Genomic DNA, 461,373 nt, shown 5'->3' with positions numbered 1-461,373 from the left:
TCGATGCTGCTGATCGGGGTCAGCGCGCGACCCCGGCCCGTGGCCAGCGCGCGCGTGTGACCGGCGCGCCGCGCCCGGAGCGGCGCGCCACGCTCGTCGTCGCTCAGCCGTACGGTCGCGGTCCATGAGGCCGGTCTCTGACATGTTCGGAGCGCCGGCGGGCGTGCTCCAGATCTCGGTGCCCAAGAAGGCGGAGGTGCAGCCGCGGCGCGTCGAGATCGGCGGCAGCGAGAGGAGCGCCAACAAGGAGCTCGCGGTCGCGGGGCATGCCGGGCAGGCCGAGAAGGAGAAGTCGACGCCGGCCGAGAAGGCCGGGCAGACCGAGAAGGGCGACAAGAGGGCGGCGTAGTTGCTGGTGTGGCCCTGGCAGAGGAGGAGGTCGAATCCGATGCGCGTCAATGAGATCATGACATTCCCGGCCATCACGATCGATCCGACCGATTCGGTCGCGCACGCCGAGGAGACGATGAACCGCGAGAAGATCGGGCACCTCCCGGTCACCGATGGCGACGTGCTGGTCGGGGTCGTCAGCCGGCAGGACGTGCTCGACGCGTCGCCTCCGAGCATCAGCATTCCGTCGGAGGACGACGAGATCGAGTACAAGGCCAAGCTCCACGTGTGCAAGATCATGCGCGGGGTGGTCGAGACGGTGCGTCCCGGCACAGACGCCGCCGAGGCCGCCGGCAAGCTGCTCGATCTGAAGATTGGGTGTCTTCCGGTCATCGACGAACGATTCCACGTCGTCGGAATCGTCACCACGTCCGATTATGTCCGCCTCGCCAGAGACCTCCTGATCCATGGACATCTCGAAGAGACGGGCGTCGTGCGCCCCTGATGCACCATCTACAACATCGAGCATCGCCTCCGTCAGGCCTGCTGCAGGTCGGCGCTATGAATGGCTGAACCGCGAGGCCATGCTCATGATCGGCGAAGCCGACTCCAGCGCGCCTCCGGCGCCCGAGCTCGCGGGCGATCCTCAGCCATGCCTGACGAGCTGGACCGGCAGGAGATAGAACAGCGCGATCAGGAGGATGATGAGCGCGGCGGCGACGGGGCTCCACCATGCGACGAGGAACGAGGCGCCGTAACCGATCGGCCCTATGAGGTAGCGCTCGGTGGTCGCTCGGATGACATCGTCGTCCAGCTCCGGATCGACCAGCCGGCGATTGTGGGTCGCGTGCAGCCATATGGCCAGGAACAGGCTCGCCGTGACGAACAGCGAGCTCGCGTAGACGAGGAGCGCCGTGCGCGTCCTGTCGTCGTGCGCGTGCCAGTAAACGCCGAGGAGCGCCGTCGGAAAGGGGATGAGCGCGATCATCATCAGGAAGAGCACGTTGAGCTTGAGGAAGAGATGGTCCGTGCGCCGGAACAGCCTGAAGACGTGGACGTGGTGGCTCCAGTAGATCCCGAGGTACACGAAGCTCATCACGTAGCCCACGTAGACGGGCCACTGCGTCGCCAGCGCATCCAGGAGCCGGGCTGAGTCGGTCAGCCCTCGAGGGATCTTGAGCTCGATCACCAGCAACGTCGCCGCGATCGCGAACACCGCGTCGCTGAGCGCCTCGGTGCGGCTCGTCCCCTCGTGCGTCGCGAGGACGAGGGCGAGCCTCCGGCGTCGGTGCGGTTTCGGGCGCTCGCCGGGAGCGCTCGCCAGAGGGGCCGTCATGGGCTCGTTCTCCCTCGCCGGCCGCCGCTCGCCGTGAGCAGCCACGTCTCCACGGCGTGCGCGAAGCCCTCGTCGTCGTTCGACAGCGTGATGAAGCGCGCTTGCCGCTGCACGACGGCGCGCGCGTGCCCCATGGCGATGCTGAGCCCGCTCTCCCGGAACATGAACACATGGTCCGGCAGCTCGCCGATCGCGGCGATGGCCGCACCGGAAATGCCGAGGAGCGCCGAGAGCGTCCTCACGACCTCTCCAGGGTTGGCCCGCGGATGCTTCACCTCGATGGAATGAGGCCGCTGGCGTGACGCCGAGAGGTACGCGCACGCTCCCTGGAGGTCCGACTCGCAGCGCTCCAGCACCTCGGCGTCGTCGCTGACGCCGACGATCTTGACCGCGCGGTCCACGACCCCCTCCCAGCGCTCGACGACCCTGGGGAGAACCTGCACGGCCGCCTGCTCGAGCGCTACGCGCGGCGCGTCGGCGCGGCGCACCAGCCAGTCGTCGCCTTGGTAGACCCAGACGTCGGCGCCGTGTCGCTCCAAGGTCGCGATGACGACCGCGGCCGCGCCATTGTCCAGCGGGTGCTGCTCGAGCACGGACAGGTCCGGCCTCACCAGCATGGCGCCGCCGAACGCGGCGACCGGCGTCGCGATCCCGAGCCGCTCGATCAGAACGCGCAGGCCGCGCGGCGGCCGCCTGCTCGTGAGCGCGAGGTCGATGCCGGCGCCGCGGAGCTGGCCGACCGCCCGCTCGGCCCTCGGGGTGAGCACGCCGTCCGGCGTGAGGAGCGCGCCCTCCACGTCGGCGAGCAGCAGGCGAATCCCTGTCATACGGCGAGCGCCTCCCTGGCGGCGTGGAGCTTCACGCGGCCCTCCTCGCGGGCGGGGCGGCCAGGGTGGGCGCGCGCCACCCGCCGAGATCGGCGACGAGGCGGTCGGCTTCCACTGGGCCCCACGTGCCCGGCTCATAGCGAAAAACGGGGGTCGCCTGGTCCAGGACCGGATCGACGACGGCCCATTGCGCCTCCACTTCGGACTGGCTCGCGAACAGGGTCGGATCGCCGGCGAGCGCGTCGCCGAGGAGCCGCTCGTAGGGCGGCAGCGCCTCGGACATCTCGCTCGTCACGAGCAGCTCGGTCGGCTGTCCGGCCATCCGCTCCCCGGGCGCCTTGACCCGCACGCCGATGGCGAGCTCCGGCGCAGGGTCGAGCCGGATGCGAACGTAGCCCGGGTCCGCGCGCTCGACGTCGCCGAACACAGCGTGCGGCGGCCGCCGCAGCTGGACGAGCACCTCGGTCGCCGTGACCGCGAGGCGCTTGCCAGCGCGGATGCAGAACGGGACGCCCGCCCAGCGCCAGTTGTGGATGCGGAGCCGCGCGGCGCAAAACGTCTCGACCTGCGAGTCCGGCGCGACGCCCGGCTCGCCGCGGTACCCGTGGTATTGACCGCGGACGACGTGCTCCGGCTCGAGGGGCGCGATGGATCGCAGCAGCCGCACACGCTCCGCCCGAACGGCGTCCGCGTCCCCGGACGGGGGTGGATCCATGGCGAGGCACGCGACCACCTGCAGGAGGTGGTTCTGCAGGACGTCGCGGATGCACCCGGTGGCGTCGTAGAACCGGCCGCGGCCCTCGATGCCAAAGCGCTCGGCCATGGCGATCTGGACGCTCTCGACATGGTGGGAGTTCCAGACCGGCTCGAGCAGCGCGTTCGCGAAGCGGAAATAGACGATGTTCTGGACCGGCTCTTTGCCGAGGAAATGATCGATTCGATAGATCTCCTCTTCCGGAAAGATGCTCGCGAGCGTGCGGTAGAGCGCCCGAGCGGACGCCAGATCGTGGCCGAACGGCTTCTCGACGACGAGCCGCCCTCGGCGCACGCACCCGGAGCCGTCGAGCGCCTTGACGACCTCTTCGAACAGAGCCGGCGGCACGGCCATGTAGTGGAGCGGCCGCTGGGCGGCGCCGAGTCGCTCGCGCAGGCGGTGGAACGTCGCCGGATCGGCGTAATCGCCGCTCACGTACGAGAGCCGCGCGCACAGCTCGCGATGGTCCCCGGGCTCGAACGCGCCGGCCCGCTCGAGGCTCTGGCGGACGCGGGCCCGGAGCTGATCGATGTCCCATTCGCTCTTGGCCACGCCGATGATTGGCACCTCCAGCCGGCGCCGGCGGACCAGCCCGGCCAGCGCCGGGAAGATCTTCTTGAAGGCCAGATCGCCTGTCGCCCCGAACAGCACGAGCGCATCGGCGGCGCTCACACCGCCTGCTCCGCGGCGCCCCCGAGCGCGCGCCGCATCGCCCTGATCGCCTTGTCCATCATCCATCCAGCGAGCATGTGCCCGGCTCCTCTGTTGACGGCCCTGGAGCCGTGCCTTCCCGGTCCGGCATCGCGTATGCCACGCCGGCCCAGCGCCCGAGCGCGCCCGTTTAGGCGGTCGGCTCGTACCCTGGAGCGCGCTCGAGGGTAAGGACGGTGACGAGCGTCACTCGCGGCACAGGGCACTTCGTGCACGGGCGTGCTCGCCGGGAGGACGGGCGCGGCATGCGCGCGACGCCGCGGCGAGGAGCTCTCCGGGGCTATCGCGGCCGCAGCGCTGAGCGTGGCTCTGCGCCGCTCCTGTGCAGGTTGCGCATGTGGCGGGTCTGGTCCGATGATCGCATGAGACGACTCCATGCTCGATCGAGTCGTCGCCTACCTGAGGACGCACGGCGTACCGTTCCGTCTCTCCAGCCATCCATCGCCCGAGCCTCTCCCGGCAGTCGCGCACTGCGTCCCTCCGGGCGGCGTCGCGGTAGAGACGCAGGTGCTCGTCGTCGGCGGGCAACCTGCCATCGCCTGCCTGCCCCGGGGGGAGAGGCTGAGCCTGCCGGAGCTCAGGCACGAGCTCCGCGCGGAGGTGCTCGAGGGCAGCCCCGCGGATCTGAAGCCGCCCTACTCGCAGGCCGGCGGGCAGATCCCGCCGCTCGGTGGGGCGATGGGCGCCCTCACCCTCATCGACGAGCGGCTGACGAGCGCGTCCGCCATCGTGTTCACGGCCTTCTCCCCGAACGACTGCATCGAGCTCTCGTATGACGAATTCGCGCGCCTCGAGCGCCCCCGCGTCGCCTCGTTCACGATCGGCGGCGAGCTCCCGGAGCATGCCGAGACGCAGGAACCCAACAAGAAGGTCGCATAGGTTACCATGGCCAAGATCATCGGAATCGACCTGGGTACGACGAACAGCGTCGTCGCCGTCATGGAGGGGAAGGAGCCCAAGGTCATCCCCAACCAGGAGGGCTCGCGCCTCACCCCGTCCGTCGTCGCCTGGGACGAGCGGGGCGAGGTGCTCATCGGGCAGATCGCCAAGCGCCAGGCGGTCGTGAACCCCTTCGGCACCATCGCCTCGGCGAAGCGCTTCATCGGGCGGCGCTTCGAGGAGGTTGCCGAGGAGTCGAAGCGCGTGCCCTTCAAGGTCGTCAAGGCGAAGAACGGCGACGCAGCGTTCGAGGTGCGCGGCAAGGTCATCTCGCCGCCGGAGGTGTCGGCGCACGTCCTCCAGAAGCTCAAGAAGGCGGCGGAGGAGTACCTCGGCGAGAGCGTCTCGGCGGCCGTCATCACCGTCCCCGCGTACTTCAACGACGCGCAGCGCCAGGCGACCAAGGACGCCGGGCGCATCGCCGGGCTCGACGTCAAGCGCATCGTGAACGAGCCGACGGCCGCGGCGCTCGCGTACGGCCTCGACAAGAAGAAGCACGAGATCATCGCCGTCTATGATTTCGGCGGCGGCACGTTCGACATCTCCATCCTCGAGGTGAGCGACAGCGTGGTGCAGGTGATCTCGACGAACGGCGACACCCACCTCGGGGGCGACGACATCGACCACCTGGTGATCGACTGGCTGGTCGCCGAGTTCAAGCGGGACACGGGCATCGACGTATCGACCGACAAGATGGTCGTCCAGCGCCTCAAGGACGCGGCGGAGCAGGCGAAGATCGAGCTCTCCAACGTGCAGGAGACCACCATCAACCTCCCGTTCCTCACCGCGGACGCCTCGGGCCCCAAGCACCTCTCGAAGGTGCTCACCCGCTCGCGGCTCGAGCAGATGATGAAGCCGCTCGTGGACCGGACGATGGAGCCCGTGCGCCGGGCCCTCGGCGACGCGCAGAAGACGGCCCAGCAGATCGACGAGGTCGTCCTCGTCGGCGGATCCACCCGGACCCCCTTGGTCCAGGAGACGGTCCGGAGCTTCTTCGGCAAGGAGGCGCACAAGGGTGTCAACCCCGACGAGGTCGTGGCCGTCGGCGCGGCCGTGCAGGCCGGCGTGCTCTCCGGAGAGGTCAAGGATCTCCTGCTCCTCGACGTCACGCCGCTGTCGCTCGGCGTGGAGACGCTCGGAGGCGTGATGACGCCGATGATCCCGCGCAACACGACGATCCCGGCGCAGAAGAAGGAGGTCTTCTCCACCGCGGCCGACGGCCAGCCCTCGGTGGAGGTCCACGTCCTGCAGGGGGAGCGGGCCGAGGCGCGGTACAACCGGACGCTCGGTCGCTTCCACCTCGACGGCATCCTGCCGGCGCCCCGCGGGGTGCCGAAGATCGAGGTGGCGTTCGACATCGACGCGAACGGCATCCTCTCGGTGCACGCCAAGGACATGGCCACCGGCAAGGATCAGCGCATCACCATCACCGCGTCGGGCGGGCTCAAGGAGGACGAGATCGAGCGGATGGTCGCCGAGGCGCAGCGCCACGAGGCCGAGGACGCGACGCGCCGCGAGGAGATCGAGCGCCGGAACAAGCTCGACACCCTCTGCTACACGCTCGAGAAGACCGTCGCGGAGAACAAGGACAAGCTCGCCGACGCCGACGTCGCGGCCCTGAACGCGCTCATCGCCGAGGGTCGTCGCGCGATCGAGCAGCAGGACGACGCCCAGGTCGCGGCCGCGCTCGAGAAGATGGAGAAGGAGGCGCACCGTATCGCCCGGGTGATGTACGAGAAGGCGGGCGGCCAGCCGCCCGAGGCTCCGGCGCCGCCCTCGGGGGCGCGCGATACCGGAGGGAAAGAGGGCGTGATCGACGCGGAGTTCGAGGAGACCGGGACGTAGGCAGGTCCGATATCGAGGCGGCGAGCCGCCCGGCTCCGCCGCGCTCCTGAGGAGTGCAACTGGCGTAGGCATCGGCGCGCCGCGCGCTCGTCGCCCAGGGCCGGCGGTTGTCCATGGTTTGCGGAAGCGCTGGCGCGTGGGCGGTCCTCGGTGGTCCTGGATGCCTGCGGCGTCAGCGCCGCTCGCTCTCGGACTGCCGCTTGAAGAACGCCGCTATCCTCTCCTTCAGCCTGGCGAAGGCCGAGGTCGTATCTTCTTTGCTCTTGAGCTGCGCCTCGAGGTCCGAGATGTCCTTTTGCAGGGCCGCGTATTCCGGGTCATTGCCCGCATATCCGAGCGCCTTCGCGCGCTCGAGCTCGTGCCTGGCCGTGGCCAGAAGCCTCTGCGCTCCGTCCCTGTCCTTCTCGCGCACGGCCTGGGCTTCGCTGATCGTCGCGTGCGCGACGACGATCGGCAGCGGCTTGACACGGTCGATCACCGCCAGGGTGTTGAGCGCCGTCTGCAGCACCACGCCGGCCTCCTTGGTCTTCTTCTGCCCGAGCAGACGAGCGGCCTCGCTCAGCGCGGCCGGATAGGTCGCGAGCGGCAGGTTGTAGACGCGGGTGCGGATCTCGCTGGTCAGACCGAAGAGCACCACCCGCGCCGCCGGATAGTTCTTGTCCTCCACGGCCCTCTCCGCGGTTTGGGCGATCTCCTTGATGACGTGAATGTCCACCGGCGCTGCGTCGATGACGTCGACCTCCAGCTGGACAGGGATGAGGGCCGCCGCCGGGGTGCGGGCCAGGAGGGTGCTGACTTTGCCTGTAGCCCGCTCGAGCGCCGCCACCGCGTCGTCGCGCTTGTCCTCCGCGATGGCCTTGAGCGCATTCCGGGTCTCTGCGATAGCCGCGACGGCTTCCTTGTCCAGCGTCTTCTCGCCCTGCTCCTCGGCCTCCTTCCGCTGCTTCTCTACCTCGGGTCGCATCTCGGGTCTCGTCTGTCGTTCGCCCTCCTTCGGTCGCTTCTTGGTGTCAGGTAGCGCCTGTGCCTCGCTCGGCCCGAGGAGAGACGCCGGTGTCTCGCCACGCTCCTCGGCGCGTTCGCACGAAGCCAGTCCCATGCCCAAGGCCAAGGACATCGCCAGCACCGGGCTCAATGTGCCTCTTGTGTTCTTCATCTGGTGTCCTTTCGGTTTTGCATCTGCGGTCGCCTGCCCGCCCCCGGTCGTTCCGCACGAAGCCTCTGGATCGGTTTGCCTCGCTCTGGAAGCGAACGTAACGTCGGTCGGACGTTATCGCCCGTGGCTGCAGCGACTAAGAAGGGCCCCCGACCTCCGATGTCAAGCTGGCGCCGTCGCGCTGGCCGACGCTAATTCGGACCGCCGCGCTGCGCGCCACAGCAACAGCAACCAGCCGAGAGCCAGAGTCCTTCAGGAGCTCGTCCGGGTCGCCGCTCGGACCGCTGCACATCGGCCTTCCTGGCGCCCTCGGCCGGTGGCTGCGATGGCCGGGATGCCGCTCGGGCGCTGAGCCCTAGCCAGCGAAGCGCGGCGGTGCACCATGCGATGGGGAGAGGACTTCGTCCGTCTGGCCTCGGCCGTGGCCAGCGGTGCCCTCCTCCTTACGGCCGCGCGCGCGGCCCGTCGCCCTGGCGGAGGTGACAAGCCGCCAACTTGCGCTTGAGCGTGTTCCTGTCGATGCCGAGCGCCCGCGCCGCGCGCGAGATGTTCCCGTGGTGGACGTCGAGCGCGCGCCCGATCGCGCCGCGCTCGGCCGACGCCACAGCTTCCGCGAGCGTCGCGACCTCGTCTCCGTCGGGCGCCACCTCCGCCGGTCGATCGAACCCGCCCGCTGGCCTCCCCGCCGGCGACGCGATCTCCGGCGCGAGGTCGCCCACGTCGACCGTGTGATCGCAGAACACGCCCCACCGGAGCACCTCCGCGCGCAGCTCGCGCACGTTGCCGGGCCAGGGGTGCTGGTACAGGCATCTCAGCGCCTCACGCGTCACCTTGAGCCCGCGCCCCTTGCGCCGCGCCCTCAGCTCGTCGAGGAACGCGTGGACGAGGATCTCGATGTCGCCACCCCGCGCGCGCAGCGGCGGGACCTCGATGACGGCGCCGCGGAGCCGGTAGTAAAGGTCCTCGCGGAACTCCCCGCGCTCGACCATGGCCGCGAGATCGCGGTGCGTGGCCGCGAGGACGCGCACGTCGAGCTGGATCGTCGCCTCGCCGCCCACCCGGCGCAGCGTCCCGTCCTGGAGCACGCGCAGGAGCGACGCCTGCACCCGCGGCGACAGCTCGCCGATCTCGTCGAGGAACAGCGTGCCGCCGTGCGCCTGCTCGAAGACGCCGCGCCGCCGCCCCGCGGCCCCGGTGAAGGCGCCCGCCTCGTGGCCGAACAGCTCGCTCGCGAGCACGCCCTCGGCGAAGACGCCGCAGTTCTCGGCGATGAACGGCCCCCTGCCGCGCGGGCTGTGCTCGTGGATCGCCCTGGCCGCGAGCTCCTTGCCGGTCCCCGTCTCGCCGAGGATCAGCACGGGCACGTCGGTCGCGGCGACCCGGGCGATCCGGGCGCGGAGGAAGCGCATCGGCTCGCTCTCGCCGACGAGCACCGCGTCGCGGGTGCGCGCCTCGGCCCGCAGGCGCACGACCTCCTCGCGCAGCGCGCGGATCTCGGGGAACCCCTCGATGTCGAGCCGGACCTCGCGCACGGCGCGCGGGTGCGGGCGCGGCACGAACGCCGCCGGGATCACCTGGAGCATGCGCGCCGGCAGGAGCCCCGCCTGCACCAGGATGACCCAGAGCGTCTGCGCCTGCGGCGTGCCGGCCGAGAGCAGGACGTCCGTCGCCCAGGCCGCCGGGGGGAACGCGCGCTTGAGCTGCGCCGAGAGCTTGCCGAGCGCCCGGAAGAGCTTCGCGTGGTCCGACGGGTCGTCGACGTCGACGACGCGGAGCTCCACCCGCGGCGCCCGCGCCCGCGCCCGCTCGACGAGCGCTTGCGACGGCGCCTCGCCGGCCGGGATGGTGAGGACCACGATCGCGTCGTAGCGGCTCTCCTCCTGGTCGAGGAGCCGCAGCACGGGCCCGCGGTCGCCCTCGGGCCGGCGGCCCTGGTGCGCCGGCGCCGGCCCGAGCGTGCCCGCGTCCGACCAGGTGAGGAGGAGGCGATTCACTGGTGCATCGTACACCAGTGGTGATGCCTCGTGCACCAATGACCGTGGTGCATCGTGCACCAGGTTGAAGCGTTCTGCCGGCGCCTGAGCGGATCGCGCGCTGGCACGGGATCCGCAAGTCTCCGCTGCGTTCACGCTCGCCGCCCGCCACGGGGGCGCTGCCCGATCCGGGGGCGCCGCCCGCCACGGGGGCGCCGCCCGCTCCGGAGACCTCATGAAAGCACCCGCCGACAGCGTCGTTCTTCCCGCCCATGCCCGCCTCGTCGCCCGCGACGACGTCTGGCTCGAGGGCAACGCCGTCCAGCAGCTCGCGCGCGTCGCCGCGCTGCCCGGCTGCGTCCGCGCCGTGGGCATGCCGGACCTGCACGCGGGGCGGGGCATCCCGATCGGCGCGGCGTTCGCCTTCGCGGACCGCGTCGTCCCGCAGCTCATCGGCGGCGACGCCGGGTGCGGCGTGCGGCTCGTCGCGACGTCGATCGGCCGCATGGCGCCGGACCTCCTCGAGCGGCGCGCCCGGCAGGCGATGGAGGACGACCCGCTCGAGGGCTGCGACCCGGCGGCGGTGTTCGAGCAGGTCTGGCGGCGCGGCGCGCGCGGCTTTGCCGAGATCGACGGCGTGCCCGAGGCCCTCGCGCGGCTCGCGGCGGCGGAGCCGGAGGACGGCCTGCGCCCGAGCGGCGACGCCTCGCCGTACCGCGCGGGGTACGAGGCAGCGCTCGGCTCGGTGGGCGGAGGAAACCACTTCCTCGAGGTCGCCCGCGTCGGCGCGCCGCGGGACCCGGCGGCGGCGGAGGCCCTCGGCCTCTCCGCCGGGGAGCTCGTCGTCCTGGCCCACTCCGGGTCGCGCGGCCTCGGCGGAGCGCTCGGCCAGCGCTGGGGGGCCGCGGTGCTCGAGGGGGACGCCGTCGAGCCGTACCTCGGCGAGCTCGCGGGCGCGTGCCGCTTCGCGCAGGCGAACCGGTTCCTGCTCGCCTACCGGATGCTGCGCGCGCTCGGCGCCTCGCGGGCGTCGAAGATCGCGGGCGGGCTCGACCTCATCCACAACGACGTCGCGCGCGAGACCGTGGGCGGCGAGCCCGCGTGGGTGCACCGGAAAGGGGCCGCGCCCGCCCGGGGCAGCGACTTCACCGTGGTGCTCGGGTCGCGCGGCGCGCCGTCATGGGTGATGCGGTCGAGCGACGCGGAGGCCGGCCTGCGCTCGGTCGCGCACGGCGCGGGCCGCAAGATGGGGCGCAGCGAGGCGCGCGAGAAGATCGCGGCCAGATACCGGCGTCGCGAGCTCGCCCGCACGGAGCTCGGCGGCCGCGTGGTGTGCGACGACCCGGCCCTGCTGCTGGAGGAGCACCCGGACGCGTACAAACCGATCGCGCCGGTGATCGAGAGCCTGGTGGAGGCCGGCCTGGCGACGGCGGTCGCGCCGCTCGTGCCGGTGCTCACGGTGAAGCGATGAGCCGGGCCTGGGTGCAGGTCAGCGCGGGGCGGGGGCCGGTCGAGGCGCGGCGGTTCGTGGCGCGGCTCGCCGAGCGGATGGAGGCGCTCTGCGGGGAGCGCGGGCTCGCGGTGGTCGACGTCACGGTGCACGGCGACGAGGAAGCGCCGGCCTCGGTCGAGATCCTGGTGGAGGGCGACGCGCGGCGCTGCCTCGAGGGCGAGGTCGGGACGCACGCGCTGGTCGAGAGGAGCGCGGAGCGGGGGAGGGCCGCGCGCAAGCGGTGGTTCGCGGGGGTGGCGGTCCACCCTGCGGACGCGGACCCCGGGGAGGACGCGGGCGCCGGCGCCGAGATCGATCCTCGCGAGCTCGAGATCTCCGCCTGCCGGGCGAGCGGGCCGGGAGGGCAGCACGTGAACAAGACCCTCTCGGCGGTCCGGATCCACCACCGGCCGAGCGGGATCACGGTGCGCGTCGCCGACGAGCGCTCGCAGCGCGCGAACGTCCGCCGCGGGGTGGAGCGCATCGCCGAGCGGCTCGCCGAGCGCGCCGCCCGGCGCGTCGCAGAAGGGGAGGCCGCGCGCTGGAGCGAGCACGACCGGATCGTCAGGGGGGAGCCGGTGCGGACGTACCGCGTGGGGCGGAAGCGCGCGCTCGAGGTCACCGGCGCACAAGCGGATCACAGCGATACGACACGAGAACGATGGGTCTGCTCGAAGAGGCCTTAGTCGACAGCACTGCTCACCGCTCCTCGCCGCTCACCGCTCCTCGTCGCTCACCGCTTCTCGCCGCTCGCCGGCGCCGCGGGCGCGCCCCCCGGCGTCCCGTCCACCGCGTTGGGCCCGAGCAGCGTGCCGCACATCGTCTTGCACAGGATGTCGGTCGGCCTGCACTCGCACTTGCCCTGCTGCTTCAGCTCGAGCTTCCCGCGCATCTGCTCGATCGTGAACTGCGCGAGCCGCTCGACGCGGTCCATGTTCCACCCCTCCTGGATCTGCTTTGGCGTCCGCGGATCGGTGGTCTTGCCGTCGGGCTCGGCGCAGCAGCGGAAGCTCAGGAAGTAGTAATAGAACCCCTCGTCGTGCGTGTAGATCTTCGGCCGGCACTGGTTGCGCACGCCCTTGTACCAGGGGCCGCCGGTGTGGACGCTGTCGAACTTGCCGCGCCAGCCGCCGCTCGTCTCGCTCGCCACGACCTCATCGGTGTTCGCGGGCATGTCGGCGACACCATAATCGCTGATGCACTGCTCCTGCGACCCGCTCGGCACCCCCTTCCACAGGCGGGCCAGCTCGCCCGGGTCGCGCTTCGCGACCTTCTTCATGTCGGGGTCGTCCCACATGTGGTCGCCGTTGCACTTCGTCGCGTCGCGCGAGTACCCATAAGGGAACGGCTTCATCTCGGGCCCCTCGCAGGCGAGCGTCCACTCCGACTCGGTGCAGAGGCGCTTGCCGACGGCGGCGCACTTGACCTGCGCCTGGTGGAACCGATTCATCACCTCGGGCCGCTCCCCCTTCCTGTTCGGCCACTCGTACGTGTCGATGCAGTAACGCTTCTTCACCTTCTCGCCGGTGCAGCGGGCGGGGGTGGGAGCGAACTCCTCGCAGATCGTCTTCTTGTTCGACTTGTCGTACCAGCTGCGGAGGCAGCTGTGCTCGACCTCGGTGCAGTACTCGCCTTCGACGAGCTTCATGTCGGCCGGGCAGGCCTGCTCCTCGGCGGCCGCGCTCGCCGCGCCGGCTGCCCCGGCGTCGCGGGCGGGCGCGCCGGTCTCTGTCGCCGTGGGCGCCGCGCCCGCGGTCTCGGCGGGGGACGGGGCGGCCGCGGGCGGACGACCGTCGTGCGCGCGCGGGGGGGCCGCCGTCTGGGCGGGCTCCGGGGGAGCGCCAGAGCAGGCAGCGGCGAGCGTCAGGGCGGGGAGGGGGAGCAGGAGGCGTCGCATGCCGGGCGTCATAGTCGATATCGCGGCGAGGGGAACCAGGGTCGCGCCCCCGCCCGGAGCCCCGCGACACCGATGCCGGAGCGCGCGGCCGCCTCCGCCGCCGGCGCAGCGGCCCCGCGCCGCCCGGCGGCGCCCGGCAGCGGCGCCGCCCGCCGCAGAGCCTGGCGGCCGTGGGCCAGGCGAGCCGCGCGATCTCGCCAGGCGTTGCCGGATCGTCAACCGAGGTGACGGCCCTGCGGGCAGGAACGCAGGGAAACGCAGCGCCCTGGCCGCGGTCCTGCCCTTGCTCTGCCGTCCTGCTCGCGGCCGGGTCGGCCGCCAGAGGCTCGCTCGGTCGCGCCGGCTCTGCGTCCAGAGCGGCCGACGAAAGGACATGAGATGTCGACTACCAAGGTGAAGCGCGGCAGCCCGCGCTGGGCGGCTGCGAAGCTCGCCCTTCTCTCTCTCGTCATCGCCGGCACAGGCAACCTCTCCGGATGTGGGCAGGTCACCTATGACTGGCCGGACCGGCCGGCGCCGCCGCCGCCACCTCCGCTGCCGTCGGGAGACCTGCCCGACGCCTCGCCCCCGAGGACCACGATCGACAAGATCGACCTCCTCCTGGCCATCGACAACTCGGGTTCCATGGCCGACAAGCAGGAACTCCTCGCCCTCGCGGTCCCCGACCTCGTCGAGAGCCTCGTGAACCCGCGCTGCATCTACAGGACCGGCGAGGCGCCTCCCGTCGCGGTCCGGTCGCCGAACGACGCGTGTCCGCCGGATTTCAGGCGCGAGTTCGAGCCGATCAGGGACATCCATGTCGGCATCATCAGCTCGAGCCTCGGCGGCCATGGCGCGTCCTCCTGCCCGGCGAGCGCGAGCGCCTCGAACGCGGACATGGCGCGCCTCCTCGCGCGCGCCGACGAGCGCTCCGGCGTCAACGACATCCCCACCTACCTCGACAAGGGCTTCCTGGCCTGGGATCCCGAACAGAAGCTCGCCGGACGGCCCGGGGTGCCGGACGCGGAGGACGGCGAGGCGGACCTCGACACCGACTCGGACGCTGACGCCAACGACACGTCGCTGATCGGACAGCTCACGCAGATGGTCAAGGGCACGGGGCAGGCCGGCTGCGGCTTCGAGGCGCAGCTGGAGAGCGTGTACCGCTTCCTCGTCGATCCGGAGCCCTACGCCTCGATCGAGCTCCAGGGCGACATCGCGGTGCCGACAGGCGTGGACGAGGACATCCTGCGGCAACGCCGCGAGTTCCTCCGGCCGAGCTCCCTCCTCGCGATCCTCCTGCTCAGCGACGAGAACGACTGCTCCATCCGCGAGGAGGGCCGCAACTACCTCGTGGCCGAGACGAAGAACAGCTTTCGCCTGTGGCGGCCGCGCTCCGAGTGCGCCACCGACCCGAGCGACAGGTGCTGCAGGTCGTGCAACCAGAACCAGGACGAATGCCCGGTCGACCCGACGTGCATCGGCCCGGACGGGGAGACCGCGAGGCTGAGCCCGGAGGACGACCCGGTCAACGCCCGCTGCTGGGAGCAGAAGCGCCGGTTCGGCTTCGACTTCCTCTATCCGATCGAGCGCTACCGGCGCGCCTTCACCGAGGCGCAGATCGAGAATCGCCAGGGCGAGCTGGTCCCCAACCCCATCTTCAGCGACCTGAACGCTGGAGACGGCGACACCGACATCCGCGATCCCGGGCGCGTCTTCTTCGCCGGCATCGTGGGCGTGCCGTGGCAGGACATCGCGCGCCAGAACGCGGAGGGCCAGCCTGACCTCCTGCGCGGCCTCGACGCGCGGGGCGAGCCGGTCGGCGGGTTCAAGAACGCCGACGAGCTCAGCGCCCCGCTGCTCGACGGCGCGATCAGCAGCACCTGGGAGCTCATCCTCGGCGATCCCGCGCGCCGCCAGCCGCCGAGGGATCCCTTCATGATCGAGTCGATGGCGCCGCGCGCGGGCTCGAACCCGATCACCGGCGACGCGATCGTCCCGCCGCAGGAGGCGGGGTGGAACGACCTCAACGGCCGCGAGTACACGGTCTCGCAGGGGAGCACGCGAGAGGGAGACCTCCAGTTCGCTTGCATCTTCGATCTCTTCAGGTCGAAGGACTGCGACGGGACGACCGAGAGCTGCGATTGCAGGGCGGCGGCTGGCCTGGCGACCGACAGCCCGCTGTGCCAGCCGGCAGCCGGCAACGACCTGGCGGACCCGCAGCCCAGGACGGCGACGCAGATCAAGGCGAAGGCCTACCCGGGTCTCCGCGAGCTGCAGCTCATCCGGGAGCTCGGCCCGCAGGGCATCGTCGGCTCGGTGTGCCCGAGGCAGCTCGACGACGACAGCGCGGCCGATTTCGGCTACCGGCCGGCGCTCGGCGCCATCGTCGACCGCCTGAAGCCGGCGCTCGGCGCGGAGCCCGCGCCGTAGCGCTGACCGAGCGGGCGGCGCCGCTCAGCCCTGCTTCGGCGCCCTCATCCGCGCCGGGTCCACGGCCACGTCCCGCGCCACCTTGCCGAACGCGATGACGCTCCGGTCGCCGTTCTTCTCCTCGATGACCACGCGCCGCACCGACCAGAGCTCCGGCCCCGAGGTCATCTCGAGGCTGCGCACGTGCTTCGCGACCTCCTCGGCCCGCGGCCGCGCGGCGAGCGTGATCCCGTCGGCGCGGCTCGGGATCGAGAGCTCGTAGCGCCCCCGCAGCTTCTCGAGGTCGCCCCCGAGGAGCACGAGCAGGTCCGAGAGCACCGCGCCGAAGCGCCCCGCGGCGCCCCGCCCCGCGCCCGCCGCGCCCTTCGGGGTCGCGAAGCCGAACCCCTCGGGGGTGATCCAGTAGGTGATCGCGTCCGGCGGCTTCAGCTCCCAGCGGAGGCGGTCCGGCAGGACCAGCGACATCTCCCCGTCGCTCTTCACCGCCGTCGCGAGCAGGCCGATGCTCCGCTCCTGCGTGAACGGCGCGACCAGCGTCTTCACCGACGCGCGCGCCCGCGTGATCTCGGCGAGCGCGTCGCCCACCTCGTCGGCGCGGGCGCGGCCGGCGACGCCTGCGATGGAGAGCGCGCCGCCGCACGCCGCCAGGCCCATCAGGAAAGATCGTCGCTGCATCCTCGTCCTCTTACCCCAGACGGGCGGACCGCGCTTTGCTTCACGCAGGTGGGCCAGGCCGGTCGGCAGGCAGGTGGCAGACGCGCGCAGACGCGCCAGACCAGCGCGCCGCGCTCAGTCCGCCACGGGCTTCGGCGTGTTGGGCCCGCTCTCCGGGAGCTCCGGCTTCGTGATGTGCTCCTTCGGGAGCTCGCCGGTCAGGGACTTGAGCCAGACCACGATCTGCTCGACCTGGGTGTGGTTCAGGTCCTTGCCGAGCTGGTGCTTCCCCATGAGCCGCACCGCCTCCTGCAGCGAGGAGACGGAGCCGTCGTGGAAGTACGGCGCCGTCGCGGCCACGTTGCGGAGCGTCGGCACCCGGAAGACCATGAAATCGGCCTGCTTCTTCGTGATCTCGAAGACCCCGCGGTCCATCGTGTCGGGCCACGACCGCACCAGGCCGAGCTTCTGGAACATGGTCGCCCCGACGTGCGGGCCGAAGTGGCACGTCACGCAGCCGACCTCGACGAACGTGTTGAACCCCTCCTTCTCGGCGCTGGTCAGGGCGTCGGGATCCCCCTCCAGGAACAGGTCCCACCGCCCGCGCGTGAACAGCTTGCGCTCGAAAGCGCCGAGCGCCTTCGCCGTGTTGTTGACGGTCACGGGCCACGGGTCGTTCGGGAACGCCCTGCCGAACGCCTTCACGTACTCGGGGATGGAGCGCAGCGTCGCCTCCAGCCGCACCGGCGTCATCGCCATCTCGCTCGGGTTCATCATCGGCCCGTTGGCCTGGTCCTCGACGCTGTCGAAGCGCCCGTCCCACATCAGCGAGAAGAACCCGGCCGAGTTGTAGACGCTCGGCGTGTTGCGGCGGCCGCTCTGGTGGGCGTGCCCGATGGACACCTTCGCGCCGTCGGCGCCGTAGCGGTCGAGCGGGTGGCACGAGTTGCACGAGAGGTCGTGGTTCTTGGACAGCCGGCCGTCGAAGAACAGCATGCGGCCGAGCTGGATCTTCTCGTCCGTCAGCGGGTTGTTCGAGGAGGTGACGAGCGCCGGCAGCGGGTTGAAGCTCGCGAGCCGCTCCGGATCGATCTGCACCGCCGGCTCGCTCGCGCCGGGGGTGGGCGCCGTGCCGGGCGCCGCGCCGACAGGGGCCGCCTGGGGGGCTGCCGGGGCGGCGCCGGGCGCCGCGGCCGGCGCCGCCGCCGTCGTCTTCTGCACGAGCCAGGCGCCCACGCCGGCGCCCGTCGCGGCGACCAGCGCCGCCGCCGCCACGAGCGGGGCTGCCTTGCTGCGGGGGCGCGCGGCGGCCGGGGGCGGCTCGCCCGCCACGATGATCGTCCGCTGGAAGGGCACCGAGGTCCCCGCGCCCGTCATCGACGGGGGCGGGCCCTCGAGCCGCGGGTCCGACGTGCGGACCGCGGGGCCGCTCTGCGAGAGCATGCCGTGGTCCTGCCAGCTGCGGGGCGTGGCCACCGGCGTCGGCGGGCGCCGCGTCATCATGTCGCTGTGGTCCTGCCAGCTGCGGGGCGTGGCCACCGGTGTCGGCGGGCGCCGCGTCGCCATGTCGCCGTGCTCGGGCCAGCTGACGTTGGTGCCCGCGGAGGTCGGCGGGCGCCGCGTCGGGGCGTCGGGGTTCGCGGGCGCGCGCGACGGCGGCGGGATGTCGGCCTGCAGCGACTCGGGGAGGGGCTGCAGCATGTCGTCGCGGATCGAGAAGCCGTACGGCAGGAGTGTCCGGACCGCGTCGAGCATCTCCGCCGCGGTCTGGAAGCGCGCGTTCCTGTCGATCTGGAGCGCGCGGTGCACGATCTCGGCGACCTCGTGGGTCACCCAGGGCGCCAGGCTCTGGATGGGCGGCGCCGGGACCGAGCAGATGGCCACGATGAGCTCGCCGAGCCCGCGGGAGTTCCTGTAGGGGGTGCGCCCGGCGAGCATCTTGAAGAGGACGATGCCGAGCGACCAGAGGTCGGTCCGGCCGTCGACGTCCTTCATGTTGCGCGCCTGCTCGGGCGACATGTAGATCGGCGAGCCGATCAGGTTGCTCGTGGCCGTGAGCTCCTGGTGGTGCTCGAAGCTGTCGTCGGCCTGGATCTTGGCGACGCCGAAGTCGAGGAGCTTGACCGAGAGCTCGCCCCCGTCGCGCCGGGCGAGGAACAGGTTGGCGGGCTTGATGTCGCGGTGGAGGACGCGCGCGTCGTGCGCCCTGATGAGGCCCATGCACGCCTGGGCCACGATGCAGAGCGCGAGCTCCGGCGGCAGGGGACCGAGTCGCCGGAGCAGCTGGTCCACGTCCTCGCCCGAGAGCAGCTCCATCACGAGGAAGGGCAGGCCCGTCGCCCGGTCCCTCCCGCTATCCAGCACGCCGGCGATGTGCTCGCTGTCGATGGCGCCCGCCGCCCTGGCCTCGCGCTCGAAGCGGGCCATGACCGCCTCGTCCTGCGCGAGCTTGCTCGTGATCACCTTCACGGCGACGCGACGACCGGTCCCGAGGTGCCGTGCCTCGTAGACCGCCCCCATCCCGCCCTCTCCGAGCAGCCCGAGGATGAGGTACCGTTGATCGAGGGTGGTGTTGATCAGGTTGATGTCCGTCATGGTCCGGTCGACCCGGTCGCCGCTCCGATGCCGCGACCTTGCGCCCCGGATCGCATTCTCGGACGGAAGTTCCCGCTAGGCAATCTCGCGGTAAGGGAGCCCCGGACGAGAGGTGTCCCACCGCCGGTGTACGGGCGTGGATGCCAGGGGAGAGTGAACCAGGGGCGAAACCGTTGCGCGCCGGGCTCGGCCGGGCTGGCGACGGCGCTTGCGCCCGCGGTATCGAGGTGATCGTTTATTTAAGGAGCGCCACCGTCGCGCTCGCCATCCGAAGCGGACGGATCGGCCGCGTCGCTGCCCAGCTCGCCGCCCGGGTGGGGCGAGCCGGCGCGCTCCCAGGCGGCGTAGTCGCCGCGCGTGAGCAGCGGGTCCTCGGGGAGCGCCTCGGGCTCGGCGGTGTCGCGGGCGGGATCGAACGCCGGGTCGAGCAGCCGCGCGAGGTCGAAGCGCAGGAAGCGGCCGGCGAGGTGGGGGCCCTCGCTCACCCAGAGGACGCGCGCGGTCGCGTCCATGACGACCGCGTGGGTCGCGATGAGGGCGTCGATCGCGCGCCGGTCGCCGAGCGGCAGCGGCGCGCCGCCGGGCCCGCGCCGGTCGCGCAGCACGTCGACCGCCGCCTCGACCGTCGCGCCCTCGGGTAGCGCCGCGAGCCGCTCGTCGAGGCGGCGGCGCCGCGCGTGGGTCGAGGTCTCGGCCTCGACGCGGCGGTTGCGCGGGTCGCTGGCGAGCGGCCCCTCGAAGTGGTTGGTGAGCGGCACCTTCCCGCGGCCGCGGCGCGCGTGCAGCGGCGCGCCGGGCGCCCGCTCGGCGATCGCGACCTCGCCGCCCGCGTCGACCAGCATCACGAGGTGGGAGACCATCGGCGCGCGCGCCTCGAGGAGCGCGAGCGCCTCGTCCACGCTGCGCGCGCGGCCGAGCACCTCGCGCATCGTGTGCACGACGGGCTCGCCCGCCGCGCGCGGCTCGCCGGCGCGCCCGCCGTGGACCACGAGCGCGAGGCCCGCGGCGTTCATCCCCGTCACCGCGCCGACAAGGCCGGGCCATGACACCGAGGCGTACGGGATCTTCCCCTCCTCGTGGACCAGGAACACCGCCTTGCCCTCGTCGAAGACGGGCCCGGCCTCGAAGTCGAAGTTGCGGGCGAGCACCGCGTGGCCGTCCGCCGACGCGGCCCCCGTGAGCGCGAAGCTCGTGCAGCCGATGAGCGGGGAGTGCTCGAACGAGAGCGCGATGTCGTAGAGCGACTGGAGGAAGATGAAGCGGTGGTACGTGGGGAGGACGCCGTCGAACGGGTCGGGCGAGAAGGCGCGGGCCTGCGCGGCGATCTCGCGCCGCACGCGGTCGCTCATGCCCTCGTCCACGCCGCGGAACTGGAGGCGCGAGACGTCCATGATCAGCCACCGGAGCGGGGCGACGGGCACGTAGCGGCGGAACTGGTCGTAGAGGGTGCCCTCGTTGCGGACCATCTCCGGGTAGAAGAGCCGGCCGTGCTGGTGCCCGATCTCCTCCGGCGACCCGGAGAGGCGCGCCTCGAGGATCCGGCCGCGGCGGCGCGCGTAGGCGGGGCCGAGCACGCGCAGCCCTGCCGGCGCGGCCGCGGGCTCGCCGGCGACCGCGCCGATCGGCGGCGGATCGATCCGCGTGGCGGCGGCGATGCCGAGGTGCGCGAGGACCGGCGCGGCGAGGAGCGCGCCGGCCGCGATGAGCTTGCGCCGGTGGCGGGCGAGGCGCGACGGCCGCGGGAGCGGCCCTCCGGCGCCCTGGCGGTCTGTACCCTCCTCGTCCGAGCACCGCTCCGGTTCGCTCATTCTGGACTGCTCGTTCTAGAATGCTCGTTCCAGTCGGTCGCCTTCTCGTCCGAACACCGCCCTGGTCCGCGCATTCTGGACTGCTCGTTCCAGAATGCTCGTTCCAGTCGGTCGCCTTCTCGTCCGAGCACCGCCCTGGTCCGCGCATTCTGGACTGCTCGTTCCAGAATGCGCGCCCTCTCGTCCGAGCACCACCCTGGTCCACTCATTCTGGACTGCTCGTTCCAGAATGCGCGCCCGATCAGGGAGGCGCCGCCGTTGGCTGCGACGGGTGGGGGTCGAGCTCTGCGACGAGCTCGCTCGCCGCGGGCCGGCGCGACGCCCGCGCCGCCGTCGGCGCGGCGGGTACGTGGCGGAGGCCCCGCGTGAGCGCGAGCGTCGCCAGCACCCGGCGCACGATCCTCGCCGGATCGCGCACGCTGTCGAAGTGCGTGAGCCGCTCCTCCTCGGGCGGGTAGATGACCCGGATCGGCACCTCGACGACGCGGACGCCCGCGGCCACCGCGCGCAGGAGGATCTCCGCCTCGAAGGCGTACCCCTCATCGCGCGCGCCGAGCGAGAGCGTCGTCCGGAGCGGGTAGCGGCGCAGGCCGCACTGCGTGTCGGCGAAGGGGCGGCCCGCGAAGAGCGAGAGGAAGAAGTTCGAGATGCGGTTCGAGATCTGGTTCGCGCGCGGCGCGCCCGCCGAGACGAGGTCCCGGATGCCGAGCACCAGCGCCTCGGGGTCGGCGTCGGCCTCGACGAGGCGGCGCGCCTCCTCCGGCGGGTGCTGGCCGTCCGCGTCCACCGTGACCGCCACGTCGAAGCCGGCGGCCAGGGCGAACTCCATCCCGGTGCGCAGGGCGGCACCCTTGCCCAGGTTCTCCGGGTGGCTCAGCACCGTGGCGCCGGCCGCGCGCGCCCGCTCGGCCGTCCGGTCGCTCGACCCGTCGTCCACGACGAAGACCGCGCCGGCCAGCCTGTCGACCCGCAGCGCCTCGCGTGCGACATCCCCCACGTTGCGCTCTGCCTGATAGGCGGGAATGATGGCGCAGATCCGCATGAAGCAGAGCGCGATTACCATGGTGTGCCCTGGATGAACAGCGGCAGGCACGATCTGTCCGCCACGTTGTCTCCTGGCCGACGTCCGGCTGGCCTCGACGCGGGCGAGGGGAAGCGCGGGGCGCCTGGCGGACGGCCGCGGCCGTACCTGTCCAGCTAGCCCTCGTGTAGCGCGCGATCCAAGGAGCCTCCACACGTGCGTGTCCCCTCGACGCCGGCCGGCGATCGTCGCCCGGAGCCCCGTCCGGGCCTGCTCCGTCGCCGCCCGCGGTTCCGCCGCGTCTGGCTGAGCGAGATCGTCTCGTTGCTCGGCGACTGGATGAGCTTCGTCGCCGTGAGCCTGCTCGCGCTCGGCGGCGAGGGGGGCGGCGTCGTGGCGCTCGCGCTCGTCATGGTGGGGCATCACCTGCCGAACGCGCTGTTCGCGCCGGTGGCGGGCGTGCTCGCGGACCGGCTCGATCGCCGGTGGCTGCTCATCGCGACGAGCCTGGTGCAGGGCGCGCTCACCCTGGCCATGCTGGGCGCCGCCGTCGTCGGCAGCGTGCTGGCGGTGCAGGTGCTCGTCTTCGTCCGCTCGTCGGTGGGCGCGCTGCGCCTGCCTGCCCAGAGCGCGGTGCTGCGGCACGTCGTCGAGGAGGACGAGCTGCTCGAGGCGAACGCGATCGCGTCGGCGACGTGGAGCGTCATGTTCGCGGTCGGCATGGCGGTCGGCGGGTTGATCGCCGCGCTCGGTCCGGCGGCGGCGCTCGCGGTGGACGCGGCGTCCTTCGGCCTGTCGGCGCTGTTCCTCTGGGGGCTCCCGCCGATGGTCGCCGAGGGGCGGCCCGCGGAGGGCGGCACGCTCGCCGCGCTCGCGTCGGTCCGCGGCGACATGGTGCTCGCCTGGAAGCACGCGTGGGATCGGCCGCCGCTGCTCGACGCCGTGCTCGCGAAGACGCCGGTCCACCTGGCGAACGGCGGGGCGCTCCTGCTCCTCAACCTGCTCGCGACGCAGCTCGCCTTCGCGGGCACGGGCGCGCTCACGCTGGGGCTCCTCCAGTGCGTGCGCGGGGCGGGGACGGGGATCGGCCCGCTGCTCGGCGTCGCCCTCGTCCGCCGCGGCCTCCGGGGCGAGCTCGCGGCGACCGGGGCCGCCTGGGTGACGTTCGCGTCGATCGCGGCGCTCGCCGTGACCCGGCACTGGGCGGCGCTGCTCGCGGTCGTGCTCGCGTGGGGCCTGGGCAGCGGCGCGAACTGGGTGCTCTCGAGCTCGGAGATCCAGCGGCTCTCGCCGGACCGCTTCGTCGGGCGGCTCTCGGCGATCGACAACCTGGCGCTCACGGTCGGCCTGTGCGCCGCGCTGCTCGGGGGCGCGGTGCTCGTCGAGCGGACCTCCGCCCCCGGGGCGGCCGCGTGGCTCGGCCTCGGCGCCGGCGTGCTCGCCTGGCTCGGGTCGCAGTGGATGCTGCGCCGGCGCGCCGCGGCGGGGAAGAAGGCGCTTTCCTTGCAGTCCGAGACGGAGCGCAGGTAGCCTTCCGCCCCGATGATCCCGGACGTATGGGCGCCTCTGCGCGGCCTCTCCGTGCGCCGCTGCGAGGACGAGGGTCTCATCAACGGAACCTGGGTGGCCGGCGAGCCGCCGCGGTTCGTGGTCCAGCGGGTGAGCCCGATCTTCGCCCCGGAGGTCCACGACGACATCGAGGCGGTGACCGCCCACCTGGCCCGCCGCGGCCTCCTGACGCCGCGCCTCGTGCGCGCCGACGACGGCGCCCTCTGGGCGCGGGACGCCGCGGGCGCCGTGTGGCGGGTGATGGACTTCGTCCCTGGCCGCACGCTCCACCGCGTCGGCTCGCCGGCGCTCGCGCGCGCGGCGGGGGCGTTGGTGGCGCGGTTCCACCGGGCGGTGGACGACCTCGAGCACGCGTACCGCCACGTCCGCGCTGGCGCGCACGACACGGCGCTCCACATGGAGCGGCTGGATGGCGCGGCCACCGCGGGGGAGGGGAGGAGGCTGGCAGACGCGATCCTCGACGCGTGGCGCACGTGGCAGGGGCGGCTCGATATGCCGCTGCGGCACTGTCACGGCGATCTCAAGATCTCGAACCTGCGCTTCTCCGACGCGGGGGAGGGGATCTGCCTGCTCGATCTCGACACGCTGGCGCTGCAGTCGATCGACGTGGAGCTCGGCGACGCGTGGCGGTCGTGGTGCAACCCGGCCGGGGAGGACGCGACCGAGGCGCGCTTCGACCTCGAGGTCTTCGCCGCCGCGGTCGCGGGCTACCGCGAGGTGCGGCCGTTCGGCGCGGAGGAGCGGGAGGCGCTCGCGGACGCGGTGGAGCGGATCGCGCTGGAGCTGGCGGCGCGCTTCTGCCGGGACGCCTTCGAGGACCGCTACTTCGGCTGGGATGCGGCGCGCTTCCCGACGCGCGTCGCCCACAACCTGCACCGGGCCCAGGGGCAGCTCTCGCTGGCGCGCTCCGCGCGGAGGCAGCGCGCGGAGATGGCGCGGCTGCTCGCGGGGGGCTGATCGGAGCGGCGCGGGGGCGTCGCTGGCCTGGGTGGGCGTGTCGGGCCATGGGCGGGGGCCTGGCCGAGCAGGCGGCGGGGATGTCGGGCCATGGGCGGGGGCCTGGCCGGGCAGGCGGCGAGGATGTCGGGCCATGGGCGGGGGCCTGGCCGGGCAGGCGGCGGGGATGTCGAGACATGGGCGGGGGCCTGCTCGACCACGCACCCGGGCATGTCCGGATATGAGTGGGAGCCTCGACGAGCAGACAGATCGCGCAAGGTCACCTCCGTGAACGGCGTGGTCGCCCGCCCCCGCGCCGCACGGGCGGTCGAGAGGGCGAGTCGAGGAGTGTTGTCCGAGGCAGGCCGAGTTTGATGGTCCACCGGCGGCGCGCGGGCGAAGGCGCGGGGATCGTGCTGCGGACCGGGTGATCATGGCGTTCCATGGCACCAGCGCCGCGCCTGTGGCCGTTTGTGTTGGATATTTACGTTGCCTGTTGCTCCCCTCGCCGACGCGGAGGCAAGCGATGACATCGGGATGACGTGGATGCCGCGCCGATGCGCGCGCTGTGGCCGACCCAGGTTGGGGTAGCCGCTATCCAGGTGCTGTTTTGTTATGTTGTGTGTTTGTTATTTATTGTTTTCTTGTTTCTCGGCCGCCTTGTCGCGGTGGTCAGCACAGCCAGCGTGAGCACGGAAACGCCGTCGAGGATGGCTGGCCTCATCGAAGGTCGCTCATTAGGCTCTGGGGGTGACGCGGCCCACCGGCGCTTGAATGGATTGCCACCACGGCACGAAGTTCCAGGCAGGATGGGCTGATCGCATCAGGAGCGATGCTGCTTGAGGGCGGACATGGTCGCTTTTCATGCCGTTCTCGAACCGCTTGCTTTCACGTCGCCCTGATTGCTGTGGCACGCATGATGGATTGACTGTGAGGGTGCCGCCGCAGCGCGCGGCGCCCCGCATGGACCAGGAGACCATGATGGTTTCGCGTAACCAGGCGGCGTACGCGCCGCGGCAGAGGCTCTGGGACCCGTCGCAGCTGCTCGCCGGCGTCAGCCACGAGTCGACCACGGAGGCGCGCCTGCGCCGGCAGCGCGCCGTCGAGGAGTACGAGCCGGTCATCTGGAATGACCTCACTTCCGAGTACGACTCCCTCGCACTCATCGATCTTCTCCGCTCGAACCCCGGCGCCTACTCCCCCGAGCTCCACGGCTTCATGGAGCGGTGGGTGCGGGACGAGCACAACCACTACGTCAGCTTCCGGCACATCTACAGCGTTCTCTACGGCGAAAGCGTCACCTCGATCGCGACGCGCGTCGAGCGGCGGGCGTCGGATTTCTCCTCCCTCGAGGCGTTCCTGCACGACGAGCTCAAGCTGCTGCTCCTCCTCGCCTACGACGAGATCGTGACGGCCCACGCCTATCACCGCGACATCCCGTTCTACAAGGCGCTCGGGATCGCGCCGTTCCAGTCGTGCATCCGGTTCATCGGCCGGGACGAGGGGATCCACTTCGACAACGTGATCCGCCTGATCAAGGCGCTCTACCCCCACCGCGTCGGCGAGGTGAAGGGGATCCTCTGGGACATCGTGAACACGGACGTGAACGGCGAGGCCTACGAGGGCACGTTCGTCATGGATCACAAGCTCCCGTACCCCCTGTTCCCGCTGACCCACGAGGAGCTGATCACAAAGTGCGCCGGCAGGGCGCTGGAGCTCCTCACCGGGGAGCGCTCGTTCAACTGAAAGGTAACCGAGCGGGCGCGCGGCGCGCGGCCCTCTTCAATCATCAGGTGATACCTTGAGCACGCAGACAGTTCGTGATGAGTACAGGCCCAGGCAGCGGAGGTGGTCGGCGGCGGAGTTGCTCGGTCGCTTGACGCTCCGGGACATCGAGATCTCCAGGGAGCAGCTCGAGGAGCTCGAGCCATCCTTCTGGAACTTCCTTTGCTCGGAGGACGACTCCCGCCACTTCTACCGCCGGGCGCACGATGGGCGCGGGCGTTACAGCGACGCGCTCTTCTCGTTCCTCGAGGTCTGGCGCGAGGACGAGGCCAACCACGCGGTCGGCTTCAAGATGATCTACCAGGCGCTCTACGGCCAGAGCAGCGAGGCTGTCGACGCCCGCCTCGCCGCGAGGAGGGCGGATTTCTCGCGGATCGAGGAGATCCTCGGCGACGAGTTCACGATGTGCCTGGTCCTCGCATACGACGAGCTGGCGACGACGCACGCTTACCACCGCGACTTCGCCTTCTACGATTCGCTCGGACCGGACGAGCTCAAGACCTGGATCCGGCTCGTGACGAGCGACGAGGCCCTCCACCTCGCCAACCTCGTCCGGTTGATCGGCCAGCAGCACCGGCACCGGATCCCGGAGGCGCGGCGCGCGCTGGAGCGGATCGTCGAGGTGGATCTGCGCGGCGGTGACTACGGAGCCACCTTCGTCCTGGATCACAGCGGCGCCGGCTTCAACCTCTCGCCCGAGGAGCTCTCGAAGCTTTGCGCCCAGGCCATCGTGAAGAAGCTGGAGCGGATCCACGGGGGTGTTCCCGCCGCCTAGGATTTCATGTAGGTCGACTCGACTTGCGTGTCCCGGGCCCGGGGCGCGCCACCACCTTGCAGGAACCCAACGTGAGTCCTCGTCGCCTCTGGATAGTGCTGCTGCTCGCGGTCACCGCGTGTTGGGGCGCCTCGTTCGCCATCATTCACGAGGCCGTCGAGGACGTCGATCCGTACCTCTTCGTGACGCTCCGGTTCGCCGTGGCCGCGGCGCTGATCCTCGCGCTCGGCCGCAGGCGCATGCTGGCGGCGATCACCCGGTCGACGCTCCGGGACGGCGCGTGGCTCGGCCTCTTGCTGGCCGCCGGATACCTGCTCCAGACGGCGGGGCTGGCGAGGACCTCGCCGAGCAACGCGGCCTTCCTGACCGGTATCTCGGTGGTCCTCGTACCCGTGCTGCTGGCATTCGGCGGCTGGCGCCTGCCGAGGACGGGCTGGCTGGCCATCGTCCTCGCCTCCGTCGGGCTCGGCATTCTCACGCTCGATCCGCAGACCCTCTCGTTGAACCTGGGGGACGTTCTGAGCATCGGGTGCGCGTGCGCGTACGCGGGTCAGATCGTGCTGACCGGCCGGTGCTCGAGCCGCCACGACCTGTGGGCGCTCACGTTCGTGGAGTTCGTGGTGACGACGCTCGTCAGCGCGGCGGTGTGGGCGATCAGCGGGGCCCCGACGGCTGGGCTGGACCTGCCGGGGGTATGGGGCGCGCTCGGCTTCGCCTCGATCCTCTGCACCGTCATCGCCTACCTCGTGATGAATGCCGCGCAGCGGGTGGTCTCCTCCTGGGAGGCAGGGCTGGTCTTCACCACGGAGCCCATCTTCGCCGCGGTGGTCGCGCTCGCCCTCGGCGTGGAGCCGTGGCGCCTGAGGACGACCATCGGCGGGCTCCTCATCCTCGCCGCCATGGTCACCGCGGAGGCTGCGCAGCGCGCCGCGGGAGCGGAGGAGGGCGACGAGGAAGGGGGGGCGCCGTCGCCCGAAGGGGACGCGGAGCACAAGCGCAAGGACGCGCCGCACCTGTCCGCCCGATGAGCGCGGCCCTGGTCGAGCAGGCCCGGGGCATGTCGGGACATGCCCGGGGCCTTCCGGCGCACACCCCGGGCATGTCCAGGAGGCTTGCAGGCAGCACGCCGTCGAGGTGCTCGGGATCGACGTACTGAAGATGCCGATACAGCTGCGGCTGTTCGATGCAGGGCCGGACAACGTGCGGCTCTATCAGGCGCTCATCTCCCGGGAGAGTTACGAGGCAGAACAAGACGCCTGAGGCGCAGCCGCCCCGGCTGCGCCACGGAGCGACCGCCGGCTCGGGCTCTCCCCGCGCCGGACTACGCCGCCTTCAGCGCGGCCGTGCAGTGCCCGCAGCGCACCGCCTTGATGGGGATGGTCATCGCGCACTCGGGGCACTCCTTCGTCGTCGCCGCCTCCTCGTGCTTCCGCTGGAGCTTCCCCATCAGCTGCATCAGCAGGAACACGCAGAAGGCGACGATGAAGAAGCTCACCAGGTTGTTGATGACCTGGCCGTACTGGAGGAGCACCGCGCCCGCCTTCGTCATCTCCTCGGGGCTCGCGTAGGGGCCGGGACCGCTCGGGGCCTTCAGGACGATGTAGTGCCGGCTGAAGTCGATGCCGCCCGTCACCAGGCCTATCGGCGGCATGATCAGGTGATCGACGAGCGACTTGACGATGTTGCCGAACGCCGCGCCGATCACGACACCGACCGCCATGTCGACGACGTTGCCACGAATCGCGAACTTCTTGAAATCGTCCCAGAACATCGCTCGCCTCCCGAAGCTGACGGCTTCTACTCCGACAAGCGCTCCGAGGTCCACCCCCGGCTCGCGGTGGTCTGGGCGCTGGCCAGGCGCCCGCGCCGCGAGCAGGAACGGTCCCACCGAGCTCGTCCGTGACCCCGTGCTCGCGCCCGAGGGCGCCCCCAGCGTCTGCCTCCCAACCCGGCGTCCGCTCGACGGCGCCCCGGCGGCGCCTGTCAGGAATCCCTGGCGGGATTTCCGGCGGGCGAGACTAGGATGCGCGCCGGAGGAAGCACCCAGCCATGGATCCCGACGCCGAGGCCGCCCTGCGCTACCGCGCGAAAGCCGAGCTGCGCAAGCGCGCCCGGGCGCTCCGCAGCTCCATCCCCCGCGACGCCATCCTCGAGCGATCGCGCCGGATCCAGCGCGCGCTCGCGGAGCTGCCGGCCGTCGCCGCGGCCCGGCGGGTCGCGCTCTTCTACCCGATCGAGGACCGCAACGAGGTCGACCTCCGGGGGCTCGATCCGCTCCTCCGCGGCCGCGGCGTCCGGGTGGCGTACCCCGCCATCGACCCCGAGTCGCGCCTCATGACCTTCCGCTTCGTCGACGACCCGGAGGCCATGGAGGAGCGCGGCCTCGGCTTCCGCGAGCCGGACCCGGCCAGCGAAGAGGCCGCGGCGCTCGACGTGATCGTCGTGCCCGCGCTCCAGATCGACCCGCGAGGGCACCGCATCGGCTACGGCGCCGGCTACTACGACAGCACGCTCCCGCGCTTCTCTCCCCCGGCAGAGACCGTCGGCGTCGCGTTCGACTTCCAGCTGGTCGCCGAGGTGCCGGTGACCGACGGCGACGTCCCGCTCGGGACCATCGTGACCGACGCCCGCGTGCTCGCGGCCGATCCCACCTAGGATGCCAGAGGGTCCGGTGGAAGACGCGAGCGCGAGCGACAGGTCCGTCCTCATCGCGGCGGTCGCGTCCGGCGCGATGATCGCCCAGCAGGTCGCCGGCCGGGCGACCCGCGACGCCCTCTTCCTGGCCAGCTTCGGCGCCGCGGACGTCCCCAAGGTCATGGCCGCCGGCGCGGCGCTCTCGTTCGCCGCCGTCCTCCTGCTCTCGCGCGCCCTGCTCCGGCTCTCCCCCGCGCGCGTCGTCCCCGCCACCTTCGCGGCGAGCTCGGTCCTCCTCGCCCTGGAGTGGGCCCTCGCCCTGCGCGCCCCGGGCGCGGCGGCCCTCGTCTTCTACCTGCACGTCGCCGTCTTCGGCGCGACCCTCATCTCCGCCTTCTGGTCGCTCGTCAACGAGCGCTTCGACCCCCACACGGCGCGCCACTCCATGGGGCGCATCGCGGGCGGCGGGACGTTCGGCGGCGTGGTCGGCGGCCTCTTCGCCTGGCGCGCCAGCCAGCTCATGGACGCCCCGACGATGCTCCTCGCCCTCGCCGCGGCGAGCGCGCTGGCCGCCTTGACCACGTACCTGCTCGGCGGGAGCCTCCCGCGCGCCCCCTCCGCCGGCGCCGCCGCCGCGACCGGCGCTGCCGCCGCGACCGGCGCCGCCGCCGCGGCAGGCGCCGCCGCCGGCGAGGAGGTGCGCGCCGACGCCAGCGCCGGCGCCAGCGCGTCCGGCCTCGGCGCGCTGCGCGAGAACAGCCACCTGCGCGACCTCGCCGTGCTCGTCGGGCTCGGCGCGGTCAGCGGCGCGCTCTTCGACGTGGCCCTCAGCGCCGAGGCCGCCGCCTCGATGACCGACCGCAACGAGCTGCTCTCGTTCTTCGCGCTCTTCCACCTCTCGGTGAGCCTGCTCTCGTTCCTCGTGCAGTCGCTCGCCGCCACCTTCTCGCTCGACCGGCTCGGGCTCGCCGCCACCATCGGCATCCTCCCGGCCGCCGTCCTCGCGAGCTCGCTCTCCATCGTCGTCGCGCCGCGGCTCTGGGCTGCCTCCATCGTCCGCGCGACCGAGGCGGTGCTCCGGAACTCGCTGTTCCGGTCGGGCTACGAGCTGCTCTACACGCCGCTGCCCCCGGACCAGAAGCGGTCGATCAAGACGCTCATCGACGTCGGCTTCGACCGCATCGGCACCGCGGCGGGCAGCGGCCTCGCGATGGTCCTGCTCCTGGTCTCGCCGGGCGGGTCGCTGCCGCTCCTGCTCGGCCTCGGCACGGCCGCCGCGGGGGTCACGCTGCTCTTCACGCCGCGGCTGCACCGGGGCTACGTCGCCGCGCTCGAGGGCAGCCTGCGCTCCGGCGCCGTCTCGCTCGACCCGGCGAACGTCGTCGACGCGACCACCCGCCGCACCCTGAGCGGCACCGTCGACGCGCTCAGCCGCGACAAGGTCCTCGCCGAGCTCGCCGCCCTCCGGAAGGGGACGGCCGCGCGGCCGGACGCCGGGCGCGCCCCGCGCAGAGACGGCGAGCGCACGTCGTACGCCGGCCCGCCGATCTCGGCCCGCGCGCCGCTCTCGGGCCCCGCGCCGGGTCGCGAGCCCGGCGACGGCCCCGGGGCGGCCGCTGGCGACGGCCGGCTCCCCGACGGGCCGCTCTCGGCGCGGGCCGCGTCGGCGGCGCTCGCGGCCGATCCGGTGCTCGCGGCCGTGGCCGACCTCCGCTCCGGCGACCTCGCGCGCGTCCGCCGCGCGCTCGCCCGGGAGCCCGACCCGGCGCTCGTCGCCCACATGATCCCGCTCCTCGAGCGCGAGGGGCTCATCTCGGACGCCCTCCGCGCGCTCCGCGCCGTCGCCCAGCGCGCGACCGGCCAGCTCTTCGACGCGCTCCTCGACCCGTCCCTGAGCGTCGCGGTCCGGCGCCGCATCCCGCGCGTGCTCCAGGCCTGCCCCACCCAGCGCGTCGCCGACGGGCTGATGCTCGGCCTCGCCGACGAGCGCTTCGAGGTGCGCTACAGCTGCGGCGTCGCGCTCGCGCGGCTGCTCCAGCAGCGCGCGCCGATCCACCTGCGGCGCGAGGACGTGATCGAGGCGGCGACGCGCGAGATCGAGATCGACCGCCGGGTGTGGGACGTCCAGCCCCCGAACGCGGCCCCTGCGGGCGAGGCGCCCCCGGCCGAGCGCCTGCTCGTCGAGCGGACCAGCCGCAGCCTGGAGCACGTCTTCCGCGTGCTCTCGCTCTGCCTCGAGCGCGAGCCGCTCGAGATCGCCTACCGCGCGCTCCACGCCGACGACGCCCACCTCCGCGGGACCGCGCTCGAGTACCTGGAGAACGTCCTGCCGTCCCCCATCCGCGACAGCCTCTGGCCGTACCTGGGCGCGCGCCCCGCCGCTCCCGCCGCCGCCGAGCCTCGCGCCGACGAGCCGCCGCGGGCCGCCGAGCCCCGCGCCGACGAGCCGCCGCGGGCCGACGAGCCGCGCCCGCCGCGCGCGCCGCGCCTCCCCGAGCACGCGCTCGACGAGCTCCGCCGCTCCGCCGCCAACGTCCCGCGAGCGGCGCTCTCCGCCGCGCGCCGGCGGAAGGCGCCGCTCTAGCCGCCCCGTCGCCCAGGTTCCCCTGGTCCCTGATTGCGCGGCAGGTCTGCCGAGCTGCCCGGCCAGAGGAGCCGCTGTCGGTCGCGGCGCGGGCTGGCCCCCGCGCCTGAGCCCAGCTGTCGTCGCTCCTGCGGCGCATTCTGGACCGATCATTCCAGAATGATCGGTCCAGAATGCGCGACACAGGCGCGAGGGTCAGGTGAGCCCGGCGTCCGGGCGACCCCTCGGTGGCGCGCTGGGCCTCCTGCTCGATGCGACAAAAAGAAAAAGCGTCGCCGGGGCCTCGGGGGGGGAGAGGCCACACCAGCAACGCTCGCCGGAGAGATTGCAGCTCACGTGCCAGCGCGAGAAGATCGAAATGCAGAGCGATCTCGGCCAGGTGTCCCGGGCGCATCCCCCGGCCGTTGCAGTCCTGCGATTTCATCCTTGCAGACGCGCATTGCGTCGGGGCGGCGCGGAGGTCGTGCGCGCCCCGTGGTTCGCCCGGGGCTCGGGGCTCACCCGTGGCTCAGTGGAGCGGTTCGCGGCGCCGGGCCCTCTCGTCGAGGTGCTCGGCGATGGTGAGCCGGTCGGCGTCGCTCATGACCACGAACCGGACGGCGAGCAGGTTGTCGCGGTCCCAGACCGGGCGGGCGCGCAGCCGGATGGGGCGCCCGACCCCGAGGTCGAGCTCGAACGGGGTGACGGCGGGCAGCGCCCTGCCCGTGAGCGCGGGCGCGCGCTCGACGATCATGCCCGTGGGGGAAAGATCGATCGCGCGGCACCGGTGCCGGTGGCCGTCGACGAGCGCCGAGACGGGGAAGTCGACCTGCGCGCGCGCGCCTTGCCTTCGATCCATGCATTCCTCCTGAGGGTCCTTCGTACGGGCGCCGAGCGTAGGCCGCGCACCGCGTCAGGGCCAAACATCGGGCAGGCGAGCCCCGCGGTCCGGGCGTCGCGAGGGAGCACGAGCCCGGCGCGCGTGCGATATGCTCTCCCGGCGAAAGGAAGGTCTGGCGATGCCCACGTGCCGTGAGTGCGACAGCGAGGTCGACGAGCTCAAGACGATCAAGGTCGGAACCAAGAAGAAGAAGGTCTGCGAGGACTGCGCCGATCGCGCGGCGCAGGAGGGCGCCATCGCCGAGGAGAGCGAGGCGGTGGTCCAGCAGATGATGGGCTTCAAGGGAAGGCGCTGAGCCCGCAGCCCGGCCGCCCGCCGCGTCGGGCCGATTGAACCACCGCGCGAGCGCAGCAGCCGCCGAGGCGCAGAGGCGCGGCGAGCACGGCGGGATCAGGAGCGGACCCCGCCGTGCTCGCCGCGCCTCCGCCATTCTCTCGCGCGCGCGACGCAATCGGCGGGAGCGCGCGCATCGTGATGGGTTCAATGGCCTGGATCGAAGAGGAAGCCGGCAATCCCGGAGGTGCGGCGGTGGCTTCGCCGGACCCGATTGACCCATTCTCGTGCCGCTGCCGGCGCGTCCAGCTTTCCGGCGGATACCGGTCTTGATTCGCCATTGCTGCTCGCCCGGTGAGCAGCGCGCCCATTCGCAAGAGCGCCTCGCCCGTCTCGAGCAGCCTGGGTGATTGACCTGGACGCGATGACGCCGAGCGCCTCGAGCGTCCCCGTCGCGAGCACGTCGCGCGCTCCGCCCTTCAGCGCGAGCCGCGGGTGGCCGATGCGCGCGCGCGACCAGGGCGTCCTCTCGCGGCCTTTTTCCGGGCTCGAGCTGGGCGACCTCGCTCCGCGTCCGCGGGGCCGGAGCCGGCGGCGCGGCGCTGCGCGAGCGGGAAGAAGCTGCGGCCACGCGAGAGCCGGGGGCGCGCGCGCCGAGGAGACGACGCCGACTCGACGTGGTCTGGAGCTGGCCGCCGAGCTCGAGAATACGGGGTGCAGGTAGGCAAAGGTCGTTGATCCGGTGGATATTCTGGCATCATTGAATGGTTGCCAACAGTTTCGGTGTATTTCGACTGTGTGCGAGCGAACGAGCGACCACATCGCTACACATGCCTCACATGAGCGGACGAACTGCGCATTGCAGTTCTGCATCGAATTTTTGCAACCTTGATGTGAAAAGCGGCTCAGGTGTGCGACCTAATTGGTCGTTCGTTTGGTTTTCGAAAGCATTTCGTCTTGACCCTTCGTTCCAATCCAGGAATAAGTTGTCTCACGAGAGCGCCGGTATCCGCCCCTCTGGTGCTGAATGGTCTGCACCGATGGTTCGCGGCGCGAAGGCAAACAGCGGGAGGCTCCATTTGTGCCCCCTGTTGCCTTCGCCCGTTACGGTCCTGTTCACCACAGGGGTTCGACGACGCCGGGGGAGAAAAAGCCATGTATTCGATTTCTCAGGGCTTTGGGTCGCGGTCGTTTGCCGCCGGTAAGATCATCGCCTCGCTGATGGCGATGTCGATCGTGGGCTTCGGCTGCGCGCCGCTCGACGAGGACGTGACCGCGGAGGAGCTGGACGCCGAGGAGCAAGCGGCCGGCACGACCTATAAAGTGGGCCCGACGCGCACCTACAAGACCATCGGTGAGGTGGCGAGTAAGCTGGCGCCAGGCGACGTGGTGGAGGTCGACGGCAACGCGACGTACTCGGGCAACATCAGGATCACGAAGGGGGGCACGTCCACGGCGAAGATCACGATCCGCGGCGTGCGGGTCAACGGCAAGCGCCCCGTGCTGCAGGGCGGCACCAACACCATCGAGGTCAACGCGAACCACGTCGTCCTCGAGGGGTTCGACGTGACCGGCGGCTCGTCGCGCTGCATCTTCCACCACGGCCACGACGTCACGATCCGCGACACCGTGGTCCACGACTGCGCCGCGCACGGCATCCTCGGCGCCGACAGCGACTCGGGCTCGCTGACCCTGGAATACGTCGAGGTGTACCGTTGTGGTAGCGGGACGCAGAAGCACCCGATCTACATCGCAACGGATGAGACGGCTTACCCTGGTGCCGTGTTCCGGATGCAGCATAGCTACGTCCACGACGCAATCGGCGGCAATGCGGTGAAGACCCGCGCGGAGCGGAACGAGATCTACTACAACTGGATCGAGGGCGGACTCTACAAGGAGCTCGAGCTCATCGGTCCTGACGGGCAGGATCCGGATCTCGCGCGGGAGGACTCCGACGTTGTCGGCAACGTCTTCCGCAAGACGCACACGCAGTATGCGATCCGCGTCGGCGGCGACGGCACGGGCGACACGAACGGGCGGTATCGGTTCGTGAACAACACCTTCCTGCTCATGCAGGGGTCGAGCGCGGCGATTCACCTGTTCGATGGCATCGAGAGCATCGAGCTGCACAACAACGTCTTCTATCGAGTCGGCGGCGGGAGCGTTCAGGTCCTCCGCGACACCGAGGCGAAGTGGGCGACGGGCTCCCCGCTCGTCAAGGGCATCAACAACGCCGTGCCCACCGGCACGACGGTGCCTTCCGGCTTCAAGGGCACGCTGGCCTTGAGCGACACCGACTTCGGCTTCGCGAACGCCGGCCAGCGCGACGTGACGCTGCGCTCGACGAGCAAGCTCCTGAACGCGGGCGTCAGCTCGACGGCGGGCATCGCCGGGCGCGAGTTCCCGTCGCCGCTCGCGATGCCGCTCTTCCACCCGCCGAAGGGCGCGGTCGCGTCCTACGGCGGCGCCCTGCGCCGGACGGCCGTGGGCGCGGTCGACCTCGGCGCCTTCGAGTTCGGCTCGGGGACGACGACGAGCGAGCCGACCCAGCCGACGACGCCGACGACGACGCCGACGACGCCGACGACGCCGACCGAGCCGACGACACCGGCGCCGGCGGCCTGCTCCTCGGTGGACGCGGGCGAGTGGGTGAACGCGCCGCTGACGACCCAGTGGGGCACCTTCACGGCGACCTGGGACGTGACGCCGAGCGCGTCGAACATCGACGGCGTGATCGGGCTCTCGAGCGGCGCGGCGGATCAGTGGACCGAGCTCGCGGCGATCGTGATCTTCGACGAGCAGGGCAACGTCCGCGTCCGGAACGGCTCGAGGTACCAGGCGGCCACGACGTTCCCGTACTCCGCCGGCAAGACGTACACGGTCCGGATGGTGGTGGAGCCGGGGTCGCGGCTGTACTCGGTGTACATCCGGCCGCAGAACGGCACCGAGGTGCAGCTCGCGAACCGCTACGCGTTCAGGACCGAGCAGGCGAGCATCCGGTCGATCAACAACTGGGCGATGACCCAGACCGTGGAGGCGGCCGGGCTGTCGGCCTGCAACTTCTCGATCAAGTGATCACGTGATGGGCGGTGGCGCCCGGCCCGCGGAGACGTTGTTCTCCGCGCGGCGCGGGGCCCCGCCGGGCTCGCCCGAGACAAAGCTCCTCCTGCTCCGCCGGAGGAGCTTTGTCATTTGGGGCTCGGACATCGTCCCTCCCCGCGCCGCGCGGAGAACAACGTCTCCGCGGGCCTACGATGTCGAGGAGGGATGTGGAGGCATCGGCCCGCGAAGGACAAGGTCTCCTCGGGCCCACGGCGCTACGTCACCGCACGTCGAAGCCGTGGCGCAGGACCGGGAAGACGCCAAGGTAGAGGCTCCCCGAGGTCGCCCCGATGGACGGCCAATCGGCATCGGGCCGCATGGCTTCGAGCTCGGCGACCTGACCGCGGAGGAAGTGACGATAGAAGTACACGAAGTTGTGCTCGCCGTTGGAGCCGTCGTAATAACCGTGGTTCGCGGAGCCGTGCAACCCATGAATCCCGTTGTACAAGCCCAGCACGTTCCGGTTGTACCCCTCGTAGTTGTGCATCACCTCATGGAGGAGCCCGGCGTTCGGGACGCCGATCCCCTCGCCGGTGTAGGTGGTGGGGATCGCGAGGTACCGGTCTTCCCAGGCCCACGCGAGGTTGCTCACGTCGTGCACCAAGGATCCGTCGGCCCGGTGCTGCGGGATGAAGAGCACGATCATATCGTACTCTGAGAGCAGGTGCGCGGTCGGGTGCTCGCTCTGGAAGCGACCGGTGTCCCACCCATCGTGGTTCGGCTCGTAAATCGGTACGTCCTCGACAGGGGGCAGGACATCGACGGTCCACTTGGCGAGCCCGTACGACAGCGGCTCGAGCCATCGAGCGCTGGTCGCCCTCGCCTGCGTCAAGAGCCTCTCGATGTCGTCCTCGGAGAGCACGCCGATGTTCGACGGGTCCGCTCCACCGAGCGAAGCGTTGTAGTTGATGCTCGTCCGGATCGGCAGGATCCCGATGCGCGTGTCCTCCTGGATCCCGAGCGGCGGGTTCGCGGTGATGTCGACGTCCACGGGCGACGCGCCGACGGTCACGCTCTGCTCCCGGTAAGAGCCCGTGTAGTCGTACGGCGGCGACTCGGTGCCGAGGCCGACGCCGATGGTGTAGTCGCCCGGCGGCAGCGAGAGCGTGGCGGGCGTGGTGCGCCCCGTGAAGACGTCGTTCACGTACACCTTGCCGGGCTGCGGGCCCGCCGCCGTCACGGTGACAGGCTGGAGCGCGGGCCGGTTCGGGGTGTCCACGGAGAACGTCCGATCCGCCACGATCCCCTGCCGGACCTCCTGGCCGTTGCACAGGGTCGCGGGGCACGTCGCGTTCACGACGGGCTGGTCGTCGACCCAGACCTCGACGCCGTAGCTCACCGGTCCTCCGGTGTTGAGGCTCTGGATCCGGAGATCGTTGTCGCCGCTCCCGAACCAGTCGCTCACGTCGATGCGCTGGCCGACGTCCGGATCGGTGCTGTGGAACATCCTCCGCTGCAGGCCGTTCACCCAGAGGACGAGCCGGTCGTTCGCGCTGGAGACGCGCAGCTCCACCTTCGAATGGCCGGACGGCGCGCCGCCCACGAAGCGGAGATTGTCGACCACGTAATCGGCCGTCGTCTGCGGGACATTCAGCACGATCTTGAACGTCAGATCGCTGTAAGTCTGGCGCAGGGCGTCGACGACGTTCGCCGGCAGGTTGAACGAGATCGGGTTGTACGTGCCCGCGGGCAGCCCCGCGAGGCTCACCTGACCCAGCCAGACGCTGTGCACGCCTCGGGACGGGAGGTTCACGACGAGCTGCGCGTTGCCGAAGCCGGGCGACACCGGCGCCTTCAGGTCGAAGGCGATCGTCGAGGTCACGCCCGACACGGTGGTCAGCGGCACGGACTGGAGCTCGACGAAGTTGAAGTTCCGCAGGGCGAGCGCGGAGATGCCCTCGGAGTGATCGGCGCTCGCGCTCTTCACGCCGCCGGAGGCCGTCCAGTCGGCGGTGCTCTCGAACCCGAGCACCGACGCCGGGGTCACGAGGGGCTGCCCCACCTCATCGATGAGTTGCTCGTCCGTGTCGTTCCCCTGTACGCAGGCAGCGAGCACGAGCGCGCACGAGGTCGTGATCATGAAACGTGAACGTCGCATTCGATAGTCTCCTTGAGATCGCCGGACTGCTCTTCGCCGCGGCAGTCCGGCTGGCAGGGCTATCGCAACCGGCATGCCGCCCCGCCGCGCGAGGGCCTCTCCGACGAAAGCGGGCGGCGCGACAGCCGCGCGCGGCGCACGGGCGGCTGCCGCGCCATCGAGCCCGCCCGCGGTCGAGCAAGCGCATGGCAAGCGTTGCCGTCCTGGCAAAGATTGCCAGCCCTGAAAGGCAGAGACACGGCAAGGATTGCCATCGCGCCGCACGCCCGCGCCCCGGATACGCCAAGGCCGGTGCGCGCCGTCGGTCGGCGTGAGATCGGAGCGGTGGACCGGTGAGCCGGTTGATGAATTGCCGCGCTTCGGCGCCCTGGGCGCCGGCGCGCGAGGGGGCTCCGCGCCGGCGCGGCGCTCCCGCGTGGCGGGGCTACGCGGCTGAAGGGGACCGCGAAGGAGAGGGGCGCAGGGCGGGCCCGGCGGCCGCCCCGGGGGCTCAGGCGAGCCCGCTGCGCTGCAGCAGGGCGTCGAGGGTGGGCTCGCGGCCCCGGAAGCTCTTGTAGAGATCCATCGGGTCCTGCGTGTCGCCGAGCGCGAGGATCTGGCCCCGGAACGCGTCGCCCACCTGCCGGCTGAACAGGCCCTCCTCCTGGAAGCGGGAGAAGGCGTCGGCGTCCAGCACCTCGGCCCACTTGTACGAGTAGTAGCCGGCGGCGTAGCCCACCGGGCTCGAGAAGAGGTGCGAGAAGCCGGCGATCATGGCGTAGCCCTCGGGCAGCGGGACGGGCGAGTAGCGCGAGAGGACCTCGCGCGCGAGCTCGACGACGTCGCCGCCCTCGGGGCTCCAGTCCATGTGGAGCGCGAGGTCGATCTCGGCGAAGCCGAGCTGCCGCATCGTCGTGGCGCCCGCGCGGAACGTGCGGGCCGCGCGCATCCGCTGGAGCAGGTCGTCCGGGATGGGCGCGCCCGTCTCGTGGTGGCGCGCGAACAGATCGAGCGCCTCGCGCTCCCAGCACCAGTTCTCCATGATCTGCGAGGGCAGCTCGACGAAGTCCCAGGCGACGTTGGTGCCGGCCAGGCTCCGGATCGGCACCCGGCTCGAGGCGTGGTGCATCATGTGGCCGAACTCGTGGAACAGCGTCTCCACCTCGCGGTGGTTCAGCAGCGCGGGGCGGCCGCCGACCGGCGGGGTGAAGCTGCCCGCGAGGACCTCGAGGTGGCGCGCGTCCTCGCCGGCCGCGAGCCCGTCTTCGACTGGCACTGGCGCCGGCGCGCCCGTGACGAGCCCGTGCATCCAGGCGCCGTCGCGCTTCTGCTCGCGCGGCAGGAAGTCGAGGTAGAACGCGGCGCTCTGGGCGCCGTCGGCCTCGAGGAGCCGGTAGGCGCGGACGCTCGGGTGCCACGTGGGGGCGCCCTGCCAGGGCGTGATGCGCACGCCGTAGAGGCGGTGGGCGATCTCGAAGAGGCCAGAGATGACGCGATCGAGCGGGAAATACGGGCGGAGCGCCTCGTCGTCGAAGTCGTAACGGGCCCGGCGCAGCTTCTCGGCGTAGTAGGAGACGTCCCACGGCGCGAGCGGCGGCGCGCCCGGGCCCTCGAGCTCGCGGCGGAAGGCGGCGAGCTCCTCCTTCTCGCGCTCGAAGACCGGCTCGGTGCGCTCCCGCAGCGTATTGACGAAGCGGCGCGCCTCGGCGCCCGTCTTCGCCATGCGATCCTCGAGCACCAGGTCGGCGAAGCTCGCGTAGCCGAGCAGCTTGGCCTTCTCGCAGCGGAGCTCGAGGATGCGGCGGAGGAGCGGGCGGTTGTCGTGGCTGCCCTCGGTCGCGCGCGTGTTGAAGGCGCGGTAGAAGCGCTCGCGGATCGAGGCGTCGTCGAGGTACGTGAGCACGGGGATGTAGCTCGGCGCCTGCAGCGTGAAGCGGTAGCCCTTGATGCCCCGGTCCTCCGCGCTCTGGCGGGCGGCCTCGACGGCGCTCGGCGGCAGGCCGGCGAGGCGGGCCGGGTCCTCGATCACGAACTCGAAGGCGTTCGTCGCGTCGAGCACGTTCTGCGAGAAGCGCAGGGTGAGCGTCGCGAGCTCGACGTCGATCTCGGAGAGGCGCTTCTTGCCGGCAGGAGCGAGCTCGGCGCCGCTCCGGCGGAAATCGTCCAGGGTCTTCTTGAAGAAGCGGCGGCGCGGGCCGGTCAGCGCCTCGGCCTCGGGCGCGGCCGCGAACGCCTTGAGCGCGCCGTAGACGCCCTCGTCGAGCGCGATGCCGCTCAGGAACTCGCTGACCTCGGGCTGGACGGCGTTGTACGCGGCGCGCAGCTCGGGGGTCGTGGACGTCGACTCGAGGTGCGAGACGACGTTCATGGCGCGATCGAGCCGATCGGTGACGGCCTCGAGCGCGCCCAGGGTGTTGTCGTAGGTGCGGGGGCCGGGGGTCGCGATGACGGCCTCGAGCCGGGCGCGGGCGTCGTCGAGCAGCGCGCGCACCGCGGGCTCGACGTGCTCGCTCCGGATGCGATCGAACGGGATCTCGAAGCCGAGAGAGAGCAGGGGATTGTCGGTCGCTTCGGTCATTATCGCTCCTGGTTTGGCCCCCGAGGGGGCCGGCGGACGGGGCGCGGCGCCGGCTACCCTCGGCCGGCGCGCGCGGCCCTCCCTTGGTAAAGGCGCCGGCAGGGATTGGCTAGTGCCGGACTCACGAAGCACGGGCCGACGCGGCCGGCGCGGCCGCGGCTACAGCCCGAGCCACCGCGCGACCACCGTGGCGAGCACGTCGGACGTCCCCGAATGGATGCTGCCGCCCAGCGCGTCGTCCACGGCCGACGGGAGGCCGCTCTCCTCGAGGTAGCCGGCGCCGCCGCGCAACCGGAGGTCGTCCAGCGCGAACAGAACGGCCGAGTCCGCCGCGTGCCACTTGGCCAGGGCGGCCTCGGCCTGGGCGCGGTGCCCCTGGTCGAGCTCCCAGGCGGCGCGGTAGATGAGCAGCCGCGAGGTCTCCAGCCGCAGCTTCATCTGCGCGACGCGGTGCGCGACGGCCTCGTGGCGCGCGATGGCCTGGCCGCCGATCTCGCGCTCCCGGGCGAAGCGGACGGCCTCGCCGAGGGCGCGCTCCATCGCGCCGAGGCGGAAGGCGAGGATCAGCGCGCGCTCGTAGGTCATCGCGATCTGGAAGACGGCGAGGCCGGCGCCGGCGCGGCCGAGGAGCGCGTCGGGGCCGACCTCGCAGCCGCAGAACGACACGGGCGCGAGCCGCGCGCCGCGGAGGCCCGCCGTCGCGAGCGGCGCGCCGGGCCTGACGCGCGAGGCGTCCGGGCCGTCGGCGCCGGGCGGGGCGCGGGGGGCGTCCGGGCCGTCGGCGACAGCGCGGGCGCGCGGGGCCTCCGCAGCGTCCGCTCCGGCGCGCGGCACGAGCAGCGCGGTGAGGCCGCGCGCCGGCGCCCCCCCGGGGCGGCCTCCGCCGCCATCGCGCGCGATGGTGAAGTACACGTCGGCCCGGTCGGCCCAGGTCACGTACCGCTTCTCGCCGGTGAGCCGGTACCCGGCGGCCGTGCGATCGACCCTGGCCTGCACCGACGCGACGTCCGAGCCGGCCCCGGCCTCGGTCGCGGCGACGGTCGCCATGCAGTCGCCGCTCGCCATCCGCGGCAGCCACGCGCGCTGCTGCGCGGGCGTGCCCACCCGGGCGAGCAGGAGCGCCACGCCGAAGAGGTGCGCCCCCGCGGCGAGCAGCACGCCGCCGTCGCGCAGCGTCGCGCCGAGGCCCTCGTAGGCGAGCGCCGTCGTGACGAGGTCGAGGCCCTCGCCGCCGAGATCGCGGGCGATCGGCAGGCCGAGGGCGCCGCCACGGGCGAGGACGCGCATGCGCTCGTCCGGGGCCGCGGCGTCGGCCTCCGCGCCGAGGGCGCGCATGCGGTCGTGGACGGCGCGCTGGGCAGGGGTCCATCCGAAATCCATCGCCGCTGCGATACCAGAGCGGGCGAGGGGCGGGGAGCGCGCGAGGAAGGCGCGCCGTCCGTCCTTCCCTCCTCGCCAGCGCCGGGCCAGCGCGGCCCGCTGGCGCGCGGCTCAGTAGGGGCGCTCGCCGACGAAGTTGCCGGGAGGGTCGTAGTTGCACACCCAGAGCTGCCAGGCGCCTTCGCCGAAGGGCGAGTCGCCCGTGCAATTGGCGACCCCGCAGCCGAGCAGCAGGGAGTCGGCCCACACCACCTGAGTGTAATGGCCGCAGGTGGAGCTGCAGGCGTTGCTCCCAAGGTCGTAATTGGCCGCCTCGTCGACCCAGGTGGCGACGACCTCCTCCGGTGTGGCCGAGGAGCCGCTCGTCGCGTAGAGGTTCTCTCCGTACCTGCTCTCGCTGTGGCCGAACACGCACCTGTCGGCATAGGCCTGCGCCACCTCGGCGATCTCGCGCGACCACGAGAGCCCGGGCAGGGGCGGCTCGGCGGGCGGCTCGACCGCGGCGCGCGCCCGGTTGTGGGCCTCCGTGATCCCGCTCATCCGGGGCGGCTCGCCCGCGGCGCTCTCGTCATCGGACGAGCCGCCGCAACCGGCGGTGAGCGCGAGCGCGGGCACGAGAGGGAACCATGCGAATCGGGCGAACCGTGGGGCGAGCGTCTTCACGGGGCGATTGTCCTACGGCCCGGGCGAGCTCTGCAACGCCTATTCGATGATGGTCTGTGTGGACCCATGACAGCCGTGTCATGGCGCGTCAACACGGTTGGTTGGACAGCCGCGAGGGGCGCGGGCGCCGCGACCGCCGCGACGGCCGGATCCAGGCGTGGCGCCAGGCGTCCAGACAACCATCAACAGATCTCGTCATGCATTGCTGGCTCGCTGACGGGCTGCTCCCTAAGGTGCCTTCGAGACCAGCAACAATTCCGCCGGATGGCCCTTGTCAGCCGGGTCGGTTTATGAGTTATTGTCGCCCTGCTTCGGAGGCGGCGGCGGCCGAGTCCTAAGGTGAGCGGTCGTCCTCGCGGGCTTCCGCCGCTTTCCATGGCGCTCCGGCACAGGCGGCGCTCCCTACAAAGAACCAAGGAGTTTCCTGATGAACATCCGTGTGACGTGGCGAATCGCGACATTCCCTCTGGTGCTGGCGGGCCTCTCCCTCGCTCCGTTGATGGGGTGTGACAAGGCCGCGGAGCTGCAGAACGACATCTGTTGTCGCGACTTCACGCCGGGCGCCGATCTCGCCACGGTCGAGTGGGGGCTCGAGGGCGAGGCCGAGCTCAATTATGGTGCCTTCATGCAGGCCGTGTCGGACTTCACCGGCGCCGCGGGCTCCATCGTGGCGGACGTGAGCAGCGCCTGCCAGGCGATCGCGCTGGACCTCGGCGCGGACGCGGCGACGATCACGGCGACCAAGCCGAGCGAGCGCGCGACGGCGTGGTGCGAGCTCGCGGTCGACCAGCTCGGGGACGCGACGGCCGATCTGTCCATCTCGTTCCAGCCGCCGAGCTGCACCGTCGACGCGAGCGTGCAGGCGAACTGCGAGGCGCGGTGCAGCGCCAACGTCGAGTGCCAGCTGGAGCCCGCGGAGATCATCGCGCGGTGCGATCCGGGCGAGCTGTCGGGCCGGTGCGAGGGGCAGTGCACGGGCTCCTGCGAGGGCTCGGCCAACCTGGCGGTCGCCTGCGAGGGCACGTGCCAGGGCACCTGCGAGGGCGAGTGCGACGGCGAGTGCTCCGCGACGAGCGCCGGCGGCGACTGCCGCGGCGAGTGCCAGGGCACCTGCAAGGGCGAGTGCCGCGGCTCGTGCGAGTTCGCGGCGGACGCGCAGGTGCAGTGCAACGCGGACTGCTCGGGCTCGTGCGACGTCCAGTTCAAGGCGCCCAAGTGCAAGGCCCAGCTCAAGCCGCCGACGGCCGAGTGCCAGGGCAGCGCGGAGTGCAGCGGCTCCTGCGAGGCGAGCGCGAGCGCGAGGGCGAGCTGCAAGGAGCCCGCGATCAACATCTCGGGCCAGGCCGAGGCGGACGCTGTCATCGCGACGCTCAAGGCGAACCTGCCGCGGCTCCTGGTCGCCGCCCAGGCGCGCGGCGAGCTGCTCCTCAACAACGCCGAGGCGGTGGTCTCGGCCTCGGGCAGCCTGGAGGGCGCGGTCACGGGCAGCGTGAAGGCGGGGGCCTGCATCATCCCGGCCACCAACGCGATCACGCAGGCGGTCGAGAACATCGAGGCGAGCCTCAAGGCCAGCGCCAACGTGATGGCCAAGCTGGAGATCGCCCCCGCGGGCCAGTGAGCGCGAGCCCGGCGGCGGCGCGGGCCGCGGCCGGGCGAGCGTGAGATCGAGGGCCGGCCGAGGCAGGGCGCCGCGAGCGCTCGCCTCGGCCGTCGCCGTTTCAGCGCCTGTCCAGGTCCCCCGCCGCGGCCTTCGCCGGCGCGCGCCGCGTCGTGGCGCGCTGGTACGGCCGATACCGCTCGTGTACTCTCGCGCCGAGAGCCGAGGGCGGATGGAGCAGGGATCGCGGTCCAAGGTGCTCGTCGTCGACGACAACGAGCAGAACCGCGCCCTGGCTCAGGCGACGTTCGAGGACGACGGCTACGAGGTCGTGCTCGCCGTCACGGGCGAGGAGGCGATCCGGGAGTTCGAGCGCCACCGGCCGGACTGCGTGCTGCTCGACGTGCGGATGCCGGGGATGGACGGCTTCGCCGTGTGCGCCCGGATCCGCGACCTGCCCGGCGGCGCGACCGCGCCGATCGTGTTCCTGACCGCGCTCCGCGATGTCGACACGTTCGACAGCGCGCTGCGCGCCGGGGGCGACGACTTCCTGACGAAGCCCGTCCGCCCGTCGGAGCTCCTCGCCCGGGTGCAGGCCGCGCTCCGGGTGCGCCGGCTCGGCGCGGAGCTGCGCGAGCACGTCGAGCTCGTGAAGCAGCAGCGGGACGCGCTCATGCGGCTCCAGCTCCAGAAGGAGCAGCTCACCGCCTTCGTCGTGCACGATCTGAAGAACCCGGTGAGCAGCATGGACCTGCACGCGCAGTACCTGCTCCGGGACCGCGCGCTCCCGGAGGCGGCGCGCGACTCCGCGCGGCACATCCGCGACCAGGCGCGGTCGCTCCTGCGGCTCATCTACAACCTGCTGGACATCAGCAAGAGCGAGGAGGGGAGGCTCGCGCCCGAGCGCGCGCGCGTCGACCTCCGCGCGCTCGTGCTCGAGGTGTTCGCCGCGCTCGATCTGCGCGCGAGCTCCCGGTCGGTCTCGCTGCGCGAGGCCATCGACGCGCCCGCCGTCCGGGCCGACCCGGACCTGCTCCGCCGCACGATCGAGAACCTCCTGGAGAACGCGATCCACCACGCCCCGGTCGGGTCCGCGGTGGCCGTGAGCGCCGCGAAGGACGGCGCCGCGGTGGAGCTCCGCGTGGCGGACTCGGGGCCGGGCGTCCCCGCCGAGATGCGCGCGCGGGTGTTCGATCGCTTCGTCCAGCTCGGGGGCGACGCCGACGACCTCCACCGCGCCGGCCGCGGCCTCGGCCTCGCGTTCTGCAAGATGGCGGTCGAGGCGCACGGCGGGCGCATCTGGGTCGAGGACAACGCGCCTGGCGCGATCTTCTGTGTGAGGCTCCCCGATGACGCATGAACCGCCCTCCGGCGAGCGCCTGCCTGCGCCCGAGCAGGCGCCTGATGGGCCCCGATCGCAGCAGCTCGACGACGAGAAGTTCCGCCAGCTCATCGACGCGGCGCCCGACGCCATGGTGGTCGTCGACGAGCGGGGGCGGGTCGTGTTCGTCAACCTGCAGACCGAGCGGATGTTCGGCTACGAGCGCGGCGAGCTGCTCGGCCGCCTCGTCGAGATCCTCCTGCCGGAGCGGTTTCAGCGCTCTCACGTCGCCCACCGCTCGACGTTCACGGCCGCGCCCAGGGCGCGCCCGATGGGGTCGGGGCTCGAGCTGTTCGGCCGGCGGAAGGACGGCGGCGAGTTCCCGATCGAGATCAGCTTGAGCCCGCTCTCGACCGCCGGCGGCACGCTCGTGTCGAGCGCCATCCGCGACATCAGCGAGCGCAAGCGCCTGGAGGCGGCGGCGCAGCGCTCCAGCGACCTCCTGCGGAGCGCGGTGGAGAGCACCCAGGGCGCGTTCGCCGTGTTCGACGCGGAGGACCGGCTCGCGCTCTGCAACAGCGCGTACCGGCACTGGCTCGGCGCGCGCGCGAGCGGCCCCATCGTCGGGCGGAGCTACGGCGAGCTCCTCGAGGAGAGCCTCGGCTCGGGGCTCTTCGCCCCCGACGGCGAGCCCCAGACCGCGCTCCGCGCGCGGCTGCTCGCCTACCACGCGGCGCCGAGCGGCACCGTGGAGCTCTGCTCGAGCGACGGGCGCAGCCTGCGCCTGACCGAGCGCCGCACGGCCGAGGGGGCGACCGTGTGCACGATCTGGGACATGACCGGCGACGTGCAGCGCGCCGAGGAGCTCCGCAAGGCGCGGGCCCTCGCCGAGGCCGCCAGCTCCGCGAAGAGCGAGTTCCTCGCCTCGATGAGCCACGAGCTCCGCACGCCGCTCAACGCGATCCTCGGCTTCGCGCAGCTCCTCCACCGGGACCGGAAGACGCCGCTCACCGATCGCCAGAAGGAGCGGATCGAGCACGTCATGAAGGGCGGCGAGCACCTGCTCAAGCTCATCGACGACATCCTGGACCTCTCGCGCATCGAGGCGGGCCGCGTGGCGGTGTCGCTCGAGCCCGTGAGCGTCCCCGAGGTGCTGGCCGAGGTGCAGGCGACGCTGGACCCGATGGCGCTGCGCGCGGGCGTCGAGCTCTCCGTGACGCCCCTCCCCGCGGGGCTCCCGAAGATCACGGCGGACCGGACGCGGTTCGCGCAGATCCTCATGAACTACGGCTCGAACGCGATCAAGTACGGCCGGAAGGGGGGGCACGCCACGTTCGCCGTGTCGGTGCCCGAGAGCGGGCGCGTGCGGGTCTCGGTGGCGGACGACGGCATGGGCATCGCGCGCGAGCAGCACGCGAAGATCTTCCAGCCCTTCCAGCGCGCCGGCCAGGAGACGGGGCCGATCGAGGGGACGGGGATCGGGCTCGCCATCACGAAGCGGCTCGCGGAGATGATGGGCGGCGGCGTCGGCTTCCGCAGCGCGCCGGGCGAAGGGTCGGAGTTCTGGATCGAGCTCCCCGCGCACGAGGTGAAGGCGGAGGACGCCTCGGGAGCGCCCGAGCCGCGCGCGGACGCCTCGCCGCTCGCCGGGGCCGGCGAGGCCCGCTACGCCATCCTTTATGTGGAGGACAACCCGTCGAACATCGCCTTCATGGAGGCGCTCATCTCGGAGCTCGACCGGATCGACCTGATCGTCGCGCCGAGCGCCGAGATCGGCATCGAGCTCGCGCGGGCGCGGCGGCCCCACGCCGTCATCATGGATATCAACCTTCCCGGCATGAGCGGCTATGAGGCGATGCGCAAGCTGCAGGAGTGGCCGGAGACCCGCGCGATTCCCGTCATCGCGCTCAGCGCGGCCGCGATGCTGCGGGACACCCGCCGCGCCGAGGAGGCCGGGTTCTACCGCTATCTCACGAAGCCGGTGAGGGTCGACGAGCTGACCGCGGTGCTCGAGGAGCTGCTGCTCGTCCCGGCGGCGCCCTGAAGCGGCGGCGCCGGAGGGCTGGGCTTCTGCGAGGGCGCTTGACGGCCGTGGCCGCTCGGGCGCGTTCGCGCGTATGCTCGCGCGCCATGCGGCTTGCTGCGGCGCTCGGCGTCCTCCTGGGCATCGGTCTCTCCCTCGATCTCGCGCGCGCCCAGGTCCCGCCTCGCCCGGCCGGGCCGGCCGAGCAGCAGCCGCCGCCGTCCGGGCAGCCCCCGGCGTCGGCTGTGCCGTCCGGGCAGCCCCCGGCGCCGTCCGCGCCTTCCGAGCAGGCCGCACCCATCGAGCAGGCCGCGCCTTCCGAGCGGGTAGCGCCCATCGAGCAGGCCACGCCGCCGCCGGCGCCTCCGGGCGGGCTGCCCGCGATCGCGCCCCAGGTCGAGCTCCCCACGCGGGAGATGAGCGCCAGCTTCGACTCCAGCAGCGTGCGCGCGCTCTCCACGAACTCGCTGCTGCTGCCTGCCGGCGGGCTGGAGATTGGCGGGGAGATGACCCTGGTCACGAGCGAGCTCTCGCTCGGCCGCGACCCCGACGGCGAGGGGCTCGCGTTCACCGACGTGGGGCTCCTGTCCTTGAACGGTCGTTACTCCTTTGGCCCGGTGGAGCTCGCGGCCGCGATGGCGTTGCTGGTGAAGCAGCCGGACACTGCGGACGAGCTCGTTCCCCAGAACGGCTCGCTCGCGGGCCGGGTGGCGCTCGGCGACGGCCAGGCGCTGACCCTCCGCCTCGCGGGCGGGCCGCTCCTCGCCGATCTCGGGCTCTGGGAGGGCGGGGAGCTCCTCCTCCAGGCCAAGCGCGCCGCGCACAGCACGCTTGTCTTCCAGGGCGCGCTGGGCGGCGCCTTCACGCACCTCGACTTCGCCAAGGACACCGAGCAGCCCTTCTGGCTCGGCGAGGTCGTGGTGGACGCCGAGACCATCCTGCGCACGCCGGTGCGGGCATTCACCCTGTGGCTCGGGGTGGACCTGCGCTTTCCCGTGCTGCACAACCCCGGCAACCACGATCCTGACCCCTCGGGCTTCCTCGCGCCCACGACGCGCCTCAACGTCTATGTGGGCACCGCGTATTCGTACGTCGACGACTGGGACCTTTACTTGCGCGTCGCCGTGCTCGACCGGGGCGACAAGGCCGAGCCGTGGACCATGGTGCCGATCCTCGACGGCGGCTTCGATCAGCAGCAGTTCTCCCTCGGCGTGATGCACCGCTGGGACCTCGCCGAGAAGAAGGAGGAGCGAAGGGCGTGGATGTCGAGGCGCTGACGCGCTGAGCGTCACGGCCCGACGCCGAGCTGTCGGGCCAGGAAGTCGGCCTGTGACGCCGCGTTCCGGGCGAAGAACGGCCCGACGTAGAGGTCGAAGTGCCCGCACGGGAGGACGTCGAGGCGCTTGTCCGCCGAGCGGATCGCGCGGTGGGCGCGCTCGACGAAGGCCCTCGGCACGAGGTCGTCGCGATCGGCGGCGACGAGCAGGACGGGGCACCGCACCTCGGCGGCGGCGTCCATGGGGCGGAACGCGTCGAAGGTCGCGAGCATGCGCGCGAGCATCCTGTTCTCCCAGCCGCCGCGCGGCGGCCGCGGCAGCGTGCGCCAGAAGAGCGGCGCCGCCGGGTCCTGCGGGTCGCCCCGGCGCGGGCTCTCGACGCTCGTCGCGAAGGCCCATTCCCCGGGGCGGCCGAAGACCGGCACGTAGATGGGCGGCAAGAGGCGCGAGAGGTCGAGCGTCGTCCAGAGCATGTAGCGCAGGAGCGACAGGCCGGAGGGCTCCTGGCTCGGCGGGGTCTCGAGGAACGGCGCCTGGGCCACGACGGCGCGGATGCCGGCGTCGCGCGCCGCTGTCACGAGGGCGGTGCCGCCGGAGAAGCTCGAGCCCCAGAGGGCGATTCGCCCGGCGTCGACGCGGCCGTGGCTGGCGAGCGGCCCTCGCGCGAAGCGGAGCGCGGACTCGTAGTCTTCGCGGTGTCGAGCGGGATCGGCCCAGTGGCGCGGCTCTCCGTCGGAGCCGCCGAAGCAGCGGTAGTCGAACAGGAGCACCGCCATGCCCCGCCGCACGAAGCGCCAGGCAAAGGGCTCGAGGTGCCCGTCCTTCGTCCCCGTCAGCCCGGGCGCCATCACGACGAGCGGCGCGCGCGGCGCGCGGGGCAGGAACAGCCAGCCTTCGAGGCGCGTGCCGTCGGAGGCAGGGAACTCCACGGTCTCCACCGTCCCTTCCTCGCGCTCCTCGCGCTCGCGCCGGGGCGCCGGGGCGCGCGCGAAGCGGGACCGGCGAACGAGCGAGCGCCAGCACAGGACCAGCGCCGTGGCCGCGACGAGGCCAGTGAAGAGCCAGATCATCGGGCGCTCCTTTCCTGCGAGCCAGCGGGAAGGACCTCGTTCGCGAGCCTCATGAGCGCCTCCTCGTGCGTTGTTGGCGGCCTGGAGCGGCAGCTCGTGGCGATCGCGTCGATCGTGTCGACGTGATCATCGACGTGATCATCGACGTGATCATCGACGCGAGCTCCTGTCATGGGATACAGGCATCATATGTCACAATGTTCATATGATACAAATAATATATAATCCGGCTCGACGCGAGGGAGACCGCAGATGCAGGCGCGCGGCGGGGGCAAGGTCCTGCGCCCTGGTACGGCGCGTACGCCGCCGTCCAGGGGCTCCTCCGCCCTCCGGGGCGCGGGAGAGGGGGCCTCTCCACGCCGCGCGCTGGACGCTGCGCGCGCCGCCGCGCGCTCAGCGCGGCGCGGTGTCCCTGGCCCGGGCGCGGAACGCCTCCGGCGTCTCGCCGGTCCAGCGCCGGAACGCCCGGTGGAACGCGCTCGGCTCCGAGTAGCCGAGCAGGTAGGCGACCTCCCCGATCGCCATGTCCGCCTCCAGGAGCGCCGCCGCGCGGCCGCGCCGGACCTCGTCGAGCAGGGCGTGGAGCGACGTCCCCTCGTCGCTCAGGCGGCGCTGGAGCGTGCGCGGGCTCATCCGCAGGCGCCCGGCGAGCGCGCCCAGGTCGGCCCCCTCGCGCAGCCGCTCGCCGAGGAGCGCCCGCACGCGGTCCGCGAGCGCCGGCGCGGGCGACGCCGCCCCCGGGAGCTGCGCCGCGATGGCGCCCACCTGGCGCTCCAGGAAGGCGGCGAGCGCCTCGTTCGCGTGCGGCAGCGGCAGGTCGAGCGCCTCCGCCGGCAGGACCAGCTCGGTCTGCGGCGCCTCGAACTGCACCGCCGCGCCGAGCCGCCGCGCCTTCTCCTCCGGATCGGCCGCCGGCGCGTGGCGGAAGCGCACCGCGACCGCCCGGATCGGGGCGCCGCACATGCGCCCGGCGTTCACGAGCGCGTCGAACGCGAACATCTCCGCCATCTGGCCGTGGGCCGGGCGGTCGGGCCCGAACGGCGTGAACGCGATGTGCGCGCGGCGCTCGCGGATCTCCAGCGTGTAGCGCTCGCCCTCGTTCCAGAGCTGCTGGTAGCGGAGCATCCGGCGGAACGCCTCGCCCAGGGTGGGGCTGCTCGTGGCCAGGAAGCCGAGCGCGTCGAACTGCTCCGGCTGGAAGCGCCCCGCGAACCCGAGGCCGAGGTGCGGATCAGCGGCGGCCGCCACCGCGGCCTCGACCAGCGCGTAGAACGCCGCGAGCGGCACGCGCGCGTCAGGGTCGGCGAGCGCCGCGGCCGTGAGCCCCGCGGCCTCGATCAGGGCCGCCCGGTCGGCCCCGCGCTCCGCCGCGTAGTCCGCGAGCTGCGCGGCGGTGCGGGCCCAGACGGTCGGCGCGCGCGCCGGCGCCCTTCCGGCCTGGCGCCGCATGTCAGCCCTTGTGGCGCGCGCTGTCACGGCGCTCCCGCCGGGCGCGCCGCACGTTCTCGGGCGAGCGGAGGAGCAACATGCGAAGGCACGGCATCGAGGAAGGGCACGGCGCGTTCGTCGAGGGCGCCTGGTACATCATCGCGGACGCGTCCGCCGTGGGCAAGCGGCCGGTCGCCGTCGAGCGCTTCGGGACGCGCATCGTGCTGTTCCGCGATGAGCGCGGCGCCCTCGTGGCGGCGCGGGCGGCCTGCCCGCACCGCGGCGCGGACCTCAGCCTGGGGCGGGTCGTGGGCGGGGCGATCGAGTGCCCGTACCACGGCTTCCGCTACGCCGGCGACGGGCGCTGCGTCGCGATCCCGTGCGAGGGGCGCGCGCGCGGCGGGGGCGACGCGCTCGCGCTCACGCGCTTCGAGGCGCGCGAGCACCGCGGCTTCGTGTGGCTCTGGTGGGGCGAGCGGCCCGCGGAGCTGCCGCCGCTGCCGTGGTTCGACGGCATGCCGCCCGACGAGCGGCACGCCCACACGACGTCGGTGGCGTGGGACGTGCCGTTCGCGCGCGCGATGGAGGGCATGCTCGACATCCACCACGTGCCGTTCGCGCACCGCCCCTGGGTGCCAGGGGTCGGCGCTCTGCTCGATCCGTACGAGGTCCGCGTGGAGGGCGACGTCATCCACACCGAAGGGGTGCTCCGCCACGAGGACGGGAAGCCCTGGGATGGGCGTCGGGGGTGGAAGTTTGAGATCGAGGTGCGCTTCCCTGGCGTGCTGCGCCTGTCGTTCGGGGGGCGCATGGCGGGCATGGCGGGTTGCGCGCCGATCGACGCGGGGCGGACGGCGATCCTGGCGCGGTACTACATGCCGGTGCCGGTGATCGGCCGAGCGCTCGCGTGGCTCGGGCTCTCGATGGAGTTCTGGCTGATCCAGCCGGGCGACGAGCGGGTGCTCGCGTCCTCGGAGCCGCGCGACGCGGACGTGGAGGCGTGCCGCTTCGTGCGGGCGGACGCGGGGGTCCTCGCGTGGCACAAGATGCGGCGGGCGCGGCTGAGGGCGCAGCGCGCGGAGGGGCCGCGCCGGCTGCCGGTCGAGGCGGGGTGATGCAGCGCGGGGCCGTGCGGCGGGTCAACCGCGCATCGCGATGAGGGTCTGGACGACGACCCGCAGGTCGTCCACGTCGAGCGGCTTGTCCAGGACCGCGTCGGCGCCCAGGCGGTAGGCCTCCGCGTGGGTCTCCGGGTCGCCGAACGCGGTGATGAGGACGACCGGCGTGGACCAGTCTTCCCGGCGCAGCCCGGCCAGGAGCTCCATGCCGCTCCTGCCCGGCATGCGGACGTCGCTCACCACGAGATCGGGCGGGGCGCCGCCGCTGGACACCAGCGACTCGCCCATGAGCTCGAGGAGGTGGTTGCCGTCGCGGGCCTCGAGGACCTCGTAGCCGTCGCGGCGGAGGGCGGTGGCGAGCAGCCGCCGCAGCTCCCGATCGTCCTCGGCGAGCAGCACGCGGAACGGGCGCTCGCTGGGCGCGAGGGCGGGCGAGGGTTCGGAGAGCAGATTCACGGACGAAGCACGGTCGCGGAGCAGCTCGGGGGTCATCGGGTTTTCTCCTTCAGCTTCCCCTGTGCAGGCAGCGTGCCGACCGCCGGACGCGAACCGACCGAGGTTGCGGCGGACGCGAACCGACCCGGGTTGGGTGGTGGAACCGACCCAGGTTGAGCTGCCGACCCAGGTTGAGCTGCCGACCCAGGTTGAGCTGCCGACCCAGGTTGCCGCCCCCGACCCAGGTTGAGCTGCCGACCCAGGTTGAGCTCCCGACCCAGGTTGAGCTGCCGACCCAGGTTGAGCTGCCGACCCAGGTTGCCGCCCCCGACCCAGGTTGAGCTGCCGACCCAGGTTGAGCTCCCGACCCAGGTTGAGCTGCCGACCCAGGTTGAGCTGCCGACCCAGGTTGCCGCCTCGCGTCGTCCCGCGCCGGGTGGGGCGCCCTTCCCCGCCCGAGGTATTCTTCCGCGCCCTCAGCCGCCCTTCGACGCCACCCCGGCGGGCGGCTCCCACCGCTCCAGCTTGCGGTGCAGCGTCTTCCGATCGAGCCCGAGGATCCGCGCCGCGAGCGTCTTGTTCCCCCCCGCGGCCTCGAGCACCCGCAGGATGTAGCGGCGCTCCACCGCCTCGAGCGGCACGAGCTCCGACGGATCGTCCGCGGCCACGATGACGTGCGAGGGACGGTGCTCCCGGATCTTCGCCGGCAGGTCGTCCACCGTGATCTCCTCGTACCGCGTGAGCGCCACCGCCCGCTCGATGCAGTTCTGGATCTCCCGCACGTTGCCCGGCCACGAGTACGCGAGCAGCCGCTCGGCCGCCGCCGGCGACAGGCCGATCACCCCCTCCTTGCCCGAGCGCGCCGCGCAGTCCTCCAGGAAGCGCTGCGCGAGCAGGAGCACGTCGCTGCCCCGCGCCCGCACCGGCGGCAGCTCCACGTGGAGCACGTTGATCCGGTAGTACAGGTCCTCCCGGAAGCGGCGCTCCTCCACCGCCTCGTCGAGATCGCGGTTCGTCGCGGCCACGATGCGCGCGTCGAACGGCACCTCCGCGCTGCCGCCCACCGGGCGCACCCGCCGCTCCTGCAGGGCGCGGAGCAGCTTCGCTTGCACCGCGAGCGGCAGCTCCCCGATCTCGTCGAGGAGCAGCGTCCCGCCGTTCGCCTCGACGAACAGCCCGGAGCGCGTCGTGCGCGCGTCGGTGAAGGCGCCCCGCACGTGGCCGAACAGCTCGCTCTCGATCAGCGACTCCGGCACCGCCGCGCAGTTGACCGCCACGAACGGCCCGTCCTTGCGCCGGCTCCGCTCGTGCAGCGCCCGCGCGACGACCTCCTTGCCGGTCCCGCTCTCGCCCGTGATGAGCACCGTCGCGTCCGCGTCGGCGATCCGCTCGATCACGTCCTGCACCCGCCGCATCGCCGCGCTCCGGCCGAGGAGGTCCGGGAACGCGCCGGGCCCGGCCACGGCGCGGCGCAGCCGCCGCACCTCGGCCTTGAGCGCGTGGTGGGCGATCGCCCGCTCCAGTGCCAGCGCCAGCGTCTCGATGTCGACCGGCTTGGTCACGTAGTCGTACGCGCCCGCGCGGATCGCCTCCACGGCGGTCTCGATGCTGCCGAACGCGGTGATCACCACGACCGGCACGTCCGGCCGGATCTCGGCCGCGCGGCCGCAGACCTCGATCCCGTTCATGCCGCGCATGTTCAGGTCGGTGAGGATGACGTCGAAGCCCTCGTCCTCCTCGAGCAGCGCGAGCGCCGCCGTCGGCGATGTCCGGGTCGTCGCCTCCACGCCGCGCGTGCGGAGGTCCGCCGCCAGCCATGCGCACATGGCCTCGTCGTCGTCGATGATCAGCGCTCGCCTGCCCATGTCTCCTCGACTGCTCGCACAGTATGGCCCCTCGCCCGCGGCTACGCCGCCGCTCCCGCCGCCCCGCCCCGCCGCGGCGAGGGCGCGCCGTCGTCCCCGGCCGCCGGCCTCGCCGCGCCGTCGCCGCTCGAGGCGAGGTACACCGTGAAGGTCGAGCCCTCGCCGAGCTCGCTCTCCACGTCGATCCAGCCGCCATGCTCGCGCACGATGCCGTAGGAGACGCTCAGCCCGAGGCCGGTGCCCTCGCCGACGTCCTTCGTCGTGAAGAAGGGCTCGAAGATGCGGGAGACGTTCCCGGGCTCGATCCCCTCGCCACGGTCGATCACCCGGATCGCGAGGTGCTCGCCCTCGGCGCCGCCGTGATCGGCCGGCGGGCGCGCGCGCGCGCGCTCGACCCGGACCGTGAGCTCACCGCCCCGCTTCATCGACTGCATGCCGTTGATCACGAGGTTCGTGAGCACCTGCTGCATCTGCCCGGCGTCCACCTCGGCGCGCGCCGGGGCGCCGCCCCCCTCGTCGAGGCGCAGCGTCACGCCCCGCTTGCGGGCGAGGGGCTCGAGCAGCACCAGCGTCTGGCGCGCGATGTGCGCCAGGTCGGCCGGCGCCTTGTGCGCGACCCGGCGGCGCGCGAAGTCGAGCAGCTGCCGGATGATCTTCGTCATCCGGTCCGCCTGCTCGGCGATGATGCGGGCGCTCTCCGCCGTCTCCTCGGGCGACAGGCCGCGGGCGATCATCTTGGCGCGGCCGCCGACCACGTTGAGCGGCGTGCCGAGCTCGTGCGCGAGGCCCGAGGCGAGCTTGCCCACGGTGCCGAGCCGGTCGGCGTGCCGGAGCTGCTCCAGCGCGGCGATGCGCGCGGTCGTCTCCCGGGCGGCGCGCTCGCGCGCCTCGGCGAGGTTGTCGCACATCGCGTTGATCTCGCGGGCGATCTGGCCGAGCTCGTCGCGCTGCGGCAGGAGCAGCGGGCCGCCCAGGTCGCCCTCCCCGATGCGCCGGGTCTTGTCGACCAGCCGCTGCGTGGGGCGCCCGACGAGGAGCTGCCCGAAGGTCATCGCCAGGAGGCCGCTCAGCGCCGCGAGGGCGACGATGCTGATCACGGTGTTGACCACGCTCGCGTGGACGTACGTCTCCTCCTCCTCGAGCGACTCGGAGATCTCGATGGCGCCGACGCGCGCGGGATCCACGGCCACGGGCGCGTAGGTGTAGAAGCGCCCGCTCCTGTCGCCCTCGCGCTGGAGGCGGAACACCTCGGCGCCCCGGGAGAGCTCGGCGATGTCGGCGGCGGGCAGCGCTGGCGCGTAGCGGCCCCCGGCCGGCGCGTCGAGCCACACCCAGCGGAAGGTCACGCCGTCCTCTCGCTCGCTCGCCTCGCCGAGCACGCGGAGCGCCTCGTTCATCCCGTCCCGGCGCCAGATCTCGATGACCGCCGCGCGCAGGGCGATGCCGATGAGGTGCTCGTCGCGCCGCATGTCCGTCTCGAACAGCGCCCGCTCGCGCCGGACCGAGAGGTAGCCGTAGAGGCTCAGCACGACGCACATGACGAGGACGAGGGCCAGGGTGAGCTTGCTGGCGAGGCGCATGAGGTCTCGAGAGGATGCAGGACGCGTGCGCGTTCTCAAAACGTCGCGCGGGGGCGCCCGCCGCCCCGGGGCGCCCCGGAACTCCCCGGGTGGGGCAAAACTCCCCTGGACCGGCCCCTCGAGGGCGGCGCACCGCGAGGCGCGCGGGGCGCCGCGCTTCGCCGGCAGCAGCTCCTCGGCTCACCCCGCGGTCGCGCGCTCGACGTCCTCCCACGATCCGGTCGCCGCGAGCTGCGGCGCCGCCACCGGCGCCGACCAGCGCAGCGGCACCGCGTCCTCCACCCGGACGCCCTCGGCCACGCGGAACCGCAGGAGCCGCTGGGCGCCGGCGAAGGCCGCGAGCTCCGGGCCGTCCCAGATGACCTCGGCCTCTCCGGTCAGCGACAGCAGCCCGCCGGTGGCGAAGTCGACGAAGAGCACCCCGGCGCGCGGATCGAGCGCCAGGTTGCCGAACGTGTTGAAGGCGAGGTTGCCGGCGAAATCGGGCGAGGTCAGGACGGTGCGGCCGTCCTCCTCGGTCACGCGCACGAAGCCGGGCTTGCCGCCCCGGTGGGAGACGTCGGCCCCCTCGATCGCGCTGCCCCCGCCCGCGGACGACGCGGCGGTCGCGATGAAGAACGTGTCCGCGCGGCGGATCAGCGCCGCCGCCCCGGCCGACAGGGCCGGCCCCTCCGCCTGCGCCGGGCGCGGCGCGGCGGCCTCGTCGGGGTCCCTCACGAACACCGGCTCTCGCGCCTGGATGTACTGCGCGCAATTGCCGAAGCTCTGGCCGACCTTCACGATGAACCCGCCTTCGCCGGCCTCGACGATGGTGCCATTCATGCGGTTGCGGCGGCGGGTCTCGAGCTGGATGCCGAGCAGCCCGACCGGCGCGCCGGCCACGAGGCGCGCGCTCATCGGGCCGCCGGCGGCGGGGCGCGCGCTCACGGCGAGCGTCCGCGGATCCGGGGACGCGATGAACCCCGGCCGCCCCACGAGGATCGAGGCCCATGGCCGGCGCTGCGCGTCGAGGCTTCCGACGAGCAGAAAGGGCAGCTTCGTGAACAGCTCTCGGTGCTGGTCGGGCATGAAGTCCCGGATGATCCGGCGCCCGGCCCTCTCGGCCCGCTCGCGCGCGCCGGCGCGCGCCTGCACGGACATCTCGCCCTGGTGATAGGGCGACCCGTCACCGGGCCAGTCGGGCAGGGGTGTCACGAGAGCGTCCTCTGCATCGGCACGAAGCCGGGCAGGTCCTCCACACGAGCGAGCCACGCGCGCACGTGGGGATAGGGGTCCAGCGACACGCCGCCCTCCGGCGCGTGCGCCGTGTAGGTGTACATCGCGATGTCCGCGATCGTCGGCGCATCGCCGGCGAGGAAGCGCTGCGTCGCCAGGTGCTTGTCGAGCACGGCGAAGAGCTCGACGGCGATCGCCCTGGCGCGCTCGTGATCCAGCTTGATGCCGAACACGTTCGCGAGGCGCGCTGTCCCGGGCCCCGCGAAGAGCCGCCCTGCGGCGACGGACAGCCACCGCTGCACGCTCGCCGCCGCGACAGCGTCGCGCGGGAGCCAGCGCCCCGACGGGTCGTATCGCGTCGCCAGATAAACGAGGATCGCGTTGCTGTCCGCCAGCGTCAGGTCGCCGTCCTCGATGACCGGCACCTGGCCGAACGCGTTCTTGCTCAGGAACTCGGGAGTCCGCTGAGCGCCGTTCTTCAGGTCGATGTCGACGAGCTCGAACGGGAGCCGCAGCAGCGACAGGAACAGCTCCACGCGGTGCGAGTGCCCCGAGAGCGGGTGTCGATAAAGGCGGATGGGGCTTTCAGGAGTGGTCATCGACGTTTCCTTTCGACGGGAGGTCGGGCGAGGCGGCACAGGCAGCGCGTGCCTGCCTCGCTCGCCAGCCCAACATGCCCGTTGCGGTCGCCGACGGTAATGGCCGCGCTTGACAATGGACTGTTGCAGGAACTGGAATAATCCGATGGATCGCCTGGAAACCATGCGCGTCTTCGTCGCCGTCGCCGAGGAGGAGGGCTTCGCGCCCGCGGCGCGGCGCCTGTCCATGTCGGCGCCGGCGGTGACGCGGGCCATCGCCGCGCTCGAGGAGCGGATCGGCACGCGGCTCCTGCACCGCACGACGCGCATCGTCCGGTTGACCGAGGCGGGCACGCGGTTCCTCGCGGACTGCAAGCGGATCCTCGGCGAGATCGAGGAGGCCGAGGCGTCGGCGGCCGGGTCCCACGCCGCGCTGCGGGGGCAGCTCGCGGTGACGGCGTCCGTGTCGTTCGGGCGGATGTTCGTCGCGCCGGCCATCTTCGACTTCCTGGCGCGCCACCCGCAGGTGTCGGCGCGGACGCTGCTCGTCGACCGCATCGTCGAGCTGCTCGACGAGGGGGTCGACGTCGCCGTGCGGATCGCCCACCTGCCGGACTCGTCCCTGAGCGCGATCCGCGTCGGCTCGGTGCGGCTGGTGGTCTGCGCGTCGCCGGCCTACCTGGCCGCGCGCGGCGCGCCCGGACGACCGGCCGACCTGGCGCAGCTCGACACCATCGGCTTCTCGCAGACGGCCTCTCCCGCGGAGTGGTCGTTCGCGTCGGGATCGCGGGTCGAGAAGGTCCTCCCGTCTTCCCAGCTCCTCGTCAACACCGCCGACGTCGCCGTCGCGGCGGCCGTGGCAGGACGCGGGCTCGCGCGGGTCCTTTCCTACCAGATCGGCCCCGAGCTGCGCGCCGGGCGCCTCCAGATCGTGCTCCCCGCGTTCGAGCCCCCGCCGGTCCCGGTCCACGTCGTCCACGCCGAGGGCCGGCGCGCGGCGGCGCGCGTGCGGGCCTTCGTCGATTTCCTCGTCGAGCGGCTCCGGTCCGAGACGTGGCTCCGCTGATGCTCCCCGGGACTCGAACGGCGCGGCGGTCTGCTATGTCGCCCAGAGCACCGAGAGGTCGAGCTCGATGGCCTCGAAGGGCTCGACTCGCACGCGCGCAGCGCCCCGGTGGACGACGGCGGGCCCCCAGCCCCGGCCCGAGACGAGCGAGGAGGCCTCCAACGTCCGCGCGATCGGGTCGACCAGCCATGCGTACCGCACGCCCTCGCGAGCGTAGATCGGCATCTTCTCCTCGCGGTCGACCTCCTCGGTCGACGGGCTCAGGACCTCGCAGACCCAATCCGGGGCGAGCGGGAAGAAGGCCGTCTCCGGCAGCTCCGGCATCCGCTCGCGCCGCCAGCCGGCGAGGTCGGGGACGAGCGCGTCGACCTCGCCCGGGGCGCCCGGGGCGGGGAAGTGCAGCTCCGGCTCGTCCAGGATCCACCAGCCGCCCGGCCCACCATCGCCGAGGCCGAAGGGGCCGCCGACCTTGATCCCCAGGACCGAGCTCGCGTTGGCGTGGCGCGGCGCCGGTCGGGGCAGGACGTGGAGCACGCCGCCGATGAGCTCCGCCACCTTGTTCGCCGGGACGGCTTCGAGGTCGGCGTACGTGGCACTGCGCTGCTTCTCGGCTGGCTGGCCCATGCCCGAAGCCTGCCCGGGGGCGGGCGGCAGGGCAAGACGATGAGGAGCAGGACCAAGGCGGCGCGCCGTCGAGGCGCTCATCGGCGCAGGGCCACGACAGCGACCGCCAGGACAAGCCCGAGCGCGTGCACGTGCGGGTCCGGCGGCTTGATGTCGGCGACCTCGGGGCACGGGCAGGACGATGTCGACTCGGGGTCGGCGGCGCAGTGGGCTTGACGTTTCCGAAACGTTCAGATTTTCGTCTCCCACGAGTTTCCTTGCCGCTCTGCGGTACTGCGCCTTGTCGTGAGACCTGTGCTCTCTTCATCGGCCGTTCACGTGCTAGCCAGGAAGATCGCCCTACCTGGTCGTTCCGGAGGAGCACCCTGGATGAACACAGTCCGCAAGCTGTACGAGAGCGACGAACAAGGCACGGTGCATGTTGACCTTCCGATCGGCGCCCCTCATCGCCGAGTCGAGGTCGTGCTCGTCTGGCAGGAGATAGATGGCGTCCGAGCTCCGCCGGAGGCGCTAGAGAACAAGCGGGCCGAGATCGAGGCGCTGGCCGGCGCCCTGGCGGATGATCCTATCGAGCGGCCGACAGCCGGATGATCGTGTTCGCGTTGGCCTCGGCGCGCGTCCTGATGAGCAGCGCGTCCGCCTCGCCGCGGGCGCGCTCCCGCAGGCCCACACGCCGGGCCTGGACGTGTGGCTCGCCGTGCATACGGACGTGTGGCGCAGCCCGGTGGTCGGCCGCGTGGTGAGGCGCTCGCCGAGATCTTCGGCCGCGAGGCGCGCGCGCTCACGGGGTGGACGCCATGCGCGGGCGTTCAGGGCTTTATGCGCGTTGCGTGCAGCAGTTTATATTTGCTTTGAAATCGTCCTTGATACGCCAAAAATTCGTCTAGCACCCTTCCTCGGCTCCTTGCTTCACTGACCTGTGCGTGCCTAGGGTCGTGCTCCATGGGTCCAAGGCAACTCCTGCTTTTCCCCTTGGTAAGTCTCCTCATCACCACGACGTTTGCGGCGTTCGCGCAGTCCCCCGCAGCGCCGGGCCCTGGGGCGCCCGCGGCGCCTGATCCGGCAGCGGACGCGCTCCGTCGTGCGCGCACCGCGCGCAGCGCCGGCCGATGGCGGGAGGCGGAGGCGGCGTATCGCGCCGCCTTCGCCGCGGCGCCGCGCCCTGCCATCGAGGGGGAGCTCGGGCTCTGCGAGCTCTCGCTGCAGGAGTACGTGGACGCTGCGACCCATCTACGGCGCGCCCTGTTCGACCGCCGAAAGCTCTCGCCCGCGGAGCGGCAACGCTTCGAGGACGGCCTGCTCCGGGCGGAGAGCGAGGTCGTTCGAGTCGAGTTCATTCTCAGCCATCCGAAAGCGGAGGTCTTCCTGGACGGCAGGTTCCTCGGCCAGGGGCAGCCGGAGTACCGCTTCTACGTCGAGCCCGGTCGCCACGAAGTCCGCGCTTCTCTCGAGGGGCATGTCACCCAGACGGTCCCCTTCGAACGATGGCCCGGCGACGTGACGGCATTTCCGGTGGTGCTCGATCCCATCCCAAGAGCGCCGCCGCCCAAGGCGATCGTCCGCACGACGGCGCCGGCGCCGGAGCGCGACCGCTCGGGCCGCAACATCCGTGTCGCCGGAGCGTCGCTGGCCCTCGCCGGCACGGCGCTCGGGGTGGGGTTCGCCATCGCTGCCGGGGTGCGCGATGACGAGGCCGAGGCGCAGGCGGACGCCATCCGGGCAAGTTACGGGCGCGGCGGCTGCCTCTACGAGGGCATCAGCGAGATCACCGTTCCATGCGACGCGCTCGCCGAGACGGTCTCGACCCGCGACACGATGAGGGGCGCGGCCTGGGCCAGCTTCATTGCGGGCGGGGTCTTCGGTGCGGTGGCGATCTCGTCGCTCTGGTGGGCCCCGTCGCCGCCATCGCCGCCATCGCCGCCCCGTGCCGCCGTGCGCCCGTTCGTCGCGGTCGGCGGGGGTGGGATCGCGATCGGGGGCGTCTGGTAGGCGCGGTGCGCTGGGAGGGAGCGGAGAGCATGCGTCATGTGCTGATGGCGATGGGGTTGGCCACGTCGGGGCTAGCGCTGGCGAGCGCCTGCGGCGACACGGGGGAGGCGTGCGAGGAGACGGTGACCTGCGAGAGCGCGGGCGGGTACTGCGCCGGGGAGTGCGTGCCGGTGCCTGTCGACAGGAGCAACGTCGATGGCGCGCCCGTGCTCCTCTGGGAGGGCAGCATCGACGAGGAGCCGCCCGCGTGTCCGCCGGACGTCGGCGATGCGGGGGTCATGTTCTTGTACAAGGACGTCGATCCGGTGCCTGACTGCCCGCCCTGTGCCTGCTCGCAGCCGGCGTGCGTGCTGCCGGCCGGGGTGACGGCCAGCTCGCTCTACATGTGCCAGGACGGCGCGCCGGAGACGCGGACGCCATTCGAGGCCCCGGTCGACTGGGATGGCGCGTGCGTCGGCACGGATCCGATCCCGCCGGAGCAGGTCGGCTCGGTCGCTGTCCCGCCGGCCACCGCGGTCCCCTGCGAGCCCGTCGAGGCGGTGGTGCCCCGCAGCGGCGGCCTGGGGTCACCCTGGAAGCGCCACGCCAAGGTCTGCACGGGCCCGAGCAATGCACAAGCGTGCGGGATCACGTCCGGGAAGCTGTGTTTCCCCATGCTCCAGAAGCGAGCCACGCCCGCTTTCAAGATGTGCGTCTGGGCCAAGGTGACCGAGAAGGTTGACTGCCCGGACGAGTACCCGCACGAGCACTCATGGTACGCAAGCCACGACGACGGCCTCTGCTCGCCGTGTACCTGCACGCCGACCGAGCCCAGCGTGTGCGAGGCGCTCGTGTCGGCCTACGCCGACACGGCGTGCCGCCAGGAGATCGCCTCCGTGGCCGTCACCGATGAAGGCGGCTGCGCCGATCCGAGCGCTGGCTTCCCGCTCGGCAGCGTGCGTGCCGAGTGGGTCACGAACGCGCCCGGCGGCTGTGAGCCGTCCGGAGGCGAGCCGGTGCGGGACCGGGAGGAAGTGGAACCCAAGACCCTGTGTTGCATGGAGAAGATGGACACCCAATGAGCCAGACCAGCATCCCGCGTGCCGCCCTGGACCAGGAAAGCGCGCGACGTCGGTGGCTCCTGAGGACGGCGGCCGGCGCGCTCCTGGGACTCGCCGGGGCGCTGCTCGGGTCGAGCTGCGGAGGCGAAGAGCTGAGGTGCTGGAGCAAGGAGCGGTGCGAGCCGTGTCCCGGCTACTGCCTCGAGAATGCGTGGTGGGACGGCATCGTGAACTCCAGGAGGTATGTCGTGTGGGTCGGCAAGCAGGGCGAGGAGCCCACCTGCGAGGAGTACGGGCAAGCGTGGGAAGCGGACCGGTGGCTGGATCTTCAGGACGACCCGACCTGCCCGCCCTGCGGCTGCGAGCGCGCCGACTGCAACGATGGAGGGGTGGGCTACAGTATGATCGAGGAGTGCGATCCGCCCTTCGACGATACCAGGAAGACGATGCGTCGCCCCTGGGATGTGTGCGAACCGACGGGGCAGACCAAAGCGGCCACCGGGGTGGCCGTCCCCTGGTACGACGAGCGCCATGCGTGCCGTTCGAGAGAGGACCTGTTCCAGCCGGAGGCGACCTGGAAGCGGATGGCGCGCATCTGCAGCCCGGTTGAGCCTGCGGAGTACAGCTGTGGAGACCACCCCGCTTATCCAACGTGCTTGCTCGACACCCGTGTTCTCTCCGACGACTTCCGGATCTGCGTCGGCAATCCAGCTCCCTTTCCTGACGACGAGGTCATCGCGAGGACCGCCTGCCCGCCGGAGTTCCCGGAGAGGCTCGACATCTACAGGGCCGTCTCCGGCTGCGGCGCGTGCGACTGCGAGCCCGACGGGGAGCTCTGCTCGATGGAGTTCTTGTTCTACAAGGACGAGGCGTGCAGCGATCTCGTGCTGACCCAGACGCTCACGACCGAGACGGCGTGCACCGAGGTGGCGGAGCCCGTGGTCATCGGCAGCGTCAAGGCCCGCATGCTCAGGGAACGCGAGGGCGGCTGCATCGATCACGGGAGGGCGGGGATCGTGGAGGGCGAGAAGATCGCGCCCGCGGATGGCAGCGCGCTCTGCTGCAAGCCGGCTGGCGGCTGAGCCGGGTAGGCTGCCGAGCGGACTGGAGTCTATCTGCGGCGGTGCCCCACTAGAACACCGATCACGTTGAAACCCGGAGAATTTTCACATGGAGGCGGGGAGGCGGGGAGGGAAAAAAAATGAATTTCTCCCTCTTGCCGTCTCTCGCTCCCCGCCTCCCCGCCTCCATGTGAAATTCCTGATTTTTCTCTTGGTTTCAACCCGTTTGTCGCTCTAGCCGCTCGATCTGATCAAGGCGCCGCGGCGGGCGCCTGCTCTGTGGGATTTTTCGTGGGCTTTGCGCCCCCGTTGTCTCTGTCTCCACCCGCGCCGGTGGGCGCCGCCTCTGCGCCGGCCGGGGCTCCGGGCGCGCCGGGCGCCGTCTCCTCAAGCAGCTCGGCCAGCTTCTGCTCGGCGTCCTTGTCGAGCGCGCTCTTCATGTCGAACGTGAGCATCGGCAGCGGGCCCTGGTTCATCGCCGGCAGGCGCCCGTTCCACCGCTCGAGCGCGCGGTACTGCAGCACCGCGGGCGTCGTCGACAGCCGGATGATCGTGTTCGCCTTGGCCTCGGCGCGCGCCCGGATGAGCAGCGCGTCCGCCTCGCCGCGGGCGCGCTCCCGCGCCGACTCGGCCGCGCCCCGCGCCGTCGCGATCGCCTGGTCGGCCTCGGCGCGCACCTGGCGCACCCGGTTCTCGGCCTGGATCGACTTCTGCGTCGCCTCCATCGCCTGGTTGATCGCCGCGGCCACGTTCTCGGGCAGCCGGAGCGCCCCGTTGATGGTGAGCTGATCGATCCGGACACCGTCCTTGTCGAGCACCAGCGCGAGCTCCTTGGTCACGTCCTGGATGAGCTTCGTCTTGCCCGAACCGTAGATCTCCTGGACTGGCATCGTCGACGCCACCGCGTTGAACGACTCGCGCACCGCGTTGCGCACGTAGCGGTCGGCGAGCCGCATCAGGTCGTTCTCCCGGAAGCGCAGGTAGAGGTGGGGCGCCTTGTCCGGCTCGATGTGGAACGACATCCCGATGTCCGCGCCCACGTTGACGCCCTCGGAGGACGAGAAGGTGATCGACTCGTCCACGGACCGGCCCTCGTGCGCCGACGCCGTCCAGACCACGTTCTGCACGCTCGTCGGGAACTGCACGATCTGCTCGGTCAGCGGGTTGTAGAACACCCAGCCGGTCACGACCGGGATGTCGTCGACGCCGCGGCTCGAGCCGGCCAGCTTGACCCGGATGCCCACGTGCGCGGCGTCGATCCGCGTCACCGTGGTGCACGCGACGAAGAGCGTCGCGACGAGGAGCACGAGGCCGAGCGCGACCCGGCGCGCCGCGCCGGCGACGCCGCCGGAGGGGCTGAACTTGATGGGGGGGATCTTCGCCATGGATGCCGTTTCTCTCAGTCGCTGCGCCCCACGATGAGGCGGAGGGCGCTCGCCACGCTGACGCCGAGCGCGAGGAGGAGGGCGACGAGCGCGGCCCAGTAGCGGACCGGGTCGGCGCCGTTCAGCCAGCCGCGGAGCTCGGTGACGAGCAGGAGGTAGCCCCCGAGCGCCGCCACCGCGGGCCAGGCGCGGCGGCGCCGCAGGCGGGCGAGCTCCCGGCGGAGCCGCTCGTTCTCGGCGGCCAGGCTGGGCCGCTCGTCGCGGTAGGGGTCGAGGTCGCGCACGCGCTGCTGCTCCCTGGGGCTCCCGCGGCGATCACCCGCCGCGCTCGGACAGCGGCGCGGGCGCGTCGTCCGCGCCCTCGCGGCGCGCCCTCCGCCGGCGCCGGCGCTCGACGGTCACCCCGCTCGACTGCATCGCGAAGCGGAGCCCCTCCCGCAGGTTCGAGAGCGTCTTGATGTTCGACAGGTCGAGCCCCAGCGACACGACCGTCTGCGCCACCTCGGGCCGGATGCCGACGACGATGCCCTGCGCGCCGAGCATCGCGACGGCGTCGATGAGCTTCAGCACGTGATCGGCCGTGGCCGCGTCGAGGGCGCTGACCCCGGTCAGGTCGATGATCGCGTGGCGGCAGCGGGTCCGCGCCACGGCGTCGAGCAGCACCTCCATCATCTGCTGGGAGCGCTGCTCGTCGAGCACGCCGAGCACCGGCATCGTCAGCACCCCCTTCCAGACCTCGATGATCGGCGTCGACAGCGCCCGGATCGCCTCCTGCTGCTGCTCGATGATCTCGCGCCGCTCCTGCAGCATGGCCTGGTGGCGCTTCTGCTCGGTGATGTCGGTCGCGCCGCCGGCCATCTGGAACGGCACGCCCTTCTCGTCCCACTCGGCCATGCCGCGGGTGAAAATGACGCGGTACTCCCCGTTCTCGTGCCGTATCCGGAGCTCGGCCTCGAAGGGCCGCCGCTCCTCGAGGTGCGCCTTGAGCGCGGCCTGGAGGGCGCTCCGATCGTCGGGGTGAACGCGCTCGAAGAAGCTCATGAACGTCCCGCCCCACGCCTCGCGGCGGACGCCGATGATCCCGAGCATGCGATCGCTCCACTCCGTCGTGTCCTCGCGGATGTTCCAGAACCAGATGCCCTCGTTCGACGCCTCCGCGAACAGCCGGTAGCGCGCCTCGCTCCGCCGCAAGGCAGCCTCGGCGCGGCGCAGCTCGGCCACGTCGGTCGTGCCGCCGATCCACAGGACGATGTTCCCGGCCGCATCGCGCTGCGGCAGCGCGCTGACCACGTGCTCGCGGTACGTCTGGTCGCTCGCGCGCAGCAGGCGGAACTCCGTCTCGTACGGCTGCCCGGTCTCCAGGCTCCGGGTCCACGTCGCGACGGTCCTCGGCACGTCGTCCGGGTGCAGCATCGCCAGCCAGCCCTCGCCGATGATCTGCGCCTCCGTGCGGTCGAAGTAGTCGAGGACGGCCTTGTTCACGAAGTTGAGCTGGCCGTCCGGGCGCGCGGTCCACACCTGGATGGGCATGGTGTTCCCGAAGAGCCGGAGCTGCATGTCCGGCTCGCTCGACGGAGCGCCCCGCCGGACCGCGGCGCCGCTCGGCTGGACGCTGGCCCCGCGCAGGCGGCTCGGCGGCGGCGCGTCGCGCGCGTCCAGATCGAGCCCGAGCGCGCGGACGAGCGGCCCCTCCAGATCGACGATGCGCTCGGCGTGGCTGTCGGCGAGGCGGGCGCGCACGAGGCGGAGGAGCTCTCTCCGGACCTCCTCCTCGAGCCGGCCGCGCAGGTAGTCCCTCGTGCTGACCGGCGGGTCGGCGAACAGGACCGAGTCCGCGGCCGGCTCCACGATGTCGAGGAAGATCCCGAGCGGCGCGCAGGGCCTCGGCGTGATGCGCAGCGCGACCGTCGCGGTGAGCTGATGCACCGTGGCCTCGGCCTCCCCTTCCGTCTCGACCCGGACCGTCAGGGCGTACGGGATCGCGACGTCGAACGCGCCGCTCGTGCCGCGCGTCACCGCCGGGTCGCCGGCGTCGAAATCCATCGCGAGGCGCGACACCTTCCCGAGGACCTTGAGCTCCCGCTCCTCGCGGCCGGCGACCGGGAGAAGCGCAGTCGCCCGGCGGCGTATCACGTCCTCGGTCATCGCGAGATCGACGAGATTCCTGCCTAGCTCCTCGAGCGTGAACCCCCCGTTCTTCACCTGGTCTCCTTCTCCGATGCCCGCTCACCCCCCTCGCCCCAGGAGGCCAAGACCGCGAGCCTAACGCGCGGCGCCGCCGGCAGGAAGCCCCACGGCGCTCAGCTCGACGCTGACGTATACCGTCCTATCGCCCGTTTCCACACCGCGCGCGCGGCGGCGCCGAAGGCGAGCGCGCCCAGCGCGGCGGCGGCCGCGGTGCGCGGTGCGATGGTGCCGAGCATCGCCTCCGCCGGATAGGTGGTCATCAGCGCGAGCGGGACCACGAAGGTGAAGACGACGCGCCAGAACCCCTTGAAGAGGGTGACCGGCCAGCGCGCGAAATCAAAGAGAGAGTTGAAGAAATAAGCCAGGTTGTCGAGGCGCACGACCCAGAACGCGGCGGAGATGACCAGGATGCAGATCGAGTAGAGCACCAGCGTCGCCGTCACGAGCAGGCCGAGCGAGAGCGCGATGTCGACGGGCGCGGGGGCGCGGCCCATCCTCGCGAAGGCGTAGACGAAGATGGCCGCCGCGGCGGCGCCGTCGACGACCTTGCGGATCTCGAACCGAGCCGTGGAGACGAGGAACTGCGCGTCGGCCGGCTTGAGCAGCGTGAAGTCGAGCGTGCCTTTCCGGATCTGGTCCACCACGCTGATGAGCGACGGGTTCACGGCCCCCTCGAGGATGCCCTTGAGGAGCGTGAACCACCCGACGACGACGAGCGCCCGCTCGTAGGTCCAGCCCTCGACCGGCGGGCGGGACGCGAGCGCGATGTGGAGCGGGACGAGCCCGACCAGCGTCCAGACCGCCGTCATCACGGCGCCCAGCAGGAAATCCAGCCGGTACTGCATCCCGAGCGCGAGCGACACGCGCAGCTGGGTCGCGAGCAACCGGAGGTAACGCACGCCGCTCACCCGCCGAACGCCGAGAACCGCCGGACCCCGGCGCGCCACGCGACGAGCGCCGCGGCGGCGGAGCCGATCGCGAAGGCCCACTGCGCGCCGAGCTGGGCGAGCGCGCGGCCCGGCTCGAGCAGGCCGGTGATGAGCTCGACCGGAAAGGCGAGGCTGTAACGGAACGGCAGGACCCGCGCGATGTCGCCGAGCCACGGGGGGAACAGCTCGATCGGGACGAGGTAGCCGGCGAAGATCATGAAGGCCGCGAGGTAGACGTCGAACACCGCGGTCGAGCTCTCGATCACGAACGCGAGCGAGCCGATCAGCGCCATCGTGAAGAAGTTGATCATCCAGGCGCCGACGAGCGAGGCCGCCCAGATCCCGAGGTCGAGCGCCGTCGGATGGAACCGCTCGCCCGAGGTCACGACCAGCGCGACGACCGCGATGGGCAAGCAGAGCAGCGCCCGCAGCGGGAGCGCGGCGAGGTTGTCGGCGGCGTAGGAGACGAGCGGGTGGATCGGCTTGAGCAGGCGCTGCGAGAGGACGCCGCTCTTGATCTCCATGTTCATCTCCCACACGAGCCACGAGCCCGTCATCTGCCGGACGATGAGGATCGCCAGGAAGTACGCGGTGAAGTCGCTCGCCCCGAAGCGGCCGACCGGGGCGCTCGCGGCCACCGCGGACCAGAGCGCGAGGCTCACGAGCGGCATCGTCGTCGTGAGCATCCAGATCAGCATCTCGGCCCGGTACGCGATCGCGGCCGCGACCCCGACGCGGAGCAGCGTCGGGAACGCGTGGACCGCCCTGGAGAGCGAGCTCACGACGCGACCCCGCCCGCGGCGGCCGCCGGCTCGCCCGCGGCGGCTGCCGGCTCGCCGGCGGGCTCCTCGCCCGCGAAGAGCTCGCGCATCACCTCCTCGAGGGGAGGGTCCTCGACCGTGAGGTCCGCGATGTCGGTCTGGCTGAGCAGCCAGGACATGGCCTGGCGCAGCTCTTCCTGGCGGACCTGCAGCACCGCGCGGCCGGCGTCGAGCGAGAGGACGGCGCCGACCCGCTCGAGGAGCGCCCGGTCGACCGCGCCCCCGAAGCGCAGCGCGATGCGCTTGTGAGGGCGCACGCTGCGGGCGAGCGCGGCGAGGTCGCCATCGTAACGCAGCCTACCCTTGTCGATGACGATGACCCGCGGGCAGAGCGCCGCCACGTCGTCCATGTAATGGGACGTGAGCACGATGGTGGCCCCTCGCTGCTCGTTGTAGCGGCGGATGAACTCGCGGACGCTGAGCTGCATCGCGACGTCTAGCCCGATCGTCGGCTCGTCGAGGAACAGGATCTCCGGCCGGTGCAGCAGGGCGGCCGCGAGCTCGCACTTCATGCGCTCGCCGAGCGAGAGCTGCCGCGTCGGCTTCGAGGCGATCACGGCGATCCCGAGCAGGTCTTCCAGCTCACCGAGCGTCTGCCGGAACTCGGCGTCGCCGATCCCGTAGATGGCGCGGTTCAGGGCGAAGGTCTCGGCGGGCGGGAGGTCCCAGAGCAGCTGCTGCTTCTGGCCCATGACGAGGGTGATCCGCTTCAGGAAGTCGGCCTCGCGGTGCTGCGGCACGAAGCCGGCGACCGTGACCCGGCCGCCCGACGGGTGGAGCAGCCCGGCGAGCACCTTCAGCGTCGTCGTCTTGCCGGCGCCGTTCGGGCCCAGGAAGCCGACGCGCTCGCCCGGCGCGATCGAGAACGAGAGGTCATCGACCGCGTGGACGACCCGGTAGCGGCGCCGGAAGACCGAGCGCACCGTGGCGGCGAAGCCGGCGGCGCGTTCGTGGACCTGGTACGTCTTGGAGAGCGACTCCACCGCGATCGCGCTCGACGCCTCTGCCATGGGCGGCGCAGACTAGCACCTCACCCGCTGGAGCTCCCGCGACGACCGGTGCTCGCCCCGCCGATCCTGAGCTAGCCTCAAGGCGGTGGGGGGCAACGGTCGCCCGGGATTCCCCTATGCCGCAGAGCTTCAAGGACGACACGATTCACGACCGCGCGTTGTCAGCGAGCGGCACGCGGCAAGGCGCCGCGCCCGCGGACGCCGCGGAGACCGGCCCGCGGCAGGTGCTCGCCGGCCGGTACGAGCTCCTCGGGCTGGTCGGCATCGGCGGGATGGGGAGCGTGTACCGCGCCCGCGACCTGGAGCTGGAGGAGGTCGTCGCGGTCAAGGTGCTGCGCCGCGAGCTCAGCGGCGCCCCCGAGGTGATCGAGCGGTTCCGGCGCGAGGTGCGGCTCGCGCGCAAGGTGACGCACCCGAACGTGGCGCGGGTCTTCGACATCGGCGAGCACGACGGCGACCGGTTCCTGACGATGGAGTTCGTCGACGGCGAGGCGCTCGCCGGGCTCCTCGCGCGCGAGCGGCGGCTCAGCGTGGGCCGCGCCATCGACATCGCGGAGAGCGTCTGCGCGGGGCTCGGGGCCGCGCACCGGGCGGGCGTCATCCACCGCGACCTCAAGCCGGACAACGTGCTGATCGGGCGCGACGGGCGCGTGGTCTTGACCGACTTCGGGATCGCGCGCGCGCTGGCGCCGAACGGCGAGGCGGGCATGACCCTGAGCGCGGTCCTGGGGACGCCGGCGTACATGGCGCCCGAGCAGGTGCAGGGCGCCGCGGACATCGACGCGCGCGCCGACCTCTACGCGCTCGGCGCGATGATCTACGAGATGCTCACGGGCGAGCGCGCGTGGCAGGGCGACGCGCCGCTCGCGGTGGCCGCGGCGCGGCTCGTCTCCGACGCGCCGGACCCGCGGCGCCGGCGCGCCGACCTGCCGGACGCGCTCGCGCGCATGGTGCTCCGCTGCATGGCGCGCTCGCGCGACGACCGGTACGACTCCGTCGAGGGCGTCGCGCAGGAGCTCGCGTCGCTCACGCGCCCGGCCACGATCGCCCCCCACACGATCACGCCGCCGCAGGGGCGGACGCCGATCCCCGGGTCGATCTCCGGGGTGAGCGAGCTGGGCGGCAAGAGCGTCGCGGTCCTGCCGTTCACGAACCAGGGCCCTCCCTCCGACGCGTACCTGGCCGAGGAGCTCACCGACGATCTCATCGATACGCTCTCGATGACCCCGGGCCTCCGGGTGAGGCCGCGCGTGGTGATGGCGCGGTGGAAGGACGGCGACGCCGATCCGCGCGAGATCGGGCGCGAGCTCGGGGTGCAGGTGGTCGTCGGCGGCTCGGTGCGGCGGCGCGACGGCACGGTGCGGATCAGCGCGCGGCTCCTCTGCGTCACCGACGGGTTCCAGCTGTGGGCGAAGCGCTTCGACCGCCCCGAGACCGAGGTGCTGCGGATCAACGACGAGGTGGCCGAGGCGATCGCGGGGGCGCTGACCCTCGACGGGGCGGCCCCGAGCCGCACGGCGCCGAGCGACCCTGTCGCGCTCGACCTGTTCCTGCGCGGGCGCCACGAGTACCGCAGCTTCTGGCCGGAGCACCAGGAGCGCGCGATCGCGCTGTTCGAGCAGGCGCTCGAGCGCGCGCCCGGCGATCCGATGATCCTCTCGGCCTACGCGCTCGCGCGCTCCCGCTTCTGGTTCTTCACGGATCAGGGCGGCGATCTGGCCATCGAGGTGGCGGCGCGCGCCGTCGCCGCGGCGCCCGGGCTCCCGGACGCGCGGCTCGCGATGGCGTCGGTGAAGTTCCAGCGCCTCGATGTGGTCGGGGCGATGCGGGAGCTCAAGGCCGCGCTCGCGTCGCGCGCCGGCAACGCCGAGGCGGAGGGTCTCATCGGGACCATCCTGCTCGAGTGCGGCGCGTTCGAGGAGGGCGCGCGGCGCGCGCGGTCCGCGCTGGCGCGCGATCCGGACGTGGCGCTCGCGGGGTACGCGCTGTCGCGCGCCCACGCGCTGCTGGGCAGGTGGTCGGACGGCGAAGACGTGCTCAAGGCGCTGCCGGTCGCGCGCAGCGCGTCGGGCAACGCCGTGCTCCAGATCCGCCGAGCGCTCTGGCTGCGCGAGCCGGAGGTGGTCGAGAAGCTCCCGAAGAAGCTCGTGAGCGAGGCCTTCCCGGGCATCACCGGGCCGCTCGTGCAGCTGATCGGCGACGTCGTGGAGGGCCGGCTCTCGGACGTCCGCTCCGCGCCGGCGCAGGGCGCGGGCCCGACCGTCGCGGCGCTGCGCCGCACGTCGTTCCTCCGGCAGATCCAGGCGGAGATCGCGGGCTTCCTCGGCCAGCGAGAGCTCGCGCTGACCGCGCTCGAGCTCTCGCTGGCCGACGGCCTCTTCGATCTGCCCTGGATCGAGCGCTGCCCGGTGCTCGCGGGCTTGCGCGGGGAGCCGCGCTTCGCGGCCATCCACGCCGAGGTGGAGCGGCGGGCCTCGGCCGTGATCGCGGCCTACCACGAGCGCTGACGCGGTCGGCGCCCGCGGCGGCGCTCGGCGGTCGAGGCGGTCGGCGTCCAGCGCGGCGCGCGCGTGGGTGCGGCGCTCGGCGCCTGGTGCGGCGCTCGCGCGCGGCGGCTCAGCTCGGCGCGCGGAAGAGCGCGAGCACGCCGGTGTAGAGGGCGAGCCTGGCCTCGCCTGGCGCCCAGGGGGCGATCTCGAAGCTCGAGTGCATGCCGGCGATCGGGAGGTCGGCGAAGCGCTGGCGCAGGATGCGCGCCTCCACGTCGGGCGCCCCGTACAGGCCCTGGCCGCGCCCGGCGCAGCTCAGGTACAGCGCGAACCGCGGGGCCGAGCCGAGCGCGCTCCGGGAGACGTGCCGCGCGATCCCCTCGAGCCCGGCGCGGGCGGCGGCGGCGTCGCGCACGGCGAAGGCCAGGCGGACGCCGGGCCGCGCGTCGTCGCCGAGCAGGAGCCCGCGCCGCGACGGATCGATCCCGCGGATCGGCCGCAGCACGTAACGTACCGACCCGGGCGCCACCGGCTCCGCGGCGTCGCCGCGCGTCTCCGCGGCGCCGCCGCGCGGCCCCGCGGCATCGCCGCGCGAATCGATCGCCGGGTCGGCGAGCGCGGCGAGGACGAGCGGCTGCGCGCTGGCCTGCTCGCCGAGCGTCGCTGTCGCGGCGGAGAGCAGCTCGAGCGCCGAGCGCCCGCCGGCGCGCAGCACGACGCCGCCGCTCACCTCCTCCACGGGGTGGAAGCCCGAGAGCAGCCTGGCGGCGGGCGAGGCGTCGACGATCGGCGGGGCGAACCCCGTGATGGCGAGGCCCGTCACGGGGCCCTCGATCAGCTCGCCCTGGGACGTCACGCCGATCGCGGAGCTCGACGCCGTGCCGGCGCCGAACACGCACGCGCCCGGCGCGCAGGAGGCGAGCCCCTCGAGCGCCCCGGCCGCGAGCGCCCCGGGCCGGGCGAAGAGGATGGCCGTCGCGGAGCGGGGGCCGATGGTGCGGGCGAGCGTCTCGCGCAGGGCGCGGCTCGGGTCCTCGGCGCGCTCGGGGAGCGCGAAGGGCGCGACCCGGCCGCCCGACCAGAGCACGCCGCTCGCGCCGGTGTCCCCCTCGAGCTCGCCGCGCTCGCTGAGCACGCCCGCGGCCGGCACGACGCAGGCGGGGATGCCGCGCCAGGTGCTCCGGACGAGCTCGGCGACGCCCGAGGCGCGCTGGGCGAGCTGGCCGGAAACGAAGACGATGCCGCCCGAGGCCGACGGGACGGCGCTGCGCAGGTCGGCCAGATGGTGGAGAAGGCCATCCGGCCCACAGGTGGCGGAGAAGCTTCGTGCCATGGCTGGCCTGTCCATCCTAACCGAGCCGTCGCCCACTCGACAGGCCCCGCTGAAGAAGTTTATCGTGCGAGAGTCGCGCCGGCGCCTCGGGGCTTTCCCCACGAGACGGCGATGAAGGACCGGGCAAGCTCGATGAGGATCCAATCATTTGGCCGCACCGACGTCGGGCGCCACCGGCGCGCCAATGAGGATGCTTTCTTCCGGGACGACGAGCTCCGCCTCTACATCGTCGCGGACGGGATGGGCGGGCACGCGGCCGGCGAGGTAGCGAGCGCCGAGGCCGTCGAGACGATCTACGGCATGGTGAAGCGTGGCCTGCCCGCCATCGGCGATCCCGACGAGCCGCTGACGCAGCCCAAGGCGCGCGCCGTGCTGCGCATCCTCGAGGGCGCGATCCAGGCCGCGACGTACATGGTCTTCGCCATCGCCGAGCTCGACCGCGACAAGAGCGGCATGGGCACGACGATCAGCGCGGCGCTCATCGTGGGCGGCGCGCTCGTGACCGGCCAGGTGGGCGACAGCCGCATCTACCAGGTCCGCAACGGGAACGCGGTGCAGATGACCGAGGATCACACGCTCATCGCGTGGCAGATCAAGAATGGGCTCATCTCCGCGGACGAGGCCAGGAGCTCGCCCCACCGCAACGTGATCACGCGCGCGGTCGGCAACAGGGACTATGTCGAGGTCGACACCTCGATTGTGGCCGTGGAGGAGGGCGATCGATACCTGCTCTGCTCCGACGGTCTGCACGGCTACCTGCACGCCGAGGAGGAGATCGCGAGCATCGCCTCGAAGGGCGGCGAGGCGGCGGTCGACCTCTTCATCGAGCTCGCGAATCGGCGCGGAGGGCGGGACAACATCACCGCGGTGCTGGTCGAGGTGGGCTGACGCGCCCGCTCGAAACTCGGCTAGGCTGCGCGCATGGCGCTGAAGGACAAACTGGTCACCGAGGGGATGAAGCTCGCCGCGAACCCGAACGTGGCGAAGCTGATGCAGGACGAGCGGTTCATGCGGCTGTTCATGACGGCGATGAGCGTGCCCGGCCGCGTCTCCTCGTTCACGGCGGAGCAGAAGGAGACGTTCGCCAAGGCGATGGGCCTGGCGACCGCCGAGGAGGTCCGCGACCTCAAGCGGACCGTGGCCTCGCTGGAGCGCGAGCTCTCGAGGTTCAGGCGAGAAGGCTGATCCGAAGGGGCGCGGCGCGGGCGAGGCGCCGCGCTCTGGCGACGGGCGCGGCGGGGGGCCGCGCCCTGGCGACGGGCGCGGCGGGGGGCCGCGCCCTGGTGACGGCTACTTCGTGTCGCCGCGCGCGTAGATGCTGGCGACGTAGTCGAGCACGTCGCGCGCCGAGACCTCGTTGTACCCGAAGTACTTGATCATCCGGGTCTTGATGATGTCGATCTTCTCCTGCGTCTCCTTGTCGATGACGCTCGACACGAGGGTCTGGAGCTTGATCGCGTCCTTCTGGTCCTCGAACAGCTTCAGCTCGAGGGCGCGGCGCAGCCGGTCGTTCGTGTGCCACTCGAACTTCTTGCCGTCGACCGCGAGCGCGCCGATGTAGTTCATGATCTCGCGGCGGAAGTCGTCCTTGCGGTTCTCGGGGATGTCGATCTTCTCCTCGATCGAGCGCATGAGCCGCTCGTCCGGCTCGACGTCCTCGCGGGTGAAGCGGTCCTTCACCTTCTCCTTCAGGGTGTAGGCCTTGATGGAGTCGATGTAGTTCGCGGCGAGCTTCTGGATCGCGTCCTCGTCGGCGCTGATCGCCCGCTGCACCTCGTTCTTCACCATCTCCTCGTACTCGCGCTTCACCATCCCGATGCACTCGGTGAAGCGCTTGCGCTGCTCGTCGTTCGTGATGAGCGAGTGGTGGCGCAGGCCCTTCTCCAGCTCGCTCATGACCATGAAGGGGTTGATCGTCCCCTCGCCGAGGTCGTTGACGAGCGCGTTCGAGATCTTGTCCTGCACGTAGCGGGGGCTGATGCCCTCCATGCCCTCGCGCGACGCCTCCTTGCGGAGCTCCTTCACGGTGTCCTGCGTGTAGCCGGGCAGGACCTTGCCGTCGTAGAGCTTCATCTTCTGGACGAGCGAGAGGTTGTGCTTCTTCGGGTCCTCGAGCCGGGTGAGCGCGGCCCACATCGCGGCGACCTCGAGCGTGTGCGGGGCGATGTGCTTGCCGCGGATCTTCTCCTTGTTGAAGTCCTTCTCGTAGATCCGGATCTCCTCCGACACCTTCGTGATGTACGGGATATCGATCTTGATCGTGCGGTCGCGGAGCGCCTCCATGAACTCGTTGTTCAGGAGCTTCTTGTACTCGGCCTCGTTCGTGTGGCCGATGATGACCTCGTCGACGTCCGTCTGGGCGAACTTCTTCGGCTTGATCTTGTGCTCCTGCGACGCGCCGAGCAGGTCGTAGAGGAAGGCGACGTCGAGCTTCAGGACCTCGATGAACTCGACGATGCCGCGGTTCGCGATGTTGAACTCGCCGTCGAAGTTGAAGGCGCGCGGGTCCGAGTCCGAGCCGTACTCGGCGATCTTGCGGTAGTTGATGTCGCCGGTGAGCTCGGTCGAGTCCTGGTTCTTCTCGTCCTTCGGCTGGAAGGTGCCGATGCCGACGCGGTCCTTCTCGCTGAGCACGAGGCGGCGCACGCGCACGTGCTGCATCACCTTCGACCAGTCGCCGCCGTACTTGTCCATGAGGCGGTTGAAGATGAAGCGGCACGCCGGGTCGAGGTCGCCCTCGGCGCGGACCTGGAACTGCGGGCTCGAGAGCCCGAGCTCGCGGAACGCGCGGTCGCGCCAGGACGGCGGGATGAGGCGCAGCGGCTCCTCGTGCATCGGGCACTTGAAGCGGGCGCTCTCCGTCCCGGCCATGCCGACGTCGTCGAGGTTCACCCAGTCGAACGTGTAGAGCGCGCCGTCGGGCGTCGTCGAGTAGTGCTCGATGCCCTTCTTGAGGAGCCGGGCGATCGTCGACTTCGACGATCCGACCGGGCCGTGCAGCAGGATCACGCGCTTCTCCGGGCCGTAGCCCTCGGAGGCCGCCCGGAGCACGTGGACGAGCCGCATCAGCGGGATGTCGAGCCCGTACACGGCGTCGGCGCCGCCGTGCATCTCGTCCTTGAAGAAGTTGTACCGGATCAGCTTCTTCTTGTTGTCCGTGTACTCCTCGATGCCGTAGCGGATGATCATGTCGTACGCCCGCTGGAACGCGTTGCGCGTCACCTGCGGGTTCTGGCGAACGACCTGGAGGTACTCTTCGAACGTGCCCTCCCACGCGAGATCGCGGTAGAGCGCGAAGTCCTGCATCGCCGCGATCTTCTCAACCATCCCTGTCCGCAACTCGCCCATTTCGCACCTTTTTCTCCGGGGCGACCGCGGGGCGGCCTTGAGCCGCCGGAGGTGCGGGGGCAGCGCTCGGCTGGCCGAGCTCCGCCCTCGTCTTGCGCCGCGCGCCCAGGGGGAAGCCAAGCTTAACACCGATCCCAGAACTGCAAGCTCGCGCCGCCCTGGTGCTCCCTCCACCCGGAACGGGACCACGCTGCAGCGCGCCCCGAGCGCGCCGGTGAGGCCGGGAGGTGCGAGGCCGCCTGCTGGCAGGCGACGTCAGCGAGGGGCGGCGGCGCCGGAGGGCGCTGCGTGCGCTCCCGAGGAGAGCCCTCCGCTCTCGACGACGCCGGGCCAGGAATCGACGTATTCCGACGGCTCGCCGGGCCCGGAGATGTCGATCCAGAACACGCGCCCGGCGCCGGGGCGGCGCACGTCGACGTGAACGAACTTGCTGTTCGGGTAGAACCCGCAGCCCACGTCGTCGAGCGTGCGACAGAACTGGAAGAGCGCCGCGTTCGGCACCCCCATGACGAGGATGTCCATGGCGCGCCCGTCGGCGTGCTGGCTGTGGTGGCCGCCGGAGCTCTTCCCCCGCGCCCCCGGCCCGTTGTCCGACGGGCGCGGCCTGTAGCCGCTGAAGATGTGGAGCCCGCGGCGCGGGAAGGCGTCGGCGATCTGCTGGAGCAGCCAGAGCAGGCGCGGGTGGACGATGCGGACCTGGGGCACCCACTCGAGCGACCGCTGCCATGTGTCGGCGTCCGGCTCGTCGGGGAGCTGCTCGCCCGGGTCCGGCGCGTCGGGGGGGCGGGCCATGATCGACAGGCGATCGAGCGCCCCGGGCGCGACGGAGCCGTCGCAGCGCACCAGCTCGAAGGCGTCGTGCTGGCCGCCGTACCGGGCGAACTGGACCGGGCCTCTGCGGCAGCGCCAGTCGGGCGGCTGCTTCTTCGGCGGGGCCCAGAGCAGATCGAAGCCGTTCGACGAGAGGCTCGGCCCCGTCGTCGCGAGGAGCGGCGGGCTGGCGATCGGATCGAGCTGGCGGAGCCACGCCGGCGTGGCCGGATCGAGGTGGAGGGGGGCGGCCGGCCTGAACGGTGATTCGAACGGCGAGAAGAAGGGGGAGTAAGCGCTGGCGAAGGCCGAGCTCCCGAGGACGGCGGGGGCGAGGCCGCGCTCGCCCAGAGCGTCCTCGGCTTCCGGGCGCGCGCCGCCCCAGGCGAGCTGCCACCACGGCTGCTGCTGCCATTTGCCGTACGCGCTGCTCAGGTAGAGCCGGAGCGGGCCGGGGCGCTCGACCGCGGCGTTGCGGAAGGCGCGGAGGAGCGGCAGCTCCGGCGCGGCCGTATCGTCCAGGTTGAAGGTCGCGCGCCTCGGCGGCTCGTCGAGCAGGCTCGCGCCGGCGCGCGGCGGGGCAGCGACGAGCGCGGCGGCGAGGCCGAGGGCGGCGGTGAGGCTCTTGGCGGCGCGGGGCGGTGCCGGCATGGGGTCGACAGATGGACGAGGCGGGCGAGGGGAAGGTGGCTCACCCGGCGAGCGGGCGACCCTGATTTGCCACAATCCGCTCGCCCGGGGGACGAAAACACACCTGCGCCTGCCGCGGCAGGCGCGCGGGTGGCCTGCGCGCCTCGCCGCGGGCTGGCGCGGCGCCTGCTCAGGCGGTCGCGGACGCGCGCGCCAACCTGTCCCGTACGGCGTCCCAGGCCGGGTCCTCGGGGACGGCGGCGATGACGATCACGTCGCAGGCGGCGTCCTCGAGGCGGTGGAGCGCGGCGTAGAGCGCCGCCGCGTAGCCGGCGGGATCCGCGGGGAGGAGCTCGGCGTGCGGGCCAGCGGCGGTGCGGGCGCCGCGCTCGATCGCGCCGGCGCGCGCTCCGGCCCGCGCGGCGCGCTCCACCTCGGCGCGGACGGCCTCTCCGGGGACCAGCGCCACGCGCGCGCGCGGGGCGTAGTGGCGCGCGTGGGTCCCGGGGGAGGGGGCGCGCTCGCCCGGGGCGGTGATCAACCCGGCGCTCGTCTGGAGCGGCACGAGCGCGGCGATCGCCTCGGCCGCCACGTGCCCCGGGCGCAGCAGCCGCGCGGGCGAGCGCGTGACGTCGACGATGGTGGACTCGATGCCGACGGCGGTCGGCCCGCCGTCGACGATCGCGTCGATGCGCCCGCCGAGGCTCTTCTCGACGTGCTCGGCGGTGGTCGGTGAGATCGCGGTGGAGCGGTTGGCGCTCGGCGCGGCGATCGGGAGCCCGACCGCGTCGAGCAGGGCGCGCGCGACCGGGTGCACGGGCACGCGGATCGCGACGGTCGGCCCGCCGGCGGCCACCTCGTCGGCGACGCGGTCGGGCCGGCGCGCGACGATGAGGGTGAGGGGACCCGGCCACATCGCCTGCGCGAGCAGCTCCGCGTCCGCTGGCCAGCCGTCCGCGAGCGCGCGGGCGGACGCGACGTCGGGGACGTGGACGATCAGCGGGTTGCCGGGCGGCCTCCCCTTCGCGTCGAAGATGCCGCGCGCCGCGCGCCCGTCGTCCGCGCGCGCGCCGAGGCCGTACACCGTCTCCGTGGGGAAGGCGACGAGCCCTCCGCGGCGGAGGATCTCGGCCGCCCGTGCGATGGATGCCGCGTCAGCGGCGAGCCGCTCGGTTCGCATGCGCAGCGGTCCATGTTGCTCGGGCGCACGGGAGGCAAACGAAAACCGACGCGCCGGTCGCGGGCGGCTGCGCGCGCGGCGCGAGCCTCGCGGCGCTCACGGCGCGACAGCGCGGCCGAGGGAGCGCCCGTCGCCGTCGGCGTCGATCCAGAGCGGCGCGGTCATGGCGAACGGGAGGATCTCGCCCGGCTCGCCCGCGGCGGAGAGCACTGGCTCGAGGGGGCGCCGTCCCCGGACGACCGCGACGATGAAGGTGTCCTCGGCGATGGAGATGGGGCCGGGCGCGCTCTGCGCGGGCCGGCGTTCGCCGCCTGCGATGGCGTGGGTCGGAGGCCGGCGTTCGCCGCCTGGGTCGGCGTGGGTCGGAGGCCGGCGTTCGCCGCCTGCGTCGGCGTGGGTCGGAGGCCGGCGTTCGCCGCCTCCTTCGACGACCACCGGGATCGCGATCTCGTCGACGAGCGCGCCCGCGGGCGTGGTGCGCGCGCCCTCGAGGGGGATCGGCGCGCCCCGGGCGACGCCGCCGACGAGCACGTGCAGCTCGCTCGCGTCGACCCAGGGGGCGCGCTCGACGCGGATCGAGAGCGACAGCGCCTCCCGGCGGGCGCCGCGTCGCGCCGAGGCGACGCCGCCCTGGCGCGCCTCGCCGAGGCGCACCGTCACGAACGGGCCGTTCGTGATCACGACGTCGCGCCGGCGCCGCAGCGCGGAGACGAGATCGGCGGCGTCGAGCCGGCCCGGATCGTCGTCGGCCACGCCCACGTACGTGCGGGGGTAGCCCGGCTCCGCGCCGAGCAGCCCGTGGGTGTCGCTGGCCGCCGTCGGCGTGACCGGGCGAGACGCGCGGAGCAGCCCCCAGAGCTCCTCCAGCGCGCGGTCGCGCGCGGCGATCTCGCGCCCGGTCCAGACCTCGATGGCGTCGGCTCCTGCGCCGCCCCCGAGCTGCGCGACGAGACCTGACCCCTGATCCGGCGCGCTCCGCGGCGCGTCCAGCGCGTGCAGGGGCGAGCCGCTGCCAGCCGCGCGGCTCACCTGGACGACGCGCTCGCCAGGCAACGCGCGCACCTCGTCGAGGAGCGCCCCCGCGGCCTGGTCGCGCCACCGCAGGGCGCCCGGCGGCGCGGCCGCGTCGAGCGGGAACACGCTGACGCTGCCGAGCCCCGCGCCGCGCCGGGCGCTCGTGAGCTCGTCGCCCGGGAGCATCCGCAGCCGCCCCTCCAGCTTGAGATCGGCCACGGCCGGCGAGAGGTCGGCGACGAGGTTGTGCTCGCTCGCCACCGCGCACTCCACGCCCTCCACCGCGTTGGAGGCGACGCGAGCGGCCGCGGACGCGCTCGCGTCGGCGCTCCGCGCCGTGTGCTGCCGGAGATCGCAGGCGATGTAGCCCGTCGTGTCGACCACCCGCGCGATCGTGAGCTCGAGCCGCGACGCGCCGCCCTCCGCGACGTCGACCGTCGCCTCGGCGAGCGAGAACTCCGGCCCGCGCGAGGCGACGACCCGGATCTGCCCCGGTGGGAGCGGGATCTCGAGGTCGCCGGACAGCGTGAACAGGGGCGGCGCCATCGCCTTGCCGGTCCTCGGATCGAAGAGGCTGATCTTCGCCGGCGTGGGCCGCGCGGGGAGCGGCGGTCCCGCGGCGGGCGAAGGCCCGACGCGCTCGCGAACCGACAGCGAGAGCCGGCCAGCGCCGGACAGCGCGAGCCGCGCGGGGGCGACCTCGCCGGCGCGGATCTTGACGCGAGCGCTCCCGAGCGCGCGCCGGCCGCTCCCCTCGAAGTCGACCTGGTACAGGCCTGGCGGCGCCTCGGCGGCGAGCGGCGCGCCGGCCGTCGTCCTCAGCCACAGGGCGAGCGCGCCGGCGGCCGGCGCGGCGCCCTCCTCGGCGATCGGGGTCAGCGTCGCCTTGCCGGCGATCGGCGGGAGCGGCGCGCCGCGGGCGTCCACGAGCTCGAGCGCGACGCCGCCGGGCGCGCCGCCGCCGAGGAAGAAGAGCTCCGTCGCGACGCCGAGCGGATCGCCGCGGGGCGCGACAGCGAGGACGCGCTGGTACGCGACGCGCCCGCCGGGCGGCAGCGCGGCCAGCCGGGCGAACGTCGCGTCACTGAAGCCGGCGCCGCTCCGCGCGCGCAGCGGGGCGCCGTCCGCCGGGGCGAGCGCGTACGCGACGCCGGCCCCCACGCCGGCCACGTAAGGCTGTTCATGGTCGCCGCGAGACCCCGGCGCATCGCCGGGGGCGACCTGCTCCGCCGCGCCCCAGTGGACGATGTCGCCGAGGTCGAGCGCCTCGACCGGGCTCGGGCCGTCGTTCTGGAGCGACGTCGTGATCAGCAGCGCCCGATCGCGCGGCCCGAGCGCGTAGCGGGTCGTGATCGAGAGCGCGCCCCCCGCGCCGTCGCGCCCGCGCACCTCGATCCACGCGGCGCCGTCCTCGCCGACGCCGGTCGCGAGCTCGCTGTAGATCGCCTGCCGCGCCGGCGCGCCGACCCGCGCGACGATCTGCCCGAGCTCGTCGCGCCGCGCCCGCGCGTCCGCCGCGTCGATGACGTGGCCGCCGCCCTCGGCGAGCCCTGTCCCTGGGCCCAGCTGATCGACGACCACGGCGATCTCGTCGTTCTCGAGCACATGGTCGCCCGGCCGCCCCGCCGCGAGCGGCCCCGAGAGCGCGTCCGCGGGCCCCGTGATCCGCCGGACGCGCGCCGGCCGCGCCGCGCCCTCGTCCCCCCTGCCGCACAGCTCGCCCTGCTCCGCGTCGCCGTGCCCCCACCGGCAGAGCATGCCGAGGCGCTCGGCCGCGCCGGACGACACGACGACGCTCCCGTTCTGCGCGGGCGGCGCGCAGGTCGCGCAGGCGAGCGCCAGCGCGGCGAGGCGGGCGGCGCGCGCGACGTCAGCGGCGCGCGCGACGTCAGCGGCGCGCGCGACGTCAGCGGCGCGCCGCGCGCGCGCCCGGCCGGCGGTGGGACGGAGCGGCCTCTCGGGGGAGCGGATCATCGGTGCTGTTCCGATGCGCGGCCGCGGCGCGGCTTGGGTCCGGAGCGCGCGGTCGCGAGGAGAAGGCGGCGGCGAGCGCTACTCGTCGTCGACCATCTCCGGGTAGTCGCCGGGCGCGAGGTTGTCGAACCGCGTGCACGAGGCGGTGAACCGCGTGAGCACCTTCCCCGTCGGCCCGTTGCGCTGCTTGGCGACGATGATCTCCGCGATGCCCTTATGGTTGGTCGTCTCCGGGTTGTAGTACTCGTCGCGGTAGATGAACATGATGTTGTCGGCGTCCTGCTCGATCGCGCCGGACTCGCGGAGGTCGGAGAGCTGAGGGCGCTTGTCCTTGGTGGTGCGCGTCTCGACCGCGCGGTTCAGCTGCGACAGCGCGATGACCGCCACCTTGAGCTCCTTCGCGAGCTGCTTCAGCCCGCGGGAGATCTCGCTGATCTCCTGCTCGCGGCTGTTCACGCCGTCCCGCCCCTTCATGAGCTGCAGGTAGTCGATGACGACCAGCCCGACGCGCCGCCCCGAGTGGCCGTCGCTCGGGGGCCGGTCGTACTCGGCCTGGATGCGCCGCACCTTGGCGCGCAGCTCGAGCAGGGTGATCGCCGGCGTGTCGTCGACCCAGATGGGCAGGGTCGACAGGAACGACGCGGCCTCGGTCAGGCGGCGCCAGTCGTCGGGCTGCAGGAAGCCCTGGCGGAGCCTGCCGAGGTCGACGCGCCCCTCGCAGCAGACCATACGTGTCGCGAGCTGCTCGCGCGGCATCTCGAGCGAGAAGACCGCGGCGCCGAAGCCGGGCTCGTGCCGCTCGACGCCGTGCCCCGCCTGGTCGGGGCCGGGGGAGCTCACCGTGCGCGGCGACGCGACGTTCACGGCGAGGTTGAGGACGAACGACGTCTTGCCCATGCCGGGGCGGGCCGCGATGATCGAGAGGTCGCCGTCGTGCAGGCCGGCCGTCTTGGCGTCGAGCTTCTCGTACCCGGTCGAGATGCCGGTGATCCGGTCGCCGCGCTCGGCGGCCGCGGTGATCTGCTCGAACGCGGCCTTGAGCACCTGGGCGATCGGCTGCGTCGACGTCCCCTGGGGCGTGCGCGCGAGCTGGTAGACCGCCTGCTCCGCCCCGTCGATGAACTCCTGCACCACCCCGACGTCGCCGTACCCCTCGGCCGCGACCCGCTGGCAGGTGGCGATGAGCTGCCGCACGCGCCACTTCTCGTACACGACCCGCGCATGTGCGGCGACGTGCGCGACCGCCGGCGTCGCGTCCGCCAGCTGGGCGAGGTACGCCGCGCCGCCCACCTGGGCAAGGCGCTCCCGGTCGCGCAGCCAGGAGGCGACCGAGACGATGTCGATGGGCGTCCCCGCGGTCGCGAGCTCCTGCGCGCCCTCGTAGATGCGGCTGTTCGCCTCGCTGTAAAAATGTTCCGCCTTCAGGATCTCGAGCACCCGATCGAGCGCGTCGCGGTGCAGCATGATGGCGGAGAGCACCGCCGCCTCGGCGTCGAGATCGTGCGGCGGCACGCGTCCGGCGACGATGGGAGGCTCGATCCTCTGAGGCCGCTGGCCTCGGCGATCCATCATTCTCATCATCCGTGCTTCTCCTCCCCACCGATTACCCCCATCCGGCCCCGAGCTTTTCCACAGGCTCCGAAATGGGCGACGCCCCGAAGGCGCGGCGGTCCTTCGGGGCGTCGGGTGCAGGGTCGATTTCCGTCTATCAGAAGATGGGCAGCCCTGAGAAGGGTTTCTGTTTGCATTGCAGTGAGCGTTCGTACGGTGGGCATCCCAATGCGGGCTCGACGTGCAGGGGCCTCTCCTCCAATCGCGGAGGACAGGCGACTCCAGGCGAAGCGCCCCCAGCGGCGAGGTATGGAAATCGAGCAACCCCGGTCCGAACGCGATTTCCCTTCGCGCTTGACTCAGCTGCGATGGCGCTTTGCGCTCGGCCATGAACCATCACGGGAGCCGCCATTGTGGATCACAAAACGCGTCAAACAAGGATTGAACCCACCGAGGTGATCTGCGTTGGTGAAGCGCTGTGGGACCTGCTCGCGCCGGAAGGCATTCCGCTCGAGCGAGCAAAATTGCTTCGCCGGGTGCCCGGGGGTGGGGCGGTGAACACCGCGACGGCGCTCGCCCGGCTCGGGGTACCGTCGGGGCTGTGCGCCGCGCTGGGCGACGACGCGATGGGGCGCGGGCTGAGGGATGAGGTCGCCGCGGCCGGCATCGACGTGAGCCGGCTCGCGCTGGGCGCGGCGCGCACCGGCCTCATGTTCGTGGCGACCGAGCGCGGCGAGGCGCGGTTCCTCGGGTACAGGCAAGGCGAGCTCGAGGCGCGCGCGCTCGCCGCGGCGCTGCCCGCGCGGTGGCAGACCCGGGTCGTCCACTTCACCGGGATCGCGCCGGTGCGCGGGGCGGTCGGCGCGCTCGCGCGGGCGGCCGCGAGCGCCCGGCGCGAGGGGTGCGCGATCTCGGTCGACGTCAACGCGCGCCCGCGGATGTGGCCGCGCGCCGAGCGCGCCGCGCCCGGCCCCGGCGTGCGCGGCTGCTTCCGGCTCTTCGGCCAGGCCGACCTCGTGAAGTGCAGCGCCGGCGATCTCGACGTGCTGGGCACGACGGCGCGCGCGCTCCACGAGCGCCTGCGCCCCGGGGCGACGCTGGTGGTCACGGACGGCGCGCGGGCGACGCTCGTGCTCGGCCCCGCGGGCGAGCGCTCGGTCGCGCCGCGCCCGGTGCGCCCGCTCGATCCGACCGGCGCTGGCGACGCGTTCTGCGCCGGGATGCTGGCCAGCCTCGTGTGGCAAGGGCGCGAGGGGTGGGGGGACGCGGCGCTCATGCTGCGCGCGGTGACGCGGGGGCATGACGTCGCGCGGTCGTGGGTGAGGCGGAAGCGCGGCTGAGGGAGGGAGCGCGAGCGCGCGGCCCAGAAGGGAAGCAGGCGCGGGGGATGGGGAGGGGGGGAAGAGAGCGCGGGGAGAGCCGCGCTCCCGGGCGCTACTTGGCGGCGACCGTGACCTCGACCGACGCCGTGATGGACGGGGCGAGGCGGATCACGACGGGGTGGGCCCCGAGCGTCTTGATCGTGTCGGTCTCGATGCGGCGCCGGTCGACGCTGAAGCCCTGCGCGGCGAGCGCCTCTTCGATGTCGCGCGCCGTGACCGAGCCGTACAGCTTGTTGCCCTCGCCGACCGGGCGGCTGATGGTGATCTTGACCTGGTTGAGCTTGCCCGCGAGCTGCTCCGCCTCGGAGCGCGTCTTCGCGGCGCGCGACTCGGCGACCCGCTTCTCGTGCTCGATGCGGGACACGTTCTCGGCGGTGGCGCCGATCGCGAGGCCGCGCGGGATGAGGTAGTTGCGCGCGAAGCCCGGGCGAACCTTCACGAGCTCGCCGCTCTTGCCGACGTTGTGGAGGTCCTCCGTGAGGACCACATGGATGTGGGTTGCCATGATCGACCTCCTACGCCGTCACGGTGAACGGCAAGAGCGCGATATTGCGCGCGCGCTTGATGGAGAGGGTCACCTTGCGCTGGTGGCGCGCGCAGTTGCCGCTGATGCGGCGCGGGACGACCTTGCCGCGCTCGGAGATGAAGTACTTGAGCGCCTGCGGGTCCTTGTAGTCGATGACCAGCGCCTTGTCCGCGCAGTAGCGGCAGACGCGCTTCCGGCCCGTGCGGCGGCGCCCGGGGGCGTCCGCGTTCAGGTCGGGGGTGCGCCCGAAGTCGCGATCGTCGTAGTCCCCGCCGCCGTTGCGGCCCATGTCGTTGTTACGGCCGTTCATTGCTCAGCTCTCCTCCTCGTCGGTCGCGCCTTCCGCCTCGCCCTCTTCGGCGTCGTCGAGGTCGCTCGGCGGGGCCGCCTCGGAGCTCCGGTCGATGCGGCGCTCCGGCTCGATCAGGCCGAGCTGCCGCTCGCGCGAGTCGTCGCGGTCGTCCTCCAGCGGCGTGAGCTCCAGGCGCTCGAACTTCACGTCCTCGTCCGCGATCGTGACGCCCTGGGCCTCGACGTCGTTGCGCACGAGCACCGTCTGGTACTTCAGCACGCCGTCGAAGAGGCGCAGGTTGCGCTCGATCTCGGAGACGACCTTCCCGCCCCCGAGGTACTTCAGGTACACGTACACGCCGCGGCGGTGCTTCGCGATGTCGTACGCGAGGCGGCGGCGCCCCCACGTCTCGACCTTGGTCAGCCGGCCGGCCTCGCGACCGACGACCTCGGCGAGGCGCGACCCGATCTTCTCGGCGCCGTCGGCGTCGATGTCGGGTCGAAGGATGTAGATGGTCTCGTACTCTCTGGCGCGCCCGGGCGCCGTTACCTGTCGGCTCATTCAGTCTTCCCTCTCGGACGATGGCCCCGGGGCGGCGCCCCGGAGCGAGGAAAGGAGCAGCGGATCGAGCGACGCACCGGCGAGCTCGATCCGCTGTCTCCGTCGAGGATCAGGGCTTCTGCGTCGGGGGGGAGGGACCCCTCTCTCCCTTCGCGTCGGGGGCCGGGTCTGCCGACCCTTCCCCTTCGCCCTTCTGCCTCTTGCCCGGCCTGGGCCGGGTGTTTCGAACGTTCATCGCGGCCTCGAAGCCGCGGGCGGCGACTTCTAGCACACTTTGGACAGCTTGCTTCAAGCAGTCGGGCAGGCCCGCGCGCTCGACGGCGTCGAAGCCCGACAGGACGTAGTCCGCGACCTCTCCCCGGAAGCCCGCCGGCGGCCGGCCGATCCCCAGGCGGACGCGCCCGAAGTTGCCCGTGCCGCAGTGCGAGATGATCGAGCGCAGCCCGTTGTGCCCCGCGTGGCCGCCGCCGACCTTCAGGCGGACCGTGCCGAAGGGCAGATCGAGCTCGTCGTGGAGCACGATCAGCCCGGACGGCGCGATCTTGAAGAAGGCCAGCGCCGGCTGAACGCTCCGCCCCGACTCGTTCATGTAGGTCATGGGCTTGAGCAGGATCGCCGGCTGCCCGGCGATCTCCGCCTTCGCGTGCACGCCCGAGAACTTCTCGCGGAACGGATCTGCCCGGACCTCGTCGGCGAGCGCATCGACGGCCATGAAGCCGACGTTGTGCCGGTGAGCAGCGTATTCCTTGCCCGGGTTTCCCAGGCCGACCACGAGCAGCATGAAGAGCTGGTTCTGCTGAGCCCCTGGAGCGGACGCGGCGGCGGTGCGCCGGGCCGCAGGGCAGGACGGACCGCGCGCGCCTCGCCGTGAGGCGGCGACCGGCGGCCCGCTCCCTGGTTACTTCTTGTCCTTCTTGTCGCCTGCCGGGGCGGCGGCGCCCTTCGCGGGGGCAGCCCCACCAGCGGCCGGAGCAGCCGCCGCGGCGGGCGCGCCGGCAGCCGGCTTCGCCTCTTCCTCGGGGCCGGCCTTCTCGGGCGCGTTGACGACGGCGATGGTCTGCTCGTCGGCGAGCAGGGCCTTCACGCCCTCGGGGAGCTTCAGCCCGCTGGCCTTGTACGACTCGCCCACGTCGAGCTCGGTCACGTCGATCTCGATGAACGACGGGATCTTCTCGGGCAGGCAGCGCACCGGGATGGTGCGGAAGATCTGCTGGAGGATGCCGCCGGTGACCACGCCCTTCGGCTTGCCCACGCAGCGGAAGGGGATGTGGACGTCGACGGGCTGGTCGAGCTTCACCTGGATGAAGTCGGCGTGGACGAGCTCCCGCGAGATCGGGTGGTAGTCGTAGTCGCGCACCATGACGGTGAGCGTCTCGCCGTTCTCGATGGCCAGCTCGACCACGGAGTTCTTGCCGTGGTCGGAGCCGAGCACCTGAAGGAGCGCCTTCGGCGAGACGGCGACCGACAGCGGCGCGAGCTCGCGCCCGTAGGCGATGGCGGGAATCTGTCCGGCGCGGCGCAGGCGGCTCGACGCGCTCTTGCCGCTATCCTCGCGCCTCGTGGCGTTGAGCTTGATGATCTCCATGACGACGGCTCCAGAAGTGTTCCGGGGGTCCGCGATGCGCGGTCCGCTCCGGCGTAGGGTGCGGCGCTATAGCAGAACGGAGAAGAGAAAGTCGAGCCTTCGTCGCCGGATGGCGCGTTTTGTGGCAGGGGCGCGGGGACGACCTTGATCGTCGCCGCGCTTCCTGCCGACGGGCGCGCGCAGCCGGTCAGACGAAGAGTGAGCTCACCGAGTCCGAGTGGTGGATGCGGCGGATCGCCTCGGCGAGCAGCCGCGCCACCGAGACGACCTTGAATTTACCTGAAGCCCTCGCCTCTTCCGAGAGCGGAATCGAGTTCGTCACCACGACCTCGGTGAGGGGCGAGTCCTTGATGCGCTCGACCGCCGGCCCGGACAGGACCGGGTGCGTCGCGCAGGCGGCGACGCTCTTCGCGCCCTGCTTCATCAGGGCGTTGGCCGCGTTGACCAGGGTGCCGGCGGTGTCGATGAGGTCGTCGAGGATGAGGCAGCTCTTGCCGGACACCTCGCCGATGATGTTCATGACCTCGCTCTCGTTCGCCCGCTCGCGCCGCTTGTCGATGATCGCGAGCGTGCCCTGGAGGCGCTTCGAGTAGGCGCGGGCACGCTCCACGCCGCCCGCGTCCGGCGAGACGATGACGACGTCCTTGCCGTAGTTCTCGCGGAGGTGGTGGTCGAGCAGCGCGGGCATCGCGAACAGGTGGTCGAACGGGATGTTGAAGAAGCCCTGGATCTGCCCGGCGTGCAGGTCGAGCGCCACGATCCGGTTCACCCCGGCGGCGACGATGAGGTCGGCGACGAGCTTCGAGGTGATCGGCGTCCGCGGCGCGACCTTCCGGTCCTGCCGGGCGTAGCCGTAATAAGGGATGACCGCCGTGATGGAGCCGGCCGAGGCGCGGCGGAGCGCGTCGACCATGATCAGGAGCTCCATCACGCTGTCGTTCACCGGCGAGCAGGTCGGCTGCACGACGTACGTGTCGACACCCCGGACGTTCTCCTGGATGACGCAGAACGTCTCCCCGTCCGAGAAGCGCGACACGCGCGACTTCCCCATGGGTTGCTCGAGTACCTGACAAATTTCCTGGGTAAGCGCTAAATTGGCGTTGCCGGAGAAGATACTGACTCTCTTGAACACGGCGCGCCTCCAGCCCATTTAGGGGAGCGCGGCTCTATCAGCCTGACATGGGCACGTCAAGCGACTCTGTACATCGATCGCTTGGCTGTACGGCTGTATCGTGCCCGGCGGGTCCGCTTTCCACCCGCTTTTCGTTCGGCGCTGCTTCGGGTTAGGTAGCGGCTGTGAAGCATCTCGCTGCCGCCGCGGGCGGGCAGGACGGGCGCGCCGCGGTCGGGCCGCGGGGCAGCCTCGTGATCATCGGCAACTTCGACGGCGTTCACCGGGGGCACCAGGCCCTGCTCGCCGACGCGGCGCTCGACGCGGAGCGGCGGGGGCTCGACCCGGTGGCGCTCACGTTCGCGCCGCACCCGGCGAGCGTCCTCGGACGCACCCCGCCGCCGCTGCTGACGGCGCTGCCGCGCAAGATCGAGCTGATCCGGCGCGTGCAGCCGGCGATCCGGGTCGACGTGGTGACGTTCGACCCTGCGTTCGCGGCGCAGACGCCCGAGGAGTTCGTGCGGCGCGTGCTGCTCGACAGGCTCGCCGCGCGCGTCGTCCTGGTCGGCGCGAACTTCCGGTTCGGCCACGGCCGCGCCGGGGACTTCACGACCTTGGGGCGCCTCGGGGAGGACCTCGGCTTCGAGACGCGGTCGCACCCGCTCGTCGGCGACGCCGAGGGGGCGTTGTCGAGCACCCGGATCCGCGCGGCCATCGCGCGCGGGGATCTCGAGTCGGCCGAGCAGATGCTGTCCCGCCCGCACATGCTGTCCGGCGTCGTCGCGCAGGGGGCCAAGCGGGGCCGGACGATCGGCTTCCCGACGTGCAACCTCGACGAGATCGACGAGGCGCTCCCGCCGTTCGGCGTCTACGCGACGCTGGTCGATCGGGTGACCTCGTCGGGCCGCGCGATCGCGCTCGCTCGCGGCGTGGCGAACCTCGGCGTCCGGCCGACGGTCGAGGCGTCTGGGCAGGCGCGGCCGAACCTCGAGGTGCACCTCTTCGACGTCGACGAGGATCTCTACGGCGCGGCGCTGCGCGTGCACTTGATCGCCCGCCTGCGCGAGGAGCGGCGGTTCTCCGGCCTGCCGGAGCTCAAGGCGCAGATCGCGCGCGACGCCGAGGCTGCGCGCGCGCGGCTCTCGCCGCTGAGCGAGGATCCGGCGGCGGAGGGCGCTTTTCGCTGAGCGGCGGCAGGACGGTGGGGCGACGGTGGGCGAGCGGCGGATGTGGTAGCGTCCACCGCGATGGAGCGCCGGGACCTCGACGGGCTGACGCGGGAGGAGCTGATAGCGCGCGCCGAGGGGCTCGGGGTGCCGCGGCCGCGCGTGCTCACGAAGGCCGAGCTCGTCGACGAGATCCTGGCGCGCGCCGCGCAGAGCGAGCCGGAGCGGGCCCGCCTGCGCGGCTTCCTCGGGCGGGCGCGCGATCTGCTCTCGCGCGTGGTCGAGCGCGGCCTGCACATGCCCGAGACCGCGCGCGCGCTGCGCGGCGAGCCCCCGCCGGAGCAGTGGCCGCCGCCCCCGCCGCAGCCGCTGCCCACGACGACGCTCGCCGAGATCTACGCCTCCCAGGGGCACACGGGCCGCGCCATCGCGGTGCTCGACGAGATCCTCGCGCGGGCGCCGCACCACGAAGAGGCGCGACGGCTGCGCGCGCAGCTCATCGAGAAGGCGCAGCGCGCGCCGGGCGAGGGTGAGGCAGCGCAAGGCGCGGGCGCGGGGGGAGCGGGGGACGCAGAGGCGGAGGACGAGGACGACGAGGAGGCGGCGGAGGACGAGGGGGAGGACGACGCGGCGAGGGCGGACGCGGGGACCGCGGAGCGCGCTGGCGCCGAGGCCGCGCAAGCCGCGGACGCAGCGAAGGGCGCTGCGCCGGAGGCCGCGCATGCTGCGGACGCAGCGAAGGGCGCTGCGCCGGAGGCCGCGCAAGCTGCAGACGCAGGGGCGGCGGAGGGCGCTGCGCCGGAGGCCGCGCAAGCTGCGGACGCAGGGGCGGCGGAGGAGGGCGCTGCGCCGGAGGCCGCGGAGGGGGCCGGCGCTGGTGCGGGCGCCTCGGAGACCGCTGGCGCGGAACCCGTGAAGGGCGCAGCTCCGGAGCCCGCGGGTGCGGAGGTCGCGGAGGCTCCTGTCGCGGAGGACGCTGGCCTCCACGCGCCGAGCGGGACCCCGAGCCCGGACGCGCAGGGTAGGGCGGCCGAAGCCGTCTCCGGAGCTCCGGAGGGCGCTCCGGCGCAGCCGTCGCCCGCGGGTGCTCCTGCGCAGGCGTCGCCTGTCGCGGAGGACGGCGGCGCGGGCGCGGCCCTGAGCTTTGCGTCGATCGTGAACGACGAGCAGCAGGCGGAGATGCCGGCGCGGTACGACCTCGACGAGATCGTCGGCATCGCCGTCGATCCGGAGACGCTCTACCTCTACTGGGAAGTGCGTCCCAGGACGCTCGCGCGAGCGCGCGCGCGTCACCCGGAAGGCCAGCTCTCGATCCGCGTTGTCGCGGTGCTCCCGAGCTGGGAGAGGCCCGTGGTCGAGCAGCGCGATCTCGCCATCGACGCGCTCTTCGGGGACATGTTCGTGCGCGACATCCCGGCCGGCGCGCACCTCCGGATGTGCACGGGCTGGCTCGTCGGCGACGTGTTCGAGCCCTTCGCCGTGGGCCTCGAGGTCGCTGCGCCGCGCGCGTTGCCGGTCTCGACGAGGTCGTCCTCCGCGGAGCCCGCCGCCCCGGAGCCCGCGGCGCTGCCGGGCGAGGCGCCGGCGGGCAGCCTCGCCGCACCGGGCGACACGGATACGCACGCCGACGGGGCGCCATCCCCGGCATCCGGCGCGCTCCAGGCTCCTGCGCCGTCCGCAGGATCTCCTGGTGCGACGGGTGAGGAGGGAACGCCTGCTGCCGTGGCGGACCCTGCGGCGAGCGCGGCGCCCGTGATCGCATCTCCGCCGGCTCCGAGCGCGCCAGACGCGAGCGGCGACGTGGTCTCCGAGGCGGTCGCGCCTGGGCCGCGCGGGGACGCGGCCGCAGAGATCTCCGCGCCGGCGCCGGGCCGCGACACCGCGCCAGAGGCTGGCGCGCCGGCCGCGAGCAGCGGTGCGATCGGGGCGGCGGCTGCACCTGAGGCCAGCGGCGATGTGGCCGCGGAGGCGGCTGCGCTCGCCGCGCGCGATGGGGCCACAGCGGCTGCCGCGCAGCTCGAGCGTCGCGACATCGCTGCTGAAGCTGTCGGATCGGCCTCGCTCCGCAGCCTCGCTCCCGATGGGGGCACGCCTGGGCGCAGCGCGGAGGACGCCGCCGAGCCGGCGGCCTCCGCGTCGAGCGAGGGGCCAGCCCGGTTCCCTTCCGGGACATCGCCGACGCCGGAGGCGCTCGCGCAGGCGGTCGCGGCGACCCGCGATTCATCGAGCGAGGGGCCGGCGCGCTTCCCCTCCGGGACGTCGCCCACGCCGGAAGCGCTCGCGCAGGCGGTCGCGGCGACCCGCGGTGGGGCCAGCGAGCTTGGCCGCGGGAGCGGCGGCGGCGGGAGCGGCGGGCTCGAGTCCGGGCACGGCGGCCCGCCTCACGCGAGCGAGGCGCTCCGGCGCGCGGGAGCCGGGTGGCCGCAGTCTCCGGGCGGCAGCAGCGAGATGCGCGCGGGCGCCGGGTGGCCGCAGCCCCCGGGCGGCAGCAGCGAGATGCGCGCTGGCGCCGGGTGGCCGCAGTCCCCGGGCGGCAGCAGCGAGCTGCGCGCTGGCGCCGGGTGGCCGCAGTCCCCGGGCGGCGGAAACGAGCTCTGGCGAAGCTTCGCCACCCGGGAGCGCCCGCGATCCGGGGCCCGCTGAGCGGACCGCGCGACGCGCCGCACGCAACTGGCGAGGCGCGGCGGTCGACCCAGCTCGCGTGCAACCGAACCACCGATCCACCGCCAGCTCCGCCCTCTTCCTCCTCGGCGCGCTCGCGTGCGCCCTCTCCGCGCCGCAGGCGCGCGCCGACCTCCCCGCCGACGACGAGCCCACGGCGCTCGATCCGCGCGTCGACCGCCTCGACACCGCGCCCCACGAGCTCTGGGCCGCGGCCCCGGGACGGGCGCAGCCGCTCTGGATCGCGGTCCAGCTCGGCGTCGCGCAGCTCGACCGCGGCGAGCGCTCCATCAGCGGCATGCTGCTCGCGAGCATCCCCCTGGAGCGGCTGTCCGAGCGCCCCGGCGTGCCCCCTCCTCCCTCCGCCGTCGCCGAAGCGGACGCGCCTCGGCTGAAGCCTCCTCCCCCGAGCCAGGGCCCGCCCCGCGCGGCGCCGCCGCCCGAGCTCCCGGGAGCGCCTCCCCCGGCGCCGCCTGCCGAGGTCGAGCCGCCGCTCCCGCTGCCGGTCCGGGTCACGCCGGCGATGGCGCGCGCGATCGTCGAGGCGGCGCTGCGGCAGGCGCGCCTCCTCGATCCCGGGGCGCGCATCGACGCGCTCGCCTCGCGCGCCCGCGCTTCGTCGCTGCTCCCGGAGCTCCGGCTCCGCGTCTCGCGCCTCGTCGACGAGGCGGAGAACCTGGCCCCCACCGAGTACGATCCGGCGCGCAGGACGGCCTCCGGCGGAACGAGCCTCTGGCTCGAGGCGCGCGCGACATGGCGGCTCGACCGCCTGGTCTTCGTCGATGAGGAGATCGCCCTCGAGCGCCTCCGCCGCGAGCGCGCCGAGCTGCAGGCGAAGCTCGTGGCGCGCGCGCTCGAGCTGCTCTTCGCGTGGCAGCGCGCCGTCGCGCTCTCGGCGGACCCGGGCCGGAGCCCCGAGGAGCACCGCGCCGCGACGCTCGCGGCGCTGGAGGCCGAGGCGTCCCTCGATCTGCTCACCGGCGGCTGGGTGACGCGCTGGCGCGCAGCCGGCGAGTGAGACCCGGCTCACCCGCCCGCCGTGCCCGCGCCTACAGGATGGTCTGCGAGAGCGTCACCTTGCGCTTGCCGGTCCCGGTGTCCCCGTCGGCATCGGTGACGGTCGCCTCGATCTCGACGACCTTCCCGAGCAGCTCCTCGATGCCCCGCTCCCCGTCCAGCCGGAACCGCAGCCCCGGGAGCTTGCAGAAGCCGCCCTCGTCCTGGTCCAGGGTGAAGATGACCTTCAGCGGCTCGACCGTGTACCCGAGGTCGGGAACGAAGCCGCTCACCACGGTGGTCGAGCCGGAGCGGCGGAGGTTCTTGATCCGGGTCGCGACGAAGATGTGGTACCCGCCCTGCGGCCCCGCTTCCACCTGGACCTCGTCGAGATCCTCGAGCGGGAAGTAGTCGGCCTGGCCCTCCCCGACGACGACGATCGGCGCCCCGCCGCCCGCCGGCTTGCAGACGTCCGGCACCGCGTCCGACTTCCACGAGGCGCTGTAGGGCTCGAGCCGCCGGGGATCCACGCCGGGGGCGCTGCAGCCGCCGGCCACGCAGGTCTGCGGCGCCGGGCACGTGCGCGCCCCGGGCGCCACCACGCACTCCCGCTCGAGGCGCACCTCGAGGAGCAGCGTGCGGCCGCCGAGCACCTGCGTCGACGCGGTCCGGACGAGCAGCGGCCTGTCCGCGTCCTCGGCCCCGAACGCTTCCAGGGAGATCTCCACCGCCGTCCCGTCCTCGAGATCGCTGAAGAAGAACTCCCTGGGGAAGAACAGCTGCCCGCTCTTCTGCGTCATCACGTCGTCGCGCACGACCTCGCCGCCGGCGCGCAGGACCACGCGCATCCAGTCCATGTCGGCCCCCGCGAGCAGCTCGCTCGTCACGCCGATGACGACGGTCCCCGTCGTCGGTCCCGCGACGCCGCAGCCGGCGACGACCACCAGGAAGCAGAGCGCGAAGGCGGCGAGCAGGGAGTTGCGCATGTTCACGGCGGCCCGGCCGCAGGGGACGCGGCGGCCGTCGCCCCATCTTCGCGGCGTTCGGTCCTCCACGTCCAGGCGATCGACGTCGTTGCGCGCGTCGGCGCGCGCGGCGAGGCGGGCGATGCGCCGCGCTACTGGACGCCCTCGAGCGCGGCCAGGAACACGTCCGGGCCGACGAAGTCGTTGAACCGCTTCCGCTCCGCCCCGGTGGAGTCGTAGATCACCACCGTGGGCAGGCCGACGACCCGGTACTTGCCCTTGACCGCGTCGACCTGCGGATCCTCGTCGTCCGTCGCGTCGACCTTCACCGCGACGAAGTGCGCCGCCTTCGCCATGACGCGCGGATCCGAGAAGGTGTCCTTGTCGAGCTGCTTGCAGGCGCCGCACCACTCCGCGGTGAAATCCACGAGCAGCGGCCGCTTCTCCGCCTTCGCCTTCGAGACGGCCGCCGGCTCCTCGTGCAGCCACGTGAGCTGCCGCGGCGCGGCCTCGCCGGCCAGCGCCACCGGGACGGGCGAGGCGAGCCGCGGCATATCCATGCTCGCGACGAGCAGGAACCCGCAGGCCACCGTGAGCGCGATCCCGAGCCCCTTGCGGGCCTTCACCCCGAGGCCGCCGTCGTCCCAGGACAGGTGCACCGCGCCGAGCGCGAGGCCGAGCGCGACCAGGCCGGCCATCACCGCCATGAACTGCGGCGTGGGCTGCGCGAGCGACGACAGCGCCGGGAACGTCGTCTTCAGGAAATAGAGCGCGACGATCAGCATCACGATCCCGAAGAACGACTTCACCCCGAGCATCCACTTGCCGCCCTTCGGCAGCGCGACGGCGAACGTGCCGACCAGCCAGAACGGCAGGCCGAGCCCGATGGAGAACGTGGCGCCGACCAGCGCGCCGAGCCCGATGCTCTGGGTCTTGCCGATCCAGAGGATGATGCCGGTGAGGACGGGCCCGGTGCACGGCGCGGCGACGAGGCCGCTCACCAGCCCGAGCAGGAAGGCGCCGCCGTAGCCGATGCCGCCGACCTGCGAGAGCCGCTGCATCAGGGTGTCGGGCAGCGTCATGTCGAACGCGCCGAACATCGACAGCGAGAGCGCGATGAACACGAGCGCGATGCCGACGATGACCCACCGGTTCGCGAGCACGCTGCCGAACAGGCTCCCGGTGAGCGCCGCGACAACGAGCATCGCCGTGAAGAGCACGACGATCCCGAGCACGAAGCTCGTCGAGAGCAGCATCGCCTCGCGCCGGGACTTCGCCTCCCGCGCCCCGAAGATGCTCACCGTGATGGCGATCATCGGGTAGACGCAGGGGGTGAGGCACGTGAGCAGGCCGCCCGCGAGCGCGGCGAGCGCCGCGAAGGCCGGCCCCGCCTGGAGACCGCGGGTGAAGAGATCCGGCTGCTCCTCGGCCCGCGCGAGCGCCGGGAACACGAGCACCGCGAGCGCGGCGAGCGCGGCCAGCGCGGCCGGCGCGCCGCGCTGAAGACCCGCCGGCGCGGCGCCGGCGCTTCCCTTGACCAGCGCGCCGCGCTGAAGACCCGCCGGCGCGGCGCCGGCGCTTCCCTTGAGACGAGTCGAAGCGGTCATCACGGAGGTTCTATAGCAAAGCGATCGCCCTCGTGCGGCGCGCCGCCTTCCGTTCAGACCGCCGTCAGCGCTTCGCGAGCGACGCCAGCGTCCGACGCGCCGCCTCGATCTCCCCGCCGAGCGCGATGGCCATTGCGACCCTCCCCGAGGTGCTCCGCTGTACGAAAGCTTCCAGATATTTCCTTGCCTCGTCCCAGCGATGGTCGAAATAGGCCATCTGCCCGAGCACGAACCGCCCGTAGCCCTGGCCCGCCGGCACCTCCGAGAGCCGGTCGATCAGCGCGCCGAGCCCCTCCACCGTCTTGCCGCTCTCGCACTGCACGACGGCGAGGTGCCCCTGGTAGAGCGGCTTGTCCCGCGTGCCCCAGCGCGCCGCCCGCGTGAGCGCGCCGATCGCCTCGTCGTACCGGCGCGCCAGGTGGTACACGCTGCCGAGCGTCCACCAGTGGAACGCCCTGCGGCTCGCCGGCCCCGTGCGCGCCGCCAGCCGGAGGTGCCCCACCGCCCCCTCGATGTCGCCGAGCGCCTGCTTCGCCCGCGCCGCGTCCTGGTGGGCGACGTCGCTCAGCACGTCGAGCGCCACGATCTGCTCCGCCACCTCGGCCGCCCTCTCGAACCGGCGCGTTTCAAAGTACGCGAGGTAGAGCTGCCGCAGCAGCATCGCCTGCGTCGTCCTGTCGAGCGGCCCCCGGAGCGACAGCCCCCGCCGCGCCCACAGCGCGCGCGAGCGCGGCGTCACCGCGCCCAGCGCCCGCCGCAGCATCTCCTCGGCGTTCAGCGCCGCCGCGGGCGCCGGCCGTCGCGCCGCGCTGCTCGGGCGCTTCTTTCGTGGGGCCTCGTCCTGGCCAGCGTCTCCCCCGCCGGACGCAACGGCCCGCACCGTCGATTTCGTGCGCCGCGGCGCACCCCCGGAGCCCCCACGGACGGTTCGAGCGCCGCCCACGCTGTCACCGTGCTCGCTCGCCTTGCGCACAGAAATGAATCGTACCAGACCTGCACAGGCGTTCCAGCAAGACGCGACCTTTCCAGAATTGACTCGGGCTGGGCCGGACGCTGGACGCCGTCACGTACAGTTGCACCCTACCGGGCGTGGCGCCATACGTCGCGGCCATGCGTCGCCGCCCTGGGTTCAGCTCGCTTCAGCAGCGTGGGTATTCCGTCTCCACGGTCTCCGGCAGCCCGGGTCGGGGCTCCACGCTCCGCCTCGTGGCGTGCCTGGCGTTGCTCGGCGCGACGCCCCTCGTGTCGGGGTGCGGGCACCCGGCGGGCCGCGAGGAGTGCGAGGCGATCTTCAAGCGCAGCGCGGAGATCGAGCTCCGCGCCCAGAACATCGTGGATCCGAAGATCGTCGAGGAGCGCATCGCGGCGGTGCGGGACGCCCGCAAGGACCTCATCGACAGGTGCGTCGGGCGGCACATCACCGACGCCGCGATGGCGTGCGTCCGGCAGGCGACGACCCCGGAGCAGGTCGACCGATGCCTGGAGTGACGCGGCCGGCGACGCGCGCCGACGTCTTCGCGACGCTGGCGATCGTGCTGCTCGTGATCGGCGTCGTCGCGGGGCGCGCCGCGCTCCGCCGCCTGGCCGCGCGCCCCTCGCCGGAGGCGTGCGCCGCGCTCCTCGACCGCTACGTGGAGCTCGTCCTGCGCGCGGCCACGCCTGAGCCCGCCGCGTCCCAGGTCGCCGAGCGCAAGGCGCTGGCGCGGGAGGCCGCCGGCGAGCGCGGCTTCGTCCGCTGCGAGGCCGACCTCACGCAGGCGGAGGTCGCGTGCGCCCTCCAGGCGAGCAATGCGGACGACCTGGAGCGCTGTCTGCCCTGACGCGACGAGCGCGAAGCCGGCGGCCGACCCGCTCCGACATGCGCCCCCAGCGTGAAGGAGGCGCGGCGCGCTGCGAATCGTTCCGAGCGCGCCGCGCTGTGATAGTCTCGGCCGTGGCGAGCGCTCCCCACTGGCGCGATCTCCTCACCTCCCCACCCTCGGATTGCCTGTCGTGAAAGCCCCGTCGCCCTTGCTCGGCTTCAACAACAACGTCCGGCACAAGGGGCGGTTGTTCCATATACAGACCGAGGACTCGGGCATTCGCCATCCTCACATCATCACGCACCTCTTCGCCGACGGCGGGCGCATCCTCAAGACCACGAAGACGTCGTACGCGGAGCATGTCGGCCAGGCCTCGCTCGCGGATACGGTGCGCGGGATGATGAAGGAGCAGCACAAGGCGATGTTCATCGCCCTGCGCGACGGCCTCTTCGACTACCTCTTCGACGACTCCGCCGCCCCGCCCGTGTCGGCGGCCGCGGCCGCGGCGCCGCCCCCCGCCGAGCCGAGCAAGCCGGCGCGCCCCCCGGCGCCCTCGTCGCCCGACGCGATCAGCGCGCCGAAGCCGCCCCCGCCTTCACGGCCCCTCGCGCCCGAGGCGGCGCCCCGGCCGAAGCCGGCCGCCACGCCAGCGCCAGCGCCGATGCCGCCTCCGAGGCCCGCCACGCCAGCGGCGAGGCCCGCCGCCGTCACGCCCGCCGCGCCGCCGCCGCGCGCCCCGGCGGCCGAGCCGCCGCCCGCGTCGGCCAGCTCGCGCCCGCGGCTGGAGCTCGATCCGCTCGCGCTCCAGGCGCTCGGCGGCGGGCGCGCGGCGAGCCCGCTCTCCGGCAGGGCGGTGCGCCCCGCGCCCGCGGAGATCAAGCCCGAGCAGCCGTCGATCGATCTCGATCTCGACGCGCTGGAGCGCGCCGCGGCCGAGGCGCAGACGCCGTTCTTCCAGCAGATCCAGGACCTGCCGCCGCCGCCGGCGTCCGTGATCGGGCGGCGGGCGGAGTCCGCGGCGTCCGGCGCCGGCGTCTACAGCAACGTCCACCCGGAGCAGCCCGTGGCGCCGCCGGCGCCCTCGGTCGCCGTCGAGCACTTCGCGAGCGGCCCCGGCTCCGGACGCTATGCGGCCTCGCGCCCGGCCAGCATCTTCGCCACCAACCGGCCCGGGGAGGGCTCCTCGATCTTCGGTGAGGACCTGATCAGCGAGAAGTCGCTGGACGAGGTGATCCTCAGCTACCTCGCGGAAGACCTCGACAGCCCCCCGGAGAAGAAATAGCCAGGCGGCCGCCTGGCGGGGCGAGCGCGTGGGCAGGCGCGTGGATCAAGCGCGGGGGGAGCAGACGCGTGGCGATCAGGCGCGCGGCGATCAAGCGCGCGGCGATCAAGCGCGTGTGTCGACCGGCGGTCACATCATGAGCCGCGACCGGACCGCGAGCGGCACCGAGGGGCAGCGCCGCGGGGGCGCGGCCGTGGCGCGCATCTGGCTGCGGCCGATGTCGTACCTGCTCGGCGTCAGCATGGCGACCCTGGCCGTCATCTACCTGCTCGACCTCGCGCGGCAGGGGAACGAGGGCCTCGCGTTCTGGGACATCTTCCTGCAGATGTCGCCGGGCGACGCCGAGCACATCATGGGCGGCATCGGCGAGGTCATCGCCGCGATCCTCGGCATCGTGATCACGGTCGCCTCGATCATCGTGCAGCTCGCGGCGAACCGCTACACGCCGCGGATCACCGAGATGTTCTTCCGCGACCGGACGAACATGCTCGTGATGGGCTTCTTCGTCGTCAGCGCGGTGTTCTCGCTGTGGATCAACTTCTCGATCCGGGGCGGCCCGACCGAGCGAGAGCTCTTGATCGGCTCGACCGCGCACGCGTTCGTCCCGTACTACGGCGTCCTCGTCACGATGGGGCTGCTCACCGCGAGCCTGCTCATGATGGCGCCGTATTTCGGTTACGTGTTCGACTTCGTCGAGCCCGACAACGTGGTCGGGCGCATCAAGAGGAGCGGCATCGAGCAGGCGCTGCGCCCCGCGGGCGGGGAGAGCGACGACGCCATCGACGAGCGGCGGGTGACGGCGCTCTCGTCGCTGGAGCAGCTCGCCGACGTGGCGCTCAACGCGATCGACCAGAAGGACAAGGGGATCGCGTCGAAGACGGTCGACTCGCTGTCGGAGCTCGTCGTCGCGTACCTGCCGTACAAGGCGACGCTCGACCCGCGCTGGTTCCAGATCCGCGACCGCCTCGCCAGGGACACCGACTTCGTGAGCATGAACGCCGAGGCGCTCGGCAAGCTCTCGACCACGCGGACCTGGCTCGAATACAAGGCGCTCCGCCAGTTCCTGATGGTCTACCGCGAGGCGCTCACGGCGATGCCCGACCTCATCACGCGCATCGCGATCGACACGCGTTACATCGGGCAGACCGCCATCGGCGCCGGCGACCGGGCGGCCGTCGCGGTCGTGGTGAAGTTCTTCAACACCTACATGCGCAGGTCGCTCAACGCGAAGGACATCGCCGCGGCCTACAACAACCTGAACCAGTACCGCTACCTCGCCGAGGAGCTGCTCAAGGCGGGCTGGGGGGAGCAGGTCCTCGAGGTCGCGCGCTATTTCAAGTACTACGCGCAGACGGCGCACGCGATGGGGCTCGCGTTCCTGACCGAGACGGTCGCGTTCGACCTCTGCGTGCTCAACGAGCGCGCGTACGACGTCCACGCGCCCGCCCGCGACGAGCTGCTCCGGATCTTCCTCGACGTGGACAAGGAGGCCGATCTCGACCAGCAGGAGCGCTCGCTCCGCGGCGTCCGCAAGGCGCAGGTCAAGCTCGCCACGTACTACCTGCAGAAGGGGGAGGAGGTGCTCGCGCGGAAGATCTACCGCGACATGCGCGACGAGCGGCCCGACCGGCTGCGCTCGATCCGGGCGGAGCTCCTGGCCGTGACGAGCAACGAGTTCTGGGAGATCAACGACCGGGGCGCCGTGTTCGAGTACATCGAGCCCGAGCGGCGGCAGCTCATCCACCGCTTCTTCGAGTGGTTCCCGGCGACGACCATGCGGGAGCCGATCCGCGAGGAGCACACCCAGGAGTGAGCGGCGCTCCCGCAGGTGAGCCGGGGCGCGGCCGGCGCGCGGGGAATCCGCGGGGGGCATGGTCGCGGTGATTCCTGCGGCGCGCGGGCGGCGATAGGATGGGCATGCGTTCGCCGCACCACGTCGACCCGCCGGAGGAGGGCTAGCCTCGACCGGCGCCGAAGACGCGGAGATCGAGCGCTGCCGACCCCGAGATGCCCGCCTCACGCCCCCACACCAAGCACGCCGAGCCCGACGCGACGCGGGGGCTGTTCGCCGGCAAGTACCGGCTCATCCGGCTGCTGGGCAAGGGCGCGATGGGGGAGGTGTGGCTCGCCGAGGAGGACGGGCCGCCCGACGCCCGGCGCCTCGTCGCGCTGAAGCGGCTGGCCCCGAGGCCCGAGCTCGGCGCCTACGCGAGGGAGTCGTTCTTCGCCGAGGCGCAGGTGATCGCGCGGCTCGACCACCCGAACGTGGTGCGGCTGGTCGAGCTCGGGACCTTCGAGGGCTCCGTGTACCTCGCCCTCGACTACGTCGACGGGCCCGCCATCGATCGCGTGCTCAGGAAGGTGGGCGCGTTCTCGCCGCGCGTCGTGGCCTACATCGGCCGGGAGATGGCGAGGGCGCTCGAGGCCGTGCACACGCTCTGCGAGGAAGACGGGCGGAGCTACGCGGTCGTCCACCGCGACGTCTCGCCCTCGAACATCCTGATCGGGCGGGACGGCCGCGTGTGCCTGACCGACTTCGGGGTCGCGCGCGTCCCGGGCGTCGGGGGCGATCAGGCCGACAGCGGCGTGTTCAAGGGGAAGCTCCCGTACATGCCCCCGGAGCAGGCGCGCGGCGAGCCGTTCGACGGGCGCGCGGACGTCTTCTCGCTGGGGCTCACGCTGCTGGAGGCGCTGCTCGGCAGCCGGGTGCGCAAGGCCGAGACGCAGACGCAGCTCATCCTGCGCGTCGCCTCGACGCCGATCCCGCGCGCGCGCGCGCTCCTGCCCGAGCTGAGCGCGCCGCTCGCGGACGCGCTCGACGCCGCGACCGAGTTCAGCGCTGACAAGCGGACCGCCACCGCGGGCAAGCTGGCCGACGCGCTGGAGCAGGTGCTCCTCGGGATGGGCCAGGGCGCCGAGCAGGAGGCCCGGAACGAGCTGAAGGAGCTGGTCGAGACCTACATCGCGCGGGCGCGCTCGACGAGCAACTCCGGCTGCCACGTCGCGCCGTCGATCCCGCCTGCGAGCGCGCCGGGGCAGAGCTCGCCGGGGCTGACGGGGCATGCGCCGGGCGCCGTGCCCGCTGGCTCGCCGGGCCGTCCGTCGTCGCCCGAGGGGCGGCGGAGCGCGCCGCCAGCGCGCGGGAGCGGCGCCCCGCGCCCGCCCGGCGCGGCCATGGGCTCGCTCTCGGTGCAGTACCTCGATTTCGACGGCGTGGACGACGCGCCGCCGCGCCCGCGCGCGCCGTCGGCCGCGCCGGAAGGCGAACTCCAGCGGAGGCGCGCCGCGATCGCGGCCGGCGGCGACGCGGCGCAGAGGAGCGGCACGCCCGCGGGCAGCAAGCCGCCCGCGGCGGACGGGGTGCGCGCCGGCGAGGCGGCGCCCGACGAGGAGCCTGCAATGGCCGGGCTCAGCCCCGAGCAGCTGCGGCGCAAGCGGACGATCTTCTTCGCGGGGCTGTTCGTGCTGGGGGCGCTCGCGACGACCCGGCTGCTGTTCGTCTCGGGCTGCTAGCCGGCGCCTCTAACGGTCGTCGTTGATCCGTGGTGGGGAGAGATTTGAGCCACAGAGGCACAGAGGGCACAGGGGGAAGAGAACAGAGATGAAGCAATGACGCTTTTCTTCTTCTCTCTTCTGTGCCTCTGTGCCTCTGTGCCTCTGTGCCTCTGTGCCTCTGTGCCTCTGTGGTTCCCTCTTTCATGAACGAGGGAGAACCTGGGCGACGCGGCACCAGGTCCGTATCAGCCGAGCTGGATCGCGCGGAGCACGGCCGCCTCGTTGAGCGCGTGACGGCCGCCCTGGACCGACGCGAAGCCCGCGCGAGCGAGCGCGGTGAGCGCGTGCACGGCGCGCCGGATCTCGACCTGGCTGCGCGAGCCGCCGCGCGCGGCGAGCTCCTCCGCGGTCAGCGCCGCGCCGCTGGCGAGCAGCTTCGCCGCCAGGGCGACGTGCGCCACCGACCGGGGTGATCGCCGTCGCGCGTGGCTCCTCGCGGCGCTCACCATCTGCTTGACACCGCGCACCGCGAGCACCGCCCCGGCCGGCAGCGCGAGATCCCGGAGCGACGGCGAGGCCGGCCTCGCGGCGACCTTCACGGCCGCGCCGGCCGGCGCCGGCGCCGGCGCCGCCGGGGCGCGCTCCCGCGGCGCGGTGGGAGCGGGCGCCGCCGGCGGGCGCGCGGCGTCGACTTGACCGGCCCGCGCCACGGTCTCGTGCTGGATGACGACCTTGACGACGCCGGCCACCCGCAGCGCGATGCGCAGCTGCTCGGCCTCGGCCTCGGCGGCCCTGCGCGCCTCGTCGGCCTGCTCGAGCTGCCGCTCGAGGCGGCGGATCTCGGCGCGCAGCGCGGCGCTCGGATCGGGCGCCTTCGCGCTCGCGAGCTCGTCGGCGAGCGCCTCGCGCAGCTCATTGATGAGCGTGCTCAGCTTCGAGTCCGCGATCCGCGGCGCGCCGCCGGCCTCGCCGGTCCAGCTCGGGGCGTCGCCGCCGTGGGCGGTGTGGCGTGCGCGCCAGCGCTCGAAGCGCCCGATGGCCGGCAGGAAGAACTCGCCGGCCGGGAGCGCGCGGAACTCGTCGAACGTGTGCCCGTCGACGAGCGCCCTCACCGCGTCGTAGTCGCGCTCGATCTCGAAGCCGCCGATCGCGGGGAAGTTGAGCTGGCTCATGAGCTCCTTCGAGACGGCCTGCGTGCGCTGGCTGGCGACGGCGAGGAGGACGCCGCGCTTGCGGCCCTGCTTGGCGAAGCGGTGCAGGATGTCCGAGGTGAGCGACGCGCCGGACTGGGGCGCGAAGATGTGCACCTCCTCGACGACGAGGGCCGCGGGCGCGCGGCGCTCGGATAGGAGGACCCAGAGCCGCTCGAGGAACGGGAGCGCGGCGCTCTGCTGGGCGCGGCTCGTGGGCTGATCGGAGAGGTCGATGACGACGCCGAGGCCCTCGTCGAGCACCCGCGCGAGCGCGAGCGCCGCCGCGCGCTCGCCGGACGGAAGCGGCAGGTCCGCGTGGGCGCCGCCGAGGACGAGCAGGCGGAACCGCTCCCGCAGCGTGTGGAGCTCTCCCTCGGGATCGACGGCGACGACGGGGATGCCGGCCGCGAGCAGCTCCTCGCAGAGGACCCCGACGCCGAAGCTCTTGCCGCGACCGGACGAGGCCCAGATGCCGACGCGCAGGCCGGTGCGGGCGTAGTCGGACAGGTCGAGCTGGTAGCCGTCGCAGAGGGAGAGGGTGGGGCTCACGGGGTCGCTCCGCGCCGGGGCTCGGGGCCGGACGCGCTCACCTGCGGACTCTAGGCGAGCGCGGCGGCGCGCGCGAGCCGAGCACGGTGGCGTCGCGACGAAGTCAAGGGCCAAGGAGCGAAGGGCGCCGGGAGGCGGAGAGGCGAGATCGACAAGGCACGAGGCCTGGCGAGACGGGGGTCCACCCCCGCCGAGGCACGCACAAGGCCGGGCTGGCCGAGAGCGAATCCCCGTGAGGAGGCACGGTCATGGCCTGTCACGTCTCGCGTCTGGCTACCTCGCAACAAGCCCGTTCCGGTCTAGCCACGAGAATTGAAGAAGGAACCGTCGTGTGTCAGCCGACGCCGGTGAGTTGCGTTGTTGCGATGGAGCCAGTGCGTCGACTCCGTGCTATCCGGACGCGATCCATCGAGTTCTCGTTGTCGGCCGTGGACTCCATCGTTGTAAGTTCGCGCCTTCCCCCCGAAGGGAGCGCTGGCGCGGATCGATTGCTTTCGCGATCTCGTGAAACGAGCCGACAATGCGTGTTCGTTCAGCGCCGCGACACGCTCGAGGCGCTGCCGCCGTCGCTCATCGACTCCGAGCTTCGTGGACGTGGCGACATGAATCACCCTCGATGCCTCCGATCCTGCGGTTCGTGCACTCACCCGGAGGTCGAGCCCTTCATCCTGCGCAGCCCTCGAGGCCAGCCGAGAACCGTCTGCCAGGCTCGACGGCGTAGCTCCACCGGGGCACGGCGCGTCATGATAGCGTCAAAAAAAGAAAAAAAAGCGAGACCGCCGTCGAGTCTTGACCTACGCCGCGGGCGGACGCTAGAACGCTGGCGCGAGACGGAGACAGCTAGAACGGCCACGCGTCGCCGCGTGACCGTGCAGAACCAGAGCAATGACGCGTGGGAGCACGCGTGAGGTCGCGCGGGGGTAGTGCGCGACAGGCTCCATCGATCGATCGCCGGTCAGCCGCTGGACTGTGTAGTTCGTTCCCCGGCATCTCCGTCGACTCGAGCGCTGTGCGCTTCAGGGGGTCAATCGGTTCATCGCTCCGGGCTGCCTGGGCTGCCCCGGCGGATCCCCGTGAACACGGCGTGCTCCTTCGGCCCGATCCCGGCGAACGACGAAGCGCCCCAACCACCGCCACGACCACAGAGCGAAGAGGTTTCTCATGGCGAACTCAGATGATTCGGCCCCCCTGGGCGGACAGCAACACTACCAGCTCAGCCTCGGGACGCCGGCCGCGCGCAAGCTCGCGACGACCACCAAGTCGCCGCCCCAGATGCAGGGCATCACGTCGCGGTGGCTGCTCAAGCTCCTGCCGTGGGTGCAGGTGTCCGGCGGCGTGTTCCGCGTCAATCGCCGGCTTTCCTTCGCCGTGGGCGACGGCCGCGTGAGCTTCACCAACACCGGCGCCGCGGTGCAGGTCATCCCGCAGGAGCTGTGCGAGCTGCCGATCCTGCGCGGCTTCGACGACGACGAGCTCCTCGCCGCGCTGGCGAGCCGCTTCGTCCAGCGCGAGTTCAAGGCGGGCGACACGATCGTGGAGGCGGGCCAGCCGTCCGACGCGATCTTCCTCATCGCCCACGGCAAGGTCGAGCGGGTCGGCAGGGGCAAGTTCGGCGATCAGACCGTGATCGACGTGCTGGCCGACGGCGATCACTTCGGCGATAAGACCGTGATCGAGTCGCAGGACAGCTGGGGCTTCACGGCGCGGGCGGTCACGCCGTGCACCGTGCTGACGCTCCCGCAGCAGGCCTTCAGCGAGATGGTGGATCGGTCCGATCGGCTCCGGGGCCACATCGAGCGGTTCAAGGAGCTCGCGAGCAAGCCGAAGGACAAGGAAGGCGAGGCCTGCATCGAGCTCTCCGCGGGCCACAAGGGCGAGCCCGACCTCCCGGGCACCTTCGTCGACTACGAGCTCGCGCCGCGCGAGTACGAGCTGAGCGTCGCCCAGACGGTGCTGCGGATCCACTCCCGCGTCGCCGACCTGTTCAACAACCCGATGAACCAGACCGAGGAGCAGCTCCGGCTCACGATCGAGGCCCTGCGCGAGCGGCAGGAGCACGAGATGATCAACAACCGCGAGATCGGCCTGCTCCACAACGCCGACCTCAAGCAGCGCATCCACACCCGGAGCGGGCCGCCCACCCCCGACGACCTCGACGAGCTCCTCTCGCTCGTGTGGAAGGATCCGAGCTTCTTCCTCGCCCACCCGCGCACCATCGCGGCCTTCGGCCAGGAGTGCAACCGCCGCGGCGTCTACCCGCAGAGCACGGAGGTGAACGGCAACAAGGTGCCTGCCTGGCGCGGCGTGCCCATCTTCCCCAGCAGCAAGATCCCCGTCAGCGACACGCGCACGAGCTCCATCCTGCTGATGCGCGCGGGCGCGGAGAAGCAGGGCGTCGTCGGCCTGCACCAGACCGGCATCCCCGACGAGTACCAGCCCAGCCTGTCCGTGCGGTTCATGGGCATCAACGAGAAGGCGATCATCTCGTACCTCGTCAGCGCCTACTACTCGGTGGCCGTCCTCGTGCCCGACGCGCTGGGGATCCTCGAGAACGTGGAGATCGGCCGGGCCCAGGGCTGACGCGCCCCGGGGGGGACGCGGTCGGGAGCTGTTCACTCAGCGGCGAGCAGAGGTCATGCAACCCTTCGAGCTACCCCAGTTCTACGTGCCGTGGCCGGCGCGGCTCAACCCCCACCTGGAAGCCGCCCGCGCGCACTCCAAGGCGTGGGCCCGCGAGGTCGGGATCCTGGCCCCCGAAGGCAAGGAGAGCAGCGACGACATCTGGACCGAGCACGACTTCGACTCGCACGATTACGCGCTGCTCTGCGCGTACACCCACCCGGAGGCGCCGGAGGCGGAGCTCGACCTGATCACCGACTGGTACGTCTGGGTGTTCTACTTCGACGACCACTTCCTCGAGATCTACAAGCGCACCAAGGACCTCAAGGGGTCGAAGGCGTACCTCGACAGGCTGCCGCTCTTCATGCCCGTGGAGCCGACCGGCGCGACGCCCGCGCCGACCAACCCCGTCGAGCTGGGCCTTACCGACCTGTGGGCTCGCACCGCGCCCGGCACGTCCTCGGACTGGCGGCGCCGGTTCGTCGAGGCCACGAAGAACCTCCTCGCGGAGTCCACCTGGGAGCTCAACAACATCAACGAGGGGCGCGTCGCCAACCCGATCGAGTACATCGAGATGCGGCGCAAGGTCGGCGGCGCGCCGTGGTCGGCGGGCCTGGTCGAGCACGCCGTCTCGGCCCAGATCCCGGCCAGGATCTCCGAGAGCCGGCCGCTGCGCGTGCTCAAGGACACGTTCTCCGACGCCGTCCACCTCCGGAACGACATCCTCTCTTATCAGCGAGAGGTCGAGCAGGAGGGGGAGAACGCGAACTGCGTCCTTGTCCTCGAGCGCTTCCTCGGCGTGGACACCCAGCGCGCCGCCGATCTCGTCAACGAGATCCTGAGCTCGCGGCTGTACCAGTTCGACAACACCGTGTTCACCGAGCTGCCCTCCCTCTTCGAGGAGCACGGCCTCGATCCGAGGGAGCGCCGGGACGTGCTCGTCTACGTGCGGGGCCTCCAGGACTGGCAGTCGGGCGGCCACGAGTGGCACATGCGGTCGAGCCGCTACATGAACAAGCAGGCGAACGCCGGCGCGCCGGTCGGGTGGGTCGCCGGCGGGCCGACGGGCCTCGGGACCTCGGCGGCGAGCCTCAAGCGGGTCGTCGGGGCGCTGGGGCTCACGCGCTTCAAGAGCTTCACCCACGTCCCGTACCAGCCGGTCGGGCCGGTCAAGCTGCCCGCCATCTACATGCCTTTCCCGCTGGCGCTGAGCCCTCACCTGGAGGCCGCGCGCAAGCACACCATCGCGTGGGCGCGGCGGATGGGGATGCTCGACGTCGTGCCGGGAGCGCCGCTCTCCGGCGTGTGGACGGAGGAGCGGCTCGCGGGCTTCGATTTCCCCCTGTGCGCCGCCGGGATACACCCCGACGCGTCCGGTCCGGCGCTCGACATCTCGTCGCAGTGGCTCACCTGGGGGACGTACGGCGACGATTACTTCCCGGCCGTCTACGGGAACGCGCGCGACATGGCGGGCGCGAAGGCGTTCGTCCGGCGGCTGCCGGCGTTCATGCCGGTCGGCTCCGACGTGGCGCCGCCGCCCACGAACGTGGTCGAGCTCAGCCTCCTCGACCTCTGGTTGCGCACCGCGCCCACGATGTCGACGTACGCGCAGCGCCGGTTCCGCCGCGCGATCGAGGAGATGCTCGAGAGCTGGGTGTGGGAGCTCGCCAACCACATCCAGGACCGGATCCCGGATCCGGTCGACTACGTGGAGATGCGCCGCGCCACGTTCGGCTCGGATCTCACCATGGCCCTGTGCCAGCTCGCCGTGGGCGAGAGCATCGCGCCCGAGGTCTTCCGCACCCGGACGATGCGCAACCTGACCAACAGCGCCCAGGATTTCTGCTGCCTGGTGAACGACATCTTCTCTTACCAGAAGGAGATCCAGTTCGAGGGCGAGCTCAACAACGGTGTGCTCGTCGTCGAGAAGTTCCTCGACTGCGACAAGGAGCAGGCGGTCGCCGTGGTCAACGACCTGATGAGGGCCCGGGTCGAGCAGTTCGAGCACATCGTCGCCACCGAGCTCCCCGTGCTCTTCGACGACCTGGGCCTGGACGCCGGTGCGCGCGAGAAGCTCAACAGGTACGTGAAGGACGTCGAGAACTGGATGGCCGGGGTCCTCCACTGGCACCGGGGGACGAAGCGGTACCTGGAGCCCGTGCTCCACAAGACGCCCACGGTGGGGCGCCTGCTGTATGGCCCCGGCGGGCTCGGCACCTCGGCGGCGCGCGTCGCCTCGCTCCGCGGCGGCCGGGGCTCGGGGGCGGCCGACGCGCCGCCGGCCCAGGCGCCCGCGCGGATCGGCACGGCGAGGACGGCTTCATTGATTGAACAGCTCAAGGCTCGGGGAGAGAAAGCATGACGACGTCGTCGAACTGGGGACCTCGTGAAGAGGATTGGCACAAGCGGCTCAGCCTCGGGACCGAGGCGGCGCGGAAGCTGGCGACGACCACCAAGTCCCCGCCGCAGATGGCGTCGATCACGCCGCGGTGGCTCCTCAAGGTGCTGCCGTGGGTGGAGGTCTCGGCCGGCGTGTTCCGGGTGAACCGGAGGCTCTCCTACGCCGTGGGCGACGGCCGCGTGACCTTCACCGAGGTCGGCCGGAATGTGCGCGTGATCCCGCGGGAGCTGTGCGAGCTGCCGATCCTGCGCGGCTTCGACGAGGACGCCGTGCTGGAGGAGCTCGCCGACAGGTTCGTCCAGCGCGACGTGCAGCCCGGCGACGTGATCGTGGAGCGGGGGCAGCCGGCGGACCAGATCTGCCTCATCGCGAGCGGCAAGGTCGAGAAGCTCGGGGTCGGCAAGTACGGCGACAGGACGGTGCTCGGCGCGCTGGCCGACGGCGACTACTTCACGGCCGAGGCGCTGCTCGAATCGCACGATCAGTGGCAGTTCACCGCCAGGGCGGTCACCGCGGGCACGGTGCTGCTCCTCGATCAGCGGGCGTTCGAGGAGGTGGTCAGCGGGTCCGCGGCGCTCAGGGATCACCTCGAGCAGTTCAAGGCGAGGGCGAGCAAGCCGCAGGACAAGGACGGTCAGGCCGCCATCGAGATGGCCGCAGGGCACAAGGGCGAGCCCGACCTGCCGGGGACGTTCGTCGATTACGAGCTCAGGCCGAGGGAGTACGAGCTGAGCGTCGCGCAGACGATCCTGCGCGTGCACACGCGCGTCGCCGACCTGTTCAACGATCCGATGAACCAGGTGAAGGAGCAGCTCCGGCTCACGATCGAGGCGCTCCGGGAGACCCAGGAGCACGAGCTGATCAACAACCGCGAGTTCGGGCTGCTCCACAGCGCCGACGTCAAGCAGCGGCTCCAGACCCGCACCGGGACGGCCACGCCCGACGACCTCGACGAGCTGCTCTGCCGGCGGAGGAAGTCGCGCGTCCTGCTCGCCCACCCGCTCGCGATCGCCGCGTTCGGCCGGGAGTGCAGCCGCCGCGGCCTCTACCCGCAGACCGTGGAGCTGAACGGAACGAGCGTGCGCTCCTGGCGCGGCGTGCCGCTCCTGCCGTGCGACAAGATCCCGATCTCCCGCGGCGGCGCGACCTCCATCCTGGTCATGCGCACGGGGCTCGAGGACCAGGGGGTCGTCGGGCTGCACCAGACCGGGATCCCCGATGAGGTCGAGCCCAGCCTCAACGTCCGGTTCATGGGCATCAGCGACAAGGCCATCATGTCGTACCTCGTCAGCGCCTATTACTCCGCCGCCGTGCTCATCCCCGACGCGCTCGGCATCCTCGAGAACGTCCAGATCGGGCGCTGAGCGCGGCCGCGCTCCGCCGGGAGCAGGCGCTGCTACCTTCCTCGCATGCGCGATCCCCTCTCCGTGCCGACCGGCCCGCTCGTCGATGTCCCCTGGCTCGCGGCGCACGCCGGCGACCCCCGCGTCCGCGTGGTCGACTGCCGCTGGTACCTCAGCGGCCGCCGCGGCGCCGACGAGTACGCCCGCGGGCACATCCCCGGCGCCGTGCACCTCGACGTCGACGCCGACCTCTCCGGTCCGGCGCAGGCAGGCCCCGGGCGCCACCCGCTGCCCGACGCGGCGGCGTTCGCGCGCGTGCTCGCGCGGGCCGGGGTCGGCCCGGAGTCGCTTGTCGTCGCCTACGATGACGCCGGCGGCGCCATCGCGGCGCGCCTCTGGTGGCTGCTGCGCTACTTCGGCCACCCGGGCGGGCGCGTGCTCGACGGCGGCCTCCAGGCGTGGACCGCCGCGGGGCACCCGCTGTCGACCGACGCGCCGGCGATCGCGGAGGCGCCCGCGATGGCGCTCGCTGCCGGGGGCGCGCCGGTCGCCGACAAGGCGGCGGTCGACAGGCTGCGCCGCGATGGCTCGGCGGTGATCCTCGATGCGCGCGCCCGGGAGCGCTACGAGGGGCAGACCGAGCCCGTCGACGCGCGCCCGGGCCACATCCCCGGGGCGCGCTCCGCCCCGTTCGCGGAGAACCTCCGCGCGCCGTCCGGTCCCTTCCACGAGCGCGACGAGCTCGAGCGGCGCTACCGCGACCTCGGCGCGCTCGAGGCGGCCACCGTGGTCTGCTACTGCGGCTCCGGCGTCACCGCCTGCCACGACCTGCTCGCGCTCGCGACGCTCGGGCGCGCGGACGCGATCCTCTACGAGGGGTCGTGGAGCGACTGGGCCCGGGACGAGGCCCTGCCCGCGGCGAAGGGCCCCGATCCCTGAGCGGCGTCAGGCGAGCGCGCGGCGTCAGGCGAGCGCGCGGCGTCAGGCGAGCGCGCGGCCGAGCGTGGCCTCGATCGTCTCGCGCAGGTAGCGCACCGAAAGCGCGAGCGTGCGCGCCGAGCTCTCGGGCGTCGGCTGGAGCGCCGGCGCGACCTCCATGAGGTCGCCGCCGATCAGGCCTACCTCGCGGCCGAGGCGGCGGATGAGCGCGACGACGAACTCGGGCGAGAGGCCGTCCGGCTCCGGGGTCCCGGTGGCGTCGGCGTACGCGGCGTCCGTGCCGTCGATGTCGTTCGAGAAGTACACGCCCTCGACGCCGGTGCTCTTCACGTGGGCGACGATGGCGTCGAGCGCCGCCTCGGGATCGGCGCGGCACTCGGCCGCCCAGAACTGCCGCACGCCGTAGCGGCCCTCCCAGTGCTCGCGCGGCTTCTGGGAGGCGCGGATCCCGACCTGCGTCAGCCGGCCGCCCCGGCCGACCAGCTCGTTCGCGTGGTACGACCAGGTGGCGAAGCAGTACGCGACCCCGAGCCGCTCCTCGAGGAGATCGGTGTGCGCGTCGGGCTGCACGATGCCCCACGGCCTCTGCTGCGCGCTCCGTACGCGGGCGAGCGCGCGCGCGACAGGGAGGGCCGTGGAGTGATCGCCGCCGAGCACGATCGGCGCGACGTGCGGGTTGATCGAGAAGACGAGATCCAGCGCGCGCTCGGCGATGGAGAGCGGGGAGACCGGCAGCCGGGACGCCGCCGGCTCGGGCACGCCGGGGTAGAGGGCGCGGCGCGACGCGGCCTTCTGGCCCTCCGAGAGCATGTCGTCGTGCAGGAGCTGCGGCACGACGAACACGTCGCCGATGTCGACGAGCCCGACGTCGCGCGCCCGCTCGGGGAAGTCCGGGAAGGCGTCGAGGAGCGCGGTCCGGATCGCCTGCGGGCCCATGTTGGACCCGCGGAGGAACCCCGCGCCGACGTCGGAAGGAATGCCGAGCAAGATCGCGCGCGCGCCGGCGATCCGGTCGAGCGACGCGCGGAAGCGGGCGAGGACCTCGTCCTGGGTCGCGGCGCCGTAGAGCCGCCGCTGGACCTCGAGCTGCTGCGCGCGCCCGGTCGAGACGAGGTAGAGGCCCCCAGCCGCCGGACGCAGCAGGAGCGCGAGCTCTTCTTGCGGGGTCATGCTCGACGAGGGTACGCGCCCCTCAGGGGTCCGCCAGCGAAAGGGCGGACCCGGGGAGCGGGAAGCGCTCGGCCACGACGTGAGGAGCGGGCGCGCTCATCGCCTCAATCCACGATGCGCCGCAGGCGACGACACGCAGCGCCCGCAGCACGCCCGCATGCGCCACCAGGAGGTGGGGGCGCGCGCCGATCGGATCCACGGCGCCGCCGGACGCGCCGGGCGTCGCGTCGAGCGCGCGCCAGAACGAACGCACCCGCGCCTCGACATCGATCGCCGACTCGCCCCCGGGCGGCCCGGCGCGCTCCCAGCCGTCGAGCCACGCAGCGTACGCGATCGGGTCGTCGCGCTCGATGTCCGACCAGGCGCGCCCCTCCCAGGCGCCGTAGGCGATCTCGAGGAGGCGCTCGTCGACCGCGTGCGGCGCCCCGAGGCGCGCCGCGAGCTCGGCCGCAGGGCCGGCGCAGCGGGAGAGCGGGGACGACCAGATCGCCCTCGGACGCAGGCCGAGGCCGCCGAGCGCGCGCTCGATCGTCGTCGCGACGGCCTCCGCCGAGAGCTCCGCCGCGACGTCGAGGCGGCCGTAGCAGACGCCGGCGAGCGGTACGGGGGCGTGGCGGAACGCGATGAGGCCGCAGGGGAGGGGATCCACGCGCGGCGCTCCCGGCTCAGCCGCCCCGCGCGACGGCGAGGGCGAGCAGCGCCGCGCAGTCGGCGACCTGCTGCGTCGCGCCCAGGAAGTCGCCGGTGATCCCGCCCGCGCGGGCGCGGAAGCGGAGGCCGCAGATCGCCGAGGCGGCGGCGACCGCGCCGAGCATGGCCGCCACCTCGCCCGCCGAGAGCGCGCCGGCGGCGTGCGCGGCGGCGAGCGCGAGCGCCGGCCAGAACGAGCCGACGAGCGCCTGCGGCAGCGCCGCCTGCGCGACCGGCCGGCTGCGCGAGCCGCCCTGGGTGACGTAGGGGAGGGCGACCATCAGCCAGATCGGCGGGGTGCGCGAGAGGCACTGCGTGAGCACGAGCGCGACCGGCGCCGCGGCGTCGAGCCGCGCGAGCAGCGCGATGCGCAGCACGAGGACCACGATCAGCGCCGCGGCGCCGAACGAGCCGATGCGGCTGTCCTTGAGGATCTCGAACATGCGCGCGCGGTCGAAGGCGCCGCCGAGCGCGTCGGCCGTGTCCGCGAGGCCGTCCTCGTGGAAGGCCCCGGTGAGGAGCAGGCCGAGCGCCACGGTGACGCTGGCCGCGACGAGCGCGCCGCCCCGATCGACGAGCAGCCATACCGCGGCCTGGACGGCGCCGAGGCCGGCGCCCACGAACGGGAACCAGGCCGAGGCCCAGCGCCAGTCCGCCTCGGCGTACGGGAAGCCGCCGACCGGGACGCGCGTGAGGAAGGTCGTCGCTGCCCGGGCGCCGCGCAGGACCGGCGGCATCGTCATGGATTCCCGGGCTGGGCGCGGTCGGGGACGCGCGCGCTCTCGAACGTCGCCATGCCGGCGTGGAGGGCGCAGGCGGCGTCGAGGAGGGGCAGCGCGGCCAGCGCGGCGCTCGCCTCGCCGAGGCGCATCTCGAGGTCCAGCAAGGGGCGGGCGCCGAGCGCCGAGAGGATGCGGGCGTGACCGCGCTCGGCCGAGCGGTGGGCGAAGATCATGCCCGCGCGCGCCCCGGGGGCCATCTGGACGAGCGCGAGCGCCGCCGCCGAGACGATGAAGCCGTCGACGAGCACCGCCATCCGCCGCTCGATCGCCCGCGCCATGGCGCCGACGAGCGCGGCGATCTCCTTCCCGCCGACCGCCCGCACGACGGAGCGCGGGTCGGCGCGCTCGACGCGGCGGACCGCGTCGCGCACGACCTCGATCTTGCGCGACAGCGCGTCGCCCGCGACGCCCGTCCCCGCCCCGACGATGTCCTCCGGGGCGAGCCCGAGGAGCAGCGCCGTCATCGCGGCGGCGGCCGTCGTGTTGCCGATGCCCATCTCGCCGAGGAGGACGACGCGCGTGTCGCCCCCGAGCGCGTCGATCTCGGCGGCGCCGGCGCGGAGCGCGCGCTCGTAGACGGCCTCGGAGAGCGCGTCCTCGACCCGCAGATCGAAGATGGGATCGTCGGCGACCGGATCGCGCCGCAGGAGCGCGCCGGCGCCGGCGAGGTCGCGATCGACGCGCTCGTACGGGTGGGCGACGCCGACGTCCACGACCCGCAGCTCGACCCCGAGGTGCCGGCAGAGCACGCTGGCGGCCGCGCCGCCGCGCACGAAGTTCGCCACCATCGCGGCCGTGACCTCGGCCGGGTACGCCGAGACGCCGTGCCGGGTGACGGGGTGATCGGCGGCGAACAGCACCGCCGCCGCCGGCCGGCTCGCGGGCGGCCCGCCCTGGATGCCGGCGAGCGTCACGGCGAGGTCCTCGAGCGCTCCGAGGCTGCCGCGCGGCTTGGTCAGCGCGTCCTGGCGCGCTCGCGCCGCGCCGGCCGCGCCCGCGTCGGGCTCCGGGAACACCCAGTGAGGTGAAGAAGCCATGTCCCGGTTCTCTACTCTCGTGCCGGTGGCCCGGGAAGCGCGTTGACCGTCCCGGTGGGCCGTGATAGCCGCCCGTTCCGCCGAAGAGGTGCCTTCCGGAGAGCCTGCCAGGAAGGCCAGGTGGAGGTCCTCCCGGGCGGGCGGACCGCCGCGGAGGCGGGGAAGCCTCCCGCCGAGCGCGGGCTCGCTCGAACTGGGGTCAGGATGTCGCTGCGTGTCCTCTTCGTCTGCGTTGCCCGCCTCGTCTGCTCCGTCTGCCTCGGCGCTTCCGCCGGCGCGCTGTCCGGGTGCGGCGGCGTCGACGCGCGCGTGGAGGACGAGGACGCCGACGGGCCCTCCGCCGCGGGGGGCGCGGGCGACTCGTGCCTCTCGGGGGGCGGCGGCGGAGCGGCCGGCGAGGGCGCGGCGTCGTGCGCCGGCCCGGGCGCGCGGTTCGCGACCCGCGTGGTGTCTGCCTGCTTCGGACCGGGGCAGGCGTTCGGTCAGCACCGGTTCCCGGACATCGTCCTCGGCCCGCCGAGCGGCGCGGGGTGCTGCGGCGGCTCGCTCGACGTGCTCTCGCTCGGGGACGGCGGGGCGATCGTCGTGGCCTTCGAGGGCAACGCCATCGTCGACGGCCCCGGGGCGGATTTCCTCGTGTTCGAGAACGCCTTCGAGCGCGGCGACGACGCCGCGAACGTGTTCGCCGAGCTCGCCACGGTCGAGGTGAGCGAGGACGGCGCCGCCTGGTCGGCATTCCCCTGCGCCGCGGACCGCTACCCCTACGACGGCTGCGCCGGATGGCACCCCGTGCACGCCAACCCCGAGGAGAACGACGTCGATCCGCTCGACCCATCGTCGGCGGGGGGCGATCCCTTCGATCTGGCCGAGATCGGGGTCCCGCTCGCCCGGTTCGTGCGCATCACCGACCGCGCCGGCACGCCCGACGTCTTCGACCTCGACGCGGTGGGCATCGTCCACGCGCTGTGTCCGTGAGGCGCGCCAGGGCGATCGCCTGCGCCGCGCTCGCGGTCATGGGCCTCTCGCCGCGCGCGCGGGCCGAGGAGACCGGCCGCGGCGCCCGCGGCGAGGGCGCCGCGACGGGCGCCGCTGCGCCGCCGGAGCCCGCCGCGCCGGAGAAGGCTCCGCGAACGCGCGTGACGGCTCCGCGAACGCGCGTGACGGCTCCGCGAACGCGCGGGACGGCGCTCGAGGTCCGCGTCGAAGGAGAGCGCTCCTCGACGAGCGCCGCGCGCGACCCCACCGCGGCGTCGTACGTGATCCGCGGCGATGACCTCCGCGCGCCCGGCGCCACGGCCTCCTCCGTGCTGAGCCGCGTCCCCGGCCTGCAGGTCGTCCGGACCGGCGCCGGGGCCGACCTCGCGACCGCCTCGATCCGCGGCGCGAGCAGCGCCGAGACCCCGGTGTACCTCGCGGGCGTGCGCATCAACGACGACGTGACAGGGACGGCCGACCTCTCGCTCGTGCCGCTCTGGATGCTCCACCGGGTCGAGGTCTACCGGGGCAACGCGCCCGCCGACGCCGACCGCCTCGGCATCGGCGGCGCCATCTTCTTCGAGCCGGCGCTGCCGCGCGGCCCCCGCGTCGGCGCGGGGCTCGGCGCGGGCAGCTTCGGCGAGCTCTCCGCGTCGGCCTCGGCCAGCCTCGGCGACGAGCGCGCCAGCGTCCTCGTCGCGCTCAGCCGGCGCGCGGCGGACAACGACTATCCGTACCTCGACGACGCGGACACGGGGCTCACCGCCGCGGACGACCGGACCCGGACGCGGCAGAACGCCGACTTCGAGGCCTACGATCTCTGGACCGTCGGCCGCTACCGGCTGCCGAGGGGCGGCGGCATCACCGCCCTCTTCAACGGGTTCGCGCGCGACCAGGGCCTGAGCGACCTCTCCGCGAGGGCCGCGCCGCCCGCGAGCCCCGCCGCGGCCGCGCGCTCCCGCGTGCAGCGCTGGCTGGGCGCTGTCGCCGCCGCCGTCCCCTGCGCCGGCCCGCGCGGAGGCGGCGTCGAGCGGTGCCGCCTCGAGCTCAGGAGCTCGGCGATCCTCACGCGCCAGAGCCTCCGCGACCCGCTCCAGCGGCACGGCTTGTCCGCGCCGTTCGTCGCGAGCGCCGGCGAGCGCGCGGCGGAGCAGGGCGCCGTCCGCTTCCGCGTGACCGACAGCGTGACGGCGTGGGCCTCCGCGGCGATCGAGCTCGAGCGCCTCGGCATCGATCAGCCGTCGGGCGCGGCGCCGCTCCGCGCCGCTCGCGCGACCTCCCGCGCCTCGGCGAGCGCGTCGTTCACGCCGGCCCCCTGGGTGGAGGTCCACGCGCTCGGCGCCGTGGAGCACCACGCGACGCGCGTCGCCGGCGACGGCGGCGCGGCCGGCCTCGTCGAGCCGAGCGGCCGCCTCGGCGCGCGGCTGCGCCTCGCCGAGGGCGCCGCGCTCTTCGCCAACGTCGGTCGCTACGTGCGCGTCCCGGCGCTCGGCGAGCTCCACGGCATCTCGCCGATCGTGCGCGGCAACCCGGAGCTCGAGCCCGAGCAGGGCGTCACCGCCGAGCTCGGCGCGCGCGCGGCCGCGGCCCTGCCGCGCGCCCGGGCCGAGGTCTCCCTCGAGCTCCTCGGCTTCTCGCGCCTCGCGTCGGCGCTCGTCGCGTACCGCCGCTCGGGCCTCGGCGCCGTGCGGCCGTACAACGTGCACGGCGCGCGCGTCCTCGGGCTCGAGCTGACGGCCTCGGCGTCGGCGCTCGACCACGTGCGCGCGGCGCTCACGCTCACCGCGCTCGACCCGCGGGACACGTCGCCCGAGCGCGGGATCGTGAGCGATCTCCTGCCCTTCCAGTCGCGCTTCGTCGCGGCGCCGTCCCTGGAGGCGTACGCGGCGCCCGGGTGGCTCCGCGGGGGCCGGGCCTCGCTGGGGGCGCGGCTTCTCTACCGGTCCTCGCGCGTCGCCGACCGCGCGGGGCTCCTCGTGCTCCCGGAGCAGGCGGCGGTCGACGTGGAGCTCGCCGTCCTCGCGCTCGACGGGCGCCTGTCGGGGCGCCTCGCCGTCGAGAACGTCACGGGCGCGCGCATGCTCGACGCTGTCGGCTTCGCGCTCCCCGGCCGGAGCGTCCACGCGGCGATGGAGGTGTGGTGGTGATGACGTCTTCGCTCGGTCAGGCGTTGAATCGGACGCCGAATCAAACGTTGAGCCAGGGCCCTCGCCGGAGCGCGCGCTCGTCCCCGCTGGCGCTGGCCCTCGTCGCGGGCGCGGCCGGCGCGCTGCTCGGGTGCAACGCGCCGGCGCCGCCCGAGGACACCGGCGGCACCGACGCGCCCGAGGGGCGGTGCGGGATCGGCGCCATCGTGATCAGCAGCGACTACCAGTCCACGAGCGTCGGCCTGCTGAGCTGGGACGGCGCGGTCCTCTCCGCGTCGATCGCGTCGTCGGCCTCGGCGCCCGTCGTGCTCTCGGCGCCGCTCTCCGGCGACGTGACCGCGCCGACGATGCCCCTGCGCGGCGGCCGGCTGGTGCTGCTCGATCGCTCCGCCTCCGTGCTCACCTGGCTGGACGCGCGCAGCGGCGACGTCACCGGGCAGCTCTCCGTGGCGACCGGGTTCGCCGCGAACCCGCAGGACTACGTCGAGGTCTCGCCCGCGAAGGCGTACGTCCCGCGCCTCGAGCCGAACCTCGCCCCGGGGGCCCAGCCGCTCGACGGCGGGAGCGACGTGCTCGTCGTCGATCCCGGGGCCCGCGCCCTCGTCGGCCGCGTCGACCTCTCGCCCGCGATGGCCGGGGAGGCCCCGGAGTTCCACCCGCGGCCGAGCCGGGCGGTGCTCGTCGAGGGGAGCCTCTACGTGCTCCTCACGGCGTCCACGCTCTCGTTCCTGGACACGGCCGCGTCGCGCCTCGTCGAGATCGACACCCGCGACGACGCCATCAAGGCGATCACCGTGCTCGAGGGGCTGCACGGCTGCACGGGGCTCGCCGCGTCCGGGAGCGGCGCGCGGCTCGCGGTCGCGTGCTCCGGGTCGTTCGGCGGCGACTCGACCTCGACCCTGGCCGAGGCGGGGCTCGTGGTCCTCGCGCGCGCCGAGGGCGGCCTCGTCGAGGAGCGGCGCTGGACGGCCGGCGAGCTCGGGGAGGCGCCGCCCGGCTTCTCCGTCGCGTTCGCGTCGGAGGACACGGTCCTCTTCACGACGCTCGGGCGCGACGCGAGCGGCGGCGAGCGGCCGGTCGACGACACCCTGACCGCGGTCGACCTCGCCGGCGGCGAGCCCGCCGTCCTGCTGCGCTCGCAGGAGCTCCCGTTCTCCCTCGGCGAGGTGCGCTGCGCGGCCGCCTGCGGGCGGTGCCTCGTCGCGGACGCGGAGACCGACGGCGGCGTCGTGCACCGCTTCGACGTGGGCGCTGGCGGCGACAGCCGCGCGCTCGTGCACGCGGGCGCCTTCCACGTCGACCCGCGGGTAGGCCTGCCGCCGCGCTACATCGGCGCGTTCTGAGGGCCTGACGTATCCGCCTGCTGCGCGGACCGGGCCACCGATCGGCCTCCGTCGGCGTACCTTCGTACGCCGCGGTCGGCCTCGCTGGCCCCGGGCCGCTCGCTACGGTGAATACAGCGAGCTCTGAGCGGGCACGCCGGCAGGCAGGCACGGCGTGCCGGACTCCCGCGGGAGTCCTTCGGTCCTATCGGTGGAGCTGAGGGGGATCGAACCCCTGACCTCATGACTGCCAGTCATGCGCTCTCCCAGCTGAGCTACAGCCCCGGTCGTTGGGAGCGGGATATCTACAGCCTCTCGCGCCGCTTGTCTCTATTTTTTTTCGGCCGGCGGTGAGTTTCCCTTCCGGTCCCCGCCCCGCCGGCGGCGTCACGCGCCTTGTTGGCGGGGCGGGGCAGCCCTCAGAAGTTCATCAGCTTCGCCAGGTAGTACTTCATCGTCTCGGTCGTCCCGCCGCCGATGCGCAGGAGCCGCTGGTCGCGCCAGGCGCGCGCGATGGGGAAGTCCTCGATGTAGCCCCAGCCGCCGTGGAACTGGAGGCAGGTGTCGACGACGTCGTTCGCCACGTCGCCCGCCAGGATCTTCGCCATCGAGATGAGCTTCACGGTGTCGAAGCTGATCGGCACCTTCCGCACGTACCGCTCGTCGTTGTAGTGGTCGATGCACTTGTAGACGAAGGCGCGCGCCGCCTCGCAGCGCGTGTACAGGTCCACGAACCTGTGCTGCCACGACTCGCGCTTGATGATCGGCTTGCCGAACGCCACGCGCTCGCGCCCGTAGTTGACCGTGTTGTCGAGCGTCAGGAACGAGCTCGCGACCGCGCCCACCGCGGCGACGAGCCGCTCGGTCTGGAAGTTCTGCATCAGGTACGCGAAGCCCTGATCCTGCTCGCCGAGCAGGTAGCGCCGCGGCACCCGCACGTCGTCGAGGAAGAGCTCCGCCGTGTCCGAGGACTTGTTGCCGATCTTCTTCAGCTTCTTCGCGACGGTGAAGCCCCGGAGCGCCGTCGGCACGAGGAAGAACGAGCAGCCGTGGGCCCCCCGGTCCGGCGACGTCTTGGCGAGCAGCGTCACAAAGTCGGCGCGCGTCCCGTTCGTGATGAACGTCTTCTGCCCGTTCAGCACGTAGTCGTCGCCGTCCTTGCGCGCGGTCGTCCGGATCCCGGCCACGTCGCTGCCGGCCGCCGGCTCGGAGACGCCGAGCGAGGCGATCTTGTCGCCCGCGAGCGCCGGCCTCAGGAACTCCTCGATCTGCTCCTTCGTGCCGATGTCGCTGATCACCGGCGTCGCCATGTCGCTCTGCACGAGCAGCCCCATCGAGACGCCGGCCATCGTGCAGTGCACGAGCTCCTCGGCCTTCGCCGCCGAGAACCAGTAGTCGAGCCCGGCGCCGCCGTGCTCCTCCGGGAAGTGCGCGCCGAGGATCCCGAGCTCGCCGGCGCGCTTGAACACCCAGTCGGGGAAGCACTCCGACGCCTCCCACTCCTCCACATGAGGAGCGAGCTCCTTCTCTGCGAAGCCCCTCACCGTCTTCCTGAACTGCTGATGTTCTTCCGTGAACGGCTGCCACATCGCGACCCCCTCCTCGGCAACAGGAATCGAAATGATTCGTACACGAAACATTTTCCAGCGCAAGCGACGCGCCTTACCGCGCTTCCGCCCCCGCCGCGTCCACCGCTGGAAAGGCGGGCGGATGGCGCGGCGCGCGACCGCGAGCGCGACGGCGCGGGCGCCGGCTGAGCCGCGCGCGGAACCCCGCCAGAGCACGGAACCGCGCGCAGAACCCCGCCAGAGCGCGGGCGCCGGCCGGACCGCGCCGGCGAGAGCGTGAAAGCCGAATCGTCGCGCGCACCCATCCACCCGGTCTGCGGGCTCTGCTAGCCTCCGGGCCACATGCGATTCCTCGTCCTGTCGCGCAACGCGTCCCTCTACTCGACGAGCCGCATCGTGCTCGCGGGGCGCGCGCGTGGCCACGAAGTCAGCGTCATCGATCCGCTCGATTTTCAGATCGTCGTGTCGCGCGGTCGCCCGTCGTTGCTCGTCGGCGGCTCGCCGGTGCCCCGCTTCGACATCGTGATCCCGCGCATCGGCGCCAGCATCACGAACTACGGCCTCGCCGTGGTCCGCCAGTTCGATCTCATGGGCGTCCCGGTCCTGAACGGCGCCGTCTCCATCGCGAGGAGCCGCGACAAGCTGCGCGCGCTCCAGCTGCTCACGCGCCGCAAGCTCAACGTGCCGATCACCGTGTGCGCCCGGAACCCGGCCGGCGTCGAGGCGGCGCTCTCGCTCGTCGGCGGCTGCCCCGCGATCGTGAAGCTCCAGCAGGGGACCCAGGGCATCGGCACCATGCTCGCCGAGACGCCGCACGCGGTGCACGCGCTGCTCGAGACGTTCTGGGCCATGGGGCAGGACATCGTGCTCCAGGAGTACGTGCGCGAGTCGAAGGGGCGCGACATCCGCGTCATCGTCGTCGGCGGCCGCGTCGTCGCGTCGATGCGCCGGGTCGCGAAGCCGGGCGAGTTCCGCTCGAACCTCCACCGCGGCGGCAAGGGCGACCGGGTGAAGCTGCCGCGCCTCTACCGGAGCGTCGCGATCCGCGCCGCGAAGGCGATGGGCCTCGAGGTCGCCGGCGTCGACATGCTCGAGGCGCGCTCCGGGCCGAAGATCCTCGAGATCAACAGCTCGCCCGGGCTGGAGGGGATCGAGCGCGCGAGCGGCGTCGACGTCGCGGGCGCCATCATCAGCTACGCCGAGCGGTACGCGGAGGAGCAGCGCGGCCTGAGCCGCCGCACGCTCGAGGCGCGCATCGCCGAGGTGATCCACGACGAGCGCATGCCGGTCCCGCGGCGGCTCAGCCGCGCGGCGGAGAACGGCGCGGGCGCGGGCGCGGGCCGCCGGAAGCCCGCGATGCTCACGAACGGGAGGGGCGCGCGGAGGGCGGTCTCATGACCCTCCGGGTCGAGGCGGCCGGCGACGCGGTCGTCCTCACCATCGATCGTCCCGAGTGCAGGAACGCCATCGACAGCGCGTTCGCGAGGCGCCTCGCCGACGCGATCCGCCTCGCCGGCGCCGACCCGCGCGTGCGCGGCGTCGTGATCGCCGCGAGCGGCGACATCTTCGTGGCGGGCGGCGACATCCGTGAGCTCCACGCGCTCGCCTGCGGCGGCGCGCAGGGCGGCGAGATCCTCGCGATGTTCGACGGCCTCGCGGCCTTCGAGGAGAGCGAGGTGCCGATCGTCGCCGCGGTGCAGGGCGACGTGCTGGGCGGCGGCTGCGAGCTGCTCCTGCTCTGCGATTTCGTCATCGTCGAGGAGCAGGCCGGGCTCTCGTTCCGCCACGTCAAGATGGGCCTGTCGCCGGCCTGGGGCGGGCTGGCGCGGCTCTGCGAGCGGGTGGGGCCGCTCGAGGCGGCGCGGCTGCTCCTGACGGCGGAGAAGATCGACGCCGCCGAGGCGCTCCGGATCGGCCTCGTGAGCGAGGTCGTCCCGACCGGCGCGGCGCGGGATCGGGCGATCGCGCAGGTGAATCGCATCGCCGACAGCCCGCGCACCTCGGTCGCAGCGATGAAGCGGTCCCTGCGCAAGGTGCGCGAGGCGCTGCGCGCCTCCGCCGTCGAGGTGGAGCGGCAGGCGTTCGCCGAGCAGTGGAACGGCCCCGAGCACCGGCGGGCGATGGATGCGTTCCTGAGCAAGAAGTGACCGTGGCGCAGGGCGGGGGGCGCGGAGCGGAGGACGCGAGCGGCGCCGGGGCCGCGCCGGGTAGCGCCGGGGCTGCGCCGGGCGGCGCCGAGGCCGCCCCGAGCGGCGGTGAGCCCGTCCCGGAGAGCGCGCTCTTTCCGCTGCCCGCGCCGCCGACCATCGAGCACTTCATCGGCCGCCGCCCGCACCTGCGCGCCCTGCGCCGCGCGGCCGAGTCGCTCTTCCTGGAGCGGCCCATCTCGGTGCTCGTGCACGGCGCAGCGGGCATCGGCAAGAGCGCGCTCATCCACCAGTTCCTGATGGGGCTCCGCCGCGACAGGGGGCCGGTCATCCTGCGCGGGCGCTGCGCCCTCGGGGCGACCGAGTCCTACAAGGCGTTCGGGGACCTCATGGAGGCGCTGAGCCGCTTCCTCCGGCGGATCCCGGACGACGAGGTGGACCGCCTCCTGCCGCGCGACATTCGCGCGCTCGCCCGGGTCTTCCCGGTGCTCGCGCGCGTGCCCGCCGTCGCGTCGGCGCCGCGCGTGAGCGAGGCGCCCGACGCGCAGGAGCTGCGCCAGCGCAGCTTCGCGGCGCTCCGGCAGCTGCTCTGGCGCATCGCCGAGCGCCGCCCGCTCATCGTGTCGATCGAGGACCTCCAGTGGAGCGACATCGACAGCGTGGCGCTGCTGCTCGAGCTCACGCGGCCGCCCGACGCGCCCGCGATGATGTTCCTCGGCAGCTACCGGACCGAGGACGCGGCCGGGAGCGCGCCGCTCCGCGCGCTGCTCGAGGGGATGGGGTTCCGGCCCCCGGCCGCGAGCGAGGCCGCGCCCGGCGCGCCGGAGCACGTCGAGCGGCTGCGCCGGGACGGCGATCTGCGCGAGATCGCGGTCGGCCCGCTGTCGCCGATCGAGGCCGAGGAGCTGGCGCTCGCGCTCCTCTTCGCGCGCGACGAGGGCACGCGCGCGCGGGCGGACGCGATCGCGCGCGCCTCGCGGGGCAACCCGCGGCTGCTCGGCGAGCTCGTGCGCGACGCGCAGGAGCCCGCGGTCGAGGGGGGCACGCGGGGCGACGCCGCGATCGAAAGGGCGCTGAAGGCGCGGCTCCACCGCCTGCCGGAGCAGGCGCTCCGGCTGCTCGAGGTGATCGCCGTGGCCGGGGAGCCGATCGACGCGGCGGTCGCCGCGCGCGCGGCGAAGCTCGACGACGAGGAGCGCGCGCAGGCGCTCGCGCTCCTGATCGCGGAGGACCTCGTCGTCGCGCGGCGCGCCGGCGAGGGCGAGCTCGTCGAGGTGTCCCACGACCTCGTGCGCGCGTCCGTCGTCGGCCGGCTCGGCCCGGAGCAGCTCGCGGCGCGGCACCGGCGGGTCGGGCGGGCGCTCGAGGCGCTCGGGACCGCGGACGCCGAGACGCTGGCGCGGCACTGGCTCGGCGCGGGCGAGCCGGCCCGGGCGGGGCGGCTCGCGACGCTCGCGGCCGAGCAGGCGGCGGAGGCGCTCGCGTTCGAGCGGGCGGCGCGGCTCTACGAGCTCGCGCTCGGCCTGCTCGCGCGCGACGCGGAGCTCCCCGAGGCGGAGCGGCGCGCGCTCGGGGTGCGGTGCGCCGACGCGCTGGTCAACGCGGGCAAGGGCGCGGAGGCGGCGAGGCTCTACGCGGCGGCGGCGGAGGGGGCGGACAGCGCGCTCGGGCTCGAGCTGCGCCGCCGGGCCGCGGAGCAGTACCTGCGGAGCGGGCACATCGACGAGGGGATCGAGCTGGTCCGCGCCGTGTTGAGGGCGGTCGGCCTCTCCTTCCCGGAGACGCCGCGGCGCGCGCTGGTGGCGCTGCTGCTGCACCGCGCGGAGCTGCGCCTGCGCGGCCTCCGGTTCCGCGAGCGCCCGGAGCAGGAGGTGCGCCCGGAGGATCTCGCGCGCATCGACGCCTGCTGGACGGTGACGGTGGGGCTCTCGGCCGTCGACATGGTCCGCGCCGCCGAGTTCTCGGCGCGCGCCCTCCTGCTTGCGCTGCGCGCGGGCGAGCCGTACCGCATCGGCCGCGCGCTCGCGTTCGAGGCCTCGTCCGCGTGCCTGATGGGGGCGCAGAACCGGGCGCGCGCGGAGGAGCTCGTCTCCGCGGTGCGCGCGCTCGCGGAGCGGCTCGACAGCCCGCACCTCCTTGGCCTGTCGATGATGGTCTCGGGCATGCTCGAGGCGTTCACGGCCGGGCGCTGGAAGGAGGCGTCCGCGTGGTACGAGCGCGCCGACGAGCTGCTCCGCGACCGCTGCACCGGCGTGGCCTGGGAGCTCGCGACGACGCAGCTGATGGCGTCGTGGGCGCGGTACTACCGCGGGCAGGTCGACGCGCTCGCGCGGACGATGCCGGCCGTGCTCCGGGGCGCCGAGCAGCGGGGCGATCGCTACGCGGTGGCGATCTTCAGCGTGCAGGCGGCGTGGGTGGCGCTCGGGGCGGACGACGTCGCGGGCGCGCGCCGCGCGATCGCGGGGGCGCTGTCGCGCTGGACGACGTCGGGGTTCCACCTCGAGCACTTCGTGGGGCTGCTCGCCGAGACCTACGTCGACCGGTACGCCGGCCGCGCCGGGTCCGCGATGCGGCGGCTCACGGCGGCCTGGCCGAAGATCGAGGGCTCGATGCTGCTGATGATGCAGAACAGCCGGGTGATGGCCCACGTGGAGCGCGCGTGCGCGGCGCTCGGCGCGGCCGAGAGCGCGGCCGAGCCCGAGCCGCTGATCCAGGCGGCGCTCAGGGACGCCGCCGCGCTCTCCCGGGAGCGGATGGCGTGGTCGGACCCGTTCGTCCCGCTGATCCGCGCGGGCGCGGCGGAGCTGCGCGGCGAGCGGGACGCGGCGATCGCGCAGCTCGAGGCGGCGGCGGCCGGGTTCGACGCGGCGGACATGCCGCTCTACGCGGCGGCGGCGCGGCGCCAGGCGGGCGAGCTGCTCGGCGGGGAGAAGGGGCTGCAGCGGCTCCTCGTCGCGGACGCGGTGATGGCGCGCGAGCGGATCAAGAGCCCGGCGCGGTGGGCGGCGATGCTGGCGCCGGGGTTCGGGCGGCGGTGAGCGGGGCGGATGGGCTGGCGCGGCTGACGTGTGCGGCGCGGCGGACAGACGGAGTCCGCGGCTAGCGCTCGTCCCGGCCGTTGCCGGGCAGCGGTCCGAACTGCTTCTCGTACGCGGCGAGCCGGGCGGCAAGCCGCTTCGCCTCATCGCTGGCGGCGCGGGCCTGCTCCTCCGCGGCGCGGGCCTGCTCCTCGCCGGTCGGTAGCACACGCCCCTGGGCATCGAGCCACCGCAGCCAGTCGACCTCGAGGCCGCGGTAGATGCCCTGGCGTATCCCGAGCCGGAGGCCGAGGCTCGCGCTCGGGACATCGCCGTTCGCCTCGAGCGGCACCGGTACATAGGACCGCGACGCCTGATCGAGCGCGTAGGCCTCGAGCGCGCCCGAGAACGGATCGAACAGGTAATACTCCGGCACGTGCAGGAGCTTTGCGTAAATCCGCATCTTGTCGCCACGATCGACGGCTGCGGTGCTGTCGGAGAGCAGCTCGATGACCACGTCGGGCGTCCGCCCGTCCTCCTGCCAGACAACCCAGGATTTGCGCTCTCGCCGGGTGGTATCTAGCACCACGAATACGTCGGGCCCTTGGAAGTCGTTCTTCTTCGCCTGCAGCTCGCTGAAATAGATGGCCATGTTGCCGGAGACGTACACGTCGTCACGGTCGCGCCAGAAGAGCTGCAGGACCTCGATGAGCAGGTCCATCTGCGCGCGGTGGCGCTCGGATTCCATGGGCTCTCCATCGTCGTACGGGAGCTCGTCCTCGCCTGGCGGGGGAATCGGGATGGGAGAGTTCTCGCTCTGGAAGGGCATACGTCGCTCCAGGCGCAGCGTACCGCACCGCGTGCGCGGGCGCAGCCGGCACCCGACGGCGCGTCACGCCCATGTCGGCGTGGCCCGCGACGGCCTGCGTCGCTCGCCCGCGTCTCGCGGGGCCTTCCCTTTGGGTGCAGGCCCATACTGGCGCTTCCGGAAGGGGCGCGGCGGCGCGAGCCGTCAGCGCACCGCCAGCACCACCTCGTGCGCCTCGGTCCTCGCGGGGATCTCCCAGCGCTCGCTCATCCGCCGGATCACCGCCTCCGGCACCGCCGCCTCGCGCGCGCGGTTCTGGGCGAACAGGACCGCCGCGGGCGCCTCCACGTACACGACGCGGAGCCTCGCCCCGTAGTCGGCCGCCAGCTGCAGCACCGGCCCGCGCCGCTGCCGCGAGAGGTTCGTCGCGTTCCACACGAACCGCTCGCCCCGCCGGAGGTGCTCCTTCGCCCGCTCGCGCGCGGCCTGGACCACCTGCCCCTGCGTGTCGGTCGGATCGATCTCGAGCTCGCTCCGCAGCGCGTCCAGGGAGACGACAGGCCAGTCGGCGAGGTGGTCGCGAACATAGGTGTCCTTCCCGGCGCCCGGGAGCCCGCTCATCACCACGACCTCGGCGCGCGTGTCGTCGTACACCTCCACGTCCGGGTGGCGCCCCTCGGAGCGGAAGTACACGAAGCGCGTGTGATCCGACGCGAAGGCGCGCGGTCCTGTGTAACACCCCTCGTCGCGGCAGAACTCGCGGAAGAGCTCGATGTTGTCGACCACGCGGCCCATGTCCGCGCAGACGCGACCGCGGATGTCGGCCTCGGCCACGAGCGCGAGCAGGTCGCAGCGCGCGTGGAGGCTGACCTCGGCGGCGACGCGCTGCGCGTCGTCGCGCTCGATGAGGTAAAACGGGATCTGGTGGTAGCGCACGAGCGCGCACACCTGCTCGCGCAGCGCGAACGGCGCGCCGAGCTCCCAGAGCAGGCGGCGCGCGAGCAGCTCCCCCGCGCGCGAGTGGCCCTTGGCCGTGATCCGACCGTCCTCCTCGCGGGTGGTCGCCGGCTTCGCCACGTCGTGGAGCAGGCACGCGAGGTACACGGCGCGCTGCTCCTCCGCCGGCAACGCCTGCCATCCGGGCAACGCGAGGAGCGTCTCCAGCACCATGCGGGTGTGGATCCAGACGTTGCCCTCGGCGTGGTGGATCGGGTCCTGCGGGCAGGCCTCGAGCGCGCGGACCCAGTCGAAGACCTGGAGCTCGTCCCAGGGGACACGCGCCGGATCGGGCGTGAGGAGGTCGAGGAGCGAGGACGAGGAGGACATGAAGGAGCACCCCTTCCGAGCGCGCGCCGGACGCAGGCGCGGCGCGGGGACATAGCATGTCCGCGCCGGGGCGCCGGTGCTACCCTGGCGCCGCCATGTCCGCCAAATACCCTCGCTCGTTCCACCTGCCATGGTCGCCCGGCGGCACGTCCGACGACAAGCGCATGGCGGACGTGTCGGGGCTGCTCGGCGTCGAGATCGTCATCACCGAGAAGTGCGACGGGAGCAACCTCACGTACACGCGGAAGAGCGTGTTCTCGCGCTCGCACTCGGGCCCTCCGTCCCACCCGAGCTTCGATCTGGCGAAGGCGACGCACGCGAGCATCGCGCACGTCCTCTCGGAGGGCATGTCGCTCTTCTGCGAGTATTGCTATGCAGTCCACTCCATCGAATACGACGCCCTGCCGGGCTATTCGCTGGTCTTCGGCGTGCGTGACGACGCGCGTGGGCTCTTCTGGGAGTGGGACATGGTCGTCGCCCAGGCGAGGGATCTGGGGCTGCCCACGGTGCCTGTCCTGTTCCGGGGCACCGTCGGGGGCGAGCGCGAGCTCGAGGCGCTGACGAGCGCGCTCGCGGCCGAGCCCTCCGCGTTCGGCGGCCCGCGGGAGGGGGTGGTGGTGCGCGTCGCGGGCGAGTTCTCGGACGCGGTGTTCCAGCGGCGGCTCGCCAAGTGGGTGCGGCGCGGGCACGTGCAGACGGACGAGCACTGGATGCACCAGGAGATCCGGGCGCAGCGGCTCGCGCCGGGGCCGGCAGAGGCGCTATCGCCGTGAGGCCAGCGCCGCGAGCCGCTCGCAGAGGCGCTCGCGGAGCGGGCCATAGGCGTCGCGGTAATGCTCCCAGTCGAGGCGCTCGTCGGCGGCGATCTCGCGCCAGTGCGGGTTCGCGGCGCCATAGTCGTGGATCGCCCCGGACTCGGCGATCTGGACGGCGAAGAGCGGCACCCGGAGCGCGTGGAAGAGCTTCTTCTTCGAGGCCTCCGGCTCCTCGTCGAAGCGGGCGCCGGCCTTCTTGAAGTCGGACGCGGAGCGGCTCGCGGCCGACGCGGCGAGCTTCTTCCTGTCGAGCTTGAACGGCAGCGGTGGCCGCGCCTCCTTGAGCCGGTGCTCCGGCGGCAGGAACAGGCACTCGAGCGCGAAGACGCTGTGAGCGGCGAGGGCGTCGCGGAAGGTGTCGAGGCCGTGGACGACCACGTTGATGCCGGGCGAGAACGCGAGGTCCTGCTTCGCGTCGCGGCGCCCGAGGACGGCGACGAAATCTTCGTCGGACTCCGCGGTCGCCGTGCCGTACACGCGCGATCCGGTGCGGAACACGCTGTGGATCTCGCCGTCGGTGCGGCCAAGGACGCGGAGCACGGTCGACAGGCTCATGGCGGAGACTCCGATCGAGGGCGTGCGAGCATTGCGCCGCTCCCGGCGCTGCGCAACAGGTCTCCCGTCCCCCGTCCCCCGTCCCCCGTCCCCCGTCTCCCGTCTCCCGTCTCCCGTCTCCCGTCTCCCGTCTCCCGTCTCCCGTCTCCCGTCTCCCGTCTTGCCTCGGCGTGCGCGTGCGCGTGCGCGTGCGCGCTCCCCTCCGCTCCGGTCCGCCCCCGTTCGCACCTTCGCAGCAGCGCGCACGACGGCGCTCCTCCTCCGGTCTTGCTCCGTGGCGCACAAGGGCTCGACGTCTCCACGCCAGCGACGAAAGAATACCCTCGTGACCCGCTTCGCCGTCGCCTGGCCTCTCCTCGCCGCCCTCCTCGCCGCCTGCCATCGCGGCGACGGTGCCCTTCAGGACGACGGCTTCCGGCGCCGGCTGGCGCGCGGCTGCGGCAGCGAGCCGGATTGCCTCGTGCTCGAGCTGGAGGCCCAGGCCCGCGTCGACCGGTGCGCGTCGACCTGCGAGGAGGCCGAGGCCGATCTGCGCGCGTCGAGGTCCCTCGTCGCCCCGCACCGGCAGCAGCGCGAGGCGCGGCAGGCGCAGATCGCGGCCCAGACGCAGGCCCTCGAGGCCGCGGAGGCCGAGCGCCGCCGCGCCGAGCTCGCGGCCGCCGAGGAGGCGCGCCGGCAAGAAGAGGCGGCCCACGCGGCCAGCCTCGAGCTCGCTGCGGACGAGCTCGCCTGCGCCCAGCAAGGTGACGCTGCGGCCTGCGACGCGCTCCTCCGCTACCTCGCCAGGGCCGACCCGATGGACGAGCGCGCGGCCCAGGTGCGCGCCTCCCACGAGAAAGGCCAGCGGCTGACCGCGGAGCGCGGCGCCGCGAGGGAGCGCTCCCGGGAAGCCGCCGAGACGCCCTCCGCCGCGCGGCCGGGTGGCAGGTCGGGAACGCGCCCCGGACAGCGGCCTGCTCCCGAGGGCCGCGTCTGCTGCTGCGACGGCACGCTCTCGCCGACCTGCACCTACGTGAAGCGGGGGTGCTGCTCGCACCACGGCGGGGTCTGCGCCTGTCCCTGAGCACGCCGTCGACCGCAGGGACGTACGTCACGCGCGATCCCCAGCTCATGAATCCCACGCGATCCCACATCGCGCGATCCGGCGCGGGCGCGCGAGCCATCGCTCGCGCAAGCGAGCTCGAGAGCAAGCGCCGACGAGGCGACTCGACGTCAGGTGGTAGCGCTCTCCACGGTTCGGGAGATCGCGAGCCACCGTCACCGTCCTGTGAACCTGGTGTTTCCTGGAGCTTCTAAGTACCGTGCTGGCCCGCCGCCTCGCGCGGCGGCGTCTCTGCGCTTCCAGGAGGGTTCATGGCCGTCGCCGACTCGCATGCTGCTCCTCATCGGAACCGGATCGAACACCAGCCCGAGGCCGTCGAACGGCGGGTGGCAGACGCCCTCGCCGCGCTGTCGCTCGAACAGAAGGTCCGCCTGCTGACGGGCGCCGACGTCTGGAGCACGTACGCCGAGCCCGCCATCGGCCTGCGCCGCATCGTCGTCTCGGACGGCCCGGTCGGCGTGCGCGGCGAGCTGTGGGACGAGCGCGATCCCTCGGTGAGCCTTCCTTCTCCCACCGCCCTCGCGGCCACCTGGGACGAGGCCTTGCTGGAGCGCCTCGGCGTCCTGCTCGCGTCGGAGGCGCGGCGCAAGGGCGTCGACGTCGTCCTCGGGCCGACGGTCAACCTGCACCGCAGCCCGCTCGGCGGCAGGCACTTCGAGTGCTTCTCCGAGGACCCGCTGCTGACCGGCCGGATCGGCGCGGCCTACGTCCGCGGGCTCCAGGCCCACGGCGTCGGCGCCACCCCCAAGCACTACGTCGCCAACGACTCGGAGACCGAGCGGTTCACCCTGGATGCCCGCATCGATGAGCGGACGCTGCGCGAGCTCTACCTCGCGCCGTTCGAGCGGATGATCGTCGGCGCGCGCGCGTGGCTCGTGATGGCCGCCTACAACGCGGTCAACGGCGTGACCATGACCGAGAACGCGCTGCTCGCCTCGCCGCTCGACGACGAGTGGGGCTTCGACGGCGTCGTCGTCTCGGACTGGACCGCGACCCGCTCCACCGTGGCCGCGGCGCGCGCGCGGATGGACCTCGCCATGCCGGGCCCCAAGGGGCCATGGGGCGACGCGCTCGTCGCCGCCGTCCGCAGCGGCGAGGTGCCCGAGAAGGCCATCGACGAGAAGGTCCGCCGCCTGCTGCGCCTCGCCGCGCGGGTCGGCGCGCTCGAGGGCGTCGCGCCGGCCGCCCCCGCCCCCGCGCAGCTCCCCGCCGCCGCGGCCGCGAAGCTCGCCCGCGAGACCGCCGCGGCCAGCATGGTGCTCGCGCGCAACCACGGCGACGTGCTCCCCCTCGACGCGGCCAGCCTGCAGCGCGTCGCCGTGATCGGCCCCAACGCCGCGCAGGGGCGGATCCAGGGCGGCGGCAGCGCCAGCGTGCACCCGCACTACGCCGTGTCGCCGCTCGACGGGCTGCGGGCCGCGCTGGGGCAGCGCGTCGAGGTGCGCCACGCGCTCGGCGCCCGCAGCGAGGAGGGCCTCGTGCCCGTGTCCGGCGACCAGGTGACCGACCCCGTGACCGGCGAGCACGGCGTGCACGTGCGGCTCCTCGACGCGAAGGGCGGCGTCATGCACGAGGAGCACCGCGCCGTGGGTCGGCTCACGTTCATCGGGGACCTCCGCGCCAACCAGGCCTCCACGATCGAGGTGACGACGCGGCTCCGGGCCGCCGAGGCCGGCCGCTACCAGCTCGGCGTCGCCGGCGTGGGCGCCTACCGCCTCACCGCCGGCGGGCAGGTCCTCTTCGACGAGACGGTCGCCCCGGACAAGGACGACCTCGCCGCGCAGCTGCTCGCCCCGCCGCAGCGGGCGGCCGAGCTGTCCCTCGCCGCGGGTCAGGAGATCGACGTCGCCCTCACGCACACCGTCGCCCCGGACACGTTCGCGGTGGCGTTCTCCCTCGGCGTCGAGGTCCCCGCGCTGCCCGGGGACGAAGAGCTGGCGCGCGCCGTGGAGCTGGCGCGCTCCTCCGACGTCGCGATCGTCGTCGTCGGCACCACGGAGGCGATCGAGAGCGAGGGCTTCGACCGGAGCTCGCTCGCGCTCCCCGGCCGCCAGGACGAGCTGGTCAGCGCTGTCGCGGCCGTGAACCCCCGCACCATCGTGCTGGTGAACTCTGGCGGGCCGGTCACCATGCCCTGGCGCGAGGAGGTCGCCGCGGTGCTCCTCACGTGGTTCCCGGGCCAGGAGTTCGGCAACGCCGTCGCCGACGTGCTGCTCGGCGCCGTGGAGCCCGGCGGCCGCCTGCCCACGACCTGGCCGTCGCGGGAGGAGGACGTGCCCGTGCTCTCGACGAAGCCCGACAACGGCAAGCTCGTCTACGCCGAGGGCCTGCACATCGGGTACCGGGCCTGGGCCCGCGCCGGCGTCACCCCGGCCTACCCGTTCGGGCATGGCCTGGGCTACACGCGCTGGGAGATCCTCGACGTGGACGCGCCGCCGAGCGTCGCCCCGGGCGCGGCCGTCGAGGCGCGGGTGCGGGTCCGCAACGCGGGGCCCCGCCGCGGGCGGCACGTGGTCCAGCTCTACCTGTCGCGGCCGGACTCCGAGGTCGAGCGCCCCGTGCTCTGGCTCGCCGGCTTCGCCACCATCGACGCCGAGCCCGGCCAGACGGTCGAGATCGCCGTCACCGTGGAGCCGCGGGCCTTCGCGCACTGGGCGTCGGGCGGCTGGCAGATCGAGCCCGGCGCGTACACGCTGCACGCGGGACACTCGGCCACCGTCCTGACGAGGCAGGCCGGGGTGACGGTGCTGGACGCCTGAGATCGGCCGCGCAGCTCCGGGCGGCCGTCGCGTTCGCCCGGAGGGCGCCCCCGCGAGGGCGGGGAGCCGCGGAGGTCATCGAGCTTCCGCCTTCCCGCCGTCCTGTTCGGCTCCGAGCTCCACCCCGCTCCGGGGCGGCGCGCGGGCCTACCCCTCGGCTTCCTCGTCGTCGCCGGCCTCGTCGGTCGTCGAGCGCCGGCCGAGCCAGCGGCGGAGCTGCGTGCGGTGCACGCCGAGCGCCCGGGCCGTGCGCGCCACGTTCCCGCCCTCACGGCGCAGCGCCTCCTCGATGGCTTCGTCGGCGGGCAGCGACGCCGGCCGCCGTGCCGAGCGCTCGCCGGCCGCGGCCAGCTGCGGCCGCGAGCCCTGCGCCGCCGCTCTCGGCGCGAGCAGCTCCGGCGCGCTCGGCTGCGGCGGGGCGAAGGCGTGCCCGGCCGCGGACGACAGGTGCCGCGCCTGGACTACCTGGCTCCTCGCGCTCTGCGCCTCCTGCGCCGCCGCGCGGATCTCCGCCATCAGCTCCCGGACGTTGCCGGGCCACGCGCGCAGCAGGCACGCCTCGAGCAGCGTCACGTGGGCCGAGAGCGGCGCGCTCTCCTGCCCGCCCCCGGTGGCCGCCCCGGCGCTCCGCAGCGCCGCGTCGACGATCCACGGGATCTCCTCCGGCCGCTCGCACAGCCGCGGAATGCGGACGGTCGGCTGCGCGATGCGGAAGAAGAGATCCTCGCGGAGCTTCCCTGCGGCCACCTCCGCGCGCAGGTCCTTGTGGGTCGCGGACACCAGCGCGAAGTCCACCGGCACCGGCCGCGAGGCGCCGAGGGGGAGCACCTCCCTCGCCTCGATCGCCCGGAGCAGCTTCGCTTGCACCCCGAGATCGAGCTCGGCCACCTCGTCGAGGAAGAGCACCCCGCCGCTGGCGGCCTGCACGTAGCCCTCGGCGTCCGTCCCGGCGCCCGAGTACGCGCCCCGGCGCGCGCCGAAGAGCAGCCGCTCGGCGAGGCCGGCGGGGATGGCGGCGCAGTTCACGGCGACGAACGGCCCGCCGCGCCGCGGGCCGAGGGCGTGGAAGGCGCGCGCCGCGTGCTCCTTGCCGGTCCCGCTCTCGCCGGTGATGTGCAGCACCGTCCCGGAGCGCGCCGCGCGATCGATCGCGTCCCACGAGCGGGCGAGGGTCGGCCCGAGGATCGTGCCGCCGGCCGTGGAGATCCCCGCCCGGAACGGCTCCACGTCGGCCTGGATCACGAACACCGACGAGCCCGTGCGCACGAAGCGCGGCTCGCCTCCCGCGCGTGTGCCGGTCAGCGGGACGCCGTCGACCGACGTGCCGTTGCGGCTGTCGAGATCCTCGATCTCCCACTGGCCCTGGCTCCAGCGCACGCGCGCGTGCCGTCGCGACATGCGCAGGTCGTCCAGGGGGACGCCGCCGACCTCGCCGCGCCCGAGCTCGAGCTCGCCGTCCTTCAGCGGGAGGACGTCGCAGCGGGGCCTGTCCACGGAGAAGATGAGCACCAGCCCAGGTATCGGCCTCCTGGGACGCAGGTGCTCCGATCCCGAGCCGAAAGACTCGTCCAGGGTGGTCTCGCGCGCAGTGGGCACCACGTTGTTGCCGAGTGTAGCGCGGAGCGCAGCGATGAGGATCTTCCCGAGGGGGTGCGCCCATGGTGCGCGTCGCTCGCCCTCCTGGCGCCGCGGGCCGAGCGCCGCGCCGCCACGGGCCGAGCGCGGCGCCGCCGCGGGCCGAGCGCCGCGCCGCCGCGGGCCGAGCTGGCTGCAATCTTCCGGGCCCCGGTGACGGCCAAGGGCGACGGGGGCCCGAGGGCAGCTCGATGCGGCGCGTTCATGCACGGATCGAGGTCATGAGCAGAGCGCTTGGGCCTCGATCGCGGAGAGCGCCTTGCTCCTTCGAAAGAACCTGATGCGAATTGCCTCAGCGTGACCGATGCGCGCGACCGATTCTCCGCGAGGAGTGACGGTCCTTTCACTCGTTGCTGCAAGAAAGGACGGACCAACGCTGAGCTCGCCTTTGGTCCTGCGCGCGAAAGGACGCTGGCTGCGCTTTTTGTCGCGCTGGCGCCGGACGAGGCCGGGAAGTGGCTCGTGGTTCGCCGCTTGCTTTCGAGAAGCAGAAGGACGACCCATGAAGGACGAGCACCAGGTCCCCGGCCAGAGCACATCGTTCGCCAGGAGAGGCGATGCGAGCACGGGCGGGGTTTCGTCCTGCGTCCGCGGGCTGCCGCAGAGGGAGCGCGCCGTGGGCGAGGTCCTCGCCGGCAAGTACCAGATCGTGGGCCGGCTCGGCGCCGGCGGCATGGGGACCGTGTGGCGCGCGCGCAGCTTGTGGCTCGACGTCGACGTCGCGATCAAGGTGCTCCACGAGGAGCAGTTCGACGCCCACGCCGCCGAGCGGCTGCTCCGGGAGGCGCGCGCGACGGCGAGGCTCGGGCATCCGGCGATCGTGCGCGTGTTCGATTTCGGCGAGACCGACTCGGGCGAGCCGTTCCTGGTGATGGAGCTCCTCGAGGGCACGTCGCTCTCGAACTGGCTGGAGGAGAACGGTCCCATGCCGGCGGGGCAGGCGGTCCAGATGCTCTTGCCGGTCGCGTGTGCCCTCGCGACCGCGCATGCGCAGAGCATCGTCCACCGCGACATCAAGCCTGCGAACATCCTCGTCGTGCCCGACGGGGCGGGCGGCCATGTCCCGAAGGTGGTCGACTTCGGCATCGCCAAGCTGGCCAACATGGCAAGCCCTGCGATCACGCAGCGAGGGATGATCGTCGGCAGCCCGGAGTACATGTCGCCGGAGCAGGCCGACGGCCAGATGGCGGTCGGGGAGCAGACCGACGTCTGGGCCTTCAGCGTGGTGCTTTACGAGCTCATCACCGGGCAGCGGCCGTTCAGCGGGGAGTCGCTCGGCGCGGTGATCTCGGCGATCTTCAACAGGGAGCCGGTGCCGACGACCGAGCTCGCTGCCGGCGACGAGGAGCTCTGGGCGATCATCCGGCGAGGGCTGGCCAAGAAGCCGGCCGAGCGATGGCCGTCGATGCGCGCGCTCGGCCGCGCGCTGGCGTCCTGGGCGATCGAGCGCGGGATCACGGCGGACGCGGCGGGCACGTCGCTCGAGCACCAGTGGCTCGCGCGAGGGGCGGAGTCGCCGAGCACCATGGAGCGGGCGGCGCTGGCGGTCACGGGCACCGTGTCCGGACCGCCGGTGGCGCAGCGGCGTCGCGGCGCAGGGGGGACGCTGCTCGCGGCGCCGGAGCCGTCGAACACGCCCGCCGGGCCGCGGGGCGGCACGATCAGGATGATGGAGGTCCCGAGCGGCGCGCCGATCGGGTTCACTCCCCATTTCCGGCTGCAGAAGGCGCTCCTGGTCGGGGTTCTCGCCGCCTTCGTTGCGCCGGTGATCGTCGTGATGGGGCTGAACGTGCGGGGTGGGAGCGCGAGCGCTGGCACCGCGCAGCCGGTGGCCGCAGCCGTCGCTCCTGCTGTGGATCCGGGCGCCACGCTGGTCCCCAGGGAGGCGACCCCGGCGGTGTCCGCCGCGGCGGCCGCGCCCGCCGATGAGGGGGCGCCGCGCGCGGCGGCTTCCGGCGTTCCTGTGAGGACCGCGCCGGCTGAAGAGCCGCTCCCGCGGCGGGTCGTGCTGCCCGCGGCGCCCGCGTCGCCCGAGTCGGAGGAGGAGCTGCTGTATCCATGGGACGAGCCGTCCGAGCCACGGGCCGAGCCCCCTGCGCAGCGGGCCGAGCCGCCGGCTCGGCGCGGCGAGCGGCGCGCTCCTCGGGTCGAACCGTCCGCCCGGTCCGCCGAGCCGCCCGCGCGTCCGAAGCCCGGAACAACGTCGATGCCGCTCCCGACGGCGCCGGATTTTTGAGGTGGTCATGCGCAATTCTGGGGTGAAGTCTTGCTCCGTCCGCGGCTCTGGCGACCTGCTGCTCCTCCTGGTCGCGCTCGCCGCGGCGGCGATCGGGCCGGGCGGCTGCTCCGCGCTCATCGGCGCGGAGCTGTCCGACAAGCCGGACGAGACGGAGGAGGCCGGGGAGCAGGAGGATCAAGCCGACGACGGCAGCGGCGGCGGCGATCCCAACAGGATCAGCGGCTCGACGGCGAGCAGCAGCGACGACAGCGGCGGCGGTGAGAGCGCGGCCAGCGGCGTCAGCGAGAGCGCGGCCAGCGGCGGCGGCGAGAGCGCGGCCGGCGGCGGCGGCGAGAGCGCGGCCGGCGGCGGCGGCGAGAGCGCGGCCGGCGGCGGCGGCGAGAGCGCAGCCAGCGGCGGCGGTGAGAGCGCGGCCAGCGGCGGGAGCGCGAGCAGCGGAAGCGGTGCTGGCACGAGCAGCGGCAGCGCGACAACCAGCGCGAGCGGCGGCGGCGAGAGCGCTACCAGCGGCGCGGGCAGCGGGAGCGGCGCTGGCGGCGCGGGCAGCGGGAGCGGCGCTGGCGGCCCGGGCAGCGGGAGCGGCGCTGGCGGCCCGGGGAGCGGGAGCGGCGCTGGCGGCCCGGGCAGCGGGAGCGGCGCTGGCGGCCCGGGGAGCGGGAGCGGCGCTGGCGGCCCGGGGAGCGGGAGCGGCGCTGGCGGCCCGGGGAGCGGGAGCGGCGCTGGCGGCCCCGGGAGCGGGAGCGGCGCTGGCGGCCCGGGGAGCGGGAGCGGCGCTGGCGGCCCGGGCAGCGGGAGCGGCGAGGGCGGCGGAGGCGCAGCCAGCAGCGCGAGCAGCGGCTCTGGCGGCGCCGCGACCTGCAACGCCCATTTTGCCGATTGCGACGGGGACGCCGCGCACCACTGCGAGACGAACCTGTGGAACAACGACGCGCACTGCGGCGCTTGCGGCAACAGGTGTCCTGACGGGACCGACTGCCATAGCGGAGAGTGTCGATGAGGGCGCGTTCTCCTTGTCGCGCTGGACGGCTCGGCGCCTTTCTCGTCGCGGCATCGCTCACGGCCGCGTCCCCGCTCTCCGCGTCTGCGCAGGGCTCAGGCGACGTGGAGTCGGCACGCGTGCTGTTCGTCCAGGGCGCGAAGCTGGCCAGGCAGGGGCGCTGGGAGGAGGCGCGCGCGCTGTACGCGCGCTCGCTCGAGATCAAGCCGGCTCCCCTCACGCGGTACAGCCTCGGCGTGGCGCAGAAGGAGTCCGGGCACCTCGCCGACGCGCTCGCCAGCTTTCGCGCGTTCCTGGCCGAGCCGACGGCATCGACGACCGCGCCTTACCTCGGGCCGGCGCGGGAGGCGGTCGCCGCGCTCGAGGGGCGCGTCGGCCGCGCGACGATCGCCGTGAGGCCCGGCAAGGTCGATGGGCTCACGCTGGCCGTCGACGGCGAGCCGCTGCGCGTGGCGCCGGGCCAGGTCGTCGAGCTGGACCCGGGCGCGCACGAGCTCGTGGCGCGCGCTCCGGGGTTCCGCGCTGCCTCGGCCCGGTTCACCGTTGGCGCGGGCGCCTCGGTCGAGGTGCCGATCACGCTCGCGCCCGTCACAGGTGCGGCCGCGCAGGCATCGGCTGCCGGGGGGCTGCCCCCCGTGGCTGATTCCTCCGACGCTTCGCCGAGCCGGACGCTCCCGATCGTCGTCATGGGCGTGGGCGGCGCATTCGTCGCCGGGGGAGCGGTCCTCGGCCTCTCCGGCCTGAAGCAGGCGAGCTCCGCGCGCACGAGCGGAGGCTCGGACGCGAGCGCCGCGCGCGCCAAGGGGATCATCGGCGACGCCCTCGGCGGTGTCGGCATCGCGGCCGTGGGCATCGGGCTCTACCTGCTGCTGAACGGCGACCCGGCGCCGAGCGCAGCCAGATCGGGCTCCGTGGGCCCGTGGGTGAGCGCGTCGGGCGCCGGCCTCGAGATGCGGCTCTGACGGAGCGAGGCCGCGCGCGATGGCCCCTTCGATTCTGCTCCTCGCGAGGGCAGGGGTGCTATCCGCGCAACGTGGAGGGGGCGCGCGGCAGGGCGCGCGGATGATGAGGGCCTCCGCGAGCACCGCCGCTCTACCTGGCGGCGGCGTGGAAATGCTACTGCGCGCCGATGCGCTCGCCCGCGATCGTGCTGTCCCTGGCCGCGCTCCTGGCCGCGGGCGTCCCCGTGTCGGCTGCCCCCGCGCCCACGCCGGCCGCAGCGTCAGCCGCGCCCACGCCGGCCGCAGCGGCAGCCGCGCCCGCGCCCACGCCGGCCGCTGCGGCAGCCGCGCCCACGCCGCCCACGCCGGCCGCAGCGTCAGCCGCGCCCGCGCCCACGCCGGCGGCTGCGTCAGCCGCGCCCGCGCCCACGCCGGCGGCTGCGTCAGCCGCGCCCGCGCCCACGCCGGCGGCTGCGTCAGCCGCGCCCGCGCCGACCGCACCGGCGGCGGGGTGGTGCGCGCCGGAGCTCATCGCGCTCCCGGGCGACGTGTGCGCCTCCCTGCCGGTCAAGGAAGCGCCTGGCCCGCGCGTGCTGGTGATCTTCCTCCACGGCGTCGTTCAGCCTGATTCGGGCTGGCAGTGGGCGCAGCAGCGGGGCGCGGCGCGGGCCGGCGCCCGGCGCGGCGTCGCCGTGCTGATGCCGCGCGGCCGGCGGGGCATCGGGCCGCGGGCGGTGTCGAGATCGGCGTCCTCGATGGAGGACTGGTGGTGCTGGCCCACCTCCGCCGCCGCGCAGGCCGCCCACGAGGACGCCCTGCTCGCCGAGTGGGACACCGCGCGCGCGGAGCTCGAGCGACGCGCGGGCGGGCGCTTCTAGCGGGTGCTCGTGTTCGGCTTCTCGAACGGCGCGTACTACGCGACGTCGCTGGCGATGCGCGGGCGGCTGCAGGTCGACGGCTACGCGGCGTTCGCCGGCGGGTCCGGCGCGCGGCACCTGGAGCGCTCCGGCGCGCAGACCAGGCTGCGCGTGCCCGTCTTCGTGGGCTGGGGCGGCAAGGACCCGGCGCACAAGGATCAGGTGGCGCTCGCGAGGATGCTCCGCCGGCTGAAATGGCCTTCGAAGTCGCTCGGCAAGCCGCGCGCGGGGCACGCGATGACCGATGATCAGGTCGACGAGGCGCTCGACTTCCTGATCGGCAGGCGCGGCGGCGCCAGGAAGCTCGGCGGCGGGCGCGGCGCTCGAGGTCGGTGAAGGCTCTCGACCGCGCCGCGGGCAGCCGCGGGCGCGGTCAGCCGCCCGTGAGCCCGGCCATGTGCTCGCGCCGCTGGAGGGCTGGAAACCGGGGAAGGCGTCCGTGCTTCGCGGCGCGCCGTGCTCACCGGCGGGCGAGCCGTGGCGCCGGACGGAAGTGCGCGGGGAACACCCGCTCGAGGAACTCGTTGCGCAGCAGCCCGTCGGGATCGACGAGCTGCTTCAGCCGGACGAACTCCGGGAGCGCGTGCGCGTACATCGCCTGGAGGTGCTCGGCCATCGCATGGACGTTCTTCACCAGGTAGACCCGGCCGCCGAGCTCGAGGGTGTGCGCGCTGAGCTCGGTGAGCCGCAGGCGGATACGGCACACGCTGTCTTCGTCCGAGGCCTGGAACGCGAGCGTCACCGCGAAGCCATCGGTCCCGTGGTTCGCCGAGAGGAGGAACCGGTCGCCCTGGATGTGCAGCACATCGAGCAGCAGCGGCGGGATCTCGTCCCGGGTGGCGATCTCGTCGACCTTGCTCAGGAAGCTGGCGAGCCGGCGCAGGCTGTCTTCCGGGGCGCCCGGGTCGTACGGGATCATGAAGGCCTGCTGCACCGTCGTCATGTGCACCCCGAAGGTCTGCGCGATGCGCTTCGCGAGGACGTTGCCGTCCATGAAGAACAGGTAGCCCATGAGCTCATCGACGTACGGCCGCGAGACGTCGAAGATGAACCGGTCGATGATCGTCCAGACACCCCGGCTCACCACGGACGCGCGCATCAGCCACTCGATCGGCACGCGGAGCGCGTGCCGGGGGCGATGGGTGAGCAGCGGGCGGAGCTCGAGCGACGTCCCCGCGACGTACCGCGACCGGAGGATCATCCCCCTGCTCCCGTCGAGCGTCTGGAAGGCGATCGAGAACAGCGCCTCGGGGATCCATCCGTCCTCGTCCGCGCTGCCTCCTTCCGAGCGCAGGAGCAGCTCGGGGCGGGGGACGAGCGTCGCGGCGAGCTCCTCGAACGACGTGCAGCGCGTCGCCTGGGTCTCTACCCGGATCGGCGTCCCGGCCGGGGCGACGCGGGCGACGCGGTACGTGACGTCGATCACCGCGCCGAGGTAGCCGAGGCCGCCGATCACCGCGTGGAACAGCGCGCTCGTCGCCTCGTCGCGGCCTAGCGAGAGCAGCTGCCCGTCGAGGGTGAGGAGCGTCAGCCGCTCGACGTAGTGCCCCTCCTTGCCGGCGGTGCCCGAGAAGCGAGAGAGGCAGTCCCCCGAGACGGTGCCCCCCGCGGTGGCGTAGCTCGTCGATACGGCCGTGTACGGCACGAAGCCGCGCGCGGCGAGCTCACGGGCGATGGCGCCCCACGTGGCGCCTGCGCCCACGGTCATGCGCGCCCCCTCCACGTCGATCTCGATGGCGTCGAAGTGGCTCATCGAGATCACGAGGTCGTCGTTCAGCGCCTGCCCGTCGAACGACTGGGCCCCGGCGCGGAACGTGATCCTGCGCCCCGTCCGCGTCGCCATGCGGAACAGCACCCGGAGCTGCTCGACCGAGGTCGGGGTGTAGAGGTCCCCGCACGACTGGTGCAGCCCCCCGTACCCCTGGAGCAAGCAGAGCGGCTTCCGTGGGATCTCTTCCAGGCGCGGCGGCGGAGGAGCGCCCCCCACATAAGCGAGGCCGCCGCCCGCGCCCCCCCGCGCTCCGCTGGCAGCTCCAGCGCCCATGCTCAACCCGCGCCGGGGAGGAGGGAGACTTTGCCTGTCGTGCTGGTTCTATCGAGAGCAGGACGCATCCGTGCAGCGTCGCTCGAAACGAATGGAAGGGCCAACTTCCCCCCTCCGTCCCTCCGCCCCTGGGCGGGTGCGTGTCGCTCTAGGCTAGAGCGCTTTTCGCTCGGGTTTGATGCGGACGTCCTTCGTCTCACGTCTCACGTCTTCCGTCTGTCTTCCCCATGCGCGTGCTCGTGCGCGTGCGCGCTGACTCCGGGGAATCGCGCACGCGCACGCGCACGCGCACGAAGGACGAGCACGGAAGACGGAGGACGGACGACGGTGTACCAATTCCTGCTGAAAACCGCTCTACAGGCCGAGGACTTCGACGCGGATATTTCGGCGCGGGGCGGACTGCTGGAAGCGCCGGATGAGCTCCGCGACGTCATGGTCGATGTAGGAAGCCCCCTGGGCGTCGACGACCACGTGCGTGTCGCTCGGCAGCCGCTCGAACAGCGTGACGAGCTTGCCCTGCGTGAAGAAGTAGGCCGCCTTGTTGAACCGGATGGTCACGCGCGCCCCTTCGTGGATCACGTCGAACACGCGGTTCATCTGCGTCCTCAGCACGAACAGGACGCCGACCGCCAGGCCGATGGCGATGCCCTTCAGGAGATCGGTCAGCACGATGGCCACGATCGTCACCACGAACGGGATGAAGTGGCTCCAGCCGAGCTTGTGCATCTCGGCGAAGATCTTCGGCTTGGCCAGCTTGTAGCCCGTCACGAGCAGGATCGTCGCGAGGCACGCGAGCGGGATGTGCGAGAGCAGCCCCGCGGCGAACACGACGGCGAGCAGGAGGAGCGCGCCGTGCGTGAAGGCGGAGACCCGCGTGCGCGCGCCGGCGTTCGTGTTGGCGCTGCTGCGGACGATGACCGACGTGACCGGCAGACCGCCGACGAGCCCGGAGGCGACGTTGGCGAGCCCCTGCGCGACGAGCTCCCGGTTCGGCGGCGACTTGCGTTGCCACGGGTCGATCCGGTCGACGGCCTCCAGGTTGAGCAGCGTCTCGAGGCTGGCGACGATCGCCAGGGTCACGCCGAGCACCCAGACCTCGGGCCGCAGGATCGCGGACCATTCCGGCTGCTGGAGCGCGCTGAACAGATCGCCGGTGGGCAGCGACACGAGGTGCTTCTGCTCGAGCGCGAGGGATGGGACCGCCACCTTGAACAGCTCGTTGCCGAGCGTCGCGACGAGCACCGCGGCCAGGGGGGCGGGCAGCCAGGAGATCTTCGCGAGGCGCGACTTCTCCCACCCGACCAGGATGGCGAGGCAGACGGCGCTGAGGAGGAACGCGCCCCACTCGATCGCCTGCGTCGCCTGGCCCAGCATCGTGAAGGTGTTCCCGCCGTCGGCCTTGAACGACTCGGAGGCGAAGTTGTCCTTGTCGAAGCCGACGGCGTGGGGCAGCTGCTTCAGGATCAGCAGGACGCCGATGGCCGCGAGCATCCCCTTGATGACCGATGAGGGGAAGAAGTGGCTGATCGCGCCCGCCTTCAGCACGCCGAGCGCGAGCTGCAGGACGCCGCCGATCACCACGGCCATGGCGAAGGCCTGGAAGCTCTGCAGGCTGGTGATGCCCGCGAGCACGATGGCCGCGAGGCCCGCCGCCGGGCCGCTCACGCTGAGCTGGGCGCGGCTCACGAGCGGGATGATCAGCCCGCCCATGATGCCGGCGACGATGCCGGACAGGAGAGGGGCCCCCGACGCGAGCGCGATGCCCAGGCAGAGCGGCAGGGCGACGAGGAAGACGACCAGGCCGGCGGGGATATCGTACTTGAGGTTCGCGCTGAGGCGCGGGTCGAGCGGGGGCGCGCTCTCCTTCTCGGGTGCCGCCTGCGGCGCCCCCCGGGCTGCTGCATCGCTCGCGGCGGTGAAGACAGGGGTGCCGGCGTGCTCCGCCCCCGCGCTTGCTTGAGTGGCATTCTGGAACTGCATCGGATGGCTCTCTTGTTCGAGTGAGGTCTTGGGTCCTTGCCTGTCAGGCGCTCAGATGGCTCGCCGGAAGACCGCAGTCTCCGGGAGCGCCAACGGGGGCGCCTCGGCCATCGGACCGAACTGGCCGGTGGTGTGCTCGAACTGAAAGACCTGCCCGGTCTCGATCTTGAAGACCCAGGCGTAGAGAGAGAGCTCGCCGCGCGCGAGGCGCGCGCGGACCGTCGGATGCGTGCGGAGGTTCTCGATCTGGGCGAGCACGTTCTCCTCGACCGTGATCGTCAGCCGATCCTCCCCTTCGATGTGCGGGTAGTTCTCGTGCACCAGCCGGCGCGTCAGCTCCGCGTGCTGGAGCCACGACTTGACCGACGGCATCTCGTCGAGGCCCGAGGGATCGAGCAGCCCGCGCATCGCGCCGCACAGCGTGTGACCGCAGACGATGATGTGCTTGACCTCGAGGTGCGCCACCGCGAACTCGATCGCCGCGGCCTCGCTGCCGTTGCTGGCGCCGTACGGCGGCACGATGTTGCCGACGTTGCGCACGATGAAGATGTCGCCCGGCTGGGTCTGCGTGATCAGGTTCGGGTTGATCCGGCTGTCCGAGCACGTGATGAACAGCGCCTCAGGCCGCTGACCCCTCGCCAGGTGGCGGAAGAGATCCTCATGTGTGCGGCAGACCTCGGCATGGAACTTGTGCAACCCGTCAGCTAGCTTCTGCATTGAACAAACCCTCAGATTGGCCGCGCTGCTCCAGCGCGGCTGTCGTCGTGAACACCTCCGTTTCCAGCTCCTCCGTCCCTGAGGCGAGCGCCTCGGGGCCGGAGCTAGCCGATCAGTTCAGCAGGCGTGGTGGAGGGCGACGGACGGGAGGGTGAGGGACGGGCGAGGGGGTGCGGACGAGCCGGAGGTCGGCGACGAGCAGGACGCGCGGCGGTGCGGCGCCCGCGTTCGCCACCGAGCGCATCGCGCGGGTACGGTGGGTCCCGCTGCGGGACGGCGGCTGCAAGGCCTCGACATCAACGTGGTCAGGTTCGGCGGACCCGCTACGAAACGCGCCCGAAACATCGGGGTTGCTCGTTTCAACGCGGCTGATGTTCCCCCGTGCCAGCATAACCGGCGCGAGGATCAGCGCGAAGAGCAGCGCGATCCGGGGGAAATATGACCGAAGGCCTAGCATCGTTCAGGATGAGACAGCTTGTCGGCCCATCGAACCGGGGAGAGACCCGCTCTATTCCTTAACCTGGCGGCGGGCTCGGTGCGTCGCAAGACGCCACCCGGGCGAAACCCCGGAGTGTGGCAAAATGCGCCGCTCAAGGACGGATGCCTCGCGCCTGAGCTAGGACGGCTCCACGTCCAGATAACCGTTCTTCCTGCGGGATTCAACCGTCCGCGCACGCGGTCACGATGGCGTCACGAACGTCGCACATCTCGCGCTCACTCGCATATTTGTAACGAGGCCAGAAGAAGCCCTTCAGACCGTCCTTTTGACGGCGCGGCACCACATGGACGTGCAGGTGGGGGACGCTCTGGCTGACGCGGTTGTTGATCGCGACGAAGAAGCCATCTGCGGAGAGCGCCGACTCCACGGCGCGCGCGAGGCGCTGCGCGGTCGTGAAGAGCGGACCCACGAGCGCGGCAGGGAGGTCGGTGAGCACCTCGTGGTGGACGCGCGGGATCAGCAGGCAGTGGCCGGGGAAGAGCGGGCGGGTGTCCAGGAACGCGATCACGTCCGGCTCGTCGAGCACGACGTAGGCCGGCGTTTCGCCCCGGACGATGCTGCAAAAGATGCAAGGGCGAGCGGGCAAGGCGACCCCGAGCGATGCCGCGCCCCGGGGCCGGCGTCAATGCTCGCCTGCCCCTGGAGCCGCGCGTTCAGTGGCTCGCGAGGATGTCCTCGATCGACCCGTGGCCGCTCGGCTCGCGCGTCCAGTAGTCGAGGAGCCGCCCGCCGGCCGTCATCCAGGCCCGGTCGTAGCGGCCGTCCTGCGACGTGATCCGCACGAGGTGGTCGCCGCCGTGGAACGCCCAGTGGCGGCCCGTGTGGTCGAAATGGTCGATGAGCGCGCCCTGCCGCGTCTTGATGTGGAGCGCGTCGGCCGGGTCGTCCCAGGTCGTGTCGACGATGAGCTCGTGGACCTGCCAGAGGTTGCCCGAGGGGAGCACGCCCCAGTCCACGTTGATGCCGGAGTCGTTCGGGAGCCCGAACACGAAGCAGTGGGGCATGCGCCTCGCGGCGTGCCAGAGATCGCCGTTGCGGCTCGGCTCGTGGTGGAGCGTCACGAGCGTGTCGCGCGCGAGGCCGAAGCCGTCGTTGTCGCCCGGGCTGTCCCACACCCGGCGGAAGAGGTGCTGGCAGAGCTGATCGGCCCCGGCCGAGAACCCGACCGTGAGCAGGCCCCGCTGCCGGCGCTCGTGCAGGATCCGCCCGAACTTGCCGGGCTCGCCGTCGAACTGGGCGCCGAGCTGCTTGTAGCGCCAGAGCCCCGTCGTGCTGTAGCCGCCGCCGAGGATCACCACCTCGGACCACGCGAGGTGGTGCCAGAGGAGGTCGACGTCCTCCTTGCGGAGGCCGCTGGTCCAGTAGAACGGCACGTGCTCGAGGCCGAACCGCTCGTAGAACTGGAAGAACCAGCGGAACTTGCCGTACGCGAACTCCTGCCGCTCCAGCTCGTTGCCGTCGCGGGGCGCCTCCGAGAACGGCAGGAACAGGATGCGCTTGTTGTCCTGCCCGCGCAGGGCGCGCTGCGCGATGTAGTCGTTGTGGATGACGTTGCAGCGGCCATGCGAGCTGTAGATCAGCGCGGTCCCTCTCATCAGGTCGCGGATCTGACCCGCTCGGCGCGCCTCCCGTCAAGGGCCCGCCCGCAGCGAGGCGACACGTCCGCGCGCGCGCCGGCGTGACGCAGGCCTCGCCCGGCCGCCGCTCAGCCGCGCCGCATCTGCTGCATCTTGCGAGGGACGGCGCCGGAGCGCATCAGCATCTCGAACGCTTCCTTCTCGAGCATCGGGTGGATGCCGCGCGGCGGGACGCCCATGGGGCTCTTCTTCCTCGTGACGAAGCCGCTCAGGTACTGCGGGTTCAGCCCGTTCAGGCTCCGCAGGGTGTTCTTCATCTGCTTCGTGTTGTTCGCCCACGCGTAGGCGAACGCCCGCGAGCGGAGCAGCTGCGGCTTGAGCTCGGCGAACGCCTCGTCGTTCGGGTCGAAGGTCTCGAGCAGCTCGACCGCCTTCGTGGCCTGGCCGGTCCGGGCCCACGCCTCGCCGACGATGGCGGCCATCATGGCGCGGATCTTCGGCTCCTTGTGGCGGGTCATGTCGATCTTGTCGACGAGCGCCCGCGCCTCGTCCGTCTCGCTCAGGATGAGGTGGATCATGCCGCGCTGGGCGCGCGCCTCGTCGGCCATCGGGGCCATCACCTTGTCGAGGTTGATGGTCTCCAGCGTCCGGAGCGCGGCCCGCGGGTCCTCCTGCATCTGGAGCTGCGCCTTCGCGAAGGTCGCGGCCGCGTCGTCCTTCTTGAAGTCGGTGTCGAGCTTGGCGATCGCGTCCTTGCGGGCCTCGGCGGTGTCGGCGGTCTGCACGATCTGGGCGACGGCGCGCGTCTTGGTCGCGAAGCGCAGCGCCCAGAGGATCACGCCCGCGACGATGACCGTCAGGACGCCGGCGGCCACCTTCGGCCAGAGCCCCGGGATCGCCAGGGCGATGGCCCAGATGATGAGCGCCGGGATGCCGACGCGGAGGGCGAGCGAGCGCGGGTTCAGCTGGGCGAGCGGGTCGGCCGGCGGCTTGCCGCTGCGGAGCGCGGCGACGGCCTGCTCGCGCTGCTGCTTGGGGCTCTGCTTCTTCGGGGTGGGTTTGCCGGGGGTCTTCATCTCGTCCAGGTCGTGGGGCGAGCTTTCCTGCTCGCGGGGCGCGGGGGTCTCATAGCCGGCTTGCGCGGGCCCGGCCAGCGCTGCCCGGCCCCGGGGAGGGACGAGGTCGGGCGGCGCGGCTAGCCTGCGGCCGTGTCGGGGCCGCGCGCGCCGGGCTCGCCCTCGGGACCAGAGGCGGGGAGGGGGGTGACCGCGGGACGGACCGTCTCGAAGCCGCGCAGCGGCGGGAGCGGCTCGATCGAGGGGGTGACGAACTGCCCGCCGCGCGTGGGCGGGATCGAGGCCGTGGGGTCGGCGAGGCCGAGCGTGGACTCGCGGAAGTGGAGGAAGATCGTCTGCGCGATCGAGAGGCAGGGGACCGCGAAGAGCGCGCCGGTGATCTGGAAGAAGTGCTCGCCGATGAGGAGCGCGAGCACCACGAGGACCGGGTGGATCTTCGCCGAGTCGCCGATGATCTTCGGGTTCAGGAAGTTCGCCTCGAGCTGGTGGATGCCCACGATCCACGCGAGCACGCCGACCGCCGTGCCGAACGACTGCGTGAGGCCGATGGCGACCGCCGGGATCGAGCTCAGGATCGAGCCGAAGATCGGGATCAGCGACATCACGGCCGCGACGACCGAGAGGATCGGCCAGTACTTGAGGCCGAAGAGCCAGAAGCCGATCGCCGAGAGGACGCCGTTCACGAGGCAGATGAGGAGCTGCCCGCGGACGACGCCGGAGAGCCCCCGGTCGAGCCGGCGGAGGAACCGATCGAACGAGTCGCGCGAGCCCGGGTGCCAGAGCTCGCGGAAGAAGCGGAGGATCTTCTCGTGCGTCAGGATGATGTACCCGGCGAGCATCAACGTCATGAAGAGGTTGAAGATGCCGCGGGAGATGGCGGTCGCGATCGCCTGGCCGATCCGGAGGACCGTGAGCGAGTTCTCCTTGAGGTAGGAGGCCGCCTTCTCGTAGCCCTCCTGGAGCATGTTCGCGCTGGACAGCGGGTGCTTCGGGCGCGCCTGCGCGATCTGCCAGACGCCGTCGCCCGCCTCGCGGATCTCGATGTCGTCGGCGATCCGCACGTCGAAGGAGCCGTCCGGACCGGGCGTGATGCGGACGGGCGGGCGCTCGCGATCGTCCTCCCGGGGCAGCGCGATGGCGTCGGGCGGCGCGGTGAGCTCGTCGAGCTCCTCGTCGGGGTCGACCTCGGGCGGCGCGACGATCGGCGGGGCGGGCTCGCGGCCCGACCAGCGGCGGAGCCGCGCGTCGAGCGCGGGCAGGTACTCCTCGCGGAGCCGCGCGGCGAGCCGCGGCGCCTCGACGGTGAGCGCCTTCCCCTCGGCGATGAGGCGCGGGACGCTGAGGGCGAAGAAGCCCGCGATCCCGGAGACCGCGAGGGCATAGACGACGAGGATCGCCGCCCACCGCGGGACGCGCGCGCGCTCGAGCCGGAGCACCGCCGGCGTGAGCACGTACGCCACGACGAGCGCGAGCACGAAGGGGAGCAGCACCGCGTGGGAGACGACGAGCACCGCCACCGTGAGGACGGCGCTGACCGTCAGGAACACGGTGCGCCGCGAGAGGCCCTCGCTCACGTGGCCTCGCCGCGCGCGGCCGGGCCCGAGGCGCCGCCGTCGATGCGCGACGCGGGGAGGTCGGCGAAGAAGCCCTGCAGGTGGTCGCGCGTCGCCTCGAGCGCCTGCGGGACGACGCGGACGTCGGCGAGCACCGGCATGAAGTTGGTGTCGCCGGGCCAGCGCGGGACGATGTGGACGTGCAGGTGCTCGGCAATGCCGGCGCCCGCAGCCGTGCCGAGGTTGATCCCGATGTTCATGCCCTCGCACTTGAGCGCGGCGCGCAGGCGGGTCGCCGACTCGCGCACGAGGCGGAAGAGCGCCTCGTGGTCGGCCGGATCGAGCGCGTCGAGCGAGGCGACGTGCGCGTGCGGGACGACGAGGAGGTGCCCGGACGCGAACGGGTAGCGGTTGAGCATGACAAACGCGCGGCCGGTCGTGGCCACGACCAGCCGGTCGCGCTGTTCTTGCTCGGGTGCGCGGGGGATGCCGCAGAAGATGCAGTCGGCCTGGCCCTTCGGCGCAAGGATGTACTCGATGCGCCAGGGCGCCCACAGGGGGTTACCCATGTCGCGGAGACGCTAGCACGGCGGCCACGCGCGCGGGACCACCGCGCGCTCATCGCGCTCGCGTCGCCCGCGCCGCCCTCGCCTCGGCCCCGCGCCGCCCTCGCGCCGCCCTCGCCTCGGCCTCGCGCCGTCCTCGCGCCGGAGTTGCCCGCTCGCCGCGGCCTCTGCCGCGGGCCTCAGAACTGGAGCGGCGTCGCCGCGAGGTCGAACCAGATCGACAGCCCAAGCCCGGCGGACGTGCCGAGCGCATCCCAGACGAAGTCGCGGAACGAGGGGGTGCCGTACCCGGCGGCGTCGAGGGCCTCCTTCGCCAGGCCGGCGCCGAGCGCGACCGCCGCCCCGAGCGCGATCCGTCCGCGGATGTCCTCGGTCGCGAGCGCGCCGAGCGCGTACCCGCCGCTGGCGAGGACCATTGACGCGCAGAAATGGCGCGCCTTGTCATCGCCGAACCACGGATCGGCGCCGCGCGTGAGCGGCTGCGCCGTGGACGCCAGCCGGAGCGGCGCGCCCGAGGCGCGGGCAGGTGCGCCGCCAGGGCCGGCGAGGGGCGCGATGGCGGAGCGGGCAGGAGCGCCGCCGACGCGGGGCTGAGGCGCGGCCGGCGCGGCCGTGGCGCGGGCGGGAGCGCCGCTCGGGCGAGCCAGGGACGCGGTCGCGGGGCGAGCAGGAGCGCCGCTCGGGTGGGGCGGGGGCGCGGCCGCGGGGCGAGCAGGAGCGCCGCTCGGGTGGGGCGGGGGCGCGGCCGCGGTGAGGGAGGGGGGGCCGTCGGCGCGGGCAGAGGAGGGGCCGAGCGCCACGGCGGCGAGGACCGGCGCCGCGAGGGCGGCGCGCGCAAGGAGGCCTCTCATCGCCGCATCGTCCGTGACGTCGCGGAAAAAGCAAGAGGCGAGGCCCCGGGAAGGGCCTCGCCTCTCACGACATCGGGTCCACACGGCGAGCCGAGCGGCGCCGGGGCGCCGCGACCCGCCGCACCTGACGCGGCGACGTTCGCACCTGGCGCGCGGCGCTCAGAGAGGCCGCGCGCCGGGCGACGTCACTTCAGGTCCAGCTTGGTGCCGAACTTCTCCTTGATGAGATCGCCGATCGTGCCGGCCACCGGCTTGTCGTCGTCGTCCTTGCGCTTCTGCTGCTGCTGCCGGACCGGCGCGGGGCGCTCCATGCCGATGTTCTTCATCGTCAGGAAGAGCCGACGGTCGACCGTGTCGAGCGAGGAGATCTCGGCCTTGACCTTGTCTCCGACCTTCAGCTTGCCCTCCTCGGGCTCCTGCACGTCGCTCTGCGAGATCAGGCCCTCGACGCCCTCGCGCAGCCGCACGAACACGCCGTAGTCGACGATGCTCACCACCTGGGACTCGTCGATGACGCGGCCAGGCGGGTACTCCGTCAGCATGCTCGGCCACGGATCATCCCAGAGCTGCTTGATGCCGAGGGAGACCTTCTTCTCGTCGTGGTTGATCGAGAGGATGATCGCCTCGACGTCGTCGCCCTTGTGGTACAGGTCGCTCGGGTTGTTGACGCGCACCGACCACGAGAGATCGCTCTTGTGGACCATGCCGTCGACGCCCTCCTCGATCCCGACGAACACGCCGTAGTCGGTGAGGGACCGGACCTTGCCCGCGATCTTGTCGCCGGGGTGGTACTTGTCCGTGAAGAGCATCCACGGATCCGGCTCCAGCTGCTTGAGACCGAGGCTGATGCGCTTCGCGCGCGCGTCGACCTCGAGCACCTGGCACTCGAGCTCCTGGCCCACCTCGAGCAGCTTCGACGGGTGCTTGACCTTCTTGGTCCAGCTCATCTCGCTGACGTGGATGAGGCCCTCGACGCCCGGCTCCAGCTCGACGAACGCGCCGTAGTCGGTGATCGACATGACCTTGCCGCGGACCTTCTTGCCCGCGGGGTAGGCCTCCTCGGCGTGGTTCCACGGGTCCTCCTGGGTCTGCTTCAGGCCCAGGGAGACGCGCTCGGTGTCGGCGTTGTACTTGAGGACCTTCACGAGGACCTCGTCGCCGACCTGGAACACCTCGCTCGGGTGGTTCACGCGGCCCCACGACATGTCCGTGATGTGCAGGAGGCCATCGATACCGCCGAGGTCGACGAACGCGCCGTACTCGGTGATGTTCTTGATGGTCCCCTTGACGGTCATCCCTTCGGTCAACGTCTCGAGCGTCTTGGCCTTCATCTCGTCGCGCTCGCGCTCGAGGAGAACGCGCCGCGAGAGCACGATGTTGCCGCGCTTCTTGTTGAACTTGATGACCTTGAACTTGTAGGTCTGGCCGATCAGCTTGTCCAAGTTGCGGATCGGGCGGAGGTCGACCTGAGAGCCCGGGAGGAAGGCCTTCACGCCGCCGCGGATGGTGACCGAGAGGCCGCCCTTCACGCGCTGGCTGATCGTGCCCTCGATGAGCTCGTCCGCCTCGCAGGCGTTCGAGATCTCATCCCAGACCTTCATCTTGTCGGCCTTCTCCTTCGACAAGGTGACGAGGCCGTCGTCGTTCTCGCGGCTCTCGATGTAGACGTCGACCTTGTCGCCCGCCTTGACGGCGGCCTGGCCCCCGGCGTCCGAGAACTCTCGGAGCGCGATGACGCCCTCGCTCTTGCCGCCGATGTCGACCACGACAGAGTCGCGGTTCACTGCGACCACGGTGCCGGAGATGATCTCTCCTTCACGCGCGAAATCGCCCCCCTCCACGCTCTGTTCGAAGAGCGCGGCAAAGCTCTCCATGCTCGCCCCGGACGAGCCAGCCTCCACTTGGATGTTACTAGTCATGTTGTTCGTTCTTGGTTCCTTTCCTTCCCTGGGATTCGCCGCTGCGGGCGTAGGCGTGGACCCATGGTGCCACGCACGAGCGACGGAGGGGCAGGCGCACGCGTACCGATGCACCCGGCCCCTCGGGAGACGCGAGCCTGTAGTCTGAGGAGGGGCCTCTGTCAATGCAACGACCGAGCCACGGGAGGTTTTTGTCGTTTCCCTGAGAAACGACGAGCTCGCCGGCTCAAGGGGGCGCTTTAGGGCGCGGCGCGCTCGACGCGCTGTGCGAGGTCTGCGCAGGCGCGATCGAGGCCCTCGTAGGGCCACCTCGTCTGGATCTCGACCCGGTCGCCCTGCGCGAGGGCCTGGGCTCCCTCGAGCGCGTCCCTGGCGCCGGCGACGTCGGGGAGCACGGCGAGCGCGAGCTTGAGGCTGCCGAGCAGCGCCTGGGTGTCCGCGGCGAGCGCCGCCGCGGCCTCGCCCGAAGCGGGCGCGAGGCGCATCGCGAGCGCGGGCTCCGCGCCGAGGGTGAGGGCGCCCGAGGCGTGATCGACGCGGCGGAACAGCGCTCCGGCCCGCGGCAGCACGGAGGAGACCACGCCGGCGGCGCCGGACCACGCGACGCTCGTCAGCGCGAAGGTGACCGGGCCCTGCTCGGGCAGATCGAGCCGCTGCCACTCGTCCGACGCGGGCAGCGCGGCGTTCACGATCTCGACGTCCGTGCCGAGGACGATCGTGCCGTCGTCGGCCTGGCCGATCACGGCGCGCGGGCGCGTGAGCGTGCCGTCGACGATGAGGAGATCGCCCTCGCGGCGCCAGCCTTCCCAGCCCTCGTCGCGGGCGACCTTCTCCATGCCGGCGACGAACCGGTCCTTCGGGATGCGCCCGCCCGCGAGCGCGACCCAGCTCGTGGCGTCGGTCGAGGCGACCACGATCTCGCGCAGGTCCGAGGGGAAATCCAGGCCGGTGGCGGCCTCGAGGCGCGCCTTGCGCGACGCGCCCGAGGGCGACTCGTCGAGCAGCGGGAGGAAGTGCTGGCGCACGGGGCCGAAGAGCGCGAGCTCGGCGGTCTCGAGGCGGATCACGATGTTCGCGTCGCCCGGGATGTGGCGCCGGGCCGTCGGCTCGTAGCGCCAGAAGAAGAAGTAGACCCCGAGCGCGGCGCCGGCGAGCAGCGCGAGGAGCGCGATCGCCGCGAGGAGGCACGCGGCCGCCCGCGGCGGGCCCGGGCGCGGCGGGGCGGCGGGCGGGCGCTCGTCGGGCGGGCGCTCGCCGGGGCCCGCCTCGGCGGGGTCGCCGCCGGGGGCAGGCGCGGGCGCCGCGGGGTCGTCGGTCACGGTGGGGCGGATCGGCTCTTCTTCTTCGATCAGGGTGTCGGGCATCGGTTCAGCCGGGGGAGCGCCGGGACGGCCGGATGACTAGAACAAGTAAAATAACTACTACGTGTCGAGCCTCGGGTTCAGCCGGGAGAGCGCCGGGACGGCCGGATGACTCGACAAGTAAAAATAACTACTACGTGTCGAGCCTCGGGTTCAGCCGGGAGAGCGCCGGGACGGCCGGATGACTCGACAAGCCAACAGGTAAGTATGACTACGGCGCGTCGGGCGCCGGCTCGGCCGCGGGGCGCCGGGACAGCAGGGCGAGCACGAGGGGCGCAGGGATGAGCCAGCGGAGCCGCACGGCGCGCTCCACCTGCTCGACCGAGAGCGCCTTCATGAGGCCGGCGTAGCGGGCGTCCTCGACGTTGTCGCGGAGCACCTCGATGAACCGGCGCGCGCGCGCGGCGCCGGCGGGGTCGACGCCGACGAGCTCCGCGTCGAGCCGCACGCCCTCGTCGTCGAGGGACGCCACGGCGCGGACGCGCTCGACGCCGGCGACGAGCGCGCCGAGCGAGGGGAAGCGCCGCGCGAGGTGGATGGGCAGCCGGCGCGCGCGCAGGTCGAGGCTCACGAGCCCCTCGGCGGAGGGGTCGCCGCGGCGCGCGTCGGGGCCGTCGCGCAGGACGCGCGCGACGCTGCTCACCTCGACCGCGGACACGAGCGCGACGGCGCGATCGCCGAGCGCGATGATCCGCGCCGCTTCCGCGCGCGTGTCCACGTCGCCGCGGCGGTCGAAGACGGCGACGCCGCCGAACGGGGGCGGCGCCGCCTCCCAGCGATCGGGATCGGGCGCGAGCCCGGCCATGCGGCCCTCGAGGACGACGACGCGGTCGCCCTCCTCGAGATCGGCGAGCCGCAGGCCGAGCCAGACGACGTCCGCGCGGCGGAGGGCGCTCTCCAGCACCTCGTCGGGCGCCTCGTCGAGCGCGCGCCGCGCGAGCTCGTCCGCGGCCGCCTGGCCCAGGCCGGCGCGCATGCGGGCGACGTCGACGCGCACCACGAGATCGAGGTCGGCCGGGATGAGGTCGGCCGGCTCGACGCGCCGGACGATCCGCGGGCCGGCGGCGCTCCTCGCGCCGCGCTCGCCGGCGAGCCCCGGCGCGGCGTCCCCGCAGGCCGGGAGCGCGAGCGCGAGCGCAATCAGGGCGGGGGCGGCGGCGGCGGCGGCGGCGCGGGCGCGGACCTCAGCCGCCGCGCGCACGGACCTCCACGAGCGTCGCCATCTCGTCGATGATCTCCTGCGGGCTCCGGTGGCCGGAGTCGACGAGGATCGCGTCGTCGGCCTTGCGGAGCGGCGCGACGGCGCGCTCGCTGTCGGCCTTGTCGCGGCGGAGCACGTCGGAGAGCGTCGCCTCGAAGCTGACGGCCATGCCGCGCGCGACGAGCTCGTCGTACCGCCGCTTGGCGCGGATCTCGGCCGGCGCCGTGAGGAAGAACTTCACCTCGGCGTCCGGGAACACGACGGTGCCGATGTCGCGCCCCTCGAGCACGACCCCGCCCACCGCGCCGGCCTGCCGCTGCATCGCGAGCAGCGCCTTGCGCACCGCGGGGATGGCGGAGACCCGGCTCGCCCCGAGGCTGATCTCGGGCGCGCGGATCGCGCTGGAGACGTCCTCGCCGTCGAGCAGCACCCGCATGCCGCTGCCCCCGACGCTCGACTGGGCCGGGCTGTCGTCCAGCGCCGCGCCGGGCGCGGACGCGGGGGCCGCGCTCCGCTCGAGCGCGATGCGCCCGCCGCTGGCGAGATCCTCGGCGAGCGCGCCGATCGCGCCGCTCTCGTCCCACGCGAGGCCCACGCGGTGGACCGCGAGCGCGACGGCGCGGTAGAGCGCGCCCGTGTCGACGAGGAGGTAGCCGAGCCGCTCGGCGAGCCCCCGCGCGACGGTGCCCTTGCCGGCGCCCGCCGGCCCGTCGATGGCGACGCGCAGCCGCCGGCCGTCGCCCGGGGCCGAGAGGTGGCGCGCGTCGTCCTGTCTCTGCCGTTCCGTCACCTGCGCTCCTCCTCGCTCCGTCGCCCCCTCGCTCACGCTGCGCGGGCCCCCTCGACCTCGATGCGCGCGCCCAGGGCGCGCAGCGTCCCGACGAAGAGGGGGAAGCTCGTCGCGATGCAGCCCGCGTCGCGCACGCGCGTGGGCCCGCTCGCGGCGAGCCCGAGCACGGCGGCCGTCATCGCGATGCGGTGATCGCCGCGGCTGTCGACGTCGGCGGCGTCGAGCGGCCGGTCGGGCCTGCCCTCGACGAGGAGCCCGTCGGTCCGCTCCTCGCAGCGCAGGCCGAAGGCGCCCAGCACCGACGCCATCGCCGCGATCCGGTCGGTCTCCTGCACGCGGAGCTCCCTCGCGTCGAACACCTCGGTGATCCCGCGCGCCCGCGCGCCGAGGCCGAGCAGGATCGGCAGCTCGTCCATGGCGCGCGACGCGAGCTCGCCGCCGGCGCGCCCGCCGCGCAGGCCGGCGCCGGCGTTGAAGGCGACGTGCAGGTCGCCGGTCGGCTCGCCGAGGGCCTCGCCCTTGATCTCGACGGCGATGGGGCTGTCCATGTCGCGCAGCACCTCGAGCAGGCCGGCGCGCGTGGGGTTGAGGCCCACGCGCCGCACCGTCACGCGGCTGCCCGGCACGAGCTGGGCGGCGGCGAGCAGGAACGCGGCCGCGGAGAGGTCGCCGGGCACGTCGATCTCGAAGGCCGGCAGCGCGCCGGAGAAGCGGAGCGCGTCGAGGCAGACCATCGCGCCGACCGAGTCGATCGGCGCGCCGAGCGCGGTGAGCATGCGCTCGGTGTGGTCGCGCGAGACGAGCGGCTCGCGCACGAAGGTGGGGCCGTCGGCGAAGAGGCCGGAGAGGAGGAGGGCGCTCTTCACCTGGTCGCAGGAGACGGGGAGCTCGTACTCGATCGACGAGAGCACGTGCGGCTCTGGCAGCGGCCCGATGTCGAGCGGCGCCGTGAGCTCGCCGATCTTGCGCGGGTCGAGCTGCCCCTCGATGCGCCCGCCGCGGAGCCGGAGCGGCTTCGCGACGCGCTCCATGGGGCGGCGCGAGAGCGAGGCGTCGCCGGTGAGCCGCGCGGCGAAGCGCTGGGCGACGAGGATGCCCGACAGGAGCCGCATCGTGGTGCCGGAGTTGCCGCAGTCGATGGGGCCGTCCGGGGCGCGCAGGCCGGAGAGCCCGGCGCCCTCGACGATGAGCTCGCCGGGGGTCGGCTCGTCGACGGGTACGCCCAGGGCGCGCAGCGCGCTCACGGTCGAGCGGATGTCGCCGCCCTGCATCCCGCCCTGGATGCGGCTGCGCCCGGTGGCGAGCCCGGCGAGGAGGAGCGCCCGGTGGGCGATGCTCTTGTCCGCAGGGACCGGCACGCTCCCGATGAGCGGCCGCTCCGCCGGGTGGACGATCAGGTCGGGCACGCGTTGCCGTTTAGCAGAACGGCGGCGGCAGGCACAGCGAAGGGGACGCGCCTTGGTGCTACGGTCGGCGCCTCGCGGCGGATCGAGCGGATCGACATGGAGACAGGAGGCGGCGTGAACGAGGCACTGGACGTGGCGGCGCGTGTGGCGGCCCGGCTCGGCGCGGTCCCGGGCGTGGCGGCGGTCGTGCTGGGTGGGTCGCTCTCCCGCGGGGCGGGCCACCCGGACTCGGACATCGATCTGGGCATCTATTACGAGCCGGAGCGCCCGCCCGACCTCGCGGCGCTGCGCGCGCTCGCGCGGGAGCTCTGCGCGGGCGGCGCCGAGGACGCCGTGGCGCCGCTCGCGCGGGAGCTCCACGGCAATGTCCCCGACGATGTCGTGACGCCGATCGGCGCCTGGGGACCGTGGATCAACGGGGGCGCGTGGCTGGAGATCGAGGGGCGCCGGGTCGACTGGCTCTACCGCGATCTCGCCCAGGTGCGGCGCGTGATCGAGGCGTGCCGCGCGGGGCAGGTGACGTGCGACTACCAGCCCGGGCACCCTCACGGCTTCCTCAACCACATCTACCTGGCCGAGGTCCACGACTGCCGGCCGCTCTTCGACCCGCGGGGCGCGCTCGGTCCGCTGAAGGCGCTCGCGGCGCCCTATCCGCCGGCCCTGCGGCGGGCGGTCATCGACAGGTTCCTGTGGGAGGCCGGCTTCGCGCTCGACACGGCGCACAAGGCGGGGAGGCGCGGCGATGTGCTGTACGTGAGCGGGTGTCTCTTCCGCGCCGCGGCCAGCCTGGTGCAGGCGCTCTTCGCGCTGAACGAGCGCTACCTCTCCAACGAGAAGGGCGCCGTGCAGAGGACGCGGTCGCTGCCGCGGTGCCCCGAGCGCTTCGCCGACCGGGTGGAGGCGACGCTCTCGGCGCCGGGCCTCGACGCCGACGCGCTGCTCGAGAGCCTCGGGCGCATGGAGGCGCTCGCGCGCGAGACGCGCGACCTGTGCCGCCAGGGCGAGCCGAGCTGCTAGCATCGGCCGGGACGGTGGCTGAGGACGCCGCGGGGGCGGGCCTGGAGGCACATCGCGCGAGGACGGGGGAGCCATGGAGTCGATCAAGCTGGAGCACGGTCCGTCGGAGGAGCAGCTGGACAAGCTCGGGGCGCGCGGCTGGCCCATCTGGACGAAGGAGGTGTCGACCTTCTCCTGGCACTACGACGAGCCGGAGACCTGCTACCTGCTCGAGGGCGACGTGGTCGTGACGCCCGCCGAGGGCGGCGGCGCGCCGGTGCGCATCCAGGCGGGGGATCTGGTGACGTTCCCCGCGGGGCTGAGCTGTACGTGGGAGGTCCGCTTGCCGGTGCGCAAGCACTACCGCTTCGGCTGATCGGGGCCGCGGGGCCGAGGCGGGGGCCGAGGGGGAGCCTCGAGCCCGCGGCGCAAGCGCGCTGGGCGCGATCGCCGCCGTGCGGCGCCTCGGCGCGAGCTGACGGGCGGCGAGCGCCGCCCGGCGGCGCTCTGGCGCAAGCTGACTGTCGGCGCTCGCTGCCCGGCGGCGGTTCGAAGTAAGATGACTTACCTGAGATCGCCGCCCGATGGCGCCTGGCGCAAGTCAACTACCCGCAATCGCCGCCCGGTGGCGCTTTGATGTGAGTCATCTTACGCGGGACTGCCGGCCGGCGGCGCTTTGATGTAATTAATCTTACTGTGGATTGCTGCCTGGAGGCGCTTGGCGGTGAGGCATCTTACCCGTGTGGTCGCCTGACACCCGTTCCGCGCGACTGGACAGCCGTGAAGCGGCCTGCATGCGGTGAAAAAAGAAAGATGTCTTACTTTCGTGGGGTGGAGGGCGGCTGATCGAGCAAGATGTCTTGCGTCGGGCCCCAGCGCGGGGGACCCGTCGTGGTGTGGGGTCAGGAGCGACCGGCTCAGGCGCCGTCGAACGGATCGTCATCATCGTCGTTATCGTCGGCGTCTCCGGGCGCCACGGCGTCGCTGGCCGGCGCGGGTTCAGCTGCGCCCTCGGCGCCGGCCTTGCGATCGCGCCGGTCGGCCCGTGCGGACTGGCGGCGGAGCCGGCCGAGGAGGCCCGGGCGGGCATCGTGGCCTTGCTTCGTGGCGGGAGGTGCGGGCCGCCCGAGCTCCCCTCCGGCGCGCCGCCACGAACGCGCCGCTGCGGAGGGGAGGCCTCCGAGCTCACCTCGAGCTCCTTGCCGGCAGCGCGCCGGCCCGCGGCCGCTCCAGGCCGCGGCGCCGAGCCCGCGCTCGAGGAGCATGCTGGCGATGTTGCCGAGCGCGACAGGTGGACGGCGCCAGCCCCGACCTCCCGCGGCGCTTCTACCTGGAGGAGAGGATCCCCTGCCGGTGCGAGCCGCCCGAGGTCCCCCGGCGCGCATCGCCACGGTCGCGCCGCGGCGGCGGAGCGCCGCCGAGCTCCCCGCGAGCGCTTCCGAAGACGAAGCGCACGAGCTCAGCCACGTGCACGGCGGCCGCCAGGGAAGGGCTACACCGGATCCACCCAAGTCCAGACACGCGAGAAGAGGCACACGTAGATCGTCGCCTCGCCCATGAACGCCCAATCCATCGACACGTCTGGCACCACCTCATTGCCAAGCTCTACGGGGATCGTCTGGTAGCCGGGGTACGTGGCCTCGATCTCCCCAGTGATCTCGCGCGCCACCGGCTCCTCCTCGGGGATGCCGGGGAGGTGGATCCCGTAGTATGGCCCAAGCAGGGATATGTGGAAGCTGAGCGCCGTTTCGTCGGTGAGCCAGATGCGTGCCGAGTACGCCGGCTCACTTCCCCCCGTCAGTAGGTTGAGCGACTCGTTTTGAAGGCCGTATCGGTCCCCCAGTCGGCGGATCATCGCTTCCCACGTCGGGTACTCCGCTCGCCCGCGGTTTGCGGCTTCCACCAGGCGGCGGTGCTCCTCCGTGTCGCCGTAGAAGGGCTCGTTGGGAGGTACGTGGACGCGCTCGAAGCAATGTATGCCCCGCGGGTAGAAGCGGTAGACGACGTCGAGCAGCTCGGAGCGAGCTATTTTCATGGATGCGTCACCGAGGCGCCGAGCCCCTGATATTTTAGCTTGAACGCAGCCTCCACACCGAGGCGAAACCTGTGACAGAAGATCCCCGGCGGAAGATTGTAGTCCATGAGCTGTCCGACCTCCTCCGTAATCTCTTCGCTGATTTCGGCAGCACGGAGTGCATCAATTATCCCCATCAACTCAGTCCGGAGCGGCATCTTGATGGTGAGAGAACAGTACCACTCGGTGGTACCGCCTGGAAAACGATGCTCGAACTTCAGGTTTGCCTTAGCCTGTTGGTACCCTCCGGCCTTACCCTTTCCGTCATCCTGGACAGTGGTAACAAACGGGAAATCCGATGTCTCGAAGTTCACCCATACAAAGTGGGCCATTCCAGGCTTCGGACATTTCGAGCTGCATGCACCGCTACAGGTCAAGAAGGTTGCTCCGCTTCCGGCTATGTCGCCGAATCCGGGGCACTGGTCTCGCGGACTCTCCGGGCTGTATGTTGTGGTCTCCGGGATGTCGCTCGGTCTCTCCTCTTCGTCTTCGAGCTCCCACTCGTTGCACGCGAGCTTGTGCTCGCTGCCGTCGTTCGGGCCGTCCGGCGGCTCCGCCCCGAAGTCCCCGGATCCGGCGGAGGTGTAGACCGGGCGGGGCTCCGAGCCTGGACCGGCACCTGCACCCGACGTTCTTTCCCCGACAGGGTAGCAGTCTCCTATCGTCCAGTTGCACGCCGCCAGCGCCCAAACCAATATGGGCACGATCAATAACAGTACTATTCTCGCGTTCATTTGGCACTCCATCGAAGCACAGGACCAGCAACAACGACGACGGACACATAGCCCGGCATCACGAGACTGCCCCGACCGACCCAATCCACATTGGCGCTCACCGACACCCCCAGCGGTCCAGCAACGTACGCGTTGGTCTGCACGTGGCCGCCTACGGCCAAGCCACCGACGCGGCCGCACAAGGTGATGCCACACGCCGGCATGACGTAGAGCGCGACCGAGGGCCCCGCGCTGACGTTGCCGTCCTTCCACGCGTACCCGATGTCAACCGAGGTCTGGTTGTAGACCCCGGGCCCGTCCTCCTGGCTCGGGGGCAGGATCGTGCACACTGGCTCGGGGGCAGGATCGTGCACAGGTCGTGCACCGTGAACAGGATGTCTGGCTGGATGGGCCACGAGATGCCCGCGTGCGGTCCCACCGCGAGGCGCGGAACGGTACCGGCCTGGAGCCACCCGAGGCTCACACCGGCGCTCAGCTCGTACGCTTCTACGGGCGCCGGAACAGCAAGGAGCGGGAGGACAACCCCTGCTGCCCATGAGATCCGTCGCTGTGACGCCCTCACCGTCTCTCCCCGGGTGAAAACCTTTGGCCGCTGCGCACGATGCGCGCTGAGAACCGCGGGCCAATAGTCTGGCCGCGGGTTGGGCGTCAAAGAGAAAATCTGCCACGAAACCGCAACGGATGGGGGTCGAGCCGTCCCGAGCGTCCGCTGGTGCGCACGCGGTTACGCGGCTGGAGTGTTCGTCAACCAAATGGTCGGCGAACGGCGAGTCACCAGAACCCGACGTGTCCTCCTCGACCTACGCGACCTGCTGCGCACCCTCGCCCAGTCGGACATCGACGGCGGCCCCGCGCGCCGGCGTCCACCTCGATGACGTCGAGCTCGCCGCTCGGTGGCGCAGGTGGGGCCACCTCGCCGAACTCCGCGCGGCTACCGTTGCGGCCGTTAGCGAGTGAGGGGGCCGGCCCGCGCGCACTCCCAGAGCGCGGCGCGCCACCTCCCAGGGCATCGCGCTCGCGTCCGCGCTACTCTCGGATCGCGAGCAGGGCATCGACGCAAGCCACCCTGTCCTCGACGCCTTCGATCTCCGTATCGTCACAGAACAGCGTGACGTTCGTGTCGATGTCCGCCGCGCACGACGCGCGCAGATCGGGAAGCAGCTCCTCCTGGCGCTCGACCTCGCAAGGGACCGCGGCCTCCGCGCTGCACTCGGCCAGGCAGCTCACGTCGCACGCGGCGCCGCAGGAGAGCTCCTGTAGGGAGCTTGTCGAGTCGCCCATGCAATTGTCGAGGCAGGCAGCGCTGCCGCGACGAGCCGCCGCTCTGGTGGGGCGCGGTTCTCCAGCGCGAGCACACCAGCCGCTGGATGATGAGAATTTTGGGTCGCGAACTGGAATGCGTCCGCGGGCGGCAAATGGGGGCCGTGCAGGATTCACAGCGCCAGGCGACCCATGGTAATTCATCGCTGCGCGAGGAACAGACGCTGCTCCGGCGAGGCTGGGCGGAGTAAGGTGGTGCCGCGCCGGATTGGGCCAGCGCGGCGTCCGGTCCCCGCGTTGGGCCGAGGTGAACCTTGTTGCGTTCTGCATGGGTCGTCTGTTGGTCGAAAGCGGCGGCCGTCACGATGCTCCTCCTCGCGCTTTCACCGGCCTTCGCCGCGCCGCCGCCGCGACCGCCCTCGCTACCACGGTCGCCGCGCGTGGCAGCCCTGGTCAGGGAGGCGGAGGCGGCCCTCGATCGGCTGGACGTCGCGCGCGCCCGCGACCTGTGGGCGCAGATCTACGATCTCGAGAGATCCACGGTGGGGATCTGCCAGCTCGGGCAGCTCGACCGTCGCCTCGGGCGCTGGGTGGACGCCGCGGAGGAGCTCACGCGCTGTGTGCAGGAGATGCGCCCGCCGGCCACGCCCCAGGAGCGGCGACTCCACGACACACGGCACGCGGACCTGGCCGCGACCCGCCGGCAGGTGGCGGAACTCCATGTGTTCGCGCCTGCCGGGGCAGCGCCCGTGCTCGTGGACGGCCGGCTCGTGGACGAGGCCGGCCGGATATACGTCGAGCCCGGGCAGCATGAGGTCACTGCGGTGTTGCCGGACGGCCGGAAGGCGCGCTCCACCGTGCGTGTCACCGCGGGAACATCGCGGGCGGTCCTCCTGAGCCCGGAGCCCGCGGCGCTTCGCCCCGTTGCTTCGCCGCCGGCGAGGCCGGCGGGCGCGCCGGCACAACCGACGGCTTCTCCGGCGCCGTGGCTTCTTTACGCGGGCTCAGCAGCATCGGGGGCGTTCCTGGTGTCCGGGATCGTGCTGCACATCGTGGCATCGCTCGAGGACAGCGCCCTCCAGACCGAGATGTGCAAGCCCCGTTCGGCTGGGAACCCGAAGTTGCTGGAGGATTTGCACGCCATCGAGGTACAGCAGCACATCAGCACGGCAGCCCTCGTCGCAGGTACCGCGCTGGGTGCTGCGACGCTCGTGGTGGCGTTGCTGCCGAACGGCGCCCAGATCCGCGCGCGCAGGGCTGGCGCGGAGGTGCATTTCTCGTGGTAGAGCCTGGTATCATCTGGGAAGGTCACCGAATCCTCAGCGAGATGCACGACGGCATGGTCCGCACGTTCCTCGCCCAACAGGTAGGCGACGAGGGCGCGACCGTCTGGTTGCACCTCCGCGAGGGCCAACCGATGGACCGGACGGCCTTCGCTTCCGAGCTTCAGCGCTTGCAGACCATCGCGCGAGCGGTCCCGCAGGTCGAGCCCGTGCTCTATGGAGACGCGGGCGGCCTCTCCGCCTGGGTCGCGTGCCGGCGAAGCCACGGGATCAGCATCAAGGACGCGACGCGTGGTGCCGATCTCGGGGTCACCGCGCTGCGCATGGTGATCGAGATCGCCCGCGCGATCCAGCGCTGCCACGCACTGGGCTGGTGCCATGGGGCGCTGGGGCCGGATCGCGTGTTCATCACGTCGAATCGGGATTATTGCATCAGCCAGTTCGGCCTGGTCCGGCTGTTCCGGATCGAGCCGCACGAGGCCGCGCGGGAGCCGCTGGTGGCGCCTCCGGAGCTGCTGAGCGGCGACCGGGTGGGGCCACGGGCCGACGTCTATGGCCTTGGGACCTTGCTCTACGAGCTCGTCTGCCGTCGCTCGCTCGACGCCGGTCAGCCTGGTACGTTGGGGGCGCAGCGAAACAGGCCTGTGATCCCGATCGAGATACCGCGCGCTGTCGCTGCCGTCATCGAGATGGCCTTGGAAGAGGATCCGCGTCGCAGGTACAGGAACGTGGACCACTTCAGCACGGTGCTCGAGGGCCTCGTGGACGCATGGGCCACGCTGGACCTAGAACCGGGCGGCGGCGAGAAGGCCTCGGCCGCAGGTGGAATGCCGTCGACCTTGCGCAGCTCCCATCTGGAGAGTCCGCGTTCGCCAGCTCCGGTGACGGAAGAGCCGGACGCCCGTTTGCCCGAGGTCGAGCCGGTGGCTTCGCTGTTGAACGACGAGGAAGCTCCGCCGCCGGAGATTCCTCCTCTTGACGTGCCATCGCGGACGGCTGCCGCTCCGCAGGAGCTGCCACCGCCGCCCTCCCTCGTCCGAGCACCGGGGCGAGCACCGATGATGGACCGGAGCAACCCTGCGGAAACGTCGCCTCGGAGGCTCGCCGGCCGCATCGCCGTTTCGATCGCCGCAATCGTCGCGATGTGCGCGGGTGTGCTCTTGACTCGTCCGGCTCGGATCGTGCGCCGTGCGGAGAAGCTCCCGACAGAATTGGCGGAGCAGGTCTTGGCGCCGCGGAAAGGGGAGCGCTTGCCGCCGCTGCCAGTTCTGGCGCCGATTGTCCCAACGGAATCGGACCGCCGCCCGCGGGCTGCGCTCTCGCGACGAGCAGGCCTGGCGGCGAAATCCGAGCTGCGCCGGCCATATTGCGAGGCCGGCGACGTCAGCTGTGGTCCTGCGTCGTACTAGGAGGGCTTCTGTCGATGCGATGCGTTCTTCTGTTCATCGGCGTGAGTGCTGGGCTAGGTTGTTCCCCCGATCTCGACTGCCCCGGCTCAGGCCCCCACGAGGGAGACCCCGCCGTGTGGCTCTGGGAGGGCACGCAGAACGAGGCGCCAAGCTGCGCGGAAGCAACCGAGGTTCTCTGGGACGGGTGGAGAAAAGGTTCCTCCACCGCCCCGGATTCGCCGACATTTGCACGTGCTTGCGCCGGCGTTGTTCGAGAGGACATCCCGGACGGGTATATCCTTTGCGTCATCCCGACCGAAGTGGAGGAGATTTGCTGGGAGGGGTACGAGGACCATGCGATCTACGTGGAAGAAAATGGCGAAGAGCACGTGATGTGCTGCGCCCCCGCGGGTAACCCGCCGACGGTGATCCCTCAAAGCTACGGCGAATGCACCACATGAGCGAGCAGCTGGCAACTGCCCTCGCGTATGCGCTTTCATCGGTGCTCTGGGTTGCCTTTTGCACCTCGACCAGCGGGTGCGTCCCCCATCCCGAGGTCTCGGGCAAGGTGACCATCACGCGGGATGGCGAAGAGCTGGTGCTCGACACGGGTGGCAACGGAACCAGGGCCGTGGATGCAAGCGGCGAGGTCGCAGGAGGGTGCATCATACGCAATCGGAGCGAGCTCAGCGTGACGGTGCAGGAGAAGGGGGCCGCCTTCTCGTTCTTCGACCTGGTGGACCAGGCCGGTCTGCCCCATGTATCCGCGGAGATTGGTGGAAAGCTGTACCAGGGGGCATGCGTGATCGTCGTCCAGGAGCAGCAACGCGACCCGTACGAGGCCGACGTGGCGGCGGGGCCGTGCGACATCATCCGGAACTTCGACGGCATGGGGGCGCGCCTCGAGACGGCGGTCTTTCACGTCTCGGACTGCAGCGGGGCCGACTAGCCGGGCGGGCTCCCCTGGGGCTGATGCGCCTTCTCCGACGGCGCATCGCCGGCCAGCGCCTTTCTTCGTGCAGCGCGTAGCGCCGCGAGCCCGTGCGCCTGGGAAGGATCGCCGTCCCACCGCGGGGCTTCCCGGTAGAGCGTGTGCCAGCATTCGCGCTGCCGCCTCGGCCGTCTCGTGCTCGCCGTCGCCTTCGGGCGCGGCCTCAACGCGGTCCGCGAAAGCACGCCAGGATTCGGCGGCGTAGTAGCTGAGACTCGGCCACGGTCGGCCGGTGGTCCTCCCCCAATCGGGCGGTCACGCCTACCAGGAAATCCGACCAGCCGCTGCGGGCTCCACGCTGACACCAGACCACGCGAGCGTCCTGATGAAGCGCACGCCGCACGTCGCCACGACCGCCACGTGCTGCGTCGACAGATGGGCCGCCCCGAGCTCCGCGGCTGGAAAGAACCCGAGGTACCGTAGGCACAACCCCCACGCGTTACACACGGGGATGCGCCCGAGGTCGAGCCGCGCCGTGAGCTCGAAGGAGAGGGGCGCGCGGAACGGCATGACCCGGGCTGACGCCGTCGGGCCTCCCAGGACGCCGAGCCAGCGTGCGCCGCCGCCGAGACCGAAAAGCCCCACGTCGGCGCCGATGCCGATGTCCATGGCGTCACGGACGGGCCATCGGCGCATGCCGGTGACCGACGGCATGATGCCGCCGGTCGCCCGCGCGGCATGGGTCCCCAGCACGACATAGGCCGCCTTGACGTCGACTTGCCATCGCGTCGGCGCGCCTTCTTCCGCCTGGGCGCCCGTGGACATGAGTGACAGCGCGACAATCGCGGCGCACGGCCCGGTCAGCGCGCTACTCGTCCATATCCGGCGGCCCATCGTCGGCCTGCGCCTTTCTTCGAGCAGCGCGGAGCGCCGCGAGCCAGTGCGCCTGGTCCGGGTCGCTGTCCCACGGCGGCGCCTCCCGGTAGAGCGTGTCCCAGTATTCCCATACTGCCGCCTCGGCCGTTGCCAGATCGCTCTCGCCTTCGGGCGCCTCCACGACGCGATCCACGAAAGAGCACCATGGTTCCGAGGTGTGGTGGCTCAGGCTCATCCACGGTCGAGCGGGCTCCCCGCCAAAGCGTCCATCGCTGCTCTGGAGATAGCCTTCGTAGGCGCTCTGCGCGAGGGCCCTCCGCCAGCGGTAATTGACCGACATCGTGCAGGTGTCGCGGTATATCGCTGCCCAGATGCGGTCCTCCTCCGGGACGTCCTCCCGCCATGCGCTCGCATAGAGCGCGCGGAGCTCCTGCTCGCGTGAAGCAAGCTCCTCTCGACTGGCCGGCGGCGGCAGGGCCCTGATCGCGCGGTCGCGCGCGGCACTCGGCCCGGGGAGATCAGGCGCGACGTCCCAGCCGACGGGCGGCTGCAGCATCGGCGGGATTGGCCTCGTCAGCGTCCTCGGTTTTCCGCGGCGCCCGATCCGAAACCCTCTCCGGAAAGCGCGGAGCGCCTGGGCCCGGAGCTCCTCGGTCGTGTCGTCGGACGTCAGCGTCCGCCAGAGATAGGTCCTGTGGAGGCGAGACGTCGGGTCGGCCGCAGCAAGCTCGCTTGTGCCGGGGCGCTCCTTCTTGAACGCCTCGAGCATGGCAAAGAACGCGCTCTGGACGGCCTCCAGCAGCATCGGCCAGGGTGGGGCCGGCTGCCCGTCGACGCGTCCGTGGCGGCTCGGGGGAGCGCCTGCGTTGCCTTGGCCAACGCCCGGGGGTCGCGAGTCGTCGATCCACCGCGCGAACTTCTCGCGGTGTCGCTCTGCCCATGCGCGGTCCTCCTCGAGCAGGTCGTCGCGCCACGCTTCGGCGCAATGCCTGCCCAGATTCTCGAGGTCCCACTTCCATGTTTCGGGGTCCCTGGTTGTAAAGATGCCGTGTCCGGCGACCGCTTCGCGCAGTTGGACCCCTCCGGGCGGGAAGCTTGACCACCACTTCACGGCCGATCTCCCGGTTGACCACCGGTCGGGTCTGTCGGTTGACCACCGGTCGGGTCGGTAGGCGTGGGCGGGCATCCCCAGCCCGGCCCGGCGCCGAGCGGACAGAGGAGCGGGACGAGCTCAGGAAAGGCCCATCCGGGAGGCGGTGCCGGTACCGCGATCATGGCATCGATGATGTCGTCCGAGTCGAACTCGTCGGGGTCCGTCAGCTCGACCGGCACCTTCTCCGGATCGTAGCGGAAGTCCCACACAAACCGGCACTCCACGGTCGCTCCGCCAGGGATTGGCAGGCTGTTCATGAGATCCGTTTTCCTGGCTTGACGCTCCACGGATTCCCATTGGTCCTTGGCCATCTCATAAGTTATCCATAAAGGGGTCTTGATGAGATGATAGAGCATGTCGGCGACAGTCAACGGAGGTTCCTGGTCGGCCCAGTTGGTCCACTGACCACCGGCTTGGTAGCGGCATTGAAGCTTGCCGACCTGATCCTTTTCGTCCTTGCTTCTAAGCCACCTGACCGCCGCGGTGTTCATGCCCCACCTCTTGAGCTCTGATATCGCTTGCAGTGGCATCGCCGCGATCCGGTCTCTCAGCTCGTCGCGGTCGCTGGGATCCACGATCGAGCAGCCGCAGGTGAGCACCGCCAGCAGGGCGCCACCCAGCCGATAGTTCATCGGTCTTCCCCTCTCCGACTGACGGATCCACCCCTGCGTGGGCCGTGGGCTACCCTACCAGTGCCGCTCCGCGCGTGTCAACGTTCGAAGGGCCACAGGGAGGACGGTGCCGGGCGTCGAAACGCCGCCGCTAGCCGGGGCTCCGCACCCGATCCGGTGAACCGGCGACGGTGAACAGGGCCGCGGGAGCATCGGAATCCCGCCAGTCACCAGCAGCGTAGATCTGGGCGGTTCTTTCGAGCCCGGTTTCGCGAAGGCTCGCGCCAGTCAGCGTTCGCTTGCAGGTACGGAGCTCGGCGGCGCCCTTCGCGGATCACCGGCGCCTCCGCCTGGGACTCGGCTAAAATACGACCCCATGGGCTTGTTTCATCGCTCCGGGGAGATCGTTCTCTACTGCTTGAAGAGCGCCCGCGCGCTCGCGCGCGCCGCCGGGGCGCTCGGCTTCATGCTCTCCGCCGGGTGCGCGGCGGAGGCCGTGAACCCGGCGCCCGAGACCTCGGTCGGCGCGGTCGAGGGCACGGACGCCGTCGTCGCCGCCGTGCGCGGCGAGGGCCAGGTCACGCTCTACGTCTGCGGCGGCGCGAGCAGCTACGCGACGATGACGCGCTGGTTCGAGGGGCCCGCGGACGCGAGCGGCGCGTTCTCCCTCGCGAAAGGCGGGTGGACCGCCAGCGCCGAGCCCGGCGGCGACGCCGGCCGGCTGCGCACGCCCGACGGCGCGGAGCTCGCCTTCCACCTGCGCCCCGCGTCGCTCGACCGCGCCGAGGGCCTCTACGCAGCGGTCGACAGCGGCTGCCGCACCGGGGTCGTCGTCCACACGCCGGAGGGCGCCGAGGCGCCAGCGCTCCAGGGCACCTGGTGCGGCGCCGGCGACCGCTACGCGCAGGTGACGCCGATCCGCTCGCTCCACGAGATCGATCGGCGCGGGATCGAGGTGCGGGTCGAGGTCGATGGCGCGCGGAAGCACCTCCTCGTGACCCCGCTCGATCGGCCCTGATCTCCCCCTCCGCGGCGCTCCAGCTCCGTCGTTGAGTTCCGCCCCGTGCCGATCGAAGCTCGGCGGGTGGCGGAGGCAGCTCGACCGCGGAGGCAGCGCCTCGCCCTGCCCGCGTCGCGCTTCATCGGCCGGGAGGGCGAGCTCGCCGGGATCGCCGAGCTCCTCCGGCGCGGCGACCGGCTGGTGACCCTGTGGGGACCAGCGGGCATGGGCAAGACGCGGCTCGCCCTGGAGCTCGCGAGCGGGTGGGCCGAGGCGCAGGCAGGCGAGGCCGTGTGGCTCTGCGAGCTCACCGCCTGCCGCGATCTGCGCGCCGTCTGCGGCGCCGTCGCGCGCGCGATCGGCGCGCAGGTCGCGGCAGGGCGCCGGGAGGCGACGCTCGTCGAGCGGATCGGCCGCGCGCTCGCGGCGGAAGGGCGGGCGCTGCTCGTGCTCGACAACCTCGAACAGGTGATCGAGGCGGCGGCGCCGGCCCTCGACGCGTGGGTGCGCGCCGCGCCCGAGCTCCGCTTCCTCGTGACGTCGCGCGAGCGCACCCGCCTGCCCGGGGAGGTGAGCTACGAGCTCGGCCCGCTCGGCCTGCCCGCCGAGGGCTCGTCCGAGCGCAGCGCGGCCGTGGCGCTCTTCCTCGATCGCGCGGCCGCCCACCGCGCCCCGGCGCCGCCGCCGCCCGACGGCGAGCGCCTCGCCGACGTCGCCGCGCTGGTGCGGCGGCTCGAGGGGATCCCGCTCGCGATCGAGCTCGCGGCGGCGCGCGAGGGGGTCCTCGGCGTGCGCGGCCTGCTCGCGCGCCTCGGGAGCCGGCTCGACCTGCTCGCGGGCGCGGCGCGCGGCCGGGAGGCGCGGCAGGCGACGCTGCGCGGCGCGATCGAGTGGTCGTGGGACCTGCTCGACGACCGCGAGCGCCGGGCGCTCGCTTGCTGCTCGGTGTTCCGCGGGCCGTTCACGCTCGAGGCCGCGGCGGCCGTGCTCGCGGAGCCCGACGCGGCCGCGATCGATCGCGTCGAGGCCCTGCGCGACAAGTCGCTGCTCCGCGCCGCGCCCCCGGGGAGCGACGGGGCGACGCGCTTCGCGCTCTACGAGGGGGTGCGGGAGCTCGCCGCCGAGAAGCTCGCCGAGCGCGGGGAGCGCGAGGGCGCGGCCGAGCGGCACGCCGCCTTCTACCTGGCCGCCGGCGAGGCCGCCGCGGCGGACTTCGAGCGGCGCGGCGCGCTCGACGCGCTCAACCGCATCGCGGGCGACCTGGAGGAGCTGCTCGCCGTCGCCGAGGGCGCGCTCGCGGCCACCGTCGAGGGCGCGCTCGCGGCCGTCGCCGAGGGCCCGCAGGGCGAGGGCAGCCGCGCCGCGGGCCCGCAGGGCGAGGGCCGCCGCGCCGCGGCCGAGCGCGCGCTGCGGGCGCTGTGCGCGGTGGAGCCCGTGCTCAGCACCCGCGGGCCGTTCGGCGCCCAGCTCGAGCCGCTCGACCGCGCGCTCGCCGCCGCCGAGCAGCTCGCGGCGGATCCGCTCGTCGTCGCCCGGGCGCTCGCGGCGCGGGGGCGCGCGCGCCGGCTCCGCGGGCAGGCGGAGGCGGCGCTCGAGGATCTCGGGCGCGCCCGCGCGCAGGCGGCGGCGCTCGGCGCGGAGGCGCTCCTCTCGGGGATCGTCGCGGATCTCGGCGTGCTCCACCACGGGCGGCGCGAGATGGAGCGCGCGCGCGAACACTACGAGCAGGCGCTCGCGCTCCACCGCGCCCTCGGCGATCGCCGCGCGGAGGGGCGCGCGCTCGGCAACCTCGGCGCGCTCCACCACGACGAGCGTCGCGAGGGCGAGGCCGCCGGCTACTACGAGCGGGCGATCGCGATCGCGGCGGAGATCGGCGACGGCCGGCTCGAGGGGATCTTCTCGACCAACGCCGGCCTGCTCGAGCAGGAGCGCGGCGCGCCCGCGCAGGCGCGGCGGCGCTACGAGCGCGCGGCCGCGATCCTCGGCGAGGTGGGCGACCTCAGGCTGCTCGCGATCACGCTCGGCAACCTGGGCGCGCTCCACCACGAGGAGGGCCGCCTCGCCGAGGCGCGCGCCTGCCACGGGCGCGCCGTGGCGCTGCTCCGCGAGGTGGGCGACCGCCGCTCGGAGGCGATCGCCCTCTGCCGGCTGGGCGCGGCGCTCGCGTCGCTGGAGGAGGTGGAGGAGGCGCGGCGCGCGCTGGAACCCGCCGAGCGGCTGCTCGCGCAGCTCGGCGACGAGCCCGACGTGGAGCTCGCGCGGGTGGCGTCGGGCTTCGTCGATGTCGCGCTCGCGCAGGCGGCGCGCCGCGCGGGGCAAGGGGACGAGGCGGCGGCGCGCGCGGGGGCGGCGCGGCGGAAGATCGCGCGCGCGCGGGAAGGAGCGGAGGGGGCGCCGTCGAGCGCGAGCCGCTCCGACGACGTGCGGCTGCTGCTCCGGATCCTGGAGCGCAGCCTGGCGGCGCTGGGGCTGCCGGAGGGACGCGGCGAGGGCGGCGAGCGCGAGCTCCTGCTGACGGAAGGCGCGCGCTTCTGCCGCCCGCCGGGGGGGTCGTGGCACGACCTGCGCGAGCGTCATGCGGCGCGGCGCTTGCTCGTCGCCCTGGCCGAGCAGCAGCGCCGCGCCCCGGGCCGAGGCCTCTCCCTCGCCGCGCTGCAAGAGGCGGGCTGGCCCGGCGAGCGCATCCTCCCGGGCGCGGCGGCGAACCGGATCTACGTCGCCATGAACCAGCTACGGAAGCTCGGCCTCAAGCCGTGGCTCCGGAGGGACGGGGAGGGATACTCGCTGGATCCCGCGCTGCCGGTCCACCACGTCGCGGTCGAGCCGGCGACGGGGGGCGACGGCCGCGATTAAGGGCGGCTTAAGGAGCGGTCCGCGCCCGGAGATCTAGCCTCGCCGGTGGAGGTCCTCCGATGCGCATCTTGTCCTCGGTTCTCTTCGCGTCTTCGATCGCGCTCGCCGGCTGCGGCGAGCTCCAGGTCCCCGAGCTCGCCGCAGGCCCGGCCGGAGGGGGCGGCGACGCGCCCGGCGGTGGGGGCGCGGGGGGCGACGGGCCCGGCGGGGGCGACGGGCCCGGCGGGGGAGGCGCGGGAGGCGGCGCGGCGGAGACGGGAGGAGGCGGCGCGGGAGGCGACGCGCCGCTTCCGCCGGGGGACGCCTGGCACCGGCAGATCGCCGGCCCCGACATCGAGCAGGCGATGGCCCTGGCGATCGACCCGGGCGCGAACGTCCTCGTCGCCGGCAGCTCGCGCGGGCCTGCCGATTTCGGCGCGGGCCCGACGGCGCCCGCCGGTTTCGAGGATCTCTTCGTGGCCAAGTACACCGACGAGGGCGCCCTGCAGTGGGCGCAGCGCTTCGGCGGAGGCCTGGTGACGAGCACCGGCGCCGCCATCTTCGGCAATGACGGCGTCGTCGTGGTCGGTCATTACGCGAGCGGGCCGCTCGAGGTCGGCGCCCTGTCGCTCGAGGCGCCGGCGGACCACGACCTCTTCGCCGTCGCGCTCGACGGGCGCGGCAACCTGCGCTGGGCGCGCCGCATCGGCGGCCCCGGCGACGATCTCGCGGGCCGCGTGGCCGCCGGCCCCGACGACAGCGTGATCGTCGCCGGCCAGTCCGGGGGCAGCCTCCTCCTCGCCAGGCTCGCCATCGACGGGACGCCGGTCTTCGAGCGACGGCTCGGGAGCCTTTCCGGCAGCGCCTCCTCGCTCGCGCCGATCGGCGGGGTGGCGGTGGACCCGAGCGGCGACATCCTCGTGGCCGGCAGCTTCTCCGACGGCGCCGATCTCGGCGGCGGGCCCATCACCGGGCTGCGCGGAGACGAGGCCTGGGTGGCAAAGTACTCGGGCCGGACCGGCGCCCACCTCTGGTCGAGGCACTTCGGCGCGCCCGAGGACCACGGCCTGGGCCTCGGCGACGAGGCCCAGGCGCTGCTCGTGGACGCGCGCGGCGACGTCCTGGTCGCCGGCCAGCTCGCGGCGGGCGCCGACCTCGGCAAGGGACCTACCGACAGCGCGGGCGGCGCGTTCCTCGCGAAGCTCGCCGGACCGGACGGCGCGGTCCAGTGGGCGAACGTGCTCCCCGCGGCCCACGTCGGCGGGACGAGCCTCTCGTTCACGCCCGACGGTCGCGTCGCGCTCATCGCCTCGATCGGCGCACCCTTCGACCTGGGCGGCGGCGCGGTCGACGTGCGGGGGAGCTACGTCGCGGTGTACGAGCCCGCGACGGGCGCGTTCGGGTCGCAGCGGCACATCGCCGAGGTCGGCACGATGATCATCGACACGCAGAACGGGTCCTTCGGCCTGGGCGCCGCGGTGCTCGACGCACACGGGAGGCTCTCGCTCGTGACGAGCTTCCACGGCGAGGCGCAGAGCGGCTACGGGATCTTGCGGAGCGAGGGCTCGGGCGACGTGCTCCTCGCCCACCTGCCGCTCTGAAGCGCCGGGCCGGCCCGCCTCACGCCCCCTCGCCCCCGGCCGGCCCGTCGCCGCCCCCCGCCGGCTCGCCCCCTTCGGCCGCGTCGCGCGCGGGCGCGCCGCCCTCGGCCGCCTCGCGCGCGGGCGCGGCCCGCTCGGCCGCCTCGCGCGCCAGCGCACCGGCGTGGATGGCGCGCACCTCGTCGATGGAGCTGGCGTCGGCGGCGGCCTTGTCGGGGCGGTAGCGCTTCACGCGGGCGAAGCGGAGCGCGAGGCCGCCTGGGTACTGCGGGCTCGCCTGCACGCCGTCGAAGGCGATCTCGACGACGAGCTCCGGCCGCACATAGACGGTGTAGGCGTCGCGCGTGATCTCGAGCTCGAGCAGCCGCTGCGTCTGCCAGGAGAGCATCTCGTCCGTCATCCCCTTGAACGTCTTGCCGAGCATGACGAAGCCGCCGGCGCCAGGGTCGCGGGCGCCGAGGTGCAGGTTGCTGAGGAGCCCGCGGCGCCTGCCGCTCCCCCACTCGACCGCGAGCACGACGAGATCGAGGGTGTGCGCGCGCTTCACCTTGAGCCACGAGCTGCCGCGCCGCCCGGCCTCGTAGGGCGCGGCGAGCGACTTGGCCATCACGCCCTCGTGGCCGCGGGCGAGCGCGTCGGCGAAGAACGCCTCGGCCTCGGCCGCCGTCGGGAGCTCGATCCGCGGGACGCGCAGCGACCGGTCGAGCACCTGGCGGAGCGCGGCGGCCCGCTCGCTGCCGGGCCGGTCGAGCAGGTCCTCGCCGTCGAGGTGCAGCACGTCGAAGAACATGGCGCGCAGCGGCAGATCGGCGCGCAGCGCGGCCACGTCGAGCGTGCGGCCGAAGCGGCGCATCGTGACCTGGAACGGGTGGGGCGCGCCGTCCGGCCGCAGCGCGATCGCCTCGCCGTCCAGCACCAGCGAGCGGGCCGGGAGCGCCCGCACCGCCTCGACGATCTCCGGGACCGCCTTGGTGACGGAGTTGAGGCTGCGGCTGAAGACGCGCACCTCGTCGCCGGCCTTGTGCACCTGCACGCGCGCGCCGTCGAGCTTCCACTCCAGGGCCATCGCGCGGAGCTCGCCGAGCGCCGTGACGACGTCGTCGGCGGCCTGCGCCAGCATCGGCTGCACGGGGCGGAGCAGCTGCAGCGAGAAGCGCTGGAGGCCGAACGCCCCCTCGAGGAGCGCGGCCTTGGCGACCTCGGCCGCGTCGCCGGCGAGCATGACGGCGCGCCGCAGCGAGGCCGGCGGCAGCCCCGCGGCGCGCGCCACCGCCTCGATCATGACCGCCTCGAGCGCGCCCTGCCGGAGCTCGCCGACGAGGAGCCGCGCGAAGAAGTCGCGCTCGAGCTCGGTGGCGCGGGCGAGGAGCCTGCCGAGCGCCGCGCGGCGCTGCCCCGCAGACCCGGCGCCCGTCGTGCGCGCGATGTCCGTGAAGACAGCGTCGGCTTCCCCCAGGGTCAGCGCGGGCTCGGCGGCGGCCGGGCCGGCGCGGCGGGCCTCGGTGACCATCGCCGGCCCGAGGCCGATCCGGCCCTGGCGCAGCCGACCGGCGAGCCAGTCGACGCCGATCTCCACCTCCTCGGGCGAGAGGCGGCGCAGGAGGTCGGCGAGGGCGGCGATCTTCTCGAGACGGCTGGACGTGGTGGCGACACGCTCGGAGGTGGCGACGAGGTCAGAGACGAGCACGCAGGCATCCTACCCTGGCATCTCACGAGCGCACGCGCAGCGCACGCTCGACGGGTCGTGTGATGAGGCCGCCGCAGTGTGTCCTCTACTACCGAGCCGAGGGACTCCGCAGGATCGAGCCTGACCCACAGGCGCCAAGAGTTCTCCGCATGGGCTGAGCGAGAGCCTACCAAAGGGTGTAAGAATGAGGAGCAGAAAAGATCTTTTTCGTGCGGGATCGCAGCCACTTCCGAGTGCAGCCACTTCCGGAGAGCGACGGGGAATTATCAGGTCATTCTCTCGTGTCGAGACATCATGAGCTGGCCGCAGCGGCGGGCCGGGTGTCCAAGCGTCCACGCGCGCGGACATCTCCGAGAGAGCGCAGCGAGGGCGCATCCGCCGGTCGGGTGCCAGTCACGGGAGAGGGCGAGAGCTTGAGGAATCCCCTCATTTCTCCTCATTTTGCAGCCATTTTCAGCGGAGAAATTGAACAGGGAGGCGGGGAGACGGGGAGTATTTGAAGATCTTTCCTCCCCGTCTCCCCGCCTCCCTGTGAATTTTCTGAAGAATTCGAGGGGATGCCTCGGGACGAGAGCCCCTCCCGTGAAGGCTTACTCCGACGGGGCCGGTGTGGCGTCGAGCAACGCCGTGCCGTCGACGTGGTGGGTGACGACGCGCCAGGTGCCAAAGGGAGGCTCGGCGCGGAAGCTGGGATAGGCGATGAGCGCCGTCCCGTCGCCGGTGCCGGCGAGCGCCGGAGGGTCGTCGAGGTGAGCGTCCGCGGTGACGGGGAACCGGGTGAGCAGCGCCCCGTCGGCGCCGACGAGCGCGCCGTAGACGTCCTCGCTCGCGGGGCCGCACGCCTTCCAGCCGAGCACGAACCGCTGGCCGTCGAAGGCCACCGCGGCGCTGCCGAGGTTCACCCGCGCGACCTGGGTCCAGGAGTCATTGCGCCACGGCGCCAGGCACTCGGGGTGCTCCGCGATCACCGTCGGGGCCTCATCGAGCGTCGCGCCGTCGGGGCTCACCCGCGTCGTGAGGATACGCGATGCGCCGGTCGTGGCGTCGTGCCAGGCGACGAGGTACTCGCCCGCGCCGTAGGCGAGCGAGAAGGTCAGTACGCGGGCGTCGGGCGGCGTGATGGGGAACCCGTCAGGGTCGAGGACGGTGCCGTCGGGCGCGACGCGGGCGCCGAAGAGCGGGCCGCCGTAGCGGGGATCCTCGACCCAGACGAACAGGTGGTTCACGCCGTCCGAGGCGCTGGCGATGCGGCTGCTGAAATCGTACTCGGGATAGACCGACGCGCTCGTGTAGTCCGCCCCGAAGGCCGCGAGCCCGAGCCCGTTCATGTCGCGGTAAGCGCCGACGAGCGTTTGCCCGCCGCCGCTCGACAGCGCGGGGGGAAGGCGCGGGTTGGTCCAGGTGAAGAACGGAAAGACCTGCGGGGTCGCGCCGGAAGCTCCAACCCGGGCTCCCCCGACCGCGCACTCCACCTCCAGGAAGTTGGGATAGGAGCAATCCCACCAGGCGAGCAGGGCGTCCGTTCCATCGAAGGAGACGCGGGGGAAGACCTGCTTCGCCGCGCCGGCGCCGATCTGCGTGGCCGCCGGGGCGACGGGGAGGCCCGCGGCGTCGACGCGGTTCAGGTAGATATCTTCCCGCATCGAGAGCCCGGCGTTGCGATCGTCGCTCCAGGTCACGGCGAAGCCCTCGCCGTCGAAGGCGACCGCGGGGTGGAGCTGGGCGTTGGCGCTCCTCGAGACGAGCACGCCCCCGTCCGGGTCGAGCACGTCCGCCTCGGGCGCGATGCGCGCGCCGTAGATGGAGGCGCTCGAGCTGCACGTCCCGAGGCGCTCGTCGGTCCACGCGATGAAGAGCTGTCCCTGCGCCGAGGCGACGGCCGGGTCCCCGGCGGAGCCCTGGAGCACGAGGCCGCCGGGATGAACGGCGGCGCCGTCCGGGGAGAGGTACGCGAAGCGCACCTCGTCCTCCGAGCACTCCACCTGACCCGCGCTCCACGCGACGGCGCCGTTCGCGCCGTCGAACCCGACGGCGATGCGGCCGTCATTGGCCCACGGAGACCCGAGCAACGCGCCCGCGGGGTCGAGCAGCTCGCCCCGCGGCGTCATCCACGTGGCCCTGATCCGGTAGGCTCCATCCCACATGGGGTCGCACTCGTCGCCCATCTCGGGGGGACACTCGAAGGCGCCCCACGCGACGAGGCAGCGGCCCGCCTGGCAGTCCATGTCGTCGGGGTAGATCGGGAGAGACGCCTCCTCCAGCACGGCGCCGCCGGGGTCGATCGTCATCACCTGTCCGCTGTCCGTCTTCGCGCTGCTCCAGGCGATCACGTAGCTCGTCCCGTCGAAGGCGACATTGGCCAGCAGGGAGAGCTGGTCATCGAGCAGGACACCCCCGGGGTCCAGCACGGCGCCGTCCAGCGCGACCCGCGCGAAGCGCAGCGACCTCGGGGCGGAGGCAGTGCTGCCCCACTCCTCCCAGAGCACGAGGTACTCGGAGCCGCTCGAGGCGACCTTCACCTTGTCCGGGGTCGCGGCCGTGATGAGGCTCGTGCCGAGCAGGTGGCCCTCGCCGCTCACGCGCGCCGCCACGAGGCCAGGCGAGGCGCCGGCCGGGGTCGGCCGCGCGCCCCGGCCGACGACGAGGAAGCCGTCGCCGTCGGAGGCGACGTCGAGGTGGATGTTCTCGAGCGGCAGGGGAAAGGCGACGTCATCGAGGACGGCCCCTTCCGGGCTCACCCGGGCGGCGTAAGCGTTCACGGGGCGCGAGTCGGCCCAGACCACCAGATACTCGTCGCCGTTGAAGGCGGCCGCTGGCATGTCCTGGTTCCCGAGCGCCGGGCCCGAGACCGGAGCGTCGACCCCGAAGGGCGGGTCTTCGTCCGGCGGGTCCTCGTCCGGCGGGTCCTCGTCCGGCGGGTCTTCGTCCGGCGGGTCCTCGTCCGGCGGGTCCTCGTCCGGCGGGTCCTCGTCCGGCGGGTCCTCGTCCGGCGGGTCTTCGTCCGGCGGGTCCTCGTCCGGCGGGTCCTCGTCCGGTGGCGATGTCGTGGGTACCGGATCCGGCCCAGAACCGGACCCGGACGAGGCGGACGAGGACGACAGCGACGGCGGCGCGCCCTCCTCGGGGGAGCTGCAGGCAAGGAGGCCCGTCACGGTGACGCCAGCCGCGATCAGCAACGACAGTGCACGGTGCGACATGCGAGACCCGCTCTGTTGAAAGGGGTAGTGGACGGCAGGTTGCCGGTGGATAGACCGTATGCGAACGCCCTCACAACGAGAAGCCATCATTTCGCGTCAACCTGCATTCGCCATGGCTCATGCGGCGCGATGAGCGGTGAGATACGAGCGCCGGTCGAGTACACCCAACATGGGTTGATGTGGTGCCGTGCCGGGGCGCGAAGGGCACGACGCGGCCCGCGCCGCACCCGGACGGAGGAGCGCGCGGCGCAGGCCTTCACGTCCTCCACGTCCTGTGCTGCCGAACACGCTCGAGAGGCAACTGCCCCGGCCGCCTCCCCCGACGGCGCGATCGCTCCGTTTAGTTGACCTCCGCCGCTGGCCTTGATACCGGGTTGGCTGTCAGCGCGCCGTGGGTAGGTGAACACGGCGGGCGGGCGCAGTTTTCCTCAACCACAGCTCAGGAATACCGCCCCCCCGCTGCAAGGCCGCCGTGATCGGGCCTTGGGAGCAGCTGGCTTGGTTTTTGCGCAGCGGCTCTTCGGCAGTCTGACTGTACCGGGAGACGCTGGCGTGGTGTTGGTGTCCTCACGGAAGGCGACGGAGGTTCTTCGATGGTGGAGCGGCAAGTCCGGAGGCGGGTCGGCGTCGTGATGGGCGGCTCGTCGGGTGAGCGCGAAGTGTCCCTGCGCTCGGGCGCGGCCGTCGCCGAGGCGCTCGAGGCGCGCGGGTACGATGTCGTCCGGATCGCGCTCGGCGACCGGTTCGGCACGGAGCTCTGCGCCACGCTGCAGCGCGCGCAGCTCGACGCGGCGTTCCTGGCCCTGCACGGGCGGCTCGGTGAGGACGGGTGCGTGCAAGGCGTCCTGGAGCTCGCCCAGATCCCGTACACCGGGTCGAGCGTGCTCGCGAGCGCCCTCGCGATGGACAAGCTCAAGGCCAAGGAGATGTTCCGGCTGCACAACGTGCCGACGCCTCCCTACTACACTGTGGGCGCGCACCAGGACCTCGACGAGCTCGACGCGATCCATGGCTCGTTCGGGTTCCCCGTCATCGTGAAGCCGCGCGGCGAGGGCTCGAGCCTCGGCGTGGCCAAGGCCGGGTCGCTCGAGGAGCTCCAGGCGGCGCTCGCGGTGGCGTTCGAGTTCGACGACGCCGCGATCGTGGAGCGGTTCGTGGCCGGGACCGAGGTCAACGTGGGGATCCTGGACGGGAAGGTCCTTGGCGCGATCGAGATCGTCCCGAAGAAGGGGCTCTATGACTACGAGGCCAAGTACACGCCCGGCATGACCGAGTACCACATGCCGGCGCGCCTCCCGCCGACCCGCTACCGCGGGGTCCTCAACCTGGCGGAGCGGGCGGCCCAGGCGATCGGGTGCACCGGCGCCGTGCGCGTCGACCTGCTCGTGACCGGCGGAGAGAACGAGTACGTGCTCGAGGTGAACACCCTGCCGGGGATGACCCAGACGAGCCTCCTGCCGAAGATCGCGGCGGCCGCGGGCTACGAGTTCGGCGACCTCTGCGAGGCCATCCTCGCGAGCGCCCGGCTGCACCAGCCGGTGCGGCGCCGCGCGCCCGCCGCGTCGGAGCTCCGGCTCAACGAGCGAGGGCAGGCGGAGAAGCGCCTGCGCCTCGTGAAGTCGGCGGGCTGAGGGCAGACGCCCTGGAGGCCGCCATGGCGGGCTGAGGGCTCATCGAGCGCTCCGGCCCGCCGAGCACAGCCTCGCTTCCCGTCACAGCCTCGCCCCCATCACAGCCTCACTCGCTGTTACAGCCTCACTCGCTGTCCCAGCTCATCCCCGTCCCAGCTCATCTCCTCCATCGAGGCAGATCCGCGCGCCGGCCGAAGGTAGGCCCGTCAGCGAGCGACGCGACGCGCGGCGCCTGCGCGCCGGGCAGGAGCGCGGCTCACACGAGCGACGTGCAGATCCCGACCCGGGGATGGTACACGCCGACTCTGCGCTTCCCACCGCCCGCCTCGGGCGTCACGAGGACGACCATGCTCCGATCGACCGGAGCGTCGGCGCGGATCCGCACGTGCTCGCCGGCGATGACGACGTGCCAGATCTTCACCGTCCCGAACCTCGTCACGACGACACCCTCGTAGATCTGCGCGGGCGAAGGCGCGCCGCGCAGCGCCAGGCGACAGGCGGTGTAGCTGCCCAGCGCCTGATACAGGAGCACGAACGGCATGAGCGCGAACGAGAAGGCGAGCACCGTCTCGACGAACGAGATGTGCCGGTAAAAAGAGCCGGCCACGAGGAGCACGGCCCAGAAGAGCAAGGCGTACCCGACGCCGGCGAGCTGGTGCCGGGCGTGGCGCAGGGCCGTCCAGGGGCGCGGGGGTGGCCCGCGAAGCTCCGCCGGCAGCTGGATCGCGTCGAGTGACTCCATCGTGCAGCTTCGACATACCCTCGATGCCCGCGGAGCTCAATCGCGCATCGCGGGCTCTGCCCCCTTCCCGCTGCCCGGCGTTGGACACGCGTCGCGCCGCGGGCGCAGGTCGAGCGCGCCGCTCGCTCAGCTCGCCTGGATCCCCGCGGGTCGCCGAGTTCCTCTGGAAATCTCCGCCGGGTGGCGCACGATCAGCCGCACCATGACCACCCCGCGCAACCGCAAGATCGTCCTCGCCGCCCGGCCGTCCGGCGAGCCCAAGGTGTCTGATTTCCAGCTGATCGAGGAGCAGCTCGCCGAGCCCGGCGAGGGCCGCGCGCTGCTGCGCACGCTCTATCTGTCGCTGGATCCGTACATGCGCGGCCGCATGAACGCCGGCAAGTCGTACGCGCCGCCGGTCGAGATCGGCGACGTGATGGTCGGCGGCGCCGTCAGCGAGGTGCTCCGGTCGAGCGTCGCCGGCCTGTCGCCGGGCGACATCGTCGAGGGGAGGACGGGCTGGCAGGCGTACGCGGTCACCGATGGAAGCGACGTGCGCAAGGTAGACCCGGCGCTCGCGCCGGTCTCGACCGCGCTCGGCGTGCTGGGCATGCCGGGCATGACGGCGTACACCGGGCTGCTCAACCTCGGCCAGCCGAAGCCGGGCGAGACCGTGGTGGTCGCGGCCGCCTCCGGGGCGGTGGGCTCGATCGTCGGGCAGATCGCCAAGATCAAGGGCTGCCGCGCCGTCGGCGTCGCGGGCGGGCAGCAGAAGTGCGACCATGTCGTGAGCGAGCTCGGCTTCGACGCCTGCATCGACCACCGCCGCCCCGACCTGGCCGAGCGCCTGAAGGAGGCCTGCCCCGGCGGGATCGACGTCTATTTCGAGAACGTCGGCGGCGCCGTGTTCGAGGCGGCGCTGCCGCTGCTGAACCCCTTCGCCCGCGTGCCTGTCTGCGGCCTCATCGCCCACTACAACGACACAGCGCCGCCCCCCGGGCCAGACCGCCTGCCGGACCTGATGCGACAGGTGCTCTCGAAGCGGCTGATGCTGCGCGGCTTCATCGTCGGCGACTTCGCCGAGCAACGCCCCGAGTTCCTCCAGGAGACGAGCCGGTGGATCCGCGAGGGCCGCATCAAGTACCGCGAGGACATCGTCGAGGGGCTGGACAGGGCGCCCGAGGCCTTCATCGGGCTGCTCAAGGGCGAGAACTTCGGCAAGCTGCTCGTGCGCGTCGCTTCCTGAGCGCGGTCGTGAGCGGGATTCCAGGAGGTTTCATGAGAAGAGATTGAACCACAGAGGCACAGAGGCACAGAGGAGAGAAGAAAGTGATTGTGCGCTCTGCACATTATATTCTGTTCTTTATCTCTACCTCTGTGCCCTCTGTGCCTCTGTGGTTCAATCTCTCCATCCTCACGGAACCGGGGTGCCTCGCTCGACGAGGCGCCGGCCAGCGGATCAAGGCGCGAGGATCAGCGCGCCGCCCGGCGGGATCGTCATCGAGAGCGTGCCGGCCGCGGAGACCACCGCGGCCTCGCCGCCGAGCGCGTCCGTGAGCTCCGTGCCCTCCGGGAGGCCGAGCGACTGCGCGACCTCGACCGAGATGTCCTGCGCCGTGGCCGCCCGCGTCAGCGCCACGACAGCGGACCTGCCCTGGGCGAGGCGGCGGCCGAAGACCAGCGTGTCCTCCGTGGCGGTCAGGTTCACGTAGGCGCCGCGGCGGAGCGCGGGGACGTCCCGGCGCGCGGCGCCGAGCGCGCGCACGAAGTCGAGGGTGTCGAGCTCGTCCGGCGTGAGCTCCGCCTCCGGACGCCACAGGCTGCGGTTGTTCGGGTCGACGCCGCCCCACTCGCCGTACTCGTCTCCATAATAGAGCAGCGGCGCCCCCGGCAGCCCGAGCAGCCACGCCATCCCGAGGCGCACCCGCTCATAGACATCGGAGGACGCCGGCGCCTCGGCGGTGTCCGACCACTGGTTGTTCGGGACAGACCGGTCGTGAGCCTCGTCCCTGCCGTCGTAGTCGGCCAGCGTCGCGAACCGGGCCGTGTCGTGGCTGCCGAGGTACGGCGTCATGATGGCGCCCTCGGGCCACCTGCGCTGCCCGTCCTCGACCCAGTACGCGGCGTGCAGCATGCCCCTGCTCTGCTCACCCCAGGCGAACGTGCGGTACGAGACCCCGTGGTAGAGGACGAAATCGAACTGGCCGTCCAGCCCCTGAGGGCCGATGTACTTCGCGATCGTCCCGTAGTTCTCGTCGTTGCACGACTGGCCCTGCCCGCAGTCGCTCCAGCCCATCGCCGTCTCGCCCATCAGGAAGTAACGGGTGCCGGCCGGCTCGAACGCCGCCCGGACCTCCGCGGCGAGGTTGCGCGTCGCGACCTCCTCCACGTGCTTCACGGCGTCCACCCGGAGCCCGTCGAGATCGAACTCGTCGAGCCAGTAGATCGCGTCCTCCACGAACGCGGCGTTGGCCTCGGGCACCGTGTGGTCCACGTCGGGGAGGTAGCCCGCGAACATGCAGTCGAGCGCGTGCGACGTCCAGTCGCACCCGTCCGTGCCGCAGACACACCCCGTCCTGAACCAGTCCGGGTGCGACGCGACGTACTCGTGATCTTCGTGGACGTGGTTCACCACGAAGTCCTGGAGCACGCGGATCCCGTGGCGGTGCGCCTCGGCCACCACCGCGCGGAGCGCGCCCGCGCCGCCGAGCCGCGGCTCCACCTCGCGCGCCTTGATGGGCCAGTACCCGTGATACCCGGTGACCTGGTGGACTCCATCGCTCGCAGGGTAGGCGCCGGCAGGGTTCTCCTGGAACGGCGTGAGCCAGATGGCCCGCACGCCCAGCGCGTCGAGCGTGCCGTCCTCGATCGACCGCCGCAGCCCCTCGAGGTCGCCGCCGGCCCAGTCGCCGCGCGGATCGGCGCCGGGCGTGGGCGGCGCGTTCATGTCGGGGTCGCCGTCGCGGTAGCGATCCGTGACGACCATGTAAATGAGCGCGCCCTCCCAGGAAAACGGCTCCTCCTCGACCCAGAAGACAAGCCGGAGCGGCTCGCCGGCGCGGCCGCTGCGGGTCGCGCCGCGCAGGGTCACCCGGTACTTGCCGTCGGCGAGGCCTCCGAGCGCGATCCGCACGTCGCCGCGCGCGTCGATCGAGATCTCGTCCTCCGTGAGCGGGCGCGCCTCGCCGTCCTGGTCCAGCAGCGTCGCCTCGAACGCGCCCGCCTCGGGCCCCGCGCCCTCGATGCCGTCCCTGTACACGAGCCGCGCCTCGAAGGCGCCCTGCCCGGGGGCGGCCCGGGTCACCTGGCTCGAGGCGACCGAGAACGCCGGAAGGCGGCAGTCGGGGACCTTGACGGCCGAGTTCTCGGTCCCGCCGACGTACTTGCGGCGCCCCTCCGCGGGGTCGAACACCCACGCGACCTCGCTGCCGGACCGGACCGCGATCTTGTACCCGTGGAGCCCCGGCGGCAGGTCGACGGTGGCCACGAGCTCGCCGGGCGTGTCGCCCTCGACGAGCTCCGGGGCAGCGTCGAGATCGAAGCCGTTCCACTCGCCAGGGACACGGACGTCCGTGGCCCCCGGGGGCGGGGTGAACGTGAACGACGTCGGGCAGAGCACGCCACCCTGCTCGCCACCGCCACCGCCACCGCCACCGCCACCGCCACCACCGCCACCGCCGGCCGCCCCGGCGCCGCCGGTGCCCTTGCCGTGGCCGGCGTCGAGCTCGTGATCGTTTCCACACGCCAGCGGGAAGGCGGGGAGCACGGCGGCAGAGACAACGGCCATCAGAAACGCGATGTGGCGGCGCGACATGGCCTCGATGAGTATCCGATCGCGAGACGCATGTCAGCGTACGCGGCGCCTGGAAACAGCGCGCGCGCGCCGCAGGACACCAGCGCTCGTCGAGCTTCGCGCGTCGCACGTAGCGCGGAGAACAACGACGCTCCGCCCCCGCTGTCGCGCGGCCAACAAGAGCAGCTCAGCCGCTCAGCGGCTCCTTGCCGCGCGCGTCCGCGGCGAGGTACTGGCGCAGGTGCCGGCGCAGGGAGACCCGCGTGATCCCGAGCGCGCTGGCCGTGCGGGTCACGTTGCCGCCCTGGGCGGCGTAGACCGCGAGGATGTGGCGGCGCACCGCCTCGCCGAGCGACGCGCTGCCCCGCGCCGGCGGGGACGGCCGCACCGAGCCCGGCCGCGGCGGCGCGCCCGTCGCGCCCGGCGCCGGCAGCGCGCCGATCTCGGGCGGCAGGTGCTCCAGGTCGAGCGGCGCGCCGTGGGAGAGGAGCAGCGCGCGCTCGATGGCGCTCCGGAGCTCGCGGACGTTCCCCGGCCAGGGGTACGCCTCGAGCAGGGCGAGGGCGCGCGGCGAGATCCCGCCGCTCGCCGCGCCGCCGAGGCGCTCCAGGAAGTGCTCGACAAGCCTGCGCACGTCGCCGTCGCGCTCGCGCAGCGGGGGGAGCGAGAGCCCGAGCGCGCTGACGCGCTGGTGGAGAGCGCCGTGGAACGACCGAGCCAGGACGCGGGCGGAGAGATCGACGCTCGCAGCGGCGATGAAGCGGACGTCCGCGACCAGCGCCTCGACGCCGCCGATCCGGCAGAACGGCTCGCCGTCGAGCACGCCCGCGAGCCGCTCCTGGAGCTCGAGCGGGAGCGCGCCGATCTCGTCGAGGAACAGCGTGCCCCCCTCGGCGAGCTCGAGCAGCCCGGGGCGCGCCGCTCGGCGCGCGTCCGCCCCCGTCTCCACGCCGAAGAGCTCCTCCCCGAGGCGCTCGGCCGGCACGCGCGCCGCGCTCACCGCGACGAAGGGACCGCCCGCGCGCGGGCTCGCCGCGTGCAGCAGCCGCGCGCAGAGCTCCTTGCCCGTGCCGGGCTCGCCCGTGATGAGCAGCGGCGCGCGCTCGTGCCCCGCGGCGAGCTGCCGCAGCTGATCCATCGCGCGCGCCCAGCGCTCCGAGGCGCCGACGAGGCGCGCCTCGCTGTCATCCTCGACCCAGAGGACGCGCGTCATCATCCCGCCGCCGAGGGAGCGGAGGTATCCGGTGCGCCGGGAAGGGGCTGCGCTTTCTTCCACCTCGCGTCTCCTCGATTCATGGGCATGACGGCGAGCGCCGTGCCTGCCATTTTCTTCATGGGCATGACGGCGAGCGCCGTGCCTGCCATTTTCTTCATGGGCATGACGGCGAGCGCCGTGCCTGCCATTTTCTTCATGGGCATGACGGCGAGCGCCGCGTCTGCCGTTATCTACGTTACCGTGCTGTCCCCGGAGCAGGCCGTGACGAGGGCGAATCACCGGCGACCGGTGACAAGGGATGATGGCTGACAGATGCCGGATGATCTCACCCGGTCAGCGACATCCACTCTACCGCGAACGATGCTCTGGCGGAAGGGAGATCCCGACGGGAGGCGGCCGGACGGAGAGAAACTACGTGCTCAAAATTTGTGCGTGAGCGCGGACCTGGGTTAGTCGACCCGTGTACCCGAAAGGAGAGACGACGAGATGAGCTCGAAGCGCAAGACCCCGGCCCGCACGAAGACCACCAACAAGGTCCCGAGCCCGCTCGCTGCCCCGGCCACCTCGCGGGAGCCGAGCGCCGTGCAGCCGAAGGGCGCGGTCTCCGCCCCCGCCGCCGTCGAGATGCCGTCTCCGGTCGCGGAGCTCGCGGCCGAGCGCACGCGCGTCGCGGCGCCGAAGCTCGCGCCCTCGCCCTCGCGGCTGTCGCGCGAGGAGCGGCACCGCCTGATCGCCAAGGTGGCCTATGGATATGCCGAGAGGGCCGGCTTCCGGAACAACCCCGTTGACGACTGGCTGAACGCCGAGCGCGAGGTCGACGCGCGGATCGATCGCCTCGCGAGCTGAGGCCTCCCCGCGGCGGGCGCGCGGCGCCGCCGCCCCGGGCCCACTCGGACCCACGCGCGAACGACAGGCGCGCTGGCGCGAGATCCAGCAGAGGTGTCCGGAGGTGCCCGCCGGGCAGGGCCTCGGTCCGCGACGCGCGTGGCCGACCGAGGCCTGCACCTGCCCACGAATCCCACACGATCGGCCGCTCCCCCGCGGCGCTTTCAGGTCGTCGAGCGCGCCGGTCCGGCGCGCTCGACGACCTGAAAGCGCCCGACAGCGCCGCGGGGGCGTCTTCGAGGCTCGTAGCGGCGCCGCGGGATGGGTATCCTCGCCAGGGACGCGGGCGGTGAGCTCGCTGCCCGCCGTCCCGCGCGCGCCGGTCGCCTGGCCCGCGAAGGTCTGCACCCCGAACCTTGCGCCATGCATTCAGGTCACGTCGTCGCCAACCGCTTCCAGCTGGAACGCCTCGCGGGCTCCGGCGGGATGGGCGCTGTGTGGCGGGCGCTCGATCGGCAGAGCGGCCAGGCGGTCGCGCTCAAGGTGATCTTCAACCAGGGCAGGGAGCACGTCGTGCGCTTCCAGCGAGAGGCGCGCCTGCTCGCGGAGCTCGAGCACCCCGCGGTCGCCCGCTACATCGACCACGGCGTGACCGCCGACGGGCTCTACTACCTCGCCATGGAATGGCTCGAGGGCGAGGACCTCGGCGCCAGGCTGTCGCGCGGACCGCTCGGGATCGAGCACAGCCTGATGCTCGTCGGCCGCGTCGCCGAGGCGCTCGCCGCCGTCCACGCGCGCGGCATCGTGCACCGCGACCTCAAGCCGACCAACGTGTTCCTGCCCGGCGGCGACATCGACCGCGCGAAGCTCATCGACTTCGGCATCGCGCGCCAGGCGGACGCGACCTACGAGCTCACCCTGACCGGCTCGGCCATCGGCACGCCCGCCTACATGGCGCCGGAGCGGGTCCGCGGCGACCTCGACGTCGACGCGCGCGCCGACCTCTACTCGATCGGGTGCCTGCTGTTCGAGTGCATCACCGGGCGGTCGCCGTTCGTCGCCCAGCACCCGCTGTCCGTGCTCGCCAAGGTGCTCTTCGAGGCCGCGCCGCGCCCGAGCACCTTCTGCCCGAACATCCCGCCGTCGCTCGATCTGCTGGTCGCGCGCCTGCTCGCGAAGAACCCCGCGGAGCGCCCCGCGGACGCGGGCGAGATCGCCGCCGAGCTCCGGATGCTGAGCGTCGTCGAGGGCAGCATGGCGAGCGGCACCGGCCTGCCGACGCCCGCGCTGACGAAGAGCGAGCGGCGGCTCGTCAGCGTCGTCCTCGCGGCCGAGATGAGCGCGGGCAAGCGCGGGCCGCCGTCGGCCCGCCCGCAGGCGATGGCGGGCCCGGCGCGGGCGAACGACACGATGCTGTCGGGCCACCACGCCACCGTCGTGTCCGGCAGCAAGGACGCGCTGCCCGCGGACCTGCTCGCGCCGGCGCCGCCGGTGCGGCCCCGGCCCGCCCCGCCGCCGACCACGCCGTTCCACGAGGTGCGGCAGGCCGCGCAGTCGCACGGCGCCGTCCTGGAGGTGCTCGCCGACGGCTCGGTCGCCGCGGTCGTCGCCGGCGCGGGCTCGCCGACCGACCTCGCCGGCAACGCCGCCCGCTGCGCGCTGTCGATCCACGCGCTCCTGCCGGGCGCGTGGGTGGCGCTCGCGACCGGCTGGGACGTCATCGCCGGGACGCAGGCGGTCGGGCAGGTCATCGACAGGGCCGGGGCGCTGCTCGACGCGCGCGTGCGCCACGCCTCGGACGACCCGTCCTCGGGCCGCCCGGTGCTCATCGACCAGATGACGGCGGCGCTCCTCGGCGATCGCTTCGAGACCGCCGCGGGCAGCCAGGGCCCCACGCTGCTCGGCGCGCGCGAGCCGCAGGACGGCGGGCGCAAGGTGCTCGGCAAGCCGACGACGTGCGTGGGGCGCGAGCGGGAGCTGCGGGCGCTCGAGGACCTGCTCGACGAGTGCGCCGCCGAGGGGGTCGCGCGCGTGGTGCTGGTCACGGCGGGGGCCGGCGTGGGCAAGTCGCGCCTCGGCTACGAGCTGATCCGGCGCGTCGAGGCGCGCAGCGAGCCGGTCGAGGTGTGGCGCGCGCACGGCGACCCGATGCACGGCGGGGCGCCGCTCGGGCTGATCGCGCAGCTCGTGCGGCGCGCGGCGGGGCTCTCGGAGGGCGAGCCGCGCGATCCGCTCGAGCAGCGGCAGCGGAAGCTCGCGGCGCGGGTGGCGCGGCACGTCGGCGAGGCCGCGCGGGAGCGGGTCGCGGAGCTCCTCGGCGAGCTCTGCGGGGCGCCGTTCCCGGAGAGCCCGGCGCTGCGCGCGGCCCGGCAGGACCGCGCGGTGATGGACGAGCAGACGCGGCGGGCGTGGCTCGACTTCCTCCGGGCCGAGTGCGAGGCGCAGCCGGTGCTGATCGTGCTGGAGGACCTGCACTGGGGCGACCGCAGCACGGTGGAGTACATCGACGCGGCGCTGCGGCTGCTGCGGCACCAGCCGCTCCTGGTGCTGGCGCTGGCGCGCCCCGGGGTGCGCGAGGCGTTCCCGGATCTCTGGGAGGAGCGCGAGGCGACGGAGATGCGGCTCGGGGAGCTGTCGCGCCGCGCGTGCGAGCGGATCGTGCGCGAGGTCCTCGGCGACGCGCTCCCGGCGGCGGAGCTCGGGGCGCTCGTCGACAGGTCGGCGGGCAACCCGTTCTTCCTCGAGGAGCTCGTGCGCGCGACGGTGGAGAAGCGGCCGCGGGGGGTGCCGGAGACGGTGCTCGCGATGATGCAGTCGCGGCTCGCGGCGCTCGAGCCCGAGGCGCGGCGGGTGCTGCGCGCGGCCGCGGTGCTCGGCGAGGTGTTCTGGCGCGGGGGGGTCGAGGCGCTGCTCGGCGGGGGCGGGCAGGTGCCGCAGCTCGAGTCGTGGCTGCTCACGCTCGAGAAGCGCGAGCTCATCGTGCCTCGGTCCGAGTCGATGCTCCGCGGGGAGCCGGAGTTCGCGTTCCGCCACGGGCTCGTGCGCGACGCGGCCTACGAGATGCTGACCGACGCGGACCGCGCGCTCGGGCACTGGCTCGCCTCCGAGTGGCTGGAGCGGGTGGGCGGCGATGACCCGGCGGTGCTCGCGATGGTCGACCAGCACGTCGGCCGCGCGGCGGAGGAGGCGCTCGCGCTCGGCAACGCGGACGGCGCGGCGGGGCACCTCGCGCGCGCGGCGCGGCTGCGCGTGCGCGCCGGCCAGTTCGAGGGAGCGATCGGCGCGATGACGCGGGCCTTCGAGCTCGCGGACGTGTCGCGGCGCGAGCCGGAGCAGCTCGGCCGCTGGGTGGAGATCCTCTCGGAGGCGGTCAGCCATGCGCGGCGGGCGCCGTCGCTGGCGGCGGCGTCGGACCGCATCCTGTCGCGCGTCGACGCTGTCTCGCCGCTCGAGCTCCGGGTGAGGTCGCGCGTCGAGCTCGCCCGCGCGCTCGGCGCGACCAACCAGTTCCGGCTGTCGCACGACCTGCTCGACGCCGTCTTCGAGCTGGCGCTCGGGCACCCGGACCTCCTGCGCGAGGCGCTGATGGTGGACCTGGAGGTCTCGTGCCTCCAGGGGCAGTTCGCGCGGGCGCGGCGCGCGGCGCTCGACCTCGACGCCCTCGGCCCGATCGACGACCCGCGGGCGCTCCTGTCGGTCGCCCTGGCGCGGGCCACCTCGGGCGACCGGCCCGGCGCGATGGAGGCGCTCGCGCGCTCGGAGGCCGCGTCGGACCCGGGCGATCGGGCCGCGGAGGCGGTCCGGGCGAAGCTGCTCGTGATGATCGAGCTCTACACGGGGGATTTCCGGGCCGCGGTGCGGGCCTGCGAGCGCGCGCTCGAGCTCGATCGCGCGCTCGGGCTGCGCTTCGACGGGGTGGTGAACCTGCACAACCTCGCGTACGCGTGCGTCCGGCTGGGCGATCACGAGCGGGCGCGGTCGCTCTTCGCGGAGTCGCTGGAGCAGGCGGACGAGGCCGGGTACGACCGGGTGGCCGCCTCGAACCGGATGTACATCGCGTACCTCGACGGCGTGAAGGGGGCGGGGGACGCGCGCGAGCGGCTGAAGGCGCTCATCGCGCGGGCGGAGGAGCAGGGCTACTGGCACGACGTGCTGCAGGGCCGCTGGGCGGCGGCGATGCTGCTGAAGAACGCGCGCAACGACGCGCTCGCGCGGCGCGAGTTCGAGGACCTGCTCGAGCTGTCGGTGCGGCTCGGGGACCCGCTGCTGGAGAAGGACGCGCGCGCGTGGCTCGACCGCGCCGAGCGGTGAGGGGCGGCGGGGGCGGGTGTGCGCTGGGTACGGTCACCCAGCGAAGCCGTGATGGTACGGTTACACGGCAAGCTCGGCCGCTACCATCGGTCTGATTTCAACGATACGCGCCCCAGTCGACGGAGTACTGGCGAGCCGCCGCGTCGGCCGCCGTGAGTCCGGGTTGCGAGAGGTACACGCGAAACCCCGTGGGCGTCGGCTTGTAAATCGACGTCACGCCGTTCGCGCTGAAAAAGGAGCTCTGGCCCCTGAGCGACGCGAAGTAGAGGGGCGTCACCGTCCTCTGGCAGGATGAAGTGTTCACCTCAAGATAGACAGAGTCCGTCGCGGATTGAACCCAGTTCGAGCCAGGTGCGGTGCTTCCCGTACACTGGTTGAGGTTCGTCTGCGCAGCTGGCGGAGTCGATGCCCAGTTGATATGCCAGTTTCGCTGGTTCGCGATGGCAGGCGTGATGCCGTCCTGCACGACGTAGACGCGAAACCCATCCTTCGTCGGCAAATAGATGTTGTTGGTCCCAAACGTCGTCCAGTGGTAGCCTGAGCCACCAAGCGACGTGAAGTAGCGCGGCTTCGACGTCCTGTTGCAGCGGGTAGTATCGACATCGACGAGGACCGTTCGCGTGTTGTACTGGACCCAGCTGGTCGCGCCTGGCGTCGTGCGGCCAGTGCACATCTCGTTTTGATTCTGGTTGATGCTCGCGCCCTGCCAGTTCAGGTGCCACTTCCAGCTGTTCGCCTGCGCCGGCGTGATACCGCTCTTCTTGACATTGACGCGGAACCCGGTCGACGTCGCGCTGTAGATGGAGGTCGCTCCGAGTGACGTGAAATGACCCGAGCTGCCGCCGAGCGAAGTGAAGTACGCTGGCGGCGGCGCTGGATCCGCCGGAAAGTTGCACTGCGTCGTGTTGACGTCGAGGAAGATATGGTCCGCACCGTCCTGCTGCCAGTCCGTGTACCCGGGCGGCGTCTGACCTTGGCACGCGAAAGGCTGGGTCGAGGTAATCGAGCGAATCCATGGTACATAATCCACCGCTCGCGTGAAGACAGTATATGTCGAGCACAACTCACTGCCCCATGAAACGATCCCAGCGAGTTGCTGATGCCCGGCCTCGTTCGTCGCCGTAAGTGGCCCGCCGCTGTCGCCGAAGCATCCACCTTTTACGCCGTTCGCATAGCCGGCGCAGATCATGGTTGGTAACACTTGTCCCCACGTAGCCATTGCAGGCGCACACGTCGCCTGATCGACGATGGGCAGGTCGGCCTTCAAGAGCACGCTCGAAATGTCGCCTGTCTCCGTTACTCCCCAGCCGGTGATCGTCGCCGTCACCGTCTCCGTGTCCGTCGACATATAGCGCCCGTCAGGCATCTCGATCGGCTGAACCGAAGAGCCGAACGTGACCGGTGAATTCATCCGAACGATCGCGATATCGTTTCGTCCGGTCCCTGCATCGTAGCTCGGGTGGGGAACTATCTCAGCGCCAAAACGCACCTGTTCGGTCGCCTCCGTGACGACGCGGTTGCGATCGCCTGCCACTATGTCGAGAGCGCTCGGGCTTACGACGATTCCATCGTCATATATGCAATGCGCGGCTGTCACGACATATCGGCTCTGGCTTCCGCCTATCAACGGATCCGGCAGGAGCGTCCCGCCGCAGAGATGAGTTCCATCCGACTTATAAGCGATGATGCGCGTTTGCCACGGCGCATAGCTGGCCGGCGCCGGTGTGCCTCCGATGACCGGATCCGATGATTCGCCGATGAGATCGCCCTCGTCCTCGTCCTCGGCCCCATCCGCACAGCTCGCGATAGCGCATGAGGCGCCAATGAGGATCAGCCTACCACCGACGTGTCGCAACAAGCCTATCGCTGCATTCATTGATTATCCTTCATTTCAACGGAAGACAAATTCACCTGGACGGGGGACCCGCTTGCCCGCCCTGTCCTTCGGGAATCTATGGCGTAACAAAATGAAATATCCGTTCCGCGCGGCCCGTCAAGCTCGCTCCTGTGACGGTAGGCAGGCGACGTAAGGCGTGATCAGCGACCCACAAGCTGCGATGACCTGCCACTGGCTGCGTCCACCGGCCGCCCGGCAATTTCTTGCTGATCTCGACGACAACCATATCCCGCCGTGCCGGGACAAGGTACTCTGCCCAGTCGCGTTGCATGATGTGAATGAGGAAGAAGGGGGCGCGCGCGGTCGATGTTAAGGCTCGACGAAGCGAGCTTCTGGTGCGGCTCTCGGGCTGCTGCCACGAGCTGGTGCCGCGCCGGTCCAGGATGGAGGATCTCGGCTCGCTCGTCGAGAGTCGATTACGTCTCGGAAGTGCCCGGCGCTGCGACATGCCGGCGGCGTAGGTCCCGTAGGACGTGCCGGCGCCGGACGACGGGTTCGGCCCGGCGGGGACGAGCTTCACCTCCACGGCGAGGTCCCCAGGCTCGGGGCTGAACAGTTGGGCCGGGGCTGGGGCCATGTCTTCGGAGAGGGGGGCGATCCGTCGCCCCGCCTCCGGGAATCCCGACGAAAGCGACGGATCGCAACGGTTCGGCCCCGCGGAATCGTCCCGCCAGGCATTCGAGCGGCGCGGAACGAGGCCGGTCGCGAAGCGTGGGGCGCCTGTCGATGCGGGGCGCCGTCCCGGCACGCGTCGGAGTGACACGACGTGTGCCCGGACGTTTACAGGAGGGCCTCCGAAATGACACGACGTGTGCCCGGACGTTTACAGGAGGGCCTCCGAAATGACACTACGTGTGCCCGGACGTTTACAGGAGAGCATGCGGAGTGACACTACGTGTGCTCGCGCGTCCACAGTACGGGGTGCCGGTGGACCTGCGGGCCAGATCGGAGCGGTGCGCAGCGGCACGGCGCTGGTCCACCTCCATGAAGAGCACACGGACGCGCTCCGCGGGAACGCACGTGAGGAACCTTCTCGCGCGTCCTCGCACTGCTCGCGGAGCAACCGGATTCCCGGTCTCCCGGACCTCACGCGCTGGTGCTGAGGTCGATCTCGGACGTGTCCGCCGCCTCGGTGCTCGCTTTCGGCAGCTCGAACCAGAAGAGGCTCCCCTTGCCCACGACCGTGCGGAGCCCCGCGCGGCCGCCGTGCGCCTCGACCAGGCGTTTGACGGTCGCGAGGCCCAGACCCAGGCCCGGCACTCGAGCGCCTTTCGCTCGGACGTGAGGCTCGAACACGGTCTGCTCGATGGCGGGCGCGATGCCGGGCCCCGTGTCCTCCACCTCGATCCGCACGGCATCTCTGGCATCGAGCACCCGGATCGAGACGCGACAGACCGCCGCGTCGCCGAGGTACTTGAGCGCGTTGCGGATCAGGTTGGCGAGGACGCTGGTCAGCACGCCGGGGCTCGCGGCCACCGCGCACGGGGCGAAGGGCTCGACGCGGATCTCCGCGCCCAGCTCCACCGCGACAGGGGCGAGCTCGACCATGAGGTCGTCGAGCACGGGGTGCACCTCGGCGCGCGCGCCTGGCTCCGGCCTCGCGCCCGCGCGAGCGAACTCCAGGAGCCCGTCGGTCATGCGCTTGACTCGGATGACGGCCTGCCGGCCCCGCTCGAGCGACTTTTGTGCCGGCTCTCCTTCGCCGCACCGCCGCAGGGCGAGGTCCAGCGCGAGCGCGACCGTGCCGAGTGGGCTGAGCACGTCGTGCGCGACCCGGCCAGCGAACTGCTCGAGCTCATCCGCTCTACGCTCCAGGAGCACGCTGTGCTGCCAGAGCAGCCGCACATGGCGCCGGACCTGCACGGCGGCCGCCGCACAGGCCAGCAGCGCGAACGTCACGCTTGCCGTGTTGAGCACCAGCGCGATCCGCCGCGAGCGAACGCGGTTGGCCGCGATCTCGATCGCCATACGACGTGCCTGTCGGGCGTTGAGCTCGATGCTCGCCATCACGGCCTCGCTCGTCGCATTGAAGTCTGCTCTCAGCGCGTCGTCCACGAGCTTGTTGGCCTCGTCCGGATGGCCGTTCGCCACCAGCGAAAGGACCCGGTCGGCGTCCAGACCGAGCTTGCCGAGCTCCTGCGCGACGGTCTGCCACTGCTTGCGCTCTCCCGGATAGACGGGCAGGCCGAGGTAGGCGTCGAGGCTCCGGGATAGCTTGTCACGCGCCTGATCGAACTCGTGGCGGTCGACCGGCCAGCCTAGCACGGCGTCGTTGACAAGGTCGCTCAGGAGCGCCTCGGTATGCCTCAGCTCGGCGCGCGCGGCTGCCAGGTGCATGATGCTCGGCGTGGCGTTCTCCGCCAAGCTCATGGCCGCCGCGTCGATCTCGGCGGCTCGGTGCTCTGCGTAGGCGGCCGAGATCACGAAACTCGCGATAGCGGCGAAGAACGCCGCAAACAGCGACAGCAGGATAGACGGTAGCCGCTCGATCATAAGAAAAGATTTCGACTTCGCCGGGGCCTTCAGCCGTCGCGTTTCCATGCCGGGATACTGTGACCCCGTCCGCCCGAGCGCAACGCGCGAAGAGCGTCGGAGCCGCGGGGGATCGCCCTCGCTTCATCGGTGGGTGCCCACCGGGCTCGCGTCGAGTCATAGAAGTGCAACCCCTCCATTGCTGCAGTTGTACTTGCGGCGGCCGAGTGCCACGGCGCCATCCCCTCCCTCGACGCCAACAGTCGTGAGCCCGCTCTCGCACCGGTTCACGGCCGCAGGCCCGCCCGCGACGACGGCCGCCGAGCATGCGTCCCCACCGAACATGCCGTCCGCCCAACGCGGCCCGGACAGACAGCCGGTGCCAGGAGGTTCGCGCTCGTGCGATCCACGCAGGCAGCTGCGCGCTGGCGCACGCTCTGGACGGTACGAACCACGTTCGTGGTGATGTTCTCGCCTAGATTCCGTTTGACGCCGAATCTTGTCATCAGAAGAATAGCCCGCGTTGCCACGTTGCTCGCGTGTTGCGAAAGACGGGGAAGCAGACGATGAGGACGACAGGCCGGCAGATCCCATCGGCGACAGTGCTCGCTCTCGTTCTCAGCGTCGTTTCGACGCAGGCAGACGCATCCGAGCTGAGCGCCGGAATTAGCCTCGGATGGATCCAGGCTGGCACCGCGACGCGCCTCGCGGTGAGCCCGCATGCGGGGATCTCCTGGCGCATTACGAGCAACATTCTATTTCATGTTCACGATCTGTTCAGCGTCGTGCCCCCGATCCGGATAGGTGGGGCCGGTGTTTACAACAGCACCGCCGCCGCCCTCGGATATGGCTGGGATCATGGCGATTTTAGCGCGGGTCCGTCCATCGCGATCTACTTCATGCCAGCCTGCGGAAGCGCCTTGTGTGGGCGCGTTGCCGGGATGGCAGCAGGCGCGCATGCGCAAACCAGCGCGTACGTTGCAGGACCGCTCGGCGTGTCGGTGAGCGCCAATGTGGACTGGGTTGGTGGGAGCAGCCTTGTGCTTCCAGGTTACGTGTCGGTGCTTGTTGTCGCCGGTCCCGTGCTTCGATGGAGTGTAAAATGAACACAAGAAAAAATCTGTTGCTGATTGTGGCTATCGCCGTCTGGGTGCTATCGGCGTGCAACTGGACGGTAGGAGACTGTTATCCCCGCGAGGAGTGGGAGAAGGGTGAGGGTGCAGGTGGACCAGTCGGGCGGCCCGTTCCCGTCTTCAGCGCCAGCGCATCGGGGGACTTCGGGGCTGCACCGCCGGAAGGCCCGCAGGATGGCAAGAAGGAGAAGATCCAGTGCAACAAAACGGAGGACGAGGACGAAGACGAAGAGGAAAGCCCGAGTGATAGCTCGGAGACGCCGACAGCTAGCCCGACGAGCCCGCCGGATCCCTGTCAGCAGAGCGGCGCTCCGCAAATGGGGTGCAACATTTCGGTGTTCGAGCCGTCGATTTTTCAGTTTGTTACGATCGTAGCCTACGATGGGACCGTAGCAGGCGGTTGGCAGGAGGCGAAGCCGGGGCTAGTGTTCAGACGAAATGGCCGAGGCGTCGACGCGTGCATGGTTCACATCGGAATGCCATTACGAACTGTGGCTTGGGGCGAGATCTCGACGGAGAGAGCGGCGCTCATCAGTTCAGATCTGGTGAATCGGATAGCTGCAAAGTTTTACGAAGAAGGGCTTACCGAACTGCCGCCTGGTATATTCTGCGAGAAATTCAAGGATGAGATGCGCCGGCGGTTCGAGAAGGCTGAAGATTACAAGGGCCTCGGTGCCAGGCTTATGAATTGATCCTCCCCCGCTTCCCTGGACACCCCCGAGGTCGGATGGAGGCAGGGACGGGACGGAGGAGGAGGGCGTTCACGCCCGAACTCAAGGCGGAGGCGGTACGGCTATGAAGCACAGTCTTAGAGAGCTGCTGGACGTCGTCTACAGATATTACCCACGTGGCATTGATATCATCGAGCAAGCCGACATTCAGCGCTACAAGGAAACCGAGGAGTACGTCCGTCTCGTGGCCGCGCGGCGCCGCGCGGCTACGGACGAACGTTGGCCTGCCTTGCTGCGTCGGATTGAAGAACAATTCCCTGATGGCACTGTCATGAACGATTCGTTCCACCTGCCTACGGGGTCCTTGGACGCCTCCTACTCCTTTTCGTTCTCTCTACCAGACACAGCCAACGGCCGAACGCTGTGGTTTAAAATAAGCTTTATCGTTCCTTATTATATCGTCTATGGCTATCGCTTGGTCGAGTTTGTGAAGCAGCCAGAGAAATTTAGGGTTGTCTTTGGCGGCATCAATTTCTTCAATCCTCGAAGTCCGCGCGATCCGGAGCTCGTGTCAAATTCCGATGATGAAATGCTGAAGAGTGTTAGGTTTGACGAGTCGTACATCGACTTCGAACTGTCAGCCGACGAGCTGCCGTACGTAGAGTGGATCGCCCGCGACATTGAAGCGACATTCGGTTGTGAACGCATGCCGCCTGAGATCGGCATCGTGCTCGTGCCGGACGCGGCGGTGACCCCACGGCCTCTCGGGGAGGCGAGACTCTACGATTGCCTGTTTACGGCCGGTCATGAATGGGTGCCCCCTTCGCCGTCTGAAGTCCGGACCCCTGGCGTAGAGGTCGATGCGAGCAACCTGACAGGCCGGTTCGTCGCGGTCCTCAACGTATTGGCGGCGCTCTACAACATCTTGTGGAGCCTGATGCCAGAGGCGCAGGGGGCCTTCTTCGGGGGGGTGACAACAGATGGGGTCCTGCGCAAAGAAGAAGTATTGAGAGTGCTTGCAGAAATTCGGGTGCTCATGGATCCGCCGAAGACTGCACGCGGCATCGCTTCCAAGCGCGAGCTCGAAGCTGCCATGCGCGAGCTCGAAGCGCTGGTCGCTGCGTGGGATGGTGAAGGCGAGCCGCCAGCCTCCATGGTCGCGTGGGCCTCCAGCTTCCTGGCGACTTGGCTCGTGGACTCGGACCCCAAAGCCTCCTCGTAGTCGTCGCCGAGATCCGCGACGTGCTCCCGTGATGTGCCTGGGGCTATTCGGGAAAGCGAAGCGTCTCGTGGGCCTCGCCGATCTCCCCCACCGTCACGCTGCCATCGTGGTTCCAGCTGGTGCCGCCCTTGCCCGGCTGTCCGGTCTCGATGGTGACGCCCTCGAGCGTGAGCTGGTCCTCGTCGAGGTAGGCGACGCCGATCGAGTCGCCGCCGCGCCCCGGGCCGCCGTAGCCGCCGGGCCCTCCTTGGCCGCCCCGGCCGCCGAAGCAGGCGGCGAGTTCATCCCCCAGCGTTCCGCCCGGTGCGCCTCGGCCGCCTCGGCCGCCGTCCTGGGGTTCCCCGCCGTCGCCGCCCCTGCCGCCAAAGTCCGCCGTGATCTTGGTGTCGCGCACGGTCACCCGGGCGTGAAGCGCGAGGACGCCGACGGACGGCCGTCCGTTCTCTCCCCCGCGGCCTCCTCGGCCTCCGCAACCGCCGGCCCCTCCCGAGCCTCCTCCTGGACCACCCTTCGAGGCCACGCCGCACACGGCGAGCCCGCCCCGATGACCGCCGCCGCCGCCGCCGCCCTGGCCCGGCGTGCCCCAGGTCCCCTCGCCGCCCGTGTCGCCCTCCCACCCTGTCTCGGTGAGGCGCCCGATGCCCTTGCCGGGCGTGCCCTGCGTCCCCGGAGCCCCCGGGCCCCCAGTGAATCCCGCGGAGCAACTGCGGTTGTCCCGCTCCCCGAGACCGCCGCGCGAGGGCGAAGCGTAGGCGGGCTCCCCGTCGCCTCCATCCTCGGCGCTGTCGGGCAGCCCGTCCCCTCCCTTGCCGCCAACGCTCGTGAGCCCGCTCTCGCACTGGTTCACGGTCGCGGGCCCGCCGGCGACGACGGCCGCCAAGCACGCGTCCCCACCGAAATTGCCATCCGGTCCGTCCGGTTGCCTGGTCGGCCACTTCTCGCCAGCACCGCCTCCACCTCCTTGGCGGGCGGAGATCTCGCTCCGCAGGATCTCCACTGCCGTGCTCGACTGAACGAGCACGCCGACCGCGCCCGCCGAGCGGACGTAGAGATCGGCGAGCGTCGACACCCCGTCGGCGGCCCCGCTGTCCTCGGGGCCCGCGGGCTCGACGATCACCATGGGGCCGAAGACCCGATCGTGATTGAACAGGGTCCGCGGGGGCAGGGAGTCGCGCACCCATTTCCGGCAGTGGAAGCCCCCGAGGAGATCCACGCCGGAGGGCACCCTGATCTCCTCCACGATGAATCCCTCGTTGCAGAGGAACACGCGCCCTCGTCCAGCGCGCGCGAGCTCGATGGCGCGCGCGACGGTGTACACCGGCTTCGCCTTCGTGCCGGGGTTCCTGTCGTCGCCAAAACCGTAGTTTCCGGCGAGGAACACGCCGCAGCCGTCGTCGAGGATATCGGCGGCGACGTGCTCGAGGCAGACCGACTCCGGAGGCGGCTCGTCCTCGCACGAGGTGCCTTCACAAGGCGTCACGCCAGGGTCGTTCACGCCGGGAGCGGTTCCGCAGCCGGTTGCCCACGGCGACAACAGAAGGATGAAGGTAGCAGCGGTGCTCTTTCTCATGGACGTCTCCTGACGTGCGCCGCCAGCACAGCGCGGTTCATCGAGGCGGCTCCGGGTCTGGCGCATCGAACCGGTACCAGAACAGCGCAGTCCCCTCTCGCCCCTGGCCGAGCCCGCTTTCCAGGGCTGCGTTGCCGCCGAGCCCCCCGGCGCCGGCTTCCCCGGGCAAGACCGTCGCATTCTGCAAGATGGTCACGGAGGCGCCGACGGAGCCGATGCCGAACGAGTGGCCGCCGAGACCGCCGCCGGCATCGCCCCCGCGGCCACCATTGCCGCCAAAGCCGCCGCGGCAGCCTCGCGACGCCTCGATCAGAAAAGCGCGTCCACCATTGCCGCCGGCAACTCCGAAGCCTCCCCACTGGCCCGTCCCGCCGACACCGCCATCGCCGCCCTTGGCTCCGAGGACCGTGCTGGCATCGACAGTGAGGTAGCTCCCCTGCAAGGCCACGATCCCGACGCTCGCGCCGCCGTAGTCGCCTCCCTTGCCCCCCTTGCCACCGCACCCGCCGCTGCCGCCTGATCCGCCGGCCGCACCGCCCTGGGGCCGACCGGCCGGACACGCGTTCACGGGCTCGCGCCCTTTGCCGCCGCCCCCCCCGCCGCCGCCCTGGCCGACGCCGCCCGGCTTCCCGTCGTCCCCGCGGACGCCGGCCCATCCGTCGAGGCCCAGGAGACCAGGATCCATTGCTCCGGCGGCGCGCTCTGCATCGGCGCCGACTGCTCCCCTCTCGCCATCCTTGCAGTCCATGCTGACCGCGCCGGAGCCACCCAGGCCGAGGTCGGGCGGATTCCCGGCCGGTTCCGGCAGCCCTGAAGCTCCATCGCGGCCGGCCTCGAGGCCTCCATCGCCCCCCTGGCCACCCGCCGACTCGATGCCGTCGCCGCACATGGTCACGACCGGAAGGGCGCCCGGCGCCATGTCCGCGGTGCAGGCGTCCGCGCCGTTGTTCCCCACCACGCCGGCATTCGCGCGGAAGCTCGGCGCGTCCTCGCCCGACTCTCCATCCTTGCCGTCGCCTGCGAGGATCACGCTCGACTGCACGATCGCCCTGGCCCCATGCTCCAGGATCATCGCGATCGACGACTTGCCATCCGCGGAGGCGTCGGCCGCCACGGCGCGCACGCCGAAGATCACCGACGTCGCGTCGTCCCCAGCGATGGCGGCGTCGTCCCCCCCGAGCACCCGCACCGGGATGCCCACGGGCGGCGCGATGACGGTCAACGCGTTCGGCCCATCGAGCGGCCCCCCGTAGGACCAGTCGCCGCCGGCACACAGACGGCCGCCCCAGAGGTCGACTCCCTGCGGGAGCGAGATCGCCTCCTCGAACGCCCCGCCGCAGGCGTACACGCGCCGGGTCGGCGCCTCGCCACGCCCTCGTCCGTGCGCGGCGAGCCCGATCGCGTGCTGAAGCGTCTTGACCGGCGCTCCCTTGTTCCCCGGGCTCTCGTCGTCGCCTTGCTCGCTGACGAACACGCCGCATTCATCCAGGGCCGGCGCCATCGCTGGATCGCCGTCACAGGGCCCCGGTTGGGGAGGAGGGCTCTCGCACAGGAAGCCCGCCGCACAGTCTTCAGAATAGCACCCGAGCGTGCCGGTGGCGCCGGTCATGCCGAGCATGAGGGCCGCGAGGTAACGAACGAGCTCTCGATCTCGCCAGCTCAAGTTGCGACGCATCCCCACCCTCCGCCTCACCATGCACCTTCGAGGATCACACCTGCCCGCTCGCTCGTCGTCACCGGTACGATGCGGAGGCCTTTGGCCGGTCGCGCGGGTCGCGCGTCCCCGAAGACCGCGACCTCCGTAAGAAAGGAGGCCGCCGTCGCGATGCCGAACGCGGCGCTCGTCGCCAGCGACACCTTGCCAAGGGTGGCGAACAGGTCCCGCTCCTCGATCTGGGCATGAATGTCGGCGCACGCCGCCGGCGCGCTCGCTTTGCGGCAGGCGTCGGACGGCCACCCCTGCTCGCGACGTACAGTGTTGGCCTCGCGCAGGTTGGTGTGCACCACATGAGCGCGCAGGAGGAAGACCGCGCCGGCCGCCGCCGTCGCCGTCGTGAGCACGACGCCGCCAATGCGCGCCGTCCGCGGCCATGTAGCCGATGGCGCCGGAGCCTGCGTGGAGGTCGTCGCCGCGTGCGCCTCCGTCGCCGCCTTCTTCGCCGGGCCCCCTGGCTCGCCCTCGCCCGTCCTGCTCACCGCGGCGCGCGGCAACTGGATCGTCATCCTCGGCTCTGTCGCCGCCCGCGCGTCCAGCGTCTGGGATGCTTCCTCACGGCCCGGTGCTCGGGCCCGCACCATGTGCATGCCAGGCTCGAAGAACAGCGTGTAGGTCCGCCTGGGTCGGCCGATGGGCTTGCCGTCGATGAGCACCTCGGCATCCGGCGGATCCACCGACAGATAGAGCGTCGCGACGAACGGAACAGCCTTGGCCAGTCCGTCGTCAAATCTCTTTTGCTGCACAGGAGAAAGCGCCTTTCGCCGCTCAAGGCTCCATGCCAGGTGCTCCGCCGCGTCACGGAACTTGCGCAGGTCGAGCTCGCAGAGGCCCAGCTCTCCAGCGATCTCAGCAGCCTCTCGCTCTGTGACAGATGTCGCGTCGATCGCCTCGAAGGCCGCCTTGTAGGCGGCGTGTGCCTCGGTCGACTTGCCCGCTGCCCGAGCTCGTCGGGCGCGACGAAGATGGTCCTTGACGTTCGAGCCGTCGCTTCGCGCGAGGGCCGGCTTGCCGTCCTCCGCACGGACCGGATGCGTGGTGCCGATCACGGCGCCAAGCATCAGGCACATCCAGAGCGAGTGCGCAACGAAACGCATGCATGGACCGTACTGACGCCAGCTGTGGCGCGTCAACGGCGCTGAAAGTGTCATGATCCGAGCGATCGAATGAGAATTCCACAGCCGATCTAGGAAGGTGGCCATCGAGGCTCGTGCAGTCACATGCCCGACGACCCACATGTCACACGTTATCCGACCGGCCCTGGGGCCGCCCTGCATTTTTTTGAAGCCCTGCAGGCGGCTCAGGTGTTCTACCGGTCATGGGCGAGCCAGGCAGCACCCCTACCGGCTTCGAGTTCTTCCGGCGCCTCGCGCGGCGTCTCGGTGTCCCTGCGCGACACGCAGAGGACCTCGCGCAGGACGCCTTGCTGCGGGGACTGGAAGCGGATCTGCGGGTCGAGCTCGGGGAGGCCCGAGCGTCCTACGGTGCCACCATCGTCCTGAATCAGGCGCGAAACCACGTCCGGAACGCACGCCGTCGGGGGGAGGTCCTTACCTCGTTCGACGAGCACGAGCTTCGGGCGGAGTGCCCGACTCCGGAAGAGATGCTCCGCAGGCAGCAGCGGGAGGCGCTCCTCCGCTACCTGATCAACCAGGTCGACCCCAGGTACCGCGACGTCTTGATCAAGCACGCGATCGAGGAGGTGCCGCTCGTCGAGATCGCCTCCGAGCTGGGGCTCAACCCGAAGACGGTGAGGACACACTACCGCCGAGCGCTCAAGGGCCTCGCCGTGGCCGTGGAACGCCGGAGGGCGCGGCAGCGCTCGCGCGGATGGGACGACGCTGCATGCGTCCCGTTCGCCTTCGATCTGCGCGGCCGCGAGGGGTGGCTGAGCAAGCTAGGCCGCCTGGGCATGAAGATCCTGGTGCAGGGGGCGGTCGTCGTGCTGACCGGCGCCCTCATCGCGCCGTTGCCGGACTCGTTCAGTCCGGAGTCGTGGTTGCGGCAGGCGGCGGTGCACGCCCCTGCGCCCGCATCGGCCGCGGAGGAGAACGCTCCGCCACCGGCCCAACTCTCGACGCGCGCGGCGGTCGCGACGGCCGCGCAGGAGACCGAGCAGCCGACGCAGGACCGAGAAGCACGGGGGCCTGCTCCGTCAGGCGCGCCGGTTCGTCGTACCTCGCTCCCCGTCCGCGCCGCGGTCCCAGCCGTCCGCAAGCGCGAGCAGAGCCTCATCGCGGAGGCCCGAAGGGCCATCGAGGACCATAGCGCGGTCGCAGATGCAGAGGCGCGCCGGTTGCTCGAGACGCATGCACGGGAGTTCCCGCAAGGGCAGCTCGCCGCGGAGCGTGAAGCGCTCCTGGCGCAAATCCGCTGAGTCTTCGGCGTCCCTCCGACAGCCAGCAGGCGGTGACGCAGGTGATGTCGTCGGACATCCACAACCACGGCTGCGGTCGCCGCTGTCTGCTCGCGTGGGGGCGGGGGCGGAAATTGAACAGGGAGGCGAAGAGACAGGGAGTATTTAGAAATTCCCCTCCCCGTCTCCCCGCCTCCCTGTGAATTTTCCGAAGAATTCGAGGGGATGCCTCAGCCGGGCGAGAGCTCAACGGAGGAGAAGTGGAATCCGAGGACCGAAGATCGAAGCTCAAGCCGTTGGTTCAACGGATGGAATGGCGTGTTGTTCCGTTGAGCAAGGGGCATGTGCAGGCGCTCATCGACGAGGGATTCAATGCGTACCACAGCGATCCAGCGGGCAAGGTGGCGGCGGCGCTCCTGACGTTCGCTCGGCTGGTCCTGGACGAGGCGACTCCTGGATGCCAGGACGAACCTGGAGCTCCTGAAACCCCTGCGCCGATCTGTCGCATCACACCGCTCGACGAAGCGATGAACCGCTGGGTCGATGTCGACGAAGAAGGGCGACGGCGGGTACTTACAATCCTGGACGCGATGAGCGCCAAGGACCCAGCCGCCCGCGCGGCGCACGCAGCTCTGGCCTGGGCCGCGCAGGTGTACGAGCTCGCGAGAGCGGGTGTACCTGGTTAGTCTGCCCGGTGCTTCGAGGGGCGCCGCTCGGCGCAGGCGCCGTCGCCGCCCGCGCCGATGGACTCGGTACAGCGGTGGAGATGCTCGTCTCGCCGCAGGGGTCCGACGCCACCTCGGAGGACGCCCTCCGGAGCCACGTGTGCGGGAGCGGCAGCGCCCTGCCACGGCACAGGTGAACCCGTGAGGAAGTTCTCCTTGACATCTGGCCGGTGCCGAGCGCCGCGCGCGCCGGTCAGCGGCGGGGGTGAGGGGCGCCGGTCAGCGGTTCACGCTGGCGTCCGGTCCGGCGCCCTTCGGGGGCTCTAGGGCTCGGGGTTCTTGCCGGCGGTCCTGAGGTTCACGAGCTTGTTGAGCAGGTCGAACCAGAAGGGCGCGCCCAGCGAGGCGGCGACCGCGGTGATGAGGATGCCGGGGCTCAGGAGCCTGTCGAGCACCCCGCGGATCCACGCGACGACGCCCTGGCCGAGGAGCGCCGCGAGCGCATTCCAGAGCCTCGGGGCGCTCATCTGCTCGGGGGCCTGCACGCCCCAGGTGATGTCGAGGCCGAGCCCGGTGAGCTGCTTGTGCGCGCCGCCGCCCTTGTTGAGCGCGGCCATGACGTCCTCGTCCTTGTCCATGCCGCCGTCGAGCGGCGCCTCGCGGGGCGGCGTCTTCACCATCTCTTGGGCCGCGACGATCATGGCCGCGCGCATCGCGGCGTCGCGCGAGAGGGCGCCCGCGAGCTTGATGCTGTCGGCGTTGAACCCGATGCAGAGGGCGAGCGCCGTCGCGCTGATGATGAGCTGCGCCCGGCGCTTGTAACGCCCGGTGGCCCGATCCATGGCGTCGTTGAACCACCGCTCCAGCCGGATGTTGGCCTCGCGCATGTCCCTGACCGTGCAGTCGACGATCGTCCCGAGGGCGCGCCGGAGGTCGCTGTCCCTGGGCATGCGCTCGATGATCTGCCGCAGCTCGTCGAGGGGCTCCTCGTCGCAGCTCGGCGGCGCCGCGCTGGCGGGCGGCGGCGAGGGCGCGGCGCCGGTGGGCGGGGGCGACGGCTCCGCGGCGCTCCCCGGCGCTGGTGAGGGCGCGGCGTCGCTCGCGGGCGACGCGGGGGCGGCGGCGGCGACGGGCGCGGCGGCGGTGACGGGCGCCGCGGCGGCGCTGGCCAGCGGGAGCGACGGCGCGGCGGCGCTGGCCTGTGGGAGCGACGGCGCCTCGCCCCCGGACCAGTCGATGTGCCGCAGGGTGTCGATCAGCGTGGCCACGAACGCGTGCGCCGGGATGTAGGACGGCCCCACCCAGCCGTACTTGAGGTCCTTGATCAGCGGGTGCTGCCGGAGCGCCGCCGCGAGCGGGCTCGGGTGCGGCGACGGCATCAGCCGGGTGCGCACGAGGTCGGCGGCGACCCGGAGCAGGCGCCGCGCGGCCGGCTCGCTCGGGGTGAGCCCGCGGGCGGCGGCGTCGCGGGCGGCCGCCTCGCGCGCGACGAGCAGCCGGAGCACGTGCGGGTCGAGCGCGTGGTCGGCCAGCATGATCTCGATGCTCTGCGCCAGGTTCAGCGCGCGCAGCCGGAAGACGCCGGCGAGCGCCTCGTAGATCGCCGAGCAGAGGACGCTGAGGAGGAAGAAGACGCTGACGAGGCCGATCGCGATGTCGAGGGTCGTTCCCATGGGCATCCGGCAGGGCAGGGCGCGCGGCGGCGCGGGGCGCGGGCCGGCGCGCCTCGCGGTGCTCCCCCGGCCAGCAGGACAGGGAGGAAGAAGAGGCGGCCTTGCGAGCGCCCGTTCCCCTCCGCAGCCAGCTCAGCATACGCCACGGGGCGTTTCGGAGCGAGCGCGCTCGATGCCGGGGGATCTTGGTCTACCATCCCGGCCCCGTGACGAGCGCCACCCTACCCCCCGAGTCGCAGAGCAACAGCGAGCCACAGCTGCGCACCTCCTGGGCCCACGAGAGGGCCGAGCTCGACCGGTCGTCGCAGCGGCCGAAGCGCGATCGGCTCGTGCACGAGCCGCCGCCGGCGTCGCCGCCCGGGACGCTCGTCATCGAGGACACGCGGCGGCCGAAGATCTTCGTCATCGACTACGACGCCGAGGTCGTGTCCGAGAAGGAGATGCAGTCCGTGGACGAGTGCATCCCGTACCTCACGGACGAGCGGCCCTCGATCACGTGGGTCGACGTCCAGGGGCTCGGGCACAAGGCGACCTTCGAGCGGCTGGGCGAGATCTTCAAGGTCCACCCGCTCGCGCTGGAGGACATGGTCAACGTGCCCCAGCGGCCGAAGGCGGACGTCTACGGCGGCGAGCACGTCCTCATCATCGCGCGGATGGCGCAGGTCAGCGACGGCTGCGTGCTGCGCACCGAGCAGCTCGCGATCCTGGTCGGCAAGAGCTTCGTCCTGACGGTGCAGGAGCAGGCCGACTGGGACGTCATGGAGGCGGTGCGGGAGCGCATCCGCGTCGGCCGGGGCACGGTGCGGCAGCGGGGCGCCGACTACCTCGCGTACGCGCTGCTCGACGCGGTGGTCGACGGCTTCTTCCCGGTGCTCGAGCGGCTCGGCGAGCGGATCGAGGATCTGGAGATCGAGGTCATGGACGCGAAGCGGCCGATGTCGAAGCCGATCCACGACATGAAGCGGGATCTGCTCACGCTGCGGCGCGCCATCTGGCCGCAGCGCGACCTGGTCAACACGCTGCTCCGCGAGGACAACCCGATGATCACGAAGGACACGCGGCTCTACCTGCGCGACACGTACGACCACTCGGTGCAGCTGATGGACATGGTCGAGACCTACCGCGAGCTGAGCTCGGGCCTCATGGATCTGCACCTGTCCGGGATGTCGAACCGGATGAACGAGATCATGAAGGTGCTCACGATCATCTCGACCATCTTCCTTCCGGTCACCGCGATCGCGGGCATCTACGGGATGAACTTCCACCACGAGAGCTCGCCGTACAACATGCCGGAGCTCGACTGGTATTTCGGCTATCCGCTCGTCTGGGCGCTGATGCTGGCGAGCGTCATCGGGCTGCTCACGTACTACCGCCGCAAGGGCTGGCTCGGGAAGAACACCGACGACAGCGAGCCGCGGCAGCGGTGACGGGGCGCGTCAGCGCTTCTTCGCCGTCGTGTAGAAGGCGAGGTTGCTGAGCAGGCGCGCGTCGACGGGGCGGCGCGCGAGCGCCTCGCGGCGCGCCGCCTCGACCGGGGCCCGAGGCGTCGCGTTGCTCCTCGCGGAAGCGGCGCAGCCCGCCGCCCGCGAGGCGCTCGTCGCCGCTCCTGGGTGCGGTGAAGAAAAAAAGCGTGGAGAAGGAATGAGTTGAGGGGGAAGGGGGAGCAAGCCGGGGCAGGCAGCAGGCGGGGAGGGGGAGCCGGGAAGCGCGGGGAGCCGGGAGGCGCGGGGAGCGGTGGACGTGCGGAAGGCGGAAGGCGGAAGGCGGAGCCGCGCTCGTGGCGCGGGCGCGAATACGCTGCGCCGAATTGGTCGCGGCCGCGGCCAGCGGTATACTCTCTCGATCATCGAGATGAGGAATCGCGGACGCTGGATCGCTCTCCTGCTCGTCGGTGCGGCGGCGCTCCTCGCCTTCGCCTGCTGGAAGGAGAACCTCTCGGCCGCTCCCGACGCCGCCGCCGGGCAAGGCGGGCCGCCGGGCCGCTTGCGCTTCGAAAAGACGCTGGACGTGGAGGTATTCCAGCGCGGGAACATTCATACACACACATCGCTGAGCGACGGGGACAGCGAGCCGCGCGAGGTCGTCCGCTGGTACCGCGAGCACGGGTATACGTTTGTGGCCCTGACAGACCACAACCTTCGTGTCGATCCCGCGATGTTCCAGCACCTCCAGGCGTCGTCGAATTTTGCCGTGATCCCGGGTGAGGAGGTCACGATGACGGCGGAGGGACGGCCGGTGCACGTGAATGCGCTGTGCGCGCAGGGGCAGATCGGGGGCGGGACCTTCCCGACGCGGGTCGACGCATTGCGGTGGGCGATCGAGCGGGTGCGGGCCGAGGGGGGCGTGGCGCTCATCAACCATCCGAATTTCGACTGGGCGCTCTCGGCCGCCGACATCCTGGGGGCGCCCGCGGCGGAGCTGCTGGAGATCCACAGCGGTCACCCGTACGTGTACACGGACGGCGACGCGAAGCGGCCGTCGCACGAGGCGCTGTGGGACACGGTGCTGACGGCGAGGGGGGCCTCCGGCGGCGGGGTCGCCGCGGTGGCGGTGGACGACCTGCACCAGCTCGTGGCCGACTCGAACGCGCCGCCCGCGGGGCCGGGCCGCGGGTTCATCGAGGTGTTCTCCCGCGAGGTGTCGCCCGCCGCGATCTGCAGCGCGCTGGCCTGGGGCCGGCTCTATGCGTCATCGGGCGCGAGGCTGCGGCGCATCGCGATCGTCGACGACGCGTTCTCGGTGTGGCCGGCGGCGACGGACGCCGTGGTCGAGTTCATCGGCGCCGGCGGGCGCGTGCTGGACCGGCAGCGGCCGCTCGGGGGGCGGGCGACGTACCAGCTCCGCGGGGGGGAGCGCTACGTGCGGGCGCGGATCACGCGGCCGGACGGGAAGCGGGCGTGGACGCAGGCGTACGCCACGGTGGAGTGACGAAGCTGCCAGTTGACCTGGGATCGCCGCAGCAAGTATCTCAGTGTGCGTGCGTCGCTTGCTCTCCTGGGTGTTGCCATGCGCTCTCGCGGTGTCCGTCGCCGGTGTCGGGAATGCGGCGAGCGCGGACGAGCCGTACGACGATCCGGACGCGCGCGCGGCGTCGATGACGACGGGGCTGCTGCGCCGCGCCAGGCAGGCGCAGGCGGCCGGGCGGCAGGTGGCGGCCGCGGCGACCTTCGAGCGGGCGCTGGAGGCGGCGCAGGGGGCGTGGACGACCGACGCGGAGCGGGCGACCATCGCCGGGGAGCTCGGGCTGGTCGAGCTCGCGCTGGGGCGGCATCGGGACGCGGCGAGCCACCTGGCGCAGTGCCTCCAGCACCGGGGCGTGATCAGCGGATGGCTCCGCGACCGGGTCGATGATGGCCTGCAGCGCGCCGCGAAGCGCGTGGCGACGGTCTACGTGACGACCAATCCGCCGGGCGCCGAGGTCCTGATGGACGGGCAGGCGCTCTACCCGCCGGAGCCGGTCCAAGAGGTGTTCGTGGAGCCGGGGGAGCACACCGCGCGGGCGCGGCTCGAGGGGCACGAGGAGGCGGTGCGCTCGTTCACCGCCGAGGCTGGCCTGACGCTCCCGATCGTCCTCAAGCTGCGGCGCCTTCCGGAGCGCGTCGCGCGCGCGCCGGAGGCGGCCCCTGCTGCGCTGCATTCGGCGGCTCCGGCTGCGCCTCCGGCGGGGTCGACCTTCCCGCTGGCGGAGCTGCGCATCGGTGGGGTGGCGCTCACGACGGCGACGGTGGCGGCCGGCACGGTCTTCCTCCTGCGGTCCGGCGTCCTCCGCGATGGCCTCGCCGCGCAGGAAACCGCGCTCCGCCGCGGGGGGTGGGACCCGTCCGCGTGTGGGGGGGCGGGCGCGCCGCCGGCCTGCGCCGAGCTCCGCGACACGGCCGAGGCGCGGGACCTGTTCCGCGAGCTCGGGGTGGGGACGCTGGTGGCGGGCGGCGTCTTCGCGGCCGTGACGGCGGCCGCGTTCCTCACGGATCTGTCGTACCTGGCGAGCGAGCCGGCCCGCCAGGGCGTCCGTGTCGTGCCGGTGATGACGGCAGAGCGGGCGGGGGTCTTCCTTCAGGGCACGTGGTGACAAGGCACGTCCTGATTTAGCGACGCTGGCCCGCTGCGCGCCGGAGGTCGTCGTGAGCCGGGCCGCGACCTCGACACGATTGTCGAGAGTCGATCTCGCACGGAAGCTCGCCGCTCCCGCCGCGGCGGTCGACCCTGCCTGCGTCGCCGCTCTATCCACCGTTCGCGCGCGCCGGCGCCCGGCAAACGCCCGCCTGCTCCAGCGCAGATGGCTTCCGGTCGAAGCAAGCACCGGAGCGCCGGCAGACAGCTTGGCCCGCTGGTCCGTCCGCGAGCACATGCGATGGGAGCTTGAAGCGGTCGACAGATTTTTGCTGTAAGCACGAGTGGCTCTGGACGGTTTGCTTGTCGCAGTGCTTACATACGCCGCTATGGTTCCGAGGCGGTGGGTAACGCCGCCCGGAGACTCCTGCGCGATGTGACGCAGCGGAGCGTCAGAGCCCCGTTGGCTCTAGGCATTGGTCCCTGACCGGGACGATTCGGGAAGGAAGCGACATGCAGCAACATGGCAGCAGCGCCCAGGGGCGCGGTGCGGCGGCGACGTGCGTGCGGCCGCCGGTTCGGCTGAAGATTGCGGGCTCCAGCAGGCTCCCGAGCGCGCCGCTGCGCAGCGCCTCGTGGCTGGGCGCCATCTGTTTGTTGCTCCTCGCATGCGAGGACGGCGCTTCACCGGGGGCCGGCAGAGCGTCGAATTCGTTGACCGCCAACGACGGCAGCACCGGCGTGACGGAGTGCGACAGCTACCTCGATCAATACGAGGTGTGCATGCAGGCGACGTTGCCGTCGCACCAGTTCACCCAGCAGCAGAACGGCATCCGCCGCCAGCGGACCGCGTGGAAGACGCTGGCCGAAAGCCCCTTCAAGAAGCAAGCGCTGGCGCACGTGTGCCGGCAGGCCATCACCACCGCGCGGCAAGAGTTCGAGACCTGCACCTGGACGGGCGGGCTGTGAAGCCATGAAACCGACGATTGGAGCGCGCGAGGGGCGGCTACGCGGCCTTCTGGGGCGCGGCGCAGGGAAGATTCGCTTCGTCTGTGATGGGAGTGAGCAGCTGACCAGCGAGCTGCGAGGAAGCGCACCATGCTGAATGTCATCGGTCGATCCAAGAGGGCTCGGACCACGTCCGTCGTTTTGATCCACGTGCTGGGGCTCGCGGGGCCGATCGCCGCGCTGGCCGCGACATCGTCGCGAGCGCCGAGCGCGGCGGAGCCCAGCCTCCCGCTCGACGATGCGCTGCGCGAGATCGAGTCCGCGAAGGCTGGCTTATCTGGCGCTGCGGCGCCGGAGAGCGTGGCGCGGGATGCGGCGACCGCGCTCCCGGATTCGGGCGACGCGACGACCGTCGCGGCGGTGGCCTCGGCGCAGTGGCTCAACGCCCCTGCGAACGTCGATCCGAGCGCAGCCTGGTCGCTCTTCGACGGCGACGCGCGGACGACGCTGTCCTCGCCCTCGGGAGCCCCGATTCGCGTCGAGGTCCGCTTCGCCGAGCCCACCTGGATCCACCAGGTCAGCGGCTTCGGGCGGACCCGGGGCGCATTGACCATCACCGTGGATGGCGCCGGGGGCGAGCGCGTCCTCGAGGGCGTGGAGCAGCGCCCGCTGGAGCTGTCGGGCGCCCTCGCCCCGCTGCGCATGCCGCTGCCCGTCCTGGCCGAGCGGGCGCTCATCGAGTGGCTCCCCGGGGATGAGTCCGGCCTGGCAGAGCTCGCGTTCTGGGGCGCCCGCGACCCGGTGGGCGTGCTGCCGGAAGCGCAGTGGGCCGATCGGGTGACGAGCAACGGCTTCCCGGGGGCGCTCGTCTTCTCTTCGGATCGCGCCACGGCGCGCTTCGGCGAGGTCGGGAAAGGCGCTCAGACATTCGAGGTCGACGTCTTCGCCGAGCCGCGGTCGCTGTCGCGCGCGTTCCTGGTCTACGAGCTCGAGGGCGTGTCGCACTGGAGCGGGGTGCCGCGCAGCATCAACGGGGCGGCCGAGCGCGCGTCGGCGGCGCTCCCGCCGGCCAGCGCCAAGTCCGGTCTGCAGGTCGAGGAGATCAACCCCGCGTGGCTCGAGCAGGGCGTGAATCAGGTGGCGTTCGGGGCGCCGCGGAGCTCCGTCGAGCACGGCTCCGTGTCGAGCTACAGCGTGAGCCACGTGCGCGTGATCGGGATCCCGCACGGCGGCAGCTACGCTGCGGTCTCCCCCGCCGAGCTGTCGAGCATCGCAGGCCGTCCGCCCTCGGCGCAGGCAACCCAGCTCGGAACGGTCGCGTTCGCCGAGCCCTCGGCCCCCCACACGCTCGGCTTCCGCCTGACCGAGCCGTCGGACGGCAAGCTTGTCGCCATCGCCGCAGGGAGGAAGGAGCGCCTCGAGATCCCGCTTCGAGGCCTCTCGCCCGGCTGGCATCAATGGGACGCGGTGGGCGTGTTCGCGACGCTCGACGCGGTTCGCTTCTCGTTCCACGGCGGCAAGGAGAAATCCTCGCCGATCGGCGATCTGCGCGTGGCCGCGAGCGCCTTGCCGGCGCAAGCGCGTCCGGAGCTCCGCATTGCCTACCCGCTGCACGGCGAGTGCGAGCAGGGGCGAGCCTACGTCCGGGGCTTCGTGCACGGCGCGGGCGCCGCGGTGACGGGTGTCAGCGTCGATGGCCGCGCCCTCACACCCGCCGAGCTGGGCGGCGACGGGGCCTTCGAGCTCAGCGTCCCCGAGGCGCGGGGAGGGGCCGCGTGGTCGGTTCAGCTGCGCGCCACCCTCGCGGATGGCTCCACCGTCGCTCGCCAGGTCGAGCTCGGGCCGTGCCTGGACAAGGGCGCGCTCGCGGCCGCGCCAGACGGCCTCACGCCCGACGTGGGTGCGCCCTATGGCGAGTGGGTCACGCCCGGTGAAGCGAAGACTCTGCACTACGCCGGCGCGACGCTCGAGATCCCGGCGGGGGCGGTCTCGGAGCCGGTGCGCATCACGATTCGACCCCTGACGCGCGATCATGCCTCGCCCGCCGGGCGCGGGCTCGTCAACGTGGTGCCGGGCAGCGGCAGCTTCCGCTTCGGCCCGGCGGGGCTGCGCTTCAAGCGGCCCGCGCGGCTCACGCTGCCGTTCGACCGGGAGGGCATGCCGCCTGCGGCGACGATGCGCAGCATCTCGACCCTCTACTTCGACGTGCCGGTCGGCCTGTGGCGAGCGATCCCCAAGGTGGCGGACGCCAGCGCCGGCGTGATGGTGAGCGAGACCGACCACTTCACCGAGTTCATGAACGCCACGCTCCCGGCGCCGGACGCGCCGGGTCCGAAGAACACGCTGCCCGATGCGATGAACGGCATCGAGCTCGGCAGCCCATCGGCCGGCGTGGACCTGATCGAGCCGCCGAGCGCGAGCCCGCAGCGCACGGCGAACCTGGGCTATCCGCTGCGCGTGCCGCCGGGTCGCAACGGCCTCGACCCCGATCTGGCGCTCACGTACTCGAGCGGCCGTGGCAACGGCTGGCTCGGCATCGGCTGGGACCTCGAGATCTCGAGCATCCAGCACGACACGCGCTTCGGCGTCCCCGACTACGATGGTACCAAGATCCAGAACGATCACCCGGGTTCCGTCGCGGGCTCGGTGCGCTACGCGCTCGACGGCGCCCAGCTGACCGCCGTGGGCCCCGCCGCCGGCGGCATGCGGTATGAGCGCCGCGTCGAGGGGGCGTTCCAGCGCGTCCTGCGGCTGCCGACGGGCGAGCCGGGGATCGTTTACTGGGAGGTGACCGACAAGAACGGGGTGAAGTCGGTCTACGGCAAGACAGCGAACGCGCGTCTCGCCGACCCCAACGACGCCAGCCGCATCTTCAAGTGGAACCTGGAGTACGCCGAGGACCGGTTCGGGAATCGGATCGTGTTCAAGTACTTCCACGACGAGCAGACGATGTCCGGCGTCTCGATGCCGCAGGTCTATCCGAAGAAGATCTGCTACGGCGCCATCACGTCGGCGGACGAGGTCGACTGCGACGGGACCTACAACGTGAGCTTCGTGCTCGACGCCGCCGAGACCCGGCCCGACCGCACCGTCGACGCGCGGGCCGGCTTCCCGATCAAGACGTCGCGCCGCCTGGAGAGCGTCGAGGTCGCCTTCGGCGACACGATCATCCGCAGCTACGACCTCCGCTACACGCTCGGCGCCTTCCAGAAGACGCTGCTCGAGGAGGTCGGCTTGCTCGGCACCGACGGCACCGAGCTGTACAAGCACGATTTCGAGTACGAGGAGCCGCCCCCGGCCCCCTTCGCGGAGCCTGAGGTCTGGGGCACGCTGAAGTCGAGCTCGGGTCTGCGCACGGACTTCGGGCTCTCCCGGACGAAGGGCTCGAGCTTCGGCGGTGGGGGCGGCATCGGCGTGAAGACCCCGGTCATCTCCGCGAGCGCGAGCCTCGGCGGCTCCAGCGGGCACAGCCGCGTGCGCCGCTCGCTCCTGGATGTCAGCGGCGACGGGATGCTCGACCTCCTCACCGGCGTGAGCAGCAGCGTCAACACGGCGCCTCGCCTCCTGCCCCCCTTCGATCACCTGAGCTACAAGAGCATCCCTGGTGTCGGAGAGAACTCGCTCGGATACACGAGCACCGGCGGCTGGACTGCCGGAGCGGGGATCTCCGTGCTCGGCGGCGCTCTCGGCCTCGGCGGTAGCCTCGCCCACACGGAAGCCGAGGATCGCCACATCCTCTCCGACATCAACGGCGACGGCTTCGTCGATCAGGTGTGGGTGAGCGACGGCGCCATCAAGGTCCGCAAGGGCGCGAAGGACCGCTTCGGAGGCGAGGAGACGTTCGGCGCGTACGACGAGTCGATGATCGCGTTCGCGAACGCGGTCCGCCTGGAGAACCAGAAGAGCAGCTTCTTCCTCGTCGACCCGCTGGCGCGCTGGAAGGCGCCGTTCGCCGGCACGGTGCAGCTCGGCGGCGCCATCCAGAAGGGCGCGGCGGGCGGCGACGGGGTCACCGTCTCCATCCTCAAGAACGACGCGCTCCCGCCGATCTGGACCCGGACGTTCGCCGGGGGCGATCTGGCGCCGTGCGTGCCCACCGCGGGCAACACCTGCAACGGCTCCACGCCGCTCCAGGAGGCCCTCAGCGTCGGGGACGACCTCTACTTCCGCGTGAGCGCGGTCGACGACCCGCGCAAGGATCTCGTGCAGTGGTCTCCCGAGATCGCGTACCAGGGCATCGCCGCCAGCCGCGCCGACGACCGTGAGGTGTACGGCTCGTTCGTCTACCGCACGTCGCTGGCCGACGATTTCCGTCTCGTGGGCATGCCGAAGCGGCCCTGGATCCCGAACGCGCCGGGCGAGGTCAGCGTGCTCGGCGGGGGGACCAAGCTCTCGACCTCCGACGATGTCGAGCTCAACGTCTACAAGGTACCGTCCACTGCGGACGCGTGGGATGACGCGCAGCGCGTGGCGCACACCAACCTGGCCGCCGGCTTCGAAGGGGCGTATCAGGTCACCGGGGCGGGCATCCGCGTCGATACGGGCGACTTGCTCTACTTCGAGCTGAAGTCGGACTCGCCGGTGGATCCCGAGCGGGTGGGCTGGGAGCCCGTCGTCGAGTACACGCGCTACAGCCGGCCGGACCCGGAGGCCGAGGCTTACGTGGAGGGGGCCGTGCTCGGGTGCGGTCCCTCCGAGGAAGATCTGGAGACGATCGTCTGCGAGATCGAGAACGATCCGACGCCGGAAGATCCGGTGCCCGTGAGCTTCATCGTGCACCAGCCGGAGGTAAACGTCGCCGTCTTCATGTGGCAGGCCGGCGCGCCGACGACGCCAGTGACGGCGGAGAGCTCGACCAGCGCGGGCACCTTCATGAAGGGCGTCACGAGCCACCCGGTGTGCGCCCTCGTGCAGGGCGTCAACAAGCTCTTCTCGAAGGCGTGCCTCGGCCCCACGGCGACGGGCCCCGTCGCGCTCGCCGCTCCGGTCGGCATCACCCCGGGCGAGCCCATCTACTTCACCCTGATCTCCAGATCGCCCCTCACGCGCGTCGGCGCAACGCCCAGTGATGGCCAGGTGTACTGGGATCCGGCGACCGGAGGGGACCTCGCGCCCGTCAACGTCCGCTGGCTGGATCCGAACTTCGGGGACACCGAGGCGCCGGCGCCCACGCACGACATGATGGCGGGCGGCTATCACCGATGGTCGTTCGGGGACTATCGCGGCGACCAGACCTTCAGCGAAGCGGCGATCCAGCATGCGAACGTGAGCAGCGACACGGCGCCCTTCTTCTTCGCGACCATCTCCCGCGCGGGGATGGCTGGCGGCGCTGGTCCCGTGTACAGCACGCGTGGTCAGGGCAGCTTCGTGGGACGCGGTCTGTTCTCGCCCGGGCGCACGAAGGCCGGCCGCGGCTTCTCGGGGAGCGCGGGCATCGAGGCGCTGCGGCTGTCCGACACGTGGAGCTACGGCCTGGACGCCAACGCTTTCAACGTCGGTATCGGGATCGGCGCGGCCGACACCACGGGTGAGGTCGACTTCCTCGACATGAACGGGGACAACTTGCCCGACCTGGTGACGCGCAACGGCGTTTTGTTCAACACCGGCGGCGGCTTCACCTCCAAGCGCGCGGTCGACTTCGACGAGTTCCGCGAGGTCGACCAGGAGAGCATGCGCTTCAAGGCGAGCATGTCGCTCGGCGGCAGCGACGAGAAGGACCAGGCGGTCCCGGACACGGACACGCGCGGCCGGACGCGCGCGGTCATGTCCACGAGCTTCTCCGTCGGGCTCGACTACGCGGTGAGCTCCGGGAAGACGGAGCTGCTCGACATCAACCATGACGGCCTGCCGGACCGCGTATCCTTCAGCCCCGAAGGCGGAAACCCCGTCGTGCGCCTCAACACCGGCTACGGCCTGACGGCGCCGATCGAGTGGCCGAATCCGGACTGGAGCGCCAGCGGCATCGGCCTCCGCGAGGATGTGCTGAATGCCATCAACGTGATGGACGTCGAGACCGGTCCGAACGCGGCGCGCTACGAGGACACCGGCTCGCTCAGCGCAGGCGTCTCGGTCGGCGCGTCGTTCAGCGTGGGCCTCTTCGGGGGCGGCGGTCACGTCGGCGCGGGGTACGTCTACAGCCTCAACCGGCAGGCGGTGGACTTCATCGATGTCAACGGCGATGGCCTGCTCGATCACGTCAGCCGGCTGCCGTATGACCCGCAGCTTCGGGTCAAGCTGAACCTGGGCGATCGCTTCGACACGGAGCAGACGTGGGATCTCCCGCCATGGCCGAGCGACGTGGAGGATGCATTCGCCACCGTCGGTTCGGACATTCTGAAGACGTTCGACACCGAGAAGCGCAAGCAGGAGGCGTTGACCTTCTCCAGCTCGCGCGACTACAGCGCGACCTTCGACGCCGAGATCTGCTACTTCTTCGTCTGCGGCAGCGTCTACGGCTTCTACAACGACACGGCAGGCGGCAGCGACGTGGCCTGGCGTGACGTGAACGGCGACGGGCTGGTCGACCACGTCGCCAAGGTCGACGGCCATGCCGAGGTACACGTCAAGCTGAACCAGCTCGGGAGGGCCAACCTCCTCAATGCCGTCAATCGCCCCTTCGACGGCAGGTTCGAGCTCACGTACGAGCGTTACGGCAACGAGGTCGGCGACGAGGCGGAGCCGAGCGTCGACCTGCCGGGCAACAGCTACGCCCTCGTCTCGGTCGTCTCGATGGACGGCCGTGGCCAGGCCCTCGGTCAGACCCTGGACTACACGGCGCCGGCGGGCGGAGCCGCCCGCGCGCAGACGGGCAAGTACGACCGCGTCGAGCGCGAGGACTACGGCTCGTCGATCGTCACCATGACGCGCGGCGTGAAGAACAGCGAGGGCAGCTGGGTGGACGGCTCGGGCGACGGCTCGCAGGTCGAGACGCACTACTTCAATCAGGACTACTACCGTCGTGGGCTGGTCCATCAGGCGATCGAGCGCGGCTTCACGCCGAGCGGCGATCTCGTCCCCTACACGCGCCAGACGTTCACGTACGAAGACCCGACGCCCGGCGGTGCGAGCGTGCAGGACAAGCCGGATCCCATCGTCGGCTCGTTCTTCCCCGCGGAGACGCATCGCACGACGGAGTGGTTCGAGGGAGAGGCGACGGCTCAGAAGTCCACGGCGGAGCAGCGGACCTGGAGCTTCGACCACGGCGGCCTCGATACGCTCTTCCTGAGCGCCGACGAGGGCACCGCGGACGACCTGTTCTACAAGGTCGAGTACGACACGCGCGGCTTCAGCTATTCGAGCCCGAGCGAGCTGTACCTCGCGCAGCCGGACCGGGTGGCAGCGCGCAGCGGAAGCGCGTCAGGCGCCGTGCTGCGTGACCGGCGGGCCACCTACCATCCCACGACCGGCGCGCTCGAGACGTTCAGCCATCACATCACTGGGGGCGGCGTTCCGGGCTCCACCGCGACGTACAACGACGCCGCGAGCACGGTCACGATCGAGCGGGACGAGTTCGGCAACATCCACAAATTGATTGATCCGAACGCCTACGAGCTCACCTACCTCCACGACGCCACGGGGATCTACCGGACGAGCATCACGGATTCGTTCGGCTACACGTCCGAGAGCAGCCCGGACTACCTGTTCGGTGCTGTCGAGACCACGACCGACCTGAACGGCCACGGCACGAGGTACAAGTACGATGCCTTCGGCCGCCTGCTCGCGGTGTGGGGGCCGAACGACTTCGTGGAGGATCCCGTCGCGCAGGAGGGCGTGGTCCCCACGCTGCGCGCCGTGTACGGGCTGCAGCCGGGGGCTTCTGCCGCGCCGTTCTGGGCGATCATGGGCCACAAGGACGTCTCCCGGAACGCGCCCACGACCACGCCCCAGCTCCACGACTACGTCGAGACGGTCACCTTCATCGACGGCTTCGATCGCGTCATTCAGACGAAGAAAGATCTGGAGAAGGACTTCGGCGACCACACCGAGGTCGGGATGATGGTCAGCGGCTATCTCCAGTTCGACGAGCGCGGGCGCCGGGAGGCGCAGGGCCAGCCCGTCTTCAGCACGGAGGCCGCCACCGCCCTGGTGGACGTATCCGACGCGGACGATATCCTCACGACGTGGGAGTACGACGCCCTCGGGCGCGTGACCAAGCTGACGACGCCCTCCGATCAGGAGGACGTCGGGCAGAACTCCGTCGAGACCCATACGACCTACGGCTTCGGGCTGGACCAGGAGGGAGTCCTGCGCTTCCGCACCACGGTCACGGAGCTCGACGACGGGATGACCATCCAGCACCGTGACGTCACGGATCGCGTCGTCGAGATGATCGAGCGCGCGAATCCAGCGGACGGCACGCCGATCGTCACCCAGTATCGCTACAACGCCGTGAGCGACCTGCTCGAGGTCGAGGACGCTCATGGCAACGTCACGACCGCGACGTTCGACACGCTCGGGCGCATGGTGAGCCTGAACAGCCCTGACGCCGGGCTCATCGAGTGGGAGTACGATCTGGTCGGCAACCTGCGGGAGAAGCAGACCGCGAAGCTGCGGGCGTCGTCGCAGCGCATCACCTACCAGTACGACTACAATCGCCTGCGGCAGGTCACCTATCCGACGAGCACGCCGCGGGTCTACACCTACGGTGGTCCGTCGCTCGCGGGGGACGAGGACGGAAACGTCGCCGGTCGCGTCATGACGGAGACCAGCGAGGCCGGCGAGCGCACCTTCCGCTACGATCGGCACGGCAACAGGGTCCAGCTCCAGGCGACGTTCCCACGGCTGCGGGAGCCGCACCGCGGTCCCTACCGCTACCAGGTCGAGCATCAGTTCGACTCGTTCGGACGGGTGCTGCGCATTCTCTTCCCGGACCTGCGGGTCGGGACCAACCCCGACCAGATGCCGCTCGGCGATCCGAGCCGCGAGGTGATCAGCTACAGCTACGACGCCGGCGGCAACCTCAAGAGCATCCTCGGGTTGAACACGGAGATCAACGAGCAGCACCCCGACGAGTCGCCGAACACTATCTACCTCGCGCACATCGGCTACGACGAGTTCGGGCAGAAGGTCCGGCTCATCGCGGGCAACTTCATCGAGACGACGTACCAGTACAAGCCGCGCACGCGCAGGCTCGCCAACGTCAACGCGGACCATCGCGACCCGTTCCTGCGTCAGCAGAACAAGCCGGCGAGGCCGTTCCAGCGGCTCGACTACACGTACGACCATGCCGGCAACGTGACCGAGCTGCGGAACGACGCGCCGTTCGACAACCAGATGAACGGCAGCGTGCTCGTCGGCAACCTGAAGCACACGTACCGGTACGACGCGCTGGACCGCCTGACGCAGGCGGCCGGCGTGGTGCAGGCCAGGTCCCATGAGAGGTATCGCTACACGCAGGCGTTCGAGTACGACGACATCCACAACATCACCAGGAAGACGAACAAGAGCTTGCGGCAGGTGCCGGACTCCTCTCCGCGTGATGAACAGGACGGCGAAGATGACGGGTGGGCGAACGATCACCCCATCCCCGAGCAGACGTACGACGCGATCTACACCTACGCGGGGCCCCGGCCTCACGCGGTCACGAAGACGTCCGAGAAGCTCCATGTGGAGACGCAGCGCGACGATCGCGTTTACCAGTACGACGCGAGCGGCAATCAGCGGACATGGACCTTCCGTGGCGCCACCCGCGAGATCATCTGGAACGAAGAGAACCTCGCGAGCGAGATCAAGCTCTTCAACCAGACCCGCTCGAGGAACCTCTACGATGGCGAGGGGCAGCGCGCGATCTCGAAGCACGACGTCGTGGGCCAGGAAGAGACGGCATACATCAGCCAGGACCTCACGATCCGCGACGGTCGCTACCTCACCAAGCACGTGTACGCGGGTGACACGCAGCTCGCGTCCAAGATGGACAGCGCCTGGCTGAACCACCCGCCGACGCTGTACTTCCACACCGACCACCTCAGGAGCACGCAGTACTCGAGCAACGAAGAGCAGACGCTCATCCAGCACAACGAGTACTTCCCGAGCGGCGAGCTCTGGCGCGACGAGACCGATTCCCGCTACGAGCTGGCCCGCCGCTACACGTTCAGCGGCAAGGAGCTCGATATCGGCACCGGCCTCCACTACTTCGGAGCGCGCTACTACGACGGGCGCCAGAGCCAGTGGCTGAGCCCGGATCCGATGGTCGCGCAGTACTTCAGTGGGCAGCCCGCGCTCGGGGTCTACGCGCCGGTGAACCTCAGCCTGTACGCGTACACGGGCAACAACCCGACGAACTATGTCGATCCGAACGGGCAGTGGATCGAGTCGGCATGGGACGCGCTCAGCCTGGGGATGGGCGTGGTGTCGCTGGTCGACAACGTGCAGAAGGGCAACTGGGGAAGCGCCGCGCTCGACGCCGGCGGTGTGGCCCTCGACGCGCTGGCGCTGGCCCTGCCCGTCGTGCCCGGCGGCGCGGGCGCCGCGCTCAAGGCAGTCCGAGGCGCCGACAAGCTGAACGACATGCGCAAGGCGGTCGACACGGGCGCGGACGCGGCCAAGGTCGTCGCCAAGCACGGCGACGAGGTCGCGGACGCCGGCCGGCACATGGACGATGTCGCCGATCTCGGCAAGCAGGCCGATAACTGCGTCGGCAGCATGTGCGGTGCTCCGGGGCTGTGCTTCGTCGCCGGTACGGAGGTGGCGACCTCGTCGGGGCTGGTGCCGATCGAGACCGTGTCGGTGGGCGACCGGGTGCTCACCTCGGACGGCCGGAGCGAGACGCTCGTCGACGAGAGCTGGCGGCTTGTCGAGCTCGAGATGCCGAGCCGGGCGGGGGCGCGCGATACCATCGAGATCCGGCTGCTCAGGCCGCCGTCGTGGCTCGCGGCCAACGGGGTTCTGGTGGGGCGGACGGTCTGGCTGGCGTACGAGGAGATCTCGCTGGCCGGCGAGGCGCTGGTGAAGCGCATCGGGCCGGCCCCGCAGATCGCGGCCGGGCCTGGTCGGGTCGTGCTCAGCACGATCAACCAGACGGCGAACGACGTCGTGCGCCTCCGCTTCAGCGAAGAGGACGAGGTCATCGAGGCGACGTCATCGCACCGGTTCTACTCGGTCGATCGCGGCGACTGGGTGCGGGCGGACAACCTGCAGACAGGCGAGCGTGTCAGGACCGCCTCGGGCACGCTTGCGGTCTCCGGCGTGGATGTGCTACCGGGTGCGCACCGCGTCTTCAACCTGGAGGTCGAGTCCGAGCATGAGTACTTCGTCTCCGAGCTCCGCGTCCTCAGCCACAACACCCAGCCGTGCGGTGGGGGAGCGGCAGGGGACGGGAGCATCACCGATCCCAGCCGCTTGCTGCCGGAGCGTGCAGGACCGGTTGGCCATATCGCTCCTAGTGAAGTTGCTGGGAAGACGCCCGCACAGATCGACGCACGAGCTCGCGAGCTCGGGCTCGCTCCCCGCGGTCCGGATCCCGCAGGTGGACGCGGCGCGTACATCGACCCTCAAACGGGGCGCCAGCGGATACTCTCGCATCCCAACGCTAGCTCACCTCACGGACACGTGAACAACCCCGCAGGCCAGCGTATCGACATGAACGGCAACGTCGTTGAGCCGGAATCGCCTGGTGCGCACCTCCCGCTCGGAGGTGGCGGATGACCGGGGACGAAGCGTGGCGATCGCTACACGATGCGACGCTCGAGACGATTGAACTCCGCTGGGAGTCTGGCGAAGTGCGCTTGCGGATTCGCACCGGTGATCCAGAGCAACCTCGGCTCGTCGTGGTGGCATCATCGGTGCATCGGATGGAGTGTGCCAGGCAGCTACCCTGGGGATTCAGCGTCTCGATCAACGAGGTTCGTGGACCTTCCCCCATCGATGGCAGGGGCGCGTGCGTGGAGGTCGAGATGCAATCAGGCGATGTAATCCGAATCGAGGCCCTCGAGTTCTGTGTTCGAGGAGCAGATTGAGTTCGCCTCCCACGGCAGCCAGCTCGCCAGTGCGAGAGTTAGAGGTAATGCCGCGCACGTCTCGTCGATATCGCAGGCCCTAAGATTATCAGCCATCGCCTGCTCCCACGCCCGCTTCGTGACCGGGAACGGGTGTCTTCCGGAGCGCCGATGGAACAAAACAGTTCCGTGTCGATGAAGCATCGATCACTGGTGCGCACGGGGATATTGGACCCCACGTGCACTTCGAGAACGTCGATCCGATGCGTCGGGGCAAAGATGCGATCATGTCCAATAACTATGTTCCGCTGGAGTAGCTGTGGCTAGCCTTCCCTTTCCAGTTGCCACGTGGGGGATCGTGTCGAGTGCTAATGACGGATCCGCTCCAATCGAGAGGGTGCGCATTGATCGATGTGTTCCAAGTGGATTCATTATAGTCACAAAGGAACCTGCGGGGACATTTGACGTCTGGGTTGAGAGTGAAGCGGAGGTCATGGAGTTTATGGAGTCAATGGCGATCCGCTGGGAGCAGTGAGCTAACACTCGTGGGATCGCTTCCCCTGGCCATCATCGGGCACCGGGGCTGGGTCCGCTTGGGATCCGGGGGACAAAGCCGGACATTGATTTTACAGATCACGGCTACCCCGATATCCACCCAGATCCTCACCAGCATAAGCTTACACCGAACAATCCTACGCTAGCGCCAAAGGGTAGATTCTAACGCGGGGACCCGGAGCTACTGTAAGTACGCAGCCGATATCAATGGTGCGCAATGCGGTATTGGATCATGGATCAAGATGAGACGCCCCAGAGATTTCCGTTGCAGCAATTGCTTCGGAGAGTGTATGAAGTTGCTGACATAGAAGATTCCACGTGCAAGCTTCATAAGGTCCGCGGCTATGGATGCCAGATCCACGAGTGGGAGGAGAGGCTAGATTCGGAAGATGTGATTCTTGTTCCTGTTGATATTCTTGACAGGGTCACCGAAGGAACAGAGGAGTGGTTCTACGACCTTGAAGCAGAGCTGCCGGGCACAGAAATTGTCTTTGGTCTACACGACAGCACGGCGCTATTTGTAGAGGCGCCGCATACGATTGCGGAGAAGGTCGCCTGTGCATTCGAAAAAGTTCGTCCGTCATGATGATGCCGGGCACGACGCGCCTCCAAGCCATCAAACCTGAGCTCAGAGCAGCCTCAGCTCGTCGTGGTGGCATCGTCGATGCGTCGGATGGAGTGCGAAAGGCAGCTGCCCTGGGGATTGAGCGCCTCGATCAATGAGGTCCGGGGACCTTCCCCCGCAGAGGGCGAGCTCGCGCGCGTGGAGGGAGATCGAGATGCAATCAGGCGACGTCATCCGCATCGAGGCCGTCGAGTTCTGCCTTCAAGGAGCAGATTGAGCCCACCCCTCGGCTCTCCCCGTCGGCTCTCCCCCGGCTCCCTCCCCGGCCCCCCTCAGCCCTCACGCCCCGGCGCGCTTCCCCTCCAGCCGCGCCAGCACCGCCCGCGGCGACATCGTCGCGCGGTACACGTAGATCTCCCCCGCGTCGTCCTCCCCCAGCACCTCCTCGCTCACGCGGAGCTGCTTGCCGACCGCCAGCAGGATCCTCGCGGGAAACCCCTTCCGGATCAGCTCGACGCGCTGCCACACCGCAGCTCGGCTCCAGAACCCGAACGCCTCCAGGTACACCTCCTCGCCGGTCTCCGCGTTCTGAAACACGAGATCTGGCGCGCACACGACCTCTCCGGGCAGCGCGAACAGCCGCTCGTTCTGCGCCACGCTCCACGGCGAGCCGAGCTTCCTGAACCCCTCGCAGAACGCTGCCAGCTCGGGCGTCGTCTCCGAGAGCTCGCGCCCGTGGTACACGAGCCCGTCCGCCGGGCCGATCTCGACCGCGAGCGGCTCCTTGTCGCGCCCCCAGCGCAGGTCCGCCCGCAGCCGGAACGAGGCGCACGAGAGCACCGACGGCAGGAACATCGCGAGCCGCAGGCCGTAGCGCTGGACCGCGTCGAAGAGGCTGAACGGGCCGTCGAGCGCGATCGTGTAGCCCGAGGCCGGATCCCCCTGGACCACGTGGATCAGCCCGTGGAACCGCGCCGCGCGGAAGATCTTCCGGTACCGCGCGGCGCTCTCCCCGTCGATGCGGATCGTCACCTGCGTCGCCCGCAGGAGGATCGACTGCGCCAGCGCCAGGTTGTACCGGTCCAACAAGACCTCGGGATCGTCCGCGGCCGCGCGGCGGAGGATCTCGGCGCCGCGCAGGTCGGCGTAGAGCCCCGCCTCGATCGCCGCGGGCGTCGTGCCGAGCCGGCCGGCCACCTCGTCGAGCACGGCGGCGCGATCGAACCGCGCGCGCACGTCGAGCGCGCGGTGCGCCGCCGCCGCCGCGTGGAACAGCTCGCGTCGGAGCGCCTCGGGGTCGACCCCCTCCTGCACCTCGAACTCGCAGCCGTCCTCGAGCACCTTCCTCAGCCCGAGCGCGGCGACGCGGTCCCGCGCGGGCACCTCCACGGCGTCGAGCGCGGCCTCGACCTCGTCGCGGCTCTCGCCGACCCGCTGCGACAGGATGTCGAGGTACGTGCGCGCGACAGGGAGCAGCCGCTCGGCCGCGGCGCCGCGGAGGTACTGCGGGACGACCATCCCGCCCCGGCGGCGGACCCGCACGAGGTCACTGGTAAGCAACGTGCTCCCGGCGCTTGTCGCTCACCCGCTGCTCGCTCGTCGCGAGCGCCACGACGAGGTCGTCGTAGCCCCTGCCGTCGGCGCGCTCGGGGCTGGCGGTAAGCCCGAGGCGGAACAGCGCACCCCGGGCGCGCTCGATGCCCACGACGCGAAGCGTGCCGCCCTGGAAGCTCGCGACGATCGGCGCTGTGGGAACCGGCTTGGTCATCGGCACGCTCTTTTGCCGCAGGCAGGGCCGCGTGCCAACCGGAGAGTGAAGGGCCCGACCGCCGCGCCGAGGTGCGCCATACTCCGGCCTCACGACGGAGAGCGAGCCCAAGACGCCCGACATGACGGACCTCGCGGCCGCCTGTGCGGCGGCCGAGGAAGCCTTTCAGCGGGGCGACCTCGACCGCGCGCGAGCCGCCGCCGACCACGCCGAGGTCGACGTCGAGGAATATGGCGAACGGCTGGACGGACGGCCCGCCCGCTCGGCACCTCGCGATCCCGCCATGGGGAAGGCGGCCCACGCTTGCCGAGCACGGCAGCACGAGCACGGCAGCACGAGCACGGCAGCACGGCAGTACGGGAGACCGGATGCGCGCGAGCAGCGTCGTGCGGGGTGGGCTTGCTCATACTACACCACATTGCGCGGCCATGCTAAAAGTACGCCACTCCATCGGTCCGCTCGGATTCCCACCATGAGCTCCTCCGTTCCGTACACGATCACGGAGTCTCTCGCCCAGGGCAGCCGATCCACCCTCTATCGCGCGATCCGGAACGCCGATGGTCGCCCCGTGGTCCTCAAGGTGCTCGATCCGCAGCGCAGCCGACCGAAGGACCTCGAGCGGCTGCAGAACGAGTTCGAGATCGGCAGGCTGCTCGACTCCACGGCTGTCGTCAAACCGCTCGCCCTCGAGACCTACCAGGGCATGCCCGCCCTCGTCCTCGAGGACTTCGGCGGCCGGTCCTTGGGCGAGCTGCTCGGCGGGACGCCCATGCCGATGGATCGCTTTCTCCCGCTCGCCATGGCCATCGCGAGGGCGGTCTCGGAGATTCACCAAGCGGGCATCGTCCACAAGGACGTGAAGCCAGAGAACATCCTTGTGAACCCCGCCTCCTTCGAGCTCAAGCTCGCCGACTTCGGGCTCGCGTCCCGCCGGCCCCGCGAGCAGCCGCCCGCACAGCCTCCCCGGCTCATCGAGGGATCGTTGCCTTATCTGTCGCCCGAGCAAACGGGGCGGATGAACCGCGCGATCGACCACCGCTCCGATCTCTACGCGCTGGGCGTCACGTTCTTTCAGATGCTCACCGCAAAGCTCCCTTTCGCGGCGAAGGACCCCGTGGAGTGGGTCCATTGCCACGTCGCCCGCGCTCCTCCTTCTCCTTCGGCGCTCGTCCCCGAGGTACCCGAGCCGATCGCGCGCATCGTCTCGAAGCTGCTCGCCAAGATGCCCGAGGACCGCTATCAGACCGCCGGCGGCCTCGTAGCCGATCTGGAGCGCTGCTCGGCCCAATGGCAGGCGTGCGGACGGGTCGAGACGTTCCCGCTCGGCAAGGACGATGTCCTGAACCGCCTCGAGATCCCGCACAAGCTCTACGGGCGCGAGCGGGAGGCGGCCGCGCTGCTCTCTGCCTTCGACGCCGTGGCGACGACGAGCGCGCCCGCGCTGGTGATGGTGTCCGGTTATTCGGGGGTCGGCAAGAGTGCCCTCGTCCATGCCTTGCACAAGCCGATCGTGGAGAAGAGGGGGTATTTCCTTGCTGGCAAGTTCGACCAGTACAAGCGCGATATTCCCTACGCCACCTTGGCCCAGGCCTTCCAGGCCCTGGTCCGCCAGATCCTGGGCGAGAGCGAGGCCAGGATCAAAGGGTGGCGGGACGCCCTGCGCGAGGCGCTGGGCCCGAATGGCCAGCTCATGGTCCATTTCATCCACGAACTCGAGCTCATCCTTGGGCCCCAGCCGCCGGTGCCGGAGCTGCCGGTGCAGCAGGCGCAGTACCGCTTCCAAATGGCGTTCCGGCAGCTCATCGGCGTCTTCGCCCAGGCCGCGCATCCGCTGGTGCTCTTCCTCGACGACCTGCAGTGGCTGGACGCAGGGACGCTGGCGCTGCTCGCCGATCTGGCAACCCACGCGGACGTGCATTATCTGCTCTTGGTCGGGGCTTACCGCGACAACGAGGTCGATTCGAGCCACCCGCTGATGCGCAGCCTGGAGGCGATCCGAAAGGCGGGCGGCATCGTGCACGAGATCGTCCTCACCCCCCTTTCGCCGGATGATGTCGAGAGGCTCGTCGCTGACGCGCTTCATGATCGTCCCGAGAGGATCCGGGCGCTTTCGCACCTGGTGTTGGAGAAGACCCATGGCAATCCGTTCTTCACCATCCAGTTCCTGACGGCCCTCTGCGAGGAGAAGCTGCTGGGCTTCGACCCCCAACGCCGGGCCTTTCGCTGGGACCTGCCACGCATCCGCGCTAAGGGTTACACGGACAACGTGGTGGACCTGATGGTGGGCAAGCTCGCCCGCCTTCCGGAGGGTACGCAGGACGCCTTGAAACAGCTCGCCTGTCTGGGATACGTCGCCGACGTCGAGACGCTCGGCCTCGTGCTGGGGCAATCCGCGGAGGCGATCCACGCGTCCTTCGGGGAGGCGGTGCAGGCGGGGCTGGTCCTCCGCCTCCCCGATGCCTACACCTTCCTCCACGACCGGGTGCAGGAGGCGGCCTATTCGCGGATCCCGGAAGACGCGCGCGCCGGCGCCCACTTGCGCATCGGACGAATCCTATCGTCGAGTCTGACGCCCGAGGCGATCGCCGAGCGGATCTTCGAGGTCGTGAGCCAGCTCAATCGCGGCAGTGAGCTGGTCGAGTCGCAGGAGGAGCGGGAGCGCATCGCCGAGCTCGATCTCTTGGCCGGCAAGCGCGCCAAGACGGCGACCGAATATGCCTCGGCCTCGCACCACCTCGCCGCCGGGCTGCAGCTCTTGGCCGAGGACCGCTGGGAACGCGTGTACGGGCTCACCTTCGCGCTGGAGCTCGACCTTGCGGAATGCGAGTTCTTGACCGGTGCGCGCGAGGCGGTGGACGAGAGGCTTAGGACGCTGTCGGAGCGGGCCGAGAGCATCGTCGACCAGGCGGCCGTCACCTGCTTGCGTGTGGATGTGTACACAGCCCTCGATCGGCCCGACCGTGCGGTCGCCGTCTGTCTCGACTATCTCCGAAAGGGAGGGGTCGACTGGTCGCCGCATCCCACCTGGGCGGAGGTGCGGCAGGAATACGAGCGCTTGTGGCTGCGGCTCGACAAGGCCCGGATCGAGGACCTCGTCGACTTGTCCTTGATGAACGATCCGGCCGCGCGCGCCACCATGGAGGTTCTCTCCCGGCTCTTCCCGGCGACGCCGTACACCGACGAAAACCTCGTGTGCCTGGTCGCCTTGCGCAGCGTCAATCTCTGCCTGGAACACGGCAATGGCGACGCGTCGGCCTATGCCTACGCCGGGCTCGGCATAGTCCTCGGTCCTTACTTCGAGGACTATCCGATGGCGTTCCGCTTCGGGCAGCTCGCGGTCAACCTGGTGGAGAAGCGGGGCCTCGACGGCTGCAAGGCGCGCGTCTACCTGTATTTTGGGAATTTCGTCGTCCCGTGGAGACGGCCCATCCGTTCGGCCCAGGTCTGGCTGCAGCGCGCCTTCGATGCGGCGATCAGAATCGGCGACCTCATTTTTGCGAACTACAGCAACAACACTCTAGTTACCAATATGTTGGGCTGCGGCGAGCCGCTCGCCGAAGTCGAGCACGTGGCCATCACCGGACTTTCGTTCGCGCGCAAGGTGGGGTTCGGCTTCATCATCGACGCCATCACGGGACAATTGCGTCTCATCCGGACGCTGCGCGGCCTGACGGACGATTTCAACTCCTTCAACGGACCAGACTTCGACGAGACCCAATTCGAACAGCACCTCGACGCCAATCCGAGCGAGGTTATCCCTTGCTGCTGGTACTGGATCCGGAAGCTCCAGGGACGTCTGTTCGCCGGGGATCATGCGTCTGCCCTCGAAGCGGCCGCGACGGCGCAACGGCTTCTCGCGACAACGCGCTCGTTCTGGGAATACGCCGAGTACCATTTCTACGCAGCTCTTGCGCACGCGGGTGTCTGCACGGAGATGCCGGCCGAAGCGCGATCCCCGCACCGAGACGCCTTGGCGGCGCACCGCCGGCAACTCGCGATCTGGGCCGAGCACTGCCCCGAGAACTTCGAACACCGGAGAGCGCTCGTCGCCGCCGAAATCGCGCGCGTCGAAGGCCGGGACCTCGAGGCCATGCGCCTCTACGAGCAGGCCATCCGCTCGGCCCGCGACAGCGGCTTCGTGCACCACGAGGCGCTGGCCAACGAGCTGGCCGGCCGGTTCTACATGGATCGCGGCCTCGACACGAACGGCGTCACCCATCTCCGCAACGCGCGCGCCTGTTATGCCCGTTGGGGAGCCGACGGCAAGGTCAAGCAGCTCGACCAGCAGGTTCCACACCTCGTCGAGTCGAGGCTCCTCGCGCCTACGGCCACCGTCTCGATGCGGACCGAGCAGCTCGACCTCTACTCCGTGACCAAAGCGTCGCAAACCATCTCGGGCGAGATCCTCCTCGACAAGCTCTTGCGCACGCTGCTCACGATCGTGCTCGAGCAGGGCGGCGCAGAGCGGCTTGCCTCGTCCTGTGTCGGGACGACCGGCTCTCGATCGAAGCAGAGGCGACCCTCGACGCCAAAGGGGCGGTGACGACCGTCCTCGAGCCCATGTCCGTGGATCGCTCCCGGCGCATCCCCGCGTCCGTCGTCCACTACGCGCACCGAACGAAGGAGCGCGTCATCCTGAGCGACGCCGAAGGCGACGCAGACAAGTTCGTCGGCGACGACTACTTCGCGGCGCACCGGCCCAAGTCGGTGCTTTGCCTGCCCATCCTGCGGCAAGCCGCGGTGGTTGGCCTGCTCTACCTCGAAAACGACCTGCTCGCCGGCGCCTTCACGCCCGATCGGCTCCTCGCCCTCTCGCTGCTCGCCACGCAAGCCGCGATCTCCTTGGACAACGCCTGGCTGCTCGCCAAGGAGAAAGCCGCGCTCGCAGAGGCCGCGTTCCTCGCCGAAGCGGGAGCGGTGCTCTCCGAGTCGCTCGATTACGAAACGAAGTTCGCTCGCCTCGGCCGCCTCTGCGTGCGAGGCCTCTCGGACTGGTGCGCCATCGACATCGTAGAGGGTCGAGAGCTCCGGCGCGTCGCCGTCGCGCACAGAGACCCCACGAAGGAGCCCATGCTCCTGGAGATGGTGAGGCGATATCCGCCCCGCTGGGATTCCCCCCACCCCGCCATCGCGGCCCTCCGCACCGGCGAGCCAGTCCTCACGCCCGAGCTGACCGACGATGTCTTGCGGGTGATCTGCCACGACGACGAGCACGTGCGGCTCGCCCGCGCGCTCGGCACGCGGACCGGGATTTCAGTGCCGCTCATCGCGCGCGGGCAGACGCTCGGCGTGCTCAGCCTCGCCTGCGGCACCCTGGGGCGCCGCTACGGGCACGCCGACCTCGGGCTCGCCGTGGAGCTGGGGCGCCGCGCTGCCATCGCGATCGACAACGCCCGGCTCTACCGCGCTTCGCAGGAGGCCGTTCGCGCTCGCAGCGAGTTCCTCACGGTCGCAACCCACGAGCTCAACACGCCCCTCACCTCGCTCACGCTCGCGGTGCAGTCCCTTCGCAGGGCGGCACCGTTGGGGCGAGTCATCGATCCGCAAGTGCTCGATCGGCGGCTCGAGCTCGTCGCGCGACAGGGGACCCGGCTGACCCGGCTCATCCATGATCTGCTCGACGTGTCGCACCTCGACACGGGGCCGCTCGTGCTCGAGCGCACGGACGTCGACTTCGGCGCCCTCGTCCGCGAGGTGGCCGAGCGCTTCGAGGCCGACCTTGCGGGGGCGCGCTGCTCGGTGTCGATCCAGACCGGCGCGCCGGCCTGTGGCAGGTGGGATCGATCCTGTCTCGACCGGGTTGTGACCAACCTGCTCTCCAATGCCATCAAGTTCGGCACCGGCAAGCCCATCGAGATCGCCGTCGGCGCCGAGCGCGGCACGGCGCGGCTCGTGGTACGCGATCACGGCATCGGCATCGCCCCCGAACAGCGCGATCGGATCTTCGGCCGCTTCGAGCGCGCGGTGTCGGAGAGGCATTACGGCGGACTGGGCCTGGGCCTCTACATCAGCCGCAGGATCGTCGAGGAGCATGGGGGCTCGATCCGATGCGAGAGCCGGCCGGGCGCCGGGGCCACGTTCATCGTCGAGCTTCCTTGCGCCGAGCCAGCGTGATGCAGCGGGCAGCGCCACGTTCCAGGAGAGAGGTGGATCGCGTAAGGTGCTCCAGGGTAACCACCGCGTGCAGTGTGGCTGTATGCTGGGACGGCCGCTGCGAGGAGCTTGACTTTCGGCTCGCGTATGGATTTCCCACCCGCCGCCCGGCGGCGCAGGGTCGAGCGCGTGTACGGCGGTCACTGGTAAGCAACGTGCTCCCGGCGCTTGTCGCTCACCCGCTGCTCGCTCGTGCCGAGGGCCACGAGCTCGTAGAGGATCGCCGTCTTGTTCTCGCTCCGGCGCAGGATGCGGCCGAGCCGCTGCACGTGCTCCCGCACCGAGCCGCTGCCCGACAGGACGATCGCGACGTTGGCCTCGGGCACGTTCACGCCCTCGTTCAGCACCTTCGACGTGACCACCGCCGACAGCGCGCCGCGGTTGAACGCCTCGAGGATCGCGCTGCGCTCCTTCACCTTGGTCTGGTGCGTGATGGCCGGCAGCAGGAACTGCCGCGAGATCTGGTAGACCGTGGCGTTGTCCTCGGTGAAGACCAGCGTGCGATCGGCGCGGTGGGCGTGGAGCAGCCGCGCGAGCACGTCGATCTTGCCGGGCGCGCAGAGGGCGAGGCTCCGCTGCCGGCGGTACGCCTCGAAGGCGCGGCGGCCCGCGTCGGACTGAGAGCTCAGCAGGATGAACTGCCCCCACCCCTCGGGCATGCGGATGCCGTTCGCGCGCAGGAAGCCGATGTACACGGCGCGCGCCGCCTCGTACGCGGCGCGCTCGCCGTCCGAGAGCGGCACGTCGAGCCGCACCACGTCGTAGGCCGCGAGGTACTGCCCGGAGAGCTCGGTGATCTCCCGCCGGAAGACGATCGGACCGATGAGCTCGTCATAGCCCCGGCCGTCCGCGCGCTCCGGGGTGGCGGTGAGGCCGAGGCGGAACGGCGCGAGGCACATCTTCGCGGCGAGCGCGTACGAAGGGCTCGGCAGGTGGTGGCACTCGTCGAAGATCACGAGCCCGAAGCGGGCGCCGAGCCGGTCCATGTGCGCGTGCGCCGAGTCGTACGTGGTCACCGTCAGGTCGAGGACGTCGTGGTAGCCGCCGCCGAGCAGGCCGATCGGGACGCCGAACGCGGCGGAGAGCCCGTCGTACCACTGGTTCAGGAGGTCGAGGGTGGGGACGACCACGAGCGTGCTGCGCTGCCGCGCGGCGATCGCGAGCGTCGCGACGAACGTCTTGCCCGCGCCCGTCGGGAGCACGACGACGCCCCGGCTGCGCCGGCCAGCCCACGCCTCGAGCGCCTCGCGCTGGTAAGGGAAGGGGTCGTGCTTGGCGAGCGGCGTGAGCGGCAGCGCCTCGTACTTGCGGGCGGCGTCGGTGAAGGGGACGCCGCGGGCGCGGAGCCTCAGGACGAGCTCGGCGTAGTCGATCGCCGGCACGCGGTAGACGCGCTCGCGCGCGTCCCAGCGGCAGGAAGCGGGGAGGCAGGCGGGGTCGAGCGGCGCGCCCTCCGCGGGCGAGCCCGGGTCGCCGCCGTCGGGCGCCTCCGCCAACATTGGCGAGGGCGGCGAGGGCGGCGCGGCGTCGACGCCGGAGGCCGCCGGCTCCAGCGCCGGGCGCGGCGCGACGCCCTCGATGCGGAGGGTGCCGCCCTGGAAGCTCAGGACGATCGGCGCTGTGCGGACCGGCTCGGTCATCGGCGCGCTCTTTTGCCGCGGGCAGGGCCGCGTGCCAAGCGGAGAGAGCGGCGATCAGGCCAGCTCGGCCGGCAGGATCGAGGCGCCGCGGATCGGGGCGCGGTAACGTACCCACACCAGGGGGGACTCGTGCAGCGTGATCGTGAGGGCGGTGCCGGCGTTCACCGGGAGCTTGCGGCCGAGCTCGCGGTGGATGTGGCGCGCGATGAGCTCCGGCGTCGAGCGCTTGCCCTCGAACGCGGGGTGCTCGTCGAGGTTGCGGTAATCGATCTCCGCGAGCACGCCGCGCAGGCTCTCTCGCAGCGCGCTCGTCTCGATGACCTGGCCGAGGGGCGAGAGCTCCTCGCGGTCCACCTCCGCGGTGACAGTGTAGGTCGCGCCGTGCAGGCGCTGCGCAGGGCCGAACTGCTCGCCCTTGAGGCTGTGGGCCACCATGATGTGATCGCGGACGCCGACCGTGTACATGGCCGCACTATACTCGTCGTCACGGCCCTGGAGGGAGATCCCAATCGCATGTCGCGGCGCGCGGGAGTAAGGTGCGGACGGTTCCCCGCCAGGCCCGCCGCGGCGCGCTGGTCCGTGCGGGACGCAGTGACCGGTTGACCGTTGTGAGGGAGGATCGCCGATGAACAGCGAAGCGAGCGTGCTGGCCCCAGGGTTCCTCATCGCGTCGCCGCCCCTGGGCGATCCGAACTTCGACAAGACGGTCGTGCTGCTGGCGGTCCACAGCGAGGGCGGGGCGCTCGGGTTCGTGGTGAACCGGCCGGCGCCGATGACCCTCGGGGAGCTGCTCTCCTTCGCGGGCTACGGCAACGACCTGAAGGACCCGGCGCCGGTCTACCTCGGCGGCCCGGTCCAGCCGAGCTCGGGGTGGATCCTGTGCCTCGATCCGGCGCTCGGGGGCGAGGAGACGGGCGTGATCCCGGTCGGCTCCCGGGTGCGGGTCACCTCCTCGCGGAGCGCGTTCGACGCGCTCGCGGCCGACGCGGTGCGCGGCGCGGCCGCCGCGGATCCGCGGCGGAGGACGGTGCTCCTCGGCTACAGCGGCTGGGGGCCCGGGCAGCTCGAGCGGGAGATCGCCGCGGGCGCGTGGCTGCCGGTGCCCCTCGACGAGCGCGTCCTCTTCGACGTGGCGGTGGACCGTCGCTGGGAGCAGGCGTATGCGCTCCTCGGGCTGAGCCCGATCGAGGTCATGTCCATGCGCACGATCGGCGAGGCGTGAGGCTGGATTGACGTGGGGACGGCGAGGACCAACCTTGCCGGTCGCGTAACGCGCCCGCGCAGGGCGGCGCGGGGGCCTTCACCTCCGCTGCACACGGCCCATCCAGTCGAGCGTACAGGATACGAGAGGAGCCATCATGGAGATCAACATCGGAATCGACGCCAAGAACCGCGAGCAGATCGGGACGGGGCTGGGCCGTGTGCTGGCCGATACGTATACATTGTATCTCAAGACGCATAATTTCCACTGGAACGTCACGGGGCCCATGTTCCAGACGCTGCACCTCATGTTCGAGCAGCAGTACAACGAGCTGGCGCTCGCCGTGGATCTCGTCGCCGAGCGCATCCGCGCCCTCGGCCTGCCCGCGCCGGGGACCTACAAGCAGTTCGTGGCGCTGTCGTCCATCAAGGAAGAAGACGGCATCCCCAAGGCCACCGACATGATCAGGCTCCTCGTCGAGGGGCACGAGACCGTCGCGCGCACCGCGCGCGAGCTCTTCCCCGTGGCCGAGGGGGCCAACGACCAGCCGACCTGTGACCTGATCACCCAGCGCCTCCAGATCCACGAGAAGACCGCGTGGATGCTGCGCAGCCTGCTCGAGTAACTCCCCACCTCCAGCGGCGAGCTCAGGCAGGCGCGGCGAGCTCAGGCAGGCGCGGCGAGCTCAGGCAGGCGCGGCGAGCTCAGGCGGGCGCGGCGAGCGCCGCCCTGCGGCCGCGCGGCAGGCGGAACCAGAAGCGGCTGCCCCGCCCGGGGCGGCTCTCGACGCCGACGACGCCGCCGTGGGCCTCGACGATCTCCCGGACGATCAGCAACCCCAGCCCGGTGCCGCCGACGCTGTGCTCGGCGCGCTGGTAGCGCTGGAACAGCGTGGCCGCGATCTCCGGCGCGACGCCGGTGCCCGTGTCCTCGAGCGCGACCTCCACGTGGCGGGGCTTCACCTCGACGCGCGCCGCGATCGCGCCGCCGGGGGGCGTGAACTTGATGGCATTGCCGATCAGGTTGGAGAGCACCTGGGCGAGGCGCCGCCGGTCGCCGAGCACCGAGGCGCCCTCGCAGGGGGCTGGCCCGGAGAAGGTGTGGCCCTTCTTCTCGAGCAGCGGGCGGAAGTCCTCGATGGTGTCCGCGATCAGGCGCACCAGATCGACCTCCTCTCGCTCCATGCGGCGATTCGAGTCCTCGAGGCTCGCGAGCTCCAGGAAATCGTTGATCATGTACACCAGCGATTGCAGGCGCGCGTCGAGCTTCTGGACGTCCTCGAGCAGGGGAGGCTGCCTCGCGAGCTCCTCGCCCTCGAGCATGCTGGCGATCCGCAGCGTCATCGCGTTCAGCGGCGTGCGCAGGTCGTGCGCGATCATCGAGTAGAAATCGAGCCGCCGCTCGTCGTGCAGGCGCCGGTCGGTGACGTCGCGCAGCGAGACGATCGTGCTCGCGGCGGCCTCCCCCGGGAGCACCCGCAGCGTCGGCGAGAAGAGCCTGCCCCGGATCTCCACGTCCGGCATGGGGAACGTGGACTCGCCGCTGAGCGGCTCTGGATCATTCATGCAGAGGCCGGGGATCAGCTCCGAGGCCGCCCTCCCGAGCACGGCCTCCGGCTGGATGCCGAGCGCGTTGACAGCCTGCTCGTTCACGAAGCTGAGGCGACCCTGCGCGTCGATGACGAGCAGCGGATCGGGGGCTGTCTCGAGCAGCTTCCGATTCGCCGCCTCGGCCTGCTCCGCGCGCTCGAGCAGCGCCCGCCAGCGCACCAGGGACGCGACGCGCGCGCGCAGCTCCTCGTCCTCGTAAGGCTTCGCGAGGTAATCGTTGGCGCCAGCGGCGAGCCCCTCGACGATCTGGTTGGTGTGGTGGTACCCGGTGAGCAGCAAGATACCGAGCTTCTGGGCCCCAACGGGCTCGGAGCGCAGGAATCGACACACCTCGAGGCCGCTCACGCCCGGCATGATCCAGTCGAGGACCATCACGTCCGGCATCGAGCACGAGGAGAACCGCTCGAGCGCCGTCGAGCCGTCGCGAAACACCTCCACATCGTGCTCGGAGGCCAGCACGCGCCGCGCCCGCTCGGCGTCGACAGGGCTGTCGTCGACGACCCAGACGCGGCGCCGCGCGGGGCTGGTGCTCATTCGGCGGCGATCCTAGTGGGGGAAGGTGGGCAGCGTCAATGCGCCACCAGGTGCGCAGAGCGCTGCGCAGCGCGGGTGTCGAATACCGGACGAGCGCTGCCGTATCGTGTCGGAGGCGCGCGGCGACGGCGAGGCGCCCGGGTCATGGCCGGGGTTGCACGAGGAAGCCGTCGCGATCGATCGCCACCGCGCGCTGCTTCAGGAGGCGGCCGACGGCGCGCTTGAAGGCCTTCTTGCTCAGGCCGAAGATCGCCCGGATCTCCTCGGGGCTCGAGCGGTCGCCGACCCTCGGCGCGCCCGGGCGCGAGAGCCGCTCGAGGATCTTCTGCGCGTCGGCCTCGAGCTCCTCGTGCGCGTGGCCGCGCAGCGACAGCTCGATCTTCCCGTCGGGCAGCACGCTGGTCACGCGGAACCGCGCCGCCTCGCCGCGCGAGAGCGGGTGGGGCTCGCTCGCGGGGACCAGGCCGACGAAGCTGCGCTCGAGGATGACGAAGAGCCCGAGCTCCGGCTCGTTGCGCCACGCCTCGCCCTCGACCCACTCGTCGAGATCGAACTCGCCCCTGTCGCGCAGCAGCTCGGTGACGCGCATCGTCCCCGCGAGGCGCCCGGTCCTGTCCACGAAGAGCCCCACCGGGTGCCGCTGGCCGATCCGCAGATCGCGCGTCTGCTCCGCGCGCGGCACGAGCAGCTCCTTCGGCAAGCCCCAGTCGAAGAACGCGCCGAAGGGGGCCACGTCGGTCACCTCGAGGAAGGCGACCTCGCCGAGCATGAGCCTCGGCCGGCGCGCCGTCGCGATGGGGCGATCCTCGGAGTCGAGGTGGACGAACACCTCGACAGCGTCTCCCTCCTCCGCGCCCTCGGGCACCTCGGCGCCCGGCAAGAGGAGCACCGGCGCGTTCGGGCGGAGGTCGCCGGGGTCGGGCGAGAGGAAGGCGCCCGGCGGCCCGAACCGCCGTATCGGCAGGGTCACCACGCGTCCGAGGAGCTCGTCGTAGGGCATCGGCGCGCAGTCTTGCACAGGCCGGGCGGCGCGCCGCCGTGGTCTCGCCGGGGGCGCGGCCGCGAGCCGGGCCCGCCGGGGAGCTCCGGCGGACGACGCGCCGGGCGGCCCCAGAGGGCCGGGCCGCGGCGCGCCCGGGGCTCAGCGGACTCAGATGCGGAAGCGATGTGGAAAGAAGCTCTCGCCGTTGTAGTCGACCAGGTCAGGCCATCCCGCGCAGTTCTCCCATGGCCTCGTGGTACTCCAGCTCCCTCCCAGGGTCTGGCTCCCGCACGATCCCTGATCCGAGAACGTGATCAGGCGCACCCCGCAGATGAGGTCCTGGTAATCCATCCATTTCGCCAGCGAGTCGCACCGGCCGCCAGCGTCCACCCGCCGCCGCTCTCGCTCATGTTGCAATGGACGGTGAACGGGCTCGCGGCGCCGTCGGATCCGTCGGAATCGATCACATACTCGCCGTCCGCGGAGCGCGGCTCCGCCGCCTTGATCGCCTTGCAGCTCGGGCGTGGGACCCGCTTCCGCCCTCGGGGCCGTGCTACGTGACGTATTCTTACCTGGGCGCGAGCCTCGGGCGCCAGTACGTGCACGGCGCCGCTGCTGCTCGCGAGCCCGTCGGGGCGCAAGCTGGGCCAGCTCTCCGGGGCGATCCTGCGGGGCCAGGTCTGGTGGCGCCATGACGAGCACGTGCACATCGATTTCGCGACACGCGCCCCGCGCTGAGCAGGCTCTGCATGGGACGCGGGAGCGCGAGCAAGCGCGGTGGAGCCCATGCTTGACGAGCTGGCGCCCCTCACGTTACGACGAAGCGTGCTCGTGCGTGGGGTGATGCCGCGCGGGCGCGAGAGGGCGTGATCGCTCGCGGGGCGCGAGGATCGATGAGGAGGCCACTTTGACAAAGAAGACGACCTATGTCCTGGTGCACGGCGCCTGGCACGGCGGCTGGTGCTACAAGCGCGTCGCGGCGCCGCTGCGCGCGCGGGGTCACGAGGTGTATACGCCCACCCTGACGGGCCTTTGCGAGCGCTCGCACCTGCTCGCCGCGGGGGTGAACCTGTCGACGCATATCGCGGACATCGTGAACCTGCTGCGCTGGGAGGAGCTCACCGACGTGGTGCTGTGCGGCCACTCGTACGCCGGCATGGTGATCACGGGCGTGGCGGGGCTCGTCCCCGAGCGCATCCGCAGCGTCGTTTACGTCGACGCGTACCTGCCGGAGGAGGGGCAGAACACGCTCGACATGGTGCCGGAGCCCTTTCAGAGGAGCTTCCAGGCCTCCGCGGCGAGGAACGGAGGCCTCGTCATCCCGCCGTTCCCCTCCGAGATCCTCGGGGTGAACCCGCGCGACCGCGCGTGGGTGGACGCTCAGTGCACGTCGCAGCCTTATGCCACCTTCCTGGAGTGTGTCGCCGGCCGCGGGGCCGTCGAGCGCCTCGGCAAGCGCATGTACGTCTATGCCTCGGGCTGGGGCGAGACGCCGTTCACGGCCATCCACGAGAGGCTGAAGGCAAACCCCTCGTGGACCTTGCGCGAGGCGCCGTGCGGGCACGACGTGATGGTGGACATGCCGGAGCTCCTGGTCGAGCTCCTGCTCGAGGCCGCCTGACCGAGGCGGGCTCATCCGCGCTTGGCCGAGCTCCTGCCGCGCTTTGTCGCACCTGGCGAGCGCTGGAGCGGGCGGACGATCGTCGGTAAGCTCCGGCTGGATGAGCGAAGCACCGCCGCCAGCACGGTCGATCCAGGATGAGCTGGAGGAGCTCGGCGCGGAGCTCCGGCCAAAGGCCCTTCCGGGCGAGCGGCTGATCGAGACGCACCGGCGGCTCACCGAGGAGTCGCGGGAGCGGCGGCGGAGAGGCGATCTCCTCGAGCGGATCGCGGAGTGCTTGCCGATCAACATCTTCGCCAAGGACATCGAGCACCGATACCTGCTCGTTAACAAGAACGTCGGGAAGCTGGCCGGGCGAGAGAGCGACCAGGTGATCGGGAAGACGGATTTCGACATCCTCCCCGCGCCCGCCGCGCGGGCGATCCGCGCGTCCGACGAGCGGCTGCGAGCGAGGGGCGGCATGCTGGTCGAGGATCTCGTGATCGAGGCGGCCGGCAGCGAGAATCGGCATATCCATGTCGGCAAGACCCTGGTGCGCGCCGAGGAGACCGGGCAAGAGGTGCTGATCGGCTTCTCGATCGACATCACGGAGAGCAAGCGCATCGAGCAGGAGCTGCGGGACAAGCTCGCCGTGATCGAGCAGCAGCAGGCGACGATCCGCGCGCTGTCCGCGCCGATCATCGAGGTGTGGGACAGCGTGCTGACCGTGCCCATCCTCGGCGCGCTCGACAGCGCGCGGGCCGGCGCGGTGATGGAGGCCCTGCTCGCCGAGGTGAGCCGGAGGGGCGCGCGGTTCGCGATCCTGGATCTCACCGGCGTCGAGGCGATGGAGGCGGGCACGGCGGTGCACCTCGTGAAGCTCGTCCAGGCGATCCGGCTCCTCGGAGCGGAGGGCGTCATCACCGGCGTTCCCTCGAGCGGCGCGAGGGCGATGGTCGCGCTCGGGCTGGACCTCGGGAGCGTCACGACGCTGGGGAGCCTGCGGGAGGGGCTCTGGTATTGCATGAAGCAGATGCGCGCCGGCGCCGCGATCTGATGGGCGCCGCCGCTGCGGCGCTCCCCGCTTGGCATCGCCACCCTCCCGCCCCACGCAGCGGTGGTAGCCGGGAGACCGAGCGCCACGCCGGTGCGCGGGCCCGGCTGCGGGCACGGCTCCTTGCGGCTCGGGCGAGCTCATCGGAGTCAGCCCCGGCCCGTGCGAACCGATCCTGGCGAATACCACCCATGACAGACAGCTCCGGATACCGCATGTACGTCTTCCGCAGCGGACGCCGCGACGTCCCGGGGAAGCGGCTCGTCGCCGACCTCGCCGGCGACCTCCGGGCGCTCGCCGCCCCGGCCGGCGCCGATCTCCCTGGCGGGGTCGTGCTGCGCGCCCTGATCCGCGCCGGCGAGCTCGAGTCGATCCTCGCCGACGCCGGCGCGGAGGGCGCCTCGCTCCTGTCGCGGATCACCGACGATCTCGCCGCCGTGCTGGTCGGCGGCGACGGCGCGGGCGCGCTCCCGATCCCGGACGGCCAGACGTCTGGCCACGGACAGCCAGACGTCTGGCCACGGACGGCCAGACGTCTGGCCATGGCGGAGGCCCTCGCGGCGCTCACGGCGATCGATGTCCCGGCGACGGTCCCTACCTCGCCCCCCGAGGGCTTCTCGTTCTATGCGCTGCACCCGCTCGACTTCGCGCGGCTCGCCGAGCGGCTCGCTTCCCCGCCGGCGCCGGTCCGCGTCGTCGGCGTCCGCAGCATCGGCACCACGCTGAGCGCGGTGACGGCCGCGGCGCTCCGCCAGCGCGGGATCCGGGCCGAGCGCACCACCGTGCGCCCGACCGGCCACCCTTACGATCGCCGGGTCGAGCTCGGCGCCGGGCAGCTCCGCTGGGTCCAGGAAGGCGTCGCCGAGGGCGCGCAGTTCTGGGTGGCGGACGAGGGACCCGGCTTCAGCGGCTCATCGTTCCTCTCCACCGGCGACGCCCTGATCGCCGCCGGCGTCCCCCGCGGGAACATCGTCTTCCTCGGCTCCCGCGCGCCCGACCCCGACGCGCTCGTCGCGCCGGACGGCGCCCGCCGCTGGCGGTCGTTCCGCGCGGAGCGCGTCGAGAGCGTGACGCAGCTCCCGGGGGACGCGGGCGAGTTCATCGGCGGCGGGCAGTGGCGCCGCCGCCACTATGATGACGAGTCGCGCTGGCCGCCCTCCTGGACGACCATGGAGCGCTTCAAGTGCCTTTCCCGCGACGGCAGCAGGATTCTCAAATTCGAAGGCATGGGTCGCTATGGAGCCGAGTGCCTGGAGCGGGCCCTGGGCGTCTCCCGCGCCGGCTTCGGGCCGGAGCCGCGCGACGAGGGGCAGGGCTTCCTCTCCTATCCGTGGATCCAGGGACGGCCGCTCCAGGCCGGCGACCTGTCCACCGCCGTCCTCGAGCGGCTCGCCGATTACTGCGCCTTCCGTGCCTCGGCCTTCCCCGTTCAGAGCCCCGCCGTCGACGAGCTCATTACGATGACGCGCATCAATTTCTCAACAGAGATGGGCAGCGAGCTCCCGGGTGAGCTCCACCTGGAGATCGAGCGCCCCGTGCTCGTCGATGGGAAGATGGATCCCCACGAGTGGGTCAGCTCCTCCTCTGGCGAGCTCTTCAAGGTGGACGCGTCCGGGCACGGCGACGATCACTTCCTGCCTGGCCCCACGGACATCGCCTGGGATCTCGCCGGGGCCATGATCGAGTGGCAGATGCCGGAAGACGCCCGGCGCGCCTTCCTGGAGCGCTATCGCCGCCGTTCCGGCGATGACCCCGAGCGGCGCCTGCCGGCGTATCTGCTGGCCTACGCGCTCCTGCGGCTGGGTTATGCCGCGATGGCGGCGGCGTCGCTCGCCGACGAGGGGGAGGCGGGGCGCCTCATCGCGGCGCGACAACGCTACCGCGCGTCCATGAGCGACGGGAACAACGGCCTTCGCCCCGGCGCGCCCTCGGGCATCCTCGGGTAGCGCCGACGGCGCACCTACGGCCATCTCGTCTACAGCTCATTTCTTTCCCGACGCTCCTGTACGGAATTTCCGCGATGGTGCGATGAGCGCGGCGGCGATAGGTTCACGGCGCCATACCTCTGTTCGTCCGCGGCAGCCGTCTCGCGGGAGCTGGTTTGAGCTCCACGCCGCTCCACGTCGAAAGCTGACCGAAGAACTCATGCTCAAGCGCCTGATCCTCGTTGCCGGCTCCTGTTCGAGCAGCGATGACCCGTCTGTCCGCCAGACACCGCTGCTCTCTCCCTCCGACAAGGCGGAGCTCTCGAGGGAGTTCCCTGGCGTGGAGATCGACGCGCCCGCTCCGCCCCGGGGCGAGCTCTACGCGGCGCAGGCGGCGCACGCGGCGATCGACGCGCGCGCGTGGCGCGCGTCGGCGCTCGATCTCTGGGCGCTCGACACCCACCTGCACGCGCTCGACGCCCGCGGCCCCTTCGACCTCTGGATCGACGGGCTCGAGCGGGACGGCGCCGCCCGGACGGCGTACGAGGTCCTCACCCGCTGCCAGCGCTTCATCCGCAGGCGGAACCTCGCCTCCGCGAGCGCGGCCTTCGCCCGGGTCCTCGGGCGGCACCGGGATCTCTACGATCTCGACAGGCCGCTCGTCCGCGCCGACTATGACCATGCGGTCGACGTGTGGCAATGGATGCTCCGCCTCGAGCCGCGCGCCAGCGCCGCGGCCCAGGCGGCGGCGCTCTTTCACGACGTGGAGCGGCTGGTCTCCGAGGCGAACGTCCGGATCGAGCACCGCGCCGCGGATTACCAGGCGTTCAAGGACGAGCACGCGCGGCGCGGGGCGGCCCTCACGCGCTCCGCGCTCGCCGATCTCGGGCTCGCGCCCGAGGTCCTCGAGCGGATCGGCGCGCTGGTGGGGTCGCACGAGCGGCCGGGGGACGACGCCGAGCTCGCGTTGCTCAACGACGCCGACGCGCTCTCGTTCTTCTCGCTGAACAGCGGCGGGTTCCTCGATTACTACGGGCCCGAGCACACCCGCGCCAAGGTGGCCTACACGCTTCGCCGTCTCCGGCCCGAGGCGCGGGCGCGCTTGCCGCGGGTCCGCTGCCGCCCCGAGGTGGAGGCGATGCTCCTCGGCGAGCCGAGGAGGACCTCGGCGCCGGCTCCGGCGGAGACGCAGGCATAGAGGAGGTCCGGCGCGCAATGAGGATTGTCATCTTCGGTCTGACGATCAGCTCGTCCTGGGGCAACGGCCACGCCACGCTGTGGCGCGGCGTCATCTCCGCCCTCGGGCGGGCCGGGCACCGCGTCACCTTCTTCGAGCGCGACGCCCCGTATTACGCCGCTCACCGGGATCTTCTCTCCCTCTCGCACGGCAACGAGCTCCGGCTGTATTCGTCGTTCGAGGACGTCCTGCCCGATGCCCGGCGCGCGATCCGGGAGGCCGACGCGGCGATGGTGACCTCGTACTGCCCCGACGGCGGCCCCGCGACGGACGTGGTCCTCGAGTCGCGCGGCCTCAAGGTCTTCTACGATCTCGACACGCCGGTGACGCTGGACCGGATCAACGCCGGCCAGTCGGTCGGCTACATAGGGCCGCGCGGGCTCGTCGATTTCGACTGCGTGCTCAGCTACACCGGCGGCGAGGCGCTGGCGCAGCTCCAGTCGAAGCTCGGCGCCCGGCGGGTGTTCCCGCTCTACGGCAGCGCGGACCCGGAGGTGCACCGCCCGGTCCCGCCGCGGGACGAGCTCCGCGGGGACCTCTCGTATCTGGGGACGTACGCCGCCGACCGGCAGGAGGCGCTCTCGACCCTCTTCCTCGAGGCGGCCAGGCGGCTGCCGGAGAAGCGGTTCGTCATCGGGGGCTCGCTCTACCCCGAGAGCTTCCCGTGGGCGCAGAACATCTATTACATGCGGCACGTCGCGCCGGCGGATCATCCGGCGTTCTACTGCTCTTCTCCGCTGACGCTCAACGTGACCCGGGGCGCGATGGCGGCGATGGGGTACTGCCCCTCCGGGCGCCTCTTCGAGGCGGCCGCGTGCGGGACGCCGATCCTGAGCGACAGCTGGGAGGGGCTCGACCAGTTCTTCACGCCGGGGAAGGAGATCCTCGTGGCGCGGACGACGGACGAGGCCGTCGCGGCGCTCTCGCTCCCGGCGGGCGAGATCGCGGCGGTCGCGCGCGCGGCGCGGGAGCGGGTGCTCGCGGAGCACAGCGCCGCGAGGCGCGCGGAGGAGCTCGTGGCCATTTTCGAGTCGGTCTCGGCTCGATGAAGGAAGGGAGATGGCGATGTGGGGAGTGATTCCGGCGGCGGGCCTGGGGAGCAGGATCCAGCCGCTCGCGTTCTCGAAGGAGCTGCTCCCGGTGGGGACGCGCAGGGACGGCGACGTGGAGCGGCCGCGCGCGGTCAGCGAGTACCTCATCGACCGGATGATCCTCGCCGGCGCGGACAAGATCTGCATGGTCATCTCGCCGGGCAAGTCGGATATCGTCGAGTATTACGGGGCGAGCGTGGGTCCGGCGCACATCTGTTATGTGGTGCAGCCGGTCGCCGCCGGGCTCTGCGACGCCATCTTCCGGTCGCTGCCCTGGATCCAGCCGGAGGAGGAGGTCCTCGTGGGGCTCCCCGACACGGTCTGGTTCCCCGAGCACGGGCTCCGCTCGCTGGACGGCGGGGGCCTCTCCTTCCTGCTCTTCCCGGTCAAGCACCCGGAGTTCTTCGACGCTGTCGTCACCGATGAGCGGGGCAGGGTGCTCGAGATCCAGGTCAAGCAGCGGGACGCGCGGTCGCAGTGGGTCTGGGGCGCCTTCAAGCTGACGGGGGCGGTGATGCGGGAGCTCCACGACCTCTGGTGCGAGCGTGGGCAGAAGGATCCGTACATCGGGACGCTGGTGAACGAGTACCTCGCGCGCGGCGGCAGCGCGCGCGCGGTGCGGGCCGGCGAGGCGTATGTCGACGTGGGGACGCTGCACGGCTATCGAGAGGCCATGCAGCTCCTCAGCGGCGTGATCTTGTGAGCGGAGGAGCGATGGAGAGGAGCGTACGGAGCATCGATAACGCGTCGAAGTTGACCCGGGAGCAGATCCAGGAGCGCGTGCGCGGCCTCGGGCCGTGGTTCCACAACATCGATCTCGGCGGGGTGAAGACGGCGCCCGACCATTTCCTGGGCGACTACCCCGCGTTCAAATGGAAGGGCTTCGCCCACGCCATCCCGGCGGATCTCACGGGCAAGACGGTCCTCGACATCGGCTGCAACGCGGGCTTCTACTCGCTCGAGATGAAGCGGCGCGGGGCGGCGCGGGTGCTCGGGATCGACAGCGACGACGATTACCTGGCGCAGGCGCGGTTCGCCGCGGAGGTCTCCGGCGCGGACATCGAGTTCCGGAACCTCTCCGTGTACGACGTGGGCAGCCTGGGGGAGCGCTTCGACGTCGTGCTCTTCATGGGCGTGCTGTACCACCTCCGCCACCCGCTCCTGGCGCTCGACTTGCTCCACGAGCACGTGGTCGGGCACACGCTGGTCTTCCAGAGCATGCAGCGCGGCAGCGCCGAGGTGATGCAGCTCGAGCCGGACTATCCGTTCTCCGAGGAGCGGATCTTCGATGAGCAGGGGTATCCCCGGCTGCACTTCGTGGAGGAGAGCTACTCGCGCGACCCGACCAACTGGTGGGTGCCCAACCGGGCCTGCGCGGAGGCGATGCTGCGGAGCGCGGGCTTCGAGATCGTGAACCACCCCGAGCCCGAGGTCTACATCTGCCGCCGCCGCGAGCGGCCCGCGTGGGTTCCGGGCGCGGTCTACCCGGCCAGGCGGGCTCGCGTGGATGGCGTGAACGGCGTGGATGTCGTGAACGGAGAGCAGGCATGATCGAAGCGGTGATGCTCTGGAATGAGCCCAACAACAAGTCGCACTGGGATTTCGAGATCGACCCCGAGTGGACGACGTTCGGATCGATGGTGAAGCTCGCCTCCGACGCGATCCGGAGCGAGCGCCCCGGGCTGCCGCGCGTGCTGGGCGGCATCTCGCCGATCGATCCTGCGTTCATCGCCAACCTGGGCCGTCAGGGCGTGCTCGATCACGTCGATGTGGTCGCGGTGCATGGCTTCCCGCTCGACTGGAACCACTGGCAGATCCACGAGTGGCCCAGCAAGCTCGACGAGATCCGCGCGGTGACGGACAAGCCGGTCTGGATCACGGAGATCGGCGTGTCCACGTTCGGCGCCGAGGAGGTGCAGGAGTTCGGCCTCAAGCGCAGCGCCGAGCTCTTGCGCGGCAAGGTCGACCGGGTCCACTGGTACAGCCTTTACGACCTGCCGCGCGCGTGGCCGGCGACGACGCGGCATCGCGAGGCCGAGGGCTCGTCGTATTACCGGCACTTCTACATGGGGTTGCTCCGCGAGGACGGGACGCCCAAGCGCGCGCTGCGGCTCTTTCCGGAGTGCACCCCTGATTTCGGTCTGTGCCAGTGGTTCCACTTCGAGGATCACCGGCTCGACGACGCGGTGGAGTGGCTGAAGAAGCTCGGGGTGCGCCACCTGCGCACCGGCCTGAGCTGGGCCGACAGCTTCCGCCCCGGCGCGGAGGCCTGGTTCGACCGGCAGATGAAGGTGCTCGAGCCGTTCGATGTGACGCTGACCTACTGCTTCACCCCGGAGCACGCCGGCGTCCGGCCCCACCACACGAGCCCTCCGCAGCGCATCGAGGAGTTCGCGGAGTTCTGTGCCCGCATGACCCGCCGCTATGTGGGTTAGGCTCTGCCGGCGCGCGGGCCAAGCCGCGCGTGCCTGACGGCATCTCGTCCGGGCTGGCCTGTCCGTCTGCCCGGGCTGCACGTGCCCATCTGGCGCGCCGCGGCGTTCATCTGGCGCGCCGCGGTGCCCATCTGGCGCGCCGCGGCGGCGTTTGGTAGCCTGGCTCGGCTGCGCTCTGCGCCCGGATGGCCTGACCTTGCGCACTCCAGGTAGCTCATGTCCCACGTCGCGAGCACTCCGAAGCGAGAGAGACCCGAGGAACACAGCGGCACCCCGGCGGCGCTGGACCGGCGACTCGAGGCCTGCGGCGGGCTCGGGCGATCCGCGGAGGCGCTCTCGTGAACCTCTCCGTGCTGCGCCGCCAGGGCCGCATCCCGCCGGAGCTCGCGTGGCCGCCGTTCACGTGGCTCTCGTCGGATCGGGCGCCGCGCTGCCTCGTCGTGCTCGCCCACCCGGACGACGAGACCATCGGGCTCGGCGCGCGCATCGGCCGGCTCGCGCCGATCGAGGTGGTCCATGTGACCGACGGCGCGCCCCGCGACAGCCGCTTCATGCCGGCCGAGCTCGCCGACGTCGGGCGCGAGCGGTACACAGCGATCCGGCGCGAGGAGGTGACCCGCGCGCTCGCCGTGGGCAACGTGCCCGCGTCGAAGCTGAGGTGCCTCGGCGCTGTCGACCAGGAGGCCATCGAGGAGGCCCCGAGCCTCGCCCGGAAGCTCCTCGATCTGTTCGCCCGCACGCGCCCCGAGGTGGTGATCACGCACCCCTACGAGGGCGGCCACCCCGATCACGACGCGGCGGCGCTCGCGGTCCACTCGGCCGCGGTGCTCGCCCTCTGGAACGGCGTCACCTCGCCGCTGATCTTCGAGGCGGCGTCGTACCACGCCGCGCGGGGCCACCTCGTCACCGGCGAGTTCATCCCGTATCCCAGCGTCCCCGAGATCGCCCTCCGGCTCTCGGACGAGGAGGCCGCGCGCAAGCGCGCCATGCTGGACTGCTTCTCCAGCCAGAAGGAGACGCTCGCCCCGTTCGGCGCGGAGGTCGAGCGGTTCCGGCCGGCGCCCGCCTACGATTTCCGGCGGCCGCCGCACGAGGGCGCGCTCCATTACGAGCGCCTCGGCTTCCCGATCGACGGCGCGCGCTGGCGGAAGCTCGCGATCATGACGCTCACCTTGCTCGGCCTCGGGCGCGAGCGATGTCTCTGACGGTCCTGCACGTCGGCTATCCGCTCGCGCCCGTGGGGCCGGACGCCGTCGGCGGCGCCGAGCAGGTGCTCTCGATGCTGGACGAGGCGCTCTCGCGCGGCGGCCACCGGTCGATCGTCGTCGCGCCGGAGGGCTCCACGTGCGCGGGGACGCTCGTCGCCACGCCGGCGCCGCCGCCGGGCGCGGTGCTCGACGAGGCGGCCAAGGAGCAGGCCTGGCGCCATCACCGGAGCGCCATCGCCCGGGCGCTGGATCTGTATCCGATCGATCTCGTCCACCTGCACGGCGTCGACTTCGATCGTTATCTGCCCGAGCCCGGCGTGCCGGTGCTCGCCACGCTCCACCTGCCGCCGAGCTTCTACGCGCCGGCGGTCTTCCGGCTCGAGCGCCCGAGGACGTTCCTCCATTGCGTCTCCGCGACGCAGCGGCGCGCCTGTCCGCCGGGGGCGCGGCTCCTGCCCGAGGTCCCGAATGGCGTCCGGCTGGAGCACTACCGGCCGCGGCGGCACAAGCGGGGCTTCGCGATCACGCTGGGCCGGATCTGCCCGGAGAAGGGGTATCACGTCGCCGTCGAGGCCTCGGTCCGCGCCGGGTCGCCGTTGATCATCGCCGGGCAGGCGTTCGGTTACGAGGAGCACACGCGGTACCTCCGCGAGGTGCTCTTGCCGATGCTGGGCGGCCCCGGGCCGGTGCGGCGCTTCCTTGGCCCGGTCGGCCTCGCCCGCAAGCGCCGTCTGCTCGCGGCGGCCCGGTGCCTGCTCGTGCCCAGCCTGGTCCAGGAGACGAGCTCGCTCGTCGCCATGGAGGCGCTTGCCTCGGGCACGCCGGTGATCGCGCTCCGCGGCGCGGGCGCGCTGCCGGAGATCGTCGAGCACGGCCGGACGGGGTTCCTGGTGGAAGGCGCGGGGGAGATGGCCGAGGCGATCGCGAGGGTGGACCAGCTCGACCCGGCGGCGTGCCGCCGCGCGGCCGAGGAGCGCTTCTCGGCCGCGAGGACGGCGGCGGCCTACATCGAGACGTACCGGCGCGTCCTGCGCGAGGCGTGAGCGGGCGCCGGGGGCCTCGACCGTGGCCCCGCTGTCCGCTCGTGCGGCTCATTCTGGACCGCTCATTCTGGACTGATCGTTCCAGAATGAGCCGCACGAGCGAGGGGCACGTTCGGCTCATTCTGGACCGCTCATTCTGGAACGATCAGTCCAGAATGAGCCGCACGAGAGAGGGGCCCGTGCGGCGCATCCTGGACCGGTCATTCTGGAACGATCAGTCCAGAATGAGCCGCACGAGCGAGGGGCACGTGAGTCCGGCAGGGCCTCGTGCCACGCGATGAGCAGGGGCTCTCGGCCGGCAACCTGGCAAGACCTCCCGTGCAAGCAGGGACGAACCTGGGCGACGAGGTACGTTAATCCCCGGTGGACACGATGCGCACGTCGCGCCCGTCACGCTCTGGTTCGTCGAGCGGCTGCCACATGTCGCTGGCAAACTCGAAGAAGTCGGGTGGAACCACCATCGAGAAGGTATCTCCCTTCTGCTGGTTGCGCCGCAGCACGCGCTCGCGGCGCACATCGCGGGGCGCGTCCAGCACGTGGATGGTCATGGGATGCCCGCCGGCGTCGACGCGCTCATAGAATCGCTCCCGGTGGTCCCGGCGGATGAGGCCGATCTCGAGCACGACGCTTGTGCCGACCTCGAGCATCCTCTCGGCCAGCCTCCAGATCTGATCGATGCACCGTTCGGTGCGCTCGATGTACCACTCCAGGACGCCCGTACCCGGGCGGTCCGGGGTGAAGAGCGCCGTCATCCACTCGTCCAGGTTGAGCCGCACAGCGCGCTGCTCTCGACAGAGCTGCAGCGCGAACGTCGATTTGCCGGCGCCGACCGGCCCCACGATCAGGTGGATGCGCGCCGTGCCGCGCGACGCCGCGCGCTGCTCGCCGGGCGCGGCGCTGCTCGAAGACGTCCTCTCCTCGTGCATCGTTCTCTCTTTCATCGATCTCTCCTCGGTGTGGGCGCGACGAGTCGAGCCGCGGCCCGCGGATCGGGGCAGGGCGTGATCGCCTCGAGGCCAATCGGTCGTGATCGCGCGACGGGGTTGAGCGCGTGTCGCTCGCCGGTTCCGGGCGAGACGCACCGCACAGCTGCGGCGAAGCGCGCGCAGTGAGCTCGTCGCGAGCGCGGTCAGAAACGAAAACGCCAGCTGGAGGGCTGGCGCTCTCGATGTTGTACCGAGCGGAGCGGGCGGTCGTAAAGCAAAAATCGAGGTGCCGCTCACGCCATGGCGCTGGCGGGCTCTTCGTTTCTGGCGGGCCCCTCGGGACCCTTCGGAGGCCGGCGCAGCTTTTCCGGCCACCGATGTGGACATCCGTTCCTATCGTGCGTACACTCGTACATATGAAGAACGCGGACGACTCACGAACGATGCGCGAGCGGATGCTCGCCGGAGACCTGTACATCGCCGACGACCCCGAGATCGCCGAGCAGAGCGCTGCGGCGCTCGACCTGATGGCGGCCTACAACGCGACGTCGGTGCGGCAGCGCCCGCTTCGCCGTCGGCTGCTGGAGCAGCTGCTCGGCTCGATCGGCGAGGGCACGGAGATCCGCCCGCCGTTCCATGTGGATTACGGCGCGCACATCACCATCGGGGCTCGCTGCTTCGCGAACTTCGGTCTCGTCGCGCTCGACGTCGCGCCGATCACCATCGGCGACGACGTGCAGATCGGGCCGAACGTGCAGCTGCTCACGCCGACCCACCCGGTGGAGCCCGAGCCCCGGCGGCAGAAGTGGGAGGCCGCGAAGCCCATCAAGATCGGGAACAACGTGTGGCTCGGCGGTGGCGCGATCGTCCTGCCGGGGGTGACGATCGGGGACAACACCGTCGTTGGCGCCGGCTCGGTGGTCACGCGCGATCTGCCGGCCAACGTCATCGCGGTCGGCAACCCTGCTCGCGTGATCCGCCGCCTCGACGGCGCCGAGGCAGGGGCCGCCCCGGCGCGTGGGAACGCGTGAGGGTGATGGAGACGCGATGAGCGCTACAAGGGCGAGGCCCGCCCCGCCAGCGCGGCGGGCTCGCCGCCACGACCCGGGGCGCAGGGACCGGCTTGTCGCGACGGCCCTCGACGTGATCGCCGAGCAGGGGGTCGCCGGGGCCTCGCACCGCTCCATCGCCCAGGCCGCCGACGTGCCGCTCGGCTCGACCACGTACCACTTCGCGTCGATCGACGAGCTCCTCGCCGCGGCGTTCACCAGGCACGCGGAGACCGTGGCCGCCTGCTTCGAGGCGCGGATGCGCGCCGCGCCCGACCGCGAGGCCGCGGTCGAATCGCTGGTCGAGCACCTCACCGCCGACCTGCTCGGCTCGCCGCGCGACGTGGTGCTCAGCGTGGAGCTCTACGTCGCCGCCGCCAGGAGGCCCGCGCTGCGGGCCGTCACCCAGGCCTGGATGCTGCGGAGCCGCCGAGCGCTGGAGACGCACTTCGACCCGGTGACGGCCCGGGAGCTCGACGCGCTGGTCGAGGGGCTCGTGCTGCACAGCGCGCTGTCCACGGATCCGATGACTGCAGAGCAGATCCGGCACGCGATCCGCCGCTTCGCGGGCTGAGCTCGCGTCGGCGTCGGACCTATCGACGGGTGGCCTCATGACCCTGGCGATGCTGGATCACGCCATCGGCCGGTGTCCCCATGACCTTGGCGATGGGGTGGACCATTCAGTAATCCAGCGTTGTTGAAATTCCTCAGGTCACACGCTGGGCACACAAGAAGCAGAAAACACGGCTCCCGCCATGTCTTCGTGGTGGTGGCGCTGGGAATCGAACCCTGTGTGAACAGCGGGCGCGCCCGCTGGAACTGGCCGAAATCTCAGGGGGTTCTGCTCGATGGGGCTCCCCGGCGTCGTTCCGCTAAAGTCCGCTGAAATCCGCCGCTGTCCACCGTGTCTGGGCACGATCTTGGGCACGGTCCTGTCCTCCAGCCGGGGTGGCGGCTGGTGCGTCCGCCTTCAGGGGGATCTCCAGCGGCTGCTACGTTCGCCGATACCGGAGCTCGCGCCGGTAACAACAACGGTTTTACCCGTGAAACGTGTCAGTGTGCTCATGACAGCTCCCGAAGGTTTGTTTGTGAGTTCGTTAGGCTTGTTCGGGGGAGTCGGCTCAGCCGGACAGCTTGCCTACCAGGGCGCCGAGCGCCGGCATGCGAGAGCCCCTCGGCCTGCCACCGCCCGGACTCAGGCGCGGGCTGGCAAGGACTCACATGAACAACGCACGAGTCAGGCGGACGGCGTATTCCGCGTCCGGGTTCGTGGTGGTGTTTCCGACCCGCTCCATGATCACCGCGAGCGACAGGTCGCGCCGCTTCGGCAATCGCGCTCTATCTGCCGCAGCAAGCGCGGCGGGCATCTCTTCTCGGGTGAGGTCCGTGCAGTAGCACGGAGCGCCAGGCTGCTGCCGCCACGATTCGTCGAGCGTCCCTGCGTCGAATGCATCGAACCCGGTGTCCTCGACGAGCGCCATTCCCACCTTGCGGTCCCTGTCACTATCGGCCGCAACGGGGATCGCGATGCGGTCAGGGCTCCCCGCAGGCTTTCCCTTCTTCGCGAAAGAATCGGAACCGATCGCGTTCCACGCCTTGACGATAGGGCGGCCCAGCTGTTCGGCTACCCAAAGGCTTTCTACCTGACCGGCTTCGATGGCGTCGATCTTGCCGTCGCGCTGCGGATAGTAGTTCGACGTATCGATGACGACCGTTTCGGCTGGCACGTTGGCGAGCAGCGGCGCAATCCCCGGAATACGGTTCAGGGGGATCGAGATGATCACGACGTCGACGTCCGCCACGGCTTCCGCCGCCGAGACCGCGCGTCCGCCGAAGGCCAGCACGTCAGGCTCAATCGTGTCCGGGCCGCGAGAGTTGGCCGCCTTCACGTCATGTCCGGCCGCGCTCAGCTTTCGGACCAGGGTCTTTCCGATGTGGCCAGTACCCCAAATGCCGATTTTCATGATTGAATCTCCTACGAATTCCTTGAAGGCTTCACTCGCTCGCGGGGTGCGCGAGCGCTTCGAGCGTGCGACGAAGGTCGTCCAAGTCCTGGTCGGTAAGCTGGCAGGCGGTCTTGATCTTCTCGGTGACGCCCCGGACCTCGGCTTCGAGGGCGCGGCCACGGGGTGTCAGGTCGACCAGCACACGGCGTTCGTCGGCGGGGTCGCGTGTCCGCGTGACCAAGCCGGCGACATCGAGCCGCTTGAGCAGCGGCGTGATCGTGCCCGTGTCCATGTCGAGGCGGGCACCGAGTGCGCCGACGGAAAGTGGCGCGCCATCCAGCAACTCCAGGATCGCGAGATACTGGGGGAAGGTCAGACCCAACGGCTCGAGAAACGGCTTGTGCAGGCGAACCATCCGGTTCGCCGCGGCATAAAGCGCGAAGGAAAGCTGTGTGCCGACGCGTTGCCGTTCCGAAGTCATCGTTCCCTAGCTCACCAGTATCTAGCGCGCTAGATATTGGGACGTGCGTGGTAGCTTGTCAAGCCCACATGCTGCCCACGGCACCCGGCCAGCGGCCGAGGTGTTGCCCTCGGCCATCAGCCGGCGGGCCACCTTCGCGCCGAGCGGCCCGCCGTCCTCGCCCACGAACACCGGCGCGGCGTCGTCGACCGGGGCGCCCTCCCGAGTCTCCGCGAGGCAGCGCCGCGTCGGGCGGGGGAGGCGTGAATCGCCCCCCCAGGCCTCGCCGCCGGCCGGTGAGGGAGAGCGGGGCGGAGCGCCCGGGGCTGGCCACCTCGTCCCCCCAGGCGTCCACCCGGCGCTTCGAACCGGGGTCATCCGTAGGCTGAGGGAGGCGAAAAGCCGCAGCAGCGCGCAGATCGCCACGGGTTGCCGCTCGCAGTCGGCCTTTAACATCCACGGCCCGAGACGGCATCCGGTTCAAGTTTGGGGTGGGGGGAGACGACTGCAGCGCAACCAGGGGCTCCCGCACTCCACGCGCCCCGTAGCCCACCTGTGGCCAACGCGCACGTGCCCTGACGTCGTCTTTTGTCCCCTCCCGTCCACCTGCCGCCCCCTTTCCCCATGTCGCGTAAACTGTTGGAACAACACGGCTCCTGAGCGCGCAGGCCTCCAGGAGCGGTCGAGCGGCTGCTCCGTCCCTTATCGCCGAGAGCCGTCTTGTCGAGACCGCTCACCGTGCTCTGGCGTCAGGCCGCAAGGAGTGTTCCTCCACGGCTCTTGTGAACTTGAATCGTCCTGGCAAGTGAGCACAGCTCGTCCTCAGGAGCGCACGTCAAGCGCGCGACGTCCTGCACCTCGCCTGCTTCCCGCTCCGCTCTGTCGCGCCCTGGAGCGCCGTCGCGCCCCTCAGCCCGGCTGTTTGGTGTACGCTCCGACCTCAGCGAGACGCACACCCATGGACGCACACCCATGACCGCGAGCGATCGACGCGCACCCCGGCCGAGCGCCGGCGAGGGCATCACCGTCCTCCTCCACGCCGCCCAGGAGGGCCAGAAAGACGCCGCGGACGCCCTCCTCCACGCCGTCTACGCCGAGCTCAAGGTCATCGCCCTGGCCCGCGTCCGCCACCTTCGCGCCGGGCAGACGCTCGGCCCCACCGCCCTCGTCCACGAGGCCTACGAGAAGCTCTTCCGGGACGGCGAGGCCCGCTTCCAGAGCCGCGCCCACTTCTTCGGCGCCGCCTCCCAGGCCATGCGCGACCTGCTCGTCGACCACGCGCGCCACAAGGCCGCCAGGAAGCGCGGCGGCGACCAGGTGCGCGCCCCGGAGGACGCCATCGACGCGCTGCCCCTCGCGGTCGACCTCCCCTTCGAGGACCTCCTCGCCCTCGACGAGGCCCTGCGCAAGCTGAGCCAGGAGCACCCGCGCAAGGCCGAGATCGTGATGCTGCGCTACTTCGCCGGCCTCACCGAGGAAGAGATCGCCGAGCTCTCCGGCGTGACGACGCGCACGGTCGAGCGCGAGTGGCGGTTCGCGAAGGCGTGGCTCTACCGCGCGCTGCATGGCGGAGATGAGCCCGCCCCTTGATCCAGGCGAGGTAGAGGCCCTCTTCGAGGCGGCGATCGAGCAGCAGAGCCACGACGAGCGCCGCGCGTTCCTGGAGGCCCGGTGCGCGGGCCGCCCGGAGCTCTTCGACGAGGTGTGGAGCCTGCTCCGGTGCGACGGCGCGCAGCCGGAAGGGTTCCTGAAGGGCGCCGCCGTCGCCCTCGCCCCGCCCGACGAGCCGCTGAGCCCCGGCGCGCGCGTCGGGCGGTTCACGGTGCTCGACAGGGTCGGCCAGGGCGGCATGGGCATCGTCTACGCGGCGTACGACGCGGAGCTCGACCGCCGCGTCGCCCTGAAGCTCATCGCGCCGGGCAGGTTCGACCCGGAAGGCCGGTCCCGCCTCGTGCGCGAGGCCCAGGTGATGGCCAGGCTCTCGCACCCGCACGTCGTCCCCATCTACGAGATCGGCGAGCACGGGCGGGACGTGTTCGTCGCGATGGAGTTCGTCGACGGCCGGACGCTCCGCGACCTGGCCCGCGAGCAGCCCCGCGCGTGGGAGGCCGTGCTCGCCGCAGGGATCGAGGCGGGCCGCGGCCTCGCGGCGGCGCATCGAGAGGGGCTCGTCCACCGCGACGTCAAGCCGGACAACATCCTGATCGGCAAGGACGGCCGCGCGCGCATCGCCGACTTCGGCCTCGCGCGCCTCCAGCACGAGGAGGACTGGCTCCCCGACGCCAGCCCGAGCGCCGGTGTCTCCAGGAGCGGCTCCATCCATGCGCCCCTCACGGCAGGCAGCTTGTTCATGGGAACGCCGGCCTACATGGCCCCGGAGCAGGCCGAGCGGCAGCCGGCGACGCCGAAGAGCGATCAATGGAGCTTCTGCGCGACGCTCCACGAGGCGCTCCATGGCGAGCTGCCGTTCGAGGGCGAGGACCTCCACGCGCGGCTCGAGAGGGCGCGGCGAGATCTCCTGAGGCCGGCGCCGCCCGGGTCGAAGGTGCCTGCGTGGGTGCGCGACGCGCTCGCGCGGGGGCTCCGCGCTCGCCCCGAGGAGCGCTGGCCGAGGCTCGATGAGCTGCTGGACGTCCTCGCCGACCGGCTCGCGAAGAGCTCCGACATCGATCTCACCGTGTCCAGGCGCGAGCGGATCCGCTTCGGCCTCGCGATCGGCGCCCTCGGCGTCGTGATGGCGACGGTCGGCGTGGGTCGCTTCGTTCCTGTGCACCACCCCGTGCACCTCCTCGCGATGGGCTGCGTCACGGCGCTCGCGGGGCTCTCGCTGCTCTGGGCGTTTCGCCGCCCGCTCTCCAGGAACGCGGTGAACCGGCGGATTGGCCATGTGGTGAAGGTGCTTTTCGGCGCGATGGTGCTGCACCGCGCGCTCGCCGTGGTCACGGGCGAGCCCGTGGAGCGCGCGCTCGCGACCAACCTGCTCCTGTTCGCGGCCATCCACGCGACCGCCGCGCCGGGCCTGCCGAAGGCGAGCTGGCTGTCGGCCGCGCTCTGCGCGGCGGGCGCTGTGGCCGCCGCGGTGCTCCCCGAGCACGCCGGCGCGATCTACGTCGCCGGCGTGCTGGGCTCCCTCGCGAACGCGATCGTCGCGTGGCACCTCGCCAGCGCCGCGCCGCCGGCGAGGAAGGACGGGCGGTGAACCGCCGCGATCCGGCGCTCTCCGCGCGGCGACGCCGGCGCCAGGGGCTCCGCCGCCCGAGGCATCCCCTCAAATTCTTCAGAAGATTCACAGGGAGGCGAGGAGACGGGGAGCGAAACCTTCAAAATACTCCCTGTCTCCCCGCCTCCCTGTTCAAATTCCCCGCTGGAAGGGCTGCAAACTGAGGGGATTCCTCAGCCCCGCCGCTACTCGGTCACGATGCTGATGGGGTTGAAGTAGACCCTCACGCCCGTCTCCGTCCCCGCCTCGTTGCCCTTCGTGTCACCTACGTAATCGAGCTTGTTGACGAGGCTGTCCGGCGCGAACGAGAAGATGTCGTGGGCGTGGTCCGTGTCCGTGTACGTGTGGTTGAAGGAGATCGGGCCATCCACGCTCACGATCGGGCTGCTCGAGGTGTAGAGGCGGTACCAGGCGGTGCCGGCAGCGTGCGTCCAGTTGCTCTTGGTCTCCAGGGCGTCCATGTAGACCGCGGCCCAGAGCTCGTTGCCATTGAAGACATTCAGCTCGACCTGGAGCGACACGCTCGGACCGTGGCCGTCGAACTCCGCGTCTCCACCGACGCGCGGCGGGACGTAGAACCCCGTGGAGAGGCCTACGAGCGTGCTCGTCGACAAGAGCGCGCCGTCGTCGAGCTCCGCCGTCGAGAGCGCCGCGCCGTCCTCGGTAGCCAGGTCGGCGGCGGCGCTCCCGAGCTCCGCGCCGTCCGGGGCCGGGGCGTCCTCCGCGAAGGAATCGGCCTGCGGATCGGCGGTGGTAGCCATGCAGCCGGGGGCGGCGACGAGCAGGGCGAGGGCGAGGGGCGAGAAGCTACGGAAGAGGGCGATGTGGTTCATGATGGCTCCCAGGGTCTTCGTTCAGGGGTTGAGCGCGGCGAGCCGTCCCGGGGTGGCCTCCACCCCGCTGTTTCGCTCGCCTCACCCCGTCATCCGGAAGCCGGGAGGAAAACCCGACAGGGGGTCGATCGATTTTTTTCGGGAGGCGCCCGCGGCTCGGATCCAGGGCGGGCTCTCCGCCGCCTCAGGGAGCGGCGAGCGCGGTGAGCTCGGCGCTGACGTTCCAGAGGCGCCGGGCGGCCGCTTCATCGTAGGAGGCCGGCGACGACGGGGCGATCTGCCGCGATGAAGCAGGAGCGGCGTAGGGCGCCGAGCTGCTCCCGCCGGACGCACGGCCGGCGGCCCGACGCCCGGCAGGTCGCCGGCTAGTACAGCGAGTCAGAAATCCCGCCAGAGAAACCGATCGATGACGAGCGGTCGCCGAAAACAGTAGCAATTTTGATAGCTTCCGCCTGTTTCGCCGCCGAGGGCGACTCCGGTGTGGCCCAACGGGGCACCCTCCGCCATTGCGCCGCCGGCGGTGAAGGGCCCGCGGCGTCACCGATCGGGGTCGGCGCCTGGCCCGGCGGCGCAGCGCCGAGGGATTCTCCTTCGCTCGCCGCCCCGTTTCCGGGCGCTTCAATGCGCTGCCGCCTGTTTCGGGATCGTGCCTGCGTCCCCGCGCTCTGCCGGCCCAACGACTGGCGTTAAGCTGCGTGGTCCCGAGCGCAGCGAGGGGCGGCGCCTGGGGCAGACGCTTCCCTGGTTCCAGGACGGAGGAGGGTGCGCCGGGGCGCTGGCGCAGGTCGGGCTCGGCGACTGGGGTCCCGGGCGCCGACGTGCAAGGTGCAACGAGGCATCCGCGTTCCTGCCTGGACTCACCAAGGGGAGAGAGATGCTTGAACGGACGATCTGCATCATTCCTGCCGCGTTGCTCACCGGATGCGGCGCCGCGTCCCCCGGTGCGGAGGTGAACGGCGCGGAGGCGAATGAACCGCCCGGAGGGCTCGAGGAGCGGTATATCTACGACGGCGAGGTGGCCATAGAGCCCGTCGCGCTGGATGTGATGATCGATCGGCTGCTCCGGATCGGTTGCGTGCGCGCGCCGGCAGCGAACAGCTGGTGCCCGGTCAGCGTCGCAGATTTCTGCCCCTCACCTCGTGACGCCTGGGGCGAGCGCGGGCGGCGGGGGCACGTGCCGGTCAGCACCTGCCGGTCGAGAATCGGCGCTCCGGTCCGTCCTATCCCTCTGGCTCACGTCGCGGGAGATAGCGTGTCTGCCGGTGTGACCTCCTCATGAAGGTCGAAAGTACCTGCAGAATTCTGCCTGTGACACACACCGCCTTGCCCGCGCTGTCGCAGGAGGCTCCGCCCGAGGCACAACACTCGGGCTCGGGACCTGTCCCTGTGTGAACCGGTGCATTTTCTTGAGCCACGCTGGGCTTCGCGGGCGACTGCTTGCTGTCCCGCTGCCCACTGGCGGAGGGCTCTGCGATTAGCCAGAGGAACGATAGTCATGGGCCGGAAGCCCTCGAAACGTGCGACATCGGACTACGGACTCAGCAGAGAGACAAAGTCCAGAAATGGAGAGCCAATGAACAGGTTAACGCTCTTGAACGCGGTTTCTCTTATGTTGGCATTCACCGTTTTTGCGCCTGTAGCCATGGCGCAAGAGCCGGGCGAGGTCGACGTGGAGTCGGTGACGCTGGGGCCGGGTGGCTCGGTGATTGTCACCGGTACCATTCAATGCACGGAGGGGGATACCTATCTCGTAGACATAACGGTCAGGCAGAGGACGAGCGGCAACTTGTTCAACACGGCCGGTGGGCAAGATTCGGGTCAGTGTACGACCACTGGACCGCAAGCTGTCACGATAACCACTTTCGGCCAGAGACCTTTCCACAGAGGACCAGCTTCGGTGAGCACGTTTGGCGAAAACTGTCCTCCAGAGGGGTTCCCTTGTGACAGGCATCAAGCCGTCGAGGCTGTCACAATCCGTTAAGAAGAAACTTCGGCATCCGAGTTCACGGGCCAAGAGGATAGCCCGCGCAAAGCCATTCAGACCTGTCCAAACGCCGTCACGCACGACCCCGCAGCGCACCGTGTCCTGCATCGACGGCTCCTCGGGCGGAGCTCGCCACCCGGGCCTGCTCGAGAGCGTTCCGCCTGACGCGCGGCATGCCGGGTCGTCGTCTACATGTCGGCCCCGATCGGCGGGGCCTCGCTCCAGGTAGGGTCTCGCCCTCGCTGCTTGCCGGCATCACTTTCCGGATGCCTCCAGGGCGCTTCGGCACGCAACCACCGGCGCATCCCCGGCGCGGGCCGGTGGTCGTCGCGTGAAGAGAGATGGCGGCGCGTGTGCTGGGACGACCGCGCCGGCGCTCGCCGCGCCGGGGCGTGCCGTCTGGGAGCGCTTGGTACTAGTACATCAGGGTGCCCTGGCCGAGCTGGAAGTTGATGTTCGCGCCGAACTGGTCTCGCGCGCTCGTCACACGCGAGATAGCGTTCGAGATCCGGTTCTGGCGCTGCGACCAGGTGGAGGCCGTGAGGCCCGCCGCGATCTCGCCCTTCGCCAGCTGCAGGTGACCCTGGGAGATCGGGTGCAGCTGGACGGAGGGATCGGGCAGGGTGGTGAGGACCTCCAGCGCGTCGTCGATCTCGACCTCCGCGAGCTCCATCAGACGGAGCTGGACGTCCGCCCGGGTGTCGTGGAACTGGTTGACGAGCGTCTGCGACGCCAGGAGGCGCTGCTTCGCGATGTCGAGGTTGAACGCGGCATTGAGGACGCGGAGGAACCGCCCCATCTTCGTGATATCGTCGCCCGTGAAGGCGATCGGGGTGCCGAACCGCGCCTCCAGCTCCTGGCCCGCCGGCGAGACGGGGAAGAAGACCGGGAAGGTGTAAAAGGACATCGCGCCCTCGATGTCGAGCCCGAAGGCGTTGTGGTGGAAGAACGGCGGCGTATCCACGGACTCGATGAGCGACGGCGTGTTGAACGTGCCGTCGCCGTACCCGTTGGGGAATCCGAGGCCGAGGACGTCGATGTTGGGCGCGGCCAGGCCCTTCCCGCCGAACCCGCCGTCGAACACCCCGAGGGTGTTGGACACGGTGGCCCCTCGGGTCCCCGTGTCCAGGTTGCGGTTCAAGCCGGAATCCTGGTGTCTCGCGCCCGCGTTTTCATGGCACACGTTGCAACGGCCCCGCTGCGGATCGAGGAACGCCTGCCGCCCGTCGTTCGCCAGGGGGTCGAAGAGGTTCACCTGCTGGAGATCGAGCTCGTTGGTCCGGCCGACGCTCATCTGGAAGGCCAGCGTGAGATCGAGCTCCTCCTCGGTCGGCAGCCGGAACGACACGCCCGGCTGGCGGCTGAGATCCTTCGGGAAGTGCTGGTTGATCGCGCCGGTGAGGAACGAGCGGAGCGAGCCGTCGCCGGGCGCTCCGTCGCCCGACCAGCCGGTGCGGTGGACCGGCGGGACCGCCGTCCCATCCGCCGGGTCGGGGTCGATGGTGGCCGCCATGGAGAAGATATGGGAGACCGCCCGCACCGTGAACTTGTTGTCGAGGTCCTCGAACCCGTCGACGTTCTCGCGGATGACCCCCAGCGTCCTCAGCTCGTCGGTCTCGAGCTCCGCCAGGTTGGGGTCGTATTCGGCGACGAACAGCGGATCGAGCGGGTCGTCCTCGCCGAGCGCGGTGATGAAGGGGACGTCGATCGTGTAGTTGTTCTCGACCGGGTGGCAGCTGCCGCACTTGCGGCCGTTTCCGTCGAAGGTCTCGCGGAAGAAGATGTCGGCCCCCGCGCAGACCTCGGCGGACACGAGCCCGGCGATCACGCGAGGGTCCTGGTTGCAAGCGGCGAGCCGCTCCTGCGCGGTGAGCGCGCTCGACGCGGCTGAAGCGCTCTCGGAGCCGCCCTCGGGCTCGGGAGGGGCGCAGGAGGTCATCAACGCAATCGCGATCGCCGAGCCGAGGATCGAGAACCCGGGTTTTGGAAATGACATATCCATCTCTCTCTCTGTTGCCGTTGTCCTGTTCATGTCGCCGTGCACTGCTCTGGGAGCCGCGCCGGACGCGCGCGGGAGCGCACGTGCGCCCGCCGCCCATCGCCCGTCGCCCGTCGCCGCGTGCGCCCCCTCCGCTCATCGCCGCGCGCTGCCGAGCGCACGGCCTCGTGCCGCGGAGCCAGCGCGCGCCGCCGGTCGCGCGTGGCGCAGGGCGCGCCCGTCAACGTCTCATCGAGGTCTGGAGCAGGGTTTTGACGACTCGAAAGCATTGACAGAATGGGTTTCGTGACGACGTGACGACTCGAGCATGCGATGGGGCTGCACCCCTGGCGTGCTGCCGCGACGGCTCGCGCTGGCGTCGCCGCGGCGGTGACGCGCGCGGCGCGCAGCCTTCGTCCTGGGAGCTCCTGCCTTCGCCACCGCGCGCCACGTGCGTCAGTCGTGTTCCCTCGGCCATGTGCGACGGTGGATGACGATGGTTCCCACGACGAGCAGCGGCGCCCCGCGCGGGCCTGTCTACCGCAGAGCTCGTATGCTCCGCATTCATGGCTCACCGGAGGCGTGATTCCAATGAATTGGCGTCATGAATCCCATGCAATAGATTCATCGCGCCATGAGCGACCCGGAACCTGCAGGAAGGGGAAGACGCCCACCGCGGCCGCATACCCGGCGAGCGAGAGGACCAGCGTGGTCTTCGCCGAGAACCGGCGGATGAGCGCGCCCCTCGGCAGCAAGAACCCGACGCTGCCGAGCGCGAAGCGCGAGGCGAGCGGCCCGATGGCCATTCTTCTACGCGATCCGGCCCTCCTGGGAAAACGACGTGATATCGATGATTTATCTATGCATCGACGGGGCCGCCTCAACGAAGCAGCCTGCGGGGCTAACCCGGCCTCCGTCAACCCCGGCGTCGTTCACCGCTGGCGATGGTGGGTGGATGCAATGTCCGGCATGGTCACCCAGGTGCGCCCGCCACGGCAAGATGGGATGGACGCGTGCTATCGGGCCTTGCTACGCTGCGATCCGGGCATGGTGTAACGAATCGTCACGTGGGAGACGCCAACGCATGAATACGCCACTGTCGCCACCTGGAGCGGAGCGGACTGACGGATCATCCGTCCGGATCGGCGCTCTCGTTCCGCTGACTCGGCCCGGCTGGGTCGAGGCAGGCCGGCACTTGCTCGCTGGGCTCGAGCTGGCCGTTCGCGAAGTCAATGACGCCGGCGGGATCGTCGGAAGACCACTCGAGCTGGTGGTTCGAGACACCGCGGCTGATCCACAGAGGGCCGCGGCGGCCGTCGATGAACTGGCTCGCCTGGGCGTGGCCGCCTTGGCGGGGGAGTATCACAGCGTCGCCGCTCGCGCCGCTGCCGCCAGGGCCGACGCCCTCGGCCTGCCGTTCCTCTGCTCGTCAGCGGTTCTCGACGCGCTCACCGAACGGCCGACGGAATGGGTCGCGCGCCTCGCCCCGGCGCAGTCCCACGGCTGGCGGATCTACGCGAGCTTCCTCCTCGGCGCGGGCCACAGGCGCATCGCCGTAGCAGCCGATTCGAGCGTCTACTGGGCGTCTGGGGCCCGCATTCTGCGGGACTACCTCGCTCCACGCGGCGGCGCCGTCATCGAGCTCGACATGCGCGCGCTCGCCCCCGCGGCCGTGTGCGACGAGCTCGTCGACAATCGCGCGACAGCCCTCCTTCTTCTGGTCGGCTACCCGGAGCCGGCGGTGTCGATCGTCAAGTCTGTCCGCCGCGACCAGCGCCTCGCCGAGATCATGATTGGTGCTCCGGCCGGGCAACCGGAGTTCACCGAATGGGCGACGTTGCTGGGCGGCGACAGCGCCGCGATCCCGTTCTTGCGCTACCTGCCCGAGCGCCTCGGCCCACTCGGTGCCCGAGTCGAGACGGCCCTGCGCGAGCGGCTGGCCGAAGCGCCCTCCTTCGTCGCCTTCGAGGGCTACGACACGGTCGCCGTCCTCACCGATGTGCTGCGTTCTCACGGCGCGGACCGGGCGCGCACTGCCGAGTCATGGGCCCGCGTCGCAGTCGAAGGCACCCGCGGACGGATCCAGTTCTCCCGCACGCCAGGCATCAGCGCTTGGCAATGGGCTTGGCCGCCAGTCCAGGTCGTTGATCGAGATCCGGCGGAACCCGATCGCTTTCGGATCCTCCACGCCGGGTGAGAGAGCACGGAGGTCCGACCGCCCGGTGATGGCGCCGGGCCAGGGCTGTCCCTGAACAATCATTGATGGATCGGCTGCACGTACGGCGGGGGAGTGCTCGCGTACGACCGGGGGCAGCTCCGAGGCTTCGATGCAGGCCATGCATATCCGCCACGTCCAGCGGGCGTCGGGCGGCGCGCTCTGGATGACGGTCCAGGAGTCGCCGTGGTCCCCGCCGCATCAGCTGGTCCGCTTCGACGGCGCCCGCCTGGAGGAGATCTCCTCGTCGGTCTCCGGTTATCCTGGGCGACCGATGCGTGTGTGTCGTTCACTGCCGCTCGTTCTGGTCCTCGCCGCGTCCGGGTGCCGCGACTGCGCGCCGGATCCCTCGGCCGCGCTCCAGCCGGCGCCCGAGGCGCTCGCCTCGGCGCTTGCCGGCGCCGCGGCTCCGGCCGCTGCGTCGAGCGACGCGGCCGTCGCCCCGGTCGCCTCGGGCGGCGCCGCGGCGCTCGCCCCCGCGCCCAGCGGCTCGGCCGCCGCGCTGCCCGGGTCATCTCGCGTCGAGGCGGCGCCGGTGGATCGCGAGGCGTACCTCGGCGCCCTCGGCCAGGGCCGCGCCGCCGCGCGCCAGGGCCGGTACGCCGAGGCGATCGCCGCCTTCAACCGCGCGCTCGCCGCGATGCCGCACGAGCCGCGCGCCCTCGCCGAGCGCGGCCACGCCCGGATGCGCCTCGGCGCGGACCTCGACGCGGCCGCCGCCGACCTGCAGCGCGCCGAGCAGCTCGGGCCCGACGACAAGCTCGCCGCCCAGATCTGGTACAACCTCGGCGTGCTCGACGAGCTGCGCGGCCAGGTCGCGCTGGCCCGCGCCGCCTTTGCCCGGTCATTCCTCCTGTCGCCCACGGCCGCGGCCAGGGCCAAGGCGGGCCCCGGCATGCCGTGCGGCGTGCTCGTCGAGCGCCGCGAGGCCCCGTCCAGAGACGACTTCCTCGCGCCGAGGCTCGTCGTCGCGCGGGGCTGGCTCGACGCCTACGAGCAGCTCTACCGGGGCAACGACCCGAAGGTGGAGCAGCAGGAGCCCGCGACGGAGGCCGAGGCGCAGCGCTCGCTCTGCGAGCGCTACGGCACGGATCGCTGCACGGGCCCTTCGCCGTGGCTGCTGACGCGGTACCTGAACAGCATCCAGGGCGAGATCGAGGATCACGTCCTGGCGCGGCCGGACGGCTCGCTGGTCGTTTTCCATGCGGGCATGGTGTTGCGGACGACGGCCCTCACGACGATGAACCGGATCGTGTGTATCCCCGAGGAGCGGCTCGAGGTGCGGTTCGAGCCCGACGTGGTGCACGTGAAGGTCGAGGCGGAGCTCCGCGCCTGGAAGAGCGCGGACGAAGCGGCGGCCGACGCGTGTGACCCCGGGCGGCTCGAGACCGAGGATCTCCTCTACGACGCGAAGACGGGCCGGGAGCTCGTGCGGCTGAGCCGCGCGGGGGGCCGGGACACGGCCAGGGTGAAGCTCGCCGGGCGCACGGTGGAGGTCGCGGCGGGGACCTGCACGACGACCGTGCCGCTCGACGTGCCCGCCGCCGGCGCTGGGAGGCCGGCGGAGCCGAGATGAGGGGACGGAAGGGGAATGGGGTCGCGGCCGGACGGCAGCGACCTTGCAGGTCGGCCGGGGGACCGCGGCCCCGCGCTCGCCGTCCAGCACCGTTGCGTCCAAGCCCAGCTCTTCGGCCAGCGCCCGATTGAAGAACAGCATCGACGGCGCCGGCACGTGCGCCGGCTGCCAGGGCACGGCCAGGTCGGCCAGCGCGCGGGCATATCGGTGTTGTCGAAGGGGATGTGCAGGGCAGGGGCGTCAGGCGGCATGGAAAAGGGCGCGGATGGCTCGCGAGCTGCGCGAACAGGCCACACGATGCCGGCCATCCGCGTGCCCGGCGGGCGTGGGGTCACCCGGCGCTTGCCCTGGCCAGCGCGTCCTCCAGCCTGTCGTTGCCCCAGAACATCTCGTCGCCGACGAAGAAGGTGGGCGCGCCGAAGATCTTGCGGCGGATGGCCTCTTCGCTGAACGCCCGGAGCCTGGCCTTGCGCGGCTCTGCCTGGGCCTCTTGCACGTGCTTGCGGCCGTCGAGCCCGAGCTCATCGAGGACCTGCACCGCCACCTCGTCGGTGTTGATGTCCTTGTCCTCGGCGAAGTTCAGCTGCATCACCCGCCGGCAGTAGTCGCCCACCCAGGGCTGCTCGGCAAAGGCGGCGGCCACGCGCATGGTGTGCACCGCCGCGCGCGGAAAGGTGGTGGGGCGGCGCCATGGCACGCCGTATTTCGCGCATGCGCGGGCGGTGTCCATGAACGCGTATTCGCCCTTTTCCTTCTGCAGCACGAAGGGCGAGGTGTCCCATCCCAGGCGCTTGAAGACCGGGCCCAGCAGGAACGGGCGCCAGACGATGTCGACGCGCGCATCCCGTGCCAGCGGCGTGATCCGCGAGACCGCGATGTAGCTGTAGTTGCTGCCGAAGTCGAACCAGCACTCGACCTGTCTTGTCATGGGGTTCTCCTGTTCGTGGCGTTCAGCCGTAGACCACCAGGCAGCGCACTTCGATGCTGCGCCGCAAGGGCGCGTCGCTCGGGATGTGGGGCAGGTCGAAGGCGGCGTGGGGCGTGAAGCGCGAGGTGCCGCTCGCTTGCGAGTCGAACTGCTTGAAGACCAGCGCCTCGTGGGTGTCCATCTCCGAGAAGTAGGCCCAGCGGTGGCCGGGCGCGTGGTGCGACAGGTAGATCTCGCCGACCCGGCGCGGGTAGCGCAGCTCCGCGGGCACCAGGTCACCCACGTTCACGCTGGTGGCGTCGCACACCGCCAACGGGGTATCCCTCACGACACCGCCGATGGAGCGCCAGATGTTGACGATGCTGTAGCGGCGCACCGCGGCGGCGGCCTCGGGATCGTCGAGCACCAGGTGCAGGCGCCTGCGGCCGCTGTCTTCCGAGTAGTCGTTGTGCACCCGGCCCAGCGCCGCGGCGGCGCCCGCGGCGCCGCTGCGGCCAAAGGTCAGGGGGGGCGGGCGGCCTTCCTCGCGCTGTCGCAGCAGGTGGTCGAACACGAAGCCGCGCGAGGCGCCGGTGACGAGGCAGGCCAGCTCCACGCATTCCGGGTAGTAGACCGCCTTGAGCGCCTCCTCATCATGGAAGCTGTGCAGGCGCGAAGGCGCGTCCCACAGCTCGAAGCCTTCGTGGTGGATGCGGGGCGGGGCGGGCGCGAGGCGCGCGTCGACGATCGGCACCTCGCGCAGGTCGTGCTCGAAGTTCTCCCGGGGCACTTCCGGGCCTGTGTCATAAAGGTGGATGACCGGCCGAGCGTCTGCCGGTTTCAGATAGCCCACCGTGCCGCGCACGAAGGGCACACGCGGGCGAGATGGCGTGAACGCCGGCCCTTGCCTGCCACGCGGGGAGGTGGCGGGCGCTGGGTCGGCAAGCGTGGCGGGAAGGGAGGCCATGGACGTCAAGGACTTCTCCTCGTGATTGGACCGCAGGGGCGCGGCACACGTCCATTTCATCTCACCGGCGATGGGCCTCAAGTGAGATTTCGGACGGACTCGCATTCCTGGCACGCAAGTCAGTGCGTGTCCGAGGCGGCCTGGCGGCGTATCCATTCGCACACCCGCTGCACGTCGGGCGTGGGGCTGGGCTCGGGTTGGACCAGCCAGTACTGGTGGGACGATGTCCACTGCCCCTGGTCCCAGCCCAGCGCCTCCAGGCTGCCGGCCTTGACCAGCGGTGCGACGAGGGCCGCACGGCCCAGCGCCACGCCCCGCCCGCTGGTGGCGGCGTGGATGAGCTGGTCATACTGGTTGAAGCGGATGATGCCCCGGGGCTTCAGCCGTTCCAGCCCCATCAGCTTGAGTTTCTCGTTCCACTGCAGCCAGGGCTGCTTCGGCTCGTCGAACTCCAGCAGTACGTGCTGCTTGACCACCTCGGCCGCCGGCCGGCCGCGCAAGCGCAGCGACGGATGGGCCACGGGCACCAGCGCCTCTCCGAACAGGGGCACCGCGCCTTCCGGCGCGGCGCTGGGCGCGCAATAGCGGATGGCGATGTCCACGCCTTCGGCGCGCAGGTCCATCAGCTTGTTGCTGGTGGCGATGCGCACGTCCACGTCCGGCAGCTCTTCGTTCAAGGCGCCCAGGCGCGGCAACAGCCACAGGCCGACGACGCCGATGCTGGCGGTGATCGTCACCGGCTGCTTCTCATGGCGCCTGTGTATCGCCGCCATCGCGTCCTGAAGCTGTTGCACTGCCATGTCGGCCACCTTGAAGAACCTCTCGCCGTCGGCCGTGAAGCGGATCGACCGGTGGCCGCGCACCAGCAGCTTCACGCCGAGCGCCTCTTCCAGGGCCGACACCTGGCGGCTGACGGCAGATTGGGTCAGGCACAGGTCCTCGGCGGCGAGGGTGATGCTCATGCGCCGGCCGACGGCGACGAAGCCCTTGACGAGATCCAGCGAATGAAGGCGGGCGAGAGGCAGTGACATGCGCAGCGCTCATGTGACGTGGGCGTCAAGGATTGTGGGACGACCGCCCGTCCGTCAAGCGGGTGGTTCGGGGCAGCCACGGTAGCTCACGGTGGTGACTTCGCTCACACCAAGCTCAGCTAACACCTCGATTCTTCTGGATTTTCTCGCGCGAGCGAGGTCGCACAGGGGAGCAGGGGAACAGGCGAGACGATGTCCACTCGACCCGACCCAGATGCTGAATAAATTTTCTTGACATCCACAAAGGCTCCTGGACTTCCTACTCGTACCGCGGGCCTCGAGCCATCATGTCGATGAAGAAGCGCGTGTAGGCTCGGGCAGTCGGGTGAAGACGTCGACTTGCTGGAAGGGGCGCAGGCGCAGGGTGTCAGGTCAGGGGGACGTCGAGGGCGCCGCGGGCGGCGGGCGATTGCCGCAGTCCTTCGTACCAGCGGCGCAGGTGCGGGTGCTCGGGATGTTCGAGCGGCAGGCCCCACCAGCGGTGCATCTCGCAGGCGATGGGGATGTCGGCCATCGTCAGGCGCTCGCCGGCCATATAGGGCCGCTCTGCGAGATGGGTATCGAGCAGCGTGAGAAGCGGCTCGGTCGCGGCGACGGAAGCCGCGATCGCCTGCGCGTTGCGCTTCTCCGCGGGCGTGCGAACGAGCTGGAGGAACGCGTCGCGGCCGGCGCCGTTCAGCGTCGTCTGCTGCCAGTCCATCCAGCGCTCGGCGTCGAAGCGGGTGCGCAGGTCCTCCGGGTAGAGGCCGCCTGCCGCGTGCTTCGCGCACAGGTAGCGCACGATCACGTTCGATTCCCACAGGACGAAGTCGCCGTCCTCCAGCGTGGGCACCAGCGCGTTCGGGTTGCGCGCCAGGTACTCCGGCGTCTTCGTGATCCCGAACGCGGCGCCGGCGTCGATGCGTTCGAACGGCAGATGCAGCAGCTGCGCGGTGAACACCACCTTGCGCACGTTGATGGAGGAGATGCGGCCCCAGATCTTCAGCATGGCGTGGTCCTCGAGAGGTCCTCGCGGAGGATAGCGGCGAGCGCCGCGAGCCTGGCGTCGATCTGCTCCACCGAGCGATGACGAAGGACAGGCGCAGCGCGCTCACGTCCGCTCCGTCCGCATCGAAGGCGGCGCCGGGCACGAAGGCGACGACGCGAGCCACGGTCCGCGGCAGCAGCTCCGCCGCGTCGAGGCCGGGCGCTGGCGAGCGCCAAGGCTCCGGCAGCGAGTCGACGCGAGCGGCGGGCTTACCCGACGGGTGTGTGCTTTGCTAGCCGCATGACGACCTACCACGCGCGCTGTCACCGCCGGCCAGCTTCGTGGCGCTCCAGCTGAAGGCACACCTGGGCTAAGCTTTACCCCTCGTGACAAAGCCGTCAGACCTCGACTGGAACGACCTTCGCTACGCCCTCGCCGCCGTGAGGGCCAAAACGTTGGCTGGCGCGGCGCGCTCGCTGGGCGTCGAGCACTCGACGGTAGGCCGCAGGCTCGTGGCGCTCGAAACGGCGCTGGGCGCCCCGCTGCTCACCCGCGGCCCCGAGGGGCTCTCGCTCACGGCGATAGGCCAGACGGTCGCGCCGCTGCTCGAGCAAATGGAGCAGGCGGCGCTCGCGGTGCAAGCGGCCGTGCGGTCGCAAACGGTTCGGGTCAAGCTGGCCACCCCCTCGGCCTTCGGCCGCTTGCTCGCCCCGCACATTGGCGCCTTCCAGGCCGCCCGCCCCGAAATCGTCCTGGAGATATTGAGCGGCAGCCGCCTGGCCGACCTCAAAAAGGGTGAGGCCGACGTCGCGCTGCGCTCGGGCACGGTCGACGGCGACGATCTCATCGCCAGGAAGCTCGGCGAGCTCGATTGGTCGCTGTATGCCTCGGAAGCCTACCTGGCGCGGCACCCGGTTTCGGCTGGCTCGTGCGACCTTCGGGGGCACGACCTCTTGGGCTTCGAGGCCGGCATCAGCAACGCCCCTCTGGCCCGGTGGCTCGACGAGCGCAGCGAAGGCGCCCGCGTGCTCATGCGATACCGCGAGGTGAGCGACCTTCTGGCCGCCTGCGTCGCGGGCATGGGCCTCACCATCTTGCCTTGCCTCCTCGCCTCGCTCGAGCCTTCGCTCCGGCGGCTCACGGGCGAGAGCCTCGGCAAGAGCCGGCTCTCGATCGTGTACCGCAAAGAGGCGTCCCTCGCCGAGCCGGTGAGGGCGGTCATCGAGCTCGTCACCGAGGCGTTTCGCGGGCACCTCAAGGCCCCGGGGCGCCGCTGATGAGCGGCGCCCCGGGGCCATTCGGGGTTACAGGTCCCGCGAACGGTGCCAGAGGGTGCCGTCGGGGCCCACGACGAAGACGTCGAGTCTGTCCGGGGCCGAGCTCACGATGATGGGGTCGCCGCCGACGTCGACGGCGAGCGTCGCCCACTCGGTCTGCCCGGGCCACCACCGGCCCGCGCTCCACTCTTTGTAAAGCAATCGACCGTCGGTGCTCCGGGCGACGACCTCGAGGTGGCCGACGTCCGACGAGACCACCGACGGGGGCCCCGCGAGGTTGCCGCCCATGTCATACCAGTCGGTCTGGCTGGGCGACCAACCCGACGCCTCCCAGGCCTTGTTGTACGCGCGGCCGTCGGCGCCGCGGCCGACGATGTCGAGGTGGCCGACGCCCCACGAATCGATGACCGGGGTTTCGGCGAACTGCTTGCCGCCGAGGCCCTGCCAGCCCGTCTGGGAGGGCCACCAGCCGGCCGAACGTTGTAGGCTTTGTTGTACGCCCGCTTGCTCGCGTCGAGCGCGATGACGTCGATATGCCCGGCGCACCGCCTCGGGGGTAGCCATCCGCCCCCATCGCCATCGTGAACGCCTCGGCCGCCGGGTCGAGGCCCCGGCGCCGCGCCTTCACGGCTCCTTCGCCTTCTGCTCCGCTCCCCCCTGGTCCAGGGCCGGCGTCCTGCCCGCCCACCCCCGCGGAATCGTCTCGCCAGAGTATCCCCGCCCAGGGGAGCCGCGTTTGCTCGGGCCGGCGTCTACGGGCAGGCGGTGCGCGAATACCACGCGGTCACCGATCTGGAGCTCAAGCATCCCCGTCCGCTACCCCCTCTGTAAGGCATGGCCCCATTCCTGCTCGAGAGGCCGAACGGCTCGTTGGCTGGCCGATGTGTGCATCAACGAGCGTGACGGCTTCACATGAGCTCTCCGCCGCGGTTCCGCTCGATGGAGCGGACCAGGTTGCGCCGATCAGGTCACCAGTCTCTTGGAGCGATCAGCTCCTCGGCGTCAGCTTCGAATCCATAGGCAGCTGCGATGGTTGCAAAGTCGTTGCCGATGTTCTCTCTCGCAGCGGTCTCAATCTCGCTGCCGCGCGCCTCGAGCTCCTCGGCCAGTTCATTGAACCTCTCGGTCGCGTCGTGCGTCAGCGCGTAAAGCTCGGGAAGTGATCCAGGCTTCTGCTGCTCGATGTCCTCACAGAGCCTCTTGAGGATCTCCTGACCTTTGGCCACCAGGTCTCCAGGAAAGTACTCGTCCTCCTGCATCTCCGCCAGGAAGCCGTACGACCGCAGCCGAGGGTTTTCAATGCTCACTGTTTCTCCCGCTTGCACATGATGAAGCATCGCTCCCGTCGAGACCCAAGGAACCTGACTGTCCGCAGATGGGTCAACAGAAGCTGCCGGACCAGGTCTGTCTAGCTCGTCGCCTTTTGTGACCTATGCCACGGAAAGTCTCACGGATCGGCGCTGCGCCGCAAGGCCCAAGCGCTGTCCGGCGCCACCGGGTAGATCCGTCTGACTCCGGCGGCGGCAGGCGCCGTGCCAGCCGCGAAGGCCCGGTTTGTCGTGGATCAGCGGCGGCCTCCGGTTTTGCGGGCGCCAGTTCCGCCATGGCGGCCGTCTGGGGTTCGGTCGAACCCACCCCACCCAGGCCGCGTGAGCGCGAGCTCATGCAAACAAGCAAACATGTTCCGTTGTAATGCTTTGGAACAGCCAGGTCAACGACGCCGCGAGCATACTGCAAGTGAGCTTCGCAACAATCTGACATCCGGGTTGACTCCATGGAACTTGCCGTCCTCGGCATCGAACACAGCCATGTGAGCGCACTCCTCAGACTGCCATTCAGAACACCAGAACATGCCGCCGCCAATCTGGCGCAGCGCGCTAACGCTGTGGCGCGTTGGCAGCGCCATTCCATTCCACACCGCAAAGGCCGCCGCATCGTACCAGGACATCCCGGAGGCGACCTCCGTGCCATGCTCTGAGTCGCTGGCAGTGAGCTTGACGTCTGCGCGGTCGAGCTGGAACGTTGCGGACGGCGTGCCATCGTGGCTACCAATGACGGATGGGTGTATACCGTAACCTGTCGCGCGCCGCCAGCCGGTGGCGTCCAGGAATTTGATGTACTCAGCGGTGGTCACCGCACGGGCTTCATCGCTCGGGGCACCCACGGCTCCCATTCTTCTGAGGAGCATGGGGACGAGCATACGATTGACGTTGTATGCAGCGACGAGATCGAGCCTCGCCAGGGTAGACGCATCAAACGCGGAAATTTGTCGAGCGATGCGCCTGGCGAAGAAGAACTCCCAGAACGAGTAATGTGCGAACGAGTATCTCGTGAGCACCCTATTGGAGTGCGGCGAGGACACGAGCCCGCTGCCACGGATCAAATTCAACCACCTCGGGTCCAGTGAGTCTATCTCGTTGAAGGCGATCTTCTCGAGTTCATCGAACGTTGCGTCAAGCTCCCACGCACTCAGTGCTGGCTGATCGCGCAATAGCCACGCAGTGACTGCCTTCTCGTACAGCTCGTCGATGGTGGTCAAGCTCCACAAGTCCTTCGTCTTGTGGGCTACGGCCCTCAGTAGCTGGATGGTAAAGGGCCGAGACATGAATGTGTTCAGGTCCACTCCGCTGGCCAGTTTGTTCGACTTGTCCGACCGGCCCTGCGGTGGAACTTCCGTGGCGAGGAACGCGTGCGCGTCTTCGTCGCGGACGGGGAGGATCGAGTAGCTGATGATCGATTCGCTGCCCAGTGCCCTTCGAATGGCCCTATCTCCCGCGAGCAGGGGTGACTCAGGCGCCTGCAGCGCGGAAAGCATTTCCTGGAGCTCATCTCGTATCACCGCGTAAGCGGGGCCACGGCAAGATATGACGACGCGCGTGGACGCGGCGACGGAAGATAGGACTTCCTTTACTATACGAACAGCGCGTTGCCTTCCACCTTCTAGCGTGCCTACCAGCTCGTCCAGCCCGTCCAGGAGGAGGTAGAAACTCCGTTCTGGAACGCTGCCGACATCGGGTGGAACCGCCAGCGGCGGCTCTGCGGCGGCCGCGAGGGTGTGGAGCGTGATCGCAGAATCGTCGAGGCGAGATGCCGGTACCAGAAGAGTCAGCCCTGGCTCGCTGGGTGACGCGAGCTCGGAGGCTAACCACATCATCAGGCCGGTCTTCCCTGTACCAAAATCGCCGAGGAGCAAGCAGTGCTGCGGGGAACGGCTGCTTGACCACTGCGTCAGTGCATATCTTGCCTCTAGCGTCTCGCCGGTCGCAGGGTTCCTGACGAACAGCGGGATCGGTCGACGTGCCCACGCTACCTTCTCGTAAAGCTTCGTTGTCTCCTGGCGGTGTTTGTTCGCTGCGGCGTCGTGGGCCTGCTGAAGAGAGCTCGCGCCTGTCGCCGGGCCCGTTCGGGGCGACAGGCTCACCGAGGGAAGAGGTTGTCCCACTCCTCCGTCAAGAAACGATGGAAGAGCTGTGCGGACGTGAACGCCGCGTAGTCTTGCCAGTCGTCATCTTTCGATGAATCGGCGAAATCGCAGATCCCCTTCATGCACAGGAACATAGGATCGGGAGCGGCGGCCTCCCGACACGCAAGGTGGACGCCGTACGCTTCCATCTCGACGCCGATGAGCTTGCGCCAGTGCAGGCCGATATCGTCAATGGTCTGGTAAGCGGCGACCACTGCCGCGCCGGAGCCGAGCGGGCCCAGATGGAGGTTCAGCACCGTTGACGGCTTCCTGGCCTGCCATTCCGCGTAGATCGCGTCCAGCTGGGTGCGATTGCTGCTCCATTTCTGCAATCGGGACAGTAGCCGGTTGTGTATGTCGAGGGGCTTCGGGTCGGGCTTGAACTCGAGCTTCCCGTTCGACGAGGTGACCTTACCAGCGCCATAGTCGAAGGTGTGTGCCGGAGCGAGGATGTCCCCGAATCCGCGGTTCTCACCCCTCACGCCCGCGGCGATGCCGACCATCGCCACCAGCTTGGGGCGGAACCGCAGGATCATCTTCGTGGCCAGCACCGCCGATGCTGGCATCCCCATCTGGTTAGGCGTTGCCGCGATGACGCGGATGCTCCGCTTGCTCTTGGCCGTCGTGAAGGTGTTCGCGTAATACGTCGCAGGGTCCTCGGCGGATGCGGGGAGCTCCTCCCATGGCTCCCTCTTTATGCTCAGGATCTTTTCCAGCTCGGGCTTGTGTAGCGCGCTGAGGATGGCGACGTCGTAGTGTTCGGGGGGGGTCATGGGTGTGCTGCACACGTATCAAACCGCACGTGATGCTGTCTGTCCAGCGGCGCGATCGACCGTCCGCGTGGGCACCCCTCGCGACCTACACCGTGCGCGAGGTGCCCCGGTCGGCGACGCTGTGGTCCTCCCCCGCCCTGCGCCGGGGGGCGGCAAGGCTCCGGCAGCGAGTCGACCCGAGCGGCGGGCTCGACGTTCGGCCCAGGCTTGCTCACCCCTCCGGTACCACCGGCAGCCCGAGCAGCCGACCGAGCGTCTCGTGAACGAGCGTTGCGTGTTTGCGCCTGGTTGCCGCGCACTCGTTCCAGCTGATCGAGGAAGTCGAGGATGAGGTCGCGCTCGAAGTCTGTAACCGAGAGCGCGCATGGCTCGCGCCTCGTCCGTTCGGCGACGTCGCGCACGGGTAGCCGCAATGCATCCCGGTAGCTCGCGACGGTCGCAGGACTGGCATTGCGTTACTCTACGAGTCGGCGACGGAAGAAGGACCCCAGGAGCTGCGCGAGCGTCCGCGGCGCGCTCATCGCACACCTTCCTGTGCGCCGAAGACTCGCTCGGCGGTGAGGCCGAGCAACTCCGCGGCCCCCCGTGTCAGAGAAGTCGTCGCCGAGGGACCACGCGCAGCGAAATCTCGCAAGCTCCCCAGCTCGCCTCCAGCAGGTGGATATCGCTTTCCGTTGCGCTCTTGCGGTATCCTCTCCGTGGATCACGTCGTTGGTGGCGGGGGATCGCATCGGAGGACGAGCATGAAGAGCTTCTCGCGGTGGACGATGGGGGTGTCTGGGCTCGGGCTGATCGTGGCCCTGACGGGAGCCGCCGGCTGCCTCGGCACGGCCGAGGGGGAGGACACAGCGCTGGCCGAGCCGATCGCGGCGGGGGCGCAAGCGCTGACCGGGTGGCAGTGCGCGGCGTGCGTCAGCGGTGAATACACGCACTCCGTGTCGCTGAGCCAGGGCAGCGCGCTCGGCTGCGCGAGCGGCGAGGCCTACCGCTGCGAGCTCATCCCCTGGGCCACGCGGGCGTCCTTCGCGCATTGCGGCGCCTCCGTCGCCTGTCCGCCCGGCTGGTACGTGAGCGGCTCGCAGAGCGGGCCGAGCTACTGCGCCGGGATCTACGATCGGATCTCGTGTGGCGCGGTGCCGTACCCGAGCGGGGCTTACGCGACGTGCGACCCGATCTGCTACCCTGGCTTTACCGAGACGGTGGTGAATGTCGGCGTGCCGAGCTGTGATTACCAGGACAAGCGCACCTGCGTGAAGTGAGCGGCGGCGCCACCTTCCGCCGCGCCCCAGCTCTCTCCGGCGACCGCGCGCACGAGCCACGGCGACGGCATCGGTCCTGCCCGTCGTCGACGGTCGCCGCGCATCGATTCGACTTCCCTCCTCCTCCGCGTCGATTTGGAGGACGTGCTCGCGTGTCCGTGCGGTGGGCGCCGGCGGAGCATCGCCAACATCTCCGAGCGCGAGCCATCGTGGCGATCTTGGCCGATCTGGGCATCCCGACCGAGCCGCCGCTCGCCTCGTGAACGACCCGGGCCGCCACCTCATCCCCGAGGGCGACGGCGCGGCTCAGGGTGCTGCCGAGCGAGGCGACCACGGCCGCCCGAGGCGACGGCTCGGTCACGGCGAGCTCCCCAGGCCCAGGGCTTGACAATTGGGCCCGGGTTGGGCCCATGCCTCCCGAGGGGGTGCGATCCGTCATCACGCTCTCCCAAAATCCCGGGGCATTCGACGGATCACGACGGTTCGCCCCCGCGGAAGAGTCCCGCCAGGAAAACCGATCGATAGCGAACGGCTACCGAAGACAGCAGCGAATTCCATGGTTTTTGCCTGCGTGCCGGCCAGCGCGCTCCTCGTGGGGCGTCGATTGCGAGCACGTTTCGTCGTGGAACTCGGGCGGCGCACCGGAATCCGGATTGAACCCCGTTGCCACGCTCATGTAAGCTCGCTTTCAACATGAGAAGTATGGTTCAATCGTGTAGCGCGCTGGTGGTAGCCCTCGGCCTTGGGGCTGCCCTCGCTGCGTGCTCGGCGCACGGCCCAGGCATCGAGACGCCCGCAGCGTCTGGCGGCGGAGGAGCCGGCGACGGTGGGGGCACCACGACGGGTGGAGGCGACAGCTCCAGCTCCAACTCCAGCTCGAGCGGCGACTTCGACCCCACGGGACCGGGTGTCGGAGGCGGCGGGGGCAACGTCCCGCTCGGGTTCACGGTCGAGCCGAGCGACCTCCAGACGATCGCCGTCGCGGCGGGGCAGGCGCCTCCTTCCGTGAGCTACACGGCGATGCTGAGGGACGCGCCCATCAACGTGGGATGGTCGGTCGACCGCGGCGAGCTCGGGGCCATCAGCGCGAGCCCCGCGAGCATGGCGACGTTCACCCCCAAGGGGACCACGGGCGGCCTCGTCACCGTGCGGGCCGGGTTGAACGGCGAGACGGTCGAGCGCAACGTCCTGATCCAGCTGACCGCCGCGCAGAACGGCGCCGACGCGGCCGTACCGGCCCAGGCGCAGCAGATCGCCACGGATCCGACGCAGCTCACGCTCGGCGGCGGCGTCGGCGGGGTCGGCGGCGAGGGCCTCGGCGCGGCGGTCACGAGCACGGCCACCCTCGACGCCCTGCAGCGCCCGGCCAGCGACGGCGCGGCGGAGAAGCTCAAGTTCCTTTACCCGTACGACGGCACGGTATGGCCTCGAGGCCTGCTCGCGCCGCTCCTGATGTGGCAATGGACGCCCGGAGACGCCGACGCGATCCAGATCGAGCTCAGGACCACGAGCGGCTCCTTCTCGTGGAAAGGGACGTTCGGGCGGCCCGAGATCCTGGCCACCACCGGCGGGCCGTTCATCCGGCACCCGATCCCCCAGGACGTCTGGAGCATGGCCACCGACAGCGCCGGAGGGCCGACGCCCGACGGCTCGCCGGACCGGCTCACCGTGAGCCTCACCGTCGCGCGCGAGGGACAGGCGTACGGGCCGATCTCCCAGACATGGACCGTGGCTCCGGCCCGGCTGTCGGGGGTCATCTACTACAACTCGTACGGCACCCGCCTGGCGGAGAACCACGGCGGCGCCGTGGGCGGCAATGGCCGGTTCGGCGGGGCCGTGCTGTCGATCCGGGCGGGAGACACGGCGCCCCAGCTCGTCGCCGGGGGGAACGGCGACGACAGCCAGTGCCGGGTCTGTCACTCCGTCTCGGTCGACGGATCACGGCTCCTGGTCCAGAACGGGCTCGACTCCTATGGCCTGAGCGCGGCCTACGATCTGACCCCCGCGGGCGCCACCGAGCACGCCCTCTCGACCGCGGCGCCCTTCGCCGCGGTCACTCCGGACGGGTCGCTCGCGCTCACCCAGGCGGGCGAGCTCCTCTCGCTGCCGAGCTCCACGCGCCGCCCGACCTCCGGGCTCGACGAGGTGGCCTACGAGCTCGGGACGCCGGCGTTCTCGCCGGACGGCACACGCGTCGTGTTCAACGCGATGTCCGGCCCCGACGCGGACATCCGCAGGAAGCTCTTCGTGATGAAGTTCGACGCGGCGACAGGCGACTTCACCGATCCCGAGGTCATCGTCGACGACAGAGGCGAGCCCGAGGGCACGCGCCCGGGGTGGCCGGCGTTCCTCCCCGACAGCAAGTCGGTCGTGTTCCACCACCAGACCGACCCGGGCAACGAGGGCGACAACTTCGGCGATCTGAGGACGCGCCGGGGCGCCAAGGCCCATCTCGCCTGGGCGAGCATCGATGGATCGGGCACGGTCGTCCCCCTCGATCTGATGAACGGAAGGGACGGCCCGCGCTCGATCTACCTGCCCAGCCTGAGCGCGCCGGTCGAGATGACCTGCACTGCAGACGAGACTTCGGTGGGCGCCATCGACAACCGCCACAAGGACGACATCAACCTGAACTACGAGCCGACGGTCAACCCCGTCGCGTCGGGCGGCTACGCCTGGGTCGTGTTCACCAGCCGCCGCCTGTACGGGAACGCGGCGACGATCCCGCCGTTCTGCAGCGATCCCCGGGGCGTGGACCTGGTCGAGAACATCACGACCAAGAAGCTCTGGGTCGCCGCCATCGACCTGAACGCGACGCCCGGCACCGACCCGAGCCACCCCGCGTTCTACCTGCCCGCGCAGGAGCTGCTCGCGGGCAACGCGCGCGGGTTCTGGGTGCTCGATCCGTGCCGGTCCGAGGGCGCGTCGTGCGATACGGGCGATCAATGCTGCGGCGGGTACTGCCAGCCCGGCTCCGACGGGGAGCTGATCTGCTCGAACGCGCCGCCGGACGGGCATTGCTCACAACCTCAGGAGCGGTGCGAGACGGCCGCCGACTGCTGCGATCCGACCAACCGCTGCATCAACGGGTTCTGCGCGGTGGAGGGGCCCCGCTAGAGCGACGATCGGCTCGAGACGCCCGAGAATGAAGAAGTTCAAACCACAGAGGCACAGAGGACACAGAGGAACAACGAGAAACTCTGTGCCTCTGTGCCTCTGTGGTTCATTGTCTCGGGGTCTCGAGCTGTTCGGTGTCCTGGCGCCGGTCACGTCGAGGACGAGGAGGACGAGCCCGACGGTCGATCAGCCCTCGCGGGCCGCGAAGTCGCGGATGCGTGCTTCGATCTCGTCCTCCGGCGTCGAGAGCACCCAGGCCTCGAAAGCGCCGGGATCTGCGAAGGAGGCCTTGAAGGCGCGGATGAGCTCGCCGAGCGCCTTGCCGTCGAGCCCGGGCACGAGGCGCATCACGCGTTTCCCGTTGAACTTCGCCGCGATCTCGGCCGCCCTCGCCTCGGCGGCGCGCTCCGCCTCGATCTTGGCGGCGAGATCGGCCTGCGGGAAGGCCGCGATGACCTCGGGCAAATAGGACCGTCTGTCCTGAAGAACGGCACGTTTGTCGATTCCGTGCTCGCCGAGCCACGTGATGAAACGCGCGACCGTCGTGCGCTCGCGGCCGCGCTTGCGCAGGTTGCTGTCCGTGTCGTCGAGGTATGGCGCGACCGAGAAATAGGGGCTCGCGACCACCCACTCGAACATCTCGGGGAGAGAGCCGAAGCCGGCGCGCCATGTCTCGTACTCGAGGCCGAGGAAGCGGCAGATGCGCTCGAAATCGAGCGTGATCTCGAGCTCGACCTGGAAATTGCCGCCCTCGCGCCGGTAGACGTAGGTGAGGCCGCGCTCGCCGTATTTGAGGTCGAAGCGGCGGCAGAGCTTGCCGATGAGGTTCCCGAGGTCGTTGAACGAGAAGAAGTTGTACGTGCTCTCGAGGTACCGCTCGGGGACCGTGAAGAAATCGGTCTGGAGGCCCCGGTAGCTCGTGGAGAACACGTGCCCGACGGCCTTCGATCCCGTGATCCCGAGGTCGCGGGCGATCTCCGCGCGGAGCGCGAGCCAGTCGGGCGGGGCCGCGAGGATGACGTCCATGTCCCCGAAATCGGGTTTGTCGCCGTAATATCGAGGGATGCGATACCGGCCGGGGAGCTTTCCGTCGAGGTAGCGGCGCACGTCGGCCTCGCGCTCGAGGTAGGCGTCACGGGGCATGCGCGGGAAATCGAAGAGCTTGCCGCCCATCTCCGTGGGAGCAAAATATTGATACGGGATGGCGGCGTCAACGCGCGCGGCGGCTGGCGCGGCGCGCTCGACATTCCATCTGAGCCCGGCGGCGGGCTTCAGGCCGCGCCAGCGCTCGCTCCCACGCCGTCCAGGGCCGCCATCGCCTCGTCCGGCAGCTCCAGCTCGGCGGCGGCGAGGTTCTCGCGCAGGTGAGCCACCGACGAGGTGCCGGGGATCAGCAGGATGTTGGGCGCGCGCCGCAGCAGCCACGCGAGGGCGACCTGCATGGGCGTGGCGCCCAGGCCGTGGGCCACGCCGGAGAGGATGGACGACTGCAGCGGCGTGAAGCCGCCGAGCGGGAAGAAGGGGACATAGGCGATGCCCTCCCGGGCGAGGTCGTCGATCAGGGCGTCGTCTTCCCGCTGCGCCAGGTTGTACTGGTTCTGCACGCAGACGATGTCGCAGATCCGCCGCCCCTCCGCGATCTGGGCGGGCGTGACGTTGCTGAGCCCGATGTGGCGCACGAGCCCCTGGCGCTGAAGCTCGGCCAGGGCGCTGAGCGGCGCCTCGATCGAGCCCTCGACGGGACCGTGCACGCTGAACATGACGCGCAGGTTCACGACCTCCAGCGCATCGAGCCCGAGGTTGCGCAGGTTGTCGTGCACCGCTTCGGTCAGCGCTTCGGGCGAGGGGGCCGGGAGCCACGCGCCGGCCTCGTCGCGGCGGGCGCCGATCTTGGTGACGATGACCAGGTCGTCCGGATAAGGCGCCAGGGCTTCGCGGATGAGCTTGTTGGTGACGTGCGGGCCGTAGAAGTCGCTTGTGTCGATGTGGTCGACCCCCGCGGCGACCGCCTCGCGCAGCACCGCAAGCGCGCCGTCGCGGTCCTTCGGGGGACCGAACACCCCGGGCCCGGCGAGCTGCATCGCGCCGTAACCGAGGCGCTTCACGTGGCGGCGGCCGAGCTTCACGGTCCCGGCGGCGTTGATCTTGGACATGTCACGGTCTCCTTGGCAGGCCCGGCCATCCCTGGCAGGCCCGGCCAAGGTAGGCCCTGGCGAGGGGCGCGATAACGGCGCACAATCCGCACGGGCTGTGCGGAATACCGAACAATGAACCTGGACCTCGGCGATCTCGACGTCTTCGTCGCAGTCGCTCGCGCCAGGAGCTTCCGCGACGCGGCGCGGGCGACCGGCCGCAGCGCCTCGGCGGTCAGCGAGGCGGTGCGCCGCCTCGAGGAGCAGCTCGGCGTCCGGCTGCTCCACCGCACGACGCGCAGCGTCGCGCCCACGGAAGCCGGGGCGCGGCTGCTCGACCGCCTGGGGCCGGCGCTGGGCGAGGTGGCCGCCGCGGTGGACGTGGTGAACGGCTTCCGTGACCGGCCGGCGGGCACGCTGCGGCTGAACGTGCCGGTCAGCGCCTCCCGCCTGGTGCTGCCGGACATCATCCCGGCGTTCCTCGCCGCCTATCCGGAGATCCAGCTGGAGGTCATCGCGGAGGACGCCTTCATCGACGTGCTGGCGGCCGGTTGCGACGCCGGCATCCGCTACGACGAGCGGCTGGAGCAGGACATGATCGCCGTCCCCATCGGCCCGCGCATCCAGCGCTTCGCGACCGCGGCGGCGCCCGCCTACCTGGATCGGCGCGGCCGCCCGGAACACCCGCGCGATCTGCTGCAGCACGCCTGCATGCGCGGCCGCTTCAGCAGCGGCCAGATGATCACCTGGGAGTTCGAGCGCGACGGCGAGGTGGTGCGGGTCGAGCCGGCGGGACCGCTGCTGGTCAGCGCGGGCGCCGCCATCGACCTGGCGGTGGATGCGGCGATCGCCGGCGTCGGCGTCATCCAGCTGTTCGAGGGTTGGCTGCGCACGCACCTTGACAGCGGCGCGCTGGAGCCGGTGCTCGAGCCCTGGTGGCAGAGCTTCTCGGGGCCGTTCCTCTATTATCCGGGGCGCCGGCTCGTCCCCGCGCCGCTGCGCGCCTTCATCGATTTCGTGAGGACATCCGCGAAGCGGTGAGCGGCGGGGGGCGCGATCACCTCCCACCTCGAGGGCCCGCCGACCCGCGCCGAGATGCTCTGTCGCCTCGACAGGGCCACGAGCGCCGCGAGGATGATCGCCCCGCACAGCGAGCGTGCCGCCGCTCCGTCGCTGCCGGGCACCCGGGTTGCGCAGGCGGCCGCCTCGCGTCCGGGCGCGCTCGCCCCGGGCTCCCCGTCCGGCGCCGCCAGGCAGTCGGCGTCGACGTCCGGGCAACCCGGGTCGCAGGCGCCGTCGGGACCGCAGCGGTCCACGCCGGCGCAGTCCGGATCCACGGGCTCGACGCACGCCGCCGCGCAGATCCCATCCGGGCCGCAATGGGCCTCCGCGCAGTCCGGATCGAGCAGCGGTGAGCCCCCATCGCACGCCGCGCCGCAGACGCCGTCGGCGCGGCACGGGTCGTCCCCCTCGATGCGGTCGATCTCGGGCTGGATGAACGCCGCGATCGCCGGCAGGTCGGTCCGGGCGTCGACGCCGTCGATCTCGCAGTGGGCGTCGCCGTAGGAGCTCACGCCGGCGACGCGCTCGACGCCCCCTCGGGCCAGGAACGCGGGCCCGCCCGAGTCGCCGAGGCACGTGTTCCCGTCGGCGCCCGGGCGATAGTAGAGCTGCGTCGCGTCGACGGGACCGCTGCCGGTGTCGAGGCCGACGTCATCCGCGGGGCCCACGGCGTCGATCGGGAAGGTGACGACGCGGCGCACGAGCAAGACGCCCGCCTCGTCGATGCCGTGGCCGACGAACGCGAAGCGCGGGCCCACGTAGCGGGGGCCGTCATCCATCGTCTCGCGCAGGAGCGGCGCGGGCGCGACCGGCGCCGGGGCGGCGAGCTCGACGACCGCGAGGTCGCTGGAGTAGGTCTCCTCGTCGAAGCCCGGGTGCGGCACCGCCGCCACGGCCTCGATGACGATGGGGGGACGCGCCGCCTCCGGGCGGAGGTCGGCGCCGACATGGACCCGCGTGATCCCTCCCCGCGGCCCTGCGCCGGGAGGGATGCAATGCGCGGCGGTGAGCACCACGCGGCGCGAGACGAGGACGCCGGAGCAGAAGGCGCCGCGCTCGTCGCCGACGCCGACCACGTGGTCGCGCGCGAGATCGAGCGAGCCGCCGAGGATCGCGGCCCCGTCCTCGTCGATGCGCTCCGGCGCGCCCCCGAGGACACCGTGGGAGGCGCAGCCGGAGAGGGCTGCGAGGGCGAGGAGCGACAGGAGCTCTGGCATCGTGGCTGACATCACGGTCCTCGCAGCCCTCGTCGCCTCAGAAGGCGATCCCGGGCTTCATCCAGCGCTGCTCGCGGCCGCCATTGCAGGTCAGCACCTGGACGTTGGTCCCATTGGACGTGCTGCCGCCGCTCACGTCGAGGCAAAGCTCGCTGCTCAGCGCGGTCTTCAGCTCACCTTCCTCGGTCCAGGACCACTCCTGGGCGTCGCTGCTGTTGCAGGTGCCGATCTGGACGTTGGTGCCCGACGGGACGCCGGCGCCCGAGGCGGCGACCTCGAGGCAGCGGTTTGCGGCGAGGGCGCTCCGCAGCTCGCCGCTCGACGAGAGGAACCACTGCTGCCGGTTCGACCTGTTGCATTTCGAGACGTCCACGTTGGTCCCCGCGGTCGAGCTCCCGCCGGCGACGTCGAGGCAAAGGTCCCAGTGCAGGTCGCTCACCACCTCGACGTAGTCGTTCCACCGCTGAGCGCTCGAGCCGTTGCACGCCCAGGTCTGCACGGTCGCGCCCTGGGCCGTGTCGCTGTTCGACACGTCGAGGCAGCGGTTCGAGGCCACGGCGCTCCGCAGCTCGCCGCTCGCGGTCCGCGTCCATTTCTGGGCGTCCGTGCCGTTGCACTCCCATGTCTGCACCGTCGCGCCCTGCGCTGTCTCGCTGTTCGCCACGTCGAGGCACCGGCCCGGGGCGACGCTGCTCCGCAGCTCGCCGCTCGGCGTGAACAGCCACTCCTGCGCGTCCGTGCCGTTGCATCCCCAGGTCTGCACGGTCGCGCCCTCGGCCGTGTCGCTGTCCAGCACGTCGAGGCAGCGGTTCGAGGCCACCCCGCTGCGCAGCCGCACGCGGCGGCCGTACAGCGCCTCGACCGCCCTGATGTCGCCGCGCGACAGGCCCTCGCGCTGCGAGTCGAAGGTCGACCCGTCCTTCAAGGTGATCGTGGGGAAGTCCTCCGAGTCGCCATCGATGGTCCACGCGAAGGAGCCATACTGCATGATCGAGCCGAGATCGTAGGCGCCGAGGTCCACGCCGTCCTCGTTGCCCTGGACGTACGTGAAGAAGTTGTGCTCGTGGTCGGGCTCGATGTTCTCGAAGTGCACCGTGATCGTCTCGTCCCGATCGGCCCTGGTCTGCTCGTGGTGCAGGCCGATGGCGTGCCCGATCTCGTGGATGATGTTGCCGGTCGAGCAACCTGTTTCATGCAGGTTGATGGTCTGCCGGCCGCCTTGCCGGCCCACCCAGGACGAGCACCCGCCGCCGGGCACGAACGCCACGTAATCCGCCTCGTCCGTGCGGAGCTTGAACCGGAGGGGCGTCACCGACTCCCAGTGGCTGATGGCGTCGTTCACCCTGCCCTGGTTGGAAAAGGCCGAGTCGATCGTATAAGGGACGACCCCGCCCGGCCACCGGAAGGAGCCGAAGAGCCGCGCCGCTGAGCGCTCGTGACGGCCTCCCTCATCGAGGAGGATGTCGCCCTGGAAGACCGCCGTGTCGCCGAAGCGCTCATGGACGGCCTTCTGCGGCCCGAAGCCGGGGAGGTTCACGATGCTCTCCTCGATCTCCCCGCGCTGGCCCGGGAACGCGAGCTCCACGCGCATGCCGGCGGACGCCGCCGCGTCCTCCTCATCCGCCGCGCCGTCTCCGCCGCACCCCGCGAAGAGCGCGAGCCCGAGGCCCATCATCGACTGGACAACAAACACATTCCGCTTGAACATGACGCACTCCGTTCCTTGGTAGTTACGGGCACTGACGATCACGATCGTTCCTCCGCCCCCTCTGCACACCTCGGGTCGAGCCCGCAGGCTCTCGCGCAGCTCGGCGAGCGACGGTGGTCGTCTTCGTGAGCTATCTCGGCGCGCCTCGCCGGGGTGAGCCCCGGCCGCGGCAGCCCGGCTGGAAGAGCGCTATCGCAATCGACATGCCACCCCGCCGCGTGATGGCTTTTACGATGGAATCGTGCGGCGCGACGAGCCGAGCGCGGCGCACGAGCGGCTGCCGCGCAATCGAGCTCGCCCGCGGGTCCAGCGCGCGCGTGGCAAGCCTTGCCGTACTGGCAAGGATTGCCAGCCCTGAAAGGCAGGGGCACGGCAAGGATTGCCGCCGCGCCTCCGAGCGCCGGGCCGGCCGTGCGCCAGCTTCGCTGGCGAATCGCGACCTCCTCGCGGCGGTTTTACTCGGCGGCTCCCCCGGGCGCGACCGAAACGAGCGCGAAGAGCGACAGCGCAGAGCGCACGGCGTCCTCGGTCGCGGGGGCGTCGGCGCGTACCTCGACCGCGGCGGCGCTCATCCCGACGAGCCACGTTCCTTCCGGGAACGAATCGATCCACCGGGTGAGAGCGTGGATATCGATCGCGGCGCCCCCTTCGTGTTCGATCACGATCGCGGCGCCACCGGGCGTGACCAGCGTCGGTGCCTCGCCGGGGAGACCGTCGCGCCAGTCGAAGACGGTCCGCCGGGGAGGCCGCACCGTCACGCCCGCGGGCAAGCCGGGCGGTCCTTCTGCTCTCAGCTTCATCCAGTCGACGATCTTGTCGCGCTGGAAGGAGCCCGCGAAGAGCGCCGGCGAGCCCATCCACAAGCCGAGGTCGTCCCTGGCGTCGGGCGCGTGGAGGCGGAAGGTCGTGGGGATCTCGGGGGCCTGCGTGGCGACGAGCCCGAGGGCGTCTGCCACGGCGCGGGCGCGTTCGGCGCTTCGCTCACGGGCACGGCGCTCCGTGCGGGAGAGGGGTGCCCTGCGGCTCAGCGCGACGAGGAGCAGCGCGAAGAGCAGGGCGCCGAGGAATCCGAGGAGGAGGGGGAGGGCGATGGGGATGGACTATGCCGGAATCGCCACGGCGTCAGCACGAGGAGGCAGGGCGGGTAGGCTCGCCGCTCCCCGAGGGCGTGGCAGAGCGCGTCTGGCCCGGTGACCTTCTACGCGGCCGCGCTCCCGCGGCGGGCTGCGCCGTTTCCCCCTTCGGTCAGCTTCGCTTCGTGCTTTGCCATCCACTTGCGGAGCCGTTGCGAGAGAGGTGACCGTCCGTTCTCGTAGTTGGCGACCGAGCTGCGCGCGAGGCCGAGCTTTCCGCCGAGCTCGGCCTGCGAGAGTCCGAGCTTTTCGCGAAGCACCTTCAGCGACATCGCGCCCGTCTCCGCTGGCTCGCGCGACGGTGCGCTCGGAGCCGGAGGACGAGGCGGCACGACCTCGATCGCACGCACGTCCCGCGGTGCGCGCTCGGCCTTCACCGGCGGCACCTCGGCGCGGGCGCCTTCTGACGCGATGCGTCGCGCCACGGTGGCCCTGACGCTCGTCGCGCTCCCCACGAGCCCCTGGCCGCAAAACGGGCAGTAGTCGAACGCGAGGAGCTTGCCGGAGTCAGTGCGGAGCTCGATGCCCTGGATCGAAGCCGCGAGCCCTTGCGCGCGGCGCTCCTCGCTCGACCACCCGTAAACGAGCGTCAGCCCGGGCCCCTCGTGATTTACCGGCAGACCGGCCTGACTCATCCGAAGGCAGACCGTCCTGCCATCGCGTGTGCACTGTCGTCCGATGATGGGCATTGTCATCTCCTCTCTTCGAAGGGGGTGCGAGCGCAGACCTACCCGGTCGAACTTTTGCGCAGTACTGTTCACCTGTCAAGGTTGAGATGAACCGCGTGCGTCAGGCGATGCGTGGGCGAGGGGGGGTCGCGCGAAGCCGCCGCGAAGCCGCCGCGAAGTCGCCGCGAAGCGGCGCAGAAGCCGCGCCATCGCCATCCATGGCCGGACTGCTGGCGGGCTGAACTAGCCCTAGCCATCCATGGCCGGACTGCTGGCGGGCGGAAAACTAGAGGACGTTCGCGCCCCGCCTCGCGACGACGATATCGTCGCTGTCACCGCCGCTGCTGCGGGCGACGCGCGGGCCGTCCGCCTTGCCGTTCGCGCCGACGCTGGACAGCGTGTAGCCGTCGCCTTCCGGGCTCCTGCGGTACTCGAGGGGGCCTGTCCCACAAGGGTCCTGCGCGAGGTCCGGGAGCACCTCCGGATAGCGGCCGTCCATGTACGCCCGCTCCGCCTTGACGGCCGTGCGCGCCAGGAGATAGGAGGCCCGCAGGGCGCAATCCAGCCCGGCGACATGCTGATAGCTGTCGGGGTACTCCACGATGTCGAGCGCCGAGGCTTCGGCCGCGAGCGAGTCGGAGGCGACCTCCTGAAACCGCGTGGCCTGCGATGGGTCGCGCTGCGCGTCGAGGGCGATCTGCTCCGCGCGGCGCAGCCGCGCGTCCAGCAGCGGGAGGGCGCGGCCGAAAACGGCCTCTGTCGAGAACACCAGGGTGAGCGCGCGCAGGTCGGTGGGCTGCTCGATGGGAGGGGTCCGCTCGGAGAGGGCGCCCCTGGCCCTCAGGCTGATGGCCGCCTTCCGCAGCCCCAGGCGCTCTTTCCGGAGCACGTCGGAGAGCAGCGGCAGGTGGCGCCCTCGCTCCGCGAGCGTCTGGTCCAGCGCGGCGAGCTCCGCCGCGGGGAGCCGGGGCGCGCTGGCGAGGAGCGCAGCGACCCCGAGGTATGCGCGATTCGCCGCCTGACCCCCGACCCTGCCGGCGAGGCTCGACCCCGCCGACATGTCCGCGCCGACCTTGGCCAGCGTGAGGTAGCGATCGAGGGCGCCGGGCGCATCCCCTCTGGCCGCGAGCATGTGCCCCTCGATCGCGACAAGGAACCCGGCCTTCCACACCGGGTACACATCGCCATGATCCACCCACGCGCTGTCGTCGGTCAGCTCATGACGAGAGCACCGCGCCGCCTCGCGCAAGGCGTCGATCTCCGGGCGATACCGCTCGACCGCGGCGACGACCGCGGGGGAGAGCGGCGCGCGGGGGCCCGCGTTGGCCGCTCGCGCCAGCTCGCCGAGGTCTTCGCCCGCCGGGATCCTCGGCAGCGTCGCATAGCTCGCCGCGCAGTCCGCCTGCGCGGCGCCGTCGCCCGCTGGCCGCGATCGCTCGCGGATCCGCGCGCGCTCAGCCTCCCAGTCGGCCTCGGTTGTATCGAGATAGTCTCCGAGCCGGGATCGGCCCCAGGCCGACGCGCCGGTCCGGAAGACCATGAAGAGCGCGGCCGTCGCCGCGAGCCCGAACCCCAAACGCCTGAGCCTCCCCCGGAGGCGCCCCTCGATGGCTGTCATCGAACGGGAAAAGTCCGGGCGAGAAGGCTTATTCCGTGCCTATTTGTCAACCGGATCGCGCGCCGCTCCTCGGCGTGGACCGCGATGTTCCCGCTGCAACGCACGTTGTCGACGCCGGCAGCGCCCGCGCCAGGGGAGAGCCGCGCGGGACCGACCTGTCCGTCAGCGCGCGCCGGCGACGGCGCGCCACCACGGGGTCGGCGCGTCGACGTGCTCGAGCTCGACGGCCGCGCCGATCTGCGGCGTCACGACGCGCGCGCGGCGCTCGGCCGCCAGGGAGAGCAACGTCTCGGCCGGCTCGTCCCAGTCGTGGAGGGCGAGGTTGAAGGTGCCCCAGTGGACCGGCAGGAGCGTGCCGCCGCCGAGCATCTCGAACGCGGTCAGCGCGTTCTCGGGGCCGAGGTGGATCGCCCCCCACGCGGGGTGGTACGCGCCTACCTCGAGCATCACCAGGTCGAAGGGGCCGTGTCTCCGGCCGATGTCCGCGAGCTCGGGGAACAGCCCTGTGTCGCCGGAGAAGAAGACCTTGCGCCGCTCCGCCTCGATGACCCAGGACGCCCAGAGCGTCTTGTTGCCGCTCGTCGGCCCGCGACCCGAGAAGTGCTGCGACGGCGTCGCGGTGAACCGGACGCCGCCCACCTCCGCGCCCTCGTGCCAGTCGAGCTCGGTGATCCGCGCCGGGTCGACGCCGAGCGCCTCGAGGTGCGCGCCCACGCCGAGCGCCGTGACGATGGGGACGCGCGCGCGGGCCAGCGCCGCGATGGTGGGCGCGCACAGGTGATCGAAGTGGTCGTGCGACAGCACGACGGCGTCGAGCGGCGGCAGCTCCTCGAGCGCCGCCGGGACGGGGTGGAAGCGCATCGGGCCAGCGAACGAGACGGGGGAGGCGCGCTCGCCGAACACCGGATCGGTGAGGACGCGGCGGCCGTCGATCTCGAGCAGCACGGTGCTGTGGCCGAGCCACGTGACCCGCAGGCCGGTCGCGCTCCGCCGCGCCCAGGCCTCGTGAGGCCGCGCGAGGGGCAGCGGACCGGGCGGCGTCCGCTGGCCGCGACCGAAGAAGTACTCGCCGATGACGGGCAGCGACGAGCCGTTCATCCCGGGGCCGGCGCCCGACGGGTTCTGGAACTTGCCGCCCCGGAACTGAGCGGAGGCGCGCGCCCGCTCGATCCGGAGCCCCTTGCGACGCTGGGAATCGTTCATGAAGGGACGACCTCCTGCCGGGCGCGGCGCCTGAGGAGCCAGAGCCCGACCATGACAGTGACAAGAGCGGCGCCCATGCCGAGCCACGCCGAGGGGGGCGCGTCGCGCAGGGCGCCGAAGACCCGCTCTCCGAAGTACGCAGTCGCCAGCAAGGGAAGGAGATAACCGGCCAGCGAGCCCCAGAAATGGGTGGAGAAGCGCACCCCGGAGACGCCGAAGAACACGTGGAGCATGGGCGGCATCCAGAGGACGAGGCGGAGCATGAACACCGTGAAGAACGCCCGCCGCCTGAGGGCCTCGTCGTAGGCGCGGAAGCGCGCCGGCACCCGCTTCGATACCCAGTCCCGAGCGACGAAGCGAGCGAACGAGAAGCCCACGACGCTCGCCGCCATGGTGCCCGCCATCGAGAGCGCGAACGCCACCGGCCAGGGCCAGATGAGCGGCGCCGCCAGGATGAACACCGTGCCCGGCACGCCGAACGGCTGGAGCGCGGCGTACGCCGCCACGAACGCGACATACCCCCACGGCCCGAGCGCCACGAGCGCCTGCTTGATCCGCGCGGGCTCGCCGAAGATCTCGAGCAGGCCCGCGCGGTGCGCGGCGGCGAGGAGCGCGAGCACGGCGGCGACGGCGCCGATCTTCGCGAGCCTGGCGGCGCCGCCGGCCGCCGCCGGACCGGGCAGGGGCGCAGGCGGCGAGGTCCCGGCCAGCGCGCCCTGGGACGCGGCGGCGCCGCCCGGCGGGAGCGCGAGATCGGGCGAGGGGTCGGGCGAGCTCACCGGACGAGGTTGACGATCCAGGCCCAGGTTGTCAAGTGTGCTATTGACAAGATGAACCCACCCTGTCAAGTTTGGTCATCGTGAGCGAAGCGAGCTCCCCCGACAGGCCCGCCGACGACCTGCGCCGCCGCAGGCTGATGGACGCGGCGATGACCGTGTTCCTGCGCTTCGGCTTCCGGAAGACGTCGATGGATGAGGTCGCGCGCGCCGCGAACGTCTCGCGACAGGGCCTCTACCTCCACTTCGCCACCAAGGAGGAGCTCTTTCGCGCGTCGGTGGCGTACTTCCTCGACACAGCGCTCGCCGCCGCCGCGGCCGCCCTCGCCGACGCGGAGCGCCCGCTGGAGGAGCGGCTCGTGGCCACGTTCGACACGTGGGTCGGCCGGTTCGTGGGCGCGCTCGGGTCCGACGCGTCGGACCTCGCGGCCGCCACGAAGGAGCTCGTCGGCCCCATGGTCGACGAGCATGAGGGGCAGTTCATCGAGGCCGTGGAGGAGGCACTGCGCGCCGCCGGGCTGGTGGCCGCGTACGCGCCCGCGGGCGTCACCGGGCGCCAGCTCGCGGACACCCTGTACGCCTCGGCGCGCGGCCTGAAGTACGCCGCCGCGACGCGCGAGGCCTTCGTCGAGGGGATGTCCGTCGCCGCGCGGGTGATGTGCCTGCCGCAGCGGGAACACCGAGAGAAGCGGGCGAAGCAAGGACCGGTGAGCCCTCGCCCCGAGGGCGGCCGGCCGCGCAAGACGCGCGGCAAGGCTCGATGACGGGAGGCATGAGGGCCCCGGGAGAGGCGGCCGCGCGTCAGCTGCCTCGGCTCCGGAGCGCCCCCGAGCGCGCGCGCCTCGGTCACGACGCCGCGCCCTCGAGCGTGGGCCGCACCCGCACGTCCGCGGTCAGCTCGAGCAGGTCGATCTCTTCCTCCACGACGTGAAACGCATCATCGCCGATCACATGTCGGGCTCTCAGGTCCCTGAGCGCTTCTCGCTGAGCCTCCACGGCCTGCCGCTGGAGCGTCGCGAGGCTCGCGCCGCTCCGCTCCACGGCCCTGTGCTCGTCACGTGACTCCTCGGCGCGCAGCCGGGCCTCGTACTCGCTGCGCAGGAGATCGACCGAGGGTGACGTTGCGCTCGGACGCTCGAGCGCACGCAAGGCAGCGCGCGCCGTCTCGACCCGGGCGAGGCCGATCTCCTGCTCCACCATGCCGTCGTCACCCAAGCCGAGCCGCTGCATCAATGGCCGCAGCGTCAAGCCCTGCACGACCAGCGTGCTCAGCACGACACAGAACGCCGAGAAGACGATGAGGTCACGATGGGGAAAGGCGGTCGAGCCGTCCGGCAAGGCCAGCGCCGCAGCCAGCGTGACGATGCCTCGCATGCCGCACCAGGAGGCGAGGAGCGCGCTCCCGGTGGTGGGCAGCGTCGCCGGCGACGGCGACCGCGCGCCGAAGCGACGCGCCGTCCAGCGCACCGCTCCGGTGTACGCCATGATCCACGCGATCCGGACGAGGACAACCGCCGCACATACGGCCCCCGCGCACAGCGCGTACGTGCGCCATTCGTGCCCGTGCACGCGCGAGAGCACCACGCGGAGCTGCAGCCCGATGAGCACGAAGGCGAGCACGTTGAGCACGAGCACCGCGACCTCCCACACCGCGTACGAGGCGATCCGGCGGCGGGCGTTCATCCGGCCCGCCACCCGCTGGGCCAGCGTCATGGCGTACGCGACAACGGTGATGATGGCGGAGAGCCCGAGGCGCTCGGCGATCATCCACACGGCGAAGGTGCCGAGGAACTGCAGCAGCACGTTGATGGGGATATCGTCCACGCGGGAGGCGAACCAGATGTAGACACGCGCGAGCCCCCAGCCCGCAAGGACGCCGCCGCCGCACGTGAGCAAGAGCATCGGCGCCACGCTCCATCCGGAGAAGGCACCCGTCATCGCGGCGCCGACCGCCACCCGGTAGATGAGCAGCGACGTGGCGTCGTTGAACAGGCTCTCGCCTTCGAGGACCACGAGCAGACGGTGCGGGAGCTGTAGCTTTCGTAGCACCGCGGTGGCGGCGGACGCGTCGGGCGGCGCCACGATCGCTCCGAGCGCGAACGCTGCCGCCCAGCTCATCTCGGGTACGACGAGGCGCGACGCCCAGGCCACAGCCGCCACGGTCAGCACGACCACGACGACGGCCAGGCTGACGACCGAAGCGAGGCTGTGGCGCAGGTCGCGAGGAGATGCGTCGTAGGCCGCGTCGAGCAAGGTCGGCGCGACGAACAGCGCCAGCGCCAGCTCTGGGTCGAGCTGGACGTCGGGTATCCCCGGGACCAGCGCAAGGCTGGCCCCGACCAGCGCAAGGAGCGCCGGATAAGGCACGCTCAGCCGCTCTGCCCAGAGCGCGAACAGCGCCCCCGCGAACAGGAGACCGACGATCAGCTCGAAGAGGACCATGCGCTTTTCTTCTCCTCAACCCTCGTGGCTGAACCTCTCGCAGGCTCCCGATCCGAGGCCGGCTCGTCGCTCCAGCTGGCTGTCGCGCCTCGTGCCTTCGCTGCTCTTGCGCGTCAAGAACCCCCTTGCCCAGAGGGCTGGAGGGAACGAAGCCGATGCCGACGTGTGGCGGTCGTGGTGACAGCTTTGCCGCCGACGTCATTCTCGAGCGCCCCTGCGACGAGATGGCCGACGTCGAGCTGCAGATCCAGATGGTGCATCGCTTCGCTGCCGAGCGGCCGGACTGGGTGGAGGTGGCCCTATCGCCCGCGGACGCCCGCCGGATCATCGGCGCGGGCAAGCTCGCGGTCGTGATCGCCATCGAGACGAGCAACCTGTTTGGCAGCCGGGACGCGCTCTCCGAGCTCGACCGTTTCCATGCCATGGGCGTCCGGTCGCTGCAGCCCGTCCACCAGCTCGACAACCGCTTCGGCGGCGCGGCGCTGCACAACCCGATCTTCCAGTTCGCCCAGTTCACGAAGAACTGCCATGTGGACTTCGATTGCGGCGCCACCACCGAGGCCTTCACGCTCGGCTTCGACGTCGACAGCAGCTGCCGGAACACGCGCGGCCTGACCGACGAGGGGCGGCAGCTGCTCCAGGCGATGATGGACAGAGGCATGCTGATCGACCTCGCCCACCTCTCCGAGCGCGGCGTCCGGGACGCCTACGCGCTCGCGGAGAGGAACATCTATTATCCGCTCTACATCTCGCACGGGCACCTCCGGGAGGTCATGAACCCGGAGCTCGCCGATGACGAGAAGACGACGCCGGCCTGGGCGATCCAGGCCATCCGGCGCACGGGCGGCATGTTCGGGCTGCGGACCGCGCACGACCAGACGCGCGCGTACACGCGCTCGGGCGTCGAGAACAACTGCCAGGGGTCCAGCCGCTCGTTCGCGCAGGCGTACGAGTTCGGCCGCCAGGGCCTCAAGGTGCCCATGGCCTTCGGCGCGGACCTCAACGGCTTCATCCAGCAGACGCGCCCCCGCTTCGGCTCGAACGGCGCGTGCTCGGCCGCGCCCGAGGGCCAGGCGCTCACGCAGGCGCTCGCGCAGCAGGTGAGCGGCCCCGGCCGCGTGGGGACCGACTTCGACGAGAAGGGCCTGGCTCACATCGGTCACTTGCCGGATCTGCTGACCGACCTGGATCACCTCGGCGTCGACACGGCGGCGCTCCGCAGCTCGGCGGAGACGTTCCTCCGCATGTGGGAGCGCGCGGCCGGGCCTCGAGCGGGGATGGCGGACGCGGCGAACGACATCGACACGACCGGCATTGCCGACGCGGCGCTGTGACCGTGAGGCGGGGCGGCCGCCCTGGCCGACCCGGAGCTGATGCCGGAGCGGATCGCCGGCGCGCACGCCGCCGATTGACCCCTCGTCGCTCGTCTGCTCAGGCGAGCGCGTTTGCGAGCGCGTCAGACAGCACGTTCCGCGCCGCCTCTACAGGGGCTAGAACAGCGGAGGCGACCGCTCCACGCCGAGGTACGAGTGCATCGGATGGAAAAGGAAAGATCTCACGCGGCCTCCTCGTGGACCGAGGGGGAAGAGCGCGCCCGTGAAGCGATCGAGCGATGGCGCGCCGCTCCGGGCCCCGCGTGCCTGCTGCACGGCCCTCCGGGAGCCGGCAAGACGGCGCTGTGTACCCGGCTCGTCGCCGACGCGGGCGGGCGTACAGGGATATGCGCCGCCTTGGTGCAGGTAGGACGAGCGAGCCGCTTCGTCTCCGAGCAGGAGATCCTCGCGTCGCTCCTGGAGCAGCTCGGCGAAGACGTGCTGCATCCTCCGCGGGATGTCCTGAAGCTGCGCTCGGACCTCCGGAACAGACTGGCCAACGGCCAGGACGAGGACGAGCCCGAGGTGCTCCTCGTGCTCGATGGTCTCGACGAGTGCGTCGACTGGCCTCTCGACGCCCAGGTATCGACGCTCCGAGAGCTCGGAAAGCGCGTCCGGTGCGTGGTCTCGATCGCCGGCGGCGAGGGTGACGCGCATGCCTGGAGGGAGCGCCTCGGCTGGAAGGACTGTGACGTGCGTCTCGTCGAGGTGGCGCCACCTTCCCCCGCGGCGGCGGAGGCGCGAGGCATTCCGAGCTGGGCAGCAGCAGGCGGCAACGGCGGACCGGAAGTGCTCGCCGCGGAGGTCGAGCGTGAGCTCAGGCTCCTCGAACGAGGAGCGGTCGCGCTGGCGTTGCTCTCCGCGCTGGCCCGTGCGCTCGCGCCGCTCGAGCCGGAGGATTTCGCGGAGCTCCTGGAGATTGACGACGTTGCTGCGCTCGACCTCCTGCGAGGGTGCGTGCCGTCTCTCGGGCAGCTCCTGCGCTGGGATGAGCCGATGGGTGCAGTGAGGTTCCAGCATGAGGCGCTGCGGGTCGCGTGGGAGCAGAGGAGCGCCGGTCGCGATGAGGCGGAGGCGGTCGAGGCGCGTCGGCCCGACGTGCGGTGCTTGCCTTCCAGGCAGGAGGCCACGACGCCGACGCGCTCGGCGATCTCTGCGAGGCGGCCCCATGGATGAGCCCCGCCGAGGCGGCACGGCTGCTCTCGACGAGCCTGCTCGACGCCTCGGGGATTCCGTCGCTGGCCGGTGTCTTCCAGGGATGGGCGAGCGTGACGAAGCTCGGCGGCGTCTTTCGCCAAGCAGGAGGGGAGGAGGCCGTGCTCGCGGTCGCAGAGGAGGTGGCGTTCGCCGGAAGGTGGCTGCACGGGGTGGAGTGAGCCGTGCACACACGCTTTCTCATTCAGGGCGGGTGCCTGCGCGCGGCAAGGCTCCGGCGGCGACTCGACCGAGCGGCGGGCAGGGCGGCGGCGGCGGGGCGCCGCGAGAGTCGCCGCATGCTGCGGAACGCGGCGAACGCGGCGGCACTACCGCGCGTTCCTCCTGCTCAGGGCACGGCGGGGTCGGGTCGTCACCTCGGGAACACGGTGGCCACGCGCTCGGCTGCCTGACACAAGCACGCTTCCAAACGAGGTCCGCGGAGTGGGTCGTCGTGGATGAACCCACGGATGGGCGACCTCGCGGATGCCGGCCTCGGCGCAGCAGGAACGCGCGCAAGCGCGCTCGATATAGATGAGACTATCGGGTGCGCTCCGATTCGCCGATCCACAGACGGGGCGCGCCCGATCGGCCGTAGACGCGGAGCTCACGCCGTGAGGGCCGCCGCGGGCCGTCGTGGAGCGGCGCGCAGAGCACGGGTCGCTCGCTCGGCAAGGGGCGGTCCTCGACAGGCTTGGGCGTCTGAAGCGAGAATGTCGCTCCCGGCGCGGCGTCGAGGACGATGCGGAGGGCTTGCACGACGTCCGTGAGCTGCGCCGCGACGATCACGGTGCGCGGCCGTCCCGCCGAGTAGAACGGGTCGCTCACCTGCTCGTAGATCTCGATATCCTCACGTAGCCAGACGGAAGCATAGCGATCCGTGCCGAACTCGAGCACGGGAACATCGAACGCATCAGCCAGGGCTTCTCCTGCACGTTCGAACGTCTCGAGCGAGAACGGGCGAGACGGAGAGATCCGCCCAGCGGTGAACACTCGCTCGAGGTGCTTGGACCATGAGGCAGCGACGGGCGAGGGCGGTAGCCCGATCTCTCGCGCGTCGACATACAACGTACCTTCTTGATCCAGGTAATAGTTGCTGTCCACCTCCATCGCGTGCCCCACGCGCACGAGCCGCGCCCTCATGGGCCCCTCGGCTTCCCGCAAGGCCAAGCCCCGCTTGACCAGGGAGAAGATCCCCCAGGAGAGTCCCGCCATCGTCAATCCTCCGCAGCTCCTCTCGAACGCCGCGATCGGCGCAGACAGCTCGATCCCCGCGGACAAAAACAGCGCGGCAAGCTCCTCTGCCGAGCAGGTATCGCCGGCGTTCCACCTGAGCTCGATGGTCGCGTAATAGGCCAGCGTGCGATCGGACAGGTACCGCCGCAGCGCCTCGATCGGGTTCGCATAGTCGAGCACCATGCAGCCGTCCTGGTAGAGCTGCTCCACCTTGAGGACACGTCCTGCGTGCTCCCGCGACACCCCCATCTCCACGCCATGGCCCGATCGCGTCGCGTAGACGTATCCGGCCTGCCCTGGCTCCTCCGACAGGGTCCGAATGGCACCGCGCGCGCGGCGCTCCTCGGGGGAGAGCGGCTGGGGGGCCTCCTCCGGTGGGCGTGCGTCCTCCAGCCGTTCGAGGCCTGCCACGTCGACGCCGGCCTCGTCGGCAGCAGCCTCGCGCGCTGCCTCGATGCAACGCACGACGTCCGCGAGCGAGCCCGTCCACAGGAAGCTGTCGCCCTCGAGGCCGTCACGGAAGGGGTGACCATCGGCGATCACGCCGCCCGGGTACACCCAGAAGGCGTGGGAGGCGTCGCTTGCTTCCACCGCCGGCTCCGCAGCCAGGGATTCTGCGAGCCGTGCGCCCAGATGCGGTCGGAGGGCAGCGCGGATGCGGTGTGCCCCGACGGGCTCACGGTCGGCAAGCAACCCGAGCGCTTCGATCAGTGAGCGGACCGAGGTGGCGGCCAGTTCGCCGCTCGCGTGATATAGCGCGCCTCGCTCGTCGGCGAGCAACGGGTAGGTCCGGCCGCCCAAGATCGCACTACCGACGGGGACAGCGAAGATGGTGCCGGCTCGGGTCCGAAGCGGCGGAGCGCGCATCGCCGATTCGTCCGACCGGGGAAAGACGCACAGATCGGCCCGTCCGGGTGTGCGCCGGGAGCCGACGCCAGCGAGCTGCGCGTGAAGCTCGAAGAGGACATCCCAGGCCGGCAGCCTCGCTCCTGCGAGATAGCGGCGGAGCTCGTCTGCGCTCATCGAAGCGGGCGCGTCCCGAGGACCAAGATCGAGCGCAGAGAGCGAGCGGGCGGACAAACTCTCCAGGAACTGGTGCTGTTTGGACGGGACGGTCATGTGGTATTGTAGCCGGTCTTCAACGTGTAGCCCTCGGGAGGCTTGTAGTTTGGGCTGGCCTGAGTGAAATTGGTTGGCTCGCTCCCTCGGTTCTGCTCCGGCCCGAAGCCCCTGCGAATGACCTTGGGGTCCGGAGCCCCCCACCGTTCGTGGAGGTTGACGAAGAGCTGACTGCAGTTCGGGCACGGCGCACGCTTGACGCCGCCCTCCTCCTCGGAGCGGATGGCCGTGATCGAGCCAAGGCACTTCCTGATCTCTTCGTGGTCGTCCGGGTTGTGCGGGTCGAGCTTGCGGCCGATCTTGCTCTCCCAGTTGCGAATGTGCTGGGAGAGAGCGCGCGGCTCGCCGCAGCTCGATGGATCATAGCGCCCCGGGTAAGGCCACCCGCCAGCCTCGTTCCTGGCTGGAAACGACTGCTCCACGATGGGGTGGACGTCTCCGCTCGACTCCGTGCCGGCGCTCCCAACGGTCACGCTCCTCGAACGCCGCTTGCCCCGCTTGTTCGTCTGATCCGAGGTTACCGTCGTGATGACTGACGCGAGCCCATCCGGGTCGATCACGCCGAGCGGCTGATTGTCGGCGTAGGCGAAAGCGCGCAGGCCACCTTGCAGGCCGATCGGATCGGCGCTGATGTACCTCCCCGCCTCCGGGTCGTAATAACGAAACCGATTGTAGACGACGTCCGTCTCGGGGTCCGCGTACTGGCCGGGAAAGCGCAGCGGGGTGTCCGCCTTCGCCGCAGCGTCGGACGTCTTGCTCCCCCATACGGAGGCGCCGACACGCGCGAGGAGGTCGCCGCTCCCGGAGACCAGCAGCTCCGGCCCATGACGCAGGTCATTGACATAATGCACCCATTCGCCCGTGGACCGCTCCGCCTCTCGGACGATCGTGTCGCGATGCGCGAGTGGAACAGGTGTCTCCGGTAAGAAGCTATAGGTGCGCTCCTCGACAACCGTCGTGCTTTCGACGTTCCGCAGCTCATGCAGGAGCTGATCGCCGTCCCACACGAACCGCGTCGTCTCGCTCCTGCCATCCCGCGAGCAGATACGCTTTTGCACCCGCCTCGCGAAAGAATCGTACGTGAACTCGACCCGGCCGCCGTCGGGTGTCTCGATTGATTTGAGCATTCCGCAGCCGTCCCAGCGATAGGACCACGCCCGGACCTCCTCGGGAGCCTCTGCCGCTCTCTCCTTCCTGATGAGGCGACCCTCCTCATCGTAGTGGTACTCGGTAGTCCCACGCTTCAGCAACTTGCCGCCATACCCATAGACGCGCGGCTCCGCGCCGGGCCCGGCTTCATAAAGGTCACCGGCCTCATCGTAGCGGAAGAGCTCTGCCCTGGCATGCTCCGGGATCCTGGCGGTGATCTGACCCAGCAGATCGTACGAGAACGTCGTGCTGCCCTGTTGCAGATCCCAAGCCTGGATGACGTCCCCCGCGAGCGAGTACTGGAATGACCGGTCACTCGTCGTTCCCCACGGCAACTCTCCCACCCAGGCAGGTTGCCCCGACGGGATGACCGGCTCGCGCGCTGGCCTCAGGACGCGCTGCCGCGTCACACAGCCCATCGCGTCCACCGCGCGCTGGACGACGCCTCCGCCCGGAAGGATGCGCTCGAGCTCATGGCCTGCCGCGTCTCGGCGAAACGCCACCATCGCGGCTTCACCCAAGGTCACCTGCGTCGGGAGGCCCATCATGTCGTACGTCACGCGCTCGACGTATCCGAGAGACGAACGCTTTTCTCGGCGCCGATCCATCGCGTCATAGACATTGTCGACGGCGTGCTCGACGCCCGCGACCACCTGCGCCTCGCGCGTCAGGCGGCCACGCCCGTCGTATGCGAACGAGCAGCGCACGCGGCCGTTGTCCGCTTCGATGAGCCTTCCCAGAGGGTCATACGCGAAGACGTCCCTCGATCCGTCGTGGTAGGAGCGCTCGACGGTCCGCCCTGCCGCGTCGTATGTGATCTCGGTCGGCTCCCGCGCGTCGCCCTCCATGCGAACGATACGACCGAGCCAGTCCAGCCGATACCGCGCTCGCCGACCGTCGAACGCCTCCTCCTCCACGATCCTGCCGGCGGAGTCTCGCTTGAGCCGGTGGACCTCGCCGCGCTCGTTGATGACCTGCACGAGCGCTCCCTCGCGATCGTAGCGGTAGCGCACCCGCTGGCCGTCGGGTTTCCGCAGCTCATGGACCACATCGAGCCCACTCCAACAGAGTTCATAGCGACGGTGGTCGGAGCCGGTGACGGCTTTCATCCTGCCGTTGCGATCGTACTCGTACGAGAGCTGACCGCCGTTCGGCAAGCGGACCGCGACCAGATCGAGACGCTCGCCATACGTGAACCGCGTCTCGAGACCGCGCTCGTCGGTGAAGCCGAGCACGCGCCCGAGGTAGTCGTAGCGGACCTGCCGGCAGGCGCCGTTCGGCTCTCGCACGAGCACGCGGTTCCCGGCGTCGTCGTAGCCGAGGAGCGTGACGCCGCCGTCGGGCAGCGTGGCCTTGACGAGCTGCCCTCGCCCGTCGAGCTCGTAGCTAACCGCGTTTCCCATCTCGTCGTCGACGGAGACAAGATTTCCGCGCAGATCGTAGACGTATCGCGTCGCTTGCCCGAGCGCGTCGACCATCTCGGCGAGGAGGCCGAGCTCGTTGTAGTCGTAAGAGGTCATCGCGCCGACCGGATCGATGGCGCGCACGACCCGGCCGGAGGTGTCCCGTTCCCAGCGCCAGGTGGCCTGGTATGGATCCGTATACGCCGTCAACCTTCCGGCTTGGTCATAAGAGTTCGAGTGGACGCCGGCGCCGATCACCGCCCGATCGGCCCGCCCGAGCGCGTTGCCGAAGTAGCGGCGTACGCCGCGCGAGTCGGCAACCTCGACATAGCCGTGAGGCCCGAAGTCCAGCTTGCAATGATAGATGCCCCTGGCGCGCGTCACTCCGTCCGCAAGGAGCTCCGGCGCGTCGTCGGAGAGGCTCTCGTCCAGCTTACCCGGGTACTCCGCCCATGTCTCGACGCACCGGGCCTGGCGGTCATAGCGATAGTGGACGCAGAGTCCCTCCGGGTAAGCGCACGACGTGAGGAGGTGGTCATCGTACGAGAACCGCATCGCATGGCCGGCACGATCGACGGCGGCTGCGAGGTCGCCGTTCTCGTTGTACTCATACGTCCGGAACGCTGTCCATCTGCCTTGATGCTGACTGTTCTTCACCTCGAAAGCGGCGATGCGCCCGTCCCGGTGGCGCCTCACACGGATGAGCCGTCTCGCGCTGTCCAGGATGGCGTCGAGCGCTCCGTCTCGATACCGCAGCTCGATGGTGTTGTCGTTCCGGTCGACCACCATCGAGAGTCGGAAGCGCGAGCCGGCGGCGTCGAGTGCGGAAAACACACGAACGAGGCGATCGTCCGATGTGAGCGAGTAGCCCCACTCATACCGGGTGAGCATGCCTCTCGGGGTCGCGAGGCTCTCACCGATCGCAGGCAGCGCTCCCTCCGAGGAGGTGCCTTCCGGGTTCCAGACGCGCACCGTCCGTCGCCGCTGCTCGATCTCCCAGGCCAGGCTATGGGACCAGCCGAAGCCGAGCCCCACGTCGCGGTCTCGCGCGGCGCTCGAGTAGTGCCGCTCGATGGCGAGCGGCAGCGGCCCCGGCAGACCGAGGTCGACAGCGGGTACTGTGTACACGCGCCCGGTGAGCACATCGACAGGATCGCCCGCTGACACCGAGCCCCCATTCCCGTGCGCTGGATTCGGGCACCCGGCGCCGGATCCTTGCCCGCATCCTTTGGCGCTCTTCCCTCCGCCCTTGGCGTCCTTCCCGTTGTTCTGCCCGTCGCCGCCCTGGTCCCCGCCGTTGCCGTTCCCCCCGGGCCCTCTGCCTCCGCCCCCTGCTCCCCCGCCGCCCAGGATCCAGACGCCAGGATTCATGCCAGGGATGGCGGGGATGTTCGGGATGGGAGCTGTCCGAGCCACAGCTTGACGCTATCCTGGTCCACGAATCCGAACCAGCCCTGTCACGTCCGAGAGCTGCTCTGGCGCGCGTTGACCGCTGTGCGGCGTGCCCGGTCATCGGTAACGGCCCAGGCATCGCCATGGGCATGGCCCCGTGCGGCTCTCGTCCGGGTCGACGATGCTGGACACGGGGCGGCGTCGGTCCACGGCCCGAGGTGGGCACGGGCGGAACTGGAATGGTGCTCGGCGAGGCGGTCTCCACCTGCGTCGCAGACCCGGGGGCCCGCGTTTTTCAAATCGCGTCGGCGTCGCCGGCAGTCGGAGCAGCGATCGACGAGCTCGCCCACGCGTCAGGCAGCAGCTCGTCCAGCCGGTCGCGCGGCGTGGCGTTCCTGGCGGCGGCAGCGCCCCCGCTTGAGCACCGACGCCCGGGAGCTGCTCGCAACGACCGGCTCCTGAGCGCTGGTACGGCGCCTGCCCGTTGCTCGCGGTCGGAGATTCGTCGCGTCAGGGGCGAGACACCACGGAGAGGGGCTCGCCTATCAGTGCGGCGAGGAGCCGCTCGCCCTCGGGCCAGGGTCCGAAGCCGGCATCGGTGTTGATGTGCCCGCACGGTCCCATGTTGATGAACCGGCTCCCCCACGCGCGCGCGAGGGCTTCGGCGCGCTCCAGGGTGCAGTAGGGATCGTTGGAGCTTGCGACGACGATCGAGGGGAACGGCAGCCTTGCGCTGGGCAGGGGATGGAACGTCAGCGCTGCGCGCGGGTAGCTCGGCGATCCGGTGTAGGCCGGCGCGACGAGCAGCGCAGCGCGCACGGACCGCGCGCCCAGCGCCGCCCAGTGGACCACCGTGCTCACGCCGCAGCTGTGCGCGATCAGCACCGGGGGCTCAGCGCTCCCGTCGACTGCCTGATCGAGCGCCTCGACCCACGCGCCCCGGTCAGGGTGATCCCAGTCCGGCATCTCCACGCGGCGTGCCAAAGCGAGCTTTTGCTCCCAGAGCGTTTGCCAGTGGCGAGGTCCGGAGCCGGTGTAGCCGGGGACGATGAGCAGCGATGCCATGGGTCGAGTATCGCACTCTCGGGCGAGCCGCCTGTACAGCGCCGCGTTCTTCTGGAGGAGGAGCTCGGCTGCAGCACGAACCCCGTCCTCCCCCGCTCATCTCATTGCCGGCGCACGACGGTGGTGCGTGCTCTGCGGATCAGGCGCTCGAGGCGGCGGAGCAACCTGTCCTCGCCGAGGGCGGCCTCGAGCTCGCCGAGGAGACCGCGGATGCGCTAGAGGTCGAGGTCGTGCTGTTCGAGCAGCACGCCGCGCACATCCTCGAGGTCCTTGGGGCGGCCGGTCAGGACCTTGGTGACGACCAGGTCTTCCGGGCTGGTCATCGGCACGCGCACGCCGCCGAGGGCGACCAGCCTGCGGCGCTCCAGGAACTCGATGTGCAGGCTCGACGCTGCGATCACCACGTCGATGGGCATGCCGGTCGGGCGGTGCACGAGCGGGAGCAGGCGGGCTTCGCGGAGGAAGTCGTCGCCGAGGTGGATCCGGAGGTCGAAGCGGCGAGATCAACGAGCAGGGCGACGGCGGCGGGCCGCGACGCGGTCGAGGGCCTCGAGGACGCGGAGGTGCGTGGCGAGGTCTTCGCGGCGCTCTTCTTCGCTTGGCCAGCCGGGCTTTTGCGCGAGGACTTGCTTGCGGAGCTCATCGGCGATCCGGACCCCGGCGGCAGGGCCGTGCTGCCGCTTCCAGTCGCGCCAGTAGAGCTCCTTGTCGCGCTGGGCGGCCACCCAGCCCTGGCGAGCGAACCGCCGGAGCTCGTCAGCGTTGCGCATCGTGACCAGGCTACCACGACGGAAGCGCCGCGGGGACGCGGCCCCGTGTCTCAGGCCGCGGCGCCCCTGGGTGCTTACGCGAACTTCGACGCCCACGTTCGGAGCCGCGTTGGCCGTCCGCGAGCTGGCGCGCGGAAGGGTGAAGCGGAAGGCGCTGGTAAGGAGCATCGCCCGCTGCCTTGCCGCGCTCGGCGAGTCTACCGAGGACAATCCGGACGGTGCTGGTCACGATCCCGTCTCCAGAGTGACGAGTCGCCGGGCCTCCTCAGCGCACCATTCGGCGGCCTCTGCGGGCAGCCAGTAGAAGTGCTGCGGACTCCAGTACATCGCACCACCGGGGAGTCCTGGTCTGACGGTACCCTTCGAGTTGCTGATGACCAGCGGCACCGCGAATCGCTCCAGTGATTCAAACGTGATCGCGTTCTCGGCTCGCAAGAGACTCGCGGCATGGAGTACTCCCACGACCAAGTATACTGAGCCCACGCCAGCAACGGGCTCGGCGGATGCGGCGAGCAGCACCTTCGGACCGCACTCCCGATCCGCTCGGGGACGCGTCGCGCCCTCGATGGTCAGGCGTCCGGCGTCGCGCGCCTTGCAGAGCGGCTTATCCAGTTTGTGCGCGTTGCCGACATGGATCACTAACGTCTCCGGCATGGGTCCTCCCTCTCTCTGGGCAGTAGCACGCGGGCCCCGGGGAGGCTGCGCCCTCCGCTGGGGCAGGAGCACGCGCCGGACCGAGGCGTGCCTTGCGATCACCCAGTCGGGCGGGCCAGCGGGGTGGCGGCGGATGCTGAAGTCGAGCTCGGCGAGGGGGTCGAAGTCGTCGTCGCCGAGGGGGCCAGGCCGTGGCCTTGGGAGAGCGCGAGGAGCAGGTCCGCCGCGTCGGTCCAGCGGGGCGGGTCGCCGGGCGGCGCGAGCTTCGGATGCGTGCGGCGGTCGCAAGCGCGGCGGATGGACCGTGCTCCGCCAGCGCGGAGGGGGCCTCGGTCGCCCCAGCCCGGGACGGGCTGCGGTTCGCTCTGGTCGCGCTACGCGACGGCGACCGGCTCGGCGGCGGCCGGCTCGGCGGACTTCGGCTTGCGGGCGCCGCCCTGGCGGAAGGTGCCGAGGAAGTCGAGCAGCAGCTTCCAGCGGGCCGGCAGGTCGCGGTCGTCCTCCTTGAGGGCGTTGATCCGGCGGGCGATCTTCTCGAGCATCTTCATCGCGCGGTCGTCGACCTGCATCCGCTGCTCGAACAGGCTGCGGTAGACGGCCTGCGCGACGGCCTCGCGCGCGGCGAGGTACTTCTGCTCGGCCTGGGCCTCGAGGAGCGCCTCGGGGGTGACGTCCGGCAGGTTGAGCGCGGCCGCGTCCTCCTCGAGCAGCGCCGCCACGTCGTCCAGGATGCCCGCGTAGCCGGGCAGCGCCTTGCGCAGCCGCGCTGTCTGCTCGGGCTTGAGCGGCGGTGAGAGCGTCACGCCCAGCATGTCGGCCACCTCGCGGGTGCTCGGCGGCCTGGCCGGCCTGGTGCTGCTCGGCTTCGTGGTGGGTTTGACGCTCGTCTTCTTCGTCGTCTGCTTCGTCGTTCGGGGTGCCATGGAGTCCTCCTGGCTGGTTCAAGGTCGATGATGGCTTCGCCACCAGGGAATGATGGGTCGGCCATCATTCCATCCTGGAACGTCCATCGTCGGAGCCTGCGGGGTCAACCCCGGAGCATGGCCCGGCCAACCTCCAGCACGGGTTCGGCACCATCGCGTCGGTTGGCTGTCGACCCCGCCCAGAACGTCGAGGGGCCGGCCCTCGGAGACGAGGGCGCGCACCAGGTCCTGTCCGTCTGGACCGGCGCGCTTCCGGAGGCGCTGCTGCGGGCCACGGGGCGGTTCGTGACGTGCCCTGACGTCGGGGCGCGCGCAGGTCACACGGCGTGATGACTCGACGGAGCTGCCCGGAATTGAAGAGGTGGAGGCGGCTGCTCCGGCCCCTGCGGCCCGTACGCATGGGCCTGGCGCGCCGCTCGAGAGTCAGCATGGCTGCCATCACCCGAGAGACGACCCGATGCCCTCTGTGACCCATGAAGCCCTGGTGGAGCTGTTCAAGAACCGGCCGACGCTGGCCGCCGAGATGCTGCAGGACGCGCTCGGCCAGCCGATACCGGCCTTCACGGAGGCGCGCGTCGAGTCCTCCGACCTCGCCGAGATCGTGCCTTCGGACCGCCGGGCGGACGTCATTGTCGTGCTGCTGGTAGGCGAGCAGCAGCGGCCCGCGATGGCCATCGTGGTCGAGGTCCAGCTCGGCGTGGACCCGGACAAGCCGTACGTCTGGCCGGTCTATGTCAGCCAGACGAGGGCCCGGCACCGCTGCCCGACGTGGCTGCTGGCCGTGACGGTCGACGCGGAGATTGCGCGGTGGTGCGCGAGGCCGATCGAGATGGGCCACCCCGGCTTGACGCTGACGCCGCTGGTGCTCGGGCCCGCGGGCGTCCCGGTCGTGACCGATGTCGAGCAGGCGAGGGCGGCGCCCGAGGTGGTCGTGCTCTCGGCCATGGCGCACGGGCAGGAGGAGGTCGGGGAGGCGATCGGCGTGGCGTTCCTGGGGGCGGTTCCCGGGCTCGATGAGGAGCGCCGCACCCTGTACTGGGACCTGGTGCTATCCTCGCTGAACGCAGCGGCGAGGCGGACGTTGGAGGCGATGATGAAGAGCGGATACGAGTTTCAGAGTGAATTCGCGCGCAGCTACGTGGCGAAGGGCGTGGAGAAGGGCCGGAAGGAGGGCCGGGAGCAGGGGATCCTCGAAGCCAAGGCGCAGGCCGTGCTCGCCTTCCTCGAGGCCCGCGGGCTGGAGGTCCCTGCCGAGGTCCGGGAGCGCGTCCTCACGAGCACCGACGTGGCCGAGCTGGACCGCTGGATCCGCCGCGCTGCCGCCGTCGGCGACGCCAAGGAGCTGCTCGCGACGACCGGCTCCTGAGCGCGCACCGCCTCGGCGCGGCAGGAACGCGCGCAAGCGAGCTCGATGGAGGCGATGATGAAGAGCGGATACGAGTTTCAGAGTGAATTCGCGCGCAGCTACGTGGCGAAGGGCGTGGAGAAGGGCCGGAAGGAGGGGATCCTCGAAGCCAAGGCGCACGACGTGCTGGCCTTCCTCGAGGCCCGCGGGCTGGAGGTCCCTGCCGAGGTCCGGGAGCGCGTCCTCGCGAGCACCGACCTCGCCGAGCTGGACCGCTGGATCCGCCGCGCTGCATCCGTCGGCGACGCCAGGGAGCTGCTCGCGACGACCGGCTCCTGAGCGCGCACCGCCTCGGCGCGGCAGGAACGCGCGCAAGCGAGCTCGATCCTGGAAGCCGTGGAGCCCCGTGCGCGGCGCGGCGGCCGACCTCGCGCGCTGGTCTATCAGCGTGGCATGCCGCTCGCACTGTAATTCCGTGCGCAATGGAGGTCGCTGCGCGGGGAGGCGGCTCATGCACAGCAGGATCGGGCTGGCCAGGGTCGCGCTCGTGGGAACGCCAGCCTGTGGAGCAGCAGACGAACCGACCGACGCGGGAGGAGAGCAGGACGGCAGGGCGGAGGCTGATCCGTCGCCGCGCAGCTTCGCGGTCTCGCTCGACCGGGTGACGACGGTGGCGACCGTGATCCCCCAGATCCTGGAGGCGGGACGGCACGAACTCGCCGCGGCGTGCGCTGACCGTCCTGAGGCGTGGATCCGGGTCTTCAACCCGCGCGACCCAGGCGCCTAGGGGGACGTGCCCTGCGCCTCGATGCGCTGCGGCGAGGCAGAGGCGAGCACCGAACCGGCACCCGATGCTGACAGCGAGCCGAGCGGCGCGGCTCAGCAGCCATGGAGCCCGATCGGGTTAGGGTGCGGCATCTTCATGCTCGGGGCGACGATGGTCGCGACGTCCGTGCTCTGCCCCAGGGCGAGGGACCCGCGGGACGCGCAACGCTGCTCGGACAACTCGGGCGCCGCCCTCGGCACCCTGGGAGTCTTCTGCGGCTTCCTCTGAGCCATGGGCAAGGTCCTGAGAACCGCCGGCATCGTGGCATCCGGCGTGGCGCTCGTCGCCGCGGCGGTGTTCGACGCGCCTGTCCCTCGTGGGACGCTCTCTCCCGTGGGCTGGCTCCACATCGGCCTGCCGCTCTACCTGTACGTGTTCTCGCAGTGCTGGCTCGAGGAGGGTCGGGCCCGCGAGCGGCGTGCTCGCGGGCTGCCGGACCCGGACTAGCACTTCGTTCCCTAAGTTTGTCCCGGGTTCGGACTCGCCATATCTACGCGAACTTACTACGTTTTATGGCCACGTGACCCCGGACGAACTTGGGGAACGCTGTACTAGCCGCCGTAAGCGCCCAGCCATCGCCATAGGCGCTACCCCTTGCGCTATCGCCGGGGTCGACGATGCTGAGCGCGGGCGGCGACTACCCACGGTCCGAGCGGACCCGGGCGGATACTAGAGGGCCGGCGAGGTGCTCTCCCCCGGCACCCCGGTGGCAAGGACCGAGGGTCCGTTTCGTTCAGGGCGCGCCGGCGTCGCCTGCGGCCGGAGCAGCGGGCGACGAGCGCGCCCACGCGTCGGGCAGCAGCTCGTCCAGCCGTTCACGCGGCCAGCTTGCCGCCCAGCGTCAGTCAAGGCGCGAATGTGAAGGCCGCCGTGGCGACACCTGCCTGGATCACGCGGCCCCTGATTCCGGTGTCATAGCAGATTCCACTGTACGTTTGATCGTGCGCAGGGTTGAACATGGTGAACTGCGACCCAGACCAGCCGCCATGCATATCCCCTCCTGAGCCGAAAGAACCGCTGAAGCTTCCGCGGGTTACCGAGTTGAACGTAACGATGTGCCCCGAATTCGTGCCGTAGACGATGTTAGTGTTCCTATCGACATCGAACTTGATGTAAACGTTGGACAGTGCCTTGCCTAGTGCGATGTATCGGCTGCAGTCGACCTCCTGCTCGGCAAACGCCTCAGATGTTCCGCAGAGAACGGCGAATGTCGCCATGAGCATTGCAATCTTGGACATTTTCTTCTCCTCGGTTGGATCCCTTGCCGAAGTGATCCTGGAAGTGCGCATCTCGCTCGTCAACGGTCCCCCCACGGTGCGCGCGCCCACACCTACCGTGGGGTCCGCCTCGCTGAAGGTGGCGAGCTCGGCGGCGCCCCCCGCAGCGGCGCGGCCGTGGCCGTGCGAGCCGGGGTGAACTCGGGCGGCTCGTACCTGTGCTGGCCGCGTCGATGTCGCCGTCCGCCTAGTCGAGCACGCGGGGGAGGTGGACACCCGCGTGCTCCGGGCTGACGTTGAGCTCGCATGGCTGCCAGCGAGGCCCGCACCGGTGCCGCGGCCTGGTCGAGCGCGGAGCAGCTGCGGCCGTCGAGGAGGACGCCGGCGAGTTCGGGGCCGTTGATGCCCTGATGGGCGCGGAGCGGCCGAGCAGGTCGAGGGCCACGTCGGGCGCTGGTGACTGGATACCGGTGTTGTTCAGTGCCGGCGAACGCGGCGCCATCATCACCTGGTCGGGCTCGGTCACCTCGCCGGCGAGTCCTCGAGCGCGGGTCGGTGCCGCGGCCTGGTCAAGCGCGGAGCGGCCGCGGCTGCGGCGAGGCAGAGGCGAGCACCGAACCGGCACCCGATGCTGACAGCGAGCCGAGCGGCGCGGCTCAGCAGCCATGGAGCCCGATCGGGTTGGGGTGCGGCATCTTCATGCTCGGGGCGACGAGGGTCGCGACGTCCGTGCTCTGCCCCAGGGCGAGGGACCCGCGGGACGCGCAACGCTGCTCAGACTACTCGGGCGCCGCCCTCGGCACCCTGGGAGTCTTCTGCGGCTTCCTCTGAGCCATGGGCAAGGTCCTGAGAACCGCCGGCATCGTGGCATCCGGCGTGGCGCTCGTCGCCGCGGCGGTGTTCGACGCGCCTGTCCCTCGTGGGACGCTCTCTCCCGTGGGCTGGCTCCACATCGGCCTGCCGCTCTACCTGTACGTGTTCTCGCAGTGCTGGCTCGAGGAGGGTCGGGCCCGCAAGCGGCGTGCTCGCGGGGTGCCGGACCCGGACTAGCCGCCCGGCCCGCACGACGACGCGGCGAGATCGGCGGTCTGCCAGCCGGCGGACGATCAGCGCCCCAAGGGCCGCCTGGAAGCCGCGCAGGACCACCCGGGCCCGCTGCGCGGCCTCGAGGCGCCACGGCACCCAGTCGTCAGGGGCACCCGTCACCCGCGCGGCAATGCTTGCCTCCTCCCGAGCCGGAGCTCGCCAGCGTTGCGCATCGTGACCAGGCCACCACGACGGCAGCGCCGCGAGGGACGCGGACCCGTGTCTCAGGCCGCGGCGATCCTGTGCGTCGTGCGTCCTCCAGCAGGCGACGAGGCGCAGGGCGCATCCGGGGACGACAGCACGTTGGCTAAAGAAAAACTGCTCACGCGTGCGGCTGAAGTGGCACCGCCCCAAGGTGCTTCTCCAATTCGCTTACAATCACTGACGCATCTTCCTGAAGCAGTGGATCGTTCTTGATCTCCATCCACGTTCGCCATCTCATCTGACGTGGGATTGTTGCTTCGCCGCTCGCACTGTGGATCGACAATGCTCGCGTCCATTCCGGCTGAACAAATTGAGGAACAGCAGGACTCAATCGAAGCGTTGCGGCAAATACATAGTATTCGAACTCGGTGTACAAGCCAACGCGACGGGACACTCGACGGTCGGTACACATAAAAAGTGGCTGCTCGATGAGTTGAACGTCGCCCGCATCGACCCCGAGCTCCTCGCTAACCTCGCGAACGGCGCACTTGATTAGGTTTCCCTCATCCTTCGGCTCCATCAAGCCGCCGATGAACCAATAATACCCAGAGTTGGACGATGTGCGTCCGTCCCCATCACGACGCCCCCAAGACTCGGACCACTGCATCAGAATGCAGGTCTCGCCCCCGACAATTGCTTTTATGATAATCAAAGACGACTTCGCGTGGCGTGCAACCTTGGCAGCGGGTCGCCTCTTGAATTTGGCCCAGTTTACGCGACTCTGCTCCATTCTTCGTATGAGCTCTCGCAGCCGATAACGCTCATTGATATTTGTCTCGGCATCATCGAAGGCACCGATGAAGGGAGCGTCTTCTTCCAGGTGACGAGCCATGCTAGTTAAAAAATCGGTGGCGATGTCTGAATTGGCTCGAACAGTTAATCTTTGACTAATTGCACGAATTGATATCAATCCGAGGCTACGAAGCAGATTCAGAATCGCGACACCTTCGTTTTTGTATTTCCAATTTTTTAGAAGATCGTCGGCTGCAACTTCACCATGGCTAATTGTGTCCAGCGTGGACACAACCGTTGATATGGTGGCTTTAGAATCACTTAGTGCAACTAGTGGATCGATCTCTGGTGCCGACACACCGCCCTCGGCTAGCTGCGCAATCTTCTCGTACGCTCTGAACTTCACGACGACACGCTGGGCTACAGAAACAAGAAACGCCACAGCAAGAAATGCTCGATATGGATGCGCGCCAAATTGTTCGATCTTGATCGCATTGAGTCCGAGGAGAGGCTCGGTGATCTGCCACACGAAAGCTAGCGCAGACCCGCCCGTGCATGATACGAGCGGCACTTTTACATCTTGCCAGGACCACCTGGCATCCTTCAAAAGCGAACTCAAGTCATCTTTGTCTATTTCAGACGACATCAGGTCCTCGGCATTTAGCCATGTGATGGCTATAATCGACCACGCAGCTTCTGAATGTGATCGAGAAGTTGATTTGTGGTAGGCCGATCAGATGGCGCATATGCAAGCATCGATTTGATGAGATGATTCACTTCTGCATCCGATGAAGGTTCATTGAACTGGCGTGCAGCAACCTCGGCAGGGTCCGGCGTGTTTCCAGTGAGCATCTCAAACCAAGAGATACCGAGGGCGTAGATGTCGCACGCAGAGGACACGTCGTGCGGCAGCCGCCGCTGCTCTGGAGCCATGTAGTACCATGAACCCAGATGTATCGATGCTTGGGTCAGGGTTTCGGCTGATGTAAATTCTGGGTTCATGTCAGACCACCTAACGATACCCAGGTCGCCAATCACAAATCGCGTTGCGAAGCGCAGAATATTGGGAGGCTTCACGTCTCGGTGCACGCAACCAGAGTCGTGAATGCACTTTAGCCCCAAGAGACTCGACTCCACGACTTCAAGTGCTTGGTGAGGAGAGAGTGGGCCACTTTTTAGCATGTCGGCGACTGACTGATCTGCCAGATCCATAATCAAGAACGGATGGTCGTCTACTTCGCCGAAGTCTCTGTGAACCACAATATTAGGGTGCGACAGGCGAATTCCGTTCTTCACCTCGCGAGAAAATCGCTCACGAAGAACTTGCAGGTTAGCGGGCTTCAGTAGGTCTGTCCTAGGATTAACAATTTTAGCGGCGCATATCTCGCCAGTTGCAATGTTTCTACATTTCCAGACATGAGCTGCGGCTCCGCTATTTAAGTAGTTTATCAATTCATAGTCGGCCTTCAAGCCCGAAATGGTGACACCTTTGGTGATAGTTAACTGGCTCGGGCGTTTTTGAGTGAAAGCATCGGAAATTTCGTCAGTTGTTAGCGTAGTACCATCACGAAGTACACGATAGATACCCTTTCCCTCCTGCGCCAAGAAAGGATCAAGTTTGTTTTTGCGACGATGGGTGCCCAGAGTGTCAGGCTCCCAGCCAGTCTTCAAGAGAATCTCGCTTTCGGTCAAGATAGTCCCCGCCTGTTTCGACGAAAGAAGGTTGAAAAAATTCTTGAGCTGCGGCTTCAGCTTGGTCGACATGATTACGACACTCTCCTTAATACGGTGCCCACGCCGGACATGCTGCTTGCCGAGTGGTGATATAAAGCGCAGCCTAATGGGCCCTGAGCAGTCAGGCGGCTCCGCGTTTTGTGAGTCTACTCAGGGGCTTTGTTAGCACAGACCCTCGAGTGTCGGCTTCTGAGGTGCGATTTGACTGGATCTGAATGCACCATCGTCGCAACGTTCGACCGCGCCGAACAATCATAGATCGGGTGAGCGTGGTACAGTCCCCAAGGAAAGATTCGGCTGTTTGGGGATCTAGTTGCCGTGCACTTGACACTTTCGACCATGCAAGCCACGCACGGCCGCATTCACTTTGTTCGAATTGAAGGCCAAGTGCCTCTGCTTGGCCTTCCGCGGAGAGTTGCAGGATCTGTCGGCCAGTCGGCAGAACAGCACTTGAGGACATAAGCCCGAGCAGTCGCGCGGCATGCTTCACGTAGTTTACATGTCGGAGGGATAGGTTGATCGTGTCGGGCGAAAGCTCGCCACGAGTGGCCAACACCGAGACCGCTTCGACTATGCGTCCAAAAGAGTCGAACTGCGGTATAACGGACGAAGGAAGACGCTGGGCAAGCTGTGCTGCCGTTGCAGCCCTTATCCTACTAATGGCCACCGCTCTACTCCCGCCCTTCGCGACGACTTCACCTGGCAGATATGGAGGGCAGCGTATATTTACATTGCTCTGACAAAGTGTCAAGAGGCGACTACCCCCTGGACCATATTCCCATCGCAGTGGCTTGCCTCGTTCCCGAGAGCGAGCTTGCTGGACGAGTCTCACTTACAGTCGCGCCAAGTCTACCGGTCCATCCCTAGTTGGATTTTTTGCTCGTTGCCGAATTCGCGCAAGCTTAGCGCCGGCACATGGTCGCATGGATGCGCACAATGGGCGCGGGTGTGCTCCTATGTGGGCATAGGTCCGAGTTGATTGTAGTTGTTTTCCGTGATCCGCGAAGAATTCCGTAGATCACAGGCACCTCCTCGGCTCACAAGATCACGCTTTGTGCATAGAACGTGTGAGCGGGTGTTTCCGGCGTCGCCGCGCGGTGGTTACGTGCTGTTCTCGCGGTGCGAGACTAGCACGACACCGCAGTTCCAGCGTGCTATGGTCGGGCATGAGCGCCCTGCCACATCAGCGCCGTTCGCACACTTCTGCCGTTAGCGATACGGCGCACCCTTTCATCAAGTGGGCCGGGGGAAAACGACAGCTGTTGCCGAATCTGCTGCGTTTCGTTCCTACCCAATACGGCACTTACTTCGAGCCGTTTGTTGGCGGGGCGGCCCTGTTTTTTGCTCTTCGCCCTCCGAAAGCTGTGCTGTCAGATCTCAACGAGCGCTTGATTCGTACTTATCGTGGTGTTGCGTCAGACGTAGAAGGTGTAATCGATTCTCTCTCGCGGTGGCCCTACGACCGGGATTTTTTTGAGAAACTTCGTAAGGCCGATACGTCTCAGATGTCCGATGCCGAGCTCGCAGCATGGTTTGTATATCTGAACCGCACGGGTTTCAACGGTCTGTACCGCGTTAATAAGAGCAATCAGTTTAACGTTCCCTTTGGCAGCTATGCTAATCCGAAGATTTGTGACGCTGATGCTCTTCGAACGTGTAGTGTGGCGCTTAGGATGTCGGCGGAGTTGAAGATATGCGATTTTGAAGCTGCGGTCTGCAATGCGCGAGCCGGAGACTTTGTGTACTTCGATCCGCCGTACGTGCCTATATCTGAGTATTCTAATTTTACGCGATACACGGCTGATACGTTCGGCTCTGATGACCAGCAAAGGCTTCGTGATGTGGCCCTGCGTCTGAAGCGAATTGGGGTGAACGTTCTGTTGTCCAATTCGTCGGCGCCTGCGGTTTACGAGCTGTATAGTCAAGGCTTCGAGATCTGTGCTGTGAACGCCAAGCGCGCATTGAACTGCAAGGCTGACAGGCGCGGTGCTGTTGCTGAATTGATCATTCGGTAGTTTGTGTTTAGTTTATGGGTTTTTTGCGGAGTTATTCGAAGCTTGCGACGAGTTGATGGTGTTGATGTTCATTGGACAGAATGGCTTGTAGCTACCGAATTGGCGAGATATGTAATCCCTGACAGTCTCTCCGCCTTCGCCGCCCCCTCTCTAGAGGCCGCCTCGTCGCCCGCGGCCTCATCCGCGCCTTCCACCATCTCCGTCCCGAGCTGCGCGAGCTCCGTATCCGCCCAGCCAAGGGCATCGTGACCGTTCGCGCGGCGCCGGTTACCTGTCCCCATCGCGACGAAGGAGGAAGCGATGGCGACGAGGGCGGAGTGGGTCGAGCGGGTGGAGCGATGGGAGCGCAGCGGGCTGAGCGCCGAGAAGTTCGCGCGGTGCGAGGGGTACAAGCCCAAGCAGCTGTACTGGTGGCGCTGGAAGCTGCGAGCTGACGGGCATTCGCAGCCCTCGCCGACGGAGACGCCGCGCTTCCTTCCGGTGCACGTGGTGGCCGACGTCTCGCCGGTCGTGGCGGAGCCGATCGAGATCGCGCTACCCGCGAATCTATGGCGACGGCACGCATCAGGCGAGGATGGGGTCTACAGCACGGATACCGCTACCCAACAGGCGGGTGGTTCGCGTTCGGCCGGGCTTATGAGTGGGCGGTTACCGAGCTCCTGGCGCTCGCCGCCACCGGCCTCTCCCTGCACGAGATCCCCGCCTCCCTCTCGCTCCCGCGCCCCACGGTCGCCACCCGCCTCCGCCTCGCGCGCCGCCTTTTCGCCCGCGCCCTCACCCGCTCTCGGAGGTGGCCGCGATGAACCCGATGAGCCGCGTCCCCGTCGACGCCCCCGCCGAGACGGCGGCCGAGCTGCCGACCGCGACCGAGGCCGCCCTCCTCGAGATGGTGCTCGGCCTCCCCGGCGTCGGGCCGCGCATCCTCGGCACGGCCGCTCTCCCCTCGCTCGGTCGCCTCTCGCCCGCGGCCCTCGCCGAGCGCACCCAGATCGCGCTCTTCGACGCCACCCGGCTCGCCGCCGCCTTCGAGCTCGGACGCCGCTACCATGCCGCCCGCGCCCGCCGGGGAGCGCTCCTCACCGACGCCGCCCGCGTGGCGCGTTACTTCGGCCCGAGGCTCGCGTCCCTCGGCCACGAGGAGCTCTGGATCGCGGCGCTCGACAGCCACGGTCGCGTCCGTGAGACACGCCTGCTCGCCCGCGGTATCGACGACGGCCTCTACGTCGGCCGCGCGACCGTCCTGCGCGCCGCGCTGGACATGGCCGCCCAGAGCTTCGTCCTCGCCCATAACCATCCCAGCGGCGACCCGACGCCCACCCGCGAGGACGAAGCGATGACCCTGGAGCTGCGCCACCTCTCCGCCGAGCTGCACGTCCCGCTCACCGCCCACGTCATCGTCACGCCCAGCGGCCGCTACGCCGCCGTCCACGAGTAGGCCCTCGCGGGGCGCAGCGCTCCTGCGCCCTGCGCATCCAGCAGCCAGCCTCCAGCGCACCGCCCGGCCGGGAGCTCCGCACGCCCCCGGGCGTGGCACGAGCTCCGAAGCACGTGGAGCCACCGCGCTCCAACCCAGGGCACCGCGTCCCGGTCGACCCGCGCCGGCGCGCCGCCTCCGGCGACCGCCAGCGCGCCGGCGTCCGCACCGGGGAGGCCCGGCATCCTCAGCCAGGCGCACGACCTCGGACAGCGCGCTGACAGGCGCTCGCCGCGGCTGGGACCGCGCTCTCGTGGTAGGGTCGACCATGAGCACCGGCGTGCTGCCCGGCAACCTGGAGCCTGCTCGCAACGCACCGGAGGTCGAGGCCGCCTTCGAGGCGGTGCCGCCCGAGAGCGTGGCAGAGATCCTCGACGGGGAGCTCTTCACCTTTCCGCGGCCCGGCCGCCCCCACACGCGGAGCGCATCGCGCCTTGGGATGAAGCTCGGCAGCGCCTTCGACCTCGGCGATGACGGGCCCGGCGGCTGGGTGCTCCTGGATGAGCCGGAACTCCACCTCGGGCCGCGGCCCGACAAGGTGGTACCCGATCTGGCAGGGTGGAAGCGGGAGCGCATGCCGGACGCCCTCGGGGACGAGGACACGCCGGCGCACTACGACGTCCCTCCCGACTGGGTGTGCGAAGTGATCTCGCCGCGTACCGAGCGCGTCGACCGAGGGAAGAAGATGCGGATCTACCGGCGCGAAGGCGTGGGGCACGTGTGGCTGCTCAGCCCCTTGCTGCGGACGCTGGAGGTTTACCGACTCGAGGGCGGGCGGTGGGTGCTCCTCGAGACCTACGAAGACGACGCGAAGGTGAGGGCCGAGCCGTTCGACGCGGTGGAGCTCGATCTGGCGGCGATCTGGACCCGATGAGCGATCGCAGGCGAACGCGCCTCATCGGAAGTGGACATCGATCGAGGCTCGGCGTGGTCCTCCCCCGCTTCCCCCTGGAACTACGCCACCTCTCCGAGGAGCTGTACGTCCAGCTCCAGGCCCACGTCATCGTCACGTCCAGCGGCGCTACGCCGCCGTTCACGAGCAGGCATCGCGCGGCGCAGCGCCCCTCTGCATCGAGCAGCCAGCCTCCAGCCAACCGCCCCGGCCGGGAGCTCCACAAGCCTCCGGCAGCCGCACGACCCGCTCATCTCATTGCCGGCGCACGACGGTGGTGCGTGCTTTGCGGATCAGCCGCTCGAGGCGGCGGAGCAACCTGTCCTCGCCGAGGGCGGCCTCGAGCTCGCCGAGGAGACCGCGGATGCGCTCGAGGTCGAGGTCGGTTTGCTCGAGCAGCACGCCGCTCACGTCCTCGAGGTCCTTGGGGCGGCCGGCCAGGACCTTGGTGACGACCAGGTCTTCCGGGCTGATCATCGGCACGCGCACGCCGCCGAGGGCGATCAGCCTGCGGCGATCCAGGAACTCGGTGTGCAGGCTCGACGCCGCGATCACCACGTCGATGGGCATGCCGGTCGGGCGGTGCACGAGCGGGAGCAGGCGGGCTTCGCGGAGGAAGTCGTCGCCGAGGTACATCCGGGGTTTGGGGCGGAGGGCGCCGAAAGGCGACCCGGAGCCCCAAGGGTCAGACCAGCGGTCGAAGCCCGCGCGCGAGAGGTCGTCCACGAGGGTGAGCGTGCTGGTCTGCGCAAGGTCGACGGTGACGTCGACGTCCGCGGTCATGCGGGGCCTCCCGTAGGCCACGGCGGCCTGCGCGCCGAAGACGTACCAGCGGAGGCGGCGCCTTCGCAGCGCCGCGGCGAGGTCAGCGAGCAGGGCGACGGCGGCGGGCCGCGACGCGGTCGAGGGCCTCGAGGACGCGGAGGTGCGTGGCGAGGTCTTCGCGGCGCTCTTCTTCGCTCGGCCAGCCGGGCTTTTGCGCGAGGACTTGCTTGCGGAGCTCATCGGCGATCCGGATCCCGGCGGCAGGGCCGTGCTGCCTCTTCCAGTCGCACCAGTAGAGCTCCTTGTCGCGCTGGGCGGCCTCCCAGCCCTGGCGAGCGAACCGCCGGAGCTCGTCAGCGTTGCGCATCGTGACCAGGCTACCATGACGGCAGCGCCGCGGGGACGCGGACCCGTGTCTACACGCGGGGCCTGAATCCAGCGGCGCGCGACAGCGCCCGCGCGCCGCTACTAGCGTGGGGCGATGCGCGAGCGCCTCGACGGGATCGCCGCCAAGCTGACCGCCGTTCGCGCGCGGGAGCTCTCGTGCTTCGGCAGCGACGCCCATCGCCTGATAGCGCCCTCAGTCGTAATACTCGTTCCCCAGGTGCGTGATCAGCTCTTCCCCCATCATCCAGCGCAGCGTGTTCTTCAGCTTCATCGACTGGATGAACAGGTCGTGCTCCGGGTAGAGCTCCGGCGCCGTCATCGGGCTCTTGAAGTAGAAGCTCAGCCACTCCTGCGTCCCGCTGAAGCCGGCCCGCGCCGCGAGGTCGAGGAACAGCGCCAGGTCGAGCACGATCGGCGCCGCAAGGATCGAGTCCCGGCAGAGGAAGTTCACCTTCATCTGCATCGGATAGCCGAGCCACCCGAACAGATCGATGTTGTCCCAGCCCTCCTTCGCGTCCCCGCGCGGCGGATAATGCTCGATCCGCACCTTGTGGTAGAGCTTCGAATACAGCTCCTTGTAAAGAGCCGGCTGGAGGATCTGCTCGAGCACGCTGAGCTTCGAGGCCTCCTTCGTCTTGAACGAGTCCGGGTCGTCGAGCACCACGCCGTCGCGGTTGCCGAGGATGTTCGTCGAGAACCACCCCGAGATCCCGAGCATCCGCGCCTTGAACGCCGGCGCGATCACCGTCTTCATCAGGGTCTGCCCCGTCTTGAAATCCTTGCCCGCGATCGGCACCCCGTGGGTCCGCGAGAGCTCCGACGCCGCCGGGAAGTCCACGGTCAGGTTCGGCGCCCCGTTCGCGAATGGGACCCCCTCCTTGATGCACGCCCACGCGTAGATCTGCGAGTTCGAGATGCCCGGGTGGTTCGCGAGCAGCCCCGCCTCGAACGCCGCCACCGACTGGTGCACCTCCGACGGCGCAATGAAGATCTCCGTCGAGCCGCACCACACAGCCACCGCCCGGTCCGCCCCGCGCGACCGCACGAAGCCGCGGATGTCGTCCCGCAGCTGCTCCACCATGTCGGCCTTGCTCCGGCCGGTCTTCACGTGCGGGCCGTGGAGCCGGCGCACGTAGTCCGGGTAGAACACCGCCTTCATCGGCGTCACCGCCGCGAGCTCCTCGCGGACCGCATCGAGGTGCGCGGCCTCCAGCACCTTCGCCTCCACCGCCGCCTCATGGGCGTTGTCAGGGAAGATGTCCCAGCCGCCGAACTCGAGATCATCGAGCGACGCGAGCGGGACGAAATCCTTGATCCGCGGAGAGCGGTTGTCCGTGCGCTTCCCCAGCCGGATCGTCCCGAGCTGCGTCAGCGCCCCCACCGGCGCAGCGACCCCGCGCCGCGCGAGCATCACGCCCGCGATCGTCGTCGTCGACACGGCCCCGAGCCCCGGGAGGAGCACGGCCAGCTTCCCCTGCGGCTTCACCAGCTTCTGCGGCTGCTTCATCCGATCATCTCCTTGCTCGCTCCAGCGCAGCCGCTCCCGGCCTGCTCGATTCAATTCAGCCGTTCACGGCCTGGGGCAGCGGCGCGTCGCTCTCCGACGCCGCCAGCGCGGGCGCGTGACGGCCCAGCCCGAGCACGCTCCGGAAACCCTCGATCGTCCGGCGCAAGCCCACCCGGAGCGGCACCTTCGGCTCGAACCCGAGCACCCGCTTCGCATGCTCGATGACCGGCTGCCGCTGCCGCGGATCGTCCTGCGGCAGCGGGCGGAACGCGATCCGGCTCCGGCTCCCGGTCAGGTGAATCACCTCCTCGGCGAGCTCCAGCACCGTGAACTCCTCGGGGTTGCCCAGGTTCACGGGGCCCGTCTCGGTGGGGTGCTCCATCAGCCGCACGATCCCCTCGACGAGATCATCCACGTAGCAGAAGCTCCGCGTCTGCGAGCCAGCCCCGTAGACCGTCAGGTCCTCGCCCCGCAGCGCCTGGACGATGAAATTCGACACGACGCGCCCGTCATCGAGCGCCATCCGCGGACCGTAGGTGTTGAAGATCCGCGCCATCCGGACCTCGACGCCGCGGCTGCGGTGGAAGTCCATCACCAGCGACTCGGCGCAGCGCTTCCCCTCGTCGTAACAGGAGCGGATCCCGATCGGGTTCACCGAGCCACGGTAGCTCTCGGGCTGCGGGTGGACCTCGGGATCGCCGTAGACCTCGCTCGTCGACGCCTGGAACACCCGCGCCCCGCAGCTCGCGGCGAGCTCGAGCGCGTTGTGCGTGCCGACCACGTTGACCATCGTCGTCCGGACCGGATCGCGCTGGTAATGCGGCGGGCTCGCCGGCGAGGCGAGGTTGTAGATGCGGTCGACCTTGACGTCGTACGGCTGGATGACGTCGTGCTCCAGCAGCTGGAAGCGGCGATGATGGAGGAGGTGGGCGACGTTGGCCCGGGAGCCGGTCGAGAGATCGTCGAGCGCGACGACCTCGTGGCCATCGCGGATCAGCCGATCACACAGGTGGGAGCCGACGAAGCCGGCGCCTCCGGTCACCAGGATGCGCAGCGCAGCGCTCATGTCTCTCTGACCTCCTCTCCAGGAGACGACGACCGACCGCCAGCCCCGGGTGGGGTGAGCGCCAAAGGATGCCTCCTCGTCACGGTCGCTTCGTCATCCGTCATTGGCAGCACGCTGTTCCAAGCCCGACACAACACGTCGATGTCACTGTCTCCGGTCCCCTGGGAGCTCCTGCCCGTCAAGCAGCTCCCGGGCATATTTCTCCAGCGCCTCGGCGCGATGCGCCGCTGTGTGCCGGGCGAGCACGCGCTCTCGCGCCCGCTGCCCGATCGCGATCCGCTCCCGCTCGGGGAACTCGCGCAGGATGCGGAGCGCCTCCTCCGAGGAGCGGGCGACGAGGATCTCCTTGCCAGGCTCGAAGAACTCGTCGAGCCCCGGCCATTCATCGCTGATCACCGGCACGCCGCACGCCGCCGCCTCGAAGAGGCGCACGCTCGGCGAGTACCCCGCCTCGATCATGTCCCGCCGCGTGACGTTCAGCGTGAAGCGCTGCGCGCCGTAGAAGCCGCGGTGCTCGCCCGGCGGGATGTGGTCGGTCCGGTCGACGTTGGCAGGCCACGCGATGTCCGCCGGGTACTGCGGCCCCGCGACGGCGAAGCGGCCCTGCTCCCAGCGGCGCGCCGGCTCGACGAGGAGCCGATCCACCGTGGGCTGGCGATCGGCGCTGTAGGTGCCGAGGTAGCCGAGATCCCAGCGCGGCGCGACGCGCTCGGGGAAGTACTCGTCCGGGTCCACCGCACAGTAGAGCGGGCGCGCCCGCTTCGCCCCGTAACGCCGCTCGAGCAGGTCGAGCGTCGGGCCGCCGGTGAACGAGAGGTAGAGGTCGTACCGCGGGATCAGCGCCGGAGACAGGTACTCGGTGTCGCCCCGCTCGAGCTTCTTCAGCGTCACCGGCGTGTCGATGTCGTAGAACGCCGTCTTCCCGCGCGCCGTCTCCGTCACCCAGGCGCCGACCTCGACCCCGTCGGGCACGTAGGACCCGACCACCACCATGTCCGCGTCGCGCACCGCGTCGCCGAAGCGCGCGCGGAGGTCGTCGAGGCTCTGGTAGAGCTCGGTCCGCCCGTAGGGAGGGCGCGGGAGATCGCGGTTCTCCGCGTAGAACCAGAGATCCCGCTCGAGGAACAGCACGCGGTGCCCGCGCTGGGCCAGCCGCTTGAGGAGCCCGCGGTAGGTCGTCGCGTGGCCGTTGCCCCACGACGAGGTGATCGACAGGCCCAGGAAAACGAAGGAGTTTGTCTTCACGGCGCTGTCGCGGTGAGGGTTGCGTCGTCAGTTGCGTCGTCAGGCCGGGCGAGCAGCGCTTCGACCTGCTTCGCCCGCTCGGCATAGGTGTGCTCGGCGAGCACGCGCTGCTTCGACGCCTTGCCGATGGCGCGGGCCCGCTCGGGCGTGAGCGCGCGGAGGAGCTGCGCGACCTCGTCGCCGTCCCTGGCGACGAGCACCTCGCGCTCGGGCTCCAGGAAGAGCTCGATCCCCTCCCACGCGTCGGTGATCAGGCACGCGGCAGCGCCCGCTGCCTCGAAGACCCGGGTCGCCGGGGAGAAGCCGACCGACGCCATGCTGTCGCGCGCCACGTTCAGCACCGCGCGGGCGCTGGCGTTGAAGGCGTTGTGATCCGCCGTGTAGACGTGCCCGACGTACCGGACGTTCGGCGGCATCGCCTTGTCCTGCCAGCCGTTGCCGCCGAGCAGGAACCGCAGCTCGGGCAGCGCGGCCGCGGGCCGCAGGAAGAACTCCTCCACGCGCCTCTCCCGGTCCGGGAGGCGGTTGGCGAGGAGCGCAAAATCGCAATCGAATCGCGGATCTGGCGCAACCTCGAAGTGGGTCTCGGGGTCGAGCGCGTTGTAGATCGGCACGCAGCGCCGCGCGCCGAGCGCCTCGTAGCCGCGCACCACGGGCTCGCCGCCGCCGTAGGTGAAGACGAAGCTGTAGCGCGGGATGTGCGCGCGGAACGGGTCCGACGGGTTGGCGCGGACGCGCTCGAGCGTGGCCGGCGCGTCGACGTCCCAGAAGATCGTCCTCAGCCCAGGCCGCTCGAGCGCGGCGACCTCGGCCTCGAGCAGCTCGTCGAAGACGCCGACGCCGCTCGCCTTGACGACGACGTCGGCGCTCCGGGCCTGCTCGACGAGGCGCCGCGGCTCCGCGGCGTCCGTGCCGGAGTAGACCACCACGCGGGCCCACGGCGGATCCTCGATGTCGCGGTGCTTCTGCCGGTCGTAGGCGTCCGGCTCGTAGAACGTGACGCGGTGGCCGCGCGCGGCGAGGGCGCGGATGATGCCGCGGTAGTAGGTGGCGGCTCCGTTCCAGTAGGCGGAGACGAGGCTCGATCCGAAGAAGGCGATGGTGAGCGATCGGCTCGAGGTAGGGCGTCGGTTCATGCGGTGGCTCGCTGGGTGGTGGCGGCGGGCGCGGGGCGGTCGACCTCGATGCCGAGGTCGGCGCAGATGCGCAGGAGCTCGTTGGCGCGGTGGGCGCAGGTGTGGCGCGCGAGGACCGTCTTGCGCCCCCGCTCCGCCAGCTCGGCCGCCATGGCGGGCTCGGCGAGGAGGGCGCGCAGGTGCCTCTTCATCTCGTCGCCATCCCGCGCGACGAGGTAGTCGAGCCCGGGCGAGAAGAGCTCCTCCGCGTCGCTCCACGGCGAGCAGACGAGCGGGATGGCGCAGGCCATGGCCTCGAACGGCCGGATGGTCGGGATGCCCGGGAGCGACTCGACGTAGGGCCGCCGCGGGACGTGGACGGTCACCCGCGCCCGCGCGAACGCGTCGGGCGCGCGGTGGTTGGGGAGCCAGCCGCGGTACTCGATCCCGGCCGCCTGGAGCGCGGCGCGGGCGTGGTCGGGGTAGCGCACCCCGTGCACGCGCGCGGAGAGGCCGAGGTCGCGCGCCGGGCCGATCAGGAACTCGTCGAGCTCGCGCGTGCGCTCCTCGTCGCCCCAGTTGCCGACCCACACGAGGTCGCGCTCGGGCTTGATGCCGGGCCGCGGGCGGAACACCCGGGTGTCCGCGGCCTCGTGCCAGATGAAGGCGCGGCGGGCCCAGCGGCGCTCGAGGTAGATGTCGCGGATCACCCGGCCGAAGGCGAGCACGCCGTCGTAGTGGGTGAGGTCGTAGCGGGCCATGGCCCCGGGCTCCGTGACCGACCGGTGGTGCGTGTCGTGGAAGAGCAGCCGGTACGACGCGCCCGTCCGGTGGGCGCCGACGCGGGCGACCAGCTCGGGCTCGCTCCACTCGTGGACGATGACCAGCGAGGCGCCCTCGAGCGCCTGGTCCAGGTCGAGCGAGGCGAGGTCGTAGCGGATCGGGTCGACGTGCGGGTAGACGTCGCGCACCTCGATCAGGGGCGCCTCGCCGTGATCGGCGACGAGGTTCTGGAGGCTCCAGGCGTCCCTGGGCTCGAAGACACGGACGTCGTGCCCGCGCTCGGCGAGCTCGGTGACCACGCCGCGGAGGAAGTGCGCGTTCCCGTGGTTCCAGTCGGACAGCAGGGAGTGGCAGAAAAGGACGATGCGCATGGTTCACTCGCCTCCCGCGGCGGCGGCGATCGCGGCCTCGCGCGCGCCCTCGTACGCCGGCGAGCGCCGCGCATCGGACCGGCGCTGGAGGAGATCGCCGTAGAGGTGCAGGTAGCCCCGGGCCATCCGCCGCGGCGCGAAGTCGAAGGCGCGGGCGCGCGCGCGGGAAGCCAGCTCCCACCGCGCGCCGGGCTCGTCGATGAGCGACTCGAGCGCGCGCCGGAGCGCGCCGGGGTCGCCGGGGTCGACGTAGAGGGCCGCGTCGCGCCACACCTCGCGCAGGCTGGGGATGTCGCCCAGGACCAGGGCGCAGCCGGAGAGCGCCGCCTCGAGGACCGACAGGCCGAACGGCTCGTAGCGGGCCGGGTGCGCGTAGATCGACGCGCGGGCGAGCGCGGCGGCGACGCCGGAAGGGGAGAGCACGCCGAGGTGCTCGAGCGACGGGATGGGCCGCGCGCCCCCGCCTGGATGGAGGTCGCTGCCGGCCACCCGGATCGGCCAGGGGAGGTGAGGGGCGACCTCGCCGAGCGCCGCGACGTTCTTGGCCTGGTCCCAGAGCCGGCCGACGGCGAGGATGAAGTCCTCCTTGGGCTGCGGGGCGAACCGCTCGGGGTCGGCGGCGTTGGGGATCACCACCGCGCGGGCGCGGCTGGAAATCAAGGGACTCAAAGGCGAGAGGGCGCCGTGGTGGCGCCGCAGGGCGTCGAGCATCGCCTGGGTCGGCGCCACGACGGCCGATGCGCCGGCGAGCCCGTTCGCTACCTCGCGCCGGTAGCGGGCGTACTGCGGCGGCGCCTCCCCGCCGAGGACGGCGGCCCACCAGGAGACGACGCACGAGTGCGCCACCACGAGCTTCGGGGCGCGGAAGCCGAGGGCGCCGTGCGCGTAGCCGTTCAGGTGGACCACATCCGGCCGGACGCGCTCCTCGATGTCGAGGAGCCACTCCCCGGCGCGCGCGACGTCGTCCCAGGGGTCGTCCATCCACTCGAGCCGGAAGGAGCTCTCGAACAGGTCGAGCCCGGGAACGCGGCCGACCGCCTCGCGCTGGGCCGCCGAGAGCGGCCCGCCCATCGTGGCGAGCGACGTCCGCACCCCGTGCGCCGCGAGCGCGCGCGCGAGCTCGACCGCGTAGGAGAAGACGCCTCCCACGGTGTCCGCGGTCATCAGGACGGAGCCGGGCTCGTGCAAGGCGTCACCCATGGCCCGGTGCGGCGACCTCCAGCTCGGAGAGCGGCAGCGGGCGGCTCTCCTGGATGTCGCTGAAGTGATCGAACTGGCCGAGGTAGTGCGTGACGGAGCGCTCCCACGCCTGATCGTCGGGGAGGCCCCAGCGCATCGTGTAGTCGGGCGACCCGGGGTAGGGGAACATCGGCACCGGCTCGTTCGCCCACACGCCGTGCTCGCGGAGCCGCTCCCGGAAGGCGGTGACGTCCGCCGGGTCGTCGGTCTGCGACTGGATCAGGTTCGCCTGGACGAAGGGGACGCTCTTCTTGGCGTGGATCAGCAGATCGCTGAGCTGCTCCGTCGAGAGCTTGCAGTGCTTGGCCAGGAGGCTCCTGCCCTCCTTCGTGATGCTCTCCACGCCCGCCTCGATCGAGACGCACCCCGCCTCGCCGAGCAGGTCGAGCATCTCGCGGCTCCAGTTGTCGACGCGCATCTGGACGCCGAACGACACCCGGCGATCCACGAGCGCCTCGAGCAGCGGGCGGTCGGGCAGGAAGATCTCGTCGATGAAGTAGACGTAGCGGACGCCCTGGGCGATGAGCCCGTCGAGCTCGTCGAGGATCACCGGGAGCGGGCGCTTGCGGTAGCGGTCGCGGAAGTTGTCCTTCGCGCAGAAGGTGCAGTGGTACGGGCACCCCCGCGACGTCTCGACCTCGGCCCCGGGGCCGACCGGCGTCGCGTCGAAGCGGTGGTGGTGGTGGGCGTGACGCGCCACCGTGGCGTCGTCCCAGCGCAGGGCCGGGAGCCGCGCCATGTCGGTCGCGTGCGGGCCCCCCTGGACGCGCGCCTCCCCGCCATTGATGACGTATGCGATCGAGGCGATCTCGCCCCAGCGCGAGCGCGGGAGCTCCGCGAGCTGGACGAGCACCTCCTCGCACTCGCCCAGGACCACCGCGTCGACAGCGAGCTTGCGCAGGGTGGCGCGGGGGGTGGTGGAGGCGTGGGGGCCGACGGCGAACCGCAGGCCTGGCAGGTCGCGGAGCGCGTGCAGCGTCTGCTGGGGGACGCGGAGCTCGGGCGGGGCGCAGCGCCAGAAGAGGTAGCTCGGCGCCGTGGTCACCACGACGGCGTCGGGGCGGAGCGCGGCCACCTCGTCGCGGAGCGCTTCCTGCGAGAGGCCCCGGGCCTGGGCGTCGACGATCGTCGCCTCGTGCCCCGCGGCCTCGAGCAGCGCCCTGGCGTAGCCGTACTCGAGCGGCAGGTGCGGCTCGCGGCAGCCGAAGTAGATGCTCCCCTCGAAGCTCCAGGGCGGGTTGACCAGCGCGAACCTCACCCGACGCTCTCCATGCGCAGCTCCTCGACCGCCTGGCCGGCGGCCTTGCCGGCGCCGGTCAGCTCGGTCAGCTCGCGCAGCCACCCGTACAGCTTGCGGACGCCCTCGCGGACCCGGACGCGCGGCCACCACCCCGTCGCCGCGGAGAACCGGCGGCAATCGGAGACGTAGTAGCGCTGATCGCCGGGCCGCCACCCCTCGAAGCCGGTCGCCGGGCGCTTGCCGTCGAGCTCCTCGATCATGTCGAGCAGCTCGAGCAGGCTGATCGTGTTCTCCGGGCCCCCGCCGATGTTGAAGGCCGTGGCGGAGAGCTGCCGGATGTTCTTGCGGGCGAGGAGGAAGGCGTCGACGAGGTCGTCGACGAAGAGCACGTCGCGGACCTGCATCCCGTCGCCGTAGAGGGTGATCGGCTCGCGCCGGAGCGCCTGGAGGAGGAAATGGGCGACCCAGCCCTGGTCCTCGGTCCCGAACTGGCGGGGCCCGTAGATGCAGCTCATCCGGAACACCGCCGCGGGGAGCCCGAAGGTGCGGGCGTAGTCGATGACGTACTGGTCCGCCGTGCCCTTGGAGCAGCCGTAAGGGCTGTGGAAGTCGAGCGGGCGGGCCTCGGAGATGCCGGAGGCGCGGAGCTTCGGGTCCTCGGGCTCGTAGTGCCGGTCGCGGCACTGGAGCGGGACGTCGGGGAGGCCGCCGTACACCTTGTTGGTGGACGTGAAGAGGAGCGGCGGCGGGGAGCTCAGGGCGCGGAGCGCCTCGAGCACGTTGAGCGTCCCCCGGGCGTTGATCTCGAAGTCCTCCACCGGCCGGACGAGGCTGGTGGTCACCGCGACCTGGGCGGCGAAATGGAAGACGCTGGAGGCGCGCCGGACCGCATCGGCCACCGCGCCGGCGTCCCGCACGTCGCCGGTGATCAGCGTGACGCGGTCGCCGTGGACGCGCTTCAGCCAGTCCACGTTGCGCGCCACCGAGGGCCGCGCGAGGTTGTCGAAGAGGATCACCGACTCGCCCGCCTGGAGCAGGCGGTGGGCCACGTTGGCCCCGATGAAGCCGGCGCCGCCGGTGATCAGCGCCGGGCGCGCCGGCATCCCGGTCGGCAAGGTGGCGTCGAGGTCCGCGCCGCTCATACCGTCAGCCCCCGGGACTCCAGCTCGGCGCGCGCCTGCGCGACGGCGTCCTTCGCCACCTGGCCCTCGAGCCAGCCGGCGAGATCGCGGAGCCCTTCCTCGAGCGAGACCTGGGGCTCATACCCGATCTTGCGCTGGGCCGCGGTGATGTCGGCGAAGCAATGGCGGATGTCGCCCAGCCGCGATTTCCCGGTGATCTCGGGGTCGATCCGGTCCTTGCCCATCACCCGACGGACGTGCTCGGCGACCTCGCGCACGGAGTACGATTTTCCGCTGCCGATGTTGAGCACCTGGCCCACGGCGGAGTCGGCGGCGAGGACCCGGACGCAGGCGCGGGAGATGTCGGCGACGCTCACGAAATCGCGCCGCTGCAGCCCGTCTTCGAAGATGAGCGGCGGACGGTCGTTGAGGAGCCGCGAGGCGAAGATGGCGAGGACGCCGGTATACGGGTTGGAGAGGGCCTGGCGGCGGCCGTAGACGTTGAAGAAGCGGAGGGCGACGGTCGGGATGTTGTAGGCGCGCCCGATCGTCAGGCAGAGCCGCTCCTGGTCGTACTTGGAGAGCGCATAGACCGACTCGAGCGACGGCGTCTTGGACTCGGGGGTCGGGATCGGCGCGAGCGCCTCGCCGGCCTCGCTCCGGACCTCCCAGTCGCCGCGCTTGAGCTGCTCGAGCGGCCGGCTCGTCCCGGGGACGACGGCGCCGGCGGCGCTCCGATAGAGCCCCTCGCCGTACACGCTCATGCTCGAGGCGACGATCAGCCGCGCGACCGGCTTCTCGGCGAGCTCCTCGAGGAGCACGGCGGTGCCGAGGTTGTTGACCGAGGTGTACTCCTCGATCTTGTACATGCTCTGTCCGACCCCGACCATGGCCGCGAAGTGGTACACGACGTCCACGCCGCGGAGCGCCGACTTCACCGCGCTGCGGTCGCGGACGTCACCCACGATGAGCTCGACGTCCGCGTTGAGGTAGGCCGGGCGGCGGCGCTCGGGGCCGTGCACCTGGGGTATGAGGCTGTCGAGGGCCCGGACGCGGTGTCCCTGGCGCAAGAGCTCGTCGGCGACGTGCGAGCCGATGAACCCCGCTCCACCGGTGATGAGGACGTGACTGGCCATATTCCTCTGGGTCGCTGGTCAATGCGTGGCAAAATGCCACGAGCCTGAACGGACGAGGCTATACCGGGCTATAAGAACAGGGCGCCCCTGCTGCCACCCTGCACTGCGACGATTGCTGCGCTTCGCGCCCGGCTCTGTTCACCGCGGACATCGTACAATCGATGACCGGGACGACCTCCGAGTAACATGTTATCCACGAGCCTGCAAGAGCGCTTCGCGAGAGTTTGACTCGATCCTGTTCAGTAGGACCTCCCGAGTCCAGCCGAGGAGTACTCGTGTTCCGTCTGAGCTATCCGGGATTTACCTGACAGCCCTCAGGGTCGGCTTGCATTGCTTCAGGAGAGGACGGCAGGGGGGCGGGGGCTGTCCGTGGTATCCACATGGCATCAGGGCATACCGGTGCTCTTTTAAGGAGAGCCCGTAGCGGCTACTCCACCGCCGCGTCCTGCTTCGCGCGCTCGATCTCTTCCAGCACCACCTCGGGGTGCACATCCTTCTTGAGCTCCTCGAGGTGCGGGTCGGTCGACCGGGGCACCTTGAGGTGCCTGGCGATGCCGTCCACGAGCTCGATGAGCCGGGTGATCTCGTGCTCTGCCAGGAGGTTGATCTGGAGGTCGAGCTCGGCGCGCTTGTCGGCGAGCGCCTGCATGCGGTTCTGGCTGATGAGCACGAAGGTGGAGAGGAAGATCGCCTCCACCGAGGCGATCATCGCCAGCATCACGAAGGGAAACGGGTCGAAGGGCCTCACGCCGGTGATGACGCCCATGTTCACCGCGAGCCAGCCCCCGAAGATGCCGGCGTGGAGGAAGACGAACGTCATGCTCCCCGTGAAGCCGGTGATCCGGTCGGCCAGCGCCTCCTGGAAGCTCTTCTTGCTCTCGAGATCCTTGCGTACCTGCAAGAGCGCGTGGATGTTCCGGCGCACGACCCCTTCGACCTCCGAGCGATCGAGCCCGTCCTCTGCGGGTCTGCCGTCAACCGTCTCGGAGCCGTTCATGAAGTGGCCTCCCCGGATAAAAGGAGCCGAAGGGAGGACTTGTCAATCCGATTCGACAGCGCAGCACCGGTCCTGACCGATCGAGCGCGTTGGAGTGCATTCCGGTGAGCGACAGGAAATTCCACAAATATTCGCGATGGGCTTCGGGGCGGCGCACGGCGCTCCCCCGGAGGGGCGCCAGCACTGCTAGGCTCGCCGTCGCTCGCGCCGCGCGGCCTCGGGCACCAAGCAAGGAGGAGGAGCCATGATCGTCGTCACCAACCGCATTCCCGTCGCCGAGGGCCACGAGGCCGACTTCGAGGACCGCTTCAAGAATCGGGTCCACCTGGTCGATCGCGCGCCCGGCTTCATCCGGAACGAGGTGCACCGGCCGAGGCCGATGAAGCTGGACCACGCGACCGGCGCGTGGAGCCCGGATCCGGACACGCAGGGCTTCTACGAGGTCAAGACCTGGTGGCGCTCCATGGACGACTTCATCGCCTGGACGAGGAGCCCCGCGTTCGCCGAGGCGCACCGGAACCGCGCGCCGAAGGAGATGTTCGCGGGCCCGAGCAAGCTCGACATCCACGAGGTCTTCCTCAGCACCGACCTGCAGGAGTAGCCCCGAGGCGCGTCCGGCGGATCGGCCGGGCGCCGCCGCGCCGCCGCGCCGCAGCGTCGCGCCGCGAGCCGGGCGCAGGCGTGCGGCGCGGCCGCCGCGACAGTAGCTTCCGCCCGCGACGTCTGTTATAGCGGATGTTCGTCCACGGTCCGACCTGTCCGGCTCGACGTGCAGAGCCGCCAGGTCATGAAGCGCATCGGCCTGGCGACCCGCCGTCCTTCCACGTTCTCGCACGCTCTCGCCACGATCTCTCGCCGCGGTCATCGCGCGGCCGGCCTCGCCCGGATCGGCGGCGGGGCCCCGGAAGGACGTGCGGCCGCCCACAGCTCAAGGAGAAGCAGCGCATGCGGTTTCGTCCGGATCCCACCTTCTACCCTTCGCCGCGCCTCGCGATGGAGGCGCCGCCCGAGCGGCTGGCCTACGTGACCGCGTTCGACGCGGGCGCCGCGCTGAGGCGCCAGGGCGACGTCCGCCACGACGCGCTCACGGTCGTCGATCTCGATCCGAGGTCGCCGGCGTATGGCACCCTCGTCTCGGTCAACGAGGTGCCGACCTACGGCGACGAGCTCCACCACTCCGGCTGGAACGCGTGCAGCGCCGCGCTGTGCCCCTACGCGCCGCACCCGCACGTGGAGCGCCGCTATCTGCTGCTCCCGGCGCTCCGCTCGTCGAACATCTTCGTCTTCGACGTCAAGCGGGACCCGCGCCGCCCCGAGCTCGTCCACACGGTCCGCGCCGAGGAGATCGCGAAGCGGGCCGGCTATTCGCGCCCGCACACGCTGCACTGCGGCCCCGACGGCATCTACGTGAGCGCGCTCGGCAGCCCCGACGGCGACGGGCCGGGGGGCATCTTCGTGCTCGACTGCGAGAGCTTCGACGTGCTCGGCCGCTGGGAGATCGACCGCGGGCCGCAGTTCCTCCACTACGACTTCTGGTGGCACCTCGGCCACGACACCCTCCTCACGAGCGAGTGGGGGACGCCGAAGATGATCGAGGAAGGCCTGAATCCGGAGCTCCTGCTCGGCAAGAAGTACGGCCACAGCGTGCATGTCTGGGACCTGCGGAAGCGCAAGCACCTCCAGGCGCTGGACCTCGGCGACGAGCACCAGATGGCGCTGGAGCTCCGCCCCGCCCACGACCCGACCAAGGCGTATGGCTTCGTCGGCGTCGTCGTGAGCGTCAAGGACCTCTCCGCCTCGGTCTGGCTCTGGCACCGCGACGGCGACAGGTGGGCGATCCGCAAGGTGATCGAGGTGCCGGCCGAGCCCGCGGAGCCCGACCTCCTGCCGCCGCTGCTCAAGGGCTTCAAGGCGGTCCCGCCGCTCATCACCGACATCAACCTCTCTCTCGACGACCGGTTCCTCTACGTGTCTTGCTGGGGGACAGGCGAGCTCCGGCAGTACGATGTGTCGGACCCGTTCCACCCGAAGCTGACCGGCTCGGTGCACCTCGGCGGCGTCGTCCGCAGGGCGGCGCACCGTCGATCCGGGCCGCTGCGCGGCGGGCCGCAGATGGTCGAGGTGAGCCGCGACGGGCGGCGCGTCTACTTCACGAACTCGCTCTATGCCTCCTGGGACGAGCAGTTCTATCCGGAGGGCGTCGGCGGCTGGATGGCCAAGGTCGATGTAGCGGCCGGCGGGGGCATCGCGATCGACCCCGAGTTCTTCGTCGATTTCGGCGCGCTGCGCCCTCACCAGGTGCGGCTCGAGGGGGGCGACGCGTCGTCCGACTCGTTCTGCTATCCGTGACTGGCCATGACGCCCTGGCTCACGCTGGCGCTGCTCGGCGCCTATCATGGCATCAACCCCGGCATGGGGTGGCTGTTCGCCGTCGCGCTCGGCCTGCAGGAGAAGCGCAGCAGCGCGGTGCGGCGGGCGCTCGTCCCGATCGCGCTCGGCCACGCGGCGTCGATCGGCCTCACGGTCGCGCTGCTCGGGCTCGGGCTGGCGAGCGTCCCGGCCTCGGCGCTCCGCTGGCTCACGGCGGCGGCGCTGGTCGCGTTCGGCGTGCTGAAGCTCGTGAGGCCGCGCCACCCGCGGTGGGTCGGGATGCGCGTGGGCTTCCGCGACCTGACCTGGTGGTCCTTCCTGATGGCCACCGCGCACGGCGCGGGGCTCATGCTGCTGCCGGTCTTTCTGCTCGGCGCGGACAACCCGGCGCCGTGCCATGGCGGCGGCTGCCACAGCGCAGCGGGCCTGTCGCTGACGAGCCCTCCGGGCTACCTCGCCGCCGTCCTCGTGCACACGGCCGCCATGATGGCGGCGGCCGCCGCGGTCGCGCTCGTCGTCTACCACAAGCTCGGCGTCGCGATCCTCCGCACGGCCTGGTTCAACCTCGACCGGGCCTGGGCCGTCGCGCTCATCGGCGCCGGCGTCCTCGCGGTCGTGCTCTGACGGTCGTGCGGGCTGCGCGCGCGCTCTCGGCTTGAAGGCGAGCGGCCTCGTGTACCACGAGGCCGGCCGACTCTCGGCTTGAAGGCGAGCGGCCTCGTGTACTACGAGGCCGGCCGAGCGCGCACGTCGGGCCGCCGGCCCCTTGCCGCGCGACGCCGATGTCCGCGGGATCGCCATCCTTCATGTCAGAACGTCATCCAGCAGCGCGGGGCGCCGTCGGGCCGCGGCGCGCGGCGAGCGCAGGGCAGGGGCCGGGCGCGCCTCCCGAGCGGCCGCGCGGCGGGGCGGCGCGGCGGCCGCGGCCCGCGCCGAGGAGGCCCCTGTACCTCCTCCCCAACCTGATCACCCTCTCCTCTGTCTTCTGCGGCTTCGACTCGGTGCGGCTCTCGGCCTCGGCGCGGTCCGACGACGACTTCCAGCGCGCCGCGCTCCTCATCCTCTTCGCGATGCTCTCCGACACGCTCGACGGCCGCGTCGCACGGATGACGCGCACCCAGAGCGCGTTTGGCCTCCAGCTCGACTCGCTCGCCGATCTCGTCTCGTTCGGCGTGGCCCCGTCGGTGCTCGTGTACCAGTGGGCGCTGCACCGCCTCGGCCTCGCCGGCGTGCTCGGCGGGTTCGTGTTCATCGCGTGCGGCGCGATCCGGCTCGCTCGCTTCAACGTCCTCGCGACCCGCGACGCGGCCCGGTCCGCGGCGCCCCCGAGGTACATCGTCGGCCTGCCCGTCACCGGCGCGGCCGGGATCCTCGTCGCGATCGTGATGACCCACCGCGCCGCGGCCGGGCAGCCCGGCGGCGCCGGCGCGGCGCCGGCCGTCCTCGCGACGACGCTCCTCCTCTCGCTCCTCATGGTGTCGACGATCCGGTTCCGCTCGTTCAAGGATCTGCGCCTCGACGCCCGCACAGCGGTGCTCGCCGCGCTCGCCCTCGGGTCGAGCGCGCTCATCTCGGCCCGGTGGGCGCCGGGGTTCGTCGTCGTCTGGCTGATCGGCGCCTATGTCCTGCTCGGCGTCGTCGAGTCGCTCTGGCGCCTGGGGCTTCGATACCGGCGTGCGCGGTGGCCCAGCGTCGGCGCTCGCGCGGCTGGCGTGCGAGCGCGGCGTCAGACCGACAGGGCCTCGGTCATGTGATCCATGAACGCGCGGATGCGGTTCACGTTCTTCAGCTCGGGGAGCGTCAGGAGCCAGAGATCGCGGTCGTACGCGGGGTCGATCGGGCCGATGCGCGCGAGCCGCGGGTCGCCGCCCGCCGCGATGCAGGCGAGGAAGTGCGCGCCCACGCCCGCGGCGACCGCCTCCTGGGTCGCCAGCGAGCCGAAATCCACCCGCATCGCGATGCGCGCGTCCGGAACATTCGCCGCGAGCCACGCGTCGAGCCACCGCGGGTCGAGCCGCTCGTCCCAGTGGATCCAGGGGAAGTCGGAGTAGCTCGCCTGCGGCCCCGCGCGCTCGACGAGGGCCTTGCTCGCGTACACCGCGAACTGGATGCGGCCGACCTTGCGTCCCACGAGGTGCTCGGGGGGCGAGCGCGTCATGCGCAACACGACGTCCGCCTCGCGGCGCGGCAGGCTGACCTCGCTGTCGCCGGAGGCGACCGTCAGCTCGATGCCCGGGTAGCGCTCGGCGAACGACGAGAACGCCGGTTGGTACACGCGAAAGAGCATGTCCATCGTCGACACGCGCAGCTTCCCCTGGAGCTGCGCATCCTGGCCGAGCACCCGCGCCTCGAGCGCAAGCAGCTCGGCCTCGGTCCGCTCGGCGACCTCCACCACGTCCTGGCCCGCCGCCGTGGCCTCGTAGCCGTCGGGCATCTGCGCGAAGAGCCGGACCCCCAGGCGCTCCTCGAGCGCTCGGATGCGGCGCGCTACCGTCGTGTGGGTCGTCCGCAGCTCGACGCCAGCCCGGCTCAGCGTCCGGTGACGCGAGAGGGCGAGCACATGCCGCAGGTCGTCCCAGTCCACCTGTGCACCGTTGCACAGCGAGTCTGCCGATTCAATCAGCGACTGAACGCGGACGAACCGCTAGGTTGGCCGCATGCCGCACCCGGAACGCACGCTCTCGACCCCGTCCGCCGCGATCCACCCGCCGCCCCGGGACATGAAACGCCTCCTCTCGGCGCTGTGGGTCTTCGCGATGTTCAACTACCTCTATGCCGACGTCATGGGGCTGATGGACTCGACGCTCCTGGCGCAGTTCCTGCGCGGCCAGGTCGGCTCACTCCAGATCACCGGCGAGTTCCTCTTCGGCGCCGCCGTGCTCATGGAGATCCCGATCGCGATGACGCTCCTGTCGCGCGTCCTGCCGCATCGGGCCAACCGGTGGGCCAACATCGTCGCCGGCATCATCAAGACCGCGGCCGTCGCGGGGACGCTCTGGATCGGTCACCCCACCGGCTATTATCTCTTCTTTGCGTTGATCGAGATCGCGTGCACGACGCTCATCGTGGTCCTGGCCTGGCGGTGGGAGCCACCCAGCCTCGCCTAGCGCACCGATCAGCTTGGATCGCCCGGGAATGAATAGATTGGAACCACAGAGGCACAGAGGACACAGAGGAACAACAAAAAACCTCTGTGCCCTCTGTGCCTCTGTGGTTCATTTTCTCGGGTTTCAACCTGTTCGGCGTCCTAGCCAGAGCTGCTTGTGCCGCTTTCTACGTTACAGCGACGTCGGCGAGGAGCTCTTCATGGGCGTGAGCTCCTCGCGGCCCGAGAAATCCCCTCATTTGCAGCCATTTTCAGCGGAGAAATTGAACAGGGAGGCGGGGAGGAGGGGAGTATTTGAAGATTTCCCTCCCCGTCTCCCCGCCTCCCTGTGAATTTTCCGAAGAATTTGAGGGGGTGCCTCAGCCTCGTGGCAGGAGAAGGGATCCCCGAGCGCCGGTCATCGGCGCTCGGGGAGGGCGCTGGCGAGCGCGGCGGGGCTCAGTTCTCGAACCGGACGTTGTCCAGGTAGTACGGGCCGGAGTTGGCCGTGACGTTCAGGTTGAACTGCAGCTTCACGTCGCTCGGCGCGGCGTTGAGCGCGGTGATGGTGGCCGCCGCGAGCTGCGGGAACGGGATGACGTTGAACGCGCCCCGGGTGAAGCTGTTGAGCACGACGTTCCCGACCCACTGGTTGTTGATGCCGGCGGACGGGATCGAGATCAGCACCTCGATCGTGCCGACCCAGCTCGGGTTCGGCTGCACCTTCGAGATGAAGAGATCGAGCTTGATCTTGTTGCCCACCGGCGTGAACCCCGCGGTGCTGAAGTTCGGGCTGACGATCGCGTTGAACGACGCCGGCGTCCGGACCTCCAGCGACGAGATGCCCTCCTTCACCCGGCCCGTGTGGACCGCGAGCAACGCCTGCGGCGAGGTCCACGCGCCCGGCTTCTCGAACCCGAGGATCGGGTTGTTGAGGAGGTAATCGGTCATCACCTTCTCGCGGAACGGGAGGAACACGTTGATGAGGGCCGGCGAGATGAGGAAGCGCCGTGGACCGCTCGGGTTGCTCGCGCTGATCGGCTCCGTCTTCTCGGAGGTCTGGGTGAAGACGAGCGTGTTCGGGAAGGGGCCGCTCGGCACGCCGACGTCGAAGGCGCTCGCCGGGTTGCCGTTGCGGTCCTGCGGCTCGTGGCACCCGGAGCAGGCGAGGGTCTCGGCGCGGGCCACGACCTGGTCCACGGACAGGTTGCCGGCCGTGCCGGACAGGTCGCTGCCCAGCAGGGTGGTCAGCTTGTTCTCGATGTTGGTCCTCAGCGTCGACGTCCCGGTGCCGATCGCGTTCAGGTAGTTGTTCTGGAGGGGAATCATCAGGCTCTCGCCCGCGTTGTTCGAGTCGGGCAGGGCCGACGGGTACGCGAAGCGGTTGATGTCGTCGGTCGCGGCGAGCCGCTCCACCACGTTCGGGAAGACGGTGCTCCGGAAGTTCGTGACCCGCGCATCGCTCGACGCGGCCGGCGAGAAGAGCCGCGCGGCCGGGTTGTCCTTGACGAAGGAAGGGACGATGTTCAGCGAGGGGCTGCCGCTCGTGCCGTGGATGAGCCTGAACTCCCGGAGCGACCAGGCGGCGGGCGGCGTCGTGCCGTTCAGGAACTCGTTGGTCCGGATCTGGCCGTGGTCCGGCCCGGCCGCGTGGCCGTAGTGGTCGATGTGGACGACGGGCGCGAACCCGGTGAGGCCGGTGAAGTAGAAGTTCAGGAGCTCGTTCTTCCGCGTCGTCACGCTCTTCGCGGGGTCCGACTGGTTCAGCCAGAAGTTGACCACCGGGAGGCACGCCGCCCGGCCCTGGCTCGGGTTCGGGTTGGGCAGCCGCGCCTCGAAGATGATGAAGTTCCGCTGGAGGCTGTTCGAGTCGGACGCGCCGCCCTTCCTCGCGAAGACGACCCGGTACTCACCGCAGTTGGAGCCGTCCGGAGGCGCGAGGTCGAAGCGGTTCGACAGGGTCGTGGCCATGTACGCGCTGTCGGCGTTGGGGTCGGCGAACGGATCACTCGCGGCCTCGTCCCCCACGGCGCGCGGGCAGAGGACCGGCCACCCGTTGATCGAGCCGGTGGGCTGCTCGGCCGGGTTCGAGGACCCGGGGGGATAGATATCGGCCGTATTGGCCGCCACGGCGTCGCAGTGCTGGACGGAGGAGAAGACCCCGTTCGCGGTGGTCCGGTGGGTGTCCATCATCCGGCGGAACAGCGTGAGGGGTGTCAGGCCCGAGACGCCCGACTGGGTGATGAGCTGCTGGAGCACCGCCTGCAGCGAGAACTGGGACACGATATCGACGTCCGTGACGATGAGCGACTTTCGCCGATCGATCGCGAACGGCAGCGTGAGCTCCTCGGCGGCCTCGCCGAGCTCGCCCTCCGAGAGCTCGGACATCTCGCTGGAATCGTCGAGATCCCCGTCGCCCTGATCGAAGTCCGCGCACGAAGCGGGCAGGAGCGCGAGCGCGGCCAGCGCGGCGTGCCGCGCCCTCCGCCATGCGCCGGCGGAGCCGAGACCAGACGAGGTGCGGACGGGGATGTTCGAACTCGAACGATTGAACAGCATGAAACCTCCAGGAAACGGCCACAGTGACGAGCGCGCGCCACGTCGGTGGGCGCGCGCTCACGGACGAAGAGACACGGAGTCCAGGCGAGCGCGGTAGAGCGCCGCGCCCTGCCCGACGAGCCGATCGGGCGCGCTCGCCCATTCCTGGGCGTGCGTCGCCGGAGGCCACGATGTCATGACACGTGGCCTCATCGACTCGTCGCGTTGACGAACTTGCGACGAACTGCTCGCGCCCAGCTGCATCCGGCGATGAGCCGGGGGCGAGCGCGACAGGGATGTTAATACGATTTACCGTCGGGGCAAGAACTACCGTCTCTTGCGAGATGTCCTGTCCATGGCTCACGCGCTGCCGCGAAGTCTCCTGGCTCGGCCCACAAAATAGACGATGTCGGCGCCGCGCCGGAGCGGTCCGTGAACTCACCTGCAAAGGAGCGCCGTTCGCCCGCCGGGCGGCGCGCTGCAAAGCGACGATGTCGTTATGTGGGGATCACGATCGGTTCGCTGCTGGTGCTCCGGCGCGTGTTGGATGGCGCGAAGCTCGATCGGTGACCGTCGCGCTCCGCGTGGAAGAGGTCAGGCGGGGGCTCGCTTCCGGCTCGAGGTCCGTGTCGGAGCCCGGCCGGTGAGGTGGGCTCCTCCAGGCCGAGGGCGCCGGGGGGCCGGGCGCTGGGCGCTGGGCCAGGATCGTCGAGCAGCACCGCACGCTCGCTTGAATGCTGGTGAGCCCGCTCATCCTTCACGCGATCGGCGGCGGTCGCGTCGTTTTTTTGCAGGGTAGATTTTGTAATTCAAATTACTTCAGTCCGGCCAGGTGGCGGCGGCGCGGCTGATGGTGGAGCAGGGCGTGGATCTCGGGAGCGTCGTCACCCGCTCCAACCTCGAGCTCGGGTTCGCCTACGCGCTGTCGAAGACAGGCGGCCGGATCGTCTACCGCCGCTCACCGCACGCCCAGCGCGCCTGAGCCGATCGCTTCGACGGCGGCGCGCGCGCCGGCCCGGCGGTGGCTCAGCCGTCGAAGCGGGCGCGCGTGCCCGCCGCGGGGCGGAGCACCGGGAGGTAGCGCGAGGCAGGGAATCCGCCCTGGAGCCTGGGGCCGGAGGCCGGGAGCAGCCGCCCGAGCGCGACGAGGAACTGGACGATCTCCATCCAGGCGAGGTGATAGCCGAGGCAGAAGTGCGCGCCGCCGCCGAACTGGGCGATCTCGAGCGGTGAGATCGCCTCCTTGCGGCCGAGCCAGCGCTCGGGGCGGTAGCTGTCCGGATCCGGGTAGAGCTCGGGATCGCGCGAGAGCAGGACCAGCGGTATCGCCACGATGGTCCCTCCGGGGACCGCGCGGCCTTCGAGCTCGAAATCGGCGACGGCGCGGCGGGCGTCGGCGGCCACCGGCGGGTGGAGGCGGAGCGCCTCGCGGAACACGGCCTCGGCGAAGGGGAAGCGGCGGAGATCCGCGGGCGAGCGCGGGAGATCCGGCGCGCTCGACGCCTCTTCGCGGAGCGCGCGCCAGATCGCGGGGCTCTCGGCGAGGTGGGCGACGCACCAGGCCATCGTCGAGGCCGAGGTCTCGTGGCCGGCGAGGAGGAGCAGGCGGAGGTTGCCCACCAGATCCTCCTCCGAGAGGGGCTCGCCGTCCTCGTCGCGGGCCTGGAGCAGCGCGGGCAGGAGACCCTTCGCCTCGCCGCGGGCGCGCACGTCGGCGAGGATCCGGCGGACGCGCGCGTCGATCCAGTCGCGGGCGCGGAGGCCGCGGCGTCGCGGCGAGCCCGGCACGTCGAAGGGCAGGTTGAGGACCAGGAGCATCAGATCTTCGTAGTGGTGGCGCCACTCGGGGAGCTCGTCGTCCTCGACGCCGGTGATCTTGAACATCACCTCCAGGGCCAGCTCGCGGGTCTCGCGCAGCACCAGGACGTCGCGCCGGCCGAGCCAGGAGCGGACCCTGCGCTCGACGCTCGTCGCGACGATCGCGCCGACCTCCGCGGCGTCGAGGCCCTTCGGCGAGAAGGGCCCGTTCATCGCGGTGCGGATGTGGCGGTGCGAGGCGCCGTCGTGGGCCATCAGCGTCTGGCCGAACAGGTTGCCGAGCCCGCCCTCGGTCAGATACGAGGAGTCGAGCGCCTTGCTCTTGAAGAGCGAGAAGGCCTCGTTCGAGGCGTAGACGAGGTGCCATTCCTTGAAGCCCTGGCTCCAGAAGAAGAGGGAGCCGAAGCGGCGCTGGCCCTCGCGGAGCAGGCCGAGCTCGTCGACGGCGATCGCCGGCATGTGGCCCACGACCGGGAAGCCGCCGGGGAGGATGGGGAAGCCATGCCGGGTCTGGACGCGGCGGGCGAGGGGATTGCGGCCCCGCAGGAGCGGGAGGTCGGTGAGAGAGGCGGGGAGGGTGGTGCTCATGGCGCGTGCGAGCTCGTCTTGTACCATCGCGCCGGCGGCCTGGGTGCCGGGATCGTGAGGCGGATCACGTATCGCGATCGAGGGGGAGCAGCTGGAGGAAGCGTGAGCGCCAGGGCGCGGCGATGGCGCGCCCAGCGCAGCTCGGGGCGGCGGGGGCCGGGGCAGATCTGCTCGTCACGTCACGTTGACCGAGCCCCAGTCCGGGTTCCGGTTGGGGAGAACGGAGAGAGCGAGCCAGCTGCCGACTGGATAGGGTGCGCGACGTCCCTGGCGTCCTGGCGGGTCGATCCACTCTTCCCCGCCCATCACGCCGGCTAGCCTCAGAACGCCGTGCCGTTCACGCGCTTGCCCGGGGACGAGCTCCCGCCGAGGTTGCTGTGGAGCACGAACAACGACGCCCCTGCGGACAGATCGGGGCTGCGGTTCATCGACACACCGTCCGTGTTCGCGAGCGCGCTCCCGTACGTCACGGTATCCACGGTCGCCCCCGAGGCGGTCTGCAGCGTGATCGTGTCGCCGCTGTTGCCGAGGCCCAGCGCGCCCGAGGACGCCCCGACGGCTCCGCTCACGCCGCCGGGCACGGCCCCGGCGCTGCCGTACACCACCACGGCCGTCATCGGGGCGAGCGACGCGCCGGAGGGGAAGGTGTGCCGCGTCGCCGAGCTGTCGGCGAGCTTCCACCCGCCGATCGCGGCGGTCCCGGTGCCGATGTTGACGATCTCGACAAACTCGCCGTCCGGGTTGCTGCCAGGCTCGTTCGCGAGGATCTCGTTGATGATCACGGTGGCCGTGCCGGTGCCGCCGGTGCCGCCGGTGCCCCCGGTGCCGCCGGTGCCGCCGCTGCCGCCGGTGCCGCCGGTGCCGCCGGTGCCGCCGGTGCCGCCGCTGCCGTCGGGGATCAGGAAGTCGCGCACGACGCCCATGTGCTGCATGTTCGAGGCGCCGCTGTCCGCCGAGAGCGCCGGGCTGATGGCCGTGATCGGCGAGTAGACGCGCGTGTCCACCACGAGGCCGTTCGTGAAGCTGCTCCCGCCGATCGTGACGGCGGTCTCGAAGGGGTCCAGATCGCCGTCGACGAGCACCCAGTCATAGGGCTTGGTCCTGCCCGCGTTGGTGTTCGTGTTCCCGCTCGCGTCGGCGGGATAGGGGCTGGACGTGACGACGACACCCTCGTTGTTCAAGGTCGCGATGCACGACTCGCTCCTGACCGACGTGTTGAAATCGCCGCCGATGACCAGGTAATCGCCGTCGGGCACGACCGCGTCGATGAACGAGGCGAGCTGCGTCGCCTCCGTGTTGCGCGCGCCCGCGCTCGAGGTCAGGAGGTGGACGCTGACGGCCCAGAGGTCGACCGGACCGGGGATGTCGATCCGCGCCCAGGCGAAGTCCCGGTTGCTCACCGAGGAGTCGTCCCACTCGCCGGACGCGACGATCGGCCACCGGCTCACGACCCCGTTCGGGATCTGCGCCCCGGCCTCGCGGTAGTAGCTGAAGCCGGTGCCGAACGCGAGGTCCACGAAGGCGCGGATGTCGGACGTGCTGTTGCTGCCGTAGTTGAACTCTTGCAGCATCACGATATCCGGCTTCACACCTTGCATGATGCGCCTGCCGTGCCCGGGATCGTAGCTCTGGTTCGTGCCGCTCGTGAGGTTCGCGGCCATGAGCCGGACGCGCGTCGAGAGCGCGTCGCTGTGCTCCCCGAGGATGTCCGTCTCCGGGCCTACCTCCCCGTCCAGCGGCGCCTCGGCCACGCACGCGGCCATGGCGAGCGCCGACACGAGCAACTGCAGACGGACCCACGCGCACCGCTTCGAGAGGGAAGACGTCAATCGCATATCGTTGCACCGAACCTTTCTCGGGATCTTCGCATTACAGCACGGAACAGGGGCACAGCCGAGTCATGATCGTCCCTGTCCGATGCAGCGATGATGCGGTCTCGGTGTCGAACGGATGACACGCGTCCCGGGCTCGAGGGGACATGGGCCCAGGGGCGGTCGCTCTCCGAGGTCCCGTCCTCGACGGGCGCTCCGCGCCATGCCGCGCGCCGCGCGCGGCTCAGCGGCTCAGCGGCTCGCCAGGGCGAACGCGATCCCGCTCTGCAGCGAGCCCTTCACCGAGAGCCGGCTGACGTCTGCCCCGCCGGCGGCGAGGCGGCCGGCGACCTCGGGGCGGATCCCCGTGAGGACCACCCGCGCGCCGAGCAGGCCCGCGACCCGCACCGCCTCGAGCAGCGCCTCCACCGACCGCGGATCGAGCTCGTCCACGCCGGTCAGGTCGATGATCGCGATCCGCGTGCGGCGCTCGGCGATGCCGCGCGACAGCACCTCGACGATGCGCCGCGCGCGCTGGGCCTCCAGCGGGCCGATGAGCGGCAGGACCACCACGTCGTCGCCGAGCGGGATGAGCGGCATGGACAGCCGCGCCAGCGCCGCGTCCTGCGCCTGGATCACCTCCTCCTGGAGCCGCGCGCGCTCCTCCTCGGCGCGCCTCCGCTCCGTCATGTCGATGCCGGTCATGATCACGAACCGGGCCCCCTCGTCCTTGCCGCGCAGGACCGCGCCGGACCAGGCGGTCACCCGGCGCGCGCCGTCCCGCGCCGTCCACGGGACCTCCACCTGCTTCTTCGGCGCGCCCGCGCCGAGCTCCTCGAACAGGCCCCTGAGCTGCGCTGACGCCTCCGGATCGGGCGTGAGATCCCAGAGGTACCGGGGCTCGAGGAACCCGAGCGCGTCGCCCAGCGCCCGCTCGGCGGCGCGGTTCATGCGGACGATGCGCCCGCGCGCGTCGAGCACCACGATGAGGCCGTCCACGAGGTCCATCACGCCCGCCAGGAAATCCCGCTCGCGGCTCAGCATCTCCTGCGCGTGCTTGCGCTCGAAAAGGCGGCCGAGCTGCCGCGCGATGCGGCCGATGGTCCGGGTGAACGTCCCGTCGTCGCCGTGCTCGGCGTCGGAGAAGAACTCCAGCACCGCCACCACGTCGGCGCCCACCATCACGGGGAACGCGAACCCCGCCTTGACGCCCAGGTTCTTCGCGAGCCTGGCGCGCGGGAAGTTCGCGTCCTCCGCGACGTTCCGCACCCACGCCGGCTGCTTGCTGGCGAGCACCCTCCCTGGCAGCCCGACCCCCGAGGTGAACTGCATCGACTCCGTGACCGCCTTGAAGGTCGCGAACTTCACCTCATCGTTGATGTACCAGAGCGCCGTGGGGAGCAGCAGAGAGGGGTCGTCCGCGGCCGGCACGTACGCGTGTCCAACGGGCCAGCTCAGGTGGTCACAGATGTGCGCGATGGTGCGATGCAGCGCCTCTTCGACGCTCGCCGCCTCGTGCACGTCGACGGTGACGACCCGGAGCAGCTCCACCAGCGACCGCTCATCCGTCAAGACATTGTCGAGCCTCAACCGAGCTCTCGTCGCTGGTCCATCCGAGCGTTTGATGACACCGGACATGAGGGAGCGAGTAGCACGTTCAATGTATCCGATCCGTTTCCGTGAGGCGATCTTGGCGGAAGACCGCGCGCGGCGTGTGAGCGATGTGCGCGCGGCGACATGCATGAGGCCGAGCCGCCGTCGCGCCGCCGCTGTCACGCGGCCGTCGCGCGGCCGTCGCGCCGGGGACCTCGCGGGCGAGCGCGCCCGTCACGCCCGGGAGCCGGACCGCTCGCCGCCCGCGTCGCCGCTGGACGATGGCGCGCGATCCCCCCTAGTCTATCGACCGCCGCGGCGGCGAGCTCGCGTGTGCGGGCGCAGGGCCACGCAGCGGGCGACAAGGACAACGCGATCTTCGGTCTGTGATGAAAAGGATGATGATGCTCTCGAACTGTCTTCGCCGGTGCGCGTTCGTGGTGACGTTGCTGGCCGCGGCGCCCGCGCTCGCGGCGGATCCGCCGGCCGGCGCCTCGGCCGACGCGCAGCAGCTCGCCCGGACCAGGGCGCACGAGGGGCTCAAGCTCTACGGCGCCGACCGGTGGCAGGAGGCGTTTGACGCGTTCCAGGAGGCGGACCGGCTCTATCACGCGCCGACGCTCGTGCTCTACATGGCGCGGTGCCAGCGCAAGCTCGGGAACCTGGAGGCCGCGCGCGCCCTGTACGAGCAGGTGCTCGGCGAGGCGCTCCCGGACGACCCGCCGCCGGCGTTCCTCGAGGCGCGCAGGGACGCCGAGACCGAGCTCGCCGGCGTCCGCGCGGCGCTGAAGCCGCCGCCCGCGGCCCCGACCGCGCCGACCGCCCCGCAGGCCGGGGGCGGCGGCTCGCTGCTGCCGGCCGGCATCGCGTTCGGGCTCGGGGCGGTGGGCCTCGGTGTCGGCGCCGCGACGGGCATCGCGTCGCTCTCCAAGGTGTCCGACATCAAGTCGCAGTGCGACGGCCGGCGCTGCCCGGCCGAGCTGCAGGGTGACGCCGACGCCGCGACGACGCTGGGCCACGTGTCGACCGTGGGGTTCATCGTCGGCGCCGCCTCGGCCGCGGCGGGCGTGGTGCTGCTCGTGGTGCGGTCCAGCGGCGACGGCGCGCCCGGCGGCGACGGCGCGCCCGACGCCGCGGGCGCGCTGCCGCAAGCGCGGCGCGGCGTGGTCTGGAGCGCCGGGGTAGGCCTGGGGGGGATCGCGCTCCAGGGGGCGTTCTGATGCGAGCGCCGGCGCCGGGCGGGCCGAGGGCCTGTATCGCGGGAGGGCTCGCGGCGCTGGCGCTCTCCGGCCTCTCCGCCTGCACGAGCCTCTCCGGGGTCGGCGACCTCGAGTTCAGCGACGGCGGCAGCGGCCCCGGCGTGGGCGGCGCTGGCGGCGGCGCGGTGGGCGGCGGCCCCGGCGTGGGCGGCGCTGGCGGCGGCGCGGCGGGCGGCGGCGGCGCGGGCGGCGGCCCCGGCGTGGGCGGCGCTGGCGGCGGCGCGGCGGGCGGCGGCCCCGGCGTGGGCGGCGCTGGCGGGGGTCAGGCGCCCGTCCCGCCGACGGCCGCCGACCTGCTCGCGCTCACGGCGTCGTGCGATCAGGTCTCGTCGGGGCTCTTCCGGAACTCGTTCGATGGCCAGGAGCCCAGCATCCCTGTCTGTGCGCTGAGCGGGGCGTACTTCTGGCAAGCGGGGATGGCGATCGACTGCGATGGTCTCTCCCACGCGTCCGCCGAGTGTCCCTCGGACGTCCCCCACACGGCCCTTACGGACTCCCGCGGGAACGCGCTCGACTCGGTCTCGCTCCCGTTCGTGGTCGCCCCGAACGGCTGGCCGGCCGAGTGCCCGGTCGTGACATGGAGCCACGCGGACGCCGGTCTCCAGCTCGGGGCCGTCGTGGCGGTCATCCGCGGCGACACCGTCGCTTATGGCATCCTCGGCGACACAGGGGAGTGCGACGCCATCGGGATGGGCTCGTACGCGATGGCGCGGGGCCTGGGCATCGAGCAGCCCGGCGTCGGGGTGGAGAGCGGCGTGACCTACATTGCCTTCAGCGGGCCGGGGGCGGTCGTGGATCCCGTCGAGGATCACGCCAGGGCCGTGGAGCTCGGGACCCGACTCGCGGCCGAGCTCCTCGCGGAGCCCTGACGCGGCCGACGCGGGCGCGCCGCCGAGCGACGGGCGGCGAGGCCGAGCGACGGGCGGCGAGGCCGGGCGGCGAGGCCGAGCGACGGGCGGCGAGGCCGAGCGACGGGCGGCGAGGCCGAGCGACGGGCGGCGAGGCCGAGCGACGGGCGGCGAGGCCGAGCCGCGACGCCGCTACTGGTTCGCGTCGATCGAGTAGAGAAAGTCGTTGTAGGCGTCGATCTTGTCCCCCGGGACCACGTCGAGGCCGGTGTTCACGCGGCTGTCGTCGACCATCTGCGGCGCGAGGATCGCCTTGGTCGCTTCGAGGCCGATGCTGTTGATGCCGTAGAGGATGTAGGGCACGAGATAACCCTGGTAGTACTGCCGCTGGATGTGCGTGGCCTTGATGCGCCCCTTTCGCATGTAGTCGACGGTCTTCGGATCGAAGTCGAAGGCGACGATGGGGATGTCCGTCTTGCCCGCGGCCTCTGCGGCCATCGCGCACCGGTACGAGATGTTGAACAGGCCGAGCATGCCCACGACGGGCGGGTCCGCGGTCTCGAGCTCGGCTGTCATCCCCTCGACGTCCTCGGCCTCGCCGTCGGGGTTCCAGGAGGATTGCCGCACCAGGACCTCGTAGCCGGCCGCCTCGAACACTTCCTGGGCGCCCTGCGTTCGATCGATCCCGCTGCTCCAGGCTTCGTCGGCGTTGCCGTGGATGATCACCGTACCCGGGGCCGGGGGCAGCATCGCGAGCAGGGTTTCCCCTGCTGTCGCCCCCGCAGACCTGTCGAGGGTGCCCACGTGGATCGCGCGCTTCGAGGTCGCCACGTCGGTGTCGAGCGTCACCACGTGGACCCCCTTCGCGATCGCCTCGTCGACGACGGCTGCCTGGTCGTCGTTCAAGGGCGCGATGCCGAGCCCCTCCGCGCCGTCCGCCACCGTCTGCTCGATCTGTTCATTCAGGAGCTGCTTCGCTACCTCGACATCGTCCTGCGGTACGAGCGGCCCGATCACGGTCCCCGTGACCTCGAGCTCACCCATGGCGCGGTTCGCCGCCGTGATGACCGATGTCCAGAAGCCGACGGCGCTCTTCAGCACGAGCGCCATCTGCATCGGCTCAAACGAGCTCTCGTTGATCTCGGCGATCAGGGTGTCGACCGTCGCCTCGAGCTCCACCGGGGTGAACTCGTTCTCGACGATCGGGATCCGCCGGATGGGGGTGGGGCGCTCGCCCGCGTCGGGGGTCTCGCTCCCGCATGCGGCCGTGAGCACCGTGAGCCCGAGAGCCACCATCCCCCACCCTCCACTCCTCATCATGACACCCCTCCTTGTCCGTGGTTGGTCCGGTCGTGCGCGGTCCCCTCTGAGCGAAGATCAGGTCCTCGACGGCGAGCGACATGGCCTGATCGAGGCCGCGGCCGATGGCGGACCCGCCGCCGGAGGACGTGGGACGCCCCCGATGGCGACTGCCCCCTCGGGGAGACGGCCGCTGTCATCGAGCAGCACGCCGAGAGCAGGGACGCTGATCCCGCGAGCAGCCCGATTCCGATACAGCGCATACGTCGTCCACGATGAGCGGACCACGAGCAGCTTCAGTCTGTCAAGAGGGGACGAATTGCGCCGAGAGGGCTGGAGCTGGATCTGCCAGCTTGGCTCAGGCGTGGGTGCGTCGCGTGTCGCGTGTCGCGTGTCGCGTGTCGCGTGTCGCGTGTCGCGTGTCGCGTGTCGCGTGTCGCGTGTCGCGTGTCGCGTGTCGCGTGTCGCGTGTCGCGTGTCGCGTGTCGCGTGTCGCCTGGGCCGAGGGGTCGCGCGCGCTCGCGCTCCTGATGCTGCCCGGCGGCGACGAGCCCGGAGGGGCGCCATCCTGCGGCGCCCCTCCTGCTCAGCTCAGTCGCACGTGGCGACCTCGCAGGCCTCCACCGCCGCGCCGCATGCCGTGACGATGCACGTGTTGCACGCCTCGGCGTCCTGACTGCAGTCCTCGTCGCACGCGCCGTAGGCGCCGTTGACCTGGCAGGAGAGCACCTCCGAGATCTGAGGCCCGACGCTCGCGCAGGTGTTCACCACGCAGCCGTAGAACGCGGCATCGTCCCCGTTGGGCGTGCTGTTGATGCACGAGAGCGCCTCGGCGCACGTGGACGTCCCGGAGCCGGTCCACGTCGGGGTGAAGAAGCCCGCCTCGTCCCTGCAGTTCTCGTAGGCCGCGGACCGCGGGAAGTAAGGCCCGATCAGCATGCACATCTCGTCCTTCGTGGTCAGGCCCTGCGCGATGTTGCGGTCCTCGGTGTTCTTGAAGTCGCAGCGGTACTCCAGGGCCTCTCCCGCCTTGACCTCGAGGAACGGCGTGAACTCCTGCGACGGGACCCCCTCCCAGCGGTCGTGGGCATAGAGCTCCGTCGTCTTGCCGTCGGCGTCGACCTTGCGGGCGACGTAGCCGACGCCGCGGCGGTGCATGTGCGACTGGATCCTCACGACCGAGATGTCGTTCTCGGTGGTGCAGCGCATCTGCGACGAGGACGTCCCGCGCGGCGGCACGCTGATGAACGGGTTGTAGTGGAAGAGCATGCCCGCCTCGGTCTTCACCTCGTCATCCGCGATCGTGTAGAGGTTGATGCGGGCATCGGTATCGAGGGGCTTCGCCGAGGAGTTCAGGTAGTGGGTGTTCATGAGGAGCACCGTGCCCGGAGCGACCTTGAGCGCCACCCCCTCCGGCAGGTCGCCGAGGAAGGAGTTGCCGTCGGGGGACTGGGAGCCTGCGACCACGCCGTTGACCTCCCAGTAGGCCTGGGGGCCCTTGCTGCAGTCGTGGACCTCGGTCGCGTCGATGGGAGTGCCGTCGCGCGTCGCCGCCGGGATCTCGGTGTAGGGCGTCGTGTACAGGAGCACGTGGTGGCTGCCGGTCGAGAACCGGACCTTCTCCCGGTTGATGTTGAGCCCCTCCGGCGGCGCGACGAAGAGCTGACAGCGCTCGACCTCCGTCCCCGGCTCGATCGTGGAGTTCATTCGATACTGCACGCCGGTGCCCTCGGCCGGAGGCTCCAGCATCTCGTTCCCGGGCGTCTGGTCCCCCGGCGGGTCGGTGCCGGGGTCCGAGGAAGAGCAGCCCACGAGCGCGGCGGCGCCGAGGAGAGCGATGAAGGACGAGGCGATTGTGCGCATGGTTGATCCCTGATGTGTGTTGGTCGCATCATGCGCGCGCCGATGAGCGCGCGCATGGATCCCGGGGTGTCTCGCGGCGGCGTCGCGCCCGCCCAGGAAAATCGGCTGGTGCCGGCGTGCCCGCGCCGGCGTGCCCGCGGCCGCGCTCATCCCGCAGAGGCGCGCAGGCGAATGGGCAATGACGTCATCTTCCGGATCGAGGGGTGCGAAGCGAAGATCGCAGGCCCCGCGAGCTCCATCTCGGGAAAGCGGCTGAGGGGCGTGTCGATGGCTATCCGCCCGTCGAGGCGAGCCAGCGCCGCCCCGATGCAATAGTGGGCGCCGCGGCCGAAGGCAATGCCCGCGTCGGCGCCGCGCCGGAGATCGAACGCCGAGGCGCGGGGGCGGACCGCCTCGTTGCGCAGCGCGCTGCTCAGCATGGCCATGACCATCTGTCCCTCCCTGATCCGCGCGCCCTGAAAGTCGACGTCCTCGAGCGCATGGCGCGGGATGCCCAGCTTGCCGAAGCTGTCGTGGCGGAGCGTCTCCTCGACGACATTCCTGACGAGCTCGGGCTCGCGCCTGAACTCGCCGAGCGCCTCGGGCGACCGGAGGAGGTTGTGCATCGCGAAGCAGATGAGGTGGACGGTTGTCTCCGTCCCTCCCACGCGCACCGCGGCGACCAGCGCGACGAGCTCGTCCTTGCGCAGCCGGTCGCCCTGCTCCTCGGCCTGGAGGAGGAGGGTGAGGACGTCGTTGCCCAGCGGCTTCCGGCGGCGCTCCTCGATGGTGTCACTCACGACGTCGATCCCTACGCTCAGCGCCGCGTCGAGCTTCCCTGGGCTCGAACTTGTTGTTCAAGGAGAGGAGGACGTCGCTCGGGGAGAATTCCCACGCCGCCCGGTCGGTCGTGAAGCGGCTATCGCGCAGCAAGGATACGACGTCCTCGTGCCGGAAGACCAGCCACGACCGCCCTCGCTCCCCGTAGAAGACGGGAGCCTCGGCCGTGATGCGAGCGGACACAGGGGAGGGGTCTTCATCGAACCCGGGCGGATACGGGTCGAGCTCGAGGTGGCCGCCGCGCCGTTCTGCCATGGAAGGGTGCTGTTGCATGGGTGGCTCCTCCCTCTCCCTAGCCGCTCGTCAACCACACCACACGCTGCGACCAGAGCGGCTCCCCGACGCGTAGCGCCCGCGCAGGAAGGCGGCGATCGTCTCGGTGCGCCGCCGGAGCGCGCCGAACGAGAGCGTCGCGGCCTCCGCCTCGCCCTCCAGCAGGTAGATGAACACCGGGGTGTCGCCGAGCTCGCCCGCGCGCCGGGCGAGCAGCTCCGGGAGCGACGAGAGCTCGCTCGGTCCGGTTAATGACACGCCGAGGGACGGCTGTCGAGCCCTGAGCTCGGCGCTCATCATCGCTTCAAGCCGGCGTCGCGGCGCCGTGCTTCGAGCCTGGATCGGCCGGGTGTGCGCTGAATCAAGAACTGCAAAAATGCTTTGATGAACGCAGCATCGCTCCGCGCGCGGCGAGGGGATCGGCCGGCGTGGGCTGAAATGTGCTGAGTTAAGAACAGTAAAGATTTCTTGATTAACGTCATGTCGCTCCGCGCGGCGCGAGCGGGCCAGTCGGCGGGTCGAACATCCCAGCGCGGCCCCCCTCGCTGTCGAGCGGCCCTGAGCCGGCGAGCTCGCGCGAGCGAGGGCGAGCGAGGTGACTGGGCCTCTCCGGCTCCTGCCCAGCGGCCGAGGCTGCAAGCTCGCGCTGGCCGCGCACTCTGGTAGCCTGGGCCGGTGCAGCTCCGCTCCGACGCCCGTCACCTCTCGCCTGTGTTCGCGCTCGCGACCGCCGTCGCGCTCCTCGCCCCGGCTGACGCGCACGCGGCGGACTCGGCCCCCGCCCTGGCGATCGACCTCGGGGGGGCGCAGCTCGACCTCGTGCTGGTGAAGGCGGGGCGCTTTCGCCAGGGCTCGCCGCCCACGGAGGCTGGCCGCGGCGACGACGAGGCGCTCCGGGACGTGACCCTCCGCCGCGACTTCTACCTCGGGAAGTATCCGGTCACGGTCGGGCAGTTCACGCGCTTCGCGGCGGACACCGGCTACCGCACCGAGGCCGAGGTCGGCGCCTCTGGCGGGTTCGGCTTCGACGGCCAGGGCCTCTCGCAGCGGAAGGAGTTCACCTGGAGGACTCCCGGCTTCCCGCAGACCGACATGCATCCGGTGACGCTCGTGACCTTCAAGGACGCGGTCGAGTTCACCCGCTGGCTGACGCGGAAGACCGGCCGCGTCTTCGACCTGCCGACCGAGGCGCAGTGGGAGCACGCCTACCGCGCGGGCACGCAGACGCGGTTCCATGGGGGGAACGACGACCAGTCCGCCGCCGCCATCGGGTGGTTCAAGGGCAACGCGGGGAGCGGGACGAGGCCTGTCGGGCAGCGGCAGCCGAACGCCCTCGGCCTGTACGACATGAGCGGCAATGCCTACGAGTGGTGCCGCGACTGGTATGGTCCCTACGCGCCCGGCCCAGCGGTCGACCCCGAGCAGACGACCCCTCCGGCCGGCGACAAGCCCCGGCGCGTGCTGCGCGGCGGGTCGTGGCTCAAGGAGGCGAAGCACCTGCGCGCCGCGGCGCGGTACCGCAACGACCCTGGCAGCCGCAACGCGGACAACGGCTTCCGCGTCATCGCCGCGCTGGAGGCGAGCGCCCCGGCCGCCGCGGCGCCCTCGACGCCCGCGGCGCCGCTCCTTGCGGGGACCAGGCGCACGTCGCCCTCGAGCTCGTGGTCGACCGCGGCGATCGTTGCGTTCGTGGGCGGGGGCCTCGTCCTGGCGAGCGCGCTCGTCGGCCTCGTCGGCCTGCTCGTGCGCGGGGCGGCCCGCCGCAGGCGCGTTCCCGGGGCGCCGCCGGGCATGACGTTCCGGACGCAGGGCGACGGCTTCTGGCTGAACGCCCCGCCGCACCTGCGCGGATCGACGCTCCACTACCGCTGCCTCGTGAAGGGGGCGATGCGGCGCGCGTCGGTGCCGATCGAGCCGAACCCGCGCGGGCAGTTCGTCTACACAGGCGGCGCCCCGTCGGCCGTGGAGGTGGAGCAGCTCGGCGCCGCCGCGTGGTCCGCCGGCGCGCCGCGCGGGGCCGCCGGCGCGCCGCGCGGGGCCGCCGGCTCCTACCGCTCGCGGGACCGCATCTCGAGCTCGCCGGACGTGGCCGCCGTCGCGCCGTTCCGCGGCTATCCCTCGGCTTACTGAGACGCGCCGCCCGGCCCCTCATGCGCCGCCCGATCTGCGCCGTCTTCGCCGAATCGCCCGCGCACCGCGCCCGCGCCGGCCGCACGCTGCGCGCGCTCCGGCTCGCCGGGCTCGCGCCGGTCGACGTCACGGCGGCGCCGCTCGGGGCCGCGGCGGAGGTGCTCGCGGCGGGGCCGGTGTGGCTCGTGCGCGGCGGCGCGTGGCCTTTCCCGTCCGCGGCGCTCGATCCGGACCCGTTCCCGCCGCCGAGCGACACCGGGCTGCCGCTCTGCGCGCTCGGCGCCGTCATGGCGCCGCCCGACCCCTCCGCGCGCGCCGAGCCCGACGCCGTGGCATGGGTCGAGCTGCTGCGGGCGACCGGCGGCGAGCTGAGCCGCGCCGCGCGCGCGCGCCGGGGCCCGGGGTTGCCTCGCGCCGCGAGCGTGTACCTCGATGCGCCGCTCGCGGCGGGCGTCGCGGCGCGCCTGCGCGCGGGCGATCCGCTCGACGTCGCGCTCCAGGGCGAGCTCGGGGCGCGGCGCGCGCGCGTGGTGCGGCACGCCCCGCTCGACGTGTGCGACGACGCGGCGCTGCGGGTCGCGCAGGTCGTGACGAGCCTGCAGCAGGGCGGCGCCGAGCGGATCGCGATCGACCTCGCGATCGGGCTGCCGCGCCGCGGCGTGCGCTCGCGCCTCCACGCGGTGTATCGGCCGACGCGCCCGACGTTCGGCGCGCCGCCGGGGACGCTCGACCTGTCCGGAGCGCCGGGCGATCGTGAGGCGCGCTTCGACGCGCTCGCCCTTGGGCTCGCGGCGTGGGGCGCGGACCTCGCGCACGCGCACCTGCTCGACGCCGAGGACCTCGCGCGCCTCTCCGCGCGCGGGTACCGGGCGCTCGTCACGGTGCACAACGTGGCCGCGGGCTGGCCGGCCGGGCTCGAGCGCCTCGGCGCGGAGAGCGCGGCGCTGCTCGTGGCTTGCGCGCGCGCGGTCGAGGCGGAGCTCGCTGCGTGCGCGCTGCCCATCCCGGTGCGGACGGTCTGGAACGGGATCGAACTCGCGCCGGCAGGGGCGGGGCCCGCCGCGCACGAGCGGTCCATTCTGGAACGCGCTGTCCAGAATGGGCGAGACGCCGGACCTGTGGGGGTGGAGCAGGCCGCGCGCGGGCGGTCCATTCTGGAACGCGCTGTCCAGAATGGGCGCGGCGCCGGACCTGTGGAGGTGGAGCAGGCCGCGCGCGGGCGGTCCATTCTGGAACGCGCTGTCCAGAATGGGCGCGGCGCCGGACCTGTGGAGGTGGAGCAGGCCGCGCGCGGGCGGTCCATTCTGGAACGCGCTGTCCAGAATGGGTGCGACGCCGGACCTGTGGAGGCGGAGCCCGCCGCGTGCGGGCGGTCCATTCTAGAACGCGCTGTCCAGAATGGGCGCGACGCCGGACCTGTGGAGCCCGCCGCGCACGGGCGGTCCATTCTGGAACGCGCTGTCCAGAATGGGCGCGACGCCGGACCTGTGGAGGCGGCGCACCCTTCAGGATCGGCGGGCGCCGTCCGGACCCGCACGGCCGAAGCTGCGGCGTGGCGGCGGCGCCTCGAGATCGCGCCGGACGACCTCGTCCTGCTCGCCGTGGCGAACCCGCGGCCGCAGAAGCGGCTGCACCTCGTGCCCGCGATCCTCGCGGCCACGCGGGCCGCGCTCGCGGCTGCCGGCGATCCGCGGGCGGCGCGGCTCGTGATCGCCGGGAGCGCCTCGCCCCGCAGCGAGCAGGCGCTCGCCGCGGAGGCGGAGATCCAGCGCGAGGTCGACCGGCTCGGCCTGCGCGCCGAGGTGCGCTTCGCGGGCGCGGTCGCCGACGTGGCCGGCCTGCTCGCGGCGGCCGACGTGCTCGTCTCGCCGAGCGCCCACGAGGGGCTGAGCCTCGCGCACCTCGAGGCGCTCGCCGCGGGCCTCCCCGTGGTCGCGACCGGCGCCGGCGGCACGGCGGAGATCGCGGCCGAGACGCCGGCGCTGGTCCACCTGCCGCTCGACGCCGCGCCGGAGCGCTTCGCGGGCGCGATCGTGGCGGCGGCGCGCGCCCTCCCGGCGTCACCGGGCGGCCGGGAGGTCGTGGCGCGGCACTTCAGCGCGGCGCGGATGGTCGAGGGCTATGCGCGGCTCTACCCGCGGGCGATCGCGCGGAACCGCGGCCCTGGCCGGCGGGACGGGCTGCTCCTCGTGACGAACAACTTCTCGACCGGCGGGGCCCAGTCGAGCGCGCGTCGCCTCTTGCTCGGCCTCGCGGCGGCGGGCGTGCGCGGCCGGGCGGCCGTGATCGAGGAGCAGCCGGAGTACCCGACGCCGGGGCGGCGCGCGCTCGCGGCCGCGGGCATCCCGGTGCTGGCGGTGCCGCCGCCGGCGGACATCGAGCCGGCCGAGGCGGTGGAGCGCCTGCTGCGCGCGATCGACGAGGACCCGCCCGAGGCCGTGCTGATGTGGAACGTGATCGCCGAGCACAAGGTGCTCCTGGCCGACGGGCTGCTCGACGTGCCGCTCTTCGACATCAGCCCGGGCGAGATGTACTTCGCCTCGCTGCGCCGGTACTTCGCGTCGCCACGCCCCGGGCTTCCGTACCGCGCGCCGCGCGATTACGGCGCGCGCCTGGCCGGGGTGATCGTCAAGTACGAGGCCGAGGCGGCGCTCGCCGCGGAGGTGCTCGGGGCGCCGGCGCACGTGGTGCCGAACGGCGTGGCGCTCGGCGCGCGCCCGCCCGCGGCGCGACGCGCCTCGAGCGACGAGCGCGCGCGGCTCGCGATCGGGACGGCGGCGCGGATCCATCCGCACAAGAAGCTCGACGAGCTCCTCGCTGCGCTGCGCCTCGCGGCGCCGCGCCTGCCGCCGCACGTGCTGCGCCTCGCGGGAGGCGTCGACCGCGGCGCGGAGGCGCACGCCGAGGAGCTCCGGCGGATGGCGGCGGGCCTCTCGGTCGAGTGGGTCGGCGAGCTCGCCGACGCGCGCGCTTTCCTGAGCGATCTCGATATGTTCGCGCTGATCGCCGAGCCCGCCGGGTGCCCGAACGCGTCGCTGGAGGCGATGGCCGAGGGGCTGCCGGTGGTGGCCACCGCCGTCGGCGGCATGTCCGAGCAGGTGGACGACGGCGTGACGGGCCGGCTGGTGCCGCCGGCCGACGCGGCGGCGCTCGCGGGGGCGCTCGTGGAGCTGGCCGCGGATCCGGCGCTGCGGGCGCGCATGGGGGCGGCGGGGTGGGAGCGCGCGCGGGAGCGGTTCTCGCTGGAGAGGATGGTCCGCGATTACGTGGACGTGTGCCTGGGCAGGCGGGACGGGCGGGGGAGGTGAGGGGAGGCCCCGGCTGACGGGAGCCCCGCACCGAAGTTGCGTTCCGCGATCGGGTGGGGCACGTGGGCATCGACCCTGACCATCGAGCCGGCCGGCGGGCGGCGCGGGTTCGAGGCGAGGGCCGGGGGCCCATCCGGATCGGGCCCGAGCCAGAGGAGGAACACGATGAGCTACGTCGATGGTTTCGTTGTGCCGGTGCCGGCGGACAAGAAGGAGGCCTATCGCGCTCTGGCCGTGAAGGCCGCGGCGGTGTTCAAGGAGCACGGCGCGACGCGCGTCGTCGAGTGCTGGGGCGACGACGTGCCCGACGGCAAGGTCACCGATTTCAAGGGCGCGGTGAAGGCGGAGCCCGGCGAGGTCGTCGTCTTCTCGTGGATCGTCTGGCCTTCGAAGGAGGTTCGCGACGAGGGCAGCAAGAAGGCCATGGAAGATCCGCGCATGAACATGGGCAACGAGGCGATGCCCTTCGACGCAAAGCGCATGATCTTCGGCGGGTTCGACGTCCTCCTCGACGTCTGACCGGGCCGGCCGCCGCCCCTCGCGGAAGCGGAGCGGCCATATTCACACACACCGTACGGTCCTGAGGGCGTAAGGCGTCCTGGGTGCGCCTCGGGCGCGCTGCGCCCCGGGGCCCGCCGCCTGCGCCTCATCGCCCGCCTGATCACCTGCCTCATCGCGTGGGCGAGCGCGCCGCGCGCTGACGATTGTGTTCTGTGTCACGCGCCGCGTGGCCACAGGGACAGTATGGGCGTTCACGTCAGCCCGTGATCCGGTCTTCGTTACTCATTTTGGTATCGATTGACGGGCGGATCCTCGGCCCCGTATCGTGAAAGATCGAGCGTGGACCTCTCGCGTGCCTCGCGCAAGCGGGCCGCGCGCGGCTGAACGAACCACGGACGAGGAGGGTGTCATGACGAGCATGGGGCGACGCTGGATGACGGCCTTCGGGCTCGCGCTGATGACGGCGGCGTGCGGAGCGAGCCAGGAGGTCGACGAGGAAGAGGAGGTCGCGCGCATCACCCGAGCGCCGACTCCGGCGAGCGAGTTCATCCCGGTGGAGCTCGAGGCGACGGTCGACCACCTCGTCGCCAGGATCAACGAGGACGAGCTCCAGCCGATGCAGATGGTCGTCCTGCTGAAGAACCTCGGCGCCTTCTTCGCGCCCATCGCCACGGGCGCGAGCCGCGCCATGGGTGAGCTCGGGGTCACCGGGAACGTGCTCGGACCCACCGACCAGAGCGCTGACTCCATCAGCACGCAGGATCTCCAGAATCAGCAGATGGCCGAGGCGACGGCGAACGGCGCCAAAGGGATCGGCGTCTCACCCCTGAATGATGTCAACGCCGCGGCCATCGATGACGCGAGCGCGAAGGGGGTCCACGTGGTGACGTTCGACACCGACCTGGCGAACTCGAAGCGCGCGATCTACGTCGGAATGCTCAACTGGTCTGCCGGTGCCACGGCAGGACAAACCCTGCTCAAGATGCTGCCCCCGCCGCCCGGTACGGTGATGATCCACGGCAACGTCTCGGCAGACTGGGTCGACGGATACGAGCGAACGCAGGGGGCGCAGGCGGTGCTCGCGGAAGCCGGTTACACGCCCGTGGTGAGCCAGGTCTACTTCTTCGGCGGCGGCGACGCCGAGGACGTCGCGTGGATGAAGTCCCAGATGGAGGCCGCGGACCCGCCCGTCGTGGGCATGCTCGGCCTGTTCAACCTCTCGTACCGGTGCGCGATGGCCGCGGAAGCCGTGGGCAAGCCGGAGCTCCCCGTCGTCGCCTTCGACTTCGACCCGAAGACCGTCGACTACATGCGCCAGGGGCGCATCAAGGCCACGCACATCCAGCGGCAGTACTACGAGGGTTACCTCGTGCCCTACATCCTCTACGGCATCAACAGCATCGGCCTCGACGCGACCAAGGCGATCCTCGCGCCGCAGATGTACGACGAGTTCCGCTTCAACATCGGCGTCGACGTGGTCCCCGGGGACAAGGTCGACGCCTACAACGACTTCCTCGACTCGATCGGCGCAACGCAGTAGCGGCGTCGCAGCGCGAGGGAGACCTCGCGCCCATGCCGGGGGTGAGCCTCACGCGCGTCACCCTCCGGCCGTCCCGTGCCGCGATCGCCCCTGGCGCTCGGGTCCTCACGACCGCGCCGACCGCGCCCGTGCCGTCCTCCGCCGTCGCGCTGATGATTCGACGGCGAGCCTGGGTGCGGCGCTCACGGGAAGCGGGACCTGCGCTCGATCTCGTAGATGGGCAGGTTGTTCCGGATATAGGCCTTCGAGGCGTCCTCCCTCGGCTGGTAGTCCCAGCTCACGCCGGACGCGCGCATCACCTGGGCGAGGTAGCGCCGGCGCCGCTGGCTCTGGAGCACCTGGGCCCGGAGGCTCGCCACGTCCCAGCGCCGCTTCGCTTCGTTGCGAAGCAGCTCCACCTCGTCGCCGCGCGCCGGATCGCCCGCCAGGTTGCAGAGCTCTCGCGGGTCCTCGTCGAGCGCGTAGAGCTGATCCGGGTCGCCATCGCACGTGACGAACTTCCGGGCGCCCCGCCGGATCATGAAGAGCGGCGCGCCCGTGCCCTCCGCGAAGTACTCGCCGATCGCCTCGTCCCGGCCGACGCTCCCCGAGAGCTCCGGCAGCAAGGACCGGCCCTCCAGCGGGGTCGGGTAATCGTACCGGCCGCCACAGGTCGCCAGGTCGACGAGCGTCGGGAGCAGGTCGACATGCGAGGCGGCGGCCGCGACGCGACGCGCCGGAAACGCGGCAGGGAACGAGACGATCAGCGGCACGCGGGCCGAATGCTCGAACCAGCTCATCTTGTACCAGAGGCCGCGCTCGCCGAGCATGTCGCCGTGGTCGCTCGTGAAGATCACGACCGTGTTCTCGGCCAGGCCGGCCTCCGCGAGCGCTTCGAGCAGCGCGGCGACCTTGCCGTCAAGGTAGCTGATGGCCCCGTAATAGGCCCTTCGCGCGTTGCGGACCTGGTCCGGCGTAGGCGGCGGATCCTCCATCCCGATCGCGCGCCGCAACCGCTCCGAGTGCGGGTCGAACGGCGCGTCCCGCGCGCTGACCGCCGGCATGTCGATCTCCTCCGGGTCGTACATCGACCAGAATTCGGGGCGGATCGTGTACGGGTCGTGCGGATGGATGAAGGACGCGACCAGGCAGAACGGCCGCCGGTCGGCCTGCCGCGCGTGGTTGAAGAGGTAGCGCGTCGCGGTGAAGGCGACCTCGTCATCGTAGTCCAGGTTGCTCGAGCGGATGCAGGGGCCGGCGTTCCGCACGACGTCCATCGTGTGATACCAGTCGAGCACGCGGCCTGGCTCGTCCCAGTCTGGCGTCCACGTGAAGTCCGACGGGTAGACGTCCGTGGTGAGCCGCTCCTGAAAGCCGTGGAGCTGGTCGGGGCCGCAGAAATGCATCTTGCCGCTCAGGCAGGTGCGGTAGCCGAGGCTCGAGAGGTAATGGGCGAACGTGGGGATATCGGCGGAGAGCTCGGCGGCGTTGTCCCAGGCCCCGATCTGCGACGGTAGCCGCCCGGTCATCAGCACGTAACGCGAAGGCGCGCAGAGCGGAGCGTTGCAGTAGGCGGCGTCGAAGACGACGCCCTTGCCGGCGAGCCTCTCGATCGCCTCTGCCTTCACGATGCGGTGGCCGTACGCCGGCAGGTACTGGGGCGCGAGCTGGTCGGCCATGATGAACAGGATGTTCGGCCGGGTCTTGTGGGGGCTCATGGCGCCGCCGCCTCGATGCCCTGCGCTGGGTCCTGTCGATCCGCGGGGGTCGATCTTTCTTCCGCCATCGCGCGCAGGATATCCCATTCGCTGATGACCCCTTCGAGCCTGCCGTCGGCGTCCACCATGAGCATGGGCCGGCCTGTGGCGTGGTTCACGGTGAGCGCGGTGCGCATCGTCGTGTCGAGCCTCCCGGTGACGATCGCGTCCTCGGCGATCCCGTCGAGCGCGAGCGTCTCGTCGTAGGGAATGAAGCGCCCCCCCTCCTTGCCCCGGAAAACGAGCGTGGAGAGCCGGCCCTCCGCGCCCAGCACGCAGCGGTAACGCCCGGCCCTGTCGAGCAGGACGACGCGCGGGTCCCCGGGGTCGCGCGGGAGGCTCGCGAGGGGCCGCATCAGCGCGTCTCCGCGGAGGATGGCGAGCGGGTTGACGTGCGCCACGAACTTCTTCACATACGCCGTCGCCGGGGCGGTGACTATCTGCGCCGGGGTGCCAAGCTGCACGACGCGCCCTCCCTCCATGAGGAGGATGCGAGAGCCGAGCCGCAGCGCCTCGTCCAGATCGTGGCTGACGAAGATCATGGTCTTCTTGAGCACCCGCTGCAGGGCCAGGATCTCGTCCTGCATGCGCATGCGGATCAGGGGGTCGAGCGCGCTCAGGGGCTCGTCGAGGAGGAGGATGTCCGCGTCCGTGGCGAGCGCCCTGGCGAGGCCGACGCGCTGCTGCATCCCGCCGGACAGCTCGTCAGGGTGTTTGTCCTTCCAGTCACCAAGGCCCACGAGATCGAGCTTCGCGTCCGCGGTCTTGTCGATCTCGGCGCTGCTGAGGCCGCGGAGCTCGAGCCCCAGGCCGACGTTCTGGCGCAGCGTGCGCCAGGGCAGGAGCGCGTGCTTCTGGAAGACCATGGCTATCCGCTTGAGGCGGACCTGCCGGAGGGTCTCGTCGTCCGCGGTGGTGAGGTCGACCTCCCGGCCCGCGTCCTCGATGAGCACGCGACCGCGGTCAGGTCGGACCAGGCCGTTGAGGCAGCGGAGGAGCGTGGATTTGCCGGACCCCGAGAAGCCCATCACGACGAGGATCTCTCCCGGGTTCACCTCGACCGAGACGTCCGCGAGCGCGACGAGGTTTCCGGTGGCCTTGCGGATGGCCTCCCGATCTTCTCCGTGGTCCAGGCGGGCGAGCGCGCCCCGCGGGGAGGGGCCAAACGCTTTGAATACGTGCTCGACCTTGATCATGCGCTTCTGCCTCACGAATAGGTGCGCTGGGGCCTGTCGTGCTTGAACGTCCGGTCGAGCAAGATGGCCAGGATGACGATGACCAGCCCTGCCTCGAACCCTTGACGGATATCGACGGTGTTGAGGGCGCGCACCACCGGCGAGCCCAGGCCGCCGGCGCCGACGAGCGCGGCGACGACCACCATGGAGAGAGAGAGCATCAGCGCCTGGGTCACGCCCTCCATGATCGTGGGCAGCGCGTACGGGATCTCGATCTTCATGAGGCGCTGCATGGGCCGCGCGCCGAACGCCTCCCCGGCTTCAATCATCTCCCTGGGTACGCTGGTGATGCCCAGGTACGTCAGGCGAATGGGCGCCGGCAGGACGAACACCACGGTCGAGAGGAGGCCGGGGACGACGCCCAGGCCGAACAGCATCAGCGTGGGGATGAGATAAACGAACGTCGGGATGGTCTGCATGAGGTCGAGCAACAGCCGCAGCCCTGCGTAGAACCTGGCGCGCCGCGCGGCGATGATGCCGAGGGGCACGCCGAGGAGCAGGGAGAGCATGGTGGACATCGACACCAGCACGAGCGTCTCCAGGGTCGGCTGCCAGTAGCCGAGGTTCCATATCAAGAGCCCTCCGGCGAGGACCGCTGCCGAGAGCGCGACGCGGCGCCGCAGCGCGTAGGTGAGCAGGGCAGCGGCCCCTAGCAGGAGCAGCGGCGGAGCGAGGAGCAAGACGCGCACGCTCCCCTCGAGGACCCAGGAGACCGCCCTGGAGGCGCCGCGAAACTGCCCCGCGAACCGGGCGGTGATGAGCCTTGTCCCGCGCTCGATCCAGTCGCCCAGGGGGAGCCTCCGCGCCGTCGCCGCCGGGGTCTCTGCCTGGGTGAGCGGCGCTGCGGGGGCCGCGGCGCGAGGGGCCGCCTCGCGCGCGGGAGGCACGCCGCTCTTCCAGGCCTCTGCCTGCTCGGGGTGGGCGCGGAGCCACGCCCGCGCGGCGACCTCCGGGGCCATCTTGTCCTCGAGGATGTGCCCCATCAGGATGTTCTCGACATCGGCGGTGAACTTCATGCTCCTGAAGAGCTTCACGAGGCTCGGGCAACGCTCCACGAAGCCCCTGCTCGCCACCGTGCGGACCACCGACGCGCCGCCGCCTGGCCCCCACTTCTCGAGCGGATCGGCGAGGTAGGTCATGTCGAGCTGGTTGTTCATCGGGTGCGGCCTCCACCCGAAGAAGACGATCCACTCCTTGTTCGCCACGGCCCGGCTCACCTCGCCAAGCATGCCCTGTTCGCTGGACTCGACCAGCGTGAAGCCGTTGAGGCCATAGGTATCTTGCTGGATCATCCCGAGCACCATCCGGTTGGCGGCGCTCCCCGGCGCGATGCCGTAGATGTTCCCCTTGAATTTATCCTTGTGCGCCGCGAGGTGCGCCGCCGAGGTGACCCCGGCGTCCGACACGTACCTGGGCACGGCGAACGTGTAGATGGCCCCCTCCAGGTTGACCCCGAGATCCACCACCGCGCCGCTCTCCAGGTACGGCTTGATGCCGTCCGCCTGTGCGGGCATCCAGTTGCCGAGGAAGACGTCGACGTCGCCGTTCTTCAGGCTCTCGAAGGTGACCGGGATCGAGAGCAGATCGACGCGGCTCTCGTACCCCAGATCCTGTAGCACCACCGAGGCGACCGCGGTCGTCGCGGTGATGTCTGTCCAGCCTATGTCGGAGAGGCGAACCTTACTGCAGTCCTCCGCGGCGGACGCAGGCAGGGCCCAGGCGAGGAGCGCGAGCAGCGTGAACGCAGCCGCGAAGAGCTCACGACGGACGGCAAGAAGGGCCATCACGATCTACTCCTTGCCGGTCACGAGGTGAGAGAAGCGCCCGTTCAGCGAGATGGCGAGGCTCCTGTCGACGAGCGAGTGGCCCTCGGGGGCGCTCCGCTCCCAGAGCACGAGCTCCGTCAGGATGCCGAGGTTCTCGGTCAGCGTGACGCCGACCGCGGGCTCGTGGATCCACTCGCTCACCGCCTGGTCTGCGTAGCGGCCGTAGCTGAAGTTGTAGCGCGCGGTGAAGCGGCCGTAGGTGTACTCTGTGCCGGCGAGGACATAGTAATTGTGAGCCGAGGCGCGCCCAGGGACGGCAGGCGCGGTGTCCGTCGCGGGCTTTCCCGCGTACGGGAAGTCGGTCACCGTCTGGCCTCTCTGGTAGAGAAGCTCCCCCCAGAGCCCCCATTTCCCGATCGTCAGCGTCGTGTCCAGGGCGCCACGGAGCACGTCCCTCGGGCCGGACGGCAGGTCCGCTTGCAGGTACTCGGCGGAGACGCCGGCCTTGAGGGAGGCCGCGCCGTCGAGCTGCACGAAGGGCTCGCTCCGGAGGATGGCCTGATACCGGCGGCGCGCGCCCGGGATCGAGACTGTGTCGCGGTCCTGGGAGGAGAGGTTGGTCCGCCCGTCGACAGGGAAGAACTGCGCTGTATACCGGACCCCAGCCTTGTCATCTGCGCCGTATCTCCCTTCCAGGGAGAGCCCGTGCTCGGGGGCGAGCTTGAGGCCGTCGAACATCTGAATGTTGCCGTAAAAGGAGTTGTCCCAGAAGAGGCCGAGCTGGTTGTAGATCTTCCCGATCTTCAGCGTCAGCGGCGTTTCACCCGTCCCCAGGTCGGCCCAGGCGTACGCCTCCTCGATCCACGTAGGCCCCTCGAAGAACGGGGCGGCCTTCGTGTCGCGGAGGCGGGGGTGGACGTAGACGCCGAACCTGCCATACGTCGCCTTGATGCGGAGAGCGATGAAGGCTAGCTGGAGGTTGGGCTTGTAGCCGCTCAGGAACGGCTGATAGTACCATACGATAGCTCCCCCGCCGATGCGCAGGGCCAGCGCCGACTCTCCCTCCGCCGTCGCCGCCGCCGCGGGGGATACGGCGCTGTTCGCCGGCGGAGGTCGTGCCGTCGCCTGTGCGACAGGCGCGCGAGGGGCCGCTTCGCCCGGCGGTGGCGCCGTGCTCGAGGGCGCGGCGGCCGTCGGGCTCGGCCCCGCGGGCTCTGCCGCTGCAGGACGGGCGGCGCTCAGCAGCGCTGCGGCGATGCCTAGCGAATGGAGCCGGCGGCGCTCGGACAAGGAGCGATGGATCATGGAGAAGGAACCTTTGCGTAGCCGTCTCCGCCGCTCGAAGGGCGCTGGGCTGCTGTCGGAGGGGCTCGGAGATCGTTCATGCACGCCAGACGCAGCGCATTGCGTCCGTGATAAGAGACGTGTGTCCGTTATAACAGACGCGAGCCCTGTGTACAATCAACTTCTTCGGCGTGGCTTCGCTACCACCCCCGGCTCGGCACGCCGGCGCCCCGCGCAGCGGCCTTCATGCGCTCACTCGGAGAGCACGACTGCCCGGAAGACCTGCTCCGGACCGGCTGCTCGGCGCCGTGGGCGTGTCACCAGCGGCATCCAGCCGGCGGTCGCGCAGACGAGGGTCGCGCTCGGAGTCGATCTGAAAGGGATCCCGACGCTCGCGAGCCTGCGCGACGCGCTGGAGCATTGCAGGACACGGATCGGCGAGTACGAGGCCTCGCCGTCGTGACCCGGCTACCGCGGCGGCATGTCTCCGGGACGATCCCGAAGGCGAGCACGAGCCTCGTTCGAGGAGGGAGCTACAAGGGTGTCAGTCAGGGAACCAGAGCAGCTTCTCGGAGGAGGGTTTGTAACAGCTGTCCCTCGCTGCCTCCTCGTCGTCCGAGCAGCTGGATGACGAGAGGCAGTCCGCGATGGCGTGCAGCGCGCCTGCGTTGTACGTGGTCGTGAGCACCACCCGCTGGGCCGTCTCCAGCCTGTCGACGGCCGTCTTGCAGTCGGCCGCCGACACCTTCTCGCAGCGCTCCGCCCGCTGGCACCGCGCCGCGATCACCTCCGCGCTGCCCGGCCCCTCCGCGCCCATCTCCACCGTGACCTCGTCGTTGCACTCGGTGATGAGCTGGCTGTTGTCGGGGGCATCTTCACCAGCCGCCTCGTGCCGCGCCGTGAAGCACCTGGTCATCCCGCGCAGGTAGGCCGCCGATGCCGTCGGGTATGCGCCTTTGCACGCCCCGAGGTGCTCCCATGCGTCACCCGAGCCGTTCAGCTTGGCGAGAGCCTGGCACCACGCTGCCTGGGCGGTCGTGACATCGGAGCTATCGGGGTAGCTGGCCCCGCCGCCACCGCAGGCGAGCAGCGTAGCGATCCCGAGGGCAGGGATCGCGGGAAGGGTCGGAGGTCGGAAGGCGCTCATCCCCGGATGTTTGCCAGGACTGCGCGCAGACCGTCAAGGTTTGTGATGCGCTGGGAGCTCCGCCATCACCGGCCCGGCCAGAGGTAGCAGACGCAACGCGATGGGCGCCTGCGGCCAACGATGGCATGGCTCGACGGAGGATCGAGACCTACGAAGCTTATCCTGGCGACGCCGCCGCGAGGAATGAACAAGAAGCAATCGTCCGCATCGCCAGGAAGGAGGAGCGCGAGCTCTGGCGTTTCGGAGAGAAATCTGCGGCAGCAGCGCCAGAGGGAGGGCGCGCCGCGGCGACGACCGTGAGGTGAGGGGACCTTGGTCCTCACCCGGCGGTGCCGGGCGCGACGAAGTGAAGTGGATGTTCGCGCGGGTCTGGAAACTTCTGTCCGATGCGGCAACCCGACGACGGGCTAACCTTCAAGCGGTTCGCCTCGCTTGACCAACGTGCGCAGACCCGGGCATGCTCCAGCCATGAAGGTTCCCACTTCGCCCCGTTGGTCGCTGGAGACCCTCGCCGCTTGCCTGGCCGCCGCGGCCTTCACGGGCTGTGCCGGCTCCGGGGAGGCGAAGGACGAAAGCGGGAGCGGCGGATCGATCGCAGGATCCACCGGCGGGAGCGGAAGCGGTGGTCAACCGGGCGCCGGGGGCGCGGGCGCTACCGCCGCTACCGGAGGCGTCACGGGGAGCGGCGGCGCGAGCAGCAGCGGTGGGCTCCCTGGTGCGGGCGGAGCGACGGGTGGAGGTGGCTCCACCGGCGACGGCGGCGCGTCCACGGGCGGCTCCGCGGACACCTGCCCGCCAGCGACACCCCTGACCGGAGGCATGGAGTATTGCTCGAACAGCCGAGGCAATGCGGGCAACGGTTACGGTTATGAGCTTTGGGCGGAAGGAAGCGGGTCGGGCTGCATGACCGTGCACGGCGTCGACGCCACGTTCAGCGCGACATGGAACGGCGTCGAGGACTTCCTGGCGCGCGTCGGGCTCGACTTCAACCAAACCCAGAAGCACGCCCAGATCGGCACCTTCTCGGCGGAGTTCGCGCATACCAAGACGGAGGAGGACGGTGGCTTTACGTACATCGGCATGTACGGCTGGACCGTCAACCCGCTGCGCGAGTTCTACATCCTCGACGACTGGGGGAGCGAGAAGCCGGGAGGTTTCTCCTCCGACGGGACGCCGCGGGACGAGGTGGGCACGCTCATCGCCGATGGCGAGACCTACGACGTGTGGAAGAAGACCCGCGTGAACAAGCCGGCCATCACGGGTCCAAGTGAGACGTTCGATCAGTATTTCAGCATCCGGCGGACGGCTCGCACGTGCGGCACCATCTCCGTCTCCGAGCACTTCACCAAATGGGAAGAGCTCGGCCTTTCCCTGGGGAATCTGCACGAGGTCAAGCTGCTGGTCGAAGCCCAGTCCAACAGCGGGACAGTCAAGTTCACGACGGCGAAGGTCGTCGTGGAGTGAGCGAGGGCGTTCAAGCCCCTGGGCAGCGGCTCGATGGCAGGGTTCTTCACTCCGGCAGGGCTCTTCACTCCAGCACGATGTTCACGCTCTTCCTGCCCTCGTATCCGTCGCCGCGCAGAGTCACCGTGAGCTCCAGCTTCTGACCTTCGAGGGTCTCGCGGTCCCATGCGAAAGGGTGGTAGAACGCGCCGTCCGAGACCAGGAAAGAGCCGGCCTTGATGAACTGGACGTTGAACTGCGCGGAGGCGAGCCCGTCGGGATCGTCGGCGAGCGGGCCCTCCAGCTCGTTCGCGAGGCGCACGACATGGCACGTCTCCTCCGCGTCGCCGGGCAGAGCCTCCACCCGGACCCAGGGCGTGATCATCATCGAGCCCTGATTGCCGAGGATCAGCTTCACGCTGGTGCCGTCGGCGTAGGGCACGAACGTCCCGGACGACGCGTCGCCGATGTCGACAGCGCGTGTCTCGGTGGAGCCCTCGCCGAGCTGCGCGGGACAATCGCTGGCTTCCGCGGGGATCGACGGCTCACTGTCGACAGGGCCACACCCGGAGAGGGACGCGAGGAAAGAGAAGGCGGTCAGTAGCAGGCAGGATCGCATCGCGCGCGCAGAGCTCCGAAGAAAGCCGGGACGAGCCAGGCAGGAGACACGCCGGCTCGCAGAGGCGCGAGGGCGAGGGGGTACTGTAGCACGCGGCCTCCCGAGCTCCCGAGCAACCTCGGCGAGCAAAGCGCGTCCGGCGAGCAAACGTATTCGTCGAGCAGCGCGCGTCCGGCGAGCAACGCGTGTCCGCCGGCGCGCGACACCGGTCCTCCGAGGAGCCTTCGTGTGCCATCGCTCGCTGCCTCAGTGACAGGCCTGCCAGGGCAGCAGGGGCCAAGGCAGACGCCGGCCGCGACGCGATGGCGCGCCGCTCCGACGCGCGCGGCGAGTGGCACGCGCGCTGCTATAGGCCCGCTGCGATGCTGAACTCGTCACGGCGAAACGCCGGCGGCCTCGCGGATGCTCTGACGTTGGTGTCACGGTCACGGCGACCGGCCTCGTCGCGATTCGCGGTCCTCCGCGACCCCCTCTTCCTTGGCGCCCTGGCGCTCCTGGTGGTGAACGACCACCTCCTGAAAGGCGCCGGGCTCTTGCCAGGCGCCCTCACTGGCAAGCTCAGCGACCTCGCCGGCCTCGTGGTCGCCCCCGTCCTCGCAGCGGCGCTCGTGAACGCGCGCACGCCGCGCGGGCGAGCGCTGGCGTTCGCGGCGGTGGTCGCGCCGTTCGCGGCGATCAAGCTCTCGGCCGCTGCCGCGCAGCTCCTCGTGGGGCTCGTGGGCCTCGCGGGGATCGAGTGGCGCATCTGGCAAGATCCGACGGACCTGGCCGCGCTCGTGGTCCTCGTCCCGGCATGGCGCCTCTCGGCGCGCGCTGCTTCCAGCCGGGAGCTCTCGGCCCGGAGCGCCGAGGAAGGCTCGCGCACAGCCTGGGTGCTCGAGCGCACGATCCTGGGGGCGTCCGCCGTCGCCTGCGTCGCGACCGGCACCCCACGCAGCAGCTATATCACGGACGCCTATCTCATCAATGTCACGCCCGGGACCGTGGACGTTCGCGTGCGCTGGGTGGACGCGTCGCTCGATTGCGCTGCCGTCACCTCCGGCGATCCGACACGCATGTTCGGGCCGAGCGCGTTCAACCTCGGGATCACGTATCGGCTGGACCCGCAGGACACGCTCCCGCTCAACCGGGTCGTGGCCCGCCGCGCCGCAGGCGTCTTCGACGAGGCGGCGCCGACCTCGGAAGGGCCTTGCGAGGTGGTGCTGCTGGAGACGGATGGAATGCGGCCTGTGATGGTATGGTGGTCCAGCCTGCAGAGCGTCGAGATCCCGCAGAACGTGAACGGCAACAGCGATTTCTGGGACGACACGGGGACGGTGGCGGGGCGCGTCGCGCTGGAGCCGCACACGGTGGTGGTGCCCGGACAGGTGAAGAAGGGCGCGCTGCTGACGAACGTCGAGCCCTCGGTGTGCGCCGGCGCGCCGCAATCGTCCTTCCAGTGGGCCGGCCCCTCGCCCAACCTGGTGGCGGTCGGCGAGATCGCGGACATCTATGCTCTGTCGGACGGCTGCATCGAATTGACCATGAGCTATCCGGCGATCGACCATGGCGGTGGCCCGGGCGGCGCAGGCGGCATGGGCACAGGCGGCATGGGCGCAGGCGGCGCGGGTGCTGGCGGAGCCGACGTCGACGGCGCAGGCGGCGCGGCTGCTGGCGGCACGGGCGGCACGGGCGGCACCGGCGGCACGGGCGGCGAAGGTGGAATGGGCACCGGCGGCGAGGGCGGCGGCGAGCCGGAGCCGAGCGCCCCCTCTCAGACTCACTATCTGTGCATCCCGATCGAAGACTTCCCGTTCTCGGCGGGCGAGAAGGTGCAATGGATCGACAAGGTCGATCACCTCGAGGTCTCGGCCATCGGATCGGCGAAGCGGCTCGAGGTCTATCGCGACGTCTTCGACCTCCAGCTCGTGGGCCTCACCGCCTCGGTCGAGGCGACCGGGTGCGAGGGCGACCGGCTGGGCTGCGGCGCCTTCGTCACCGACGCGGTGGTCGCGGTGCAGAACGGCGGCGCGAAGACCCTGCTGAGCCCTGGAGACGTCCTCGAAGGGCCGGATTTCCGCGTGCGCGTGGGCCGCGCCGAGCGCGTGCTCGCCGGACGTGACGCGTGCGACGAGGGCTACCAGGCGCCCAGCACGTCCGCGGACCTGTTGATCGCTTACGAATGAGGAGAAGCCACATGGTGTCGAAGATGAAGCTGGTCTCACTCGGTCTTTGCGCCGCCGCCGTCGGTTGCTCCACCCAGAGCAGCGGCGGCGAGGGCAGCGACGTCCCCGAAGGCTCGGTCAACGTGGCCCAGGGCGGGGCGCAGGACATCTCGCAGTTCCGCGCGATCGTGAAGGCGGGGAAGGTGCCCACGCTCGACACGCTGGATCCGGTCGGGTTCTTCGCCGAGCACGCGATCGACCTGCCCGACGCCGACTGCGGCAAGGACGTCTGCATTCACCCGTTCCTCGCCGTGGCGCCGCGCTTCAACGGGGGCAACTGGACGATGGCCTTCGTCGCGATGAACACCGGGGTCGACCCTTCGAAGCTGGAGAGGCCGCCGGTCCACCTGGCGATCGCCGTCGAGAGCAGCAGCTTCGCCGACATCGACGAGGGCGCGCTGGACGTGGGAATGGAAGGGCTGCTCGCCAGCCTCCGTCCCGAGGACCGCGTCAGCGTCATCCGCTATGGCGAGAAGGCCGAGCGCCGCGCCTTCCTCGCAGCGCCGGAGTCGGCGGAGCTCACGAGCCTCATCGTCGACGAGAACCTCGGCGACGGCGCCGGCGAGCTCGTCGGCCTCTACGAGGGGATCGCCGCCGCCGAGAGGGCGTTCGAGGAGGGCGACGCGGCGGGCTTCGAGGGCGCGCACCGCGTGCTCTTGCTCACGAGCGGGCACGCGACCAGCGGTATCACGGACCCCGACCACATCCTCGGTCTGGGCGAGGCGCTGGTGGAGAACGGCACGGCGTTCGGCGTGATCGGCGTGGGCGAGCGCTTCCTCGTGAAGATGCCGGCGGCGCTGGGCTCGATGGGCGCGGGCACGTACGCCTACGCGCTGAGCCCGGGCGACCTCGGCGGCCTGCTCTCGGAGGAGGGGAAGACCACGCTCTTCCCGCTGGCAACGGACTTCAGCCTGGAGGTGACCCCGTCCGCCGGCTACAAGGTGGGGCGCATCTACGGGACGAAGCGGGCGACCGCCGACTCCGCGGGGGCGAACCTGGAGATGCCGGCGCTGTTCATCGGCCAGCGCGACGGCGCGACCGACGTGGGCGGCAGCCGCCGGGGCGGCGGTGGTGGTCTGTTCGTCGAGCTCCTCGCCGACTCGTCCCTCGGCGACGACATCGGGCCGGACAAGGCGGCCTTCCAGGTGACGGCGGACTGGGCCTCGGCGAAGGACGGAGCCGCGCAGAAGGTCGACACCACGCTGCTCAACTCGCTGCCTCCCGGGCAGAACCCCGACTCGATGTGGTGGAACATCTCCGACGGCGGCTCGGGCAAGCCGTACATGATGCTGAACATGTACCTGGCGCTGCGCGGCGCGCTCGACTTCTACCAGGCGGGCGACTGCCAGCGCTCGCTCGGGGTCATCGAGATGATGAAGCCGTCGGTCGGGGCGTGGCTCGGGGAGTACTCGGACACTGACATCCAGGATGACAACAACCTCATGTTGATGTTGCGACAGAACATCGAGGATGCCTGTCGTGAATCGCAGTCGTCCACGGAGCCCATACCCCCCGGCGACTTCGACGGCGGCTGCGGTTGGTTGTGACCACCACCGTCACGCCAGAGCTCAGCTGTGCTCGAGCGGAAGCCCCGCTTTCACCCAGCCGGAGCGTTCCCCTTACAGCGGCCGACGTGCCGCCATTGGGCACCAACGTCGGCCGCTCCTACGAGGGATCGATGGTGAAGCTCGATGCCTTTTCGTCGAAGCCGTGGAGATCGAGGTTCGCGTCGGTCGTGAGGACGAGCGACTCGGTCGAGTACCGGAAGAAATCGCTGTAGAGCGTCAGCTGGAGGCCGGCGGGGACGCGGACGGAGCTGATCCTTTTGTCCCAGGGCCCGCCGATGAGGTAATTGCCGCCGACGCCGTAGGTGAGCGAGTCGCCCGAGAAGTCGGCGTGCTCGTAGAGGGTCACCACGTCCTCCTGCGGGTCCGAGGCGCGCGAGACGACGAGGCTCGAGATGACGTCGCTGAAGCCCGCAGCCACGAGGTCCGTGTCCGAGGTGAAGATACGTGCCTCGCCCTCGAAGTTGTGGTGCATGAAGACCGTGACCCGGAGCCCGGCGGGGACCTCGATCGCGCTCGCGCGGTCGTTGCCGATGATCGGCATGTCCGGGAGGTTGTGGCGGCCGATCCCGAAGCCCTCCGAGACGCCGGAGAAGTCCGAGAGATCGTGGAGCACGACCTCGTCGTCAGGGTGGACGGTGGGGCCAGCGGCGATCGTCGCGTCGATCCACGCGCGGTAGCGCGCGACGTCGATGCCGAGGAGCGACGCGTGCAGGTTCGTGCCGTCCTGGCCGCTCGAGGCCGAGTACACGGCGACCTGACGCCCGTCGACGAACCACGGGCCGCCGGAGTCGCCGCTCCAGCCCGAGCCCGTCACGCCGGTCGCCAGGAGCTCGTCGTCGGCGCGCCGGCCATCGATGTGGACGCTCGCCTTCTTGAGCGACGGCGACATCACCAGCGGCGTGCCCTCGCTCCCCCAGCCGTAGGTCGTCGCGTCCCTCCCGTCCACGGCCTGCCCCGCGGGGGCGAGCTGGACGACCGCGCCGCCGGCGTCCTCGGCCAGGTGGAGCAGCGCTATATCGACCTCGGCCGAGGGCACCTCGACGCCGTCGACCGCGATGCGCCGGCCCTCGCGGTACGTGTTGCTGCCGATGCGCACCGCCGACGTCTCGCCCTCGTCCGCGATGCAGTGCTGCGCGGTGAGCACCCAGCGCGGCGCGACGAGCGTGCCGGTGCACTGGTAGAAGTCGCCCGTGCTCCCGCGCACGTCGAAGACCTGGACGGCCCAGGGGCTCGCCTCGGCGATCTCGCCGCCGATGATCTCGGAGGACTGCGACGCGAGCGGCTCGATCGGCTCGTCCGACGCGTCGGCGCCCGAGCAGGACGCGGAGAGACCGAGCGCGACGCCGGCGCAGGCCAGGAGAGCAACCTTAGTGCCAAGTTCTTTCTTGTTCATTGTATCTCCGCTCATTATCTTGTCTGGAGGATCGTTCGCGCCGAGGGAGCCCGCCTCGGCCAGGCGGCTGTGCACCGGTGAGCGCCGAGCGGCGCGCTCCACTCGTGCCAGGCGGGGACGGCCTCTGTCTCCCGAGGGCCCTGGCCGCTGCGCATGCGCGCGATCTGCGGCCTCGGGAGACCGGCATCGTCGGTGGCGGCTCGCGCGCACGGGCGCGGATCACCACGATGTAGGGGCGCCGCCCCGGCGCCGGCCCGCTCCAGGAACACGGCGGGAGTATTCGACGATGCCCGGGGCGGCGCCAGACGGCTTCCTGGAACGGCCGCGTTCGAGGAATGGAACATCGGGCGCCGTGCCCGCGCTCGTCGAATCGGAGAGGCTGTCGGTCACCGCGCCCATTCTGCCGCCCGGGGTCACGATCTCCGGACGCCGGTTCGAATCTTGACGGTGAAGTTCACCGAATTCCTGCGGGTTGCCAGGAGCATCTACATGACATGCCAAGCAGGCCCAGTGGCCTGGCACGCAGGCCCAGTGGCCTGGCACGCAGGCCCAGTGGCCTGGCACGCAGGCCCAGTGGCCTGGCACGCAGGCACAGCGCCCTGAGACGCAGGCCCAGTGCCCTGGGACGCAGGCACAGTGGCCTGGCACGCAGGCACAGTGCCAGGCCACTGTGCCTGCAAATCTGCAAGCTCACTCAAACGGACGGCGTCGCGGTCCTGGACGGCGTGCGATGGAGGTGCTCGCCTTTGCTGCATTCACGGCGTCTCCGCGCCACGAGAGCCCAGCTCGGCGCCGCTGCAGGTGCATGAACGTGAGGGATCGGAGCTGGCATGCTCGCTGCACCAGGGAAGCTGCCTCGCGAGTTCACCGCTGGCCGGGCAGCATCTCGGCTTCGAACGGTAGCAAGGCACAAGAGTGCGCCGGCAATGCCGGGGGCTGTCCACTCGATGACCGGCAAGGCGTGCACGCTGAACGTGAGAGCTTGCACGGCCGAGCGCAGCGAGCTCAGCAGACCAGAGCCAGGACGGAGCCCGCTCCAGGCGAGGGGCACGCCATCTGCCGAGCTCGGCGCTCGATTCCATCTCCGGTGTCCGAACAAATAGAGAAATGCAATGAAGACCAATTCCATCGTGACCGCTTCGAACCTCCGTCACCTCGTCTGCGTCAGTTCCGCGTTGCTCCTGGGTGCGCTCTCTCTCGGGTGCGTCGCCGCCCCGGGGGGCGATGCCGAGGCGGAGGAGATGGTGGGCGACGCCGCAGACGCGTTGACCGGATTCGTTTTCTTTTCCTTGTCGAACAATCTTGGTACGAATAGTGTGGACATGGGGCTGACATCCGATGGCACCTGCGTCCTCAGCGGCGTCGCAGGGAATCTCAGCAGGGGTTTCCAATGGTATTTGCACGACAAAGAGTCGAGGGCCGTCGTGAGGAGAACCGGAGGGACCAACTCACTCATCGTGGACGAAGGCGCCGTCGACGGCGGTCCCCCGCCGTGGGGGCTCGACAACCCTGTTGCCGCTCGTGCCACGTGCTTCCCCACCACCACGAACGTGCAGACCGCGCACTGGGAGGCCAACGTTAACCACTCCAACGGCATGGCAGATCCCGTCAAGATCGCCAATCTGGATCCCAACCACCGCCGGCAATGCTTCCTCAGCGGCCTCACCGGCGTTGAGGGCGCGTGGGACCACAGCTGGAACTGGGCCCGCGTGCTCGAGTATACAACGACTGACATCAATCACCCGACGACTGGATGGTATGTCGAAGGCTACCTCCTCTCGAGTGACGTTGACGGATCGACGCCGGGCATCGACGCTACGTGCGTCGACTTCCCGGTAGGAACAGTATTCAACTCGTACGATTTGGACTCCGATCCCGGGGAGACGAAGACCGAGCCCATCACCTCGGGCACGGGTACCAAGGCGTGCGGGCTCACCATCATCAACGGCCCGTTCAACTACAACAACTATACCGATGGTGTGCTGATCAACGAGCCCACCGGGTCTGGTGCGCAGTGGACGATGACCGCCAAGAACGGCGCGGCGGGCAGAGCTTTGTGCGCGAAGTGATCTTCGAGGGGTGAACGCCCCTCCGGCCCGAGCCCGCCGCGCGATCGCGATCGCGATCGCGCCGGGCAGCGCCGGGCGCGATCGCGATCGAGCATCCGGGCTGAATCGCGGCCGTAAGTCCCCGAATTTGCGTCAGATCTCGCCGGCACACGGGGTGCAACGGGCGGCGCTCGGAGAGGAGCCCGATGCCGATGATGACCCGAAATACCTCCGACACGTCCGTCACGTTCTCGCTCGCGGAGCTCGCGAAGATCGAGGAGGCGCGCGTGCGGGAAGAGCACCTCCAGCGCGCGAGGGCGCGCGAGCAGGAAGCCCGCGAGCAGCGCGAGGCGGAGGCGCGCCGGCGCGCAGCGGAGGCGGCGCGGGCCGCCGCCGAGGCCGAGGCGCGGGCGCGGCGCGAGCAGGAGCAGGCCGAAGCGGAGGCGCGCGCGGAAGCGCGGGCGCGGGCGGCGCTCGAGGTAGCGCGCATCGAGGCCGAGGCGAAGGCGCGCCTCGAGGCCGACAACGCGGCGCGCGCGCACGAGCTGGCCGTCGTCCGCGCGCGCGCCGAGGGCCGACGCCGCAGCCTGGTGCACGCGCTCGCCGCGGCGCTCGGCCTCGCGCTGTGCGGCGGCGCAGCGGCCGCGTACGGGGTCGCGCAGCACGTGGCGAGCCTCCAGCAGGAAGCCCGGCGGCTCCGCGACGCGCAGGCGGCGCTGGCAGAGGAGCGCGAGAGCGCGAGGGCGGCCGTGCTCGCGGCCCTCGACCGGCGCCACGCGGCGCTGCGCGGCCGGCCCCTCGCCGACGACGCCGAGGCGGCGCGCGCGACCGCCGAGGCGGCGCGGAAGGCCCTCGATCCGCGGGCGCTGGACCACGACCGGCTGCGGGCGTTCGGGGACGCGCTCGACGCGCTGGAGGCGCGGCTCGACGCGCGCGAGCGGATCGCGGCGCTCGATCGGCGCCACGCCGACCTCGCCGCCTGGGCCGCCGAGCGCCGGACCGACGCCACGGCGACGGCCCGGGTCGCCGCGGCGCGCGCGAGGGCGGCGGGCGCCGACGAGGGCGCGCTCCGCGCCTACGAGAGCGCGCTGGACCGCCTGCGGGAGGCGCTCGCCCGGCCCGCGGCGCCGGGCCCGCAGCCGCAGGTCCGGCCCGCGCGGCCCGAGTGCACGAACCCGGGCGACCCGATGTGCGGGCTCGACGGGCGGCCTCTCTGAGGCGCTGACGCTGCGCTCCTCTCCGGGCGAACGAAGGCGCCGCCGCCCCCGGCGCGGCGCTTCCACGCTCCGGAGGCGCATGGCACCCTGCGAGGAGAATGGCCAAGGACGTGCCGAGCACCAGCGAGCACCGGAGCCCGGTGCGGCCCGAGGCCGGGCGGCGGCGGCCGGCGCTCGTGTGCGCCTTCCCGCGGCCCATGGCGTTCGCGCTGCCCGACTCCGGGGCCGTCATCGGCCGCGCGTGGCTCGCCGAGCGCGGCCTCGCCGACGCGGAGGTCTCGGGCAGGCACCTGCGGATCGATCGCGCCGGCGGCGCGCTGCGCGTCGCGGACGTCGGGTCGCGCAACGGCACGTGGGTGAACGGATCGAGGCTCGCGCCGCGCGACCTCACGCCGCTCGACGACGGCGCGGTGCTGAGGCTCGGGCGCATCCTCTTCGTCTTCCGCGAGGAGCTCCACGGCCCGCTCGATCCGGCGCCGCCCGTGGGCGGGCTCGTCGGCCCGTACGGCCTGCGCGCCGTCGCGCAGCCGCTCGCGGGCCTGCCGCGGAGCCGCCCCGGCAACGTGCTCATCGAGGGAGACACCGGCGTGGGCAAGGAGCTCGTCGCGCGCGCCGCGGCGGCGGCGCTCGGGCGCGCGGCGCCGTTCGCGGCGGTGAACGTGGCCGGCGTCGCCCGCGGCGTCTTCGAGTCGCAGATGTTCGGTCACGTGGCGGGCGCGTTCTCGGACGCGCGCAGCGCCGCGCCCGGGATCGTCGTGGCCCACGACGGCGGGACGCTGTTCCTCGACGAGATCGGCGATCTCGACCTCGATCTCCAGGCGAAGCTCCTGCGGCTCCTGGAGAACCGCGAGGTGCTGCCGGTCGGGGCGCAGCGGCCGGTCCACGTGAACGTGCTGGTCGTCGCCGCGACCCACCGGGACCTCGAGGAGATGGTGGCGCGCGGGGCGTTCCGGCGCGACCTGTTCGCGCGGCTCGCGATGGCGCGCATCCACGTGCCGGCGCTCCGCGAGCGGCGCGAGGACCTCTTCAGCGTGGCGTGCGAGCTCGCGCGGCGCGCGGGCGTCGCGCTCCCGGCCGAGGCGGTCGAGGTCGAGGCCATGGAGCGGCTGCTGCTCGATCCGTGGCCCAGCAACGTGCGCGGGCTCGACGCGGCCCTCGCGGCGGTGCGCCGCCTCGATCAAGAGCCCGGGCTGCGGCTGTGGGCGCTCGAGGAGGTGCTGGGGAAGGCGCCGGACGACCAGAAGGCCGCGCTCACGCAGGAGCGCGTCGAGGCCGCCCTCGCGGCCGCCGGGGGCAACGTGACGTCGGCCGCGGAGCGGCTCGGCGTCTCGCGCGGCAAGCTGCTGCGGTTCCTCAAGCGCACGCAGCAAGAGGCGTGATGGCGCCTACCGGGTGCTGGCGCAGCGGAAGCCGATGCTCCAGCCGCGCGCCGTGGGAGCGCTCGGGCGGCGGTGGGCGGAGCGCACATACTGGCTCTCGACCGTGTCCCACCCGCCGCCGCGGAGCACGCGGCGGGAGTCGTCGCACTCGTCCCTCCCGTAGGGGCAATAGTGGCTCTCGGTCCACTCCCAGACGTTGCCGGCCAGGTCCAGGGCGCCGACTGGCGATCTCCCTGCCGGCGATCGTCCGACGGGGGCGGTCGCCGGGGCCGCGTCGCCGTCGTTGTACATGCGGGGCCACGGCCCCTTGCCCACCTTTTCGAGCCGCTCGGTCAGCATCCCGCTGCACTCCGGCCCGCAGGCGTTGAGGCGCTCGCCCGAGGGAGGCGAGTGGCCCCAGGGGTAGGTCCATGCGTCCTTGCCGCGCGCCGCGAGCTCCCACTCCGCCTCGGTGGGCAGCCGCTTGCCGGCGGCGGCACAATACGCCTTCGCCTGGTACCAATCGACGCAGTTGATGGGGTGGTCCAGCGCCTCTGGGCCGTTGCAGAACTGGCTCCAGAAGGAGCGGCCGCTCGGCGTGAGCCCCTCCGACTCGACGGTCTGCCGCGGGCGCTCGCAGGACGCGCAGTCCGAGTAGGCCTTCACCGTGACCTCGGTGGTGTCGAGGCAGAACGACCCCACGATCACGCCGTGCCGCGGCGTCTCGTCGCTGGGCGTCTCCGCGTCCACGTCGGAGCCCATCTGGAACTCGGCGCCTTCGATGAGCACCATGCCGCCGGGGCAGCCGCCCGATCGGGCCGGCGGCGCGCGCAGGGAGAGGTACACCCCCGCGCCCGCCGCGCACGCGGCGGCGGCGAGCGGCACGGCGCGCCGGAGGCGCCTGGCGCGCGCGCCCGAGGGGCCCCGCGCCGCGGGCCGCTCCGCGGCGAGCGGGTGGAGCACGGTGTGGCCGGCCGCGGAGTCATGGAGAGAGCCCGCCGTCGCAGGGGCGCCCGCGAGCGCGCCCGAGGTCGCGAGCGCGCCTGAGGCCACAGGCTCTCTCGCGAGCTCGCCCGGGCCGTGGGGGGCGCCCCGGAGATCGACCGGCGCGGCCACGGTCGTGGCGAACGCGGCAGGGTGATGGCGGCCAGGGGGCGCGTCGATCTCCACGATCTCCACGCTCCTGGCCTCCAGGCCCAGGAGCGCCTCGACCATCTCGCGCGCCGACTGGAATCTGCAGCTCGGATCGACGGAGAGCGCCTTGGCGAACCAGTCGTCGATCGAGGCCGGCAGGTCCTGCCGCTGCTCGGTGACGGGGCGGAACTTCCCCTTCAGGACCGCCGCGCCCACGGCGACGAACGAGCTGCCCTGGAACGGCTGCGCGCCGGTCAGCGTCTCGTAGAGGATGACGCCGAGCGACCAGAGATCCGAGCGGAGATCGACGTCCTTGCTCCCCTCGAGCTGCTCGGGGCTCATGTAGGGGGCCGATCCGATCACCATCCCGGTCTCGGTGAGCGCGGGGCTCGCCGCCGGCACCGCCGCGTCGCCCGCCAGCTTCGCGACGCCGAAGTCGAGCACCTTGACGAAGAGCGGGTATTCTTTGCTCCCCTCCGTGATGAAGACGTTGTGGGGCTTGATGTCGCGGTGCACGATGCCGCGCTCGTGGGCGCTCTCGAGCGCGCTCCCCACCTGCTGCACGAGCGACCTCGCGGTGGCGAAGCTGAGGCGGCCGCCGCGCTCGAGGAGCTCGGCGAGCGAGAACCCGCGCAGGAGCTCCATCACGAGGTACGGCACGGCCCCGTCGACGGCGCCGTAATCCATGACCTGCACCACGTGGGGGTGCGCGATCCGCGCCGTGGCCCTCGCCTCCCGGTGGAAGCGCGCGACGAGGGCAGGGTTGCCGGCCACCCGCTCGGGCCGGATGAACTTCACCGCGACGTCGGTGTCGAGGGCGAGGTGCCGCGCCGCCCACACGACCCCCATCCCGCCCTGCCCGAGAGGCCTCAGGAGGTGCAGCTTGTCCGCGATGACGGCGTCGGGTCGGAGCTCCACGAGGACCGGGCGATGGTACCACCGGCGCGCCAGCGGCTGCACCGCGGCCGGCGGAGCCTGCCGTCACGCGGGAGCTCGACGGCTCATCGATGCGAGCGGAGCGACCCCTGGATGGGTGCCCATGCCGTCAGATCTCGATCGGCCAGCCGAGGTGGCGCTCGTACATCCGGCTCCGGTGCTCGAGGAGCGCCCGCGGCACCGCGTCGCCCACCTCCTCGCGCGCGGTCCCGAAGGCCTGGCGGAGCAGAGGCTGGAGGCGGGGGCAGTCGCTCTCCGGGATCGGGCAGAGCGGGGTCAGGAAGGTGGCGGCGTAGACGTCGAGCGCGTTCGGGCGATCGCCGTCGAGGTAGTCGCGGCCTCCGTCGAGGCGGGCGGCGAGGGCGGCGAGCGTGGTGGTGATGCGGGCGCGCACGCGGTCGAGGTCGATCGCGGGGGAGTAGCCGTAGCGGGCCGCGAGGTGGCGCGCGATGGGCAGCGGAAAGCCGCGCTTGCCCTCGCTCGTCACCGAGGCGTGGATCATGAAGAGGCGCGCGTTCCAGCCGAGGCCCTCCTCGCCTGCGATCTCGTGGAGCAGGCCGACGGTGCGGACGCGGTGATCGAGGTCGTCGGGGAGCAGGGCGCCCGGCGGGCCGAGGCGGGCGGCGAGGGTCGTGATGGCGGCCCAGTGGACGCGCGGGGGCTCGTCGTCGTGGAAGACGACAGGCACGTTGTCAGCGCGGACCCACGCCGCGAGCTCCGCGTCGTCCCGCGAGAACCGCACCACGCGCACCGGCACGCCCTGGAGCCGGAACAGCCCCTTCGCGGCCTCCGACCAGGGGCTCGGAACCATCCCCGTGGCGACCAAGCGGACGCCGCGGGCCGCCTTCGCTGTCGCGACGTCGACGAACTCGATAGGATTCATGCGCCCGATGCTGCCCCGAGGCGGCCTCGCCTTTCAAGCGGCACCGGCCGACCCCGCGTCGATCGCCGCCGCGAGCCCGCCGCCGCGAGCCCCCGCTGCGTGTCGTCCCACCGCCGCGGATCCGTGGCCCGCGCCTGCAGCTCGCCGCGGAGCGCCCCGTCGACGAGCACATGGTGGTTCATTCGAGATTTCGGCAGCCTGGCGCACTTCAACTCTATGCCACGAACCGCCAGGTTACATCGCCGCTCTCGTCCCGTGTTCCAAGATCTCGCACTCCAAGGAGCGGCAGCGTCTTGGTCCAGAATCGGATCCTACAGCAAGTATCACGGCTTCGGCCGGGTGAACGCCGAGGCCGCGGTCACCATGGCCATCACGGGCTGAGCCCGCCCCGGATCCGGCGCTTCTTCAGTTCCTGTTGTCGGATGTCACGGTGATGACCACGTTCCCCTTCTTGCGTCCCGTTTCGACGTACCGGTGGGCCTCGACGATCTGTTCCAGCGGATAACTCCTGTCGATGACCGGCCTCAGCTTCCCCGTCTCGATGAGCTCTTTGAGGAAGGTCAGCCCCTCGGTCTTCTCGACCGACATCGCGGTCGCGGCCTTCCTGCCACCCGTCAGCCATGTCCATCCCATCTGAAGGAGGAAACGCGGCGAAACGACGGTTGTCAGGTAGAGCCCTCTCGGCCTCAGCGCGCTCTTGCAGTCCGAGAACGAGCACCTGCCCACGGTGTCGAAGATGACGTCGTACGTCTCGCCGCTTCTGGCGAAATCTTCCTTGGTGTAATCGATGACCTTGTCGGCTCCCAGGGATCTCACCAGCTCCACGTTCGTGGTGCTGCATACGCCGATGACTTCCGCCCCGAAGTGCTTCGCGATCTGCACCGCAAAGGTGCCGATGCTGCCCGAGGCGCCATGGATGAGGACCCGTTGTCCTCTCTGGATGTTCGCCTTGTCCCGGAGAAAGAACAGCGCGGTCGATGCCCCGTCAACCACGGCGGCGGCTTCCTCGTAGGTCATGTTGGCCGGCTTTGCCACCAGCGACCCCGCTTCGGGCATGCGAACGTACTCGGCGTTGGCGCCGAGCCCGAAGCCGGTGAATCCATAGACCTGATCGCCTTGTCTGAATCGCTTCACTTCCTTTCCTGCTGATTCGATCTCCCCGGAGAAATCGAGCCCCAGTACTTTTCTTTTCGGCTTCGTGAGGCCGAGGATGACCCTGCCCCACGCTGGTTTGCCCCTCCGCATCTCGGTTTCCGTGGCAGTCACCGTCGTGGCGTGTACTTTTACCAGAACCTCATTGTCCCCGGGGACGGGTTTTTCTACTTCCTTGAGCTCAAGAACGTCCGGCGATCCGTACTCTGTGTGCACAACCGCTCTCACGTGATCCCTCCGAGGTCAGCTGTTGATGCGACGAGCGCGCGCGTTCCAGGGCGCTGCGGTCCGCCCACCGGCGCGCCAGCGAGACGATGCGGCGCGCCTCGGTGAGGTCGATTCCGCTCGACCCGGCGAGCTTGCTGCTCGTCGGTTGACCAGGGGCCGGGGAGCCGGTTGCAAGAGCACAGTGGCGACGCCTCCAGGACGTTGTACGACGGGGCCAGCAAGTTTCCCCCCCGGCCTGCTCCGGGATGCTGGCGTTGCGCCTGCTTGCCAGGATCCCCGAGCAGGCCGGGGAGGCGCGCAGCCCGGACGCGGCCTCACGGCCTCACGGGAGACAATCGCGTCGCTCCGGAGCCTGGTGCCACCTGGTCCCGGCGCGCTCACGCCCTCTGAAACCCCGGCGGAGCTCACGGATCGTACCGGTTCGCCACCGCAAATTCGTCGCTGGGCGACGAGGTACTATAGCGGCCATATCCGCTGCTCCAGCTCGGAGAGCGACGAGACCTGGGACTCCCAGCCGTCGAGCCTGAGCTGGTACCTGAGGTTGCTGTACCGGTGCAAGAGCGCGAGGGCCATGAGCCTGCGGCTCAGCGCCGGGCTCGGCTCGGTGAGGTCGTATCCATACGAGCCCAGGAGGGCGCGCTGGAGCTCCGCGCTGCCGGCGGCGAGGAAGAGGCAAGGGCCCAGCAGGTCGTACTCGCGCGGCCCGAGGCACGCGTCCGCGAAGTCGATCATGCCGGTGACACGCCACCCCTCGTCCGTCCGCGTGCCGAGGAGGTTCTCCGGCGTGTACTCCCCGGTCAAGAGGACCGGGACCACGGACCTCGGGAGCAGAGGGCGGGCAGACTCCAGGTAGGACGGGATCTGGGACACCAGGTGCTCGGGCAAGCCCATGCGCCGGTGCCGGCCCTCGCACCCGGCGATCTGGCGCTCCACGAAGGCGTCCCAGCCGAGGTCGATGCCCTCCAGCCCGCCGGTGGGCAGCGCGTGGGCAGCCCTCATGATCTCGCCGATGCGGGCGAGCGCCTCGGCCCGCTCCGCGCCGACCATCGCGGGCCACGCCTCTTCCAGGGTGCTTCCCGAGAGGCGCGACATCACGAGATAGGGCCACCCGTCGAGCTCCGCTTGCCAGAGGAGCTCCGGCGTGGCCGCGGGGATGTTCCCGTGGAAGCGCGCGAGCGAGAGGCGCTCGGCCTCGAACTGGTGCCGCAGGAAGGGCGGATACAGCTTGATGATCTGACCGGCGTCGTTCGCGACAACGACGTTGGTCCCGCGCGCGAACGCGGAGAGCCCGCCCGTGGAGAGGCCGTGGCGCGCGCACACAGCGAGGATCGCCGGGCGAAAGGCCTGGAGATCGGCGCGGATCCGGTCGAACGCGCGGGGGCCGTCGAACGGCGGGAAGAGGGGTTGGTCGCCCGCGGGCGCGCTCGGATCGGTCGGCATGAGGCGGCGAGCAACCTAACCCGAGCGCGTGAGGGCCGCCATCGCGGAAGCGGCCCGCGCGGCCCCGGCGAGCACGGACGTAGCCGGTGGCTTCCCGGCGCGGGCCTCCGCGAGCCGCGCGCCGGCCTCCGCGAGCCGCGCGCCGGCCGCGGCGGCGATCTCGATCTCGCGCGTCGCGCGAAAGATGAAGAATGGACACCTGGCGGAGCCCGGGCGGCTGGAACATCCTTCGCGGGAAACGTCGTTCCCCGACACCACCTCGTTCTCCTGGAGAGGAGCGTTCCACCATGCAGATGCCCGACCCCCCGGAAACCCACAAGGAGTTCATCCGCCGCTTCCCCAAGCTCGGCGAGGCCTGGGCGCTCCTCGGCGAGGCCGGCGCGGAGGGCCCCCTGCCCGACAAGACGGTCCGCCTCCTGAAGCTCGCGTTCGCGTGCGGCGCGATGAGCGAAGGCGCCGTCCACTCGAGCGTGCGCAAGGCCCTCGCCATGGGGATATCGCCCGAGGAGATCGAGCAGGTCGTCGCGATCTCGGCCGCGGCGCTCGGCCTGCCCGGCACGGTCGCCGTCTACTCCTGGGTGCGCGATGTCCTCGATGTCCTCGAGGAGCCCGGCGGGTGAGGCGCGGCGCATGAGGACCACCGCGAGCCGGGGCCGGACGCGCGCCGTCGTGGGGGCGCTCGGGGTCGGCGCCCTCGTCCTGAGCTGCCTCGGCCCGACGGCGGGCCAGGTCGATCTGCCGGGCTTCGACACCCCCGTGGAGAAGGCGCTCTCCTTCCCGGCGGGAAAGAAGCTGGAGTTCCCGGTGCACGCCGACAGCTACGAGCACAGCGGCCCAAACCATGTGCGCGTCGAGGTGACCCTGCTCCGCGGCGGCGCGCCGGTCGGCGCGATGGCGTGCGACGGGTTCGAGCTGGAGGGCGACGCCGGGTGCGGCTCGAGCGCCACCCACCTGAACGGCAGCTGCGCGATGGAGGTCCCCGCCGGCGGGAGCGACGCCATCCGGGTGGTGGCGAGGCTCGCGGACAAGGGCAGCTCGGCGAAGCTCGAGGGGCTCAGCGTCTATATCCGGGATTGATGCGACCGGCCCGGTCCGGCCTCGGCGCCTCGCGGTGAGCGGGCGCCCGCCCGCCGCGCCGGAGCCGCTAGCCCCGCTCCGCCGCCCGCCGCCGCTTCAGCTCCTGCCCGACCGACACGGCCAGCGCGCGGAACCAGGCGTGGCCTGGGTCCTGCCGCATCCGCTCGTGCCACGCGAGCGACAGCGTGAACCCCTTCAGCTTGAACGGGAGCTCCATCGCGCGCAGCGGCAGGTGGCGCTGCGCCCTCGCGGCGATCCGCTCGGGCAGCGTCACCATCAGGTCCGAGCTCGCCACGATCTCCGGCGCGGCGATGAAGCTCGCCACCCGGACCGCCACGCGGCGCCGCAGGCCCATCCCGGCGAGCACGTCGTCGATGATGCTCCCCGGCCTGCCCCCGGGCGAGACGAGCACCTGCGGTATCGCGGCGAACTGCTCCGCCGTCAGCTTGCGCGAGGCCGCCGGGTGCCCCTCGCGGACGAGGCACACGAAGCGCTCCGGGAACAGCGGTGTCCAGACGATGGCGGGCCTCGTCGGCATCTGCGCCAGCAACGCGAAATCGAGCTCCCCCGCCTCGAGCGCACCGAACGTATCCAGCAAGGACCCCCGGGCGTCGACGTCGACGGCCGGCGCCTCGCGGGTCAGCCGCTCGACCAGCGGCGGCAGGAGGAGCGCCTCACCGAAGTCCGCGGAGCTCATCGTGAAGGTGCGCGCGGCCGTGGCCGGGTCGAACCGGGGCGCGTCGCCGAGGACGGCGGCGATCTCGGCGAGGACGCGCCCGAGCGCCGGGGCGAGCCGCTCGGCGCGGGGCGTGAGGCGCATCCCGCGGCCGGTGCGCACGAGCAGCGGGTCGCCGAGCACGTCCCGAAGCCGCGCGAGCGACCGGCTCATGGCCGACTGGGTGAGGCCGATCCGCGCGGCGGCGCGGGTCACGTGCGCCTCGCGGAGGAGCGCGTCCAGGGCGACGAGCAGGTTGAGGTCGATCCGGGAAAGATGCGCCGCAGTCATGATGCGTATCGCAATCATGCATTGGATGACTGACCGGACAAAGCGCAAAACATCCTCACATCGAGCGCGCGGCGAGGCCCGCAGGGGGAGAGGCCGCGCATCACCGCTCGAAGGGAGACATCCATGTTCGCTATCGCTGGGGTCACTGGGAACACCGGGTCTGTTGTCGCGCGCGAGCTGCTCGCCGCCGGGGAGAAGGTGCGGGTCATCGTTCGCGACGCCGCGAAGGGGCAGGCGTGGGAGGCGAAGGGGGCTGACGTCGCTGTCGCGCAGCTCGACGACGCGGCGGCGGTCGCGCGGGCGCTCGAGGGCGTGAAGGGCGCGTATCTGCTGAGCCCGACGTCGGTCGCCTCGACCGATCCCCTCGGGGAGAGCAGGTCCCAGGTCGACGCGATGGCGCGGGCGGTCGCGGCGAGCGCGGTGCCTCATGTCGTGTTCCTCTCGTCGATCGCGGCGCACCACGCGGAGCGGACAGGGCCGATCGTGTCGGTGCACCACGCCGAGGAGAGGCTCTCTGCTGTGGCGCGGGACGTCACGTTCATCCGGCCTGCGTATTTTCTCGAGAACTGGCGCTCGGTGTTCGCGGCCGTGAAGGGCGACGGCGTGCTCCCGAGCTTCCTCCAGCCGGGGCGCGCCTTCCCGATGGTCGCGACCGAGGACATCGGCCGGGTCGCGGCGGAGCGGCTCCTCGCGGGGCCGGCGGGCCGGCGGGTCATCGAGCTCGCCGGGCCGGAGGACTACACCCCCGAGGCGATCGCGCGCGCGCTCGGCAAGGTCCTCCTCGGCAGGGAGGCGCACGTGGTGCCGCTGCCGCTGGAGCAAGTGGCGCCGGTCCTGACGTCGTTCGGCGTGTCGGCGCCGATGGCGGCGCTCTACCGCGAGCTGTACGAGTCGCTCCACACCGGCCACGTCGATTTCGAGCGGCGGGACGGCGCGGTGGTGCGCGGCAAGGTCGGCGCGGAGGCCGCGTTCGCGGCGCTGGCCGCCTGACCGACATCCTGTATGCTCCCGCGCGGCCCCTGGGGCGCTCGCCGTCATGCCGCTGATCGTCGTCGAGGACCTCCGCAAAGCGTACCGGGTGGCCGAGCGCCGGCAGGGCGCGTGGGGCGCGGTCGCCGGGCTCGTGCGCCCGCGCTACCGCGCCGTCGACGCGCTCGCGGGCGTCTCGTTCTCGCTCGAGCGGGGCGAGCTCGTCGGGTACATCGGGCCGAACGGCGCCGGCAAGTCGACCACGGTCAAGATCCTCGCGGGCGTCCTCGTGCCGGACTCGGGGCGCTGCGAGGTGGCCGGCCGCGTCCCGTGGCGCGATCGCGTCGCGCACGTGCAGCGGCTCGGGGTCGTCTTCGGCCAGCGCACCCAGCTGCTCTGGGACCTGCCGGTCATCGACTCGTTCGAGCTGCTCCGGGACATCTACCGCGTCGGCGCGGCCGATTACGCCCGCGCGCGCGACGAGCTCGTCGCGATGCTCGACCTCGCGCCGCTGCTCGACACGCCGGTGCGGCAGCTGAGCCTCGGCCAGCGGATGCGCTGCGATCTCGCGGCCGCGCTGCTCCACGCGCCCGAGCTGCTCTTCCTCGACGAGCCCACGATCGGCCTCGACGCTGTCTCGAAGCTCGCGGTGCGGCGCTTCGTCCAGCGGCTGAACCGCGAGCGCGGCGTCACGGTGATCCTGACGACGCACGACATGGACGACATCGAGGCCCTTTGCTCGCGCGTCATCCTCATCGCCGGCGGGCGGGTGCTCTCGGACGGCTCGCTCGAGGCGCTGCGCGCGCAGGTCACCGCCGAGCGCTGGCTCATCGTGGACCTCACGGACCCCGCGGCGGAGATCGCCGAGCCGCACGCCGAGGTGATCCGCCGCGAGGGCGACCGCGTGACGCTGCGCTTCGACCCGGCGGCGATCTCGACGGCGGAGCTCGTCGGGCGCGTCACCGCCCGCTACCCGGTGCGCGACCTCCTCGTGCAGAACCCGCCCATCGACGAGATCGTGGCGCGGCTCTACGGCGAGGGCGACGGCGACGGGGCGCGCGCGCGGCCGTGAGCGCGATCCTCGCTTATCACGCCCTGTTTCGCGCGCGCTTCCGCGCGCTCTTGCAGTACCGCGCGGCGGCCGCCGCCGGGTTCGCCACGCAGCTCTTCTGGGGGCTGATCAAGGTGATGGTGCTCGAGGCGTTCTACGCGAACGCCGCGGCGGGCGCGCCGCTGCCGATGGCGTTCGGGCAGGCGGTCACGTACACGTGGCTCGGCCAGGCGTTCTTCCAGCTGATGCCTTTCTCGACGAACCCCGACCCCGAGGTGCGCGAGCAGATCCGCACCGGCGCGGTGGGGTACGAGCTCGCGCGCCCGCTCGATCTCCACGCGATGTGGCTCACCCGGGCGCTCGCCTCGCGCGTCGCGCCGACGGTCCTGCGCGCGGTCCCGATGGCCGCTGTCGCCGTGCCGTTCCTCGGCATGTCGCTGCCGCCGTCGCTCGCCGCCGCCGGCGCGTGGGCGGCGGCGATGGTCGGCGCGGCGGCGCTCGTCGGCGCCTTCGCGACGGCGGTGACGTCGACGATGCTGTGGACGACGTCCGGCGATGGTATCGCGCGGATCGTGCCGTCGGTGGTCCTCATCGCCTCGGGCATGGTCGTGCCGCTGCCGCTCTTCCCGGGGTGGATGCAGCCCTGGCTCGACGCGCTGCCGTTCCGCGGCATGATGGACGCGCCGTTCCGGCTCTACCTCGGCCACCTGCCCGCGGGGGCGCTCCCGGGCGTGCTGCTGCACCAGGCGCTGTGGACGGCGGTGTTCGTGATGATCGGCCGCGCGATGGTCGCGCGCGGCTTGCGGCGGCTCGTGGTGCAGGGCGGCTGAGCGGCGGGGAACAGGCGAGGAGCGAGGGAGGAAGAGGCGAGATGCCGCGCGACGCAACAAGGCTCTACCTCCGGCTCGCCGCCGCGTCGCTGCGGTCGCAGATGCAGTATCGCGCTTCGTTCGCGATGTGGTCTGTCGGCCAGTTCATCACGGTGGGCATCGAGCTCCTCGGGGTGTGGGCGCTGTTCGACCGGTTCGGCGCGGTGCGGGGGTGGCGCTTCGCGGAGGTGGCGCTCCTGTTCGGGCTCGTCAACGTCTCGTTCGCGCTGGCCGAGTCGTTCGGCCGTGGATTCGACACCTTCTCCGCGCTGGTGAAATCCGGCGATTTCGACCGGCTCCTGCTCCGCCCGCGCTCCACGGCGTTCCAGGTGGCGACGCGGGAGTTCCAGTTCCTGCGCGCCGGGCGGCTCGCCGTCGGCGTCGTGATGCTCTTCTGGGCTGGCGCCGCGCTGGAGGTCGGGTGGACGGCGGCCAAGGTGGCGCTGCTCGCGGGCGCGGTCGGCGGCGGCGCCTGCGTTTTCTACGGGCTGCTCGTGCTCCAGGCGACGCTGTGCTTCTGGACGGTCGAGTCGCTCGAGATCATGAACACGCTGACCTACGGCGGCACGGAAGCGGCGCAGTACCCGCTGACCCTGTACCGAGACTGGTTCAGGCGGTTCTTCACGTTCGTCGTGCCGCTGGCGTTCGTGAGCTACATCCCGGCGGGGGCGCTGCTCGAGCGGCCCACGGTGCCGGCGCTGCCCGAGGCGGCGCGGTGGGCGTCGCCGGCCGTGGGGGTGGTGTTCCTGCTCGTGTCGCTGCGCATCTGGCGCTTCGGCGAGCGGAGATACCAGTCCACCGGGTCGTAGCGGGACGGGGCCAAGGGGGCGGCACCCGGAGAGGGGGCGTCGCGCGGGGTGGGGGAGGAGAGCGGCACAATCTCGAACCCGGAGCTGAATCTGAGGGCCGCGTGCGCGAGAGATACGGCAAACGCCGAGTCGGACGCGTCGGAACGGTGCCAGAGGCCATCGATGGCTCGATTCCTCTCGTATACCCGGAATCCCTCTCGTGGAGCCCCGTGCCGTGACGTCGGGGGGCACACGCAGGTCACACGGCGTGGCGAACCCGGGGAGCTACCGGTAATCAGGGCCGGAGCCGCCGGTCGATCCGCGGCGGACGTAGCGAACCAGCGGTGTCGACGAGATGCCGCCGAGCTCGCTGCCGAACGCCTCGATCACTCGCGCGGCATGTCGCGCTCCGGCTCCCATGCGCAAGGACTGCATGAACGTAACGTAGTCCAGGTCACCTGTTGACGCCGCCTCTCTGCTGGGAGATCGGATGCGCTCATCCAGAAGGGGAGGAAGACATGGAGTACGGCTTAACGGCGAAGGCGAGCACGATCGTACTGTACAGCGGTCTCGTGATGGTGCTCGCTTCGGCATGCGACTTGTCCTACACCTGCGACACGGAGGAGCCGGGAGGCGCGGGTGACGAAATCCCGACAGAATCCGTAGGAGCGGGAGACTATCCGAGCAACGGCGCAGATGACGAGCCGGAAAACGAAGAAGTGGGCAGTGCACAGCTTGAGATGGCGGGGTCCTGTTCACCAAGTAAGACATGTACAGACATGTTCGTCGATTGCCAGGATAAGGGTGGATCTTGCACGCGTCTGGTGGATCGATGGGGCACGACCCTTTGCAGGGCCTGTCAAGAAGACTGTCTTGCAAAAATTCCTTATCGCTACACCGATTGCTACAAATGTGGATTTGAATGAACATGACGAACCTTCCCGCACTTCTGGGTGCGACGCACGTCGCCTTCGGAACAATGACGGCCGAGCGCCTTGAGCGCATCGGTGCGACCAACGTGGCGCGTGCGTGCGATTGCCTCCTCGTCGGACCGAGCCTTCGGGATGTCGCGGAGCACGCTCGGATGCGACAGGCATGGTGGAACTCGCCCGAAAAGTGGGATGTCTACTTGTCAGAGGTGCGCTGGCAGCCGCCCATTGTCGTGTGGGTGTCGTCGAGACTCGACGAGCGAGTGAACCTCTGGAAGACGTGCAGCTGGTTAAACGACATGGGAATCGCGTGTCAGGACGTCCTCATCCTTGAGTTTGAGCCAGTGCCGTCCTCAGGGACCCCCGACGAACCACTGCCGCCGTTCAATTGCTGCTCATCGGTGGACCACCACCCTGACGCGGTTCTTCTGGAGCATCTCGAAAAGGCGCGTCCCTGGCCGCGTGAACGCTACGATCGCGCCGTTCGCCTCTGGGCCAATTACGTCGATGAGAACCCCTTGCCATTCGTCGAGAGCTGCCTCCGCGGTGTCGAAGGGTTTCCAGAACTTGCCCCCTTGTGGACGCTTCTCTCGTGTTTCTTTCCAAGGAGAACTTCGGAAGGAGCCTTACGCCTCAGCCGATTCGACGAGCTCATTTTTGGCCTCCTCTCGACGGAGTGGAAAACTCCATTGGCCTTGGTCGCTCACGAATCGGAAATTCAAATGAACCTCTGGCACCTCCTGTTCTGCACAGGCGACCTGTTCCTACCACGCCGGCTAGAGCACTGGGCGGACCATAGTTCGAGCGCATTCGTAGAGCGTGCGCCTGGCCCGAAGCCTCCTAACGCTGGCTACCCCATGCTCTCGGAGGTGTATCGCCTCACCGAGCGTGGCATGCGACTCCGAGAACAGGGACTCGAGCAGCTCACGGATGCGCCGAGCCTACCCCTGGCCGGGACCGAGGCGTACTCGCCTTCGGCTCCCTGGGTGCTGCTCGAAGATGGACGGCTCGCTCGACTGTAACGGCCAGCCTTGGGCATGAGCCGGCCTGCGCCCCCTTGCCCGCGCCTGCGGGCTGAGATCTCCGGCCCGCGGCAGCGCGACCTCGCGAGCACCGATCTCGCCGAGCTGGATCGCTGGCTCCGCCCAGCCGCTGCGGCTGCACGTTCCCCGGGGTCCTGCCTGCCGCAGGCACGCGAGGCATGCGAGCTCCAGCACGAGGCCGGGGGCGACGGGCAGGGAGGTTTCCGGCGGCTCAGCTCAGCAGAGCGGATGTCTGGACGCGCGAACGGCTCGACGAGCTGCTGCCCGACGCGTGGGCGCAAGCACCGCTCGTGGCTCCGGCTGCGGGCGCCGACGCGCCCTGAAACGACGCGGAGCTCGTCTTCGACACCGAGGGCCGGGGGAGCACCTCGCCGCCCCTCTCGTGTCCGCCCTTGTCCGCCCGGGCCGTGGACGGACGCTGTCCCGCGCCCAGCATCGTCGACCCCGGCAAGAGTCGCAAGGGGTGGCACCCATGGCGATGGCTGGGCGCTTACGTCTGGACGTCTCCGGCCCGCGGCAGCGCGGGAGCGCGTCCTCGCGAGCACCGACCTCGCCGAACTGGACCGCCGGGCCCGGCGGGCGGCCGTCATCAGCGACGCCAGGAAACTCTGGTGTACCTTCGTGCCCTGACGTTTGCGCCTTGCCCAGGATCGACTCGCTGGTGTCGGCGAAAGCACATTATTCCATGAGAGTCGCTGGTTCCATCAAATGAACACCCCTCATAAGTCCTCGCATCTGGGGGTTCTTGCGCACGCTTGCGGAATAGAAGTTGAAATAGTCGCGGATGCGCTCGTCGACGAACTTATCGATGCGGAGAAAGACTTCGCGGTCAGTGCAGAAGCTGTAGCTGTTGCCCCACCCCTTCAATATGCTGCTTAGTCGAGTGAGGGTGGGAACAAATGATAGATTCCTATCGTATGCCACGATGGGCGACTTCATTGTCTGCTTACTAGCGCTCAGTAAGCGAACGATCTTGGAGAATAGATCGTCTAGCTTCTCGCCGCTGGGCCTGACTCGATCTCCATCGATTTCGCAGCCGAGAAACTCAAATGGTTTGTTGGTGTACCCGCGACGTCCCTTGTCCTCGTCTTCCCAAGGATTGTAGGCGTCGAGGTTGTACTGCTTTAATATCCGGAGACTAGCCAGAAAAGCCTTGTGGACACTGTCCCGAGAAGGGCCAAGAATAATGAAGTCATCTATATATCGAAGGCAAACGATCTTCCTGCCGTTGAGTTCGCTGTCGAACTTGCGAAGGAGTGCGTTTCCAACGATGGTTGATAGGCTGCAGCCCTGAGCGACACCGGTTTCGTCAAGTGGAAACAGGCTGGCGTGTTCCCCGAGTTGGTCCAAATTGTCGAGCTCAGTAGTCACTGCATCTCGTAGAATCTTGCGGAACTTTTCGTCCTTAATGTGTTCCTCGATGACGCTGAGTGCTGCGTCTCTCGGGATTTTGCGGTAAAATTCCTTGATGTCAGATGACGCGTAATATTTGGCGCCGCTGGCCACCGCTTCTTGCGCATGTTTGATGGCGTGCTTAACCGCGCGTCCTTTAATTCCGCCGAAGCTCGTTGGTGTGTCGAGGAATTCTTGTTTTATTCGTGGTTGCTCCTGCAGCAGATCGAGGAGCGCGCGCTGTACAACCCTGTTGCGGACGGAGGCAACAACTATCGGCCGAGGCTTCTTTCCTGCGCGCCTCTTAGCTATCCCGCGCGCTGGGTCGAACTTGAATGTGCGTTCTCGCAGCTCTTCCTGAATCCGCTCCAGATTCCGCTGCTCTTCCCTGTGGAATGCTTCGATTGCGTCCCTTGTCTCCAGGGACAACGATGATCGTCCTGTGCGCAAGACATGCTTCCACGCCTTGTTGAGGACGCGCCGGCTTTTCAGCCTATCATATAGCTGTGTAGGGTCTCGTCGCGCTGAGGCCATCGGTAAGTTCGCTCAGCTGCTCTGAAGGGGCGCCCCCAGGTTATCGGCGCGGATTAGAGCCCACACCGACGCCGCCAGTCCCCGTTTGACGGTCGCTGACGGCCCCCACCTCCCGGTCAGCAGCCACTTGGGCCCCGACCAGGAACAGGCAGAGTGACAGGAGCGAGGTGATCACGCCAACGACACGCGACCACCGCCAGGTCGTGCTGACCCGAATGTGCGTGCAAGACTTCACAGGTGCCCTCCGGCTGAGTTTACCATCCTTGCGGCCATCTGTCAAATTCGATGCACGCCCGCCGGCCTCCGCCCGATGCTTGTGCCTGCTGACCGTCCGATGGCCCTCTCGCGAGGAACGAATTCCGGCCTTGTTCTGCAGAGCAGCTGAGCAGAGGTCGCCCCCAGGTTCTCGGCGCGGATTAGAGCCCACACCGACGCCGCCAGTCCCCGTTTGACGGTCGCTGACGGCCCCCACCTCCCGGTCAGCAGCCACTTGGGCCCCGACCAGGAACAGGCAGAGTGACAGGAGGCGATTTGAGGCTAACGATTGGAATTTTCCTGTCAAGGTCGCCCGCCATGATGCGGAACAGGTGCGCTCTTGTCTTATGATCGCTCACCAGCGGCGGTCTTGTAGCGCGCGGCCCGGCGCTCGCCCGCACCTCGCCGGCCAATAATGGCCAGATCGCCGGGCCGCGGCTCCGGCCAGCGCCGCCTCACCGGGAGCGCCGGGGCGTCGAACTCCCAGGCGGCGCCGAGGGAGGCTCCGCCGGCTGCTCCTGGTCCCCGTCGGGCTCGGGCCCCTTCTCGTCCTGGTCCCGGGCTGACCGGCCCCTCAGATCACCACCCACGTCGCGCCGTCGCTCACCGCGTGGGACCGGAAGAACTCGCCCTCACAGCGCGTGAGATTGCCAGTGAGGAGGAGCACGCGCGCGCCACCGGCCCTGTTCCCCTCGATGGCTTCGAAGATGACCTCAGGGATGCCGCTCGCCTCACCGAGGATGTAGAGCAGGTTCTTGCCGCTCACCCCGGCGACGGCCTCGGACTCCTTGGCGGTAAAGCCGGTGATCTCGCGGAAGTCCTTGGACTTGAGCCCGGAGCGCGCGAGCTCGTGGATCTCGCCGTCGAGCGGATGCTTCGCCCGCGCGTACATCCGGCGGAGCTCGTACCAGAGGATCTGGTTGACCTGCCGGTCCGTGACCGACGACATGACCACACGCGCGTCGTCGAACGAGGCGTAGAACCAGAGCGCGATGCCGGCGTCGGTGTTGGATTTGGAGACCTTGTGACCGGACCGGACCGAGACGCGCTTGTGGTCGCGTACCGCCTCGATGACCTCGATCTGCCGGCTCCAGGGCTCAATGCCGAGCACCTCCCGGAAGAACGCGACCGGGTTCTCGCGGTACCGGGCCGACGGCCAGTGGATGCGCCCCTCAGCCGCAGAGGCGGCGAGGATGGCGGCGGAGAGCGCGCCGGCCAGGGTCACGCGAGGACGGCGCCCGCGCTTCGCCACGCGATCGGCGATCGGTGCGGTCATGCGGCCTCCAGGTCGGCGAGCGCCTTCGCCACGGCAGCCGCCGCATCAGGGAACGGGGCCAGCGCCTTCGAGATGGCGGCTTAGTCGACGATGATGAGCTCGGACGCCGGCCCGATCTCGCCGGTGAAGCGGCCCAGGAGCTCGAGCGCGCCCTTCGCGGCGACGATGAGGGACGTCCGGTCGCGCCAGCTCGCCTCCTCGTCCTCGACGGCCTCCCGGACCAGGAGCTCGACCTTCTCGACGAGCTACAGGCAGCGGGCCCGCGCGTTCGCCACGGCCTTCAGGTCGTCCTCGCTGCCCCCCGTGCGCCGCAGCGCCCCCTTGAGGCACCCCTCGGCGTGCTCCCGCACCGCGGCGGCATCCACGAGGTGATGGCGTCCGATGGTCTTCCAGGTGTCGCCTGCGGCGACGGAGGCTTCGATGGCGGCCCGCTTCTCGCCATCTTCGGGCGTACCGGCCGGAGAACCCCCTGCACCTCCCTGCACCCCCTGCATGCACCCGCGGTGAGCGGGCGATCCCGGGTGTGCTGACGTGGGTGCGACGATTCCTCTATTTTTGAGGTTGCATCCTCAAACCTTGAGGCTACCTTGCCGGCCATGGATGCACCGGTGACCGCGAAGGCGGCCCTACTCCAAGCCCTAGTCTCGGGGCCTGGGTACGGACTCGACCTCATCGAGCGGGTAAAAAAACAAACGAATGGCGGGCTCGTGCTCGGTCAGGGCAGTGTCTACCCGGCGCTACGAGAACTCGAGCGAGAGGGGCTACTCGACAGCTACGAGGGCGAGCCCATCCCCGAACGTGGAGGCCGTCCAAGGAGATATTATAAGTTGAACGCCATGGGCGCGAGGGCTGCCATGACGCAGAAGGACGTCGTGGTGGGGCTCTTTTTGGGTATTCCGGAGGCTGGACGATGAGCTCCGACCCCCATGGCAAACTGAGCAATGCAACAATGGTGGCGGTCGATTTGTGGCTGCGTTCGGCTATACATGCCGACTCTCGTAAGAAGCCGAGGAGCGAAATAAAAGCAGCGATAGAATATCGGGTTCGTCCAGATCTCGAAAGCGCGCACTCGCCCGCGGTGGTCGAATATATCATGGATGGTATGGCGCGCGAGCTTGAGCGCCGAGTTGGGCGTGCAGCATTCAAGCCTGAAGATCTTACAAATAAGCTGCTTGCTGCGCTATATAAGATCCAGGCCAAGTCTTTCGATGCTGAGACGGGAAAGCTTGCTCGCGTGATGGACGAGGCACAGAAGAACGCTCGGCGCAACAAGCGTAAAGCCGAGCGAACGGTCTCTCGGATAGCTGCACTACAAGAGGTCCGCAAGAAGCACCATTGGATTGTGGGGCTGCCTATTGAGCAGGTTATTGCTGCGCAGCGCACGATGCTCCACACGGAGATATTGATGCGGCTCATGTTGCTCTTGGTTCCTCGGCGCTTGGTTGACGAAGAATTCGTTGATGCTATCGAGGTCGTAGCCAGCCACTTCAAGCGCTCGGCTGCCCGCTGGCCTGCCTACATCAAGCTGGTGACTGCCACACTCTGGCTTGTGGTTCACGCCGTCGGCTACGCAGCATCGAAGCTGAAAGGTTCCAAGAAGGCTTCGGGAGAGTGATAGCTGCCTAGGGATTGGGGTGGTACGGAGTTGGCGCGCGCGGGCGAGTACGTTGACGCGGACTTGATGTCGGCGTGACACCGTGCCGCGGTAGAACAGCGTGGGGTCGTCTGGGGACTCTTCTCGCCGGCAGGGCAGGTGAGCCAATGAAGGTTGTAAGAAAGAAGACGGGTCGTCGACGATCCACCAAGGCACATCTGGTTGAAATCACGGTTGGCCGTCGTCCGAAAGATGGCTCAAATCAGAAGGTGTATCGATGGCTCAATGTCGCGGGCGAAATAGGTAAGGACGGGGTTACGGTAAAGTTTGGGGTACGCGCGGACAATGCCCGCCAGTCCGAACGCACTGAGACGCTGGCTCGGGTTCACGAGCAGCACCCCTGGATTGCGAGGTTGCCTGTCGAACGGGTCGCCCGCGCGCAGCGTGTGATGCTCTCGATCGAATATGTAGCCAGTGTGCTCGTCCTTTGTATGCCTAAGCGTATTGTGGACGAAGAGATTGGGGACGCCTGTGAGGTCATTGTCGAACATTTCAGGCGTTCGCCTGCGCCATCTCCTGTATATGTGAAGCTGGTAACGACCGTGTTTTGGGTCTTGATTCACGCCATCGGACATTTCGTCTCCCAGGCGCGAGGTTCAAGCAAGTCCTCGGGCGAGAAGTAGGCAAGCCGTCTGGATTCTGCCTATTCGGCTCCTCCGTTCGTAGCTACGACTTGCCACCTGTTCGCGCCGGAGCGGGTCTTGGTTGGCGTCACCTCCAGCTTGTGCTGACCGACGACCCTCCCTCGCAGCTTTCCGAGTTCGAAGCCGAGACGGCTCGCGTCGGGCATGCTGCCCGGCCTAGTTCTCACCAGGAGCTCGATCGCCTCTCGCAGATCGTCGTAGCCGTCCGGCGCCACATGCTGCCCCCGGACGCGTTCGATCGGGTAGAGCACCTGGAGCATCGTCTTCGCGGTTAACCCCGTTTTCTGAGCGTCGAGGCGAGGCAAGTCCCGCAGGATGACGGCGAGCGCTAGCTTCTCGGGCTCCTCCCGTCCCTCGATGCTGGGCCGGGTGAGCATGGGGTCAGCGCCACCGGCGAAGACGACGGCAGCGGGCACGAACTGAGCCCACGGGCTGAAGGAGCCCCAGGGCTTGACGCCGCCCTGCGGGCAGCCGGCGACGAAGAAGGCGCGCAGGAGCGTCAGCGTCGCGGCGACGAGGCGCGTCCGCTCGGTGCGGACCCACCCCAGGAGGTCGGGGTGCATGAACTCGGCGCGGTCCTCCGGGTTCTCAAGGTCGCTTTCGAGCCGGGAGATGAGCACCCGGCGCGCAGTGTCGCCGGTCAGGGTGATGTTGTTCCCGGTCGCCACGATGACGGAGCGCCAGCGCAGGGTCGGGATCTCGCTCTTGCCCAGGATGCGGAGCTCGACGGTGTCTTCGGCCGTCAGGCAGCGGTCGAGGGGCCCGCCTCCGAACTGCCGGGTGATGTTGTCGAAGTTCACGATCGCGGTGCCCCGGAGGGCGTACACCCCGAGGACCTTCTCCAACTCGGCGTCGTCCGACGGGTAGTTCATCTTGGCCGTGGTTCTGCCGGTCGCGATGAGGGACACGACGTCGCTCTGCAGGGTCTTGCCGCTGCCCCTCGTCGAGGCGTCGAACAAGAAGGCCGGGACAGCGCCCGGGATGGCTGGCCTGGCGATGAGCGTGAGGATCGCGGCGATCGCCGTGTACCGGTGCTCGTCGGACTTGTAGGGGAACTCGCAGAGGTGAGCAGGCCGCCGCCGAGCGGCGACCAGCCCATCACGCCGAGGCCGAAGGCGTCGGCCATCGGGAGCAGCTCGCGCTCGGTCGTGCGCTGGATCAGGCTGTACTCGGTCTGGAGGGCGGCGATAGGCGCCCAGCCGCGCAGATCCGCCGTCCGGGCAGCGGCGGCGACCCGCCAGGCCGGGAAATTGGAGAGGCCCGCATACACGATCTTCCCGGCGCGGACGAGGTCGTCGAGGCCCCGCGCGATCTCGTCGACGGGGGTCACGCGGTCGTCCATGTGGACGAAATAGAGGTCGATGCGGTCGGTCGCGAGGCGCTTCAGGCTGCCCTCGACCGCCGGGGCTCCGCGTCCTCGCTGTGGCTTGAATCAGGCCGGCTACTTGAAGATCGAGAGGGGCACGGCGTTCGCCATCGCCTCGTGGCCGGCGTCATTGGGGTGCAGGTGATCGCCGCTGTCGAACGAGGCGAGGATCTTCGCGGGCTGCTCCGGGTCACGCACGGCGGCCTCGAAATCGATGACCCCGTCGTAGGAGGTGTTGCCACGGATCCACGCGTTGACCTCCTGGCGTATGGCCTCCCCCTCGGGCGTATAGTAGGGCGGGAACGCTTCCTCGAACGGCAGGAGCGTGCCGATGAACGCCTTGACCCCCCTCGCCCTCGCCTTGTCGGCGAGCGACGTGAGCCCGTCAATCATCTGGGCGGCAGTCACCTTCTCGGCGGCCCCCAGAAAACCCGGCACTCCGATGTCGTTGATCCCGATCAAGATGATGGCGTGCGTCACGCCCGGCGTCCCCAGCACGTCGCGCTCGAAGCGCGACACGGCGCTCGGACCGATGTCGTCCCGGAGCAGCCTGTTCCCGCCGAGGCCCTGGTTGACGACCGCGACCCTCCGCGTCTCCGGATCCGCCTGGAGCCGCGCGAAGAGCCGATCCGAGTAGCGCCTGTCGGCGTCGATCGTCGATGTCGAGCCGTCCGTGATCGAGTCGCCGAACGTGACGACGACCTTCTGGGGCTCCGTGGACTCGACGTCGACGCCCGCCAGCCAGTACGTGGACGTCATGTTGGTCGGTGACGTCAAGGTCTCGCCGGCCGCCTGGTTTCCCGTGGCGACCGCGTGCGTCGTGAAGGAGAACGGGTGCCACGTCGCAGGCTCCGACGTCGCCGCGCTGTGAATGCTCACGAGGAGGCGGTCGCCCGGGCTCACCGCGAGATCCACGCCGTCGCTCACCGCCTCGCTGGCCGGCGGGACCGACGCGCTCGGCTGGCCGGAGAACTGGACCCGCCGGTCGGTGCCCGGCGTCGAGACGAAGGGCGAAGCCTCCTTCGCCACGCGGACCTCGGCGAGCTCCAGCGGCTGGGTCCCGAAGAGGTTCGAAAGCCGCAGCCGGACCCGATCGCCGGAGGCGGTGACGACGAGCCTCTGGCGCAAGGTCTCGTCGCTGAAGCTACGCGGCATCACGTCGAGGAACGACGAATCCGCCCCCTGCATCGTCGTCCCCCACGCGGCTGTCCAGCTCGCGACGGGCACCTCGTCGTCCCCGCCGCAGCCGGCGGCGGCGAGGGCCAACACAAACGCTCCCAGGGTCGCCGGGCGAGTAAATTTCGAACCGATCATCACGCACCTCCTCCACGCACAAGCAGGTCATTGACATCGAGCTGCGGCTCTTGCCCGCGCCATGCGCTACGCGGCCCGGCGGTCTCGGCGGGCCCACGCGACGAGCCCGAACACGACGAAGAGCACGGCCGGGATCGACGCGAGATACCAGGGAGGGAGCACCAGGAGGTGCGTGAGGACCGCGCCTCCCATGACGCCCGCGAGCAAGAGCGCGGCGCGGCTGCACACCCGCGGGATCAAGAGCCCGATGCCACCGACGAGCTCGAGGCCGCCCACGAAGTACTGAAACCACACACCGAGCCCGATCCTGGCGAAGCTGTCGACCATCTCCTGCTGGAGCCCGAGGAGCTTGTTGACGCCCCCGAAAGCGAACGCCGCCGAGAGGAGGATCTGCAGCGCCCAGAGGGCGATGTTCGCGGGGCGCCAGCGCTTGGCCGTGGGGGCAGCCAGGGTCACGCTCGCGGTCGCAGTCATGGATTGCATCGTCGTGTCTCCTTCACGAAGCCGGGCTCCCGGGGGTTGGCGACCGGGTTGACGACCCAGGCTTCACCGGGGCGACGAACGACCGCCGGCGGGATCGACAGAGCGAGAGGTTTTTTTTCGCGCTCCCGCGCGGCGCACGGCCGGGGCCTGGACTGGAGGAAGAGGATCAGCGAAGCAGGGGCCACCCCGATGCGGGGTAACCCAGCAGATCTACAGAATTTCCAGGGTGTTCGGGGCGCCCGACGGAGATGGCGCACCCGGCCGATGCCTGGTTCGGCGTGGGGGCCGGCGGTGAACGGTGAACGCCGGCTATCATGCGGCCGCGGTTTTCACCGATCGGACGCGGGACGCGATGATCACCGACACTCCGGGCCGAGAGGACGTGACCCGTCGCGCCCCTGTCCCCCACGCGCCGGAGCAGCCGCCCTGGCGCGCGGAAGCGCGCGTCACCAGGTTCCGTCGAACCAGCTGTGCGTGAGGCTGTTGTCCGTGCCCCGCGCGAACACGTCGATCCGTCCGTTCCCCCAGCTCACCGCGTCCGGCGAAGCCGTGAGATTGCCGCCCAGCCATTCCCAGTCCGCCCAGCCTCCCTGGTAGTACTTGTGCCAGAGCGCGTTGTCCCCACCCCGCGCGAACACGTCGAGCCGGCCTGAGCCCCAGGAGGACACCCCGGGCGCAGACGTCAGCGAACCGCCGAGCGACTCCCAGCTCGACCAGCTGCCCTGGAAATACTTGTGCGTGAGGCTGTTATCCGTGCCCCGCGCGAACACGTCGATTCGCCCGCTGGACCAGCTGACGGCCGCCGGATCGGAGGTGAGGCTGCCGCCGAGCGACTCCCAGTCCGCCCAGCCCCCCTGGTAATACTTGTGCTGGAGCGAGTTGTCCGTACCCCGCGCGAAGACGTCGAGCCGACCAGAGCCCCAGGAGCTCACCGCCGGGCCGGACGTCAGCGAACCGCCGAGCGACTCCCAGCTCGACCAGCTGCCCTGGAAATACTTGTGCGTGAGGCTGTTATCCGTGCCCCGCGCGAACACGTCGATTCGCCCGCTGGACCAGCTGACGGCCGCCGGATCGGAGGTGAGGCTGCCGCCCAGCGATTCCCAGGCCGACCAGCCCCCCTGGTAGTACTTGTGCCAGAGCGCGTTGTCCCCACCCCGCGCGAACACGTCGAGCCGACCGGAGCCCCAGGAGCTCACCGCCGGGCCGGACGTCAGCGAACCGCCGAGCGACTCCCAGCGCGCACCGTAGAGCGCAGCGGCGCCGTTGATGTCTCGGATCGTCAGGTTGAGGTCGCCGGTGGTCGTGCCGTTGCACTGCGGGTAATGCATCACCGAGGCCGAGTCGTAGGTGGTCAGCGCGCGCCAGCTGCTGTCCTCAAAGCACGTGCCCGCCTCGGGCCGCGTGTGCTCGTGTCGGAAGCCGAGCGTGTGGCCGAGCTCGTGTCTCAGGATGCCCGCGAGCGTAAAGGGGGAGATAACCCCGAAGGAGGTCGAGTCGATGAGCACGTTGCGGTTGGAGCGGCTGTAGTTCGGGAAGAACGCGCGAGCCAAGTAAGGCTGGCCGCTCACCGGTCTGACGTCGAAGACGACGTTGCTGTTGCCAGCGTTGCACGAGGAGTCCTGGTCCGATCGGTAGTCGAAGTTGACGTACGCCGCCCCCTCCCACGCCGCGGTGGCGCTCGCCATGGCAGCGACCACGGCGCTGTGATTCCCGCCAAACGATGTGCTCACGCAGTACGTGATGCTCAGCTTCTGCGTGTCGTTCCACTTGTCGTCCACGCCGCCGCTCTGGTCGACGATGAGCGCGCCATGCAGGAGATGGCGCTCGTAGAACTTCTTGAGTTCGTCGAGGCTGTCGATGGGCGTATCGCCGTCCACGATATAGAGCCCTGTGTCCCGCTCCTGATACGTGCTCGCCACGAACTCCTCGAAGCTGAGCTGCGTGTCGCTCACGTCCTCAGGGACGCCGGAGTCGACGGGCGCTTCCCCCACGCATCCGAGCAACGCGAGAGCCGAGGACGAGAAGGCAAAGTAGCCAATTGCAACGAAGCGATGATTCAAGAGCCTGGAAGTCGTCATCACATGACCTCTCGATGGCCTGTCCCTGGTCAGGGAGAATGCCGGCGCCGCGGTGAGAGCTGCCGGACCGCACCGTGTGGTCCTATGCTGAGCTCGCCTGGCGAGGCGCGTCCTAGCAAGCGATGTGCCACGTGCGCACAGCGACTCAACTCCGCGGCAATAGGGGTTTTGCGCGAAGGGAGTCGCGCGATGACGCAGTTTTGCTGCAATATTGCGCCGCCGCTGTGATGGAGCTGCATGGCGCGTCGAAAGTTTGCGGGATTACACAATGGGTTGCGCAACGACACCCGCGTGCCCGCGCCGGCGGGTGTGCTCTGTCGCTGTAATTTTCGATCTGTGTGGCACGAACCTCGAGCTCGGCCGCGGGCGGCGACGGCGAGCTACAGCGAGCGTCTCGCTCGGAGGAGCAGCTTCTCGAGCTCGCGCTTGACCAGGAGGTCGCGGTACTTGGGATCGAGCTGGTCAATCAGGCTCCGCGTGAGCGCCTCCCGCTGCCGCCTGCGGATCGAGTCGCGGCGGCGTCGAGATGCGCGCGCGTCGCGCGTCGAGATGTGATACGCGGGCCTCATGTCCCGAGACGTCGAGCTCCAGTGTCGTTGCGGAAAGGTCCACGGATGGCTGCGCGATGCGTCGCCGAGCACGGTGAACCACGCCATCTGCTACTGCGACGACTGCCAGGCCTTCCTGCACCACCTCGGCCGCGCGGACCTGCTCGACGAGCACGGCGGCTCGGACATCGTGCAGGTCGCTCCCGCGATGGTCTCGTTCGACCGCGGCAGCGACCTCATCACCGCCGTGCGCCTCACGCCGAAGGCCCTCTATCGCTGGTACGCGAGCTGTTGCAAGACGCCGCTCGGCAACACGCCGACGCCGAAGCTGCCGGTCCTCGGCATCGTCACCGAGCTGTTCCAGAAGGCGCCGAGCGCGCGCCCGTCCGACGAGGTCTTCGGCCCGCCAGCCGGCCGGATCTACGGCCAGTTCGCGGTCGGCGAGCCGCCGCCCGGGTCGGTGAAGCTGGACGTGCGCCTCATCGCGCGCCTGATCCGGAAGCTGCTCGGCTGGAAGCTCCGCGGCAAGGGGTGGCCACACCCGTTCTTCGATCGCGCGAGCGGCGACCCGAAGTACCCGGTCACGGTGCTGTCCACGGCCGAGCGCGAGGCGCTGCGCCCGCTCTGCGGCCCGCGCCCCGCGCGCGCGTGAAAGGCCGGCTCGGACGGGGAGGCGACGCCGGGCGCGACCCGACCCGGCGCGCCTGCGCCTCGTCGAGGCCGCTCTACAGCGCGCGTCGTCGCGCTCCTCGCCCCGCTCAGGGGCTGAACGCCTCCGAGACGTCGGTCAGCCCGAAGCCTTGCTGCGTCCCGCCGCCGGGAACGTAGATCGCCCCGTCGACGGCGACCGCGCCGGTGCCGTGGCGCGGCGTCCGCATCGGCGCGAGCACCTCCCACGTGTCGGTGGCCGTATCGTAGACCTCGTTGTCGTCGAAGACGCCCTGCGCGCCCGGCGCCGGGTTGCCCTCGCCGCCGATGACGTAGATCTTCCCGCCCTCCGCGGCCGCCGCGACGCCGCCGCGCGCCGTCGGCATCGGCGCGCGCGTCGACCACGTGCCGGCCGACAGATCGTACGCGAACACAGTATCCTTGACGTTCTCCTGGCCATTCGCCCGCCCGCCGAGCACATAGAACGTCGAGCCGACGACCGCGCCGCCCACGTGATCGCGCGGCTCGGGCGGCTCCGGCAGCGTCTCCCACTCGCCCGTCGCGACGTCGTACGCGGAGAACTCGGGCACCGTGTCCTGGAAGGCCTCCGAGAGCGAGCGCAGCCCGCCCGCGAGGTAGATCTTCGTGCCGTGCGCGCCGACGGCCGCGCTGCCTCGCTCCGTGCCCGCAGGCATGGGCGCGAGCTCCGTCCACGCGTCCGTGCCGGGGTCGTACTCGAGCACGTCGCCGACAGCCGTCCAGGGGAAGTCGCCGACCATGCCGCCGAGCAGGTAGATCTTCCCGCCGAGCGCCGCGACGTTCGGGTGATTCAGCGCGACAGGCAGCGGCGCGGCCTCGGACCACGCGTCCTCGCCCGGGTCGTAGACCTCGACGCGCCCGGTGTTCAGCCCATCGCCGCCGGCGCCGGCGATGACGTAGACCTTGCCGTCGAGCGCCACGACGCCGTGCTCCTGGCGCGGGCCGCCCGCGATGGCGGGGAGATCGCGCCAGCCGGCATGATCGTCGGCGCTGGCGCCATCGCCGGGGCTCCCTTCACCGGTGCAGGCGAGCGTGGACAGGGAGAGGCCGAGAGAGAAGCAGAGGGCAGTGATGGATCGCATGATGCTCTTTCCTCACGATGTCTGGTGATGACGAACCTGGTATGGGCCACGAATGGCGATCGTGCGCGTTGCGCGTTCCTCCGTTGTGGTGCACCTTGATGGTGCGCCTGCAGGCGCAGACGCACCATCCGAGTTCGTCCGTCGTTCTTGATTCATCGTCTGGCAGGAGGAGGTCTCGTGGACGCGCTCAGTGACGTACTCCAGGCGATCCGCCTCGCGAGCAACGTGTTCAAACGAGCCGAGCTCTCGGCGCCCTGGGGCCTTCGCCTGCAGGGCGGCGCGCTGGCGGGCTTCCATTACGTCGTGCGCGGGAGCTGCTGGCTCACGGTGGAGGGGACCTCGGCGCCCGCCACGGCGCTCTCGGGAGGTGACCTCGTGCTCCTGCCGCTCGGCCATGCGCACACGCTGCGCGACAGGGCGAAGAGCCCCGTCCGGAGCATCGAGGCGTTGATCTCGGAAGCCGGCGGCGACGACGTCCTCAGGTCCGGCGGCGGTGGCCCGACAACGACCCTCATCTCGGGCTGCTTCACGTTCGAGGACCGGTCGAGGAACCCGCTCCTCGCCTCGTTGCCCCCGCTCATCCGCATCACGTCCGATCAGGGGTGCGCGGTGCCGTGGCTCGAGCAGAACCTCCAGTTCATCGCCGCCGAGTCCGCGTCGCCTCGACCGGGCTCCCACGTCGTCCTCACGCGCATCGCCGACGTCATCTTCGTGCAGGCCCTCCGGGCCTTCATCGAGAGGCTCCCCGACGACTCCGGAGGCTTCCTCAGGGCGCTGCGGGAGCCGCACATCGGACAGGCCCTCGGGCTGATGCACAGGCAGCTGGAGCACCCCTGGACGGTCGAGAGCCTCGCCTCGAAGTGCGGCCTCTCGCGCTCCACGTTCGCGGAGCGCTTCAAGCAGACCGTCGGCGAGCCGCCCCTCGGCTACCTGACACGGCTCCGCATGGAGCGCGCGACCGCGCTGCTCCGCGCGGGCTCGACCCTCGCCGACGTGGCGCAGCGGACGGGGTACTCGTCGGAAGCCGCCTTGAGCCACGCCTTCCGCCAGTGGGCGGGCACCCCCCCGGGAGCTTACCGCAAGGCACAGCAGCAAACGCGAGGAGCCCGGCCAGGCGACAGCCATGCCCACGGCGACGCTGCGGCGCGTACCCCCTCGAACGCAGCAAAGTAGCTGCTCTCTCGCGGGCGACACGGGCCTCGAGCTTGTACGCGATCTCGCGCTCGGGAGAGAGCAGAACATCATCCTCTTCCGTCACGAGCGATGCACGGACGAGCAGATCGAGCGGCCGTGGACATCACGCTCCCAGGCGCCTCGCGCGTCGGGCGCGCACCAGGTCCTGGCCCCGCAGCCAGCTCGGGTCTGTTATATCGGTGGTCCGTGGGAGACCTCACGGCTCCTCCCACCGAAAGGAAATACGCGCGATGGTGATCCCTACTCAGACCATGACACCGCTCCGCTCCTCCTTCCTCTGCTCCATCGCCGCCCTCGCGCTCGCTGCGTGCGGCGACACCTCCGACCCGCCGACTGACGGCCCGGAGATCAGCACGATCGCCGAGGCGCGCGCCGTCGCCCTCGACGGCGAGACGACCGTCGAGGGGTTCGTCACGGTGGCGCCGGGCACGTTCTCCTCCGCGACGTCGGAGCAGGGCTTCGCCATCCAGGACGACTCGGGCGGGGTTTACGTCAGCCTGCCGGAGAAGCTCGACTTCGCCCTCGACGAGAAGGTGCGGGTGACCGGGCGCGCTGGCGAGATGGCCAAGCTGCGCATCATCGCGAGCTCGCCAGCGCAGGTCCAGCGCGTCGACGGCGAAAGGACGGTCGCGCCCGAAGACGTCGCCACCGGCGATGTCAAGGAGCCCGTGGAAGGGCGCCTCGTGCGCGTGTCCGGCATGGTGAGCAAGACGTTCGAGGACGACTCGCCCTACGGCTACAAGCTCTACATCGACGACGGCTCGGGGGAGATCCAGATCTTCATTCATATATCGGCCGGCTTCAAGGCCGCCGATCTCATGGGGATCGCGATGGGCGACAGCCTCGCGGTGACGGGCTTCACGTCGCAGTACGAGGATACGTACGAGGTGGCTCCTCGCGCGCCAGCGGATCTGCTCAAGGCGCAGTGAGCGGTGACCTCGAGATGGCCGGCCGTCGATCCGGCCACCTCGCGGCGTCGGCCTCACTTCCAGTTGACGGTGGCCCACCCGTGGGCAGGAATGCTGAACTGGAGCTTCTTGCCGGCCACGCCGAGGGTCGTCGCCTTCACTGCGTTGCCGGCATTGTAAAGAACCGTGACAAGGGTGCCGTCAGGGTTCTTGAAGGCCAGCGCGTCGCCGCCGGTCGTGCCGACGCGCATCGCTCCCGGGTCGACGTACCCGGAGACGTGGCGAAAGACGTGGTACGCGGGGGTGACGTTCAGCGTCTTCGTGCCCGTGTCGACGGTGAGGAGCGCGTTCTGGGGCCACGGCCGCTGCGAGTCCAGGTTCTTGCCCGCCGTGTCCAGCACCATGTTCCAGGCGCTGTACGAGGTCACCCCTGCCTGGATCCAGTCCCGGATGAGCTTCCAGCTCTCCTCGGCGTAGGCGTGGTCGTTCGGCGCCGCGCTCGCGTTGAACGGCGGCATGCCCGCAGGGTTCCAGGGGTAGTTGCCGCACTTGTGCTCCGTCTGCACGATCGGCAGATTGCGCGACCTCAGGCCGGATACGCTGCTCAGCATGTTCCACTGCAGCCCGAAGCCCTTGACGTACCGCATCGCGGTGGCATCGCCGGTCACCGCGCTGATGATCGTCCCGTCCTTGCCGCTGTCGGCGTTGGACATCGTGCCGAGGTAGACCTCGGTCGTGAGCCCCCGCTCGGCCAGCGTCGGCCCGAGGTACGTGCCGATGAACCTGGCCATGAGCGGCCCCGTCCACGTGCAGCTCGGGTACCTCGTCTCGTAGTTCGGCTCGTTCTGCGGGTGGACGGCCTCGATGGTGATGCCCTCGTCGGCGTACGCTTCAACGAACTTCGCGAAGTACAGGGCGTACGCCTGCAGGGTGTTCGCGTCGTCCTTCATCCTGCCGCCATCCATGGCGCCGTTGCTCTTCATCCAGGTGGGGGGCGTCCAGGGGCTGGCCCAGAGGTGGAGGCCGGGCCTCACGGCGAGCGCCGCCTTGATGTACGGGATCAGCTTCTCCCGGTCCCGATCGATGGAGAAATCCGCCATCGTGTGATCGTTCGGCGTCTCGTTGAGGGTATAGCGATCCATCGCGTAGTCGCTGGCGCCGATGGGGATGCGTCCATAGATGAACGCCGCTCCCTCCTCCGTGTCGAAGAGGAGCTTGATAGCTCGCGCCCTCTCGGAGTCGCTGAGCATCGAGAGCACGTTCCAGCCCGCCTCGTTGAAGGTGCCGCCGAAGCCGTCCCATTGCTGGTACGTCATCGCGTCGTTGACGGTCACGTCGGCATTGCCGTCCGTCACTTCCGTCGGCGCCCCTGTCTTCCAGTAGTCGTTCGGGCCGGAGGTGATCAACACAGGCTCGATCAGGGGGGGCCCGCCGCCGGTGGATGAGCCGCCAGCGCCGCCGTCGCCGGTCGGATCGCCGCCGGCGCCGCCCGAGCCCGTCGAGCCGCCCGCGTCTGGTCCGCCCGAGGCCGTCGAGGCGCCCGGGCCCGTCGAGCTGCCCGGGCCCGTCGAGCCGCTCGCACCGGACCCGGAGGTGCCCGAGGTGCCCGACCCGCCCGAGCCCTCGGGCTCTGTCGCGCTTGGCGAAGAACCGCAAGCCACGAAGAAAAACGCGAGCAATGCGCCGGTGGTCGAACGTCGTGCTGTGTTCATCGCTGAAGTCCTCGATCCTGGGGGTGCAGACCGGTGGCGGTGCCTGGAGCAGGCGTCCGAGAATCGTCGTGCTATATGCCCAGGAGGCTCCGAGGTGATCTGAGCAGGGCCACGTTTTCTGAGCGGACCGATATCACGGCAGGTGATGTTGCGTGGCGATCATGGACCGGCGCTGGCCGGCGGTGTCGAACCAGCGCGCCAGCTCGAGCCGGCCGTCTCGCCACGCCCGCTCGGGCCAGCGGAAGTCGAGGTAGCCCAGCGCGCAGGCGGCCGAGACAGCGCCGATGTCCGCGAGCTCCCTCGATAGCGTTCCGGCGTCGCGCTCCAGCCGGTCGAGACCGGCCTCGATGGCGGCCGCCTGACGCTGCATGACGCTGCTCGATCGCTCATCGACTGGGCGATGCTCGTCGGCGAAGAGGCGTCCCGCGGCCGCGCTGATGCCGTCCGCAATGCCCTGCCGGAGCAAGGCGCTCCACCGCGCCTCTCCTGGCGCTGGATACAACGTCCCGGCAGCGATGTGGTCCAGGTATTCGCAGATGAGCGCGGACTCGAAGAGCACCTGCCCGTCGTCGCGGACCAGCGTCGGAACCTTGGCCAGCGGGTTCAGGGACCGCAGCTCCGCGTCCGACCAGGGATTGACCAGCACGAGCTCGAGGCGATCCCCGAGCTGCAGCTCGTGCGCGGTGACCCGCACCTTGCGGGCAAAGGGGGACGTGGGAGCGTAGAAGAGCTTCATACAGACCGAGCTCGCCAGCAGGGGCAGGAAAAGCAAAATGTTCGAGGATGTCAAGGGCGCTGCGCTGCTCGCCTTGGCAGACGGAAGGTTCCTGGCGCGAGCCGCCGAGGCCGCGAGCGCGCTCCTGCCCGGCTGCGCTCGCGGTGTGAGGGGCCTTGTCGGCGCGCGTCATGGCGACGTCAACCGGAGGTTGACGTGGTTGACGACACCCGTGTTGATCGAGAGGGGCTATCGCGTCCACCTCCTCGAGGCGCACCGACAGCAGGACGGCCGGGCCGCACCGCGCCGGGCGGCACACCCGTTGCACAGGTGATGCTCAACAAGGATCGCTGGGACGACCGGACCGGGACCACGAACCTCTGGATCGATCGCTGTGCGTCCACGAACGGCGCCGGCGGCCTGTTGTCCCGGTCGCATTTCAAAGGAGCGAGGTTCCATGTCGACGAGAGCATTGATTGCTTCTGCCCGGCTCCGCGCCGGGCTCCTGATCCCCGCGCTTTCGCTCCTCTGGGCGTGCTCGGCGCAGCCCGGCGAGGGGGCCTCCGACACGGGCGGTGGCACCAGCGAGCCGGGCGGGAGCACCACCATCGGCAGCTCGGGGAGCGGGTCTGTCGGCAGCGGCGTGACGAGCTCGAGCGCCGCAGGGGCGGGCAGCGGTGGTGCCGGCTCCGGCAGCGGCGCGACAGGCGGTGTGACGAGCTCGAGCGCTGCCGGCTCGGGCAGCGGCGGCGACGGCTCCGGCAGCGTCGGAGCTACCTCGAGCGGCGCCGGAGGCGGCGGCGTCATCCCCACGGGCGACCCGCTGGACATCCTCAGGGAGTTCACGCCGGCGGACGAGGAGATGGCCGAGGCCTACGAGGGCTATATCACCGAGGAGGTCGGACCGCTGACCTACGCCACCGAGGGGACTGGCGCCGCCCGGACGATATCCCAGACCCTCTTCGTCCCTCCCAATGCGGTGTACGACGGCAAGGGCGAGACGCTGACCGCCGACGTCGCCGCCATGAAATGCGACATATCGAAGGGTGAGCAGGCCGAGAGCCAGCGGCCGTTCTTCCTGCTCGCGCCGGGGGCCAGCGTCAAGAACGTGACCATCGCCTACCCCGGCTGTGAGGGGATCCACATGATGGGCGACAACGTCCTCGAGAACATCACCTGGGAGGACGTCGGAGAGGACGCGGCGTCGGTCCGCAGCTACTTCCCCGGCGGGGCCATCACGATCAAGGACAGCGAGGGGTACAAGGCGTCCGACAAGATGTTCCAGTTCAACGCGCCCTGCGACGTCCGGATCGAGAACTTCACGGGCGCCGAGATGGGCAAGCTCTTGCGCCAGAACGGCGGGACGGAGTTCGAGCTGAAGCTGGACCTCAACACCGTCACGGTGACGGGCGTCGTCTCGGCGGTCGTGCAGAGCGACAGCCCGCTCTGCTTCGTCCGCCATCACAACCTCACGTACGAGTTCGTCGGCTCGGGCGACAAGAGCGACCGCGTGTTCCGCGATGTCCCCCCGGAGAACGTCACCGAGTACTGAGCCTGGGTCCCACCCCCTGGCAATGTATAAAAGAGGCTGGGCGAGCGACCGATGACCACGTCGGCCGCTCCCGACCCTGCGCCGGGCGAGCCGCCCCTCAGTCGATCGCGAAGGTCGACAGGCGGGCGGCGCCACGGAACACGAGGTACACGTCGTGTCGCCCGTACGCGCCATCGAGCTCGGCATTCGCGGTGGCGTATGCGTACACGTCGCCCGTGCTCGGCACGACGGCGGTCCCGACCACCTTGCCGCGGACCGGATCGTCGATCCGGATCTCGACGAGCGCGTCGCCCGCCTCGGCGCGGGCGAACCCGCCGCTGAAGTGGCGGGCACCGCTGCCCAGCTCGACATCGGAGAAGCGCAGCCAGCCGCCCGCGGTGGCGCCCACGGCCTCGCCCCACTCCTTGCTCTCGTCGACAAGCTCGATGCCGGCGTAGTCGTCGAAGTCGAGCGCTCGCGTCTCGCGGGCGAGGTCGCGGGCCGGGATGCGCTCGCCGCGCACGCGCACGACAGCGCTCCGGCGGATGTCGGCCGAGGAGGAGCCGACCATCAGCTCGACGCCTGCCGCCTCGAGCACCCAGCGGCTCCGGGTCACGTCCCAGTGGGCCAGGTCGGACGCGGCGAAATCGAGCTCGACCGTCCGCTTCTCGCCCGGCGCGAGGTGGACCCGTTGAAACGCCCGCAGCTGCCTGGCGGGCTGCGGATCGCGCGACGATGGCTGGCGGCTGTAGAGCTGAACGACCTCGTCGCCGGCCCGCAGGCTCGTGTTCGTGACGTCGACGCGCACCGAGATCGGGTCGCCCGCCTGGACCGACCGGGCGCTCAGCTGGAGGTTGTCGTACCCGAAGGTCGAGTACGACAGCCCGTACCCGAACGGATAGAGCGGATCACCGTCGAAGTAGAGATAGGTCCGCCGGGCCTTGATGATGTCGTACTCGAGGACATCCGGCAGGTCGTCCGCCGAGCGGTACCAGGTCTGGGTCAGCCGCCCGGCAGGATTGTGGTCGCCGAAGAGGACGTCGGAGATGGCATGGCCGGTCTCCTGGCCCGCATGGGTGGTCCACAGGATGGCGGGGACGCGGAGCTTCTCCCACGGGATGGTCAGCGGATAGCTCGTCTCGAGCACGAGGACGGTGCGCGGATTGGCGGCGACGACCGCCCGTACCAGGGCGGACTGCCGCTCGGCCAGCGCCATCGACGTGCGGTCGTGATCCTCCCGCCCGTTGATGAACGGCATGCTGCCGACGACGACCACGGCGGCGTCTGCGCCTGTCGCCGCGCGCACGGCTTCGTCGACGCCGCTCCGGACGACGTCGATCGCGAAGTGGGCCGCGTTGGCCGCGTCGGTCGCGGTCAGGGCGAGCGCGCCGTCCTCGGCGATGGTCAGGTAGACCTCGGGGCCGGCCCAGTCGAACGCCTTCTCGTAGCCGGCGTAGCGGATGACGTGCGTGCCGTCGCCCTGCGGCTCGAGGGCGAACTGCTGCTGGACGAACCAGCCGTACGGCTGGGCGGCGCTGTTCGCGAAGTTGGCGCCGAAGTTGAAGCGGTCGACCACCTTGCCGTTGGCCGCGCTGCGCAGCGTGACGATGCCCTGCCCCCAGTCGAACACGTCGAACTCCTCGGTGGCACCCGCGCTGGCCGCGCTGACGCGCAGGACGTCCCCGTCCTCGTCCGCGCCGGCGGTCACGTAGCGGCCGCTCGCCACGTCGCGCAGCACGATCCGGTCGACGCCCTCGCTGGAGAGGACGGTGGCGCCGCCGAGCCGCTCACGGATGCCGGAGAGGGGCGTGACCCTGTACGGGAGCGCCCCGGAGTACCAGTCCGTGTAGAGCGTGTCCGAGAGCGGCCCGACGACCGCGATCCGCCGCGTGGCCGACGGGTTCAGCGGCAGGAGGCGACGCCTGTTCTCGAGCAGCACCACGGCCTCGTCGGCGGCCTGGCGGGCCAGCTGGCGGTGCGCCGGGCTGTCGATGACCTCGGGCCCGATGCCGGCATAGGGACCCCCGTCCGGGTCGAAGTCGCCGAGCCGGAGGCGGACGGAGAGGACGTGCTCGACGGAGGCGTCGATGTCTTCCTCGGTGAGGAGCCCTTGCGCGAGCGCCGACTGGAGGATCGCGATGGTGGGCGCGCTGTTGGCGTCGTCGACGGTGAAGCTGTCCACTCCGGCCAGGAGCGTGGCCGCGAAGCCCTCCTCGTTCGTGGCGAAGTACTGCTGCGAGCCGGTCAAGTTGGTGGGGGCCCAGGCGTCGGACACGTTGTAGAGCGTCTTCTGCGTCCAGCTCCGCACGACCTCGCCGACATCCGGGTTGACGGTGGCCGGCCTGCCGTTGACCAGGTTGTAGGAGGTCATGACGCCGGTCACGGCGTCGGCGGCGATGGGAATCTTGAAGGCCAGCTCGTCATACTCGTGCTTCACGCGGGGGCGCAGGTTCGACGACGTGGTGTCACGATGGATCTCGTTGTTGTTGGCGAGGTAGTGCTTGATGACCGGCGCGGTCTTCAGGTAGAGCGGGTCGTCCCCCTCGAGGCCGCGCCCGTAGGCGGTGGCGATCACGCCGGAGAGGAGCGGGTCCTCGGAGTAGCCCTCCTCGTTGCGCCCCCAGCGCGGGTCGCGCAGCAGGTTGACCACGGGCGCCCATACCTGCAGACCCCAGACGCGCGGGGCGAGCGCGTGATAGCCGCGCACCTCGTCTCCGACAGCCTCGCCGACCTGCCGGATGAGATCCGGGTTCCAGGTCGTCGCCAGGCCGATCGCCTGCGGGAACACCGTGCCGGTCGCCGTCACGACGGCGCCGCCGTTGTCGCGATCGGTCGACCAGGCCACCCCGTGCAGCGCCTCGGTGCCGGCCTTGAAGTCCGGAACGCCGAGCCGCGGAATGGGAGGCTGGAACTGGTGCAGGAGCGAGAGCTTCTCGTCCAGCGTGAGCCGGCCGAGGAGATCGCTGACGCGGACCTCGATCGGCAGACCGGGATCCTGGAACGGCAGCGCCTCACCCGCGCTCGAACTCGAGGGGTGAAACACCAGCGCGAGGACGAGCGGAACGGAAGCAGCGATTGAGCAATATCTCTTCATCGGTCGTCTCCTTTGGGGCCGGGCGCCGTGGGCGAGCCCTTCTCTTCCAGCGTGATGACCAGCTCTCCGCGGGCCGCCCTGACCAGCGCTCCCAGCGGGTGCTCCGCGCTCTCCCCGCCTTCGACGGCCGCGACGCGGCGGTTGACGAGCAGAACGCTCCAGGCCCCCGGGGCGCCCGCGGCCTCCACCCGCACCACCGGGCCCTCCCGGGACGTGGTGAACGTCGCGCCCGCGCCCCCGTCCGCAGCCGGGATCGAGGTGGTGACGCGGGCGCCGTCCGCCGGCTCGTACACGCGCAGCGTCACGCCATTCGCGTGGTCGTAGTCGGGGCGGTCCTCCACCGCGCCCTCGGGGATCACCGCCCCCGGCCGGACGAGCAGCGGCACGCTGTCGAACCCGTGGCGCTCGCGCACCCAGCGGCCGCCCTCGACGCGCTTCCCGGTGAGATAGTGCGTCCACACGCCGCGCGGCACATAATAGGAGAGCTCCCCTTCGGCGGAGAAGACAGGCGCCACGAGCAGGTCGTCGCCCAGCATGTACTGCCGCTCCAGATGCGTGCAGGCCGGGTCGTCCGGGAACTCCACGACCATCGCGCGCACCATCGGCGTGCCCTCGCCGTACGCCTGCCGCGCGGCCCCGGCCAGATACGGCATCAGCCGCATCTTCAGCCGGGTGAAGCGCCGCAGCACCTCCACCGACTCCTCGTCGAACAGCCATGGCACCCGGTAGGAGCCGCTTCCGTGCAGACGGCTGTGCGACGACAGGAGCCCGAACGCGACCCATCGCTTGAACACCGCCGGGTCGGGGGTGCCCTCGAACCCGCCGATGTCGTGGCTCCAGTAGCCGAAGCCCGTCATGCCCAGCGACAGGCCGCCCCGCAGGCTCTCCCCCATCCCCTCGAACGTCGACTCGCAGTCTCCGCCCCAGTGCACAGGGAACTGCTGCCCGCCCGCCGTGGCCGAGCGGGCGAACACGACCGCCTCGCCCTCGCCGCGCCGCTTGCGCAAGAGCTCGAACACCGTCTGGTTGTAGAGGTGGGTATAGTAGTTGTGCCCGCGTTCAGGGTCGGACCCGTCGTGGTAGACGACGTCGGTGGGGATGCGCTCGCCGAAGTCGGTCTTGAAGCAGTCCACGCCCATGTCGAGCAGCGCGTCGAGCTTGGCGGCGTACCACGCGCGGGCCTCGGGGTTGGTGAAGTCGACGATGGCCATGGCCGGCTGCCACAGGTCCCACTGCCACACGTCGCCGTTCGGGCGCCGCAGCAGGTAGCCGCGCGCCCTGCCCTCCTCGAACAGCGGCGAGCGCTGCCCGATGTAGGGGTTGATCCAGACACAGATACGCAGGCCGCGCTCCCTGAGCCGGCGCAGCATCCCGGGCGGGTCCGGGAACACGCGCGGGTCCCACTCGAAATCGCACCACCGGTACTCGCGCATCCAGAAGCAATCGAAATGGAACACGCTGAGCGGCAGGCCCCGCTTCGCCATCCCGTCGATGAACGAGGTGACGGTCGCCTCGTCGTAATTGGTGATGAACGAGGTGGACAGCCACAGCCCGTACGACCAGTCCGGCACGCGCGCCGGCCGCCCGGTGAGCGCGGTGTACTTGCGCAGGATCTCCCTCGGCGTCGGCCCGTAGATGAGGAAGTAGCGCATCGACTGGCCCTCGATGCTGAACTGCGTCCGCGACACCGCCTCGGAGGCCACCTCGAACGACACGCGCCCGGGATGGTCGACGAACACGCCGTAGCCCGCGTTGGTGAGGAAGAACGGCGCGTTCTTGTACGCGTGCTCGCTGGACGTGCCGCCGTCGTTGTTCCAGATGTCCACGACCTGGCCGTTCTTGACCAGCGACCCGAACCGCTCGCCGAGGCCGTACACGAAGTGGTCCACGCCGAGGTCGAGCTGCTCGCGCACGTAGTGGCGGCCGTCGTCGGTGTCGATGATCGCCATCGCCTTCCGCGCGCTGCCGGTGAGGCGGCGGCCCCCGGCCAGGAAGTCCAGCCTCCACCCCTCGCGGCGCCCGATCCGCACCGACAGCGCGCCGGAGGTCAGCGTGGCCGCGTCCTCGTCCACCTTCACCTCCCCGGTCGGGTCGGTGGCGAGCTCGAACGCCGGGCCGCGGGGCCGCTCGCCCGCGAAGTGCGTGATGGTGACGCCGATGACGTCGGGCATCGGGGACGCGCAGGTGACGGTCACCACCGGTCCCTTGAGCAGGTCGCCGCGGTGCCGGATCCGCTGGACGGGCGCCTGCACGACGAACGACGCCGGCCCGGCATCGACGTCGACATCGACGTCGAGGACCTCCATCGGGTAGAACGCGTGCACACCCTTGCACATCTCCCAATAACCGTCAGTGAACTTCATTCTTTGATCGCTCCTGCTGTGAGTCCGCGCGACAGCGTGCGCTGGAAGATGAGGTAGAAGACGACGGTCGGCAGCAGGCCGAGCAGCGCGGCGGCGCTGGACATGGTGGCGTCCATCAGCCGCTGTCCCTGCAGCACGCCGAGCGCGACCGAGACCGTCTGGTTGTCGTTGGAGATGAGGAAGATGAGGGGGATCAGGAACTCGTTCCAGGTCCAGATGAAGAAGAAGACGAGCATCACCGCCAGCGTGGGCCGCACGACCGGCACGACCACCCGCCACAGGATCTGCCACCGGTTGGCGCCGTCTATCCGCGCCGCGTCCAGCAGCGGGCGGGGGAACGCCGACATCACCGACGACAGCAGGTAAGTGCCGAACGCGCTCTGGATGACGGTGAACACGATGATGACGCTGATCCGGGTGTCGTAGAGCCCGAGCTGGTTGGCCAGGTAGTACAGCGGGTAGACCAGCGACTCTTGCGGCAGCGTGTTGGCCATCAGCAGCAGGACCAGCACCCACATCCGGCCCTTGATCCGGCCGATGCCCAGCGCGTAGGCGTTCAGCACCGACAAGAGGACCGCCAGCACGGCCACCGAGCCGCTGATGAGCAGGCTGTTGAGCAGGACGTCGCCGAAGCCGACGCGCTCCCAGAAGGCCCTGATCCCCTCGAGATGGAACCCCTCCGGCGGGGCGAGCGGGCCGTTGGCGGTGTACTCCGCCGGCGTCTTCAGCGCGTTGAAGACCACCACGGCGAAGGGGATCAGCATGACCGCGGCCAGCGCCGCCAGCGCCGCCAGCACCGCGTAGGCCGACGGACCCCGGCGGCGCCGCCGCGGCCGGCTCCGCGCGGGTGCGCTCACCGGGCTTTGGGTCAGCGTCGTCGTCACCGCTCCTCCTCCAGCTCACGGCCCTGCAGCCGCAGGAAGACGATGGTGAGCGCGATGACGATCAGCGTCAGCACGGTGGCGATCGCCGAGCCGTAGCCGACGTCGGTCTTCTCGAAGAAATGGATATAGGAGTAGTAGGACGGCACGTTGGTCGCGCCTCCCGGGCCGCCCCTGGTGAGCACGAAGATGTGCGGGAATGCCTTGAGCGCGGCGATCGTCGTCCACAGCAGCACCACGAAGATCTCGGGCCTGATCTGCGGGATCGTGACGTACCAGAAGCGCTGCGCCCACGAGGCCCCGTCGATCTCGGCCGCCTCGTACAGCGAGGGATCCACGCGCTGCAGCCCGGACATGAAGATCACGAGGGGGAATCCGATCTGGATCCAGACCATGACCCCCATGACGCTCCACAGCGCGGTGGCGGGATCGCCGAGCCAGTCGTGCGCGAGCGAGCCGAGCCCGATCGCGCCCAGCAGGACGTTCACCGCGCCGTTCTCGGGGGCGAGCAGCCAGCTCCACACGATGCCCGCGATGACGATCGGCAGGACCTGCGGCAGGTAGATGCAGGCGCGCAGGGCGCTGGCGGCGCGCGGGCCGAAGTGCCGGTCGATCAGGTCGGTCAGGACGGAGGCCAGCACGAGCCCGATCATCGTCGGGAGGATCGCCATCCCGACGATGACCAGCGCGTTGTGCCGGAACGACGCCCAGAACTCGCTGTCCGTCGCCAGCTCACGGTAGTTGTCGAGCCCCACCCACGTCGGGGTGCCGACGCCGGCCCACTCGGTGAAGCTGGTCCCGATGTTCATCAGGAACGGCACCCCGATGACCCCGGTGAACAGCAGCAGCCCGGGGATCAGGTAGGGCAGGTAGGCGAGCCGATCACGCCCTGTCGAGCTGCGTGCTGTCACTTGGGCAGGCCGCTGTCGTAGGTCTTCTGGAGGCCGCTGAGCACCGACTGCGGCGGATCGCCGTTCATGAGCTTCTGGGTCTGCGAGACCCACTGGTCGTAGAAGCCCGGGGCCGGCCAGTCCGGGTAGTACGCCAGGCCGTTCGACTGGGCGAGGGTGGTGAAGCCGTCGATGAGCTTCCTGGCCCTGGGCTCGGTGATGGCCGAGCTGTCGGCCGCGACCGGGACGCCGCCCGCGTTGCCGAGGATGTTCTGGATCTTCTTCTGCAGCGTGATGTCGATGAAGTCGTAGGCGAGCTGCTTGTTCTTCGAGCCCTTCGGGACGACCCACAGGTTGCCGCCCGATCCGAGGGTCATCTTGGCGCCGGGCCACACGAAGGTATCCCAGTCGAACTTGGCCTCCTTGGCCACGCGCCCGAACCACCAGTTCCCGGAGAACATCATCGGGAACTTGCCGCTCATGAACGCCACCCCGGCGTCCTCGCCCTTGGTGCTGACCGAGCTCTTGGCGATGTAGCCCTTCGTCACCCAGTCGGCGAACGTGGTCGCCGCGTAGGTCCAGGCCTGGTCGGTGAAGTCGGTTTTGCCGGTGTAGCGCTGGAACGCGTTCACCCACGGCTGGTCGGCCTTGTCCAGCGCGAGCTGGTAGACGTACTGCTGCGCCATGTACTCGGCGCCGCCGTTGGCCAGCGGCGTGACGCCCTTGGCGACGAACGCGTCCATCACCTTGGTGAACTCGTCGAACGTGGTCGGGACGTTGACGTCGTGCTTCTTGAACAGGTCCTTGTTGTAGTAGACCTGCGTGTACTCGGCGTAGGTGGGCACCCCGTACCACTTGTCGCCGCCCATGATGCCCTTGTCGTCGTACTTGGCGACGACCTGCACGCTCTGGCTGAGCAGCTTGTCCCAGCCGCGCTTCTTGACCTCGGGGGTGATCTCCTCGAGCAGGCCCTGCCTGGAGAGCAGCCCGGCGGTCGCGTTGCCCTTGTTGTACTCCATGACGTCGGGGGCGCTGCTGGAGTTCACGATCATGGGCGCGGTCTTCTGGATCTGCTCGAAGCCCTTCAGCTCGAGCTTGACCTTCACGCCCGGATGGGTGGCCTCGAACTCCTTGATGGCCTCGTTCCAGGCGACGCCCATGCCGCTCTCGGGAGCCTCGTAGTGCCAGACCCGCAGCTCCTTGCCGCCGGGCTCGCCGTTATCGCTGCGACCGCACGCGACAAGCGTCAGGGACCCTGCGGCGAGCATGGCGAGCAGCGCTGCGCCCGTGACTCTCTTGATCATAAATTTCCTCCGTGGTGAGAAACGGACATCGGCCCTCCTTTTCGAAGCGCTCCGAGGGCAGGGATGATAAACCACATGTGAACGTTCACACAACAGGGAAACCAGACAAAACGCTCGTCACATGTTCATCTGGGAGAATGTGGGTGACCGTCGCCGCGAGGCGCACCGGGAGGCAGCGCCCATGACGACCGTGGGAAGAGTGAAGCCGTCGAGGCGCCGAGAGGACGCAGGGAGTTCGCTCCTCGCGGCGCCCTCGGCGTCTCGGTGGTTTGTAGTTCTCCCGTGCTCGTCCGAGCACCGATTGGTCGCCTGTAGCTCTCCCCTCCGAGCGCCGCACCAGGGCGGGGACGCCCGTCGCGTCCACGTCCTCGCCGGGCACCGCCGCCGCCCGATCGAGCGTGCCCTTGTCCGGCAGCGCGGGGACGAGCTTCCGCAGCTCCGCAGCTCCGCGGCGGGCCGGCAGGGGTCCGGCGGCGGCAGCGACAGCACCGTGCTGGCCTTGGCCGGCGCCGTCGGGGATGGCGGCCGAGGTGGCACAGGACCGGAGCAGGCGAGGACCAGCGCCAAGATGTCTCACGCGGCGATGAATCTGGATTGTATCTGGGATACCGTAGCAAAAATTCATAAACTCACAGGAGAGTAATATGGAACTGGGATTAGAGAACAAAGTCGTCATAGTCACCGGGGGCGCCAGAGGTATCGGAGAGGGTATCGTACGAGCGCTCGCGGAGGAGAAGGCCATTCCGGTGATCATCGGGCGTGATGAGAGCGATAACTTGAGGGTATCTCAATCGATCGTCTCGAAAGGGTCCAAATGCGGATACGTGACCGCCGAGCTTACGTCGAATGACGCATGTAGGCGGGCCGTCGAAGAGACAATGTCAAAATTCGAAAGGATCGATGCGCTCGTCAACAATGCCGGTGTAAATGATGGCGTGGGTCTGGCTTCGGGGAGCTATGAAAAATTCATCGACTCGCTTCACAAGAACCTGATCCATTATTATTTGATGGCGCACTATTCGTTGTCGGAGTTGATTCGCGGCAAAGGTTCGATTGTCAATATCTCATCGAAGACGGCCGAGACAGGGCAAGGCAATACCTCCGCATATGCGGCCTCCAACGGAGGGCGGAACGCGCTCACGCGCGAGTGGGCGGTGGAGCTTCTGCCCCACGAGGTCCGGGTGAACGCTGTGATCGTCGCAGAATGTTATACCCCGTCGTATGACACCTGGATCAAGACCTTCCCTGACCCGGAAGAGAAATTGAAGCTGATAACCGAAAAAATTCCACTGGGAAAACGAATGACTACAAAGGAAGAGATCGCCGCGATGGTGGTCTTTTTGCTCTCGCAAAAGTCCTCGCACATCACGGGACAGCTCATTCATGTGGATGGAGGATATGTGCACCTCGATCGTGCACTGCTTTGATCTGATGCGTCATGGCGATTACGGCTGCAACTGATCCTTGCACCACTGAAGCAGCCCGGGGATCAGGCAGGGCAGGTAGGCGAGCCGGGCACGCCCTGTCGAGCTGCGTGCCGTCACCTGGGCAGGCCGCTGTCGTAGGTCTTCTGGAGGCCGCTGAGCACCGACTGCGGCGGGTCGCCGTTCATGAGCTTCTGGGTCTGCGAGACCCACTGGTCGTAGAAGCCCGCGACCGGCCAGTCCGGGTAGTACGCCAGGCCGTTCGACTGGGCGAGGGTGGTGAAGCCGTCGATGAGCTTCCTGGCCCTGGGCTCGGTGATGGCCGAGCTGTCGGCCGCGACCGGGACGCCGCCCGCGTTGCCGAGGATGTTCTGGATCTTCTTCTGCAGCGTGATGTCGATGAAGTCGTAGGCGAGCTGCTTGTTCTTCGCTCCCGCCGGGACGACCCACAGGTTGCCGCCCGATCCGAGGGTCATCTTGGCGCCGGGCCACACGAAGGTATCCCAGTCGAACTTGGCCTCCTTGGCCACGCGCCCGAACCACCAGCTCCCGGAGAACATCATCGGGAGCTTGCCGCTCATGAACGCCACGCCGGCGTCCTCGGCCTTGGTGCTGACCGAGCTCTTGGCGATGTAGCCCTTCGTCACCCAGTCAGCGAACGTGGTCGCCGCGTGGGTCCATGCCGGGTCGGTGAAGTCGGTCTTGCCGGTGTAGCGCTGGAACGCGCTCACCCACGGCTGGTCGGCCTTGTCCAGCGCGAGCTGGTAGACGTACTGCTGCGCCATGTACTCGGCGCCGGCGTTGGCCAGCGGCGTGACGCCCTTGGCGACGAACGCGTCCATCGCCTTGGTGAGCTCGTCGAACGTGGTCGGGACGTTGACGTCGTGCTTCTTGAACAGGTCCTTGTTGTAGTAGACCTGCACGTACTCGGCGTAGTTGGGCACCCCGTACCACTTGTCGCCGCCCATGATGCCCTTGTCGTCGTACCTGGCGACGACCTGCACGCCCGGGCTGATCAGCTTGTCCCAGCCGCGTCTGGTGGCCTCGGGGGTGAGGTCCTGGAGCAGACCCTGCCTGGAGAGCAGCCCGGCGGTCGCGGTGCCCTTGTTGTACTCCATGACGTCGGGGGCGCTCTTGGAGTTCATGATCATGGGCGCGGTCTTCTGGATCTGCTCGAAGCCCTTCAACTCGAGCTTGACCTTCACGCCCGGATGGGTGGCCTCGAACTCCTTGATGGCCTCGTTCCAGGCCACGCCCATGGCGCTCTCGGGAGCCTCGTAGTGCCAGACCCGCAGCTCCTTGCCGCCGGGCTCGCCGTCGTCGCTGCGACCGCACGCGGCCAGCGTCAGGGACCCCGCGGCGAGCACGGCGAGCAGCGCTGCGCCCGTGACTCTCTTGATCATGAGTTTCCTCCGAGGTGAGAAACGGACATGGGCCCTCCTCGTCGATTCACTTCGAGGGGCGGCATGTTAACCCACGTGTGAACGCCCATACAATTGGATAGAACAAAATAAAGTTCTGGTCATATGTTCAGCTGTGAGGATGTGGGTGACCTTCTCCACCAGGCGCACCTGGAGGCAGCGCCCATGAAGCTCGGGGCCATCCTGCTCGACAGCGCATGGGGCCCCGCGCCTGGCCGGTCGACTCGGATCCCGATCCTGATTTCGCCCGGGTATTCGCGGCAGGCTTTTCGGATACGAGCTTCCTGATCAACGCGAGCTATCCCGGGAGGTCACCCCGATGGCTGTGGCGCCCTCCGTCTCAATGTGCATGAGACAACGCCCCCCATGGGTGTATCGTCGGAGGGCTAGCCCGGAACATTTGATGAAAAAAAGGCAGCCCTCCCGGCAGACGATCCAGGCGCGTTGTGTGCTCCGCGCGCGGACTCTCCCGGCGATGCGCAGCCCCGGCTGGGTCCGGCGACCGCGCACTCCGGCGCGCGCCGGGGCAGGCGGCCCCCGTGAAAGGGGGTTGGCAGGCGGAGCGGTTGCGCCGAAGATGGCATCACGCTGCGCCGTGGGGTGAGGCACACCTCGCGTCACGACAACTCTCTCATGCGTTGGAGCAGGTGGATGAACGTACGACTCGTTGCAGGTCTTTTCGTGCTGGCGCTGTCGGCAGCCGCGGGATGCGGAGACGATGAGGGCCAGGGCGGCGCCGGCGGCAATGGCGGCTCCGGGGGCGCCGGGGGTGTCGGCGGCGTCGACGCCACGAGCACCGGAACCGGCACCGGCGGGAGCGGCGGCGCCGAGCCCACCGGCACTGGCGGCGCCGAGCCGACCGGCACCGGCGGCGCTGAGCCCACCGGCACTGGCGGCGCCGAGCCGACCGGCACCGGCGGCGCTGAGCCGACCGGCACCGGCGGCGCCGAGCCGACCGGCACCGGCGGCGCTGAGCCGACCGGCACCGGCGGCGCCGAGCCGACCGGCACCGGCGGCGCCGAGCCGACCGGCACCGGCGGCGCCGAGCCCACGGGCGGCGGCGGCGCTGAGCCGACCGGCACCGGCGGCGCTGAGCCCACGGGCGGCGGCGGCGCTGAGCCCACGGGCGGCGGCGGCGGCGAGCCCACGGGCGGCGGCGGCGGCGGCGGCGCGCCAGTGGGCGCGCTGTACGACGCCTGCGCGACGGACGACGAGTGCACCGGGGACATCTGCCTCTCCGAAGGGGAACTCGGATACCCGTCCGGGCTCTGCTCGAACCTGTGTGAGCCCACGGAGGAGATAACGCCGGGCGGAGAGTGCGACGGTGGGGTCTGTCTCGACCTCTTCGGTGGCGTGGGCGCGTGCCTTTCGCTCTGCAGCGCGTCGTCGGATTGCCGCGACGGTTATGCCTGCGAGGACATCGGCGGCGGCGTCCGGGCCTGCGCCCCGAGGTGCACCTCGAACGCGCAGTGCCCCTCCGTCGGCGTGTGCGACACCCTGAGCGGCCTCTGCGTGCCCGGCGAGGCGGACTGCACGAACGATGAGGACGACGACGAGGACGGGGACTACGACTGCGCGGACACCGACTGCGCCGCGACCTGCACCCCGATCGCCGAGGCCGCCTGCGCGAGCGCGACCCCCATCGTCTCGACGACGATCAACGGCGACACGTCGGGGGGCACGAGCGGGCTGGAAGGGACCTGCTACCTCGGCAACACCGGGCACGGACAGGAGGAGATCCACCTGTTCACGCCGCCCGCCGGGCAGTCGGGCACGCTCGTGGTCGAGCTCGAGTCGCCGACCGATCACAGCGTCTACGCCCGCAGCTCGTGCGCGGACACGCTCTCCGAGATCGAATGCTCCGACACGGGCTTCCCCGAGGATGGTTTGCCCGACGAAGAGCGGATCGAGCTCCACGTGAGCGCCGGCCAGACCGTGCCGATCGTCGTCGACGCCTACGACGCGGAGGAGAGCGGTCCCTACACGCTGAACGTCAGCTTCACGCCGATCGTGTGCGGCGACGGGACCGTCGACTCGACCGAGGAGTGCGACGACGGCAACACCACGAGCGGCGATGGCTGCTCCGCCACGTGCGCCCACGAGCTCGACGTGCTGTGCGAGGACGCGGTCGATCTCGTCATCGGCGAGAACACGGGCAGCACGGCGACCGGCACGTCGGCGTTCGAGGGCAGCTGCCTCGGATGGTACGCGCCGGAGACGATCCGCAGGTTCACGCCGCCGAGCGACGGCACGCTCACGCTGACGCTGTCCTCCGCGACCGACATGGGCATCTACCTGCGCGAGAGCTGCGCGGACACCGGCTCCGAGGTCGAGTGCGTCGACAACGTAGGCTCCGGCCGTAACGAGACGCTCGAGATCGATGTCCCCGGCGGCGAGCCCCTGTTCGTCTTCGTCGACACCTACAGGCCGAGCGACCGCGGCCCCTACACGCTCACCGTCGCCTTCACCCCCGCTCCCTGAGCGCCCGCGCGCCGTCTCTGGCGCGCCGGGGTGGCCCTCGCCTCGGGACGAAGTTGAGGTGCGCTGCGCGCATGCTCGCCGTCCCGCCCTGACCCGCCGGCCTCACCACAAGCTCGCTGTCGCCCCCTGCGCGCGCTGACCGGCGCCCGCACCCCCAGCCTCACTCCGACGAGGCGGCCGGCGAGGTGCGCGCGACCGAGCACGGCACGCGCCAGCCCATCCGCCCGTGAGGGGGCTGCAGGGGACAGTGGCGCTCTAGACCACCTTTTGCGCGAGTTTGATGCAGACGTCTCTCGTCTTCCGTCTCTCGTCTCTCGTCTCTCGTCTCTCGTCTCTCGTCTCTCGTCTCTCGTCTCTCGTCTCTCGTCTCTCGTCTCTCGTCTCTCGTCTCTCGTCTCTCGTCTCTCGTCTCTCGTCTCTCGTCTCTCGTCTCTCGTCTCTCGTCTCTCGTCTTCCGTCTGCCTTCCCCGTGCGCGTGCGCGTGCGCGTGCGCGCTGATTCCGGGGAATCGCGCACGCGTGCGCGCTGACGCCGGGAAATCGCGCACGCGCACGCGCACGCGCACGAAGGACGAGCACGTAAGACGAAAGACGTAAGACGTAAGACGTAAGACGTAAGACGTAAGACGTAAGACGTAAGACGTAAGACGTAAGACGAAGGACGAAGGACGAAGGACGAAGGACGAAGGACGAAGGACGAGCACGTAAGACGTAAGACGGTGTACCAATTCCGGCTGAAAACCCCTCTAGACGCGCGTCATGCCGCCGTCGACCACGATCTCCTCGCCGGTCATGAACGACGAGTCATCGCTGGCGAGGAACAGCGCCGCGCGGGCGATCTCCTCGCTCGACCCGAGGCGCTTGAGCAGGACTCGCTCGGCGAGGGAGGCATGGACGGCCGCGACCTGGTCGCGCGGCTGAGTCTTTTCGATGATTCCCGTGTCGGTGGGACCAGGGCTCAGGACGTTCACGCGCACGCCGGCGCTCGCGAGCTCGGACGCCGCCGTTCTCGCCAGCGAGCGGACCGCCGCCTTGGAGGCAGCGTAGGCGCTCGTGCCGGCCATGCCGAGGTGAGCGTTGATGGAGGCGTTGAGCACGACGGCGCCGCCGCGGCGCAGGAGCGGAGCGGCCGCCTTGAGCGCGAGCCACGGCCCCTTGACGTTGACGCGAAACACCTCGTCGAAGTCGGCCTCGGGCAGCGCGGCGATCGTGCCCCCGCGCAGGATCCCCGCGTTCAGAAACAGCACGTCGAGGCGCCCGTAACGCTCGCCGACGTGGGCGAAGAGCGCCGCGATGGCGGCGCCGTCGCCGGAGTCCGACTGCAGCAGCTCGATCTCGGGGGACAGCACCGCGCGCGCCGCGTCCAGCGTCGCGCCGTTCCGGCCAGTCGCGATCACCCGCGCGCCCTCGGCGTGAAAGAGCTGGGCAGCAGCGAGCCCGATGCCGCTGGTCCCGCCGGTGATGAGAGCGACTTTACCTTCCAGTTTCTTTTGCATGACATCTCCTGACGTTGATGAGTGAATTATTATGGACAGATCTGTCCAGAATAGGGATGAAAAAATGCCGCTCGAAGCGGCTCGAAAGGGTGGGGGGCGCGAGGGGGCGCGATGCTCAGTCCGAGGCCGAGCGCCCCGCCTTCGGACGCCGCGCGCCGCTGGAGCGCGCGCGCAAGCCGTCCAGCGCCGCGTTCGCCACGTCACGCAGCGCCTCCGCGCTGGCGCCGGCCTTGGACATCACCTTCATGCCGATGATCGCCGCATACAGCAGGCGAGCCTGTTTGCGTTCGTCGACCGAGTCGCGCACCTCGCCCGCCGCCTTGGCCCGCTTCAGCTGCTGCTCGAGCAGACTCTCCAGGCGTGCAGCGCTCGCCGCGCCGACGCGCGAGACGTCCGCGTCGCTCACCCCGAGCTCGCAGACCGCCGTCACCCCCATGCAGCCGAGCAGACGTTGCTCCGCTTTCTCCCTGGAGTAGGAGAGCAACAAGGCTTCGAGCCCGGCGAGCGCCGAGGGCGCAGCCTCGACCCGGGCCACGCTGCCACGCACGCCCTCCGCGTTGTAACGCTCGAGGACCTCGACGAACAACTCCCGCTTGCCCCGGAACGAGTCATAGAAGCTCTGCCGACCGATCCCCATCGCGTGGCGCAGATCCTCCGTCGAGGTGGCCTCGTAACCCTGACGCCAGAACACGGCCTTTGCCGCCTCCAGCGCGACCTCGCGATCAAACTCCTTCGACCTCGCCACCCTGAGACCCTACCATTCTGGACAGAGTTGTCCAGAAAAATCGGCTGCCTTCCGCGCCAGTCGCGGAGCGTGAGCGGCTCGGCGCAGGCGGCGTGCACCGCCGACTAGAAAGGCACTTCCGGGATCGGGACGCGGTCGACCTCGGGCTCCTCCGCCGGCGGCGCGGGAGGCTTCGTTGCGGGCTCGGCGACAGCCGTGCTCGTCGTCCGGAGCCGGAGGGGCGTCGGAGGTCGTGTCGCCGTGGCCGGCGGCGACGGTCGCACCCTCATGTCTCCGGGAACCTTCGCCGCCGGGACCACCGCTGCTGCGATGGGCTCTCCGGGGGGCGTGCTCGGCGGCGGCGCGGGCGGGGACGGCTCCCGCGGGGTCACGCGCGGCGGAGGCTCCGCCGGCGCCTGCGGTGCTGCCGGCGGCGCGGCGGCGGTCCGCTCCGGGGCGTGCGCCTCGGCCGGGGCGACCGCCGCGCGCTGCTGGGGATCCCCGTGGACCGCGCTGCCCCGGCTCACAGCGGCGGTGATGCCGGCGCCGAGGAGCACCGTCGCCGAGACGGCGATCGCCAGCAGCGCGCGCGAGGGCTTCTGCTGCACGGCCTCCTGCGCCATCGACCCGGCGCCGGTCAGCGTCCCGGGCCTCGCCGAGCGCGGCGCCGCCGCCGGCGCGCTGACCTCCACCGCGTGCAGCGGTATCGTCCCGCTGAACCGCGGCCGGGACCAGGTCGGGTTGGCCGACGACAGCTGCAGATCCGGGATCGACGGCGACGCCATGCCCGCGAGCCGGCGGAGCTCCCCGACCATCTCGCCGACCGACTGGAAGCGCTGCGCCCTGTCGCGCGCCAGCGCCCGCGCGAAGAACGCGTCGATCGCCGGCGGCAGATCGGGCGCGAGCTGCGAGGCGCTCGGCAGCGGCGCGACAAGGATGTTCGCGATCACGGCGCCGAGCTGATCACCCTGGAAAGGCAGCTCGCCGGTGACGGCGCAGAAGAGGATGACGCCCAGCGACCAGAGATCGCTGCGCCTGTCGACGTCCTTTTCGCCCCGGACCTGCTCAGGGCTCATGTAGTGGGGCGAGCCGAGCAGCTCGCCGGTGCGCGTCACCTCGTCCGTGAGGTGCGGGCCGGTCTCCTTGACGATGCCGAAATCGAGGACCTTGACGATCTCGTCCTGCTCCTCCTCCACGCGCACGAGGAAGAGGTTGGCGGGCTTGAGATCGCGGTGAACGAGGCCGGCGTCGTGCGCACGGCGGAGCGCCTTGCCCGCCTGCATCAGGATCAGCGTGGCGTCGGCGAGAGACAGCCGGCCGACGCGCTCGAGGCGCGTGCCCAGATCCTCGCCCTGGAGCAGCTCCATCACGAGGTACGGGGTGTCGTCGTCAATGCCATAGTCCTGAACGTAAACGACGTGTGGGCTCTGCAGGCTCGCCGCGATCCTCGCCTCACGCTCGAAGCGGGCCACGAACGTGGACGACGCCGCATACGTCGGGGCCATGAACTTGACCGCGACGGGAGAGCCCAGGTTGATGTGCCGCGCCACCCACACCGAGCCCATCCCGCCGCGCGAGAGCGGACGCTCAAGACGGTACTTCCCACCTACGACGGAATCCGGGGCGTAATGCATGGCGATGGCTTCCTCCTGAGTGCCAAGGGAAGTGGGATGAGCGTACAGGATAAGAAAGGCTCAGGCCATGATGAGCCGGGAGATATAGATAGATTGTCCTTGTGTGCGCGACGTTCCGGGCGCCTTTGCGCTCCACACAGCGTCGCGGCGACTGGCTCGTTGGACGAGCGCCGCGAGCCAGGGTCGGGAGCGGTGCTCCGACGTGGCGCCGAGACGGGCAGTCGGGGTGGACCCGATTGACCGACGCGCTGCTCCCGTCGGGCTCGCTGGACTGCCTGCGTCCGCGCCGTCCGAGGCGGCCGATCGCCGGTGTGGAACTCTCGAGATGGGCCGAGCGCTAGATCCGGGGCGCGAGGAGCCTCGCCTGTTCATCGTCGCTGGTAAATTCCATGACTGGCCGGCGTGTCGAACGTGCTCTGTCGGGCGCTGGCGCCTGATTCGTCCGCGAGCGCGGCCCGCGCTCGTCTAGGTTGCGCGAATGAAAATCCTGCTTTGGGCGGCTCTGGGGCTTCTGTGCGCGGCCTGCGGCGACGACGCCGAACCGTCAGGCCCGGGAGGTGGTGGCGGATCCGGAGGTGGCGGCGGCAGCGGCGTCACCAGCGGCGATGGCGGCGACGGCGGCAGCGGCGGCGAAGGCGGCAGCGGCGGCGAAGGCGGCAGCGGCGGCCGCAGCGAGGGCGCTGGCGGCGAAGGCGGCAGCGGCGGCCGCAGCGAGGGCGCTGGCGGCGACGACGGTACCGGTGGGCGCAGCCCCGGCGCCGGCGGCGCTGGCGGCAGCGACGATGCCGGCGGCGCCAGCGGCGTCGGCGGCGGGTCGACGGGCGTGAGCACCGATCTCGCCGCTCCGGACGCCATCTATCTTCACCCGACGGACGATTTCGGCAGCCTCGTGTGGAGCATCGCCATCGCCGGGGCTCACGACGGGGGCGCCTACGTCGGAGGCAATTCATACGGCGAGCTCATGCTGGGCGACCAGCTGATCACCGAACGGGGCGCGTTCCTCGTCCGCCTCGATCCCGACGGCGATCTCCTCTGGTCGGCGCCCATTGTCACGGAAGACCAGTCCGGTGCCAACGCCGTGACGACCGACCGGGCGGGCAACGTGCTCTTCGCGGGCGAGCTCAATGGAGCGATGAAGATCGGGAGCACGACGCTGACCGCCCCGCTGGCCGATCCCGACGCGCTCGTGGCCAAGCTCGACGCCGGGGGCGCCGTGCTCTGGGCGAGGAGCTTCGACTCGGGCGCCACGGATCGCGCCCTCGCGATCGCGACCGACGCGACGGGCCATGTGTACGTGGGTGGCTATGTCGATGGCGACATCGACTTCGGCGGCGGGGTCGTGGAGGTGGATGGCGAATCCCCGTTCCTCCTGAAGCTGACGCCGGACGGCGACTTCGTCTGGGCCAAGGTGTTCAATCGAGACGGCGGCAGCGGCGATGGCGCCACCGGCAACACCGTCGCCGGCGTCGCCGTGCACGAGAGCGGCGATGTGTGGGTCACGGGCCACGCCGACGGGCCGCTCACCATCGACGGCACGACGCTGGCGCTGCCCGCCGCCTCGGAGAGGATGGGCTTCGTCGCTCGCTTCTCGAGCGACGGCACGACCCAGCTCGCGCGGCGCTTCGGCGGGCCTGTCTTCGACGCCGGCACCGACATCGCTGTCGGCGGCGGCATCTTCCTGTCGGGCGTGGTGAGCGGCGAGAGCGACGTGCTCGGGACGACGGTGCGCGCGGACAGCGAGGCGCCGTTCGGGACAGCGTTCGTCGCGAAGCTCACGGAGGACGGGACCGCCGCGTGGGTGACCACGCCGGAGCGCAGCGGTCAGGCGTCCGGCATCGCGCCCGACATGACGGGAGGCGTCCACGCAGCGGGCCGCTCCGACGACACGGCCACCCTCGAGTACGCGCCGTTCGTGGCGTACACGCGCGGGCCCTCCGAGCCCACGGTGACCCAGCGCTACGTGGCGACCGACAGCTCCGCCGACGACATCGCGCGCTCCCCCGACGGCACCCTCTGGGTCGCGGGCATCATGTACCTGTCCCTCGATGTCGGATCGGGCCCCGTCGCGTCGCCGGGCATCAGCGGGTTCGTCCTCCGCTACCCGCCGCGCTGAGGTAGTGTCGGGCAATGCACGTTCGCCCCTACCGCATCGATGTCCCCGAATCGACGCTCGACGACCTCCGCCGCCGCCTGGCCGCGACCCGCTTCCCGGCGCCGCTCCCCGGCGGCGGATGGGCCCACGGCGCCGACGTGGCTTATGTGCGCGAGCTCTGCGAGCACTGGCGCGCGCGCTACGACTGGCGCAGCCACGAGGCGTCGCTGAACCGGATCCCGCAGTATCTCTGCGAGATCGACGGAGTCGATCTCCACTTCTGGCACGCGCGCGGCAAGGGGCCGGCGCCGGTGCCGCTCCTGCTCGTCCACGGCTGGCCCGGCTCGATCTACGAATTCCACCACCTGATCGGCCCGCTCACGGATCCGGCCGCTCACGGGGGCGACCCGGCCGACGCGTTCGACGTCGTGGTCCCGTCGCTGCCGGGCTACGGGTTCGGCGGCAAGCCGCGCGAGCCCGGGTGGGACGTCCGCCGCGTCGCCGCGGCGTTCGACCGGCTCATGGTGGAGGCGCTCGGGTACCCGCGCTATGGCGCGCAGGGGGGCGACTGGGGCGCCTTCGTGAGCGCGCGCCTCGGCGCGGCGCACGCCGAGCACCTCCTCGGCGTGCACGTGAACCTGATCCTGGCGGCGCCCCCCGCGGGGGAGCTGACCGAGGAGGCGCAGCGCGCGCTCGCCACGGTCGGCGCGTTCCGGGCGGCGGAGGGCGGCTACAGCCACGTGCAGGGGACCAAGCCGATGTCGCTCGCCATCGCTCAGTCCGACTCGCCCGCAGGGCTCCTCGCGTGGATCGTCGAGAAATTCCGCACCTGGAGCGATTGCGGCGGCGACATCGAGCGCGCCTTCTCGAAGGATCAGCTGCTCACCAACGCGATGTTCTACTGGGCGCCGGACAGCATCGCCAGCGCGGCGAACCTCTATTACGAGACCTTCCGCGACGAGGCGATGCCGCCTTATCTCTTCGAGAAGATCGCGGCGCCCACGGCCGTCGCCGACTTCCCCGGGGAGATCTACCGCGCGCCGCGCGCGTGGGTCGAGAGCAGGGCCAACCTGGTGCGGTGGACGGAGATGCCGCGCGGCGGGCACTTCGCGGCCCTCGAGGCGCCCGAGCTGCTCCTCGAGGACGTGCGCGCCTTCTTCCGGTCGCTGCGCGCCAGCTCGGGCGTCTGAGCCGCGGCCCCGGGCCCGCCGGCGGCCGGCGGTGAGCGGCATCGCTCGCCCGGCGCAGCGCGCGAGGGCGGGCGAGCGCGCGGGCCGGGCGGCGATCCGGATCCCAATCCCGCGGACGCGTGGACCTCCGATCACCGGCACGCGTCGCTCGAAAGCGTCCCGGCGAGCTGTATCAGCGCGCTCAAGTCGGTGAGCTTCGTCTTCCATTAGGCCCACCGCTCGCACGGCTCCCAGATCATCGTCGGCGCCGAGAGCCTCGAGGCAAAGAACTCCATCTACGGTTTCAAAGGCGGGACTCTTCCGCGGGGGCGAACCGTCGCGATCCGTCGGATGCTCCGGGGTTCTGGGGGAGCGTGACGACGGATCGCAGCCCCTCGGGAGGCATGGGCCCAACCCGGGCCCAATTATCAAGCCCTGGGCCTGGGGAACTCGCCGTGACCGATCCGTCGCCTCGGGCGGCCGTGGTCGCCTTGCTCGCCTGCGCCCTGAGCCGCGCCGTCACCCTCGGGGACGAGGTGGGGTCCCGCGTCGTTCACGAGGCGCTCGGTCAGCTGTTCGGGCTGCCAGTGGCACCGGAGGGGTGGGCAGGCGGCCGAACGTCGCGCCCGCCGCTCGCTCGCGCGGGCTTTGCTCGCTGAGCCCGCCCGGGCTCCAGCCGAGGGGTGAGATGCGCGCCATCTCGTGTACAATCGGATTATGAAACGTGGTCTTCGTTCTGCGTTGCTTGCCGTGTTGCCGGCGCTGACGGGCGCATCGTGCGGGGCGCTGCTCGGCCTCGATGACTTCACCGACGCTCAAGCGCCGGGCGGCGGGGGTAGCGGAGGGATTGACGCCTCCTCTGATGGCGCCGGGACTGCCACGTCGGGCGGCGTCGATGGATCGGGGGGCGCACCGTGGGGCGGAGGCTCAGGCGGCGCTCCCGGCGGTGTGTGCGCTCCGAACAGCGACACGCGGTGCTCGGGGAACACGCCGCAGCGGTGCGACGACCGCGGAGCGTGGCAAGACGAGGCGCCGTGCCCCGCCAGGGCGCCGGTGTGCCGCGGAGGGACCTGCGTGACACCTCCGAGCTGCGCCGACCTGGCACCGACGTGCGGGCCGATGAGAAACGAGAGCTGCTGCGCGACGACGGCGGTATCGGGCGGGAACTTCAACCGGAGCAATGTCAGCGAGCATCCGGCCAAGGTGAGCGACTTCCTGCTGGACCGGTTCGAGGTGACCGTGGGGCGATTCCGCGCGTTCGTCGATGCGTACCCGGGGAGCTTCCCCGAGCCGGGAGCCGGGAAACACCCGAAGATCGAGGGGAGTGGGTGGGATTCGAGGTGGAACGGGTATCTGGCTTCGAGCGCGGCGTTGCTCAAGGACGAGGTAAAGTGCGACTCGATGTTCCGGACGTGGACGGATACGGCGGGCGACAACGAGCGTCTGCCAATGAACTGCCTGAGCTGGTATGCTGCGTTCGCGTTCTGCGCCTGGGATGGGGGCCGCTTGCCAACGGAGGCGGAGTGGAACTACGCAGCGGCGGGCGGAGACGAGCAGCGGCCGTACCCGTGGTCGACGTCGCCCACGGATGAGACGATCGACCAGAGTTTTGCGGGATATGGCTGCACCTTCACGGATACTCCAGAGAAGTGTACGTTCAGGGACATCTTGCCTGTCGGATCACTGAAGACAGGAGATGGAAGATGGGGGCAGGCCAACCTGGCCGGGAACGTGCGAGAATGGGCCCTGGATATATGGGGGGACTATTCCGAAGATTGCACGGACTGCGCTAACTTGGAGGGGGGAGGCGAACGGGTATTGCGGGGCGGCTCCTTCTCGGATGACGCGCAATACCTGCTTTCATCCACCCGCGACAGCTACGACGATACGACGCGCCGCCCCTACGTCGGGGTCCGCTGCGCGAAAAACCCGTAGTTACGAGGCGAGTCCACCGAGCGGATCCGTTCTGCTGCGAGCTGGAACGGCGGCCGCGGGCTGCGCTGAGCGAGCACCCGGAGATCCGGTACTCGATGTGGTCGTCGTCCTCCGAGATCGCCGAGCAGACCGAGGAGGACGTGCAGCTCTACCTGGACACGCTCGACGCGCTCGGGCAGGAGTTCCCGGAGGTCACGTTCATCTACATGACCGGCCCCGGGGACGAGGAGTACAACGGCGTGAACCGCGTGAAGCGCAACCAGCAGATCCGCGACTTCTGCCGCGACCACGGGAAGATCCTCTACGACTTCGAGGACCTCGACGTCCACTGGAACGGCGAGCGGCACACCGCGGAGGTGGACGGGGTCGAGATCCCGATGGAGCACCCGCATTACGACGTGGATACGTCCGGCAACGCGGAGTACGAGTACACGCACACGACGCAGGACAGCTGCGAGAACAAGGCCCGCGTCTTCTGGCGCATGATGGCCGAGCTCGAGGGGTGCAGCGTACAGTAGGCGTCGGGCATGGGCGCGCGCGGGCGCGCGCGACGGCCTGGTGAGGTCCTGTATCGCGCGCTCCTCGCGCTGGCCGCGCGCCGGCCCATCGCGGCCAGCGCCCGGCCGCGGCGACGACCTCGTGAGCCGATGTCTTTCCTGTCGGTTAAGTCCAGGTTTCGGGCCGTGAGCGCGGCTGTCTCGCGGCGCGCGCGCCTTGCGAGCCGCCTCGGGCCCATGCTACGCGCATGGTGCACGGGCTTGCATCTCTCGCGTGTCTCTCGCGCAGGGGCGCCGCCCGGCAGCCGATCGGAGGCGGGCGATGGACAGCGCGATACCGCTCGGGAAGAAGCAGATCATCGACGGCCAGCTGCGGGTCTATTACTACGGCTACTGGATCAAGGCGTACGAGGCTCCGGCCGATACGCTGCTCGCGAAGAAGCGCCTCATCGAGGCGCTGACGCGGCGCCTGTTCAACCACGTCGAGCACGGCATCAACGTCCCCGGCAAGCGGCTGGACGAGGCGCGGCGCGCCTTCGAGTCGGAGGCCGATCCGCAGCGAAAGCGCGTGAAGGGCGCGATGCTCGCGGGCGCGATCTTCAATCGGGCGGCGGATATCTTCACGAAGCTCGTCGAGATCCAGGCGCTCGGCGTCACCATCGAGCCCGACAACGCCCTCATGCGCGAGTGCGGAGAGCACCTGCTCGAGGCGCTGACGCTCGGGAAGATGGTGCTCCACCGCAGCGGGGAGGAGGGGCTCGATGAGCTCTGGGGAGAGCCGTTCAAGGCGTTCTCCTTCCCCGTCGAGGCGTTCTACAACAGCCGGTATGTGAAGATCGCGCAGAGCATGAGGGCGATCGACGGCATCCGCGACGAGATGATCGCCACCTTCGGCGGCGCGCCGATGTTCGCCGGTCTGGACCGCCTGGCCCGCGAGTTCGCGCACGCCGCCAAGGTCAAGTGCGAGACGCTCCGCACCGACGCCGAGATTTTCGAGGTCTGGACGTCCTTCGTCGTGTCGGCGGAGAAGCTCGCCGCCTTCCAGCCGCAGCTCGGCCCGGACGCCTCGCCCGCCGAGCGGGAGCAGGCGGCCCGGGGCGTCGAGCTGATCGTCCGCGGCAAGAACGTGATCTCGTACATCACCCGCGCGCGCGTGCCGATGCCCAAGACCGCTTGTGAGCTCAGCGAGCGGTACGCGCGTTACCGCTCGACGTACGAGTGCGCCGCGCCCGCGTCCGCGTCGGGGCCTGCGCGCAGCGTGGCCTGAGCCGGCGGCGGCAGCGGGCCGGAGCGGCGCGTGCTTGTTGCCCGGCGGCGTCGGGCCCTGCTACGATCCGCGATCGATCTGTTGATAGCGCTGCAAAGTGCGTCCTGCGGGGTCGCCGCGCCGAGACCATCGCGTGGGAGGTCCAATGTCGTGCTTTCGTGATTCGACGTATCTTCTCTGGTGTGCAGCCGCCGTGGCAGGCGGCGTCGTCGGGACCGGTTGCGGCTCCGTCGCGGAAGAAGGCGATGGGGGCGATGCGACCTCGACGACCACATCGAGCGCCGGCGGGGAGGGCGGGCGCGGCGGGGACGGCGGACGCGGCGGGGAGGGCGGGCGCGGCGGGGACGGCGGACGCGCCGGCGCGGGCGGGCGCGGCGGGGAAGGCGGGCGCGCCGGCGCGGGCGGGCGCGGCGGGGAAGGCGGCGCGGGCGACGGAGGGTCCGCGGTGCCGGTGAACCCGTGCGGGAGCGCCTGTGGCGCCGACGAGCTGTGCGACGAGAGCCACCTCGGCCTGGACGACGATTGCGACGGGGAGGTCGACGAGACGTGCGCATGCGTCGCGGGCCAGGCGCGCTCCTGCTTTCGCGGGGACCCGTCCTACCGGAGCTACGCGGGCTGCTTCCCTGGCACCGAGATCTGCGACGGCGCTGGCACGTGGGGCCCGTGCGCCGGCGGCCTGCACGCGGCCGACATGTGCTTCCTGAACGACGCCGGGGGCTGCCACCCGATGCAGGCGGCTCCGTTCGCCGACGTCGACCTCAAGGAGGGGACGGGCACGTTCAGCGAGGATGCGGGCTTCGAGTCGTGGACGGTGGCGTGCCCCGAGGGCGTGGATCCGTGCCCCCTGGTCGGCGGGACGGCGCCGGCGGACGACTTCAAGCCGCTGCAATCCGGCGAGTACACGGTCACGTACACGAAGCGCGGACTCATGGACGGCGGCACGAGCAGCTGCACCTACCCGCTCTTCGTCGGCGCACGCGGCCTCCGCGTCGAGCTCGAGTGGGAGCACGACCTCGGCGACGTCGATCTCGACCTGCACCTCCACAAGCCGTCCAACACACGGCCCTGGAACATGAACGGCTCGCCGGTGGACTGCGGATGGAACAATTGCACCATCGAGAAACTGTCGGGTTTCTCGGAGCTCAGCTGGTTCAGCGACACGGCGATGCCGCCCGAGCCGGTGAACTGGTACCTCGACCCGGAGGAGAGCAACAACACCTGCTTTCACGTCCCCCGAGGCGTGGGTCAGCTGTGGCGAGACGACGGCCGCGGCTGCCACAGCCCGCGGCTCGATCTCGACAACGTACACTGCGACCCCTCGGTCACCGACCCGGAGGACAACAACTTCTGCGCGCCGGAGAACATCAACGTCGATTTCCCTCCGAAGGGCCAGTGGATGCGGATCGGCGTGCATTACTTCGGCGGCAACGTAGCAGTCGACGTCCACCCGCGGATCAAGGTCTACTGCGACAGCGCGCTCGGGGCCGAGCTCGGGCCCAAGGGGTTCTACCTGCCCGAGCTGCCCGTCCCCTTCGCTCCCGAAGATGCCGAGGATAGAGTCTGGCTCGTCGCTGACGTGATCTTCCCGGAGCCCGACGAGTGCGGCGAACGGACCTGCATCGTCCAGCCGCTCTACGCCGATGAGGCCCTGCGGACGCCGGCGCTCACCACGAAGCGCGTGGTCGAGAGCAGCTTCGGCCCGGAGTATCCGCCGGTACCTTGAGCCACGCGCGCGCGGCTCAAGGTACCGGCGGCGCTCACCCCGCCTGCGGCGCCGCCACGAGCTGGATCGCCTCCTCCGGGCAGGCGACGACGCAGAGGCCGCACGCCTGGCACTGCGCCGCGTTCGGCGTCATCGCCGTCTTCCGGCCGTGGACGAGCGACTTGAGCTTGCCGCGCAGCGACAGGGCGTCGAAATCGGCGCTCGCGATGCGCGTGATCTCGAAGACTTGATAAGGGCACACCTCGACGCAATCGCCCTTCGCCTCGCACCGGTTCCGGTCCACCACGGGCCGGAAGGCGCCGGGCTCGGCCCGGCACTTCTCTCCAGGCCTGTCCGGGTGCGCGGCCGCGCGCCGCGCCTTCTCCTTGTTCAATGACTCCGCCATCTGCGTGCCTCCCGCCGCCGCCCGCGCGGAGCGCTCAGAAACAGCTCGAGCGCGCCTCGAAGCGCGCAGCGTAGTTCGACCCGAGATTGCTGTCCCACGCGCCGTGGGACTCGGCGGCCACCTCGATATCCCAGGCGTTCATGTGGCCGTATTGATCGTAGGCCCAGAGGAAGAGGTCCTCCTCGGTGGCGGTCGGCTCGTTGCAGACCCAGGTGCCGCTCGACTGCGGCGGGAGCGGCGCGCCGCCGCAGATGCGCTGGCCCGAGGCGTCGGGCGGGGGCGAGCACCAGGCGCAGTCGCGGGGCGCGTTGCTGACGAGGACGTAGGCGTCGCCGTGCGCGCCCGCGCTCGCCGGGAGGAGCGCGTCGCTGCCGTTCAGCCGGATATAGAGGTTGATCTCGTGGTCCGGATACAGGCCGCGCAGGTAGCCGCGGTAAGCCACGGTCAGCTTCGCGGCGTCGCTCCGGACCGGATCCTGGATGAGCTCGAACGGCCCGGCGTGCGCCGTGGTGGTGGGCCCGCAGTAATCGTAGCTCGGCGGGTAATTCGACGCGGCGCCCTCGCGCGCCACGGCGGAGAGCGCGAGCGAGAGCGGGAGAGCAGCGGCGAGCGTCTTGCGGAACATGCGTGGACCTCCAGGAGCGTGTCGGCGCCGGGGCCGCGCGCAGCGCGAGCGCGCGGCGGCCCGGACATGGGGGCTACCAGCTCCGACCACGCCGGTCAACGCGCCGCGGGCGGCGGCCAGTCAGCGCGCCGCGGGCGGCGCGCGGGCGTGGCGCCGCGGCGGTCGAGCGACTCCGCCGCGGGCCGGCGCGCCGCGTCCAGCCGAGCTCGCGAGCCGCCTGCGCCCGGCTCCGCCCCCACCGGACGAGGCGGCCAGAGCCGCTCCTCTCCGGCGACCGGTCATGGCATAGTCGGCCGATGAACCGCGAACTCCTTGGCTCAGCGCTCCTCGGACTCCTCATCGCCGCCTGCGGCGACGCTGCCGTCGAGGCGCAGCCCGGGGGCGGCGGGGCCGGCGGCGAGGGCGAAGCCAGCTCGACCGGCGGGGGTGGGGGCGGCGGCGGAGGGCCAGTCGCCTGCGGGGGGGCGGGGGAGAGCTGCGGCGAGGCGGAGTACTGCGATATGGGCGAGGCGGGCGACGCGTGCGCCGGAGAGGCGCTCGGCGAGTGCGCCGCGAGGCCGAGGGTCCAGGACTGCCCCGAGGAGTGCCCGGGCGTCTGCGGGTGCGATCAGCGCCTGTATTGCAACGAGTGCCTGGCCCACGCGGCCGGGGTGAACGCGTCGAAGGACACGTCGTGCACCAGCGCGGACTACGAGATCGGCGGGCGCGACCTCGTCTTCGTGCACAATGCCGACCTGGAGGCGAATCGGTGCCTGACGCTCTCCCTCGCCTGGCCGGCCGAGAGCGGTCCGCGCTTCACCGGCGTCGCGCTCCCGGAGCACTGGGCCCTGCTGGATGTGTGGCTCACCGGGCAGATGCGCGATTGCACCGCGGGGCGCACGCCGAGCGACGACGGGCTCTATGTCGTGACCGGCGCCACCGGCACGATGTCGTGGGAGTCCGAGCCGGACACCGGCATCCCATGCGTCATCGACATGGACGTCACGGTCGCGCTCGAGGGCGAGCCGGGGACCGAGCACGTCCAGGCGACCGGCGTGATCGTCGACAATACATGCCTGTAGCGTCGGGCGGCCGAGCCGGTCGGCCGCTGACCGGTAGCGCGGCTCACGGCGAGGGCTTCCGGCCGCCCGGCGCTGGAGCAAGCGCCGCGGCGCCCGCACCGACGGCCGCGCCCGCGCCGACGGCCGCGCCCGCGCCGACGGCCGCGCCCGCGCCCACGCCGATGGCCGCGCCCGCCGCCGCGGTGGCCACGCCGGCGACGATGCCCTCCCAGTGGCTACCCTTCCACAGGACCTTGCCGCAGCGCTCGCACCGCCAGAACTCGTCGTAGCGCTCCACCACCATCGCCGGCACCGCGCCTCGCACCGTGTCCTTCGGCGCGGCCGCGAGCGCGCCGCCGCACGCCATGCAGCGCGGATCCCGCACGGGCAGCCCGAGCTCCCGCAGCACGAAGCCCGCCTGCTCCATCGGCCGGAGCCCGCGGGGCACGTAGAGCCCGCGCACCGCCGCGGTGCGCAGCGGCCGCCGCGCGAACACCCCGGCGTCGGAGCTCAGCAGCACCCGGCCGGTCCGCTGCGCGAGGCGCACGAGCTCGCCGTCGTCGATGCCGTGCTCGAACGTCGCGTCGTACCCGGCGCCGCGCAGCCAGCGCGACAGGCCGCCGAGCATCGCGTCGCACAGGAAGCTCGGCCCCGCCGCCGCGTCCGGCGCCGGGCCGGCCCCGCCGCCCGCTTCATCCACGAGCACGCCCCATGCGCTCAGGATGGCGCCGGGCCCGCGGGCAGCAAGGCGCCGGCCGCGAAATCCCCACGCCTCGCTCGCGCGCTGGTACCGTCGCCATACCGTCTCGCGACGGTGGAGGAGTCGATGTCGACGATGGGTGCGAGGTGCTCCTGCGCGGCGCTCGCGCTCGCCGTGCTGGCGAGCGCGCAGCAGGCTTTGGCCTACTGCCGCTCGAACACCTGCAAGGATACGACGCTGTGCCTGCAGGACGACCAGCCGGTCGGGTTGTGCAAGCCGCTCCGCTGGACGGGCGACTGCATCGGCTTCGCCATCCAGGAGGACGCGTCGAGCGAGGTGTCCTACCAGGAGACCTCCGACCTGCTCGACGCCGCGTTCGGCGCATGGCAGCAGGCGCCCTGCGGCGCGGGGACCCCTGGCATCCGTGTGCAGAACCTCGGGCCGGTGAGCTGCGGCGCCGTGGAGCTGAACGCGCGGGACGGCAAGACGAGGGTCGTCGACGGGCTCGTGCCGGGCAACGCCAACGTGGTCGTCTTCCGCGACATGGACTGGCTCGCGGCCGCGGGGCACAGCAGCGAGATGCTCGCGCTCACCACGGTGCAGTTCGACAAGAAGACCGGTGATCTCTGGGGGGCAGACATGGAGATCAACACCCATCTTTACGACATGAGCGTCGGGGACGACTCCGCTGCGCCGAGGGAAGACCTGCTCGCCATCGTCACGCACGAGGCCGGGCATTTCCTGGGGCTCGACCACACGATGGCCGGGCCGGAGGCGACCATGCACTACAGGTACGACAGGTTGGATCCGATGAACTTCCGGACGCTGCACGAGGACGACATCGCGGGCATCTGCCAGATGTACCCGCCGCGGGATCTCTCGGCCTCGGCCTGCAACCCCATCCCTCCCCATGGGTTCTCCGCGGAGTGCGCGGCGGACCAGCAGATCGGCTGCAGCGCGGCGCCGCCTGGCGCTGGCGGCCGGGGGTGGAGCGCGCCGCTCACCGCGGCTGCGATCGGCGCGGCCGCATGGCTCCGCGCGCGCCGTCGCGGTCGGCGCGCGCGGCCCTGACCGGCGCGCGCGGCCCTGACCGGCGCGCGCGGCCCTGACCGGCGCGCCCGGGCTGCGGGCTACGGCGCCGCGCCGCGCTGCTGGGCCCGGCGGGAGAGCGCGTAGGCGACCCCCCGTTCCAGCGTCCCCTTCGTGACGATGCCCCCGAGATCCGCCTCGAGGCCGACGAGCGCCTGCGCCACGCTCGGCCGGATCCCGGTGATCACCACCTCGGCGCCCAGGAGCCGCACGCTCCGGGCCGCGCGGACCAGCGCGTCGGTCACCTCCGCCCCTGCCTCGGGCATCCCGGTGACGTCGAGGAGGGCGATCCTGGCCTGCTGGTCCGAGATCCCGTGGAGGAGCACCTCGATGACCTGATCGGCCCGCTCGCGGGTCATGTTGCCGACGAGCGGCATGACGAGAACGCCGGCGGCGATCGGCAGGAGCGGCGTGGAGATGGACCGGAGCGTCTCCTCGCGGACGCGGAACATCTGCTCGTGCAGCCGCAGGTTCTGCTCCTCGGCCCGCACGCGCTCGGTGATGTCCGCCGAGATCCCGCAGACGCCCGTGGCCCTGCCCTCGTCGTCGCGGAGCGCGAACTTGGTGGTCATGTACACGTGCGTGCCGTCGGGCAGCTCCACCCGGTCCTCGAGGACGAGCGGCGCGCTGGAGCCGAGGGCGTCGCGGTCCTGCGCCTCGAAGCGCGCGGCGGTCTCCGTGGACATGAACTCGCGCTGCGCCCGGCCCAGGAGCGCGCCCTTGGGCTTGCCGAGCGCCGCCTCGATCGTGCGGTTCGCGACGGTGAAGCGGCCCTCGGTGTCCCGCGCGTAGATGAGCAGCGGCGCGTTGTCGATGATGGCCTCCAGGAGCGTGGCGCTCTGGCGCTGCCTCGCCTCGGCCTCCTGGTGCGAGGTGACGTCGCGGGTCACCGCCATGACGAACTGGACCCCGGACTCGTCCCGGAGCGGCAGGTAGGTCACCTCGAGCCAGCACCGGCGGCCCTGCTGCTCGTCGATCACGTAGGGGGTCGCCGGGAGCGTGACGACCTCGCCGGCGACCGCGCGCAGGAAGGGCTCCGCGAACCCCCGCGCCACGGACTCGGGGTCCTCGAGGAGGTTGAACGCGCCCACCACGCGCTCCCGCTCCGTCTTGAACCACGCGACGCTGGTCTCGTTGATGACCGCCAGCAGCCCGTCGGTGCGGTAGACGAAGATGGGCATCGGCAGCGCCTCGAAGAGCGCCTCGTACGAGATGCGCGGTTCGCCCGCGGAGCCCTGCGCGCCCGGCGGCGGCGCGCCGTCGCCGAGCCGGCGCTCGAGCTCCTCCACGCGGGCCCGCAGGCGCGCGTTCTCTGCCGCGATCGGGTCGTTGCCCCCCTGTGTGCTCATGGTTCCTCCCGCGTCGGTGCTCACGCCGTCCGAGGGCGCTCGACGCGGAGCTCGGTCCAGGGTGAGGTCTGCTCGGCCAGGGTACGATAGGCGAGCGCCGCGGCGCCGACGAAGAAGAGGGCGAGCGCCGCCGGGCCGACGTCGATGCCGCGGGCCGCGCCGGGACCGTCGAGGACGCTCGCGTGGAACGGGAGAAACAGCCCGAGGTGCAGCGCCGCGAGCGCCGCGCCGAGCGCGAGCGCCCAGCCGCGGTGGAAGCGCGCGCGCCGGGCGTGGTGGGCGATCACCGTGTCGGAGGAGACGCAGAGGTTGCCGTGCGCCGGCGCCCGGAGCACCCACGCCTGCGCGGCGTCGCGGTACCCCTTGCCGGCGGCGCTCGGGTCGATCTCGCGGCGCACGGCGCCCGCGATGTAGATCGCGTCGCCCGGGAGGACCTCGGACACGTAGACGGGCGCGCCGCCGCGGCTCGCCGGGACAAAGGTCGTGTCGAGGGTGAGCCTGCCGCTCGCCGGCTCGACGCGCACCGCGGCGCCCGAGGGGAGCCGGAGCGAGAACGCGCGCGCCCGGGTCTGCCACGCGCCCGGCGCGGCGCCGGACGCCTGGCCGCGGCACGAGATCTCCACCGAGATCACCGCCTCGTCGGGCGCGGCGTCCTCGGTGCCCACCTCGCCGCGGAGCAGGGCGAACCCCTCGCGCATCGCTGCAGGGCCCCGCGCGTAAGCGGCGACCTGGGAGCGCCGCTGGTGGTGGAGGCAGCGCGCGATCGCGATCGCGACCGCGGCGCCCAGCACCACCCCGGCGACCCCGTACACGATGAGAAGACTCACGACAAAACCCATCTCGCCAGCCTAGACGTGCGGCCCTGACGCGTCGAGATGGGCTGTTCGCAATGGCCGCTGGAGCCCGGCGTCTCGGCTTCCGCCCATGGCACCTCGCTCACCCGCGCGCGGCGGGGCGATACCCACGTTGAACTCGGCAAGGACCGCTCCCCGGGGCGCGCGGAGGGCCAGGAGCGGCTCATCGCGGCCGCGCTCGAGTCCGGCCGCTCGCGAGGTATCCCGCGCGCGCCTCCCTGAAGTAGCATCACGTCGTCATGCGTAAGACAACACCCCCCGAAGCCGCACGCACCTCCCTGAATCTTCGAGCTCTCGTCGCGTCGCTCGCCGCGCTCACCGCGGCCGTGTCGTGCTCCCCGAGCGATCCGAGCCCTTCCGTGGACGCCTCGACGGCGGGGAGCGGCGGTCAGGGGGAAGCGGAGGCAGCGCGACCGCGGGCTCGGGTGGCCTATCGTCGAGCGGCGGCGCGCCGGGTGGGAGCGGGGGCTCGGGTGGGAGCGGGGGCTCACCGAGCGAGCCACGCCCCACGGTGACCGCCGCTCCGGGCACGGAGCTCGTCACGATCGACACGAGCGTGCTCCACCAATCTTTCGAGGGCTGGGGCACGAGCCTGTGCTGGTGGGCCCATCACGTGGGCGGATGGGCGGAAGCCAAGCGCAATGCCGTGGTCGAAGCGGTCGTCGATCCGGTGAAGGGCCTCGGCTACAACATCTTCCGCTACAACATCGGGGGAGGGGAGAATCCGTCGCACGAGCACATGGAGAAGCATCGCGAGATGCCGGGGTTCCAGGGCGCCGACGGGACCTTCACGTGGGAGAACGATGCCAACCAGCGCGCCGTCCTCTTGCGCATCGCAGAGCGCGGGGCGGATCTGATCTTCGAGGCGTTCTCCAACTCTCCCCCGTACTGGATGACGAGCAGCGGCTGCGCCTCGGGCAGCGGGAACGGCGGAGACAACCTCAAGGCCGACCACTACGACGACTTCGCCCACTACCTCACGGAGGTCGTGCGCCGCTACAGGGACGAGCACGCGATCACCTTTCGCACGCTGGAGCCGCTGAACGAGCCTCACGCGAGCTGGTGGAAATCGAACGGCTCCCAGGAAGGTTGCCACTTCGACCGGGCGAGTCAGGAGAAGATCATCCAGGAGGTGGCCAGGCAGCTCACCAGCAAGGGCCTCGGCGGCACGGTGGTCAGCGCGTCGGATGAAAACAGCATGGATGATGCCGTCCGGAACATCGGCGCATTCGGCCCGGAGACGCTCGCCGCGCTCCAGCAGATCAACGTCCACTCCTACGCGGGCAGCCAGCGCGAGGAGCTCCGGCGGCTGGCGACCGAGCTCGGAAAGCGGCTGTGGCAATCGGAGTCGGGGCCGCTCGGGCAGAGCCTGAGCGACGACACGGACGCGGCGCTGTTCATGGCGGAGCGCATCATCCGGGACCTGCGCGAGCTGGGGGCGGAGGCCTGGGTGGACTGGCAGTCGGGCGATCCGTCGCGCAGCTGGGCGAGCTTCACGCTGAACGACGGCGAGCAGTCCTACACTCCCATCAAACGCTTCTACATGCATGCCGGCTTCAGTCGTTACATCCGGCCCGGCGCGACCTTCGTCCACGTCGACAGCGAGGACATGGTGGCCGCGGTCAGCGCCGACGGGGGCTCTCTCACGCTCGTGGTCCGCAACGGCGACCGCAGCGCGAGCCGCGGCTACACCTTCGATCTCACCCGGCTCCCCACGGTCGGTCTCGCGGCGGAAGCGCGCCGCACCTCGCGCACGGAGGACCTCGAGCGGCTCCCCGACGTGGCGATCGAAGACTATCGCTTCGCGGTCACGGTCCCGGCCTTTTCCGTCACCACCTTCGTCATCCCGATGCCTTGATTTCCCCTGTCTCTCGGGCCCGCGGTGCCCGCAAGCCAGGTCGCCGGCGCGCGCTGCTCGTCGATGGACACCGAGCCCCGGGCGTCACGGGCCCGCTGCCGGGGCCGGATCGAGCTGCACGTCGACGGTCCAGGCGCCGCCCTTCTCCTCGCCTCGCACGGTCACGCGCCCCGTCGCGAGATCGAGATCGAGCGCCGGGTCGCCCCCGTCCTGGGTCGTGTCCCCGTCGTGGACGCGGACGACGTGGTCCCCCTCCACCGCGCACTCGGACACGCCGGTCGTCCCCGCGCCGTAGAGCATGCGGCCGCTGCACGCGAGGCGCGTGCGGCACTTGCCGCCTCGCGGGAAGGGCGCGACGTGCAGCGCGCACCGCGCGCCCGCCTTCACCGGGCTCGGTCCCGTGGACTCGGTGACGCGCGCGGACCGGCGCAGCGCCCTCCTGGTGGCGTCGAGGAGCGGCTCCCCGGCGACGGGCGGGCTCTGGTAAGCCAGCGTGAGCTCGACGCGGTACGCGGGCGCCGCGTCGCGCCAGACGGCGCCGGCTCTGCGGACGCTGTCGAGCGAGACCTCGGCCCGCTCCCCGGCGCGCGAGCCCTTGTCCTGGTACGAGAGGACATAAACATGGGTGCCAGGCTCCGCGCCGGAGTCCTCCTCCACGCCGCTGCTGAGCGTCGACATGCCGTCGAGCGGATCGCTCGATCGATAGATCGGCTCCCCGCCGCAGACGACCTGGAGCGAGGGCACCCGGATGTCGTCGCCCGAGCTCGTGAGCTCCGCCTCGACGGTGCACGGCGCGCCCGCCGCGAGGGGGAGCCCCGTGGCGCGCGCGACGCCCGCATTCCAGGTCGCTGTCGCGCGCCGCGGCGGCTTCTCGGGCCCCGGCGCGGCCGGCCCCGGTGACGCCGGCGCGGGCCCGGGCGCAAGCGCTGACGGCGCCCGGACGGGCTCGGGTGGCAAGGCGGGGACCGGCCCCGGAACGCCGTCCGTCGTGCCGGGCGCCGGCGCCCTCAGCGCATAGCCCGCGACCATGGCGCAGATCCCCAGGCCCGCGAGCAGCGCCAGGATCGGCGCGGCCAGCGAGCGCCTCGGCCGGCCGCGCACGGCGTCGAGCTCGCGGCCGAGCTGGTCGAGCACGCGACGGGCGTCCTCCACCTGGCGCTCGAGCTGCTCGACGCGAGCCGCTCGATCGTCGTCGCGGTGGTCCTGGAGCTCCTTTCTGGCCGTCGCGAGCTGCTCCTGGAGGCTGTCGACGCGTCCGCGCAGCGCGTCCCGTTCGTCGCGGTACCGCATCGCATGACCATATCACCGGGCGGGGCCTTTCATCGGTCAGGATGGAACATCTCCTGCATTGCGTTGAAGCTGGGCTGGCAGATTGTGCCAATGTGGGCCGCGATCGTGCTGGGGCTCAAAGGTGGAGAGATGCGCTTTACATTGATGTCGCTCCTGTTCGTTCTCGGCTGCAGCTCTGTTGTCACGGAGTCTCCGGGTGATGTGGTCCGTGACTCCTCGGGGATAGAACGACAGGGCGGGGCCGGTGGCTCACCCGAGACCGACGGCGATGGCGGCGCCGGCACATCGGGAACGGGGGGCAGCGGGGGCATGGCGTCCGGAGCCGGCGGTGACATCGGCGTGATCGAACCCGACGGCTGTTTGCGCCAGACGTGCTCCAGCGAGGGTCATATCCTGCGGCAACTGAAGCCCGACTCCACCTGGATGCCGAGCGGTGACCCGCTCACCGTGGACTGTCCTCCGTTCTCCGAGCTCCAGGACCCCGAGCCTGGTATCTGCTTCCTGAGCGAGCCGACCGTCGAGGATCCAGGTGATGGGCTCATGTGCTGCTATATGATCAGCCTCTGCTGCCTGTAGCGGCGAGACAGGGGGGATCTGGAGCGTCGTTCGGACCACGATTCGATACCCGTGAGCAGTCCAGGTCAAGCTGCTCCTCTGGAAGCAGTCTCTCGGACTCAGGGCGATCAGGCGCCGGTACCGTTGTTCACCTCGTACAGGTCGCGGGGCGGCCAGTCGAGGTCCTCCGGGGCCGGCGCTAGGCCCCTCGGAGCGGGGGCGCTCGTGAGCGCGACCGGATCCCCGGGCGCCGCGCGGCAGCTCTGCTACAAGCAGCCTCCATGGCCAGCACCGACGCGCAGCCCCCGAGCAGCGACTACCTGGACCGGCTGATGCGGAGGGGCTCCTTCGAGGCGCTGTGGCCCTTGTTCGCAAAAGCGACCAGGCCGGCCAAGGAAATGACCGAGAGCTACTCTGCCCTCTGCCATCTTCGGCCCCTCCTGACGAAGGGCCGCCCATGTCGCGTCATTCACGTCGGGGACGGGGCGCACGCGAGGACCGGAGCCCTCTTTGCGCTGAAGAGCGAGGCGGACAACATCAGCGTCGATCCGCTGCTCAACGTGGCCCTGGTGGAGGCGTGGCGCGATCGCTTCGGGGTTCGGCGCCTGGCGTGGCACAAGGCCAGCATCGACGACGTCGCGGAGCAGCTCAACGCCCTGCCCCCGATGCCGGTGTTCGTGACGTTCGTCCACGCCCACGTGCACATGGACAGGGTGCTCGATCGGCTGCGCTGGGACGCGGCCTTCACCCTCGCGTGCTGCTTGCCCGGCCACCAGCTCACGCAGACGCGCGTACCGCTCGAGGAGGGCGTTGATCCGGGCGTGCTGTCCACGGGACGCCGGTACCAGGTGGTGGTGAATCCCAGCGCCTCGGTATCATGGCCTGCACAGGCCATTTCAATGCAGGGAAGCGAAGATGGCGGCCACGAATAACGCGCTACCGCCTGGAGATCCGGGCTGAGGAGCAGACCCGGGCGTGCCACGACGCGGAGCTCGCCCGGGATCCCGGCGGGGCCGACCCGGGTGAGGCGACTACGGGAGCTCCCAGCCCTGCGCATCCCCGCGGCACGCAGGCCCGCACGCCTCGCCGTTCGGATACGAGGTCCGGTACTCGGGGGTGAAGCTCCGCTTTCCGACGAGCTCGCCGTCCCGCCGCACCATGACGTCGACGCGCGCTGGCGTGCCGTGAATCGTGATCCCCTGCGCGAACTGCCCGGGGATCGGGGTGCAGGACTGCGAGACGGAGTCATCGTCCGACGTCTCCGTGCATCGTGTCGCTGCATCGATCGAGACAGTGACCGTCGGGCTGCACTGGACGAACACGCCGCCTCCACCGGCCTGCGGCGTGTTCGTCCAGGTATAGGAGCACGACACCTCGTCGCCGTCCACCGAGAGCTCCAGCGCGTACTCTCCCGCCGCCCAGCTCTTGTCCGCCGTCGTGGTGATGATGGAGAAGCTGTCGAGACAGCCTATCTCCGTGCACTCCCTGGTGATGCAGCCGTACGCGGCGGCGATCGTGGCCAGCCCGGTGACGAGCGCGATGGCTTTGCGCGCGAAGGGTCCGAGTCGAACGAGGCGAGAAAGAGATCGAATCATGGGGCCCATCCTCTCTCCGGCGGAAGCGCCGTGGATCGACGCGCAGGCGTAGCAATGGGCAGGCCATCCGTCCGGACGGAAGAGACCGGCTCTCCAGGCGTCATGCGCCGCGCGTTGCGCCGCGCGCGCCCGAGCGCCGCATGACACGCGCGTCACGCCGACGTCCGCCGAGCTGGTCGCCCGAGCGGAGGCCCACCCCTTCGGCGTGCCGGTGCCCAGCGTCCAGGCGTCAGGCCGGCGGGCCGCGCGAAAAAACGATACCGGCTAGTTTCGGAACTTGACAGTTTCGGAACTCGCCGGTATCAATATCTTCCTCGGGGATGACGCATGGCTCAGAACGATGACGAGGCCGTCGATGTCGAGGCTGCGCAGCCAGGACGCAAGCGAGACCACTCTCGCGACGCGAAGATCCTCGACGCCACGCTCGAGGTCCTCGCCGAGGTGGGCGCTGCGGGCCTGACGATGGACATCGTGGCCGCGCGAGCCGGCGCCGGGAAGGCGACGATCTACCGCCGCTGGACGTCGAAGACAGAGATGGTCATCGACGCCGTCGCGCACATGAAGCGCAATCAGGTCGATCTCGAGCGCCTGCCCGACACAGGCACGCTCCGCGGAGACCTGCTGGGCCTGTTCAAGCCGCAGTCGATCGAGGAAGGCGAGCGCAAGCTCAAGATCATGACCGGGCTCGCCTCGTTGCTCTCGCAAGACCAGGCGCTCGCCGAGGCAGCGAACGCCGCGGTGGTCCAGCCATGGGCCGAAGCGCACTTCGCGCTGATGCAGCGAGCGGTCGAGCGCGGCGAGATCTCGGCGTCCGCCGACATCGGCACGCTGTCCCAGGTCATCCCGTCGATGGCCGCCTACCGCACGCTGGTTCAACGCAAGCCGATCGACCTGGCCTTCCTCGTGTCGATGGTCGACGGGGTCATCGTGCCGGCCCTCCGGGGTCAGCCCTCGGCGGTACCACCCGATCCGAAAGATCACAGACCTGTTCCCACCACCTCACGGGCCGACGGATCCCCGTTGCCCCGAAGAGCCGCGACCGTGCGGAGACGCTCGAAGACCTGAACCTGCATCCGGAGAGAATCATGACCGTAAGCGTTGCCAACCACCTCAACTTCCGTGGCGATGCTCGCGCAGCGCTGGAGTTCTACCAATCCGTGTTCGGCGGCGACATCACCATCGTCACCTACAAGGACGCCCAGAGCGTCCAGGATCCGTCGGAGGCGGGGCAGGTGATGTGGGGCCAAGTCACCGCCAGGAACGGCTTCCAGGTGATGGCGTACGACGTGCCGTCCCGGATGCCGTGGGATCAGGGCAAGAATGCGTTCTTCGTCTCGGTCCGCGGCGACTCGGCCAGCGAGATCGCCGCGCTCTGGGAGAAGCTCTCCGACGGCGCGACCGTCGCGCAGCCGCTGGCGCCGTCGGGATGGACGCCCCTCTACGGGATGCTCAAGGACCGCTTCGGCATCACGTGGGTCCTGGATGTCGCCACGGAGTACAAGGCGCCCTGAGCCAGCGGCGGAACGCGCGGGGACGCGGCGCCGAGGAGCTCGTCGCAGACCGCGGCGAGCTCCGCCGCCCGCACCTCGCCCCCCGCCTCCTCCAGCCGAAGCCGGTTGTGGCTCCTACTCGCGGGCGCGCTCGCCGATGGTCAGGAGGACGCGGCAGCCGGCGCGCTCGCCGCTGCGGACCTCGAAGGCGTGGGCGCCGTCGCCGGCCAGGGCCCAGTGGTGGAGCGTCAGCGGGCCGCAGCGCTGCGTCGGCGGGTCGAGCAGCGCCGTGTTGCCGTGGACCGCGAAGGTCCAGGTGCAGCCGTCGCCGTCGGTGGCGGCGGCGGCGTGCGGCCCGGTGCGCTCGATCGCGATGCTGCCGACCTGGGGCTCGTAGCTCGGCGGCAGCGGGTTGCCCTCGGCGTCGGCGCAGGCGACGGTGGCGACGTTGGCGCGGGTGAGCGGATCGGGCGGGGCGTAGGCCCACGCGCCGACGAACGCGGCGGCGGGATCGTCGTCGGCGTCGGGGTCGACCCAGGTGCGCTTGCCGGCGGCGAGCACGAAGTCGCAGTCGGGGCCGCCGGGGCGGTGGCTGATGGCGTCGACGACCTCGGCGGCGCCGGCGCCGTCGCGGGCCAGGGTCCAGCGGGTGATGGTGTAGCTCGAGCCGATGACCGGGTTGTCGCAGGTCGCCTCCGCAGACGCGAAGCGCGCGTGCTCGTCGTCGGCGTCGTGGAAGGTCCACGAGCATCCCTGATCGGTGCGGCCGGCGAGCGTCCGGTCGCCGTCACGGGCCAGCACCAGCGTGCCGATCTGCGGGATGTCGAGCTCCACCGCGGGGGCGTCGCCCTGGGCCGGGCAGGACACGTGAGCCAGGTTGGTGCCGCTGGCGCGGTCGGGCAGGTCGTAGGTCCAGGTGCCCTCGAAGCCCGACGGCGACGAGGAGCTGTTGCAGGCGGGGAAGAGCGGGACGAGGACGAGCAGGATGAGGTTGCGCATGGTTGCCCGCAAGACCACGCAGCTGGCCGTCGTGTGACATCCGGGCCGATGTCACATCCGCGCCGGCCGCGCTGTCCATGATCGAGGCAAGCCAAGGACCATGAAACCCGACGTCGAGATCCACCGCCGCTTCCTGTTCGCGATCGCCTACCGCATGCTCGGCAGCGCGGCCGACGCCGAGGACCTCGTGCAGGACGCCTACGTCCGCTACCTGGCCGTGCCCGAGGCCGAGGTCGAGTCGCCGAAGGCCCTGCTCGGCACCATCGTCACGCGGCTGTGCCTCAATCTGCTGGGCTCGGCGCGCCACCGGCGCGAGACCTACGTCGGCAGCTGGCTGCCCGAGCCGATCTGGAGCGAGGCCGACGCGCTCGACGCCTCGTCACCCCTGGCCCGCTGGCAGTCGGTGTCGGTGGCGTTTCTGGTGGTGCTGGAACAGCTCTCGCCGCTCGAGCGCGCGGTCTTCGTCCTGCACGAGCTGTTCGACTACGACTACGCCGAGATCGCGCGGGTAGTCGAGCGCACGCCCGCCGCCTGCCGCCAGCTCGGGTCTCGCGCCCGCGAGCACCTCGAACGGCAGCGGCCGCGGTCTCCGCCCACCCCCGAGGCCCACCGCGAGCTGGTCGCGCGCTTCGCCCGCAGCGTGGGCTCGGGCGACCTGCGCGGGCTGGTCGACCTGCTCGCCGGGGACGTCGTGCTCGACGCCGACAGCGGCGGACGATTTGCGGGCGCCGTGCTGGCGCCGTTGCGCGGCCGCGAGGCGGTGGCGGGCTTCGTCGCCTCGACCCCGCGGCTCCCGGCCGGCCCCTTCGACGCGGCGATCGGCGACGTCAACGGTGAGCCGGCGCTCCTCCTGCGCGACCGCACGGACGCAGCGATCCGCGTCGTCATCACGCTCGACATCGACGGCGGCGTGGTGCGCGCCATCCGGGCGATGGCCAATCCCGACAAGCTGCGGTGGCTCAACGCCGGCCGCGATCCGTGATCGGGCAGCTCGGCCTCGCGGGCGGCGTCGTCGCGCCAGGCGCGGCGGCGCGACGACGCGATCGCCCGACGCCGCGAGCGACACTGGCCGTCTGGTCTGATGTTCACCGCTCGTTCGGTGCTCGACACCCGTGAAGTCGAGGTCCGGTCGGGCGCGCGCGGCGACGAGGAGGGAACGGCGCGTGGCGGGCCGGTGTCATGGGGCCGTTCCACGTGACGCGCGCGCATTCCAGCGCGTGACACGCTCGCGTTACACCTGGTCTCCCTCTCCCGGGCCTGTCTCTCGTGCAAAGCGGCATTTCGAGCGCAACACGCGCTCTGCGCACCGCCGGCACGTGGCTTGCTCTGCCATGTCTTCGAAGACGCCGCCGCAAGCGCACCACGGTACTCGATGGGCGCGAAGCGACGAGCGATGAACGACACGTGGAGACGACCATGAAGACAAACACCATCCTTCCCGCGGCTCTCCTCGGCTGCCTTGTCTCGGCCTGCGCGCTCACGCCCGCGGAGGACGAGGACACAGCGGCCGTGACACCGGGAGATAGCCTCTCCGAGCCCGCGGCCGAGACCACGCCCGCCACCGGCGTGGCCGCCAGCGCGCTGGCCAGCACGATCCCCGAGTCCGTCGCCGTCGGCACCAGCGTCGATCTCGACGCCCACGCCGCCGAGGAGGGCTTCGCGCTGCCGCCGGGCCAGGCGATGATCGACATCGTCGGCCTCGCCATCGCCACCGCCAACGATCACGTCTACGCCTGGTTCGCCGACGGCACCGTCAGCTCGGGCTACAGCAAGGACCTCGACCACTACACCGCGCCCGTGCCGTACGCCTTGCCCGGCGGCCGCGTCCCCAAGGACATCCTCGGCACGGGGATCGCCAGCAACGCCCGCACCTATACCTGGTTCCGCGACGGCACGGTCAGCGCGGGCCACAGCACCAACCTCGGCGCCTACGGCGCGCCTGTCGCGTTCACCGTGGCCGCCGGCGAGACCCTCGCCGATCTGGTCGGCATCGACTTCGCCTCCGACGACCGCGTCTACGCCTGGTACCGCGACGGCAAGCGCAGCATCGGCACGCTCACCGATCTGGACGCCCACCAGGCCGCCGTCGCGTTCACCCTGCCGCCCAACCGGAAGACACGCCACATCGTCGAGACGGCGATCGCCAGCAACGACAAGGTCTACACCTGGTTCCAGGACATGGAGCACGGCAACGCGTGGCCGGCCGTCGCCGACGCGGTGGACGGCATCATCGTCGACAGGCTGCGCGCGCTCGGCGCCGCCGGCGTCACCGTGGCGATCTCCAAGGACGCTCGCATCGTGCTCGATCGCGCCTACGGCTACCGCGACGTCGATACGCAGGAGGCGCGCATGCCGTGGCAAGGCAGCTTTCTCGGCAGCGTCAGCAAGTTCCTCACCGCGCTCGGCGTGACCAAGCACGCCGAGCAATCGCCCTCGTTCTCGCTCAACACGCCTGTCTACGGCAGCAGCGGCGTGCTCAGCGACAGCTCGTACGTGCAGGCGATGGTCGCGGGCATCAACCGCCACAAGCCGCTCGTCGGCTTCGCCATCGCGCCGACCAACCGCGTCTACGGCTGGTACGAGAACCAGACCGTGAGCTGGGGCTCCTCGAGCGATCTCGACGCCACGTCGGGCCCGGCGCAGGCCTTCTCCATGCCTGCTGGCAAGACCACCAACGACATCCTCGGCATGGCGATGTCCTCGGCGGGCGAGGTCTATACCTGGTATATCGACGGCACCTACAGCATCGGCACGCCGACGGACCTGGACTCCGTCTCGGGCTCGGGCGGCGCCGCGCTCGAGTGGTCGCCGGCCAGCGGCGTCTCCGTCACCGAGGTGCTGGGCATCGCGATTCGCAAGTCGGACGACCGCGTCTTCGCCTGGTACGCCGACGGCACCTACAGCTCCGGCACGGCCAAGGACTTCGACTCCGGCAGCGCGCGCGCGAGCTACAGCCCGCCCCCCGGCAAGACGATCTACGACCTGCGCGACGCCGACTTCGCCTCGACGGGCCTGGTTTACTTCCACTACGGGAGCAGCGTCAGCATCGGCACGGCGGCGGATCTGGACAGCACCGCGGCGCCTTACAGCTCGGCGCTGGCCAGCGCGCCGATCGTCAATGACTGGCTCTCCTGGTACGGCGGCATCAAGGTCCTCCACCTGCTCAACCACAGCGCCGGCTTCTGGGGCTCGGGCGACGTGGACGGCGCGGCGCGCATGTTCAACGTCGACGTCGAGGACCTGACCTACGCGCAGGCCCACAAGTTCATCCTCTCGACGCGCCGCCTGCTGTGGGCGCCCGGCACCAATGACGCGTACTCGAACCACAGCATCGGCCTCGCCGGTCACGTGCTGGAGACCGCCTCGGGCATGCCCTTCGAGACCTTCATCCGCACCAGGATCCTGAACCCGCTCGGCCTCACCGACATCGTGCCCAACGGCACCGGCGACCTTGCCCACGCCGCCACGCCGCACGGCGTCAGCGACGGCCACCTGGTGACCCAGACGCTCGCCCCGGCGGAGAGCCTCAACGGCCTGGCGGCGGGCGGCTACAGCGCCACCGCGGGCGACATGGTCCGCCTGATGCTGGCCACCGACAAGCAGTCGAACCACCCCGACATCCTCGCCGCCTCCTCGCTCACCCTGATGGAGACCCCGCCGTTCCCGGCGACGGTGCCCGGCCGCGCGCTCGGCTGGGATTACGCCAACGGCAAGCTGGGCAAGGGCGGCGACATCAGCGGCGGAAACGCTTACATCGCCAAGTTCCCGGCCGGCTTCCTGCTCGGCGGAGTCGATGTCGGTGGCATGACCATCGCGCTGTGCGCCAACGGCGGCGCCTCCTCGGGCGAGCTGCGCTCGCTCGCCGACGCGGTCGTCAAGGCGGCGGCCCCGGTGCCGGTGGACAGCAGCTACGACCTGTTCTGAGCGCGCGCCGCGCAGCGGCGGCCGTGCTCTCCGGAAAGCGGACGAATCGAGCGAGCGACGGCCGGCTGACGCAGCGCCGCCATCGCTCGCTCGCTTCGTTTCTGCCCCGCGGAGCGCCTCTCCGGGGCGCCCTCGCGACGAGGCGACCGACGCGCCTCGCGCTTCCCGCCGGCCCCCGTCAGTCGCAGCGGCAGTAGAGACACCCTGGGTGGTGCGGGCCGGTTCCGCAGTATCCCGCCCACCCGGTATTGCTGCACGTGCAGGGGTCATGAGGGCGGAGGCAGTTGTCCAGCCTGCACGACTGGTCCGGCGTCTCGAGCGGCGGATCGAAGCTCGCGGCGTCCGCCGATGCGCCGTTCGCCGGAGCTTCGCAGGATGCCGGGTTGTTCGCCGTCGGCTCCTCCCCGGGCGCTGCGCGGCCCGCGCCGCCCGCGCCGATCGCGGAGAAAAGCGCCACGCTTGAGATGATCCAGCGAGCCTTCATGGTCAGACCTCCTGTGCACAGAGCCTGTTGCTCGTCGGTGCGCGCGACGGGAAACGCCGGTAAATGGCGCATCCCCGCGACGAGCGCGCACATCGTCGACGCTCAACAGGTTGAGCTACGGCTCCCTTGTCGCAAGTGACCGCGCGAGCGCGGAGGGAGTTTGTTCCGTGGTCGGATCGAGAGGGCGAAAGGGCTCCGCCGGGAAGACAGGGAAGAACCGCCGCGGGCCGTCTATCGCAGACGGGCGATGTCACAGCGCGTGTCGCGGCAACGCCGAAATCGGCGAGACGTTCAGGCGCGGGCTGGAGATCCCAGGGCTCTCTGCACGCGTGGATCGCTCACTGGGGAGCGGTCGTATGCGTGCCCTGCTCCACGTACTCCTGGCAGCAGCAGAACTCCGTCGTGGTGACCCGCGGGTCCGTCTTGCTGCCGCAGATCACCTTCTCGAGCATCGCCTGGAAGGCGCTCAGGTTGTCCTGCGAGGCGAAGAAGTGGCCGTTCGTCTCCCGGGCCACGCGCGCGTACTCCCCTTCGATCGCCTTGCGTACCCGCTCGTTCTTGGCGGCGTCGCTGCTGTACTTTCCCGTGCCCATGTACGTATGCACGCGGGTCCCGGTCTGCTTGGCGACCTCGATGGCGCGGTTCGCGGCCTCGATGTCTTCCTGATCCTGACCGGTCGACGAGAGAGCGAGAGAGAGGCCGCCCTCGAGCGGCTCGTCACCCAGGAACATGATGTTACGGACCGCTCCGGGTCGCCAGTCGAAGTGGGTGGCGATGTCCTCGATGGCGCGTGCCGCGTCCTCCTTGATCTCGTCGGCGGTGGCCTGCGCCCCGGTGCGCCCTTTGAGGAGCGAGGCATCGGCCTTCGCCGTCTGCGTCAGGTAATTGCGCACCGTCGTCGTGAACACCGTCTTGGAGAACGTGCCCTCGATGCCCAGGTACGTGGCCCGGAGGTTCGACGGGCACTTCGTCTTGGCGGAGTCGATGGCGGTGTTGACCACCTTGCTGAGCGCGTCGGCCTCGTCCCTCATCGAGCCGCTGGCGTCGATGACCACCACCAGATCGACGGTCGGGATGACGGTCTGGCCCTCCTCGACGACCGTGGTCGCCTCGGCGAGCTTCGGGAACTCCAGCTTCCTGCCCTGGCAGCTCAGCTCGCCTCCATTGCCGCGGTGGGCGGACGCCACCCCGAGCTGCCCCGGCAAGGCCGTGCCCGCGGTGATGCCATGGGTGCTCTCCGGGACGTTCCACACGTTGATGGCGAAGCGGGAGCGGGCCTGATCGCCCTGGGTGAAGTTGAAGGAGAGGAGGTTCTTCAGGCTCAGGGTCCCGACGATGCTGTCATGATAAAAGAACGCGGTCAGCTTGGGCCCGAGGCTCCCCTGTGCGCCGCCGAGCAGGTGCGCGATGTCGACATCGCCAGGCGGGCCATCGTACGTGAAGCACCCCTTGCCGAAGACGGAGCCGTCGGCGTCGAGGACGCGGAATGTGTAGCTGGTGCTCATGGATCATTCTCCTGGATGTTCACTGCGTGTTCGTCATGGCGGACAGGCCAGCTGTCCCGCGGCGCAAAGGCGTCGAGCTGCGGCATGGTCGCAGACGGCCTCACGTCGAGGATGCCTCGACAGCGGTCAGATCCTCCCCCCGAGAGCTCGCAGCGAGATCGCGAGCGCGCGGAGAGCTTCAGGCCCAACGTGAAGATGCGAGTGTTTCGGCTGTCGAGAGCGGCCATTCCCCGGGGCGCCTGTCCGCGCCTCGCTGGTGTCGCCCTTCTAGGCCGCGGCGCGCCTGAGCGCTATAGGACTTTGGTCCTACGTCTCGGCTCCTCGCCCTGGCCCGGCCAGCAGCGCGCAAGCCTCGCGGCGACGCAACCGCACGCTGGTCTCGGCGGGGGCCTCTGCCCTTGCTGAGGATACAGGGCCGCGGCCGCCATGCGGCTGTCGAATTCACCAGGGACGAACCCGAGCCACATCATGCTGCGCGATGGAGCCACGTCCCGGTCGCCATGGGACCAAGGTCCTATAGACGGGGCCCACGCGGTCATTAAGGTGGGGGAACAGAAAACGGCGAGGGGCGCATCGTGGTGCAACACGGCGATCGATGTTGACATCACTGCTCTCGTATGCCGTGGCGAACAAGCTCGCTCCCGCGAAAGGATCCATATCATGTCACAAACCCCCAATACCCAATCCTCGTCTGCTGAAGAGCTCGATCTCGTGTTCTGGGACACGTCGTCGTACAGGTGGAACGGCTCCGGCGACTGGAACCAGTGGCGCTATATCCCCGACGGGCTGGGCGGCGAGATCGGCATCCGATTCGGCGTCAGCTCCGGTTTCGGCCCCTTCGACTGGAACAACGGGGGCGTGCCCCCGTTCGGCTCGGTCAATGACGGCACCGGCGCTGCCTCGTTCGGGAAAAACGAGCAGGCGGCCCTCTCATCGACCAGCGTCAACGCGATCCGCATGCAGGCGAACAGGCAGTTCACCAGCGCCCACAACAACTTCACGGTCGAGCTCGATTTCTCCCGCTACAAGGGCTCGAAGGTCGGGGGCAAGGACGGCGTCGCGGGGGCCAACACGTTCATCGGCCTGAGCGACATCTACGCGGGCCTGACCTACGCCAAGACGACGGTCACCATCACCGGCACGCTCGCCGACGGCAGCGCCGCCAGCCCGGCAGGCTGGAAGCTGGTCAACGGCGGAGTCGCGCCGAACACCGCCGGGGGCAATCAGCCCAGCGCGCAGCTGAGCCTCGTCAACGGCGTTCTGCAGGGCACGAGCACGCCGGCTCCCGGCGGCATGGCCAACTCGATCGATACCGTGATGGGTCTGGTGCGGCTCGACGCGGCCGGCTACAGGACCCTGCTCCTGCGTCACGACCTCTACCCGGTGGGGGGCAACAGGTCGCCGCGCGTCGACAATTCGGGGCTGTACGTCGCTTCCGCCTTCCCTCGCAAGCCCCCCCAGCCGCCCGAGCCCCCCAAGCCGCCCCCGGTCGACCTCGTCGTGGTCATCGACACGAGCGTCTCGATGAGGGACGAGGCGGACGCGCTGAGCCAGACGATCGAAGCGGCCATCGCGGCGGCCAAGACCAAGTGCCCCTCGGACCTGCGCGTCACGTACCTGGGCATCGAAGGGACGTTCAAGAAGACGCGCTTCGACAACACGGTCAGAAGCTACCTGACCCAGACGGCGAAGGTCGACGCCTCGCTGCTCAAGGGGCGCACCAACGCGGACAGCGCGAACCTCACGGAGGAGCAGAAGAAGGTGTTCGATCCGAGGGAGGACGGAGCGCGGGCGATCGAGGACATCGCCACGCATTTCGACTGGCGGCCCGGCGCTTCCCGCAGCGTCTTCTTCCTGGGCGACGAGGCGCTCGAGGGCGGCGTCTCCGTCGCAGGGCAGGATCAGGAAGACATCGAGGCCGCGAGCCGCGCCATCGAGGCCGCCAAGAAGGCCGGGACGCGCGTCCACACGTACCTGGGCACGTCGAAGTTCAGCAGCGACGCCCGGAAACACGAGCGGATCGTCAAGGAGATCCAGGCGGAGTTCGCTCGTGTGGCCCGGGAGACCGGCGGCAAGCCCTTCACGTCGACGGA

General features: G+C 70.9%; 364 protein-coding genes, 1 tRNA gene and 4 pseudogenes (2 of these 369 running past the window's edge). 174 read left to right on the top strand and 195 right to left on the bottom strand.

Annotated elements, in window-relative coordinates:
- The 3 genes from WME89_RS42785 to WME89_RS42775 all read left to right on the top strand — a co-directional run.
- Positions 1 to 60, top strand: partial view of an HdeD family acid-resistance protein gene (locus tag WME89_RS42785; RefSeq protein WP_438005341.1) — the end only. It extends 546 nt beyond the left edge of the window; 60 of the gene's 606 nt are visible here — the last part of the coding sequence; its start codon lies beyond the left edge, outside the window; the stop codon is at positions 58 to 60.
- 64 nt (positions 61 to 124) lie between these two features.
- Positions 125 to 349, top strand: a complete 225-nt coding sequence (locus WME89_RS42780; RefSeq protein ID WP_438005340.1) for a hypothetical protein — start codon at positions 125 to 127, stop codon at positions 347 to 349.
- Between the two features lie 57 nt (positions 350 to 406).
- Positions 407 to 835 (top strand): CBS domain-containing protein, encoded by a 429-nt coding sequence (locus tag WME89_RS42775; protein WP_438005339.1) that lies wholly within the window; start codon positions 407 to 409, stop codon positions 833 to 835.
- A gap of 141 nt (positions 836 to 976) precedes the next feature.
- On the opposite strand, the gene WME89_RS42770 is transcribed toward WME89_RS42775, so the two are convergent.
- Genes WME89_RS42770 through zwf form a run of 3 tightly spaced genes read right to left on the bottom strand, consistent with a single transcriptional unit; the run spans position 977 to position 3,919 of the window.
- The gene (locus WME89_RS42770; protein ID WP_438005338.1) at positions 977 to 1,666 is read right to left on the bottom strand and encodes a TMEM175 family protein; all 690 of its coding nucleotides are present in this window, start codon (positions 1,664 to 1,666) and stop codon (positions 977 to 979) included.
- A complete protein-coding gene (locus tag WME89_RS42765; protein ID WP_438005337.1) occupies positions 1,663 to 2,493 on the bottom strand; it encodes an HAD hydrolase family protein in 831 nt (276 codons plus the stop codon). Before WME89_RS42765 ends, WME89_RS42770 begins: the two co-directional genes overlap by 4 nt.
- Before the next feature lie 31 nt (positions 2,494 to 2,524).
- Entirely contained in the window at positions 2,525 to 3,919 is a 1,395-nt protein-coding gene (zwf, locus tag WME89_RS42760; protein ID WP_438005336.1) for a glucose-6-phosphate dehydrogenase, read from the bottom strand.
- Positions 3,920 to 4,333: 414 nt separating this feature from the next.
- On the opposite strand from zwf, the gene WME89_RS42755 reads away from it, so the two are divergent.
- Complete coding sequence (locus tag WME89_RS42755; protein ID WP_438005335.1) at positions 4,334 to 4,837, top strand: aminoacyl-tRNA deacylase; 504 nt, start codon at positions 4,334 to 4,336, stop codon at positions 4,835 to 4,837.
- A 6-nt stretch (positions 4,838 to 4,843) separates the two neighbouring features.
- Positions 4,844 to 6,742, top strand: a complete 1,899-nt coding sequence (dnaK, locus tag WME89_RS42750) for a molecular chaperone DnaK (protein ID WP_438005334.1) — start codon at positions 4,844 to 4,846, stop codon at positions 6,740 to 6,742.
- 172 nt (positions 6,743 to 6,914) lie between these two features.
- Here dnaK and WME89_RS42745 read toward each other — a convergent pair whose 3' ends face one another.
- Both WME89_RS42745 and WME89_RS42740 read right to left on the bottom strand, forming a co-directional pair.
- Positions 6,915 to 7,898 (bottom strand): YfdX family protein, encoded by a 984-nt coding sequence (locus WME89_RS42745; protein WP_438005333.1) that lies wholly within the window; start codon positions 7,896 to 7,898, stop codon positions 6,915 to 6,917.
- Positions 7,899 to 8,341: 443 nt separating this feature from the next.
- Positions 8,342 to 9,892 carry a sigma-54 interaction domain-containing protein gene (locus tag WME89_RS42740; RefSeq protein ID WP_438005332.1) on the bottom strand — a complete coding sequence of 517 codons (1,551 nt, stop codon included), beginning with the start codon at positions 9,890 to 9,892 and terminating at the stop codon, positions 8,342 to 8,344.
- 214 nt (positions 9,893 to 10,106) lie between these two features.
- Here WME89_RS42740 and WME89_RS42735 point away from each other — a divergent pair, with 214 nt between their 5' ends.
- Together WME89_RS42735 and WME89_RS42730 are read left to right on the top strand one after the other, a co-directional pair.
- Positions 10,107 to 11,342 (top strand): RtcB family protein, encoded by a 1,236-nt coding sequence (locus WME89_RS42735; protein WP_438005331.1) that lies wholly within the window; start codon positions 10,107 to 10,109, stop codon positions 11,340 to 11,342.
- Positions 11,339 to 12,049 carry a peptide chain release factor-like protein gene (locus WME89_RS42730; RefSeq protein ID WP_438005330.1) on the top strand — a complete coding sequence of 237 codons (711 nt, stop codon included), beginning with the start codon at positions 11,339 to 11,341 and terminating at the stop codon, positions 12,047 to 12,049. The genes WME89_RS42735 and WME89_RS42730 overlap by 4 nt, the downstream gene beginning before the upstream one ends.
- Before the next feature lie 47 nt (positions 12,050 to 12,096).
- Here WME89_RS42730 and WME89_RS42725 read toward each other — a convergent pair whose 3' ends face one another.
- Positions 12,097 to 13,260, bottom strand: a complete 1,164-nt coding sequence (locus WME89_RS42725) for an SUMF1/EgtB/PvdO family nonheme iron enzyme (protein WP_438005329.1) — start codon at positions 13,258 to 13,260, stop codon at positions 12,097 to 12,099.
- Positions 13,261 to 13,638: 378 nt separating this feature from the next.
- On the opposite strand from WME89_RS42725, the gene WME89_RS42720 reads away from it, so the two are divergent.
- Positions 13,639 to 15,672 (top strand): hypothetical protein, encoded by a 2,034-nt coding sequence (locus tag WME89_RS42720; protein WP_438005328.1) that lies wholly within the window; start codon positions 13,639 to 13,641, stop codon positions 15,670 to 15,672.
- A 24-nt stretch (positions 15,673 to 15,696) separates the two neighbouring features.
- Here the strand turns inward: WME89_RS42720 and WME89_RS42715 are convergent, their stop codons facing one another.
- The 4 genes from WME89_RS42715 to WME89_RS42700 all read right to left on the bottom strand — a co-directional run bounded on the left by WME89_RS42715 (position 15,697) and on the right by WME89_RS42700 (position 21,792).
- On the bottom strand, positions 15,697 to 16,347 hold the full coding sequence (locus WME89_RS42715; protein WP_438005327.1) for a LolA family protein: 651 nt from the start codon (positions 16,345 to 16,347) through the stop codon (positions 15,697 to 15,699).
- A gap of 114 nt (positions 16,348 to 16,461) precedes the next feature.
- Positions 16,462 to 18,921, bottom strand: coding sequence for a cytochrome c peroxidase (locus WME89_RS42710; RefSeq protein WP_438005326.1), 2,460 nt, complete (start codon positions 18,919 to 18,921; stop codon positions 16,462 to 16,464).
- A gap of 239 nt (positions 18,922 to 19,160) precedes the next feature.
- On the bottom strand, positions 19,161 to 20,729 hold the full coding sequence (locus WME89_RS42705; protein ID WP_438005325.1) for a C45 family autoproteolytic acyltransferase/hydolase: 1,569 nt from the start codon (positions 20,727 to 20,729) through the stop codon (positions 19,161 to 19,163).
- A 241-nt stretch (positions 20,730 to 20,970) separates the two neighbouring features.
- The gene (locus tag WME89_RS42700; protein WP_438005324.1) at positions 20,971 to 21,792 is read right to left on the bottom strand and encodes a glycosyltransferase family 2 protein; all 822 of its coding nucleotides are present in this window, start codon (positions 21,790 to 21,792) and stop codon (positions 20,971 to 20,973) included.
- A gap of 174 nt (positions 21,793 to 21,966) precedes the next feature.
- Between WME89_RS42700 and WME89_RS42695 the strand changes: the two genes are divergently transcribed.
- From WME89_RS42695 to WME89_RS42675, 5 genes are all read left to right on the top strand, one after another.
- A complete protein-coding gene (locus WME89_RS42695; protein WP_438005323.1) occupies positions 21,967 to 23,280 on the top strand; it encodes an MFS transporter in 1,314 nt (437 codons plus the stop codon).
- Positions 23,281 to 23,292: 12 nt separating this feature from the next.
- Positions 23,293 to 24,276, top strand: coding sequence for a phosphotransferase enzyme family protein (locus WME89_RS42690; protein ID WP_438005322.1), 984 nt, complete (start codon positions 23,293 to 23,295; stop codon positions 24,274 to 24,276).
- Positions 24,277 to 25,233: 957 nt separating this feature from the next.
- Entirely contained in the window at positions 25,234 to 26,001 is a 768-nt protein-coding gene (locus WME89_RS42685) for a hypothetical protein (protein WP_438005321.1), read from the top strand.
- Positions 26,002 to 26,056: 55 nt separating this feature from the next.
- Complete coding sequence (locus WME89_RS42680) at positions 26,057 to 26,815, top strand: hypothetical protein (RefSeq protein WP_438005320.1); 759 nt, start codon at positions 26,057 to 26,059, stop codon at positions 26,813 to 26,815.
- 71 nt (positions 26,816 to 26,886) lie between these two features.
- A complete protein-coding gene (locus tag WME89_RS42675) occupies positions 26,887 to 27,843 on the top strand; it encodes a DMT family transporter (RefSeq protein ID WP_438005319.1) in 957 nt (318 codons plus the stop codon).
- 293 nt (positions 27,844 to 28,136) lie between these two features.
- On the opposite strand, the gene mscL is transcribed toward WME89_RS42675, so the two are convergent.
- A complete protein-coding gene (gene mscL, locus WME89_RS42670) occupies positions 28,137 to 28,586 on the bottom strand; it encodes a large conductance mechanosensitive channel protein MscL (RefSeq protein WP_438005318.1) in 450 nt (149 codons plus the stop codon).
- Positions 28,587 to 28,864: 278 nt separating this feature from the next.
- Between mscL and WME89_RS42665 the strand changes: the two genes are divergently transcribed.
- Both WME89_RS42665 and WME89_RS42660 read left to right on the top strand, forming a co-directional pair.
- Positions 28,865 to 29,470 (top strand): 5-formyltetrahydrofolate cyclo-ligase, encoded by a 606-nt coding sequence (locus tag WME89_RS42665; RefSeq protein WP_438005317.1) that lies wholly within the window; start codon positions 28,865 to 28,867, stop codon positions 29,468 to 29,470.
- Between the two features lie 16 nt (positions 29,471 to 29,486).
- A complete protein-coding gene (locus WME89_RS42660; RefSeq protein ID WP_438005316.1) occupies positions 29,487 to 32,033 on the top strand; it encodes a hypothetical protein in 2,547 nt (848 codons plus the stop codon).
- Between the two features lie 508 nt (positions 32,034 to 32,541).
- Here WME89_RS42660 and WME89_RS42655 read toward each other — a convergent pair.
- Positions 32,542 to 32,871, bottom strand: coding sequence for a PilZ domain-containing protein (locus WME89_RS42655; protein WP_437620541.1), 330 nt, complete (start codon positions 32,869 to 32,871; stop codon positions 32,542 to 32,544).
- A gap of 160 nt (positions 32,872 to 33,031) precedes the next feature.
- Here WME89_RS42655 and WME89_RS42650 point away from each other — a divergent pair, with 160 nt between their 5' ends.
- Positions 33,032 to 33,208, top strand: coding sequence for a hypothetical protein (locus tag WME89_RS42650; protein WP_020740062.1), 177 nt, complete (start codon positions 33,032 to 33,034; stop codon positions 33,206 to 33,208).
- A gap of 185 nt (positions 33,209 to 33,393) precedes the next feature.
- On the opposite strand, the gene WME89_RS42645 is transcribed toward WME89_RS42650, so the two are convergent.
- On the bottom strand, positions 33,394 to 34,008 hold the full coding sequence (locus WME89_RS42645) for a protein adenylyltransferase SelO family protein (protein WP_438012044.1): 615 nt from the start codon (positions 34,006 to 34,008) through the stop codon (positions 33,394 to 33,396).
- A gap of 333 nt (positions 34,009 to 34,341) precedes the next feature.
- Between WME89_RS42645 and WME89_RS42640 the strand changes: the two genes are divergently transcribed.
- Complete coding sequence (locus tag WME89_RS42640) at positions 34,342 to 36,261, top strand: hypothetical protein (RefSeq protein ID WP_438005315.1); 1,920 nt, start codon at positions 34,342 to 34,344, stop codon at positions 36,259 to 36,261.
- 247 nt (positions 36,262 to 36,508) lie between these two features.
- On the opposite strand, the gene WME89_RS42635 is transcribed toward WME89_RS42640, so the two are convergent.
- The 4 genes from WME89_RS42635 to WME89_RS42620 all read right to left on the bottom strand — a co-directional run bounded on the left by WME89_RS42635 (position 36,509) and on the right by WME89_RS42620 (position 42,986).
- Entirely contained in the window at positions 36,509 to 38,386 is a 1,878-nt protein-coding gene (locus tag WME89_RS42635) for a hypothetical protein (protein WP_438005314.1), read from the bottom strand.
- Positions 38,387 to 38,876: 490 nt separating this feature from the next.
- Positions 38,877 to 40,943 carry a M3 family metallopeptidase gene (locus tag WME89_RS42630; RefSeq protein ID WP_438005313.1) on the bottom strand — a complete coding sequence of 689 codons (2,067 nt, stop codon included), beginning with the start codon at positions 40,941 to 40,943 and terminating at the stop codon, positions 38,877 to 38,879.
- A 159-nt stretch (positions 40,944 to 41,102) separates the two neighbouring features.
- Positions 41,103 to 42,323: an acyl-CoA dehydrogenase family protein gene (locus tag WME89_RS42625; protein WP_438005312.1), complete on the bottom strand. Its 1,221-nt coding sequence runs from the start codon at positions 42,321 to 42,323 to the stop codon at positions 41,103 to 41,105.
- Positions 42,324 to 42,434: 111 nt separating this feature from the next.
- Positions 42,435 to 42,986: a CAP domain-containing protein gene (locus WME89_RS42620; protein ID WP_438005311.1), complete on the bottom strand. Its 552-nt coding sequence runs from the start codon at positions 42,984 to 42,986 to the stop codon at positions 42,435 to 42,437.
- Positions 42,987 to 43,413: 427 nt separating this feature from the next.
- On the opposite strand from WME89_RS42620, the gene WME89_RS42615 reads away from it, so the two are divergent.
- The 4 genes from WME89_RS42615 (at position 43,414) to WME89_RS42600 (ending at position 49,204) form a co-directional block, all read left to right on the top strand.
- On the top strand, positions 43,414 to 44,604 hold the full coding sequence (locus tag WME89_RS42615) for a hypothetical protein (RefSeq protein WP_438005310.1): 1,191 nt from the start codon (positions 43,414 to 43,416) through the stop codon (positions 44,602 to 44,604).
- 211 nt (positions 44,605 to 44,815) lie between these two features.
- Positions 44,816 to 45,943, top strand: a complete 1,128-nt coding sequence (locus WME89_RS42610) for a hybrid sensor histidine kinase/response regulator (protein WP_438005309.1) — start codon at positions 44,816 to 44,818, stop codon at positions 45,941 to 45,943.
- Entirely contained in the window at positions 45,933 to 47,948 is a 2,016-nt protein-coding gene (locus tag WME89_RS42605) for a PAS domain-containing hybrid sensor histidine kinase/response regulator (protein WP_438005308.1), read from the top strand. The genes WME89_RS42610 and WME89_RS42605 overlap by 11 nt, the downstream gene beginning before the upstream one ends.
- An 86-nt stretch (positions 47,949 to 48,034) precedes the next feature.
- Entirely contained in the window at positions 48,035 to 49,204 is a 1,170-nt protein-coding gene (locus WME89_RS42600) for a hypothetical protein (protein WP_438005307.1), read from the top strand.
- A gap of 11 nt (positions 49,205 to 49,215) precedes the next feature.
- Here the strand turns inward: WME89_RS42600 and WME89_RS42595 are convergent, their stop codons facing one another.
- Both WME89_RS42595 and WME89_RS42590 read right to left on the bottom strand, forming a co-directional pair.
- Positions 49,216 to 50,274, bottom strand: coding sequence for an alpha/beta hydrolase (locus tag WME89_RS42595; protein WP_438005306.1), 1,059 nt, complete (start codon positions 50,272 to 50,274; stop codon positions 49,216 to 49,218).
- A gap of 393 nt (positions 50,275 to 50,667) precedes the next feature.
- On the bottom strand, positions 50,668 to 51,723 hold the full coding sequence (locus tag WME89_RS42590; RefSeq protein ID WP_438005305.1) for an AraC family transcriptional regulator ligand-binding domain-containing protein: 1,056 nt from the start codon (positions 51,721 to 51,723) through the stop codon (positions 50,668 to 50,670).
- A gap of 77 nt (positions 51,724 to 51,800) precedes the next feature.
- Between WME89_RS42590 and WME89_RS42585 the strand changes: the two genes are divergently transcribed.
- The gene (locus tag WME89_RS42585) at positions 51,801 to 52,817 is read left to right on the top strand and encodes a Rieske 2Fe-2S domain-containing protein (RefSeq protein ID WP_438005304.1); all 1,017 of its coding nucleotides are present in this window, start codon (positions 51,801 to 51,803) and stop codon (positions 52,815 to 52,817) included.
- Between the two features lie 24 nt (positions 52,818 to 52,841).
- On the opposite strand, the gene WME89_RS42580 is transcribed toward WME89_RS42585, so the two are convergent.
- From WME89_RS42580 to WME89_RS42560, 5 genes are all read right to left on the bottom strand, one after another.
- Positions 52,842 to 53,312, bottom strand: a complete 471-nt coding sequence (locus WME89_RS42580) for a response regulator (RefSeq protein ID WP_437620529.1) — start codon at positions 53,310 to 53,312, stop codon at positions 52,842 to 52,844.
- Positions 53,313 to 53,731: 419 nt separating this feature from the next.
- Positions 53,732 to 55,120, bottom strand: coding sequence for a sigma-54-dependent transcriptional regulator (locus WME89_RS42575; RefSeq protein WP_438005303.1), 1,389 nt, complete (start codon positions 55,118 to 55,120; stop codon positions 53,732 to 53,734).
- Positions 55,121 to 55,161: 41 nt separating this feature from the next.
- On the bottom strand, positions 55,162 to 56,700 hold the full coding sequence (locus WME89_RS42570) for a sensor histidine kinase (protein ID WP_438005302.1): 1,539 nt from the start codon (positions 56,698 to 56,700) through the stop codon (positions 55,162 to 55,164).
- 180 nt (positions 56,701 to 56,880) lie between these two features.
- Positions 56,881 to 57,894: a pyridoxamine 5'-phosphate oxidase family protein gene (locus WME89_RS42565; RefSeq protein ID WP_438005301.1), complete on the bottom strand. Its 1,014-nt coding sequence runs from the start codon at positions 57,892 to 57,894 to the stop codon at positions 56,881 to 56,883.
- A complete protein-coding gene (locus tag WME89_RS42560) occupies positions 57,891 to 58,514 on the bottom strand; it encodes a glutathione S-transferase family protein (protein ID WP_438005300.1) in 624 nt (207 codons plus the stop codon). Before WME89_RS42560 ends, WME89_RS42565 begins: the two co-directional genes overlap by 4 nt.
- A 145-nt stretch (positions 58,515 to 58,659) precedes the next feature.
- On the opposite strand from WME89_RS42560, the gene WME89_RS42555 reads away from it, so the two are divergent.
- Positions 58,660 to 59,559, top strand: coding sequence for a LysR family transcriptional regulator (locus WME89_RS42555; protein WP_438005299.1), 900 nt, complete (start codon positions 58,660 to 58,662; stop codon positions 59,557 to 59,559).
- Positions 59,560 to 59,592: 33 nt separating this feature from the next.
- On the opposite strand, the gene WME89_RS42550 is transcribed toward WME89_RS42555, so the two are convergent.
- The gene (locus WME89_RS42550) at positions 59,593 to 60,183 is read right to left on the bottom strand and encodes a Uma2 family endonuclease (RefSeq protein ID WP_438005298.1); all 591 of its coding nucleotides are present in this window, start codon (positions 60,181 to 60,183) and stop codon (positions 59,593 to 59,595) included.
- A gap of 369 nt (positions 60,184 to 60,552) precedes the next feature.
- Between WME89_RS42550 and WME89_RS42545 the strand changes: the two genes are divergently transcribed.
- The 4 genes from WME89_RS42545 to WME89_RS42530 all read left to right on the top strand — a co-directional run bounded on the left by WME89_RS42545 (position 60,553) and on the right by WME89_RS42530 (position 64,294).
- Positions 60,553 to 60,774: a hypothetical protein gene (locus tag WME89_RS42545; protein WP_438005297.1), complete on the top strand. Its 222-nt coding sequence runs from the start codon at positions 60,553 to 60,555 to the stop codon at positions 60,772 to 60,774.
- Between the two features lie 381 nt (positions 60,775 to 61,155).
- Positions 61,156 to 62,172 carry a hypothetical protein gene (locus WME89_RS42540; RefSeq protein WP_438005296.1) on the top strand — a complete coding sequence of 339 codons (1,017 nt, stop codon included), beginning with the start codon at positions 61,156 to 61,158 and terminating at the stop codon, positions 62,170 to 62,172.
- 29 nt (positions 62,173 to 62,201) lie between these two features.
- Positions 62,202 to 63,233, top strand: coding sequence for a hypothetical protein (locus WME89_RS42535; RefSeq protein ID WP_438005295.1), 1,032 nt, complete (start codon positions 62,202 to 62,204; stop codon positions 63,231 to 63,233).
- Positions 63,230 to 64,294, top strand: coding sequence for a hypothetical protein (locus WME89_RS42530; protein WP_438005294.1), 1,065 nt, complete (start codon positions 63,230 to 63,232; stop codon positions 64,292 to 64,294). The genes WME89_RS42535 and WME89_RS42530 overlap by 4 nt, the downstream gene beginning before the upstream one ends.
- A gap of 230 nt (positions 64,295 to 64,524) precedes the next feature.
- Here WME89_RS42530 and WME89_RS42525 read toward each other — a convergent pair whose 3' ends face one another.
- From WME89_RS42525 to WME89_RS42495, 7 genes and pseudogenes are all read right to left on the bottom strand, one after another.
- Positions 64,525 to 65,658: a prohibitin family protein gene (locus WME89_RS42525; protein WP_438005293.1), complete on the bottom strand. Its 1,134-nt coding sequence runs from the start codon at positions 65,656 to 65,658 to the stop codon at positions 64,525 to 64,527.
- A 14-nt stretch (positions 65,659 to 65,672) separates the two neighbouring features.
- Positions 65,673 to 65,942 (bottom strand): hypothetical protein, encoded by a 270-nt coding sequence (locus WME89_RS42520; protein ID WP_438005292.1) that lies wholly within the window; start codon positions 65,940 to 65,942, stop codon positions 65,673 to 65,675.
- A gap of 31 nt (positions 65,943 to 65,973) precedes the next feature.
- Positions 65,974 to 67,860 carry a PAS domain-containing protein gene (locus WME89_RS42515; protein ID WP_438005291.1) on the bottom strand — a complete coding sequence of 629 codons (1,887 nt, stop codon included), beginning with the start codon at positions 67,858 to 67,860 and terminating at the stop codon, positions 65,974 to 65,976.
- Positions 67,861 to 67,958: 98 nt separating this feature from the next.
- On the bottom strand, positions 67,959 to 68,744 hold the full coding sequence (locus tag WME89_RS42510) for an ABC transporter permease (protein ID WP_438012043.1): 786 nt from the start codon (positions 68,742 to 68,744) through the stop codon (positions 67,959 to 67,961).
- 5 nt (positions 68,745 to 68,749) lie between these two features.
- A complete protein-coding gene (locus WME89_RS42505) occupies positions 68,750 to 69,556 on the bottom strand; it encodes an ABC transporter permease (protein ID WP_438005290.1) in 807 nt (268 codons plus the stop codon).
- Entirely contained in the window at positions 69,553 to 70,107 is a 555-nt protein-coding gene (locus WME89_RS42500; protein WP_438012042.1) for an AAA family ATPase, read from the bottom strand. Before WME89_RS42500 ends, WME89_RS42505 begins: the two co-directional genes overlap by 4 nt.
- Positions 70,102 to 70,479, bottom strand: a pseudogene (locus WME89_RS42495) (ATP-binding cassette domain-containing protein); the annotation flags it as partial. The pseudogene WME89_RS42495 and the gene WME89_RS42500, both read right to left, overlap by 6 nt.
- Positions 70,480 to 70,721: 242 nt before the next feature.
- Here WME89_RS42495 and WME89_RS42490 point away from each other — a divergent pair.
- Positions 70,722 to 73,112 carry a protein kinase domain-containing protein gene (locus tag WME89_RS42490; protein WP_438005289.1) on the top strand — a complete coding sequence of 797 codons (2,391 nt, stop codon included), beginning with the start codon at positions 70,722 to 70,724 and terminating at the stop codon, positions 73,110 to 73,112.
- 109 nt (positions 73,113 to 73,221) lie between these two features.
- Here the strand turns inward: WME89_RS42490 and WME89_RS42485 are convergent, their stop codons facing one another.
- Positions 73,222 to 74,427 (bottom strand): FIST C-terminal domain-containing protein, encoded by a 1,206-nt coding sequence (locus WME89_RS42485; protein ID WP_438005288.1) that lies wholly within the window; start codon positions 74,425 to 74,427, stop codon positions 73,222 to 73,224.
- A 132-nt stretch (positions 74,428 to 74,559) separates the two neighbouring features.
- Here WME89_RS42485 and WME89_RS42480 point away from each other — a divergent pair, with 132 nt between their 5' ends.
- Positions 74,560 to 75,315, top strand: coding sequence for a PP2C family protein-serine/threonine phosphatase (locus WME89_RS42480; RefSeq protein WP_438005287.1), 756 nt, complete (start codon positions 74,560 to 74,562; stop codon positions 75,313 to 75,315).
- Positions 75,316 to 75,348: 33 nt separating this feature from the next.
- Positions 75,349 to 75,612 (top strand): hypothetical protein, encoded by a 264-nt coding sequence (locus tag WME89_RS42475; RefSeq protein ID WP_438005286.1) that lies wholly within the window; start codon positions 75,349 to 75,351, stop codon positions 75,610 to 75,612.
- Between the two features lie 105 nt (positions 75,613 to 75,717).
- On the opposite strand, the gene WME89_RS42470 is transcribed toward WME89_RS42475, so the two are convergent.
- From WME89_RS42470 to dnaB, 5 genes are all read right to left on the bottom strand, one after another.
- Positions 75,718 to 77,775 (bottom strand): PrkA family serine protein kinase, encoded by a 2,058-nt coding sequence (locus WME89_RS42470; protein WP_437502800.1) that lies wholly within the window; start codon positions 77,773 to 77,775, stop codon positions 75,718 to 75,720.
- A 255-nt stretch (positions 77,776 to 78,030) separates the two neighbouring features.
- Positions 78,031 to 79,236, bottom strand: coding sequence for a YcbK family protein (locus WME89_RS42465; protein ID WP_438005285.1), 1,206 nt, complete (start codon positions 79,234 to 79,236; stop codon positions 78,031 to 78,033).
- A 169-nt stretch (positions 79,237 to 79,405) separates the two neighbouring features.
- Entirely contained in the window at positions 79,406 to 80,395 is a 990-nt protein-coding gene (locus WME89_RS42460) for an L-threonylcarbamoyladenylate synthase (RefSeq protein WP_438005284.1), read from the bottom strand.
- 96 nt (positions 80,396 to 80,491) lie between these two features.
- On the bottom strand, positions 80,492 to 83,383 hold the full coding sequence (locus tag WME89_RS42455) for a hypothetical protein (RefSeq protein ID WP_438005283.1): 2,892 nt from the start codon (positions 83,381 to 83,383) through the stop codon (positions 80,492 to 80,494).
- A gap of 78 nt (positions 83,384 to 83,461) precedes the next feature.
- Positions 83,462 to 84,955 carry a replicative DNA helicase gene (gene dnaB / locus WME89_RS42450; protein WP_438005282.1) on the bottom strand — a complete coding sequence of 498 codons (1,494 nt, stop codon included), beginning with the start codon at positions 84,953 to 84,955 and terminating at the stop codon, positions 83,462 to 83,464.
- 434 nt (positions 84,956 to 85,389) lie between these two features.
- Between dnaB and WME89_RS42445 the strand changes: the two genes are divergently transcribed.
- Positions 85,390 to 86,274 (top strand): PfkB family carbohydrate kinase, encoded by an 885-nt coding sequence (locus tag WME89_RS42445; protein WP_438005281.1) that lies wholly within the window; start codon positions 85,390 to 85,392, stop codon positions 86,272 to 86,274.
- A 94-nt stretch (positions 86,275 to 86,368) separates the two neighbouring features.
- On the opposite strand, the gene rplI is transcribed toward WME89_RS42445, so the two are convergent.
- The 6 genes from rplI to WME89_RS42415 all read right to left on the bottom strand — a co-directional run bounded on the left by rplI (position 86,369) and on the right by WME89_RS42415 (position 90,430).
- Positions 86,369 to 86,821 (bottom strand): 50S ribosomal protein L9, encoded by a 453-nt coding sequence (gene rplI / locus WME89_RS42440; protein WP_437620502.1) that lies wholly within the window; start codon positions 86,819 to 86,821, stop codon positions 86,369 to 86,371.
- A gap of 10 nt (positions 86,822 to 86,831) precedes the next feature.
- Positions 86,832 to 87,152: a 30S ribosomal protein S18 gene (rpsR, locus tag WME89_RS42435; protein WP_061611043.1), complete on the bottom strand. Its 321-nt coding sequence runs from the start codon at positions 87,150 to 87,152 to the stop codon at positions 86,832 to 86,834.
- Positions 87,153 to 87,155: 3 nt separating this feature from the next.
- Entirely contained in the window at positions 87,156 to 87,695 is a 540-nt protein-coding gene (gene rpsF / locus WME89_RS42430; protein ID WP_437620501.1) for a 30S ribosomal protein S6, read from the bottom strand.
- 109 nt (positions 87,696 to 87,804) lie between these two features.
- On the bottom strand, positions 87,805 to 88,476 hold the full coding sequence (gene pth, locus WME89_RS42425) for an aminoacyl-tRNA hydrolase (RefSeq protein WP_437658739.1): 672 nt from the start codon (positions 88,474 to 88,476) through the stop codon (positions 87,805 to 87,807).
- A gap of 117 nt (positions 88,477 to 88,593) precedes the next feature.
- A complete protein-coding gene (locus WME89_RS42420) occupies positions 88,594 to 89,280 on the bottom strand; it encodes a 50S ribosomal protein L25/general stress protein Ctc (protein ID WP_438005280.1) in 687 nt (228 codons plus the stop codon).
- Between the two features lie 187 nt (positions 89,281 to 89,467).
- A complete protein-coding gene (locus WME89_RS42415) occupies positions 89,468 to 90,430 on the bottom strand; it encodes a ribose-phosphate pyrophosphokinase (RefSeq protein WP_437620498.1) in 963 nt (320 codons plus the stop codon).
- A gap of 146 nt (positions 90,431 to 90,576) precedes the next feature.
- Between WME89_RS42415 and ribF the strand changes: the two genes are divergently transcribed.
- The 3 genes from ribF to WME89_RS42400 are packed head-to-tail and all read left to right on the top strand — an operon-like array spanning position 90,577 to position 95,236.
- Complete coding sequence (gene ribF / locus WME89_RS42410; RefSeq protein ID WP_438005279.1) at positions 90,577 to 91,578, top strand: riboflavin biosynthesis protein RibF; 1,002 nt, start codon at positions 90,577 to 90,579, stop codon at positions 91,576 to 91,578.
- 42 nt (positions 91,579 to 91,620) lie between these two features.
- Positions 91,621 to 94,200, top strand: coding sequence for a tetratricopeptide repeat protein (locus tag WME89_RS42405; RefSeq protein WP_438005278.1), 2,580 nt, complete (start codon positions 91,621 to 91,623; stop codon positions 94,198 to 94,200).
- 58 nt (positions 94,201 to 94,258) lie between these two features.
- Complete coding sequence (locus WME89_RS42400; RefSeq protein WP_438005277.1) at positions 94,259 to 95,236, top strand: hypothetical protein; 978 nt, start codon at positions 94,259 to 94,261, stop codon at positions 95,234 to 95,236.
- A 31-nt stretch (positions 95,237 to 95,267) separates the two neighbouring features.
- On the opposite strand, the gene WME89_RS42395 is transcribed toward WME89_RS42400, so the two are convergent.
- The 3 genes from WME89_RS42395 to WME89_RS42385 form a co-directional block, all read right to left on the bottom strand.
- Complete coding sequence (locus WME89_RS42395) at positions 95,268 to 96,200, bottom strand: hypothetical protein (protein ID WP_438005276.1); 933 nt, start codon at positions 96,198 to 96,200, stop codon at positions 95,268 to 95,270.
- 131 nt (positions 96,201 to 96,331) lie between these two features.
- Positions 96,332 to 97,786, bottom strand: a complete 1,455-nt coding sequence (locus tag WME89_RS42390) for a protein-disulfide reductase DsbD family protein (RefSeq protein WP_438005275.1) — start codon at positions 97,784 to 97,786, stop codon at positions 96,332 to 96,334.
- A 64-nt stretch (positions 97,787 to 97,850) separates the two neighbouring features.
- Positions 97,851 to 98,666 carry a tetratricopeptide repeat protein gene (locus tag WME89_RS42385; RefSeq protein ID WP_437620492.1) on the bottom strand — a complete coding sequence of 272 codons (816 nt, stop codon included), beginning with the start codon at positions 98,664 to 98,666 and terminating at the stop codon, positions 97,851 to 97,853.
- A gap of 230 nt (positions 98,667 to 98,896) precedes the next feature.
- On the opposite strand from WME89_RS42385, the gene WME89_RS42380 reads away from it, so the two are divergent.
- From WME89_RS42380 to WME89_RS42360, 5 genes are all read left to right on the top strand, one after another.
- Entirely contained in the window at positions 98,897 to 99,274 is a 378-nt protein-coding gene (locus WME89_RS42380) for a hypothetical protein (RefSeq protein WP_438005274.1), read from the top strand.
- Complete coding sequence (locus WME89_RS42375; protein WP_438005273.1) at positions 99,262 to 99,606, top strand: hypothetical protein; 345 nt, start codon at positions 99,262 to 99,264, stop codon at positions 99,604 to 99,606. The genes WME89_RS42380 and WME89_RS42375 overlap by 13 nt, the downstream gene beginning before the upstream one ends.
- A 172-nt stretch (positions 99,607 to 99,778) precedes the next feature.
- Positions 99,779 to 100,870, top strand: a complete 1,092-nt coding sequence (locus WME89_RS42370; RefSeq protein WP_438005272.1) for a hypothetical protein — start codon at positions 99,779 to 99,781, stop codon at positions 100,868 to 100,870.
- 115 nt (positions 100,871 to 100,985) lie between these two features.
- Complete coding sequence (locus tag WME89_RS42365) at positions 100,986 to 102,683, top strand: DUF2254 family protein (protein WP_438005271.1); 1,698 nt, start codon at positions 100,986 to 100,988, stop codon at positions 102,681 to 102,683.
- Positions 102,684 to 102,877: 194 nt separating this feature from the next.
- Complete coding sequence (locus WME89_RS42360; protein WP_438005270.1) at positions 102,878 to 104,383, top strand: serine/threonine protein kinase; 1,506 nt, start codon at positions 102,878 to 102,880, stop codon at positions 104,381 to 104,383.
- Between the two features lie 227 nt (positions 104,384 to 104,610).
- Here the strand turns inward: WME89_RS42360 and WME89_RS42355 are convergent, their stop codons facing one another.
- Positions 104,611 to 106,107 (bottom strand): helicase HerA domain-containing protein, encoded by a 1,497-nt coding sequence (locus WME89_RS42355; protein WP_438005269.1) that lies wholly within the window; start codon positions 106,105 to 106,107, stop codon positions 104,611 to 104,613.
- A 1,161-nt stretch (positions 106,108 to 107,268) separates the two neighbouring features.
- Between WME89_RS42355 and WME89_RS42350 the strand changes: the two genes are divergently transcribed.
- From WME89_RS42350 to WME89_RS42335, 4 genes are read left to right on the top strand one after another with little or no spacing between them, the layout of a single operon-like run.
- Positions 107,269 to 108,687: a family 2B encapsulin nanocompartment shell protein gene (locus tag WME89_RS42350; RefSeq protein WP_438005268.1), complete on the top strand. Its 1,419-nt coding sequence runs from the start codon at positions 107,269 to 107,271 to the stop codon at positions 108,685 to 108,687.
- 55 nt (positions 108,688 to 108,742) lie between these two features.
- Positions 108,743 to 111,088 (top strand): family 2 encapsulin nanocompartment cargo protein terpene cyclase, encoded by a 2,346-nt coding sequence (locus WME89_RS42345; RefSeq protein ID WP_438005267.1) that lies wholly within the window; start codon positions 108,743 to 108,745, stop codon positions 111,086 to 111,088.
- Positions 111,085 to 112,491, top strand: a complete 1,407-nt coding sequence (locus tag WME89_RS42340; protein WP_438005266.1) for a family 2B encapsulin nanocompartment shell protein — start codon at positions 111,085 to 111,087, stop codon at positions 112,489 to 112,491. The genes WME89_RS42345 and WME89_RS42340 overlap by 4 nt, the downstream gene beginning before the upstream one ends.
- Before the next feature lie 45 nt (positions 112,492 to 112,536).
- The gene (locus WME89_RS42335) at positions 112,537 to 113,409 is read left to right on the top strand and encodes a sulfurtransferase (RefSeq protein WP_438005265.1); all 873 of its coding nucleotides are present in this window, start codon (positions 112,537 to 112,539) and stop codon (positions 113,407 to 113,409) included.
- A gap of 42 nt (positions 113,410 to 113,451) precedes the next feature.
- Here WME89_RS42335 and WME89_RS42330 read toward each other — a convergent pair whose 3' ends face one another.
- Genes WME89_RS42330 through cobT form a run of 4 tightly spaced genes read right to left on the bottom strand, consistent with a single transcriptional unit; the run spans position 113,452 to position 117,088 of the window.
- On the bottom strand, positions 113,452 to 114,579 hold the full coding sequence (locus WME89_RS42330) for an arginase family protein (RefSeq protein WP_438005264.1): 1,128 nt from the start codon (positions 114,577 to 114,579) through the stop codon (positions 113,452 to 113,454).
- A 22-nt stretch (positions 114,580 to 114,601) separates the two neighbouring features.
- Entirely contained in the window at positions 114,602 to 115,228 is a 627-nt protein-coding gene (locus WME89_RS42325) for a histidine phosphatase family protein (RefSeq protein ID WP_438005263.1), read from the bottom strand.
- A gap of 16 nt (positions 115,229 to 115,244) precedes the next feature.
- Entirely contained in the window at positions 115,245 to 116,012 is a 768-nt protein-coding gene (locus tag WME89_RS42320; RefSeq protein ID WP_437620472.1) for an adenosylcobinamide-GDP ribazoletransferase, read from the bottom strand.
- Positions 116,009 to 117,088 carry a nicotinate-nucleotide--dimethylbenzimidazole phosphoribosyltransferase gene (gene cobT / locus WME89_RS42315; RefSeq protein WP_438005262.1) on the bottom strand — a complete coding sequence of 360 codons (1,080 nt, stop codon included), beginning with the start codon at positions 117,086 to 117,088 and terminating at the stop codon, positions 116,009 to 116,011. Before cobT ends, WME89_RS42320 begins: the two co-directional genes overlap by 4 nt.
- A 204-nt stretch (positions 117,089 to 117,292) precedes the next feature.
- On the opposite strand from cobT, the gene WME89_RS42310 reads away from it, so the two are divergent.
- The 3 genes from WME89_RS42310 (at position 117,293) to WME89_RS42300 (ending at position 121,553) form a co-directional block, all read left to right on the top strand.
- Positions 117,293 to 118,063 (top strand): hypothetical protein, encoded by a 771-nt coding sequence (locus WME89_RS42310; RefSeq protein WP_438005261.1) that lies wholly within the window; start codon positions 117,293 to 117,295, stop codon positions 118,061 to 118,063.
- A gap of 182 nt (positions 118,064 to 118,245) precedes the next feature.
- On the top strand, positions 118,246 to 120,210 hold the full coding sequence (locus WME89_RS42305) for a TonB-dependent receptor plug domain-containing protein (protein ID WP_438005260.1): 1,965 nt from the start codon (positions 118,246 to 118,248) through the stop codon (positions 120,208 to 120,210).
- A 47-nt stretch (positions 120,211 to 120,257) separates the two neighbouring features.
- On the top strand, positions 120,258 to 121,553 hold the full coding sequence (locus WME89_RS42300) for a hypothetical protein (protein WP_438005259.1): 1,296 nt from the start codon (positions 120,258 to 120,260) through the stop codon (positions 121,551 to 121,553).
- A 191-nt stretch (positions 121,554 to 121,744) separates the two neighbouring features.
- On the opposite strand, the gene WME89_RS42295 is transcribed toward WME89_RS42300, so the two are convergent.
- Both WME89_RS42295 and WME89_RS42290 read right to left on the bottom strand, forming a co-directional pair.
- Positions 121,745 to 121,817: transfer RNA gene (locus WME89_RS42295), tRNA-Ala, on the bottom strand.
- A 134-nt stretch (positions 121,818 to 121,951) separates the two neighbouring features.
- The gene (locus tag WME89_RS42290; RefSeq protein ID WP_438005258.1) at positions 121,952 to 123,121 is read right to left on the bottom strand and encodes an acyl-CoA dehydrogenase family protein; all 1,170 of its coding nucleotides are present in this window, start codon (positions 123,119 to 123,121) and stop codon (positions 121,952 to 121,954) included.
- 321 nt (positions 123,122 to 123,442) lie between these two features.
- Here WME89_RS42290 and WME89_RS42285 point away from each other — a divergent pair, with 321 nt between their 5' ends.
- Genes WME89_RS42285 through WME89_RS42275 form a run of 3 tightly spaced genes read left to right on the top strand, consistent with a single transcriptional unit; the run spans position 123,443 to position 128,285 of the window.
- Positions 123,443 to 124,498, top strand: a complete 1,056-nt coding sequence (locus tag WME89_RS42285) for a RimK family alpha-L-glutamate ligase (RefSeq protein WP_437620467.1) — start codon at positions 123,443 to 123,445, stop codon at positions 124,496 to 124,498.
- The gene (locus WME89_RS42280; protein ID WP_438005257.1) at positions 124,495 to 125,247 is read left to right on the top strand and encodes an enoyl-CoA hydratase/isomerase family protein; all 753 of its coding nucleotides are present in this window, start codon (positions 124,495 to 124,497) and stop codon (positions 125,245 to 125,247) included. Before WME89_RS42285 ends, WME89_RS42280 begins: the two co-directional genes overlap by 4 nt.
- 2 nt (positions 125,248 to 125,249) lie before the next feature.
- Entirely contained in the window at positions 125,250 to 128,285 is a 3,036-nt protein-coding gene (locus WME89_RS42275) for an ATP-binding protein (RefSeq protein WP_438005256.1), read from the top strand.
- Positions 128,286 to 128,346: 61 nt separating this feature from the next.
- Here WME89_RS42275 and WME89_RS42270 read toward each other — a convergent pair whose 3' ends face one another.
- Both WME89_RS42270 and WME89_RS42265 read right to left on the bottom strand, forming a co-directional pair.
- Positions 128,347 to 129,093 carry a Uma2 family endonuclease gene (locus WME89_RS42270; protein ID WP_438005255.1) on the bottom strand — a complete coding sequence of 249 codons (747 nt, stop codon included), beginning with the start codon at positions 129,091 to 129,093 and terminating at the stop codon, positions 128,347 to 128,349.
- Between the two features lie 183 nt (positions 129,094 to 129,276).
- Entirely contained in the window at positions 129,277 to 130,398 is a 1,122-nt protein-coding gene (locus WME89_RS42265; RefSeq protein WP_438005254.1) for an AAA family ATPase, read from the bottom strand.
- 95 nt (positions 130,399 to 130,493) lie between these two features.
- Between WME89_RS42265 and WME89_RS42260 the strand changes: the two genes are divergently transcribed.
- Entirely contained in the window at positions 130,494 to 131,171 is a 678-nt protein-coding gene (locus WME89_RS42260) for an RNA ligase family protein (RefSeq protein ID WP_438005253.1), read from the top strand.
- Here the strand turns inward: WME89_RS42260 and WME89_RS42255 are convergent.
- The gene (locus WME89_RS42255; protein WP_438005252.1) at positions 131,160 to 131,768 is read right to left on the bottom strand and encodes a hypothetical protein; all 609 of its coding nucleotides are present in this window, start codon (positions 131,766 to 131,768) and stop codon (positions 131,160 to 131,162) included. The two genes, WME89_RS42260 and WME89_RS42255, sit on opposite strands and share 12 nt — an antisense overlap.
- A gap of 325 nt (positions 131,769 to 132,093) precedes the next feature.
- Between WME89_RS42255 and WME89_RS42250 the strand changes: the two genes are divergently transcribed.
- Both WME89_RS42250 and WME89_RS42245 read left to right on the top strand, forming a co-directional pair.
- Positions 132,094 to 132,831, top strand: coding sequence for a hypothetical protein (locus tag WME89_RS42250; protein WP_438005251.1), 738 nt, complete (start codon positions 132,094 to 132,096; stop codon positions 132,829 to 132,831).
- A 290-nt stretch (positions 132,832 to 133,121) separates the two neighbouring features.
- A complete protein-coding gene (locus WME89_RS42245) occupies positions 133,122 to 135,629 on the top strand; it encodes a beta-glucosidase (RefSeq protein ID WP_438005250.1) in 2,508 nt (835 codons plus the stop codon).
- Positions 135,630 to 135,776: 147 nt separating this feature from the next.
- Here the strand turns inward: WME89_RS42245 and WME89_RS42240 are convergent, their stop codons facing one another.
- A complete protein-coding gene (locus tag WME89_RS42240; protein ID WP_438005249.1) occupies positions 135,777 to 137,138 on the bottom strand; it encodes a sigma 54-interacting transcriptional regulator in 1,362 nt (453 codons plus the stop codon).
- 628 nt (positions 137,139 to 137,766) lie between these two features.
- On the opposite strand from WME89_RS42240, the gene WME89_RS42235 reads away from it, so the two are divergent.
- From WME89_RS42235 to WME89_RS42225, 3 genes are all read left to right on the top strand, one after another.
- Entirely contained in the window at positions 137,767 to 139,500 is a 1,734-nt protein-coding gene (locus tag WME89_RS42235) for a protein kinase domain-containing protein (protein WP_438005248.1), read from the top strand.
- A 7-nt stretch (positions 139,501 to 139,507) separates the two neighbouring features.
- A complete protein-coding gene (locus WME89_RS42230; RefSeq protein WP_438005247.1) occupies positions 139,508 to 140,500 on the top strand; it encodes a hypothetical protein in 993 nt (330 codons plus the stop codon).
- A gap of 104 nt (positions 140,501 to 140,604) precedes the next feature.
- Positions 140,605 to 141,462, top strand: a complete 858-nt coding sequence (locus WME89_RS42225) for a hypothetical protein (RefSeq protein ID WP_438005246.1) — start codon at positions 140,605 to 140,607, stop codon at positions 141,460 to 141,462.
- A gap of 154 nt (positions 141,463 to 141,616) precedes the next feature.
- Here WME89_RS42225 and WME89_RS42220 read toward each other — a convergent pair whose 3' ends face one another.
- Entirely contained in the window at positions 141,617 to 142,012 is a 396-nt protein-coding gene (locus tag WME89_RS42220) for a hypothetical protein (RefSeq protein WP_438005245.1), read from the bottom strand.
- 19 nt (positions 142,013 to 142,031) lie between these two features.
- On the opposite strand from WME89_RS42220, the gene WME89_RS42215 reads away from it, so the two are divergent.
- Complete coding sequence (locus WME89_RS42215; protein WP_438005244.1) at positions 142,032 to 142,319, top strand: hypothetical protein; 288 nt, start codon at positions 142,032 to 142,034, stop codon at positions 142,317 to 142,319.
- 9 nt (positions 142,320 to 142,328) lie between these two features.
- Positions 142,329 to 142,694 (top strand): hypothetical protein, encoded by a 366-nt coding sequence (locus WME89_RS42210; RefSeq protein WP_438005243.1) that lies wholly within the window; start codon positions 142,329 to 142,331, stop codon positions 142,692 to 142,694.
- A gap of 124 nt (positions 142,695 to 142,818) precedes the next feature.
- Here the strand turns inward: WME89_RS42210 and WME89_RS42205 are convergent, their stop codons facing one another.
- The 14 genes from WME89_RS42205 to aroA form a co-directional block, all read right to left on the bottom strand.
- On the bottom strand, positions 142,819 to 144,288 hold the full coding sequence (locus WME89_RS42205; RefSeq protein ID WP_438005242.1) for an FAD-binding oxidoreductase: 1,470 nt from the start codon (positions 144,286 to 144,288) through the stop codon (positions 142,819 to 142,821).
- 468 nt (positions 144,289 to 144,756) lie between these two features.
- Entirely contained in the window at positions 144,757 to 146,382 is a 1,626-nt protein-coding gene (locus WME89_RS42200) for a SulP family inorganic anion transporter (RefSeq protein ID WP_438005241.1), read from the bottom strand.
- Between the two features lie 51 nt (positions 146,383 to 146,433).
- Positions 146,434 to 147,099, bottom strand: coding sequence for a carbonic anhydrase (locus WME89_RS42195; RefSeq protein WP_438005240.1), 666 nt, complete (start codon positions 147,097 to 147,099; stop codon positions 146,434 to 146,436).
- 659 nt (positions 147,100 to 147,758) lie between these two features.
- Positions 147,759 to 148,184, bottom strand: a complete 426-nt coding sequence (locus WME89_RS42190; RefSeq protein ID WP_438005239.1) for an HIT family protein — start codon at positions 148,182 to 148,184, stop codon at positions 147,759 to 147,761.
- A gap of 67 nt (positions 148,185 to 148,251) precedes the next feature.
- Positions 148,252 to 149,193 (bottom strand): hypothetical protein, encoded by a 942-nt coding sequence (locus WME89_RS42185; RefSeq protein WP_438005238.1) that lies wholly within the window; start codon positions 149,191 to 149,193, stop codon positions 148,252 to 148,254.
- 110 nt (positions 149,194 to 149,303) lie between these two features.
- Positions 149,304 to 150,251, bottom strand: a complete 948-nt coding sequence (locus WME89_RS42180) for a hypothetical protein (protein WP_438005237.1) — start codon at positions 150,249 to 150,251, stop codon at positions 149,304 to 149,306.
- Positions 150,252 to 150,370: 119 nt separating this feature from the next.
- Entirely contained in the window at positions 150,371 to 151,825 is a 1,455-nt protein-coding gene (locus tag WME89_RS42175) for an AI-2E family transporter (protein WP_438005236.1), read from the bottom strand.
- Positions 151,822 to 152,373 carry an HIT family protein gene (locus tag WME89_RS42170; protein ID WP_437620446.1) on the bottom strand — a complete coding sequence of 184 codons (552 nt, stop codon included), beginning with the start codon at positions 152,371 to 152,373 and terminating at the stop codon, positions 151,822 to 151,824. Before WME89_RS42170 ends, WME89_RS42175 begins: the two co-directional genes overlap by 4 nt.
- Before the next feature lie 176 nt (positions 152,374 to 152,549).
- Positions 152,550 to 153,221, bottom strand: coding sequence for a hypothetical protein (locus tag WME89_RS42165; protein WP_438005235.1), 672 nt, complete (start codon positions 153,219 to 153,221; stop codon positions 152,550 to 152,552).
- A 185-nt stretch (positions 153,222 to 153,406) separates the two neighbouring features.
- Positions 153,407 to 155,140, bottom strand: a complete 1,734-nt coding sequence (locus WME89_RS42160) for a 30S ribosomal protein S1 (protein WP_438005234.1) — start codon at positions 155,138 to 155,140, stop codon at positions 153,407 to 153,409.
- A 239-nt stretch (positions 155,141 to 155,379) separates the two neighbouring features.
- Positions 155,380 to 156,504 carry a hypothetical protein gene (locus WME89_RS42155; protein ID WP_438005233.1) on the bottom strand — a complete coding sequence of 375 codons (1,125 nt, stop codon included), beginning with the start codon at positions 156,502 to 156,504 and terminating at the stop codon, positions 155,380 to 155,382.
- 208 nt (positions 156,505 to 156,712) lie between these two features.
- Positions 156,713 to 157,702: a hypothetical protein gene (locus tag WME89_RS42150; RefSeq protein ID WP_438005232.1), complete on the bottom strand. Its 990-nt coding sequence runs from the start codon at positions 157,700 to 157,702 to the stop codon at positions 156,713 to 156,715.
- Positions 157,686 to 158,492, bottom strand: a complete 807-nt coding sequence (cmk, locus tag WME89_RS42145) for a (d)CMP kinase (protein WP_438005231.1) — start codon at positions 158,490 to 158,492, stop codon at positions 157,686 to 157,688. The genes WME89_RS42150 and cmk overlap by 17 nt, the downstream gene beginning before the upstream one ends.
- A 32-nt stretch (positions 158,493 to 158,524) precedes the next feature.
- Positions 158,525 to 159,898: a 3-phosphoshikimate 1-carboxyvinyltransferase gene (gene aroA / locus WME89_RS42140; RefSeq protein WP_438005230.1), complete on the bottom strand. Its 1,374-nt coding sequence runs from the start codon at positions 159,896 to 159,898 to the stop codon at positions 158,525 to 158,527.
- A 114-nt stretch (positions 159,899 to 160,012) separates the two neighbouring features.
- Between aroA and WME89_RS42135 the strand changes: the two genes are divergently transcribed.
- Both WME89_RS42135 and WME89_RS42130 read left to right on the top strand, forming a co-directional pair.
- Positions 160,013 to 160,915 (top strand): nucleotidyltransferase domain-containing protein, encoded by a 903-nt coding sequence (locus tag WME89_RS42135; RefSeq protein WP_438005229.1) that lies wholly within the window; start codon positions 160,013 to 160,015, stop codon positions 160,913 to 160,915.
- Between the two features lie 73 nt (positions 160,916 to 160,988).
- The gene (locus WME89_RS42130; RefSeq protein WP_438005228.1) at positions 160,989 to 161,270 is read left to right on the top strand and encodes a cupin domain-containing protein; all 282 of its coding nucleotides are present in this window, start codon (positions 160,989 to 160,991) and stop codon (positions 161,268 to 161,270) included.
- A 1,116-nt stretch (positions 161,271 to 162,386) separates the two neighbouring features.
- Here the strand turns inward: WME89_RS42130 and WME89_RS42125 are convergent.
- The 3 genes from WME89_RS42125 to WME89_RS42115 all read right to left on the bottom strand — a co-directional run bounded on the left by WME89_RS42125 (position 162,387) and on the right by WME89_RS42115 (position 164,983).
- Entirely contained in the window at positions 162,387 to 162,929 is a 543-nt protein-coding gene (locus WME89_RS42125; RefSeq protein ID WP_438005227.1) for a hypothetical protein, read from the bottom strand.
- Complete coding sequence (locus WME89_RS42120) at positions 162,926 to 163,702, bottom strand: hypothetical protein (protein ID WP_438005226.1); 777 nt, start codon at positions 163,700 to 163,702, stop codon at positions 162,926 to 162,928. The genes WME89_RS42125 and WME89_RS42120 overlap by 4 nt, the downstream gene beginning before the upstream one ends.
- A 1,026-nt stretch (positions 163,703 to 164,728) precedes the next feature.
- Positions 164,729 to 164,983 (bottom strand): hypothetical protein, encoded by a 255-nt coding sequence (locus tag WME89_RS42115; protein WP_438005225.1) that lies wholly within the window; start codon positions 164,981 to 164,983, stop codon positions 164,729 to 164,731.
- A 419-nt stretch (positions 164,984 to 165,402) separates the two neighbouring features.
- Between WME89_RS42115 and WME89_RS42110 the strand changes: the two genes are divergently transcribed.
- The 4 genes from WME89_RS42110 to WME89_RS42095 all read left to right on the top strand — a co-directional run bounded on the left by WME89_RS42110 (position 165,403) and on the right by WME89_RS42095 (position 168,582).
- The gene (locus tag WME89_RS42110) at positions 165,403 to 166,248 is read left to right on the top strand and encodes a hypothetical protein (protein WP_438005224.1); all 846 of its coding nucleotides are present in this window, start codon (positions 165,403 to 165,405) and stop codon (positions 166,246 to 166,248) included.
- Positions 166,242 to 167,654 carry a serine/threonine protein kinase gene (locus tag WME89_RS42105; RefSeq protein ID WP_438005223.1) on the top strand — a complete coding sequence of 471 codons (1,413 nt, stop codon included), beginning with the start codon at positions 166,242 to 166,244 and terminating at the stop codon, positions 167,652 to 167,654. Before WME89_RS42110 ends, WME89_RS42105 begins: the two co-directional genes overlap by 7 nt.
- Positions 167,655 to 167,767: 113 nt before the next feature.
- A complete protein-coding gene (locus WME89_RS42100; RefSeq protein WP_438005222.1) occupies positions 167,768 to 168,094 on the top strand; it encodes a hypothetical protein in 327 nt (108 codons plus the stop codon).
- On the top strand, positions 168,091 to 168,582 hold the full coding sequence (locus tag WME89_RS42095) for a hypothetical protein (protein WP_438005221.1): 492 nt from the start codon (positions 168,091 to 168,093) through the stop codon (positions 168,580 to 168,582). Before WME89_RS42100 ends, WME89_RS42095 begins: the two co-directional genes overlap by 4 nt.
- A gap of 303 nt (positions 168,583 to 168,885) precedes the next feature.
- Here WME89_RS42095 and WME89_RS42090 read toward each other — a convergent pair whose 3' ends face one another.
- The 3 genes from WME89_RS42090 to WME89_RS42080 form a co-directional block, all read right to left on the bottom strand.
- Positions 168,886 to 169,389 (bottom strand): hypothetical protein, encoded by a 504-nt coding sequence (locus WME89_RS42090; RefSeq protein WP_438005220.1) that lies wholly within the window; start codon positions 169,387 to 169,389, stop codon positions 168,886 to 168,888.
- 43 nt (positions 169,390 to 169,432) lie between these two features.
- Positions 169,433 to 170,245, bottom strand: coding sequence for a hypothetical protein (locus WME89_RS42085; RefSeq protein ID WP_438005219.1), 813 nt, complete (start codon positions 170,243 to 170,245; stop codon positions 169,433 to 169,435).
- Positions 170,246 to 170,547: 302 nt separating this feature from the next.
- Positions 170,548 to 171,225: a hypothetical protein gene (locus tag WME89_RS42080; protein WP_438005218.1), complete on the bottom strand. Its 678-nt coding sequence runs from the start codon at positions 171,223 to 171,225 to the stop codon at positions 170,548 to 170,550.
- A 355-nt stretch (positions 171,226 to 171,580) separates the two neighbouring features.
- Between WME89_RS42080 and WME89_RS42075 the strand changes: the two genes are divergently transcribed.
- The 3 genes from WME89_RS42075 to WME89_RS42065 are packed head-to-tail and all read left to right on the top strand — an operon-like array spanning position 171,581 to position 176,637.
- Positions 171,581 to 172,222: a hypothetical protein gene (locus WME89_RS42075; RefSeq protein WP_438005217.1), complete on the top strand. Its 642-nt coding sequence runs from the start codon at positions 171,581 to 171,583 to the stop codon at positions 172,220 to 172,222.
- Between the two features lie 45 nt (positions 172,223 to 172,267).
- A complete protein-coding gene (locus WME89_RS42070) occupies positions 172,268 to 175,057 on the top strand; it encodes an ATP-binding protein (protein ID WP_438005216.1) in 2,790 nt (929 codons plus the stop codon).
- A gap of 59 nt (positions 175,058 to 175,116) precedes the next feature.
- Entirely contained in the window at positions 175,117 to 176,637 is a 1,521-nt protein-coding gene (locus WME89_RS42065) for a hypothetical protein (RefSeq protein ID WP_438005215.1), read from the top strand.
- A gap of 19 nt (positions 176,638 to 176,656) precedes the next feature.
- Here WME89_RS42065 and WME89_RS42060 read toward each other — a convergent pair whose 3' ends face one another.
- Positions 176,657 to 178,324, bottom strand: coding sequence for an ATP-dependent DNA ligase (locus tag WME89_RS42060; RefSeq protein WP_438005214.1), 1,668 nt, complete (start codon positions 178,322 to 178,324; stop codon positions 176,657 to 176,659).
- A gap of 590 nt (positions 178,325 to 178,914) precedes the next feature.
- Positions 178,915 to 181,521, bottom strand: coding sequence for a hypothetical protein (locus tag WME89_RS42055; protein WP_438005213.1), 2,607 nt, complete (start codon positions 181,519 to 181,521; stop codon positions 178,915 to 178,917).
- Between the two features lie 593 nt (positions 181,522 to 182,114).
- Here WME89_RS42055 and WME89_RS42050 point away from each other — a divergent pair.
- Positions 182,115 to 183,152 (top strand): D-alanine--D-alanine ligase, encoded by a 1,038-nt coding sequence (locus WME89_RS42050; protein WP_438005212.1) that lies wholly within the window; start codon positions 182,115 to 182,117, stop codon positions 183,150 to 183,152.
- 256 nt (positions 183,153 to 183,408) lie between these two features.
- Here WME89_RS42050 and WME89_RS42045 read toward each other — a convergent pair whose 3' ends face one another.
- A complete protein-coding gene (locus tag WME89_RS42045) occupies positions 183,409 to 183,894 on the bottom strand; it encodes a hypothetical protein (protein ID WP_438005211.1) in 486 nt (161 codons plus the stop codon).
- 202 nt (positions 183,895 to 184,096) lie between these two features.
- On the opposite strand from WME89_RS42045, the gene WME89_RS42040 reads away from it, so the two are divergent.
- Complete coding sequence (locus tag WME89_RS42040; protein WP_438005210.1) at positions 184,097 to 185,119, top strand: NADP-dependent oxidoreductase; 1,023 nt, start codon at positions 184,097 to 184,099, stop codon at positions 185,117 to 185,119.
- A 213-nt stretch (positions 185,120 to 185,332) separates the two neighbouring features.
- Here WME89_RS42040 and WME89_RS42035 read toward each other — a convergent pair whose 3' ends face one another.
- Together WME89_RS42035 and WME89_RS42030 are read right to left on the bottom strand one after the other, a co-directional pair.
- Positions 185,333 to 187,660 carry an alpha-amylase family glycosyl hydrolase gene (locus tag WME89_RS42035; RefSeq protein WP_438005209.1) on the bottom strand — a complete coding sequence of 776 codons (2,328 nt, stop codon included), beginning with the start codon at positions 187,658 to 187,660 and terminating at the stop codon, positions 185,333 to 185,335.
- A gap of 193 nt (positions 187,661 to 187,853) precedes the next feature.
- Positions 187,854 to 188,942 (bottom strand): sigma 54-interacting transcriptional regulator, encoded by a 1,089-nt coding sequence (locus WME89_RS42030; protein ID WP_438005208.1) that lies wholly within the window; start codon positions 188,940 to 188,942, stop codon positions 187,854 to 187,856.
- Positions 188,943 to 188,966: 24 nt separating this feature from the next.
- Here WME89_RS42030 and WME89_RS42025 point away from each other — a divergent pair, with 24 nt between their 5' ends.
- The 3 genes from WME89_RS42025 to WME89_RS42015 all read left to right on the top strand — a co-directional run bounded on the left by WME89_RS42025 (position 188,967) and on the right by WME89_RS42015 (position 194,018).
- Positions 188,967 to 189,191, top strand: coding sequence for a hypothetical protein (locus WME89_RS42025; protein WP_438005207.1), 225 nt, complete (start codon positions 188,967 to 188,969; stop codon positions 189,189 to 189,191).
- A gap of 177 nt (positions 189,192 to 189,368) precedes the next feature.
- Entirely contained in the window at positions 189,369 to 189,728 is a 360-nt protein-coding gene (locus WME89_RS42020) for a DUF2934 domain-containing protein (RefSeq protein ID WP_437620416.1), read from the top strand.
- Positions 189,729 to 190,130: 402 nt separating this feature from the next.
- Positions 190,131 to 194,018 (top strand): protein kinase domain-containing protein, encoded by a 3,888-nt coding sequence (locus WME89_RS42015; protein WP_438005206.1) that lies wholly within the window; start codon positions 190,131 to 190,133, stop codon positions 194,016 to 194,018.
- A 97-nt stretch (positions 194,019 to 194,115) separates the two neighbouring features.
- Here WME89_RS42015 and WME89_RS42010 read toward each other — a convergent pair whose 3' ends face one another.
- Together WME89_RS42010 and WME89_RS42005 are read right to left on the bottom strand one after the other, a co-directional pair.
- Positions 194,116 to 195,894, bottom strand: coding sequence for a serine protease (locus tag WME89_RS42010; RefSeq protein WP_438005205.1), 1,779 nt, complete (start codon positions 195,892 to 195,894; stop codon positions 194,116 to 194,118).
- A 1,107-nt stretch (positions 195,895 to 197,001) separates the two neighbouring features.
- Positions 197,002 to 198,456, bottom strand: a complete 1,455-nt coding sequence (locus WME89_RS42005) for a sensor histidine kinase (RefSeq protein WP_438005204.1) — start codon at positions 198,454 to 198,456, stop codon at positions 197,002 to 197,004.
- 470 nt (positions 198,457 to 198,926) lie between these two features.
- Between WME89_RS42005 and WME89_RS42000 the strand changes: the two genes are divergently transcribed.
- From WME89_RS42000 to WME89_RS41990, 3 genes are all read left to right on the top strand, one after another.
- Positions 198,927 to 199,493 carry a hypothetical protein gene (locus WME89_RS42000; RefSeq protein WP_438005203.1) on the top strand — a complete coding sequence of 189 codons (567 nt, stop codon included), beginning with the start codon at positions 198,927 to 198,929 and terminating at the stop codon, positions 199,491 to 199,493.
- Positions 199,490 to 200,212 (top strand): hypothetical protein, encoded by a 723-nt coding sequence (locus WME89_RS41995; protein WP_438005202.1) that lies wholly within the window; start codon positions 199,490 to 199,492, stop codon positions 200,210 to 200,212. The genes WME89_RS42000 and WME89_RS41995 overlap by 4 nt, the downstream gene beginning before the upstream one ends.
- A gap of 103 nt (positions 200,213 to 200,315) precedes the next feature.
- Positions 200,316 to 201,413 (top strand): hypothetical protein, encoded by a 1,098-nt coding sequence (locus WME89_RS41990; RefSeq protein WP_438005201.1) that lies wholly within the window; start codon positions 200,316 to 200,318, stop codon positions 201,411 to 201,413.
- A 43-nt stretch (positions 201,414 to 201,456) separates the two neighbouring features.
- On the opposite strand, the gene WME89_RS41985 is transcribed toward WME89_RS41990, so the two are convergent.
- Genes WME89_RS41985 through WME89_RS41975 form a run of 3 tightly spaced genes read right to left on the bottom strand, consistent with a single transcriptional unit; the run spans position 201,457 to position 205,794 of the window.
- Entirely contained in the window at positions 201,457 to 202,983 is a 1,527-nt protein-coding gene (locus WME89_RS41985) for a hypothetical protein (RefSeq protein WP_438005200.1), read from the bottom strand.
- A 37-nt stretch (positions 202,984 to 203,020) separates the two neighbouring features.
- Positions 203,021 to 204,658: a hypothetical protein gene (locus WME89_RS41980; RefSeq protein ID WP_438005199.1), complete on the bottom strand. Its 1,638-nt coding sequence runs from the start codon at positions 204,656 to 204,658 to the stop codon at positions 203,021 to 203,023.
- Between the two features lie 14 nt (positions 204,659 to 204,672).
- Positions 204,673 to 205,794, bottom strand: coding sequence for a hypothetical protein (locus tag WME89_RS41975; RefSeq protein WP_438005198.1), 1,122 nt, complete (start codon positions 205,792 to 205,794; stop codon positions 204,673 to 204,675).
- A 221-nt stretch (positions 205,795 to 206,015) separates the two neighbouring features.
- Between WME89_RS41975 and WME89_RS41970 the strand changes: the two genes are divergently transcribed.
- Positions 206,016 to 207,074, top strand: coding sequence for an RNA polymerase sigma factor (locus WME89_RS41970; RefSeq protein WP_438005197.1), 1,059 nt, complete (start codon positions 206,016 to 206,018; stop codon positions 207,072 to 207,074).
- A 239-nt stretch (positions 207,075 to 207,313) separates the two neighbouring features.
- Positions 207,314 to 207,739 (top strand): hypothetical protein, encoded by a 426-nt coding sequence (locus WME89_RS41965; protein WP_438005196.1) that lies wholly within the window; start codon positions 207,314 to 207,316, stop codon positions 207,737 to 207,739.
- Between the two features lie 302 nt (positions 207,740 to 208,041).
- Here WME89_RS41965 and WME89_RS41960 read toward each other — a convergent pair whose 3' ends face one another.
- On the bottom strand, positions 208,042 to 209,391 hold the full coding sequence (locus WME89_RS41960) for a hypothetical protein (RefSeq protein WP_438005195.1): 1,350 nt from the start codon (positions 209,389 to 209,391) through the stop codon (positions 208,042 to 208,044).
- A gap of 206 nt (positions 209,392 to 209,597) precedes the next feature.
- On the opposite strand from WME89_RS41960, the gene corA reads away from it, so the two are divergent.
- The 6 genes from corA (at position 209,598) to WME89_RS41930 (ending at position 227,463) form a co-directional block, all read left to right on the top strand.
- On the top strand, positions 209,598 to 210,818 hold the full coding sequence (corA, locus tag WME89_RS41955) for a magnesium/cobalt transporter CorA (RefSeq protein ID WP_438005194.1): 1,221 nt from the start codon (positions 209,598 to 209,600) through the stop codon (positions 210,816 to 210,818).
- A gap of 424 nt (positions 210,819 to 211,242) precedes the next feature.
- The gene (locus tag WME89_RS41950) at positions 211,243 to 212,319 is read left to right on the top strand and encodes a PHP domain-containing protein (RefSeq protein WP_438005193.1); all 1,077 of its coding nucleotides are present in this window, start codon (positions 211,243 to 211,245) and stop codon (positions 212,317 to 212,319) included.
- Positions 212,320 to 212,410: 91 nt separating this feature from the next.
- The gene (locus WME89_RS41945; RefSeq protein ID WP_438005192.1) at positions 212,411 to 213,460 is read left to right on the top strand and encodes a PEGA domain-containing protein; all 1,050 of its coding nucleotides are present in this window, start codon (positions 212,411 to 212,413) and stop codon (positions 213,458 to 213,460) included.
- Positions 213,461 to 213,954: 494 nt separating this feature from the next.
- Positions 213,955 to 214,410: a hypothetical protein gene (locus WME89_RS41940; RefSeq protein WP_438005191.1), complete on the top strand. Its 456-nt coding sequence runs from the start codon at positions 213,955 to 213,957 to the stop codon at positions 214,408 to 214,410.
- A gap of 129 nt (positions 214,411 to 214,539) precedes the next feature.
- Complete coding sequence (locus WME89_RS41935) at positions 214,540 to 226,032, top strand: SpvB/TcaC N-terminal domain-containing protein (protein ID WP_438005190.1); 11,493 nt, start codon at positions 214,540 to 214,542, stop codon at positions 226,030 to 226,032.
- 1,077 nt (positions 226,033 to 227,109) lie between these two features.
- Complete coding sequence (locus WME89_RS41930; RefSeq protein ID WP_438005189.1) at positions 227,110 to 227,463, top strand: hypothetical protein; 354 nt, start codon at positions 227,110 to 227,112, stop codon at positions 227,461 to 227,463.
- Between the two features lie 318 nt (positions 227,464 to 227,781).
- Here WME89_RS41930 and WME89_RS41925 read toward each other — a convergent pair whose 3' ends face one another.
- Together WME89_RS41925 and WME89_RS41920 are read right to left on the bottom strand one after the other, a co-directional pair.
- Entirely contained in the window at positions 227,782 to 229,002 is a 1,221-nt protein-coding gene (locus WME89_RS41925) for a DUF790 family protein (protein WP_438005188.1), read from the bottom strand.
- Positions 228,989 to 229,210: a hypothetical protein gene (locus WME89_RS41920; protein ID WP_438005187.1), complete on the bottom strand. Its 222-nt coding sequence runs from the start codon at positions 229,208 to 229,210 to the stop codon at positions 228,989 to 228,991. The genes WME89_RS41925 and WME89_RS41920 overlap by 14 nt, the downstream gene beginning before the upstream one ends.
- Positions 229,211 to 229,331: 121 nt before the next feature.
- On the opposite strand from WME89_RS41920, the gene WME89_RS41915 reads away from it, so the two are divergent.
- Both WME89_RS41915 and WME89_RS41910 read left to right on the top strand, forming a co-directional pair.
- Entirely contained in the window at positions 229,332 to 233,753 is a 4,422-nt protein-coding gene (locus tag WME89_RS41915) for an ATP-binding protein (protein WP_438005186.1), read from the top strand.
- The gene (locus tag WME89_RS41910) at positions 233,690 to 235,324 is read left to right on the top strand and encodes a GAF domain-containing sensor histidine kinase (RefSeq protein ID WP_438012041.1); all 1,635 of its coding nucleotides are present in this window, start codon (positions 233,690 to 233,692) and stop codon (positions 235,322 to 235,324) included. Before WME89_RS41915 ends, WME89_RS41910 begins: the two co-directional genes overlap by 64 nt.
- 179 nt (positions 235,325 to 235,503) lie before the next feature.
- On the opposite strand, the gene WME89_RS41905 is transcribed toward WME89_RS41910, so the two are convergent.
- Together WME89_RS41905 and WME89_RS41900 are read right to left on the bottom strand one after the other, a co-directional pair.
- A complete protein-coding gene (locus WME89_RS41905) occupies positions 235,504 to 237,003 on the bottom strand; it encodes a DEAD/DEAH box helicase (protein WP_438005185.1) in 1,500 nt (499 codons plus the stop codon).
- 54 nt (positions 237,004 to 237,057) lie between these two features.
- Positions 237,058 to 237,468 carry a 6-pyruvoyl trahydropterin synthase family protein gene (locus WME89_RS41900; protein WP_438005184.1) on the bottom strand — a complete coding sequence of 137 codons (411 nt, stop codon included), beginning with the start codon at positions 237,466 to 237,468 and terminating at the stop codon, positions 237,058 to 237,060.
- 160 nt (positions 237,469 to 237,628) lie between these two features.
- Between WME89_RS41900 and WME89_RS41895 the strand changes: the two genes are divergently transcribed.
- Together WME89_RS41895 and WME89_RS41890 are read left to right on the top strand one after the other, a co-directional pair.
- Positions 237,629 to 238,225 carry a YqgE/AlgH family protein gene (locus WME89_RS41895; protein ID WP_438005183.1) on the top strand — a complete coding sequence of 199 codons (597 nt, stop codon included), beginning with the start codon at positions 237,629 to 237,631 and terminating at the stop codon, positions 238,223 to 238,225.
- 136 nt (positions 238,226 to 238,361) lie between these two features.
- Positions 238,362 to 238,829, top strand: coding sequence for a Dps family protein (locus WME89_RS41890; RefSeq protein ID WP_437620377.1), 468 nt, complete (start codon positions 238,362 to 238,364; stop codon positions 238,827 to 238,829).
- Positions 238,830 to 238,908: 79 nt separating this feature from the next.
- On the opposite strand, the gene WME89_RS41885 is transcribed toward WME89_RS41890, so the two are convergent.
- The 3 genes from WME89_RS41885 to WME89_RS41875 all read right to left on the bottom strand — a co-directional run bounded on the left by WME89_RS41885 (position 238,909) and on the right by WME89_RS41875 (position 242,040).
- Positions 238,909 to 240,348 carry an ATP-binding response regulator gene (locus WME89_RS41885; RefSeq protein ID WP_438005182.1) on the bottom strand — a complete coding sequence of 480 codons (1,440 nt, stop codon included), beginning with the start codon at positions 240,346 to 240,348 and terminating at the stop codon, positions 238,909 to 238,911.
- Positions 240,349 to 240,490: 142 nt separating this feature from the next.
- Positions 240,491 to 241,348 carry a CvfB family protein gene (locus WME89_RS41880; RefSeq protein WP_438005181.1) on the bottom strand — a complete coding sequence of 286 codons (858 nt, stop codon included), beginning with the start codon at positions 241,346 to 241,348 and terminating at the stop codon, positions 240,491 to 240,493.
- 296 nt (positions 241,349 to 241,644) lie between these two features.
- Positions 241,645 to 242,040, bottom strand: coding sequence for a fibrinogen-like YCDxxxxGGGW domain-containing protein (locus tag WME89_RS41875; RefSeq protein ID WP_438005180.1), 396 nt, complete (start codon positions 242,038 to 242,040; stop codon positions 241,645 to 241,647).
- A 197-nt stretch (positions 242,041 to 242,237) separates the two neighbouring features.
- Between WME89_RS41875 and WME89_RS41870 the strand changes: the two genes are divergently transcribed.
- The 10 genes from WME89_RS41870 (at position 242,238) to WME89_RS41825 (ending at position 252,923) form a co-directional block, all read left to right on the top strand.
- Entirely contained in the window at positions 242,238 to 242,951 is a 714-nt protein-coding gene (locus WME89_RS41870; protein WP_438005179.1) for an alpha/beta fold hydrolase, read from the top strand.
- Between the two features lie 100 nt (positions 242,952 to 243,051).
- Positions 243,052 to 243,987 (top strand): PAS domain-containing protein, encoded by a 936-nt coding sequence (locus WME89_RS41865; RefSeq protein ID WP_438005178.1) that lies wholly within the window; start codon positions 243,052 to 243,054, stop codon positions 243,985 to 243,987.
- Between the two features lie 188 nt (positions 243,988 to 244,175).
- Complete coding sequence (locus WME89_RS41860) at positions 244,176 to 245,930, top strand: hypothetical protein (RefSeq protein ID WP_438005177.1); 1,755 nt, start codon at positions 244,176 to 244,178, stop codon at positions 245,928 to 245,930.
- A 199-nt stretch (positions 245,931 to 246,129) separates the two neighbouring features.
- Positions 246,130 to 247,107: a DUF4202 family protein gene (locus WME89_RS41855; RefSeq protein WP_438005176.1), complete on the top strand. Its 978-nt coding sequence runs from the start codon at positions 246,130 to 246,132 to the stop codon at positions 247,105 to 247,107.
- 17 nt (positions 247,108 to 247,124) lie between these two features.
- A complete protein-coding gene (locus tag WME89_RS41850; protein ID WP_438005175.1) occupies positions 247,125 to 248,195 on the top strand; it encodes a CgeB family protein in 1,071 nt (356 codons plus the stop codon).
- Between the two features lie 16 nt (positions 248,196 to 248,211).
- Entirely contained in the window at positions 248,212 to 248,940 is a 729-nt protein-coding gene (locus WME89_RS41845) for a sugar phosphate nucleotidyltransferase (RefSeq protein WP_438012040.1), read from the top strand.
- Positions 248,941 to 248,951: 11 nt separating this feature from the next.
- Positions 248,952 to 249,788: a TIGR04290 family methyltransferase gene (locus WME89_RS41840; protein ID WP_438005174.1), complete on the top strand. Its 837-nt coding sequence runs from the start codon at positions 248,952 to 248,954 to the stop codon at positions 249,786 to 249,788.
- Positions 249,785 to 250,672: a glycosyl hydrolase gene (locus WME89_RS41835; RefSeq protein ID WP_437658969.1), complete on the top strand. Its 888-nt coding sequence runs from the start codon at positions 249,785 to 249,787 to the stop codon at positions 250,670 to 250,672. The genes WME89_RS41840 and WME89_RS41835 overlap by 4 nt, the downstream gene beginning before the upstream one ends.
- 338 nt (positions 250,673 to 251,010) lie before the next feature.
- On the top strand, positions 251,011 to 251,877 hold the full coding sequence (locus WME89_RS41830; RefSeq protein WP_438005173.1) for a PIG-L deacetylase family protein: 867 nt from the start codon (positions 251,011 to 251,013) through the stop codon (positions 251,875 to 251,877).
- Positions 251,868 to 252,923, top strand: a complete 1,056-nt coding sequence (locus WME89_RS41825) for a glycosyltransferase family 4 protein (protein ID WP_438005172.1) — start codon at positions 251,868 to 251,870, stop codon at positions 252,921 to 252,923. The genes WME89_RS41830 and WME89_RS41825 overlap by 10 nt, the downstream gene beginning before the upstream one ends.
- Positions 252,924 to 253,276: 353 nt before the next feature.
- On the opposite strand, the gene WME89_RS41820 is transcribed toward WME89_RS41825, so the two are convergent.
- Positions 253,277 to 253,864 carry an AAA family ATPase gene (locus WME89_RS41820; protein WP_438005171.1) on the bottom strand — a complete coding sequence of 196 codons (588 nt, stop codon included), beginning with the start codon at positions 253,862 to 253,864 and terminating at the stop codon, positions 253,277 to 253,279.
- 401 nt (positions 253,865 to 254,265) lie between these two features.
- Here WME89_RS41820 and WME89_RS41815 point away from each other — a divergent pair, with 401 nt between their 5' ends.
- Positions 254,266 to 254,880: a sugar O-acetyltransferase gene (locus tag WME89_RS41815; RefSeq protein ID WP_438005170.1), complete on the top strand. Its 615-nt coding sequence runs from the start codon at positions 254,266 to 254,268 to the stop codon at positions 254,878 to 254,880.
- A 16-nt stretch (positions 254,881 to 254,896) separates the two neighbouring features.
- Positions 254,897 to 255,472, top strand: a complete 576-nt coding sequence (locus WME89_RS41810; protein WP_438005169.1) for a TetR/AcrR family transcriptional regulator — start codon at positions 254,897 to 254,899, stop codon at positions 255,470 to 255,472.
- Between the two features lie 643 nt (positions 255,473 to 256,115).
- Here WME89_RS41810 and WME89_RS41805 read toward each other — a convergent pair.
- Both WME89_RS41805 and WME89_RS41800 read right to left on the bottom strand, forming a co-directional pair.
- Positions 256,116 to 256,862 carry an NADPH-dependent F420 reductase gene (locus WME89_RS41805; protein WP_438005168.1) on the bottom strand — a complete coding sequence of 249 codons (747 nt, stop codon included), beginning with the start codon at positions 256,860 to 256,862 and terminating at the stop codon, positions 256,116 to 256,118.
- A 31-nt stretch (positions 256,863 to 256,893) separates the two neighbouring features.
- Positions 256,894 to 257,325 carry a MarR family winged helix-turn-helix transcriptional regulator gene (locus WME89_RS41800; RefSeq protein WP_438005167.1) on the bottom strand — a complete coding sequence of 144 codons (432 nt, stop codon included), beginning with the start codon at positions 257,323 to 257,325 and terminating at the stop codon, positions 256,894 to 256,896.
- Between the two features lie 951 nt (positions 257,326 to 258,276).
- Here WME89_RS41800 and WME89_RS41795 point away from each other — a divergent pair.
- Both WME89_RS41795 and WME89_RS41790 read left to right on the top strand, forming a co-directional pair.
- Positions 258,277 to 258,894, top strand: a complete 618-nt coding sequence (locus WME89_RS41795) for an ECF-type sigma factor (protein ID WP_438005166.1) — start codon at positions 258,277 to 258,279, stop codon at positions 258,892 to 258,894.
- Positions 258,878 to 260,503 carry a serine/threonine-protein kinase gene (locus WME89_RS41790; protein ID WP_438005165.1) on the top strand — a complete coding sequence of 542 codons (1,626 nt, stop codon included), beginning with the start codon at positions 258,878 to 258,880 and terminating at the stop codon, positions 260,501 to 260,503. Before WME89_RS41795 ends, WME89_RS41790 begins: the two co-directional genes overlap by 17 nt.
- Before the next feature lie 206 nt (positions 260,504 to 260,709).
- Here the strand turns inward: WME89_RS41790 and WME89_RS41785 are convergent, their stop codons facing one another.
- Positions 260,710 to 261,357 carry a hypothetical protein gene (locus WME89_RS41785; protein ID WP_438005164.1) on the bottom strand — a complete coding sequence of 216 codons (648 nt, stop codon included), beginning with the start codon at positions 261,355 to 261,357 and terminating at the stop codon, positions 260,710 to 260,712.
- An 874-nt stretch (positions 261,358 to 262,231) separates the two neighbouring features.
- Between WME89_RS41785 and WME89_RS41780 the strand changes: the two genes are divergently transcribed.
- The gene (locus tag WME89_RS41780) at positions 262,232 to 262,636 is read left to right on the top strand and encodes a hypothetical protein (protein WP_438005163.1); all 405 of its coding nucleotides are present in this window, start codon (positions 262,232 to 262,234) and stop codon (positions 262,634 to 262,636) included.
- A gap of 1,120 nt (positions 262,637 to 263,756) precedes the next feature.
- Here WME89_RS41780 and WME89_RS41775 read toward each other — a convergent pair.
- On the bottom strand, positions 263,757 to 265,337 hold the full coding sequence (locus tag WME89_RS41775; protein WP_438005162.1) for a hypothetical protein: 1,581 nt from the start codon (positions 265,335 to 265,337) through the stop codon (positions 263,757 to 263,759).
- 690 nt (positions 265,338 to 266,027) lie between these two features.
- On the opposite strand from WME89_RS41775, the gene WME89_RS41770 reads away from it, so the two are divergent.
- The 3 genes from WME89_RS41770 (at position 266,028) to WME89_RS41760 (ending at position 269,110) form a co-directional block, all read left to right on the top strand.
- Complete coding sequence (locus WME89_RS41770) at positions 266,028 to 266,375, top strand: hypothetical protein (RefSeq protein WP_438005161.1); 348 nt, start codon at positions 266,028 to 266,030, stop codon at positions 266,373 to 266,375.
- Between the two features lie 28 nt (positions 266,376 to 266,403).
- Positions 266,404 to 267,516 (top strand): ABC transporter substrate-binding protein, encoded by a 1,113-nt coding sequence (locus tag WME89_RS41765; protein WP_438005160.1) that lies wholly within the window; start codon positions 266,404 to 266,406, stop codon positions 267,514 to 267,516.
- A 139-nt stretch (positions 267,517 to 267,655) separates the two neighbouring features.
- Positions 267,656 to 269,110: a tetratricopeptide repeat protein gene (locus tag WME89_RS41760; protein ID WP_438005159.1), complete on the top strand. Its 1,455-nt coding sequence runs from the start codon at positions 267,656 to 267,658 to the stop codon at positions 269,108 to 269,110.
- A 331-nt stretch (positions 269,111 to 269,441) separates the two neighbouring features.
- Here the strand turns inward: WME89_RS41760 and WME89_RS41755 are convergent, their stop codons facing one another.
- The 4 genes from WME89_RS41755 to WME89_RS41740 form a co-directional block, all read right to left on the bottom strand.
- Positions 269,442 to 270,038, bottom strand: a complete 597-nt coding sequence (locus WME89_RS41755) for a 2-hydroxychromene-2-carboxylate isomerase (protein WP_438005158.1) — start codon at positions 270,036 to 270,038, stop codon at positions 269,442 to 269,444.
- Positions 270,039 to 270,060: 22 nt separating this feature from the next.
- The gene (locus WME89_RS41750) at positions 270,061 to 270,984 is read right to left on the bottom strand and encodes a CmcJ/NvfI family oxidoreductase (RefSeq protein WP_438012039.1); all 924 of its coding nucleotides are present in this window, start codon (positions 270,982 to 270,984) and stop codon (positions 270,061 to 270,063) included.
- A gap of 119 nt (positions 270,985 to 271,103) precedes the next feature.
- Complete coding sequence (locus WME89_RS41745; RefSeq protein WP_438005157.1) at positions 271,104 to 272,015, bottom strand: LysR substrate-binding domain-containing protein; 912 nt, start codon at positions 272,013 to 272,015, stop codon at positions 271,104 to 271,106.
- 367 nt (positions 272,016 to 272,382) lie between these two features.
- A complete protein-coding gene (locus tag WME89_RS41740) occupies positions 272,383 to 273,003 on the bottom strand; it encodes a glutathione S-transferase family protein (protein ID WP_438005156.1) in 621 nt (206 codons plus the stop codon).
- 365 nt (positions 273,004 to 273,368) lie between these two features.
- Here WME89_RS41740 and WME89_RS41735 point away from each other — a divergent pair, with 365 nt between their 5' ends.
- Positions 273,369 to 274,259 (top strand): LysR family transcriptional regulator, encoded by an 891-nt coding sequence (locus WME89_RS41735; protein WP_438005155.1) that lies wholly within the window; start codon positions 273,369 to 273,371, stop codon positions 274,257 to 274,259.
- Between the two features lie 27 nt (positions 274,260 to 274,286).
- Here WME89_RS41735 and WME89_RS41730 read toward each other — a convergent pair whose 3' ends face one another.
- The 4 genes from WME89_RS41730 to WME89_RS41715 all read right to left on the bottom strand — a co-directional run bounded on the left by WME89_RS41730 (position 274,287) and on the right by WME89_RS41715 (position 278,495).
- Positions 274,287 to 274,823, bottom strand: a complete 537-nt coding sequence (locus tag WME89_RS41730) for a hypothetical protein (protein WP_438005154.1) — start codon at positions 274,821 to 274,823, stop codon at positions 274,287 to 274,289.
- Positions 274,824 to 275,227: 404 nt separating this feature from the next.
- A complete protein-coding gene (locus tag WME89_RS41725) occupies positions 275,228 to 275,566 on the bottom strand; it encodes a DUF5713 family protein (protein WP_438005153.1) in 339 nt (112 codons plus the stop codon).
- Positions 275,567 to 275,970: 404 nt separating this feature from the next.
- Complete coding sequence (locus WME89_RS41720) at positions 275,971 to 277,680, bottom strand: NACHT domain-containing protein (RefSeq protein WP_438005152.1); 1,710 nt, start codon at positions 277,678 to 277,680, stop codon at positions 275,971 to 275,973.
- Positions 277,677 to 278,495: a phosphorylase family protein gene (locus tag WME89_RS41715; protein WP_438005151.1), complete on the bottom strand. Its 819-nt coding sequence runs from the start codon at positions 278,493 to 278,495 to the stop codon at positions 277,677 to 277,679. The genes WME89_RS41720 and WME89_RS41715 overlap by 4 nt, the downstream gene beginning before the upstream one ends.
- 743 nt (positions 278,496 to 279,238) lie before the next feature.
- Between WME89_RS41715 and WME89_RS41710 the strand changes: the two genes are divergently transcribed.
- Both WME89_RS41710 and WME89_RS41705 read left to right on the top strand, forming a co-directional pair.
- Positions 279,239 to 279,754 carry a hypothetical protein gene (locus tag WME89_RS41710; protein WP_438005150.1) on the top strand — a complete coding sequence of 172 codons (516 nt, stop codon included), beginning with the start codon at positions 279,239 to 279,241 and terminating at the stop codon, positions 279,752 to 279,754.
- A gap of 702 nt (positions 279,755 to 280,456) precedes the next feature.
- Positions 280,457 to 282,871 carry a hypothetical protein gene (locus tag WME89_RS41705; protein ID WP_438005149.1) on the top strand — a complete coding sequence of 805 codons (2,415 nt, stop codon included), beginning with the start codon at positions 280,457 to 280,459 and terminating at the stop codon, positions 282,869 to 282,871.
- A gap of 186 nt (positions 282,872 to 283,057) precedes the next feature.
- Here the strand turns inward: WME89_RS41705 and WME89_RS41700 are convergent, their stop codons facing one another.
- Positions 283,058 to 284,044, bottom strand: a complete 987-nt coding sequence (locus tag WME89_RS41700) for a hypothetical protein (protein ID WP_438005148.1) — start codon at positions 284,042 to 284,044, stop codon at positions 283,058 to 283,060.
- 98 nt (positions 284,045 to 284,142) lie between these two features.
- Positions 284,143 to 285,024 (bottom strand): aldo/keto reductase family oxidoreductase, encoded by an 882-nt coding sequence (locus WME89_RS41695; RefSeq protein WP_438005147.1) that lies wholly within the window; start codon positions 285,022 to 285,024, stop codon positions 284,143 to 284,145.
- A gap of 114 nt (positions 285,025 to 285,138) precedes the next feature.
- Here WME89_RS41695 and WME89_RS41690 point away from each other — a divergent pair, with 114 nt between their 5' ends.
- Positions 285,139 to 286,044 carry a LysR family transcriptional regulator gene (locus WME89_RS41690; RefSeq protein ID WP_438005146.1) on the top strand — a complete coding sequence of 302 codons (906 nt, stop codon included), beginning with the start codon at positions 285,139 to 285,141 and terminating at the stop codon, positions 286,042 to 286,044.
- Here the strand turns inward: WME89_RS41690 and WME89_RS41685 are convergent.
- The 7 genes from WME89_RS41685 to WME89_RS41655 form a co-directional block, all read right to left on the bottom strand.
- Positions 285,969 to 287,294: a trypsin-like serine protease gene (locus WME89_RS41685; protein WP_438005145.1), complete on the bottom strand. Its 1,326-nt coding sequence runs from the start codon at positions 287,292 to 287,294 to the stop codon at positions 285,969 to 285,971. The two genes, WME89_RS41690 and WME89_RS41685, sit on opposite strands and share 76 nt — an antisense overlap.
- A 25-nt stretch (positions 287,295 to 287,319) precedes the next feature.
- Positions 287,320 to 288,990 (bottom strand): ricin-type beta-trefoil lectin domain protein, encoded by a 1,671-nt coding sequence (locus tag WME89_RS41680; protein WP_438005144.1) that lies wholly within the window; start codon positions 288,988 to 288,990, stop codon positions 287,320 to 287,322.
- A 455-nt stretch (positions 288,991 to 289,445) separates the two neighbouring features.
- Positions 289,446 to 289,946: a hypothetical protein gene (locus WME89_RS41675; protein WP_438005143.1), complete on the bottom strand. Its 501-nt coding sequence runs from the start codon at positions 289,944 to 289,946 to the stop codon at positions 289,446 to 289,448.
- Positions 289,947 to 290,188: 242 nt separating this feature from the next.
- Positions 290,189 to 290,758 (bottom strand): helix-turn-helix domain-containing protein, encoded by a 570-nt coding sequence (locus WME89_RS41670; protein ID WP_438005142.1) that lies wholly within the window; start codon positions 290,756 to 290,758, stop codon positions 290,189 to 290,191.
- Positions 290,759 to 291,077: 319 nt separating this feature from the next.
- On the bottom strand, positions 291,078 to 292,367 hold the full coding sequence (locus WME89_RS41665) for a hypothetical protein (RefSeq protein ID WP_438005141.1): 1,290 nt from the start codon (positions 292,365 to 292,367) through the stop codon (positions 291,078 to 291,080).
- A gap of 204 nt (positions 292,368 to 292,571) precedes the next feature.
- Positions 292,572 to 293,612, bottom strand: coding sequence for an MBL fold metallo-hydrolase (locus WME89_RS41660; protein ID WP_438005140.1), 1,041 nt, complete (start codon positions 293,610 to 293,612; stop codon positions 292,572 to 292,574).
- Positions 293,609 to 294,391 carry a TVP38/TMEM64 family protein gene (locus WME89_RS41655; RefSeq protein ID WP_438005139.1) on the bottom strand — a complete coding sequence of 261 codons (783 nt, stop codon included), beginning with the start codon at positions 294,389 to 294,391 and terminating at the stop codon, positions 293,609 to 293,611. Before WME89_RS41655 ends, WME89_RS41660 begins: the two co-directional genes overlap by 4 nt.
- 80 nt (positions 294,392 to 294,471) lie before the next feature.
- On the opposite strand from WME89_RS41655, the gene WME89_RS41650 reads away from it, so the two are divergent.
- Positions 294,472 to 295,152: a TetR/AcrR family transcriptional regulator gene (locus WME89_RS41650; protein ID WP_438005138.1), complete on the top strand. Its 681-nt coding sequence runs from the start codon at positions 294,472 to 294,474 to the stop codon at positions 295,150 to 295,152.
- An 82-nt stretch (positions 295,153 to 295,234) separates the two neighbouring features.
- On the opposite strand, the gene WME89_RS41645 is transcribed toward WME89_RS41650, so the two are convergent.
- On the bottom strand, positions 295,235 to 296,830 hold the full coding sequence (locus WME89_RS41645) for a Na+/H+ antiporter (protein ID WP_438005137.1): 1,596 nt from the start codon (positions 296,828 to 296,830) through the stop codon (positions 295,235 to 295,237).
- Positions 296,831 to 297,033: 203 nt separating this feature from the next.
- Between WME89_RS41645 and WME89_RS41640 the strand changes: the two are divergent.
- The 3 genes and pseudogenes from WME89_RS41640 to WME89_RS41630 form a co-directional block, all read left to right on the top strand.
- Positions 297,034 to 298,149 (top strand): annotated as a pseudogene (locus tag WME89_RS41640) (membrane dipeptidase); the annotation flags it as partial.
- Positions 298,150 to 298,368: 219 nt separating this feature from the next.
- The gene (locus WME89_RS41635) at positions 298,369 to 299,379 is read left to right on the top strand and encodes an ATP-binding protein (protein ID WP_438005136.1); all 1,011 of its coding nucleotides are present in this window, start codon (positions 298,369 to 298,371) and stop codon (positions 299,377 to 299,379) included.
- Complete coding sequence (locus tag WME89_RS41630) at positions 299,376 to 299,579, top strand: hypothetical protein (RefSeq protein WP_438005135.1); 204 nt, start codon at positions 299,376 to 299,378, stop codon at positions 299,577 to 299,579. The genes WME89_RS41635 and WME89_RS41630 overlap by 4 nt, the downstream gene beginning before the upstream one ends.
- A 358-nt stretch (positions 299,580 to 299,937) precedes the next feature.
- On the opposite strand, the gene WME89_RS41625 is transcribed toward WME89_RS41630, so the two are convergent.
- The 7 genes from WME89_RS41625 to WME89_RS41595 form a co-directional block, all read right to left on the bottom strand.
- The gene (locus tag WME89_RS41625) at positions 299,938 to 301,752 is read right to left on the bottom strand and encodes a hypothetical protein (RefSeq protein ID WP_438005134.1); all 1,815 of its coding nucleotides are present in this window, start codon (positions 301,750 to 301,752) and stop codon (positions 299,938 to 299,940) included.
- The gene (locus WME89_RS41620; RefSeq protein ID WP_438012038.1) at positions 301,749 to 305,675 is read right to left on the bottom strand and encodes an RHS repeat-associated core domain-containing protein; all 3,927 of its coding nucleotides are present in this window, start codon (positions 305,673 to 305,675) and stop codon (positions 301,749 to 301,751) included. The genes WME89_RS41625 and WME89_RS41620 overlap by 4 nt, the downstream gene beginning before the upstream one ends.
- A 531-nt stretch (positions 305,676 to 306,206) precedes the next feature.
- On the bottom strand, positions 306,207 to 306,761 hold the full coding sequence (locus tag WME89_RS41615) for an RBBP9/YdeN family alpha/beta hydrolase (RefSeq protein ID WP_438005133.1): 555 nt from the start codon (positions 306,759 to 306,761) through the stop codon (positions 306,207 to 306,209).
- A gap of 215 nt (positions 306,762 to 306,976) precedes the next feature.
- Positions 306,977 to 307,177: a DUF6036 family nucleotidyltransferase gene (locus tag WME89_RS41610; protein ID WP_438005132.1), complete on the bottom strand. Its 201-nt coding sequence runs from the start codon at positions 307,175 to 307,177 to the stop codon at positions 306,977 to 306,979.
- Positions 307,178 to 307,264: 87 nt separating this feature from the next.
- Positions 307,265 to 307,531: a hypothetical protein gene (locus WME89_RS41605; RefSeq protein ID WP_438005131.1), complete on the bottom strand. Its 267-nt coding sequence runs from the start codon at positions 307,529 to 307,531 to the stop codon at positions 307,265 to 307,267.
- Positions 307,532 to 307,756: 225 nt separating this feature from the next.
- Positions 307,757 to 308,185, bottom strand: a complete 429-nt coding sequence (locus WME89_RS41600) for a hypothetical protein (protein WP_438005130.1) — start codon at positions 308,183 to 308,185, stop codon at positions 307,757 to 307,759.
- Positions 308,186 to 308,559: 374 nt separating this feature from the next.
- Positions 308,560 to 309,108 carry a hypothetical protein gene (locus WME89_RS41595; RefSeq protein ID WP_438005129.1) on the bottom strand — a complete coding sequence of 183 codons (549 nt, stop codon included), beginning with the start codon at positions 309,106 to 309,108 and terminating at the stop codon, positions 308,560 to 308,562.
- Positions 309,109 to 309,270: 162 nt separating this feature from the next.
- Between WME89_RS41595 and WME89_RS41590 the strand changes: the two genes are divergently transcribed.
- The 4 genes from WME89_RS41590 (at position 309,271) to WME89_RS41575 (ending at position 311,240) form a co-directional block, all read left to right on the top strand.
- A complete protein-coding gene (locus tag WME89_RS41590; protein WP_438005128.1) occupies positions 309,271 to 309,438 on the top strand; it encodes a hypothetical protein in 168 nt (55 codons plus the stop codon).
- 127 nt (positions 309,439 to 309,565) lie between these two features.
- Positions 309,566 to 310,474 (top strand): hypothetical protein, encoded by a 909-nt coding sequence (locus WME89_RS41585; RefSeq protein WP_438005127.1) that lies wholly within the window; start codon positions 309,566 to 309,568, stop codon positions 310,472 to 310,474.
- A gap of 54 nt (positions 310,475 to 310,528) precedes the next feature.
- The gene (locus WME89_RS41580; protein ID WP_438005126.1) at positions 310,529 to 310,792 is read left to right on the top strand and encodes a hypothetical protein; all 264 of its coding nucleotides are present in this window, start codon (positions 310,529 to 310,531) and stop codon (positions 310,790 to 310,792) included.
- A 172-nt stretch (positions 310,793 to 310,964) separates the two neighbouring features.
- Positions 310,965 to 311,240: a hypothetical protein gene (locus tag WME89_RS41575; protein WP_438005125.1), complete on the top strand. Its 276-nt coding sequence runs from the start codon at positions 310,965 to 310,967 to the stop codon at positions 311,238 to 311,240.
- 92 nt (positions 311,241 to 311,332) lie between these two features.
- Here WME89_RS41575 and WME89_RS41570 read toward each other — a convergent pair whose 3' ends face one another.
- Positions 311,333 to 311,512 carry a hypothetical protein gene (locus WME89_RS41570; RefSeq protein WP_438005124.1) on the bottom strand — a complete coding sequence of 60 codons (180 nt, stop codon included), beginning with the start codon at positions 311,510 to 311,512 and terminating at the stop codon, positions 311,333 to 311,335.
- On the opposite strand from WME89_RS41570, the gene WME89_RS41565 reads away from it, so the two are divergent.
- Entirely contained in the window at positions 311,511 to 311,726 is a 216-nt protein-coding gene (locus WME89_RS41565) for a hypothetical protein (RefSeq protein ID WP_438005123.1), read from the top strand. The two genes, WME89_RS41570 and WME89_RS41565, sit on opposite strands and share 2 nt — an antisense overlap.
- A gap of 398 nt (positions 311,727 to 312,124) precedes the next feature.
- On the opposite strand, the gene WME89_RS41560 is transcribed toward WME89_RS41565, so the two are convergent.
- Positions 312,125 to 312,517: a hypothetical protein gene (locus tag WME89_RS41560; RefSeq protein ID WP_438005122.1), complete on the bottom strand. Its 393-nt coding sequence runs from the start codon at positions 312,515 to 312,517 to the stop codon at positions 312,125 to 312,127.
- Positions 312,518 to 313,330: 813 nt separating this feature from the next.
- Between WME89_RS41560 and WME89_RS41555 the strand changes: the two genes are divergently transcribed.
- Positions 313,331 to 313,546, top strand: a complete 216-nt coding sequence (locus tag WME89_RS41555) for a hypothetical protein (protein ID WP_438005121.1) — start codon at positions 313,331 to 313,333, stop codon at positions 313,544 to 313,546.
- A gap of 358 nt (positions 313,547 to 313,904) precedes the next feature.
- Here WME89_RS41555 and WME89_RS41550 read toward each other — a convergent pair whose 3' ends face one another.
- Positions 313,905 to 315,047: an NUDIX hydrolase gene (locus WME89_RS41550; RefSeq protein ID WP_438005120.1), complete on the bottom strand. Its 1,143-nt coding sequence runs from the start codon at positions 315,045 to 315,047 to the stop codon at positions 313,905 to 313,907.
- A gap of 146 nt (positions 315,048 to 315,193) precedes the next feature.
- Positions 315,194 to 316,282, bottom strand: a complete 1,089-nt coding sequence (locus WME89_RS41545) for a serine/threonine-protein kinase (protein ID WP_438005119.1) — start codon at positions 316,280 to 316,282, stop codon at positions 315,194 to 315,196.
- Between the two features lie 1,136 nt (positions 316,283 to 317,418).
- On the opposite strand from WME89_RS41545, the gene WME89_RS41540 reads away from it, so the two are divergent.
- The 4 genes and pseudogenes from WME89_RS41540 (at position 317,419) to WME89_RS41525 (ending at position 320,615) form a co-directional block, all read left to right on the top strand.
- Positions 317,419 to 318,267, top strand: coding sequence for a DNA adenine methylase (locus tag WME89_RS41540; RefSeq protein WP_438005118.1), 849 nt, complete (start codon positions 317,419 to 317,421; stop codon positions 318,265 to 318,267).
- A gap of 300 nt (positions 318,268 to 318,567) precedes the next feature.
- Positions 318,568 to 318,798, top strand: a pseudogene (tnpA, locus tag WME89_RS41535) (IS66 family insertion sequence element accessory protein TnpA); the annotation flags it as partial.
- A gap of 277 nt (positions 318,799 to 319,075) precedes the next feature.
- Positions 319,076 to 319,702 (top strand): JAB domain-containing protein, encoded by a 627-nt coding sequence (locus tag WME89_RS41530; protein ID WP_438012037.1) that lies wholly within the window; start codon positions 319,076 to 319,078, stop codon positions 319,700 to 319,702.
- A 307-nt stretch (positions 319,703 to 320,009) separates the two neighbouring features.
- Positions 320,010 to 320,615 carry a Uma2 family endonuclease gene (locus WME89_RS41525; protein WP_438005117.1) on the top strand — a complete coding sequence of 202 codons (606 nt, stop codon included), beginning with the start codon at positions 320,010 to 320,012 and terminating at the stop codon, positions 320,613 to 320,615.
- A gap of 273 nt (positions 320,616 to 320,888) precedes the next feature.
- Here the strand turns inward: WME89_RS41525 and WME89_RS41520 are convergent, their stop codons facing one another.
- From WME89_RS41520 to WME89_RS41465, 12 genes are all read right to left on the bottom strand, one after another.
- Positions 320,889 to 321,485, bottom strand: a complete 597-nt coding sequence (locus WME89_RS41520; protein ID WP_438012036.1) for a DUF6036 family nucleotidyltransferase — start codon at positions 321,483 to 321,485, stop codon at positions 320,889 to 320,891.
- Between the two features lie 13 nt (positions 321,486 to 321,498).
- Positions 321,499 to 321,765 carry a hypothetical protein gene (locus WME89_RS41515; protein ID WP_438012094.1) on the bottom strand — a complete coding sequence of 89 codons (267 nt, stop codon included), beginning with the start codon at positions 321,763 to 321,765 and terminating at the stop codon, positions 321,499 to 321,501.
- Positions 321,766 to 321,978: 213 nt separating this feature from the next.
- Positions 321,979 to 323,292: an inositol-3-phosphate synthase gene (locus tag WME89_RS41510; protein WP_437659067.1), complete on the bottom strand. Its 1,314-nt coding sequence runs from the start codon at positions 323,290 to 323,292 to the stop codon at positions 321,979 to 321,981.
- A gap of 55 nt (positions 323,293 to 323,347) precedes the next feature.
- Positions 323,348 to 324,358, bottom strand: coding sequence for a UDP-glucuronic acid decarboxylase family protein (locus tag WME89_RS41505; protein ID WP_438005116.1), 1,011 nt, complete (start codon positions 324,356 to 324,358; stop codon positions 323,348 to 323,350).
- A 144-nt stretch (positions 324,359 to 324,502) separates the two neighbouring features.
- Positions 324,503 to 325,603 carry a CgeB family protein gene (locus WME89_RS41500; protein ID WP_438005115.1) on the bottom strand — a complete coding sequence of 367 codons (1,101 nt, stop codon included), beginning with the start codon at positions 325,601 to 325,603 and terminating at the stop codon, positions 324,503 to 324,505.
- Entirely contained in the window at positions 325,600 to 326,739 is a 1,140-nt protein-coding gene (locus tag WME89_RS41495; RefSeq protein WP_438005114.1) for a CgeB family protein, read from the bottom strand. The genes WME89_RS41500 and WME89_RS41495 overlap by 4 nt, the downstream gene beginning before the upstream one ends.
- Complete coding sequence (locus WME89_RS41490) at positions 326,736 to 327,872, bottom strand: CgeB family protein (protein WP_438005113.1); 1,137 nt, start codon at positions 327,870 to 327,872, stop codon at positions 326,736 to 326,738. The genes WME89_RS41495 and WME89_RS41490 overlap by 4 nt, the downstream gene beginning before the upstream one ends.
- A 3-nt stretch (positions 327,873 to 327,875) precedes the next feature.
- Complete coding sequence (locus WME89_RS41485; RefSeq protein WP_438005112.1) at positions 327,876 to 329,072, bottom strand: glycosyltransferase family 4 protein; 1,197 nt, start codon at positions 329,070 to 329,072, stop codon at positions 327,876 to 327,878.
- On the bottom strand, positions 329,065 to 330,369 hold the full coding sequence (locus WME89_RS41480) for a TIGR04295 family B12-binding domain-containing radical SAM protein (protein WP_438005111.1): 1,305 nt from the start codon (positions 330,367 to 330,369) through the stop codon (positions 329,065 to 329,067). The genes WME89_RS41485 and WME89_RS41480 overlap by 8 nt, the downstream gene beginning before the upstream one ends.
- Positions 330,366 to 331,493, bottom strand: a complete 1,128-nt coding sequence (locus WME89_RS41475) for an SDR family NAD(P)-dependent oxidoreductase (protein ID WP_438005110.1) — start codon at positions 331,491 to 331,493, stop codon at positions 330,366 to 330,368. Before WME89_RS41475 ends, WME89_RS41480 begins: the two co-directional genes overlap by 4 nt.
- Positions 331,490 to 332,608 carry an NAD-dependent epimerase/dehydratase family protein gene (locus WME89_RS41470; protein ID WP_438005109.1) on the bottom strand — a complete coding sequence of 373 codons (1,119 nt, stop codon included), beginning with the start codon at positions 332,606 to 332,608 and terminating at the stop codon, positions 331,490 to 331,492. Before WME89_RS41470 ends, WME89_RS41475 begins: the two co-directional genes overlap by 4 nt.
- A 427-nt stretch (positions 332,609 to 333,035) precedes the next feature.
- Positions 333,036 to 333,605, bottom strand: coding sequence for a DUF1003 domain-containing protein (locus tag WME89_RS41465; RefSeq protein WP_438005108.1), 570 nt, complete (start codon positions 333,603 to 333,605; stop codon positions 333,036 to 333,038).
- A 244-nt stretch (positions 333,606 to 333,849) separates the two neighbouring features.
- Between WME89_RS41465 and WME89_RS41460 the strand changes: the two genes are divergently transcribed.
- The 4 genes from WME89_RS41460 to pssA all read left to right on the top strand — a co-directional run bounded on the left by WME89_RS41460 (position 333,850) and on the right by pssA (position 337,729).
- Positions 333,850 to 334,206 carry an antibiotic biosynthesis monooxygenase family protein gene (locus tag WME89_RS41460; protein ID WP_437304452.1) on the top strand — a complete coding sequence of 119 codons (357 nt, stop codon included), beginning with the start codon at positions 333,850 to 333,852 and terminating at the stop codon, positions 334,204 to 334,206.
- Between the two features lie 344 nt (positions 334,207 to 334,550).
- The gene (locus tag WME89_RS41455) at positions 334,551 to 335,954 is read left to right on the top strand and encodes a selenium-binding protein SBP56-related protein (RefSeq protein WP_438005107.1); all 1,404 of its coding nucleotides are present in this window, start codon (positions 334,551 to 334,553) and stop codon (positions 335,952 to 335,954) included.
- 6 nt (positions 335,955 to 335,960) lie between these two features.
- A complete protein-coding gene (locus WME89_RS41450) occupies positions 335,961 to 336,599 on the top strand; it encodes a hypothetical protein (RefSeq protein WP_436621114.1) in 639 nt (212 codons plus the stop codon).
- A 182-nt stretch (positions 336,600 to 336,781) separates the two neighbouring features.
- Positions 336,782 to 337,729, top strand: coding sequence for a CDP-diacylglycerol--serine O-phosphatidyltransferase (pssA, locus tag WME89_RS41445; RefSeq protein WP_438005106.1), 948 nt, complete (start codon positions 336,782 to 336,784; stop codon positions 337,727 to 337,729).
- Here the strand turns inward: pssA and WME89_RS41440 are convergent.
- A complete protein-coding gene (locus tag WME89_RS41440; protein ID WP_438005105.1) occupies positions 337,702 to 338,559 on the bottom strand; it encodes a LysR family transcriptional regulator in 858 nt (285 codons plus the stop codon). The genes pssA and WME89_RS41440 overlap by 28 nt on opposite strands.
- 73 nt (positions 338,560 to 338,632) lie before the next feature.
- Between WME89_RS41440 and WME89_RS41435 the strand changes: the two genes are divergently transcribed.
- Entirely contained in the window at positions 338,633 to 339,082 is a 450-nt protein-coding gene (locus WME89_RS41435; RefSeq protein WP_438005104.1) for a DUF6326 family protein, read from the top strand.
- 437 nt (positions 339,083 to 339,519) lie between these two features.
- On the opposite strand, the gene WME89_RS41430 is transcribed toward WME89_RS41435, so the two are convergent.
- The 4 genes from WME89_RS41430 to WME89_RS41415 all read right to left on the bottom strand — a co-directional run bounded on the left by WME89_RS41430 (position 339,520) and on the right by WME89_RS41415 (position 347,405).
- Positions 339,520 to 341,619 (bottom strand): hypothetical protein, encoded by a 2,100-nt coding sequence (locus tag WME89_RS41430; protein WP_438005103.1) that lies wholly within the window; start codon positions 341,617 to 341,619, stop codon positions 339,520 to 339,522.
- Between the two features lie 1,005 nt (positions 341,620 to 342,624).
- The gene (locus tag WME89_RS41425) at positions 342,625 to 344,004 is read right to left on the bottom strand and encodes a cytochrome P450 (protein WP_438005102.1); all 1,380 of its coding nucleotides are present in this window, start codon (positions 344,002 to 344,004) and stop codon (positions 342,625 to 342,627) included.
- A gap of 320 nt (positions 344,005 to 344,324) precedes the next feature.
- A complete protein-coding gene (locus WME89_RS41420; protein WP_438005101.1) occupies positions 344,325 to 345,839 on the bottom strand; it encodes a lamin tail domain-containing protein in 1,515 nt (504 codons plus the stop codon).
- Between the two features lie 228 nt (positions 345,840 to 346,067).
- Entirely contained in the window at positions 346,068 to 347,405 is a 1,338-nt protein-coding gene (locus WME89_RS41415; protein ID WP_438005100.1) for an STAS domain-containing protein, read from the bottom strand.
- Positions 347,406 to 347,806: 401 nt separating this feature from the next.
- Between WME89_RS41415 and WME89_RS41410 the strand changes: the two genes are divergently transcribed.
- Together WME89_RS41410 and WME89_RS41405 are read left to right on the top strand one after the other, a co-directional pair.
- Positions 347,807 to 348,628, top strand: coding sequence for a tetratricopeptide repeat protein (locus tag WME89_RS41410; RefSeq protein ID WP_438005099.1), 822 nt, complete (start codon positions 347,807 to 347,809; stop codon positions 348,626 to 348,628).
- Positions 348,628 to 349,536 (top strand): glycoside hydrolase family 75 protein, encoded by a 909-nt coding sequence (locus WME89_RS41405; protein WP_438005098.1) that lies wholly within the window; start codon positions 348,628 to 348,630, stop codon positions 349,534 to 349,536. The genes WME89_RS41410 and WME89_RS41405 overlap by 1 nt, the downstream gene beginning before the upstream one ends.
- A gap of 171 nt (positions 349,537 to 349,707) precedes the next feature.
- On the opposite strand, the gene WME89_RS41400 is transcribed toward WME89_RS41405, so the two are convergent.
- The 5 genes from WME89_RS41400 to WME89_RS41380 all read right to left on the bottom strand — a co-directional run bounded on the left by WME89_RS41400 (position 349,708) and on the right by WME89_RS41380 (position 354,027).
- The gene (locus WME89_RS41400; protein ID WP_438005097.1) at positions 349,708 to 350,835 is read right to left on the bottom strand and encodes a sugar ABC transporter substrate-binding protein; all 1,128 of its coding nucleotides are present in this window, start codon (positions 350,833 to 350,835) and stop codon (positions 349,708 to 349,710) included.
- Between the two features lie 570 nt (positions 350,836 to 351,405).
- Positions 351,406 to 352,677, bottom strand: a complete 1,272-nt coding sequence (locus WME89_RS41395) for a hypothetical protein (protein WP_438005096.1) — start codon at positions 352,675 to 352,677, stop codon at positions 351,406 to 351,408.
- A gap of 146 nt (positions 352,678 to 352,823) precedes the next feature.
- Positions 352,824 to 353,456, bottom strand: a complete 633-nt coding sequence (locus WME89_RS41390; protein ID WP_438005095.1) for a cytochrome P450 — start codon at positions 353,454 to 353,456, stop codon at positions 352,824 to 352,826.
- Positions 353,449 to 353,769, bottom strand: a complete 321-nt coding sequence (locus WME89_RS41385) for a hypothetical protein (RefSeq protein ID WP_438005094.1) — start codon at positions 353,767 to 353,769, stop codon at positions 353,449 to 353,451. Before WME89_RS41385 ends, WME89_RS41390 begins: the two co-directional genes overlap by 8 nt.
- Before the next feature lie 30 nt (positions 353,770 to 353,799).
- Positions 353,800 to 354,027, bottom strand: a complete 228-nt coding sequence (locus tag WME89_RS41380; RefSeq protein WP_438005093.1) for a hypothetical protein — start codon at positions 354,025 to 354,027, stop codon at positions 353,800 to 353,802.
- A 417-nt stretch (positions 354,028 to 354,444) separates the two neighbouring features.
- On the opposite strand from WME89_RS41380, the gene WME89_RS41375 reads away from it, so the two are divergent.
- The 4 genes from WME89_RS41375 to WME89_RS41360 all read left to right on the top strand — a co-directional run bounded on the left by WME89_RS41375 (position 354,445) and on the right by WME89_RS41360 (position 361,248).
- Entirely contained in the window at positions 354,445 to 355,899 is a 1,455-nt protein-coding gene (locus tag WME89_RS41375; RefSeq protein ID WP_438005092.1) for a formylglycine-generating enzyme family protein, read from the top strand.
- A 20-nt stretch (positions 355,900 to 355,919) separates the two neighbouring features.
- Positions 355,920 to 359,207 (top strand): glycosyltransferase, encoded by a 3,288-nt coding sequence (locus tag WME89_RS41370; RefSeq protein WP_438005091.1) that lies wholly within the window; start codon positions 355,920 to 355,922, stop codon positions 359,205 to 359,207.
- Between the two features lie 165 nt (positions 359,208 to 359,372).
- A complete protein-coding gene (locus tag WME89_RS41365; protein ID WP_438005090.1) occupies positions 359,373 to 359,726 on the top strand; it encodes a DUF1428 domain-containing protein in 354 nt (117 codons plus the stop codon).
- 391 nt (positions 359,727 to 360,117) lie between these two features.
- Positions 360,118 to 361,248, top strand: coding sequence for a substrate-binding domain-containing protein (locus tag WME89_RS41360; RefSeq protein ID WP_438005089.1), 1,131 nt, complete (start codon positions 360,118 to 360,120; stop codon positions 361,246 to 361,248).
- 182 nt (positions 361,249 to 361,430) lie between these two features.
- Here WME89_RS41360 and betC read toward each other — a convergent pair whose 3' ends face one another.
- From betC to WME89_RS41335, 5 genes are all read right to left on the bottom strand, one after another.
- On the bottom strand, positions 361,431 to 362,945 hold the full coding sequence (betC, locus tag WME89_RS41355; protein ID WP_438005088.1) for a choline-sulfatase: 1,515 nt from the start codon (positions 362,943 to 362,945) through the stop codon (positions 361,431 to 361,433).
- Complete coding sequence (locus tag WME89_RS41350; protein ID WP_438005087.1) at positions 362,942 to 364,180, bottom strand: quaternary amine ABC transporter ATP-binding protein; 1,239 nt, start codon at positions 364,178 to 364,180, stop codon at positions 362,942 to 362,944. The genes betC and WME89_RS41350 overlap by 4 nt, the downstream gene beginning before the upstream one ends.
- Before the next feature lie 11 nt (positions 364,181 to 364,191).
- Entirely contained in the window at positions 364,192 to 366,003 is a 1,812-nt protein-coding gene (locus WME89_RS41345) for a glycine betaine ABC transporter substrate-binding protein (protein ID WP_438012035.1), read from the bottom strand.
- A gap of 6 nt (positions 366,004 to 366,009) precedes the next feature.
- Entirely contained in the window at positions 366,010 to 367,290 is a 1,281-nt protein-coding gene (locus tag WME89_RS41340; protein WP_438005086.1) for a hypothetical protein, read from the bottom strand.
- A 523-nt stretch (positions 367,291 to 367,813) separates the two neighbouring features.
- The gene (locus WME89_RS41335) at positions 367,814 to 368,416 is read right to left on the bottom strand and encodes a hypothetical protein (protein ID WP_438005085.1); all 603 of its coding nucleotides are present in this window, start codon (positions 368,414 to 368,416) and stop codon (positions 367,814 to 367,816) included.
- Positions 368,417 to 368,884: 468 nt separating this feature from the next.
- Here WME89_RS41335 and WME89_RS41330 point away from each other — a divergent pair, with 468 nt between their 5' ends.
- On the top strand, positions 368,885 to 369,880 hold the full coding sequence (locus WME89_RS41330; protein ID WP_438005084.1) for a glycoside hydrolase family 11 protein: 996 nt from the start codon (positions 368,885 to 368,887) through the stop codon (positions 369,878 to 369,880).
- 64 nt (positions 369,881 to 369,944) lie between these two features.
- Here WME89_RS41330 and WME89_RS41325 read toward each other — a convergent pair whose 3' ends face one another.
- Entirely contained in the window at positions 369,945 to 370,478 is a 534-nt protein-coding gene (locus tag WME89_RS41325; RefSeq protein ID WP_438005083.1) for a hypothetical protein, read from the bottom strand.
- Positions 370,479 to 370,891: 413 nt separating this feature from the next.
- Between WME89_RS41325 and WME89_RS41320 the strand changes: the two genes are divergently transcribed.
- Both WME89_RS41320 and WME89_RS41315 read left to right on the top strand, forming a co-directional pair.
- Entirely contained in the window at positions 370,892 to 372,643 is a 1,752-nt protein-coding gene (locus WME89_RS41320; protein WP_438005082.1) for a hypothetical protein, read from the top strand.
- A gap of 23 nt (positions 372,644 to 372,666) precedes the next feature.
- Positions 372,667 to 374,229 carry a hypothetical protein gene (locus tag WME89_RS41315; protein ID WP_438005081.1) on the top strand — a complete coding sequence of 521 codons (1,563 nt, stop codon included), beginning with the start codon at positions 372,667 to 372,669 and terminating at the stop codon, positions 374,227 to 374,229.
- Positions 374,230 to 374,347: 118 nt separating this feature from the next.
- On the opposite strand, the gene WME89_RS41310 is transcribed toward WME89_RS41315, so the two are convergent.
- A complete protein-coding gene (locus WME89_RS41310; protein ID WP_438005080.1) occupies positions 374,348 to 375,643 on the bottom strand; it encodes a trypsin-like serine protease in 1,296 nt (431 codons plus the stop codon).
- A 1,112-nt stretch (positions 375,644 to 376,755) separates the two neighbouring features.
- Here WME89_RS41310 and WME89_RS41305 point away from each other — a divergent pair.
- From WME89_RS41305 to WME89_RS41295, 3 genes are all read left to right on the top strand, one after another.
- The gene (locus tag WME89_RS41305; protein WP_438005079.1) at positions 376,756 to 377,712 is read left to right on the top strand and encodes a hypothetical protein; all 957 of its coding nucleotides are present in this window, start codon (positions 376,756 to 376,758) and stop codon (positions 377,710 to 377,712) included.
- Positions 377,713 to 377,903: 191 nt separating this feature from the next.
- Positions 377,904 to 378,908, top strand: a complete 1,005-nt coding sequence (locus tag WME89_RS41300) for a hypothetical protein (protein WP_438005078.1) — start codon at positions 377,904 to 377,906, stop codon at positions 378,906 to 378,908.
- Between the two features lie 110 nt (positions 378,909 to 379,018).
- Positions 379,019 to 380,287 carry a sigma 54-interacting transcriptional regulator gene (locus WME89_RS41295; protein ID WP_438005077.1) on the top strand — a complete coding sequence of 423 codons (1,269 nt, stop codon included), beginning with the start codon at positions 379,019 to 379,021 and terminating at the stop codon, positions 380,285 to 380,287.
- A 6-nt stretch (positions 380,288 to 380,293) separates the two neighbouring features.
- Here the strand turns inward: WME89_RS41295 and WME89_RS41290 are convergent, their stop codons facing one another.
- The 4 genes from WME89_RS41290 to WME89_RS41275 all read right to left on the bottom strand — a co-directional run bounded on the left by WME89_RS41290 (position 380,294) and on the right by WME89_RS41275 (position 386,039).
- Entirely contained in the window at positions 380,294 to 382,318 is a 2,025-nt protein-coding gene (locus WME89_RS41290) for a bifunctional serine/threonine-protein kinase/formylglycine-generating enzyme family protein (RefSeq protein WP_438005076.1), read from the bottom strand.
- Positions 382,319 to 382,445: 127 nt separating this feature from the next.
- Entirely contained in the window at positions 382,446 to 383,219 is a 774-nt protein-coding gene (locus WME89_RS41285) for a glutathione S-transferase family protein (RefSeq protein WP_438005075.1), read from the bottom strand.
- Positions 383,220 to 383,624: 405 nt separating this feature from the next.
- On the bottom strand, positions 383,625 to 384,599 hold the full coding sequence (locus WME89_RS41280) for an NAD(P)-dependent alcohol dehydrogenase (RefSeq protein ID WP_438005074.1): 975 nt from the start codon (positions 384,597 to 384,599) through the stop codon (positions 383,625 to 383,627).
- Between the two features lie 456 nt (positions 384,600 to 385,055).
- A complete protein-coding gene (locus tag WME89_RS41275; protein WP_438005073.1) occupies positions 385,056 to 386,039 on the bottom strand; it encodes a phosphotransferase family protein in 984 nt (327 codons plus the stop codon).
- Positions 386,040 to 386,326: 287 nt separating this feature from the next.
- On the opposite strand from WME89_RS41275, the gene WME89_RS41270 reads away from it, so the two are divergent.
- Both WME89_RS41270 and WME89_RS41265 read left to right on the top strand, forming a co-directional pair.
- Positions 386,327 to 386,659: a carboxymuconolactone decarboxylase family protein gene (locus tag WME89_RS41270; RefSeq protein ID WP_437659132.1), complete on the top strand. Its 333-nt coding sequence runs from the start codon at positions 386,327 to 386,329 to the stop codon at positions 386,657 to 386,659.
- Positions 386,660 to 386,669: 10 nt separating this feature from the next.
- On the top strand, positions 386,670 to 387,116 hold the full coding sequence (locus WME89_RS41265; protein ID WP_438005072.1) for a hypothetical protein: 447 nt from the start codon (positions 386,670 to 386,672) through the stop codon (positions 387,114 to 387,116).
- A gap of 67 nt (positions 387,117 to 387,183) precedes the next feature.
- Here the strand turns inward: WME89_RS41265 and WME89_RS41260 are convergent, their stop codons facing one another.
- On the bottom strand, positions 387,184 to 388,122 hold the full coding sequence (locus WME89_RS41260; RefSeq protein ID WP_438005071.1) for a LysR family transcriptional regulator: 939 nt from the start codon (positions 388,120 to 388,122) through the stop codon (positions 387,184 to 387,186).
- Positions 388,123 to 388,245: 123 nt separating this feature from the next.
- Here WME89_RS41260 and WME89_RS41255 point away from each other — a divergent pair, with 123 nt between their 5' ends.
- The 6 genes from WME89_RS41255 (at position 388,246) to WME89_RS41230 (ending at position 393,750) form a co-directional block, all read left to right on the top strand.
- Positions 388,246 to 389,112 (top strand): NmrA family NAD(P)-binding protein, encoded by an 867-nt coding sequence (locus WME89_RS41255; RefSeq protein ID WP_438005070.1) that lies wholly within the window; start codon positions 388,246 to 388,248, stop codon positions 389,110 to 389,112.
- Between the two features lie 46 nt (positions 389,113 to 389,158).
- Complete coding sequence (locus WME89_RS41250) at positions 389,159 to 390,163, top strand: ABC transporter ATP-binding protein (RefSeq protein ID WP_438005069.1); 1,005 nt, start codon at positions 389,159 to 389,161, stop codon at positions 390,161 to 390,163.
- On the top strand, positions 390,160 to 390,972 hold the full coding sequence (locus WME89_RS41245; RefSeq protein ID WP_438005068.1) for an ABC transporter permease: 813 nt from the start codon (positions 390,160 to 390,162) through the stop codon (positions 390,970 to 390,972). The genes WME89_RS41250 and WME89_RS41245 overlap by 4 nt, the downstream gene beginning before the upstream one ends.
- A 41-nt stretch (positions 390,973 to 391,013) precedes the next feature.
- Positions 391,014 to 391,820 (top strand): ABC transporter permease, encoded by an 807-nt coding sequence (locus WME89_RS41240; protein WP_438005067.1) that lies wholly within the window; start codon positions 391,014 to 391,016, stop codon positions 391,818 to 391,820.
- Positions 391,821 to 392,317: 497 nt separating this feature from the next.
- A complete protein-coding gene (locus WME89_RS41235; protein WP_438005066.1) occupies positions 392,318 to 392,725 on the top strand; it encodes a hypothetical protein in 408 nt (135 codons plus the stop codon).
- Positions 392,722 to 393,750 (top strand): hypothetical protein, encoded by a 1,029-nt coding sequence (locus tag WME89_RS41230; RefSeq protein ID WP_438005065.1) that lies wholly within the window; start codon positions 392,722 to 392,724, stop codon positions 393,748 to 393,750. Before WME89_RS41235 ends, WME89_RS41230 begins: the two co-directional genes overlap by 4 nt.
- Positions 393,751 to 394,449: 699 nt before the next feature.
- Here WME89_RS41230 and WME89_RS41225 read toward each other — a convergent pair.
- From WME89_RS41225 to WME89_RS41215, 3 genes are all read right to left on the bottom strand, one after another.
- Positions 394,450 to 395,592 (bottom strand): reverse transcriptase domain-containing protein, encoded by a 1,143-nt coding sequence (locus WME89_RS41225; RefSeq protein WP_438005064.1) that lies wholly within the window; start codon positions 395,590 to 395,592, stop codon positions 394,450 to 394,452.
- Between the two features lie 934 nt (positions 395,593 to 396,526).
- Complete coding sequence (locus WME89_RS41220) at positions 396,527 to 397,228, bottom strand: hypothetical protein (RefSeq protein ID WP_438005063.1); 702 nt, start codon at positions 397,226 to 397,228, stop codon at positions 396,527 to 396,529.
- Positions 397,229 to 397,473: 245 nt separating this feature from the next.
- Positions 397,474 to 397,713: a hypothetical protein gene (locus tag WME89_RS41215; protein WP_438005062.1), complete on the bottom strand. Its 240-nt coding sequence runs from the start codon at positions 397,711 to 397,713 to the stop codon at positions 397,474 to 397,476.
- A 123-nt stretch (positions 397,714 to 397,836) separates the two neighbouring features.
- On the opposite strand from WME89_RS41215, the gene WME89_RS41210 reads away from it, so the two are divergent.
- The 3 genes from WME89_RS41210 (at position 397,837) to WME89_RS41200 (ending at position 399,505) form a co-directional block, all read left to right on the top strand.
- Positions 397,837 to 398,142, top strand: coding sequence for a PadR family transcriptional regulator (locus WME89_RS41210; protein WP_438005061.1), 306 nt, complete (start codon positions 397,837 to 397,839; stop codon positions 398,140 to 398,142).
- Positions 398,139 to 398,843, top strand: coding sequence for a hypothetical protein (locus tag WME89_RS41205; protein ID WP_438005060.1), 705 nt, complete (start codon positions 398,139 to 398,141; stop codon positions 398,841 to 398,843). The genes WME89_RS41210 and WME89_RS41205 overlap by 4 nt, the downstream gene beginning before the upstream one ends.
- A 146-nt stretch (positions 398,844 to 398,989) precedes the next feature.
- On the top strand, positions 398,990 to 399,505 hold the full coding sequence (locus tag WME89_RS41200; protein ID WP_438005059.1) for a hypothetical protein: 516 nt from the start codon (positions 398,990 to 398,992) through the stop codon (positions 399,503 to 399,505).
- 20 nt (positions 399,506 to 399,525) lie between these two features.
- Here WME89_RS41200 and WME89_RS41195 read toward each other — a convergent pair whose 3' ends face one another.
- Positions 399,526 to 400,434 (bottom strand): hypothetical protein, encoded by a 909-nt coding sequence (locus WME89_RS41195; protein ID WP_438005058.1) that lies wholly within the window; start codon positions 400,432 to 400,434, stop codon positions 399,526 to 399,528.
- On the opposite strand from WME89_RS41195, the gene WME89_RS41190 reads away from it, so the two are divergent.
- Positions 400,424 to 400,576: a hypothetical protein gene (locus WME89_RS41190; RefSeq protein ID WP_438005057.1), complete on the top strand. Its 153-nt coding sequence runs from the start codon at positions 400,424 to 400,426 to the stop codon at positions 400,574 to 400,576. The genes WME89_RS41195 and WME89_RS41190 overlap by 11 nt on opposite strands.
- 13 nt (positions 400,577 to 400,589) lie before the next feature.
- Here the strand turns inward: WME89_RS41190 and WME89_RS41185 are convergent.
- The 5 genes and pseudogenes from WME89_RS41185 to WME89_RS41165 form a co-directional block, all read right to left on the bottom strand.
- Positions 400,590 to 400,928, bottom strand: a pseudogene (locus WME89_RS41185) (aldo/keto reductase); the annotation flags it as partial.
- 39 nt (positions 400,929 to 400,967) lie between these two features.
- Positions 400,968 to 402,206: an SGNH/GDSL hydrolase family protein gene (locus tag WME89_RS41180; protein WP_438005056.1), complete on the bottom strand. Its 1,239-nt coding sequence runs from the start codon at positions 402,204 to 402,206 to the stop codon at positions 400,968 to 400,970.
- Between the two features lie 66 nt (positions 402,207 to 402,272).
- The gene (locus WME89_RS41175; protein ID WP_438005055.1) at positions 402,273 to 402,689 is read right to left on the bottom strand and encodes a DoxX family protein; all 417 of its coding nucleotides are present in this window, start codon (positions 402,687 to 402,689) and stop codon (positions 402,273 to 402,275) included.
- A 446-nt stretch (positions 402,690 to 403,135) separates the two neighbouring features.
- Positions 403,136 to 404,767 (bottom strand): hypothetical protein, encoded by a 1,632-nt coding sequence (locus WME89_RS41170; RefSeq protein ID WP_438005054.1) that lies wholly within the window; start codon positions 404,765 to 404,767, stop codon positions 403,136 to 403,138.
- 380 nt (positions 404,768 to 405,147) lie between these two features.
- Positions 405,148 to 405,336 carry a hypothetical protein gene (locus tag WME89_RS41165; protein WP_438005053.1) on the bottom strand — a complete coding sequence of 63 codons (189 nt, stop codon included), beginning with the start codon at positions 405,334 to 405,336 and terminating at the stop codon, positions 405,148 to 405,150.
- On the opposite strand from WME89_RS41165, the gene WME89_RS41160 reads away from it, so the two are divergent.
- Positions 405,335 to 405,967, top strand: coding sequence for a DUF6151 family protein (locus tag WME89_RS41160; protein WP_438005052.1), 633 nt, complete (start codon positions 405,335 to 405,337; stop codon positions 405,965 to 405,967). The two genes, WME89_RS41165 and WME89_RS41160, sit on opposite strands and share 2 nt — an antisense overlap.
- 106 nt (positions 405,968 to 406,073) lie before the next feature.
- Here WME89_RS41160 and WME89_RS41155 read toward each other — a convergent pair whose 3' ends face one another.
- Positions 406,074 to 407,084 carry a Kelch repeat-containing protein gene (locus WME89_RS41155; RefSeq protein ID WP_438005051.1) on the bottom strand — a complete coding sequence of 337 codons (1,011 nt, stop codon included), beginning with the start codon at positions 407,082 to 407,084 and terminating at the stop codon, positions 406,074 to 406,076.
- A gap of 177 nt (positions 407,085 to 407,261) precedes the next feature.
- Here WME89_RS41155 and WME89_RS41150 point away from each other — a divergent pair, with 177 nt between their 5' ends.
- Together WME89_RS41150 and WME89_RS41145 are read left to right on the top strand one after the other, a co-directional pair.
- The gene (locus tag WME89_RS41150; RefSeq protein ID WP_438005050.1) at positions 407,262 to 408,257 is read left to right on the top strand and encodes a cupin domain-containing protein; all 996 of its coding nucleotides are present in this window, start codon (positions 407,262 to 407,264) and stop codon (positions 408,255 to 408,257) included.
- Positions 408,258 to 408,508: 251 nt separating this feature from the next.
- On the top strand, positions 408,509 to 409,207 hold the full coding sequence (locus WME89_RS41145) for a DNA-binding protein (protein ID WP_438005049.1): 699 nt from the start codon (positions 408,509 to 408,511) through the stop codon (positions 409,205 to 409,207).
- Between the two features lie 53 nt (positions 409,208 to 409,260).
- Here WME89_RS41145 and WME89_RS41140 read toward each other — a convergent pair whose 3' ends face one another.
- Positions 409,261 to 410,898 (bottom strand): glycoside hydrolase family 30 protein, encoded by a 1,638-nt coding sequence (locus tag WME89_RS41140; RefSeq protein ID WP_438005048.1) that lies wholly within the window; start codon positions 410,896 to 410,898, stop codon positions 409,261 to 409,263.
- Between the two features lie 133 nt (positions 410,899 to 411,031).
- On the bottom strand, positions 411,032 to 411,634 hold the full coding sequence (locus tag WME89_RS41135) for a glutathione S-transferase N-terminal domain-containing protein (protein ID WP_438005047.1): 603 nt from the start codon (positions 411,632 to 411,634) through the stop codon (positions 411,032 to 411,034).
- 436 nt (positions 411,635 to 412,070) lie between these two features.
- Here WME89_RS41135 and WME89_RS41130 point away from each other — a divergent pair, with 436 nt between their 5' ends.
- Positions 412,071 to 413,165 (top strand): pectate lyase, encoded by a 1,095-nt coding sequence (locus WME89_RS41130; protein ID WP_438005046.1) that lies wholly within the window; start codon positions 412,071 to 412,073, stop codon positions 413,163 to 413,165.
- Positions 413,166 to 413,262: 97 nt separating this feature from the next.
- On the opposite strand, the gene WME89_RS41125 is transcribed toward WME89_RS41130, so the two are convergent.
- The 5 genes from WME89_RS41125 to WME89_RS41105 all read right to left on the bottom strand — a co-directional run bounded on the left by WME89_RS41125 (position 413,263) and on the right by WME89_RS41105 (position 421,676).
- Positions 413,263 to 416,238: a glycoside hydrolase family 3 C-terminal domain-containing protein gene (locus tag WME89_RS41125; RefSeq protein ID WP_438005045.1), complete on the bottom strand. Its 2,976-nt coding sequence runs from the start codon at positions 416,236 to 416,238 to the stop codon at positions 413,263 to 413,265.
- A complete protein-coding gene (yicI, locus tag WME89_RS41120) occupies positions 416,235 to 418,601 on the bottom strand; it encodes an alpha-xylosidase (RefSeq protein ID WP_438005044.1) in 2,367 nt (788 codons plus the stop codon). Before yicI ends, WME89_RS41125 begins: the two co-directional genes overlap by 4 nt.
- Complete coding sequence (locus WME89_RS41115) at positions 418,598 to 419,365, bottom strand: carbohydrate ABC transporter permease (RefSeq protein WP_437628124.1); 768 nt, start codon at positions 419,363 to 419,365, stop codon at positions 418,598 to 418,600. The genes yicI and WME89_RS41115 overlap by 4 nt, the downstream gene beginning before the upstream one ends.
- A gap of 116 nt (positions 419,366 to 419,481) precedes the next feature.
- Positions 419,482 to 420,393 (bottom strand): carbohydrate ABC transporter permease, encoded by a 912-nt coding sequence (locus WME89_RS41110; protein ID WP_438005043.1) that lies wholly within the window; start codon positions 420,391 to 420,393, stop codon positions 419,482 to 419,484.
- Entirely contained in the window at positions 420,390 to 421,676 is a 1,287-nt protein-coding gene (locus WME89_RS41105) for an ABC transporter substrate-binding protein (protein ID WP_438005042.1), read from the bottom strand. The genes WME89_RS41110 and WME89_RS41105 overlap by 4 nt, the downstream gene beginning before the upstream one ends.
- 644 nt (positions 421,677 to 422,320) lie before the next feature.
- Between WME89_RS41105 and WME89_RS41100 the strand changes: the two genes are divergently transcribed.
- Positions 422,321 to 423,103, top strand: a complete 783-nt coding sequence (locus tag WME89_RS41100; protein WP_438005041.1) for an SDR family oxidoreductase — start codon at positions 422,321 to 422,323, stop codon at positions 423,101 to 423,103.
- Between the two features lie 113 nt (positions 423,104 to 423,216).
- Here WME89_RS41100 and WME89_RS41095 read toward each other — a convergent pair whose 3' ends face one another.
- The gene (locus WME89_RS41095) at positions 423,217 to 424,503 is read right to left on the bottom strand and encodes an ABC transporter substrate-binding protein (protein WP_438005040.1); all 1,287 of its coding nucleotides are present in this window, start codon (positions 424,501 to 424,503) and stop codon (positions 423,217 to 423,219) included.
- A gap of 669 nt (positions 424,504 to 425,172) precedes the next feature.
- Between WME89_RS41095 and WME89_RS41090 the strand changes: the two genes are divergently transcribed.
- A complete protein-coding gene (locus WME89_RS41090; protein WP_438005039.1) occupies positions 425,173 to 427,002 on the top strand; it encodes a DUF4215 domain-containing protein in 1,830 nt (609 codons plus the stop codon).
- Positions 427,003 to 427,747: 745 nt separating this feature from the next.
- On the opposite strand, the gene WME89_RS41085 is transcribed toward WME89_RS41090, so the two are convergent.
- From WME89_RS41085 to WME89_RS41075, 3 genes are all read right to left on the bottom strand, one after another.
- Positions 427,748 to 428,497: an SDR family oxidoreductase gene (locus WME89_RS41085; RefSeq protein WP_437659154.1), complete on the bottom strand. Its 750-nt coding sequence runs from the start codon at positions 428,495 to 428,497 to the stop codon at positions 427,748 to 427,750.
- A gap of 115 nt (positions 428,498 to 428,612) precedes the next feature.
- Positions 428,613 to 429,242, bottom strand: coding sequence for a TetR/AcrR family transcriptional regulator (locus WME89_RS41080; protein ID WP_437620241.1), 630 nt, complete (start codon positions 429,240 to 429,242; stop codon positions 428,613 to 428,615).
- Positions 429,243 to 429,346: 104 nt separating this feature from the next.
- Complete coding sequence (locus WME89_RS41075; RefSeq protein WP_438005038.1) at positions 429,347 to 430,855, bottom strand: serine/threonine-protein kinase; 1,509 nt, start codon at positions 430,853 to 430,855, stop codon at positions 429,347 to 429,349.
- A gap of 478 nt (positions 430,856 to 431,333) precedes the next feature.
- On the opposite strand from WME89_RS41075, the gene WME89_RS41070 reads away from it, so the two are divergent.
- The 6 genes from WME89_RS41070 (at position 431,334) to WME89_RS41045 (ending at position 439,538) form a co-directional block, all read left to right on the top strand.
- Entirely contained in the window at positions 431,334 to 432,968 is a 1,635-nt protein-coding gene (locus tag WME89_RS41070; protein ID WP_438005037.1) for a hypothetical protein, read from the top strand.
- Positions 432,969 to 432,982: 14 nt separating this feature from the next.
- A complete protein-coding gene (locus WME89_RS41065) occupies positions 432,983 to 434,137 on the top strand; it encodes an epoxide hydrolase family protein (RefSeq protein WP_438005036.1) in 1,155 nt (384 codons plus the stop codon).
- Between the two features lie 1,098 nt (positions 434,138 to 435,235).
- Positions 435,236 to 436,051, top strand: a complete 816-nt coding sequence (locus WME89_RS41060; RefSeq protein ID WP_438005035.1) for a formylglycine-generating enzyme family protein — start codon at positions 435,236 to 435,238, stop codon at positions 436,049 to 436,051.
- 95 nt (positions 436,052 to 436,146) lie between these two features.
- Complete coding sequence (locus WME89_RS41055) at positions 436,147 to 436,569, top strand: hypothetical protein (protein WP_438005034.1); 423 nt, start codon at positions 436,147 to 436,149, stop codon at positions 436,567 to 436,569.
- Between the two features lie 301 nt (positions 436,570 to 436,870).
- On the top strand, positions 436,871 to 437,815 hold the full coding sequence (locus WME89_RS41050) for a hypothetical protein (protein WP_438005033.1): 945 nt from the start codon (positions 436,871 to 436,873) through the stop codon (positions 437,813 to 437,815).
- 193 nt (positions 437,816 to 438,008) lie between these two features.
- Positions 438,009 to 439,538, top strand: a complete 1,530-nt coding sequence (locus WME89_RS41045) for a hypothetical protein (protein WP_438005032.1) — start codon at positions 438,009 to 438,011, stop codon at positions 439,536 to 439,538.
- A gap of 34 nt (positions 439,539 to 439,572) precedes the next feature.
- Here the strand turns inward: WME89_RS41045 and WME89_RS41040 are convergent, their stop codons facing one another.
- Entirely contained in the window at positions 439,573 to 439,923 is a 351-nt protein-coding gene (locus WME89_RS41040) for a 4Fe-4S binding protein (RefSeq protein WP_436621183.1), read from the bottom strand.
- Between the two features lie 34 nt (positions 439,924 to 439,957).
- The gene (locus tag WME89_RS41035; protein WP_438005031.1) at positions 439,958 to 440,548 is read right to left on the bottom strand and encodes a hypothetical protein; all 591 of its coding nucleotides are present in this window, start codon (positions 440,546 to 440,548) and stop codon (positions 439,958 to 439,960) included.
- A gap of 296 nt (positions 440,549 to 440,844) precedes the next feature.
- Between WME89_RS41035 and WME89_RS41030 the strand changes: the two genes are divergently transcribed.
- Positions 440,845 to 441,609 carry a hypothetical protein gene (locus WME89_RS41030; protein ID WP_438005030.1) on the top strand — a complete coding sequence of 255 codons (765 nt, stop codon included), beginning with the start codon at positions 440,845 to 440,847 and terminating at the stop codon, positions 441,607 to 441,609.
- Between the two features lie 43 nt (positions 441,610 to 441,652).
- Here WME89_RS41030 and WME89_RS41025 read toward each other — a convergent pair whose 3' ends face one another.
- Complete coding sequence (locus tag WME89_RS41025; protein WP_438005029.1) at positions 441,653 to 442,294, bottom strand: Mut7-C RNAse domain-containing protein; 642 nt, start codon at positions 442,292 to 442,294, stop codon at positions 441,653 to 441,655.
- 120 nt (positions 442,295 to 442,414) lie between these two features.
- Between WME89_RS41025 and WME89_RS41020 the strand changes: the two genes are divergently transcribed.
- Positions 442,415 to 443,359: a matrixin family metalloprotease gene (locus tag WME89_RS41020; RefSeq protein WP_438005028.1), complete on the top strand. Its 945-nt coding sequence runs from the start codon at positions 442,415 to 442,417 to the stop codon at positions 443,357 to 443,359.
- 59 nt (positions 443,360 to 443,418) lie between these two features.
- On the opposite strand, the gene WME89_RS41015 is transcribed toward WME89_RS41020, so the two are convergent.
- Together WME89_RS41015 and WME89_RS41010 are read right to left on the bottom strand one after the other, a co-directional pair.
- Positions 443,419 to 444,726, bottom strand: a complete 1,308-nt coding sequence (locus WME89_RS41015; protein ID WP_438005027.1) for a PAS domain-containing protein — start codon at positions 444,724 to 444,726, stop codon at positions 443,419 to 443,421.
- 20 nt (positions 444,727 to 444,746) lie between these two features.
- The gene (locus WME89_RS41010) at positions 444,747 to 445,565 is read right to left on the bottom strand and encodes a hypothetical protein (protein WP_438005026.1); all 819 of its coding nucleotides are present in this window, start codon (positions 445,563 to 445,565) and stop codon (positions 444,747 to 444,749) included.
- Between the two features lie 526 nt (positions 445,566 to 446,091).
- Between WME89_RS41010 and WME89_RS41005 the strand changes: the two genes are divergently transcribed.
- Entirely contained in the window at positions 446,092 to 447,438 is a 1,347-nt protein-coding gene (locus WME89_RS41005) for a glycoside hydrolase family 30 protein (RefSeq protein ID WP_438005025.1), read from the top strand.
- Positions 447,439 to 447,522: 84 nt separating this feature from the next.
- Here the strand turns inward: WME89_RS41005 and WME89_RS41000 are convergent, their stop codons facing one another.
- Positions 447,523 to 448,728: a hypothetical protein gene (locus tag WME89_RS41000; protein ID WP_438005024.1), complete on the bottom strand. Its 1,206-nt coding sequence runs from the start codon at positions 448,726 to 448,728 to the stop codon at positions 447,523 to 447,525.
- A 3-nt stretch (positions 448,729 to 448,731) separates the two neighbouring features.
- Here WME89_RS41000 and WME89_RS40995 point away from each other — a divergent pair, with 3 nt between their 5' ends.
- Positions 448,732 to 449,304: a hypothetical protein gene (locus WME89_RS40995; protein ID WP_438005023.1), complete on the top strand. Its 573-nt coding sequence runs from the start codon at positions 448,732 to 448,734 to the stop codon at positions 449,302 to 449,304.
- A gap of 260 nt (positions 449,305 to 449,564) precedes the next feature.
- Positions 449,565 to 450,215, top strand: a complete 651-nt coding sequence (locus WME89_RS40990) for a hypothetical protein (RefSeq protein WP_438005022.1) — start codon at positions 449,565 to 449,567, stop codon at positions 450,213 to 450,215.
- A gap of 99 nt (positions 450,216 to 450,314) precedes the next feature.
- Here WME89_RS40990 and WME89_RS40985 read toward each other — a convergent pair whose 3' ends face one another.
- Positions 450,315 to 450,878: a hypothetical protein gene (locus WME89_RS40985; RefSeq protein ID WP_438005021.1), complete on the bottom strand. Its 564-nt coding sequence runs from the start codon at positions 450,876 to 450,878 to the stop codon at positions 450,315 to 450,317.
- Between the two features lie 327 nt (positions 450,879 to 451,205).
- Here WME89_RS40985 and WME89_RS40980 point away from each other — a divergent pair, with 327 nt between their 5' ends.
- Together WME89_RS40980 and WME89_RS40975 are read left to right on the top strand one after the other, a co-directional pair.
- The gene (locus WME89_RS40980; protein ID WP_438005020.1) at positions 451,206 to 451,943 is read left to right on the top strand and encodes a TetR/AcrR family transcriptional regulator; all 738 of its coding nucleotides are present in this window, start codon (positions 451,206 to 451,208) and stop codon (positions 451,941 to 451,943) included.
- 20 nt (positions 451,944 to 451,963) lie between these two features.
- The gene (locus WME89_RS40975; RefSeq protein WP_438005019.1) at positions 451,964 to 452,389 is read left to right on the top strand and encodes a VOC family protein; all 426 of its coding nucleotides are present in this window, start codon (positions 451,964 to 451,966) and stop codon (positions 452,387 to 452,389) included.
- A 114-nt stretch (positions 452,390 to 452,503) separates the two neighbouring features.
- On the opposite strand, the gene WME89_RS40970 is transcribed toward WME89_RS40975, so the two are convergent.
- Positions 452,504 to 453,367 (bottom strand): hypothetical protein, encoded by an 864-nt coding sequence (locus WME89_RS40970; RefSeq protein ID WP_438005018.1) that lies wholly within the window; start codon positions 453,365 to 453,367, stop codon positions 452,504 to 452,506.
- A gap of 100 nt (positions 453,368 to 453,467) precedes the next feature.
- On the opposite strand from WME89_RS40970, the gene sigJ reads away from it, so the two are divergent.
- The 3 genes from sigJ to WME89_RS40955 all read left to right on the top strand — a co-directional run bounded on the left by sigJ (position 453,468) and on the right by WME89_RS40955 (position 457,914).
- The gene (gene sigJ / locus WME89_RS40965) at positions 453,468 to 454,349 is read left to right on the top strand and encodes an RNA polymerase sigma factor SigJ (protein ID WP_438005017.1); all 882 of its coding nucleotides are present in this window, start codon (positions 453,468 to 453,470) and stop codon (positions 454,347 to 454,349) included.
- Between the two features lie 434 nt (positions 454,350 to 454,783).
- The gene (locus WME89_RS40960; RefSeq protein ID WP_438005016.1) at positions 454,784 to 457,291 is read left to right on the top strand and encodes a serine hydrolase; all 2,508 of its coding nucleotides are present in this window, start codon (positions 454,784 to 454,786) and stop codon (positions 457,289 to 457,291) included.
- 284 nt (positions 457,292 to 457,575) lie between these two features.
- Positions 457,576 to 457,914, top strand: a complete 339-nt coding sequence (locus tag WME89_RS40955; RefSeq protein WP_438005015.1) for a hypothetical protein — start codon at positions 457,576 to 457,578, stop codon at positions 457,912 to 457,914.
- Positions 457,915 to 458,113: 199 nt separating this feature from the next.
- Here the strand turns inward: WME89_RS40955 and WME89_RS40950 are convergent, their stop codons facing one another.
- On the bottom strand, positions 458,114 to 459,280 hold the full coding sequence (locus WME89_RS40950; protein ID WP_438005014.1) for a vWA domain-containing protein: 1,167 nt from the start codon (positions 459,278 to 459,280) through the stop codon (positions 458,114 to 458,116).
- A 660-nt stretch (positions 459,281 to 459,940) separates the two neighbouring features.
- Here WME89_RS40950 and WME89_RS40945 point away from each other — a divergent pair.
- Positions 459,941 to 461,373 carry the 5' portion of a vWA domain-containing protein gene (locus WME89_RS40945; protein WP_438005013.1) on the top strand. Its footprint extends 76 nt past the window's final position, so the window shows 1,433 of its 1,509 coding nt (coding positions 1-1,433); the start codon lies at positions 459,941 to 459,943; the stop codon falls past the right edge of the window.

This window comes from Sorangium sp. So ce321, from assembly GCF_051530195.1.
Taxonomy (GTDB): domain Bacteria; phylum Myxococcota_A; class Polyangia; order Polyangiales; family Polyangiaceae; genus Sorangium.
Note: the sequence above shows the minus strand (reverse complement) of the source record. Positions and strands in the feature narration are given on the sequence as shown.

What these genes read in the sequence shown, in the direction of transcription:
- WME89_RS41795 (WP_438005166.1), top strand. Translation starts at nt 258,277, where the DNA reads ATGACCGCGAGCGATCGACGCGCACCCCGGCCGAGCGCCGGCGAGGGC.
- WME89_RS42270 (WP_438005255.1), bottom strand. Translation starts at nt 129,093, where the DNA reads ATGCCCTTCCAGAGCGAGAACTCTCCCATCCCGATTCCCCCGCCAGGC.
- WME89_RS42335 (WP_438005265.1), top strand. Translation starts at nt 112,537, where the DNA reads ATGCGCGATCCCCTCTCCGTGCCGACCGGCCCGCTCGTCGATGTCCCC.
- WME89_RS41565 (WP_438005123.1), top strand. Translation starts at nt 311,511, where the DNA reads ATGGGCAAGGTCCTGAGAACCGCCGGCATCGTGGCATCCGGCGTGGCG.
- WME89_RS41695 (WP_438005147.1), bottom strand. Translation starts at nt 285,024, where the DNA reads ATGTCCAAGATCAACGCCGCCGGGACCGTGAAGCTCGGCCGCCGCCAC.
- WME89_RS40990 (WP_438005022.1), top strand. Translation starts at nt 449,565, where the DNA reads ATGGCCAGCACCGACGCGCAGCCCCCGAGCAGCGACTACCTGGACCGG.
- WME89_RS42755 (WP_438005335.1), top strand. Translation starts at nt 4,334, where the DNA reads ATGCTCGATCGAGTCGTCGCCTACCTGAGGACGCACGGCGTACCGTTC.
- WME89_RS40980 (WP_438005020.1), top strand. Translation starts at nt 451,206, where the DNA reads ATGGCTCAGAACGATGACGAGGCCGTCGATGTCGAGGCTGCGCAGCCA.
- WME89_RS41370 (WP_438005091.1), top strand. Translation starts at nt 355,920, where the DNA reads ATGCGCCGCCCGATCTGCGCCGTCTTCGCCGAATCGCCCGCGCACCGC.
- WME89_RS42745 (WP_438005333.1), bottom strand. Translation starts at nt 7,898, where the DNA reads ATGAAGAACACAAGAGGCACATTGAGCCCGGTGCTGGCGATGTCCTTG.
- WME89_RS42200 (WP_438005241.1), bottom strand. Translation starts at nt 146,382, where the DNA reads ATGCAGTTCCAGAATGCCACTCAAGCAAGCGCGGGGGCGGAGCACGCC.
- WME89_RS41900 (WP_438005184.1), bottom strand. Translation starts at nt 237,468, where the DNA reads ATGTACACGGTCGGCGTCCGCGATCACATCATGGTGGCCCACAGCCTC.
- WME89_RS42685 (WP_438005321.1), top strand. Translation starts at nt 25,234, where the DNA reads ATGATGGTTTCGCGTAACCAGGCGGCGTACGCGCCGCGGCAGAGGCTC.
- WME89_RS42655 (WP_437620541.1), bottom strand. Translation starts at nt 32,871, where the DNA reads ATGGATCGAAGGCAAGGCGCGCGCGCGCAGGTCGACTTCCCCGTCTCG.
- WME89_RS41400 (WP_438005097.1), bottom strand. Translation starts at nt 350,835, where the DNA reads ATGATGAGGAGTGGAGGGTGGGGGATGGTGGCTCTCGGGCTCACGGTG.
- WME89_RS41895 (WP_438005183.1), top strand. Translation starts at nt 237,629, where the DNA reads ATGAACAGCGAAGCGAGCGTGCTGGCCCCAGGGTTCCTCATCGCGTCG.
- WME89_RS42535 (WP_438005295.1), top strand. Translation starts at nt 62,202, where the DNA reads ATGCGTCATGTGCTGATGGCGATGGGGTTGGCCACGTCGGGGCTAGCG.
- WME89_RS42245 (WP_438005250.1), top strand. Translation starts at nt 133,122, where the DNA reads ATGGCCGTCGCCGACTCGCATGCTGCTCCTCATCGGAACCGGATCGAA.
- WME89_RS41200 (WP_438005059.1), top strand. Translation starts at nt 398,990, where the DNA reads ATGAAGGTTGTAAGAAAGAAGACGGGTCGTCGACGATCCACCAAGGCA.
- WME89_RS41950 (WP_438005193.1), top strand. Translation starts at nt 211,243, where the DNA reads ATGAGGAATCGCGGACGCTGGATCGCTCTCCTGCTCGTCGGTGCGGCG.
- WME89_RS41430 (WP_438005103.1), bottom strand. Translation starts at nt 341,619, where the DNA reads ATGCTGTTCAATCGTTCGAGTTCGAACATCCCCGTCCGCACCTCGTCT.
- mscL (WP_438005318.1), bottom strand. Translation starts at nt 28,586, where the DNA reads ATGTTCTGGGACGATTTCAAGAAGTTCGCGATTCGTGGCAACGTCGTC.
- WME89_RS41175 (WP_438005055.1), bottom strand. Translation starts at nt 402,689, where the DNA reads ATGCAATCCATGACTGCGACCGCGAGCGTGACCCTGGCTGCCCCCACG.
- WME89_RS42700 (WP_438005324.1), bottom strand. Translation starts at nt 21,792, where the DNA reads ATGGTAATCGCGCTCTGCTTCATGCGGATCTGCGCCATCATTCCCGCC.
- WME89_RS41055 (WP_438005034.1), top strand. Translation starts at nt 436,147, where the DNA reads ATGTGGTCGTCGTCCTCCGAGATCGCCGAGCAGACCGAGGAGGACGTG.
- WME89_RS42065 (WP_438005215.1), top strand. Translation starts at nt 175,117, where the DNA reads ATGCGCATCTTGTCCTCGGTTCTCTTCGCGTCTTCGATCGCGCTCGCC.
- WME89_RS42185 (WP_438005238.1), bottom strand. Translation starts at nt 149,193, where the DNA reads ATGAGAGGGACCGCGCTGATCTACAGCTCGCATGGCCGCTGCAACGTC.
- WME89_RS42235 (WP_438005248.1), top strand. Translation starts at nt 137,767, where the DNA reads ATGAAGGACGAGCACCAGGTCCCCGGCCAGAGCACATCGTTCGCCAGG.
- WME89_RS41505 (WP_438005116.1), bottom strand. Translation starts at nt 324,358, where the DNA reads ATGAGCGCTGCGCTGCGCATCCTGGTGACCGGAGGCGCCGGCTTCGTC.
- WME89_RS42350 (WP_438005268.1), top strand. Translation starts at nt 107,269, where the DNA reads ATGGCGAACTCAGATGATTCGGCCCCCCTGGGCGGACAGCAACACTAC.
- WME89_RS42470 (WP_437502800.1), bottom strand. Translation starts at nt 77,775, where the DNA reads ATGGGCGAGTTGCGGACAGGGATGGTTGAGAAGATCGCGGCGATGCAG.
- WME89_RS41975 (WP_438005198.1), bottom strand. Translation starts at nt 205,794, where the DNA reads ATGCGTTTCGTTGCGCACTCGCTCTGGATGTGCCTGATGCTTGGCGCC.
- WME89_RS41035 (WP_438005031.1), bottom strand. Translation starts at nt 440,548, where the DNA reads ATGTTCCGCAAGACGCTCGCCGCTGCTCTCCCGCTCTCGCTCGCGCTC.
- WME89_RS42390 (WP_438005275.1), bottom strand. Translation starts at nt 97,786, where the DNA reads ATGACCGCTTCGACTCGTCTCAAGGGAAGCGCCGGCGCCGCGCCGGCG.
- WME89_RS41850 (WP_438005175.1), top strand. Translation starts at nt 247,125, where the DNA reads ATGAGGATTGTCATCTTCGGTCTGACGATCAGCTCGTCCTGGGGCAAC.
- WME89_RS41475 (WP_438005110.1), bottom strand. Translation starts at nt 331,493, where the DNA reads ATGAGCGGCGCGGACCTCGACGCCACCTTGCCGACCGGGATGCCGGCG.
- WME89_RS41690 (WP_438005146.1), top strand. Translation starts at nt 285,139, where the DNA reads ATGAACCTGGACCTCGGCGATCTCGACGTCTTCGTCGCAGTCGCTCGC.
- WME89_RS42080 (WP_438005218.1), bottom strand. Translation starts at nt 171,225, where the DNA reads ATGAACTATCGGCTGGGTGGCGCCCTGCTGGCGGTGCTCACCTGCGGC.
- WME89_RS42550 (WP_438005298.1), bottom strand. Translation starts at nt 60,183, where the DNA reads ATGGGCCAGCCAGCCGAGAAGCAGCGCAGTGCCACGTACGCCGACCTC.
- WME89_RS41265 (WP_438005072.1), top strand. Translation starts at nt 386,670, where the DNA reads ATGAGGACCACCGCGAGCCGGGGCCGGACGCGCGCCGTCGTGGGGGCG.
- WME89_RS41660 (WP_438005140.1), bottom strand. Translation starts at nt 293,612, where the DNA reads ATGAACGATTCCCAGCGTCGCAAGGGGCTCCGGATCGAGCGGGCGCGC.
- WME89_RS41300 (WP_438005078.1), top strand. Translation starts at nt 377,904, where the DNA reads ATGATGACCCGAAATACCTCCGACACGTCCGTCACGTTCTCGCTCGCG.
- WME89_RS42480 (WP_438005287.1), top strand. Translation starts at nt 74,560, where the DNA reads ATGAGGATCCAATCATTTGGCCGCACCGACGTCGGGCGCCACCGGCGC.
- WME89_RS41100 (WP_438005041.1), top strand. Translation starts at nt 422,321, where the DNA reads ATGGAACTGGGATTAGAGAACAAAGTCGTCATAGTCACCGGGGGCGCC.
- WME89_RS41340 (WP_438005086.1), bottom strand. Translation starts at nt 367,290, where the DNA reads ATGATCCATCGCTCCTTGTCCGAGCGCCGCCGGCTCCATTCGCTAGGC.
- WME89_RS41030 (WP_438005030.1), top strand. Translation starts at nt 440,845, where the DNA reads ATGAACCGCGAACTCCTTGGCTCAGCGCTCCTCGGACTCCTCATCGCC.
- yicI (WP_438005044.1), bottom strand. Translation starts at nt 418,601, where the DNA reads ATGAAGTTCACTGACGGTTATTGGGAGATGTGCAAGGGTGTGCACGCG.
- WME89_RS41360 (WP_438005089.1), top strand. Translation starts at nt 360,118, where the DNA reads ATGACGAGCATGGGGCGACGCTGGATGACGGCCTTCGGGCTCGCGCTG.
- WME89_RS41230 (WP_438005065.1), top strand. Translation starts at nt 392,722, where the DNA reads ATGAACATGACGAACCTTCCCGCACTTCTGGGTGCGACGCACGTCGCC.
- WME89_RS41085 (WP_437659154.1), bottom strand. Translation starts at nt 428,497, where the DNA reads ATGCAAAAGAAACTGGAAGGTAAAGTCGCTCTCATCACCGGCGGGACC.
- WME89_RS42025 (WP_438005207.1), top strand. Translation starts at nt 188,967, where the DNA reads ATGACGGCGAGCGCCGTGCCTGCCATTTTCTTCATGGGCATGACGGCG.
- WME89_RS41160 (WP_438005052.1), top strand. Translation starts at nt 405,335, where the DNA reads ATGTCCCGAGACGTCGAGCTCCAGTGTCGTTGCGGAAAGGTCCACGGA.
- WME89_RS42330 (WP_438005264.1), bottom strand. Translation starts at nt 114,579, where the DNA reads ATGACCCCGCAAGAAGAGCTCGCGCTCCTGCTGCGTCCGGCGGCTGGG.
- WME89_RS42230 (WP_438005247.1), top strand. Translation starts at nt 139,508, where the DNA reads ATGCGCAATTCTGGGGTGAAGTCTTGCTCCGTCCGCGGCTCTGGCGAC.
- WME89_RS41605 (WP_438005131.1), bottom strand. Translation starts at nt 307,531, where the DNA reads ATGCGCAACGCTGACGAGCTCCGGCGGTTCGCTCGCCAGGGCTGGGTG.
- WME89_RS41140 (WP_438005048.1), bottom strand. Translation starts at nt 410,898, where the DNA reads ATGAACACAGCACGACGTTCGACCACCGGCGCATTGCTCGCGTTTTTC.
- WME89_RS41670 (WP_438005142.1), bottom strand. Translation starts at nt 290,758, where the DNA reads ATGAGTCAGGCCGGTCTGCCGGTAAATCACGAGGGGCCCGGGCTGACG.
- WME89_RS41775 (WP_438005162.1), bottom strand. Translation starts at nt 265,337, where the DNA reads ATGTCATTTCCAAAACCCGGGTTCTCGATCCTCGGCTCGGCGATCGCG.
- WME89_RS41620 (WP_438012038.1), bottom strand. Translation starts at nt 305,675, where the DNA reads ATGAATCCTGGCGTCTGGATCCTGGGCGGCGGGGGAGCAGGGGGCGGA.
- WME89_RS42690 (WP_438005322.1), top strand. Translation starts at nt 23,293, where the DNA reads ATGATCCCGGACGTATGGGCGCCTCTGCGCGGCCTCTCCGTGCGCCGC.
- WME89_RS41880 (WP_438005181.1), bottom strand. Translation starts at nt 241,348, where the DNA reads ATGCCCTACGACGAGCTCCTCGGACGCGTGGTGACCCTGCCGATACGG.
- WME89_RS41635 (WP_438005136.1), top strand. Translation starts at nt 298,369, where the DNA reads ATGGAAAAGGAAAGATCTCACGCGGCCTCCTCGTGGACCGAGGGGGAA.
- WME89_RS42525 (WP_438005293.1), bottom strand. Translation starts at nt 65,658, where the DNA reads ATGGCGAAGATCCCCCCCATCAAGTTCAGCCCCTCCGGCGGCGTCGCC.
- WME89_RS41330 (WP_438005084.1), top strand. Translation starts at nt 368,885, where the DNA reads ATGAAGGTTCCCACTTCGCCCCGTTGGTCGCTGGAGACCCTCGCCGCT.
- WME89_RS42775 (WP_438005339.1), top strand. Translation starts at nt 407, where the DNA reads ATGACATTCCCGGCCATCACGATCGATCCGACCGATTCGGTCGCGCAC.
- WME89_RS41020 (WP_438005028.1), top strand. Translation starts at nt 442,415, where the DNA reads ATGTCGACGATGGGTGCGAGGTGCTCCTGCGCGGCGCTCGCGCTCGCC.
- WME89_RS42635 (WP_438005314.1), bottom strand. Translation starts at nt 38,386, where the DNA reads ATGCGACGTTCACGTTTCATGATCACGACCTCGTGCGCGCTCGTGCTC.
- rplI (WP_437620502.1), bottom strand. Translation starts at nt 86,821, where the DNA reads ATGGCAACCCACATCCATGTGGTCCTCACGGAGGACCTCCACAACGTC.
- WME89_RS41000 (WP_438005024.1), bottom strand. Translation starts at nt 448,728, where the DNA reads ATGCGGTACCGCGACGAACGGGACGCGCTGCGCGGACGCGTCGACAGC.
- WME89_RS41015 (WP_438005027.1), bottom strand. Translation starts at nt 444,726, where the DNA reads ATGAGCACACAGGGGGGCAACGACCCGATCGCGGCAGAGAACGCGCGC.
- WME89_RS42155 (WP_438005233.1), bottom strand. Translation starts at nt 156,504, where the DNA reads ATGCCCGACACCCTGATCGAAGAAGAAGAGCCGATCCGCCCCACCGTG.
- WME89_RS42730 (WP_438005330.1), top strand. Translation starts at nt 11,339, where the DNA reads ATGAGCCGGGCCTGGGTGCAGGTCAGCGCGGGGCGGGGGCCGGTCGAG.
- WME89_RS42530 (WP_438005294.1), top strand. Translation starts at nt 63,230, where the DNA reads ATGAGCCAGACCAGCATCCCGCGTGCCGCCCTGGACCAGGAAAGCGCG.
- WME89_RS41980 (WP_438005199.1), bottom strand. Translation starts at nt 204,658, where the DNA reads ATGCGTCGCAACTTGAGCTGGCGAGATCGAGAGCTCGTTCGTTACCTC.
- WME89_RS42665 (WP_438005317.1), top strand. Translation starts at nt 28,865, where the DNA reads ATGGATCCCGACGCCGAGGCCGCCCTGCGCTACCGCGCGAAAGCCGAG.
- WME89_RS42590 (WP_438005305.1), bottom strand. Translation starts at nt 51,723, where the DNA reads ATGCGGCGCCAGGCCGGAAGGGCGCCGGCGCGCGCGCCGACCGTCTGG.
- rpsF (WP_437620501.1), bottom strand. Translation starts at nt 87,695, where the DNA reads ATGAGCCGACAGGTAACGGCGCCCGGGCGCGCCAGAGAGTACGAGACC.
- WME89_RS41365 (WP_438005090.1), top strand. Translation starts at nt 359,373, where the DNA reads ATGAGCTACGTCGATGGTTTCGTTGTGCCGGTGCCGGCGGACAAGAAG.
- WME89_RS41405 (WP_438005098.1), top strand. Translation starts at nt 348,628, where the DNA reads ATGCGAGCGCCGGCGCCGGGCGGGCCGAGGGCCTGTATCGCGGGAGGG.
- dnaK (WP_438005334.1), top strand. Translation starts at nt 4,844, where the DNA reads ATGGCCAAGATCATCGGAATCGACCTGGGTACGACGAACAGCGTCGTC.
- WME89_RS41940 (WP_438005191.1), top strand. Translation starts at nt 213,955, where the DNA reads ATGCAGCAACATGGCAGCAGCGCCCAGGGGCGCGGTGCGGCGGCGACG.
- WME89_RS41335 (WP_438005085.1), bottom strand. Translation starts at nt 368,416, where the DNA reads ATGAGCGCCTTCCGACCTCCGACCCTTCCCGCGATCCCTGCCCTCGGG.
- WME89_RS42090 (WP_438005220.1), bottom strand. Translation starts at nt 169,389, where the DNA reads ATGTCCACGGGCGCCCAGGCGGAAGAAGGCGCGCCGACGCGATGGCAA.
- WME89_RS41715 (WP_438005151.1), bottom strand. Translation starts at nt 278,495, where the DNA reads ATGACCCCCCCCGAACACTACGACGTCGCCATCCTCAGCGCGCTACAC.
- WME89_RS41685 (WP_438005145.1), bottom strand. Translation starts at nt 287,294, where the DNA reads ATGTCAGCCACGATGCCAGAGCTCCTGTCGCTCCTCGCCCTCGCAGCC.
- WME89_RS42195 (WP_438005240.1), bottom strand. Translation starts at nt 147,099, where the DNA reads ATGCAGAAGCTAGCTGACGGGTTGCACAAGTTCCATGCCGAGGTCTGC.
- WME89_RS41810 (WP_438005169.1), top strand. Translation starts at nt 254,897, where the DNA reads ATGAGCGCTACAAGGGCGAGGCCCGCCCCGCCAGCGCGGCGGGCTCGC.
- WME89_RS42380 (WP_438005274.1), top strand. Translation starts at nt 98,897, where the DNA reads ATGCGTCGCCGCCCTGGGTTCAGCTCGCTTCAGCAGCGTGGGTATTCC.
- WME89_RS41840 (WP_438005174.1), top strand. Translation starts at nt 248,952, where the DNA reads ATGGAGAGGAGCGTACGGAGCATCGATAACGCGTCGAAGTTGACCCGG.
- WME89_RS42320 (WP_437620472.1), bottom strand. Translation starts at nt 116,012, where the DNA reads ATGACGATGCCGCCGGTCCTGCGCGGCGCCCGGGCAGCGACGACCTTC.
- WME89_RS41575 (WP_438005125.1), top strand. Translation starts at nt 310,965, where the DNA reads ATGCACAGCAGGATCGGGCTGGCCAGGGTCGCGCTCGTGGGAACGCCA.
- WME89_RS42765 (WP_438005337.1), bottom strand. Translation starts at nt 2,493, where the DNA reads ATGACAGGGATTCGCCTGCTGCTCGCCGACGTGGAGGGCGCGCTCCTC.
- WME89_RS42625 (WP_438005312.1), bottom strand. Translation starts at nt 42,323, where the DNA reads ATGGATTTCGGATGGACCCCTGCCCAGCGCGCCGTCCACGACCGCATG.
- WME89_RS41755 (WP_438005158.1), bottom strand. Translation starts at nt 270,038, where the DNA reads ATGACAAGACAGGTCGAGTGCTGGTTCGACTTCGGCAGCAACTACAGC.
- WME89_RS42160 (WP_438005234.1), bottom strand. Translation starts at nt 155,140, where the DNA reads ATGACTAGTAACATCCAAGTGGAGGCTGGCTCGTCCGGGGCGAGCATG.
- WME89_RS41095 (WP_438005040.1), bottom strand. Translation starts at nt 424,503, where the DNA reads ATGATCAAGAGAGTCACGGGCGCAGCGCTGCTCGCCGTGCTCGCCGCG.
- WME89_RS42265 (WP_438005254.1), bottom strand. Translation starts at nt 130,398, where the DNA reads ATGTCCTCCTCGTCCTCGCTCCTCGACCTCCTCACGCCCGATCCGGCG.
- WME89_RS41070 (WP_438005037.1), top strand. Translation starts at nt 431,334, where the DNA reads ATGAAAATCCTGCTTTGGGCGGCTCTGGGGCTTCTGTGCGCGGCCTGC.
- WME89_RS41040 (WP_436621183.1), bottom strand. Translation starts at nt 439,923, where the DNA reads ATGGCGGAGTCATTGAACAAGGAGAAGGCGCGGCGCGCGGCCGCGCAC.
- WME89_RS41125 (WP_438005045.1), bottom strand. Translation starts at nt 416,238, where the DNA reads ATGAAGAGATATTGCTCAATCGCTGCTTCCGTTCCGCTCGTCCTCGCG.
- WME89_RS41710 (WP_438005150.1), top strand. Translation starts at nt 279,239, where the DNA reads ATGAAGAGCTTCTCGCGGTGGACGATGGGGGTGTCTGGGCTCGGGCTG.
- WME89_RS41145 (WP_438005049.1), top strand. Translation starts at nt 408,509, where the DNA reads ATGGTGATCCCTACTCAGACCATGACACCGCTCCGCTCCTCCTTCCTC.
- WME89_RS41580 (WP_438005126.1), top strand. Translation starts at nt 310,529, where the DNA reads ATGATGAAGAGCGGATACGAGTTTCAGAGTGAATTCGCGCGCAGCTAC.
- WME89_RS42040 (WP_438005210.1), top strand. Translation starts at nt 184,097, where the DNA reads ATGACCACCCCGCGCAACCGCAAGATCGTCCTCGCCGCCCGGCCGTCC.
- WME89_RS42360 (WP_438005270.1), top strand. Translation starts at nt 102,878, where the DNA reads ATGCCCGCCTCACGCCCCCACACCAAGCACGCCGAGCCCGACGCGACG.
- WME89_RS41855 (WP_438005176.1), top strand. Translation starts at nt 246,130, where the DNA reads ATGCTCAAGCGCCTGATCCTCGTTGCCGGCTCCTGTTCGAGCAGCGAT.
- WME89_RS41995 (WP_438005202.1), top strand. Translation starts at nt 199,490, where the DNA reads ATGAACACAAGAAAAAATCTGTTGCTGATTGTGGCTATCGCCGTCTGG.
- WME89_RS42725 (WP_438005329.1), bottom strand. Translation starts at nt 13,260, where the DNA reads ATGCGACGCCTCCTGCTCCCCCTCCCCGCCCTGACGCTCGCCGCTGCC.
- WME89_RS41545 (WP_438005119.1), bottom strand. Translation starts at nt 316,282, where the DNA reads ATGTCGACCAAGCTGAAGCCGCAGCTCAAGAATTTTTTCAACCTTCTT.
- WME89_RS41750 (WP_438012039.1), bottom strand. Translation starts at nt 270,984, where the DNA reads ATGGCCTCCCTTCCCGCCACGCTTGCCGACCCAGCGCCCGCCACCTCC.
- WME89_RS41600 (WP_438005130.1), bottom strand. Translation starts at nt 308,185, where the DNA reads ATGCCGGAGACGTTAGTGATCCATGTCGGCAACGCGCACAAACTGGAT.
- WME89_RS41170 (WP_438005054.1), bottom strand. Translation starts at nt 404,767, where the DNA reads ATGACGACTTCCAGGCTCTTGAATCATCGCTTCGTTGCAATTGGCTAC.
- WME89_RS42120 (WP_438005226.1), bottom strand. Translation starts at nt 163,702, where the DNA reads ATGAACGCGAGAATAGTACTGTTATTGATCGTGCCCATATTGGTTTGG.
- WME89_RS42455 (WP_438005283.1), bottom strand. Translation starts at nt 83,383, where the DNA reads ATGATCCGCTCCCCCGAGAGGCCGCTCCGTCCCACCGCCGGCCGGGCG.
- WME89_RS41465 (WP_438005108.1), bottom strand. Translation starts at nt 333,605, where the DNA reads ATGAACGGCTCCGAGACGGTTGACGGCAGACCCGCAGAGGACGGGCTC.
- WME89_RS41860 (WP_438005177.1), top strand. Translation starts at nt 244,176, where the DNA reads ATGACAGACAGCTCCGGATACCGCATGTACGTCTTCCGCAGCGGACGC.
- WME89_RS41255 (WP_438005070.1), top strand. Translation starts at nt 388,246, where the DNA reads ATGTTCGCTATCGCTGGGGTCACTGGGAACACCGGGTCTGTTGTCGCG.
- WME89_RS41745 (WP_438005157.1), bottom strand. Translation starts at nt 272,015, where the DNA reads ATGTCACTGCCTCTCGCCCGCCTTCATTCGCTGGATCTCGTCAAGGGC.
- WME89_RS42375 (WP_438005273.1), top strand. Translation starts at nt 99,262, where the DNA reads ATGCCTGGAGTGACGCGGCCGGCGACGCGCGCCGACGTCTTCGCGACG.
- WME89_RS41970 (WP_438005197.1), top strand. Translation starts at nt 206,016, where the DNA reads ATGGGCGAGCCAGGCAGCACCCCTACCGGCTTCGAGTTCTTCCGGCGC.
- WME89_RS42095 (WP_438005221.1), top strand. Translation starts at nt 168,091, where the DNA reads ATGAGCGAGCAGCTGGCAACTGCCCTCGCGTATGCGCTTTCATCGGTG.
- WME89_RS41490 (WP_438005113.1), bottom strand. Translation starts at nt 327,872, where the DNA reads ATGCGCATCGTCCTTTTCTGCCACTCCCTGCTGTCCGACTGGAACCAC.
- WME89_RS42260 (WP_438005253.1), top strand. Translation starts at nt 130,494, where the DNA reads ATGTCCGCCAAATACCCTCGCTCGTTCCACCTGCCATGGTCGCCCGGC.
- WME89_RS40975 (WP_438005019.1), top strand. Translation starts at nt 451,964, where the DNA reads ATGACCGTAAGCGTTGCCAACCACCTCAACTTCCGTGGCGATGCTCGC.
- WME89_RS42340 (WP_438005266.1), top strand. Translation starts at nt 111,085, where the DNA reads ATGACGACGTCGTCGAACTGGGGACCTCGTGAAGAGGATTGGCACAAG.
- WME89_RS42420 (WP_438005280.1), bottom strand. Translation starts at nt 89,280, where the DNA reads ATGGAGATCATCAAGCTCAACGCCACGAGGCGCGAGGATAGCGGCAAG.
- WME89_RS41845 (WP_438012040.1), top strand. Translation starts at nt 248,212, where the DNA reads ATGTGGGGAGTGATTCCGGCGGCGGGCCTGGGGAGCAGGATCCAGCCG.
- WME89_RS41905 (WP_438005185.1), bottom strand. Translation starts at nt 237,003, where the DNA reads ATGACCGAGCCGGTCCGCACAGCGCCGATCGTCCTGAGCTTCCAGGGC.
- WME89_RS42475 (WP_438005286.1), top strand. Translation starts at nt 75,349, where the DNA reads ATGGCGCTGAAGGACAAACTGGTCACCGAGGGGATGAAGCTCGCCGCG.
- WME89_RS41425 (WP_438005102.1), bottom strand. Translation starts at nt 344,004, where the DNA reads ATGAGCACCACCCTCCCCGCCTCTCTCACCGACCTCCCGCTCCTGCGG.
- WME89_RS41325 (WP_438005083.1), bottom strand. Translation starts at nt 370,478, where the DNA reads ATGCGATCCTGCCTGCTACTGACCGCCTTCTCTTTCCTCGCGTCCCTC.
- WME89_RS42005 (WP_438005204.1), bottom strand. Translation starts at nt 198,456, where the DNA reads ATGGAAACGCGACGGCTGAAGGCCCCGGCGAAGTCGAAATCTTTTCTT.
- WME89_RS42770 (WP_438005338.1), bottom strand. Translation starts at nt 1,666, where the DNA reads ATGACGGCCCCTCTGGCGAGCGCTCCCGGCGAGCGCCCGAAACCGCAC.
- WME89_RS42035 (WP_438005209.1), bottom strand. Translation starts at nt 187,660, where the DNA reads ATGGCCGTTGTCTCTGCCGCCGTGCTCCCCGCCTTCCCGCTGGCGTGT.
- WME89_RS41420 (WP_438005101.1), bottom strand. Translation starts at nt 345,839, where the DNA reads ATGCGATTGACGTCTTCCCTCTCGAAGCGGTGCGCGTGGGTCCGTCTG.
- WME89_RS41190 (WP_438005057.1), top strand. Translation starts at nt 400,424, where the DNA reads ATGAGGGACACGACGTCGCTCTGCAGGGTCTTGCCGCTGCCCCTCGTC.
- WME89_RS41760 (WP_438005159.1), top strand. Translation starts at nt 267,656, where the DNA reads ATGCATATCCGCCACGTCCAGCGGGCGTCGGGCGGCGCGCTCTGGATG.
- WME89_RS41260 (WP_438005071.1), bottom strand. Translation starts at nt 388,122, where the DNA reads ATGACTGCGGCGCATCTTTCCCGGATCGACCTCAACCTGCTCGTCGCC.
- WME89_RS41705 (WP_438005149.1), top strand. Translation starts at nt 280,457, where the DNA reads ATGGTTCAATCGTGTAGCGCGCTGGTGGTAGCCCTCGGCCTTGGGGCT.
- WME89_RS42710 (WP_438005326.1), bottom strand. Translation starts at nt 18,921, where the DNA reads ATGACGGACATCAACCTGATCAACACCACCCTCGATCAACGGTACCTC.
- pssA (WP_438005106.1), top strand. Translation starts at nt 336,782, where the DNA reads ATGTCAGAACGTCATCCAGCAGCGCGGGGCGCCGTCGGGCCGCGGCGC.
- WME89_RS41065 (WP_438005036.1), top strand. Translation starts at nt 432,983, where the DNA reads ATGCACGTTCGCCCCTACCGCATCGATGTCCCCGAATCGACGCTCGAC.
- WME89_RS41595 (WP_438005129.1), bottom strand. Translation starts at nt 309,108, where the DNA reads ATGGCACCCCGAACGACGAAGCAGACGACGAAGAAGACGAGCGTCAAA.
- WME89_RS42630 (WP_438005313.1), bottom strand. Translation starts at nt 40,943, where the DNA reads ATGACCGAAGCGACCGACAATCCCCTGCTCTCTCTCGGCTTCGAGATC.
- WME89_RS41220 (WP_438005063.1), bottom strand. Translation starts at nt 397,228, where the DNA reads ATGACCGCACCGATCGCCGATCGCGTGGCGAAGCGCGGGCGCCGTCCT.
- pth (WP_437658739.1), bottom strand. Translation starts at nt 88,476, where the DNA reads ATGCTGCTCGTGGTCGGCCTGGGAAACCCGGGCAAGGAATACGCTGCT.
- WME89_RS42720 (WP_438005328.1), top strand. Translation starts at nt 13,639, where the DNA reads ATGTCGACTACCAAGGTGAAGCGCGGCAGCCCGCGCTGGGCGGCTGCG.
- WME89_RS42180 (WP_438005237.1), bottom strand. Translation starts at nt 150,251, where the DNA reads ATGAAGACCCCCGGCAAACCCACCCCGAAGAAGCAGAGCCCCAAGCAG.
- WME89_RS41920 (WP_438005187.1), bottom strand. Translation starts at nt 229,210, where the DNA reads ATGACCAAGCCGGTTCCCACAGCGCCGATCGTCGCGAGCTTCCAGGGC.
- WME89_RS42575 (WP_438005303.1), bottom strand. Translation starts at nt 55,120, where the DNA reads ATGGGCAGGCGAGCGCTGATCATCGACGACGACGAGGCCATGTGCGCA.
- WME89_RS42055 (WP_438005213.1), bottom strand. Translation starts at nt 181,521, where the DNA reads ATGTCGCACCGTGCACTGTCGTTGCTGATCGCGGCTGGCGTCACCGTG.
- WME89_RS42125 (WP_438005227.1), bottom strand. Translation starts at nt 162,929, where the DNA reads ATGAAAATAGCTCGCTCCGAGCTGCTCGACGTCGTCTACCGCTTCTAC.
- WME89_RS42600 (WP_438005307.1), top strand. Translation starts at nt 48,035, where the DNA reads ATGCGGCTTGCTGCGGCGCTCGGCGTCCTCCTGGGCATCGGTCTCTCC.
- WME89_RS42595 (WP_438005306.1), bottom strand. Translation starts at nt 50,274, where the DNA reads ATGATCTGGCTCTTCACTGGCCTCGTCGCGGCCACGGCGCTGGTCCTG.
- WME89_RS42020 (WP_437620416.1), top strand. Translation starts at nt 189,369, where the DNA reads ATGAGCTCGAAGCGCAAGACCCCGGCCCGCACGAAGACCACCAACAAG.
- WME89_RS40970 (WP_438005018.1), bottom strand. Translation starts at nt 453,367, where the DNA reads ATGCGCAACCTCATCCTGCTCGTCCTCGTCCCGCTCTTCCCCGCCTGC.
- WME89_RS42645 (WP_438012044.1), bottom strand. Translation starts at nt 34,008, where the DNA reads ATGTGGTCGCTCGTTCGCTCGCACACAGTCGAAATACACCGAAACTGT.
- WME89_RS41455 (WP_438005107.1), top strand. Translation starts at nt 334,551, where the DNA reads ATGCGGTTTCGTCCGGATCCCACCTTCTACCCTTCGCCGCGCCTCGCG.
- WME89_RS42585 (WP_438005304.1), top strand. Translation starts at nt 51,801, where the DNA reads ATGCGAAGGCACGGCATCGAGGAAGGGCACGGCGCGTTCGTCGAGGGC.
- WME89_RS42580 (WP_437620529.1), bottom strand. Translation starts at nt 53,312, where the DNA reads ATGACCCCCGAGCTGCTCCGCGACCGTGCTTCGTCCGTGAATCTGCTC.
- WME89_RS40985 (WP_438005021.1), bottom strand. Translation starts at nt 450,878, where the DNA reads ATGATTCGATCTCTTTCTCGCCTCGTTCGACTCGGACCCTTCGCGCGC.
- WME89_RS41960 (WP_438005195.1), bottom strand. Translation starts at nt 209,391, where the DNA reads ATGGGAACGACCCTCGACATCGCGATCGGCCTCGTCAGCGTCTTCTTC.
- WME89_RS41525 (WP_438005117.1), top strand. Translation starts at nt 320,010, where the DNA reads ATGAGCACCGGCGTGCTGCCCGGCAACCTGGAGCCTGCTCGCAACGCA.
- WME89_RS42290 (WP_438005258.1), bottom strand. Translation starts at nt 123,121, where the DNA reads ATGTGGCAGCCGTTCACGGAAGAACATCAGCAGTTCAGGAAGACGGTG.
- WME89_RS42715 (WP_438005327.1), bottom strand. Translation starts at nt 16,347, where the DNA reads ATGCAGCGACGATCTTTCCTGATGGGCCTGGCGGCGTGCGGCGGCGCG.
- WME89_RS42310 (WP_438005261.1), top strand. Translation starts at nt 117,293, where the DNA reads ATGTCGCTGCGTGTCCTCTTCGTCTGCGTTGCCCGCCTCGTCTGCTCC.
- WME89_RS42280 (WP_438005257.1), top strand. Translation starts at nt 124,495, where the DNA reads ATGACCCTCCGGGTCGAGGCGGCCGGCGACGCGGTCGTCCTCACCATC.
- WME89_RS42605 (WP_438005308.1), top strand. Translation starts at nt 45,933, where the DNA reads ATGACGCATGAACCGCCCTCCGGCGAGCGCCTGCCTGCGCCCGAGCAG.
- WME89_RS41270 (WP_437659132.1), top strand. Translation starts at nt 386,327, where the DNA reads ATGCAGATGCCCGACCCCCCGGAAACCCACAAGGAGTTCATCCGCCGC.
- WME89_RS41090 (WP_438005039.1), top strand. Translation starts at nt 425,173, where the DNA reads ATGAACGTACGACTCGTTGCAGGTCTTTTCGTGCTGGCGCTGTCGGCA.
- WME89_RS40995 (WP_438005023.1), top strand. Translation starts at nt 448,732, where the DNA reads ATGACCATATCACCGGGCGGGGCCTTTCATCGGTCAGGATGGAACATC.
- WME89_RS41205 (WP_438005060.1), top strand. Translation starts at nt 398,139, where the DNA reads ATGAGCTCCGACCCCCATGGCAAACTGAGCAATGCAACAATGGTGGCG.
- WME89_RS41410 (WP_438005099.1), top strand. Translation starts at nt 347,807, where the DNA reads ATGATGATGCTCTCGAACTGTCTTCGCCGGTGCGCGTTCGTGGTGACG.
- WME89_RS41060 (WP_438005035.1), top strand. Translation starts at nt 435,236, where the DNA reads ATGAGAAACGAGAGCTGCTGCGCGACGACGGCGGTATCGGGCGGGAAC.
- WME89_RS41460 (WP_437304452.1), top strand. Translation starts at nt 333,850, where the DNA reads ATGATCGTCGTCACCAACCGCATTCCCGTCGCCGAGGGCCACGAGGCC.
- WME89_RS41540 (WP_438005118.1), top strand. Translation starts at nt 317,419, where the DNA reads ATGAGCGCCCTGCCACATCAGCGCCGTTCGCACACTTCTGCCGTTAGC.
- WME89_RS41990 (WP_438005201.1), top strand. Translation starts at nt 200,316, where the DNA reads ATGAAGCACAGTCTTAGAGAGCTGCTGGACGTCGTCTACAGATATTAC.
- WME89_RS41820 (WP_438005171.1), bottom strand. Translation starts at nt 253,864, where the DNA reads ATGAAAGAGAGAACGATGCACGAGGAGAGGACGTCTTCGAGCAGCGCC.
- WME89_RS41485 (WP_438005112.1), bottom strand. Translation starts at nt 329,072, where the DNA reads ATGGGTGACGCCTTGCACGAGCCCGGCTCCGTCCTGATGACCGCGGAC.
- WME89_RS42345 (WP_438005267.1), top strand. Translation starts at nt 108,743, where the DNA reads ATGCAACCCTTCGAGCTACCCCAGTTCTACGTGCCGTGGCCGGCGCGG.
- dnaB (WP_438005282.1), bottom strand. Translation starts at nt 84,955, where the DNA reads ATGATGGATCGCCGAGGCCAGCGGCCTCAGAGGATCGAGCCTCCCATC.
- WME89_RS41530 (WP_438012037.1), top strand. Translation starts at nt 319,076, where the DNA reads ATGAGCCGCGTCCCCGTCGACGCCCCCGCCGAGACGGCGGCCGAGCTG.
- betC (WP_438005088.1), bottom strand. Translation starts at nt 362,945, where the DNA reads ATGAGCCCCCACAAGACCCGGCCGAACATCCTGTTCATCATGGCCGAC.
- WME89_RS41570 (WP_438005124.1), bottom strand. Translation starts at nt 311,512, where the DNA reads ATGGCTCAGAGGAAGCCGCAGAAGACTCCCAGGGTGCCGAGGGCGGCG.
- WME89_RS41285 (WP_438005075.1), bottom strand. Translation starts at nt 383,219, where the DNA reads ATGAATCCTATCGAGTTCGTCGACGTCGCGACAGCGAAGGCGGCCCGC.
- WME89_RS42075 (WP_438005217.1), top strand. Translation starts at nt 171,581, where the DNA reads ATGGGCTTGTTTCATCGCTCCGGGGAGATCGTTCTCTACTGCTTGAAG.
- WME89_RS42285 (WP_437620467.1), top strand. Translation starts at nt 123,443, where the DNA reads ATGCGATTCCTCGTCCTGTCGCGCAACGCGTCCCTCTACTCGACGAGC.
- WME89_RS41985 (WP_438005200.1), bottom strand. Translation starts at nt 202,983, where the DNA reads ATGAGAAAGAGCACCGCTGCTACCTTCATCCTTCTGTTGTCGCCGTGG.
- WME89_RS42545 (WP_438005297.1), top strand. Translation starts at nt 60,553, where the DNA reads ATGAACACAGTCCGCAAGCTGTACGAGAGCGACGAACAAGGCACGGTG.
- WME89_RS41130 (WP_438005046.1), top strand. Translation starts at nt 412,071, where the DNA reads ATGTCGACGAGAGCATTGATTGCTTCTGCCCGGCTCCGCGCCGGGCTC.
- WME89_RS41450 (WP_436621114.1), top strand. Translation starts at nt 335,961, where the DNA reads ATGACGCCCTGGCTCACGCTGGCGCTGCTCGGCGCCTATCATGGCATC.
- WME89_RS41180 (WP_438005056.1), bottom strand. Translation starts at nt 402,206, where the DNA reads ATGATCGGTTCGAAATTTACTCGCCCGGCGACCCTGGGAGCGTTTGTG.
- WME89_RS41610 (WP_438005132.1), bottom strand. Translation starts at nt 307,177, where the DNA reads ATGCCCATCGACGTGGTGATCGCAGCGTCGAGCCTGCACATCGAGTTC.
- WME89_RS41250 (WP_438005069.1), top strand. Translation starts at nt 389,159, where the DNA reads ATGCCGCTGATCGTCGTCGAGGACCTCCGCAAAGCGTACCGGGTGGCC.
- WME89_RS41165 (WP_438005053.1), bottom strand. Translation starts at nt 405,336, where the DNA reads ATGAGGCCCGCGTATCACATCTCGACGCGCGACGCGCGCGCATCTCGA.
- WME89_RS41800 (WP_438005167.1), bottom strand. Translation starts at nt 257,325, where the DNA reads ATGACTTCGGAACGGCAACGCGTCGGCACACAGCTTTCCTTCGCGCTT.
- WME89_RS42170 (WP_437620446.1), bottom strand. Translation starts at nt 152,373, where the DNA reads ATGGGTAACCCCCTGTGGGCGCCCTGGCGCATCGAGTACATCCTTGCG.
- WME89_RS42705 (WP_438005325.1), bottom strand. Translation starts at nt 20,729, where the DNA reads ATGAGCGAACCGGAGCGGTGCTCGGACGAGGAGGGTACAGACCGCCAG.
- WME89_RS41155 (WP_438005051.1), bottom strand. Translation starts at nt 407,084, where the DNA reads ATGCGATCCATCACTGCCCTCTGCTTCTCTCTCGGCCTCTCCCTGTCC.
- WME89_RS41630 (WP_438005135.1), top strand. Translation starts at nt 299,376, where the DNA reads ATGAGCCCCGCCGAGGCGGCACGGCTGCTCTCGACGAGCCTGCTCGAC.
- WME89_RS41785 (WP_438005164.1), bottom strand. Translation starts at nt 261,357, where the DNA reads ATGAACCACATCGCCCTCTTCCGTAGCTTCTCGCCCCTCGCCCTCGCC.
- WME89_RS42465 (WP_438005285.1), bottom strand. Translation starts at nt 79,236, where the DNA reads ATGCCGGCACCGCCCCGCGCCGCCAAGAGCCTCACCGCCGCCCTCGGC.
- WME89_RS41615 (WP_438005133.1), bottom strand. Translation starts at nt 306,761, where the DNA reads ATGGCATCGCTGCTCATCGTCCCCGGCTACACCGGCTCCGGACCTCGC.
- WME89_RS41645 (WP_438005137.1), bottom strand. Translation starts at nt 296,830, where the DNA reads ATGGTCCTCTTCGAGCTGATCGTCGGTCTCCTGTTCGCGGGGGCGCTG.
- WME89_RS41700 (WP_438005148.1), bottom strand. Translation starts at nt 284,044, where the DNA reads ATGGGCGGCAAGCTCTTCGATTTCCCGCGCATGCCCCGTGACGCCTAC.
- WME89_RS41740 (WP_438005156.1), bottom strand. Translation starts at nt 273,003, where the DNA reads ATGCTGAAGATCTGGGGCCGCATCTCCTCCATCAACGTGCGCAAGGTG.
- WME89_RS42085 (WP_438005219.1), bottom strand. Translation starts at nt 170,245, where the DNA reads ATGCTGCTGGAGGCCGTCCAGAGCGCGTTCTTTGCCATGCTCGAGGCG.
- WME89_RS41765 (WP_438005160.1), top strand. Translation starts at nt 266,404, where the DNA reads ATGAATACGCCACTGTCGCCACCTGGAGCGGAGCGGACTGACGGATCA.
- WME89_RS41730 (WP_438005154.1), bottom strand. Translation starts at nt 274,823, where the DNA reads ATGGCTACCCCCGAGGCGGTGCGCCGGGCATATCGACGTCATCGCGCT.
- WME89_RS41470 (WP_438005109.1), bottom strand. Translation starts at nt 332,608, where the DNA reads ATGGCCAGTCACGTCCTCATCACCGGTGGAGCGGGGTTCATCGGCTCG.
- WME89_RS42615 (WP_438005310.1), top strand. Translation starts at nt 43,414, where the DNA reads ATGAACATCCGTGTGACGTGGCGAATCGCGACATTCCCTCTGGTGCTG.
- WME89_RS41495 (WP_438005114.1), bottom strand. Translation starts at nt 326,739, where the DNA reads ATGAACCGACGCCCTACCTCGAGCCGATCGCTCACCATCGCCTTCTTC.
- WME89_RS41780 (WP_438005163.1), top strand. Translation starts at nt 262,232, where the DNA reads ATGCTTGAACGGACGATCTGCATCATTCCTGCCGCGTTGCTCACCGGA.
- WME89_RS41010 (WP_438005026.1), bottom strand. Translation starts at nt 445,565, where the DNA reads ATGGGTTTTGTCGTGAGTCTTCTCATCGTGTACGGGGTCGCCGGGGTG.
- WME89_RS41825 (WP_438005172.1), top strand. Translation starts at nt 251,868, where the DNA reads ATGTCTCTGACGGTCCTGCACGTCGGCTATCCGCTCGCGCCCGTGGGG.
- WME89_RS42555 (WP_438005299.1), top strand. Translation starts at nt 58,660, where the DNA reads ATGGATCGCCTGGAAACCATGCGCGTCTTCGTCGCCGTCGCCGAGGAG.
- WME89_RS42395 (WP_438005276.1), bottom strand. Translation starts at nt 96,200, where the DNA reads ATGCGCAACTCCCTGCTCGCCGCCTTCGCGCTCTGCTTCCTGGTGGTC.
- WME89_RS42570 (WP_438005302.1), bottom strand. Translation starts at nt 56,700, where the DNA reads ATGCGCCTCGCCAGCAAGCTCACCCTGGCCCTCGTCCTCGTCATGTGC.
- WME89_RS41510 (WP_437659067.1), bottom strand. Translation starts at nt 323,292, where the DNA reads ATGAAGCAGCCGCAGAAGCTGGTGAAGCCGCAGGGGAAGCTGGCCGTG.
- WME89_RS41835 (WP_437658969.1), top strand. Translation starts at nt 249,785, where the DNA reads ATGATCGAAGCGGTGATGCTCTGGAATGAGCCCAACAACAAGTCGCAC.
- WME89_RS41135 (WP_438005047.1), bottom strand. Translation starts at nt 411,634, where the DNA reads ATGAAGCTCTTCTACGCTCCCACGTCCCCCTTTGCCCGCAAGGTGCGG.
- WME89_RS42010 (WP_438005205.1), bottom strand. Translation starts at nt 195,894, where the DNA reads ATGAATGCAGCGATAGGCTTGTTGCGACACGTCGGTGGTAGGCTGATC.
- WME89_RS41875 (WP_438005180.1), bottom strand. Translation starts at nt 242,040, where the DNA reads ATGTGCACGTGCTCGTCATGGCGCCACCAGACCTGGCCCCGCAGGATC.
- WME89_RS41935 (WP_438005190.1), top strand. Translation starts at nt 214,540, where the DNA reads ATGCTGAATGTCATCGGTCGATCCAAGAGGGCTCGGACCACGTCCGTC.
- WME89_RS41050 (WP_438005033.1), top strand. Translation starts at nt 436,871, where the DNA reads ATGGACAGCGCGATACCGCTCGGGAAGAAGCAGATCATCGACGGCCAG.
- WME89_RS42485 (WP_438005288.1), bottom strand. Translation starts at nt 74,427, where the DNA reads ATGGCACGAAGCTTCTCCGCCACCTGTGGGCCGGATGGCCTTCTCCAC.
- WME89_RS41515 (WP_438012094.1), bottom strand. Translation starts at nt 321,765, where the DNA reads ATGCGCAACGCTGACGAGCTCCGGCGGTTCGCTCGCCAGGGCTGGGAG.
- rpsR (WP_061611043.1), bottom strand. Translation starts at nt 87,152, where the DNA reads ATGAACGGCCGTAACAACGACATGGGCCGCAACGGCGGCGGGGACTAC.
- WME89_RS41435 (WP_438005104.1), top strand. Translation starts at nt 338,633, where the DNA reads ATGCCGCACCCGGAACGCACGCTCTCGACCCCGTCCGCCGCGATCCAC.
- WME89_RS42610 (WP_438005309.1), top strand. Translation starts at nt 44,816, where the DNA reads ATGGAGCAGGGATCGCGGTCCAAGGTGCTCGTCGTCGACGACAACGAG.
- WME89_RS41350 (WP_438005087.1), bottom strand. Translation starts at nt 364,180, where the DNA reads ATGATCAAGGTCGAGCACGTATTCAAAGCGTTTGGCCCCTCCCCGCGG.
- WME89_RS40960 (WP_438005016.1), top strand. Translation starts at nt 454,784, where the DNA reads ATGAAGACAAACACCATCCTTCCCGCGGCTCTCCTCGGCTGCCTTGTC.
- WME89_RS41805 (WP_438005168.1), bottom strand. Translation starts at nt 256,862, where the DNA reads ATGAAAATCGGCATTTGGGGTACTGGCCACATCGGAAAGACCCTGGTC.
- WME89_RS41865 (WP_438005178.1), top strand. Translation starts at nt 243,052, where the DNA reads ATGAGCGAAGCACCGCCGCCAGCACGGTCGATCCAGGATGAGCTGGAG.
- WME89_RS41385 (WP_438005094.1), bottom strand. Translation starts at nt 353,769, where the DNA reads ATGCAACAGCACCCTTCCATGGCAGAACGGCGCGGCGGCCACCTCGAG.
- WME89_RS41310 (WP_438005080.1), bottom strand. Translation starts at nt 375,643, where the DNA reads ATGAACAAGAAAGAACTTGGCACTAAGGTTGCTCTCCTGGCCTGCGCC.
- WME89_RS42130 (WP_438005228.1), top strand. Translation starts at nt 160,989, where the DNA reads ATGGAGTCGATCAAGCTGGAGCACGGTCCGTCGGAGGAGCAGCTGGAC.
- WME89_RS42165 (WP_438005235.1), bottom strand. Translation starts at nt 153,221, where the DNA reads ATGAGAGGCCTCCTTGCGCGCGCCGCCCTCGCGGCGCCGGTCCTCGCC.
- WME89_RS41235 (WP_438005066.1), top strand. Translation starts at nt 392,318, where the DNA reads ATGGAGTACGGCTTAACGGCGAAGGCGAGCACGATCGTACTGTACAGC.
- WME89_RS42015 (WP_438005206.1), top strand. Translation starts at nt 190,131, where the DNA reads ATGCATTCAGGTCACGTCGTCGCCAACCGCTTCCAGCTGGAACGCCTC.
- WME89_RS41890 (WP_437620377.1), top strand. Translation starts at nt 238,362, where the DNA reads ATGGAGATCAACATCGGAATCGACGCCAAGAACCGCGAGCAGATCGGG.
- WME89_RS42780 (WP_438005340.1), top strand. Translation starts at nt 125, where the DNA reads ATGAGGCCGGTCTCTGACATGTTCGGAGCGCCGGCGGGCGTGCTCCAG.
- WME89_RS42050 (WP_438005212.1), top strand. Translation starts at nt 182,115, where the DNA reads ATGGTGGAGCGGCAAGTCCGGAGGCGGGTCGGCGTCGTGATGGGCGGC.
- WME89_RS42650 (WP_020740062.1), top strand. Translation starts at nt 33,032, where the DNA reads ATGCCCACGTGCCGTGAGTGCGACAGCGAGGTCGACGAGCTCAAGACG.
- WME89_RS41395 (WP_438005096.1), bottom strand. Translation starts at nt 352,677, where the DNA reads ATGCGCACAATCGCCTCGTCCTTCATCGCTCTCCTCGGCGCCGCCGCG.
- WME89_RS42490 (WP_438005289.1), top strand. Translation starts at nt 70,722, where the DNA reads ATGCCGCAGAGCTTCAAGGACGACACGATTCACGACCGCGCGTTGTCA.
- WME89_RS41555 (WP_438005121.1), top strand. Translation starts at nt 313,331, where the DNA reads ATGGGCAAGGTCCTGAGAACCGCCGGCATCGTGGCATCCGGCGTGGCG.
- WME89_RS41315 (WP_438005081.1), top strand. Translation starts at nt 372,667, where the DNA reads ATGAAGCTGGTCTCACTCGGTCTTTGCGCCGCCGCCGTCGGTTGCTCC.
- WME89_RS42045 (WP_438005211.1), bottom strand. Translation starts at nt 183,894, where the DNA reads ATGGAGTCACTCGACGCGATCCAGCTGCCGGCGGAGCTTCGCGGGCCA.
- WME89_RS42415 (WP_437620498.1), bottom strand. Translation starts at nt 90,430, where the DNA reads ATGGGCTGGAGGCGCGCCGTGTTCAAGAGAGTCAGTATCTTCTCCGGC.
- WME89_RS42735 (WP_438005331.1), top strand. Translation starts at nt 10,107, where the DNA reads ATGAAAGCACCCGCCGACAGCGTCGTTCTTCCCGCCCATGCCCGCCTC.
- WME89_RS41275 (WP_438005073.1), bottom strand. Translation starts at nt 386,039, where the DNA reads ATGCCGACCGATCCGAGCGCGCCCGCGGGCGACCAACCCCTCTTCCCG.
- WME89_RS41115 (WP_437628124.1), bottom strand. Translation starts at nt 419,365, where the DNA reads ATGCTGATCCCCTTCGCCGTGGTGGTCTTCAACGCGCTGAAGACGCCG.
- cobT (WP_438005262.1), bottom strand. Translation starts at nt 117,088, where the DNA reads ATGGCTTCTTCACCTCACTGGGTGTTCCCGGAGCCCGACGCGGGCGCG.
- WME89_RS42560 (WP_438005300.1), bottom strand. Translation starts at nt 58,514, where the DNA reads ATGACCACTCCTGAAAGCCCCATCCGCCTTTATCGACACCCGCTCTCG.
- WME89_RS42460 (WP_438005284.1), bottom strand. Translation starts at nt 80,395, where the DNA reads ATGCGAACCGAGCGGCTCGCCGCTGACGCGGCATCCATCGCACGGGCG.
- WME89_RS42500 (WP_438012042.1), bottom strand. Translation starts at nt 70,107, where the DNA reads ATGAAGTGCGAGCTCGCGGCCGCCCTGCTGCACCGGCCGGAGATCCTG.
- WME89_RS41305 (WP_438005079.1), top strand. Translation starts at nt 376,756, where the DNA reads ATGAAGACCAATTCCATCGTGACCGCTTCGAACCTCCGTCACCTCGTC.
- WME89_RS41885 (WP_438005182.1), bottom strand. Translation starts at nt 240,348, where the DNA reads ATGAGCACCAGCCCCGCGCGGCGCCGCGTCTGGGTCGTCGACGACAGC.
- WME89_RS41105 (WP_438005042.1), bottom strand. Translation starts at nt 421,676, where the DNA reads ATGATCAAGAGAGTCACGGGCGCAGCGCTGCTCGCCATGCTCGCCGCA.
- WME89_RS41930 (WP_438005189.1), top strand. Translation starts at nt 227,110, where the DNA reads ATGGATCAAGATGAGACGCCCCAGAGATTTCCGTTGCAGCAATTGCTT.
- WME89_RS41345 (WP_438012035.1), bottom strand. Translation starts at nt 366,003, where the DNA reads ATGGCCCTTCTTGCCGTCCGTCGTGAGCTCTTCGCGGCTGCGTTCACG.
- WME89_RS42115 (WP_438005225.1), bottom strand. Translation starts at nt 164,983, where the DNA reads ATGGGCGACTCGACAAGCTCCCTACAGGAGCTCTCCTGCGGCGCCGCG.
- WME89_RS41240 (WP_438005067.1), top strand. Translation starts at nt 391,014, where the DNA reads ATGCCGCGCGACGCAACAAGGCTCTACCTCCGGCTCGCCGCCGCGTCG.
- WME89_RS42255 (WP_438005252.1), bottom strand. Translation starts at nt 131,768, where the DNA reads ATGAGCCTGTCGACCGTGCTCCGCGTCCTTGGCCGCACCGACGGCGAG.
- WME89_RS40950 (WP_438005014.1), bottom strand. Translation starts at nt 459,280, where the DNA reads ATGAGCACCAGCTACACATTCCGCGTCCTCGACGCCGACGGCTCCGTC.
- WME89_RS41585 (WP_438005127.1), top strand. Translation starts at nt 309,566, where the DNA reads ATGCCCTCTGTGACCCATGAAGCCCTGGTGGAGCTGTTCAAGAACCGG.
- WME89_RS41075 (WP_438005038.1), bottom strand. Translation starts at nt 430,855, where the DNA reads ATGCATTACGCCCCGGATTCCGTCGTAGGTGGGAAGTACCGTCTTGAG.
- WME89_RS41915 (WP_438005186.1), top strand. Translation starts at nt 229,332, where the DNA reads ATGACGGACCTCGCGGCCGCCTGTGCGGCGGCCGAGGAAGCCTTTCAG.
- WME89_RS42640 (WP_438005315.1), top strand. Translation starts at nt 34,342, where the DNA reads ATGTATTCGATTTCTCAGGGCTTTGGGTCGCGGTCGTTTGCCGCCGGT.
- sigJ (WP_438005017.1), top strand. Translation starts at nt 453,468, where the DNA reads ATGAAACCCGACGTCGAGATCCACCGCCGCTTCCTGTTCGCGATCGCC.
- WME89_RS41815 (WP_438005170.1), top strand. Translation starts at nt 254,266, where the DNA reads ATGAAGAACGCGGACGACTCACGAACGATGCGCGAGCGGATGCTCGCC.
- WME89_RS41790 (WP_438005165.1), top strand. Translation starts at nt 258,878, where the DNA reads ATGAGCCCGCCCCTTGATCCAGGCGAGGTAGAGGCCCTCTTCGAGGCG.
- WME89_RS41560 (WP_438005122.1), bottom strand. Translation starts at nt 312,517, where the DNA reads ATGTCCAAGATTGCAATGCTCATGGCGACATTCGCCGTTCTCTGCGGA.
- WME89_RS41625 (WP_438005134.1), bottom strand. Translation starts at nt 301,752, where the DNA reads ATGACCGTCCCGTCCAAACAGCACCAGTTCCTGGAGAGTTTGTCCGCC.
- WME89_RS41680 (WP_438005144.1), bottom strand. Translation starts at nt 288,990, where the DNA reads ATGTTCAAGCGGAATGTGTTTGTTGTCCAGTCGATGATGGGCCTCGGG.